This window comes from Duganella sp. Root1480D1 (assembly GCF_001427305.1).
Lineage (GTDB): Bacteria > Pseudomonadota > Gammaproteobacteria > Burkholderiales > Burkholderiaceae_D > Rugamonas.
The window spans coordinates 1-362702 of record NZ_LMFZ01000047.1; the positions used below are offsets into that span (position 1 = coordinate 1).

Here is a 362702-nt window from a genome sequence, read left to right on the forward strand (position 1 = left end):
ATATTGCTATCGGAGGTCACTCACTCAAAATACTGACGAATCTCTTTCGAGATTACGTTTAATATATTTTGTGCGAGCGTTATAACGTATATTTTGAGCATCAGGCCCGAAGGCCTGGGCATATCGTCAAACGCCCACACTTATCGACTGTTGATTTTTAAAGATCGCTGCCTTGTTTGTTCGACGAAGCGTTGTGTTCGTCATCAGCAGAGAAGCGAGATTATGCGGTACAGCGTGCAACTCGTCAACCCCTTCTTTTTTCTCGTTTCGCTTCGCTGATTTGTCAGCGTTGCGTTGCGAGGGACAGAACTATAGCAAAGGGATCGCTGTACCGCAAGGGCTGTTTTACAGTCCCTCGAAATTCGGGGTGCGTTTTTCCAGGAAGGCGTACATGCCTTCGCGCTGTGCGGGGGTGCCGAAGCCCGCATGGAACAGGCGGCGCTCGTAGTTCACACCTTCGCTCAGCGTAGTTTCAAAGGCGCGGTTCACGCAGTCCTTGATCTGCATGGCAACGGAGACCGGCATCTGGGCGATGCCTTGGGCAATCTCCAGCACAGATTCGATCAGCTTGTCAGCAGGGACCACACGCGATACCAGGCCGATGCGCTCGGCTTCAGCAGCGTCAATCATGCGGGTCGTCAGCAGCATGTCCATGGCTTTCGCCTTGCCGATGGTGCGCGGCAGGCGCTGGGTGCCGCCGGCGCCCGGGGTCACGCCAACCTTGATTTCCGGCTGGCCGAACTTCGCATTATCAGCGGCAACCAGGAAGTCGCACATCATCGCCAGTTCGCAGCCACCGCCCAGCGCGAAGCCAGCCACGGCGCCGATTACCGGTTTGCGTACCTTCAGGATGTGCTCCCAGTTGCGGCCAATATAGTTGTCGCGGTGGGTGTCCTGGTAGGTGTAGTCCTTCATTGCGGCGATGTCGGCGCCGGCGGCAAAGGCTTTCTCACTGCCGGTCAGCACGATCACGTGGATCGCCGGGTCTTTTTCGAACTTGGCGAAGGCCTCTCCAAGTTCATTCATCATATTGTCGTTTAGGGCATTCAGCGCCTTTGGACGGTTCAAGCGGATCAGTGCCACTTTGTCATGCACTTCTACGAGCAGGTCCTGGTATTCCATTTATTCTCCTCCAGTCGGTTAACTATCGGGCAATTGTAGCTGTTGTGATCGAAGCGCGCGCCTATGAATCCGGGGCAGACCTACACTGAACCAGGGAATTTGTCAGGAGAACCGCCATGTTCAAATCGATTTTGCTGCCCACCGACGGCTCGCAACTTTCGGAACGGGCAACCCAGACCGCGATCGAGTTTGCCAAAATCCACGGCGCGCGCATTACTGCGGTGTCCGTGGTCCAGCCCCTGCCCTTCGTACCATTGGCCGATGCTGTCGTGCTGCCAAATGCCGGCGTGTTCGACCAGGAAGTGCGACGTAGCGTCCAGGCCGGCCTGGACAAGGTGCTGGCCGCCGCCAGCGCCGCCGGCGTCGAATGCGAGGCGGTGATGGGCGAGGCGATCAGCCCCTATGAGGTGATCGTCAAGACCGCGGAAGAGCGCCACTGCGACATCATCTTGATGGCGTCCCACGGCCGCACGGGACTAAATAAACTGTTCCTTGGCAGCGAAACGCAGAAAGTCCTCGCCCACACGCATCTGCCGGTGCTCGTGCTGCGCTAGCGCGCCAGCTTAGGCAGCAGCACCCAGATAGTGCCGCGCTGTTTCATGCGACCGGCAAGATCGGCCGCTTCGGAGCCGAAACCAAAGAACAGGTCGAGGCGAATAGCGCCCTTGATCGCGCCGCCGGTATCCTGCGCCAGCATCAGTCTTTGCAGCGGCAGTTCATCGTCGCCCGGCAACGTGGTGTTCAGGTAGACCGGCGCCCCCAGCGGCAGCTGGCTGCGGTCGATCGCGACGGAACGCTGCGGCGTCAACGGCACGTTCAGCGTTCCTTTCGGTCCCACTTTCGGGTCCGGCAGCTTTTCTTCCTTGAAGAAGACGTAGCTTGGATTGGCGTTGAACAGTTCCTGCTGGCGCGTCGGATGGCCATCGATCCAGGCCTTGATGCCTTGCGCGGTGGCTTGTTCGGTGGTCAGCTCCCCCTTCTGCACCAGCCATTTGCCGATCGACTGGTAAGGGCGGCCGTTCTGGTCGGCGTAAGCAACACGCACGGTGTCCCCATCCGGCAGTTGCACGCGGCCGGAACCCTGTACTTCGAGGAAGAACGCCTCTACCGAGTCATCCACCCATAGCAGCTCATTGCCAGGCAGGCCCGAACGCGTGATTTCCTCACGCGCTGGATAAGGCACGACGCGCTTGCCTTTCAAGCGGCCGCGCACGCGCTTGTTGGCCAGCTCCGGATAAACAGAGCCGAGGTCGATGATGACCATATCGTCCGGCACTTTGTACAACGGTGTCTGGTAAGGGCCGCCCTTCCTGCGGGCGCCGCGCAGTAGCGGTTCGTAATATCCGGTAATCAGGCCGCTATTGCTGCCGTCCGGAGCGACCACCTGGTGCGGCTCGAAGAACGATTCAAAGAACAGGCGGATGGCGGCCTGGCTGTTGCCGTCCACCGTTTTGGCAATGGCGCAAGGCTCTTTCCAATCCGCGCCGCCAGCCAGCTTGGAGCAGGACAGCATGAAGGCCGGCCATGCGGCACGCAGGTCGTCACGGTCCCAGCCCGGCAAGTCGGAAAAACGTGCTGGGATGAACTCGGCCTTGGCAGGCGGGGTCGGCACCGCGGGCGCGGTTGGCTGGGCAGGCGGCTGGGCGGGCGTAGCCGGCACCGTTGGCGTAATTGGCGCAGGCTGCGCCGGTTTGGTTGGCGGGGGCGGCGGCGTAACGCAGCCGGCAAGCACTAACGCGACGGCGGTGGCGCAAACAGGTAAACTACGGCGTGTCAAAAACATGAGGTGTTGTCTATGATTTATCTGATGCTTGAAGCGCTGGTGGCGCTCTTTCTTTTGGTGTTCATCGTCTGGTGGACGCTGCCATCCAACAAAAAGAAGAAGGACGGCGACAAGTAATTAGTGCAGGGTTCGCGGCAGCGACAGCACGAATTCCGGGATCTTGGTCTCGAACTGGTGGCCATCTTCGGCCACGCAGAAATATTCGCCATACATGGAGCCCTGCTGCGTGCGCAATTGTGTGCCGCTGGTGTATTCAAACACTTCGCCAGGCGCCAGCAATGGCTGGTGGCCTACCACGCCCAGACCGCGCACTTCTTCAATATGGTTGTTCGCATCGGTGATCACCCAGTGACGGGAAATCAGTTGGGCCGGCACGGTGCCGGTGTTCTTGATGGTGATCGTGTAAGTAAACACGAAATTGGTGCGGTCCGGATTGGACTGTTCCGGCAGGTACTGGGTGCGTACCTCGACCGCAAACTCATACTGGGCCATAAGGGTTTCCTTCATAACAATTGGGCAATTCTAGTCCAAGCAATCGGACAGTGTCCGCACGGCAGCGTAAAATAACGCATCTTTTTTCACTGCCGACCAGCCATGACCACTTTCCGTATCGCTCCGAGCATCCTGTCCGCCGACTTCGCCCGCCTGGGTGAAGAGGTTCGCAACGTTGTTGCCGCAGGCGCCGACATCATCCACTTCGACGTCATGGACAATCACTACGTACCGAACCTGACCGTCGGCCCGCTGGTATGCCAGGCGATCCGCCCGCATGTACAAGTGCCGATCGACGTGCATCTGATGGTCAAGCCGGTCGACCGCATCATCCCTGATTTCGCCAAGGCTGGCGCCAACATCATCACCTTCCACCCGGAAGCGTCCGACCACATCGACCGTTCGCTGCAACTGATCCGCGACAACGGCTGCAAGGCTGGCCTGGTATTCAACCCGGCCACCCCACTGAGCTACCTGGACCACGTGATGGACAAGATCGACATGATCCTGATCATGTCGGTGAACCCAGGCTTCGGTGGCCAGTCGTTCATCCCGCAGGCACTGAAGAAGATCGCCGAGGCGCGCCGCCGCATCGACGAATCCGGCCGCGACATCATGCTGGAAGTCGACGGCGGCATCAAGATCGACAACATCAAGGCCGCGGCAGAAGCAGGCGCCGATACCTTCGTGGCCGGTTCCGCGATCTTCGGCCAGCCCGACTACAAGGCCGTGATCGACGCAATGCGCGTCCAACTGGCTTCGGTGTAATCGTATGGCGGCGGTCCTGCGCGGCGTAAGGGCCGCCATCATTGACCTCGACGGCACCATGCTCGACACGATGCCGGACTTCGAGGTGGCCATCAACCTGATGCGCGAAGAACTGGGCCTGGCACCTATTGGCGTTGAGCAGATCGAACTGATGGTCGGCAAAGGTTCTGAAAACCTGGTGCGGCGGGTGCTCGCACTGGATTACGGCGAAGAAGGCGTGGAACGCCTGTTCGCGCAGGCGATGGAAGCTTACCAGCGCCATTACCTGGTCATCAACGGCCGCCACAGCGAGGTATATGCCGACGTGGTGGCGGGCCTGCAGGCGATGAAGGCCAATGGCCTGCGCCTGGCCTGCGTCACCAACAAGCCGGTGGCCTTCGCCAAACCGCTGCTCGCACTGAAAGGCCTGGATGGTTATTTCGAAGTGCTGTTCGGCGGCGATTCCTTCGAAAAGAAGAAGCCGCACCCCATGCCATTGCTGAAGGCCTGCGAGCATTTCGACCTGCCGCCAGCCCAGGTGGTGGCGATTGGCGACTCCTCAAACGATGCCGAAGCGGCCCGCGCGGCAGGCTGTCCTGTGCTTACCGTGCCATATGGATATAACCACGGAGTGGGTATACACGAAACAGATTCCGATGGTATAGTTGACACGCTTCTTCATGCAGCTGAACTGATTTCAAGCGCAAACTAACGCAAATGTTTCTCAACAAAAGACACAATGTAACCCACCGGGGCTCGATTGAGGCCTGGCTGTGGCGACGCTGGCAATCCTGACCTAGTCCTGATTGCTGTCGGCGCACGCGCATGTGTTCCGACAGGTTTTTTGTAACCTGCCGCCCCCACCTTACCCTGCGGCGGAACGGAGAGACACATGACCGAACTCGAATTCAAATCCCTGGCCGCGGAAGGCTATAACCGCATCCCTCTGATCGCGGAAGCTTTCGCCGACCTGGAAACCCCACTCACCCTGTACATCAAGCTGGCCCAGACCCAGAACTACGGCAAGAACACTTTCCTGCTGGAGTCGGTGGTGGGCGGCGAGCGCTTCGGCCGCTACTCCTTCATTGGCCTGCCGGCCAACACCATCCTACGCAGCACCGGCAAGCTGACCGAAATCGTCCGGAATGGCCAGGTAATCGAAACGCACGAAGGCAATCCCCTCGAATTCATCGAGCAGTACCAGGCGCGCTTCAAAGTCGCCGTGCGTCCCGGCATGCCCCGTTTCTGCGGCGGCCTGGCCGGCTACTTCGGCTACGACACCGTTCGTCATATTGAAAAGACGCTGGCCAGGACGCAGCCGAAGGACGACCTGGGCCTGCCCGAAATCCAGTTGATGGTGACCGAGGAACTGGCCGTCATCGACAACCTGTCCGGCAAGTTGTACCTGATCGTCTACGCTGACCCGCAACAGCCCGAAGCCTTCTCCAAAGCCCGCCAGCGCCTGAAAGACCTGCGCGCGCTGCTGCGCCGTGGCGTCGATGCGCCGGTGACGACGCCTTCGGTGCGCACCGAAACCATCCGTGACTTCGCCAAAGAGGATTACCTGAAGGCGGTCGGCAAAGCACATGAATACATCCTGGCCGGCGACCTGATGCAGGTGCAGATCGGCCAGCGTATCCGCAAGCCTTACGTGGATTCGCCGCTCACGCTGTACCGCTCCCTGCGTTCGCTGAATCCTTCGCCGTACATGTACTTCTACAATTTCGGCGACATGCAGATCGTCGGTGCGTCGCCGGAAATCCTGGTGCGCAACGAGACCCTGCCGGACGGCGAGAAGAAAGTGACGCTGCGCCCGATCGCCGGCACCCGCCCGCGCGGCAATACGCCGGAACGCGATGCCGCACTGGCGGAAGAACTGCTGAACGATCCGAAGGAAGTAGCGGAACACGTGATGCTGATCGACCTGGCGCGCAATGACCTGGGCCGCATCTCCGAAATCGGCAGCGTGAAGCTGACCGACAAGATGGTGATCGAGAAGTACTCGCACGTGCAGCACATCGTCTCCAACGTGGAGGGCAAGCTGAAGAAAGGCATGTCCAACCTGGACGTGCTGCGCGCGACCTTCCCTGCCGGCACCCTGACCGGCGCGCCGAAAGTACGCGCGATGGAAATCATCGACGAACTGGAAATCTGCAAGCGCGGCATCTACGGCGGCGCCTGCGGCTACCTGTCGTTCGGCGGCGAAATGGACGTGGCGATTGCGATCCGCACCGGCGTGATCAAGAACGGCATGCTGTACGTGCAGGCGGCCGCCGGCATCGTCGCCGACTCGATACCGGAAATGGAATGGCAGGAAACTGAAAACAAGGCGCGCGCCGTGCTGCGCGCAGCCGAGCAAGTGCAAGATGGCCTGGATGGGGAGTTCTGAAATGCTGCTGATGATCGACAACTACGACTCCTTCACCTACAACATCGTGCAGTATTTCGGTGAGCTGGGCGAAGAAGTGCGCGTGCACCGCAACGACGAAATCACTATCGCCGAAATCGAAGCATTGAATCCTGACCGCATCTGCATTTCGCCGGGTCCAAAAGATCCGTCGCAGGCGGGCATCTCGCTGGAAGTGCTGAAGCATTTCGCCGGCAAGAAACCAATCCTGGGCGTTTGCCTGGGGCACCAGGCCATCGGCGAAGCCTTTGGCGGCAAAGTTATCCGAGCCAAGCAAGTCATGCATGGCAAAACTTCTCTTATCGCGCATACGGGTGTGGGCGTGTTCCAGGGCTTATCCAGCCCGTTCACGGTAATCCGCTACCACTCTTTGGCAATCGAGCGATCCTCGCTGCCTTCCTGCCTGGAAGTCACAGCCTGGACCGACGACGGCGAAATCATGGGCGTGCGGCACAAGGAGTATGACGTCGAGGGTGTGCAATTCCACCCCGAGTCCATCCTGTCCGAGCACGGCCACGCCCTGCTGAAGAATTTCCTCGACCGCAAATAAGAGAAGGAAGCATCATGGCAATTACGCATCAAGAAGCACTGGTTCGCTGCATCGAACACCGTGAGATTTTCCACGACGAGATGCTGCACCTGTTCCGCCAGATAATGTCCGGCGAAATGTCGCCGGTAATGATGGCGGCCCTGACCATGGGCCTGCGCGTCAAGAAGGAAACCATCGGCGAGATCACCGCTGCGGCGCAGGTCATGCGCGAATTCTCGACCAAGGTACCGATGGCCGATACCACCAACCTGGTGGATATCGTCGGCACCGGCGGCGATGGCGCCCACACTTTCAATATTTCTTCCGCTTCGATGTTTGTCGCCGCAGCCGCCGGTGCGCGCGTGGCCAAGCATGGCGGGCGTTCCGTGTCTTCTTCTTCGGGCAGCGCGGACCTGATCGAATCCCTGGGCGCAAACATCAACCTGAAGCCAGAGCAGATCGCGCAGTCGATCGCGCAGACCGGCATCGGCTTCATGTTCGCTCCCAACCACCACGCGGCGATGAAGCATGTGGCGCCGGTGCGGCGAGAGCTGGGCGTGCGTTCGATCTTCAACATCCTTGGCCCGCTGACCAATCCTGCCGGCGCGCCGAATATCCTGATGGGCGTGTTCCACCCGGACCTGGTGGGTATCCAGGTGCGCGTGCTGCAGCGCCTGGGTGCGCAGCATGCCGTTGTGGTGTACGGCCGCGACAATATGGATGAAGTGTCGCTCGGTGCCGGCACCATGGTGGGTGAACTGGTCAACGGCGAAATCCGCGAGTACGAGATCCACCCTGAAGATTTCGGCCTGGCGATGATCGCGTCGCGCAACCTCAAGGTGGCGGATGCGGTGGAATCCAAAGCGCGTGTGATGGAGGCGCTGCGCGGCGAGCCGGGGCCTGCTTCGGATATCGTGGCGCTGAATGCCGGTACCGCGCTGTACGCGGCAGGCATTGCATCCTCGATCGAGGATGGCCTGGCGCGCGCTCGCAAAGCGGTATCCTCCGGCGCGGCAGTCGCCAAGCTGGAGCAATTCGTGCGCGTTACGCAGGAACTCGGCCGGGAGGGCTAAGCGATGTTCGGCATCCATGACCTGACGCTGTTTGTGATCTCCGGTCTGCTGCTGAACATCATGCCGGGACCGGATTCATTGCTGATCATGGCGCGCAGCGCTACCCAGGGCTGGCGCGCGGGTTGCGCGGCGGCGCTGGGGATTGGCGCCGGCACCATGGTGCATATCGGCGCGGCGGCTCTTGGACTGTCGGCAGTGCTGGCGACCTCGGCGACCGCTTTCACCGTTGTCAAATGGGTGGGTGCGGCCTACATCGTGTGGTGTGGCATCGGGATGCTTCGGACGCGGCTTAAGGCCAGTGAAACCGGCAAACCGGTGTCCGAGCCATTGGGTCAGGCACTGCCCTACCGCAAAATCTTTGCCCAGGGATTTTTGACCAACGTGTTGAACCCGAAAGTCGCGCTGTTTTTCCTGGCCTTCGTGCCGCAGTTCATCGACGCCGATGCGCTCAACAAGCCGCTGGCCTTCCTGGTCCTTGGTTCTATTTTCAATTTCAACGGCATGCTGTGGTGTAACGGCCTTGCCATCTTCACCGCCTTTGCGAGCGCGAGGCTGAAGGTCAAACCGCTGGTGGCGCTATGGCTGAACCGCGTGACCGGCAGCCTGTTCATCGCGCTCGGCGCACGCCTGGCCCTGGCCGAACAACACTGAAAATCATCATGTCCGATATCCTGAACAAAATCCTGGCCGTGAAGGCCGACGAAGTAGCCGCTGCCAAGAAGCACCGCAGCCTGCAATCCCTGCGCGACGAAGTCGAGGGCGACAAGGAACTGCGCGCCGGCCTGCGCGGCTTTGAAGCCAGCCTGCGCCGGAAAATCGAAGCTGGCCAGGCCGGCGTGATCGCCGAAGTGAAAAAGGCCTCGCCTTCAAAAGGCGTGCTGCGTCCAGATTTCCGCCCTGCCGAAATCGCCGGGAGTTACGCCAACGCCGGCGCGGCCTGCTTGTCTGTGCTGACCGACGTGAACTTCTTCCAGGGCTCGAACGAATACCTGCAGCAGGCGCGCGCCGCCTGCGACATTCCAGTCCTGCGCAAGGATTTCATGGTCGACATGTACCAGATCTATGAAGCGCGGGCGATGGGCGCAGACTGCATCCTGCTGATCGTGTCCGCCCTGGACCATGGCTTGATGGCGGAAATGGAAGCCTGCGCCCACGAACTGGGCATGGACGTGCTGATCGAATCGCACGATGGCGACGAGCTGACCGCCGCGCTGGGCCTGAAGAGCCGCCTGATCGGCATCAACAACCGCAACCTGCGCACCTTTGACGTGACGCTGGACACCACGCTCGGCCTGCTGTCGCGCATCCCGCAAGAACGCATGGTGATCACCGAATCCGGCATCATGACCCCGGCCGACGTGCAGCGCATGCGCGAAAGCGACGTGCACGCCTTCCTGGTCGGCGAAGCCTTCATGCGCGCGCCCGACCCGGGGGCCGAGCTGCGCAAGCTGTTCAATTAAACCCGCAACGGTCCGACTTCATGGCGCCGGCGCGGCGCCATTCTGTAAACAAGCCCTTACCGCTAGGCTCGAACATGGTGAGGGACTGGCCGTCGAGGCTAAGCTTGAAGGTCTCGATATGTTCAGCCTTCATCCAGGGCTTGTCAGCCAGCGGCACTTGCCAGACGAAGTTGCGGTTGCGCACCGACCATTCGCCCTGCTCCTCTTTTACTTTGTCTTCCTGGCCTTTCAAGGGCAGCACAAAGTAATTGCCGTCATCGCGCATCACCACCCTGCCATTCGGACCGATCTTGCTGGATTCCCAGATGCCGACAATGGCGCAAGGCTGCGAATGTTTACCGAGCATTGCGTCGACATATTTTTCCGCCGCCTGTTTTCCCAGGCCGACCAGGCTTGCCACGCCCAGCGCTGCGAACAAGCCGATCGCGGTGGAAGGCAGGATGCCGGTACTGCCGCCGCGCAGCCGGACGATGTCGTCGTATGAAGCGCCGAACCAGCCGGCGCCGACTTCATTGTCGCGCAGCGCCACTTTGCCGCGCCGTATCATCAGGAACAGGATCAGGATATTGGCGAGCGGGATGATGATCAAGGCCATCGCAATGATACGCATCACGATATTCGATCCAGCCCCCTTCGCAATCCGGTACACGCCAGCCATCGCCAAAGCTGTAACCAGCAGTGCCAGGGCAGGCCTTGGCCAGCCGGCCAGGTTGCGGATGAAATAAGCGGCGACCAGGTAAAGCACGGTTGCATAGACCGTCAGGCGCAAGCCATCGGCCAGCATGAACAGGCGCGGGTCGGCCCCGGTATCAGCCACCGCATGCGATTCCGCCTCGGGCTCGCGGCGCGATCGCGGCGGCATGGCCGCTCTGGCGCCCGCAGGTTCCAGCGAAAGGCCAGAAGCGGCCACGGTTTGCTTTACTGCGGCGGCTCGCACTGGCGGCGGGCTTGGCGGCGGCGGTTCGGAACGCACTACGCGGCCGGGCTCCAGTGCCAGCGTAGCGTGGCAGCCAGCGCGCTCCTTCAGCGCGTCCACATAGTACTGGGCCTGGGCGCGCAGCACGCCTTTCTTGACCACCGTGCGGCGCCCGCCCGACAGCAGCGCCAGCATTTCCGTGATCGGCTTGCTCTGCACGGCTGCCAGGCGCTGGGCAGCATCGCCCAGCGTCACACCTGGCGCCGGGCCCTCCAGCACAACCTGGTAGGTGGCGGGGCGATGCACTTCGCCGGACTGGTTATCCACCACGGTCAGGCCCATTTCGCCGGCAAGATAGAGCAGGTGCGGCAACACTTCATGCTTGCGGCTGTCCACGCTCAGGCGGCCGGCATCACCAACAAAATGGCTATCCGACCAGGGAGTATCCGGAAAAAGGGCCGTCAACGCGTCGCGAAAACGCTTCAGCAAGGCGGATGGCGGCTGCCCTCCGCAGTCTTGCCACAGCTTGTTCATAAAGGGGAAAACGTCCAGGTCTGCTTCCGGAGCTGCAACCGACGCCAGTTGAATCTGATAACTCATGCAATTTAATTAAACTATTTTCAATCCATGTTAAATTACTATAAGGCAAAAATAAAGACAGGAGAGACATGAAAACGACAACTCGCCTGGTCATCCTGGCCGGCCTGGCAGGCTTTTACTTCTACGCGATCGCACCAATGTTGTTCGGCGTATCACAAGCACGCGAAAGCGCCGGCCAACCGATGGCTGCCACGGAACGCAAGCAGATGATTGCGCTGATGTTGTCCCGCCTGGATGCTTATTACATGCTGCCGGAAAAAGCCGCTGAAATGCGGAAAGTGGTTGAAGCTGCCGAAGCAGCGGGCAAATACGAGGGCCTGACCGCAGGCGCCCAACTGGCCAATGCCCTGACCAACGATTTGCGCAGCGTCCAGAGGGACCATCACCTGTATGTCGAATACAAGTCGATCGTGCTGGATCCCGAAGTTCCGCCGCTAGGCTCGAAACCGGAGCCGGGCCCCGACCAGGGCATGCTGGCGGCCGGGCTGCGCTCGGTGGAAGGACTCATCCGTGATTTCGGGGTGACGCAGGTATCGGTCCTGGACGGCAATGTCGGCTACCTCAAGCTGAACGGCTTCCTCGAGCCCTACCAGGTTGCGTCGAAATTTGGGTCAGCCATGCGCAAGTTGCACGATACGCGCGCCATGATCATCGATTTGCGCAATAACCACGGCGGTTCTGGCGAGTCGGTTCAGCTCTTGGCCAGCTACTTCTTCGACCAGCGCACGCGCCTGAACGATGTCATCTTCCCGCGCGAGGGGGTGACTGTGGAGGGCTGGACCAGCGAGCAGCTGGATGGCCCGCGCTACGGCCAGAACAAGCCTGTTTATATCCTGACCAGCCGCGGCACTTTCTCCGCCGCCGAAGATTTCGCCTACGCGCTGCAGCAGCAAAAACGCGCTGTCATTGTTGGTGAATCAACGCGCGGCGGCGCCAATGCTGTGGAGTTATTCAGGCTGTCGGACCATTTCCGGTTCTGGGTGCCGACTGCGCGCGCACACAACGTCCTGAGCAACGGCAGTTGGGACACAACAGGCGTCAAGCCTGACCTGGCCATGGCGGCCAATGAAGCGCTGCTGCGGACGCAGGACCGGCTGGCAGCGCAACGCTGACCAGCCGCCGCCATCTCAAGGCATGTAATTGATGAAGACGAAGCCGCCGCCTGCTGCCAGGACCAGCAAGGCGAGCAGCAGTTTGGTGGAAGGCAGCATGCCTTCGCGCCCGCCCAGTTCGCGCACTTCGTCGGCATCCAGCAAGGCGTTGCGGGTGGTGAGTCCGTTTTCTTTCAGGACGCCCGCCGCGCGGAAATAGCTGAAGGCGGCCAGCAGGCTGCCGACACCTGGAATCAGGGCCAGTGGCGCCAGCACCAGGCGGAACAGGGTGGAACCGGTCGCCTGGCCGAGCTGGAAGACCGAGATGGCGCCCAGCACATTCATCGCCAATATCAGCGCAATCAGGTAAGGCGACTTGAGGCGAAGGACCATCACCAGCAGCAGCACGGCAATGCTGATCGCCAGCGCCCGCGCGGCCATGCGCTGGGACTCTGCGGCCTTGAACATGTTTTCATCAGGCCCGATGCCGACACTTGTCGGTTCGTCAAAGCTGGTGACAACCAGGGCTGGTGCTTGCGGCGCGCGCACCGCTGGTGCGCTTGGCGCCTTGCTTGCGGCAGTCGCTGGCGCCCTGGGGGCAGCCTTGGAGGGCGACTTGCGCGGTTCCGGCGAGACCGAGGCACGGCAGCTGGCCCGGTCGCGCAAGGCAGCCACATATACGTCGGCCTGCGCGCGGGTAAGGCCTTTCTTGACCAGGGTGCGGCGGCGCGAATGCAGCAGCAGCACCATTTGCGGCAGCGGCTGGTTCATCAGATCCGCAAGCTGGGTCGCGGCGACTTCAACTTCCACCCCTTCCAGCGGGCCTTCCAGCACCACCTGGTAAGCCTGCGGCCGGTGCACGGCGCCATTTTGCTCGTCCACCACCGTCATGCCAAGGTCGCTGGCGATGCGCAGTACGTGAGGAATCACTTCGTCATGGCGGCGCGTGATCGCAACGCTGCCATAACCGCCCTTGAAGTTTTCTGCCAGGGGGCCGTCCGCCCATGGGCAGTCATCAATGGCCTTGTCCCCGGCGCCATAGCTGCTCAGGCAGGGGAAAAGCTTCAGGATGGCATCGCGAAAACTCTTCAACTGCTGGGATGGCGCAATGCTGATGGTTGCGCCGGCAATCTGTTCCAGGAAAGGGAGCACTTCCGCATCGTTGGCGGGAACTTCGCGCGCGACGATGTGCAGTAGATAAGTCATAAATTAAACGTCACCAAACTCGTAATGAGTGATGGTAAATTACCAGCGAGCAAAATAATAGTCCGTGCGGCATGAAAACGACAGCCAGCAACGCGGCGCCGCTCAGGCAGCTAAAGGTGTAGGGGCCGCGATTTCAGTGCGGTTACGGCCATTTGCCTTAGCGCGGTACAGGGCGGCGTCGGCGCGCGATAACAAGCTGTCAAGAGATTCGCCCGGCGCCTGCTGGCCGGCGATGCCGATGCTGATTGTGCAAGACGGCAGCCCTGGTTGTTGACATTCGTGCAATTTCGCCTGGATGCGCTGCGCCAGTTGCTGCGCATGCGGCAGTGCGGTTTCCGGCAGCAGCACCACGAATTCCTCGCCGCCGAAGCGCGCCACGAAATCGCTTTGGCGCACCGCGCGCACCACCACCGCCGCGACATGCACCAGCACCTTGTCGCCTTGCGCGTGGCCGTGCTGGTCGTTGATGGCCTTGAACAGGTCAAGGTCGATCGCCATCAGCGACAGCGATGAATCGTGGCGCTGCTGGCGCGCCCGCACACCGCTGAAACTTTGCAGGAAGCCGCGGCGGTTCAATACCCCGGTCAGCGGGTCGTGCGTGGAGCGCTGCTCCAGGATTTTTTGCAGCTTGCGCGTGGCCAGCATGAGGAAGGCCACCGTCATCAGCAGGGCCATGAAGTTGGCCAGCGCCAGGTAGACATTTACCAAAGGGCTGCGCTGCATCAGGTCCGCCGCCTCGCCGCTGATGAACATGGCAGCCACGCCACGCGTCAACACATTGACCATCTGCAGCGCCAGCAGGATGCCGAAGAACCAGCTCGTAAAATGCGGCGTGCGATGGCGCCAGACCAGGCGTAACTGGTCAAGGTAGAACACTGCAACCAGGAAGCTATAGGCCGTGGCGCGGCGCGGGAAGTTAGGCTCCGCCAGCAGCCACCACAGGATGGCCGCCAGTTCCAGCACCCATACTGCGTGGAAAATCGTCCATCCCGGCGGTTCGCCGAAAAAGCGCCGCGTCCCGACCATCGACAGGCCGATGCCCCACATCAGGCAGGTGTTTGCAGCAGGCAGTGCTACAGCATCGGGCAGCAGTCCGCGCGACAGGAACAACCCGCCTGCGCCAACCATGCAAAGCAGGCCGCAGGCCCAGTGCCCGACACCCGCCACCTCGCGCCGGAAGCTCACGTGCATGGAATACATGGCCACTGCCAGCACCGCGCAAGTCAGCGTGGTGGTGAACAGGATGGTGAACGGGTCCAGCGCGAATTTCACGGTTTTATCATGCGGTCGGGCGGCGCAGGCTGGTTTTCTGCTGTTCGACTGCGATGGTAATGCCCGGCACGCGGTCGCCTTGCAGCACCACGTCGAACGCCATCAGCTCGTCGCGGCGGAAGGCATGCACCTGCACACTCTCGCCGACCTTGTAGCGCGACAGCAGGCCGTCAACATTGGACGGGTTGCCGCTGACGCGCAGGCCGTCGATGGCCACCAGCAGGTCGTTGGCCGACAGTCCGGCCTTCTGCGCAGCGCCGCCGTCATGCACGGCACTCAGCTTGCAGTCGGCGCCTTCGCGGCCGAGGTTGACGTCGAAGCTGGGTTTGGACGATTTGCGTTCGTCCTTGTAGCCGACGCCGAACTGCGGCAACAGCTTGGCCAGCGGCACGTCTTCAGTGCCGCGGATGTATTTGTCGAAGAAAGTCTTCAGCTTGAAGCCGGCCACGGTGTCGAACAGGGCCTCCACTTCTTCCGGCGTCACGCCGCGCGGCTTGCCGTTGTAGAAGTCGCGGCCGAATTTCTGCCACAGGGCGCGCATGATGTCGTCCAGCGAGCGCTTGCCATTGGTCTTGGCGCGGATGGTCAGGTCCAGGCCCAGGCCGATCAGCGAACCCTTGGCGTAGTAGCTGACAATGGCATTCGGCGAGTTCTCGTCCTGGCGATAGTACTTGCCCCAGGCATCGAAGCTGGAATCGGCCACGCTTTGCTTGCTGCGGCCGCTGCCGCGCAACACCGCGCCGACGGTCTTGCCCAGCATCTTGAAGTAGCCCTCTTCCGCCAGCAGGCCGGCGCGCACCAGCATCAGGTCGTCGTAGTAGCTGGTGAAGCCTTCGAACAGCCAAAGCAGCGGGGTGTAGTTCTCCACCTGGTAGTCATACGGCGCGAACACCGCCGGCTTGATGCGCTTGACGTTCCAGGTGTGGAAGTATTCATGGCTGCACAGGCCGAGGAACTTCATATAGCCTTCGCTTGGCTCCTTGCCTTTCTGCGCCATAGTCGGCAGGTCGGCGCGCGAGCAGAACAGCGCAGTGGAAGCGCGGTGTTCCAGGCCGCCGTAGCCGTCGCCCACCACCATCGTCATGAAAACGTAGCGCTCCATCGGCGCCTTTTTCGTGCGCGGCTCGAAGAAGGCGATTTGCGTCTCGCAGATCTGTTTCAGGTCGGCGCAGACGCGCGCGATGTCGAGCTTGGGCACACGGCCGGTGAACACCACGTCGTGCTGCACGCCTTGCGCCTTGAAGCTGGCCATTTCGAACGTGCCCATTTCCACCGGGCTGTCGATCAGTTCGTCGTAGTCCTGGGCGATGTAGGTACCGAAGCCGTAGCGCCTGGCCTTCAGTTCTTTCAGTGCAGTGGCGACGCGCCACTTGGCCGCTGCTTCGTGGCCCGGGCGCTGGATGTCAACCACATGCGGCTCGCCTTCCTGCCCGGCTGCGCGCAGGAATACACTGGTGCCATTGAAGAAGCCGTGGGTCTGGTCGAGGTGGGCGGCGCGTACCGACAGGTCCCAGGCATAGACTTCGTAGTGCACGGTAAGCTTGCCCTTGCAGGGCGCCGCTTGCCAGGAGTGCTTGTCGAGCTTTGCCAGTTCGACCGGCTGGCCGCTTGCCTCGGCGCGGATCTGCACGATGTTGCGCGAAAATTCGCGGATCATGTAGCTGCCGGGAATCCAGGCTGGCAGCACCAGCACCTGGCCTTCCGGGTCCGGCGCTTCAACGGTCATGGTGACCTGGAACATATGGGTTGCCGGGTCTTTGGCGGCGATGGCGTAACTGATTTTTTTGTTTTTCATTGGATGTCGGACGGCGTGTCGATATCCTGCAGGATGCCGGGATCGTCCACCGTCAGTTCGTTAACCGGATTGTTCTTCAAGATGCCGCGGGCGCCCTGGTCGCCGGCCAGCGCCAGCAGGTCTTGCAGGTGGGCGCAACCGAAGGCGACCGGGTTGCCGCGTTGGCCCCGGTGTACCGGCGCCGCGATTGCCGCAGAATTTGCGCCGATCGCACTTGCCAGCACGGCCATGGTGGCTGGCCGCACATAAGGCATGTCGGCCAGCGCGATCAGCCAGCCGTTCGCGTCGCGCGCATGCTGCACACCGCAAACCAGCGAAGCGGCCATGCCGTCGCCTGCATTCGCACAGGCAACGACTTCGCAACCAAGGCCGCGCAACAGGTTTGCTGTAACCGCGTCTTCCGTGCGGACCACGGCGATTACGCGCGGCACCGCAGCCAGCAAGGCGCGGGCACTGGCGACGACGACGGGATCTCCGTTCGGCAGCGCCTGCAGCAGCTTGTAGCGCTCTCCTGTCGGATCGAAACGGCTACCGCGGCCAGCGGCGAGCAAAATGCCTGCGACGGCGCTATCAGCAATGCCCGCTGCAGGCGGCGCAGCGGGAAGCGGTTCGGCGTATGGCGTGACCACGCCCTTCACGGCGCCGGCGTCCGCAGCAGCGGCGGACGCGTGGGCGGCGATGGGGGCGGCCACGTGCGCTGCCTGCCTTAGGCCTTGGCCAGGTCGAACGGCAGCTTGCGAACGCGCTTGCCGGTCAGCTTGAACACTGCGTTGGCCAAGGCCGGAGCCAGCGGAGGCAAGCCAGGCTCGCCCATGCCGGTAGGGTTGTCGGTCGAAGCGACAGTGAACACCTCCACCACCGGCATGTCCGTCATGCGCGCCACCGTGTAGTCGTTGAAGTTCGACTGTTCGACCATGCCGTCCTTCAGCGTGATGGCTGCGCCAGGCAAGGTGGTGCCAAGTCCCATCAAGGCAGCCCCCTGCACCTGCGCTTCAATGGTCATCGGATTCACCGGCAGGTTGCAATGCACGCCGGCCGTTACCTTGTGTACTTTGGGCTGGCCATTCCTGATCGACGCCACCACAACATAAGCCACGGAGGTTTCGAACGATTCGTGCAGCGCCACGCCCCAGGCCTGGCCTTTCGGCAGCCTGGTTTTGCCATAGCCCGACTTTTCGACCGCCAGGTTCAACGCGGCCAACTGGCGCGCATGCTTGGGGTCGATCAGCTTGCGGCGGTATTCCACCGGATCCATTTTCGCCACATGCGCCGCCTCGTCGATCAGCGTCTCCATCACGAACGCGGTGTGGGTCGAGCCCACGGAGCGCCACCACAGCACCGGCACGTTGGCCTTCACGTTATGCACGCTCAGGTTCATCGGCACCGAATATGGATCGCCCATGCCTTCGACCATGGTCGCGTCCACGCCATCCTTCACCATCATCGGCTCGAACGGCGTGCCGGTGATGATGGACTGGCCGACGATCACATGGTTCCAGCCAACGATATTGCCCTTGGCGTCAAAACCGATATCGGCCTGGTGCACATGGGAAGGACGGTAGTAGCCGCCCTTGATATCGTCTTCGCGGCTCCAGATCAGCTTGACGGGGCCCTTGCCCCAGGCCTTGGCGACGTTCACCGCTTCCACGATGTAGTCGGAAGTCGGCACCGCGCGGCGGCCGAAACCGCCGCCGGCCATCATGGTGTTCAGCGTGACCTTGTCCGGCGTCAGGCCGGCAGCCTTGGCGGCAGCTACCGCGTCCAGCGTCTGGAACTGGCTGCCCGCCCAGATGGTGCAGGAATCGCCCTTCAGATCCACCACGCAGTTCAGCGGCTCCATCGGCGCGTGCGCCAGGTACGGGAACTCATAGGTCGCGCTGATTTTCTTCGGCGCCGTGGCGATGGCCGCGATATCGGCCTTCTTCACCGGCGTGCCGGCTTTCTTCGCCAGCGCCTTGTACTCGGCCAGCTGTTTCTTGCTGCTGACCTTTTCCAGGCCTTCGGTATCCCACTCGACCACCAGCGCCTCGCGGCCCTGCTTGGCCGGCCAGTAGCCGTTTGCCACCACAGCCAGGCCGCTGCCGCCACGGTCGGTATCGACCTTGATGACATCGATCACGCCCGGAATGGCCTTGGCCTTGGACGCATCGAACTTTTTCACTTTGCCGCCGAAAACCGGCGCACGCGCCACCAACGCAACCTTGGTGCCTTCCGGCTTGAAGTCCATGCCGAATTGCTGGGTGCCGCTCGACTTGGCGCGCGCGTCCAGGCGCGGTGTCGGCTTGCCGATGATGGTGAAGTCCTTGATGTCCTTCAGTTTCACATCCTTGGGCACCGGCTGCTTCATGGCCGCATCGGCCATCGCACCGAACGTCGCGCTCTGGCCGGACGGGCCGCTCAGCATGCCTTTCGAAGCGCGCACCTGGGAAACCGGCACTTTCCACTGCTCGGCTGCCGCAGCAACCAGCATGGCGCGCGCTCGGGCGCCGATCTCGCGGTGCTGCTGCCAGGAGTGCTTGACGGCGGTCGAGCCACCAGTCATCTGGATGCCGAAGTTGGGGTCTTTGTACGGATCGCCGGCCGGCGCCAGCGAAGAGCGCACCTGCGACCAGTCTGCATCCAGCTCCTCGGCGATCAGCATCGGCAGGGCCGTATGCACGCCCTGGCCGAATTCGAGGCGGTTGACCTGGATGGTGACGGTATTGTCCGGTGCGATATGCAGGAAGGCATTGGGCGCCACCGGCGGCTTGGCCGGTGCGTCGGCAGCCAGGGCGCGGGCAAAGCGCCCGCCGCCGCTGGCCACGTAGAAGCCGAGGATCAGGCCACTACCGGCCTTCAGGAAAGTACGGCGCGACACCCCTTCAGGAGCCACGCCGTCCGCTTGAGCTGCCATGAACCATTCTTTGCGCATGGCGGCCTCCCTTAAGCGATGGATTTCGCGGCGTCTTTGATGGCGGCGCGGATCCGTTGATAGGTGCCGCAGCGGCAGATATTGCCCGACATGGCGTTGTCGATATCGCTGTCAGTCGGCGCCTTGTTGGTGCGCAGCAGGGCCGTCGCGCTCATCACCTGGCCGCTCTGGCAGTAGCCGCATTGCGGTACATCGTGCTTGACCCAGGCATCCTGCACCGCCTTGCCCACCTTGTCGCCGGACATGGCTTCGATGGTGGTGATCTTCTGTCCCACCGCCGCCGAAATCGGCGTCACGCAGGAGCGGATTGCCTGCCCTTCCAGGTGCACCGTGCAAGCGCCGCACATCGCCATGCCGCAGCCAAACTTGGTGCCGGTCATATTGAGATTGTCGCGCAGGGCCCAGAGGATGGGCGTAGAAGGGTCGGCGTCGACTTGTACGTCGCGCCCGTTGATGTTCAATGTGACCATGCCAGCTCCCTGATTAAGTTATCTCCGGGGTCAGCCCTGGCAATCGGACCAGCGGTCCGATTGTTGGACCTGACCCCGCATTTTTACTTGATGGTGGCGAACTTTGCTTCCAGCGTTCGCTGGTCGACTGCTCCTGCAATGCGGCTGCCGTCGGCGAAGAAAATCGCCGGCGTGCCATTGATGCTCATTTTCTGGCCCAGGGCCAGTACCTTTTCGTTTGGCGCGGTGCAGCCATTTGGCGCAACCGGCGCGGCTTTGCCGTTCAACATCCATTCATCCCAGGCCTTGTTGCGGTCGGACGCGCACCAGATGTTCTGCGACTTGGTGACCGAATCGGGCGACAGGATGTTGTACAGGAAGGTGTAGACGGTCACATTGTCCGTATTGGCCAGGGTGGTCTGGCGGAAGCGCTTGCAATAGCCGCAGTTCGGATCTTCGAAAATCGCCATCACGCGCTTGCCGTTGCCCTTGACGGTCTTCAGCGCCAGCTCGAACGGCAGGTCGTCGAACTTGATCTTGTTCAGGTCATCGATGCGGGCCTGGGTCAGGTCGGTGCGGGTCTGCAGGTCGAGGATATGGCCTTCCAGCAGGTAGCGGCCGGTCGGATCGGTGTAGCGCACTTCGTTGCCGATGGTTACCTCGTACATCCCAGGGATCGGGGACTTCTTGACGGAGTCGATCTTGACGCCGTTCAGGCGCTCCGCCAGGGCCTTGCGCAGTTGCGCATCTTCTTTTGCGTTCTGCGCGTCTGCACAGGACATCAGCATGACCGAAGCCATTACCAATACCAACTTACTCTTCTTCATAGGGTCTCCGCTTTACAGCTTTCCGAGGGCATGTGAAATCAGCCGGCGCTTTACGCCCGGCAATTTATCCAGCAAGTTTAGCCCGAAATTGCGCACTGCGCGCACCGGTTCGAGATCGGTGCCGAACAGGCGCTCCAGGCCATCCGTGGTGGCCAGCATCAGGCTTACTTCTTCCTTGCGTGCGCGGGCATAGCGCGCCAGCACACGATCATCGCCGATGGAACGGTGCTCTTCCCGTTCCGCCACGGCTTTTACCAGTTCCTGCACGTCGCCAAAGCCCAGGTTCATGCCATGCCCGGCCAGCGGGTGCACCACGTGGGCGGCATCGCCTACCAGGGCCACGCGCGGCGCCACCATCGAATGGGGGCGCATCAGCCGCAACGGGAAAGCCTTGACCACTTCCGGCTGCAGCGGGCTCAGCTTGCCCAGCTTTTCCTGGGCAAAAGCGGCCAGCCGTTGCGCCAGCGCCGTGGCGCCTTCGCGGCACAGCGAGTCGGCCAGCATGTCCGGCGCCGACCACACCAGCGACACCTGCTGGCCCGGCAGGGGCAGCAAGGCCACGATGCCCTGCTCGCCGGTGAACCACTGGTGCGCAACGCCATGATGCGGCAATTCGCACGCAAAGTTCGAGACCACGCCGCTCTGGTTATAGGGGCGGTAATCGAGGCCGATATCGCACTGGCCGCGCACCCAGGACTGGGCACCGTCGGCGCCAACCACCAGCGAGGCGCCGAGGTGGGAACCATCGTCCACGGTGATCACGGCCCCCTGCTCGTCATGCTTCAGTGCGACCGCCTTGCCGTGCACGAAATGCACGTTCTGGGCGAAGCGCAGCGCCGCATCGAGGGCCTGGTCCAGGTTACGGTCTTCCACGATCCAGCACAGGGTGCCGGTATGGGCGCCATAAGCGTCGAAATTCAGCGCGCCGGCCTTGCTGCCGTCGCCATTGACCAGCATGGCGTCGACCGGGGCGATGCGCGACTGCTCCATGGCTCCCCATACTTTCAGGGAATCGAGCACGCGGTGGGCAGTGTGATTGAGGGCGAACACGCGGACATCCCAGCTCGCATCATCCGCGCGAGCCGGTGCCGGCGGCGGCCCTAGCAAGGTCACACTCAATCCGGATTGTGCAAACGCGAGGGCGGCCGTCTTGGCAATCGCGCCATTGCCGACGATGCAGACCGCAGTCTGCATATGGTGATGCGTGGGCTTGTTCATCCGCGCATTATAGCTTTCCCTCAATGGAAAAAGGCTATTGCAAACCTAGGATTCCCTGCTATAATGCTGCCTCTTGGCCTGGTAGCTCAGTTGGTAGAGCAGAGGATTGAAAATCCTTGTGTCGGTGGTTCGATTCCGCCCCGGGCCACCAAGAATAAAAAGTGAAGACGCCGATCCTTGTGATCGGCGTTTTTCGTTTCTGCGGCTGCGGCAACTGACTGCCCAACAGTAGCCCTTCCTTATCTACCAAATTTTCCTGTCGGAAAACTTTACATTTCATCAATGTAGCGCCGGCCCCTACCCTAGCCAATCCCAATTAAAACAAGGACCTACAGCAATATTTCCAAGTTGGCATAGACATTGCTCTGCTGTACGCACCTATTTACCATAGAGAAAACAGCATGCTGAAAATTAAGACGCTAGCGGCCGCCACGGCCATCTTTTCCACCATGTCGGCCGCCCAGGCCGGCGTATTCCTCGCCGGTACCGCGACCAACAACATCGCCACCGCATTGACCAATCTGGGTGTTTCCTACGTCAGCGTAGGCGGCGCCATGCCGGCTGGCGTGGGCGCTGGCGACACGCTGGTGCTGTCCTTCGACGGCGGCAGCGGTCCATACCTGAACTACACCAGCGCCCTGAACGCCGGCCTCGACGTCATCGTGTTCGGCGGTTCCTGCGACGGTGCTGCCGGCTTCAGCGCCTGGATGGGCCAATACATCAACAACACTGGCGGCTGCTGGCATACCGACGGCGCCTGGACCACCGTCGCCAACAACACCGCTACCCAATTCATGCCTGGCACCTACCTGCCGCAAGCGAATACCGTGACCTTCCACATGACCCACCTGCTGGCGACGCAAGACACCGTCATGCTGGGCGTGAACGGCGAGGGCAATAACATTGCCGCGCTGCGTACCTACGCCAACGGCGGCTCATTCAACTACCTTGCAATGGATCCGGGCCCCTACGGCACCGCGGGCGATATGACCAACTTCACCATGCCTTACTTGCGTGGCGCCCTGGCCGCCGCCGCGCAAGTGCCGGTTCCGCCAAATGCGGTGCCGGAGCCAGCCTCCCTTGGCCTGTTCGGCCTGGCCCTGCTGGGCATGGGCTTCGCCCGCCGCCGCAAGCAGTAAGCAGCAAAGCCAGCAAGGAAAAACGCCGGCCCACCCAGGCCGGCGTTTTCGTTCGTGCACGGTGGCCGCTGGCTTTACCTGCGCCAGGCGCCCAAGGTATTATCAATCATGCACAGCGCGAACAAGCCAGTCCGGCGCACGCCCCGGCAATACCGTTCACACCTGACGGTGGAAGCCGTTCTTGCCGCTGTCCCCCTGGTTTTGAAGCGGCACGGCGCAGGCGCGATGACGACGAACCGCATTGCCGAAGTGGCCGGAGTCAGCATCGGGTCCCTTTACCAGTATTTCCCCGACAAGCAGGCGGTGTTCAGCGCATTGCATGAGCGCCATGTGGCGGATACGCGGAGCATCCTGGAGCGCCATGCCGCAGCGTACAAGTCATCGTCGTTCAGCGCGTTTGCCGTGGCTCTTGTTGAAGATCTGCTCGACCTTCATTCCGTCGACGCGGAATTGCACCAACTGATTGCCGCCGCAACCAAGGTGGGACCAGAGCATTTTCGCGCCGGGCTGCAGGCGACATTTGCCGAGGCCATCGCCCGCTGCGGCGCCAGGGAGACGGACCGGGTTCTGTTCGTGCTGCCAAACCTGGTTGAGGGGCTGGTGCATGGGGCGACAATGTCGCCACTCTCCGCCCGCGATGCCAAAGGCGAGGCAGTGAAGGCGACGCTCGCTTATTTGACGGCCCACCCGGAACTCGGCTGACAAGTCGAGCCCTTCAGGAGCGCCTTGCCCTTCCGCCAAACGCGCCGAGGTTTTCCTTGATCCAGTCGCCAAAGCTTCTTGGCGCCCTTCCCAGCTGCTGCTCTACCCCCTTGCCGACCGTGGCAAGGCGGCCCTCGCGCACGGCGCGCCAGATATCGACCAGCGCTGCGGCGTAGGGGCGATCAGCCCACAGCAGTGCTCCGGCGAGAGCCTCCCGGTCCGACATGGATTCATATCGAACGGGTTTGCCGATCGCGTCACCGATCGCCTCGACCATATCCCGGTAACTCAGTGCCTCGCGCCCGGTGATGACGAGCGACCTGTTACGAGTGTGCTTCCGAGCCAGGACCGCTACAACGACTTCCGCGATATCGTCCGGATGGATGAAGGCAATCCTGCCCTCGCCGGTCGATGAGTGGAGAACACCGTCCGCGCGGATCGCATTCGCCCAGCTCAGGGCATTGGACATAAAGGCGGCGGGTCGGATGAATGTGTGTGGCACGCCGCTCTTGCGTATGGCTTCCTCTCCGCGCGCGTGCCATGGCCCTGTCCCCACGCCAGCGGCGGCGTCGAGCGTCGAGAGTTTGATCAGGTGCCGGAACTTGCCTGGCGCGCCGCCAAAGCGCAGTTGCGGTCTCTTTCTGCCAAATCGGAACCGCTGTTGACGAGAAATAGCGCCTCGCATCCCTCGAATGCCGCAGCCAGTTGATCGACAGGGCCGGCAAGGTCGCCGATCCGGATGTCGACGCGGCCGCCGAAGAATTTCCGCGCCTTTCCTTTATCGCGTACCAGCACGCAAGGTATCTCTCCTTGGCTCAGCAGGCGCGCGGTGACGAGTGAACCAATGTTTCCGGTCGCCCCAGTGACCAGGTACTTCATGCCAGGCCGCACCAGGCGCACAGCACCTCGAGCGCAACGCACTGCTGCCCGGATGCGGCGAAATGAAGTCCGTCCACGTCATTACGATTACGCACACCGAAGCGAGCGAGCATTAGTTCTTGCGACATATTCATGGTGAGCACCCTCTTAAGCTTTGTCAGCGCCAAGTTTGGGTGGGAATCGCACGACCGGCAACTCGCGTTTCGGAGAAGCTAACTCGTTGAAATATAAGCATTTCGGGGTGCGGTACTCAGGTATTATTTTTGTCGGGAAATCTTACACATTGCCATCCGAACAACGAATTTCACTAGTAAATCAAGCCCTAACTGCTTGTAACTACAAGTGAAACTTGCAATCTTATTGCAATGGCATGATATGTGCTAAGCATGTTGGGTCTTTTTTAACTTTCAGGACCCAATATGAAAACTGTTCGCCAGTTCCTGGCTGCCATCGCGCTGATTGCCCCTTTGTCCGCCTTTGCCTTCCCGATCGCTGCCGCCGGCACCGAAGGCAACCCGGTGCTGGTTGGCAGCGTCGCCAACATCATCGCCCGCTATGAAGGCAATTCCGCTTCCTACAGCAACGACCTTTACCTCGTCACCGATGATGGCATCGTGGGCAACGATATTTTCCTGTTCAATAACCATAGTTCCGCCGTTGGCGCGACTATGGACTTGGGCAGCTTTGCCGTTGGCAGTGAGCTGGTGTTCCGCCTGCACGTCAACAACACCAACACGGACTACTTTACCGGCCCGGCCGGCCGCAACCCGGACGGTTCTTTCCACGCACGCGTCCAGGGCGCCTGGCTGCCTAACACCACGCTGGTGAGCTTTGAAGACCTGTACAACGGTCCTTTCGATTTCAACGACCTGAGCTTCTCTTTCACCAACACCACCACCCCGGACGTTCCTGCCAGCGTGCCGGAACCAGCCAGCATGCTGCTGCTGGGCCTGGGCCTGGCCGGAATCGCCGCTTCGCGCCGCAAGCCACGCAAGTCTTAAGCAGGGTAAACACGGAAAACGCCGATCCATGTGATCGGCGTTTTTGTATTGGGGACCGTACCAGCTTGACTTGCGCCGCAGCCCGCCCTATATTAAACCAATCGGTTAATTAAGTAATTGGTGAAATTCGATGCAAGACGCGCTCAGCCAAACCTTTTCTGCCCTGGCAGACCCGACGCGGCGCGCCATGCTGGCGCGGCTGTCGCAGGGAGAAGCCAACGTTTCCGACCTCGCCGAACCCTTCCTGGACGAGATGAGCCTGCCGGCCATCACCAAGCACTTGCAGGTACTCGAAAAGGCCGGCCTCATCACCAAGACGCGCAAGGCGCAATGGCGTTCCTGCAAGATCAACGGCGATGGACTGAAGGATGCAGCCGACTGGATGGAGCAATACCGCGTGTTCTGGGAAGCGAGCTTCGATCGCCTCGACGCCTACCTGAAAACCGTCACCGCCCAAAAACCACCTAAAGGAGAAGAAAATGCCTGAATTCAGCGCCCCGAATGAAATCCGCATTGTCCGCCTGTACGATGCCCCCGTGCAGGCTGTCTGGGATGCATGGACCGATCCGGCCCAGGTAGCCCAATGGTGGGGGCCGCGCGGCTTCACGCTCACCACGCATAGCAAGGAGTTGCGGGTCGGCGGAAACTGGCGCTATACCATGCATGGCCCGGATGGCACCGACTATCCGAACACCACGGTTTATCACGTAGTGGAACCGCTGCGCAAACTGGTCTACGACCACGGCGCCACCGACGACACCCCGCCGCTGTTCCGCGTCACCGTGCTGTTTGACGAAGTGGAGGGCAAGACCCGCATGGACATGACCATGGGCCTGGCCGATGCCGAAGCGGCAGCGCAAACCCGCCAGTTCATCAAGCACGCCAACGGCGATTCGACCTGGGACCGCCTGGCCGAATACCTGGGCAAGCGCCTGGCGGACGAAGACAAGTTCGTCATCAACCGCAGCTTCGAAGCGCCACTGGAAACCGTGTTCGACATGTGGACCAGGCCCGAGCACCTGGCCCGCTGGCTGCCGCCTACCGGCATGGAAATGCGCTTCTTGCGCACAGACATCCGCACTGGCGGCGCGTCGCTGTACTGCATGAGCAATGCGGCCATCACCATGTATGGCCGCGCGCACTACGAGCAGATCCGCCGCCCCGAGCTGCTGGTCTACACCCAGCAATTCTGCGACGAGAACGAAAATGTCTCGCGCCACCCGATGGCGCCGGTGTGGCCGGAAACCATGCGCACCACAGTGCAGTTCGCGGCCGAAACGCCGCAGCGCACCAGGGTTACCGTGACATGGGAAGTGGCAGGCAAAGCTACGGCGGCGGAACTGGCTGCCTTCCTTGAACACCGCGCCAGCATGACGCAGGGCTGGAGCGGATCCTTTGACAAGCTCGACGCCGCTCTGGGCGCCTGAGCTCAATTGAAGCCCCTGCCGGCAAAGCGGCAGGGAGGCCTCAGTTACGGCTTGGAGACGGGCACCCCAGCGGCTGCACCGGCAGCGGCTTTGGCGAAGTCTCCGGCCTTGATCACCGAAACGGCTTCCGGCTTCAGGTTGGCGCGCAGTGCTTCGTTAACCTGCGCCAGGGTCAATGCACTGACTTTGGCTTCCAGGTCCTTGTCGAAGGCCATGGTGCGGTCGAAGCTCAGGTAGTTCGCCAGGCGGCCAGCCAGGCCGGCGTCGACGGTGCGGCCCACTTGCTGCGATTGCAGCCAGGCTTTCTTGGCATCGGCCAGTTCGGCGTCGGTGAAGCCATCCTTGAGCGCCTTGCCCAGCTCCTCACGCAGCGCGGCTTCCACCTTGGCGGTGTTTTGCGGCGCACTGATCGCGAAGGCCAGCCACGAGCCGGCCGGGTCGCGCGATGGCACGGACAGTTGCGAACCCACGCCATACGACAGGCCTTCCTTCTGGCGGATGCGATCGGCAAGCCGGCTGCGCATGGCGCCGCCGCCCAGCATGTAGTTGCCCATCAACAGTGCCGGATAGGCCGCCGCGTCGTCCTTCATCGGCACCGGCTGGATCGCGAGCAGGGCCGAGTTGGCCTTGTCCGGGGTTTCCAGCGAAATGTTCTGGCCTGCCACCTGCTTCATTTCGCTGGCGATGCGAGCGTATGGCTGCTCCGCCTTCCAGTTGCCAAACAGCCTGGCTGCTTGCGCCTGCACTGCGGCGACGTCGAAATCACCCACCACGGACAGGGTGGCGTTGCCGGCGCCGTAGTAGGCTTTGTGGAAGGCTTTGACCTGTTCCACGGTCGCAGCCTTTACTTCCGCCAGTTGCTCCGGCAAGGTCATGGCGTGGCGTGGATGGCCCGCAGGGAAAGTATCGGTCAGGCGCTGCATTGCATTGCTGGCCAACGGTTGCGGCTCCGTCATTTGCTGCTCGGTGCCCGAGATCATCTCGCGCTGCTGCTCGGAGAAGTCCATCGCGGTCAGCGCCGGCTTCATCATCGATTCGCCCAGCAAGTCCAATGCGGCCGCCAGCTTGTCGCGCGTGGTGGTCACGTTGACAGTCACGCCTTCGGCGCCGCCGTTGACGTTCACGTTGGCCTTCAGCTTGTCGAGGGCATCCTTGACTTCCTGGCGCGACAAGCGCTCGGTACCGCTCAACAGCAACGACGCGGCCAGGTTGCCGATGACGGCCTTGCCCGCCAGGTTCTCGGCAGTTCCCATGCGCAGCTGGATCGACGCGCTGACGGTGTTGCCCTTGGTGCTCTTAGGCAGCAACGCCAGCTTCATGCCGTTGGCCAGCACCGAACGCTGGGTGCGTTTCTCGATGTTGTCGGGGCTCGGATCGAACACCTCGCCCTGGGCGATCGCTGCGCGGCCCTTGTAGTCCTTGACCAAGGCGGCGACGTCCGGCGTCTTCGGCACTTCGCTGCGGTCGGCCGCGTCGGTCGGGATGAAACGCGCCAGGGTCCGGTTGGAAGGCTTCAGGTACTTGAGCGCGACGGCCTGCACTGCTGCCACGTCGATTTTCTCGACCTGGTCGCGGCGCTGGTGGAACAGGCGCCAATCGCCGGCGGCCTGGGCCGAGGTCAGGGCAATGGTAAAGCGGGCGGTGTCGTTGACGGTCTGGTCGATGTCTTTGGCGATCGAGGCCTTGGCGCGCTCGACTTCAGCTTCGGTCACCGGATTGGATTTGATGTCCTCCAGCGCCTTCAGCATCGCCTCTTCCACCGCTGCGGTCTGGCCGTCTTTCGGCACCACGGCAGCGAACAGGTGATAGCCCGGCTCCATCTGGTTGAAATCGAGGTCCGCCACGGACGATGCCAGCTTGGCATCGACCAGGGCTTTGTGCAGGCGGCCGCCGGGTGCCTCGGACAGGACGCGTCCCAGCACTTGCAAGGCTGCCGCATCGGCATGGCTGGCCGGGGCAACGTGGTAGCCGGCGGCGACGATCTGGGTGCCGCCAGTGCGGCGGATGGTGACCGAACGCTCGCCGTCCTGGGTCGGTTCCGCAGTATAGGTTGGGGCCAGCACGCGGGCCGGCTTGGGAATCTTGCCGAACAATTCGTTGATCTGGGCCAGTACCTTGGCCTCGTCGAAGCGGCCCGCCACCATCAGGATCGCATTGTCAGGCTGGTAGTAGCGCTGGTAAAACGCGCGCAGGCGCTCAATGCTCACGCCTTCGATGTCGGAACGGGCGCCAATGGTCGACTTGCCGTAGTTGTGCCAGTCGAAGGCGACCGACATGGTGCGCTCGAGCGTGACGCGGAACGGATCGCTTTCGCCCCGTTCGAATTCATTGCGGACGACCGTCATTTCGCCCTTCTGGGTCTTGTCGTTCCACAGGTCGTCCTTGCTGATCGGCGAATTGACCATGCGGTCGGCTTCCAGCTCCAGCATCAGCTTCAGGTTGTCGTCGTTGGCCGGGAAGGTCGCGAAGTAATTGGTACGGTCATACCAGGTGGTGCCGTTGAAGCGGCCGCCGGTCTGGTTCAGCACTTCCACCGGAGTCTTGCTGCCTTTCTTGATGCCGAAGTTGGCGGTCGGCTTGAACAGCAAGTGTTCCAGCAAGTGAGCCATACCGGTTTCGCCATAGTTTTCGTGGCGCGAACCGACCATGTAGACGATGTTGGTGGTCAGGGTCGGTTTGCTCGCGTCCGGGAACAGCAGCACGCGCAGGCCGTTGGCCAGCCGGTATTCGGTAATCCCCTCGACCGAGGTGACTTTGACTGCAGCAGCCTTGTTGGCGGCGGCCTTGGCCGGCACTGCGGGCGCGCTGGCGAATGCAGGCGACAGGATCCCTGCGCTGAGCATGATGGCGGTAAGAAGCTTCACTCTGGGTAGTTCCTATATAAAAATAAAGGTTACAAATTATATAACCATGAACTTGCCTAGATGAAAATTCTTCAACTTACCCCCTCAAGTCACCATAAGTGCCTGCCGTCTATCACGGTGACATCGGCCGTGGCAGCATCAAAGTCATCGAACAGGCGTGCGTTGACACCTATGCGGCGGGTCTGCCCATCCCAGCTCCCGTCACGCTGGAAATCGGGCGAATCGGAATAAGTAGCGCAGCCGCACAACGGGCAGAAATGGTGCGCCACCGCCCGGGTTTTCCAGCGGTAGGCAGTGTCGCCCGACGGAGCCGGAACGAGCTTGAACTGGCCCGGCGAAAAATAGGCCAGCAGGGCGCCGCGCTTGGCACAAAACGAGCAAGTGCAGCGCGTGAGTTCAGGGGGAATCTCGCCATCGATTTCAAACGCGACGGCACCACAGTGGCAACTTCCTTTGATAGTCATGGCTGGCCTCCCTGTGCAAATCGTCAATGTAGCGCCATCGACGACTCTGGAGCGCGCAGCAAACCGTTATTACCAATATAATGCCGTCCCATGAAAAATCACCTGCAACTCGCCATCGCGGCGCTCACATTTTCCAACGCCGCACTGGCCAATGACGGCATTGCCGCGGTTGGCGTTGGCGGCATTGTGTTCGGCAAGACCGACGCCATTGCCATGAAAAAGGAAGTGCTGAACATCAGCCATAACCTGATCAGCGTCGACTATGAATTCCTCAACGAGTCGACCAGGGACGTCGATGAAACCATCGTCTTCCCCCTGCCGGCCTACCCTGCCGCCCAACAGGGCAGCGATACTTACTACGGCCAGCCAGACGGTTTTTCGATCCGGGTGGATGGCAAGCCGGTGGCATTCCAGAGCAGGCTGGTAGCCCGCTCGCCTGACGGCGATGACGTCACTGCACAATTGCGCAAACTCGGCTTCAGCAACAAGGAAATTGCCTACTCCCCCACGTTCGCCTACAAATCAGGCAAGGTCGCTGCCTTCACCGAACAGCAAGCCAGGCAGATGATCAAGCTGGGCTTGCTCGACAAGGAATCCCGCGAGCCGACCTGGACAGTAGAAGTCAACTACGTCTGGACCCAGAAATTCCCTGCCAATAAGATCGTCCGCGTCCACCACGACTACCGCCCCTTCGTCGCCGGCGGCCCCGGTGAATCGGCCATGCATGAAGATTTCGCAAAGATCTATTGCACCGACCAAAGCTACCTGAACGCCCGGGCCAAGGTTGAAGCACGCAAGAACGGCTACCTCAATACCCACAACGTGTCCTACATCCTCACCACCGGCAACACCTGGAAAAACGGCATCGAAGACTTCACGCTGAATATCGTCAAGCGCAAGCCGGATGAACTGATCAGCCTGTGCTTCCCCGGCGACTTCAAGAAGATCGATGCGCGCACTTACCAGGTACGCCTGCAGAACTTCCACCCGACCCAGGACCTCGACGTCCACTTCGGCAATGTCGATAACGACGAAGACCAAAGCGGCGTCATGCCGGTGCTGCCGAAATGAGTGCAATCAATTGGCGGCTGCACGCTTGCTGTAGATGACCAGCTCCTTTTCGGGCTTGTCCAGCGTGCCGCGCATCGGGATCGTGCGCACCTTGCGATAGAGGGTGTCTTCGCCCAGCAAGGATTCAAACGCGGCCATGGCTGGCTGGTCCGCCAGATAGCCGGGCTGGATCACGATGGTGTCGATCCGGTGTTGCGCCAGGAGCTGCAGGATCTCGCGCCGTCCATACCCGAGGTCTCTGATGCCCAGTTCGCGCATGATGGCGATTTCCACGAACAGCTTGTCGGCGCGCCGTACTCCGACATCCGGCCGCAGGTCCAAAGTGCGCAAGTCGTAGATGAAGTTGCCATCACGGTGCGCCGAGATCAGCACATTGCTGTTGCGCGGAGCCAGCTCCGCCGCCAGTTGCGCCGCCTCCTTGAAGCCTGCGACATATGGCACGGGCGGCATCAGGGCAAGCTGGGCGAGCTGCCAGGCGGCCAGTGCCGGAATCGCGACCGGCGCCAGGCGCCCGCCAATTGTCGCAAGGCCTGCAACAGCGGCCAGGAAGAGGAAGGTAATTCCAGGCAGGTTGAAGCGTCCGTCCTTGTTCGACACAACGGTAAAGAACAGCCAGGCACAGAGGGCGAACGCCAGCAGGACCCTGGCCACCGGCGGCAGCTTGCGCAGCGCAGCAGCTCGCACAATCGCTCCCAGCCCCACAATAACCAGGACGATGCAAGGCCAGCCGAATTGCTGCGGCAGTCGCCTGAGGTACCAGGTCCAGTTCTCCAGCGTCCACAAGCCCGGCATGCCCGGCACGGCCGTGGCGAGCGATTGGTTGACCTGGCTGAAATGGGCCACCATCAGCACTGCCGGCGCGGTCACGCACCCCATCAACACGAATGCCGCCAGGCGTTGGCGCAGCGGCGCCGGGTTGGCGTAGCGATGGAGGAAAAGGAAATACAGGAACGCCGGCACGGCAAACATGGCCTGCACCCGGGTCAGCATGGCCAGGCCCATCAGCAGTGCGCTCAGGTAAAGCCACAGCCGCCCGCCAAGTTCGAGGTAACGCAGCAAGGCATAGCCGGTCGCCAGCAGCATGGCCAGCGCCGGCACGTCGAGTTGCACCTGGCGCGACCACAGGGCAAACGGCGCCAGGCTCAACATGGCCAGCACGGCCGCCCCCGCCGTCAGCGGCCCCAGCAAGCGGCGCAACAGCAGGTAGGACATGCTCCCGGCCAGCAGCACATACAGGCTCACTGCCGCCTGCGAGGCCGCATGGTTGGCGCCCAGCACGAGCAGCACAGGCACTGAGCTCAAATAAAAAAACGGCGGGTAAAAGCCGACATTGACCGCCGGATAGCGCTGGTAGTAATCGGCCGCGAAACGCAGCGGGTCGAGCAAGCCGCCATCGAGCAGGAAGTCGCGGATAAATACCCCGTTCATCGCATGGCGCGAAGCGTCATACCACCAGAAATCGCCATTGGTCGGCGCCGTATGGAAGTAATACAGGGCGAGCATGGCGATTGCGCCAAGCGCAGCCAGTGCGCGCAGCCGGAGCGCCAATGCTTCGCTCATCGGTCCAGCTTCCTGCGGAATCCCGCGCCGACCACCCGATCCACATGGAAGCGCGGTCGCTTCTTGGAAGCTTCATACACCTTGGCCAGGTATTCGCCAATCACGCCCAGGCTAAGCAATTGCACCCCGCCCAGGAAATACATGGGCAGGACAACCGACGCCCAGCCGGGCAGCGCCTGCTCCGTGAACAAGCGCAGGAACAAGGCCCAGGCAGCCAGCAGCATGCTGCCGAACGAGACCAGCATGCCGGCGCCGGTGATCATGCGCAGCGGGTAGGCAGTGAAAGAAGTCACCCCCTGCCAGGCCAGTGCCAGCATTTTGCGCAATGGATATTTGGATTCCCCGGCAAAACGCTCTGCCCGCTCAAATTCCACCACGGAGGTCTGGAAGCCCAGTTGCATGACTATGCCGCGCAGGAACAGGTGCGTTTCCTCGTAGGAGCGCAAAGTTTCCACTGCCCGCCGCGACAACAGGCGGTAATCCGCATGGTTGAAGACAATCTGCACGCCGAGAAAGGCCAATAGCTTGTAATAGCCCTCTGCGCTGACGCGCTTGAACCAGGTGTCGGTACTGCGCTTGCTGCGCACCGCGAAAACGACTTCACTACCCGTGCAATAGGCCTTGACCATTTTCGGGATGGCTTCCAGGTCATCCTGCAAGTCCGCATCCAGGCTGACCAGCACATCACCTGGGGCCGTCATCAATCCGCACAACAGGGCATTCTGGTGGCCGCGATTTCGGCTGAGTTTGATGCCGGAAACTTCCTTGTGCTCGGCGGCGTAGCTGACAATCATGGGCCAGGTGTTGTCGCGGCTGCCGTCGTCAACATAATAGATACCGCTGCCTTGCGCCATCTGGCCACTGTCGATCCACTCCCGGAGCAGCGCCAGCAAGCGCCGCGTTGTTTCGGGCAACACTTCCTGCTCGTTATAACAGGGCAATACCAGGCTGACGACGGGCGGTACCTTGATTTCCTCTATGGACGAAAAGTCCAGAAGGCGCTGACCAGGTAGTTCCATGTGATGACTCCTAAGGTAGTCAAAACTTGGGCAATCGCCGCAGCCAGGCCAATGGCGATCAATGCGCGGAGCAAGACATAATTCAATAGCCAGCCCATGAGGGCCATCACAGTGAAGCGCAAGGCGCCGCGGTACCCGACTTCGGTACGGAAGGTCAGCCTGGCGTTCAGTAGGTAGTTTGCAATTGCGCTGAGCGCGTAACCGATCGTGGACGCAGCAAGCACATCCATGCCTGCGCCGTAGACAAACAGCAGGGTCAACACATAATGCAAAGCTGTCGCACTTCCGCCCACGACCAGGAAGCTGAACAAACTTCGCGCCGACAGAGTCTTGGTAATAGGCATGTACCAAGTTTGACATACATACATGGCTACGTGCCAGTTTTGTCGCGGGGGGCCTTGCGCCGCATTTCACATTACGAAAATCGAATCTCATATCGTAGAAAATTGCTTGGCGGCGCACCATACCGAACAGTTCATTCCGCGAAAAGCAATTTCATATCATGGCATTAAATCACTAACACACTGAATTTAAACAACAAAATATAGCTTATATGTCTTATATAAGACATGGTGCATCGCAAAAGAACGGCCTATCATTATTCCAAGTGCTTCACCTTTTTTAATCCGCTTTTTTGCTAGGAATAGACCATGTCCCACTATCAAGACGACATCCAAGCCATCGCAGCCCTGAAGGAACGCAATGGCAGCGCCTGGAACGCCATCAGCCCGGAAGCGGCCGCCCGTATGCGCGCCCAGAACAAGTTCAAGACCGGCCTGGACATTGCCCGCTACACTGCCAAGATCATGCGCGCCGACATGGCCCGTTACGATGCCGACCCATCCCAGTACACCCAGTCCCTGGGCTGCTGGCACGGTTTCATCGGCCAGCAAAAAATGATCTCGATTAAGAAGCACTTCAACAGCACCGACCGCCGCTACCTCTACCTGTCGGGCTGGATGGTTGCTGCACTGCGCTCCGAATTCGGCCCGCTGCCTGACCAGTCGATGCACGAAAAAACTGCCGTGTCGGCCCTGATCAAGGAGCTGTACACCTTCCTGCGCCAGGCTGATGCGCGCGAACTGGGCGGCCTGTTCCGTCAACTGGATGCCGCCAGCGGCGACGCCAAGAAAGCCATCCAGGACAAGATCGACAACCACGTGACCCACGTCGTGCCGATCATCGCCGACATCGACGCCGGTTTCGGCAATGCCGAAGCGACCTACCTGCTGGCCAAGCAGTTCATCGAGGCCGGTGCCTGCTGCATCCAGATCGAGAACCAGGTGTCGGACGAAAAGCAGTGCGGCCACCAGGATGGCAAGGTCACCGTTCCACACGAAGACTTCCTGGCCAAGATCCGCGCCGTGCGCTACGCCTTCCTCGAGCTGGGCGTGGATGACGGCATTATCGTGGCCCGTACCGATTCGCTGGGCGCCGGCCTGACCAAGCAGATCGCCGTCACCAGCAAGCCAGGCGACCTGGGCGACCAATACAACGCCTTCCTGGATTGCGACGAAGTCGCCGCCGACGCCCTGGGCAACGGCGACGTGATCATCAAGCGCGACGGCAAGCTGCTGCGTCCTAAGCGCCTGCCTTCCAACCTGTTCCAGTTCCGTTCCGGCACCGGCGAAGCGCGCTGTGTCCTGGACTGCATCACCTCGCTGCAGAACGGCGCCGACCTGCTGTGGATCGAAACCGAAAAACCGCACATCGGCCAGATCGGCGGCATGGTCAAGGAAATCCGCAAGGTAATCCCGAACGCCAAGCTGGTGTACAACAACAGCCCATCGTTCAACTGGACCCTGAACTTCCGCCAGCAAGCCTACGACCGCATGAAGAACGCCGGCGAAGACGTATCGGCCTACGACCGCGCCGCGCTGATGAATGTCGAGTACGACAGCACCGCGCTGGCCCTGGAAGCAGACGAGAAGATCCGCACCTTCCAGGCTGACGCAGCCCGCGAAGCCGGCATCTTCCACCACCTGATCACCCTGCCGACCTACCACACCGCGGCCCTGTCGACCGACAACCTGGCCAAGGAATACTTCGGCGACCAGGGCATGCTGGGCTACGTGGCTGGCGTGCAGCGCAAGGAAATCCGCCAGGGTATCGCCTGCGTCAAACACCAGAACATGTCCGGCTCCGACATCGGCGACGACCACAAGGAATACTTCAGCGGCGAATCGGCGCTGAAGGCCGCCGGTAAAGACAACACCATGAACCAGTTCTAAGCCTGCCCTCCAACGCAAGCAACGCCACCTTCGGGTGGCGTTTTTTATTGCCCTTCGGAATTTGTGTGGTTTCCTGGTCAATCGCTGGCGCTTAACGAAACGTCACGATTGACCTAAATAGCAGAAGCCTTCTAGCATCAACCTTGATAGCCGCTACGTGCGGCTGTCTCGCTTCTGGTGTCCAAGGCCCTTCATCCACATACGATTCCCAGGACTCATCATGTTCAAAAAACATACCGGAAATACTCGCACCAAATTCGCCATGACCGTACTGGCCGCGGCAATCAGCGCCCACTTCTCGCTCGCCAGCGCTGCCACCGACGGCAGCACGCGCGTCATCGTCGGCTTCAAAGCCGGCGGCGCGGCAAACGGCAAGGCAGCCATCGCGGCGGCGCGCGGCAAAGTGGTACAGGACCTGGCGGAAATCAACGCCACGGCAGCCGAGATCCCCAGCAGCGAACTGGCCATACTGCGCAAGAATTCCCAGGTCGATTTCGTGGAGGAGGACCAGAAGCGCTACCCCTTCGCCACCAGCACGCCGTCCACCGGCACGCCCTATATGCTGGGCCAGTTGGTCCCGTATGGCATCAGCATGGTCCAGGCCGACCAGCTGCCGGACACATACGTCAGCAACCGCACGGTCTGCATCATCGACTCCGGCATCGACCTGGCGCATGAAGACCTGAACGGCAATCACCTCAGCGGCAACAGCAATCCAGGCACCGGCAACTGGTACACCGACGAACTGCATCACGGCACCCACGTGGCCGGCACCATCGCCGCCCTCAACAACGCTGGCGTCGGCGTGGTTGGCGTCAATCCCGGCCGCCAGTTGAACATCCATATCGTCAAGGTATTCAGTGCCGACGAATGGACCTACACCTCGACCCTGATCGGCGCCGCCAACAAATGCGGCGCCGCGGGCGCCAATGTGATCAGCATGTCGCTTGGCGGCGGCGCCCCGAGCATCGCCGAGGAACTTGCTTTCGCCGGGCTGGCCAAGCGCGGCGTGCTGTCGATCGCGGCGGCCGGCAATGATGGTAACAATACCCAGTCCTATCCAGCCGGCTATTCCAGCGTGATGTCGATCGGCGCAGTGGACCAGGACATGAAGATTGCCGACTTCTCGCAATTCACGCCGAAAGTCGAGCTGTCAGCGCCTGGCGTGAGCGTGCTGTCGACGGTCCCGATGGGTTCCGGCCGCGAAACGGAATTGAAGGTTGGCGCCTCCAGCTATGCTTCGCGCGTCATGGATGGTTCACCAGCAGGCGCCGTCACTGCGCCGTTGGCCAACTTCGGCCTCGGCACGGCAACCGACAGCGCCATGGCCGGCAAGATCTGCCTGATCCAGCGCGGCTCGATCTCGTTCGGCACCAAGGTCGCCAACTGCCAGGCCAGCGGCGGCGTCGGCGCGGTGGTGTACAACAACGTGGCGGGCGAATTGAACGGCACCTTGGGCGGCACCGTGACGGCAATTCCTTCGGTCGGCGTCTCGGACACCGATGGCGCCAGTCTGGTGGCGCAACTTGGCCAGCAAGCCAGCCTGAAGGTGACTGCCACCAACTACGCCTTGTTCGACGGCACCTCGATGGCGACGCCGCACGTGTCGGCAGTGGCTGCGCTGGTGTGGAGCTACTTCCCGAAATGCAGCGCGGCCCAGATCCGCAGTACGCTGGACAAGACCGCGCTTGACCTGGGTGCGGCCGGCCGCGATCCATATTATGGCTACGGCCTGGTGCAAGCCAAGGCGGCGTATGACCGCATCCGTACCATGGGCTGCAACAATTAAGCCGGGGTAAGCGCTTGCAGTGCGAGGGAAGCCATGGCGCGGATTCCCTCGTAAGACCTGGCAGAGGCGATGAACCTGCCGTTGTGGCAAAAGCCGGCATCCGGCACGCCGGTAACCGCTGCCAGTTCGGCATCGTGCAAGCCCGCCCAGGATTCCGGCAAGTCGGCCCGCGCGTCGAAGCTCTCGGCGCTGACCGGGACGGTATGCAGCAGGTGGCGCTGCTCGGCGATGCTGTAGCTGATCACGAACAGCACTTTCGGCATTTCCTTGCGCACTACCTGGCTCCATGGCAGCGCGCCGTTTTTCAGGAACAGAACCTTGCCGCCCTCCAGCACTTCGGCCTGGCGCACCTGCTCCACCGCCAGCAAGGCGCCGACCCGGTATTTGACGGCATTCACCATGACATCGGTCAGCACGGCCATGGCACGGCGGAATTGCGCCAGCCGGAACGCCTCGCTCGCCTCGCCGTAACCCACCCTTTGCCCGTCAAGCCAGTTGATGTTGTAGCCGGCAATCACTGCCGACAAACCGTAGCCGCCCGGCGCGCTCTTCGTCGCGCCGACGTCCGCCAGGTCGAGGTATTGCACCACATCCGCATCGATGCCGTAGGCGATCTCGCGCGCCTGCCCTTCCGTAAGTTCCTGCCCGGCATGGGCAAGCGCCAGCGCGCTCACACAGCGGGCGCCATGCTCACGCCACACCAGCCCCGCGCTGGCGTAAGGAACACCGGTCTGCCGCGCCACATCGAAACCTTTTTGATGATGATCGAAGCGGCCTGCGGCCGGGTCCCACACGCCGCCGACGTCGACCGCAAAGTCGGCCGTGTCGATGACCGCCTGGTCGCGCGTGCGGACGATCCCGGCGCCGGGATACAAAACGTTCAGGACAGCGACCGCCCACGCATCGTCTGCGTGGAAGGTGCCGCTGTGAGTCACTATGAGCATGCCAAATCCAATCGATGAAACTACAGTCATGATATACCGTGACACAATCCAGATACGTTTCGTTTCTATACTTGGCGCACAACAACACACGCGGAGGAAGCCTTGGAGCAGAAGATCGACACGCAACGCCGTTCCCTGATGGGAGGTTTCCTGGCATTGGCCGGCCTGGCCACGCTGGCGCCCATGGCACAGGCAATACCCCTGCCGGCTAGCACCGGCCGTTCCCTTGGCACCCTGCGCACGGTCCGCACGGCTGAACTGGAAATCGGCTACGCCGAACTGGGTCCCGCCAGCGGCCAGCCAGTCATCCTGCTGCATGGCTGGCCTTACGACATCCACAGCTTCGAAGACGTTGCGCCGTTGCTGGCAGGCGCCGGCTACCGGGTGCTGATGCCCTACCTGCGCGGCTATGGCAGCACGCGCTTCCTGTCCAAGGACACGTTCCGCAACGCCCAGCAGACTGCCGTGGCGCTCGACATCATCGGCATGATGGATGCGCTGAAAATCGACACCGCCATCTTCGGTGCCTTCGACTGGGGTGCGCGCACGGCCTGCATCATCGCCGCCCTGTTCCCGGAACGCTGCAAGGGCCTGGTCTCGGTCAGCGGCTACCTGATCGGCACCCCGGCAGGCAACCAGAAACCCTTGCCGCCGCAGGCCGAATACGAGTGGTGGTACCAGTACTACTTCGCCACCGAGCGTGGCCGGCTCGGTTATGAAGCCAACCGCAACGACTTCAACCGCCTGATCTGGAAAACCGCGTCGCCAAAATGGGCCTTCGATGAGGCCACGTTCGCCCGCAGCGCTGCAGCCTTCGACAATCCGGATCACGTCGACATCGTGGTCCACAACTACCGCTGGCGCCTGGGCCTGGCAGACGGCGAGCGCAAATACGATGCCCTGGAAGCCAGGCTGGCGGCAGGCCCCGCGATCACCGTACCATCGATAACGATGGAAGGCGACGCCAATGGCGCGCCACACCCGCCGCCGGCGGCCTATGCGAAGAAATTCACCGGCAAGTACCAGCACCGCACGCTCGCAGGCGGCATCGGCCACAACCTGCCACACGAAGCGCCGCGCGAGTTTGCGCAGGCGATCATCGACGTGGCTGCAATGTAATCAGATGAAGCTGGCGGGATGCGCCTCGAACAGCTTCTTGTGCTCTTCCATGCAGAAGTAATACGTGCGCTTGCGGTAGGTGGTGGAGGCCGCGCTGGCCTTGTCGACATCCATATCGCAAACGGGACATAGCGGGTGCCGCTCGCTTGAACGGCGCGCCTTGGCGTAGATGCTGTTGGAGTTCGGGTCCAGCCAGCCCTGGCCCTGGTATTCCAGGGTATAGGCAGTATTGCTTGCGACGGCGCGGCCAAAGTAGCGCTCCACCACGCGCAGGGCGAGGTCGATGCCGGAAGACAGCCCGCCGGCGGTGGCGATATTGCCCTCTTCCACAAAGCGCGCACCGCGCCTGAGGGTGACGCGGGGGAAGCGCATGGCGAAGTCCTTGAATGCGCCGTGATAGGTGACGGCCGACTTCCCGTCCAGCAGTCCGGCATGGGCCAGGATGAATGCTCCGGTACAGACCGACATGGTCAGGTCCGCCGTGCGCGAAGCCTGGCGCAGCCAGTCCAGCACTGCCGGATCGCCCACGGTTTGGGCCGGCACCACGATCAGCTTTGGCGCGGGTGCATTGGCGATGGAGTAGTTCGGCACGATCTTCATGCCGCCGTAGGTAGTGATCGGTGCTTCCGTTGCGCCAACGGTGTAGAGCTGGAACACCGGCCCCTCGCCACGTCCCGGCACACTGACATTGGAAAACACTTCCCACGGTCCGCCAAAGTCGATGACGACGGCGTTATCGGACAGCAGGAAAGCCACCGGAATGCTGCCTTGCGCAGGCGGTTTCAAGGGCGCTGCCGGTGCCGGTGCGCCGGGCTGCTGCGCGTTGGCAAGGCCCAGGGCCGGCAGCGCGGCACCCAGTCCCATTGCGGTGGAAATACGGAACAGCTCTCTTCTTTTCATGGCATGCCCTCGAGGGATTGTTAAGGCTTGCAGTTTCCCATCGCTCCCTGTGCGAGGCGATGCAGCTCGCTGCAGCCCGCTGTGGTTTCGCTGCAAAGCCGTCGCCCGGTGCTTTGATTTCCCCTATCATTGCGGCCATGACCGCAATCGCCCCCTTCCTCGCCTGGCTGGCGTTGGCTTTATTCGATGCCACACAAACCGTGGTATCCATGCACGCCATGGGCATGCAGCACGACTGGTGGACCTTGTTTTTCGTGATCGTCGCCTCGTGGGGCGTGTGGGCAGCCGCGACCCCGGTCGCGCTCGCACTGCTGCGACGCTTTCCCCTGCCATCGCGCGTTGCGGGCAATTGGGCCGTGCATTTCTGCGCCTGCCTGGCGATCGGCGCGGCCTGGACCTGCTGGGCCGCCACGCTCGAACATGCACTCAATCCCTTCGCCTATGCCAAAGGGCCTGAGCCGTTCCTGCCTTTGTGGAAATCGAAATTCATCGGCAACCTGGTGGGCGACGTGATCCTGTACGGCGCGATTGCGGCGCTAAGCGTGACCTTCGCCACGCGCAAGCGCCTGTCGCAGCAGCGCGAATTGCTGGCGCAGGCGCAACTGGCCGCACTGCGGCTTCAGCTCGAACCGCATTTCATCTTCAATGCGCTCAATGCGGTCACCGGCTTGATCCGCGAGAAGAAGGACAACGAAGCCATCGCCACCATTGCCGCACTGGGCGACCTGCTGCGCCGTGTCACGGACCGTTCGGAGCGCCAACTGGTGCCTCTGGAAAGCGAGGCCGAGTTCCTGCGCAAATACCTCGAGATCCAGCAAGTGCGCTTCGGCGAGCGCCTGCACTGGCAGCTCGATATTCCGGCAGATGTCGCAGGTGCACAGGTGCCCGACCTTGTCCTGCAGCCGCTGGTGGAAAACGCCATCAAGCACGGCATCGCCAAACGCGCCAAAGGCGGAACGCTGCACATCACGGCCGCCCGCGCCGGCGATACGCTGACGCTGTCCGTTGCCAACGACGGCCCGGCGCTGGCCGCGGAACTGCGCGACGGTGTTGGCCTGTCCAATACGCGCCAGCGCCTGCAGGCGCTGTACGGCGATCGGCAGTCGCTGGCATTGCTTGATACGGCGCAAGGCGTACAGGCCATGCTCATCCTGCCCTACCGGGAGCAATGATGCTGCGCGCCCTGATTGTCGACGACGAACCGCTGGCACGCAGCAATGTCGCCCTGCTGCTGGCACGCGATCCTGCCATCGCCGTGGTCGGCCAGTGCGGCTCGGCGGAAGAAGCCCTGGCAGCGCTGCCGGCGGCCCGGCCCGACCTGGTCTTCCTCGACATTGAAATGCCGGAATGCGACGGATTCGAACTGCTTGAGCGCCTGGGCACAGCGCCACCCTTTGCGGTCGTCTTTGTCACGGCCCACCACCGGTTCGCGCTGCGCGCCTTCGAAGTGGGCGCCCTCGACTACCTGCTCAAGCCGTTCGACGACCAGCGCTTCGAACGCGTGCTGGAACGCGTCAAAGAGCGCCTGCGCCTGCCGGGCGAAACGCACCGCTTCATCATCAGGAGCGGCAACGCCCTGGAGGTGGTGAAGTTTGCGGACGTCGACTGGATCGAAGCCAGCGACTACTACGCCTCGCTGCATGCCGGAAGCCGTGCGCACATGCTGCGCCGCAGCCTGTCCGAGCTGGAGGGCGAGCTGGCGCCGCACGGCTTCCAGCGCATCCACCGCTCCGCCATCGTCAACCTGGCACGCCTGCGCGCACTGGAACTCGGCAAAGACGGCGAGTATGAAGTCGTGCTGGAAACCGGCCAGCGCCTGCGCATGAGCCGCAGCTACCGCAAAACAGTGCTGGATCGAATGTCCCCGACTTAGTTATACTTGCATTTTTCTTAACCTCAGAACATATGCAACGACTGACATTGGCCATTGCCGCGCTGGCCCTGAGCGCGTGCGCCACCAAGGACCAAAACCGCATCCAGGAAATCGGGGCCACGCCGCTGCGGGACCTGAATATCGCCAAAATCGAGATCCCCGACGTCCTGCGGGACGCAGTGGGCAATCCATACAAGAGCCCTTCCGACCGAAGCTGCCCGGCCCTGCTGGCGCAAGTTGCGGACCTCGACGAAGAGCTGGGCCCGGACCTTGACGTTCCCGAGGAAAAGCAGAACCGCATGGACGCTTCGAAGGAAGCCCTGGGCGACGCCGCCACCGGCGCCCTGGCGCGCACGGTGGAAGGCGCGATCCCCTTCCGTGGTTGGCTGCGCAAGCTGAGCGGCGCCGAGCGCCATTCGAAGCAGGCGCAGACCGCGGTCCTGGCAGGCAAAGTCCGCCGCGGCTACCTGCGCGGCCTGATGGAGTCGAATTCCTGCATGAAGGCATAAACGCGCATAAACCGCTTGCTTTTGCTGCGCCGCATCATGCTAGAATCGTTGCAATCTTAGCCACAGTGGGGGCCAGCAAATGAAACGCGTAATCTTCAACCAGAAGGGCGGCGTCGGTAAATCGACCATTGCGGTAAACCTGGCGGCCATTGCGGCGCACCATGGCAAACGCACGCTCTTGATCGATATCGACCCGCAGTGCAACAGCAGCCGCTACCTGCTCGGGGCGGCTACCGAAGGACTGGCGCCGACCCTGGGCGCCTACTTCGAGCAGATGCTCAGCTACAGCATCTTCGCCAGGCCGGTCGGCGAATACGTGCACGCCACGCCATTCGACAACCTGTCCATCATGCTGGCCCATCCCGAACTGGGCGACCTGCAATCGAAGCTGGAATCGCGCCACAAGATCTACAAGCTGCGCGACACCCTGGGCGAGCTGGAAAAGGAATACGACGAAATCTACGTCGACACGCCGCCGGCCTACAACTTCTTCACCCAGTCCGCCCTGATCGCGGCCGATAGCTGCCTGATCCCCTTCGACTGCGACGACTTTTCGCGCCAGGCGCTCTACACCCTGGTCAACAACGTGAAAGAGATCAAGGCCGACCACAATCCCAGGCTGCAGATTGAAGGCATCGTGGTCAACCAGTTCCAGCCGCGCGCCCTGCTGCCGCAGCGCATGGTGGACCAGCTCAAGGAAGAAGGCTTGCCGGTATTCGAGAACAAGCTCTCAAGCTCGATCCGCATCCGCGAATCGCACGAGCGCAACCTGCCGATGATCCACCTCGATCGCAGCCACAAGCTAAGCCTGGAGTTCCTGGCCCTGTACGGCGAGCTGCAGCCGGCGTAAATGCGCCGAACTTGATCCAGGTCATGGCCGGGCGGCGGCGGCATGGCTACGCTGGCGGATTTTGCCCGCCATGCCGACCGCCCCCGAACTCCTCCTGCCCGCCGGCTCCCTGGCGAAGATGAACGCCGCTTTCGATTACGGCGCCGACGCCGTGTATGCCGGACAGCCGCGCTACAGCCTGCGCGTGCGGAACAACGACTTCTCCACCCTGCAAGCGCTGCAGGACGGCATTGACGGCGCCCATGCGCGCGGCAAGCAGTTCTTCGTCGCCAGCAATATCTTCGCCCACAACTCCTAGCTCAAGACCTACCTGCGCGACATGGCGCCCGTGATCGCCATGAAGCCCGATGCGCTGATCATGGCCGACCCTGGCCTGATCATGATAGTGCGCGAAGAGTGGCCGGAGATGCCGATCCACCTGTCGGTGCAGGCCAATGCCGTCAACTGGGCCGACGTGAAATTCTGGCAGCGCATGGGACTCACACGCGTGATCCTGTCACGCGAACTGTCGCTCGACGAAATCGAGGAAATCCGCCAGCGCTGCCCCGACATGGAGCTGGAAGTATTCGTGCATGGTGCGCTGTGCATGGCGTACTCGGGCCGCTGCCTGCTGTCAGGCTATTTCAATCACCGCGACGCCAACCAGGGCACCTGTACCAACGCCTGCCGCTGGGACTACAAGGTGGGTGAAGGCTGCCAGGATGCGAGCGGCGATATCTCGGTACTGCACCAGCAGCCGCGCCATCCGCTGGCCAACCAGACCTACCTGCTGGAAGAAGCCGGGCGCCCGGGCCAACTGATGCCGATCTTCGAAGACGAACACGGGACCTACATCATGAATTCAAAAGACCTGCGCGCAGTGGAGCACGTCGAGCGCCTGGTGAAGATCGGCATCACCTCGCTGAAAGTCGAAGGCCGCACCAAGTCCGCTTATTACGCAGCGCGCACGGCGCAGGTTTACCGCAAAGCCATCGACGATGCGGTAGCCGGCCGGCCGTTTGACGAAAGCCTGCTCGGCCAGTTGCAAGGCCTGGCCAATCGCGGCTACACGGACGGTTTCTACCAGCGCCATCACACGCAGGAACACCAGAACTATATGCGCGGCGCCTCGGAAACCGATCGCAGCCAGTACGTTGGGGATGTGTTGGGCATCGACGGCGGCTGGGCGCGCGTCGACGTGAAGAATCATTTCGCGGTGGGCGACCGCATTGAAGTCATGCACCCGGGCGGCAACCGCGATATCGCCATCGAGCGCATGCTGGCGGACGATGGCAGCGAGATCACGATTGCACCTGGCAGCGGCCACGTTGTGCGCATCCAGCTCGATGAAGGGCTGGATGGCGCACTGCTGTCGCGCTACCTCTGATTACTGCAGGTTGATCGCCGATACAGAGCGGTTGTCTTCCATAATGTATAGCACGCCGTTGCTGGAGATCGCAAGATTGCCGCCGCGCGGGTAGTTCCACACTACTTTATGGGTCGCAAGGTCAACCGCTACGGTCCTCAGCCTGCCACTGACGAAGGCCAGGTTGCGCACCACGACCACGCTCCGGAAGTTATCCTGGCCCAGGCTTTCTGAAGTCCACTGCAGCTTGCCGTCGGACAGGGAGCGGGCCTCCAGCACAGTGCTCATGCCGGCCACGGAATACACCATGCCATTACCCACAGCCATATCGACCACATTGCTGTTCGCCACCGACCAGGCAACTGTGCGCAAAGTCAGGTCAAAGGCGCTGATACCCGAACCGTAGGTCAAGGCCAGGTTGCCGGACAACGTCACACTCTGTTCGCCCACGGCGTTGGCGTCAGGACCAGGCGCCACCCACTTCAGATTGCCATTGCTGGTATCGAGCACGCGAAGTTTCCCATCCAGGAATACATAAACGTTTTCAACGTCGACAGCCGGCGTAGGGCTAGAACGCAGCGCGCTTTGCATGGGAGAGGACCAGCGCTTGCTCAAGAGCGAGGATGAGAACGCTGTCATGCCGCGGTCATAGTCATAACCGCCCATCAAAAACACGTCGGTGCCAGCGACAGTCGGTGCGCGGGAACTCGTATACGCGCCAATTGCGGTTTTTGAGACCAGATTGCCGTTCTGCTGGTCAAATACCCAAAGGTCGTTCGTCACATCGTCAGTGACCACGAACACAAACCCATTGCCGACAGCCGGCGAGTTGGCGCGGTTGACTTTGCCCAGGCTGCTGCGCCACAGAATGCTCCCGTCGGCCTCACTGATGGCAAGCAGCTCGAATTCGCTGTCGAAGCTCTTGCCAAGCGTCATAAACACCTTGCCATTATCGGTGGCGACACTATTCGTTGATTCAGTCATAGCGTTCGCAGGCAAGCTGAAACGCCGCGAGAACTTGGTCGCGTCGAAAGTCGCATCGACAAATCCGCTGTGCGCAGCGTTGCCCTGGAAGCTAGACCAGGCGCCAACGCCCGGTACACGCAAGAGCGTGCTCAGGTTGCTTGCATTCTTGACCGTCAATTTCAGCGGGACGGTCCAGGGAGAACCAGATATCGGCAAACGGCAGGTTGCCGGGTCGTCGCGGCACAGGCGAACTTCCACATTGCTGTTGTATTCCCCCGGCTGCAAGGCGGCAGCAGATTTCAGCGTGGCTTTGAATCCTTGCGCAGTCTGCGTATAGCTGACATTACTCAAACCACCCTTGTCGTACACGCCCACCATGAATTGCGTATTCAGCAGGTCGCCGGTAAACGTGCCGTCCAGGTTCAGTTCAACCTGTTCGCCGGCATAGGTTTCTGCCTGCAGTGATTGCGCCGACAGGGCAAGACGCTTAGCCGCCTCCGTTGTCGATTTCACGTTGACTTTCAGCGGTACTTTCCATGGCGAACCAGGCAGCGGCTTGCTGCAGGTCAGCGGAGCATCTTCGCACAAGCGGACTTCAAGATTGACCTGGGTCAGACCGGCGGGAAGCTTGGGCGAGGTGCTCAGGCTGGCTTGATAGGTCATCTCGTTCAGGGCCGAAATCTGCACGTCGGTGGTAATCGTGCCCGATGTGTCGACGATGGCCACATTGAACGGCTTGGTAAACGTGCGGCTGGAAGTCGCAGTGATCTTGAACGGAATCGACTCTCCTTCGTAGCCCGATAATTCGACCGGGTTCGGCGTGAAGGAGAGCCAACTGCCTTCGGGGTTGGTGGTGGTGGATCCGCCGGTGCCGCTGCTCGCGCCAGAGCTACCGTTGGCGCCCGGACTACCGCCGCCGCCACCGCAGGCGGCCAATGCCAGTGCCATCACGAACGGCACGGAAGCGCGAAATACTGGATGCATAGAAATAAGGCCCGTAGGAAAAAGGCATTATTTTATTGCAAGCAATATTTCAAAAACTCACCATTACTCACTTTGCAACTAAAATACAACGTTCCTGAACCATTCACCAGAAGATCACGCGCTGTTCCGGCGGCAGGTACATCTTGTCGCCGTCCTTCACGCCGAAGGCGTCGTAGAAACCCGGGTGGTTTTTCAGGCTGCCGTTGACGCGGAATTCGGATGGCGAGTGCGGGTCGGATTTCACCTGCTGGATCAGGAAAGCGTCGCGGCCTTTGCCGCGCCGTGCCTGCGCCATGCCCATGAAGATGCGCTGTTCCGCGGTATAGCCATCGATCACCGGGCCGGGCTGGCCTTTCATGTAAATCCTGTAAGCGCGGGTGGCCATGATCAGGCCGGCGTTGTCGGCGATGTTCTCGCCCAGTGTCAGATCGCCGTTCACGTTATAGCCCGGTACCGGGCTGTAGCTGTTGTACTGCGCTACCAGCATCTTGCCGCGCGCCGCGAACTTTTCGCCGTCTTCCGTGGTCCACCAGTTGCGCAGGTTGCCGTCGCCGTCGTACTGCGAGCCCTTGTCGTCAAAGGCATGGCTGATTTCGTGGCCGATGGAGATGCCGACCGCACCGTAATTGACCGCCGGTTCGGCTTTGGCGTCATACAGCGGATACTGCAGGCGCGCCGCCGGGAACACCACCTCGTTCAGCGACGGGCTGTAATAGGCGTTGACGGTTTGCGGCGTCATGCTCCAGGCCGAACGGTCCACCGGCTTGCCCAGCTTGTCGATGCTGAAGTTGTGCGTAAATTCGCGCGAGCGCAACACATTGCCAACCAGGTCGTTGCGCGCCACTTTCAGCTTGCTGTAATCGCGCCATTTGTCCGGATAGCCAACCTTGACGTTGATCTTGGCCAGCTTGGCCTGCGCCTGCAGCTTCGTTTCAGGGCTCATCCACTCCAGCGTCTCGATGCCTTCGCGGAAGGCGGCGATGAAGTTCTGTGCCATCTCGGCCACCTGCTGCTTGCGCTCAGCCGGGAAGTATTCCTTCACATAGGCCTTGCCCACCATTTCACCGAGCGCGCGGTTCACTTCCGCAATGGCGCGTTTTTGCAGCGCACGGTTTTCCCTGGTGCCTGCCAACACTGCGCCGCGGAAGGCAAAGTTCTCGTCGACCAAGGGCTGGGACAGGTAAGGCGCGAACGAGCTGATCATGTGGAATTCAAAGTATGCCTTCCACACCGGCAGCGGCGTCGCTTCAATCAGCTTGTCCAGCGCCGCCAGGTAGCTTGGCTGGCTGACAACCACGGAATCGACCTTGCCTGCCGCGCCGACACCTTTCAGGTAAGCGTCCCAGTCGAAGCCCGGCATCAGCGCTTTCAGTTCGGCCAGCGACAGCTTGTTGTAAGTCTTCACCGGGTCGCGGTTTTCCACAGCGGACCAGTGGGCGCGGGCGATCCCGGTTTCCAGCGCCACGATCTGCCCTGCCTCCTGCGCTGCTTGCGCATGGCCGGCCAGCGCCAGCATCTTCTCAACGTGCAGCTGGTACTTGGCGCGGATATCGCTCAGGCGCGCATCCTTATCGGACAGGAAGTAGTCGCGGTTCGGCAAGCCCAGGCCGGACTGGCGGATGCCCACCACATAGCGCGTCGAATCCTTCGCATCCTGGCGCACGCTCATGTCGAGCGGGCCGCCGGCATCGATTCGGTTCAGGTGCGCCACCAGCGCAGCGATGCCCTGCTTGCCGGACAAGGCGGCAATGCGCGCCTGCTCCGCCTTCAACGGCTTCAGGCCCAGCGCATTGCGGCGCGCTTCATCCATGAAGCTGGCGTAGTAGTCGCCGATTTTCTGCGCATCGGAACCGGGCTTGCGCGCCTTGTCGCGCTCTGCGTTTTCGATGATGGATTTCAGCTGGCCTTCCACGTTTTCCTGCGCCACATTGAACGCGCCCCAGCTCGAACGGTCAGCCGGGATCTCGACGCCGCTCAGCCACTTGCCCTGGGAATAGCGGAAAAAATCGTCCTGCGCGCGAACCTGCTGGTCGATGCCTGCAGCATCGATGCCCGACCCCGGTTCCGCCGCCCATGCGTGCGAACATGCCAGGCCAAGAATCAGGCTGCCGAGAATAGTGCGTTTCATGTCATAGCTCCGGTGAAAAAATGCTTCCGGCAGTATGCCGCAGCCAGCGCGGCGCGTGGTCGCCACAGCCCAACGAGCAACACTAAGTTACATAAGGACCCTGCATTTGACCTGCGGCCCGCCAAGGCCGATACTTGCCGGGTTTTAGATCCATTCACCCCAACCAGGAGGTAAGCAGTGAAACATTCCATGCTGGCCACCGTGCTGCTGGCTGCAGCCGCAGCACAAGCGCAGGACGTGCCGAAGATCGATCCACAGCGCTTGTCGCAGGACGTCAAAACTTTGGCATCCGATGAATTCGAAGGCCGCGGCCCGAACACCGCCGGCGAGGTAAAGACCGTTGAATACATCGCCAAGCAATTCGAAGCAGCCGGCCTGAAGCCTGGCGGCGACCTGGTGAAGGGCAAGCGCAGCTGGTACCAGGAAGTGCCGCTGGGCCGCTTTGAGATCAAAGGTCCGGTGGTGCTGAACGCACATGCCGGCAAGGACAAGCTGCCGTTCGCGCAAGGCGAGCAAGTGGCCGTGCGCGCCGCAATGAATGGCGCCAGGCGCGTCGACTTCGACAAGGCCCCGCTGGTGTTCGTCGGCTACGGCGTCACCGCGCCCGAGCGCAAATGGAGCGACTTCAAGGGCGTGAACCTGAAGGGCAAGCTGGCCGTGGTGCTGATCAACGATCCGGACTTCGAAACCGGCGAGGGCGAATTCGGCGGCAAGGCCATGACCTACTACGGCCGCTGGACCTACAAGTACGAAGAGATGGCACGCCAGGGCGCGATCGGCACCCTGATCGTGCATGAAACCGCACCTGCTTCCTACGGCTGGGCGACGGTGAAGAACTCCAACACCAACGTGATGTACGACATCGTGCGCAAGCGACCCGGCAAGTCGCACGCGCCGATGGAGGCATGGATCCAGCGCGACGTAGCCGCTGACCTGTTCAAGCGCGCCGGCCTCGATTTCGACGCACTCAAGAAGCAGGCGCAAACGCGCGAGTTCAAGCCGGTCGAACTGAAAGGCGTGAGCCTGTCGGCCCACTACGCGGTGGATGCACAAGTGATCAAGTCGAAGAACGTGATTGCGGTGCGCGAAGGCACGGCGGCGCCGAACGAAACCGTGATCTACAGCGGCCACTGGGACCACCTCGGCGTCGGCCTGCCTGACGCCAAAGGCGACAAGATCTACAACGGCGCGATCGACAACGGCACCGGCATCGCCGCCCTGCTGGAACTGGGCCGCGCCTACGCCAAGGCGCCGCCCCCCAAGCGCAGCGTGGTGTTCCTGGCCGTGACGGCTGAGGAAAAAGGCTTGCTCGGTTCCGAGTACTACGCGGCCAACCCGGTCTACCCCCTGGCCACCACCGTCGGCATGATCAATATGGATGCACTGAGTCCATACGGCCCGGCGCGCAACTTCACCATTTCCGGCAGCGCCAAGCTGGACCTGCTCGATATGCTGGTTGCCAGGTTCAAAGCGATCAACGTGGGCTACACGCCCGACCCGCACACCGAAGCCGGCTACTTCTTCCGCTCCGACCACTTCCCGATGGCCAAGCGCGGCGTGCCCGCCTTCTCGCTCGATTCCGGTGAAGACTGGGAACAAGGCGGCGTGGCTGCAGGTAAAGCAGCGCAGGAAGCCTACACCACCAACAACTACCACCAGCCTTCGGACGAGTGGGATGCCAAGTGGCCGTTCACCGGCATGGCGCGCGACCTCGGCGTGCTGTACAGCCTGGGCCGCGACCTGGCCGAATCGAAGAACTGGCCGAACTGGTCGAGCGATTCCGAATTCCGCGCGGTCCGCGACCAGAGCGCAGCAAAACGATCTAAATAAAAATACAATCCCAAGTCAAGGCCCTCCACCGAGGGCCTTTTCTTTTTCTGCGGAGCGTGCCATGCTGGCTTCACAAAAAGGATCGTTTTAGCTGGAGACAACCATGAACTTCACGCAGTCGATGAGCATTGCCAAGAAACTGGCAGTGCTGAATGCTGGCGCCATCCTCGGCATCATCATCCTTACCGCCATCTTCCTCATTTCAGAGCGCACCCTCATCCTTGAGGAAAGGACAAGCAATGTGCGACAGGCCGTTGAAACGGCTTACGGTGTGCTCGACTACTACCAAAAGCAGGAAGCCAGCGGCGCCCTGCCCCGCGCTGAAGCCCAGAAGAAGGCGATGGAAGCGATCAAGGTGTTGCGTTATGGCAACAACGAATATTTCTGGCTGAATGACATGCAGCCGAAGATGATCATGCATCCGATCAAACCGGAACTCGATAACAAAGACCTCAGCGCCAACAAGGACCCGACCGGCAAACACCTGTTTGTCGAATTCGTCAACATGGTCAAGAAGGCAGGTGCCGGACCCGTCGATTACATGTGGCCAAAGCCGGGCAGCGACAAGCCGGTGCAGAAGGTCTCCTTCGTCAAAGGCTTTGAGCCATGGGGCTGGATCCTTGGCTCCGGCGTCTACGTCGACACCGTCGATGCCACCGTGCGCGGACGCGCCGTCACCTTCGCCGCCGGTGCGGTCGTGCTGGCCGCCGTGCTGCTTGGCATCGGCGTCTTCATCGCCCGCGGCCTGCTGCGCCAGTTGGGCGGCGAACCGGATTACGCTTCCTCGATTGCCCGCAGCATCGCCGGCGGCGACCTGACCGTGCCGATCGACGTCAAGCGCGATGACAGCAGCAGCATGGTCAATGCGCTGAAGGGCATGCGCGATGACCTGGCGCGCATTGTCAGCTCGGTGCGCACCGCCACCGATACCATCGCCACCGCATCGAGCGAGATCGCGGCCGGCAACAGCGACCTCTCGGCACGCACCGAAAGCCAGGCCAGCTCTCTGGAGGAAACCGCCGCCTCGATGGAAGAACTGACTTCGACCGTGCGGCAGAATGCAGACAATGCGCGCACCGCGAACGAGCTGGCAGCCAACGCTTCGGAAGTGGCGCAGAAGGGCGGCGCAGTGGTGTCGCAAGTGGTCGAGACCATGGCTTCCATCGACAGTTCTTCACGCAAGATCGTCGACATCATCAGCGTGATCGATGGCATTGCGTTCCAGACCAACATCCTGGCACTGAATGCGGCGGTGGAGGCGGCGCGGGCCGGTGAACAGGGCCGCGGCTTCGCGGTCGTGGCATCGGAAGTGCGCAACCTGGCGCAGCGCAGTGCGGCGGCGGCCAAGGAAATCAAGGACCTGATCGGCGCCTCGGTGGAGACCGTGGGCATCGGCAATTCGCTGGTGGCGCAGGCCGGCAGCACCATGCAGGAAGTGGTGGAGAGCGTGCACCGTGTCCGCCAGGTGATCAATGAGATCAGCACCGCTTCCAACGAACAGAGCGCAGGCATCGCGCAGGTCAATGAAGCGATTTCGCAAATGGATGCGGTGACGCAGCAGAACGCTGCGCTGGTGGAGCAGGCTGCCGCTGCTGCGGCCAGCATGCAGCAACAGTCGGCAGCGCTGCTGCAGGCGGTTGGCGTGTTCCGGGTCGACGCCGAACCTTCTGCCATGACGGCGCGCCGCACGCCACGCCTTGGCCGCAGCTAATGCCGTGATATGATCGGGCCTGTCGAAAAAGGCAGGACCGGTTCAAGGTAAGCCCGGTCCCTCTCCTCCCCGGAGAGCTCTGCTCCGTGCGCAGTCTTGCATGAGAACCCACGACGATCCCGGCGCGAACGCGTCTCGGGCTCGTCGGGGCGTGGCCGGTCGATCCTCTCAGGCACTCCCGTTGGGCCCACCAACCATGGAGTCAACATGCAATTGAATCACCTCGACTTGTCCGTGTCCGATGTGGCAACGGCTTCCGCTTTCCTGATCCGCCATTTCGGCTTCACCCTTCTGCAAACCAAAGGCAATCACGGCATGGCTGTACTGGCCGGCGATGGCGGTTTGGTACTCGTGCTGACCCGGCATGAGGAACCCACCTACCCCAAGACCTTCCACATCGGCTTCCTCGTCGACGATGCTGGAAAAGTCGGCGCAAAGCATGCCGAACTGGCGGCCGCTGGCGTGAACGGGCTTTCACCTGTGCAGGAGATGCGCGGCGGCCCAGGCTTCTACTGCCGCACCGATTGGGGCATCCTGCTTGAAGTCGCAAACCGCACGCCACTTCAGGCAAGTTGACCGAACTTTCGTAAGATCGGCAGCAGCGACTGGATCAACGGTTCCGGCGAAACCGGCGGGCCGTCAACGACCCACGAGTTCTGGAATTCGGCAATCTCCAGCCCAAGGACTTCGCTCTCCGCGAGGACTTCGCAGGCGCTGCGCAAGTCCTCGAGACTCAGTCCGTTCGGATGCACGTAGTCGGTCGGAACTATGCCCGGCTCCAGCACATCGCAGTCCAGATGGACATACACTGCCCTGCCCGCGATGGCCAGGCGGAGCTTTTCTGCCAGGCCGCCCCCCGGCTTGATATGGCACACCCTGCCCGATTGAATAAGGTCCACTTCAAACGGGTCCAGGTCGCGTTGCCCCACCAGGACAATGTCTTCCAATGCCGTTCCTGCACCAAGCCCTGAGTCCCACAGTCCTGCCGGGCCTGATAAAGCCAATCCGCCGAGATATCCGCTCGTCGTCGAGGCCGGCGTATTCAAGTCGGCGTGAGCGTCGAACCAGACGATGCAGACATCGTTGTGCAAGGCCGATATGACGGGAAGCGTGGCAAGTGAAACAGCACACCGGCTCGTCGCGGAAAGGGGCTTTTCGCCCCGTGCAACGACTTTCCTGAAATGCTGTTGAAGCTTATGCAGTGTTGGCAGCGCATGGTTCAGCTCTGTACGCCACTCAGTGTTCAGGGCCGGCTCCGGGCTGCCAATGGTCACGGCCGGTAAATCAAAGAGCTTGCCCAAGTGTTCGCCGATGGACCTGGCGCCTGGAATTGCCAGGTTATTGTGGTCGCCTGCCAGGCCTTGGAAGATGGTTAATGCAGTAGTCATGGGTCCAGTTTGACGCTGCAAAATGAATAAGACAAACTAATAATTCTTAATCTGGTTAAGAAAAACTGATGAACAGCCTTAACTCTTCGCAGCTGGCCGCATTCGCGGAAATCATCCGCCAGGGCAGCTTTGATGGCGCAGCAAAGAAGCTCAATGTCACCGCTTCCGCCATCAGCCAGCGCATCAAGCAACTGGAAGACCGGCTCGGACAAGTGCTCCTTGTGCGGGAAATACCCTGCCGGCCCACGCGCGCGGGACAGGAGCTGCTAAAGCACGCAAACCAAGTCGACTTGCTGGAGAAAGAGTTAATCGAGAACATGGGCGCAGCCAATGCAGCGCTCAGCCAGCCGTTGAGCCTTTCGATCTCGGTCAATGCAGACTCCCTCGACGGCTGGTTCGTCCACGCTTTCGAAACATGCTGCTCGTCAGCGCCTATCCTGCTCGACATCCGCGTTGAAGACCAGGACTATTCTGCACAAATGCTGCGCGATGGCGAGGTAATGGCGGCGATTGCGGCCTCCCCACTTGCGCCGCAAGGCTGTTCAGCAGAAAGGCTGGGGAGCATGCGTTATCTGGCGCTATGCTCGCCAGCTTTTTTCAGCCGCCATTTCCAAAGCGGAGTCAACGAAAGCACGCTCACGCAAGCACCAACATTGATTTACAACGCCAAGGACGACATGCAGCAGTCCTTTGCGAAAGCGATCGTCGGACGCCCCATTCATCCGCCAGCGCACTTCATTCCTTCGACAAGCAGCTTTGTCCACCTTGCCAGGCAGGGCTTCGGCTGGGGCATGATTCCGGAGCATATGGCCAATGAACTTATGGTGCGCGGCGAGTTGGTAGAAGTGGCGCCGGGCAGGCACATCGATGTCGATCTCTATTTCCACAGATGGCAAATCAAATCCCGCGCACTGGACATACTGAGCACCGCCATACGGACGGCGGCGCAGCAGTATTTGCGTCCAGTTGCAGGCTGCCCTATTTGACGCGGGTGTAGTTCATCTCCATCCACTTCATGTCCTTGCCATTCGGACCCGGCCCCCACATTTCCAGCTTGTGGTTGTCGTTATCGGTGATGGCCACGCTCATCGTATAGGGGATTTCCTTGCCGCTCATCGGGTCGGACATCATGCCCTTGTACTTGATGGTGTTGCCGGTCATGGCGCCGTGGGCCAGCGTCATGCCGGTGCCACCGGAATCGATCCAGCTGCCGAAGTACTTCTTGGTCACGTTGTCATAGCCCTGGATGCCCATGCCGTCGAATGGCTGGCCCATGAACTTGCCCTGGTAATTCTCCTGCAGGTAGCGGTTACCCATGATCCACTTGCGTTCCGTGGAGCCGTCGGTTTCTTCAGGAGGTTTGGATGGGTCCATCCACATTTTCGACTTGACCGTGAACTTGCCGGCCAATGCATCGAGCTTCTTGTGCGCCTCGCCGGGCGCGGCGGCTTTGGCCATCATCTCCATCGCCGCCTTTTCATCAGGCGGCGCGGCGGCCTTCTTCTTTTCCGGCGCAGCACAGACGGCAGCGCCAGCCAGGGTGAATCCTGCAACAACAACCAGGTACTGCACGACACGACGGGGCTTCATGGCTTCCTCCTTATCCAGCAGGGTTGTGGAAGAGCCATTCTCCGCGCCGCCGCGCAGCCCTGTCAACCGCGCCGCTCGGTTTCGCGCAACTTGCGCCGCAAACGCAGGTTATCCGCCACAACCGACACCAATGCCAGCATCATCAGTACGACTATCGCATCAGCATCCAGGTAGCGCCAGAACGCCCACGCGCCAAGCGCGCAAGCAATCGCAGACAGGAGAAGAAGAACCTCGTCTTTCATCCTCGAACCTCCGATCCCATCGCGTCGCCTAGAAGAGAGAGTAGCGCCGCGTGGGGCGGCGCGTTTTGCGTTGGGGCAAGCGAAGCGTTTAAGCCGCGTAGATGCTGACGGCTTCGACCATGAAAGGAGCCAGGTCGGGGTGGATGTTGTCGAAGCTGGCGCGGAAGCGTGGGTCGTCGCGGTAAGTAGCTGCGAGCCGTGGCAGGTGCTCACGTTCGGCGGGCCAGAAGTGCTGCATGTGATGATGCCAGCGCGCGACCAGGATTTGCACGGTCTCGCTGCTGGCGCCCAGCCCCATCGCGACTGCCAGCTCGGAATAAATCGCATTGCCTTCATCGATCAGGTCTTTCTGCTTGCCCTCGCTATAGCCTTGCCATTGCCTGGCCGACGCTTGCACGACGTCCTTGCCGTATTTCTGTTCCGCTTCCCGCTCGTATTTGTGCTGGCGTTCGCGCAGGCCGTCAAAGAGTTGTACTGCTTTCATGGTCTGGTTTCCTTTCAGGTGGAGGATGGTTCTGTCCACCGTGGAGATCAGCCCTTGCAGTTCCTGCAGCCGGCCCGCCAGTGCGTGCTTGTGGCTTTGCAGCGCCGCTAATACGTCGAAGCCGGGTTGCGACATGATGTCGAAGATGGCGGCCAGCGGCACGTCCATTTCCCGGTAAAACAGGACTTGCTGCAGCCGCAACAGGTCCGCTTCGTTGTAATAGCGGTAGCCGTTATCGCCAACGCGCGAGGGCTTGAGCAAGCCGATGCTGTCGTAGTAGCGCAGCGTGCGCCCGGTTACGCCAGTTATATCGGAGAGCTGTTTCACGGTGTACATGCAGCCATCCTCAAGCTTGACGCGACGTCATGGTCAAGCACTAATTTCAGCCCAGTTCAAAAGTCGTGATGCCATACTGCCGCGCCAGCGGCAATCCCGGGTCTGCACCAGTGTACATGCGCGCCGTTTCAAAGCAGGCATGCATGCCGCGCCGCTCGGCCAGCTCGATGGCGGCCGCATTCGGCTCCGGCACGTCGAGGAACACCGGTTCGTCGGCCGGCACGCGCCCGCATACGGCCTGCATCAATTCCTCGGCCACCTGCGGCGACTCGGCGCAGAGCGGGCCAATCTTGAAGCCGGCGCGGCATGGCCGCAGCACTGCATAGCCAAGCAGCGTGCCGCCGGCATCCCGCACACCGAGTGCCACGCTGCCTTCCTGCCGCAACCAGCAGCGCATGAACTGCTGGCGGTCGTCGGGGAAGAAGGCGCGATCGTATTCCAGCACTTCGGCGAGATCCTGCGGCCCTAGCGGCAGCACGCGATCGGCCACGGGCACGTCTGCGCCTCGGCCCTCATACCTGACGTTGCGGTGTGCCAGCCTGAAGCCGGAGCGCGCGTAGTTTTCCTGCTGGGCCGGCACCCCATCCAACCCCACGTTGCGCCCTTCGAGGCGCGCCATGCCGGCGCGCCAGACCGCCATGCCGAGTCCCTTGCCACGAAACTCCGGCCGCACGATATAGCCGCCGATAAAGCCGAAGCCGCTGCCATACCGGACTGCGAAGATGCTGGCCACCGGCTCGCCATCGATCGAGCCAAGCAGAAAGCCGTCCGGGTCGGCGGCATAAAAGCTGGCTGCATCCTGCAGGCCTGGATTCCAGCCTTCTGCCGCAGCCCATTCGAGCACCATTTCCAGCTCGGGCGGGGTCATGGCACGAATGTCCATATCAGGTCCCAAGCGACGAGTCATAAGCGGCGAATGCGGCGCGCACGGCATATTCCCAGGCAGCGCTATCCTGTTCGTAAAGGAAGCTGGCCGCCGGCGGCGCGGCCGCATCCAGTGCACTACGCCGGCGATACAGGAACACCGTCGTCCATGCCACGCTGGGCGGGGCGAATTGCTTCACCAGCTCGAAGGCCGGGTGCTGCATGGGGAACGTGACGGTCGTCACCAGGGCGCCCTCCGGCAATTCGCTTGCCAATTTTTCGGCCAGCCGGTCCATCATCGGCGCGAAGCAGGTGCTGTAGATATAGACCATGCTCGCGTCGGAGACATCGGTGGCAAACATATCCTGGTGCAGCAGGCGCACGCGGGCAGCTACCCTGGCTGCCGCGGCGGGATCGTCCGCCACGCCGGCTGCCAGCATCTGCGCCAGCCGTACCTGCGCCATGTCATTGCGATAGCCAAGCAGCTCAACGCCTGTGCAGCGCATGCCGGGCAAGGCCAATGCCGCGCTCAATACGACCTTGCCAAGGCCGCTGCCAAGGTCAATGAAGTGGCCATGCAGGGGCAGCCAGGGCGCGATGGCTTCGAAGTAGTTATCCAGTTCCTGCTGCGTGAATTCGCCGTAGATCAGGCGGCCATCGTCGACCAGCCATTGCGCCAGGTCGGCGTCGGAGATCTCGGCCAGGCCGTGCGCCGGAGCGCGTTCGGGCAGCATGCCATGCTGCTGGATGCCGGCCGGTACGCAGCCTGCAATGAGGCGCCGGTGCGGCTTCAGGCGGCCAATGAAGGCATCGCGCAGCTCCGGCTTGCGGAACGCTTCGCGCACCGCCAGGCCGATTTCGACGTAACGGGCGAGCACTGCATCGTCAATAACGGGCCTTACGTGCTGCGCGCCACTTGTGATTGCCCGCCGCATCGAGAGCATGGTTTCCCCCTCACCGGTTGATTATCCACTTTACAATAAAAAACCGCCCCGAGGGGCGGTTTCGCGTCAACCGGATAGCGCTTTAGAAGCGATAGTTCAGCGACGCTGCGTAGGTACGGCCAAGCTGGCTGAAATGCGAGCCATCGTAGGTCACCATGTCGTAGCGGCCGTTGAAGGTGATCAGGTTGCGCTGGATGGCCTTGGCATTCGGATCGTCGATGACCTTCTGGCCGTCGGCATTCAGGGCACGGAACTCCCACTCAGGCGTGGTGTTGAACACGTTGTTGACGTTGAACGACACGGTCAGGTTCGGCATCAGGTTGTAGTTGACGGCGAAGTCGGTGACGTTCTTGGTCTTGAACTTGGTCTCCAGGTTGCTGTCCAGGCCGGCCTGGCGGAAGCGGGTCGGGCCGAACACGGTGTTGTTGACCGACAGGTTCAGCTTCTTGTAATCCCAGTCGGCGCCGAGGATGGTCTTGAACTTCGGACGCGAGGTGAACATCAGCGCTTCCTGGGTTGCATCCAGCACGGACTGGCCGGCGTTGGCCACGATCGGAGGATTCTTCACCTCGCCGTCGCGTTCATTCTTGCGGGTGAAGTTGCCGGACAGGTTCAGGGTCAGTTTGCCGTCGGCCAGCGCGATGTTCTTGCGCGACACAACGTAGTCCAGGCCTTCGGTCTTGGTTTTCACCGCGTTCACGAAGAAGCTGACGGAAACGATGCCGTTGGCAGCCAGGATCTGGTCCAGTTGCTGGGTAGGATCGCCGGTCGGCACGATTTCCTTGCCCAGCACGATGCGGTCCTTGACCTTGATGCGGTAATAGTCCAGGGTCATGCTGGTGTTTTCATCCGGCTTCAAGCCCACACCGAGGGTGATGTTGTCGGACTTTTCAGCCTTCAGCTTCGGCACGCCCAGCGCAGCAGCTTGCGCCGACACGTTGTTCACCAGGCCGGACACCTGGATGCCGCCGCCAGGCACGAAGGAATACTGCGCCTTCTGGGTGTAGATCTGTGCCAGCGATGGAGCGCGGAAGCCCTTCGATGCCGATGCGCGCAGCGTCACCCAGTCGTTCGCCTTGTAGCGGGTGGACAGCTTCCACACGAAGGCCGAACCGAAGTCGGTGTATTTTTCCCAGCGGCCGGTGCCATCGACCAGCAGGTCCTTGCTGATGTCCCAGGTCGAACCGGCATACAGGCCGTAGTTGGAACGCGACGATGGGAAGGAGTTGTCCGGGTGGTTGCCGGCGAAGGAATCGGCACCGGTGCCCTGCCAGGAGGCGCGCTCGCCTGCCTTCACCTCGAACTTCTCGTGGCGCAGCTCGGTACCGGCGTAGAAGTTGACGGTATCGGTCAGCTGCCTGGAGATGTCGCCGTTGAACACGTAGTGCTGGAACTCGACGCCGCCGGCGTAGAAATGGGTCGGCGAGTGCTCGGTGCTGGTACCGGCAAGCACCGCATCTTCCATGCTGCGGTTGACGGAGTGGTCGACGTCGTACTTCTGCTTGTTGCCGCCGTAGGTCAGGCTGAAGTCCGCATTCCAGCCGGCCAGGTCCATCTTCACGCCGGCGGTGGCATTGTAGTCATCCAGCGTGCCGTCGAAGGTTGGCTGGTAACCTTCGTACACCGTGCCGGCCGGGTGCAGCAGACCGTAGTCGGTCGGGCGCCAGTAAGGAGTACGGTAGTTCGCGAAGGAGTTGACCTTCTTGTTCACATAGGCCGCGTTGGCGTAGATCGCAATGCCTTCGCCAATATCGTAGCGGGTATTGAACAGGCCCTTGTAGGCCTTGGTCTTCGGCGAGCCGTTGACGTTGCGCGCGTCGGGATATTTCGACAGGAAGGCCTGCACTTCCGACAGCGGTGCGCCGAAGTCGCCCGATTCGCCGGCGGCACTGACCGCGCCCGAACGGCTGGACAGGTTCACGCGCGAAGCATCGATGGTGTAGTTGAAGAAGCCACGGTCGCCGCCCAGCGCGAAGCCCTGGTTCAGGCTCACGCCGCCCATGCCGCCATCGTGCTTGTGGGTGATGCCGGTGCGCGCGGTGACCGAACCGCCTTCGGCATTGTCCTTCAGGATGATGTTGACCACGCCGGCAATCGCGTCGGAGCCGTACTGTGCCGACGCGCCGTCGCGCAGCACTTCGATGCGCTTGATCGCATCGGCTGGAATGGCCGAAATGTCGGAGCCGGACTCACCGCGGCCTGGCGAGGTCTGGGTATAGACCAGCGAGCTCATGTTCTTGCGCTTGCCGTTGATCAGGATCAGCACGCGGCTCGGGCCCATATTCCGGATTTCGTAAGGATCCAGCAGGGAGGTGGCGTCGTTGACCGGGGTCTGTACGGTGTTGAAGGAAGGGACGCGGAACTGCATCGACTTGTCGAGGGTGGCCTGGCCGGTCTTGGTCAGTTCGCGCGAGCTAAGCACGTCAACCGGTACCGGGGTATCCACCATGGTGCGCTGCGAACCGCGGCTACCGGTCGAAACAATGACCACCTTCTGGATGTCGTCGGTGGTGGTGTCGCTGGCCTGCTGCGCCTGGATAGGGGCGGCATCCTGTGCTTGCGCGTGGGCTTGGCCCAGCAGCACGAAGGGGCTGGCAGACAACATTAATGCTGCAATCGGAAAATGTTTATTCATGTATTTCTCTCTTCCATACAGATTTTAAAAAAACTAGAGGAGAATTTATATGCAACATTTTCATCCGTCTATTATTTCCAGTTATACATGCACAAATACAACATGTATGGATCTTTTTTATGAAGTCGCCCGGAACGGAAAAACGCCGTGATAATCTTTGTGCCATGAGCTATAAAAGCCTCTGCGTGCTGCTGGCACTGATGAGCGGCATGGCTGCCCATGCCGCGAAAGAGCCGCCGTTGCGCCTGTGCTTTGAAGATGTGGACCAAAGACCCTGGAGCACGCCGGATGGAAAAGGCCTCAATTTCGAATTATTAAAAAGAGTTGAATCACTCCTTAATGAACATTTTATTTATTCACCGAAACCCTGGAAACGTTGCTTAAGTGAATTAAAACTTGGCCAGGTGGATGCGGTAGTCGGTGCCGCAGATGCCATTGACCGCCGCGCATGGTCGCGTATCCCCCAATTACCCGATGGGCGCGAAGATCCCGGCCGCGCCTTGTTTGAAGACGCGGCCCTGGTCTTCCTGCGCGTGGGCGGCAACGGGAGCTGGGATGGCCACGAATTGCTGGCCCCCGGCAAGGTCGTGGTGGTGCAGACCGGCTACCTGGTCGGGCAGCAATTGCGCGAAAAGGGCTATATCCCGCACGACACCGTGAAGTCGGCAGCCGATGCGCTGCGCATGCTGACCACGGGCAGCTTTGACGTTGCCATCCTGCAGGGGCTGGAGGCGAGCAAGCTGGCGCACGAAGATCCCCGCTTCATCGGCAAGGTCCAGCAGGCCGAGCCGCCCTATTCCACCGTCCACCTGCACCTCATGGTCGGGCGCGGCGTGTACCAGCGCGATCCGCAGCGGGTGGAAGCGATCTGGCAAGCCATCGGCAGCGTGCGCCAGACGCGCGATTACCGGCAAGTCGAGGAGGCGGCAGGCATAAAACATTTCCATTAATATTTCCATCGAGGAAATTATATGGTTAAATAAATGGCATGAATTTCCTTCTCGATGGACGCCTGTCCCTGATCACCCCCGAAGGCGTGCGTTTGCAGCTAGTTCCTGCCGGCCCGGTAGTACGCGCTTACGCATGGGCCATCGATTTCCTCGCTTGGGGCATCGGCGCCAGCGTCCTGCTGTCGATCGCCAGCGTGCTCATCCCCTCCGAAAAACTGTACAGCGGCGTCGCTACCCTGTTGTGGTTTTTCGCCTACTGGGCCTATCCGGTGTTGTGCGAGATCTACGCCAACGGCCGCACGCTGGGCAAGCATGTGGTCGGCCTGCAGGTGCTGCGCGCCGACGGCCTGCCGGTGCGCTGGCGCGAATCGGTGCTGCGCAACTTGCTGCTGGTGGCCGACTTCCTGCCACTGTTTTACGCCTCCGGCCTGGTCGCCATGCTGTTCGACCGCCAGTTTCGCCGCCTGGGCGACATCGTGGCCGGCACCCAGGTGGTGTACCGCGACAAGCCGCCCAAGCGCGTTGAAGTACCCGATGCGGCGCCGCTGCCGCTGCCCTTCCCGCTGACGCCGGAGCAGCAGCGTGCCCTGGCCGACCTGTTCGCGCGCGAAAGCCGCCTGCCGCACGGGCGCATGTTGGAACTGGCCGATTTCGCCGAACCGCTGACCGGCCGCCAGGGCGAAGCTTCGCTGGAACGCTTGCGCGGCATGGCCGCAGGACTGGTCCGATGAAGCAAGCCCAGTTTGAAGCGGCTTACGGTCCGCTGTGGAGCGAGATCGATAGCCTGCTGTCCAGGCGCGCCGACGGCCGCGAAGCCCTGCCCGAACAATACCGCCGCCTGTGCCAGTGCCTGGCCCTGGCCAGCCAGCGCGGCTACTCGCCGCAACTGGTGTCCTACCTGCACGGCCTGGTGGCGCGCTGCCATCACGCGCTGTACGGCGTGGCAGCGGAACGCCCCACCGTGCTGCTGCAATGGCTGCGCGCCGACTTGCCGCGCCGCGTGCGCGCCGAATGGAAACTGCTGCTGCTGGTGCTGCTTTGCCTGCTGGGGCCAGCCATCGCGATCGGCGTGCTGGTCTGGCATGACGCGCACAATGCCTTCCTGTTTGCCTCGCCGGAAGAGCTGACCCACATGCACCAGATGTATGCGCCGTCCAGCATCAAGAGCGGCCGTGGCGGCAGCGAGGGCGACCTGCAGATGTTCGGCCACTATATCTGGAACAATGTCTCGATCGGCTTCCGCACGTTCGCCGGCGGCATTTTCGGCGGCGTGCCAGCCTTGCTGAGCGTGCTGTTCAACGGCATGAAGATGGGCGTGGTGGCAGCCTGGCTCAGCCTCGACCCTGCGACGCGCGGCAACTTCTGGTCCTTCGTGGTCACCCATTCCAGCTTCGAGCTGACCGGCCTGGTACTGTCCGGCGTGGCCGGCGTGCGCCTGGGCATGGCGCTGGTCAAGCCGGGCCGCCTGAGCCGCCGCCGGGCGCTGCAGGAGGCCAGCATCCAGATGTATCCGGTGGTGGCAGGCGCCGCCCTGCTGACCGTGCTGGCCGCCTTCTTCGAAGCGTTCTGGTCGGCCAGCGCCTTTGCACCGGCCGTCAAGTACAGCGTCGGCGCGGTGTGCTGGGCCATGGTATTCCTGTTCTTCGGCTTCGCCGGCCGCGAGAAAGGCCTGCATGCAACTCGATAAGCTGCGCCTGGATTTGCGCCCGCGCAGCAATGCGCAAGGCCTGGACCTTGGCTTCGCCCTGCTGCAAGCCGGCGGCGCCGACGTGTGGCGGGCCTGGCTGGCCCTGTGGCTGCCGCTGTCGGCGCTGACCACCCTGCTCGCCTGGTATTGGGAACTACCGCTTGGCTGGCTGCTGGCCTGGTGGCTGCTGCCCCTGCTGGAACGCGCGCCGCTGTATGTGTTGGCACGCCAGGTGTTCGGCGAACAGACCAGCTGGCGCGATGCCTTGCGCGCCTGGCCGCGCGAACTGGGCGGCGGCTGGTTCCGCATGCTGACCTGGTGGCGCCCCTTCATGGCCGGGCGCGGCCTGCACCAGCCGGTGTGGGTGCTGGAACGCGCACGCGGCAATACCGCTACGGCGCGCCGCGCCACGATCGCGCGCAATGGCACCGGCGTCGCCGCCTTCCTGTTCGGGGTCAGCTTGTTCCTGCTTGAACTGCTGATACTGGGCTCGGGGCTGCTCGCCTTGATCGGCCTGTTCCTGTCCAGCACATCGCCGGACCTGGGGGCCGTATTCCTGATCAAGGACGTGGCGCTGCGCTCGGCCATCATCAACGCCGTCGTTTGCACGGCGCTGGCAATTGTCGCCCCGGTGTATACGGCCTGCACCTTCACCCTTTACCTGAACCGCCGCGCCACGCTGGAAGCCTGGGACATCGAAATCGTGCTGCGCCAATTGCGCCCGCCTGCGCGGCCAACGGCTGCGCGCCACGTTGCCGCCGTGCTGATGGCAGCGCCGCTGCTGGCCCTCGCCTTGCTCGGCATGCCGCCACCGGTGCAGGCTGCCGCGCCGGCCGCCAGCGGACCGCCGGCAGTCACCGATTGCGCGCCGCCGGAGGGACTCAAGCAAGAGGACAGCGGCCGCGGCCCCGACCGTTCGCCGCAGCAGGCTGCCGTGCGACGCCAGGTCGACCGGGTGTTCGAGCACCAGGACTTGCGCGGCTATCGCTGCGAACAGGTGTGGGAGCTGCGCAATCGGCCCGAAAAAGAAAAGGACAAGCCGCAAGCCAAGCCACTGCTCCCGCGCTGGGTAGCGGCGATCCTGGCTGGCGTGTTGAAGGTGGCCCTGATCGGCGGCGCCATCGCGCTGGTGGGCTGGCTGCTGTGGCGCTATGCCGCTCCGCTGCGCTTCAACTTTGCGGCAGCGCCCGAGCCCAGGCTGGCCACCGAAATCGGCGGCCTCGATATCCGCGCAGAGAGCTTGCCGGCCGACGTGGCCAGCGCCGTGCGCACGCTGTGGCAGCAAGGGCAGCACCGCGCGGCACTGGCGCTGCTGTACCGCGCCACGCTGTCGCGCCTGGTCAGCCGGCAGTCGCTCAAGCTGCACCACGGCGCCACGGAAGGCGAATGCCTGGCGCAAGCGCGCAGCGCCAATGCCGCCGGCACCCTCGATAGCGCCAGCCTGGCCCTGGCCGACCAGGCCACCACACTGTGGCTGAACGCCGCTTACGGTGCGCGCTGGCCGGCCGCGGATACCGTGACGGCGCTTTGCACGCGCTGGCAGGCGCATTTCGACCGCGAGGCAGCATGAAGCGGCACTACCCCATCATTATCTGCGCCATCGTTGTGCTGCTGCTGGCCGGTGCCTGCTATGGGCTGCGCGATGTGTACTTCCAAAAAGTGTGGCGCGGCCAATATCACTTCTCGGAAGCGCAGGCCAAGAACCCGATGCTGGCGGCAACCCGGCTGCTGGAGGCAAGCGGTCATCAGGTGCGCCTGGAGCCTGTGCTCAGCTACCAGTTGCTGAACCAGTTGCCGGACGGCGTGCTGCTGCTGTCGCGCTACGCGCGCCCGCCGGACGAGCGCCAGGCCAGGCTGCTGCTGGACTGGGTCCGGCGCGGCAATACCCTGATCATGACGCCGGACTGGATCGACAACGCCGACGACGCGGAGAACCAGACGGCCGCACTCGAACAGGCGAGCGACCCTTTGGGCAAGCATTTTGGCGTGGCCATGTCCAGCCGCTCCCGCATTGACGACACCTGCCGCATCGACCCGCTGGAGGCCAGGCGCCGCGCCAAGCGCGCAGCCGACAAGGCCATACAAGCCGCCGAGGGCGGTGACGATGAGGAAGACGAGGAACAGGAGCCCGTTGGCCCGCCCCGGCTGGTCTGCCTGAACGCCCCCGGCGCCGCCCATGCGATCGAGCTGGCCCGCCCCTCCGACACGCTGCAACGCTTCGAGGGCAAGGGCCCGCAACCGCTGTGGGGCGACACCTACGAGCTGGCCGTACTGGTCTACGGTGAGGGCCGCGGCAAGGTTGCCATGGTGGCGGTCGATGCCGGCGAAAGCTATTTCGACAACGATACGCTGCGCCAGTTCGACCACGGCGAGCTGCTGCTCTTGCTGGCAGGGCAGAGCGGGCCCCAGGCGCCAGTGATGCTGGTGCAGAACAACGAACCGGTCGGCTGGGGCGCCTGGCTATGGCAGCACGGCCGCCTGGTGGTGCTCGGCCTGGCCGCCCTGCTGCTGCTGTGGACCTGGAGCGTCTCGCGCCGTTTCGGCCCCCTGCTGCCGGAAGCCGCAGCCCCGCGGCGCGCCCTGATCGAGCATATCGAGGCCAGCGGCCGCTGGCTGTGGCGCTTGCCGCAAGGCCGCACCCTGCTGCTGGACGCCGTGCGCAAGAGCACCGAGAAGCAGTTGCTGCGCCGCCTGCCCGAATTGCATCCGCTGGGTCCAGCCGAGCGCGCACGCCGCCTGGCACGCCTGGCCGGGCTGCCGGAAGCGCAAGTCAGCGATGCCCTGCTGGGCGCACCGGCCCGGCGCGCCGCCGATTTCACACGACAAATTTCAATACTCCAACAATTGCGAGTCCATCATGAGCGATAGCATGTCCATCCCAACCAACAACGCCATTCCGGCCGACCGCCTGGCGCAGGCGATCGACATCGTGCAGCGCCTGCGCGAGGAAATCGGGCGCGCCATCGTCGGCCAGCAAGCGGTGGTGGAACAGGTACTGGCCTGCTGCCTGGCGGGCGGCCATGTGCTGCTGGAAGGCGTGCCGGGCCTGGGCAAGACCTTGCTGGTCAAGGCATTGGCCAAGACCTTCGCCGGCGATTTTTCGCGCATCCAGTTCACGCCCGACCTGATGCCGGCCGACGTGATGGGCCACGCCGTGTTCGACCAGCGCCAGCAGACCTTCAGCATCCGCAAGGGCCCGGTGTTCACCCACCTGCTGCTGGCCGACGAAATCAACCGCGCGCCGGCCAAGACCCAGTCCGCCCTGCTGGAAGCCATGCAGGAACGCCAGGTCACCATCGAGGGCGAGGCGCATATCCTGGACGCTCCCTTCATGGTGCTGGCGACCCAGAACCCGCTGGAAAGCGAAGGCACTTATCCGCTGCCGGAAGCCCAGCTTGACCGCTTCCTGATCAAGGCGCGCATCGCCTATCCCAGCGAGAAGGAAGAAACCGAGATGCTGCTGGCCGTGACCCAGGACCGTGTCGGCGATGCGCTGGACGTGGCGCAGGTGCGCACCCTGATCAAGCCGGAAACCCTGGTCGCGCTGCAGCAGCTGGTGGCCCGCATCCGCGTCGACGAGGCAGTGGCCAATTACGCCGTGCGCATGGTGCGCGCAACGCGCCAGTGGCCCGGCGTGGCCGTCGGCGCCGGCCCGCGCGGCAGCATCGCCCTGATCCGCCTGGCGCGCGCCATGGCCTTGATGGCGGGGCGCGATTACGCCACGCCGGACGACATCAAGCAAGCCAGCCTGCCGGTGCTGCGCCACCGCATCGCCCTGTCGCCGGAAAGCGAACTCGATGGCCTGGGCGCGGATGACGTGCTGGCAGCGCTGATCGATTCGGTCGCCGCGCCGCGCAACTGATGAAGCCAACCCGCCGCATGTTCCTGGCCCTGCTGGGCCTGACCGCGCTGGGCGTGCCGGCCAGCGTGTGGCCGGCGCTGCAGGCGCCGTGGCAGGTGCTGGGCGGCGTCCTGCTGCTGGCCGCCGGCGCCGACGCCCTGCTGGCGCGGCGCCGTCCCGCCCTGCGCGCAGAGCGCAGCATGGCCGGCGTGCTGCCGGTCGGCGCCTGGCACGACGTGCGCCTGACCCTGCATAACGAAGGCAAGGCTGCGCTCCAGCTCGATGTATTCGACGACTACCCGGCAGCCTGGGAACTGGAAGGCATGCCGCATGCGACGCGGCTGGCGCCGGGCGCGTTTTCCACCGTGGCTTATCGCGTGCGCCCGCTGGAACGGGGTGACGGCGCGTTCGGCACGCCATGGCTGCGCATCGCCGGCCCGCTCGGACTGTGGCAGGCCACGCACCGCATCGGCCCGCAGCAGACGGCAAAGGTGTTCCCCGACGTCGCACGCCTGCTGGGCCAGGCCCTGCGCGCCACCGACCGCCAGGCGCCGACCGCCGGTTCGCTGCTGAAACGCCAGCGCGGCGAAGGCACCGACTTCCGCCAGCTGCGCGAGTACCGCCGCGGCGACAGCCTGCGCTCGATCGACTGGAAAGCCACGGCGCGCCACCGCAAGCCGATCAGCCGCGAATACCAGCTCGAACGCGACCAGCAGGTGGTGTTCCTGCTCGATACCGGCCGCCGCATGCTGGCGCGCGACGACGACACCAGCCACTTCGACCACGCGCTATACGCCGTGCTGACGTTGGCCTTCGTGGCCGGCAAGCAGGGCGATGCCGTGGGTTTGATGAGCTTTGGCGTGGACAAGCGCTGGCTGGCGCCGGCCAAGGGCCGCATTGGCCTGGACCGCATGCTGGCCGGGGTCTACGACCTGCAGCCAGGCGAAGCAGCGCCCGACTACATGCGCGCCGCCAACGACCTGCTGAACCGCCTGAATCGGCGCGCCTTCGTGGTGCTGGTGACCAACGTCCGGGATGAAGACGACGTGGCGCTGCGCCAGGCCGTCGACCTGCTGTCCTCGCGCCACCTGGTGATGTGCGCCAGCCTGCGCGAGCGCGCGCTGGATGCCGCCAGCACGGCGCCGGTGCAAGGTTTCGACGATGCTTTGCGCCTGGCGGCCAGCGAGCATTACCTGCAGCAGCGCCAGGGAGCCATCCGCCGCCTCGGCCTGCGTTCCGGCCACCTGGTCGACGTCGCGCCGGAACAACTGGCCGGCGCGCTGCTGAACCGCTATCTCGATATCAAAGAAAGCGGAGCGCTATAAAGCCAAACGGCAAGGCGCAGCCGATGACCACGCCAAGTTTCAGGCCGAAGCCGGGCGGCGGCGGCGGCACGCCAAAGCGGTTGGCGGCCGGCGTACCGCGTGCGACCATCAGGTAGACCAGGAAAATGAACTGCAAGATGGGGAACAGCAGCACCAGTACCCACCAGCTGCTGAGATCGACATCGTGCACGCGGCGGCGTGCCGCTGCGGCCAGTACCAGCAGGGGAATCATGAGCACCACGGCGCCCAGCGCCTGTGCGCGCCCGCTGCTGAAGTAGGCCTGCCAGCCAAACACGCCGATGACGATCCCGGTCAGCACGCCGAACAGGATCGCCAGCGGGATACCCAGCAGGCTATACGCAAGGAAACGCACGCGCCCGATGCGCTCATTCCAGCACAGCAGCCGCGCCTCGGTGGCAGGTGCAAAAGGCAGATCCAGCCCTGCCTGGGGCGCGGCGTAAGGGTTATGCATGCTTACTGGCTGTTCTCGATCTGGGCCGCTTCCGCCTTGGCTTTATAGGAGGCATAGCCTGGCAGTGCGATGGAAGCCATGATACTCAGGACGAACATAACAGGCACGAAGGCGGCCAGGATGATCACGCCGGTGCTGTTCGGGCCAGGTGGCGGTCCATACTCGTTACTGTCGGCATCGCCAGGGCCGAAGACCAGCCAGAGCCAGAACACCACGCTGACCAGGGGCACCACCATCAACAGGCTGAGCCAGCCGGACTTGCCGAGGTCGTGCAGGCGGCGGCGAGCAATGATGATGCCGGTGGCAAACGCCAAAACGATCATCGCGAGAATGCCGAGGACAAATCCGGCACCGAGGGCGCCGAGGGCCGCCGGACCGCGGGTGAAGATACTGAACACGCCCATCACGCCCAGCAGGACGATAAAGACCGGCATCAGCAGGAAGCTGGAGGCAACGCTATAGCCGAGGTAACGCACACGGCCAATGCGGCCATTGACGGCAAAGAACTTCGGCATATAGGTTTCGTCGCTGGCGCGTTCAACCAGCTCGGACTGCGGCATCGAATACGGATTACTCACGGTTGCTCCTAAAAGGATTTTTAATTCGTTATTAAAGTTACTACCGAGAAAATCTTACATTATTTTTTTACTAAGGCACAAGGCCGATTTCGATACAACACCCGGCTTGCGGCTTGCACCTGCGGCTGCGATACTTGCTGCAAAGACTGGACGGTTGCACCACTACACAAACGCGGCCATGCACCCCTCACTCAAGTGCCAGGGCAAGTTTTCCCTGAACTGGACCTACCTGAATGCCATCGCGTCCGGCGTGTCGGCAATCGACCTTGGCGGGCTGGCCCTGCGCAACCAGCATGACGCCCACCAGTTCGTGCGCGAATACGGCTTCGACATCGACAACCCGCATGCCCGCGACGTGATTGCGCGCGCCCATGGCGAAGCACTGGATTTCATCTGCACCAACTTCCTGACGCCCGCACAGGCGGCCCTGGTCCCGCCGGCAGTGCAGCGGCCCGAAGATCCGCTGGACTTGCTGGTGTTCGCCTCGCTGCACGGCAATGAACAGGTCGAATTGCGGCGCATGTGGTCTTGCGCCGTGCTGAAAGTCATGCACGGCATCTTCTACATCGATAACAACCTCAAACTGCGCTACTTCAACACCATCCGCCAGCAAGTGTTTGCCAGCCTGGATGAAGTGATCCACCAGGAGGACGGCCAGTTTTATTTGAGCGATGGCGAGATTTGCCTGCCCTTGCTGCATTTTGACCGAAAAAACAACAAAAGCCGCGGCAGTATCCTGTTGAAGTTGCTGCAAAAAGCCGCTTATCTGGCGGCCGATATCTTCGACCATCTGGGGGTGCGGCTGATCTTCAACACCCGCTTCGAATGCCTGCTTGCCTTGCGCACGCTGCAGCGCGCCCACCTGATTTCCGTGACCAATGTCGATTCCCAGCGCACCCGCAACACCTTGCTCGACATGGAAGCGGCCAAGGAAGTCTTCACCCAGTATCGCTGCCTGCTGGAAGCGGCCGACGGCTATCCGGCGGAATTGCTGGAAAAGATGGATACGGAACTGATGGAGATTTCATCGCCGCAGACGCGGGCCGACAACCCGCACAGCGGCGCCGGCTTCAGCAGCATCCAGGTCACGGTGCGCAAGATGATCCACCTGCCGCCGGACGACCCCGCAGCCAGCGGGCCGGATTACGACGTCGGCTTCTTCTTCGAGTACGAGATCCAGCTGATGGACAAGGCCAGCCACGGCCGCACGCTGGAAGGCCCGGCCAGCCATGACGCCTACAAGAAACGCCAGGTCGACACGGCACGCCTGCGCGTGCTGGGGCGCGACCTGGTCCGCTATCTGGAAACCCAGCCGGGCGTAGCGCCCGCCTAATGCGGCCGGATGCCGTCCGGCACGCCGGTCGTTGTCCCCGGCGGCATGATATGTTCCGGCGGCGTGCCCTCATGGATCATGCCGCGGATGGCGCTGCGCAGTTCCGGGCTATCCGCATGCTGGTGCACCGAGACGGCATGCTGGACGGCGACTTCCAGCAGCTCGTCTTCATTATCTGCCGATATCGCGACGCTGCATTTTGCATCGCTGGGGAATTCGCGGCAGTCGATATATTTACGGGTCATGGCGACCTCCCTTCCGAAGAGCTATTTACACTATAGGCCGTTTGGCCCGCAATTCCATGCTACATTTGCCTGCTTGTTAATGAAGCATGGAGGTGCGATGCGCTTACGCTCAATGGCCCTGGCCTTCGGCCTGTTTGCAAGCTCTGCCCACGCAGGAGAGCTCGATCGCGCACTGGAACAGAAAATGGCCGCCAACGCCCAGCGCTATGTCATCGCCAGCCAGGCGGTGCTGGTGGCGCGCAATGGCGAAGTGGTTTTCCGCAACGTTGCCGGTGCCCGGCGCGACGACCTGTTCCCCGTGTACTCCGTCAGCAAGCTGCTGGCCAGCGTGCTGGTGATGCAGCTGGTGGAAGCCGGCCAACTGGACCTGGACCAGCCAGCCGGCGCCTACCTTCCCGGCCTGCCGCTGCGCTGGCAGCAGATTGCGCTGCGCTACTTCCTGAACCATACTTCGGGATTGCCCGAATATTTCGCCCCCGGCAGCCTGTCCGGGGCCAGCTTTGCGCCGACATTGCCGGCAGTCTTTGCCGCCTTGGCGGACCAGCCCCTGCTATTCGATCCCGGCACCGCCACCCGCTATACGCAGACCAACTTCCTGGTACTGGAAGCCCTGCTCGAAGCTCGCTACGGCAAGCCGTACACGCAGCTCGCCAACGAACGCATCATTAACAAGCTGGGCTTGAAGAACACTTATCTTGGCCTGGCCAGCGCCAGCCGGCACGGCATGGTGCGCAGCTTTATCGGCAAGAACGGCAAGCTGCAGGCCGATCCTGCGGTCCAATGGCCGGAATACGCCAACGCACATGCCGAGCTGTTTACCACCGTGGACGACCTGGCCGCATTCCTCACTGCGGTGGCACGCGGCGAGCTGGTCGGCAAAGACACGCTGCACAAGCTGTGGCAGGCGCAGAAGCTGGCCAACGGCCAGGATGGCGGGTTTGCCGCCGGCTGGGAAGCCGGAAAGAGCGGCGCCGATGATTTCGTCGGGCACGATGGCGGCACCAAGGTGCGCGTGCGCTTGCTGTGGCCGGCAAACGGCAATGGCGACAGCTACGCTATCGTCTACCTCACCAATGGCAGCGCGCAGAACGTCTGGTCGCGCACCCTGGTCGAGAGCCTGATGGCAGCAATCGACCCGGCCCGCTTCCCGCTGGAGGCGGTCTCTGAGCAGTTGATCGACTACGCCAGCCGGCCGGTGGCGGCGCCGGCGCAGACCCAGGCGCTATGGCAGCAGTTGCAAACGCTGGCGGCGCGCGATGGCGCCGCACTGGAACGGCGCATCAATGAAACCGGCTATGCCATGCTGGAAACGCGCGGCGCCGCCGCCGCAGTCAAGGTCTTCGAATTGAATACGCGCCTGTTCCCGCAATCGGGCACGGCACGCGACAGCCTGGCGCAAGCACAGGCGGCAGCGAAGTCGCCTTGAAGGTTGCCGGATGACCTTGTCGCCGTGGCTGCTCCTGCTGCTGGCCTTGCCGCTCCTGTTGTTGGGCCAGAGCCTGCTGCGCAGCATGCCGCTGCTGGCGCGCTGCAGCATCCCCGTGCCGGTGCCCGGCGGCCTGCTGTTCGCGCTGGCCTGCCTGCTGCTGCGTCTGGCCGGGCTGGAAGTCGCGTTTGCCACCAGGGTCGATGCGCCGTGGTGGACCTGGCTGGTAACGCCCGACACCGAATGGCTGGCGCGTCCTGCAAAAAACCTCAACCTGCCACTGCTGGTCGGATTTTTCACCTGCGTTGGCCTGGCTGCACCACTGCGGCTGCTCGCCAGCGGCGGGCGCATGCTGCTGGTGCTGCTGCTTGGAACCACCTTGCTTGCCGTGCTGCAGAACGCAGTGGGCGCGGCAGTTGCGACGGCGCTTGGCGCACCACCCTTGCTGGGAGTCATATGCGGCTCGCTGACGCTGGTGGGTGGGCATGGCACGGCCTTGGGATTTACCGCGCGCTTTGAGCAAGCCGGCATGGCGGCGGCGGCGACCATCGGCGCCTCCGCCGCAACGTTCGGCCTGCTTGCCGGCGCCCTGCTCTCCGGCCCGCTCGGCATCGCACTGCTGCGCCGCCAGCCGGCAGCCAGCGAGGGCGCAGGCATCCTGCCCGCCTCCGAACGCCCTGCGGCTCCTGTGGTCGCCGACTTCCTGGCTGATGTGCGGTCGCTGGCGGCACACGGACGCAGCGCAGCCGGCCACCTGTTACTGGTCGCGTTTTGCGTGAAAGCCGGCGCCTGGATCAGCTTCGGCCTCGACCACTTGGGAGCGGCCCTGCCCGTCTATATGGGTGCCCTGTTGCTCGGCTTCGCCTTGCGCGCGGCGCACGACGCCGCGGGCGCGGCCTGGCTGCGCAACGAGGTGATCAACCGAATCGCGGCCGTGCTGCTGCCCCTGTTCCTGGTCATCACGCTGGCGCCGCTGAACCTGGCCGAGCTGGCTGCCGTCGCCGGCCCCATGCTCGCCATCCTCACCGTCAACACGCTCATGACGCTGGCCTTTGCCGCCTTGCTCATCTATCCGCTGCTGGGCGGCGACAAGGAGGCTGCCGTGGCGACAGCCGGCCTGGCCGGCTACGGCGTGGGTTCAACCGCCACAGCCGTCGCCGCCATGGACGCCATCACGCGGCAGCACGGCAGCGCCCCGCGCGCCACCACCATCGTGCCGCCGACCGGGGGCTTCCTGATCGACCTGGCCAATGCCCCCGTGATCGGCGCGTTCCTGCGCTGGCTGTGACTCAGTTTTTCTTCTTGGCCGGCTTCTTCTCGAGCTCCTTGGATGCCGGCGTCGAGCCGCCCTGTACCCCAAGTGCGCCGCCCGTCCCCATGCCGCCGGCGACCTCCTGCGCCTTGTAGTTGCGTACCGCCTTCACCAGCTGGTTGTACGAATCCATGAAGGAAGCAATCAGGATCTTGCCTTCCGGCGTGTTGGAGTAACCGCCGGCCGAACCGAAGCCGCCACCGCCGAACAATGCACCGCCAACATTGAAGTCATAATTCTTGGCGCTGCCTTCCGCAGCAGCCAACTGGATGCCGGAACGGTTGTCCACCATCAGCAAGGTGGTCGATGCCTCGTTGGCTTTCAGCCCGCCAGCGACCACGCCGGCCACGCTGCCCAGCAGGCCCAAACCGCCCAAGGCGCCACCAACGCCCTGCGTGCCTTTCTGGCTGAAGGTGATGCTCGGGCTCATGGTGTAGTCGGCCGCCACCATCTGGCCTTTGCCGTAATTGCTGCCAGCCCGCATCTCACCGGACGACGCCAGCGCCCGTTCCTGCATCAGCTTACCCATCGCCGCGCCGCGCTCGACAACGACGAAGCAATTCGATTGCTGGATCATCATACGCAGCACAGGCACGGTCGAGCCGAGCTTGTATTGCGACAGGTGGTGGTACCAGGGCGCAGCGGTGTCTTCCACTACGCCCAAGGTGCCCAGCGGCTTGTCACATTTTTCCAACTGCGTGTTGGCATTGGACGCCGTGGCGCCACCCGCGGAACCCGTAGCCATGGTAGGAGCACCGCCCAGCTTGGGGTCCGTTCCCGCGCAGGCAGACAGCATCAGCATTGCCAGGCCAGCTAAGGAATTCCCTGATATGAAGCACGTCTTATTGTCCATGTTCACTCCCCACTAGAAACGACCGTTTGAACTCATCGGCGTCCTTTGAGAATAGGCCACATCGACAAAAAATCTATGTATAGTTACTAGCGCAAGACCAACTCAACTGTTAGAAGGAAGCCTTCATGAAAAAACTGATCATTGCCGCCCTGGCCCTGTCTTGTTCCGCCGCCTTCGCTGCGGATCCGGCGCCGGCAAAGAACTCCCAACAATCCAAAATGACGACCTGCAACAAGGAAGCCGAGGGCAAGAAAGGCGACGAACGCAAGGCCTTCATGAAGGAATGCCTGAGCAAGAAGCCTGTTGCGCCAGCGACGCAGCAGGACAAGATGAAGACCTGCAACGCGGACGCGGCAGGCAAGAAAGGCGATGAGCGCAAGGCCTTCATGAAGGAATGCCTGAGCGCGAAGAAAGCTGCCTGACCAGCCTCAGGCTACCTCAAGCCGCTGGCGAGGCGTGGCGATGACAGCAATGTCTTGAACGCTTCCCAGCGCTGCTTGCGGGCGGCCACCGGATCGGTGGCCGTCACGTGTTTTTCCACCCAGGCTTTGACCATGTCCTTGCCCAGGTTGTAGTTGATGACGTAGCCGCGGTTGGCGTCATAGAACGACAGGCGCTGCGTCGATTTCTCCGGCGGGTACAGGGCCACATTCACCAGCCACTCAATGGTCTGCTCACGCGTCCACTTCCCCTCCAGGTAAGCCTGGGCCGCATCGTTGTCGGCATAGCTCAGTTTGCCTAGCAGCTTCATCAGTTGCGCATATTGCGAAGCCAGTGCCGCATCCAGGCCCGCCAGCGGGTACAGCACCTTCTGCTCGAAGGCCAGCCGCTCCTCATCGGTGAACGCCATTTCAATGCCGTAGTTCGCGCTGCCCTCGGCGATCAGCGACATCGGCGAATACAGCGGGTAGACGCTGAACTCCACCCAGTTGCGCTGCTTGACCAGCGACTGCTCCAGCAAGGCATTGTAGACGTGATGGCCCGGATAGCCTTCGTGGCAGCCCAGGTCTACCGCGCGTTCGATATAGATCGGGAATTCGGTATTGATCTGGATCAGGCTGTGCGCATTGCCCTTGTACCAGTTATAGCCGGACCACGGCTTGTTGCTGACGAATTCCAGCACGAAGCTTTCCTTCTGAGGCAAAGCCATGAAGGCAGCGGTGCGCTCGCGGCAGGCGGCAATGGCTGCATCGAATACCGGCTTCAGCTTGTCCTTCGGGATCGCGAACCTGGCACGGAAGGCTTTCAGGCGCTCCGGCAGCGGGCCGTCGCCTGGCAGCAGCTTGTCGACCTGCGCCACCAGCGCCATGTAGTAGGCGCGGTCGTGGTGCGGGGTGACCGCGTCATACAGCAGCGCGGTTTCTTCGTCGAAGCTGAATTTGCGGCCTTCCATCATTTCGACGCGGGCTTGCATGGCCTTGAGCTGCTTGGACAGGAACTCGATGCGCAGCGCCTCATCGGCGCCGCCAGCCTTATGCTGCGCGATGTCGCGCTGGGCGGCCACCACGCCGGCCTTGATCGATGCCAGGCTTTGCTTTTCCTTCGCCGCCTGCTGCTCCAGTTCCGGCGGCCCGTAATAAGCATCCACATAGCTGGCATCGTGCTGGCCGATGGCCAGCGCCAGCTTGCGATAGCGCTCCGCCACGTCCTGCACCGATGCCGCCATGGCGCTGCCTGCCATCAGCATGGCCAATCCCCCAAGTACGATTTTTTTCATTGTCTCCTCTACGGCCTGTGTCAAAGTCGTAGAGTGTAACTCAGCCCGTGCGCAGCTGGCGGGCCAGGTCGGCCAGGCGATACGGCTTGCCGACGATAGCAAACTCCTGCTCCGATTGCGGGAAACCTGACGACAGGATGATCTTGATATGGGGGTAGCGCTGCCTCACTTCGCGTGCCAGTTCCAGCCCGGTCATCCCGTTCGGCATCATCACGTCGCTGAACAGCACATCGACTTCTCGATCGCGCTGCAGTGTGCGCAAGGCCGCGGCCGCATCGTTGGCGTGCACGGTGGCATAACCCATGGCCTGGAACAACTCGCGTGCCGACTCCATCACCAGTGGATCGTCGTCCACGATCAGCACGCGCTCCTCGCGGGCGGGACGCTGCGCCGGCACATCCGGCACCGACTCCGCCAGCGCCGGCAGGAAGAGATTGATGGTGGTACCCTTGCCCGCCTCGGTATCGATGGTGACCGCGCCGCCGGATTGCACGATAAAGCCGTACACCTGGCTCAAACCCAGGCCGGAGCCTTTGCCGACTTCCTTGGTGGTATAAAAAGGTTCGAAGGCGCGCTGGCGCACTTCTTCGCTCATGCCAGTGCCGGTATCAGCCACGCTCACACGCACATAATCGCCGGCAGGCAGCGACCCGGTCTGGTTGGCCTCGAGCCTGACGTTGCGCGTGGTGACTTCCAGGGTGCCGCCCTCAGGCATGGCATCGCGTGCATTGACTACCAGGTTGAGCAAGGCCGATTCAAAGCGCGCTTCGTCGATCGAGGCCTGGCGCAGCTTGGGGTCCAGGTCCATTTCAAAGCGCATCAGCGGGCCGGCAGCGCGCCGCAGCACGCCTTCGAAGCCGAGCACCAGGCGGTTCAATTGCTGCACGCTGGGTTCCAGCGGCTGCTGGCGCGCGAACGCCAGCAATTGCTGCGTCAATGCGGCACCACGCTCGACGGCGCGGCGCATACTGTCCAGCACGCGCCCGCCTGTGCCTTCCGGGGGCGCCGTGCACAGGATGTCGATACCGTTCGATACCACGGCCAGCAGGTTGTTGAAGTCGTGCGCCACGCCGCCCGTCAACTGGCCGATCGATTCCATTTTCTGCGCCTGGAACAAGGCGGCGCGCGCCTGCTCCAGCGATTCCTGCGCCTGGCGCTGTTCGGTGTTGTCGCGCGTGACTTTGGCAAAGCCGACCAACTCGCCGTCATCGTCATACAGCGCATCGATCACGGCATGGGCCCAGAAGCGCGTGCCGTCCTTGCGCACGCGCCACCCTTCGCTTTCGTAGCGTCCTTCGCGCGCCGCCACTTCCAGCCCCCGCTCGGGCACGCCGGCCGCCTTGTCGTTTTCAGTAAAGAAGCGGCGGTAATGGGTGCCGAGTACCTCTTCCGGCGCATAGCCCTTGATGCGTTCCGCACCGAGATTCCAGTTGGTGATCAGGCCCTCGGGCGACAACTTATAGATCGCATAATCGATCACCCCTTGCACCAGCAGGCGGAAGCTTTGCTCGCTTTCGCGCAAGGCTTCCATGACGCGCTTGCGCTCCGTGACGTCGCGCGTGACGTTGGCGAAGCCGACATGCTCGCCTTCGGGCGTATAGATCGGATCGATCACCACGCTGGCCCAGAACAGCGAGCCATCCTTGCGCAGTCGCCAACCCTCGCATTCAAAGCGGCCTTCCCGCAGCGCTGTGCCTAGCGCGCGCCGGGCCAGGCCACCCTTCTTGTCTTCCTCGGTATGGAAACGCGAGAAGTGCGTGCCCAATACCTCCTTTTCGCTGAAGCCATTAAAGCGCTGGGCACCCGCATTCCAGCTGCTGATGCGGCCTTCGGTATCCATCATGTAGATCGCGTAGTCGCTGATGCTGGCCACCAGAAGTTCATACCTGGTTGACAAACTCTCAAGCGCCGGGGCTTCGTTGATCATCAGTTTTGTGCGCACTGCTGCGCGCATGAATATGCGAGGATTTCAGGAGGATGCCACAATCTGCAATTATGTGGAAAACGACTATGTTGCTGGCCATCGCCTTGGCCCTGCCAACGGTAGAAGTTCCCAACACCCGCTCACCGGTGGACAAGTCCTACCGCAAGATGCTGCAAGGCGTGGAGCGATTCAAGCGCGAGCAGGCGCTGGCGCCGCAGGCCACTTTGCGCTTCCGCCTCCTGCCCCGCCAGCCGGGCACGGATATGCAGGGCATCACGCTGAAGGTGCTGGGCGATACCACCAGCATGGAAGTGCCGGTCGGCGCCGACAACAGCTTCATCCTGCAGTACAACGAGCTGCTGTGGCGCGAGGACGGCGCCGTGCTGGCGAACCGCAAGACCTTGTCCATGACATGGCGCGCCGAAGTGCGCAGCCCCGGCGTGCCGGAAGGCCTGCGGCGCCTGGGCGACCTGCGGCTGGAGTGCCTGGTCGGCATGGAGGCCGGCCTGGTGTCCAACAATGCCCACCTGTTTGCCTGGCTCGATGAATTCCTGCGCAGCCCCGACAAGGTGTGCAGCGACCCACACGGCAACTATCTGTTCTTCACGGAAAAGCCATTGTTCTCCATCACGCTGCAGGCAGGCGCACGGCGCGCCACCTTGCCCTTCCACGCGCTATACGCGGGCAATCCACCAGCCGCCGAAATGCCTTACTGCGATTGCCAGGTGCTGCTGGAGCGCAGCTACTTCGCGCCGGTATGGGACCGCTCCTGGCCGGACGATACCTTGCTGAGCTTTGAATACATGGACGACCCGCCGCCCGCCAGCCCGGCGGCCCCGCCCGACCGCACGGCAGCGCTGGCCGCGCTCGGCGCTCCCCAGCTCAGCAGGCGCTTCGACAGCGGACGCGAAGTCTGGCTGTACCAGTCCGCGCCACCGGCCCACCTGGCCTCCGGGCCGGACGGCCGGGCGCGCATGGGCGAGCACGTACTGCTGTTCGGTGCCGATGGCATGACCCTGAAAGCACGCCAGCGGGCACCGTGATCAAGAAGGGCTATTGGCGCGCGTCTTGTTGAAGAACCGGTAGAACAACGCCATGATGAACGCCATCGGTCCGGATCGAAATCTGCTGCACTCACGACAACGTTCTATCGCACCGGGCCGAGGGCTTGGCAAAAGGAAATCCAGTCTGCTATAATTGCGCGCCTTGGCCTGGTAGCTCAGTTGGTAGAGCAGAGGATTGAAAATCCTTGTGTCGGTGGTTCGATTCCGCCCCGGGCCACCAAGAATAAAAAGTGAGAACGCCGACCCTTGTGGTCGGCGTTTTTGCTTTCTGGCCATATAATTTCGTTTGACAAGATTACAAGCGCCGCCCTCCCTCAACCTACGCCGCTCCCTGCACATGATCGACAAAATCGTCTACGCGCTTACCCATTATTTTGCCTTGTTGATTTTCGTGTTCGCCTGCTGGGGTGCCGGCCGGGCCCTGCTGCGGCGCGTGAATCAGGGGGGCGCCCCGCCCGAAGAAATGCCTTTATGGCATGGCATCGCAGCGGCACTCGGCATCGGCATTTATATCTGCCTGGTCCAATGGCTGGCCATCGCCGGGCAGCTGCGTCTGTTGCCTCTGCTGCTTGCGCTAGGACTCGGCCTGGCCCTGTGCCTGCTGGAGTGGCGCGCCCTGCCGGCGCGCAGCGTTCCATCGCTGGCGCAGCGCTGGCAGGCTGCAAATTGGGCCGAACGCGGCACCGTGTTGCTGATCGCCTTGCTGGTGCTGCCAACCGTCATCGCCCCGCTGTGCCCGCCATTGGCCTGGGACGAAGTGATGTACCACCTGCCGCACGCCAGGCAATGGGCGCTGAACGGCAAGCTTAGCGTCAACGAATGGCTGCGCTATCCATGGTTCCCCTACAATGCCAACCTGCTGTTCAGCGCCGCCCTGCTAACGTATGACGATGTGATGCCGCACCTGCTCAGCGCGTTAGCCGCCTGGCTTACCGCCTTCCTGGTCTACCAGGCCGGCAAGCGCTATGCCGGCAAAAGCGCGGCCTTCATCGCTGCCATCATTTTCCTGTCCCTGACGCGGGAAGAATTCGACAATGCGATGGTCGACACCAGCGCCGCCCTGTTCATATTCGGCGGCTGCCTGGTTTTCCACCTCTGGCAGCAGCAGCCCCAGCGCCGCGCACTGCTGGCCTTCGCTGGCTTGATGCTCGGCGTAGCAGCTGGCATCAAGTACCAGGCGCTGCAGGTACTGCCGCTGCTGGCAATCGCCTTGCTGATCAAGACACGCTCGCCGCGCAACTGGCCCATCGCCGCCGCCGCCCTGCTTCTGCCTTGTGCCTATTGGTACGTGCGGAACTACGTGCTGACCGGTGACCCGTTCAACCCGATCGGCGGCAAGCTGTTCGGTTTCAGCGACTGGAACCTGGCCGATTATCAGTGGCAGCTTGAGGACATCAAGCGTAACGCAGGCTGGCCAAGCTGGGTGATCTGGCCAGCGCTGCTGGCACCATTTATCGCCAAAGTACGCCGGCTGCCGGGCGCGCCAGCGGCCATGATCCTGGCCGCTGCCGGCATGGCCGTCTGGTTGCTGACCTCGCGCTACCCGCGCTACCTGATGCCGTTCTACCCTGTGCTGGCGCTGCTGGCAGCAGCCGTCTGGCACTGGCTGTTCGTTACGGCAAGCAGCCGGTTGGCCCGTGATCCCGAGTCCAGGCTGCCCTACAAAGCCGCCGCGGCCAGCGTCGCCCTGGCTTTGCTGGTCGTGCTGCCGGTTTCGCTGAAAAAGGAATACAAGAGCTGGAAACTGGTGGCTCCGACTGCCGCCGCGCGCGCAGCAGTATTGCAGAAGGAGATTGCCGGTTACCCGGTCATGGCCTATTTGCGTGAACACCCGATGGGCCGGACTTACCAGTTCGGCCTGGAAGGCGGGCTCTACTACGCTCCGCCCGGAACCGGCGGCGATCATTTTGGCCCAGGGCGCTATCGCGATCTGGCAGACCTGGCCCCGCTAGACCTGGCCAAGCGCTTGCGTCAGGCCGGGTACTCCAGCCTGATGATCAACACCGCTCAATGGCCGAGCATCAATACCCGGCCAGGATTTGCGCAATCCTTCACGCTGGTGCATCAGGACGGTCCGGTACTGCTATACCAGATCGTCCCGTAAAGGGTTGCTGGCGCGCGTGGCCTTGAGCTAGCTGGCACAGGTCAGTTGGCCCAAGCGCGCCACACTGGCACTTAATACCTCAACGACTTTCTCCTGCTGCTGTGGCGTGATCCCCATCCACAGTGGCAAGCGGACCAGGCGTTCCGACAGCGAGTCGGTAACTTCCAGGCGGCCATGGGCCCGGCCATAACGCTGGCCTGCCGGCGAGGAATGCAAAGGAACATAGTGGAACACTGCGCCAACCCCGTTGCGCTTGAGTTCGTCCAGCACGGCCTGGCGATCCAGTCCGGCACCGAGCAAGACGTAATACATGTGCGCGTTGTGCGCGCACTCGGCCGGAATCACCGGGCGCCGTAGCGCGCCGGAGTCCTCCAGCGGCTCCAGCAGGTCATGGTAATACTCCCAGCGCGCCAGCCTTTCGCGAGTGATGGCATCCGCCTGCTCAAGCTGCGCCCACAGGAACGCGGCCACCAGTTCGCCCGGCAAGAACGACGACCCCACTTCCTGCCAGGTGTATTTGTCCACTTCCCCGCGGAAGAAGCGGCTGCGGTCGGTGCCTTTCTCGCGAACGGTCTCCGCGCGCAACACCAGCGCCGGATCGCGCACCAACAAGGCGCCACCTTCCCCGGCGATGACATTCTTTGTCTCGTGGAAACTGTATGCGCCGAGGTCGCCGATCGCGCCCAGCGCCCGGCCCTTGTAGCTTGCCATCACCCCCTGGGCGGCATCCTCGACCACAGCCAGCCCATGACGGCGGGCGATGTCCAAGATGGTGTCCATCTCGCAGGCGATGCCGGCGTAATGCACGACGGCGATAGCGCGGGTGCGCGGCGTGATGGCCGCTTCGATCAGGCGCTCGTCGAGATTCAGGGTGTCGGCACGGACGTCGACAAATACCGGCACGCCGCCGCGCAAGGCAAAGGCATTGGCCGTCGATACGAAGGTGTAGGACGGCATGATGATTTCATCGCCGGGACGGATATCCAGCAGCAGCGCAGCCATTTCCAGCGCTGCGGTACAGGAATGGGTCAGCAAAGCCTTGCTGCTGCCGGTCCGCTGCTGCAGCCATGCATGGCAGCGCTTGGTAAACGGTCCATCGCCCGCCAGCCGGCCATTGAAGTGGGCCTCGGCAATGTAATGCAACTCCTTGCCCGTCATGTAAGGCCAGTTGAATGGAATCTGTTTGTCACTCATGATGCAATTATTTCCTTCTGTTTTACTTCAACGCTGCTCGATTTCCTTGCCACCAACAGGCGCGTGCCGCCCAATCGCCAGGAGCCGCCAAAACGGATCCAAGCCAGCTCGACGCCGAGCACGACTTCGAGCAGGCGGTTCAGCACAGGATGAACACGCAAGCCGGCAATATCGTCGCTGCTGATGTTCTTCCGGCCGCGCATCGCCAGTCGCGATGCCAGCATCATCGGCAGCAACAGGCTGACGAACGAGGTACTGCGCACGAGTTCGAATCCGGCCGCGGCAACCTTCAGATGCAATTCATCAGCCGTGTAGCGCCGCTCATGGCAAGCGTACTCATCGACCGCACTCCATAGCCAGCGGTGTTGGGGCACCGTGATGTAAACATGGCCGCCCGGTTTCAGCGCGGCGTAGATACGATCCAGTACCAGCTCATCTTCTTTAATATGTTCAATCACGTCAAACGCGCCGATCGCATCCCACTCCTCGCGGTACTGCATGGCGCGTGCATCCATCTGGCAGAATTCGGCGCGGGTGACGCGCTGCCGTGCATAGTCCAGGCCTTCGGCCATGTGCTCGCTTCCGGCCATGCGCGCCTGCGGAAATTGCTCGGCAACCGCACTTAATACAAATCCCGTTCCACAGCCGATCTCCAGGAAGGAACGCATGCCCGGCTGATAAGAGCGTAACGCCCAGAGTATCAGCTTGTTGCGCGACCGGAACCAAAAATTCCTGGCCTCCAAGGCGGCCAGTTCTTCGAAATAGTGCGGTTTGAAGCCGATCTGCATGGGACGAACGCCTTACCCTTTCTCCCGGAAAACGAGATATTTAAGTTCGACAAACAAAACCAGTGCCACCAGCACCATTGCCACGAGCTGCACTACCTGGTGAGGGTAGCCGAACCGGTCGACCAGAACGTACAGCAACAGCCAGTTCAAGCTGTAGCCCGAACCATGCGCCAGGAAATAATAGAACGCACTGCGTCCTGTCCCGCCGCGATCCCGGAAAGTCCAGTTCCGGTTGCCAACAAACCCGGTCAGTGCGCCAATGACATACACCAGCGTCATGGCCACCTTGGGTGCGCCCCCCCACCAAGCGAGCAACAAAAATACCAGGTAGCCGACGCTGTTGCTCAACACGCCAACCAGCAGGTAGCGCAGCAATTGCATATGCGACGTCCGCAACCGCTCCATGCCAAGCCTGCGCATCATCCCTGGGCGGCAGGGGCGCGCAAGGCTGCCCAGAATGCTTCGGACTGAATTTCCGGATAGCTGCCAACGGCCGCGCTGAACAGGCACAGGCGCTGCTTGAGCAGTACTGCTTCTTCCTCCGCCCGGCCAGCGGCGGCGCGCCCGCGCAACCGAAGATCGATGCCGGCAGCCAGCGCCAGGCAGCCGCAACGGAACACCAGGTCCATCAGGCTTTCCGCCTCGTCGCCGTCGCGCACCGGTATGGCTGCCTGCACCAGCGGCCGGCCGCCGTCCAGCGTCTCGTCGACTTCGTGCACAGTCACGCCGGCAAAACGCACGCCGTAGGCCAGCGCGTCGCGCAGCGGCCGCACGCCGATCGAGCCGCCGAATGCGGGTAGCAGCGAATAATGCAAATTGATCAGGCGGCCACGATACCTGCCGGTCACGGCAGCGGCCAGGATCCGGTGCACCGTGGTGATCACCAGGTCCGGCTGGAAGCCATCCAGCGCCGCCAGCAGCGCATCCTGGCCGGTATCGCCGAAATCGATGCAGGCTTCGGCGATTCCCGCGCTCCTGGCATAGGCATTTGCCGGACATTCCCGGTCAGTAAATACTGCCGCCAGTTCGGCCGCGCCAAACCAGCCCTGGGCAATGGCTTGATGAACAAACCGCAGGTTGCCGCCGCCGCCCGAGCACAGGAATACGACGCGCTTCGGCTGTTTATCGTCCATAAACCCGCCTTACAATGGTGTAGGGGCGACGTTTGGTCTCCGAATACATCTTCGACAGATAGACGCCAACCAGGCCGATAAAGAAAATCACCAGGCCACCCAGCATCCAGATCGATGCCATCACGGACGTCCAGCCACTGATCGGCTTGGACCAAAGCAGCCAATTCAGCAGCAGGAAGACGGTATAGGCGCCCGCGATCAAGGAAATACCTGCGCCGAGATAGAAGATGCCGATCAGCGGTGCATTGCTGAACGAGGTCACCGCATTGACCAGCAATGCAATCTTTTTGCGCAGCGTATAGCTGGAGCCAGACCTGGCCTTCTTGTTGACGACCTGAGCACGCTGGTCAAAGCCGGTGATGTGCCACAGGCCTGCCATGAACACTTCACGCTCGTCGTGCAGCAGCAGGGCTTCGACATAGCGGCGGGTCATGACCCGTGCTGTGACAATATTGGGAGTCAGGCCGAGCCCGGTCGATGCATTGAACAGGGACCAGAACCACTGGCCGCTCCAGCGCTCGAACCAGCCCCCCTTGCGTGCTTCCTGGACGCCGTATACCACGTCGCAGCCGTCGGCATCGAGCTGGGCGCAAAACGCTGCCAGCCACTCCGGATCTTCCTCGAGGTCGACATCAAGCAGGAACACGCGTTCGCCGCGGGCATGAGCCAGGCCTGTCATCATGGCTTTGTGGTGGCCAAAATTGCGCGACAAGTCGACGACGACGACGTGGGCATCCTGGGCACTCAACTGGACTGCCAGGGCCAGGCTGGCATCCGGCGAGCCATCGTTGACGAATACGATCTCGTAATCATCGCCGACCTGCGCGCGTGCCGCCGCGCTGGCGCGCTGGTGGAACTCGCTGATGTAAGCCGCAGATTGATACAGCGTGGCGACAATCGATATTTTCATTGGCCAACATACCTCATATAGCGGGCCGCCTCGGGTCCGCAGTTGAACAGCAAATCGACAATACTAACATGGTGGGTAAACTCGCCCCACTGCTGTGGATACGGCGGGTAGCCGGCGTAATCAAACCACGTCAGCTTGATGCCGGCAGCTTCCATCAGTGGCTGTTCCATGTATTCCTTGGCCGCCGGTCCGGACAGGTATTCGCGCGCGCCTACCTGCTGGCACAGCGATACCAGGCGCTCGGTACGCCCCTCAGCGAGCGTGAAATCCCAGGAATTATGGATGCGAGTGCGAATGCCAAGGTAGTTGCATATGGCGACAATCAGCTGCCGGTTAAGCGCGGACAGGTTGTGATGCGCCTCGGACAGGTAGAGCGGGGCCAGCCAGCCAGCAACTTCCTTAAAGTAAGGCGCACGGGCGTAATTGTTCTGCAATGTCGTCCAGTGCTTGCGTTGCCATGAGCTGTCCGGCAGGCTGACGTCGCGGATGCGGCGGCGGATATCCTGGCCGGCTGGCACCGTCAGCCATTGCACCCCGTTGGGTGTTTTGATCAGGTTACGGTTACGCCAATCATTCTTGGTAAACTGCATGTCGTCGTAGAGGATAAAATCGTCCACGGCGGCAATCAGGTCAAAATAGCCCTTCCACGGGATGTAATTGGACTGCAGAATTGCAACTTTTTTCATCAGCATCTACTTTTTGCGGGGATGTCGATTATATCTTCCGGCCCCGCAGCCGCCGCGCCACCAGCCCCCCCAGCAGCAACAGCCAGAATGCATGGGCGATCCAGGCGTGCCGGACATGCGGCATGAAGCGCAGGCGCACCTGCGTTGCTTGCGGTGCCAGCTTCACCCCCTGGAATATGCCATTGACCGGCGTGGTCGCAGCCGCTTGCCAGCTGCCGCCGACCAGCGCCTGCGCCTGCCAGTCCCGATGGTATTTCTGGCTCAATACCAGCCATGACGGCTGGCCTGGGGTGACGTCGAATTCCATCAGGTCGGTCTGATCGAGCCGCTTTGCCGTTGGCAGCCGGGGCAGCCGGCGCGGGTCATCCAGCTTCACTTCGCGCGCCCCCTCTGCTGTGACTGCCGCCAACTGGATCGCCTCTCCCATCCGGTCCTGCACCTTGTACAGATGGATGCCGGCTTGATTGGCCAACAAGCGCAGGTTGGGATGCTCGAGCGGTGCTGGCGACAACATCACGCCGACGTTGCTCATCCAGAACATGCTGCCGCCATAGTCGGGGGCGATGCTGTTGTTCAGGCGGCCGAAGGTCAGCACCTCACCGCCGAGCGACTGGATCAGGGCGTGATAGCGGCGCGGCGAGAGGCTGTTGTAACTGTGCACCGATGCCAGCCCGGCGCTGGCGTTCAAGTTCGGCGGCAATACCGGCAACCCTGGCGCGGCAACGGCAAAGCGTGCGCCCGCCGTCAGCTCGGCACGAATCATCTCGGCCAGGGGCGAGGTCGTAACAATCTGGCCTGGATCCTGATGCAGCATCAACGGCGCCGTGGTGACCACCAGCGAGCCGACCGTCACGGCCAGCATCAGGGCCGGGTGCCTGCTCCAGCGCTGCCACAGCAGCAGCGCCAGCATGGCCAGCATGGCGGCCAGTACCAGCGGACGGATGGGCATGCCGGCGCTCCGGCTCAGCAACCAGCCAGCACCAATCGCCGCCGCAGCGGCGCTGCCGGCAATCCACACAGCCCGCGAGCGGCAGGCAGCAAGCGGCAAGCCGAGCAGGCCGTCAACGCCATACGCCGTGATGATCGCCAGCGGCAGCAGCAGGCAACAGAGTGGATTGGTACGGGACAAATTGAAGCCCAGGTGCTGCACGCCAAACAGGTAAATCGGCTCCACGAACGTCAGCAGGCCAAGGCTCAGGACTGCCAGCCACCACCCCCAATGCTGGCGCAGCCGGGTAAACAGCGCAGCCACGGCAAAGAACAGCATAGGCAGCGTGAGGCTGATTCCGTTGTAAGGATGCGGGAATGTAGTCGCCATCGGCTCGCCAAGCAGTTCCGGAACCGAGCTGAAAGCAATAAATTTCCAGGCATCCAACGCGGTAGCAAATCGCGGCAGCACCACCGCAAAGAAGGACGCAGGCGGCATCACCCGCAGCGAATCGTTCATTTCGCCCGCGACATCAAGATAAACCGGCAACGCCAGCGCACCACCCAACACCGCAGCGCTGACGGCCAGCAGCACGTAACGCATGCCGCCTCGCCAGTCGCCGCGCGCTTGCCGGTACCAGGCAAACAGGCCATACCCTGCCAGCAAATAGGCGTGGTACACGACCATCTGCGGATAGGCCGTCATTGGCAGGCTGTATGCGCTGAAGGCGAGGATGCTCCAACTGAGCAGGTCAGGCTTGCGGGCCAGGCGCGCCAGTCCCCACAACCCCATAGCGCTCCAGCACAGCGCAGCGGCGAACATCGGGAAAGTCAGCCAGTAGGCCAGGAAGGGAGAAAATGCCAGGGTGCAGCCAGCCACCAGTCCAGCCATCGGCGCCAAGCCGGTTTCCCGGCAAAAACAGAGTACGAAGAGGCCGGTGAGCAACACTATCGACAGGGACAGGACGGTCAGGAAGCGCCATGGATTGGCGCTCAGGTGGGCGATAATCCAGGACGGCGGATAGGCGATGCTGAAACCGGAGAGGTGGAACAGCGGCCGGCCCATTTCGTTCTGCTTGGTCCACAAAGGCAGCCAGCCCGGCGACTGTGCGAGCACCTGCGGCTGCACCTCGGGGACATAGCCATTCGCAAAATCGCTGAATTTGCGGTTTTCGCGGTGCTGGGCATCGACGGTGTCGTCCATTCCCAGTTCGGCATGCTGGCGGTATGGCGCCACCACCTCCCCGCGTCCCCAGTAGTTAAACGTGAGCAGCGCGAACAGCAACAGGTATAAGGCGAATGCGATACGGTAGCTGCCCGCCGGCAGCATGGCGCTCAAGTCACGCAAAGTAGTCACTTTGATTTGATCAGGTCATTGGCGACATACACCTGGTATGCCGGGCTGGGGCCACCGTCGATGCGCGTGAAACCGTCGAGCAGGTAGCGATAGGTCAGCGGATGGGTGTGCTGATAGCGCAATTCTTCGCGTCCATCCAGCGCGACATCCAGCACCAGGACCACGCTGGTGCGGGCTTGCTTCATCCTTTCGATTTCCGCCTGCTCGACCCGGGCCGAGCGCGGGAACAGAGGATAGATATCCCATACCGGCGCCTTGCGGCCAAGCGAGGCGTAAGCCCCCGGCCACAAGGGCATTGCCGCCAGCGCCCGTCCATCCGGGGCGTAGCGGTGCTCCAGCGAACGCAGCAAGCTGACGTTGTTGGCGGTATCGGGATCGACCAACAGGCGCTCGGAAGACAATTCGAGCGCAGTCCACTGGCCGCTCTGGCGTGCTTGCCAGCCAGGGTGATACACGAAGATGACCCAGACGCTGGCTGCACACAACAGCATTGCGAGCGGCCATTTGACCTGGCGCGGCTGTGCGGCCAGCAAGGCCAGGCAGCCTAGCAGCAGCGGGAAGATGTTTTGCGCCAGGTGACCGATATCGGCGCGCGAGAACGCGTATTGCGCATACGGCAGCGCCAGGAAAGCAGTTGCCACCAAGACCGGTTCGACGAATTCATTGCGCCATTTCTTCCGCACCACCCACGCGATCGCCAAGCCGCCATACACCAGCAAGGCAACAAAAAACAGCCCGATCAGGACCGCGCGCAGTGCGTCGCCGGGGGCTTGGCCAGCCCACTGGACTTTCCATGGCCATGGCACCGGCAAGCTCAGGTTGGTGGCGCCAGCTTCAAACAGCAGCAGGATGCTGTTCCAGAAACCCTGGCTGAAACCGGGCACGAACACCAGCATCAACAGCACCGGCGCAAACCCCACTACCACGCCGAGCGCCCACAGTGCGCCGCCGCGCAGCAGCGACGGCCCTGCGCGGCGGCGCAGCGACAGCCAGGCAATCACGCCGGCACTGGCGAGAGCGCCGTACATGCCATGGTTGCGGCCAAAGACTGCGGCCAGGCCAACGCACAGCCCGGTCACGAAGTAGCGCCTGGCATCGGGCTGCTGGACCAGGTAGCGCAGCGCCGCGATCAGCAGGATGGACAGCGTGACATCGAACAGTTTATGGCGCGGCCACATCCACAGCAACAAGGTGAAGCCGCACAGCACCAGATAGGCCAGTTGGCGGCCGCGACCGGCCGCCATGATCATCCACAATGCCGCGCCCAAGCCGATTGCCTGGAACAGCGCCACGGCAGCGCGCAGGGCGAGGATGCCGTTGGCGCCGGCCAGCTTGAGCAGCGCGGCGGACCAATAGTAACGGCCGGGGTCGTAGGCCATGAAATCGCGCAGCGGCACCTCGCCCGCAAGCACGCGCTGCACCCCATACCAGAGGAAACCTTCGTCGGACAGGTTATAGCCGGTCGCGCCTTGCCATATGAACGAGAGATAAACCAGGACGCCAGCCAGGCCTAGGGTCAATGCGAGCTGCTTTTTATCAGTCATTTTTATGCGGTGCAGGCGTTGCCGTGTTGCACAATGGGAAGGTTGTGAGGCCGACATCCTACCATTGCCGCTGTTATTCAGTTGGCAAAAATGACCAGCTTGTCGGCCTGCAATCGTTCGCCCGCTGGCCCGCACGGCTCAATTGACACCAACCGCCGGCTCACTTAAAATTTAATGTTATTTATGCAAACGGGATAGTCACGTCCGCCGTTCGCGTTTAGGGAGGTTCTTTTAAATGGCGTTTTTCCCGGTTTTTCTGTCGGTGGTTTTTGTCGTGCGCAACCAGTCCGAACGAATTGAAGGAATCCTTGCACACGCGGCGGCCAAGATTGCGCCCCTGGTAAGCGACTACGAACTCATCATTGTCGATAATGCATCCGAAGACAATAGCGTCAGCAAGCTGAAAAGCCTGACCGGCGAATCCGGATTGCCAAATCTTCAAGTTTACGCACTGACCAAGGAAGTCGACGCCGATACCGCCTCCTGGGTTGGCCTGGAAAACGCATTGGGCGACTTCGTCACGGTGATCGATCCCCTGGTCGACGATATCGGGTTCCTGCCGGAGATGCTGGACAAAGCCGTCAGCGGCGCCGATGTCGTGTTTGCGCGCAATGCGCGGGCTCCGGTTCACGGTCTGGCCTACCGCAGCGCTTTTGCGGTGTTCAACTACCTCTACAAGTGGTTCAACGGCATCCACCTGGCCAAGGATGCCCCGCAATACCGTGTACTCAGCAAGCGCGTGGTCAACTTCATCCTGCAGCACCCGCAGCCTGCGATGACCTACCGCCACCTGCCTGCCACCGGCGGTTTCGCCCGCGAGTACCTTGAATACAGTGCGCCGCCGACCCTGTCTTCCTCAAAAAACCTGTGGGACAGCATCGACCGCGGCATGCGCTTGCTGGTTTCGACGACGCGCGCTCCCATGCGCCTGGTCACAGCCTTGTCCCTGTTTGGCGCGGTGGCCAACCTGGTCTATTCGGCCTACGTGGTCGCCATCGGCCTGTTCAAAACGTCCATCGCCCCGGGCTGGGTCAGCTTGTCCCTGCAGCAATCCGGCATGTTCTTCCTGATTTCGCTGGTATTGCTGGTGCTCGGCGAATACATCCTGCACATGGCCAGCCTGACCAATGAAGGGCCGCTGTATCACGTTGGCCAGGAATTCACCAGCGCGCGCCTGACCCAGCGCGAGAAACTCAATATCGAAGTGGTCGGCGCGGCGCCGGCGGCAACTGCAGCGGCACCCGCGGAACGAGTCGCCTGATGCCGGGGGCGGTTCAGTTCGATGCAGTCATCGTCGGCGGCGGCTTTTATGGCGCGGCAATCGCGATCTACCTGACCAGGCAGCGCGGCTTGAAGCGCGTCCTGCTGGTCGAGCGCGAGTCGGCACTGATGCAGCGCGCCTCGTATCACAACCAGGCCCGCGTCCATAACGGCTACCACTATCCGCGCAGCTTCACTACCGCCTACCGCAGCCGCATCAACCTGCCAAGATTCGTGCGCGACTGGCCCCAGGTGGTCAAGCAGGACTTCACCAAGCTGTATGCGATTGCGCGCCGCAACTCCAAAGTCACCACCAAGCAGTTCGAGCGGTTTTGCCGCGAAATCGGCGCGCCGGTCCGGCCGGCCGATCCTGCCCTGCTGAACCTGTTCGAACCACGCCTGATCGAAGGCGTGTTCGAAGTCGAGGAATATGCCTTCGATTCGAGCAAGCTCGCGGCCTGGGCCAAGCGCGAACTCGAGGAATGCGCGGTCGAACTGCGTTTTGACACACGGGTGATGGCGATTTCGCGCGGCCCGGACCTGACTTCCAGGGTCAGGCTGGACGACCGCCACGGCAGCAGCGAAGTGACGTGCCGCTACGTCTTCAACTGCACGTACAGCGGGCTGAACCAGTTTGCCGGCGATTTCCCTGGCACGCAAACCCGGCTCAAGCAGGAAATCACCGAGATGGCGCTGATGGATGTGCCGCCCGTGCTGCAGGAACTAGGCATCACGGTCATGGACGGTCCGTTCTTCTCGATGATGCCATTCCCTGCACGGCAGCTGCATACGTTGTCGCACGTGCGGTACACGCCCCACATGCACTGGGCCGACGCGCCTGCCCTCGATCCGTACAGCAAGCTCGGCAGCTACGCGCGCGAGACCCGGGTCGATCGCATGGTGCGCGACGTGGCGCGCTACCTGCCAAGCATGGCGCAGGCGCGTTACGCCGATTCGCTGTTTGAGGTGAAGACCGTCCTGGTCAAGAACGAAGGCGACGACGGCCGCCCCATCCTGTTTGAAAAACACGCCGAACTGCCCGGCTGCTACTCGGTACTGGGCGGCAAAATCGACAATATTTACGATGTGCTTGAGAGGCTCGACGCCGAACAATTCGTGGCTGCCGCGGGCATATCGGACCTAAGGAGTTCAGCATGACCAATGCACTTATCGGCCACAGCGGCTTTGTCGGCGGCACCTTGCTCCGGCAAACCACATTCGGCGCGCAATTCCGCTCGACCGACATCGACCAGATCGCGCAGCGCGAGTTCGACACTCTGGTGTGCGCCGGCGCCCCGGCCCAGAAGTGGATCGCCAACCGCGACCCGGAAGGCGACCGCGCCAAGATCGATGGCCTGATCGGCCACCTGAAGACCGTGCGCTGCAAGACCTTCGTCCTCATCAGTACCGTCGATGTCTTCGGCGCACCGCTGGGTGTCGACGAGGACACCCCGGTCGATGAAGCCGGGCTGCATGCCTACGGCTTGAACCGCTATCGCCTGGAACAGTTTGTCGCCAGCCATTTCCCCCATCATCTGATCGTGCGGCTGCCGGGCCTGGTCGGTCCGGGCTTGCGCAAGAATGTGATTTTCGATTTCCTGAACCAGAACAACGTTGGCGCCATCGATAGCCGCGGCGTGTTCCAGTTCTACCCCATGGTCAATCTGTGGTACGACATCCAGATCGCGTTGAAAGCAGGCATCAAGGTGCTGCACCTGACCGCGGAGCCGGTCAGCGTGGCCGACTTGTCGCTACACGGCTTCGGCGTGCCGTTCGAGCAGCCAAAGGAGGGGGCGGCGGCCCGTTACGACATGCGCAGCCGCCACGCCGCTCTGTTTGGCGGCAGCGGCTCATACCAGTACAGCGCGCGCGAAACCATCCAGGCCGTGCGCGCTTACGCCCAGTCGGAGCCGCGCACCTTGCCGGCAGCAGGGGCAGCAGCATGAGGCTGGCCATTTCCAATATTGCGTGGGATACCACGGAAGACGAGGCGGTAGCCGCGCTGCTGCAGCGTTATGCAATCGACGCGATCGACGTCGCTCCGGGAAAATATTTTCCCGACCCTGCCAAGGCTACTGCCGACGATATCGCCGCCGTGCGCGCGTGGTGGTCGGCGCGCGGCATCGAACTCACCGGCATGCAAGCCCTGCTGTTCGGCACCACCGGCCTCAACGTGTTCGGCGACTCCGCTTCGCAGGAAGCGATGCTGCAGCACCTCGATGCGGTATGCCGCATCGGCGCGGGACTGGGCGCCACCCGCCTGGTATTCGGTTCACCGAAGAACCGTGACCGCAGCGGCTTGAGCGACGAACAGGCGCTGGCAGTAGCGCTGCCGTTTTTCCGCCGCCTGGGTGCGATCGCGCAGGAACGCGGCGTGACGGTCTGCCTTGAACCCAATCCAGCCTGTTATGGCGCCAACTTCATGACCAGCGCGGCGGAAACAGCGGCAGTGGTGCGCCAGGTGGCCCACCCAGCAATCAAGATGCAGTTCGATACCGGCGCCCTGACCATCAATGGCGAAGACCCGGCGCAGGTACTGCAAGAATGCGCCGGCCTGATCGGCCACATCCACGCCAGCGAGCGCAATCTTGTCACCCTGGGCGACGCCGATACCGATCACCGCCGCATCGGCCCACTGGTGGCGCAGGCGCTGCCAGGACATGTGGTGACCATCGAGATGGTGGCCAGTACCTCGGAAGCGCATACCAACGCCATCGAACGCGCGCTGCAATGCGCCAGCAATGCCTACCGTGGCAGCGCCGCAGCACAGGGACAGCAATGATCTGGTTAAGCGTTTTCTTCGCCATTGTGCTCAATGCGCTGGCCAGCGTGATGCTGAAACTGGCCAGCCAGCCGCCATTTCAACTGCCATCGCTGGCACAGCCAATGACCTTGCTGACCAACTGGCCACTGTTCGTAGGCCTGGTGTCTTATGGCCTCGCATTCGTCATGTACACGGTTGCCGTATCGCGCCTGCCGCTGGGCGTGGTGTATCCGGTTCTGACCGCGGGCGCGATCGCGCTGGTGGTGCTGATCGCCTCCTTCTGGTTCAAGGAACCGATGCCTGCTTCGTCCATGATCGGGGTGGTGCTGGTGCTGGCCGGCGTAGTACTGATCACCCGTCAATAAGCCGTCTTTTTACTGGATTTGCCGTGACTTCTGCCCTTCCCAATGCCGCTCCTGCCTTATCCATCCTGATTCCTTGCTATAACGAAGAAGCCAGCATCGGCTCCACTGTCCGCGTGCTGGCGCAAGCCATGGACGCGGCGGCAATGTCGTATGAAATCCTGTGCGTCAACAATGCAAGCAAGGACAGCACTGAAACGGTGCTGCAGGGACTGGCCCGCGAATTTCCGCACCTGCGTTACGTGAATACCCCGCCGCTGGCCGGCTACGGCGTCGCAGTGCGCTGGGGCCTGCAGCACTATGCCGGCGACGCAGTCGTGATCGTGATGGCCGACGGTTCCGAGTCGCCCGAAGACATCTTGCGCTTCGCCGCCAAGATTGCCGAGGGCTATGATTGCGCGTTCGGCAGCCGCTTCCAGCCCGAGAGCGTGGTCGAGGGCTATCCGAAGTTCAAGATGCTGCTGAACCGCCTGGGCAACAAGCTGATTGGCTGGACTACCGGCTTCGCCTACGACGACTTCACCAACGGCTTCAAATGCTACCGGCGCGAGGTAATCGATGCGATCCAGCCGCTGTACGGTGAAAAATTCAACCTGACCATCGAAATGTCGATCAACGCGACCATGACCAAGCCGCGAATTGCGGTGGTGGCCAATTCGTGGCGCGACCGCAGCGAAGGCACCAGCAAATTCGACGTGCTGGGGCAATCCTCGCTGTATCTGTTCACGCTGGGCTATTGCTGGCTGCGGCGCAAGATGCAGGGCAATAGCTGGGCAGCCTTCAGCAAGGCACTGTCCCGTCCTGAACGCACGCCTGCCGCCCATGACTAAGCCATTACCGGATACGCTGCCGCTGCAAACCGTCGAGCGCCACGGCTTCGGCAATTACCGCCACGCCACCCAGGCGCTGTATCGCCCAGAGCGCCTGCAGGACATCCTGGCGCTGCCGCAACAGATGGCCAACGCCTCCCTGCTCGCTTGTGGCCTGGGCAATAGCTACGGCGACGCCGCGCTCAACACCGGCGGCGTGCTGGCCAGCACGGAACGGGTCAACCGGATGCTGTCCTTCGATCCCGAGCGCTCGGTGCTGCGCGCCGAAGCCGGGGTGACCGTGCTCGATGTCATGCGCGCCTTCGCGCCACGCGGCCTGACCCTGCCTGCCACGCCGGGCTTGAGCAAGATCACCCTGGGCGGCTGTGCCGCGTTTGACATCCATTCGAAGAACCACTGGCAAGTCGGCGGCTTTGGCGAGTCCGTGCTCAGCATGCAGATGCTGCTGGCCGACGGCAGCCGCCTCGAATGCTCGCGCCAGCACCACGCGGACCTGTTCCATGCCACGCTGGGCGGCATGGGCATGACCGGCATCATCCTGGAACTGGAAGTGGCCCTGCACCCGCTGCCGGGGCAGACGGCGGCCAACCGTTCGCTGCCGTTCGAAGGCGTGCCGGCGCTGCTGGAACGTATCGCGGAAGTCCAGGCGCAGCCGGGCACGACCCACCTGGTGGCCTGGCTCGACCTGCTGAACCAGCGCCAGGCCAGCGGTTATGTCATTTCCTCCACGCTCGAAGACACCCCGCAGGATGGGGCCATCTGGGCCGATAAGAAAGCCCCGCCGCTCGGGCTTATCGCGCCGTTCTTCAATCGCTGGTCGAACAAGGCATTCAACCTGGCGTTCGCGCTGAAACACCGGAGCCAGCCGTCATCCAAGGCCGACCTGCGATCGTTCCTGTTCCCATGGGACGCGCTGCCGAACTGGAACCTGCTGTACGGGCGCAAGGGCTTTGTCGAATACCAATGCTGCCTGCCATTCGAAGGCGCCCAGGAATCGCTGACCCGCGTGCTCGACTACGTGCTCGCTCACAAGCAAAAATTCCCAGCCTATTTCGCCGCGATCAAGCGCGTGCGCGACGGCGCCGGCATGCTCTCGTTCCCGATCAACGGTTTCAGCGCCCTGTTTGACTTCCCCGTCTCGGAGGGCCTGTGGGGCTTCCTCGACCAGCTGGACGAAATCGTCATCGCCGCCGGCGGCCGGGTCTACCTGGCCAAGGACGGTCGCGTCTCGGCGCAAGCCTACCACCGCATGTACCCGCGCATCGAAGAATGGCAGAACGTGCGCAGCAGCTACGATCCCCGCAACCTGTTCGCGTCTGACATGGCCAGACGCCTTAACCTGGTAAATAAAGATGGCTAAACGCATCCTCCTACTTGGCGCAACCTCGACCATCATGCGCCAGGTGGCATTGAATCTGGTCGGCAGGGACGATCTGGTGTGCCTGGCCGCCCGCAACACGGAAGAACTGGCCCTGATCGCGGCCGACCTGCGCCTGCGGACCGGCGCCGCCCTGGTGACCACGCACAAGTTCGACACCAGCGATTTCGCCACGCACCAGGAACTGGTGGAAGCTGCGCATCGCGAACTTGGCGGGCTCGACATTGTCGTCGCCGGCACCGGCGCCCTGGGCGACCAGCTCAAGGCACGCCAATCGCTGGCCACGATCAAGGACATCATCGACTCCAACTACGTGGGCATCGCAACCACGCTGTCCGTCGCCGCCAATATCATGGAACAGCAAGGTTCCGGCTGCCTGTGCGTGTTGTCTTCCGTGGCCGGCGACCGCGGCCGCCAGAGCAATTATTTGTACGGCTCGGCCAAGAGCGGCATGAGCGCGTTCATGCAAGGCTTGCGCAACCGCCTGGCGCCAGCGGGGGTGCGGGTGATTACCGTCAAGCTGGGATTTATCGACACCAAGATGGTGGCCGGGAAATCCGGCACCTTCCTGATGGCTTCGCCCGAAGCGGCGGGCGCGCATATTGCGAAGCGCGTGCGCCAGGGCGCAGACGTGGTGTATTTCCCGTTCTTCTGGCGCTACATCATGCTCATCATCAGGAATATCCCTGAATTCATCTTCAAGCGCATGAAGCTGTAAACCCGCGACCCTTATAAAGATCACAGCCCTGATGTCTACTACCCCGACCAGCCTGCCACTGACCGCGCAAAGCGGCGTTAGCCGCAAATACCTGACCTTACTGGCCCTGCTTGTGATCCTGGTCGGTGTGTACTTGCGCTTCCACACCCTGGCCAGCATCGGTCTCTGGTCGGATGAGCTGTTCACGGTGGCCGCTGCGCTCGACGTCGGCAACGGGCATTCCTGGCTCAGCCACACTTCCAAAGTCATACCCGAGCTGACCATGGAGGATTCCTTCCTGACCTGGAAGGCAGCCGACAATACCCCGCCCTTGTTCGAGCTGCTGTTGATCATCTGGTCCAAGCTGTTCGGATCTTCCGATTTTGCGTTGCGCTCGCTGCCTGCAGTGCTCGGTTCGCTGGCCCCGCTGGCTTTCTATTTCGGCTTGCGCAAGCCGCTCGGCAATCTGCCGGCGCTGCTGGGCGCGGCGTGCTTCTGCGTTGCGCCTGCCGCCGTTACCTACTCCCAGGAAGTACGCGCGTATATTTTGACGATGTTGCTGTCAACCGTCGCGGTCACCCTGCTGGTCAGGCGCGTGCTGGCGGAAACCTCCGGCTCCGAAGCAGAGAAGGCAGCGCTGCCATCATTCTGGCTGGATGTGGTGGTCTATATTCTGCTGGCCTACTCGCACTACACCGGCCTGTTCACTTACGGCCTGCTGTCCGCCGTGTATTTTTTCCTGGTCATCATCCCGAACAGGCGCTATGCGCATTTCTTCAAGCTGCTGTTGATTCCGCTGGCGATTGCGCCCTGGTTTGCGCTGAGCTGGAAGGCATTCCGCTTCACCAGCAAGGGCGGCCTGGCCTGGACCACCTACAGCAAGAATGACATCCTGGGCATGATGTTGCCGAAGACCATCGACTTCTTCCTCACCAATGCTGGCCCATTGCTGCTGGCGGTTTGGGCCCTGGCATTCATCTGCGCCTTGTGCGGTCGAGATGAACATGGCCAATGGTACCTTTCCAGCGCCAGCATCAAGCAGCGCCTGATGGAGAAGAAGGCCCTGCTGGCCGTGCTGTTGATCGTGGTCATTGCCCTGCAATTCGGCTACAGCGTCTATAACGCTTTCCATGCCGGCATGTGGCACCCGCGCTATTTTGCTGCCTCGCTGCCGATCTTGCTGGCGTCGTTCGCCCTGCTGTTTTCCGCCATCAGGCCGGGCAAAGTGATCGCGGCGGCGGTCACCCTGATCCTTGTAGGGTTCAGCCTGCTCGGCCTGAAACAGTATTACGCCCAGCATCCGCAGTCAGGCGAACAATATAACGAAGCGGCCGCCTATGTGTCTCAGATATCTGAAGCCAACCAGCTGGTGCTGTTAGGCTGGCGTGCCAATGCGGCCTTCTACAATCATTACCTCAAACAATATGCGCCGGCAGGCGGCCAGGCATACCAATTGCAGACAGTCTCGTCGCCACAGGATACGGCGGACTTTTGCGCCTCCATTCAGCCCGATGGCAAGCAAGTCATCCTTCTGCAGCATGGCAGTATGCAATATGCCGAACAGCTGGCAGCTTGCCCGGCATTAAGCGCAGTCCAACGCAAGGACTTCCGCGGCTTGACCGTGGTGACCTATCGCCCTGCCCCCGCCAAGCCTGCCCAATAAGCGCGGCGGCCGGCAGGTCGCTATTGCCTACCGGAACATAATTTACCAATGCACATTTCAAAGATGTAATATCTAGCCCTTTTTTCGTCTTTGGGGGCGTTTTGGATTTCCGCATTACCTACTTGCGTGCCCTGGCATGCGTACTGGTCGTACTGCTGCACGTAAAGCGGCGAAGTGTTTGCTGAGTTTTCCAGCCGTTGGACTGCTGCAAACATCTACGCAAGCGCCTCGCGCGTCTGCGTGCCGCTGTTCTTCATGAATGCCGGCGCGACGCTCTTGGGAAAAAGTGAGTCGCTCCGCGATTTTTTCTCCAAGCGCGCCGTGCGAATCCTCCCGCCCGTGCTGTTCTGGTCCGGGGTATATATCCTCTGGACCTATTACTGGACCAGATCCGCCGATTGGCCCGTCAAGTTCCTCAACGGGCAGGCTGCCTTCCACCTTTGGTACCTCTACGCGCTGGTTGGCATCTATCTCTTCGTCCCGGTATTGCGCAGGGTCTATCAGTCGGAAGGAAACTCGGAGACGTCCCTGTACCTGATCGCCTGGATTATCACGTCGGCGTATACGGTATTTAATGTTTTCCTGCCAAACGGCCTGCACGACCTGATGAAAGCCTGGCACCAGTGGCAGTTTTTCGGAAATACCGGCTATCTGCTGCTTGGCGCCGGCCTTTACCACAACAAGATATTCCCTGCCCTGACTACCCGTGGCTGGGCCGCATTATTGCTGGCTGCGGCGCTCTTCACCGCCGTATTGACGCATTACTACTCGAGCCAGACCGGCGTGCCATCGCAACTGTTTTATGCGAACCTGTCGCCTAATATCATCCTGTTCTCCGCTACCGTATTCGCCCTAGTGCTCCGAATGAAACAATTACCGCCTTGCCTCGATGTCCCGATCCAGGCCATTGGCAATTGTTCACTTGGAATTTACGGCGTGCACGTCCTGATCGTCGGCCAGTTGTCGGCCAACTGGGGCCTGCCGCCCACCGTAAGCAATCAATGGCTTGGGCCAATCGTCAGCACGATGGCAGCCGTGGCGATATCGTTTGGCATCGTGCGCGCCCTTCGATTGATACCATTCATGCGCAGGGTGGCGTAAACGCAAGAGAGCGGCAAGGAGGCCTCCTTGCCGCTCTCTTGCAATCCGGCTCATTCGTCACGCGCCCGGATATTCTCAGGATGCATTGGTGATATCGTGCATCGGGCTGCGGCTCAGCGAACGCTTGACTGCGCGCTTGAAACTGTATGGAACCGCCGAGCTGGCCCAGCGCAGCGACGGATGCGTATGCAGGCGCCACAAGCCGCGCAGCACCGCGTGGCGCCAGCCAGTCTTGTTCAAGGGTCCACGGACGATATGCGCCGCATCGAACTCGAACGCTGGCTTGCCGATCACCGGCGCCTTGAGCGTGCGCGCCAGCAGGGGCAGGTAATCACGTGCGTAGAACTCCGGCTGCGACTGGTCGCCCTGGAAGACTGGCGCGCTGACAGTACCGGTTTCCAGGCCGGTGATGAAATCACCGATCTGGCGATAGAGTTCGGTTACCGGCTCCATATGATCAAACAGCGCGGCACTGGCGCGCCCTGACAGTCGCTCAGGGAAGGCGCCCAGGTTCGGCGCGATGATCGGCAAGCCCGACGCCAGAGCGTGGCTCAGCGTATAGCTATAAGTCTCCGGCCACTGCGCCGGGAACAGGATGATGTCGACCGCGTGCTGCTCGATCAGCGCCGACAGGTCTTCTACTTTGTAAGGCCCAGTGGTTTCGACGGCATTCAACTGGCGGTAGGAGTAACCGATCAGCTTGAAGCTAAAGCGGGCCCCCAGGCTCTGCGCCATCTCCGCCAGCTTTTCCAGCACGTCAGCGCCTTTTTCGCGGCCCACCGCGCCCAGCACGCCCACCACGTAGTGCTGCTTGGCGGCCAGCTGGCGCGGCGCCTGCCGTACATCCAGGTGCGGCTCCACATGGGGCGCTACGACGACATGGTCAAGCTTGTACATATCGCCGAACAGGGTGCGGGTGGCATTGGTCGGGAAGATCACGCAGTCGGCCTGTTCGATCAGGGGCCGCAGCTTTTCGCGCCATTGCGCTGCCGTCACGCCGGCTGGTAGCGGATACAGCGGATTGTGCTGGTCTTCCACATATTGGCCGGGGAAGCGGCCGTCGGCTGCCGTCAGCGTCGGATTGGCATTGAGCCAGAAGTAGTCGTGCGCGGTCAGCAGCGTGGTCGCATGCAGCTCGCGCGACAGGTTCTGCAGCACCGGATCCAGGTTATAGGTATGGTGGTAGTGCACGGCACTGATGCCAAGCTGCTCGAGCAACTTGCGCAGCTTGGCGTAATCGGCCGGCATGTCGAACAGCAGCTTGTCGGTCAGCTTGCAGGAGCGCAGGCTGAGGCTGACCACGGCCGGGCCATCTTGCGGGGCCAGCACCAGGTGCGCCGCCCCTTGCTTGAAATACCCGGCCAGCTCTTCGATGTGCTGGCCCACGCCGCCGCCCGAACCGTGCGAGACGTGCAGCACCTTCGGCAAGCTCAGCGTTGCCAGCAACTGCAGGTAACGTTCAACCCGCGCCGAACGGACTGGATCGCGCTGGATGAAGGCCTGGACGTCGGCATGGTAGTTCGGGTGCAGGCTGTCGAGCACGCCCATCGCGCGATCGACCAGGGCCTGCTTGTCGGTGGAGARGCTGACGCCACCTTCATGGAAGGCATACATATTCGGCGACAGGATATTGAGCCAGCCAGCCTTGATGGCGCGCTGGCACAAGTCGTTCTCTTCGCCATAGCCGCGGCCGAACTTTTCGGCATTCAGGTAACCGATCTGGTCCAGGCAGGCGCGGCGGATGAACATGCAGAAACCGATGCCGGTCGGTGCCGCGATGCATGGCAAGTTCGATTGACGGAACACCGCGTCGATCGTGTGCACGTCGAGATTGAAGGCCTGCGGGTTCTCTTCCAGGAAGTTGGGGAAGCTGCAGATGGTCGCATTGTTCGAGAATGGAGTCACGGTCGCGACGCGCGGGTGCGAATAGGCCTCCACCTGCAAGCGCTTCAGCCAGTCGGCTGGCACGATCACATCGCTGTTCAGCAGTACCACGTCCTGCGACGGGAAGTGCGCCATGCCGCGGTTGACGGTGCCCACGAAGCCCAGGTTGAGCGGGTTTTCCATCACTTCGAAGCGCCCCGGCCAGAGCGCCACCAGCGATTCAAGCATGGCCTGCATGCCTTGGTCCGGACTGCCGTCATTGATGGCCAGCAGCTTGGCGCCGTCCATTGCCAACACGCCCGGCATGGCGGCCTCGATGCAGCGGCGCGTCATGTCGATGCCGCGGTACACCGGCAAGATCACCGAGACGGTATGGGTCGGCGCAATCGGGGCAGGAACGATAATGTCGGAAGGCGCCGCCACTGCTGGCACCGGCGCTTCGGCCGGCGCCGCAACCAGGGCCGGCAGCTGGCGGTCTTTTTTCAGGCCAAGCATCTTCTGGAACGGATCCGCCGCGCCGGCGAAATCGCCGCGCAACAGCCGTCCTGTCCAACGGTAAGGCTTGGTCAACCACCAGGAACGCGAGTTGATCACGCTGACGAAGGCGGCCTCACGCTGGCGCAGCAATTCGCGCAGGTGGCCGTTTTCCGCGTCACGGCTGTTGACGTTGTGACGCAATTCAGCCAGCGGACCGGCTTGCTCGGCGAGTTGGCGCTGCAGTTCGCAAACCGTGGCATCGCGTTCGGCAATGACCTTTTGCTGGGCCTGCACGACCGAATCCCGGTCGGCAATCACTTTCTGCTGGGCCTGCACCGTGGCATCGCGTTCGCCAACCACCTGCAGCAAGGTCTGCACCTGCTGGTCGCGCTGGCTAAATAGCTCTTGTGTATACTGCAATTGCGTATCGCGTTCCGCGATCATTTGCTGAGCCTGCTGCAACTGCATGGCCCCTTCGCCAACGCCTTGCTGCAATGCCGCAATAGTCTTGTCGCGTTCGCCGATGATATAGCGCAGGTGCTCGACCTCGGTTACCCGTTCCTTGACTGCCTGGGCCAGCGTCTGCATTGGCAGCAGATGCTGCCGACCCCAATCGGTAAACTGCGCGGCCGGGCGGCCCGTCACCGTCTGCTGGATGTCGGCCTCGATGGCAATATAGCGGGCATAGTCGGCTTCCTGCAAGGACAGGCCCAGTTCCGCCAGCACGGCATCGATGAATTGCTGGCGCGTCACGTCCTCCGTTTGCGGCGACGGCCGGCCAAAGCGCGTCATGGCATTGATCAAGGCTAGCAGGGAGCGGAACAGCAGGTGCCCGCTTTCGATCGGCAGTTCCAGCTGCCATTCGGTATCGATCAGGGCGGCGCTGCCATCGGCACCGATGACGATGTTCTGCGGGATGACGTCAAAAAAGCGGCCGGGCACTTCGACATAAGCCGAGGCCAGTTCGCCGCCACCGGCAGCAAACGCCCCGAACTGGGCCAGAATCTGCAGGTAGCGCCGGATAAACGCCGCCACCTCCTGATAGGTCCAGCCGTCGTGCATGACAATCTGCATGAACTCCAGGGTCAAGACCTTGCCGAGCGCATAGGCGTCCGACTCTGGCACCGTGAACTTCATCGCCGACAGCCCTGCCTGTCCGGTCGCGGTGCCGAGGCGCTGGTAGCGCACTTCCACCGGCGCTCCGGCGCGGCGTACAAAGCGGGTTTCCTTGCAATACTCCGGCACCCGGTCGACGCTGTAATGGAAGGCCAGGACTTCAGGCCCGAGCGCCTTCGCGCCCTCGGGTGTCGCGACCACCAGGAAGGAATTGGCCATGTCCATGCCGAGGCCATTGGCGAATACTTCCGGATACGCCAATTCCATCGAGAAATTGCTCAGCGGCGGCATTTGCGGATCGCGCCGCGCACTCTGCCAGGCCAGCGCCGCCGCATCGAAACCGGGATCGGCAAAACCTTGCTCGGTGATGATGGATACCGGCAGCTTATAGTCGGGATACGGCGCCAGGAATTCCGCCGGCGAGAATCCGGCGCTTACCAGCAGTTGCCCCAGCACTTCACGGCCGAAGGTTTGCGGCTGGTCAGCACGGTAGCGGCCTTCGATGCCGATCATCGCATGGCCCAGGTGATCTTCCGGCGCACCGGCAAAGTACTTCAGGCCGAGCTGGTTTTCGATCGCGATGATCAGGCGGCCGCCCGGCTTGAGCAGGCGCCGCACGCGCTGCAGCATATGCAGCGGCGGGTGCTCGCCCTCGGTGAACATGTTTGCGTATTCCAGCACGCCGATCAGGGTGATGACATCGAACTGGTGGTCGCACCTGAACTGGTCGAACTTTTCACTGAGGACGGTCACGTTTTCGAGATCGCGCGCGCGCGCGCGCGCGATCGAAGCGCGGCGCGGACTGCCTTCCAGCGCCAGTACCTGGGCGCCTGCCTCGCCCATGTAGCGCGTAATCGCGCCACAGCCGGCGCCAATTTCCAGCACTTCGGCGCCACGCAACAGGGTGCCGAAGGGACGCATCAGGTTGGCGCGCAAGCTGCCCAGGTGGTAGAGCGAAGGCCAGTCGATGCAATGCTGGCGCAGTTCCGTCGACAGCACCGAAACGTCGCTGACCAGGCGAATGGCGCGCCCGATGCGCTGCTCCACTTCATCGCCATCACTGTAGGCAATGCCGCCAAAGTCGGGCGCGCTCCAGATGTCGTGCTCCGTATTGAATGCATAGCCTGCACGCTCCAATAATGCCCTCATGCCACAACCTCTTTTGCCATCATATTAAGTTCCAGATCTACCAGGCCGAACATCACCGTGTTCGGGCCCACCTGCAAATGAATCGAATCGTAGCGGCGGTCGTGGGGAACGGCTTCTTCGCCCTCCTTCGACGCGATGCCCAACGAGATAAAATAGTCGCCCGGCGCCAGGCGGCACACGAAGGCGGCATCGGCCTGCATCACGGAACCGCTGCGCCCCAGCTCATGGAAGGGCGCGCATGCCAGCGTTTCCGAGTTGACGCCGTAGACCGTCACGCCTTCCTTGGTCTTGATCGTGATGCCAAGGATGGGACGGTAAAACTGGGCATGGAACTTGACCGTGACCGACAGCGTGATCTGCTGGCCGGTCGCTACCACCGTCGGGTAAGGCACGCCGTCGGCCGCCAGGTGGAAGTCCAGGATGCTGGCGCTGCCGTCGCCCCAGCGGTACTCATGCGGGTTGTAGCCATGCCGCGTGGCGAACACGTCGTCGCTGCGGCTCAGGCCAAGCTCGCTGCCGCCGGCCGACGCTTCCTGCGCTGCGGGTTTGCCGGCAGCTGTCTCTGGCAGCGCCTGCTTTTCCTTGCCGAACAAAAGATCGAGGTAGCGGTTGACCACCTGTTTCGGCTTGCCGGTTTCCAGTTGCACGCCCTGGTTCAGCAGGATCGCCTTGGTGCAGTGGGTGACAATCTGCTCGCTCGAGTGGGTCACCAGCAGGATGCTGGTGCCGTTGTCCTTCAGCTGGCGCAAGCGGTCGAAGCATTTGGCCTGGAATTTGGCGTCGCCTACCGACAGCGCTTCGTCCACGATCAGGATGTCAGGGTCGATCTGCGACTGCACCGCAAAGGCCAGGCGCACCGTCATGCCGCTCGAATAAGTCTTGATCGGCTGGTCCATGAAGCTGCCGATATCGGCAAATGCGGCAATGCGGTCGAAGCGCTCGTCGATTTCGGCCGGGGTCAGGCCCAGCACGGCCGCGTTCATGTAGACGTTTTCGCGGCCGGTGAACTCGGGGTTGAAGCCGGAGCCCAGCTCCAGCATCGCTGCGATGCGGCCGCGCGTCTCGACATGGCCGCCGGTGGGGGACAGCGTGCCGCAAATGATTTGCAGCAGGGTCGACTTGCCGGAGCCATTGCGGCCGATGATGCCGACCGTTTCGCCTTGCTTGACCTCGAACGAGACGTCGCGCAAGGCCCAGAACTCGCGGAAATACTGGCGCGCTGGCTGCCCGCCGCGCTGCAGGCGCGGCAGCACGAACTGCTTGAGGCGGTCACGCGGGCTGTCGTAGATTTCGTAGCGCTTGCTCAGCTTGCTGACCCGGATCGTGGTGTTGTCAGAGGACATCGGCAAAACCTTTCCGCGTCTTCTGGAACCACGCAAACCCGGCCCACGCCACGACGATGGCGGCAATCATGTAAATTCCCAGGCCCAGCCAGTCCGGCTGGTGCCCCCAGATCAATACTTCACGCGCCTGTTCGATGATGAAGGTCAGCGGATTGGCCATGATGATGGCGCGGAAATCCTCAGGCACGGCCGTAATCGGATAGAACACCGGCGACAGGAACATCAGCAGCGTGGTGACGATCACGATGGTCTGGCCGACATCGCGCAGGAACACGCCAAGCGACGCCAGGATCCAGGCCAGGCCGGTGGTCAACACCACCAGCGGCAGCAGCACCAGCGGCAGGAAAACCGCCGTCCAGTTGACATAGCCGTTGAACAGCGCAAAGGCAGCCAGCAGCACAGCCAGGCTCACCATGCCATGGAACAGGGTCGCCGCCATGGTGACCACCGGCATGATCTCGAGCGGGAACACGACCTTCTTGACGTAATTCACGTTGGACAGGATCAGGCCAGGCGCGCGGTTGAGCACTTCGCTGAACAGACTGAGCACGATCATGCCGACAAACAGCACCAGCGCGAACAAGGTCTTGCTGTCGTTGCCGCCGATGCCGCCCCAGCGCGATTTGAAAATTTCCGAGAAGACGAAGGTATACACCAACAGCATCAGCACCGGATTGAAGAAGGACCAGGCCAGGCCCATGGCGGAGCCCTGGTAGCGTCCGATCACGTCGCGCCGGGTCAACTGCAGGATCAGGGCGCGGTTGCGCCACAGGCTGCCCGCCAGGGCACGCAGGGAAGTCGGTTGGGAAGCATGCGGGTTGATTGCCGCGAATTCATGACTCACGCAAAACACTCCGCTTCGGCCAGCAGCTTGCCCTGCTGGTCTTTGGCCGACAAGGCCGGTGCTTCGGACAAGGGCCAATTGATGGCCAGCGCCGGATCGTCCCAGGCCAGGCTGCGTTCGAATTCCGGCGCCCAGTAGTCGGTGGTCTTGTACAGGAACTCGGCACTTTCAGACAGCACCAGGAACCCGTGGGCGAAGCCTTCGGGAATCCAGAACATGCGCTTGTTCTCCGCCGACAGTTCAACGCCGACGTGCTGGCCGAAAGTGGGCGAGCTGCGGCGCAGGTCGACCGCCACATCGTAGACTGTGCCTTGCACTACGCGCACCAGCTTTCCTTGCGCCTGCTGGACCTGGTAATGCAGGCCGCGCAGCACATGGCGCGCGGAACGGCTGTGATTATCCTGCACGAACCCGACTTCGCGCCCGACCAGTTCGTTGAAACGGCGCTGGTTGAAGCTTTCGTAAAAAAAACCGCGCGCATCGCCGAACACTTTGGGCTCGATGATCTTCAGGTCCGGGATGGCGGTGGGAATCAGGTTCATGGGCGCACACCCTCTTTGAGCAAGCGCTGCAGGTATTGGCCGTAGCCGTTCTTGGCCAGCGGCTTGGCCAGCTCGGCCAACTGTGCGGCGTCAATGAAGCCCTTGCGGTAGGCAATCTCTTCCGGGCACGCCACTTTCAGGCCCTGGCGGTGTTCGATGGTCTGGATGAAGTTGCTCGCTTCGATCAGGCTTTCGTGGGTGCCGGTATCGAGCCAGGCGTAGCCGCGCCCCATCATCTCCACGCTCAGCTGTTCGCGTTCCAGGTAAATCCGGTTCAGGTCAGTAATCTCGAGCTCGCCGCGCGCGGAGGGCTTCAGGCCCTGTGCGATTTCGACCGCTTGTTGGTCGTAGAAATACAGGCCGGTGACCGCGTAATTGCTCTTCGGTACAACCGGTTTTTCTTCCAGGCTGGTGGCCCTGCCGGCCGCGTCGAAATCGACGACGCCATAACGTTCAGGATCGGTCACGTGGTAGGCGAACACGGTGGCTCCTGCGGTTTTCGCATTGGCCTTCTCGAGCTGGGCCTGCAGGTCATGCCCATAGAAAATATTGTCGCCCAGTACCAACGCGCTTGGCGCGCCGCCGAGGAACTCCTTGCCGATGATGAAAGCTTGCGCCAGGCCGTCCGGGCTCGGCTGGACCGCGTACTGGATGTCCAGGCCCCAGTCGGCACCATTGCCCAGCAATTGCTCGAAGCGCGGAGTATCTTGCGGGGTCGAAATGACCAGGATTTCGCGAATGCCGGCCAGCATCAAAGTGCTGAGCGGATAGTAAATCATCGGCTTGTCATGGATCGGCAGCAGCTGCTTTGATACCGCTTTGGTGACCGGATAGAGTCGGGTGCCGGAGCCGCCGGCAAGGATGATGCCTTTGCGTTTTAACATGATTATTTTTCAAAAAATTCAGTGAGCATGCGCGCCACGCCGGTTTGCCAAGGCGGCAGCACCAGGTCGAACGCGGCCTGCAGTTTGTCGGTCGCCAGGCGCGAATTGCGAGGGCGCGCTGCTGGCGTCGGGAATGCATCGCTGCCGACGGCAAGGATGGCCTCGGGCGCCACCTTGATGATCATGCCGGCACGGCGGGCCTGCTCGATCACGAACTGGGCATAGCCATGCCAGGATGTGGCACCTGCTGCAGCCAGATGATAAATGCCGCCGAGTTCAGGACGGCGCAGCGTAGCCCGCACGGCGTGCGCCGTGGTGTCGGCGATCAGTTCGGCTGCGGTGGGCGCCCCGACCTGGTCGTCCACCACCGACAGGCGCTCGCGTTCACCTGCCAGGCGCAACATGGTCTTGGCAAAATTGGCGCCGCGCGCAGCATACACCCAGCTGGTGCGGAAAATCAGGTGGCGGCAACCGCTGGCAGCGATGGCCTGCTCGCCTTCGAGTTTGGTCTGTCCGTACACATTGAGCGGCCCGGTCGGGGCGTCCTCCTGCCACGGCGCCGTGCCCGAGCCATCGAATACGTAATCGGTCGAATAATGCACCAGCAAGGCGCCCAGCCGCGCCGCTTCCCGGGCCAGCACGGCTGGCCCGGCGGCGTTGACGGCGCGGCATGCTGCCGCTTCGCTCTCCGCCTTGTCGACCGCGGTATAGGCGCCGGCATTGACAATCACGTCAGGCGCCACGGCACGCACGGTCGCTGCCAGGCCTTCAGCATCGCCCAGGTTACCGCACAAATCCCGGCTATCGCTGCCGAGTGCGATCAATTCGCCCAGCGGCGCCAGGCTGCGCTGGAGTTCCCAGCCAACCTGACCATTCTTGCCCAGCAAAAGGATCTTCATGCCCGGCGCTCGACATAGTTCTTCTCGACCCAGGCACGGTAGGCGCCGGACTGGACGTTCGCGACCCAGGCCGGGTTGTCCAGATACCATTGCACCGTCTTGCGGATGCCGCTGTCAAAGGTTTCCGCAGGCTTCCAGCCCAGTTCACGCTCAATCTTGGACGCGTCAATGGCATAGCGACGGTCATGGCCGGGGCGGTCGGTCACGTAGGTAATCTGACTGCTGTAGCTGGCGCCGTCGGCGCGCGGGCGCAGGCCGTCCAGCAGCGAGCAAACGGTTTGGACGATTTCCAGGTTCGGCTTTTCGTTCCAGCCGCCGACGTTGTACACCTCGCCCGGCTTGCCTGCTGCCAGCACGCGGCGGATGGCGCTGCAGTGGTCCTTGACGTACAGCCAGTCGCGCACCTGCTGGCCATCGCCATACACCGGCAGCGCCTTGCCGGCCAGGGCATTGACGATCATCAGCGGGATCAGTTTTTCCGGGAAGTGATAAGGACCGTAATTGTTCGAGCAGTTGGTGGTCAGGACCGGTAGGCCGTAAGTATGGTGGTAAGAGCGCACCAGGTGGTCGCTGGCAGCCTTGCTGGCCGAGTATGGGCTGTTTGGCTCATAACGATTGGTTTCGGTGAAAGCCGGGTCTTCCTTGCCCAGCGAGCCGTACACCTCGTCCGTCGAGACATGCAGGAAGCGGAAATTGGCCTTGTCTTCGCCTTCCAAGCCGTTCCAATAGGCGCGCACCGCCTCAAGCAAGTGGAAAGTGCCGACGATATTAGTCTGGATGAAAGCTTCCGGGCCATGGATCGAACGGTCGACATGGCTTTCGGCGGCAAAATTCACCACCGCGCGTGGCTTATGCTCGGCCAGTAGGCGCGCCACCAGGGCGCTGTCACCGATGTCGCCTTGCACGAAAATGTGGCGTGCATCGCCGTCGAGCGAAGCCAGGGTCTCGCGGTTGCCGGCGTAGCTCAGGATGTCCAGGTTGACCAGGGCTTCGCCCGATTGCGCCAGCCAGTCCAGTACGAAATTGGCCCCGATAAAGCCTGCACCGCCCGTTACTAAGATCATCGTGACTTCCTTTAATACAAGTTATTACAAGTTATTAATTTCACTTCTGCCGTTCAGGCAAACGGAGATTTTACCGCATGTGAGAATGTCAACCCCGCGGGTTTTGATCCGTGCACAACATTTGAAACATAAATTACATTTGCCATTACGGCCTATTTAGTTTTGGCCAGGCGCCGGATTAAGACGCGCAAGTGGACAAACGAAAGGAAATACTTGGCGGCGCTTTGCAGGTGCCACAACATGAAACGCAGCCGCCGATGGCTGTCGCGCTGGGCCTGGTGAATCACGCGCGCGTGCTTGCACACCAGGATATGGCAGCCCGCCAGGCGGGCCCGCGCGCCAAACTCGACATCCTCGAAGTACAGGAAGTAGGCGTCGTTGAAGCCCCCCAGCCGCTGGTAAGTTTCGCGCGCCACCATCACGAACATCCCAGCCACCCAATCCGGCTGCAGGGTGTCGGCGTCCTGCCTGAGCGTATCGGGGACGATCGGGCGCCCCAGCAAACGGTACAGCATGCGCTTGAAAAGGCCATACGGCGTCGGAAAATTACGCGCACTGTCTTCGACCTGGCCGGCAGTATCGAGAATCAAGGGGGCACAGATGGTCAGGCTGTCTTGCTCCGCCAGCTTCAATAGCGGGCCAAACGGATCTTCCGTCAATTCAATATCCGGATTGAGGATGACGAAATAGTCGCCGTTGCCTTCTTGAAAAGCGGCATTGTGGTTGGCCCCAAAACCTTTCGGCGCCGGATTTTGAATCAGCCGCACCGGATACGGCAGAGTATTGAGCGGCAAAGGCTCGGGCTCCGGCAGGTTCAGGGTGAGGATGACTTCAAAATCGCTTCGATCCAGTCTCGCCAGCTGCTGCAACAAAATTGCCACGTGGGCGCGATGACCGTGACTGACGATCGAAAGGGTTAGTTTTTTACGCATGTATTCATAGTACCCGGCCCGCGCGCGAGTTCTTGCGGGTCAAATCGAGACGGCACCAACTGGAAGTGCCGGGGCGACCACGCTCGGGCCGCCAGTATGTCACGCCAGTTCTAATACTTACTCGGCAATTACGGCGTTGCGCTGTTCCAGCCACGCAGTAAACTCGGCGCCAATTTCTTCGTGATGCGAGCCCAGGTCCACCGTGGCCTGCAAGAAGCCCAGCTTGCTGCCGCAGTCGTAGCGCGCGCCCTTGTAGCGATAAGCAAAGACTTTCTCGCGGCGCAGAAGATTGGCAATGCCATCGGTAAGCTGGATTTCACCGCCAACGCCGCGCGGCAGATTCTCCAACTCCTTGAAAATTCCTGGCGTCAGGATGTAGCGCCCAGCAACGGCGAGCGTGGTCGGCGCCGTTTCAGGGCTTGGCTTTTCGACAATTCCCGTCACATTGACGATGTCTTGTCCGACATCTTCCGCGCTGACGATTCCGTAGCGCTTGGTCTCTTCCCGCGGAACATTCTGTACAGCGAGAATACTGGCACGCCATTCCGAAAACTGTTCAACCATTTGCGCCATGATTGGCGGTTTGCCAACCATCAGGTCGTCGGCCAGCAGTACCGCAAAGGGCTCATTGCCGACCAGCTCCTTGGAACACAGGACGGCGTGGCCGAGGCCCAGGGCACGGGGCTGGCGCACATAGGTACAGACCATATCTTCCGGCGCGATGCTGCGCGCGATATTCAGCAGGGCGGTCTTGCCAGCCAGTTCCAGCTCGTTTTCCAATTCGTAGGCAGTGTCAAAATGATCTTCGACGCTGCGTTTGGTACGGCCAGTCACGAAAATCATATGGCGAATACCGGCGGCATAGGCTTCCTCGACCGCGTATTGAATCAGCGGCTTATCCACGACCGGCAGCATTTCCTTGGCAGACGCCTTGGTGGCAGGCAAGAAGCGGGTTCCTAGTCCCGCAATTGGAAATACAGCTTTTTTAATTTGACTCATTACTAGAGATTCCCCGATGAATTGACTGCCAATAAGCGTGCAAAATTGGCCGGTATTCTAACATTTGGCGGACTCCCCTCAAAAAACCCGGGCAATCGTCCCCTTTATTCGAAGCCGTTCGGATTGCGCATTTGCCAGTTCCAATGGTCGCGGCACATGGCCGCGAGATCGCGCTGCGCCTTCCAGCCCAGATCGCGTGCCGCGCGGGCCGGGTCGGCATAGCAGGCCGCCACGTCACCGGCACGCCGCGGCGACATGCGAAACGGAACAGCCTGCCCGCTGGCCTGCTCGAAGGCCTTCACCACTTGCAGGACGCTATAGCCAATCCCCGTGCCGAGGTTGACTTCCGTACATTGCGGAACGTTCAGCCGTTCCAGTGCTTTTAAGTGCCCCAGAGCAAGATCAACCACATGGATATAGTCGCGCACGCCGGTGCCGTCGGGGGTGGGATAGTCGTTGCCCCATACATTCAGGTACGCGCGGCGCCCCACAGCCACCTGCGCCACGTAGGGCATCAGATTGTTCGGCACGCCTTGCGGATCTTCACCGATCAGCCCGCTTGCATGGGCCCCCACCGGGTTGAAGTAGCGCAGGATGGCGATGCGCCAGCTCGGGTCGGCGCGGTACAAATCGCGCAGCATGTCTTCAATGAAGAGCTTGCTGCGGCCATAAGGGTTTGTGACCGACAAGGGGTGGCCTTCGGTCAATGGCAGGTGCTGCGGCTCGCCATAGACTGTTGCCGAGGAACTGAAAACCAGCGTGCGCAGGCCGCACGCCTTCATTGCTGACAACAGGCGGTGCGTCCCGATCACATTGCAGTCATAGTAGGCAAGCGGGTTGTCCACCGACTCGCCCACGGCTTTCAGACCGGCGAAGTGAATCACCGCTTCGCATCGGTAGCGGCGCATGGCATCTTCGATTTCGGCTTGATTGCGGATATCGCCCTCAACCACGATCGGTTTGCGGCCCGTAATGGATTCGACGCGCGCCAGCGACTCTGGCCGGCTGTTGCAGAAATTGTCGAATACGACGACCTGCTGGCCGGCGGCGAGCAGCTCGACGCAAGTGTGAGAGCCGATATAACCTGCGCCGCCCGTTACGAAAATGGTCATCAGATCACCTCTGTTTTGAATTTGGAAACACAATTATCCGCAACTGCGGCTAAAAATATTACCAAAATCTCCATTTTTCGCCCACGCGAGGCGCCACCTCGCGTCATGCCGGCCGCCGGCGACACCTGCAGTGGGCGTCCGCGATGGCCAGATGTCCAGGGGCGCGTACAGGAGTGCTGTGCCAGGCCGAACGGGCCGGCGGAAGTTAACGCCGCCGGTGCGGCCGTTCAGTCGAGGAAGTCGCCGTAATCGCGCTGGGAGTACGCCTTGACATACTGCCAGGGCAGCACCGTGGCCAGGCTGGCCTGGGCCTGGACTTCGACTCGCTGGAAGGTGGTAGCGGCCTGGTCGCCGCTTTCGATCACCAGCGGGATCTGGCGCTGCTCGTCCCACAGCACGCGGCGGAAGCCACCGTTGCGCACCTGCTCGCGCCAGCGCGCGCCAGGCACGGCCGACTGGCGCTGCGACAGCGGCATGGCATGCACCAGTTTCGGGTCGAACAGGTAGTAGGCATTGGCCCAGGAGCCGTCGAAGTCGACATTGCCGTATTCGCCGGGCGGCACGGCAATCACTTCCTTCTTGCGGGCGTCCACGTATTCCAGGCGCGTCCTGTCGCCGTCCTGTTGCACGTGGCGCGGCAGCAGCACCGGATTGAAGTGCTTGTGCACACTGTGCTCATGGTCGCTGGCCTGCCCCGTGGCCAGGGCTTGCGGCGGCAGCACGCGCGCCACCCAGACGTGGCCGGGGCGGCGCAGCATGGTTTCTTCATAGCGCACTTCGCGAGTGACTCCTTCCGGCGAAATGGCCTTGCTGTAGTACTGGATGCGCAGGTCCAGCGCCGGTGCCGGCAGTGGCGTGGCGGCTTGTGCCTGGGCGGTGGCGAGTGCCACGGTGAAAATCGCTGTGCGGAGGATCATGCTTGGGGACCGGTAAGACGGGGCCAGGCCCAAGAGCCCGGCCCCGGGTACATCAGAAGCCGAAGACAGTCTTCAGCAGGGTGAACACCTTGGTGTTGTCGATGGTGCCCTTGAAGCTCTTGGCGCCGGCGCCGGTGGCGAACAGCTTGACGTCGCCGCCGCCGTGGGTTTCGCTGGACAGGCGCACGCCGGTTTCCTGCAGGTAGTCGTTGCCCAGCGCGGTGGCGCTGTCGACGTTGGTGCGCAGGGCCGGGCGGTTCGGGCCATTGCCGAACACCAGGGTGGTGTAGGTATTGCCGTCGGCGTCCTTGCTTGGCTGGCCGGTCTTGTAGTCGCGATTGATGTCCAGGATCGGGTTGCCGCGCTTGCCGTAACCGTTGAAGGCGAGGGTGTGGTCATGGTCGGCGGTGACCACGATCAGGGTGTTGGCCAGGGTCGGATCGGTCAGCCTGGCCTTGTCCAGCGCAGCCTTGACCGCGTCGTCGAAAGCGATGGTGTCGGTCAGCGCGCGTTTGGCGTTGGTGCCGTGCAGGGCGTGGTCGATGCGGCCGCCCTCCACCATCAGGAAGTAGCCATTGCTGTTTTGCGACAGCAGGTCCATGGCCTTGACGGTCATCTCTGCCAGGCTTGGCTGGTTGGCGCCCTCGCCGACCGGCGGCGTGGCGCTGCGGTCCAGTTCATATTCCAGGTGGCTCTTGCTGCTGTACAGGCCGATGAACTTCTTGCCGTTCGGCGCCGCTGCCATGTCTGCCTTGGTGGCAGCCACGGTGTAGCCTTTGGCGGCCAGTTCGGCCAGCAGGTCGCGGCCGTCGGCGCGGCCAGCCTTGTTGGTGGTGGCGTTGTAAGGGGTGAAGTGGTTGCGGCCGCCGCCCATCAGCACGTCGACTCCGTCGCCCAGCGCGCTGTTGTAGCCGGCGCCGCCAGGCACGGCCTGGGCCGCGATGGCGTATTGCGCATTGCGGTTGCAGATGTGCGAGTATGTCGCGGCCGGCGTGGCGTGGGTCAGTTCGGTGGTGGTGATCGAACCAACGGCCTTGCCCTTGGCCTTGGCCAGTTCCAGGATGGTGGCAACGGAAGTGCCGTTATTGGCGGCACAGTTGTTGACGCCGAGGTTTCCGTTGGCATCCTTGCCCGGCGGGGTCGCCACGGTTTCCGGCGACATGGAGATGACTTCATTGGCCATCTTCACGCCGGTCATGTAAGCAGCCATCGACGGTGCGCTGTCGGTGGTCTGCGCGTCGTAGGAGTAGGTTTTGACGCGCGCGGTGCGCTCCAGCTTGTCCATCGTCAGGCTGCCGTCTTCGCCGTACTTGTAGATGCGCGAAGCGGTGATGGTGGACGGGCCCATGCCGTCGCCCAGGAAGAAGATGATGTTCTTGGCTTCGCCGGCGGCATTGGCGGCATTCACAAAACCCAGCGCCAGTGCGGCGGCAATCATAGTGTGCTTCATAGTTCGTTCCAGTTCTTTGTATGTGGTCACAGTCCGGCGGCAGCCTTTACCAGGGCGTTGACCCTGGTGTTGTCGATGGTGCCGTTGAAGGTGTCGGCGCCCTTGCCGATCGCGCCCAGGAACACGTCGGTGCCGCCGTGGGTCTCGTTGCCGGCAGTGACGCGCACTACGGCTTCCTGGTGGTAGGTGTTGGCGCTGGTCACGCTGTCGTCCATGCTGGCCATGGCGGCGCGGCTGCTCTGGGTGCGGTTCTCGCCGTTGCCAAAGCCGATGATGGAATAAGGCGCGCCATCGGCGTCCTTGGTCACGGCGCCGGTGACGTAATCCTTCACCACGCCCAGCACACCGGCGTTGGCAGTGGTGGTCTTGCCGGTGCGTTTGGCGTATCCGTTCAGCACCAGGGTGTGGTCGTGGTCGGCGGTCACCACGACCAGGGTGTTTTTCAGTTCAGGATCGGTGGTGCGGGCCTTGGCGATGGCGGCCTTGATGGCGCTGTCGAAAGCAGCAGTGTCCTGCAGTGCTTTCCTGGCGGTGGTTTCGTGCAGTGCATGGTCGATGCGGCCGCCTTCCACCATCAGGAAGTAGCCCTTGCCGTTCCTGGACAGCACGTCCATTGCCTTGGTGGTCATCTCGGCCAGGCTTGGCTCCTTGGACGGGTCGCGGTCCAGGTCATAACTCATGTGGCTGGAGGTGAACAGGCCCAGCAGGCGGCCGGTCTTGCTGGCGTCAATCGCGTTCAGCTCCGCGGCGTTGCTGGCGTAGGCATAGCTCATGACCTTCATTTCCGCGATCAGGTCGCGCCCGTCGGCGCGCTTGCCGCCATCCTTGACCGGCTGGAAGAACTGGCGGCCGCCGCCCATCAGGACGTCCAGGCCGTTGCCCAGCGCGGCGTTGTAGCCGGTGCCGCCCGGTACTGCCTGCGCAGCGATATCGTTTTCCAGGTCACGGTGGCAGATGTGCGAATAGGTTGCGGCCGGGGTCGCGTGAGTGACGCGGGTGGTGGTGACCACGCCGGTCGACCAGCCCTTGGCCTTGGCCTGCTCCAGCAGGGTAGGCACCGCTTTGCCATTGCCGCTGCCGCAGTTGTTGGCCAGCTTGTTGCCGTTGGCATCTGCTGCAGGATCGATGGCCTTGGTGTCGGCCGTCATCGAAATCACTTCATTGTTCATCTTCACGCCGGTCATGTAGGCCGACATGGACGGCGCGCTGTCGGTCACTTGCGCGTCGTTGGAATAGGTTTTGACGAAAGCCGTCTCAGGCAGCGTGTCAATGGTCAGTTCACCGTCTTCGCCAACGGCGTAGATGCGCGCTGCAGTCATGGTGGTCATGCCCATGCCGTCGCCGAGGAAGAAGATGACGTTGGTCGGGGTGCCGGAGGCTTGCCCGTCCGTCACAGTGGCATTGTTGGTGCCACTTTGGCTGCAGCCAGCCAGCAGCGCGGCGACGGCGACGCTGATGGCCGTAATCAGGGAGGCTTTGCGTTTCATGTGGTGTATTTCCAGCATGGTTGAAAAGCCAACACGATAGCGGCGCTTTATGACGGCGCCATGACCATCTTTACAAGGCTTGCAGGTTTAACTTGCCGCGGCCTTGCGCGCAGCCTTGGAGGCGTACATGGCCTGGTCGGCATGGCGCATCAGCTGGTCGATGACTTCCCCGTGCTCGGGATAAAGGGCGATGCCGATGCTGGCGTGCGGCTGCACAGTGCGGCCGGCCAGCAGCAGCGGGGTGGAGATCACTTGCCGGATCTTGCTGGCCAGGGCCTCGGCCTGGGCATGGTCGGGCACGTTTTCCAGCAGGGCGACAAATTCGTCGCCGCCGATGCGCGCCACGGTGTCGGCTTCACGCACGCAGGAGGTGATGCGGCGTGCGATGGCCTGCAGCAGCTGGTCGCCAGCCACGTGGCCATGCTCGTCATTGACCTGCTTGAAGTCGTCCAGGTCGATAAACAGCAGGGCGCCGCGCGACTGGCCGCGCCGGCAGCGCGCGATGGCAGACAGGATGCGGTCCTGGAACAGGCGCCGGTTCGGCAAGCCGGTCAGCTCGTCGTAGCGCGCTGCGTGGGCCAGATCGGCGTGCAGCGCCAGCCTTTCGATGACGGCGCCAGCCTGGCCGGCGGTAAATTCCAGCAGGTCGATGTCCCTGGACGACAGCGCGCCGTAGTGGCCCAGGTCGAGCCGCATTTCGCCGAACACAATGCCGGAAGCCGACAGGCTGACGTGGTGCCAGCCCGTCACGTCCGGCGGTGGGACGCCCGACGGCGCGCTGGCATAAGCCAGGCGTTCACCCGGCTGCAGCACCACGGCCATGCCGCGCAGGGGCAGCAAGCCTTGCAGGACCTGGTCGAATATGCGGAACAATTCCGGCAGCGTTTCCGCGCCATGGGCGGCAGTAGCCAGTGCCAGCATGCCGGCCTGGCGTACTTCGGCGAGCTTGCGCTCACTGACGTCGCGCGCCACGCCAATGCGCAGCCGGTCCTGTTCCGACCAGCGGGCGGTCCACATGATGTGGGCCACGCTGCCATCCTTGCGCAGGTAACGGTTCTCGAAACCAAGCCCGGGACGGCCGTTCAGCACATGTCCCATTTCCGCCACAGTGCGGTCCTTGTCGTCGGGATGGATGAAGTCGAGGATGATGCGGCCGATCATTTCTTCCGGCGCATAGCCGAAAATGGCCCGGCAGGCCGGGTTGACGAACACGATCCGCCCGCCCTCGTCCACCATGAAGACGGCATCCAGTAACAGCTCCGGCAGGCGCTCTAAAGCATCGGTCATTCACCGAGGATACCGCAAAACTAGCCACCTTCACATTTATTGGCAGGCCTGCTTCAGGTAGGCGATCAGGTCGGCGCGCTCGGCCTTTTCCTTGACGCCGGCGTAGCCCATGCTGGTGCCGGGCACGGTCTTCAGCGGGTCGGCCAGGAACAGGTCCAGCGCCTTTTCGTTCCAGACGATGCGCGAGCGGCGCATGCCATCCGAATAAGGGAAGCCCTCAACGGTGCCGGCGCGGCGCCCGAACAGGCCGCAGTGGCGGGGCCCGGTGCGGTCGTAGGCCAGGGCATGGCAGGCAAGACAACGCTCGTATACTACCTTGCCGTCCGCCACGCTTGGCCCCGGCGCAGCAAGCGCCGGGGCGCCGCATGCCGCCAGGGCCAGGGCCAGCGCCAGTGCGCCTGGCAGGCCTCTCATGACATGAAGGCCGACGGCACCGGTGCTTCGCCCAAGGCGTTGCGCAGCACGGCCCAGTGCATCGCTTCGTCGCCCAGGATGCTGGCGGCAGCCTTGGCCAGGTCGCGGTTGCCGAACAGCGGCACCGCGCCCAGGTAGGCACTGACAGCGCCCTTCTCCAACGAGGCGGCAAAACGCAGCACGTCCGCCTGCGATTTCAGGTTCTCGGTCGGGAAGGTGTATTTCGCCTTGGCGGTAACGGCCTTGCCGCCCAATTTGCCGATGGTCTTGGCCAGGATGTCGGCGTGTTCCTTGTGGTGGCCCTGGAAGGTCACCGCCAGGTCGAGCACCGGCTTTTGCAGCAGGCCGCTTTCCGCACCCAGCTGGTAGGCGGCAATGGCTTCCAGTTCGGCGCCGAGCGCCGTGTTCAGGATGCGCACGTCTTCGTCGGTCGATTTATCGCCTTTGGCGGCCAGCGCATCTTCGCCCGCCAGCAGCGCCACGGCGGCGCCGGATAGCAACAGGCCCGATTTGGACAGGAAGGAACGACGTGTGCCCTGTGCAGCGTCGTCGAGGGAAATCAGGAAAGACATGGTTATCTCCTTTGTGGGTGGCTAATTTTTCAGGCGTTCGAGCACGTTGGCGACGATGCGGTCGCAGCGCGCGCCGTCGAAAGCAAACGCATCTTCCAGCGCAACATCAAGCTCGCGCGACAAGGCTTCACGCAGCAAGCCGCGGGCACGGAAGTAGCGTGTGCGCACGGTCGCTTGCGGGATGTCGAGGCAGGCGGCGGTTTCCTCCACCGACATTTCCTCCAGGGCGCGCAGGACGAACACCGTGCGGAAGCTGTCGGGCAGGCCGTCAATCTTCCGCTCGATCAGGCGACGCGCCTCGCTGCGCAACAGTGCCTGTTCCGGTTGTTCATGGCTTTCGTCCATTGCTTCCTCCACGTCAAGCGGGATGATCTCGGCGCTGCGGCGACGCGTGCGGCCAATTGCTTCGTTGATCACGATCCGGGTCAGCCAGGTCGACATGCTGGCTTCGGCGCGGAAGTTCTGCATTGCACGAAAAGCCAGCAGATAGGCCTCCTGCAGCACGTCCTCCGCCTCGGCGTCGTCCTTCACGATGCTGCGTGCCGTGCGGTACAGCGCGCGGTTGTGGCGGCGCATCAGCTGTTCGAATGCGGCTAGGTCGTTCATTGGTTTCCCCGTTGTTGGCTGTTGTCATGACATTGGATGCCACGAAGCGCTTCTGCGTTCCCGAAAAATAAAAAAAACCACCCGAAGGTGGTTTCCATTATGCGGGGAAGCGTTTAGCGCAGTGCCAGCTGCCGGCCCGGCGCCATGCCGGCCAGCCGGAACTGGCTGACCACGCCCGCCAGTTGCGCGGCCTGGTCTTGCAGCGCGCCGGCGGCGGCGGCGGCCTGCTCCACCAGCGCGGCGTTCTGCTGCGTTACTTCGTCCATCTGGCCGATGGCGCGGTTGACTTCATCGATGCCGGTGCTTTGCTCGGCGCTGGCGACCGAGATTTCCGCCACCACGTCGCTGACGCGGCGCACGCTGGCCAGCACCTGCTCCATGGTGCTGCCCGCCTGCTGCACCAGCTGGGTGCCGGAATTCACCTGCAGCGCGGAATCGTCGATCAACTGCTTGATTTCCTTGGCGGCCGAGGCGCTGCGTTGGGCCAGGTTGCGCACTTCCGATGCCACGACTGCGAAACCACGCCCCTGCTCGCCGGCGCGCGCCGCTTCCACTGCCGCATTCAGCGCCAGGATATTGGTCTGGAACGCGATGCCATCGATCACCGCAATGATGTCGACGATCTTGCCCGAGGCGGCACTGATATTCTCCATGGTCAGGATCACCTGCTGCACTACCTTGCCGCCATCGCTGGCCACGGTCCATGCCGACTGCGCGAGCTGGTTGGCTTCGCGCGCATTGTCGGCATTCTGGCGCACGGTGGAAGTCAGTTCTTCCATGGCCGATGCGGTTTCTTCCAGCGAGCTGGCCTGGCTTTCGGTGCGGGCCGACAGGTCCAGGTTGCCGCTGGCGATTTGCGCCGAGGCGGTGGCAATGGCATCGGTGCCGCCGCGCACCTGGCCCACCACGTGCGCCAGGCTGTCGTTCATCTCGCGCAGCGAGTGCATCAACTTGCCGGTTTCGTCGCGCGAATTGACCTGGATATCGGCAGTCAGGTCGCCGCCGGCCACGCGCTGTGCCACCGCCACGGCTTCATTCAAGGGCGTGGCCACAATGCGCGCGACCCACAGCGCCAGCAGCACGCCGACCACCACCAGCGCGGCCAGCATGCCGATGATCAGCTTGCGCGACATGTCAAAGCGTTCCGCGGCAGCCTTTTCCGAGCCGCTGCTGCCCTCGTCGTTATATTTCGACAGCGCTTCGAATTGCTCATTGAGCTTGCGGTAAACCTTGTTGGAAGCACCACGGAACAGCACGCGCGCTTGTTCCTTGTTGCCGGCCCGCGACAACTGAACCAGTTTTGCGCTCTGCGCCAGATACGCTTCAACGTCCTGTTTCAGCTCGGCGTAAATGCGTGACTCTTCGGCATCGGTGACCAGCGCGGCCAGCGATTCCTGTTGCTGGCGCATGGTTTCAAGACGCGAGGCCATCGATTTTTCGATGGTGCCCATTTCCTCGCCCTCGTCGACCAGGATATGGCTGGCCTCCGAAATGCGGTAACGTGCCAATGACGTCTGCACCTGCCCCACATAGCGCACTGCAGGCAGCCAGTTGGTGGCGATATCGGTCGAGGATTTGCTGACCTTGACCAGCTCGACGATGGAGAACAGCCCCATCACGCAGGTCAATGCGATGACCAGGCTGAAAGCGCATAGCAGCTTGCTCCCGATCTTCAGGTGATAGAACCAACGCATGATGTCTCCCTATCATTTTGTTACTCCTGGTTTGTTACCAAGAAGCAAATTTCAGGATAGCAAATGGCAGCTTTCAGTTTCCTTTCATCCATTGCCCTGCGGCAAATCGTTCGGTATCGTGGGTGGATTGCGGACACCTCACCGGAGCCGGACATGGCAGAGCACAACATCCCCCAACTGGACATTCCCGCATCGGTCGCGGCAGCGCTGAACAGCTGGGTACGGCAAGCCGCCCAGGACGTCGGCAGCCCACTGCGCAGCGAGATCGAAGACCTGCGCGCGCAACTGGCCACCGCCCATGCCACGCTGGAAGAAAACGAAGACCAGATCACGCGCCTGAACGGCGAACTGCGCAACGCGCGCAATATCGCGGCCGATGCCCTGGTCGGCAAGGCCAAGGACCAGTTGGCGATCGAAGGCAAGGACGCCCAGATCGCCGAGCTGCGCGGCCAGCTCGAACGCAGCGTCGCCATTGCGGCCACGCTGTCCGACGCCAAGCTGGCGGCCGAAATGGAACTGGTGGGCGCCGCCACCGCGCGCGACAACTACCTGGCAGAAGTTTCCGAACTGCGCACCCAGCTCGAAGCCTGCCGCGCCGCGCGCCGCGCCGGCTAATCCACGTCAACTCACTCCGAGACCTGGACCAGCTTGTAGCCCGGGTCGGAAGTGATCTGGGCTTCGGTGTACGGCAGCTTGACCCATTGGCCTTTGACGTACAGCTTGGTCTCGTCGTTGAAATACGGGCTGTCCGGGTTGGAAGACTGGCTGTAGGTCAGGATGCCTTCCGCCACCGGCCCAGCGTCGTCCCAGGTCACGAACTGGATATAGCTGTTGCCGTAGGCGCCGGCATTGGTCTTCGAATCGGCCGTATAAATCCAGATGCCGGGATAGATCTGGTTCTTCACGCCGCGCCAGTTCATGAAGGTATAGCGCCCGCCCGGCACCGCCAGGCTGCCATCGGGGCGCGAAAGGGTTTGCACTTCTTCCGGACGGGTCCTGCGTTTTGCCGCGGTGTCGAACTGGGTGGTGGCAACCAGGGCTTCCAGCTTGGCCATCGCGGCAGGAATGCCGGCGGCGCCGCGCGGCGTTTCCAGCGGATCGGCCGGATTGTAGGGCACGCTCCACAACGAGCCGGCATTCAACTCGCCCAGCGCTGCGTACAGCTCATAGAACAGGATCGCGCCTGCACTGCCCGGCGCATGGGTCTTATCCCACGATTGCAGCACCGTGCAGGCATCCTTGGCCGCTGCCGACGCGGTGCTGGAGGCCAGGCAGGCGGCGGTGAATTCGGGCAGCCATTTCTGCGCCTTGAAAAAGCGCGCCTGCAGGTAAATCTGCTGAAGGTTGGCCATGGTGAAGCGGTTGCCCGCCAGGCCGTCCGCACTGGCCAGGCGGTCGCGCACGATGGCGTGGCCGGTGCGGGTGCGGTTGTTCTGCGGCGCGCCTTCCTGGTTCGGGCCGGTGGCAATGATCTTCGGATAGCCGGTGAGGAAGGTATTGGCGGACGGCCACCAGTGGCTGTCGTTGGCGTTCAGGATGTAGTCGCTGCGCTTGACCCACGGCCGCTGGGCCGCGCCGATCGCACCCGACCAGTCGCAGGCCGAGGTGGTGCCGGCCATCACCACCACGCCGGTCGAGGCCATGATGTCCTGGAATGGCGCGCCCTGCGCCGCGCCGGGAACGCAAGCGGCCAGTTGGGCATTCTGCACGTTGGCGGCCACCGAGAAGTTGCCGTACAGCGTGTCGCCGGCGCGGTCGGCCGCCATGGTGTTCACCCATGGCATGGCAACATAGGTGGAGGCCGCGGTGCGCAAGTCGTCCACGCTGCCCGACTTGCCGTTCAGGATGACCTGGTCGATCAGCTTGTAGTTGGCCAGGTTGGCATCCTGGATCGCAAAGGCGGACGAAGTGCCCCAGGCGAAGGAGCTATCCATCAGCATCGGGCCGAACTCGGTGGTGTACAGGGTGCGCGACAGCGAGGTAATGGCGCCGTCGGCGCCCTTGACGCTGATGGTCAGCGGCACGGCCGTCATGGCCACCGGCTGGCCATCCTTGATGTAGCGTGTCGGGTTGCTGGGGTCGAGCGCCAGGTAGCGCAGCGTGAAGCGGTTGTCGGTCGAGAAGGTGTGGGTCCACGCCACCTTGTCGTTAAAGCCGATCAGCGGCAGCGGCACGCCAAGCAGCGTGGCGCCGTACACGTCGTAACCCCGGCCGGTGACGGTCAGGTGCAGCTGGTTCAGGCGCAGCGCGCCCCACCATGGGAAGTGCGGATTGCCGAACACCATGCCCTTGCCCGATTGCGTCACGTCCTTGCCGAGGCCAATGCCGTTGGAGCCGATGGTGTGCTCCTGGATCGTCTGCAGGCCCTTGGCGATCGAGGAATTGGCATAGTCGGCAGCAGCCAGCAGGCGCGGCTTGCTGCGCTTGAGCAGCGCGGCAGTAGCGCTTTTCGGCGGCTGGGCGGAGCCGATCTGCTTGATGAAGGCCAGCGAACTGCCCGCCATCGCGGCCTGGGCGAAGCGCAGGTAGGCGTCATCCTCCGTCATCGGCTGCACCCAGGCGGCGTTGTTGCAGGCCGCCGGCAGGCTGGCCAGCGGCGTCTCTTTCAGGTAGCGGTTATAGCCCGCCACGAAGCCCGTGGTCAGGTCTTGCGCGTCGGCGCTGGAAGCGGCCTTGATCTTCGCTGCCAGGGCCGGGGTGAACTGCAGCTTGTAGAAGAAGTCGGAATCGATATTGCCGAAGGTGTCGCCCAGCTGGCCAAGATAGCCGTTGGCGCCACCGAAATATTTGGCGCGCTCGCCATGCATGGTCACCAGTTCTTCCGCATACAGGCAGATATTCTCCTTGGCGAAGGCATAGCCATAGCCGTAGCCGGCACCCTTGAAGGTTTCCGCCTTAACGTGAGGCACGCCATAGGAGGTGTAGCGGATCGAAGCGACGAAGCTGGTGCCGGTGATGGGGCTGGCGGCAGGCGGCGCCGGCGGGTCATCGCTGCTGCTGCCGCAGGCGGCCAGCAGCGCGAGGGGGATCAACATCAGAATACGGGATAAAACATGCTGTCTCATCGTGTCTCCTAGTTTTCGGGATAGGCAAAGTTATTTGCTTGGCAATAATACCCCGGCCCGGGCATGAAAAACCGGAATGCCGCATAATCGCGATTCATTGTCCAACCGAGAGAGCTTGAGCATGACTGGCATCACCGACTTCCCTATCAACGCCAAATGGCCCGCCCAACATCCTGAACGCCTGCAGCTGTATTCCCTGCCTACGCCGAACGGCGTCAAGGTATCGATCATGCTGGAAGAAACCGGCCTCGCTTACGAGCCGCACCTGGTCAGCTTCGAAAGCAACGACCAGATGTCGCCGGAGTTCCTGTCGCTGAACCCGAACAACAAGATCCCGGCCATCATCGACCCGGACGGCCCCGGCGGCAAAGCGCTGCCGCTGTTCGAGTCCGGCGCGATCCTGCTTTACCTGGCCGAGAAGACCGGCAAGCTGATGCCGCAGGATGCGGCTGGGCGCTACGAAACCATCCAGTGGGTAATGTTCCAGATGGGCGGCATCGGCCCGATGTTCGGCCAGGTGGGCTTCTTCCACAAGTTCGCCGGCAAGGAATACGAAGACAAGCGCCCGCGCGACCGCTACCTCAACGAATCGGCGCGCCTGCTCGGCGTGCTGGACCAGCGCCTGCAAGGCCGCAAGTGGATCATGGGCGATCAGTTCACGATTGCCGATATCGCGATCTTCCCGTGGGTGCGCAACCTGGTGGAATACTATGGCGCCGGCGAGCTCGTTGGCTTCGAGAAATTCACCAATGTGCGCCGCGTGCTGGGTGCCTTCGTCGACCGCCCGGCTGTGGCGCGCGGCCTGAAAATTCCGGCCCGCGGCTAAATTCCTGCAAGTGACGGGCGTACAATGGCTGGGCAGGATTCACCTTGCCCGGGAGCATCGCCATGCACCGCCTCCACCGCTTGTTTGCCTTCTTCCTGTTGCTGGCCGCCGCGCTGGCAGCGCCCGCCCACGCCGGCAAGCCTTACCAGTACTACGCGGTGGGCGACCCGGCCAATGTAGTCCTGGCGCCGCCGAAAAAACCGAGCCTGGTGCTGATGGGCGGCGGGCCGGACGTCGATGCCGCCTTTGCCTGGATGATCCAGAAAGGCGGCGGCGGCAACTTCGTGGTGATCCGCAGCCGCGGCACCGATGCCTATAACCCCTATATCTACGCCATGGGCGGCGCGCAGTCGGTGGAAACGCTGGTGATCCCCAGCCGCGATGCCGCCAACGATCCCTTCGTGGCCGAGCGTATCCGCAATGCGGAAGAACTGTTCATCGCCGGCGGCGACCAATCGGACTACATCAATTTCTGGCAAGGCACGCCGGTGCAGGCGGCGATCCAGGAACTGGCCAGCCGCAGGATCCCGATCGGCGGCACCAGCGCCGGCCTGGCCCTGCTGGGGCGCTTTGGCTTTGCCGCGCTGAACGGCAGCATTACGTCCGATGAAGCGCTGGCCGATCCCTTCGACAAGCGCCTGACGCTGGAACGCGATTTCCTGCTGCTGCCCGACCTGGGCAGCGTGATTACCGATGCCCACTTCGATACGCGCGACCGCCTGGGCCGCCTGGTGGCGTTCATCGCCCGCATCGTCAACGATGGCTGGGCCGGCATGGCGCGCGGCATCGGGGTCGACGTGGAAACGGCGCTGCTGGTGGAAGACGGCAAGGGCACGCGCGTTGGCGCTGGTTCTGTCACCTTCCTGCAATCGGTCGGTCTTCCGCAAGTGTGCAAGCCGAAGCAGCCGTTGACTTACCTGAACCTGCAAGGCCAGCGCATGTCGGGCGGCGGCAGCTTTGACTTGCGCAACTGGGCCGGCTATGGCGGGGCGACGGTGCCGTTCACCGTATCGGCCGAAGCCGGAGCGCTGCTTACCAGGTAAAGTCGTCCGGGATCTTGTAGTCGGCGTATGGATCATCTTCCGCCGGCTGCTCGCTGGCGGCCTTCCTGACCGCGACCACCACTTCCGGCATGCGCTCGGCGATCTTTTCGCCCACCACTTTCGGCACCAGTTCGGCCCCGCCATCCAGCGCCACGATCACCAGGCGGCCATTCACCAGGTGCTGCTGCACCTTATCCGACACATAGATGCGCTCGATCTTGCTGCCGACGGTGAAGTTGTAAGCCACGTCGCCGTTGCCTTTCGGCTGGCGGTGCTGCTGCACCATCTGGATCACCTGGGCCAGGATGGCCTTCTGGCCCGCAGCGGCGTCGCGCTGCGCATTCAGTTCGCGCGCACGTTCGGCATTCTTGCGCTGCTGCTCCAGTGCTGCTTCGCGCGACTGGTCAACGGCCTTGGTGCCGCTGCGCAGTTCTTCCTTGTGCTGTTTGGATTTTTCCTGCTGCGCCTTGTTGACTTTTTTCTTGTCGACCAGGCCAGCCTTCATCAATTGTTCTTGCAACGAAACCATGTCTACACTCCTTTGTTGCCTGCAGTTTAACAGAGCAGGTATAGTGCCCCCCATGAAAAGGCTGATCATTCTCGCAATGGCCTGTGCCGCGCAGCTGCCTGCCGCCCAAGCCGGCGACGCGGAACAACTGGCCGCCATGGTCAACGCCTGGCGTGCCGCCCCTGCCACCTGCCAAGGCAAGCAGCGCCCTGCCGTGCCGCTACTGACGCCACGGGCCGTGCTGTCGCGCTTCGCGCTGCGCCCCGGCACCATCCTGCTGGCCGCGCTGGACAGCGCTGGCTACGATCCGGAAGTGGCCGACGCAGTCAATGTGGAAGGGCCCAGCGATGCACGCAGTGCCTTCGAAGCCTTGCGTGAATCGTATTGCGCGACCCTGGGCAGCCGGCGCTACCGCGACATCGGCGCCCACCGTGATGGCAACGACTGGACCATCGTGCTGGCCGCGCCGACGCCGAATCCCGTCACCCTGCTGCCCGATACTGCCGAAGCGGCGCAGCAGGTATTCCAGGCCACCAATACTGCCCGCGCCGCAGCCCGCCAATGCGGCGACACCTGGATGGAGGCCGCGCCGCCGCTTGGCTGGAACCCGCAACTGGCCGAGGCGGCGCAGGCGCATAGCGAGGATATGGCGCAGCAAGGCTACTTCGCCCACAAGAACAAGCAAGGCAACGAGGTGCCGCAGCGCGCCGAAGCGCGCGGCTACCGCTGGCGCCACATCGGGGAGAACATTTCGCGCGGCCAGACCAGCGCGCAGGAAGCCGTGGCGGGCTGGATCGACAGCCCGGGCCATTGCCGCAACCTGATGAATCCCAACTTCACCGAAATCGGCGTGGGCGTCAGCATCCGCCAAAGCAGGCGCCCCGCCGCCTATTGGACCCAGGTGTTCGGCGCTCCGCGCTGAGCTTGACATCCGCCCCCTGCGTACTAGGCTTATCTGATCGGCAGCCTGCGGCATGCCGCTGCAGGTGCCGGTGTTTGGGGGATGCCATGGACACCAAAAAGTTCATTAGTGAAGGCTACAAACTGTTCGCGGCAGGCGACCTGAAAGGCCTGCTCGAACGCTATAACGACGACGCGGAGATGATCAATCCCGACTCCGACTACCTGCCCATAGGCGGCAGCTATCAAGGCAAGCAGCAAATAGCCGAATTCTTCGTGAAGTTGAATGAGACCACGCAGTGCACCTACCTTGAACCAAAGACCATGGTGCAGGAAGGCGATACCGTGGTGGTAACCGGCGACTCGAGCTGGATTGCGCGCAGCACCGGCATCGCCTACGACAATCCCTTCGTCCATGTCTTCAAAATGCGCGACAATAAAGTCGTCTCGCTGCGCGCTTATTACGACACCAGCAAACTGGAACATGCCTTGCATCCGGCTACCACAGGCCAGGCTGCAGGCAAGCCATTACACCACTGACAAGGAGAGCTGATATGCCGACCGCCCGTGCCCTGCCCCTGATGCTGTGCCTGGCGGCCGGCACCCTGCCGACCGGTTCGCAGGCGCTGCGCGAACCAGTCTTCGACCCGCTGCTGGATGGCGCGCTGTGCGCCATCCCGGCAGGCGGGAAGCCAGTCATGCTGGCAATGCTGGCGCAAGCCGAAACCGCGCCCTTCAAGCCGGTGCAGCAAGCGCGCACGCCGCAGGAAGCCAGCCCGCCGCCGCTATACAAGGACCTGGGCAAGCTGCATTATTCGGTCACCACGCGCAGCCCGCGCGCCCAGGCTTTCTTCGACCAGGGTTTGCGCCTGTTGTTTGCCTTCAACCACGCCGAGGCTGCGCGCGCCTTCCACGCCGCGCAACAGGCCGACCCGCAATGCGCCATGTGCCATTGGGGCGAGGCCCTGGTGCTGGGGCCGAACATCAACGCCCCGATGTTCCCGGAAGCGATGGCCCCGGCCTTCGCTGCCGCCGAGCGCGCGGCAGCGGCCGCCAACACGGCCAGCCCGGTGGAACAGGCGCTGGTACGCGCCGTCAACAAGCGCTATGCCGCGCAACCGCCGGCCGACCGTGCGCCGCTGGACCAGGCCTATGCCGCTGGCATGACCGAAGCTGCGCACAGCTTCCCGAACGACGACATGGTGCAGGTGCTGTTCGCCGAATCGCTGATGGACCTGTCGCCCTGGAATTACTGGGAAGCCGGCGGCGCCAGGCCGAAAGGCCGCACACAGGAAATGGTCGACGCGCTGGAGCGGGTGCTGGAGCGTAACCCCAGCCATCCCGGTGCCATCCACTACTACATCCACGCGATGGAAGCCTCGACCCATCCGGAAAAAGCCCTGCCCTATGCGCGCCAGTTGGCGCAGCAGATTCCCGGCGCCGGCCATATCGTGCATATGCCTTCGCACATCTACTACCGCGTCGGCCTGTACAAGGACGCGCTGCAGTCGAACATCGATGCCATTGCCATCGACGAAAAATACTTCAGCGGCGCATCCAGCGATCCGGTATACAAAGGCGCCTACTACCCGCACAACATCCACTTCGCCATGGTGTCGGCGCTGATGGGCGGCGACGGCAAAGCCACGCTGCGGGCCACGCAGCGCCTGGAGCAATCGATCAGCTCTGAGCAACTGCGCGCGATCCCGCCGATGCAGCCGGTGCGCGCCGCGCCGTATTTCGCGCACGTGCAGTTCAGCAGCCCGGAAACGCTGCTGGCGCTGCCCGCGCCGGCCGAGGAATTCGTGCTGCTGCGCGCGATGTGGCATTACGCGCGTGCCGTCGGCTTTGCGCGCAAGGGCATGTGGGACGACAGCCAGCGCGAGGTCGACAGCATTGCCGCCATCGAACAGAAGGCCGACTTCAAGCCGCTGACCGATTGGGGCGTGCCCGGCCCGGATATCGTGCATACCGCGCGCCTGGTCGCCGCAGGCAAGCTGGCCGAAGCGAAGGGCGAACTGCCCAGCGCCATTACGCTATTCACGCAGGCGGTGGCGGCGCAGGATGCGCTGCCTTATACCGAGCCGCCGTACTGGTACTACCCGGTGCGCCAGTCGCTGGGGGCGGCGCTGCTGAAGGCCGGCAAGCTGGATGAAGCGGAAGCGGCCTTCCGCGCTTCGTTCGCCAAGACGCCGAGCAATGGCTGGGCCTTGCGCGGGCTGCTCGAGGTGTACGAAAAGCGCGGCGACAAGGCCGCGGCAGCTGCCACCCGCAAGCGCTTCGCTGCCACCTGGCTGGGGCCAAAAGAAGGGCCGGAACTGGCGCGCCTGTGAGCGGTGCGGGGCCCGGCATCCCCCAAAAGAGGTAGTGCCCACGCCCCCGGATGGGCGATTCGGCCCCGGCACGGTCTGGCTATTCTTTCAACTGCGTTTTAACCACATGTAGAAAGAAGAGCAAAACCATGACCTCCCCTATCAGCAACCGCCGCCGCAACGTCCTGCTGGGCGCCGCCACCGCTGTCGCCGCAGCCGGTGCTTCCCTCTCCGCTTCCGCCGCACCGGCTGCCGCCAAGGCATCCGCTGCCGCCGGCCGCACCTCCGGCACTTTTACCACCCGCGACGGCGTGGAAATCTATTTCAAGGACTGGGGTCCGCGCAACGGCCCGGTGGTGGTGTTCAGCCACGGCTGGCCGCTGAACTCCGATAGCTGGGAATCGCAAATGCTGTTCCTGGCCGACCAGGGCTACCGCACCATCGCCCACGACCGCCGCGGCCATGGCCGCTCCAGCCAGCCGTGGGACGGCAACGACATGGACCACTACGCCGACGACCTGGCGCAGTTGCTGGACCTGCTGGACGTGAAAAACGCAGCGCTGTTCGGCTTCTCCACCGGCGGCGGCGAAGTGGCCCGCTACCTGAGCCGCCACGGCAGCAAGCGCATCGCCAAAGCGGGCCTGATTTCCGCCGTGCCGCCGCTGATGCTGAAGACCGCCGCCAATCCGGGCGGCCTGCCGATCGAAGTGTTCGACGGCATCCGCGCCGGCTCGCTGAAGGACCGCTCGCAGCTCTACCTGGATATCGCTTCCGGCCCGTTCTTCAACTTCAACCGTCCAGGCGCCAAGCCATCGCAAGGCATGATCAACGCCTGGTGGATGCAAGGCATGATGGCTGGCCACAAGAACACCTACGACTGCATCAAGGCGTTCTCGGAAACCGACTTCACCGCCGACCTGAAAAAGATCGAGATCCCGATGCTGGTGCTGCATGGCGACGACGACCAGATCGTGCCGATCGACGCCGCCGCCAAGGCCGCTGCCAAGCTGCTGAAGAACGCCAAGCTGGTGATCTACCCGGGCGCGCCGCACGGCCTGACCGACACGCACAAGGACAAGCTGAACGCCGATCTGCTGGCCTTCATCAAGGGCTAATCCATGGACCGCAAGCTGACTACCGCGGCCGGTGCGCCGGTCGCGGACAACCAGAACGTGGAAACGGCGGGGCCGCGCGGCCCCATGCTGCTGCAGGATGTATGGCACCTGGAAAAACTGGCCCACTTCCACCGCGAAGTGATTCCTGAGCGCCGCATGCACGCCAAGGGTTCGGGCGCCTTCGGCACCTTCACCGTCACCCACGACATCACGCGCTACAGCAAGGCGGCGCTGTTCGGCGCGGTCGGCAAGAAAACCGAGGTCTTTGCGCGCTTTTCCACCGTGGCCGGCGAGCGCGGTGCGGCGGACGCGGAACGCGACATCCGCGGCTTTGCCGTCAAGTTCTACACCGAGCAAGGCAACTGGGACGTGGTGGGCAACAACACGCCGGTGTTCTTCATGCGCGACCCGCTGAAATTCCCGGACCTGAACCACGCCGTCAAGCGCGACCCGCGCAGCAACCTGCGCAGCGCGGAAAACAACTGGGACTACTGGACCCTGCTGCCGGAAGCGCTGCACCAGGTGACCATCGTGATGAGCGAGCGCGGCATTCCTGCCTCCTACCGCCACATGCACGGCTTCGGCAGCCACACCTTCAGCTTCATCAACGCGGCCGGCGAGCGGCACTGGGTCAAGTTCCACTTCACCAGCCAGCAGGGCATCGTCAACCTGAGCGACGAAGAAGCGGCAGCACTGATCGCCAAGGACCGCGAATCCTCGCAGCGCGACCTGTTCGAAGCGATCGAGCGCGGCGAATACCCGTGCTGGACGCTGAAAGTGCAGCTGATGACGGAGCAGCAAGCGGCGCAGGCAAGCTTCAATCCGTTCGACCTGACCAAGGTCTGGCCGCACAAGGACTACCCGCTGCATCAAGTGGGCGTGCTGGAGTTGAACCGCAATCCGGACAACTACCACGCCGACGTCGAGCAGGCCGCCTTCACGCCGGCCAATGTGGTGCCGGGCATCGGCTTCTCGCCCGACCGCATGCTGCAATCGCGCCTGTTCGCCTATGGCGACGCACAGCGCTACCGCCTGGGCGTCAACCACCACGCGATCCCGGTGAATACGCCGCGCTGCCCGTTCCACAGCTACCACCGCGACGGCGCCATGCGCGTCGACGGCAACCAGGGCGGCACCATCGGCTACGAGCCGAACTCCAAGGGCGAATGGCAGCAACAAGCCGCCTACGCCGAGCCGCCGCTGGCACTGGAAGGCGCCGCCGCGCGTTGGGACCACCGCGCCGACGACGACTACTACAGCCAGCCGCGCGCCCTGTTCCGCCTGATGGACGAGCAGCAGCGCCAGGCCCTGTTCGACAACACCGCACGTTCGCTGGCCGGCGTGGCGCTGCATATCCAGCAGCGCCACATTGAAAACTGCAACAAGGCCGATGAGGCCTACGGCGCCGGCATCTCCGCCGCGCTCGACAAGTTGCGCCCACTTTGGTAAATCCACGAAAGGAAGACAAATGACCATTACCGCTAAAGCTGCCCCAGGCTCATTACTGCTGACCCCGCGCGACCACACCCTGGTCATGATCGATCACCAGTCGCAGATGGCCTTCGCCACCCATTCGATCGACGCCGTCACGCTGCGCAGCAACGCCGCGCTGGTGGCGCATGCCGCCGCCGGTTTCGACGTGTCGACCATCATCACCAGCGTGGCCGAGAAGAGTTTCTCCGGCCCAGTGTTCGACGAGATCAAGGATGCCTTCCCCGGCGCCGAGATCACCGACCGCACCTCGATGAACACCTGGGAAGACGAGAACGTGATCCGCCGCGTCAACGCCATCGGCAAGAAGCGCATCGTGCTGGCCGGCCTGTGGACTTCGGTCTGCATCGTGGGCCCGGCCCTGTCGGCACTGGACCAGGGCTTTGAGGTGTACGTGATTGCCGACGCCTGCGGCGACGTGTCGGCCGAAGCGCACCAGCGCGCTATGGAACGCATGGTGCAAGCCGGCGCGCGTCCAATGACCTCGCTGCAGTACCTGCTGGAACTGCAGCGCGACTGGGCTCGCACCGATTCCTATGAAATGACCACCGGCATCGCCAAGAAATTCGGCGGCGCCTACGGTTTGGGTATCATCTACGCACAGACCATGTTCCACGCCAAGGAAGGCCAGTGAAGATTTATCTTCTCTCGCTGGGTGCCGGCCTGTTGGCCGGCATTTTGTACGGCGTGCTGAACGTGCGCTCGCCGGCGCCGCCCGTGGTGGCGCTGGTGGGGCTGCTCGGCATTCTGCTGGGAGAACAGGTGCCGCCGCTGGTTCGCCAGTGGCTGGCGCCGAAGGAACAGCAGGTATCCTGGCTGCATGAGCAAGTGAAGCCGCATTGTTTCGGCCAACTGCCATGCGCCGGTTCCAAGGAGGAGAAATGACTGCTGCACCGGAGCTGATACTCCATAACGGCCGCTTCACGACGCTGGACAAGAGCCAGCCCGAGGCCGATGCGGTCGCCGTCAGCGGCGGCCGTTTTTCCCATGTCGGCGAGGCGCGCGAGATCCTGCCGCTGGCGGGGCCGCACACCCGCGTGATCGACCTGCAAGGCCGGCGCGTGCTGCCCGGCCTGATCGACAACCACCTGCACCTGATCCGCGGCGGCCTGAACTTCAATATGGAGTTGCGCTGGGACGGCGTGCGCTCGCTGGCCGACGCCATGGCCATGCTGCGCGCCCAGGTGGCGATCACGCCCGCGCCGCAATGGGTGCGGGTGGTGGGCGGTTTCACCGAACACCAGTTCGCGGAAAAGCGCCTGCCGACCATCGAAGAGCTGAATGCCGTGGCGCCCGATACGCCGGTATTCATCCTGCATTTGTACGACCGCGCCCTGCTGAATGGCGCCGCGCTGCGCGCCGTCGGCTACGACCGCGACACGCCGCAGCCGCCGGGCGGGCAGATCCTGCGCGACAGTGCCGGCAACCCGACCGGGCTGCTGCTGGCCAAACCGAATGCTTCGATCCTGTATGCCACGCTGGCCAAAGGCCCGAAGCTGCCGCCGGAATACCAGCTCAACTCCACCCGCCACTTCATGCGCGAGCTGAATCGCCTGGGTGTGACCGGCGCGCTGGATGCGGGCGGCGGCAACCAGAACTATCCCGAGGATTACCAGGTGATCCAGCAACTGGCCGACGCCGGCGAGCTGACCATCCGGCTGGCCTACAACCTGTTCACGCAAAAGCCCAAGCAGGAGAAGGACGATTTCCTGAACTGGGCGGCCAGCAGCAAGTACCAGCAGGGCGACGACTACTTCCGCCACAACGGCGCCGGCGAGATGCTGACTTTCTCGGCCGCCGACTTCGAAGACTTCCGCCAGCCGCGCCCCGACATGCCGGCCAATATGGAAGACGACCTGGAAGGCGTGATCCGCATCCTGGTGCAGAACCGCTGGCCGTGGCGCATGCACGCGACCTATGACGAAACCATTTCGCGCGCGCTGGACGTATTCGAAAAAGTCAACCGCGACATGCCGCTCGATGGCCTGCACTGGTTCTTCGACCATGCGGAAACCATTTCGCCGCAATCCATCGAGCGCATCGCGGCGCTGGGCGGGGGCGTGGCAGTGCAGCACCGCATGGCCTACCAGGGCGAGTATTTCGTCGAGCGCTATGGCGCGGCTGCGGCGGAGGCGACGCCGCCGGTGAAGTACCTGCTGGAATCCGGCGTCAAGGTGTCGGCCGGCACGGATGCCACGCGCGTGGCATCGTACAATCCGTGGGTCTCGCTGTCGTGGCTGACCACCGGGCGCACCGTGGGCGGCATGCGGCTCTACCCCCAGCGCAACCTGCTGGACCGCGAGGCGGCGCTGCGCATGTGGACCGAGAACGTGACCTGGTTCTCCAACGAGGAAGGAAAAAAGGGGCGCATTGCAGCCGGCCAGTTGGCCGACCTGATGGTGCCGGACCGCGACTTCCTGCGTTGCCCGGAGGACGAGATTGCCGATACCACGTCGCTGCTCACCATCGTCGGCGGCAAAGTGGTGTACGGCGCCGGGCCCTTCGGCGCCTTCGATCCGCCGCTGCCCCCCGCCATGCCGGACTGGTCGCCGGTGCGCCAGTACGGCGGCTACGGCGCCTGGGGCACGCTGCCGGGTGCCGCGGCCGGCGGCCATGCCGGCCACGCCCGCACGGCAGCCATGGCAGCGGCGGCAGCTTGCGGCTGTTCCAGCCAATGCGGCATGCACGGCCACCAGCACGCCACGGCATGGACGCGCTCGCTGCCGATCGCGGACCTGAAGTCGTTCTGGGGCGCGCTGGGCTGCTCCTGCTGGGCGGTGTGACATGGGGCGCCCGATGCGTGCCATGCACTGGCTGGCCCTGCTCCTGCTGTGCGCCGCCTACCTGCAGGGCGGCTTGAACAAGCTGCTGGACTTTGGCAGCGCGGTCGGCGAAATGCAGCACTTCGGGCTGCAGCCGGCAGCGCCGCTGGCGCTGCTGGTGATCGCAGGCGAACTGGGGGCGGCAGCCATGATCCTGAGCGGCCGCCTGCGCTGGCTGGGCGCGGCCTGGCTGGCCCTGTTCACGGTGGCGGCCAGCTTCATCGCCAACCGCTATTGGGAAATGACGGGCATGCAGCGTTTCATGGCCGCCAACAGTTTTTACGAGCACCTGGGCCTGGCCGGCGGTTTCCTGCTGGTGGCCTGGCATGACCTGGCTGCCAAATCAGGCAAGGGGGGTGCATGGCACGCGGAATGAGCTTGAGTTTCCTGGCCGGCTATGTCGACACGCTGGGCTTCGTTGCCCTGCACGGGCTGTTCACGGCCCACGTGACGGGCAACTTCGTGCTGCTCGGGCGCGAGGTGGTGGCGCCGGGCAACGACGTGCTGCTCAAGCTGCTGGCTTTCCCGGCCTTCGTGGCGGGCGTGGTGGCGGTGCGCGCCCTGGTGCGGCGCTGCCAGGGCGGTGGCAAGGGGGCGCTGCGTCCGGCCCACCTGTTGCAGGCGGCGCTGATGCTGGCCGCCGCGGCCAGCGCGCGCTGGGACATGGCGGCGGGCCTGCTGTGCGCAGCAGCCATGGGCGCCCAGAACGGCTACGGCAAGCTGCTGCTGGCGAAGCTGCCAGCCAGCACGGTCATGACAGGCAATGTCACGCAACTGGTGATCGATTGCCTGGACCGCGCGGGCGGCGCCGAGCGGCCCGCGCTGGCGGCGCTCAGCGGCGGCGTGCTGGCGTTCGCGGCAGGCTGCGTGATGGGCGCGCTGGCTTCACGCTGGGGCATGGGGGTCGGCCTGCTGCCGGCCATCGCGCTGCTGCTGGCGCTGGCGGCGCTGTCAAAGCCCGAGGCATCAAAGCCCGATAATGCCGCGCTTTAGGGCAATGGTGACGGCGTGCGTGCGGTCGTTGGCATCGAGCTTGGACAGGATGCTGCGCATATGCGCCTTCACCGTTTCCTCGGAAATGGCCAGCAGGCTGGCAATGCGCTTGTTGGCGTTGCCGGCCGCCGCGCATTGCAGCACTTCGACTTCGCGCTCGCTGAGCAGGGCGGCGCCAAGGTGGCTGGCCAGCTGCTGCGCGATTTCGGGCGAGATGTAGCGCTGGCCGCCGTGCACGGCGCGGATCATGCCGACCAGTTCCTTGCGCAGGCTGCTCTTGAGCAGGAAGCCGCTGGCGCCGGCCGCCAGCGCGCGCCGCACCTGGGCGTCGCCGCCGAAGGTGGTCAGCATCACGATGCGCGCCGCCGGGAACTGGGCGCGGATCGCCTGCAGCGCCTCGATGCCGCACATGCCCGGCATGGCCAGGTCCATGATGGCCAGGTCGGGACGCACCGAGGCCCAGGCGGCAAGTGCCTGGTGGCCGTCGGCCGCTTCGGCCACTACCTGCATGTCGGGCTGGCCGGCGATTGCATCGGCCAGGCCGGCACGCAGCATGGGATGGTCGTCCACCAGCAGCACCCGGATTGGCGCGGCGGTGTCTGGAATGGTCTGGGTGTTCAAGGAAAGCTCCGCGCAGGACTGCAACGGAGCACTATAGCAACGGAAGGCCGGACTGGCAATTTGCCGGGCGTAGCGAACGCCCGGCATGCGCTGCGGCTTACTTCTTCTTGGCCTTGGCTTTGGACGCCTGTACCTGCGACTGGGTAGGCACAGGCTGCTGCGAAGCGGCGGTGGTGCCGCCCTGCACGCCCAGCGCGCCGCCGGTGCCCAGGCCGCCCGCTACTTCCTGCTGCTTGTAGTTGCGCACTGCGCGCACCACGTTGTTGTACGAGTCCATGAAGGCTGCCACCAGGATCTTGCCTTCCGGGGTGTTGGTGTAGCCGCCAGCGCTGCCGGCCGCGCTGCCGCCGAACATGGCGCCAAACATGCCGAAGTCGGTGTTCTTGGCGCTGCCTTCGGCTGCCGCCAGCTGCACGCCGGAACGGTTGTCGATCATCAGCAGCATGGTCGATGCTTCATTGGTCTTCATATTGCCGGCCACCACGCCGGCCACGCTGCCGATCAGGCCAAAGCCGCCCAGCGCGCCGCCCACGCCCGACGTGCCCTTCTGGCTGAAGGTGATGGTCGGGCTCATGGTGTAGTCGGCAGCGGCAATCTGGCCTTTGCCGTAGTTGCTGTTGGCGCGCATTTCACCGGATTTTTCCAGCGCGCGCTCGCCCATCATATGGTCCATGGCCGCGCCGCGTTCCACCACCACGAAGCAGTTCGACTGCTGGATCATCATGCGCAGCACCGGCGTGGTGGAACCGAGCTTGTACTGGCTCAGTTGCTGGAACCACGGCATGCTGCGGTCCTCCACCACCGACAGGGTGCCAAGCGGACGGTCGCATTTTTCCAGTTGGGTATTGGCGTTGGCAGCGGTCGCGCCGCCGGCGCTGCCGGTGGCTACCGTACTGCCGCCGCCCAGGGTTGGTTGGGTGCCGGCACAACCGGCCAGCGCCAGGGCCGCCGCGGCCGCGAACAGTTTGGTCTTCATACGTAGATCCCCTAATTATTGGATGAAACGGCCGATTTTATAAGAAAGACATGTCAAAAATACTATCAAATAGTCACGCCCGCTGGCCCCACCCGCAGCGGTGACACGGCGCGCCATTGGGCGTACCATCAAGGTTCCTAAGAGCAAGGAAGCTAGCGCATGGCTGCCCCCGACCAGATCACCCACTGGCGCGAAAAGATCTTTGCCCGCCTGGTCCAGATCGTACTGGTACTGGGCCTGGCCACGGCCATCCCCAGCATCGTGCAATCGCTGCGCGAGGGGCTGTGGGGCGTGATGGTGGTGGACCTGATTGCGCTGTCCTGGCTGGCGGCCCTGTGGCGGCTGCAGGAGGTGGTGTCCTACCCGCTGCGCGCCATGCAATTCCTGCTGATTGCCTTTGGCGTGGGGGTGGCACTGATGCTGCAGGTGGGACCGGTGGCGCACACCTATTTGCTGGCGGTGCCCTGCCTGGCCGCGCTGCTGGTGGGGCTGAAGCCGGCCATCTGGCTGCTGCTGGCCGGCGCGGTGGCCATCGTGCTGACCGGGTTTGCGCCGGCGCCCGACCCGGCGGCCATGGGCCTGTCGGACGATGCCGCCCTGCGCGCCGCCATCGTGGCGCTTAATTACCTGTTCATTGCCGGCATCCTGACCATGAGCTGCGGCGTGCTGCTGCGCCACCTGGCGCGCTCGCTGGCCGAGGGCGAGCAGCTGGCGTTCTACGATCCCCTGACCGGGCTGCCGAACCGGCGCCTGCTGCTGGACCGCCTGGCCAGCCTGCTGGCCAGTTCCGAGCGCCAGCAGGTGTTCAGCGCCGTGATGTTCGTCGACCTCGATCGCTTCAAGACCATCAACGATGCGCGCGGCCACGCCACCGGCGACCACTTGCTGCGCCTGGCCGCGCAGCGCCTGGAGGAACTGGTGCGCAAGAGCGACACCGTAGCGCGTATCGGCGGCGACGAATTCGTGGTGCTGCTGGCGCACCTGGCGCCCGACCTGGCAACGGCCGGCAATGCGGCGCAAGGGGTGGCCGAAAAGATCCGCGCCGCGCTGGCGCAGGAATTCGAAATCGCCGGCCAGGGCTATGGCTGCTCGGCCAGCATCGGCGTTACGCTGCTGCCAAGGTACGGCCAGCAAGCCGACGACCTGCTGCGCGAAGCCGACACCGCGATGTACCGCGCCAAGGGCGCCGGCCGCAACGGCATCGCCTTCTTCGAAGCGGCCATGCAGTCCGAAGTCGAGCGACGCCTGACGCTGGAACGCGAGCTGGCGCAAGCGATCGAACAGGAGCGGCTGCATGTTGCGTACCAGCCGCAGTTCGATTGCCATGGCCGGCTGCACGGCGCCGAATTGCTGATGCGCTGGGAACGCGACGAAGGCGCCATGGTGGCGCCGGCCATCTTCATTCCGCTGGCGGAAGAAGCGGGACTGATCGTGCCGCTCGGCCTATGGGCGCTGAAGCAGGCATGCCTGGCGCAGCAGCGCATGTCGGTGCTGGGCCTGTCCTTGCCGCTGTCGGTCAATGTCAGCCCGCAGCAGTTCCGCCAGGCCGATTTCGTGCACCAGGTGCGCACCGTGCTGCAGGAGCATGGCGTGGAGCCGGCGCTGCTGATCCTGGAAGTGACGGAAGGTCTGCTGGTGGAGAAGATGGATGAAATCGTGGCGCGCATGAACGAGCTGGCCGCGCTGGGCGTGCGTTTCTCGATCGACGATTTCGGCACCGGCTATTCCAGCCTGGCGTACCTGAAGCGCATGCCGCTGTACGAACTGAAGATCGACCGCAGCTTCATCATGGACATGCCGGACGATGCCAGCGACGTGGTGATCGTGCAGACCATCCTGGCCATGGCCGGCCAGATGGGCTTGCGGGTGGTGGCGGAAGGGGTGGAGACGCAGGCCCAGGCCGATTTCCTGGCGGCCCACGGTTGCCATGCACTGCAAGGCTACCTGCTGGGCCGCCCGGCGCCGCTGCCGGCGCTGCTCGACCTGCTGACTGCGCAGGCCGCGCTCTCCACCAAGCTGCAGGTTTAGTTGAGTTTGACGGTCAGCGCCTTGCGGATCGCCACGCAGCGTTGGTCTTCCTGGTGCGCCACCAGCAGCGCGCGGCGGGTGCCGTCGCTCAGGCCCGGGTTGGCGGCCGCCGTATCGGCCAGGCGCTGCACGCTGTGCGCATTGCAGGTGGCCGGGATCATGCTGCCGCCATAGGCGCGCATGAAGACCGGGCCGGCCGACTTGTCCAGCTGCGGCAACTGCGCCAGGCGGGCCGCCGCGCTTTGCTCGTTGAGCGCCACCTGGGCCGACGGGTACAGCGAGAACATGGCGGTGCGGATGCGCGAGAACGGCAGCTTGGTCTGGGTGTCGCCGATCCGGTCCAGCCATTCCTGCTTCACCTTGGCGTCCGGACGCGCCGCCTGCGCCGCTACCGCCGCCAGTTCGCCGCTGTCGGACTTGTCCCTGGCCTGTTCGGCCGCGATGCGCGCCTCGGCGCCGGGGTAAGCCTGGCGATTCAGGACCGCGATCATGTTCCAGCGCACGTCCTGGCTCAGGGTCAGGCCGGCCAGCTTTTCGCGGCCGTCGAGCATGGCGGCAATGCGCTCCAGCGACTCCTTGCTGCCGGCGGTGCCGAGGTAGGCATTGAACCAGCGGCGCTGGAAGTCGCCCTTGCTGGCCTTGGCCTGCGCCCAGGCCATTTTCTCCAGGCGGCCCACCACGGTGCGAGTGTAGGCGCCGTCGGCCGCCATGGTGCGCAGGTAGCGCATCGACTCGCCCATCCTGCCCAGCACGTCGCCCAGCAGCACGTAGTCCTTTTCCAGCGGCGCGTTGACCAGCACGGTGTCGAGGAACTCGTTGAGCGGCAGCGCGCCGTCGCGCACGTTGTCCCACATGCTATGCCACAGCATGGTGCGCAGCAGCTTGTCCTCCACCTTGCTGACGTCCTGGCGCGCGGTGGCGAAGGAACGCGCATCGAGCTTGGCTTTCACGAAGCCCCAGTCCTGGTAGTTCGGATAGACCAGGTCGGGGCAGGCGGCGCCTTTCAGCTCCGGCACCTCGGTGACGGCGCCCTTGTAGGTTACCGGCAGCACCTTGGCGATGGCGAGCTGTTTTCCCTGCTTCTGCATCAGGGCCAGTTGCACGCGCTGCTCGCGCAGGGTCGGGAACTGCGGCACCGCCGTCTGCTGCAGGCTGAAGGCGTCGATCTTGCCGGCCTTGCAGCTGTAGTTGGCGGTGATGGTGTTCACGCCCGGCTGGTACAGCCAGTCCTGGGTCCACTGGCCCAGGTCGCGGCCGGCGGCATCGGCCAGGCTGCCGATGAAGTCATCCAGCCTGGCGTTCTTCCACTGGTACTTGACCAGGTAGTTATGCACGCCCTTGCGGAAGGTTTCTTCGCCCAGCAGGTGGCGCAACTGCTTCAAGGTCGAAGCGCCCTTGGAATAGGTGATGGCATCGATGTTGTCAAAGGCGTTGGCGGTCGACGGCACCGGGGTTTCGATCGGGTGGGTAGTGACGCGCTGGTCCTGCACGTAGGCGCCGGCCTTGCCCTGGGCGTAGAAGTACTGCCAGGCGGAGTCCTTGTATTCGGTGGCTTCGGCGGTGGCCAGGGTACCCATAAAAGAGGCGAAGCTCTCGTTCAGCCACAGGCCGTTCCACCACTGCATGGTGACCAGGTCGCCGAACCACTGGTGCGCCATTTCGTGCATGATCACGCTGGCCAGCTCGTGCTTCTCGGCGCTGGTCATCTTGTCCTTGTGCAGGAAGGAATGCTCGGCGAAGGTCACGGCGCCGGCGTTCTCCATCGCGCCATACAGGAAGTCCGGCACCAGCAGCTGGTCGTATTTGCCGTACTGGTAAGGAACGCCGAAATAGTCGTCAAACCAGGCCAGGCCTTGCCTGGTGTATTCGAACCACGGCGCCGGGTCGACCTGGTCGGCCACCGACTGGCGTGCGAACAGGCGCATCGGGTATTTGGCGCTGGTGGCGTCTTCCCATACCTTGTAGGGGCCGGCGTGCATCGAGAAGTTGTACGGGCTGAGGATTTTGGAGACCGGGAAGGTCCAGCGCTTGCCATTGGCCGCCTCTTCCACCTTGGATTCGCGGGTGGTGGACACCACGGTCCAGTCGGCAGGGGCGGTGACGCTGACCTGGTAGGTCGCTTTCAGGTCCGGCTGGTCGAACAGCGCAAACATCTGGTGCGCGGCGGCCGGCTCGAAGTGCGAATAGGTGTAGACGCGGCCGTCGACCGGGTCGACCATGCGGTGCAGGCCCTCGCCATTGGTGCTGTGCTTGCGCTCGAATTCCACGGTCACGCTGTTGCGGCCGGCCTTCAGGTCGGCGGCGGCCAGCGTGATGAACCAGTTGTTGTACTGCGGCGCGGCGACCTGCTTGCCGTTCACCACCAGGCGCTTGACGGTGGCCTTGTCCAGGTCCAGCGTGAGCGGCTGCGCGTTGTCCTTCAGGTCGAAGGCGACGGTGGTGGTGTTGCTGAAGGTCTCGCCGCCGGTCAGCGTAAAGTCGAGGACATAGGCCACGTTCGATACGCGCGCCGAACGGGCGGCGGCATCGGCCTGGCTCAGGTAAGGGTTTTCAGCACGCGGGGTGATGGCGCTGTTGTCGGCCGCCATGCCGCTGGTGGCGACAAGTGCACTGACTGCCAGTGTAATGGCATGAGGAACTAGCGATTTCATGGTTTTCCTTATACATGTCTCGCCCCGGACCGGCCCCGGTCTGGTGGCGCAGGGATGATACCATTGGGCGATGGACATCAAACTCGAGACCCCTAACCAGCCCGAAGTCGTGGCCCTGATCGACCTGCTGGACGCTTACCAGCTATCGCTGTATCCACCGGAGAGCGTGTATGCGCTCGACATGAACTCGCTGCTGCAGCCCAATGTGCTGTTTGCCGTGGCGCGCAACCTGGACGGCGCAGCGGTGGGCTGTGGCGCCATCGTGGTGACGCCGGGATACGGGGAAGTGAAGCGCATGTTCGTGCATCCGTCCGCGCGCGGCCAGGGCGTGGCGCAGCGCCTGCTCGGCATGCTGGAAACGGAAGCGCTGGCGCGCGGCTGCCGCCAGTTCATGCTGGAGACCGGGCCATCCCAGCCCGAAGCGATCGGTTTGTACCAGCGCCTGGGCTACCGCGTGCGCGGGCCGTATGGCGATTACCGCGACGATCCTTTGAGCGTGTTCATGGAGAAGGCGGCATGACGGACGCGCTGCACGACCTGCGCGAGCGCACGCGCGCCTTTGCCGCCGCGCGCGACTGGGAGCAGTACCACACGCCGAAGAACCTGGCGATGGCGCTGTCGGTGGAGGTAGCCGAACTGGCCGAGCATTTCCAGTGGCTGCCGACCGGTCGCGCCGGCGAACTGGCGCCAGGCCAGCATGAGGCGGTTCGCCAGGAACTGGCCGATGTGCTGCTTTACCTGGTGCAGCTCGCCGACAAGCTCGATGTCGACCTGCACGCAGCGGCGCTGGAAAAGATCCAGCTCAATGCCATCAAGTACCCGGCCCCGAAGGCGTGACAGCTCACACGCGCGCAAGCAAGGATTGGTAGCCTGAGTATTCGTTCTTCCAGTCGGCATACTAGCTTGATGAGAAATCCTGAATGGCTTTTCGAATATCTGCCTGGTCCGCTCCGTACCAGTACTTGCCCTTTTTGACGAGTGTCACTTATTGCTTTCCTCTCTCCAGCAGGTTTGCGACAAAGGCGCTGTACTCGTCGCGCATCGGCAATTCCAGCTCCGTCACGATTGCGCGGCGCTGCGATACGACCGGCACATTGTCCTTGGGGTTAAAGCCCGCCTTCTCCTCGACGCCCCAATACAGGCCCACGCCGCGCTTCTGCCAGTTCGGCAGCTCGTTGAAATTGACGCCGCGGCTGAACAGCAGTTCGTTCTTGTCGGCCAGCGATTTGCCGGCAATCGTCGCGGCCGCGCTGTTCGGGTCCACGCCTTCCTTGCGCAGCATCCAATAGCAGTGCGCGTTCAGCGCGTTGCGATGCGCGTCTTCGTTGCGCCAGCGGAAGTAGTCGACCACCAGGCGCCTGGTCGGCAGTTCCGAAATCCTGCAATCGAAGGCGCCCAACTGTCCCAGCATCAGGCTGAATTTGGCGGAGGCTTCGCCGGCCAGGATGGAGTTGTATTTCCTGGTCTTGCGGCCGAAGACATTGATGTCCAGATCGAACAGCAGCGAGATTTCGTCGCTCTCGGTGTAGCCGTAGATCACATTGAAACCGCAGTTCATCAAGTGCTTGGTGGTTTCGATCATCAGGTCCCGGAAGCGAACGTCGAACGGCGCTTCGAAACCGGCAAGCTCCTTGGTCAACCGCGTAAAACTACGGCCGTCGATGCGTGCGACCATGTAAATGCCAGGCAGGACGCACTGGTCATGCGCGGTTTCGTACACGCGCATGGATTCATCGAGTTCATCAAACTTCACTATTCCATTCCTTTACGACGCGTTGGCCGGCTATCCAGTCAACGTAAAACAATTCATCAAAGCCTTCTTCCGGGCTGGGGATCTCCAGCCGCTTGTGGGTGCTGAAAATACCAACCTGCGGGATACATTCGGCGCCCTGGCGCTGGCCGTTCCATTCAAGCGAGCGCTCCAGGTCACTCTTGAAGTAGTAGCACTTGATGCGGTAGCCGTGCTCCTTCAGCAGCGCGATATAGCGCGCCCTCACCTCTTTACTGACATTGGTGTTGTCGATCACCAGCGGCATCCCCGTCTCGAAGCAAAGCGCGAACATCAGCTTTTCCCGGTTCTTCGTTTTCAGCAGGTCGTTGCTGATGCGAACGTGGGAATTGAAGAAGCGTTCTTTGTAAAACGTCGACTTCCCGGATGCCTGGATGCCGACGAACAGCACCGCTTCCATCAGAGTCCCAAGGCCTTGTGGATCTGGCCGCGGATGATCAGCCAGGACTTCGAGTCAGCGGAGACTTCGTCGAAATGGCTGCCGCCCGGCAGAACCAGCACTTCGGCAGTGTCGCCGGCGGCCTTTGCGCGGCGCGCGTAGTTTTCGCCCGTGACGGTTGGCGAAATGGTATCGAGCTCACCATGGATCAGGACGGTGTGCACACCGGCTGGCAGCATTTCCGCCGGCGAGGTGTCGGCGAAGATGTCGGGGCGCTGCTCGCTTGGCTTGCCGGCAATGAAGGCGGATTCGCAATCGCAGCTGGTACGGATCAGGGCCGCTTCGTTGCGCAGGTCGGCCAGGCCGCCCAGGCTGATTACGGTGTTGATTTTCAGCGGCTGCGGTGCCCAGGCGGGGCTCCATTGCGGCAGCTTGTGGCGCGAAACGGCCCATTGCGCCAGGTGGCCGCCGGCGGAGTGGCCGACCGCGACGATGCGGCCCAGGTCCAGCGCGCTGGCTTGTGCCTCGTGCTTCAGCAGGTCGACGGCTGTCGCCACGTCCTGGTACATGCCGGGGTAGCCGCCGCCCTCCTCGTCGTGGCGGCGGTATTCAACGCTCCACACCGCAATACCATCCCTGGCCATTGCGCCAGCCATATTGCGCATTTGCTCGATGCCGTCGTAGTGCCGCGTCCAGCATCCGCCATGAACCAGTACCACCACAGGGTGCGGGCCCGGGCCTGCGGGCTTGAACAGTTCGACGAATTGGCTGGGCGCCGTACCGTAGAAGATACGTTTGTCGGGCGCGGGGCCTTTCAGGGCCAGGTATTGGTCCAGCGTCAGTGGCTTGGTCACGACGGCGTCGGCCTGCGCGGCGGATGCACCGACGGCAGCAGCGCCGGCGGCGGCGCACAGGGAATGGCGGATCAGTTTGTGCATGGCTTTCTCGGCGAAGTCCGGAACAGCCAGCAGCATAGCGTGCGGATGGCTAATCCGGCAACAAACCTTGGCTGGCGCCGCCAGCTTTGGCGCGGCATCCGGTCTCCGTTCCAGAACTGTCGCAGACTACTACTGAAAACTACTGAAACAACTACTTAAAACTACTGAAATTTGCGTGTTTTGCCCTTGATAGCGCTATAACCCGAAAAATTTCAGTAGCTTTCAGTAGTAGGTGCAGAGGGATTGCGAAACAGGACCGGGCAGCCCGCCCGGTCCCGGAGTTTCGGCGCGAATCAGCGCTTCGGCTTGGCTGCCGGCTTCTTCGGCGGAGTGTGCTTGCCGGACATCGGCGGCATGGCGTCGGCCAGCGACATTTTCAGTTGCTTGCCGCCGACCCACACTTTGCGCAGATGCTTGAAGATATCGTCAGGCATGCCATCCGGCATCTCGACAAAGGCGTGGTCGTCCAGGATTTCAATGCGGCCGATGAAGCGCGATTCGAGGCCGCTTTCGTTGGCAATGGCGCCAACCAGGTTGCCGGCATTGACGCCGTCCCCCGAGCCCACTTCCACGCGGTAGGCGCGCATCGGCATCGGGGCTGCACCGCCCTCGCCTGCTTCGGCCTTGTCTTTCTTCTTGCGCTTCGGCGCTTCCTCGAACATTGGCTCGTCGTCATCCGCACGCGAGGACAGCGGTGGCGCGGCACGCTCCGGGCGCTCGGCACGTTCAGTGCGTTCAGTGCGTTCAGGCTTGGCTGCGCGCGGCGCCTTGGCGGCTGGTGCCGGCGGCGGCGTTTCGCCGTCGCGATGCAGACGCAGCGGCTGCCCGGCGACGCGCAGCGCTTGCAACGTTTCGATGTCGCCCGGCTGCAGGTCGGCCGGCATATCCAGCAGCGAGTAGTCGTCGTAAATCTCGATGCGGCCGATGAACTTGGAATCGATGCCGCCCTCGTTGGCGATGGCGCCGACGATGTTGCCCGGCTTGACGCCGTGCTGGTAGCCGACTTCCACCCGGTAGGTGGCCTTGCCCGGCTCCGGCTCGCGTTCGATGCGTTCTTTCTTCGGACGCGGCTCGCGCGGCTCGCGTGGCTCACGGGGTTCGCGGCCTTCGCGGCCCGGGCCTTCCTGGCGCGGCGCGCCGTCTTCATGCCAGCCTTTTTCGCGCGATTTATCCAGCAGCAGCGGCTTGCCGCCGCTGGCCATCAGCGCCAGTGCCGCGGCGATTTCGACGGCCGGGACATTGTGCTCAGCCTCGTACTCGTTCACCAGCGTTTCATAGAAGGACAGGCCTTCCTGCGCCAGGGCGTCGGTGATCTGGTCCTTGAAACGCTGCACGCGCACGTCGTTGACGGCCTGGATGGTTGGCAGCGTCATTGGAGATACCGCCTGGCGCGTGGTGCGCTCGATCAGTTTCAGCAGGTTGCGCTCGCGCGGCGTGATGAACAGGATTGCCTCGCCGCTGCGGCCGGCGCGGCCGGTACGGCCGATGCGGTGGGTGTAGCTTTCCGGGTCATACGGCACGTCGTAGTTGACCACGTGGCTGATGCGCTCCACGTCCAGGCCGCGCGCTGCCACGTCGGTAGCCACCAGGATGTCGATCTTGCCGTCTTTCAGCTGGCCGATCATGCGTTCGCGCGCCGCCTGCTGCATGTCGCCGTTGATGGCGCCGGCCGAGAAGCCGCGCGCCTGCAGGCGCTCCGCCAGTTCCTCGGTGCCGATCTTGGTGCGCGAGAAGATGATCATGCCGTCGAACGGCTCCGCTTCCAGGATGCGGGTCAGCGCGTCGAGCTTGTGCATGCCGGACACCAGCCAGTAGCGCTGGCGGATATTGGTGTTGGTGGTGGTCTTGCCTGCCACCATCACTTCGGCCGGGTCGTTCAGGTAGGTGGTGGCGATGCGCTTGACCTGGGCCGGCATGGTGGCCGAGAACAGGGCGGTCTGGCGCGACTCCGGCGTTTCCTGCAGGATACGCTCGACGTCTTCAATGAAGCCCATGCGCAGCATTTCGTCCGCTTCGTCCAGCACCAGGGTTTTCAGCTGCGACAGGTCGAGCGAGCCCTTTTCCAGGTGGTCGATGACGCGGCCCGGGGTGCCCACCACCACGTGCACGCCGCGGCGCAGCGCTTGCAGTTGCGGACCGTAGGACTGGCCGCCGTAGATCGGCAGCACGTGGAATTTCGGGATGTGCGCGGCGTAGCGCTGGAAGGCTTCCGCCACCTGGATCGCGAGTTCGCGCGTCGGCGCCAGCACCAGCGCCTGCGGCGCCGCTTGCTTGATGTCGATGCGGGACAGGATCGGCAGCGCGAAGGCTGCGGTCTTGCCGGTGCCGGTTTGCGCGGTGCCCAGCACGTCGCGGTTTTCCAGCAGGTGCGGGATGGTGGAGGCCTGGATCGGAGACGGGGTCTCGTAGCCTACTTCTTTCAGCGCCTTCAAAATGGGGGCGCTGAGGTTCAAATCGGTAAACATGGTGTCAGACATGGCGGCACTCGTGAGGTTATTGTTGTATCGCCTGATGCGACGGAAAGCGCTATTTTACCCTTTAGCGCGCTTTAAACCGGTAACCCGGTGTCAGGCACAGGTGTCTGACCCTGCGGGTCGGACACCTGTTTACCGGTTTCAGCTATGCGGCTTGACATCATCCTTCAACGCATTCAGCGCCATTTTCTCGATCAACCCCGGCGCCAGCAGCTTGAGCCAGCGCCCCAGCTTGCCCCTGGCCGTCATCACCACCTCGCGCTTGCGGCCTGCCATGCCGTCGATGATCAGCCCAGCGCATTCGGCCACCGGCATCGCCGCGTCCTCGCGCAAGCTGCTCTTGCCCAGTTCCCCGCCGGCCGCGTTATAGCCCCGATAACGGATCTGCGTATCCACCACGCCCGGATACGCCGTGGTCACGCTGACGCCATACGGCTTCATCTCCGCCCGCAGCGCCTCGAAGAAACCCGCCATGGCAAACTTGCTGGCGCCATACGCGGTGCGCCCCGGCACCCCAACCAGCCCGGCCAGCGACGACACGGCCACGATGCGCCCCTGCGCCGCCTTCAGGTAGGGCAGCGCCGCATGGGTGCACCAGATCGCCCCCCACAGGTTCACTTTCATCAACTCCTCATACCAGCCCAGGTCCGTGACTTCCTCGAACAGCGCATGGGCCGAGCGCCCGGCATTATTCACCAGGGCATCGATGCGGCCGAAGCGCTCGACTGCCGCGGCAACCAGGTGCCGGCACTGCTCCTGCCGGGCCACATCGGTGGCCACCACCAGGGTGGCGGCGCCGGCCGCGCTGCAGTCGGCAGCCACCGCCTGCAACGCTGCCTCATTGCGCGCTGCCAGCACCAGCGCCACGTCCTTGCCGCGTGCCCTGGCCAGCTGGCGGGCCACTTCTGCTCCGATGCCGTCGGAGGCGCCGGTAATGATGATGACGTCCATGTATCTCCTTTGTTTCGCCGCCGGGAATTGGTTTCATTATGGGGTAAGATCCCCGCCATGAAAACCAAGACCTTTATCCCCGCCGGCCTGCTGCTGGCGGCCGCTTCTGCCGCCGCGCAGCAAGCGCCTGCCGTCAAGGAAGCGCCTTTGCGCGCCCACCTCTCCTTCCTCGCCGACGACCTGCTCGAAGGCCGCGGCACCGGCCAGCGCGGCGGCGACCTCGCCGTGCGCTACCTGGAGACCCAGGCCGCCGTCATCGGCCTGCAGCCGCTGGCTAACGGCAGCTACCGCCAGCCGGTGAAGTTCCAGGGCACCCGCCTGCTGCCCGGCAGTTCGATCGCCTTTGCCGCTGGCGCCAGCACCCTGGTCCCGCGCCTGGGCGAGGATGTCCTGATCGGCACCGGCAGCGGCCGCGCCGACGTGGCGTTCGACGCACCGCTGGTGTTCGTCGGCTACGGCGCCATCGCACCGGAGGAAGACTGGAACGATTACAAGGACGCCGACGTCAGGGGCAAGATCCTGGTGATGATGGTCAACGACCCGCAGCCCACCGCCGAGCAACCGAACCGCTTTGCCGGCAAAGGCTACACCTATTACGGCCGCTGGATGTACAAGTACGAGGAAGCGCTGCGCCGCGGCGCCGCCGGCGCCCTGCTGATCCACACCACGCCGTCCGCCGCTTACGGCTGGAACGTGCCCGCCACCAGCTTCTCGCTGGAGCGCTTCCACGCGCCCGGCGCCGGCAACCTGGTCGAAGGCTGGCTGTCCGAAGACTTTACGCGCACCCTGTTCAAGGCTGCCGGCTTCGACCTCGACACCCTGCGCGCCGCCGCCGAACGCAAGGACTTCCGCCCGGTCGCCCTGAACGTCAGCGCCCACAGCGAAATGCGTTCCAGCGTGCGCCAGGTCGAGCAGTTCAACGTGGTGGGCATCGTGCCCGGCAGCGACCCCAAGCTGAAAGACGAGGCGCTGGTGTACTCCGCGCACTGGGACCACCTGGGCAAGGCCGAAGGCCCGGCCGACGGCACCGACCGCATTTACAACGGCGCCATCGACAACGGTTCCGGCGCCGCCTCGCTGCTGGCCATGGCCGCCGCCGCGGTGCAGAAGCCGGCCCGGCGCTCGCAGGTCTTCCTGTGGCCGGCCGCCGAGGAAGTGGGCATGCATGGCGCCCAGGCCTACGTCGCTGCGCCGGCCTTCCCGCTGAAGCGCACGCTGGCCGACCTGAACCTCGATTCGATGAATTTTGCCGGCCGCACGCGCGACATCGGCGTGGCCGGCGCCGAGCGCAGCACGCTGCTCGACAGCGCCGCCAAGGTAGCCAAGCAAATGGGCCTGAAGCTGGCGCCGCCGATCCCCGACCTGTCGGGCGCCTACTTCCGCGCCGACCACTTCCAGTTCGCCAAGGCCGGCGTGCCGGCGTTTAACGTGGGCTCGGCCGTGTTCTCCGGCGACGGCCATTTCGAATTCGAACATGCGCACGATGCCTCGGCCGCCAGGATCGTCGCCTTCAAGGGCGACTACCACAGCGTCAAGGACGAATACCACGCCAACTGGGATTTGTCGGGCATGCTGCAGCAAGCCCAGTTCACGCTGAACCTGGGCTACGAAGTGGCCAACGGCAAGGCCATGCCGGCCTGGAACAAGGGCGACCCGTTCAGCTTTGTGAAGCGCTAGCCGCCGCCTCGTCCTGCAGCAGCAGGGCCAGGAACGCTTCGGCCGGCAGCGGCCGGCCGAAGAAGTAGCCTTGCATGTGGCGGCAGCCATGGCGGCGCAGGAAGTCCAGTTGTTCCTGCGTCTCCACCCCTTCCGATATCACTTCCAGCCCCAGGTTGTCGGCCAGCGCGATGATGGTGGTGACGATGGCCGCATCGTCCGGATCGACCGTCAGGTCGCGCACGAAGGTCTGGTCGATCTTCAGCACGTCGATCTCGAAGCGCTTCAGGTGCGCCAGCGAGGAGTAGCCGGTGCCGAAATCGTCGATTGCCAGCTTCACGCCCAGCTTTTTCAGTTCATGCATCACGGCCGTGGCATGCGCCACGTCGTTCATCACCGCGCTCTCGGTCAGTTCCAGCTCCAGGCAGCGCGGCGCCAGGCCGGTATCGGCCAGCACGTCCGCCACGTCCTGCACGAAATCCGGCTCGGCCAGCTGGCGGGCCGACACGTTGACCGCAATACGCAGCTCCTGGCGCCCGGCGCGCTGCCAGTCGCGCAACTGGCGGCAGGCGCTGCGCAGCACCCAGTGCCCGACCGCCAGGATCTGGCCGGTTTCCTCGGCCAGCGGGATGAAGCGGTTCGGCGCCACCATGCCCATCTCCGGATGGCGCCAGCGGATCAGCGCCTCCATGCCCATGATGCGGCCCGTGCTGCAGTCGACCTGCGGCTGGTAGTGCAGCTCGAACTCGCGCCGCTCCAGCGCGGTGCGCAGCGCGCTCTCGATGCGCAGCCGTTCGCCCAGGCGCTCGTTCATGGCGGCAGTGTAGAACTGGTACTGGTTGCCGCCCATTTCCTTGGCGCGGAACATGGCCATGTCGGCCCGTTCGGCCAGCACGCCGGGTTCCTTGCTGTCGGTCGGGAACGCGGCAATGCCGGCGCTGGCGGTCAGGAACAGCTCCGTGCCGTCGAGTACCAGCGGCGCCGCCAGGCTATCGAGCACGCGCTGCAGCTGTTCGGCGCGCGGCGCCACGCCGCCCCGTTCCGGCAACAGCAGCAGGGCGAACTCGTCGCCGCCCAGGCGCGCCACCGTGTCCACCGGCCGCACTGCCGCCTGCAGGCGCGCCGCCACGATCTGCAGCAGGCGGTCGCCGCCCTTGTGGCCCAGGCGGCTGTTGGTGAACTTGAAGCGATCGAGGTCGATCGACACCAGCCACAGCTCGTGCCCCTTGCGCCCGGAGTGCTGGATGGTCTGCGCCAGCCGGTCCTGCAGCAGCACGCGGTTGGGCAAGCCGGTCAGCGCGTCGTGCGTCGAGCGGTGCGCGAGTTCCGATTCATAGGCCTTGATGGCCGTGATGTCGTGCTGGATCGAGATGAAGTTGACCACCGCGCCATGCTCGTCGCGCACCGGCGACATCACCACGTCGTTCCAGAACAGGGTGCCGTCCTTGCGGTAGCAGCGCAGCACCGCGTGGCCGTCGCGCTGCTCGCGGATCGCCGCGCGCAGCTCGTCGATGCCGGGCTGGTCGAGGTCGTCGCCGAACAGCAGGCGCGGGCTGTTGCCCAGCGCTTCGTCGGCGCGGTAGCCGGTAATGCGCTCATAGGCCGGGTTGACGTAGACGATCGGGTTGTGCGGCGCGGCGGCGGTAATCATCACCGCATTGGTGCTCGACTCGATGGCGCGCTGGCGCAGCAGCAAGGCCTGGTTGGCCGCCTTCAGTTCCGCCGTGCGCGTGGCCACGCGCTGCTGGATCAACAGCTTGCGGCGCTTGAGCGAATCGATGAAGGCCGAGCCCATCACGGTGGTCAGCACGCCCAACACCAGCGTAAACAGAGAAGCCAGGTGCTCGCCGGCCAGGATCCGCGCGCTGGGCGTGGCCACCATCAGCCAGCGCGTGCCCGCCACCTCGATCGACTGCTGCAGCGGCGCCGTGCGCGCCGGATACAGCCAGGCCGGCAGCGCCAGCCCGCCATGGGCGGGCGCCGGCGGCGCGTCGTACACCAGGGCGGCCGGGTCGGCGCTGGCACTGGCGTACACCTGCATGTCCAGCGCCGCCGTTTCCGGTCCGGCGCTGGCGAAAATCTTGTCGATCATTTCGCCCGGCTGCAAGGTCAGCGCCGTCTCGCCCACCACCTTGCCGCCGGGCGCGCCGCCGGCATACAGCGGCATGGCCACCACCACGCCCAGCCGCTTGCGCGCGCCGGCGCGCTGCACCAGGTGCACCAACGGCCCGGCTGCCGGCTGGCCGCTGGCATAGGCGCGCTGGCGCGCCGGGTCGTCGCGCTCGGCAAACAGGGTGTTGAGGCCGAGCGCGCCCTCGTTGCCGGCCAGCGGCTCGATGTAGTCGATCACCCGGTAGCGCGGCCGCGCGGCCGCCGGCACGGCCGCGCCGTCGTGCAATTCGCGCAGCGTGGCGCCCGGCTGCACTGCCTGCAGCGCCGCCTCGAAGGCGGGCCGCTCGGCATGTTCGATGAAGCGCAGGTAGCTGGTGCCCAGCACATACGGATGGCGCGCCAGCAGCGGCGTGACGAAACGGTGGAATTCTTCGCGGCTGGCGTCGGGGCGGGCCACGAACAGCTGGTTGACGGCATGCAGGCTGGCCAGGGCGCTGCCGATGCCTTCACGCAGCACGAAGGCGCGCGCCTGCACCCGCTGCTCGAAAGCGAGCTGGGCGCGCTGCGCCTCGAGCCGGCTGACGCCGGCAAACAGGGCGCCGGTCAGGCCGAAGCCGCACAGCAGCGCCAGCGCCGCCGTGCGGGTGCGGAACGGTTGCGGTGATGCTGCGTTGATCGGATCGTCCATCTGGCCCCCTGCCGGTGCGAGCTTACCATTTTCGCACGCCCAGCCGTTTAATGCTATAGGGCAACATTTTCCACCCGGCTCGCTGGCGCCGGGCACCACGCCAGCAGCCTATACTGGACTGCCCACACCACCAGGAGGCGACCATGGAAAACACCTGGATCGTCGTGGCTGACAGCAGCCACGCCCGCATCTTCCAACTGCGCGACGGCCAGCTCCCGGCCGAAGAAATCGAAGACCTGGCCAACCCGCTGGGACGGGCCGACAACCGGCAGCTGGCGTCCGACGGCCACGGCCAGTATTTCGGCCCCGAAGGGCGCGGCCACACCGCGCCGCGGGTGGAAGAACCGGTGCAGCACGAGGTGCGCCAGTTCGCGCGCGAGATTGGCCACCGGCTCGACACGGCCGCCGCGCAAAACCGCTACCAGCACCTGGCCCTGGTGGCGGCGCCGCGTTTTTTGGGTTTGCTGCGCGACAGCCTGGACAAGCAGACCCGCAAGCTGGTCAGCGCCGAAGTGGCCAAGAACGTGAGCGCCTTCGCCCGCCAGGACCTGGACGCCTGCCTGCAGGCATTGGCCCGGCCGCAGCATGGCAGCTGACGCCATGGACCTCAGCACCCAATGGAGCACGGTGCAGGGCCCGGACGGCGCCTTCGACGCCTTCCTGGCCCTGCCGCGCAGCGGCCACGGCCCGGCCCTGCTCCTGCTGCAGGAAATCTTCGGCGTCAACGCCCATATCCGCGCCGTGGCCGAGCAGTATGCCGCCGACGGCTACGTGGTGCTGGCGCCCGACCTGTTCTGGCGCCAGGGCCCGCGCCTCGAGTTCGGCTATGACGAGGCGGACTGGGGCCGCGCCGCCCAGTGCATGCAGCGCGCCGACGTGGCGCAGGCCCAGGCCGATATCGGCGCTGCCGCTGCCGCCTTGCGCGCCACGCCCGGCGCCGAAGGCAGGCTGGCCGCGCTGGGCTTTTGCTGGGGCGGTCGCATGGCCTACCTGGCGCTGGCCAACGGCCATGCCGACCAGGCGGTCGCCTACTACGGCGGCGGCATCCAGCATTGCCTCGACCGCGCCGGCGACATCCGCGCCCCGCTGCTGCTGCACTTCGGCGGGCGCGACGCGCACATCCCGCCGGCGGCAGTGCGCCAGGTGGCCGAACGCCTGGGCGAACATGAGGACGTCGAAATCCACCTCTATCCGGACGCCGAACACGGCTTCAACTGCAACCACCGCAGCAGCTACCACCAGCGCAGCGCGGCCGAGGCGCACGGCCATACCCTGTTGTTCCTGAGTGAAAATCAGTAAGTGCGTTCCCGCACAGATGGCGCGGTGGGGCAGTTCTACAGTTGGCTGCTAACCCAACCGGAGGAAATGATGGCTGAAGACCTGAATTCCCGGCCCGCAACTGCGGCCCCCGCTTTGTCCCCGGCCAGCACGCTGGCTGCAACCTTGATGGCCGCGCTGCTGGCAGCCTGCGGCGGCGGCGGCGGCGGCAGCACTCCGCCCGTCACGCAACCCGAGCCGCCGGCGCCGGAACCGCCGAAGCCGGCCTTCGCCCTGGCCGTCAAAGAAGTGGCCAGCGGCCTCAGCACACCCCTGCTGCTGACCGCACCGGCCGGCGACACGCGCCGCTTCATCGTCGAGCGCCCCGGCCGCATCCGCATCCTGGCCAGCGACGGCAGCCTGCGCAGCACGCCCTTCCTCGACCTGACCGGCCTGCTCAGCACCGACGGCGAAGGCGGCCTGCTGTCGATGGCCTTCCATCCCGGCTATGCGCAAAACGGCCGCTTCTACATCTACTACACGGACAAGTTCAGCAACATCGCCATCGATGAAGTGAAAGTGTCGGCCAATGCCGACGTGGCCGATCCGAACTCGCTGAAACGCATCATCACCATCCCGCACCCGACCTACACCAACCATTACGGCGGCATGCTGGCCTTCGGCGCCGACGGCTACCTGTACGCCGGCACCGGCGACGGCGGCGGCGCCGGCGATCCGGCCGGCAATGCGCAAAACCTCGACTCGCTGCTGGGCAAGCTGCTGCGCCTGAAGGTGGACAACGTGGTGGCGCCGCTGTACAACGTGCCGGCCGACAATCCCTTCGTCGGCCAGGCCGGCAAGCGCGGCGAGATCTGGGCTTACGGCTTGCGCAACCCATGGCGCTTCGCCTTCGACAACAGCAGCTCCTCGCTGTACATTGCCGACGTGGGCCAGGACTTGAAGGAAGAAGTCGACGTGGTCTCGACCGGCCTGAAGCCGGCCAATTACGGCTGGAACATCATGGAAGGCAGCAGCTGCTACAACGCCGCCACCTGTTCCCAGCAAGGCCTGACCCTGCCCGTGTTCGAATACGACCACGGCAGCAACAACGCCAACGGCTGCTCGATCACCGGCGGCTTCGTCTACCGCGGCACGGCGCTGCCGGAACTGGCCGGGCGCTACCTCTACTCCGATTACTGCAAGGGCTTCCTGAAGAGCTTCCTGTACGCCAATGGCGCCGTCAGCGAAGGCAAGGACTGGGCCGTGGGCGACATCGGCCAGGTGCCGGGCTTCGGCCAGGATGCGGCCGGCGAGCTGTACATGATGAGCAGCAACGGCAAGGTGTATCAGATCATCCGCAAACCCTAGCATGCCGCTGCCAGTGGCGAAGGCGCGCTACAATGGGCGCTTTCCCACTTGCCCCTGAAAGTCATGGCCAGACTGACGCTCGCCTTCCCGGAAGATCAATTCTGCTTTTCGACCCAGCTCACGGTGCGCGTCACCGACATCAACGGCGCCAAGCACCTCGGCAACGATTCGATGATATCCATGATTTCGGAAGCGCGGGCGCGCTTCCTGTTCGAGTTTGGCGTGCAGGAAACCGAAGCCGACGGCACCGGCATCATCGTCACCGACCTGGCCACCACCTACCGCGCCGAAGCGCATGCGCGCGACCAGCTGCTGTTTGAAGTGGGGGTGATGGATTTCAACAAGTATGGCGGCGACGTGATCTTCCGCATCACCCGCCCGGCCGATGGCACCCTGGTGGCGATGGCCAAGCAAGGCTTCGTGTTCTACCACTACAGCCACAGCCAAGTGGTGCCGATGCCGGACGACTTCCGCGCCAAGTTCAGCCGCGTGAACTGGATCGACTGAGCTGCCCCGGCTGAGCAGACCGCTTATTTACTGCTGAGCTGGGTCGGCGCCCCAAAACTTTTCTTGAACCATTCGTCGACCATCGGTTTTTCATAGCGCAGCGAATCGCTGCCGGCATACCTGTTCAGGCGGTCGAGGTACATCATGTTGCTGAGGCGGTCGGTGCCGCTGGCAATCACCTTGCCATCCTGTTCCAGCGTGTATTGCAATTCCATGGTCGGCCAGTCGGCCCCGCCGCGCAGGATGCGCAGGTCGCGCAAGGTGCGGCGGCGCGGTTCGACGCGGCCGGCCAGGTCGATATCGGTCACCGTGATCGACAGTTGCTGGTTGGCCGGCAACTGTTTCGCCAGGTAATCGAAGTGGGCAGTCAGCTCTTTCAACACCTGGTCACGGTCCTGTTCCCAGAACGGCACATCCGTGAACTTGTCCGGTTCCTGGTACTTGACGGTCACCCCGCCTGCCGAGGCGGCGCCGGCCGCCGCCAGCAGCAAGGCGGCGGCAATCCAGAAGCGAGTTTGACGTTTCATGATCGGTTTCCTTTCAAAGATAAGCTCAATATACTCCTCGCCCCCACCCCTGCCGCCACTGAAACAATTTCTGACAAAAAAAATGGGCCGGATACCTCCGGCCCAGAAAAATGGGGACGTACCCCATTTTTAAGACAACTTTTTACAATCAACTGCCGATGCGGCCGCCGTCGTTCCTGGTGATGGCGATGGTGGCCGAGCGCGGGCGCTTGCCAGCGCCATAGCCGGCATTGCCTGGCCACTGGCTGGTGTACTTGCCCGGGTCGGCGATATTGGCGCTGGCCGTGCCCTCGCCCGGGTGCTGGATGTTGACAAACAGCGTCTTGCCATCCGGCGTTTCAGTGATGCCGGTCAGCTCGCAATCGACCGGGCCGACCAGGAAGCGCTTCAGCGTGTCGGCCGTCGGGGTCTTGCCGACGAAGGTGTCGACATTGGCAGCGCCATAGGCCAGCGTGACTTTTTTGCCGTCGCCCACCTGGCCCGGCAGGCCGGCCAGCATCATGCAATTGGTGACGTCGGTGTAGGCGCCGTCGTCGGTCTGGATCCAGCAGATGCCGGTGGCGCGCGAGAAGGCCAGGCCGTCCGGGCTGGAGAAGTCCTGGTCGGCCGTCAGGCTGGACAGGTTGACCAGGCCCGGGTTGGCGTCGGACTGGGCGCCGAACAGGTAGACGTCCCAGGTGAAGGCGGCGGAGGCGTTGCCATCCTTTTCCTTGACGCGCAGGATGTGGCCGTTCACGTTGCCGCTCTGCTTGCTCGCACCCTTCATGTCTTCATAGCTGCGCGGGTTCGGGCCGTCCGGCACGGTGCGCGCGCTGTTGTTGGTCAGGGTGAAGTACACCTCGCCGTTGGCCGGGTTGACCGAGCACCATTCCGGGCGGTCCATCTTGGTGGCGCCCACGGCGTCGGCCGCCAGGCGGGCATTGACCAGCACGTCGGCCTGGTCGGCGAACTTGTAGTTCGCATAGCCGGCAATGGCGGCGTTGCCGATGCTCAGCTCGATCCAGGAACCGCTGCCGTCAGCGGCAAACTTTGCCACGAACAGCTTGCCCGCATCCAGGTATTTGTCGCCGGTGGCCAGCAGGTCGGCCGGGGCGGCGTCGGAATCGCTCCAGGTAGCGGTGGAGACGAATTTGTAGATGTATTCGTTGCGCGAATCGTCGCCCATATAGACAGCCAGCGGCTGGCCGGCCGCGGTCTTGCCGAAGGCGGCGCTTTCGTGGGCGTAGCGGCCCAGCGCGGTGCGCTTGCGCAAGTTCCTGGTCTTGTTGTACGGGTCGGCTTCCACGATGTAGCCCATGCCGTTCATTTCGTTGCGGTAGTCGTCGCTACCGTCCAGCGAAGCGCCCAGCCTGGAGTTGTTCCAGCGCGCATACTTGTCGTCGGCGCCGCCGGATTCCCAGCCGTGGCGCGAAGCGGCGCCCTGGTTGCGGCCATAGCGCTTGAGCGAAGCGACGCTCTTGTCGTTGCCGCGCGCGGCATCGTCGGCGGCGCCACGGGTGAAGTAGCCGCTCCAGTTTTCCTCGCCGGAGACGAAGGAGCCCCACGGCGTGCGGCCGGTGCCGCAGTTGTTCAGGGTGCCGCGGATCTTGCTGCCGTCCGGCGAGTACCTGGTCTTCACCAGGGCATTACCCTTGACCGGCCCGCTGAGGTCGCAGTCGCTGAGGCAGGTGACGCGGCGGTTGAACGCCGAATCCTTGACGTATTCCCACTTGCCGGCGTTCTTGCGCACTTCCACCACGGAGATGCCGTGCAGCGCCGTTTCGCGGTCGATTTCCGCGGCCGGGCGCGGCAGGGTGTTGGTGCCGCCGTTGGCGTGGATGAAGAAGGACGCCAGCTTTTCGTTGGTGGTGGCTTCGTGGTTGATGGCCAGCAGGCCACGCTCATTACCGCTGGCGGAAGGCTTGCCGGCGCTGTCCAGGCCGAAGAATTCCATGCCATCGTGATGGTCGCCGGCGCGGTTGTCGAAATCGGCATCGCTGCCGTCGTTCTTGAAGGCGCCAGCGGAAGCGTTCAGCGGATCGCCCAGCGCATAGATCACGGTGGCGGTGTAGCCGGCCGGCACGGTGACCACGTCGGCCAGGCTCTTGCCAACCGCCGTGAAGCCCAGCAGCTTCTCCGGCGCCGGCGCATCAGGCTTGGTCACGACCGGGCCGTCGCTGCCGCCGCCGCAGGCGCTCAGCGTGGCCGAGCCCATCATCACGGAGATGGCCGATGCTACCGAACCGCGCAGCAGGTTGCGGCGGCTGATGCGCTGGTCGAGGATTTCGCTGAAGTGCTCGTTCGGCGTGTCGTTGTAGCCGATGTCGTCGTGATCGATCTTGTGTTCCATTGCGCTTTCCAGGGATGGGGAGGTTAAAAATGCCCGCCATTCTAGGAAGCGAAAATGACAACATCGTGACTCGCCAATTGCGCGCCGCAAACGAAAACGTTCAGCAGTCCAGCTTTCGCTTGATGTGCGGATGGCTTTCCAGCGCTTCCCATGGGACAACTGTGCGTGCGCGCACTGCGTGCCGGGCATGAGCGCGGGAGACTGGGCTGAAAGGAGGCTTGCCATGCCCGAAGGACCATCGATCGTCATCCTCACCGAACAGGTGCGCGCTTTTGAAGGCCGCACCATTTCCTCCGCCAGCGGGAACAGCAAGGCACTGCCCTTCGACGAACTGCCCGGCCAGCCGATCCTGTCGCTGCGCAGCTGGGGCAAGCATTTCCTGATCGAGCTGCCGCTGTACACACTGCGCGTGCATTTCCTGATGTTCGGCAGCTACCGCATCGACGAACGCAAGGAAGGCGCGGCGCCGCGGCTGTCGCTGCAGTTTGAAGAAGGCGGCGAGCTGAATTTCTATTCCTGCTCGATCAAGCTGGTGGAAGGTGAGCTGGAGCAGGCCTACGATTGGCGCACGGACGTCATGTCCGAACACTGGAGCCCGCGCCTGGCGCTGAAAAGGCTGCGCGAAAATCCCGAGCGATTGGTGTGCGATGTTTTACTCGACCAGAGTATCTTTGCCGGTGTTGGCAATATTATTAAAAACGAAGTATTGTTCCGATTGCGCATTCATCCTCTCTCTACGGTAATCAACTTGCCACAAGGAAAGTTGCGGGAATTGGTGAAGCAGGCACGCCAATATAGTTTTGAGTTCAAAACCTGGAAGCAGGCATTCGAATTGAAAAAACATTGGCAGGTACATAATCGCCGTGACTGTCCGCGTTGTAATATCAAGCTGCACCGAGCCCACCTCGGGCTCACCCAGCGCCGCACTTTCTGGTGCGAGCGCTGTCAGAAGCGTTACGGCGACGCAGTTGATGTTGTAAAGATTTAGCTCATCCAGTATTGCCTGTTGTTAATAACAATGGGTAGGACTACAATCATTTTGATGCGCCTAAAAATTGCGCATCATCCAGGACTGTGTGTCACATTTGGAATTTGCCAATATGTCTTTCTTGTCTTCTGCTACGCCCAAACTTGCGCCGTGGCGAATCCTGTTGGTCGATGACGAACCCGATATCCACGACATCACCAAGCTGACACTGAGCCGCTTCCGGCTGGAAGGCCGCGGCCTGACTTTCCTGCATGCCTACAGCGGCGCCGAAGCGAAAGAAGTACTGACAAAAGAAAAAGACATCGCCCTGGTGTTCCTCGACGTGGTGATGGAGCGCGAAGACTCGGGCCTGGAAGTGGCGCGCTGGATGCGCCAGGACCTCGACAACCAGTTCACCCGCATCGTGCTGCGCACCGGCCAGCCGGGCCAGGCGCCAGAAGAACGCGTGATCGTCAATTACGACATCAACGATTACAAGGAAAAGACCGAGCTCGATCGCACCAAGCTGTTCACCACCACCTTCGCCGCCCTGCGCGCCTACCGCGACATCATGAAGGTGGAAGAAGCGCGCCGGCAGCAAATGCATTACCGCGAAGGCCTGGAGCGCGTGATTGCCGCCTCGGCCCACATCTTCCAGGCGCGCAACCTGAAGGACTTCGCCAACGGCTTGCTGCAGCAAGTGGTGGCGCTGCTGCGCCTGGAGCAAAGCATGCTGGTGCGGCTGCGCGGCGCCAGCGCCGTCAGCGGCGAGACCGATTACGAAGTGCTGGCCCAGATCGGCCAGGACGAAGACAGCCTGCTGACGCCGCAGTTGCTGGCCCAGCTCAAGGACGCTGAACGCAACCGCATTTCGCGCATGACCGGCGACACCTTTGTCGGCTACTTCCCGAACAGCAGCGGCAAGGCTTCGCTGCTGGTGCTGAAGGGCGTGGAAGAGATTTCCGAGATCGACCAGCAGCTACTCGAGATATTCTGCAGCGGCGTGGCGATTGCCTTCGACAATATTCTGCTGACGCAGGAAATCACCGACACCCAGGCCGAACTGATCATGCGCCTGGGCGACGTGGTCGAATCGCGCTCCAACGAGGCAGGCAACCACGTGCGCCGCATGGCCGAATTCTGCCACCTGCTGGCCACCGCGGCCGGCATGCCGGAAGAAGAAACCGCCGTGCTCAAACACGCGGCGCCGATGCACGACATCGGCAAGATCGCCACCCCGGACTCTGTGCTTTTGAAGCCCGGCAAGCTCGATGCAGCCGAATGGGAAATCATGAAGCAGCACCCGTCGGTCGGCCTGTCGATCCTGGACGGCTCGCAGCGGCCGATCCTGAAGGCCGCCGCCGTGATCGCCCACCAGCACCACGAGAAGTTCGACGGCAGCGGCTATCCGCAAGGCCTGAAGGGCTACGACATCCATGAATACGCCCGCATCGTGGCAGTGTCCGACGTGTTCGACGCGCTGATGCACAAGCGCTGCTACAAGGACGCCTGGCCGGTCGAGAAAGTGGTGGAGCACATGCGCGAGGTGGCGGGCAGCCACCTCGACCCGAAATACGTAGAACTGATGGTGCAGAACATCGACAAGGCGCTCGCGATCAACGAGCGCTTCCCTGACTAAGGAACGACGGCGCCATCGGCGCCGTTCTCTTTACTTGCCCGCTATTGCGGCGGCAAGCGCATCGACTTCCTCCAGCGAGCTGTCGTGCATGCATAGCTGCAGGCCGTGGTCGAGTTTTCCCGCGATTTTGGCGTAGCTCAGGACTTTTCCATTCAGGAGCAAAGCCATGTCTTTCCCGATATGCGACGAAGTCCATTCGCCAACCGCCTGCGCAGCGGCAGGCAGCAGCAGCAAATGCAGCGATGGATATTCGAAATTGCCGCTATCGCAGCTCCAATAAGCGGAAGTGCCCCGTATGCCTGCCTCGGTTGCAATCGCCTCGCTGCTGACCCAGACCCGGGACTTTCCGGACCGCGGGCGCCACCAGCTTGCTTCGCTCATGCCCGCAACGGGGCTGTAGCTGGCTGCCACCAGCTGCAGTTTCAGCGTCGAAGTCCCAGTGCTGGCATATACCGGCTCCGGCCGCCCTTCCTTCAAGGCGTTTGCCAGGACGCTGATGCGCTCATAGACGTCGAATGGCAACTGGACCTTCCAGCACGATGCCTCCTGGACGACAGAAAAGACTTTCCTGGCGTCTTGCTCGCCGTCCAGCCCGGATACGCGATACGAAACCGTGACGTCCTTTCCAGTCCCCCATTGCTTGCGAGATGAAGAAGTCCCCAGGATCCGCACACGATAGCTCGCCCTGCGGGCCAGGCCCGCCGCCAGGTACGCCGATACCAGTTCGCTGGCGCCCAGCTGCCTGACACGCTCGCTGCTCCAATCCTCACCAAGAAAGCGTTGGCGAAAGGCTGCAGCGCCGGGTGCATAGCGGTCGTCCAGCAGTTGCCGGATTCGTTCGGCATAATCTTGCAGGGATTCGGCCTCCAGCAGCCGCGTCGAGCGGGCGGGATCCGTCACCCCAAGTGAAACGAACTGGGACGCCGCTGCTTCCGCATTCCTGGGGCAATCCCCTGCCTGTACCGCCAATGGCAGCAGGCCGGCTATAAAAATCGCCGACCTCACCTAAGACGCCTGCTTGCGCTGGTCGCGCGGGAAACGCAGGTGGTAGTGCAAGCCCATGCCGGGCGAGCTGACCACCTTTACCGTGCCGCCCAGCGGGCCGGTCACCAGGTTGTACAGGATGTGCGCGCCCAGGCCGCTGCCGCCGGAGCCGCGCTTGGTGGTGAAGAAGGGATCGAACAACTGCTGCAGCGTGGTGGAATCCATGCCAACACCGTCATCGCTGTAGTCGAACAGCACGTGGTCGCCATCGAGCTTGCCGGTGATGCGGATGGTGCCCTTTTGCCCCTCTTCAAACCCGTGCACCAGCGAATTGACCACCATATTGGTGACGATCTGCGAGACAGCGCCGGGGAAGCTTTCGCAATGGATGTCCGGTGGGCAGTCGACGTCGACGGCAATCGGTTTGCCTTTCAGCTTGGGCTGCAGCGACAACAGTACTTCGTCCAGGTATTTGCGCAGGTTGAAGTGGCGGATATTGTCGGAAGACTGGTCCACCGCCACCTGCTTGAAGCTGCGCACCAGGGCGGCGGCGCGCTGGGTGTTGGTGGTCATGATCTTGAGCGACTGGTCGACCGTATCGAAGAACTGCTGCAAGCCGTCTTCGTCGAGCGTCCCTTCGGCCAGGTCCAGGCGGCACAGGCGCAGCTCTTCCACCAGATGGCTGGTGGCCGTCACGCAGATGCCAAGCGGGGTGTTGATCTCGTGCGCTACGCCGGCCACCAGGCGGCCCAGCGAGGCGAGCTTCTCTTGCCGCACCAGTTCCGATTGCGCCGTCTGCAATTGCGTCAGCGCGGTGGCCAGTGCGGAGTTCTGTTCTTCCAGTTCGGCCTTGGCACGGCGGATCGCGAGGTCGGCGCGGGTGCGCGCGATGGCGGCCGCCGTGTGGTTGGCAACATAGGCCAGGATATCCAGTTCGGCCTGCGAGTACACCACCGACGCGTCGTAGCTTTGCACAATGATCACGCCCAGCGCCTGCTCGCCCACCATCATGGGACAGCCCATCCAGCTGGCGATGCCCTGGTTGCCAAGCGGTTCATTGATTTCGCCGCCAGCCATCAAGGCTGCGAACGCGGCTCCGTCCAGCAGCATGGGTTGGCGCTTCTTCAGCACGAAAGAGCTCATGCCGACGCCGTATTCGAAACGCTTGAGCGGCGCTTCCAGGTCTTTCTCGTCGACGAAATAAGGGATCGAGATTTCGTCGCGCTTCGGGTGGTACAACGCGATCAGGAAATTGCGGGCGGTGATCAGGCTGCCGACGATGTCGTGCAGGCGGGCATACAGCACGCCGGCATCCGATTCGGCGGAGGCGGAGGCGGACAGGCTGGCAATTTCATACAGTGCGCGCTGCAAGCGTTCGGCCTTGCTGCGCTCGGCCACTTCGCGTTCCAGTTCCAGCGTGCGTTCGCGCACGGCGCGCTCCAGCCGGTCCATGCTCTGCAAGCCTTGCAGGGCGCTCGACACGTGGTTGGCGATCTGCGCGAACAGGGCCTGGTCTTCCTCGCTGTAGGTATGCTCCTTGTCGTAACTCTGGATCACCATGGCGCCGATCACTTCATGGCCTTGGTCCAGCAGCGGGCACCCAACCCAATGTTCGGCAATGGTGCCGACGCCGAATACCTCATTCTCTTCACGGGCGCGGTGTTCATCGCCCGTCATCACCAGGCGTTGCTTGTTCAGGATCACCCAGGCGGTGGGCGACTGGTCGGGCGTGGCCAACTGCACCAGTTGGTCCTTGTAGGGATGGTCGTCGACTTCATCGACAAAATAGACGAAACGCACCGCATTGCCGGGTGCATCGCGGTCGCTCAGGGCCACATAGAAATTCGAGGCGTACATGATGCGGCCCAGCGCCGCGTGCACGGACTGCAGGAAGACCGTGATATCGGTGCAACTGTTGGACAGCTTGCCAATTTCCAGCAGGATTTCCTGGACGGCCTCCAGGCGGCGCAGACGGCTTTCCATCTTATTCCCAAGGTTAGATGCGTCTGGGAAATATAGCAGGAGGCGCCCAGCCTAGCCAGCGGAAAACAAAGCCCGCGTGGTGTGCGGGCCGTCAGATTTGTGCCAGATCAATGCAGCGACATGGCAGGCCGTCGCGGCGGCAGGACCGGCGGGCCAAGCGGCGTAATGCGCGGGTCGATGGCCGGGTCGGGCGTCTGGTATTTGAAGGGATTGATGATGATTGGTGGAATCGTCGGTGGTGCCGATGGCGGGCCTTTGGGGCCGCCGCCGAACCATGAAATTGCGCTGCGCTGGCGCGGTTCGCTGTCGATTCTCAGGAGCAACGATTGGCTCCCGTCTCTTACTAGCCAAGCCATATTCCCCTCCAATTCAGAGATCGGATATTCAGTATAGGCAAACAGTTAATGAATTCAAGCAGCGATTTGGCTTGCAGCAGGACTTTTTCCGTTCATCATCCAAAATCCACCGTTCGTCGCAATCCGATGGCTGCGCCGGGACCCGGGGCCTACAGTGACACCATGTTCAACGCCAAGAGGCCCATCATGAAAAAGGTATTTGCCCTGTCCCTGGTCCTGCTGTTCTTCTGCATGGTTGCAGCCTGGATCTCCATCGACGCCAACGACCTGGTCGTCACGGTCGGCGACTCGGACTATGACGGGCCGCTGGGCGCCTTCCTCGGTACCGTGCTGGCCGGCGGCGCGTTTGCCGCGGCGGCGGTCGTGATGGTCTTTGTGGCAGCCATCGTCGCCGTCGTGATGGCGGGGGTTGGCGTCATCGTGATCCTGTCCCTGGCGCTGGCTGCCGTGGTGACCATAGCCGCCGTGTCGCCCCTGCTGCTGCCGCTGATGATCCCGTTCTTCATCTACTGGCTGATGAAACGCCACAGCCGCAAGCCTGCCGAACCGGCTGCGCCAGCCCTGGAACACTCGCCTGCCTGAAAGCCCGGGCCGGGTGCTAGAATGCAATTTTGGCAACTCATAGAATTGCATCCATGCGCCCGACCATCTTGCTGCTGTCCCTCGCCTTCGCCTTCCCTGCTTCCGCCTTCGCCGACAAACTGGACGACGCCATCCAGGCGGAAATGAAACGCAGCCATATCCCTGGCGTTTCCATCGCCGTCGTGAAAGACGGCAAGATCATCCGCGAACAGGGCTACGGTTTCGCCGACCTTGAAAACAAGGTCAAGGTCACCCCCGCCACCATTTTCCAGTCCGGCTCGATCGGCAAGACCTTTACCGCAGCGCTGGTAATGCTGCTGGCGGAAGACGGCAAGCTGGCGCTGGACGACCCGATTTCAAAGCACCTGGCCAACACGCCCAAGGCCTGGGAAGGCATCACCATCCGCCACCTGCTGTCGCATACCTCGGGCCTTGGCGATCCCTATGCCAAGCTGGACCTGACCAGGGACTACACGGAACAGGAACTGGTCGCGCTGGAGGCGGACATTCCCGTGCTGTTCGCGCCAGGCGAGAAATGGTCGTACTCGAACATGGGTTATCACCTGCTGGGCTTCATCTGCAACAAGGCGGGCGGCAAGTTCTATGGCGACCAATTGCGCGAGCGCATCTTCGCGCCGCTGGACATGGGCACCCGCATCATCAGCGAAGCCGACATCATCCCGCACCGGGCGCGCGGCTATGAACGCAAGGGCGGCCAGCTGGTCAACCAGTCATGGGTGGCGCCGCGCCTGAACACCACGGCGGACGGCAGCCTGTACCTGACGGCGCGCGACCTGGCCAAATGGGACCTGGCGCTGTACGGCGACAAGGTGCTGCCGGCCAGCGTGCGCAAGGCCAGCTGGACGCCGGCCAGGCTGAACGACGGCAGCGCCACCGAATACGGCTACGGCTGGCAACTGTTCGAGCGCAACGGCCATCGCACCATCGCCCACGGCGGCGCGTGGCAAGGCTTCCGCTCCCAGTTGTACCGCTTCGTCGACGACAGGCTGTCGGTGGTGGTGCTGGCCAATTCCGCCAGCGCGCGGCCGGGCAAGCTGGCCGACATCGTCGCCGCGCACTACCTGCCGGCGCTGGCGGTCAAGCCGAAAATGGCGATCGAGGAGACCGAACCGGCAGTGGCGGAACGCGTGCGCGCCATCTTCGCCAATATTGCCGAACGCAAGCTGCCGCAAGGCTTGAGCGACAAAGTGGCCGGCAACCTGTCGCCGGAATTCCTCGCAATGGTGGCGGAAGATTTGCGCGAGTGGGGCCCGCTGCGCACGGTGGAAGCGCTGGCGCGCAGCACCGATGGCGAGATGCGCAAGTACAGTTATCGCCTGAACTACAACAGCGGCGCCTTGCTGGTCGACCTGAGCCTGGGCAAGGGCGACAAGGTCGAGCAGTTGCGCATGCGCCCCGACTGATCAGCCTTCCACCCGGTTGCGGCCGGCGCGCTTGGCGCGGTACAGCGCATGGTCGGCCCGCACCAGGGCCGCATCGCCGCTGCGGTCGCCCGGCGCCATGCTGGCAATGCCGATGCTGACCGTGATGGCGATGGTGCTGCCGTTGCGCCCCATCGGCGTGTCGGCAATGCGCTGGCGCAGGCGCTCGGCGAAGGCGCGCGCCGCTTCCAGGTCGGCACCCGGCAGCAGGAAGGCGAATTCCTCGCCGCCGACGCGGCCCAGCATGTCGATCTTGCGCTGCGAATCGCGCATCAGGCCGGCCAGGTGGCGCAGCACGGCATCGCCCCAGTCGTGGCCGTGGGCGTCGTTGATGTCCTTGAAGTAGTCGATGTCGAGCATCAGCACGGCGGCGCGGCCGCCGACATCGCGCTGCAGGCGGGCCTGTTCGTCTTCCAGCCGCAACATGAATTCGCGGCGGTTCGGCAAGCCGGTCAGGAAGTCGGTGGTGGCAAGCTGCACCAGTTCTTCGTTCAGCCGCTTGCGCTCGGTGATGTCGAGGGTGGACACGATCACGAAGTCGAGCGCATGCTCGTGCCCCGGCATCACCAGCAGCGTCAGTTCATTCTGGCGCTGCACGCCATCCAGGCGCAGGAAGCTGGCCTCGCACTGGAACAGGTGCGAGCCCTGCTCCATCGCCAGCAGCGCCTGCCCGAATTCCTGCATGGCCGCCGGCGCGAAATTCTGCGCCAGGCTTAGCCGCCCCGACTCCTTGCAGGACGCGTCGGCGCCAACCTGGGCCAGGGCGGCGGAATTGACGTCGGTGATGCGCACCAGCCCGGCCAGGCGCTGCAACTGGCTGGGATTCACCTGCAGCCATTGCGCCACGTCTTCCACGCCCGATTCCACCAGCTCCTGCAAGGCTGCGCGCACGGCCGACCAATCCTGCTGCCACAAGGCTACCGGTGCATGGTCGTACAGGCTGCGGAAACGCGCTTCGCCGATGCGCAGGGCTTCGGCGGCGCGTGCCTGTTCCACCGCGATGCCGGCCAGGCTGGCCGCCTGGTCGATCAGGGCCAGCTGCGCCACGCTGGGGCGCTGTGGTTCGCGGTGGTAGATGGCGAAGGCGCCCAGCACCTTGCCGTTGGCGCCGTGCACCGGCTCCGACCAGCAGGCGCCAAGGCCGGCACGCAGCGCCATCTCGCGGTAGGGCGCCCATAACGGATCGCGCGCGATATCTTCCACGATCACGCGGCTGTTGCTGGTGACGGCCTTGCCGCAGGAACCGTTGCCGAAGCCGATCGGCAGGCCGTCGATAGCCTGCTTGAAAAAGGCCGGCAGGCTGGGGGCGGCCGACAGCAGCAGATGCCTGCCATCCTCGTCGAGCAGCATCACGCTGCAGATCATGCCGGGGTTGACCGCTTCGATGCCGCGCATCAGGCTCTCCAGCACTTCCTGCTGCGGCGCCCCGGCAGCAAGCAGCTCCAGCACATGGTGGCGGCTTTCCTCGCGCCTTTCGTTCATGGTGCGTTCGGTGATGTCGCGGAAGGACCAAAGCCGTGCCGCCTCGCTGCCCAGGCGCAGCGGGCGCGTGGTGACTTCCAGCACGCGGCCATCGCGCATCTGGAGCTGGCTGTGGCTGTCCTCATCGTCGGTCTCAGGGCTGGCGCAGGCGTGCAGGAAAGCTTCCGGCTGATCGAGCTGGCCTGCCATATGGGCCAGCAGGATGGCGCCGTCGTTTTCCCAATCGAGCTGCTCCGGCACATTCCACAACTGGCGGAAGCGGCGGTTGGAGTTCAGCACGGTACCGCCGTAGTTGTCGACCAGGATGCCGTCCACGGTGGAGTCAAGAATGCAGCGCAGCACCGCCTGGCTGCCTTGCGCATGCTCGGCCATGGCCAGCAGGGTCTCCTGCCCTTCGCGCAATTCGTCGCCCATGCGGCTGCTGTAGTCGAGCGCAACGCGCAGGCGCTGCCGGCTTTCCGCCAGCACGTAAGCCAGCAAGGCCAGCAAGGCGCTGATCAGCAGCCCGCCGATAGCGATGGTGCGCGGTTTATCCGACAGCACACCGTTGCGCTTGGGCAGCGCGCTGATATGCAGGGTCCAGCGCCGGCCGGCCAGGCCGATGCGCTTGACTGCGTGCTGGCGTCCTTCCGCTGCGGGGGCCGCGGGCGCGCTGTCGAACATGCGGCTCATGGCATTGGGCTCGTCACCGTCGTAGATTTCCACGTCGAGGCCGTGCAAGGCGTCGTGGCCCAGCGCGGCCATGACGTCGCCCATGCGGAACGGCGCATAGACCCAGCCCTTCAAGGCACTGCGGCGCTGGAGCAGGGTATAGCGCCCCACCCCGTTCTGGTAGATCGGCAGCGCGATGATGAAGCCGGCCTGCACCGGATCGGCGGTTTCCTGCTTGAGCAGCAGCTTGCCGGTCATGGTCGGCAGGCCAGAATCGCGCGCCTGCTCGAAAGCCGCGCGGCGTACCGGCTCGGACAGGCCGTCATAGCCAAAAGCCTGCAGGTTGCTGCCGGAGAACGGCTCGAGATAGACCACCGGGCCGTACTGGCTGCGCTGGCCGGGCGGCGTCACGGCATAGTCCGGGAAGCCTTCCGCCTGCACGATGGCGATGTGCGAGGCCAGTTGCGGGCCCGGGACCATGCGCATGAAGCCGATGCCCTGCATGCCGGGGAAGTTCTGCCCCAACTCGAGGCGCTCGATATAGGTGTGGAATTCCTGGCGGTCGACGAAGTCGGAACTGGCGAACAGGCCTTGCACGCCGTACAGCACCTGGACATAGGCCTGCATGCGCGCAGCCATATTGTTGACCAGTTCGCGGGCATGGTAGTCGAAGCCGGTGCGGGCGTCGCGTTCGGCATCGACGTAGGCGCCCCACCAGACGCTGCCGGTCGCCGTCAGGCAAAGCGCTGCCACCAGCCCTGCCAGCAGGCGGGGTTGGAGCAGGCGTTGGTAAGGCGGGCTGGCAGGTGGCCTCGGCATACCAGCATCTTAATTTGTTCAGGGCAAAATAATTGCCCTATAGAAAAAGTCAATCGGCGCTAGCGTCGTGATTGCCACTCAGCGCGGCCTGGTACAGGCGGTAGCCGCGCGCGCGCAGCTCGCAGGCCGGGCAGGTGCCGCAGCCATAACCCCAGTCGTGCAGCGCGCCGCGCTCGCCCTTGTAGCAGGTATGGGTGTCGGCCCGGATCAAGTCCACCAGCGTCTGGCCACCGAGGCGTTCGGCCAGTTGCCAGGTTTGCGCCTTGTCCAGCCACATCAGCGGGGTTTCCAGCTTGTTGCGGGTGTCCATGCCCAGGTTCAGCGCCACTTGCAGCGCTTTCATGGTGTCGTCGCGGCAGTCCGGGTAGCCGGAGAAGTCGGTCTCGCACATGCCGCCCACCAGCACGGTCAGCCCGCGGCGATAGGCCAGGGTGGCAGCCACGGTCATGAACAGCAGGTTGCGGCCGGGGACGAAAGTGTTCGGCAGGCCGTTTTCCTGCATCACGATCTCGATGTCTTCGGTCATGGCCGTCTTCGACAGTTGCGAGATCAGGCCCAGGTCGACCATATGGTCTTGGCCCAGGCGTCCGGCCCATTCCGGCTTCACTTGGCGCATCTGCTCCAGCAGGCGCGGGCGCACGGTCAGCTCGATCGCATGGCGCTGGCCATAGTCGAAGCCGATGGTTTCGACGCGCGGGTAGCGCTCCAGGGCCCAGGCCAGGCAGGTGGTGGAGTCCTGTCCGCCGCTGAACAGGACCAGTGCGGCGTCGTTTGTCAGCATCGCTTCACTTTCTTTGGTTTCTTCTGGTTTTTTTGAAAATCTTAGGGGTACGCCAATTTGGCGGCTGATCCGGTAACATTCGGTTTCGACTTCCCGATCACAGACCACGAATTTTGGCACAAACCGGCATAAAAGTATTGAGGGGCCTTGTACTGGGCTGCGCCGCCCTGCTGCTGCCCTTGCTGGCGGCTGCCCAGGGCTGGACCTACCAGGTCCGCATCAACGCGCCGCGCGCGCTGGAGTCCCTTCTCGAAAATAACCTTGACCTGGTGCGCTACCGCACGAGCGAGCGCATGGACCGCGACCAGCTGCAGCGCATGCTGCGCGCCGCGCCCGAGCAGATCAAGACGCTGGTTGCGACTGCCGGTTACTACACGCCGGCGGTGAATATCAGCCTGGACGAAAGCGGCACCCCGACAGTCAGGATTGATGTGCAGCCCGGCGATCCGGTGCTGGTGGGGGAAGTCGAGATCGTGCTGGACGGCTTCCAGGCGTCCTCCGGCGCGCCTTTCGACAAGAACGCGCTGAAGGCTGGCTGGGGCCTGCCGGCCGGCGCCGTGTTCCGCCAGGACGAATGGGAGAAGGCCAAGCGCGATATCCTGCGCGCCGTGGTGCAGACGCGCTATCCGCGCGCGCAACTGGTTTCCAGCGAGGCGGTGGTCGATCCGGAGACCCGGCGCGCGCTGCTGCACGTGGCGCTCGATAGCGGGCCGGAGATGCGCTTCGGCGAATTGAAGATCGAGGGCCTGCGGCGTTATCCGGAATCGGCGGTGCGCAACCTGAACCCGATCAAGCCGGGCGACTACTACAGCGAGGCGGCGCTGCAGGCCTACCAGGGCAAGCTGCAGGAGACCGGATACTTCGCCAACGTCGAGGTCAGCGCCGACCTGTCATCCATCCTGGGAGAGCAGATCGAGGCTGCCGAGCAAAAAGCCGAAGGCGTGCCGCAGCCAGGCAGCATGGCGCCGCTGCCCCTGCTGGTGCGGGTGGTGGAGAACAAGCGCAAGAATGCCAGCGTGGGTATTGGTTTCAGCACCAATACCGGCTCGCGCATGTCAGGCACCTACGATGACCTGAACGTGTTCGGCCTGAAGATGAAGAGCGCGCTGACGCTGGAGACCAAGCGCCAGCAGGCGCGCAGCGATTTCTACTTCCCCACCACGGCGGACGGTTATAACGACAGCTTCGGTGCCGCGCTGGAGCGCAAGGATATCGAGGGCGAGATCACGCGTACCGCTTCGGTTGCGGCCAAGCGGGCCTGGGGCACGCCGCTGCTCGAACGCAGCATCTCCATCGAGTACCTGAACGAGAGCAAGACCGTGAACCGCGTGCTGTCGTCGCACAGCCAGTCCTTGCCGATCACCTATGCCGCCACCTGGCGCAAGGTGGATAACCTGGTGTTCCCGACCAAGGGCTATGTGCTGAATGCCACGCTGGGCGGGGCCCTGCTGCCGGTGCTGACGGACGAGAAGTTCATTCGCGGCACGGCGCGCGGCATCACTTACCGCCCGCTTAGCCCGAAGTCCACCGTGATCCTGCGGGCGGAATTCGGGGCGCTGGCTTCGGCGCGCCAGGAAGGCGTGCCAACCACCTACCTGTTCCGCGCGGGCGGCGACAACTCGGTGCGCGGCTATGCCTACCAGGAGCTGGGCGTGCAGCAAGGCGAAGCGACGGTCGGCGGCCGCTACCTGGTGACCGGCAGCGCGGAATACCAGTACTGGTTCAAGCCGGCCTGGGGCGCGGCGGTGTTCTACGACGCCGGTAATGCCTCCAATTCGCTGGGCAGCCTGCACCCCAAGTCCGGCTATGGCGTCGGCGCGCGCTACAAGAGCCCTGTCGGGCCGATCAACGTCGACGTCGCGTATGGCCATGCCACCAAGAAGGCGCGGCTGCACTTCTCGCTGGGGTTCACGTTCTGATGGATACCCCACGCAATCCTCCGGCGCCGGACACGCCGCCAGCAGCGCCCCGCCGCAAATGGCTGCGCCGCACGCTGATCGGCAGCGGCGTGATGCTGGCCATGCTCGGTGGCGCCGTATGGCTGCTGGGGCGCGAGACGACGCTGCAGCAGATCGTTGCGCAGGTTGCCCGCGCCAGCGGCGGCCAGGTGGTGGTCACCGGCGTGAGCGGCTCGCTGTACGGGCGCATGCATATCGGGCGCATCGTCTATCGCGATGAATCCAGCGTTCTCACGCTCGACAACATCGACATCAACTGGTCGCCGCTGCAGTATTTCAGCGAAGGCGTGGCGATCAGCGAACTGCATGTGGCGCGGGCAGAGTCGCGCGCGACCGGGCCTTCCAAACCGGCCGAGATGCCGGCATCGATTGCGCCGCCCTTTCGCCTGAGCATTGCGGATGGACGCGTCAGCACACTGGCCCTGGTCGGCCAGGACGGCAGCCGCACCGAACTGCGCGCCATCAAGCTGCAGCTGCAGGGCGATAGCCGGCACTGGCAACTGAAGGATGCCAGTGCCGAGACACCAATCGGCGCCCTTGCCGCCAGCGCCGACATCTCCACCGCGCGCCCGTACAAGCTGGGTGCCACCGCCGCCCTGGCGCCGATCTTGCCGACAGCCCGGCCAAGCGGTTCCACCACGACGCCACCCGGCGCGCCGGCAGCAACGCCACCTGACCCGGGCCTGGTGCAGCGCAGCGCGACGCGGCTGGAAATCTTCGCCAGCGGCGATCTCGCGCAACTGAAGCTGGACGTCAAGGGGAAATCGAACTACGCCAACGGCGACGGCACCCTGATGCTCGCGCCCTTTGATACCCTGCCCCTGCGCAGCATCCGTCTGCAGGCACGCGACGTCGACCCGGCCCGCTTCGACCCGGCCTGGCCGAAAGCGGCAATCGACCTCGCGCTGGAAGCCGCCGTCAATGGCGACACGCTGTCCGGCAAACTGGCAGTCAGCAACCGCAGCGCACCAGGCCCGCTCGACCAGCAAAAACTGCCGCTGCACAGCGCCGCCGCGCAACTGGGCGGCACGCTGAATAACGCGAGCCTCAGCGGCCTGCTGATCGACCTTGGCGCCGCAGGCAAGTTCACCGGCAGCGGCACCCTGCGCCGCCTGCCCAAAGACGGCAGCATCGACACCGCCAGCGTGCGCCTGCACACCGACCGCCTCGACCTGCGCGGGCTGCACGGCGACGCCATCAGCACCGCAATTGCCGGCGACATCAGCGCCGAAACCAGGGGCAAGCAGCACACCCTGCGCGCCGCGCTGGGCGAAGGCAAGCTGCGCCTGGACGCCCACGCCACGCTGCAAGACCTGCTGTTAACGCTGGACCAGGCACGCGTCACCGCCGGCCAGGGCAGCATCAGCGCCACTGCGCAAGCCAGCCTGAAAGACGACAAGGCCTTCAGGGCCAACGCAAGCGTCAAGCGTTTCGACCCGGCGGCGCTGGGCGCCTTCCCATCGGCCGACCTGAATGCGGAACTGCAGGCCAGCGGCAAGCTGGCCCCGAACTGGCGCGCGAACGCCGACATCGCCCTGCAGCCCAGCAAGTTGATGGGGCAGCCGCTGTCCGGTACCGTCAAGCTGGCTGCCGACGCCCTGCATATCGCCGGCATCGACGCCCGCCTGGCCTTTGCCCGCAATAGCGCCACGGCGCGCGGCGCTTTCGGCGCTGCCGGCGACAAGCTGGAGTGGCAGCTCGATGCTGCCCAGCTCTCCGTGCTCGACCCGCGACTGCAAGGCAGCGCCACCGCCAGCGGCATCCTGGGCGGCGGCTACCAGGCGCCGCGCACCAGCTTTAGCATGGAGGCGCGCGGCCTGGGCTATCTGGCCCCGGCGGCCGGCCAGCGCGCGGCTGCCGGCACGGCACCGGATGGCGCAGCGGCGGCGCGTGGCGATAGCCTGATCCGCGCCAGCGGCGAAGCTGCGCTCTTTGGCGCAATGGACGTCAAGCTGTCCGGCAGCGCAAGCCGCGTCAATCCCGCCAGCTTTGGCTCCCCGGTCGCGGGCAACGTGAATGCCGATTTCGACGCCACGCTGCGCGCGTCGGCAGACTGGCTGGCCAATGCCGACATCAGCCTGCAAGCGGCATCAACGCTTGGCAACGCAGCACTGAGCGGCCACGCCAGATTCGCCGCCGCCCCAGGATGCGTGCAGGACAGCGACATCGACCTGCACCTCGGCCCCAACATGCTGCAGGCGAAAGGCTCCTTCGGCAAGCCGCAGGACCGCGTCGACTGGAAACTCGACGCACCGCAACTGGCGGTGCTGGGCCGCGAATGGTCCGGCAACCTGCGCGGCAGCGGCTACGCCAGCGGAGGAAACGTCGCAGGCCGCGGCCCCAACGCCATGCCAACGCTCAGCGCCACGCTGGACGGCGCCCACCTGCGCCTGCCCGGCCAGCGTGAAATCTCTTCCATCAAGGGCAGCGCCACCATTGGCACCTCATTCGGCCAGGACGATCCGCTGCAAGCCGACCTGGCCATCGCTGGACTGAACATGCCCGGCATCCTGCTCGACCGCGTGCGCCTGCAAGCCAGCGGCACGGCCGGCAACCACACGGTGCAAGCGGCCGCCGCCAATCCGGACTTCGACGCCAGTGCGAAAATACACGGCAGCTTTGCCGCGGATAGCTGGAGCGGCAGCATCGATGCCCTGCAAAACAAGGGCCGCTTCGCCCTCAACCTGCAAGCCCCGGCCACGCTGCGCATTACCGGCCGCAAAGGCGAAGGCGTGGCCGGGCTGGCAAAACCGGAGCAGCTCGCCCTGGGCAGCGCCGCCATCGCCATGCCCGAAGGCAGCCTGCATATCGAAACGCTGGAAAAGAATGGCCTGCACTGGCGCAGCAAAGGCAGCGCCACCGGCGTCAATGCCAGCTACCTCGCCCAACTGTCCGACACCTGGCGCCGCAACGTTGCCAGCACCATGACGCTGGGCGGCGACTGGTCGCTCGAACTTGCCGCCCCTGCGGCAAAAGGCGCGGCGCCCGCACTGGACGGCTACCTGCACGTATTCCGTGAAAAAGGCGACGTTACGATCACCGGCGGCGAACGCCCGATACCGCTCGAACTGAAAGTGCTGGATGCGCGCGTCACCGTCGCTGGCGACCAGTTGCGCGCCCAGGCTGAACTGGCCGGCGACCGCGCCGGCAACGCGCGCCTGGAAGCCACCGCGCAATTGCGCGACGGCCGCATTCCCTCCGATAGTCCCCTGACCTTCGGCGCCAGCGCCAGCCTGCCTTCCATTGCGTGGCTGTCGCCGCTGCTTGGCGTACAAGGCATGGAACTGGGCGGTTCTCTGCGCGCACACGCGGGCGGCCACGGCACCATCGCCAACCCGCTACTGGACGGCGAAGTGGTCGGCGAACAGCTGGTGATCAACTGGGCCGAGCAAGGCATCCGCCTGCGCAACGGCGCCTTGCAGGCGAAAGTCGCTGGCGACCAGCTGCAGCTGCAACGCCTGCGTTTCGACGGCGCCGATGGCAATGTGCAGGCCGATGGCTGGTTGCGCCTGGCCGGCGGCGACATGTCGATGGACCTCAAGCTGGCTGCCAACAAGCTCGAGGTATTCAACCGCCCGGACCGCACCTTGGTGCTGAGCGGCAGCAGCACTCTGGTGCGCGACGCCAAGCGTTTCGAATTCGACGGCAAGTTCAAGGCCAACCGCGCCGTGATTGAACTGCCGTCGCTCGATACGCCCACCATCAGCGAAGACGTGATCATCCTCGGCCGCGACAAGCCGAAAGCTGCCGCCAGCACCGGCCTGCCCCTGAACATCGACCTGGAAGCCGACCTGGGCGACGATTTCTCCTTGCGTGGCAAGGGCCTCGATGCACAACTGGCCGGCACCGTGCGCGTGCGGATGGCGGACCGCCGCGCGCCGCGCGTGAACGGCAGCATCCGGGTTGTCAGCGGCACTTATGCCGCCTATGGCCAGCGCCTGACGATCGAACGCGGCGTGCTGAATTTCACCGGTGCTTATGACAATCCGGGCCTGAACATCCGCGCCGTGCGCAAACGCCCTGAGGGCGATGAGTTGAGCGAGACCAATGTGGAAGCCGGCGTCGAAGTGCGCGGCACCGCCCTGGCGCCATCCGCCAAGCTGGTCTCCACGCCGTCGGTGCCGGACAGTGAAAAGCTGGCCTGGATGGTGCTCGGCCACGGCACCGCCGACATGGCCGGCAATGAAATGAGCCTGCTCGGCACTGCAGCCGGCGCCCTGCTGGGGGGCAATGGCGGCCCAAGCCTGGCCAACCGGGTCGGGCTCGATGAACTGGGCGTCAGCCAGGCCAAGGGACTGGAAAGCACGGTGGTCACGGTCGGCAAAAAACTGTCCTCGCGCGCCTACATCAGTTTCGAGCAAGGCGCAGGCACGGCGACCAGCCTGGTGAAGCTGCGCTACAAGGTCAATAACCGGGTGACGTTGCAGGTGCAGACGGGCACCAACAACGCACTGGACGTGCTTTACAACTGGGCTTTCGACTGACCGGGCGGTTGCAGTTCGGGATTATGGTTGGGCACCGGCTCGTCTTGCGGGACGGGATGGTGCGGACTATGCGGATGCACCGGCTCGGGGTGCGGCTGCGACTCATCGACTGGCACCGGCAGGTCCGGTGCGCGGTGGGCGTGGATACGGTGTTTTTCCATGACTGGAGCTCCCGAAAGCGAGATCACGAAGGTGTATTTTACGCCTGCGGTTAAAATTCTTCTTTTTTCACGAATCCGGCGCCCAATGCAACTGACTGTCACGACCGTAGTCCTGCTCATCCTCGTTCCGATGCTGATCTGGCGCGTCTACTCGCGCCTGAAACTGATGTTCCGGCGCCAGGAATCGGTCGCATGGCGGCACTGGGTGGGGGCGGCTGGCCTGCCGATCCTGCTGCTGGCCGCGGCCCAGTCCATGCTGCGCAACCCGCCTGCATTGGCAATGATGACTGCCGCCGTGATAGCTGGCGCCTGGATGGCCTTCTTCGCGCTGAAGAAGACGCGCTTTGAAAACACCGGCAGCAAGCTGTATTTCACCCCGCCGAGCCGTACCGCCATTTTGGTCTGCATGTTGTTCGCCGCCCGCGTGTTGCAGATCGGCGTCGAGTTCTACGTCAACCGCCAGTCCGAGCACCCGCGTGTGATCAACCAGGCCGAAGTCCTGCAACACCCGCTGACCGTGGTCCCCTTCGGCCTGATGCTCGGCTACCTCGCCGCCTATTCGATTGGCCTGCTGCGCTGGAGCATGGCGCAGAAGAAGCTGGACTAAACCAGGTCCGCCAGCGCTTGCCGCACTGTCGGGAAGCGGAAGGTGAAGCCGCTGGCCAGCAGGCGTGCCGGCGCGACGGCGGCGCCTTCCAGCAGCAGCGCCGATTGTTCGCCCAGCAGCAGGTGCAGCGGCCAGGCGGGTGTGGGAATCATGCTGGGGCGGCGCATTTCCGCGGCGGCAGCCTGGGTGAATTCAAGCTGCGTTGGGTACTCCGGCGCAGTGAAATTCCAGGCGCCGTCGGCATTGGCGCCAAGGCGCCAGACGTGGGCCATGGCTCCCAGCAAGTCGGCGATGTGTATCCACGAATTGCGCTGGCGCCCTGTTCCCATGCGGCCGCCGAAGCCTAGCCTGACCGGCAGCAGCATCGGCTGCAGCGCACCGCCGCGACCATAGACCACACCGAAGCGCGCCAGCGCGACCGGCACGCCAAATTCCCGCGCGCGGCCGGCAGCCGCTTCCCATTCCTGGCAAAGCTGGGACATGAAAATCGCTTGCGGCGGGCTGGCTTCATTCAGTACCTGCTCGCGGCCCTGCGGCTGGATGCCGTAGTAACCCACTGCGGATGCATTGATCATCAGGCGCGGCTTGCGGTCAGCGCTCGCGATCCAGTCCACCACGCCCCTGGTCAAGCCGGCGCGGCTGCCGCGCAGCACGGCCTTGCGGCGCGCGCTCCAGCGCCAGCCGAGGATGCGGGCGCCGGCCAGGTTGATGACGACGTCGATATGCTCTGCAGGTGCCAGATCGCCCATGCTGCCCACCGCGCGCACTGCGCCGCCGAACTCCCACGCTGCCTTGCGCGGCTCGCGCGACAGTACGATGACCCGGTGGCCGCTGGCGAGCAGGGCCGGCACCAGCGAATGCCCGATAAACCCGGTGGCGCCGGTAACCAGCACCGTCTGCGACGGACCTTCAAAGCGCGGGCCTTCCGCAGTGGCGCCAGGCAAGGCGCGCGACGCGAACGCATCGCGGATGCCGGACACGAACACACCCACGCCGCACAAGGCGAGGAACACGCTGAGCCATCCCTGCGGCGCATAAGCGAAGCCAGTCGGGGCGGCGGTGGCTTCCGGCATTCCCAGCACCAGCAAGGTAATGAAGGCGCCGCCGTTGATCGCCAGTACGGTATGCGTCACGCGCTCGGTTGCCGGCAGCAGCCGCGTCTGGTCCTCCACCACGAAATCCCACAACGTGAGGACGATCTCGACGCCGAACAGCGCGAGCAGCACCCACGCCCAGGCACCCTGCCACACCCAGGCCGACAAGCCGACAAACAACACGCCGTAAATTGTGGCGCGCACCGCGTGGATGGCCAGTTCGCGCCGTGCCGTGGCGCGCTGCGGCAGCGCTTCCGTCAACTCATGATGGTAGATCGTGTCGAAAGCGCCCAGGCAGCCTTGCGCGGCCATGAGCTGCAATGCGAGTAAATGCGTATTCAAGCTGCCTCCTTCTCCGCCGCGTGCCTTTCGTGGAAGACACCGGCCTGCACGAACGTCGTGCCGAACAGGACGTGGCGGATTTCGATACGGATGTTGAAGCGGTTGGGCCCCTCATTGCAATGGCGCAGGAAGGTCTTGCCCGGCGTGAGCACGCCCGGCAGCGGCACACGCCAGCCCAGGACGTCCCAGAAATAGCCATCGCTGGTGAAATGCAGGTTGCCGTCGGAAACGTGCAGTTTGAGCTTCATGCCCAGTCCCAGGCCGACGTATTCCAGCACTTCGCCGCGTTCGCTCTCCGCCATGTAGGAAGTGAATTTGATCGGCTTGCGGCCATTCAGCATATAGATGCGCTGCTTGTAGATGTTCTGCGAACCAGGCTTGCCGTAGACCTGGATGTCGACCGGGAAGTCGCTGTCGCTGTATGGAATCAGCGCGCCCTGGATGAAGGGCTTGCTGACGAAGCCAAGCAGCTTGCCAAAGCGCGAAGCGCGCAGCTCGGACAAGCTGCCGTAGTACAGCAATGGCTTGCCGGGTGCAGGATTCTTGGCGAAGCGCTGCTGGATGTCCGGGTGCAGCTTGTTCCATTCGCTGCCGAGGATCTTGCGGAACAGCTCTCCTTCGCCGACCAGGGGCGCCGCATCTGCCGCATCGCGCGCGGCGGCGTCGATCCGGTACAGGCGCCAGGCGGCAGGCAGCAACAGCGCCAGCGTGGCGATATCGAGCCAGGCGTTCGGCCAGACAGCGGCCCGCAGCGACACCATGATGTCCTGGGGGCCCCACAGCAGCAGGCCGGCCGCCACCCACAGCCAGGCCGCCGGCTCGCGGCGCTGGTCGCCAAACCACACCAGCGCCAGCATCCACAGCCCGACACACTGGATGGTCGGCCCGAATAGCGCCATCCACCAGGCATGCTGCGGGCGCGTCGGGGCCGGTCCAAGCCAGGCGTGGTACCAGTCCAGGGTTGCAGCATTGGCGATCCATGGCAGCGCCAGGCCGACCAGCAAGTGTGCGAACGCGCTGGCGTACATCCAGCGCACCAGCCATTTACGCTCCATCTTTGCCTCCGAAGTAGATCTGGCAGCGATCGCCGTCACATGCCGGGCGCACGCCGTCGATCCTGAGCCAGCGCGAAATGCGGTAGCGGTTGCGGGCGAAGCTGCGGTAGGCCGCGGCCAGCATCGGCCGCAGTGCCGGCACCCGCAATGGCCATACCAGCCAGGCACGGCCCGCCAGCGTATATGCCGCCAGGATGGCGTCGGTCCCGACCAGCATGGCGCCATCCGCGCGCAGGCCGTGCATTTCCGTGTTCATGGCAGCCAGGCTGACGCCCAGCGGCGCGGGATCAAAGCCCGGTGCGGCAATATCGACAAAAGCCAGGCGGCCGGAGCGGTCCCAGCGCCGCAGGCGTGCCATTTCGCGCCGGCAGAACGGGCAGGCATTATCGAAATACAAAGTCAGTACGGCCATGCGCCAACTCCTTTTGTGACCAAAAAACTACAAACGTGAAATTTCCCTGCTACACGTTTGACACCCTGAAACTCACGCATTTTCACCGGTTCCAGAATGAATAGTTGTTGAATTATGTTATTTTTCATTTTTTTCTGTCGTTACAGAAATTAAAGACCATATTTCAGGCGATGTCAAATCCTTAAAGGTCGTGTATTCTAAATTCACAGAAATTAATTTCCACGAGGAAATATTCCTATGACGACTTACAATAAGACCGCTAAGGGCCGGGAAGAGATCTCGGCGCGCACCTATGGGCTGCAATCCCGTATGCGAACCCTGCTGGTGATGATTGACGGCCGCCATCCAATGGAAGAGTTGCTGCCGAAAGTGACCGGGCTTGGACTGGACGCCAGCGCCGTGCACGAACTGCTGGCACAGGGTTTCATCGAAGAAGGCGAGGCGCCGCCAATTACCATCATGCCGATCCCGCCTACCGAAGAAGAGCTCGCTGCTCAATACAAGCAAGCGCGCGACTTCTATGCACGCACTATCGAGCCGACCCTTGGCCTGCGCGGCCAGGTCCTGCAAGCCAAGCTAGAAGCCGCTGCAACGCTGGAGGATTTGAAAGCGATGCGCATCACCTTCTTCGAGATGGTGAACCGCATCCGCGGCCGGCCTGTGGCACTGGCGCTGAAAAAAGAGCTCGATGGCATTCTCGGCGCCTGCTCCAAAGAAGCTGCCTGAAACGCTTGTAGAAATTTGATCCAGGTCATTCCCGGCAATGCCGGGCTTTCCCATACTGGTTGCCAGTCAAAAGGAGAAAGCCATGACCATGATTGACAATATCGGCACGGTGGACCGTGCCCTGCGCGTTGCCGTTGGCCTGGGGTTGATCGCAGCCTCGCTGTTTGGCCTGATCGGCCTGTGGGGCTGGATCGGCGTCGTACCGCTGCTGACGGGCACCCTCAAATTCTGCCCCTTGTACCGGGCCGTCGGGATTACCACGAACGATTAAGCCGCCGTACAGTCTTGCGCGCTGGTTTCTGTTTGCGTGGCAGGAAATAGTAAGCGGCCCCGAACAAGAAGACGGCGAACGCCGTGCCGGCGAAGACGAAGTACATCGGATCGTCATGCGACGCCGGTCAAGTACCGCATTCGCCGCTTCTCCGGGGCGACCCATTTCCAGCTTGCGCATAGCTGCCGCAACGTCCACGCAGCTCTGCGCGGTGCGCCAGGCCAGCCGCCATCAGGCGGCTGCGGCCTGGCGGCGTTGCAGCACGAAGATCGGTTGCGCCCACTGGGTGTCTTTCTTTTTCTTGCTCGTGATGAGCGTCAGGTCGGACGGATCGTAGACGTCGGTGTTGTGGGTCAGCGGCGTCGTCATCAGGTACTGCGCGTCGGTGTTCTTCAGGAATTCGCCGACCAGCTGGATGTTGCGGATGTCCAGGTGGGCGAACGGTTCGTCGATGAACACGAAGCCGCCGGAACCGTCTTCCGACTTCAGCAAGCCAATCAGCAGCACCAGCGACTTCATCACCTGCTGGCCACCCGACGCTTCGCCGTCGTTCAGGCCAATCGGCCCCTTGCCATCGAACTTGAAGCGTACCTGCAGGCCCGCTTGCGACAGCAGCAGGTCGTCGTTCTCCAGCTTGACCGGCTCGACGTGCACGTCGATATTTGCCAGCGCACCCAGTTCCTTGATGTTCGACGAGTAGGTCTTGATCGTGTAGCGCAGGCGCTCGATGTAGGCGCCACGCGCGTTGGCGGTCGCTTCGATCGCGCGATTGTTCTGGTAGCGGCGTTCTTCGGTTTCCGATTTACGGTTCGAGAGCTGCTCGTTCAGGCGCGCATACTGGTCGATCACGGTTGCATCCAGTTCCCAGTCGTCGCGCGCCAGCGAAGATTGCAGGCTGGCGATACGCAGGTCGACCTGGTGCGCGTTCTGGTGCTGCTGCACCAGCGCCAAACGGCGCGCAGGACGGCGCCAGGCGCCAGGCAGGTGGCGCCATTGGCGGCGCAGCGCCAGCATGGCACGTGCATGGTCGGAGCGCTGTTCCATCTGGCGCTTGAAGTTCAGGCGCATGCCGGCTTCCGCTTCGGACAGCGACATGCGGGCGCTTTGCCACGCGGTGTCGGCCTTGGTGCGGGCCACGGTGGCGTTCTTCATCAAACCTTGCAGCTCGCCCAGGCGCGAACCCACCTCCAGGCGCTCCGCGCGCAGCGGCACGGCGGAGCGTGCGGCTTCGTCGAATTCCTCGGTGCGGGCCGACAGTTCCTTCACCGCGTCCACGCCGGCCAGGCGGGCTTTCAGTGCGGAGGTTTCCGAAGCCAGCTTCGAAATCTGCAGGGTGTATTTGTCTTCCTCGGCTTCCAGGTTCGGCAGGTTCTTCTGGATCGCATCCATACGCGACGTCTTGCCGGCGGAGCCGAAGCGGTAGCGTGAAGCTTCCACGAACAGCGAGCGGCCGCCGCGGCGTTCCTTGTGGTAGGCCTCCGGCGTGATCCATTCTTCGATATTGCCCAGCTTTGCGCCGTCTTCCACCGACTCCACGCGGGTGATGCGCGACAGCTGGTCGATCAGCCATTCCGGCGCCAGGCCGCTGAATTTCACCACCGACAGCAGGCTTTGGTTCTTCGGCTCGTGCGCCTTCACGCAATCGGGCACGATGAAGTGGCGATAGCGTTCCTTCTCCGCCAGGCGGTAAGCCGACGACGCGTCGGACGAGCGCTCCAGCAGTACCACGGAGGCATAGCCGCCCAGCACGCCTTCGACAGCGCCCTGCCACTTCGGATCGGTCACCTCGACGATATCCGACAGCATCGCGTGCGGGATGCCCGCATCGTTCAGGGCACGGCGCATGGCGCGTACATTGTCCGGTTCCGGCATCGCGGTCTTGCCCGACAACGCATTGATGGTGGCCTTGTCCTGCGCGATGCGATTCGAAACGGCGTCGCGCTGCGAGCGCAGTTTCAGCAACTCGCTTTCCTTGGCTTCCAGCTCCGCTGCGGCATCGGCCACATCGGCGCCCGACTCGGCGGCCAGTTTTTGCAGGCGGGACTTCTGCTCCGCCAGCGATTCCAGCGGCTTCAGCTTGCCGTTGATGTGGTTCAGGCGCGAAGTCAGCGCGGTCTGTTCCTGCTCCAGCAGGATTTCCTGCTGCTGCGCGTCCTGCAGCGCCTTGGCCTGCTTGGCCACTTCGCTGCGTTTGTCGGCCAGCAGCTGGTCGGCTTGCGCCAACGGCTTGCGCGCTTCGCGCAGCTGGCGGCTGACGTTGGCGGATTTCTCGCGCGCCTCGTGGTATTCCAGCGATGGCAGCACTTCTTCCTGCAGGTTGCGGCGTTCCTTGTGCAGCGTTTCCCACTGGTGGTAGTTGGCCACGCGCAGGCGCAGGCCTTCCAGGTTGGTCCTGGAACCTTCCAGTTCGGCCTCGAAGCGCTTCAGTTCTTCCTCGGTGTCGCGCTGGTGGCGCTTGGCCTCGTCGTAGGCATCCAGCACTTCCTTGTCGCCGAAGACCTGGAACACCAGGTCCAGCAACTGGCGCGGTGCGTATTCGCACAGCTTGTCGGTTTCGCCCTGCTCCAGCGCCAGCACTTTGGACATGGCTTGCGACAGGCCGGCATTGGCCAGGCGCTTGCGGTAGTTCTCTACGCCCAGCCAGTCGTTGGCTTCTGTGACTTCCTCGATGTCCACGTTACCAGGGCGCATCAGGTACTGGCGCTTCCAGTCGCCGCCGTTTTTCTGCACCTGGCAGAACAGCGTCACTTCGTCTTCGGCGAAGAAACCGCTGCTGCGGAACGGGCGGTTGGAGAGCTGCTTGCCCTGCGGCTTGTTGTCCACCACGGCGCGCAGCCAGGCGGTCTGCTGGCCGCTGTGGCGGGCGTAATGCTTGTAGGTGCGGCCCATCGAGCAATCGAGGCCGAACAGGGTGCGCAGCGCGTCCAGCAAGGTGGTCTTGCCGGAGCCGTTCTGGCCCGCGATGGTGATGATCTTTGCATCCAGCGGAATGTTCTTGATGCGCTGCCAGTAGTCCCAGTGGACCAGCTCAAGGGATTTGATTTGGAACATCGCTTATTCTTCCGTTGGGGTTTCTTCATTGGCCGCTTGCTGCGGCGCGGCGTCGTTGGCTGCAGCCAGCACTTCGCGCGGAATGTGCACGATCTGCGCCGGGGCGCGCTTGAACACATCGGCCAGGGCGCCGTTGATGATGCGCTCTTTCAGCAGGTCGGTATCCATCAGCAGGTCCAGCAGCGGGCCTTCGACGATGATCTCGCCGCGGCGCTCGATGAAACCGAGCTTGCCCAGGATGCCGAGGTTCATGTCCATGCGGGTCTTCTTGCCAAGCTTGTCGCCGAAGTCGGCCAGCAGCGCCTTGTACGGGATGCCGATCGAGGTGTCTTCAGCGCGCGGCACCGGCTTGTCGGTACCGAACATATCGTTCTGGTCGTCGTCCGCCGCCTGGTGGGTTTCCTGGCGTTCGCGCTTGGGCAGGATGATCAGCGCCCACAGCACCACCAGCAAGGCTACGCCGTCGCGCGCCAGGCCGAAATTATTGTTCTGCCAGGTGTCGCGCGCGCCGAATACCTTCGGCTCGATATTGCGGTGCAGGGCCAGGGTGACGTGGTCGGCGTAGACGTTATCCAGCAGCTTCATGCCGCAGGCGGCCAGGCGCGCATCGACTTCGGCGCGGAACAATTCGTCCGACAGGACGCGTTTGACCATCTTGTCGTCGCGGCGCAGGGTCTGGTGCGCCACCAGGCGCGCGATCAGGATTTGGGTATCGTCACTCATCGGACTTCGGACTTTCTTTGTCTAATTCGAGGGTCAGCGCGGCCAGGGATATGGCAGCGATCTCCAGGTCGGGCAGTTGCACCATCTCGTCTTGCGGCGAGAAGCGCACCGGCAGGCGCGCCAGGTCGGCCGTGGTGCCTTGCATCGAAGCCTCGGCCTCGTCGCCCAGCAACGGCAGCATCGACGCGCGGTAAGACGCCAGGGCAAAGGACGCCGGCAGCAGCGCTTCGTGCACCTTGACTTCGCGCGGGGAGCCTTCGGCCACGGCCGGGAAGTTGTTCAGCTGCGCGAAGTCGGACAGGCGGGCCAGCCAGTCATCCAGTTCCTTCTGCATCGCAGGGGTATCGTTGATCGTGGTCGGCGCATCCTGGCCGGCAGGCAGGCCGTTCAGCCCATTGTTATTGGCACGTTCTGTCATTAATTCTGTCTCGGCGACGTCGATCATCTCGGCAGGCGTGATGAACAGCGGTTTCACCGGTTGGTCGATCGCATCCAGCGCCAGCGAAGACAGGTCCTCATGGGCCAGCAGCCAGCGTTTGATATCGGTAGTAGAGAGGCCGGACTGGCCCAGGTGCACGCGTTGGCGCTCGATCTGGTTCAGCGCGCGCGAGAACATGCCCTGCATGTTCAGCAGCTGCGACTGGGCACGGCCGATGGCTTGCGCGGCGCGGTGCGTGGCACTGTCCGCATTTTCGTCTGTCGTGATGGCACGCAGGATCACGGAGCCCTTCTCGACCCAGTCGCAGGCCTGGTGCCACTTGGCCTGCGACTCGCGCAGGCGGAATTCGGAACCGGACGCAATGGCGTCGCGGAATTCTTCGGTCAGGTCGACCAGGCGGCCCAGCAGGTGCTGCAGCTGCTCGGTGGTGACGCCGCCCACGGCCTGGGCACCGGCCACCTGCGACAGCAGGAAGCCCATTTCGGCATCGTCGTCTTCCGGAGCGGCCAGCGCCAGCAGGCTGTCGATCGAGGCCAGCACATTGCGCGCCATCGGCGTCACGCGGTAGACGGATTGCTGCGCATCCCAGGCCAGCAGGCCGTTGGAGCGCAGGCGGTTCAGCACCGTTTCCAGGCTTTCCGGCAGCAGGTAGGCCAGGCGGGTATTGATATCGGCACGCGAAAACGCGGACGAAGTTGTTTCGTTGGCAAGTTCACGCAGGACGAGCAGGCGCACCAGCACCCCCTCGAAGCCGCCGTGGAACAATGCGGTAAACACCTGCAACAGCGGCTGGGCGCGCTTCAGGTGGTAGACCTGCTCGATCTCGTCGGCGGAAATGTGGGGCTGGAAGTGGGCCTGCAGGGCATCCTGCTGCTCTTGCTCAGTCGGGTTGGTGTCGGCCAGGGCCGCACTTGCCATTAAGTCAATCATTACACTCCATCAACACGCATTGCAAAAGCGGAAAAAATAAATGGGGACGTACCCCATTTAAATGTTGCTAATTAAATGGGGTACGTCCCCATTTAATTTTTCCCCGCTTTTTTCAAGTCCGCCAGTATAACAGGCCGGGTGTGGCTATTTTCGGTTGACTTTCTCTAGGACTTGCTCGAAGGAATCACCATCTTCTTCCTTCAAAAGGATGCGTGCCGGGTACCAGTCGAGGTCGGGGGCCAGCCACAGGTCGACCTGCTGCTCATGGCTGCCGCCTTGCTTGCGGCTGAAGTGCAATACCTTCTGTTCGCCGAGGGCGGCGTTTTCCAGCGTTTCAGTGCCGACCACGCGGAACGTCCAGGGCTCGCCATCGCGCCGGCCTGCGACAAAGAAGGTCCATTCGCTGCCGGGTGTGAACTTTTCCGGCGTGGCGCGGGCCAGGATCGCCAACTGGAAGGTCACGCTGCTGCGATCCTGCTCGCCGCCGCGGATGGCGTAACTCATCTTGCCGTCTTCGAATTCGATGCGGTGCGTGTCGCGGTCGAAACGGGTGGTGGTCGGGTCCTTGCGGAAGCGTTTCTCGTAAAAGGTGGCGGGCGCCAGGCCATAGCCGTCCAGCGCGCCGTCGCTGCGCTGCTCGAGCACTTTGCCGAACAGGCTGGAACGTGCTTCGGTATGCAGGGAGTAACTGCCCTCGCCCTGGCGCCAGGCGATGGTGCCGGTGCCCGCCAGGGGGAAGCCATGATTGCTGCCTTTGACCGAATAGGACAGGTCGGCCGATGGCGGCAGGCTGGTGGCGCGCTTGGCGACCGGGTATTCGAGCTTGGCGGCGCTGGCGGTGGTGGCTGCGAAGGCCAGGGCCAGGGAAATCAGGGTACTGCGCATGGCTGGGTCCTTACTTGATGATGCGTGTGACGGTTTGGGTGGTGACGGCGCCGTTGCCTTCCGTATTGCGGATCTGCACCGGGTACCAGTCCAGGCTTGGCGCCAGCCAGATATCGAGCTTGGCGCTGTAGCTGCCGGGCTTGGGCGGGCGCGCCAGGTGCCAGGTCACCAGCTTGCCCATCTTGGTTTCCAGTTCATCTTCGCCGACCAGCAGGAAGCTGTAGACCTGGGCATTGCGGTCTTCGCCGACCAGGATGTCCATCGGCTTGCCGAACTGGTTGACGTCGGCGCGCCCGATGCCGGCAAGCTGGAACAGCAGCGTGGCGCGGTCCTGCGCCCCCGCCGTCAACGGCACGCTGCGGTCGCTGGCGGAGAAGGTGATCTTCTGTTCCTGCTGGTTGAAGTGGGTGGCGGTGGCCGAGCGGTTGCGGCGCTTTTCGCTGAATTTCGCCGGGGCGATGCCGAATTCGTTGATCGTGCCTTCGCTGTTCACTTCCAGCAGGTTGACGCGCGCAATCAGCAGGCTGATGCCCACTTCCTGCGTCGCCTTGTAGCTGGCGCCGTCGGTCTGCCAGCCGATGCTGGCCGAACCGCTCCAGTTGGTGCCGTCCGCATCCTTGCGCTTGACGTCCAGTTCGAACCTGGCCGATGGCGGCAGTGCGACCTGCCAGCGTTTGACGTCGGTTGGCGGCTCGGCTTTTGACGCGGGCTCAGGCTGCGCTTGCGCGGATTCTATGGCAGGCGTGGCGGGCGCGGCGCCCGCTTGCCCGGCATCGGCGGCGGCATCCGGCTCCGCGGGCGCTGCTGCCGGCGGTGCAGCTTCACCGGCCGGCGCCACCTCTTCGGACGGCGGCGCGGCGGGCTTGGGCGGCTTTGGTTTCGGTTTCGGTTTCGGTGGCGCAGGCGCTTCGACCGGCGCCGGCACGACTGGGTCGGGCGGCGGTGGCGCCACGCGCAATTCCGCACTGATGACGTTTTTTTCATCATCGCGTTCGCGCTCCGCCGCACCAATGCGGCCGCTGACCCAGTTGATCGTCACGAAATGCAGGGCCACGGTGGCTGCACAAATGGCAATGATGCGGCGGCGGTGGCGGGGAAATGTAACGATCGTCATGGTCGCTAGTTTAACGTGTCGCCCCCCGATTCCGCTGACAGCACGCTCAATGGCATAATTTGCTGGATATTCTGACAAGGAGTCCCGATGTCCCTTTTGCGCCAGCGCGGCCAGGCCGATTCCGGCAAGGTCGGCATGGTCGAGCTGTTTTTCGATCTTGTTTTTGTGTTTGCCGTCACCCAGCTTTCCCACACCCTCCTGAAAAAGCTGGATGCCGAAGGCGCCTTGCAGGTCGGCCTGCTGTTCATGGCAACCTGGTGGGTCTGGATCTATACGGTCTGGGCCACCAACTGGTTTGACCCGGAGAAAAAGACCGTGCGCGCCGCCCTGTTCGCGCTGCTGGCAGCGGGCCTGCTGATGTCAGTCTCGATCCCGCGCGCTTTCACCGACATGGGCTGGCTGTTCGGCGCCTCCATCCTGGTGCAGCAAGTGGGCCGCACACTCGCCATGCTGGCGGCCAGCCGCGGCGATGATGCGGGACTGCGCTGCAACTTCATGCGCATTACCTTGTGGCTCGGCGCCAGCGGCGCGCTGTGGCTGGCGGGCGGCCTGGCGGCACCGGAATCGCGCATGCCATGGTGGCTCGCAGCGCTGGCAGTGGACATGATGGGGCCGCTCCTGTTCTACTTCGTGCCGGGCCTGGGCCGCTCCACGCTGGCCGACTGGAATGTGGACGGCAGCCATATGGCCGAACGCTGCGCGCTGTTCATCATCATCGCGCTTGGCGAATCGCTGCTGGTCACCGGCGCCACGTTTGCGGAGCTGGCCTTCGATCCGGTTACCGTGCTGGCCTTCCTGCTGGCGGTAGTCGGCTCGATCCTGATGTGGTGGCTGTATTTCGACCACGGCCTGGAACAGGGCCACCACCGCATCGTGCATTCCGACACGCCGGGCCGCCATGCCCGCAACAATTACACTTACCTGCACATTCCTATCGTGGCCGGCATCATCGTCGGCGCGGTCGGCGATGAACTGGTGCTGAGCCATCCCCAGCATGGCGACACGGCCGCGATGGCGGCCATCATCGGCGGCCCGCTGCTGTTCCTGAGCGGGACTGCCGTGTTCAAGTGGCTGGCGCACACGCGCGCCTGGCCGCCGCTATCCCATCTGCTCGGCGTCGCGCTGCTGCTGGTGCTGGGCATATTGTCGATCACGCTGCATCTTTCCCCGCTGCTGGCCACCGGCGCTTGCGTCGCCGTGCTGCTGCTCGTTGCTGTCTGGGAGAGCTGTGTGCTACGCTAAACAACCTACCCTCGGAGACCCGATATGAGCAATCCACAAATGCCCCACATCCCCGGCGCTGCAGTGATGACGGATACGCTGGACTTCGTAAAATCCCTGTGGGGGAGCATGGGCGTGCCAGGCATCAGCATTCCCGGCATCGCCGCGCCAACGCTGTCGGTGGATGACCTGGACAAGAAAATCAGCGAACTGAAAGCGGTCGAGTCCTGGCTCAACCTGAACGCCACCATGCTGCGCTCGAGCATCCACGCACTGGAAGTCCAGCGTGGCACCATCGCGGCGCTGAAATCGATGGGCCAATCGCTGGCTGCCGCCGTGCAACAGGCGCCGCACAACGATCCGTTTGCCAAGGCGGCAGCCGCCAAGCCGGCCGACAAGCCTGCCACCGAAGCTGCCAGGCCGGCTGACAAGCCTGGCGAAAAGCCGGCCGCTGACGGCAAGCCTGCTGCGCACGACACTGCCAGCACAGCTGCCAACCAAATGGCCAATCCCGCCGCCTGGTGGAACCTGCTGCAGGAACAGTTCGCGCAAGCCGTCAACACGGCAATGGCCACCGACCCGGTCGCCAAGCAGGCAGCAGCAAAGAACGGCGCCGCACATGACGCCAGCAAGCCAGCCGCCAAACCGGCAGTCCGCAAGCCGGCAGCCAAGCGCGCCCCGAAGGCGCCCAAACCTTAATTCAGCTTCTGGATACGGATGGCCTCAATCAGGCCATCCTCATCGCGTTGCACCTTCATGATGTTGATCAGTCCTTCGTCTTCCAGGGCCCTGGCCGCATCATGTGCGGACTGGAAGGATTCCAGGGTGTCGCCCTTCGCGCTGACTGGGCGAATCCAGGCAGCAGCCCCTACCTTCATTTTGTTATAGACCTCTTTGGCGATATCGCGCATGGATCACTCCTTGTCGTGGTCATCTTTCATGGCGGCCGTCAGCTCGGCTTCGATTTCTTCCGCCGACATCCGGCCGGGGATCAACTTCTGCAACTGCTCAATGAGCTGCGCAAAGCGCTGCTGGCCCGGCGCAATCCGGTCAACGTGCATCAACACGTCATTCGCTTCAGACATCAGGGCCTCGTTATAGCCCGTCGCCTGCATGTGGGAGATCAGGACCTGGGCCGAGTTGAACAGGATGCGCATATTGTCAGGCAGGCCGCGGCGTGCTTCGCGCATCCACTCCACCGCGTCGTCCAGCTTATTGGTTTTCCATAGCAGCACGCCCTTGTTCATCATTTCCGACGCTTCCCTGCGCGCCGTGCTGATCAGGGCGGCGCCTTCGTCGCCCATGCGGGCCTTGTCGAAGATGCGCTGCACTTCATCATGGATGACGGCGTTCTCGTCGTTGTTGCGCACCACGTAGCACAGCAGCTCCACCGGGGCGTCTTTCACGCCGACGGCAAACAGCAAGGTGGCCATTTCCAGGCAGGTCGCGGTGTCGGGGCGCTCGCTGTCTTCTTTCAGCATGGTTTCCAGTTCGTCGCCAGACTTGCGCGCGCGGCGGTAGTCGCCGCTCTCGTGGTACACCAGCCCTTCGGTGATCTTGGAGCGCAACTCCACCATGCTGCCGGAGAAGTCGCGCTGCGCCGCCGCCAGCAGCAGCAAGGCCTCCTTGGCGTCGTTCTTCTGGCCCAGCACGCGCGCCAGGCCGAAGTAGGCATCGACCGTTTTCATGATCGAGTATTCGCCAATCTGCAGGCATTTGCGGAAGGCCCGTTCGGCCAGCGGGATATTCCCCAGCTTGAGGGCAGTCGTGCCCAGCGCGCGCTGGCGCGGCACCGAATTGGGCGACATCCTGGCGGCGCGTTCCAGCACGTCGCAGCTTTCCTCGATGCGTCCCATGTTCTGCAGGGACCTGGCCAACTGGTCGTAGGCATCCAGGTAGAAGCGGTTCTCGGCAATCACGCCTTGGAACATCTGGCGCGCAGCCTCGTTTTCGCCATTGGCCATGCGGATCTTGCCGACCCCGGTGCGGGCCCAGTTGAAATCGCGCTCCTGCAGCACTTTTTCGTAGACCAGGCGCGCCTGCTCCGTCTCGCCGGCCTTGAGCAGCAAGGTGGCGCGCATGCGCAGCAGGTCAACTTCATGCAGCTTGTTGCGGCCTGCCGCTTCGGCGCACAATTTCGCCGCGCGCAGGTAATCCTTTTCAAGGTAGGCCTGGTCGATCTCCTGGAATACCTGCTTCTTCTGCCACGCGCGGTTCAGGCGCGTCAGCAGCACGCCTTCGGTGATCGGCTTGATCAGGTAGGCATCGGGCTGATGTTCGGCGGCGCCCATCACTGCCTCCACGCTCTTTTCTGCGGAAACCATCAGCCACACGCAGCTTGGCATCAGCAGGCCACGGATGCGGGCTTCCTCCAGCACGTGCTGGCCGCTCTTGCCTTCGCCGAGGTTGAAGTCGCACAGGATCACGTCGTACTGCACGCGCGTCAGTAGGCCCATCGCCTCGCCACCGCTCGACGCCTGGTCGATATGGCGCGCCCCCAGGCTGCGCAAGGCTTCGCGCAACAACTGGCGCACGCCGACAAAATCGTCCACGATCAGGTAACGCTTGTCGGCCCAGTTGATGCCGGGCTCTTTTTCCGGCGCCGCCGCGGTTGGCGTGGTGACGGCTGGCGCGTTCATGGCAGCCGCAGGATGAAGCAGCCGCCGCCCAGGGCGCCGCCGTTTTCCAACGCGATGCTGCCCTGGCGCTGGCGATGCTTATGGGACTTGGCCACTTCGCTGGCGAAGTAGAGGCCAAGGCCGCTGCTATTGGTCAGGAAGTCGATGCCCCGGCCTGTCACCTGGCCGGCTTCCAGCATATTCGGCGGGAAGCCCGAGCCGTTATCTTCCACCCGCACTTCCATGAAGCCTTCATGCTCGCGGATGGCGAGGGCGATGCGGTCGCGCGTGTAACGCACGGCATTGTTGATTGCGTGCGCCAACAGGCCTAATACCAGGTCTTCGTCGAGGGTCCAGATCAGGCCTGGCGGGAAATCGGTGTCGAGGCGGATGCCTTTCGATTGCAGCAGGACGCGCTGCTGGGCCACCAGCTGCTCGACCAGTTCGCTGACCTGCACCGGGCTCGGGTCGAAGGGGTAATTCGGGCGGCCAACTTCCTTGTAGAGCGCTAGTAGCTGGATCAGGTGGTCGTTCAGGCGCTTGGATTGATACAGCATTTGCGCCATCTGCGGGTAGGCAGGATTGTCTTGCGCCGAATCCCCTGCCTGCACAAGCAGGTTCTCCAGCGTGCCGGTCAGCACGCTGATGGAATTCTTCATGTCGTGCACCGTGGAGGCGAGGAACATGAACAGCTCTGGCGAGCCGGCGCGGTCTTCCATGGATTCTCCAGCCATTGGATAGGAGGCCATTATAGCTTGCGGCGCTGCTTGAGCAGGAAGCGTCCAGGGTCCAGTGCGGCAGCCAGTGTTGCTTCAACGGGAAGGGGTTCATCTTCCAGTTGACAGGCCAGGATTTCGGCTGCGAGCGGAGCCCAGATCAGCCCTCGGCTGGCATAGCCTAGCAAGGCGTGCAGGCCCGGGTGGCGCGGCAGGTCGCGCAGGCGTTCGGTGCGGTCTTCGCTGCGGCTGTCGGGCAGCGCGCCGACCAGCGGCAGGCGATCAGGAGCCATGGTGCGGAAGCCCACGCGGCCTTGCAGCGGGGCGCCCGCACCCTGCGGGCTGCCGAGGATTTCTTCCGCACGCTGCAGGTTTTCGTCCTGGCTGGATTGCCAGAGCTTGCGTTCGGTCGATTTGTCGTAGGTGGCGCCGACGCAAATGATGCCCTCGACTGGCGGCGTCATATAGGCTTCGCGGCAGACCACCATTTTCAGGCTGGGGAAGTCGCCTTCCTGCAGGTGGGTGACCTGGCCGCGCATGGTGTAGAGCGGCAGCTGGCGTGCCTGCTCGAGCGCGGTGGCGCCGGCGCCGTTTGCCAGCACGACCGTTGGTGCGGCGGCGAGCATCCGCCCTTGGGCATCGAATATTTGCCACTCTTCTCCGGCACGCTCGATGCGCAAGGCTTCGGTGTGGAAGATGCGGTGCAGCTTGTCGCCGCAGGCTTGCAGCATGGCGCGGCAGGCACTGGCGGGGGTGGCCCAGCCGCCTTCGGGGAAATGCCAGGCGCCGTAGGGCGTTGGGACGCCCAGCATGGCGCTTGCCTGATGCGCGTCGAGCCAGCGGACGTATTGTTCGGGGTAGTGCCAGGTGTCGGCGACTTCCTTTTGCAGCAGGGCGTGTTCGGCGTCGCGCGCCAGTTGCAGCACGCCGCACTGGCTGCCGCGGATTGAGCCAGGGCCTGGGCCTGCGCCAGCTTCGGCCTCGGGGCCGGGGGCAAGCGGATCGAGGCCGCCGAGGTGCTGCCAGGTGCGCTGGGCGTACAGGTAGGCAGCGCGCGTCAGGCGGGTCGGGATATTGTCGTCTTTCGACAGCAGCGGCATGAAGATGCCGGCGCGGTTGCCCGATGCTTCCTGCGCCGGCGCGTCGTGGCGTTCGATCAGGGCGACCTGCCAGCCACGGGCTGCCAGGCGTTCGCAGGCCGCACTGCCCGCAACGCCGGCGCCGATCACAATGGCGCGGCGTTCGGGCGCAGGTGGACGGGGCGCTTGCGGCTTGCGGCTGGTGTAGGCGGCGTGCTGCCATTCGCCTTCCGGCTCGCCGCTCATGGTGAAGCCGGCGGCACGCAGGGAGCGCAGTGCTTGCTCGTCGGGCTGGCGGATGCGAAGCGTGGATGCGGGTGTCGCGAGGCGTTGCAGGGCGCGGATGTGGTCGAGCGGTTCGGCGATGATGAATTCGTCGACGCGGGCCACGATCTCGGGCAACCACCCTTCGGCTGGACCGACCAGCAAGTCAAGCGTCAGGCGTTCCGATGGCAGGTGCAGGCGATGCAGCCCGGGGACGTCGACCGGCCATTGCATTGCCAGGCCGGGCACGGCGGTGTTCAGCGCGGCCCGCACGGTCGCGCCGGGGACGGATGGGGCAATCGCGAGGTAGTGCAGGTGGCCACCGGCGGCCAAGCTGCCTGAGGTGCGGCGGCGTCCCAGGGTCGCGAGGAGCTGGTCGCCGCTGCCGAACGCGGTGTCGAGGACGACGTGGCGGGAATCAGCCACCGTACTGGCACTCCTGGTGACGGAAGCATGCGAGGTCGTGGTCGTTCACCATGCCGATCCCCTGCATGTAGGCGTAAACGATCGTCGAACCGACAAATTTGAACCCGCGCTTGGCGAGATCCTTGGAGATGCGGTCGGACAGCTCGGTGCGCGCCGGCCGGTCGCCTTGTGCTGCGATGCGGTTCACAATCGGCTTGCCGCCCACATAGCCCCAAAGCAGCGAGGACAGGCTGCTTCCCTCCTCCAGCAAGCGCAGGTAGGCGCGCGCATTGGTAATGGCAGCATTTACCTTGAGACGGTTGCGCACGATGCCCGGATCGGACAGCAATTGCTCGACCTTGGCCTCGTCGTAGGCAGCGATCTTGCGCGCATCCCAGCCATCGAACGCCGCGCGATAGTTGTCGCGCTTATTCAGGATGGTTTCCCAGCTCAGGCCCGCCTGCGCGCCTTCGAGGTTCAGCATTTCGAACAGCCGCAGCTCGTCGCGGCATGGGACGCCCCACTCCTGGTCGTGGTAGGCGATATAGCGCGGATTGTTTGGATTGGCCCAGGAACAGCGATGTGTGCTCATGGGCAGATTATAGTGCGCTCTCCAAGGCTGGTCACGATGCGCGCCTCACCGCGCTCCACGCATTCCGCAAGCTGGTGCACCAGGCGCGGGAACAATTCTTCCGGCCGCGCAGCGTCGGTCGCATGTACCGCCGTCCAGGCATCGCGGCCCGAATGCTTGGAAATGTATAGCCCGAGGTCCGCCAGCTCCACCACCTGCGACCAGGACATCAGGCGCGGATGCGAAGGCAGGAAAGGATAGCAGGCGAAGCCGATCGAACAGGTGCGCGCCAGCGGCGTGCCATCGGGCAGTACGAAGTCGCGCGACGACACGGCCTGGCGGATGCGTTCCGCCACCACGTGCGCGCCGCTGCGGTCAGTGGCGCGCGCCAGCACCAGGAATTCCTCGCCACCCCAGCGCACCAGGTAGTCCGACTCGCGGAATACTTCGCGTAGGCGGTCCTTCATCTGCACCAGCACGCAATCGCCGGCTGCATGGCCGTGCCGGTCGTTGACCGCCTTGAAGTGGTCCAGGTCCACCATGTAGAACACCAGGTCGCTGCCGGCCCCGCCCTCGCCGCCGTCATAGCCGCGCAGGCTGAGCGCCACATCCGACTCCACATGCTGCAGGAAGAAGCGGCGGTTGCGCAGGCCGGTCAACTGGTCGGTCAGGCTGACTTCTTCCAGTGCCTTGTAGGCGCGCTCCAGTTCGAGGTTCTTTTCCAGGAGTTGCGCCTGTGCCGCCGCATTGTCCAGCGCGATGGCGCCGTAAGCGCACAAGGTACGGAAAATCAGCCGTTCACGTTCGCCATAAGCACGCGGCAGCATCGACTGCACCGTCATCACGCCCAACACGCGCTCGCCGACCATCAGCGGCGCAAACAGCAAGGTGAGGGTCGGCAGTGTGCCGGGAATCAGGTTGGGCGTGTCGGACTTGTCTTCGATCTCGATCAGGATTTCATTGCGTTCCCGCACGCAACGCGCCGTATTGAATTGGGGATCAGACAGCGCGATGCGCGTCGGCGGCAGCGGCAAGCCCATTTCCACCCCAAAGGCGCAATGCAGGAAGTCGCCGTCCCGCTCGAGCAGGAAAATCGAGAAGTGGGTCGAGTCGAGCAGTCCGTGCACGTGACGGTCCAACGCCCGGAACACGGCCAACGCGTCGAGTTGCGCCGTGATCTCCTGGCCGATGGCGGACAGGTGGCTTAGGGTGGCGCTGGTCTGCGCCAGCACTTCCGCGCGCTGGACTTCGGCGGCGGCGAGCTGGCGATCACGCTCGGTCTGGTGCTGCACCTGCATTGCAATTGCGCGGTTGGTCGCTTCCTGGCTGTTGCTGCGGTCGCGGGCCGCATTGGCCTGCACCGAGAATTCGTAAGCGCGCGCAAAGTCGCCGAGCGCCGCATATTCGCGCGCCACGGAAGCGAGCAATTCGCCCGGGACGATGTAGCCGTCGATGGTAGCGGCGATCGTCAGCGCTTCACGCAGGTACTGCAGCACGGACATCGCATTGCCGGCATGGATATCGGCCAGCACGCGCAAGGCTGCGATCTGGCTGAACGGATCGTTCAGTTCGCGCGCCAGCGCCAGGGCCGACATGGCGGCGGCCTGCGCTTCCTGCATCCGTCCCAGTCCCGCTAGTGCATGCGCCTGGCCGCGCCGCGCGCCACTGTGGAAATCGCTCTGCGCCAGCGCGTGGCCACGCTGTTCCAGCTCGCGGAAGCTGGCCAGCGCAGCTGCGTAGTCGCCCAGGTCCAGCGCCAGGTCGCCCTGGTATTCCAGCGCCATGACGAAGGTGCGCGAACCGGACAAAGGCGCCAGCATCTGCAGCGCATCGCGCAGCAAGGCCTTGGCCGCCCGCCGCTGGCCCAGGTGGCGCATCGTTTCCGCCGATTGCATCTGGGTCAAGCCGATGCACATCGGCCAGCCGGTCGGCCGCGCCAACTCCAGTCCGCGCTGCATCCATTCCAGCGCGGCGTCGTGCGCATTCAGCCGGGTGAAGGCGTTGCCGATATTGGTGGCGAGGATCACGGCACGCCGCACCTGGCCGGAAATCAGAGCCGCTTCGAAGGCGGCGATCAGGTGGCTGATGGCGCGGCCGAATTCCGCCGCCTGGAAAGCTGCGGTGCCAAGGTAGTCGGAAATCCAGCCGGCGACGACCGGATGGCGGCCCGCGAGATCGATCGCAAAGCGCTTGCGCCAGCGCTCGTTGGCCGCCGGCGCGTTGCGGAACACGCTGAAAAGCGCCGCCAGGCTTTCGAAAATATCGATGCGCATGGCATCGCCCGAAGCGCGGGCATCGGCGATGGCCAGCGCCAGCTCATTGTCGCAGCCGGCCGAATCGCCGCGGTCGACGGCGATCCAGGCCAGCAGGCTGTGGGTGTCGGCCGCGCCCAGCCGGTCGTTGTGGCGGGCAAATTCCAGCATGGCCCGTTCGGCGATGGCGCAGGCGGTGTCGAGGTCGCCGTCGAGCCAACTGGTTTCGGCTTTGATCAGCTCCCAACGCGCAGCCAGCACACGCCTTTCCGCCGCCGGCAAAAGATGGGCTAGCGGAGTTGCTTCGGCGACAAGTTGCGCGGAACGCACACCGTCGCGCTGGCGCAGCTGCCAGGCCAGCAGGGAAAGCAGCATCAGGCGATGTTCGCCCTCAGAATACGGTAATTCTGCTTCCCACAGGGCCAGCTCTTCGTCCAGCGCGAACAAATCCACTACTTGATATCCTTGAAATAGGTGTTGCAGCGAAGAATCATACCGCACGGCCGCACTTTTCGGTGTTCAAGTAGCTTAAGCTTGCTTAAGGAACAAGCATGCGGCCTTGCGGCCGCTATCTTCAGCGCCGTTCCGGCTTGTTGTCGCGACTGCTTGAATCGGGCTTGTTGCCGCCGGTCGTGCCATGCTCGTGGCTATCGGCCTCGGTTTGCGGCTTGTTGCCGGCGCCGCTGCTGCCCTGGGTGCCGCTGCTACCCACCGTCGAGCTGCCGCCCTTGATGGCAGCGTTCAACTGCTCGGCATTGTTCAGGTGCTGGTGGATGGTTGGCTGCAAACGGGTGGCCAGCGATTTCAGTTCGCTGTCCTGGGCAGTCGATGCGGCCTTGCTCACCAACTGGTGCGCTTCCTTATGGGCCTGGACCCCGGCCTGTTCCATGTAGCTGCGGTCGAACTTGTCGCCCGATAGTTTTTCCAGCTTGGCGGCCATGGCTTTATGCTTGGCATCCAGTTCGGTCGGCAGCGTCACGCTGCGCGTCGCGGCTACCTTGCGCACTTCTTCCAGGCCCTTGGTATGGTCATCGACCATTTGCTGGGCGAAGCTCTTGACCCGGTCGCTCTGGGTCTTTTGCAAGGCCAGCTTGGCGGTCTCGATTTCCGCCATATTGGCCATAGCGAGATCGGTCAGCATTTTCTGGTCCGCCTTGGCGAGACCTTCAGCCCAGGCGCTTCCCACACCGAGCAGGGCCGACAACACAGCTACACGCATGAAATTGTTCATCGCATCCTCCGTGACAGAATTGGCGGAAAATCATTTTAGGCAGGATGGAATAAGCTGGCCACACGCTACGTATACGCAATACCCAACACACAAGGAGCTTAAAAATGAAAGTCATCGTCTTGACCCTGGCTGCCCTGCTGAGCACTGCTGCAGTCGCTGCCGAACCATTGAAAAAAGCCGATGGCGTGTATGTCGACGCCGCCGGCATGACCGTCTACACCTTCGACAAGGACGTCGCCGGCAGCGGCAAGAGCGCCTGTGCCGATGGCTGCCTGAAAAACTGGCCTGCCGTTGCCGCCAACGGCGAACTGGCCGCGCCCTGGTCGGCCATTACCCGCGATGACGGCAGCAAGCAACTGGCCTACAAAGGCAAGCCGCTGTACCTGTTCGTCGGCGACAAGAAAGCCGGCGACCGCGCGGGCGACAACGTCAAGGATATCTGGCACGTCGTCAAGGATTGAGCGGATGCAGGAGCTGCATGAACGATTGCTGGCCTGCCTGCCGCGCCTGCGCCGCTATGCGCGGGCGCTGACCGGCGATAACGCCAGCGCGGACGACCTGGTGCAGGACACCGTGGAACGCGGCTGGGCGCGCATCGCCCAGTGGCGGCCGGACGGCGACTTGCGCGCGTGGTTGTTCGGCATCATGCACAACCTGCACATTGACCAGTTGCGGCGCTTGCCGCCGCCTGCCGTAGAGCTCGATGACGCGGACCTGCCGGCCGCCCCTTCCACGGCAGCGCTGGACCTGCGCGACCTGGAGCGCGCCTTGCAGCAACTGCCGCCAGCCCAGCGCGAAGTCCTGCTGCTGGTGGCGCTGGAAGAAATGCGCTACGAAGACGTGGCGGCCGCGCTCGATATCCCGCTTGGCACCGTGATGTCGCGTCTGAGCCGCGCACGCGAAAACTTGCGGCGCCTGATGGCAGGGCAGCCGCCAGCCGCCGCCTTGAAAGTTGTGAAATGAACGAAGCCGAATTGCAAGCCTGGGTCGATGGCCGCCTGCCGCCGGATCGGCAGGCAGCGGTCGATCGCTACCTGGCCGACCACCCTGCCGAAGCCGCGCGGCTGCAAGCCTACCGCGAGCAGAATGCCGCGCTGCACGCGCTGTTCGACGATGTCCTGGACACCCCCGTGCCCGAAACACTGCATCCGCCACGGCCCGGCGGCGCGCCCTCCCCGGCGTGGACCATCCCCGCCTGGCGCCGCATGGCCGCCATGGTGGCGCTGGCGGTCGGCGCCGGCATGGTCGGCGGCGCAGCCGGCTGGACGCTGCGCGGCGCGGGAACGGGCGCCGGCGCCGGCCTGGCACCCAGCGGCGCGGCACAGATCCTGGCCGCCCTGCCGCGCCAGGCCGCCATCGCCCACGCCGTCTACACACCCGAAGTCAAACACCCGGTGGAAGTCGGCGCCGACCAGCAGCAACACCTGGTGGCCTGGCTGTCGAAACGCGTGGGCAAGCAACTCCGCCCGCCGCAACTGGCGAAACAAGGCTATGAGCTGGTAGGGGGACGCCTGCTGCCCGGCGACACCGGCCCGGTAGCGCAATTCATGTACGCCGACGCCAGCGGCCAGCGCCTGACGCTCTACGTCAGTTCCGGCCAAAAGCAGAACCGCGACACCGGATTCCGGTTCGCGCAGGAAGGCAATCTGGGAGTGTTCTACTGGATCGACGGCAGCTTCGGCTATGCGCTGTCGGCTGCCGTCGGGAAGAATGAGCTGTCGCAGGTCGCCAACGCGGTCTACGAACAGCTCCAGCCTAATTAGGCATGCGGCGGCCGGCTTCGGTGATACGGTTACGCATCACTTCCGGTGCAGCAGGCCCTGGCGCGAACATATAGTCCTCGTCATTGATGGCCAGGCCACTATTCGCGTCGACCAGGACCTGGTCGGCCGGCTTGCCGGTTTCGCGGCTCACCACCAGCAAGCTGGCGCCTTCCGGCGACAGGTGCTCATTACCCCAGGCGATGAAGGCCAGCAGCACAGGCTTGAAGTCGCGGCCAGCCTTGGTCAGGATGTACTCGTAGCGTGGCGGACGGGTGCTGTACTGGCGGCGCTCCATCAGGCCGCCCTCGACCAAGCCGGCCAGACGGCGGGTCAGCATGTTCGGCGCGATCTTCAGGCTCTTCTCGAATTCATCGAAGCGGGTCAGGCCGTAGAACGCATCGCGCAGAATCAAGATGCTCCACCACTCGCCTACCTTGCCGAGGCTACGCGCGATCGGGCAGGGCATTTGGCCAAAGTCGGTATGTTTCATGTTGCCTCCTAGTCAGTTGGTTTAATTTAACCAGTTGAATGCTTCAGACTCAATTGAACCGCGAAAACACCCCTAAAAGACTCACCAAAAATCACTCTTGCAAGGAACGTGGCTATCTTCTTTCCATTCGGCGTTGTTGCGGCGCACATTACTTTTGCCAGAGGAGAGAACGCCTTTGCCCGATGTGAAATGCGCAACATTTTTTTAAACTTGGGCATAATAAGCAACACTGCCGACCCCGGATAACCATGTACCTGACCAGCGATGCACAAGTGCGAAATATTTTGATCGTGGATGATTCCGCGTTCGAACAGCGCATGCTCGTCGACCTGTTAAGCGAAATGCCCTACCGCGTATCGGTGGCGTTCAATGGTGAACAGGGGTATCAACTGGCGCTTTCCGGCCAGCCCGACCTGATCCTGCTGGACGTGCGCATGCCGAATATGGACGGCTACACCTGTTGCCGCCTGTTAAAAGCCAACCCGGCCACGCGCGATATCCCGATTATTTTCCTGAGCGGCACCGAGGCGGTGGAAGACCGCATCATGGGCCTTCAGCTTGGCGGCGTGGACTTTGTCAGCAAGCCTTTCACGCCGGGTGAACTGGCGGCACGCATCCACGTGCACCTGAATTTGATGAAGCGCCCCCCGGCGGAAGCTGCCGAAGCCGAACCGGTCGACACCGATTCGGTGATCGTCAACGCAGCCAAGCGCCTGATCTACGACAACCTTGCTGCCCTGCCCGGCCTGGCGGAAATCGCCGCCAGCGTGGGCACCTACCGCGAAAAGCTGAACCAGCTTTTCCGCACCCATACCGGCATGACCGTGTTTGCCTACATTCGCGAAGCGCGCATCCAGCGCGGCATGCATTTGCTGCGCGATACCGACATGGACGTGCAGGACATTGCGCTGCTGCTGGGCTTTGCCAACGCCGGCAATTTCGCTACCGCCTTCCGCGAGCGGATGGGCACGACCCCCAGCAGCTACCGCGCCACAATCATCAAAACTTGTGATTGACTTTGACTGACAGGAAGCGGCCGCGCGGGTCGCCCTGGGTGTAGTCGAAGAAGTTGAACGAGCTATCCCACGAAGGCTTGCTGTCAAAGGCATTGGCCAGCAGCAGGTTGACGCTGGTGGCAGTGCTGATCTTGTAGCCCACGTTCAGGTCCACGGTAGCGAACGGCTTGACACGCTCGCCAGGGCGGGTGGTCTGCTCGTAGCCGTCGACATAATTCCAGGCGGCGTTGCTGGTCCACTGGTCCAGCTCCCAGGTGGCGCTGGTGGTGCCGCGCCATTTCGGAATCGAACCGAAGAAGTTGGTGCCGGCGCCATTGGTCAGCGGCTCGCCGGTTCCAAGCGGCTGCGAGTACTTGAACACGCGGCTCAACTGGCCATTCAGGGTCAGGTTGCCGTAGGCGGTCTTCGGCAGCTTGTAGCGCAGGTCGACGTCGATGCCGCTTACCACGCGCTCGCCCTGGTTGGCGTACTGGCGGTACAGGGTCAGGATGCGGCCCTGTGCATCGCGCACCACTTTTTCAGGATGGATGCTTTCGTTGGCCAGGATGGTGTCGGTGCTTTCGGTGTCGATCACGCCCTTGGTGCGGATGTGGTAGAAGTCCACGCCCACGCTGCTGTTGGCCGACGGCGATACCACGAAGCCCAGGTTCAGGTTCCTGGAGCGCTCAGGCGAGAGCTCGGTATTGGCCATCGTGATATTGGTCACGCCGCGGGCCTGGCTTGGCGTGATCGGGTCCAGCTTGTCGATCACGGACCCGTAGCTGACCGAAGTCGAATTGGTGATCTCCGGCAGCGACGGTGCACGGAAACCGCGCGACACGGTACCGCGCAACAACAGCCACGGGGCAGCCTGGTAACGCACGCTGGCTTTCGGCGAGAAGGCGGAGCCGAAGTCGCTGTATTTGTCGGCACGGCCGGCCAGGTTGACGGTCAGCTCTTTCAGCACCGGAATGTTGAACTCGGCGAAGGCCGCAGTCACGTCGCGCTTGCCCTTGATGATGTTGATCGCAGGGCGCAGCTCGGTGCCTGACAACACGGCGGTCGAGGTGTTGGAGTTCATCTCTTCCTGGCGCCATTGGCCGCCGAAGGCGAAGCCCAGTGCACCTGCCGGCAGGTCCAGCAGCTCCCGGGAAGCGTTGAAATCAGCCACAGTCAGGGTCGATTCGGCAGGGCGCAGGGTCGACAGGCGCAGGCGGTTGCGCACTTCTTCGCTGTTCTTCGACTGGTCGGCGAAGTTGTAGCTGCCGTCGGCCAGCACTTTCTCGAATTCGTAGCGGTTGACGAAGTTCTGCACAGTTTCCTTCAGCTTGCTGCCCGAGCGGGCGATGGAAGCGTCATATTCCCAACCACTCCAGCTGCCCTTGATGCCGGTCAGCGCGCGGTAGAAGTCCACCTTGTCCTGCTTCAGGCGCGGGCCCAGGTCGAACAGGGTTGCCGTGAACGGCAGCGCAGCCGTGCCCGGATTGTTCGGATGGCCCACTGGCAGCGCCACGGTGATGTTATCGAGCGCCTGCTTGCCGTTGTTCCATGCACGCAGGCCGCTACCCACGGTCAGGGGCGCGCCGAAAGTCTGCTCCGCCCAGGAATAGCCGTACAGGCCTTCTGCATACACTTCGGTGTCTTCATTCAGTTTCAGCGTGCCGCGCAAGGAAGTGTGCACGCGCTCCACGCCCGGGATCAGGGTGCGGAATTCGGCCGGGTTATAAGCCAGCACCTGGCCGTTCTTGCCAGGCGTGATGTCGCCGTAGTTCTGCACCTGCAACGGGCCCTGCACCCCGCCCAGTTGCCTGGTCGCGTCGGACGTGCCGTAGTAATTGGTCGGAGTCCACGCCAGCGTGCCGTTGGCATAGCCGCGGAAATCGCTGCCGCGCAGGTAGGACACGTCCGCCTGCTGCAGCTTGTCGCGTTTCAGCGCATCCAGCGAGAACACCACGCTCCAGCCTTTTTCATCGAGGCTGCCAAAGCCGGTCTGCAGCGAGGCGCTGCGTTCAAGCTGGCCGGTGCCCTCGGTGGAAGAACCCACTTGCGCGCTCACCTCGGTGCCCTTGAATTCCTTGTACAGGATGATGTTGACCACCCCCGCCACCGCGTCCGAACCATAGACGGAAGAGGCGCCATCCTTCAGCACTTCGATACGCTGCACGGCGGCCATCGGCAGCGAGTTCAGGTCGACAAAGACTTCCTGCAGGTCTTGTGCCGTGGCGTAGGAAGACACGCGCTTGCCATTCACCAGGATCAGGGTGTTCTTCTGACCCAGGCCGCGCAGCGACAATCCCGCCGTGCCGGCCGAGAAACTGCCGGTGTACTGCTCGTTGTAGCTGTTGCCGCTATTGGCGGAAATCGTGCGCAGGATGTCGGCCACAGTGGTCTTGCCGGTGGCGGCCAGTTCCTTGGCGGTCAGCACCTGCACGGCGCTCGCGCCCTCTTTTTGCGAGGTGCGGATATTCGAACCGGTCACGACGACGCGGGCCAGTTCTTCGTCCGCATACGACAGTTGCGGGAAAGCGGCAGCAATGGCCAGGGTGATGCTGAGTGGCTTGATCATGTTCTTCCTTTTGGGTAAGCAGGGGCCTGCCTGCCTCGTGGGCGGGAATGGCTAAACGGTGTTGCGAGGGGTTCGGGAGAGCGTGCCTAGCGGCACATGGAGCAGTGGTGGAAGGCTTGCGTTTTCATGAGGCAACTATAACGTCGACCTTTCATTTCTGAAACTAATTAAAACTCAGACTTATATGCAATTTGAGTCTATAGACATAGTTGTCTACATTTCGCCACAGTGAAAAACGCGAAGTATACAACCATGTCTAGACACGCTATTCTAGTCGGAACGTTAAAAGGAAATAAACATGGCTACCATTCCGAAACCTACTCCGGCCGAGCTGGAACTGCTGCAAGCGATCTGGCCGTTGGGCCCGGCCACCGCGAAACAGGTGCATGAGGCCATGCTGGCCGAAAAGCCCGATCTGGCTTACGGCGCCGTGCTGCGCCTGATGCAGATCATGCATGGCAAGGGCTTGCTGATTCGCGACGAAAGCCAGCGCTCCCATATCTACGCCGCCGCCGTGGCGCGCGAGGCGATGCAGGGCAATATGCTGCAGGACCTGCTGCAGCGCGCCTTCGCCGGTTCCGCCAAGGCGCTGGTGCTGGCGGCCCTGAAAAGCGGAATCTCAAGGAAGGAACGCGAAGAAATCGAGGCGCTGCTGAAGCAGGAGAACAAGCCGAATGAATGACATCATCCACGCCGCCGGCTGGACCCTGGTCCACTTCCTGTGGCAAGGCGCCCTGGTCGGCCTTGCCGCTGCCACCCTGCTATGGCTGATGCGCGGTGCCCGCCCCGGCGCGCGCTACGCCGTCGCTTGCGCGGCGATGCTGGCCAGCCTGCTGTGGCCCGCTTACGAATTCGCCGCTGCGCTGCAAACCACGCCACGCTCGCTGCAAGCACTGATTCTGGCGGGCGGAGACCGCGCGTTCGCCCAAAGCGAACTGCTGGCCAATATCGACAGCCACCTGCCGATGCTGGTCGCCGCCTGGTTGGCCTGCGTAGGTGCACTGGCGCTGCGCAGCGCTTTCGGCCTGGCCTGGATCGCCCGCGCCCGCCGCAACGGCGGCCGCAATAGCCATTGGCAGCAGCGCCTGTCGAATCTTGCCGGCCGTCTCGGCATCCGCCGCGCAGTCGGCCTGCGCATCGTTGAAACGCTGGCCAGCCCGATCACCGCGGGCTGGTGGCGTCCCGTCGTGCTGGTGCCAGCGGCGCTGGTGGCGCGCATGCCGCCGGAGCTGCTGGAAGCGCTGCTGGCGCATGAACTGGCCCACGTGCGCCGCCACGACTTCCTGGTCAACTTGCTGCAGAACGTAGCCGAAATCCTGCTGTTCTACCACCCTGCCGTATGGTGGCTGTCGCGCCGCATCCGCCAGGAGCGTGAGCTGGTGGCCGACAGCATTGCCGCGCAGTTGACCGGCGAGCCGCGCCGCCTGGCGCTCGCCCTGTCCGAGCTGGAGAAGATGCAGTTCGCCTCCCATCGCGTGGCGCTGGCAGCCGACGGCGGCGACCTGATGCAACGCATCCGTGAGCTGATGGCGCCGCACCAGCATCGCAGCAACTGGAAAGCCGCAGTAGCCGCGCTTGGCGTCACCGCCGCCTGCCTGGCTGGCTATGCCCATGCGCGCGTCGACGCTGCCAAAGTGCCGGTTGCGCGCACCCCGGCCGTGGTCGACTTCAAATCCTGCTCCAAGCCACTCTGGCCCAGCGAGGACCTGCAGGCCGAACATACCGGCACCGTGACGCTGTCATTCAATATCGACAAAAGCGGCAACGTAGCCGGCTCGCGCGTCGACAAGACCAGCGGTCATACGGGGCTGGACCAGGCGGCCCAGGCTGGAATCAGCAAATGCCATTTCATACCCGCCAAGGTACGCGGCAAGCCTGTCGAAACCTGGCAGCAAATGCAGTACGTGTGGACCCTCGAATAAGGAGACAAGACAAATGAAGCAACTATGTACCGCCGCCGTGCTGGCAACGCTTACCGCTTGCGCCCACGCCGGCTCAAGCGAACCGGCACAACGCCCGGTTGTGGAATTCAGCTCGTGCGCCAAGCCGGCCTGGCCGCAGCAGGATTTGGCGGCCGGGCACACCGGCACCGTCACCCTCGCCTTCACGGTTGATGAACATGGCGCCGTCAAGGATTCGTCCATCGTCAAGTCATCCGGCCACCCTGCCCTGGATGAAGCGGCGCGCAGCGGCATCGCCAAGTGCCGCTTCAAGAACGGCCCAGGCGAGACGACCCTGCAATACGTCTGGATCCAGGAGCACGGCAAATGAGATTGGGCTCCACCATTGCAGCATTGGCGCTGTGGGCCGTATCTGCCGGCAGCTACGCGCAGGCATCCGGTGCCGCCCTGCCCTCGCACCCGTTCGTCAGCACCAGCGGCAAGGCGCAGCTGTGGATGCGCCCGGATATCGGCGAGGTCAAGTTCGAAGCCGGCGCCCAGGATGCCAGCTCGGAAGCGGCTGCCAGCCAGCTGCAGGATTTGAGCGCCAGCGTCATGCAGCTACTGGCCGAACACGGCGTGCAGGCGACCGACATCGAGTCCTACGAAGTAGAAAAGAAAACCGTCCAGGTCGGCGAAGGCGCACCGCCTGTGTATTCGATGGGCCGCCTGTTCCACGCTCGCGTGCGCGACCTGGCGCAATGGCCCGGCCTGGTTGAGATGCTGGTCGAGATGGCCCACATCACCGGCATCAGCTCCACCTTCGAGCGCATGGACGGCGACGATATCAACACCCAGCTGATGGCCGCAGCCGCCGATGACGCGCGCAACAAGGGCGCCTCCCTGGCCAAAGCCTTCGGCCGCAAGCTTGGCCCGGTGGTCGCCATCGCCCGCGGTCCTCTCGCCCAGGTCGGCGCGCCCTTCATGGAACTGCAAGCAGGCCACGAAACGCGCGGCACTGCACCGCAAACCGGCAAATACACCGTGCCCGATTCGATCGCCTATTCACAGACCGTGAACGCCATCTTCATCCTGAAGTAAAAGAAAATCCATGAAACTTCGATTGATCGCCTGCGCGGCGATGGTCTTCGCACGCGCCTACGCCCAGGAAACACCGTCGGTAGTCCAGGTAAAAGCCAGCGCCGACATGCAGCGGCGCGAGGATACCGCCGCCCGCATCATCATCAACCGCGAAGAAATCCTTCGTCACGGCGACCCGTCCGCGCTGGATGTGATGCGGCGCCTGCCCGGCATCACCGTGGCCGGCAATACACCGCGCATGCGCGGCCTGGGCGCCGGCTACACCCAACTGCTGGTCAATGGCGAACGCCCGGTACCCGGCTTTTCGCTGGACACGCTCGCGCCCGACATGATCGAGCGCATCGAAATCCTGCGCGCCAACACTGCGGAATTCAGCGCGCAAGCCATCGCCGGCAGCATCAACATCGTATTGCGCAAGGCGCCCGGCAAGCGCTCGCGCGAATGGAAGCTGGCGACGGGCGTGCCGCGCCATTTCGGCAGCGATCGCGCGGAGATTGCCTTGGCAGACAAAGGCGACGACTTGTCGTACACCGTGAATGCCAGCCTGCAGCACATCGCCAACGAACGGAGCGAAATCGGCAGCGTGCAGCACAGCGATGTGGACGGCAAGGTGGATGCGCTGCGCAACGACGATGGCAATTCGCTGGCGCGCGGCTACATCCTGAACCTCAACGTACGCCTGGCGTGGACACTGCAAGCCGGCGAAACGATCAGCTGGAATACCTTTGGCAGCGCCACCCTGTTCCGCTTTGACCGCGCCACCATGCAGCAGGTGGAGTTCGGCCCCGGTTACCCGTATGGACGTGAGGACATGCACCGCAGGGATCTCACCCACATCCTGCGCACCGAGCTGGCCTGGTCACGCAAACTGGAAAGCGGCGCGCGCCTCGATGCGTCCTTCAGTCTCAATGGCAACGACACCCGGCGCGACCGCCAATACAGCGCCGGCAGTCCGCAAGGCGCGGCACTGCTGGCGCGCAGTTACGAGACATCGCCCGACAGCAGCGGCGCCGCCACCACCGGAAAATACACCTGGCCTGGGGCAGGCAGCCACACCGTGAGCGCCGGCTGGGACATCAGCCAGAACACGCAGCGCGAACGCGAGGTCCAGCGCGACAGCCACCCCAGCGGCCCTGCACCAATCGACTTTGACCACCTTACCGACGCTCGGGTCCAGCGTGCGGCCCTGTACCTCCAAGACGAATGGGATCTCGGCAAAGGAATGTCGCTGTATGCCGGCGTGCGGCGCGAAAGCAGCAGTACGCGTTCATCAGGCAGCGACTTTGCCGCAGCCGAAACCCGCATGACGCAAACCAGCCCGACCGTGCAAGCGCTGTGGAAGCTGCCGGGCGAACCGCGCCGCCAGGCGCGCGCCGCCCTTAGCTCCAGCTACAAGGCGCCCGAGCTGCAGCAGCTTGCGCCGCGCCGCTTCCTCAGCCTGGTCAATACCGAAGTCGAACCTGACCGCGGCGGTAATCCTGGCTTGCGGCCCGAAACCGCGCGTGGCGCCGACCTGGCGTTTGAAACTTACGGCAAGGAGGGCGAGCTGCTCTCGCTGACGCTGGGCACGCGCCGCATCCGCGACGTCATCCTCAACGTGCTGCGCCTTGAAGATGGCCGCTGGGTGGAATCGCCGCGCAACGGCGGCCGCGCGCAGACGCACAGCCTTGAACTGGAATGGAAACAGCCGCTGGACGGCACGCCGTGGCGCTTGTCCCTCAACGCAGGCCGCCACTGGTCCGCAGTGGAGTCGATACCGGGTCCCGGCAACCGGCTGGCGCGCCAGCCCCGCTGGAACGCGACGGCCGGCGCCGAATACCGCAGCGGCGCCTGGGGCGGTGGCGCAACGCTGGCCGCTACCGGCGCCGGCTGGAGCCGGGTCACGGCATCGCAATCGGCATATGCCGGCGGCCAGCGCGAACTGAGCGCCTACCTCAGCTATCGTCCCGGGATCGGCGGCCTGCTGCGCATCAGCGCCTACAACCTGTTGAAACAGTGGACGCGCGCAGGTCGCGGCTACCGGGACGTGCATGGCAGCACAGCCAGCATGTCCCGCGAATACGACGCAGCCAGGATGTACATCGGCTACGAACGGCCCTTCTAAGCCCCAGCCGCGCGTTGGCGGCGCCAATGCCGCCACGCGACCAGGGCATTGATCCAGTAAGCCACGTACAGCGCAGCGGTCAGGTACAGGCCGCGGCTGGCGTACAGCGGCACCGAGACCGTATTCACCAGCAACCATACCGGCCAGTTCTCGATGCGGCGTCCCATCAACAGGATCTGCGCGATCACCGAAAACATCAGCACCGTCGAATCGACGAACGGCGCAAAGGCATCGGTGTAATGCTTCAGCACCAGCCCATAGGCTGCCGCCGCCGCCGCCCCTGCAACAGCCATTTTCACCAGCGTCGCGGGCCGCGTGGTGCGGATATGCAGCGCATGGCCATGGTCGCCGCGCAGCCACTGGCGCCAGCCGATGATGCAGGTGGCAATGAAGAACAACTGCAGCGCCACATCGGCATATAGCTGCGAGCCATGGAACAGCACCGAAAACAGCGTGCAGCCCACAATGCCGGTCCACCATGAGTGGATATTGTTGCGGCCCGCAAGAAGGATCGAAATGGCCATCACCGCATTGGCGGCGATTTCAAGGATGCTATTCTGCATGGGTTCCCAGTACGACCAGCAAGCCACGCATGTCTGCGCCGCTTTCCTGGCGCAGCGTGCTCGGCGTGATTTCATGGATGGCAAAGCCGTGGCTGCGCGCCAGTGCTTCGATGCCGCCGCGTGAGTGGGCATAACGGCCGGAGGAACGCAGCATGAAGTCTTCCGCGCCCGCGTGCTCTTCCACGGAGAAGGCGAAACGGCCGCCGCTGCGCAGCGCCAGCCGCGCCACGGAGAATACCGGTTTCAGGTCGCCCAGGTAGACGAACACGTCGGCCGCAGCGATGACGTCAACGCTGGCCGGGCGCACCCGCAAGTAGCCCACCATCTCGCCACAATACAAGCCGTCATACAGGCCCGTATCGCGCGCGCGGTCCAGCATGTGCGGCGACAGGTCGACGCCCTCCAGCAGGCAAGCCAGTGGCCGCAGCAGCGGGCCGCACAAGCCGGTGCCGCAACCGGCGTCCAGCACATCGAGCTCGCCCGGCGGAAGGTGGCGGCGCAAGGCCTCCACCAGCAGCGACGGAGTGCGGTAGCGCAGCACCTCCACCAGGTGGCGGTCGAAATTGCCGGCATACTGGTCGAACAGCGCCTTCACATACGCAGCCGGCGACGCTCCGGGCGCCTGTTCGGCGCCCATGATGGCCAGCATATAGCCGACGGTTTCAGCGTCGGCGCCAAAGGCGAGCGCAGCCTGGTAGGCTTCGACAGCCTGTTCGCGGCGGCCCATGGCGCGCAGGGTGTTGGCCACACCAAGCTGGGCGCGCGCGTAGCGCGGGCGCACGGCCAGCGCATCCTGGAAGCTCGACAGCGCTTCCTCATGATCCTGGGCGCGCAGCAGCAAGGCGCCGCGCGAGCACCATGCTTCAGCATACTCCGGCTGGATGTGCAGTGCGCGTTCGAAGCCTTCCAGCGCGTCGGCCGGCTTGCCCAATGCCAGCAGCGAAACGGCGGCGCCATGCAAGGCTTCCGGATAGTCATGCCGCGCCCTCAGCGCCGCGCCGAAACCGTCCAGGGCCGCTTCGTGGCGCGCCAGCGTTTGCAGCGCCAGCGCACGGTTGCACAAGGCATCGGCGTATGCCGGCGACAGCCGCAGCGCCGCATCGTAGCTTTCCAGGGCGCGATCGAGATGCCCCAGGTGGCGCAAGGCATTGCCGCGGTTGCTCAGGGCGATGGCGTAATCCGGCTGCAGGGCCAGCGCGCGTTCGAAGCTAGCCAGCGCCTCGTCGTAGCGGCCGAGATCCTGCAGCGCTACGCCGCGGTTGCAGTGGGCGATGGCGCGGCGGCTGTCGATGGCCAGCGCGCCATCGATCAAGTCCAGTGCACGTTGGGGCTCGCCCTGCTGGCGCGCCAGGGCGCCGCTCAAATGCAGCGCATCGAAATTCAGCGGCTGGGCACGCAGCACCTCATCGTAGATGGCTTGCGCGCGACCCAGTTCGCCTTTCTGGTGCAGGGCAACGGCTTGTTGCAGGAGGGCATGTAATTCTTTCATGGGGCGTATTACACCAAGCCGTAACACGGACGTCAAACGGCCGTCATATTCGGCCAGCAAAATGCATGCACCTGGCGCTGCGGCGCCACTACCGGGGCCGGCGGTCGGGAAATATACCGGCACCACAGGTACCAGCTTTTCTCTTTACAGCGACGCTGCCATCTGAAACACTGTCCTCGTGGATACTTTCGGATGCATTCGGCCATGAGGCTGTTGCTCGCAGCACTGCTGATACAACTTGCCAGCCCTGCCGGAGCCTGTACCCTGCGCATGGCACCGGAAGAATGGCCGCCCTACTTTTATCACAATGACAAGGAAGTTCTGGGCGGCGTCGATTTCGAATTGCTGCAGGCCATACTCAAGCACGCGGGCTGCGCCCTGCAACTGGAAAAAGAAATGCCGCCGGCACGGCGCAATGTGCTGTTTCAGCAGGGCAAATTGGACCTGCTGATGGCCGCTTCCGCCACCGAGGAGCGGCGTGGCTATGCCCGTTTCAGCCTGCCCTACCGGCAGGAGACGGTTGGGCTGTTCACCGTGCCCGAAAAACTGGATAAATTCCGCCGCATCGACAGCTTCCAGGACATCGTCAAGCAGCACGCCAGCCTGCTGGCGCCGCGCCTTGGTTATTACGGTGACGACTATGAACGCGCCCTGCCGCTGCTGAATGCGGAAGGACGGCGCAGCGTTTTCGGCACCTTCGAGCAGGGCGTCAAGATGCTGGAAGCCGGGCGCGGCGACCTGATCATGGGCGATGCCAATGCACTGCGCCACATCGCACGGCAGCAGAACGTCAAGATCGCACAGTTGTCCTACCTGCCCTACCGCGCACCGGTGCATTTGATGCTGAACGCCGCCAGCACCACGCAAGCGGAACTCGCACGCATCAACCAGGCGATCACCCAGCTGGAGCAGAACGGCACGCTGGCTGCTATCAGGGCTCGCTACGGCGTCAATTAATCGAGAAATTCGCGTACCGCTGCATAGAGCTGCAAACGGGCAGCTTCCAGGTGCATCACGTGGGTGCCGCGCGGGATGGTTGCATAGCGCGCATCTTTGATCGCGGCCAGCAGCGCGCGGTAGTCGGCATCGCTGGGCCATGCGTCCCATTCGCCGCGTACCAGCAGCACCGGCATGTCCAGCCGTGCAGGATCGTAATAGCTGCGGCCCTGCTGCAAGTCCGCCAGGTCGGCACTGGGGCCGGACGGGAATCGTACCGGTCCTTCGCTGCGCGCGTCCGACGCCAGCCATTGTGCACCCCAGCGGGTGAAAATATCGGCGTGCAGCAGCGGCGCTTCCTGCGGCGGGCGCAGGCTGTCCATGGCGGCAATGCGCTGGGCGGGCGTCAGTTCTTCATAAGCACCGGCGGGTGCTGCCAGCGCATCAGCCGGCGCACGGGCCGGGCGCGGAGTGACCGCCGCAAACAACACCAGTTTTGCTATCCTGGCCGCGTGATCCTGGGCGTAGCGTGCAGTCACCGAACCGCCCCAGGAGTGCCCGACCAGCAGCACTTGCCGCTTGCCCGTCCTGCGCAGGATTGCGTCGACTGCGCTGCCCACGTCCTGCGCCACCTCGCGTGCACGGCCGGGCGGCGACGGTGCATCGGCGGCATAGCGGTCCGACAGGCCGTAACCCGGAAAATCGAGCGCATACACGTCATAACCGCGCGCCGCCATCCAGTCCATCCACGACTGGCCATCCATGCGGAAATCGAAGGACAATCCCGAGGGGAATGAAGATCCATGCACGAACAGCACGGGCAGCGCGCCATTGGCACGGTCTGGTGCGGTATGGCGCACGCGCGCCACCAGGGCGGGCTGGTGGCTGGGGATGTCGATGACTTCGTAGGCTGGCATGGCTGGCTCCCGTAAAAGCCATCATGCTAGCGGCCTCGCCTTCGCAACAATTCGCCCGCCGACGAAGGATGGATGCGTCAGCAAACCTTGAAGACGCGCAGCCATTCGCAAGTCCACATGCTGACGCGGTGCAGCAGCCCGGCAGGATCGCCCCAGATAAAGAAGGCGGCTGCAGCCAACACCAGCACGAAGACAAATCGCTTCATTTCAGCACATAACTCGCCAGGACAGCCTGCACCTCATAGATGCTCAGGCGCTTGTTGAATTTTTGCGTGAACGGTTCCGCGGTGCTGGAGATCCAGATCTTCAGCTCCGCGTCGAGGTCCAGCGTGCCGCCGGTCTCGATGCTGAAATGCGTCACGCTCTTGTAAGGGATCGAGTGATACTCCTTCTTGCTGCCCGTGACACCCTGGATATTCACCACCACCAGGCGCTTGTCGGTGAACACGAAATAGTCGCGTATCAATTGGTAAGCATGCTCCACTCGCTCATTGGGCGCAAGGACTTTCGCAAAGTCTTCCCGCAAGTCCGCGATGTCGATCTTGGACGCGTTGCCCAGCATGCCGTCAAGGATTCCCACTTCAAACCTCCTTCTCAATGTTCAAAGTGGGAATCTACCACGTTACAGGCGGCAGCTAGCCACCGGAGTGGGTTCCACCACAAAGCTGTAATGGGCGGTGTAGTCACCCTGGATTGGCTGTGTGCCGGAGGCGCCGGCGTTGGGCCCGATGATGTAGGTTTGCGCCTTGGGTATGCCGCCATCGGCATAGGCCGCAATATCGGTCGTGGCATTGCCGTAGGCGCGCACGATGTTCAGGCCGACCGTATTGCGCAGGTAGCGCACATAGTCGGTCTTGAACTGTTGCGTATTTGGCGGGATCGGTCCGTCGCCGTAGGGGTTGGAGTGGTAATGCCATTGGCCCATGTTCTGGATTTTCAACCATTCCAGGCCATCCTTGGTGACCCAGTACGGCCGGCCGGTGAGGAAGATGACCTGGTAGCCTTTCTGGCGGTAGGCGTTGACGACTTGCGTCGCATAGGAATACGCGGTTGCGGTCTTGACGCCGACATAGTCGGCATAGGCCTCGAAATCGTTGATGGTCAGGGTCCCGTCAATATCGAACAGCACCGCATCGCGGTTCGGATCGACCACGCTCAGGTAGCCGTTGGTGCTGCTCAGGTCCCCCTCCACCACGAAGCGCACCACGTAGTCGCCGACCGCACGCACACCCAGCGGCACATTGACCTTGCCGTCGCTATCGGTGATGAAGCTGCCGAGATACTGCCATTGCTGCATGCCGGTGCCGTATAGATAGGCGTGTACCCGTTCGCCTTCCAGGTCCTTGTGCAGGACCGCGTCGTAATCGAACTTGCCGGTGATCGTTGCGGATTGGCCCGCCTTGACGATGACGTCATGCGCCATATGCCAGGGCTGGTACAAGCCGGCCAGGATGGTGTTGCCGAAATGGGAAAACGCCTTGCGCGCGGGGCCGGACAGTGTGGGCGGGTTGGCCGCCGTCGAGTAGTCCGGGCAGGCTGCCACGGCAGGCAAGGCGGAAATGGCGCACGCGATCACGACCGCACAGCGAACGATTTTCAACATTGGTTCCTCCTTTAAGTGGTTGGTGCCGGCAAAACTAGCAGGACTCTGCTACAAGTAAATGACCGCACGAGCCAAAATCTTAGAGGTTCACCTCCATCGTGCGCATGGCTTTCCTGGGTTAAGTTTGCCGGTTCACGGCTCTTACTTTCGGAGGCAGAATGAAACTGGCAGGCGTCATCGTTTCTCTCCTGTTCGGGATGCAGGCATTGCACGCTGCGGACCTGGGCCTGGGCATCCGCACGCAGTACGACGTGGCGATGGACACGCCGCTGAACCGCGTCCAGGTACTGGGCGCCCATAACGCCTGGAACGACAGCAGCGCCACCTGGGCCAACCAGCGCTGGCCGATGAACCAGCTGCTCAATTCGGGCATCCGCAACGTCGACCTCGACCTCCATATGAACAACGGTGAGGTGCAGCTATGCCACCAGGATTGTTCGGCGATTTACGGCGCAGCCGACAACTACCCCAATGAACTGTGGAAGATCCGCAACTGGCTTGATGCCAATCCGAAGGCGATCGTCTTCATCGACCTGGAAGACCGTGCCAACGACCAGGCCGGCGTGGTGGGGCCATTGGCCACGGTCTTCGGCGCGCTGCTGTACAAGCCCTCCGACAAGCCAGCCAACCGCTGGGAATCGCCGCGCGAGATGATCGCCCGCGGCAAGCACGTGATCGTCAAGTCTGCCAACAATACCTACGACGGCGCGGTGATCTGGCACGGCCCCCTGTTCGCGACCGGCGCCGCCAGTGGCTGGAACAGCCGGCAGGTCAAATACGTCAACACCGCCAACTGCACGGTGGACGGCGCGCCAATCGACCAGGAGAAAATCTACGCGGTCTCCGATTCCAAACTGGGCAAGGACGTGCTGCCCGATTCCTGGGTCGACGAAACCGGCACCATCGACGCTTCCAATATCCCTGCCCTGCTGCGCTGCGGCGTGGACAACGTCGACGCCGACCGCTGGGATGACGGCATGATTGCCTCCGCCATCTGGTCCTGGGCTGACGGCGAGCCAAACGACTACAACAACGAAGACTGCGCCCAAATGCGCGGCGACGGGCGCTGGAACGATGCTGCGTGCACGGCTGCACTGCGCTTTGCCTGCCAGAACAAGGCCCAGCCCGACGACTGGCGCGTTACGGCGGCTGCCGGCGCCTGGCAAAGCGGCAGGCAGGCCTGCAGCGCGGCCTTCGGCAGCGGCTTTGCGTTTTCCGTTCCGGCCAACGCCTACATGAACGAGCGCCTGCGCCTGGCGGCCGGCGCCAATCCGGTCTGGCTCAATTATTCGGACCAGGCGGAAGAAGGCAAATGGGAAAAGTATGACGATGCGCCAACGCGCTGGGATACCGGCGCCTATGGCAACAACGAAGACCGCGCGCAGACCTTGCGACTGCCCGGCACCGCTGCGGTGCGCGCCAGCATCAGCGGCGCGCTCGGCGCCGGCGACGTGCTGCGCATTTACGACAGCAACCGCCGCTTGCTGCAAACTTACAGCGGCGCACTGGCCCATTCCCTGGTGGTGGCCGACAATGCCATCATTGCGCAACTGGTGTCCGACGGCGCCGGCACTTCCAGCGGCGCCAGCGTCGGCATCGAAGCGCTTGCCACCGCCTGGACCAGCGGCGCATACGGCAATAATGAGGACCGTTCGCAGTGGCTGGCCATTCCGGGCGCGGCTTCGCTGAAGGTCTATCTCAACGGCAGCACCGATGCCAATCGCGATTTCATCCACGTCTATGACCGCCATGGCACGCTGGTCAAATCGCTGTCCGGTGCCATCGCCACCAGTTTCATGGTCAGCGGCGACAGCGCGCGCATCCGGCTGGTGTCTGACGGTTCAATCGATGGCGCCGGCGTGACTGCCAGCGTCAAGCCCGGCGGCGCCTACGTGTTCCGCAAGCTGGTCGACGGCCGCGGCAAGTGCATGGATATCGAAGGCAATAACATGGCCAACGGCACACCGGTTCACCACTGGAGCTGCCAGGGCCAGGTTACGCAACTGTGGTACCAGGACCCGGACGGCCTGCTGCGCAACAAGAACAATCCGGACAAATGCGTCGACGCCTACGCCTTCGGTAGCGGCAACGGCGCCAAGCTGGTGGTGTGGGACTGCAACGACAAGGCCAACCAGCGTTTTTCGTGGTCCGGCCAGACCCTGCGTCCGGCCCACGCTCCCGGCAAGGCGGTCGACGTCAAGGACGCCTGGTGGGGCGCATTCGACGGCCAGGACCTGCACCTGTGGGATTACCAGGAAAGCTGGGGCCAGACCTGGCACTGGGAGTGATCAGAAGCTGAACCAGGCTGGTTGCAGGCCCTCCGCTGCCATTCGCTCTGGATCGGCGATTGGCGCAAAGCACTGCAGCCGCCCTTGCGCCTCCGATGCATAGCGATGCGCGAAGTCTTCACGCGCCGCCAGCGTCCGCAGATAGTAGTTCTCGTCGCCCCGCACCTTGTAATCGACATGGTGGCCCAGCTCGTGCAGCAAGGTGCGAAACAGGACAGTATTGCGCAGGCTGGCCGGCGTCGGGCGGAATTCGAACCCGCGCCGCGTGCCGACAATCTCGTGGCCATCGTCGCGCAGGCGCTCCAGTTCGCGCGCACTCTCCGGACCGATGTGTTTTCCCCAGCGATATGGCAGCAGCGTACATGCCTCCAGGATGATTGCGGGACCGTTCAGCCCCAGGCCTTCGAAGCTCCAGATGGCGCGGCCCCAGACCGGCGAATGCACTTCCTGTTTGCGCGTCCGCTGGCGCAGTACGATGTAGTCCACCAGCTCCAGGTGCGCCGCAGGTTGCTGCGCCAGGACAGCCACGATATCGTCGACTGTGCAGGGATAGGCAAATCCCGGCCGCGCCGGCTCGATGATGAAGACCAGCTCCCGCGCGCCAGCCTGCCGCCGCACCACTACCGGGTTGGCCAGTTGTTCGAAAAAGGCGGTGCTGCGGTTATGGTGGAACGGAATGTCGAAGTCGTTATCGCGTCCAAGGCCATTCGCCCTGGTGCCTGCATTGCGGTTGCGCCGCGTTGGATTCCAGCCAGGTCTCATGCCACTTTCCTTTTGTTTGCCAGGAAGTCCGTCGCGGCGTAAGCGGCCAGTGGGCGGGCGAAATAATAGCCTTGCAGCAGATGGCATCCCAGCTTGCGCAACTGCGCGGCCTGCATCGCATCTTCCACCCCTTCCGCCACAAGTTCAAGTCCCAGGTTGCGCGCCAGGCCAACCGCAGTGGCACAGATTTCCAGGTCTTTGGGCGACCTGCCGATGTCGCGCACAAAGCTGCGATCGAGCTTGAAAGCATGCACCGGCAGCAGCTTCAGGTAGCCGAGCGAGGAATAACCGGTGCCGAAATCGTCAATCGACAACCGCACGCCAAGGCTGCGCAAAACCTCCAGCCTTTCGATGGAACGCTGCGGGTCCTGCATCAGCACCGACTCCGTGATTTCGAGTTCCAGGTCGGCGTCCCGCAGCGCGGCACGCTGCAAGGCCAACTGCACTGTATCGCCAAGGTCCGACAGGAGCAACTGCTGCGCCGACAGGTTGACCGCCACGCGAACATCGGTGAAACCGTTTTCACGCCAGCTTGCCAATTGCTGGCAGGCGGCATCGATCACCCACGAGCCGATGGCGGCGATAGCGCCAGTCGCTTCTGCCAGCGGAATGAACTTGTCCGGCATCACCAGGCCCAGCGTCGGATGATGCCAGCGGATCAGCGCTTCCATGCACACCACGCGATCAGAGACCGCACACACCTGCGGCTGGTAATGCAGGATGAACTGTCCTTTGTCGAGCGCATCCTTCAACTCGTTTTCCAGGCCGATGCGTTCACTCAGCGACTGCTGCAACGAAGGATGGAACACGCGCAGGTTGCCCGGTCCGGCATCGCGCGCCTGATGCAGGGCCAGGCCTGCCGAGGCCAGCAAGTCTTCTGCCGACGAAGCGTGGTCAGGATAGACCGCAACGCCGGCGCTGAATGTCATGTTCAGCACCGTTCCCGGAATGCTGAACGGCGCCTTGACCGCTGCCAGGATTCCTTCCACTTCGCTTTCAATCCCGGCCCAGGTCTTGTGGCCGGCAATGCCGACCACAAAACGCGCACTGCCAAGGCGCGCCACCAGCATGCGATTGCCGCAGTGATTGCGCAGGCGCTGCGCCACCTCCACCAGCAACTGGTTGCCGGCCTCGTAGCCGCGCGTGCCATTGATGATCGCCAGGCGGTCCAGGTCAAGCAGCAGCACGCCCATCCTGGTCAGGTTCGACTCGCTCGTGACGAACATCTTATGCAGCATGTCCAGCGCGCCGACGCGATTTGGCAAGCGTGTCAGCGCATCGTTGCTCAACGCATGTTCGAAGCGCAGGCTGGCGCGTTTGTGGCTCTCGACTTCGCGTTCCAGCGCAGCGCTGATGCGGATCTTCTCTGTCATGCGCTGGGTCGCTTCACGCCGCACCAGTAGCAGGTAGGAAGCAGCCAGGAACAGGAAACCGAAGCCGCTCAGGTAAGGCAATTCCAGCTTGCCTGCATCGCTGGCGCCGCCGAGCGCAGTCGTGACAATAATCAGCGCCACCGATATCCATACCAGGCGGTTGGAAAAGCGCACACGCTGGCTGCGGGCGCGAATGCAGAAGATGGCGGCATACACCGCCGCTCCCAGCGACAGCAGGCGGTTGACTGTGTAGGCCGGCGTCGTCTCCCCGGCCAGCAGGAAGGCATGCTCGCCCCACCACAATTCGCCGGGAACATCGATTGTCAGCGCGGAAAAGCGATAGCCGTAAGGAGCGGCAAAGTTCTCAGCCACCAGCCAGGCAGTCACGCAGCCCACCGCGTAAGCCAGGCGGAACGACCCCGTGCGCGCATCCAGCGAGGCAAGCAGGTACCAGATCTGCGGCACCAGCAGCAGCGAAAAAAAGTTCACCCATTTGTGTGCCGCAATGGCAGCCGCCAGGTTGGGAGCATGCTGCTGCTGGACGTTGGAAAATTGGAACAACGCGAACGTCAGGCAGATCACGGCGAAGGTCCAGCAAGCCCGCACATAGGAGCTGCTGCGTGCCAGCAAAGCCGCCTGGAATGCACACATTGCTAGCGCTCCCACGGAGACCAGGTAGAGCGAAGCAATGGGAGTATCCATACAGTCCTCGGTTTTCTTTTTGGCAATTCGCGTTATTTTATTACAAACATGAGCCCGGGCCATTGTTCTTTGAAAGGAACGCAGCCGGCAGCATTTGCGCCCATCGCCACCAGACGCATTCGCACATACTGACTTGGTAGTTATACCAAGACCAGCTGCGGAGTTCTTCATGAAAAGTGTCATTGCTGTCTATAGCGCCCGCGCCAGCAATGGGTCGGCGAACGAAGACTGCTGCAGCGCGGCTGGCTGCGAATAGCGAGGGCAAGGCAGGCTGGCAATTACGCGACAGCTTCCCTTTGCTCCATCAGGAAATTGGTGGCGGCATGCGCCGCAAGCGGGCGCGCAAAGTAATAGCCCTGCAGCAGGTTGCAGCCCAAATGACGCAATTGCGCCGCCTGCACCGTGTCTTCCACGCCTTCAGCAACTATCTCAAGGCCAAGCTTGCGCGCCAGGCCGACTGCGGTAGCGCAGATTTCGAGATCCTTCTCGCTGGTGCCGATATCGCGCACGAAACTGCGATCGAGCTTGAACGAATGCACCGGCAGCATTTTCAGGTAGCCGAGCGAGGAATAGCCGGTGCCGAAGTCGTCGATAGACAACCGCACGCCCAGGCCGCGCAAGGCCTCCAGCCTTTCAATCGAACGCTGCGGATCCTGCATCAGCACCGACTCGGTGATTTCGAGTTCAAGGTCGGCGCCCATCAGGCCAGCGCGCCGCAAGGCCGATTGCACATTATCGTCCAGGTCGTCCAGCAGAAGCTGCTGCGCCGACAGGTTGACCGCCATGCGTACCTCGCTGAAGCCCAGGGCACGCCAATCCTGCAATTGGCGGCAAGCGCTTTCGATCACCCACCTGCCGATTGCCGCAATCGTGCCGGTCGATTCTGCCAGCGGAATGAATTTGTCCGGCATCACCAGGCCCAGCTCCGGATGCTGCCAACGAATCAGGGCTTCCATGCCCAGCACGCGTTCCGTGACGGCGCAGACTTGCGGCTGGTAGTGCAGGAACAGCTCCCCGTTCTCAAGCGCTTCCTTCAGCTCATTTTCCAGGCCGATGCGCTCGCTCAGCGATCGCTGCAGCGACGGATGGAAGGTGCGCATGCTGCCCGGGCCCGCATCGCGTGCCTCGTGCAGGGCCAGGCCCGCCGATGCCAGCAAGTCTTCCGCCGATTCGGCGTGGTCCGGATAGATCGCCACACCGGCACTAAATGTCATGTTCAGGATGCTGCCCGCCACCGCAAAGGGCGGCTTGATCGCGGCCAGGACGCCTTCCACTTCGCGCTCAATTCCTCCCAGGGTCTTATGGCCGGCAATGCCGACGACAAAACGCGCGCTGCCAAGCCGCGCCACCAGGCGGCGCTTGCCGCAGTGCTCGCGAAGGCGCTGCGCCACTTCGATCAGCACCTGGTTGCCAGCTTCATAGCCGCGCGTGCCGTTGATGATTGCCAGGCGGTCCAGGTCGAGCAGCAGCACCGCCATCCGGGTCATGTTCGACTCGCTCCAGGTAGCCATGGACTGCAGTTTCTCCATCGCCCCCTCGCGGTTGGGCAGCCGGGTCAGCGCGTCGTTGGTCAGGGCGCGCTCGATGCGCCTGCTGGATAGCTTGTGGTTCTCCAGTTCACGCTCCAGCGCGGCGCTGATACGGATCTTCTCGGTCAGGCGCTGGGTCGCTTCGCGCTTGACCAGCAACAAGTAGGACGCAGCCAGGAACAGGAAACCGAAACCACTCAGGTAAGGCAGCCGCAGCATGCCGGTATCGGTTGCGCCGCCCAGCGCCGTGGTCGCCACCACCAGTGCCGCCGAACTCCACACCAGGCGGTTCGAAAAGCGCGCCTTCTGGCGCTGCACACGGACGCAGTAAATGGCCGCAAAAATCGCTGCGCCCAGCGATAGCAGGCGGCTGACCGAATAGGCGGCCGTCGTTTCACCGTAAAGCAGGAAGGCGTTGCCGCCCCACAGCAGCTCTATCGGCGCATCCGTCTGCAATGTGGAAAAGCGGTAGCCATAAGGCACCATGAAATTGTCCACCGCCAGCACGGCCGAAATGAAGGCGATGCCGTAGGTAAGGCGGAACGCGCTCGGGCTCGGATCCAGCGAGGCGACCAGGTAGCAGAACTGCGGCGCCAGCAGGAGCGAGAAGAAATTGACCCATTTGTGCGCCGTGATCGCCTCTGCCAGCCCCGGGGCCAGTTGCTGCTGTACGTTCGTGTACTGGAAGCAGGCAAATGTCAGGCAGATCACCGCAAACGCCCAACACGCCCGCACATAGGAGCTGTTGCGTGCCACCAGCGCCGACTGGAACGCAGACATTGCCAGCGCACCCGCGGAGATCAGGTAAAGCGAAGCAATGGGAGTATCCATATGACCTTGTCAGTGATTGTTTTCAAAGGCGATAACCTCGTCGCCAGCCTGCGCTTCGCAACCCGCACCCATCGCATCCCAGCCACGCCGGATCACGATTTGGTTCGCGTTGTAGCAAAGCTCAATGCGTCGCGCTTGTGGCGCTTCGCGGCGAACAAAATGCTCAATCGATGAAGGCATGCTGACGCGCATTGTTTGCGCACGCAGGTCTTCATCAGGATGGTCGATCACATGTACCAGCGGCACAAAATGCGCCGCAATTACCAGCGTGCGGCCAACGTTGACCGGCTCCGCTTGGTAGCCGCGTTCACGCAGCCAGCGCTGCGCTTCTTCGCGTTGCGGCGCAGCCGCACCCCAGGCGCTGGCGATCAGCTCCACCAGCCACTGGTTGCAGTTCTGGTAGCGCGTGCTGTAGGCGTAGGCGTTGGCGCTGTATTCGCCCGCCAGCAGCGACAGCGGAATTTGTGCGTCAAGTGCCGCCGCTTGCAGCTTTCCCGCTTCCCCCTCCGGTAATAGCACCAGCGACAGGTGGCCTTGCGAAGGTTCTTCCGCGCCGAGCACGAAACCGGCCATGCCCTGGTCGAAGATGCGCGGGCGCTTCTCGTCGCAAGCGTAGTAGAGCTGGCGCACCGACCACGGGCTGTTTGGACTCGATTTCAGCGCCAGGCCGGCATGCGAATAGCGCAGGCCGACACGTGCCAGGTCAAGGCCGGCACGCGACACCACGGCGGCCGTGGCGCCCGAGCTATTCAATTCATCCTTCACCACGGCTGCAAAACGCAGCACGTGGTCCTGCGCCGCCGCCGTAACTTTCGCCGGACGGTCGCAGAACATCATTCCACCAGCCTGCGCTGCGGTATTCCAGCCCAGCGCGAGGCAGGCGGAGATCAGATTGCGTGCGAGCGCAGTTCGCGTTGCCATGCGTCGTCGAGGGCCAGGAAGAAGGCCTGACGGGTGTCGGCGTAAGCGAATTCATAGCCGTATGGGCGCTCGCTCACCTGCACCAGCGAACCGGTGGGCAGCGCGCGGTCGGCCAAGGCGGCTTTCGGCACGGTGAGGAAGAATTCATTACCCTGGCCTTGCAGCTTCAGGCGGGTGGCGCCTGGCTTGCCTGGGGCTTCCGCTACGTCGATCACGCGATACTGGCCTGCGGCCACTTTCTTGTCGTCGCCACTGGAGCTCTTGCTGGAGCCGCCGATGGAGTCGGACACACTACCCGAGGACTCGGAACCGGCGCTCGAGGCGGAAGAAGCGGAACTCCCGGCCTGGGCAGGGATGGCGATCGCTGCGGCCAGTACGGAAAGTGCGGCGGCGCGGCGCAGGAATTGCATGGACATTGCTGGATTCTCCGGTTGAAAAACGTCGCGTGGATTATACGCGCACTCTTGTGCGGCACGACCGCGCACTTCTGCCTTAATGGTTGCTTTGCATTTTTGGCAATCCAGCCACCACGACAAAAAACACTCTCACCCATCGCCATTCTTGCAGGACAAATCATGCCGCTGCTCCAGGGGAGCGCAACCAGCAGCGTCTGCCCCCCCATCGCGCATTATTGAACCATGCCTGGCCAGCTTGGAATCGTAATTTGCAGGAACTCGATCAGTGCGCGCGTGCGGACCGGCAAGAAGCGCCTGGACGGGTAAAGCAAATGAACTTCATGGGGCGCCGCTTGCCACTCGGGCAGGATACGCACGAGCTGGCCGCTTTGCAGCAAGTCTTCGACCAGCCAAAGTGGAGCCATCCCGAGAGCAAATCCCGACGCCAGGCATTCGCGTACCCCCTGCGAGCTGTTGATGCGAAAACGTCCGCGCACTTCGATTTCCGCCACTTGTCCGCCACGACGGAAGGCAATCCGGTCGCCGCCTGGCAGCCACGCGTAGCGCACAAAGTTATGTCCGGCCAGCTCCTCCAGCGTTGCCGGCGTACCGAAGCGATGCAGATACTGCGGAGATGCCAGCAGCACGCGCGGCGACGACGCGACTTTTCTCGCGATCAGGTTGCCAGGCAGGTCGCCGCCGAGGCGTACTGCAAGGTCGACGCCCTCCTCAACCAGGTCGATCATGCGATCGTTCAGGATCAATTCGACCTGGATATTCGGATGCGCTTCGAGGAATCGCTGGATCGCCGCACTCAAATGCGCCTGGCCGATGCCGACCGGCGCGCTGACCCGGATCGCGCCTGAGGGCTGTTCCAGGGCGCCATGGACGTCCGCCAAGGCTTCCTCATAAGCGTCAAGCACGCGTTTGGCCTGCTCATAAAATCGTTTGCCGGCATCCGTTACCGTCAAGCTGGTGGAACTGCGCTCCAGCAGGCGAGCGCCGATCGTTCGCTCGAGATTCGAAATTGTCTTGCTGACAGTCGGCTGTGTAATTCCCGCTTCACGGGCGGCCGCTGACAAGCTGCCCGTTTCCACGACACGTACAAAAGACTGCATTCCCTTGAGTTGATCCATTGTTCCCAGCATTCCATTTTGGAATGGCATCCATTCGATTTGACCGCATACCCAACATTTTTTGAAGAGCATACACTGCGTCGCAACTCAACTTCAATCGGAGGAGCGATATGCTCGGCAATCAACACGTAGTCATCTTCGGCGGCAGCAGCGGGATCGGTTTGGCTGCGGCCGGCCAAGCCAGGAGCCTGGGCGCAAGACTCACCTTGGTCGGCCGAAGCCGTGAAAAGCTGAACCGGGCTGCAGAATCACTGGGAGGCGCCCGAGTCGTCGTGGCAGACATTACGGACCGCGCGGCAGTCGAAGCGGTGTTCGCCGGCATGGAACGCGTGGATCATCTGGTCGTCACCGCTGGCACCTTTAACGCAGGCCGCGTAGCCGATACCGACCCGGACACCTTGCTGCGCGCGCTTGACGAGCGTATCGCCGGCCCCCTGTATGCGATCAAGGCAGCACTGCCCTTGTTTGCCGAACGTGCTTCCATCACGCTGATGGGCGGCCAATTGTCGGATCGCCCGACCGGCAACGGCGTTGCAGTGATTTCGGCTGCGGTTCGCGGCGTCGAGGCGCTTGCAGGCGCGCTCGCGCAAGAGCTGAAACCCATTCGCGTGAACGTGGTCGCGCCAGGTTTCACCGACACTCCGCTGTTCGACGTGCTAGGCGAAAGCAGCAAGGTATTCCTTCAACAGGTTGCCGAAAGCCTTCCAGTCGGACGCGTGGGCCGCGCGGAGGAAATCGGTTCTGCCATCCTGTTCATGATGACCAATGCCTACGTTAATGGAGAGGTGCTGCATATCGATGGCGGGGGGCGACTGGTATGATTAGACGATGCGCTTACTGATTCTCTCCGACCTCCATCGTGAATTCTGGAATAAACACCAGGTTTCGTTTGACCTCGCGTCCTCGTTGCCGGACGCCGTTGTCCTGGCTGGGGACATCGATACCAGTGGCGTGCGCTCCGTGCAGTGGGCCGAAGCTGCCTTTGAAAATATCCCGGTCATCTATGTGCATGGCAACCATGAAGGTTATGGCCACAACCTGGATAGCGAGATCGAAAAGATACGCGCAGCCAGTGCCGCGACGGAGAACGTGAAATTCCTGGATTGCGAAGAGCACATCATCGGAAACGTGCGCTTCCTGGGCGCCGCGTTATGGACCGACTTCAAGCTATTTGGAGACGACCGGCGCTACCTTGCAATGACCAGGGCAGAGGAGGTAATGTCGGACTACCGCCGCATAAGACTGGCGAGCAAGAACTACGGCAGGCTGCGCACCAAGGATACTGCCCTGTTCCATGAAAAGCACAGGTCGTGGATTAACAGTAAGCTGGCCGATCCCCATGGCGGCAAAACCGTCGTCGTGACCCACATGGCCCCGTCCATGCGTTCAGTTCCCAGCCAGTATGCGAACGACCTGACGTCGTCTGCCTATGCCTCGAATCTCGACGAGTTAGTGGCAAAGGCAGATCTTTGGGTGCATGGACACATGCACGAATCCTTTGACTACGAGATCGGGTCGTGCCGAGTGGTATGCAATCCGTTTGGATACATGTCGAAGAGCGGAAGCGGCGAGAATGAAGGCTTCAATCCGAACTGCATCGTCGAGATTTGAAGCCTGCTTTCAGACAGCGCGCGGATACGTAAACGCTATGAAATGCACCAGGTTAAGCAGGAAATGGACGGCGATCGGAACCTCGATGCGCCGCGTCCGCGCATACAGCAGTGCATAACCCAAGCCTGCCACGCTGGCCAGGACGGCAATCTGCCAGCCGCCAGCCAGGTGCGCAGCGCCGAACAGCAGGCCTGCCACGGCGACTGCCAAAGCATCGCCGAAGCGTGCGAGCTGGCCCTGGATGACGCCACGGAAGAAAGCCTCTTCCGCCACGCAGACAAACAGCAGGTTGATGACGGCAAATAGCGGCAGGAATGGCGACAGCTTGAAGTCGGGATGAACGAATCCGATTGCCCAGCCGACACCTAGCACGGCGCACAACAGCCCAGCAAACGCAAGCGCTTGCGATCTCAACGCCTTGGCCAAATCCAGCCAGGAGCTGGCGCGCTGGCAGAAGAACACCAGCAGCACAAGCCCGACCACGCCCTTGTCGAAGTTCGCGTACAAGGTGTATGGCGCTGAGCTGGCGGACAGCCGGACATCCTTCAGCAGCAAGGGATTGTCGTAGCCCGGGACGGCATGGACTGCAAGCGCAAATGCCAGTAACAGAGTCAATAGCGTAAACGGCACGCGCACAGCGGTCTTGCCGTGACGGGTCGCCAGCCATGAGAAGGCCAGCAAGGCCGCGATACTGGCCCCGGCGATGGGACGCAGCACGCCTGCCACCAGGCCGGCGCTGATTGCAAGTCCGAGCAGTACCAGCCAGAGGTGCCGCAGGAAAGCCGGCCGGCCATTGGGCGCGGCCGCCATGCCGGTGCTTGCAATTGAAAGGCCCAGCAAGCCAAACGGCAGCCAGGCCAGAGCGGGAATCGCCTGCATGGTTCGCGTCAGGCGAACTTGGAGAAGTCAGGCTTGCGCTTCTCGAAGAAGGCGGTGAAGGCTTCCTTGGCTTCGGCGCCGGTCAGCATGGAGCCGAATTGCGCGCTTTCCACGTCGATGTGGGCTTTCAGCGCTTCGCGGCCGGCCTTCATCAGGCGCTTGGTCTGGCGGATCGATTCGGCCGGCAGTGCTACCAGCTTTGCCGCTTGCGCTTGCGCATGCGCCAGCACCTGGTCGGCCGGCAGCAGCTTGGAGATCAGGCCCATGTCATAGGCTTCCTGTGCGCTGAACGGCTCGCCCAGCATCAGCTTTTCCGCCGCACGGGCATGGCCGCCATTGGCAGGCAGCAGCATGCTGGAGCCAAATTCAGGGCACAGGCCCAGTGCTGCGAATGGCACCGAGAACTTGGCGTTATCGGCGGCGTACACCAGGTCGCAGTGCATCAGCATGGTGGTGCCGATGCCGATGGCGGCGCCGTTCACGGCAGCCACGACCGGCTTGGTGCTGTTGAACAGGGCTTTCATGAACTTGATAACAGGGCGATCGGAGAACGCTACGCCGTCGTTGGCAGCGGTGGTGGTCGCGAAGTCGACCAGGTCGTTACCGGCGGTGAAGATCTCCGGCTTGCCGGTGAACAGGATGGCGCGCACTTCGGTGTCCGACTCAGCGGCGTTGATGGTGTCGGCCATAGTCTGGTACATGGCGGAGGTGATCGCGTTCTTGCGGTCCAGGCGGTCGAATTCGATGGTCAGGATACCTGCGTTCTTGCTGGTCTGGATTGCCATTTTCTTTGTCTCCAATCTTTAAACCGGTAAACCGGTGTCAGACCCGCAGGGTCCGACACCATAAAAAAAGGCGGGCCATTCTGACCCGCCTTGCTTATTGCGTTGTCGCGCGGATTATACGCGCTCGATGATGCCTGCTGCACCCATGCCGGCGCCCACGCACATCGTGACCATGCCGTATTTCAGCTGGTTGCGGCGCAGTGCATGCACTACGGTCGCAGCGCGGATCGCGCCGGTTGCGCCCAGTGGGTGGCCCAAGGCGATTGCGCCGCCCATCGGGTTCACTTTGCTGGTGTCCAGGTTCAGGTCGCGGATCACGGCCAGGGCCTGTGCGGCGAACGCTTCGTTCAGTTCGATCCAGTCCAGCTGGTCCTGGGTGATGCCGGCAGCGGCGCAAGCGGCTGGGATGGCGACCTTAGGACCGATGCCCATGATCTCTGGTGGCACGCCGCGCACGGCGAACGAGGAGAACTTGGCCAGTGGGGTCAGGTTGTGTTCTTTCAGGATCTTCTCGGAAACCACGATCAGCGCGCCTGCGCCGTCGGACATCTGCGAGGAGGTCGCGGCAGTCACGGTGCCCTTGGCAGCGAACACTGGCTTCAGCTTGGCCATGCCTTCCATGGAGGCGTCGGCGCGCGCGCCTTCGTCGGTATCCACGGTACGCTTGCCAACCTTGATTTCGCCGGTGCGCAGGTCAGGGGTGCGGGTGATGATTTCGACCGGGGTGGTCTCGTCCTTGAAGAAGCCGGCCTGCTGGGCGGCGATCGCCTTGCGGTGCGATTCCAGGCCGAAGGCGTCCTGGTCTTCGCGGGAGATCTTCCACTGCTGCGCCACTTTCTCGGCGGTCAGGCCCATGCCGTAGGCCAGGCCCACGTTCTCGTCCTTGAAGGTGTCCATGTTGATCGATGGGTGGTGGCCCATCATCGGCACCATCGACATCGATTCCACGCCCCCGGCGATCATCACGTCGGCTTCGCCAACGCGGATGCGGTCAGCAGCCATGGCCAGGGCGGTGATGCCCGATGCGCAGTAACGGTTGATGGTCACGCCGCCCACGGTGTTCGGCAGGCCCGCCAGCACCACGGAGTTACGGGCGATGTTGAAGCCCTGCTCTGCTTCCGGGAAGGAGCAGCCGACGATGGCGTCGACGATCAGGGCCGGGTCCAGGCCAGGCACGGCAGCCATGGCGCCCTTGATGGCGGCGACCAGCAGGTCGTCCGGGCGGGTCTTGCTGAACATACCGCGCGGTGCTTTACCGATCGGGGTGCGGGTAGCGGCGACGATGTATGCGTCTTGGAGTTGTTTGCTCATTTTTAAGCTTTCCAGTATCTGTGTTCGTTAGCGTTTGGCGGAGAGGTACCAGTCCACCTGTACTTGTGCTGCCAGCGTGCCGTGTTCGTCGAAGATGTCGACGTTGACCGGGAACGCTACTTTTCCTTCATCCTTCAGCTGCGCTTTCAGCGCGGCGATGTCGCCCGGCACCTTGCCGGAGGCGCGCGTCGCGCCCTTGGCCACTTTCTGGTACTCGATGCGCGACTGCTTGGCGACCGGGCGCATGTCCATGATCAGGTCGGCAAAGCCGCCTGCCATGGCCGCGCCTGACGCCGTTTCGGCCAGCGTGAAGATCGCACCTGCGTGCGGCGTGCCGAGGTGGTTGTGCAGCTTGCCGTCGTCCGGCATCGACACTTCGGCCGTTCCCGGGCCGATGCTGTCGATGCGGATGCCGAGCAGGCGCACGAACGGCAGCGACTCCGTCATGTGCTTCTTGATTTGCTCATAGACCATGCTAGGTTTCACTCGCAACAGGATTTTGAAGGCCAGCGACAGGATGGACATTTGCTCTTAGTTGCGAACCGGCTTACCGGTCTGCAGCATGCCCATGATGCGCTCTTGCGACTTAGGATGGTTCAGCAATTCCAGGAAGGCCTTGCGTTCCATATCCAGCAGCCACTGCTCGCTCACCACGCTGCCCTGGTCGATGTCGCCACCGGACACGATTTCAGCAATCATGTCGCCCAGCTTGTAGTCGTGTGCGGAGATGAAGCCGCCATCGCGCATGTTGACCAGCTGGCCGCGGATGGTGCCCCAGCCGTAACGGCCGGTCACTGGCACAGGGCGCTGGATCGGAGCGCGGTAGCCTGCATCAGCCATCGCACGTGCAGTGGTTTTCGCCACGTGCAGCAGTTCGTAGGCGTTGAACACGATAATGTCGTCTTCCTTCAGGTAGCCCATGGCCTTCGCTTCCAGCGCGGACTTCGAAACGTTCGCGGTTGCAGCGTTGGTGAAGCCGGTCTTCAGGAATTGCAGGATGTCGTTGCCTTTGGCTTCGCGGGCAGCGCGTACAGCCGCTTCTTTCAGGCCGCCGCCGCCTGGGATCAGGCCAACGCCCACTTCCACCAGGCCGATGTACGATTCCAGGGCCGCTACGCGCTTCGATGCATGCAGCATCATTTCGCAGCCGCCGCCCAGGGCGATACCGGCAACAGCCGCCACCACTGGCACGTTGGAATACTTCATCGACATGAAGGTGTCTTGCAGTTCCTTGATGATCGGGTCGACTGCTTTGGCGCCGCCGGCCATGAAGGCTGGCAGGGCTTCCTGCAGGTCGGCACCGGCCGAGAAGGCGCCGCCTTCGGCTGCGTCGGTGTTCCAGATCACCAGGCCTTTGAAGTTCTTTTCAGCTTCGGCCAGGCCGCGCTGGATGCCGCCGATCACGCCTTTGCCGATCACGTGCATCTTGGTCTTCAGCGACAGGATCAGGACGTCGTCGCCGGTGTGCCACAGGCGCACGGATTCGTCTTCGTGCACGGTCACGCCGGCAGTCTTAGGATCGGCGCCGCCGCCGCCCACGACCGGAGCGCGGAATTCCTGGCGCTTGTACACGGCCAGTTCCGAACGCGGGGTGTAGGACTTGGTCGCTGGCGAGAACGAGCCTTCAGCGGTATGCACGCCCTGCTCGCCCACTTTCCCTTCGAACACCCATGCTGGCAGCGGTGCATTGCACAGCGCCTTGCCGGCTTCGATGTCTTCCTTGACCCACTGCGCAACCTGGCCCCAGCCGGCTGCCTGCCAGGTCTCGAATGGACCAACGTTCCAGCCGAAGCCCCAGCGCATGGCGAAGTCGATGTCGCGTGCGTTGTCGGCGATCGATTCCAGGTGGATCGCGATGTAGTGGAAAGCGTCGCGGAAGATCGCCCACAGGAACTGGCCTTGCGGGTTGGTCGAATCGCGCAGCGCCTTCATCTTCTTGACCGGATCCTTTTCTTTCAGGATGCGGGCGATGATGTCGTCTGCCTTCTTGCCGCCGGCGACGTATTCACCGGTCGCTGCGTCCAGGCGCATGATGTCCTTGCCGACCTTCTTGTAGAAGCCGGCGCCGGACTTCTGGCCCAGGGCGCCCTTGGCGACCAGGCCGGACAGCACGGCAGGAGTCTTGTACAGCGCTGCGAACGGATCGTTCGGCAGGTTGTCTTCCATGGTCTTGATCACGTGGCCCATGGTGTCCAGGCCAACCACGTCGGCGGTACGGAAGGTACCGGACTTGGCGCGGCCCAGCTTGGCGCCGGTCAGGTCGTCGACCACGTCGACAGACAGGCCGAACTTCTCGGCTTCGTGGATGATGGCCAGGATGCCGAACACGCCAACGCGGTTAGCGATGAAGTTCGGGGTGTCCTTGGCGCGGACCACGCCCTTGCCCAGCACGGAAGTCATGAAGGTTTCCAGCTGGTCCAGGATTTCCGGCTTGGTGGCGGTGGTCGGGATCAGTTCCACCAGGTGCATGTAGCGCGGTGGGTTGAAGAAGTGCACGCCGCAGAAGCGCGCCTTCAGGTCGGCGTCGAAGCCTTCGGCCAGCTTGTTGATCGACAGGCCGGAGGTGTTCGAGGCGAAGATCGCGTTCTGGGCGATGTGCGGAGCGACCTTCTTGTACAGGTCATGCTTCCAGTCCATGCGCTCGGCGATCGCTTCGATGATCAGGTCGCAGCCGGCCAGCAGGTCCAGGTTGTCTTCGTAGTTGGCGATCTGCACCAGCTCAGCGTCGGCCTTGTCGCCGAAAGGAGCTGGGGACAGTTTTTTCAGGCCTTCAATGGCCTTGATGCCGATGCCGTTCTTGTTGCCTTCTTTGGCAGGCAGGTCAAACAGGACGACTGGTACTTTAGCGTTGACGCAGTGGGCAGCGATCTGCGCGCCCATCACGCCGGCGCCCAGCACCGCTACTTTTTTCACGTTGAAGTTGCTCATATATATCCTTTAGTTGGTATTTCCGTTGCTATGCGTGGGCGTCGGCTGTCACCGCCAAAACCGGTAAACCGGTGTCTGACCCATTGGGTCAGACACCTGCCCTACCGGTTTAGAGCGCGAACCGCCAGCGCCATCAACTTCAGAACAGGTCTGCGTCCAATGCCATCAGGTTGGCGGCGCCGGAACGAGCCTGGCGGATCAGGGTTGCGGTTTCTGGGTACAGGCGGCCGAAGTAGAAGCGGATGGTTGCCAGCTTCGAGGTGTAGAACTTGTCGCCCGATGCTTCTTTTTCCAGGGCGATCTTCGCCATCTGCGCGAAGAAGTAGGAGTACACCAGGTGGCCGGCCACGCGCAGGTAAGGCACGGCAGCCGCGCCCACTTCGTCCTGGTTCTGGAAGGCTTTCATGCCGATTTCCATGGTCAGCTTGGTCAGTTTCTCGCCCAGGTCGCCCAGCGGGGTGACGAATTCGGACATCGCTTCGTCGGTGCCGTTTTCTTCCACGAAGGCGCGCACTTTCTCGCCGAACTTGCGCAGCTTGGCGCCGTTGTCCATCAGGATCTTACGACCCAGCAGGTCCAGCGACTGCACGGTGTTGGTGCCTTCGTAAATCAGGTTGATACGCGCGTCGCGCACATACTGCTCCATGCCCCACTCGGAGATGTAGCCGTGGCCGCCGTACACCTGCATGGCGTCGGAGGTAGCGATCCATGCGTTGTCGGTGATGAAAGCCTTGATGATCGGGGTCAGCAGGGCCACTTCGTCGCCAGCTTCCTTGCGCACGTCGGCGTCAGGGTGGTGCAGTTCGCGGTCGATCTGCAGGGCCACATAGGAAGCGAAAGCGCGCGCGCCTTCAGCGTAGGCTTTGCCGGTCAGCAGCATGCGGCGCACGTCCGGGTGCACGATGATCGGGTCGGCAGGACCTTCCGGATTCTTCACGCCGGACAGCGAGCGCATTTGCAGGCGGTCTTTTGCGTACACCAGGGCGTTCTGGTAAGCCACTTCGGTCAGGCCCAGGGACTGCACGCCTACACCCAGGCGGGCGGCGTTCATGAACACGAACATCGCGTTCAGGCCCTTGTTCGGCTGGCCGATGATCCAGCCCTTGGCGCCGTCCAGGTTCATCTGGCAGGTCGAGTTGCCGTGGATGCCCATCTTTTCTTCGATCGCGCCGCAGAAGATCGGGTTGCGCTCGCCGATCGAACCGTCGGCGTTAGGGATGAACTTAGGCACCAGGAACAGCGAAATGCCCTTCGAACCTTCCGGAGCGTCCGGCACGCGTGCCAGCACCAGGTGCAGGATGTTTTCGGCCATATCGTGTTCGCCGGCCGAGATGAAGATCTTGGCGCCGGTGATGTCCCACGAGCCGTCGGCGTTAGGGATGGCTTTCGAGCGCAGCATGCCCAGGTCGGTGCCGCAGTGTGGCTCGGTCAGGCACATGGTGCCGGTCCACTCGCCGGAAACCAGCTTAGGCAGGTACAGGCGCTTCTGTTCGTCGGTGCCGTGTTCTTTCAGGCACTCGTAGGCGCCGTGCGACAGGCCTGGATACATGGTCCATGCCTGGTTAGCCGAGTTCAGCATCTCGTAGAACGAGTTGTTCAGGACGATAGGCAGGCCCTGGCCGCCGAATTCAGGATCGCAGGCCAGCGCAGCCCAGCCGCCTTCAACGTACTGCGCATAGGCTTCCTTGAAGCCTTTTGGCGTGGTCACGGTCTTGGCAGCCGCATCGTGGTGGCAGCCTTCGCGGTCGCCGGAGTGGTTCAGCGGGAACAGCACTTCGGAGGTGAACTTGGCGCCCTCTTCCAGCACCTGGTTGATGATGTCCGCGTCGGTTTCGGCGTGAGGAGGCAGCTCTTTCAGCTTCTCTTCCACCTTCAGCAGTTCATGCAGTACGAACTGCATATCACGGATTGGCGCGACGTATTGACCCATTTTATTCTCCAGATAGCTAAAAGGTTATGTTTGCTCGGCTGCTGCGAAGTGCAGCCTTAGGATGGTTGATAGTTTTCGATCAGTCGGTTGAAGCCTACGCCTGCCCGGTCCACGCTGCCAGGGGTGCGCATGAAGCGCGCCTCGTGGTGCAGGGCCAATATCAGGCCGTACATCTCGTACACAAGCTGGGAAGCATCGGTATCGGCCCGCAGGTCGCCGTTGTCGATGGCCTGGCGCACGCAACGCAGCAAGGCTGCCTGCCACGCGCCGACCATGGCCAGCAGTTCTTCGCGGATCGGGCCAGGGCGGTCGTCATACTCGACGGCGCCACTGATATAGATGCAGCCCGAGGCAATTTCCACGCTCACACGTTTGATCCAGTTGGCAAACATGGCGCGCAGGCGAGGCAGGCCACGGGCCTCCTTCATCGCCGGGTAAAACACTTCCTGCTCGAAGCGATGGTGATACAGCTTCAGGACTTCAATCTGCAAATCTTCTCGCGAACCAAAGTGCGCGAACACACCGGACTTGCTCATGTTCATTTTGTCGGCGAGCAGGCCGATCGTGAGGCCTTCGAGGCCGTCACGGCTTGCCAGGTCGAGGGCCACATCCAGGATGGCCGCACGGGTCATTTCGCCTTTGCGCATGAATTTCGTTGGTGTATTTACAAGAATGCCACTCACTTTTGGACCCATCCAGAAAGAAGGAAAAACCTTATTCTCGCTCTAACAGATCGGCCACTGGTGAAAAGTTTTGCGAACGTTCGTACTATTATCCAGCGGGTGGCGAAAGTCAAACGGCACAACTAGAAGTGCACCTCTATTGTTGCGTTGCAACAAAATAAATGGGGACGTACCCCATTTATTCGCCGCAGGCGGAAAATGGGGTACGTCCCCATTTATTTTGTTGTGGCGCGCTCCCAGGCGCGGCGGTCACGCTTGGTCGGCCGGCCTTTGTTGTCGGCGAAGGGTTCGGGGAACAGTTTCTTGCGCTCGATCAGTGCGGCGCGGCGGGCCAGCGATTCTTCGCTCTCTTCGTATAGAAGACGCGCGATCGGCGCCCCTTCCCGCTTGCCGGAAATCCCGACCACCAGCACGTCCCATTCGTCCGCACCGTTATCGATATGCAGGCGCTCGCCCAGCTTCGCATTGCGCGATGGCTTGATGCGCTCGCCGCTCGACAATTTCACCTTGCCCTTGTCGATGGCGTCGATGGCCAGCTGGCGGGTCTTGAAAAAGCGCGCCGCCCACAGCCATTTGTCGATTCTTACGTCACTCATGTGTACTTTCCCACTGCAAAAATGCGCATCAGCGTGCGGTAGAAAAAGTAGGCCACTTCGTACCCTGCCCGCCGAAAGCGCCCGACATGCTCGAAATCCTGCGGTTGTATCGCCACACCCTCGGCAATCGCATCCTCGATCTTGGCCCGCAGGGAACGCGCGAACTCGGCGTCCTTGATCACCACATTGGCTTCCTGGTTGAGGAACAGGCTCAACCCATCCACATTGGAGGAGCCAACGGTCGCCCAATCATCGTCGATGACCGCCACCTTGGCATGCAATTGCGTCTTGCGGTACTCCACCACCTTCACGCCCGCTTCCAGCAGCTTGGGGTAGAAGGAATGCGCCACCGCATCCTGCAGCCAGAATTCGCCAACGCCGATCAACAGCACCACGTCCACCCCGCGCTGCGCCGTCGCGGCCAGGGCGCGGCGGAATTTGCGGCCCGGCGCGAAGTAAGGATTGGCCAGCAGCACGCTCTTCCTGGCCCGCCCCAGCGCTTGCAGGTAAGCGCGCTGGATGGTGCGCCTGTTGCGCAGGTTGTCGCGCACGACAAAACCGGCCTGCATCGTGCTCTGGCGCGCAATCTTGTTCAGCTTGCGCACTTCATTAAACAAGCTCAGGCGCTTGACGATATTCATGTGGCCCAGGCGGGTCCACTGCGTCTCGGCTTCGGAATGGATAGACTCGACCAGCGGCCCGCGCACCGCGACCGCAAAGTCCCAGCGCGGCGCCTCCAGCGCCTTGCTGTGATCATAGTCGGTGAACATATCGTCGTTGATATTGATGCCGCCGACAAAAGCCACCTGGGCATCCACCACGCAGATCTTGCGGTGGGTGCGCGTCACTCCACGCCGGAACCAGGGATTGAAGATGCGGTGTTCGACACCGGCCGCCGTGACCTCGGCATGCAGGCGAGAGGCTGGCTTATGTCCAGTACCGAACCAGTCGGTAATCATGCGCACGCTCACGCCGCGCTGGGCGGCGGCCTTCAGCGCGGCCATCACGCGCTTGCCGGTCTCGTCCTCGGCAAAGATATAGGTCTCGAAATAGATTTCAAACTGCGCGGCCTCGATCGCCTCGACCAGTGCCGGAAAATAATCGGTACCGCAGTGCAGGAGTTTGACTTCGTTATCGGCTAGAAAATCAACGTGACGCATGTGTCAGGAAACCAGTTTCAGGTTCGCCACGATGGGCGCGTGATCCGACAGCCTGGCCCACAACGGGCCATGCAGGACTTCCGCGGATTCTACCTTGAAGCCCCGCACATAGATGCGGTCCAACCTGAAAAATGGCAAGGCGGCCGGGAAGGTGCGGGCCGGGCGCTGGCCCGACTTGCGCCGCGCCAGAGTACGCACCAGGTCGCCGACCGGATGGCCGTGCTTGATCTCGTCGAAGACTTCACGCACGCCGAGTGCGCTTTGCAGCTTGTCGGTCAGCGTATTGCGCCAGTCGTTGAAGTCGCCGGCGATGATGACCGGCTCGCCGTCCGGCGCCGAACTGCGCACGGCTTCGATCAGTATGTCGGCCTGCCGCACCCGGCTGCGCTCGAACAGGCCGAGGTGGATCACGTAGCAATGCACCAGCTTGCCATCCGTTTCCACCACCGAATGCAGGATGCCGCGCGATTCATAGGCGTGGTCGGAAATATCGGTATTGGTCCAGCGTGCAATCGGGTATTTGCTGAGCAGCGCATTGCCGTGGTGGCCATGGTCGTATTGCGCATTCAGGCCGTACACGGACTGGTGCGATTCTCCCGCGAAAAATTCATGCTGGGCTTTCTTCGGCCAGTGCCGGTGGCCCTGGCTTTCCTCGCCATAACGCGCCTCGATCCTGTCGTGCTGGCCCTGCACTTCCTGCAAAAACACCAGGTCGGCGTGGAAGGCCTCAATCGCATGGCGCAAGGCATGCACCCGTGGGTGGCTGCGGTACGACACGCCTTTGTGAATATTGTATGTGGCAACGCGGATCATCATGGGATTCATTCTAACCCCAACTGCCCGGCTTGCTCCCTGTCAAAAGTGTCGCGAATTGCTTTATAGTCATACTCCATGACCGAACGACACGCTACCTTCCCTTCCGCGCTGGAAGCCTTCTTCCTTGTCTTATGCCTGTGGGGCGTCGACTACCTGGTGACCTGTGCGCTGTATGACGCGCACAAATGGCTGGGCCTTGACGATCCCTACAGCCTGCTCACGCTGTCCCGTCTGCTTACCAACGGCATCGTGTTTACCGCGCTGCTGCATTGGAAGAACCTGGAGTATCGCGACCTGTTCAACTCTTCGCGCTCGGCGACAGCGGCGACCATGGTGGTCATCGTGCCCCTGGTCCTGCTGGCCACGCCATGCCTATTCCTGCTCATGGGTTGCGTGAATTATCTGTTGATCACCGAATTTCCCATGCGTGCGGGCATGGAAAACGAGATGAGTAACTGGCTGTCGGGCGGGCTGCCGCAAATCCTGCTGGTTTGCGTCATCGCCCCCATCGTGGAAGAGATGCTGTTTCGGGGCATCATCTTGCGCAGCTTCCTGCAACAGTACGAGCGCAACTATGCCATCCTGGGCTCGGCAGTCGTGTTCGGCTTCTACCACATGAATATTTACCAGCTCGTCGGCGCCTCCCTGTTCGGCATCGTCGCCGGCTGGCTGTATGAGCGGACCCGCTCGCTGATCCCGGGCATTGCCATGCACGCGGCAGTCAATGCCTCGGTCATGCTGATGGCGGCGAGTGCCAGCGGCGGCGCTTCTGCTAGCGACCTGTCGTTCGTGCTCCTGCTGCTGCCGGCCTTCCCTGCCTGCTACATGCTGCGCCGCCTGCTTGCCGGAACGGCCTGATGAAGGCGACGCAGATTGCGGTCGCCACAATGCTGGCGATTGGCGCGGCCACTGCCAGTGCAGCCGGCAGCCGCTGCTACGGCAGCGTGAACCGCGGCAGCATCGAAGGCAGTGTCCAGCTTCCGCCAGAGGGTGCCAATTTCAAGGCCTACAGCGCGCTGGCCATCAGCATGGGCCGCAACCATGTGCACAGCGAAGTGTCGGCCATCATACGGGATGCCTATGCAAAGCTCGAGCGCACTGCGCCGGGATCGCAGTATGTGTACGGGGAATCGGGCAATGAATTCGGCGGGCGCTTCCGGCCCCACCGCACGCACCAGAATGGCCTGTCGGTCGACTTCTTTGTGCCGGTGCGTGACAAGGATGACCGGCCTGCGCGCTTGCCGACACCGGCCACCCAGCGCTTTGGCTACGACATCGAATTCGACAAGAATGCGCGCTACGGCGCGTACAGCATCGACTTTGCCGCGATGGCCGAACACCTGTACCAGTTGGACCAGGCGGCCCGTGCACGCGGGCATGGCATCGCGCTGGTGATCTTCGACACCGCCTACCTGCCGCGCCTGTTCGCCACGCCGCGCGGCACCGAACTGAAGCGGCTTAACTTCATGAAGGGCAAGCCGTGGGTGCGGCACGACGAGCATTACCACGTCGACTTTGCCGTCCCGTGCAGCTGACGTTCAGGTAAATCGCAGCAGGAAGGTGGTGCGCGTCAGCCATTCGAAGGACAGGGTCAGCCAAAAACCCAGAATGGCGGTACGCAGCAGCAGCACGATCCAACCGCCGCCGTAGACTTTGCGCATGGCAAGCAGGATGTACACCGCCATCGCGGCAAACATGGCCAACTTGGTCGTGTCGCGCATGCCGCCGACGATCAGCAGCGCAGCCACCAGGCTGACCGTCTGCAGATGCATGGAGAACACCAGGTGCTCACCGTAGCGCCATCCAGTTCCCAGGTGCAGCAGCTTCAACACCACTGCCATGAGCGGAATCAGGCACAACATGATGGTCGGGCCAGCGCGCAGCCAGGTTTCCCACAACTGCGCGTCCCGGGCTTGCTCCGGAAGGGCAAGGAACTTGCCGTAATTGAGGGCGAATTGCGGACTGGCCGAGGATAGGACAGCGAACAAGCTGCGGTCGACTTTGTGCTGCGCCTGCGCCAGCGTCGCAGGCGCAGCCATCGCCTGGCCCTGGGCTGTTTGCGCATCCATTGCAACGGTGGGCAAGTGATGCACCTGCCATTTCATGACCAGGAACATCAGCAAGGAAATCGTGAGCAGCAGCCGCAGCGGATCGATGAATTGCCCGCGCCGCCCGCGGATGAATTCCACCGTCAGTTGCCCCGGCTTGGCAAATAGCCAGCCCAGCGTGCGCCACAGCTTGCCCTCGGCAGCTACATAGTGGCCAATGAAGTGATGGATGAATTCATGTGCGCTGGCGATATGCACTGTGGCTTTCTGGCCGCATTCGCCGCAGTAGGGGGTGCTGACCGCAGCATGGCAGTTGTGGCAGGTCTCGCCTTCTGGCGGGCGATGGGTATCGGCGTCGCGGCCGAAGTGGAAGAACAGGTTTTTCATGCGGAAGATAGTAATCACCGCATGGCAACTTAGTCAATTTACAACATCATTTTCCTCGGCAGCGGGCGCCATCTGTCGCGGCAGGATCACACGGAAGGTGGTGCCGCGCCCGATCTCGCTGTCGACCTCGATGCGGCCGCCGTGCTTTTGCACGATGCTGTAAGACAGCGACAAGCCCAAGCCCGTACCCTTCCCGACCGGCTTGGTGGTGAAGAAGGGCTCGAAGATGCGGCCCAGGTTTTCCGCCGCAATGCCGCCGCCGGTATCGCTCACCGACACCGTGACCATTTCGTTCTCGTAACTGGTGCGCACCGTGATGCGGCCGCGCGATTCGATGGCATGGGCGGCGTTGACCAGCAGGTTCATGAACACCTGGTTCAGTTGCGACGGGATGCATTCGATTTCCGGCACGCCGCCATATTCCTTCACCACTTCCGCCTTGTATTTCAGCTCGTTCCAGACCACGTTCAGCGTGCTGTCGAGGCCCGCTTCGAGATTGGCCACCAGCACATCGCCGCCGCCGACGTGCGAGAAATCCTTCATGTCCTGCACAATGCGCTTGATGCGGTCCAGGCCATCCGTCGATTCGGACAGCAGGCTGCCCAGGTCCTCGCGCAGGTAGTCGGCATCGATTTCCTTGCGCAGCGCATTCAGCTCGCTACGGTCCGATTCCGGCAGGTGTTCTTCGCGCGCCTCATAAGCGTCCAGCAGCCGCATCAAGGATTGCATGTAGCGCTGCAGGCTGCTCAGGTTGGAATTGACGAAGCCGACCGGGTTGTTGATTTCGTGCGCCACGCCAGCCGCCAGCACGCCGATGGACGCCATCTTCTCCGATTGCAGGAGCTGGTTCTGCGCCTCGCCCAGCTTGCGGATCAAATCCGCCTGGCGTGTTTTCTCGCTCTCCAGCGTGATGTTCGCCATCTGCAGCGCCAGCGTGCGCTCGTGCACGCGGCTCTCCAATTGGTCGCGCGAATCGCGCAACGCCTGCTCGGCGTGCACGCGCTCCGTGTTGTCGACGAAGCCGTACACGCGCCCGATAATGCGCTCGCCGAGGAATTGCGGGCGCGAGCGGCACTCGAATACGCGGCCGTCGTGCAGGTGAAACTGGTCCAGCGCCTCGTGCGGATCGCTGACTTGCTGCAGCCGCTCGCGGCACAATTCCCGTTCAGCCACATTCGCAGTCAGGAATTCAAGGATGGCGGAATCGTTGCCGTTCTTCAGGAACGCGTCAGGAATATGCCACATCTCGCTGAACTGCCGATTCATGCTGGCGATCTTGTTGTGCCAGTCGATCACCAGGATGCCGTTACCGGTCGCCTCCAGCGTAGTGCGCAGTTGCGACAGGGTTTGTTCGAGCACGTCCTCCACCTTGCGTTCCTGGCGCGCATCGCGGGCCAGGATCAGGATCAGCCAGCGCTCCTCGTGGCGCAGCACGCGCAACGATTTCATGACCATGATCTGGGTGCCGTCGGCGCGCTGGTATTCCCCTTCCTGCGCGTCGATATCCTGGAAATGGCCGCCCCGCACGTCCTCCCAGTAAAACACGTCCTGCAGCGAGCTCTCGATATCGGTGATCAGCATTTCGACCAGCTGCGCGCCCGAATAGCCAAGCACTTGCTCGGCCACCTTGTTGGCAACGATGATGCGCAGGTCGGCAGGATCGACCAGCAGCATCATGTGCGGACTGTGGTCGAGCATCAGCTGGCGCAGTGCGGAGATCACCCGGCTGCTCCCTGGCCCGGCTTGGCGGCATCGAAGTAATAGCTGACCCGCTTGCGCGGACTGAGGTAGGCATAGATTTCCTTCGGTACCTGCGCGGGCTTGATGGCGCGCACGATATTAAGGTCGCTTTCGCGCTCCATGTCGACCATGATCGCATCTTCGCGCGGCACACCCGGTTCGTACACCACCAGTTCCGGCTTGTTCGGCTTTTCGGTATTGATGGTGGCGACCATGCCGGTGGCGCCGTTCGATAGCTGCACGATGGTGCCTGGCGGGTAGACACCCAGGCAGCGGATGAACACCTGCAGCAGCTTGGGATCGAACTTGCCGCGGTTCTTGGCGAACATCAGCGACAGCGCTTCGTGCGGGGTCAGGCCCGGCGTGCCGTTGACCGGGTTGCACAGGCGGTCGTAGTAATTGGCGATCGCCACGATGCGCGCCAGCACGCCAATCTCCTCGCCCTTCAGGTGGCGCGGGTAACCGCTGCCGTCGTACATTTCGTGATGGTCGCGCACGATGGCCACGGCAGCGGCAGGGAACTTGAGTTGCTGCCCCATTTCGGTGCCGACCGCACAGTGCGTTTCATACAGGTTCTGCTCCGAGTGGGTCCAGGCTTCGGTCTTGGTCAGCACCTTGTCGGGAATATTGCGCACGCCCAGGTCGTGGAACATGGATCCGACGCCCATCGCTCCCGCCACTTCGCGCGGCAGCTTGATGTCGCGCGCAATCATCATCGACAGCATGGTGACGTTGAGCGAATGCAGGTAGATTTCCTCGCCGCCGGTACGGTCGCCCATGACGTGGATAGCCAGCTCCGGCGCACTCAGGATGGAGTCGGCAATCTTGCCGATCATCTCGCTGGCCTTTTGCAGGTTCTCGGCCGGGCGCGCGAAGATGTTCTTTTCCATGTCCTTCATGGCGCGCGCCGTATCGATAAAGGCATGCTCGATGCGCGCTGCATTCTCGCGCTGCTGGCGCATGCGCTCCATCATCGCGCGCTTGGCGGTGAGCTCGGGGGACTCGGGCGCCGGCGGCGGCGGCGGCGCCGCGGCAGCGACTTCATGCGCTTCGGCCGACAGCGCGGCGGGCTGCACGTCGCTCAAGGCCGGGTCGATACGGATCTTGTGCAGGCCCAGGCTGCGCAGCTGGTGGATCTGCTCCTGCGACTTGATCTTGAAATGGCTGAACGCAAATGGATGCTCAAACCACTTCAGGTCGAGGTGGACGTATAGGCCGACCTGCAACTGCTCGAGAAGAATATCCTGAGTCTCCGGCATGGCGTGCGCCCCCAGCGTGACAGTCGATGTCCGATTATAGCCAAACGCGCGGCGCACAATTAACGAGCAAAATGCTAGTTACACGTGCTGTGGCAACTGGAGGATAGCTTCGGCGTTGGATGGGGAAAAGCAGCGGTCGGCCGCTTCGAGGTAAGGCAACCAGACGTGGGCGGTATGTTCGCGCGGGCTGAGCATGACTGGCACATTGCGCGGCACTTGCACGCTGAAGATATGTTCGAGGTTGTGGGTGACGCCAGGCTCGTAGCGGTGGCGCCAGACCGGGTAGATTTCGTAGATGTTCTGCAGGCCCCAGTCTTGCAGCACGATATCTTTGCCGTCGGCAACGATGCCGGTTTCTTCGAACAGTTCGCGGGTAGCGGTGGTGAACAGGGGCTCGTCGAGGGCGTCTTTGGAGCCGGTGACGGATTGCCAGTAGCCGGGATTGCCGGCGCGCTCGATCAGGAGCACTTCCATGTCGGCGGTGTGGATCACCACCAGGACTGATTCCGGGATTTTGTAGGGCTTCATCATTTGAAACCGGTAAAGCGGCGGGAACTGGCCGGGTGTCTGACCCTGCGGGTCAGACACCGCTTTGCGGTTTTAACCAGCTACTTTCGGCTCGGCCGAACGCAGACGGATATGCAGTTCACGCAGTTGCTTCTCGTCGACCGGCGAAGGAGCCTGGGTCAGCAAGCACTGTGCGCGCTGGGTTTTCGGGAAGGCGATCACGTCGCGGATCGAATCGGACTTGGTCATCAGGGTCACGATGCGATCCAGGCCGAAAGCCAGGCCGCCGTGCGGAGGCGCACCGTACTGCAGTGCGTCCAGCAGGAAGCCGAACTTCTCGCGTGCTTCCTCAGCACCGATCTTCAGTGCGCGGAACACTTTCGATTGCACTTCTTCGCGGTGGATACGGATCGAGCCGCCGCCCAGTTCCCAGCCGTTCAGCACCATGTCGTAGGCCTTGGCGATACATGCACCCGGATTGGTTTCCAGCATGTCTTCGTGGCCGTCTTTTGGCGAGGTGAATGGGTGGTGGGTTGCGGTCCAGCGGTCTTCTTCTTCGTCGTACTCGAACATCGGGAAGTCGATCACCCACAGCGGTGCCCACACGTCGTTGAACAGGCCGTTGGCCTTGCCGAACTCGGAATGGCCGATCTTCACGCGCAGCGCGCCGATCGCATCGTTCACCACCTTCGCCTTGTCGGCGCCGAAGAAGATCAGGTCGCCGTCTTGCGCGCCGGTGCGCTCCATGATGGTGTCCAGTACTGCGTCATCCAGGGACTTGAGCAGCGGCGACTGCAGGCCTTCGCGGCCCTTGGCCTTCTCGTTGACCTTGATGTAGGCCAGGCCCTTGGCGCCGTAAATGGCGACGAACTGGGTGTATGCGTCGATTTCCGAACGCGACATGGAGCCGCCCTTCGGTACGCGCATGCCGACCACGCGGCCGTTGGCCATGTTGGCGGCGCTGGAGAAGATCTTCGACTCGACGTTCTTCATGATGTCGGTCAGTTCGGTGAACTCCATCTTTACGCGCATGTCCGGCTTGTCCGAACCGTACTTGCCCATGGCTTCTGCGAAGTCCATCACCGGGAACGGGTTTGGCAGTTCCACGTCCATGGTGTTCTTGAACACTTTGCGGATCATGGTTTCGAACAGGTCGCGGATTTCCTGCTCGCTCAGGAACGAGGTTTCGCAGTCGATCTGGGTGAATTCAGGCTGGCGGTCAGCACGCAGGTCTTCGTCGCGGAAGCACTTGGTGATCTGGTAGTAACGGTCGAAGTTGGCGACCATCAGCAGCTGCTTGAACAGTTGCGGCGATTGCGGCAGGGCGAAGAATTCGTGCGCATTGACGCGCGATGGCACCAGGTAGTCGCGCGCGCCTTCCGGTGTGGACTTGGTCAGCACCGGGGTTTCGATATCGATGAAGCCCAGGTCGTCCAGGTACTTGCGCACTTCCATCGACACCTTGTAGCGCAGGCGCAGGTTGTTCTGCATCTGGGCGCGGCGCAGGTCCAGCACGCGGTGGGTCAGGCGGGTGGTTTCGGACAGGTTGTCGTCGTCCAGCTGGAACGGCACCGGCACCGAAGCGTTCAGCACCACTACCTGGGTGGCGATCACTTCGATCTTGCCCGACTTGTGCTTGGCGTTGATGGTTTCGGCCGAACGCTCTTTCACAGTACCGGTGATTTGCAGGCAGTACTCGTTACGCACGGATTCGGCGACTTTGAACATGTCGGCAAAGTCCGGGTCGCAGACCACTTGCACCAGGCCTTCGCGGTCGCGCAGGTCGATGAAGATCAGCTTGCCGTGGTCGCGGCGACGGTGCACCCAGCCGCACAGGCTGACGGTTTGGCCTACGAGGGCTTCGGTTACGAGGCCGCAGTATTCAGTACGCATGGACATATTGATTCTCAGTTTCAGGTTAAGTTTTATTCAGGGACGACAACGCCCATCGAAACGATGTACTTCAGTGCGGCATCGACGCTCATATCGAGCTCGATTACATCTTTTTTCGGCATCATCAAAAAGAAGCCGGAAGTCGGGTTCGGCGTGGTAGGCACGTAGACGCTGATGTACTCACCGTCCAGGTGCTTCTGCACTTCGGTAGCTGGCGCGCCGGTCAGGAAACCGATGGTGCGCGAGCCGGCATGCGGGTATGGCACCAGCACGGCCTTGCGGAAAGCATTGCCGGAATCGGAAAACAGCGTGTCCGAAACCTGCTTCACGCTGCCGTACAGGGAGCTGACTACCGGGATGCGGTGCAGCAGCTTTTCCCACTGCCTGACGACGAAATTGCCGACCAGGTTATTGGTCAGCAGGCCGGTAATGAACACGATCAGCACGGTCAGGATAGTGCCCAGGCCTGGGATATCGAAACCGATCAGGGTACGCGGCTGCCAGCGCTCCGGCACGATCAGGAGCGACTGGTCCATGGTGCTGATGATGATGTTGAGCACCCAGGCGGTAATCGCCAGGGGAACCAAAATCAGCAAGCCGGTAATGAAATATTTGCGCATCGCGTTCCTTGTGCGGGGTAAATCAGGCCTCGCTGGTGGACTTTGCCGGCGCAGGCGCCGGAGCGGCTGCCGCCGGGGCGTCGGTTTTGGCCGTGCTGGCAACGCCGGTTGCCGGGGCGGTGCCGCCTCGGAAATCGGTTACGTACCAGCCGGTGCCCTTCAGTTGGAAGCCGGCTGCGGTCAGTTGCTTCTTAAAGGTGGACTTGCCGCAGGAAGGGCAATCCGTGAGCTGCGGATCGGAGATCTTTTGCAGCACGTCCTTGGCAAAGCCACATTCCTCGCAGCGGTAAGCGTAGATAGGCATCTATTACTCCGCAAAAAACATCAAAACCCTGAATTATAAAGCTTTTTTCCGGCGCCATGCCATCCAGCGCTCCTTGCCCTGGAATACCGGGATCGAGTCCTCGACCGGCATGTCTTGCTCGAGATCGAAGTGAGCGCTCATTAACTGCACCAGCTGTTGCCTGTCGGCGCCGAATGGCGGGCCTTTGGGGTTGTTGTCGAAGAAGAAGTAACCTAGCAGGAGGGCGCCTTCCGGCAGCAATTGCACCCAGCGCTGCACCACGCGCGGCCACATGTCGCGCGGCATGGCGCACAGGAAGGCGCGTTCGTAGATCAGGTCCAATGGCTGCTGCGGGTCGTAGGCGAAGAAGTCGGCTTCGACTACGCGCTCGCGCCAGGGGCCGACCGCTTGTTGCGCCGCAACAACGGCGGATGGGGAGAAATCGATGGCGATAGCGTCCCAGCCGGCTTCGCAAAAGGCTTGCAATTCATAGCCGCTGCCGCAGCCGGGGATCAGCACCGAAAGCCGGCAGGACGGTGTCTGACCCTGCGGGTCAGACACCGGTTTACCGGTTTGCAGCCAACCCGCCAACTGCCCCGGCACCCCGCCCCGATCCCAAGGGGTGAATTGCTGGTCGAAGCGCTGGTCCCAGAACTCCGCCGTGCGCGGATCGCGATTAGTGAAGTCGGGCATAAGCCAGGTACGCCACAGCGCCCACCACAAACGACCCGACAAAGAACGCAAAGAACGACAGCAAGCGATTGGTATGGCGCTGCTCCGCCACCAGGTGCGCCAGCAACGCTCTGGTCTCCACATCGCGCTCTGCCGCAACGGTCAGCGCCTGGTGCGCCAGCCGCGGCAACTGCGGGAATATATGCGAGTAGCGCGGCGCCTCCGCCTTCAGGCGTTCCACCAGCCCACGCCAGCCCACCTGCTCCGCCATCCAGCGCTCAAGATACGGCTTGGCCGTCTTCCACAAATCCAGGTCAGGATCGAGCTGGCGGCCCAGGCCTTCGATATTCAGCAATGTCTTCTGCAACAGCACCAGTTGCGGCTGCACTTCCACATTGAAGCGGCGCGAAGTCTGGAACAGGCGCAGCAGCACCTGGCCGAAGGAGATGTCCTTCAGCGGACGATCGAAGATCGGCTCGCAGCAAGCCCGCACAGCCGCTTCCAGTTCGTCGACACGGGTCTCCTTGGGCGCCCAGCCCGATTCGATGTGCGCCTCCGCCACGCGCTTGTAATCGCGGCGGAAGAAGGCCAGGAAGTTCTGCGACAGGTAATCCTTGTCGTAGTCATTCAAGGTGCCGACGATGCCGAAGTCCAGCGCAATATAGCGGCCAAACGACTCCGGCTCGATCGACACCAGGATATTCCCCGGGTGCATATCGGCGTGGAAGAAGCCATCGCGGAACACCTGCGTGAAAAAGATCTCCACGCCATCCGACGACAGCTTTTTCAAATCGACTCCCGCCTCGATCAGGCGCTCGATCTGCGACACCGGAATGCCGTGCATGCGCTCCATCACAATCACATTGCTGGAGCAGTAATCCCAATACATCTCCGGCACCAGCAGCAGCTTCGACTCGGCAAAATTGCGGCGCAACTGGCTGGCATTGGCCGCTTCGCGCATCAGGTCCAGTTCATCGTGCAGGTACTTGTCGAATTCCTGCACCACTTCCTGGATTTTCAGGCGCTTGGAATCGGCCCACACGCGGTTGATGAAGTTGGCCGCGATGTGCATCAGCGCCACGTCCTCATCGATCAGCTTCTTCATGCCCGGTCGCAGCACCTTGACCGCTACCTGCGTGCCATCCTTCAGCGCGGCGAAGTGCACCTGGGCGATGGAGGCCGAGGCCACCGGCACGCGCTCGAAGCGCGCAAACAACTCGTCAGGGTGGGCACCCAGCGACTCCTCGATCATCCTGATCGCCAGGTCGGAGTCGAAAGGCGGTACCCGGTCCTGCAGCTTGGACAGCTCGGCCACGATATCGAGCGGGAACAGGTCGCTGCGGGTCGACAGCACCTGGCCGAACTTCACGAAGATCGGGCCCAGCTCTTCCAGCGCGCAGCGCAGGCGCACGGCACGCGGCGTCGACAGCTCGCGCCAGAAGAAAACGGTATCGAGGAATTTGCTGATGCGTGGCTTGTCGAAGCCGGAAATGGCGATTTCGTCCAGCCCATACTGGACGGAGACACGAATGATCTTGAACAGCCGAAGGAATTTGCGAATCATTTAGCCAGTTTTTGTTCGAGTTTTTCCAGCCGCTTGCTGGCGCGTTCCACGTCATCGCGGAAGCGGGTCACATCGGCCGCAAAGCTTTCCGCCACCACCGGGCGGATCAACAGCGGGTTCTCGTCGAGGAAGTACTCCGCGACATTCTCGGCCATTTTGCGCTGGCCGTTGCGCGCGCCCTGCACTACCGCCTTGGCGCCCTGCACCAGGCGCACGGCAGCGATCGGGCCCACCAGTTTTTCCAGGTCGTACTCGGCTTCCCAGCGCAACGATTGCGACAGGCGCGAAATGGCGTTGGCAAATTCGGCGTCGCCCTCGATCTGCACATAGGAGAAGGCGCGCTCGCGGTTTTGGGCGATCAGCGGCAAGTCGCTGAGCTTGAGGCGAATCGTCACCGCCGCCCCTGCCTCGCTGCCGGCCGCCTCGACCATGCCGTCCGGCGCTACGCGCAGGCGCAGTACGGCCGGGCTGGCGTCGATCACGGCGACCTTGCCGGCGTGCAGCTTGAGCTCAGTGCGTGCCCATGGCTCCTGCGCCAGCAGGTGGTTGATGGTGGCAGCTGCCGGCATGCTCAGGCCCGGCAGCTTGGGAGGGAATGGAAACATCGTCGTCTTCTTCTTAAAACCGGCTAACCGCTGTCAGACCCATGGGGTCGGACACCCGGCCCGCAGCGGTCGCGTCATACAAAAACAAACCGCCCCGGAAAACCAGGGCGGTCTCGATCTTACCAGTTACAGCGCCACGTCACGCAAGCTGCTGGATACCTGCCAGCATCCAACCGGTCTTGCCGTTGTGCGGTTTGCTCAGGTTCCATACTTCTTGGAACGGTTCCGGCAGCGCATCGGCAGCGGGTTTCATCTTGCCCCAGAACTTCACGCTGGCCAGGGAATCGTTGCCGTCGTTCTCGATGCCCAGCAGTTCAGCCTCGATTGCCACCACATCGGTGTACTCGGCTTGCGCGCCGCGTTCCTGGATCTGCATGCGCAACTCGGCAAAGACTTCAGGCGTGGTGAAGGTACGGATATCTTCCACGTCCGCCTTGTCCCATGCCGCCTGCAGCCGGATGTAGTTGGACTTGGCCGCGCGCAGGAAGCCTGCGGTGTCGAAATCAGCCGGCACGCCCCAAGGAGCGTGCGCTACGGCTTCCGCCGCTGCAGGCGCCGCCAGGGCTGCACCGGCAGCCGGCATCACCGGTTCGAAAGGCGTTGGCTGCAACTCGCGCACATTGCCGCCGTTGTAGCCGCTGAACGCAGGCTGCGCCTCCGGTTGCGACTTGCGGCGCAGCATGCGGACGATGAAGAAGATCACGCCGCCGATCAGGGCGATCATCAGGATCGAGCTGATGGCCGACGCCATGGCGCCGCCCAGGCCGAAGTGCGACAGCAGCGCGCCCAGGCCAAGGCCCAGCAGTGCGCCGCCGAGAATGCCCTTCCACATGCTGGGTTTTGGTGCCGGTGCCGGTGCTGCGGGAGCCGCCGCAGGTGCGGCAGCAGGACGGGTAGCCGTCGGTGCCGCGGTCGGGGCAGCAGGTGCCGGCGCCGGTGCGGCCTGGCGCGGCATGCTGCTCACGCTCGACGACTGGCGGCCAAAGGATTTGCCGCCGCCCATTGGGCGCGCCGACAATTCACTCATCATGCTTACCGCGGACAGCGCAATCATTGCGCCGGCCAGGAATTTCTTGATTTTCATCGTATCCGATATCTCACATTTTGATGCCAGTGTGTAAAGCGGCCACACCCGCCGTCAGGTTGTAGTACTGCACGCGCTCGAGACCTGCAGCCTGCATCATGGTCTTCAGCGTTTCCTGGTCCGGGTGCATGCGGATCGATTCGGCCAGATAGCGATAGCTCTCCGAATCGTTGGCCACTTTCTGGCCCATCCACGGCAACACCGTGAAGGAATAAAAGTCATACGGTTTTTGCAAGACCGGATCCACTTTCGAGAATTCCAGCACCAGCAATTTGCCACCCGGCTTCAGCACGCGACGCATTTCAGAAAGAGCAACATCCTTGTGCGTCATATTGCGCAGGCCGAACGCCACGCTGACACGGTCGAAGTAGTTATCCGGGAACGGCAGCTTCTCCGCATCGCAAATCAAGGTGGGGGTAACCAGGCCCTTATTCAAGAGACGGTCGCGGCCAACGCGCAGCATCGACTCATTGATGTCGGTCAGCCAGACCTCGCCGGTCGAACCCGCAGCCTTGGCAAATGCCTTGGCCAGGTCGCCAGTGCCACCCGCGATGTCGAGCACCTTCATGCCTGGACGCACAGCCGCGTTAGCAATAGTGAAAGCCTTCCAGATGCGGTGCAGGCCGCCGGACAGAAGGTCGTTCATGATGTCGTACTTGGCGGCGACGGAGTGGAAGACCTTGGCGACTTCCTTGACTTTGTCGTCTTCGTTGACGGTTTTATAACCGAAATGGGTGGTATTGGTCATTTTTAGGGTGCCTTGTAATTGCCGCATTATACATTTGTGGGGTGGCGCACAGATTTTGATGAAGCTTGTCAACCAGAATGCTCATCGAGTCGTTTTATGGCTCAGACGATTTGTCTTACTAGGAGATTTTCAGATGGAGCTTCAGCAAAAATTGCCCGCGGACATTTTTTTCCCGGATATCGACGAAGCCACCAAGCAGTTCATCGACGCCACCCGCGCCCAATCGCGCGCCCTGGCATCCGCTGAGCCGCATCCGATGACCTTTAACGTAGAGGCCATCCGTCGCCTGACTCCGGAAGCCCGTGCCGCATTCCGATACATCTGGGAACGTGAGCAGCAGCGCTATGAAGAGTTCCAGCGCCGCAAAATGATGGTCAACTAAGCATTCTTTCAATGGCGGTAACATGCCGCCATTCCTTGATGTATCCGAAAGCAGGCATTCGGGCCAAGCGTAAGCTGGCCCAATGCCCAGCAATATCTACCTCGACACCTCAGTTCTCTGCGCCCTGGCCGACCCGCCAGCCCGCAGCGCCTACGCACCTGTCAGTCGCTGACCCGCCGCTGGTTCCGCGTCCTGCCGCATACCGCAACCTTTGCGCCTCAACGTTCGCCCTCGACAAGATCAAATCAGGTCCAGTTGCACTGGCTTCGTCCCGCCTTCTCGTAGCAGAACAGTTGCATGTGCTCAGCACAGAAGTAATTTTTACAACCGAAACGGAACTTTTCCTCGCAGGTGGCGGTCTTAAGTCAGACACGGCAAACATGGGCTCTGAAATTGCCTGCGCGGCGACCTTCGGGGTTGACCTTTATGTGACGTGGGACTGGCAGCGGTTAGAAGCACAACGATTGCCGTTTTTACATCTGATGTTCGAACAAGCCGGGCTTCCGCAGATGGATTTCATCTCGCCACTTCAACTTGTGGAGAACGATTATGAAACACTACAAACTTCCAAAGGACGTTGACTTTCCTGATATTGAACCGGTAGACAAGGCGGCGATGGACGCCGCACATGAGGAACTGGAGCGTATCAATGCTGGGAAACCAAAAGGAACGCCTAAAGTAATTTGCTTCACTCCAGAGCTCCTTCGAATGATGCCCGCAAAGAACCGCGCAATGTATAAGTATGTGTGGCTACGCCACGTCCAAGAGTACGAGGAATACATGCGCCAGCATCCGGAGCTGGACCGGGACTGACTCAGTGGTGGTGGCCGCAGCCGTGGGCTTTGGCGGCGGCGCCGGGCAGCACGGTGCCGGGTTCGCGGCCGGAGTCGCCAGCGAAGCCGGCGGCTTCCAGGCGCTTCAGGTAGTCGGCCCAGTGATGCTCCAGGCGGGCGCCCAGGTCGTACAGGTAATCCCAGGTGTACAGGCCGGAATTGTGGCCGTCGTCAAAAGTCGGCTTGACAGCGTAATTGCCGACCGGTTCGAGGTTGGTCATGGCGACATCGCGCTTGCCGACTTGCAGTACTTCCTGGCCCGGCCCATGGCCCTTCACTTCCGCCGACGGCGAATACACGCGCAGCAGTTCGAAAGGAATGTTGAAGCTCGCGCCATCATCGAAAGAGATTTCGAGGTAGCGCGATTTGCTGTGGACTGTCAGGCCGGTTGGGTTCTTCATTTGAGATTCTCGATGATTGCCGCGCGCAAGGCCGGCAGCAAAGCCGCGCGCGCCGCGATAGCGGCCGCATCATGCTCGCGCTGCTTCGCGCCCCAGGTCGGGTTCGGGAAGTGCGCATCGTCAGTGTAGCGCGGGATCACATGCCAGTGCACGTGCGGCGTCATGTTGCCGAAGCTTGCCACGTTGACCTTGTGCGGCGACATGGTGGCGCGCTGCGCCTCCTCTACCGCCCAGACGGATTGCATGACGTGGTCGCGGTCCGCCGACGGCAGGTCCGTCATTTCGCGCACGTGGTCGTGCCACACGACGCGGACGTAGCCTGGGTAGCCAGGTTCGTCGACCAGAATCACCGCCAGGCGGTCGTCGCGCCAGATCAACACGTCCGAAGGTGGGTTGACCAGCAGCTTGCACAAGTCGCAGTTGATCGTCATACCAGCACCCTTTCAATGCCGCCATCATTGGCGCGCGCCACGTAATCCACCAGCCAGTTATCGCCCAGCTTGTGCTTGGCCATTTCGACCACGATGTAGTCGGCAGTAGTGCCGGAATCGTCGTTATAGCGGGTCAGGCCTTGCAGGCATGCCGGGCAGCTGGTCAGGATCTTCACCTCGCCGTCGAAATCCTGGCGCAGCTTGTCGGCGCCGGCCACCATCTCCTGCTCCTTGCGGAAGCGCACCTGCGTCGAAATATCCGGACGGGCGGCAGCCAGCGTGCCGGATTCGCCGCAGCAGCGATCGTTCTTTTCGATCTTCACATTGTCGACCGTGGACACCAGCGCGTTCACCGTCTTCAACGGATCCTGCATCTTCATCGGCGAGTGGCACGGATCGTGATACATGTAGCGCGTGCCGGTCACGCCCTCCAGCTTGACGTTCTTCTCCAGCAGATACTCGTGGATGTCCATGATGCGGCAGCCAGGGAAGATCTTTTCGAACTCGTAGCCAGCCAACTGGTCGTAGCAGGTACCGCAAGACACCACCACGGTCTTGATATCCAGGTAGTTCAGCGTATTCGCCATACGGTGGAACAGGACACGATTGTCCGTCACCATTTTCTCCGCCTTGTCGTAATCGCCTGCACCGCGCTGTGGATAGCCGCAGCACAAGTAGCCCGGTGGCAGCACGGTCTGCACCCCCACATCCCACAGCATGGCTTGCGTGGCCAGGCCGACCTGCGAGAACAGCCGCTCCGAGCCGCAGCCAGGGAAGTAGAACACGGCTTCACTGTTGGCATTGGTCTTCTTCGGATCGCGAATGATCGGGATCATCTTGTTGTCTTCGATGTCCAGCAACGCCCGCGCGGTCTTCTTCGGCAGGTTGCCCGGCATTTTCTTGTTCACGAAGTGGATCACCTGCTCGCGCACGGCCGGCTTGCCGACGGTTGGCGGCGGCGCCTTGGCTTGCTTGCGCGCGACGGTCTTGAACACTTCATGCCCCAGGCGCTGCGCCTTGTAGCCCCAGCCCATCATCACCTCGCGCGTGGCGCGGATAGTGGACGGGTCGGTCGCATTCAGGAAGAACATGGCCGCACGCTTGCCCGGATTGAAGGAGCGCTTGTCCATCTTGCGTAGCAGGTTGCGCATATTCATCGACACATCGCCGAAGTCGATATTGACCGGGCACGGCGACTCGCACTTGTGGCATACGGTGCAGTGGTCGGCAACGTCTTCGAATTCTTCCCAATGGCGGATCGAGATGCCGCGGCGGGTCTGCTCTTCGTACAGGAAGGCTTCGATCAGCGCCGAGGTGGCCAGGATCTTGTCGCGCGGCGAGTACAACAGGTTGGCGCGCGGCACGTGGGTCGAGCACACCGGTTTGCACTTGCCGCAGCGCAGGCAGTCCTTCACGCTGTTGGCGATGTCGCCGATATCGCTTTGCTGCATGATCAGCGATTCGTGGCCCATCAGGCCGAAGGACGGCGTGTAGGCGTTTTCCAGCGTCGCTTCCATGCCCGGCAGGTTGAGCAGCTTGCCCTTGTTGAAGCGGCCTTCCGGGTCGACGCGTTTCTTGTACTCGCGGAATTCGCCGATCTCTTCGTCGGTCAGGAATTCCAGCTTGGTGATGCCGATGCCGTGCTCGCCCGAGATCACGCCGTTCAGGGAACGGGCCAGCTTCATGATGCGCGCCACCGCCTTGTGCGCATCCTGCAGCATCTCGTAGTGGTCCGAGTTGACCGGCAGGTTGGTGTGCACGTTGCCGTCGCCCGCGTGCATGTGCAGCGCCACGAACACGCGGCCGTGCAGCACGCGCTTGTGGATCGCTTGCGCTTCGTCGAGAATCTGCTTGTAGGCGCCGCCGTTGAAAATCTGGCGCAGTTGCGCGCGGATCTCCTGCTTCCAGCTGATGCGCACGGTGCGGTCTTGCGCCACGTCGAACAGGGTCGCTTGCGGCTGGTGCTGCAGGCGGTCGTCCAACGCGCCGGCCAGGTGCTCCAGGCCCAGCGCCAGCAGGTCTCTGCGCACTTCAGCCAGAGGCTTGTCGAGGTTGGCGAGGATGAAGGTCCAGCGTGCATGCACCTGGTCCACCAGCGCCAGCGCCTGCGCCTGGCGGTCGCCCAGCATCTCCGCGTAGCCGACTTTGTCGTCGGATGCGTCGTCGCTCTTGCCGATCGGGAGCTTGTCGGCGGCCAGGAATTCGCGCAGCTCTTGCGCCAGTTGCAGCTTGTTCTTGACCGACAGCTCGATGTTGATGCGCTCGATGCCGTCGGTGTACTCGCCCATGCGGTTCAGCGGGATCACCACGTCTTCATTGATCTTGAAGGCGTTGGTGTGCTTCGCAATCGCCGCGGTGCGGGCGCGGTCCAGCCAGAATTTCTTGCGCGCTTCCGGGCTCACGGCCACGAAGCCTTCGCCGACGCGGGTGTTCGCCAGGCGCACCACTTCGGATGCGGCCAGCGCCACGGCACCTTCGTCGTCGCCGACGATGTCGCCGAACAGCGCCATCTTCGGCAGCACGCCGCGCTTGGACTTGGTGGCATAGCCGACGGCGCGCAGGTAGCGCTCGTCCAGGTGCTCCAGTCCAGCCAGGCGGATGGTCTTGAATTGTTCGCCCTGTGCCGGCAGGCCGTCCAGGTAATCCTTGATCTCGACGATCGACGGGATCGCATCGCGCGCCTGGCCGAAGAACTCCAGGCAGACGGTGCGGGTGAACTTCGGCATCTTGTGCAGGATCCAGCGCGCGGACGTGATCAGGCCATCGGTGCCCTCCTTCTGCACGCCAGGCAGGCCGGCCAGGAACTTATCGGTGACGTCCTTGCCCAGGCCTTCCTTGCGGAACTTGCGGCCTTCGATTTCCAGGATCTCGGTCTTGAATGGCTCGCCTTTCGACTCGCCGCGGCCATTCGGATGCGTCCATTCCAGCTTGAAGCGCGCCAGCGGCGTGTCGTGGATCTTGGACAGGTTGTGGTCCAGGCGCGTGACTTCCAGCCAGTCGCCGTTTGGATCGACCATGCGCCACGAGGCCAGGTTATCCAGTGCAGTGCCCCACAGCACGGCCTTCTTGCCGCCCGCATTCATCGCGATATTGCCGCCGATGCAGGATGCGTGGGCCGAAGTCGGGTCGACCGCAAACACGAAGCCCGCCTTCTCGGCCGCTTCGCTGACTTTATTCGTAATGACACCCGCTTCCGAGTGGACGGTCGCATATTCGCGGTCCAGGCCCGGCAGCACTTTCATTTCAACGGCGCCCAGCTTCAGCAGCTTTTCGGTGTTGATGACAGCCGACAGAGGCGTCAGCGGAATCGCGCCGCCGGTGTAGCCGGTGCCGCCGCCGCGCGGGATGATGGTCAGGCCAAGCTCGATGCAGCCTTTCACCAGGCCGGCCATTTCCTCTTCGCTGTCAGGGGTCAGCACCACGAACGGGTACTCGACACGCCAGTCGGTCGCATCGGTCACGTGGGTGATGCGCTTCATGCCGTCGAAGCAGATATTGTGCTTCTCGGTGTATTTGCCGAGTACCTTCTGCGTGCGTTTGCGCAGGTCGTACATCTGGCGGAATTCTTCGCCGAAGTCCGCAACTGCCTTGCTTGCCGCGCGCAGCAGCTTTTCCACATTGCCGCTGCGCTTTTGCGAATCGGCATCGGCTGCCGCGTCGACGGTGTTGCGGCGCTTGTCCACTTCCGACAAGCGGTGATGCAGCGCGTCGATCAGTGCCTGGCGGCGCTTCGGGTTATCCAGCAGGTCGTCCTGCAGGTAAGGATTGCGGCGCACGACCCAGATATCGCCCAGCACTTCATACAGCATGCGAGCGGAGCGGCCGGTCTGGCGAGAGGCCCGCAGTTCGTCCAACAACGCCCAGGACTCTTCGCCGAGAAGGCGGATCACGATTTCGCGATCGGAGAAGGAGGTGTAGTTGTATGGAATTTCCCGCAAGCGGGTAGGGGCGTGACCATCGGGCGATTCGGCAAGCAGTGCCTGGATTTGAGCTGGTGCGTTCATATTGCGTGGACGGGGGGCTGACGCTGGGACAGAACATTCTATCTTATTGCGGCGCACAAGATGGAAACAGCCTTAGAGGCCAACGGGGTTCCGTTAACGTCAACCTGCAAAACATTATTCGACAATGCAGCCGTAATTCCATCTTTTGGTCGAAATATAATGCCATTTCCACCCCGAAATTTTGCACCTTTGCTGCTATGCGGAATGTTTATCCGCCCAAGGCATGGGCAACCGAGCGCCAGAAGCCATCCGGCACATACAGCAGCAAGGAAGTCATCATAAGATAGCGCGCCAATTTGCCGATCGCCATGTACATCACGGACGGCCAGAACGGCAGCTTCAGCCAGCCGCCCAGCGTGCACAGGGGATCGCCAATGCCCGGCACCCAGGAGAGCAGCATGGTCTTGGCACCATAGTGCGCCAGCCAGCCGAACCAGCGGCTCGAACGTTCCTTGGTGAAGGCTTTCTTGGCGTAATAGCCGATCCAGTAGTCAGCGACCCCGCCCAGCGTATTGCCCACCGTGGCCACCGCAATGGCGGGCCAGAACAGTTCAGGATTGGCTTTACAGACGGCAAAGACAGCCGGCTCCGAGCCCAAGGGTACCAGCGTGGCTGAGACGAAACTGATGACGAACACCGACGTCAGCCCCACTTCTGGCGCCGCGATCAGGTCCAGCAGCCAGTGAATAGCGTTTTCAATCATTGGTCAATTATAATCATCCGTACCAAGCTCAAAGCACGTTAGACATCCTGCCACCCGCATACCCGCATGGCAGGCGTGCACTCCCTTCGGTTACCCGCCGTTGTCAGTCTTTGCACCACACCTTTACTTTTGCAAATCATGACTATCGACTACCTGAAGAAAATCCTGACCTCCCGCGTCTACGACGTGGCCCATGAAACTCCGCTCGAGCTGGCACCGATTCTCTCGCAACGAATTGACAACCAGATTTACTTCAAGCGCGAGGACGTGCAGGACGTCTTTAGCTTCAAGGTACGCGGCGCTTACAACAAGATGGCGAATCTGAGCGACGCGCAATTGAAGCGCGGCGTCATTTGCGCCTCGGCCGGCAACCATGCACAGGGCGTTGCCCTGTCGGCGGCCAAACTCGGTTGCCGCGCCCTCATCGTCATGCCTGCCACCACCCCGCTGCTGAAAATCGAATCCGTGCGTCGCCGCGGCGGCGCCAGCGTCGAGGTGGTACTGCATGGCGAGTCCTACACGGACGCCTACAACCACGCCCTGCAACTTGAAAAAGAGCAGAAGCTGACCTTCGTGCACCCGTTCGACGATCCCGAAGTGATTGCCGGCCAGGGCACGATTGCCATGGAAATCCTGCGCCAGCATTCCGGCCCGATCCACGCGATCTTCGTGCCGATCGGCGGCGGCGGCCTGATTGCCGGCGTTGCAGCCTATGTGAAGCAGCTTCGCCCGGATATCAAGATCATCGGTGTGCAAACCATGGATTCGGATGCGATGGGCCGCTCCATCAAGGCAGGCGAGCGCGTGACCTTGTCCGACGTGGGCCTGTTCGCAGATGGCACTGCCGTGCGCCTGGTGGGCGAAGAAACCTTCCGCCTCGCGCAGCAATTTGTCGATGAAGTGATCGTGGTCGATACCGATGCGATCTGCGCAGCGATCAAGGATGTGTTCACCGATACGCGCTCGATCCTTGAGCCTTCCGGCGCGCTGGCGGTTGCCGGCGCCAAGGCTTATGTCGAACGCGCCGAGATGGGCAAGTACCCGGTGCAAGGCGAGACCCTGGTCACCATCTGCAGCGGCGCCAATATGAACTTCGACCGCCTGCGCTTTGTGGCGGAACGCGCCGAACTGGGCGAGTCGCGCGAGGCAGTCTTCGCCGTGACCATGCCGGAGCAGCGCGGCTCGTTCAAGCGCTTCTGCAGCCTGGTGGGTCCGCGCAATGTGACGGAGTTCAACTACCGTATCAGCGACCAGGAGCAGGCGCACGTGTTTGTCGGCGTGCAGATCGCCGATCGTGGTGAATCGTCGACGATTGCGCGGCGCTTTGAAGAGAATAACTTCAAGACGCTGGATCTGACGCACGATGAACTGGCCAAGTCCCACCTGCGCCACCTGGTGGGCGGCAAGAGCGTGTTGGCGAAGGATGAATTGCTGTACCGCTTTGAGTTCCCGGAGCGCCCGGGTGCGCTGATGCGCTTCCTGGATTCGATGGCACCGGAGTGGAATATCTCCTTATGCCATTACCGCTCGCAGGGCGGGGATGTGGGGAGGATCCTGATCGGCTTGCAGGTGCCGCCGCAGGATTCGGACAAGTTCGCGCAATTCCTGGCTACCCTTGGGTATCGCTACTGGGATGAGTCGCAGAATCCAGTTTACAAGCTGTTCCTCTGAAACCGGTAAACCTGGGTCTGACCCGCAGGGTCAGACCCAGTGTCAGATCCCCCGCTGCAGGTGTTGGTTGTGCGCCGTTGATCTTCTCAATAAGTCAAAAGCCCAGAACCAGCCCCGCAGCCCCAAGACCGTCAGGTGTCTGACCCTGCGGGTCAGACACCGCACTACCGGTTTTTGGTAAACTGCCAGACTGTCCCGCAAAACGAAGTCCGCCATGCCCAACCTCCCCGAACAATCCCCCCTCGGCAAAACCTCCGCCTACCGCACCGACTACGCGCCGGAACTGCTGTTCCCCATCCCGCGCCAGGCCAAGCGTGATGAACTGGGACTGCAAGGCACCCTGCCCTTCTTCGGCGTGGATATCTGGAATGGCTACGAGCTGTCCTGGCTGAACATGCGCGGCAAACCGCAAGTGGCAGTGGCCCGCTTCACCATCCCGGCCGATTCGCCAAACTTGATCGAATCTAAATCTTTCAAGCTTTACCTCAACTCCTTCAACCAGACCAGGCTGACCGGTCCCGACGCGCTGAAAATCCTGCTGCAGCAAGACCTTTCCGCCGCCGCCGGCGCCAGCGTGCACGTCACCCTGACCATGCAGGAAGACTTCGAAAAACTGGGAATGGGTGAGCTGGAAGGCCAGTTGCTGGACCGCCTGGATATCGACGTCGACAACTATTCGCCGCAGCCGGAAACCCTGAAAGCCAACTTCGACGAACTGCCAGTAGAGGAAACCCTCGTGTCGCACCTGCTGAAGTCGAATTGCCTGGTCACCGGCCAGCCCGACTGGGGCAGCGTGCAGATCAGCTACTACGGTCCGCAAATCGACCAGGAAAGCCTGCTCAAATACCTGATCGGTTTCCGCGAGCACAATGAATTCCACGAGCAGTGCATCGAGCGCATCTTCACGGACATCCTGCGCCAGTGCAAGCCTCAACATTTGACGGTGTACGCACGTTATACCCGTCGCGGCGGCCTTGATATCAACCCGTGGCGCACCAACTTTAGTAGTGCACGGCGGCCGTCCAATTTACGCAACGCCCGCCAGTAAGGGCTTTTTCCATACGGAAACATTGCGTGAATTTCGAGTTACACGGCTGAGAAACAAGCCTATAATGCGCTCGCAATGCACATAAATGTCGCGTCATGAATAACCTGAGCAAAATCCTTTCGCTAGAGAACGTCCAGCTCGACCTGGAAGTCTCCAGCAAAAAGCGCGCTTTCGAGCAAGCCGGCCTGATCTTTGAGAATAACTGCGGCATCGCTCGCTCCACCGTATCGGACAACCTGTTCGCGCGTGAACGCCTGGGCTCCACCGGCCTCGGTCACGGCGTCGCTGTCCCGCACGGGCGCATCAAGGGATCCAAGAGCCTGAAGGCGCCGTTGGCCGCTTTCGTGCGCCTGGCCGAACCGATTCCGTTCGAATCGCCGGACGGCAAGCCGGTCAACCTGCTGTTCTTCCTGCTCATTCCAGACCACGTGACGCAGCAGCACCTCGAAATCCTGTCCGAGATCGCGGAAATGTTCTCGGACGACGCCTTCCGTCAGGCCCTGACGGAAGACCCCGACCCGAAATCGGTCTACAGCCGCATCGTCAACTGGCAGCCTAGCCTGCAAGCGGCAGGTTGAACATGCTGCAGACGCCGCTGACGATCCAGAGACTGTACGACGACAATCGCGAAACCCTGCAACTGGGATGGTTCGCCGGCTTTCCAGGCGGCGAGCGCCTGATCTCTGGCGACGTCGCTTCGGCGGCCGACCAGGTCGGCCACTTGAATACGATTCACCCTGGACGTATCCAGGTGTTCGGCCACCAGGAAATCAATTACTACCAGCGCCTGAAGTCGCTGACGCGCGCCCACGTGATCGGCGAATTGATCGCAGGCGGCCCGCCGGCGCTGATCATCGCGCAGGGCCTTGAAACGCCGCCGGACATCCTGGCGATCTGCGACGAAAAAAATATTCCGCTGTTCTCCACGCCGCTGCCGGCAGCCCAGGTGATCGACTTCCTGCGCGTGTACCTGTCGAAGAAGCTGGCGCAGCGCATCATCATGCACGGCGTGTTCATGGACGTGCTGGGCGTGGGCGTGCTGATTACCGGCGACTCCGGCCTCGGCAAATCCGAGCTGGGACTTGAATTGATTTCACGCTCGCACGGCCTGGTGGCCGACGACGCAGTGGAATTCGCACGCATCGCGCCGAACATGATCGAGGGCCGCTGCCCGCCGCTGCTGCAAAACCTGCTGGAAGTGCGCGGCCTGGGCCTGCTCGATATCAAGGCGATCTTCGGCGAGACCGCCGTGCGCCGCAAGATGCGCCTGAAGCTGATCGTGCACCTGGTGCGCCGCTCGGCACTGGAAGAAGAAGTGGAGCGCCTGCCGTTCCAGTTCCCGACCGAAGATGTGCTGGGGCTTCCAATCCGCAAGGTCGTGATTCCCGTTGCGGCCGGCCGCAACATCGCGGTTCTGCTGGAAGCTGCGGTGCGCAACACCATCCTGCAATTGCGCGGCATCGACACACTGCAGGAATTCATGGAGCGCCAACGGCAGGCGATGAGCGGCGACTGATACGGACTAATGGTACTATCAGTCACATGCGAATCGTCCTACTCACCGGCATCTCCGGCTCCGGCAAATCCGTTGCGCTGAATGTTCTCGAAGACATCGGCTACTACTGCGTCGACAACCTGCCGCCAGCGCTGCTGCAAGACCTGATCAATCGCCTTGCAATTGAAGGCACGGATGCCTTGGCTGTCGCAGTCGATGCACGCAGCGCCTCCAGCCTTGCCAGCCTGCCTGGCGAGTACCGCAAGCTGAAAGAGGACGGCCATGAGGTCAAGGTGATCTTCCTCACTGCGAATACCCATTCGCTGGTGGCGCGCTTCTCCGAAACACGCCGCAGCCATCCGCTGTCGCACGAACTGGCCCCCGGCCAGAATCCTGCAGCACGCCGCACCCTGATCGAATGCATCGCCGAAGAACGCGAGCGCCTGTCTGCCATCCAGCAGCTCGGCCATGTGATCGATACTTCGGAAATGAACGCCAACAAACTGCGCGCCTGGGTCAAGGACCTGGTGCACAGCGAGAACGCGCCACTGACCTTGTTCTTCGAATCCTTCGCCTTCAAGGTTGGCGTGCCGCTCGACGCCGACTTCGTGTTCGACGTGCGCGCGATTCCGAATCCGTATTACGACCTCACGCTGCGTCCATTGAACGGCCGCGACGCACCGGTGATCGCCTTCCTCGATGCGCAGGAAAGCGCGGAAGAGATGTTCCAGGATATCAAAGGCTTCGTCGCCAAATGGCTGCCGCACTTCAAGCGCGACAACCGCTCCTACCTGACGGTTGCTGTCGGCTGTACCGGCGGCCAGCATCGCTCCGTCTACATGGCCGAACGCCTGGCGCGGCATTTCGCACCGACCGAGACGGTAGTGCTGCGCCACCGCGAGCAAACCTGATCGCGACTATTCCAGCCTTAGCTGCCAATAGCTGACGTCGATCCAGCGGCCGAATTTGCGGCCGACTTCCTTGAAGGCGCCAACGGGCTGGAATCCCATCTTCTCGTGCAATCCAACGCTGGCTTCATTGGGCAGCGCGACGCCGCCGATTACCAGGTGCACGCCGCTCTGGCGCAGCAGGTTGAACAGATGCTGGTACAGCTTGCGTGCGAAGCCTTTGCCGCGCATTTCCTGCTGCAGGTAGATCGAGCTCTCGACCGAAAAGCGATAGGCGGAACGTTCCTTCCATTTGCTGGCGTAGGCGTAGCCAAGGATCTTGCCGTCCTGCTCCAGCACCAGCCATGGCAACTTGGATGAAATGACTTTGGTGATGCGGTTGGCCATGTCGTCGACGCCGACTTCGGCCTCTTCGAAAGTGATGGTGGTGGTTGAAACGTAATGGTTGTAGATCGCAGCGATGGCGGCGGCATCGGCCGGGTGGGCTGAGCGGATGGTGGTCATTAGCGCTTGGATAAAGTGGATGACCCAAGCGATACAGCAAAATGCGGGCCAGCCGCCGGCTGGCCCTGTGCACCAAATTAATCCAGCCAGTGCACCACTTCGATCGTATGCTGGTCCGGATCGGTGATCATCGTCCCAAAATAGCGCTCGTTGACATCAGGCCGCAGGCCCGGCGTGCGCAACGACTCCGCGCCTTGCGCCATGGCGTTGGCGTGGAAGGCGTGCGTCGCCTGTTGCGATGGCGACTTGATGGCGATGTGCCCGCGCTGTCCAACCAGCGGTGCATCGCCTTGCGCCGGATAGATGGCGAAGGCCCAATGGCCATCGGCGCCGAAGATGGCCTGCTTGTCGTCCTGGTGCTGCACGCTGTAGCCAAGCGGTTCCAGGCAGGCTTTGTAGAATTCCACCGCACGTGGCAGGTCACGGGTGGCAATGGATACGTGGTCAATCATGATGCTCTCCTTTCAAACAACGAGCGATCATCATAGGCATTCCGCGCGAAACGATTTCCCGATTTCGCGCAGGGGTGCGGGAAAATTTCCCACGCCGTGTTAGCATTTCGCCATGAAGTCATTGTGCCTCTTCGCCATCGCGGCACTGCTGGCGTATCAGCCGGCAAACGCCGCGGGATCGCATCCCAAATACAATCTGGATTGGCCGCGTGCGGGCGAGGTCCCGATCCCTCAACGCATCAAGGAGCTGAAGGAAAAATGAGCTTGCTCGTATTGTTGGCCGCCGCCGCGGTGAGTGCGACAGGTACCGAAACCGATCCCGATCCGGCCTGGCGCTGCACAGCAAAGCACTACGGCGCCTTCGTTTCCCCGTCCGGCACTTCAGCCAAATGGCCGGTGCTGAAGGCATTGCCGGAGCACTTGCGCAACAAGAGGTCCATACTGCTTTCCACATCGGGCGCCTACGCCGGCGGCAAGGGGTACGTCATGTACGTTGATACCAAGTCCGGCAACGCCTATATCGAGCAATCCGCAGGCACTCCGGATTCCATCGTGATCTTCGGCCCGCTGCCAAAGATCGCCTGCGCGGATCCGGCGGCAACCGACATCCTCGATCTCGCGCAATTCTTCATGGATACCTACGCTGAAGACGTCACCGCTGGCGACCGCAAGGCACTCGCCAACCACTATTCCCGGCGCGGCACCATTTTCATTGGCGGCGAGTGGAAAGAAGAAATCGGGTTTGACAAGCTGTCCAGCGAATACGCGAAAAGCTGGAAGCCGCCCGTTACGTTCCGTTGGCAAGGCCTGGCATATGAAAAACTTGGCGACCAGTCGGTAATGGTCACTGGCGGCGTCGCGCGTAGCGACAAGGCCGGAGCGGAAACCACCTCGCACTCCTATGCTGTCCTGCTGGTCAAGGAAGACGGCGTGCTGCGCATCCGTATGGAAAGCGGCGCACCGCCAGCCAGGCCGCAGCTCAGCCGACGGTAACAATGAAATTTAGTGCGGCACCGTATTTTTGATCTATTATCTGCATATGGCGATCTCATTACTGCTTGCAGCAGCGCTGGGCGCTGCACCACCCGAGCCGGAACCAATCTGGCGTTGCACGGCTGCGCACTATGCCAGCTTCGTGTCGCCATCCGGCACCCGCGAAAAATGGCCTACCGTACCTGAGCTTCCGGCGAAGTTGCGCGATACGCGTCATATGACGCTTAACTCACCTGGCATGCTGCCAGGCGGCCGTGCGCACATGATGTACGTCGACAGCACAGCCAGGGTCGTCTACATCCTGCAGACTTCCGGCCCGGCAGATTCCGAAGTCGTCTTCGGCCCATTGCCGCCGGTCGAGTGCCCTAAAGAGTAATGCAGACTAACTCGGCGTTTTACCTGGCCGCCCGAGCGCGCTTCCCTGACTTTGCCGAGAAGGCTGATCGCAAGTACTTCGAGTATTGGGACGAGCAGCCTCGCGCAGAAGGAGCGTATGGCTGGTTCGAAAGCGCGGCCAATGCCCTGAATGCGGAAATGAAGCGGGAAGGCGATCTCGCCGGTTGTTCCGAATTCTTTGAGTTTGTCGACAGCATATTTGCATCAGCCAGCGAAGAAGTCAGGCGCTGCATCGACGTATCGTTCGTCGAGAACCTGTTCTGGCAAGTGCCGCCAGCGAAAGCCGCCGCGTACTGGAATAAGCTGCCGCCGCAGCTGCAGGCATTGTACGTAGGCTTTCACAACCGGCCGCCAATTTAAGTTCCCCGCACCATGCCCACCATCCTCACCCACCCTGCGATTCCCCTGGCACTCGGTGTCGCACTTGGCCCGAACCGCATTCCGCGCCGCCTTCTGTTGGCAGGCATGGTTGCGGCTATCGTACCCGATATGGACGTTATCGCGTTCAAGCTCGGGATTGAATACGCAAACCAGCTTGGCCATCGCGGCGCATCCCATTCGATCGCGTTTGCACTTGCTTTAGGCATGCTGGCAGCGCTTGCTGCGCCGTGGCTTCACACGAAACGCTGGGTGGCCATGGCGTTCGTGTCGATCGCCTGCGTTTCACATCCTTTGCTCGACATGCTGACGACCGGCGGCCTGGGTGCCGCAATCTGGTGGCCCTTCTCTGACCAGCGGCATTTCTTCCCGGTCCAGTTTATCCGTGTCTCCCCACTGACCATGGGTCGCTTCCTTGGCCCTGCCGGCTTGACGGTCATCAAGTCTGAACTGCTATGGGTCTGGCTGCCCTGCATTGCCTTGATGGCGACCGCACTAGCCACACGCCGGCAGGCCGCAAAATGAGTACTTTTAAAAAGCTCTTCACTCCGCAATTCAGAGAAACGCCAAACGGAGTATTCCGGCCAATTTCAAAGTACGCCGAAATTCCCCCATTGGTGCTGGCCGCAACCTGGGCATCCATCGGGATATTTGGCAGCCAGCGATTTTATCTCGCCCTGGCTGCAGTGCTGCTCGCAGGCCTTGCCATCCGCTTCACCCGACTACGCAAGCTGGGGCCTGAAGGCTCGCCGCTCGTTGCAACTGAAGGCGACACGCTGGTCTTCCACAGCCTGAACGCCGGCCGTCCGAAGCGCTTCCCGCTTGCCGAGATACAGCAGGTCCGCATCTACGGCCAGGTTGGATACCGCTACTTCAGCGTTACGGCCGCGGGCGACATGGTTACCGTCATTCCAACCTCATTCCGCCGTGAACCAGAACAGGCCATCATCAATTTCCTGCAAACGGCCTTGCCCGGAAAAGTGCAGGTCGAGCCGGTTCCAAGGACATTCTTCGATCGCGTGCGTGGCGACTACAGCTGAAAAACGCGACGATCGACACTCGCCTAAAGTGTCAGCTTGGTTTCAAATTTCGAGCAGTTCATGGCAAACAGGCTCTTTACGTTGATCACGTTGTGGTGCGAGGTAAAGACGCGGCGCGTGAACGCGCTGTATTCCTCCATCGATTCCACCGTGACGATCAGGTGGAAGTCGAACTCGCCCGCCACTTCGTAGCAGGACATCACCTCGGGCTCCGACCGCATGCGGTGCTCGAACTGCTTGAGGACGTCGGTATTCTGTTTTTCCAGTTCGACCGACACGAACACAGTCAATGGCCGCCCTGCCAGCGCGCGGTCGACCAGCGCGACCGCTTTCACCAGCACGCCGTCGGCACGCAGCCTCTCGATGCGGCGCTGGCAGGTCGCGACCGATGAATGCACGCGCTCTGCGATCTCGCGCAGGGGCGTGCTGGCATCCTCTTGCAGGATATTGAGGATGCTGCGGTCGATCCGGTCCAACTCCCTCATGCGAGGTGTCGCAATGGGTGCGCCCAGGCTGGCCAGCATGGTTCGAAGAAGCGCTCCACCATTGCGGGTGTGACGTCGGCCAGCGACGCGGGATTCCACTTGGGCTGGTTGTCCTTGTCGATCACCAGCGCACGCACGCCTTCGAAGATTTCGCCGTGTTCGAAGTTGCGGCGCACCAGGTTGCGCTCCATGCGCAGGCAATCGGATACGCCAAGCGTTGCGCCGCGCTTCAACAATTCGTGCGTCACGCTCATCATCAGCGGCGAGCGCAGCTCCATTGCTTTCAGCGACTTCTGCGCGAACGGCGTACTGTCGCCGCGCAGCGAGTCCATGATGGCCGGTACCGAACCGGCGGCGAAATGCTTGTCGATCAAGGCGCGCTGCACTTCCAGCTCGCTGTCGCCGGCGAAGGCATTGTGCGGCCCTGCGAAAACGGCGATCGCATCGCGCAATGAACGGCCCGGCGTGCGCTCGAACAGTTCGCCCAGGCCGGCCAGCTCGGTCTCCGGCACGAAGCAATCGGCCAGGTCGAGATAGAGCGCATCGGCGGCGCCGACCGTCAAGCCGGTCAGCCCGAGCCACATGCCGAGCTGTCCCGGCGCGTGCGACAGGAAGTGGCTACCCCCCACGTCCGGGAACAGGCCGATGTTCACTTCCGGCATGGCCATCTTGGTACGGCCGGTGACGATGCGCACGCCGCAGTCAGGCCCGCCCTGCGCAATGCCCATGCCGCCGCCCATCACCACGCCATCCATCAGCGCCACATAAGGCTTGGGGTAGAAATGGATTAAGTGGTTTAGCGCATATTCTTCGGTAAAGAAGTCTTCCAGCAGCGCGCTGTCGCCTTGCGTGTCGGCGCGGCCAACGTCGTAGAAGAAGCGGATATCGCCGCCAGCGCACAACGCACGTTCGCTGGTGCTGCGCACCACCACTGCGGCCACAGACGCATCGTCGCGCCACGCCAGCAGCGCCTGGGTCATCGCGCGCACCATGTCGAGGGATAGTGAATTGAGGGCTTTGGGCCGGTCCAGCGTAATGAAGCCGGTGCCGTTGGAGATGTGGGTGTGGACGTATTCGCTCATGCAAATATTTTAACGCACACTGGTCGCAAAAAAGGGCGCCAATTGCGCCCTTTGGTGTGCTACACGGCCGGTCCTTTACACGGCGGTGGGTGGTGCCTCATACGTATCCGGGAAATGCTTGATGGCCGCATGATTGTGGTTCTGCACACGGTCTTTGTATTTCATGACCTGGCGATCCAGTTTATCAATCAGGGTGTCGATGGCGGCGTAGAGATCTTGCGACAGGCTTTCGACGTAAACAGTTTTGCCAGACATGCGCAGGTTGATTTCCGCTTTCTGGCGTTTCTCTTTCTCGGTGAGGTTATCTACAGTCAGGATGACAGCAATATCGATTACTTGATCGAAATGGCGCTTGACTCGTTCCAGCTTGTTCTGCACGTACTCGCGAATGGCTGGGGTCACTTCGACATGATGTCCACTGATGGTGAGATTCATACACACTCCTAAAGATGATGTCGCTCTCGAGTTCGTGCGCGCCGAAGCGCACAGAGGAACCCATGCACTGCACTACAAAGATTTGCGGAGGCTTACTGGAGGGATCTTCAACGCTTCTCGATATTTGGCAACAGTCCGTCGCGCAATCACCATGCCTTGTTCTCCCAGCATGTCCGCAATCTTACTGTCGGATAAAGGATTTTTCGGGTCTTCTGCTCCTGTCAATTGCACGATCAGTGCCCGTATCGCAGTCGAGGAAGCCTCACCCCCAGCTTCGGTCGCGACGTGGCTACCAAAGAAATATTTCAACTCAAACATGCCATGTGGGGTGAGCATATATTTTTGAGTTGTTACGCGAGAAATAGTGCTCTCGTGTAGTCCCAGTGTATCAGCAATTTCACGCAACACAAGGGGTCTCATGGCCACCGCGCCATGGCTGAAAAAGTTCTTTTGTCTTTCTACTATCGCTTCCGCGACGCGCAGGATCGTGTCGAAACGCTGGCGCATATTCTTGATCAGCCACTTCGCTTCCTGCAGCTGGCCGTTCATCTGCGACTCGCTCTTGCCTTGCTTGAGCAGGTTGGCGTACAGCGCGTTGACGCGCAGGCGCGGCACCACGTCGTTATTCAACGTGACCAGCCAGCCGCCGCGGCCCTTCTTCACGATCACGTCCGGCACCACGTAGTCCGACTCGCCCGACGCATATTCGGCGCCCGGATGCGGGTTGCACTGGCGGATCACGCACTGCGCTTCACGCAAGTCTTCGTCGTCGCAGTCGAGCGCCTTCTTCAGCTTGGTGAATTCGCGCTGGGCAAACCAGGTCAGGTGTTTTTCGACGATGGTCAGCGCCATGCGGCGCGTTACCAGCGGCACGCCCGGCATGCGCCTGATCTGCAGCGCCAGGCATTCGGAGGCATTGCGGGCGGCGACGCCGGGCGGGTCGAAGCTTTGCAGCAGCACCAGGCTGCAGCGCAGCTCGTCCAGTTCGATTTCCAGCTCGGGCGGCAGGCGCTCGTGGATTTCTTCCAGCGGTTCTTCCAGGTAGCCGTTGTCGTCCAGCGCGTCGATGATCAGTTCCATCAGGGCGCGGTCGCGCGGCTCCTGCACGGTGACGCGCATCTGCTCCAGCAGGTGTTCGCGCAGCGTGCAGCCGGAAGCTTCCAGTTGCGGGCGGCTGTCTTCGTCGTCGGCGGATTTGCTGCCGGCGCTGGCGCTCCAGTCGGCATCATCGCTGCCGTTGCCTGCGCTCTCATTGTCGCCGCCCTCATAGCCTTCGCCTTCGGCAGCGGCAGCCGGGGCGTCGCCGCCCTCGCCTTGCGGGCCTTCGGAGGCCGGTGCGGCCGGAGCTTCGGCACCATTGCCGTTGCCCTGGCTGATGGCGCCATCGGCCAGCAGGCGTACCGAGTGGTCGAGTGGATCGTCGAGGCGCTCCAGCATGGGATTATCGCCAAGCAGCTGTTCCAACTCCTGGTGCAGCTCCAGCGTAGAGAGCTGCAGCAGGCGGATGGATTGTTGCAGCTGCGGCGTCAGCGCCAGGTGTTGCGAGGTTCGCAGTTGCAGTGTTTGTTTCATGGCCTTCGCTTACATGCGGAAGTGTTCGCCGAGATAGACGCGGCGCACGGATTCGTTGGCGATGATGTCGTCCGGGCGGCCCGAAGCCAGCACGGCGCCCTGGTTGATGATGTAGGCGCGGTCGCAAATGCCGAGGGTCTCTCGCACATTATGGTCGGTGATCAGCACGCCGATATTGCGCTCCTTCAGGAAACGCACAATACGTTGGATTTCGATCACGGCGATCGGGTCGACGCCGGCAAATGGCTCGTCCAGCAGCACGAAACGCGGATTGGTGGCCAGGGCGCGCGCAATTTCCACGCGGCGGCGCTCGCCGCCGGACAGCGACAGGGCCGGGCTCTCGCGCAGCTTCTCAATTTGCAAGTCAGCCAGCAGCGCTTCCAGGCGCTGGTCGATCTCGGCCTTGGACAGCGGCTTGCCGTCGACCTTCTGCAATTCCAGCACGGCGCGGATATTCTCTTCCACCGTCAGCTTGCGGAACACGGATGCTTCCTGCGGCAGGTAGGACAGGCCCAGCGTGGCGCGCTTGTGGATCGGCAGGCTGGACACGTCGGTGCCGCCGATATCGATGGTGCCGGCATCGGAGGCCACCAGCCCCACGATCATGTAGAAGGAAGTGGTCTTGCCGGCGCCGTTGGGGCCGAGCAGCCCGACCACTTCGCCGCACTCAACTTGCAGCGATACGTCGTGTACCACCTGGCGCTTGCCATAGGTCTTCTGGAGGCCGCGCACGACCAGCGTGCTGGCGCAGGTATTTGCTTGCATGCTTACTTCTTCTCCATGTTGGCGGCAGGCGCTGCTGGCGGCGTGGCAGGCGGTTCGGTGCGCGTCGGCTGGATCACCATGGTGCCACGGCCGCCGCCCGGCTTGCTTTCGCCGCTGGAGGTATTGCGCACGCTGAAGAACTCCTTGCGGCTGTCGTAGGAGATGAACTCGCCCTGCACTTCATCGTTCTGCTTGCCGCCTTCCAGGCGGCGGATGGTGGCCTTGTTGAACATCTTTACCAGTTCAACCTGCTCTTCATATTCGATACGGTCGGCATCGCCTTCCACCCATTGGTCGCCGGCGCCGTCGCGCTTCTGGCGGAAGGTGGCTTTCTTGCCGTCGCCGAACAGGGTCACTTGCTGGTAGCCGTCCGGCGTCTGCTTGACGTAGGCACGTTCGGCCGTCATGGTCAGCGTGCCGCGGGTCAGCTTGACGCCACCCAGCAGGATGGTGATCTGCTTGACGTCGTCGATGTCCATCGAGCCATAGCTGATGTTGGTCGGCTTGTAAGAGTCGGCTTTCTCGGCCAGTGCCGGAGCCGCAACTCCCAGCAGCAAGGCTGCCGACAAGAGTAGTCGTTTCATAGTCATTCCTCAGTTATTGGTCTGCAGCCTTGGGCGGAAGCTGCAGTGTGCCGTTGCCGGCCAGGTGCATTTCGCGCGTCGCATTATTGGCGCGCATGCTGTTGGCCGAAGCAGTGGTATTCCCCAGGCGCAGCTTCACCGGATGGTCGGTTTCCATGCGGTCTTCGTCCGGGAAGATCACCAGCTTGTCCGATTCCAGGTGCAGCAGTTGCGAGTCCGGCGATGCCGCGCGGTCGATCGTTACGTTGCCGTTCAGGGTGACGCGGCTATTGGCATCTTCCACGCGCGCCGTCTTTGCCACGATTTCCATTGGCGGCCTGTCGCCGGCCAGGCTGTGCACGCGCGGATTGTCGACCTCGGAAGAATCGTCGATCGGGCGGTGCGTCAGCTTGTCGCCGGCAATGATGTAGCTGGGCTTGCCGTCCTTCGTCATGCGCACGAAGGAAAAGTTATGGATGATGTAGTCCGGCTCATTCATGCGCTTGTCGGCCTGCATCTGCTCGCCCGCGCGGTTCAGCAACTCGAGCAGGTAAAAGCTGCCGAGCGCCGCCAGCAGCACCACAATCATGCCGATCGACAGGCGGAAGCGGTGCGCTATCCTCTGGTTACGCATTGCTGGCTCCCTTACACCAGGAACTGCGCCATCACGCGGTCATAGCTGCCCGTTGCGCGCAGCACGAATTCGCAGGCTTCCCGCACCGCGCCGCGGCCGCCCGCGGCTTCGGTGATGTAGTGGCTGCGCTGCTGCGCTTCCTGGCGGCCGTTCGGCACGCTGACGGCGAAGCCGACACGGCTCAGCAGCGGCAAGTCGACCACGTCGTCGCCGATGAAGGCCACTTGCTCTTCGGCCAGTGCCAGCTCGGCCAGCAAGGCCTTGAACGGGGTCAGCTTGTCGTGGCCGCCTTGGTGCACGTAATCGATGCCCAGGTCCTTGGCGCGTGCCAGCACGATCGGCGTGCGGCGGGCGCTGATAATGGCAGTCTTGATGCCGGCTTCCTGCAGCAGCTTGATGCCCAGGCCGTCGTGTACATTGAAGGTCTTGACCATTTCGCCGTCGGCGCCATAGGTCAGGCTGCCGTCGGTCAACACGCCGTCCACGTCGAAGATGAACAGGCGCACCTTGGCTGCGCGGGCAACGAGGTCTTCGCGTTTTTGCGTCATCAGATCACCTTGGCGCGGGTCAGGTCGTGGATGTGCAGCGCGCCGACCAGCGTGCCGTCCGGGTCCACCACCAGCATCTGGTTGATGCGGAATTCTTCCATCACCGCCACGGCATCCACCGCCAGCTGGTCGGGGCCGATGGTGCGCGGGTTCAGGTGCATCACATCCTTGATCACGACCTTGGTGAAGTCCTGCACTTTCTCGATCATGCGGCGCAAGTCGCCGTCGGTGAACACGCCGACCGGCTTGTTGCCGGCATCGACGATGGCCGTCATGCCCATGCCCTTCTGGGTAATTTCCAGCAGCGCGTCAGGCAGGCGCGTTTCCAGGCCCACGGCCGGGATGGCGCCATCCTTGCGCATCACGTCGCGCACATGGGTCAGCAGGCGTCGGCCGAGGGCGCCACCTGGGTGGGAACGGGCGAAATCTTCTTCCTTGAAGCCGCGCAGGTCCAGCAAAGCGACGGCAATCGCGTCGCCCAGCGCCAGGGTGGCGGTGGTGGAGGCGGTCGGGGCCAGGTTCATCGGGCAGGCTTCCTTGGCCACGGACACGTCCAGGTGCACGTCGGCGATCCTGGCCAGGCTCGATTGCGGCTTGCCGGTCATGGCGATCACGTGGCCGCCCATGCGCTTGACCACCGGCAGGATGGCCATCAGTTCAGCCGCTTCGCCGGAATAGGAAATCGCGATCACCACGTCTTCCGGCGTCACCATGCCCAGGTCGCCATGCGCCGCCTCGGCCGGGTGCACGAACAGGGCCGGGGTGCCGGTGGAGGCCAGGGTGGCGGCGATTTTCTTGCCGATATGGCCGGACTTGCCGATGCCGGAGACCACAACCCGGCCCTTGCATTGCAGCAACAAGGACACTGCCTGGCCCACGGTCTCGTCGTTGGCAAGGCGCGCGTTCATGGCGGCCAGGGCGTCCGTCTCGATCTGCAGGGCCTCGCGCGCCAGTTCCAGGGCGCGGGTTGCGGTCTTGGCATCAAAAGATTTCAGCATTGTTTTTTCATGGGTTAAACTCATGCCCGAAGTATAGCCGAATTAGATAAGCAAAAAACTTGCCAGACAAAACAAACAACGGATGTTCTCCCCCCTTGAACTGACCCTCCTCCTCCTCGGCAGCGCCGTTCTTGGCGTGGTTGCCTTCCGCATGATGCACTTGCCGCCGATGCTGGGTTACCTGGCGGTCGGCATCCTGCTCGGTCCGCACGCCATGGGGCTGGCCGAGCAAAGCCATGCGACCGAGTTGCTGGGCGAATTCGGGGTGGTATTCCTGATGTTCTCGATCGGGCTGGAGTTTTCCCTGCCCAAGCTGATGGCCATGCGCTCGATCGTGTTCGGGCTGGGCATGGCACAGGTGGGGCTGACCATTGCCGCCACCATGCTGTTCGGCTGGCTCATCCATTTCCTGCTGCCGCCCTCGATCCAGCTCGGCTGGCAGGCCTGCTTCGCGCTGGGCGGCGCACTTGCCATGTCGTCAACCGCGATTGTAGTCAAATTGCTCACGGAACGGCTGGAACTTGAAAGCGAGCACGGGCGCAAGATCATCGGCATCCTGCTGTTCCAGGACCTGGCGGTGGTGCCGCTGCTGATCCTGATCCCCGCGCTGGCGCAGAACCCGGCCGACCTGCCCAAGACCCTGGGCCTGGCCGGGCTGAAGGCTGCAGTAGTGCTGCTGCTGCTGCTGTTCGTGGGCCAGAAGGTGATGCGCAAGTGGTTCACCATCGTCGTGCTGCGCCGTTCGCAGGAGCTGTTCATGCTCAACCTGCTGCTGGTGACGCTGGGCGCGGCCTGGATCACCGAGCAGGCCGGCCTGTCGATGGCGCTGGGCGCCTTCGTGGCGGGCATGCTGATTTCCGAAACCGAATACAAGCACCAGGTGGAGGAGGACATCAAGCCCTTCCGCGACGTGTTGCTTGGCCTGTTCTTCATCACCGTCGGCATGCTGCTCAATGCGCGCGTGGTGCTGGAGAACTGGTGGCTGGTGCTGGTGCTGCTGACCGGCCCGGTACTGCTCAAGTTTGCCCTGATCGCGGGCCTGGCGCGCCTGTTCGGCGCCTCCACCTCGACTGCCATGCGCACCGGCCTGGCGCTGGCGCAGGCGGGCGAATTCGGCTTCGTGCTGCTGAACGTGGTGGGCGGCATGAAACTGGTCGACCCGTTCGTGGTGCAGGTGGTGCTGGCCTCGATGGTGCTGTCGATGCTGCTGGCGCCTTTCCTGATCGCGCAGTCGGACAAGATCGTGCTGAAGTTCTCCGCCAACGAGTGGATGATGCAGTCGCTGAACCTGACCAATATCGCGGCGCGCACGATGTCGGCGCAGAAGCATGTGATCGTGGCGGGCTTTGGCCGCTCGGGCCAGTCGCTGGCTACCTTGCTGACCGAGGAGAAGATCCCCTACCAGGCGCTGGACCTGGACCCGACCAGGGTGCAGGAGGCACAAGCCGCAGGCGCCAACGTGTCCTACGGCGACGCGGCGCGGCGCGAATCGCTGGTGGCGGCAGGCATCAAGCGCGCTTCGGCGGTGGTGATCACTTACGCCTCGACGCCCTCCGCGCTGCGGGTGCTGCACCTGGTGCACGAACTGGCGCCGGAGCTGCCGGTCATCGTGCGCTCGCACGATGACACCGACCTTGACCGCCTGAAGGAAGCCGGCGCGGCGGAAGTGGTGCCGGAGTTGATGGAAGGCTCACTGATGCTGGCCTCCCACGCGCTGGTGATGTTGGGTGTGCCGCTGCGGCGGGTGGTGCACCGCGTGCAGCGCGCACGCGAGGAACGCTATGCTTCGCTGCGGGGCTACTTCCACGGCGCCAGCGACAGCGGCGAGGAAGCTGAAATGGTGCGCCTGCATTCGGTGTCGCTGGGCGAGCAGGCTTCGTGCATCGGCAAATGCGTGCAGGATTTGGGGCTGGATGAGACCGGGGCGGAGATTTCCGCCATCCGCCGCGGCAAGATGCGGCTGGAAGCTGAAGCGGGCACCACGCTGGAAGCGGGCGATGTGGTGGTCTTGCGCGGCACGGCGGAAGAAGTGGCGCGCGCCGAGAACGATTTACTGGCCTGACCCCGGTTTACCGGGTTCAGGCAGCGTACCGCATCACCCGGTTCCGCCCGCCCTCCTTGGCCTGGTACAGTGCCTCGTCAGCCTGTTCAATCAATTGCGCCGCCTGCTCCTCGGCCGACACATCATCCGGCACCTGCGCCAGGCTCGACACCCCCACCGAGGCGGTGATCGACACCTTCACCCCATGCGACAGCTCGATCATGGTCGCCGCGATGCCGGCACGAATCCGCTCGCCGACATAGGTCGCACTCTCCAGGTCCGCATCAATCAACAGCACCACGAACTCTTCGCCGCCAAAGCGCGCCAGCGCATCCGACAGCCGCAATTCCGCCTTGATCCGGTTCGCCACTTCCCGCAGCACTTCATCGCCGCCGCCATGGCCAACGGTGTCGTTGACGCGCTTGAAGTGATCGATATCGATGTACATGAACGACACCGGATACGACTGCCGGCGCGCCCGCGCAATCTCTTCCAGCAGGCGGCGGTCCACGTAGCGGCGGTTGAACACCCCGGTCAGCGCATCCGTCAGGCCCAGGTACTTCAGCATTTCATTGGAGATCACGTTCTCCAGGCAGATGGCGATGATGGACGCCATGTGCTCGACGAAATCCGTGCCCAGGCTGGGCGAGAAGCGCGTCGGGTCGGCGCTGCCCAGGTTCAGCGAGCCAATCAGGCGCTTGTTGCGCAGCAGCGGTACCACGCCCACGCTTTGCAGGCGCACGCCAGCCTGCGGGAACTGGCGGGCATGCTTTTGCGCGTCGAACATGCCAAGGTAAGGCTTGGGCGCCAGGCCCGCATCGAGGTCGAAGGCCAGCCCTTCCACCTCCGGCACGAACACCAGGTTGGGGAAGTCGGCGAAATCGACGCCCAGCTTTTCCATTACGGTGCGGATATCGTCATCCACGTCGACCAGCGCCAGGGTCACCGCGTCCAGGTCGGAAATCACCGGCAGGGTACGGAAGATGGTGCCAATCAGCTCGGGGAAGCTGGCCGCGCCGACAATCTCCAGGTCGAACGCCTGGTGGCGCGTCATGATCGAGTGATTGCGCTCGGCCTGCTCGATCAGGTAGGCAAGGCGGGCGCGCAGGGACTGGTTTTCTGCTGCGAGTTCCGCCTGGGTGGGCTGCTTGCCCGAGGTTTTCTGCGTGATCTCCATCGCCCTGCCGATATTCACTACTAAAACGACAGTGTAACCTCGATTGGGTCGCCAACCGATAGTTTTATGCCATCGCCTGTTGTTACGATTGCATTCATGCCGAAGCAGATGCCGCCGTCGACTTCCGGCTTGGCGCGATAGCTTTGCAGGATGTCCAGCGGATCGGGGCCGAATTCGCCGGTCGACTGGTCCACCGATGGCATCGGGCAGCGCGCGCAAGGCTTGACCGGCTTCAGCACGGCTTCGCCAATGCGAAATTCCTCGGTGTAGTCCTCTTCAAAGGCATCCAGGTCGCCGACCACCAGGTTGGCGCGGAAGCGGTTCATCGGCAAGGGCTGGCGGCCCTGCTGCTCCAGCTTTGCGTTGAGGTCCTGCAGCGAGCCGGTGCCGACCACCAGGATCGGGTAGCCGTCCGAAAACAGCGTCGGGTGCTGTTCGCCATTGGTCCACTTGCCGCTGGTCAGTCGCTTGGCGTTGGCGTGGAAGCGCGCCAGGCGGCATTCGACGCCGAGGAATTTGCTGAACCAGGTAGCGGTGGTGTCATCGCAATCGTAGGCCAGCACCGTGTCTTCCCAGACCTGCACCTGCAGCGCCGGCGCAGCCTCCGGGTCCGGCAGGCCGAGGGGGATTTCCAGTTGCAGCATGCCAGGAGCGCGCAGCTCCATGGTTTCCGATTTCAGGCGCGGCACGATCAGCGCCATGCGCGGATGTTCGCGCTGGGTCAGCGCCACGCCGTTGGCGTCGACCAGCATCCATTCGCGGTCGTAGATTTGCTCGGTCATCAGGCCGGCGCGGGTCAGGGTTGCGTGTTTCAGCGACAGGCCGGCGCAGGACTTGATCGGGTAAAGGGTAAGTTCGGAGATAAAGGGCATGGTGCCCGTGAGTATGGCAGAAAAAGAAACGCCGCGCGGCGCGCGGCGAATCGTGGACGTTAAGCTTCCTCTTTCGGCTTCTTCGGCAGCTTGCTGCGCGCCGAAGGCTTATGCGTGCCCGCCTTCCTGGCGCGCTTCGGCGCCGCTGGCTTGGCTTCCGCCGGCGCTTCGACCGCCGCCGCTTCCGCCACCACCGCAGTTTCCGCAGCCGCAGCCAGCACGGCTTGCGCCTGTTGCACCGCTTCTGCCGCATCGGCCGCAGCCTGCGCTACCTTGCTGCCGCGCGAGCTGGTTTTCTTTGCAGCCGGCTTTTTGGCCGCAGCGCGGGTGCGCTTGGCTGGCGCTTCGGCAGGAGCCTCCACGACTGGTGCTTCCACCACTGGCGCAACCTCTTCCACTGCCGCCACGGCAGCGACTTCGGCATCGGCCGGCACTTCAACGGCAGCGGCATGAGCGGTATCGCCCTCGCCACGGCGGCCACGGCCACCACGGTTGCCGCGATTGCGGCGGCTGTCACGGCCCTCGCGCTCGCGGCGCGCATCGGCGGCCTCGCCTGGCGCCGCAGCTTCTTCGGTGCCTTCCTGCGGCTCGGCAGCCGCACCATCGGCCACCACGCCGGCATCCTGCTCGACCGGTGCGTCAGCAACCGGCAGCACAACCGGCTGGCTGCCGCGATAGACATACGCGCCCGATTTTTCGTCGCGGCCGAACTCCAGCAGGCCGCGCGCCTTCATTTCTTCCAGCAGGTTGCCGAAGGTGCGGAAACCGTAATACGACTCGCTGAAGTCCGGCTTGCGGCGCTTGATCGCCTCCTTCAAGACCGAAGCCCAGATCTTGCCCTCGCCGCGTTCGGCAGCCAGCGCATCGAAGGTGGTGTAGGCGATTTCTACGCACTGGTTGCGGCGCTTGTCCATCTCTTCGCGGCGGCGCTTTTCCTCTTCCGCCGAGCGCTTAGGCTGCTGCTCGCGGTCGTTGCGCGTGGCCTGGCGCTGGCGGCGCGATTCGCGCACCAGGTCGTCGTAGAAAATGAATTCGTCGCAGTTGGCCACCAGCAGGTCGGAAGTCGAATCCTTCACGCCCACCCCGATCACGCGCTTGGCGTTCTCGCGCAGCTTGGAAACCAGCGGCGAGAAATCGGAGTCGCCCGAAATGATGACGAAGGTGTTGACATGGGACTTGGTGTAGCACAGGTCCAGCGCATCGACCACCATGCGGATATCGGCCGAGTTCTTGCCGGACAGGCGCACGTGCGGGATTTCGATCAGCTCGAAATTCGCCTCGTGCATCGGGGCCTTGAAGGCCTTGTAGCGGTCCCAGTCGCAATAAGCCTTCTTGACCACAATGCTGCCCTTCAGCAGCAGGCGCTCCAGCACCGGCTTGATGTCGAATTTCTCGTAGTTGGCGTCGCGGACGCCCAGTGCGACGTTTTCGAAGTCGCAGAACAATGCCATGCTGGCGTTATCGTTGGGGGAGGCCATGTTTTTTTATGGGAAGCTGTGCACAATCCAGCGATTATACTATTTCACCAACATTGACCCGGGAGACACCGAATGAAACGCCTGCTGATCGCCGCCGCCACTGTCCTCATGATGCACAGCGCCCTGGCGGCCGACCCGGACAGCGAGTTCCGCCAGCAGGTCAACGCCTTCGTCGACAGCTGGCACGACGACGCCGCCAACACCCGTCCCGACTACTGGGACAAGTTCACGCCGGATGCCGTTTTCATCGGCACCGACAAGAGCGAAGTGTGGAGCTACAAGGAATTCAAGGCCTGGGCCAAGCGCTTCTGGGACCGCAAGAAGGCGTGGAGCTTTACCGCGCAAAAGCGCAATGTCTACTTCTCGCCGGATAAGAAATATGTGTGGTTCGACGAACAGCTCAACACGCAGATGGGGACTTGCCAGGCCAGCGGAGTGCTGGTCAACACCGGCAAGGGATTCAAGATCGAGCACTACCAGCTGTCGCTGGCCGTGCCCAATCCGCTAATGGACAGCTTCACCAAAGCGATCGCCGAACACGAGGCCAAGGCAAAATAGCACTCGGCCTCGCCTGCTCTCGCCGACGAAGACGGGAACGATGGTCGCGCCCCAGCCCGCGCTGTCGGGCCCATCGCCGCGTTCGCCGAAGACGGCAAATGCCGCCGTAATCTGTTCCTTGAGGTGACTTAGCAACTCAGGCCGGATCTGGTCTTGCCCCAGGATGGCAACTTGCTCGGACATCGATGCGCGGCGCGCCAACTGGTACCAGCTGCCGTCGGAAAAAAGATAGTAATACCGCTGCGAAGATCCGCACGCTGTATAGCGGGGCGCCCTGATCAAATACGATTTGCGCCAGGGGCCGATGGCCCAGCTCGGCCCCTCCCCCCAAGTACATTTCGCCGTACTTTTCGAATTGTGCGGCGGGTCCATGTACGGCCCCGGCGCTTGCATCGGCAAGGATCCTGAGCTGGTCATCCGCTGAAATTTTCTCTAGAGAGAATTTCAATACTTGTTTCCCCGCGAAGAACTAATGTTACGGCGGGCACGTCGAAAGAAGTCCCGCTCACGCCGTTCAAATAGCACCCGCCGGCATCGCATGCCAGTTCCACCTGTAGCCGAAGCCCATTGGTGGACTTCCAAAAGAAAAGCCGCGCAACGCGCGGCTTGGCCGGAGCAAGCGATCTTAGACGTTGAACAGGAAGTTCAGCACGTCGCCATCCTTGACCACGTATTCCTTGCCTTCAGCGCGCATCTTGCCCGCCTCCTTGGCGCCGGCTTCACCCTTGTAGGTGATGTAGTCGTCAAAGGCGATGGTCTGGGCGCGGATGAAGCCGCGTTCGAAGTCGGTGTGGATCACGCCCGCTGCTTGCGGCGCGGTGTCGCCCACGTGGATGGTCCAGGCGCGCACTTCCTTCACACCGGCGGTGAAGTAGGTTTGCAGGCCGAGCAGCTTGAAGCCGGCACGGATCAGGCGGTCCAGGCCAGGTTCGTGCATGCCCATGTCTTCCAGGAAGGCCGCTTTGTCGGCGTCATCCAGGTCGGCAATTTCCGCCTCGATAGCGGCGCAGATGGCGACGATCGGCGCATTTTGCGCTTCAGCGTACTTGGTCAGCTGGTCCAGCAGCGGGTTGTTGGTGAAGCCGCTTTCGGAGACGTTGGCCACGTACATGGCTGGCTTTGCGGTGATCAGGCACAGCGGCTTGATCAGTTCCATTTTTTCAGCGTCCAGGCCCAGTGCGCGCACTGGCTTGGCTTCGTTCAGGTGCGGCACCAGGATTTCCAGCAGCGCCACCAGCTTGGCGGCATCCTTGTCGCCGGAACGGGCTTTCTTCTGTTCGCGGTGGATGGCTTTTTCAACGGTGCCGAGGTCGGCCAGCGCCAGCTCGGTCTGGATCACTTCGATGTCGTCCAGCGGCGATACGCGGCCCGATACGTGGATCACGTTGTCGTCTTCGAAGCAGCGCACCACGTTGACGATGGCGTCGGTTTCGCGGATGTGGGACAGGAACTGGTTGCCCAGGCCCTCGCCCTTGGAGGCGCCAGCCACCAGGCCGGCGATGTCGACGAATTCCACGATGGCGTTGACCATGCGCTCAGGCTTGACGATTTCCGCCAGCTTGGCCATGCGCGGATCAGGCACTTCCACCACGCCGACATTTGGCTCGATGGTGCAGAACGGGTAGTTCTCGGCCGCGATGCCGGCCTTGGTCAGTGCATTGAAAAGAGTGGACTTGCCGACGTTTGGCAGGCCGACGATGCCGCATTTGAGACTCATGGAAAACCTTTAAATGATATTGTTCTGCCACGGAATTTTCCGCAAATAGACCGAGATTGTACCCCAGATCATGTCAAGAACCGCCCATATCACCCTGCTGGCCCGCTACAACGAGTGGATGAACAACAAGCTGTACGAGGCGGCAGCGGCCCTGCCGGCGGAAGAGCTGGCGGCCGATCGCGGGGCGTTCTTTGGTTCGCTGCTGGCGACCCTCAATCATATTGCGGTGGCGGACACGATCTGGCTGAAACGCATTGGCAGCCATCCGCGCTTTGCCGCCACGCTGTCGCCAGTGGCGGCCCTGCCGGCGCCCGCCGCACTGGACCAGCCGCTATTCGATTCCCTCCCCGCCCTGCGCGAGCGCCGCGCCTGGCTCGACCGCCTGATCCTGGACTGGACCGCCAGCCTGGCCGACGCCGACCTGGACACCGTGATCACCTATCGCCGCATGAACGGCGAGGCCAATAACCGCCAACTCGGATTGCTGCTGCAGCACTTCTTCAACCATCAAACCCACCATCGCGGCCAAGCCACCACCTTGCTGTCGCAGGCGGGCGTGGACGTGGGCGCGACCGACTTGCTGTTGCTGGTGCCAGAGCAGGAGATTTGAGCAGGATCAAATCCTGATACGCCTTTGGGCAAACGGCGATACGGGTATCGTTGATGCTTGTAATATTGTTACCGATGGAAAATAATGCCATTAGAACAATATAGGGAGCCCTCATGGATTTGCTTTGGTTTATCGTGCTGGCGCTGGTCGCGCGCTGGGCCTGGCTGGCCCGCCGCGATGCCCGCCAGGCACGCGAGCATACCCTCCAGTTGCAGCGCGACGTTGCGGCTCTGGAGATTGCGCTTGCTGGCTTCAAGCACAGCGCAGCGGCCCAGCCGGCTGCCGTCGCACCGGAAGTGCCAGCCGCACCGGCTCCTTCCGCGCCACCGGCCGCAACACCCAAGCCGGCCGAACGCGAACCGCTGGTAGCGCGCGCCGCAGTGCCTGCGCCACAACCGGTGCCGCCGGCGCCAGCGGCCAGCGCGCCAACGCCAGCGGAGCCGGTCGAAGCCGCCGCGACGCCGCGCCAGGAAGCCCCTGCCAAATCAAGCGAGGCAGCCGACCGGGCCTGGACCGCGGCCAGGGAGGCTGCGCAGGAAAGCGCCGCGCCATCCCTTTCTGCTGCGCGGCCAAGCTTGCCGCCAAACGAGCCGCCAGCCTGGTTCACCGCCGCCCGCAACTGGCTGTTCGAAGGCAACCTGGTTGCAAAAATCGGCCTGCTGATCCTGTTTATCGGCGTCAGCTTCCTGCTGAAATACGCCGCCGCCCGCGTCACGGTGCCGATCGAACTGCGCCTGGCCGGCATCGTGCTTGCCGACGTGGCGGCGCTGGCCTGGGCCTGGCGCATCCGCAACAGCAACCAGGGTGTCAGCTTGCCGCTGCAGGGCACCTGCATGGCCGTGCTGATGCTGGTGGTGTTTGGCGCCTTCCGTATCTACCACCTGATCCCTGGCGGCATGGCCTTCGCCATGCTGTTCCTGCTGACGCTTGGCACCTGCCTGCTGGCCGTACTGCAGAACGCCCAATGGCTGGCCATCTTCGGCATCACAGGCGGCTTTGCCGCACCGATCCTGGCCTCGACCGGCCAGGGCAGCCATATTGGATTGTTCAGCTATTACGCCCTGCTTAACGCCGGCGTGCTGGCCATCGCCCTCAAGCGCTCCTGGCGCGCACTGAACCTGCTCGGCTTCGCGTTCACCTTCGCCATCGGCACCGCCTGGGGCGTGCTGCGCTACGAGCCGCAGTTCTACCTGTCGGTGCAAGGCTTCCTCGCCCTGTTCTTCCTGTACTACGTGGGCATTGCCATCGCTTACGCCCACCTGGAAGCACCCAAGCTGAAAAGCTATGTCGACGGCACGCTGGTATTCGGCACGCCGATGCTGGCAGCCAGCCTGCAATTCGGCCTGGTGAAAGGCTTCGCATTCGGCATGGCCTACTCCGCCCTCGCGCTCGGCCTGTTCTATGGCGTGCTGGCCATCGCGCTGGCGCGCCGCCGCGCCACCTACGGCCTGCTGGTGGATGCCTTTACAGCGCTGGCCGTGGTGTTTGGCACGCTCGCCATCCCGATGGCGCTCGACGGCCGCTGGACTTCGGCCGCCTGGGCGCTGGAAGGCGCCGGCATCGTCTGGATCGGCCTGCGCCAGCGCCAGCCGCTGGCCTGGGGCTTCGGCCTGCTGGTGCAACTGGGCGCCTGGGTCAGCTTCATTGGCTCGGTGTCCGGCCTGGACCAGGAAGCAGCAATGCACTCCAACTTGTGGCTGGGCTTCCTGCTGCTGGCGATCAGCGCCTGCATCATGGCGATGCGTTTCCGCAGCCATTCCAGCGATGAAGGCACGCGCGGCCTGCAGCTGCTGGGTGCGCTGTTCCTTGCCGGCTCCGCCATCTGGCTGGTCGGCGGCGCCTGGACCGAAGTCATCTTGCGTACCAGCGGCAAGCTGCAAGCGAACCTGCTGGTGGCCAGCGCCTTGGGCGCCGCCGCGGTGATGGCCCTGATCGGGCGCAGCGTGGCCTGGCCGATGGCTCGCGGGCTGGCACTGGCCGCGCAACTGCTGGCTGGCCTGGTGCTGGCCTTCCTGCTGGCGTTGAACTGGCAGGTGGCACCGGTCTCGCCAGACTTGTTCGCAACGCCTTTCCTCGGCAGCGTCATGCTGCTGGCCGGCGCCGTGTTCAGCGCCTGGACCCTGAAGCGCTACGGCTCGCAATATCCGCCTTCGTGGTCGAACGCGGTGCTGGCTTATTCCGGCCTGTGGTGGCTGCTGGTGATCGTGCCAACCATCGCCAACTGGCTGCTGGCCCATTACCAAATCGCCACCACCGGCAACTTCGAACCGCACAGCCCATTGCGTCCCAGCGCCTACAGCCTGGTGATCGTCGCCACCACGCCATTGTTCGTCAAGCTGGCGCAACGCCTGTCCTGGCCAGCGCTGCGTGCCGCGGTGCTGCCGGCATGGCTGCTGTTCGGCATGACCACGCTCGGCATGCTTGGCATACTGTATAGCAGCATCAACGTGCCCGCCGGCGAAGTATGGTTCGCCTACGCAGCACTGTGGCTGTTGTCCGAATGGCTGATGCGCGGTACCGGGCTGGGCGAGGCGCCGCTGGTGATCCTGCATACCTTACGCAGCACCGGCCCCTGGCTGATGATCTGGCCGGTCGGCGCCTACTGGATTTCGCGTGGACTGGAGGGCAGCGGCGCCGATCCGGCCTGGGCCAACTTCCTGCCGGCCTGGCTGATGATGGGCGGCCTGGCCTGGGTGATGCGCCGCGTGCGCGCCGACGGCTGGCCGGTAAAGCCGCTGGCTGGCTGGTACCGCAACGTGCTGCTGCCGCTGGGCTGCGGCTGGTCCCTGCTGCTGGTCGCGGTCTGGAACCTGAGCCAGGACGGCGCCATGTCGCCGCTGCCCTACGTACCGCTGGCGAACCCGCTCGACCTGACCAGCATCTTCGCGCTGCTGCTGTCGATCGCGGCTTACCGCCTGCTGCAGGACAAGCTTTCGCCATACCGCCCGCAGTTGCTGGCCGGTGCCGCGCTGGCCGCATACGCCTGGTTCAACCTCGCACTGCTGCGCACCGTTTCGCATTACGTCGGCGTGCCCTACCAGTTCGAAGACCTGTTTGCATCGCAGTTCGTGCAAGCCATGCTGTCGCTGGTATGGAGCGTGACCGCGCTGCTGCTGATGCGCTTTGCAACGCGCAAGCAAGAACGCAAGCTGTGGATCGCCGGCGCTGTGTTGCTCGGCGTCGTAGTGGCCAAGCTGTTCCTGGTTGATCTCTCCAATGTTGGCGGCGTTGAGCGCATCGTCTCCTTCCTCGGCGTTGGCGCGCTGATGGTCGGTATCGGCTACCTCGCCCCCTACCCGTCCACCCGCGGCGATGAAACTGAAAAGGAAGCTGCATGAACGCATTGCTCCTGGCGGCGGCTGCCGCCACCACTGCAGCAAGCGATTTGCCGCAGGATTACACCCATGTGATCCCGCTGACGGTCAACGGCAAGCCCAGCGTGGTCCAGCTGCAACTGCCGCGTGACGCCTACCTGAACGCACGTTCGGCATCGCTCAACGACTTGCGCGTGTTCGATGCCAATGGCGCGCCGCAGCCATTTGCGCTGCGCCAGCCGGACGCGGAACCCGGCACCACGCACCGCGCCCTGCCGGTGCGCATCTTCCCGCTGATGGCGGAACGCCCCGATGTTCCGCTGGCTGGCCTGGAGGTCAGCACCGCGACCGACGGCCGGGTGCTCTCGGTGCGGCTGCCCTCGCAACAAGGCGCCGCATCTGCCGGCCGCGCGCAGGAACGCCTGGCTGGCCTGGTGCTCGACCTGCGGCAGGAAGGCAAGCAGGACGCGCCGATGGTCGATGCCCTGCATTTCACGCTGCCGGCCGGCCGCAACACCTATACCGGCCAGGTATGGCTGGAAGCCAGCGACGACCTGAAACACTGGGACGCCATCGGCGTGGCGGAACTGAGCTGGCTGGCCAATGCCAGCGAGCAGACGCTGGCCAACGACAAGCTGGAATTCCCGGCGCGCCCGATGCGCTATGCGCGCCTGAGCTGGCGCAGCGGCGAACCGCTGCCCTTCGCCAGCATCAGCGCCCAGTCGCCGGAGCGCGGGCCTGCCACAGCGCCCATCGAATCGCTGCTCCTGCAACCACAGCCGGGCCGCGATCCGCGCGACCTGCAATACGTCAAGCCGGCAGGCGTCACCCCTCGGCGCGTCGGGCTGCAGGTCGATAGCGGGAATATGGTGCTGCCCGCCATGCTTGGCAGCTACGTCGAAGTGCATCGTACCGGCCAGTTCCGCTTCGAACCCGCCTTGCGCACCACGTTCTACCGCCTGGAAAAGGATGGCAAATCGCGCTTGGCGGACGACATCACGGTCCCGTCCTGGATCGGCGAGCGCTGGGTACTACGCTTCGACACGCCGCCGCCGGTCAAGCCACCACTGCGCGTGAGCTGGGTGCCGGCCACGCTGGTGTTCGTTGCCGGCGGCACGCCGCCTTACAAGCTGGCTGTCGGGCGCGACAAAGCTGCCCCTGCGGGGCGCGATATCAATGAGGTGGCACCTGGCTTTAGCGCGGCGGAATTGCGCACGCTGGATCGCGCCACGGCCGGCGCCGCGCAAGAGCAGCTTGAGGCACTGGCCAACGCCGCCAAGCGCGCCAGTGCCGATAACAGCGCAGCCCAGCACCGCCTCCTGATCCTGTGGGGCGTGCTGGTGCTGGGCGTGGCGGTGGTGGCGGGAATGGTGTGGCGCCTGCTGCGGCAGGCAGGCGCCAGCAGCACTTAATTGGTGTGCAGTTCCATCGTCGCCTTGGTGAAGTCGCCGGCGACGGCAGTGGGGATGATGCGCAGGGCTTTTTCGATCGCTTCTTCGATCAGCAATTGCTCTTCGCGGCGCGGGCGGTGCAGCACGAAATCGGCCACCGGCTGGTTCAGGTTCAGGGTGCGCGGGTGGCCGATGCCGATGCGCAGGCGCCAGTAGTCCTGGGTGCCCAGCGCGGAGGTAATGTCCTTCAGGCCATTGTGGCCGCCCGATGAACCACCCTTTTTCAGCTTGGCCGCGCCGGGCGGCAGGTCCAGTTCATCGTGCACCACCAGCACTTCGTCCGGCTGGATCTTGTAAAAGCGCGCGATCGCGCCGACCGACTGGCCGGAGCGGTTCATATAGGTTTGCGGTTCCAGCAGCCATAGCTGGTTGCCGCCGATGATGGTCTTGGCCACCATGGCATTGAAGCCCGACTCGCGCTGCAGGCGCGCGTTCGGCAGCGAATTGGCGAGATTGTCCACCAGCCAGAAGCCGGCGTTGTGGCGGGTTTGTTCGTATTCGGCACCGGGGTTGCCGAGGCCAACGATCAGGCGAATGGACATGGTCTTGCGGTTGCGAGTGCAAAACCGCAGATTATACCCTTGCCCTCAACCGAGCAGCCCGCGCGCCAGCAAGGCGAGTTCGCCTAGCAGGATCATGGCCATCATGCCAAAGCCCCAACGGCTGATCCGGTCTACGTGGTCGCGCAGTGCGTCGATCTGGGCCTGCAATGGCGCCACAGCCTTGGCGATCTCTTCGCGCGTGTAGAGCTGCATTTCAAGACGCAACTTCACGAAGCCGTCATCAATGTACTGGCGCATGCTGGCGAACTGCGCGTCGGTAGACGCCTGCATGCTGGCGAACCGCGCATCCATGTGCTGTCGCAGCAAGGCCAGTTCGCAATTGACGCCATCCAAGGCTTTCTCCTGTGCGGCGATCCGTTCATCCGGGGTCAGCTGTTCCATGGCGGCCTCCCGCTGTCGGCAAGCCACCATTGTTTACCATTCTCGCGCGTCGCGCCTTGAGCCGGCGTACAGGAAGCAGCGGAACTATTTCGGCGGTGCCCTGTCGGCGTTCCAGGTATCGCGCAGGTACATCCACTTGCCGTTGACCTTTTTGTTCACCGACAGGAACTTGCCGGTCTCGACCACTTTGCCGTCCTTGTCCTGCACGGTGTAACTGCCGGACGACCAGCCCAGTTTGCCGTCCGCGCCGCCAGCGCGCTTCTCGCCGAAGCTGAACACCATGCCGCCCTGGTTCGCGCCTTGCGCTTCCTTCAGCCAGAACTCGCGGATCGCAGTGCGGCCGTTGACAGCAGGCACCCCCGGCGGCATCAGCACCGCAGCTTCGTCGTACAGGCTGGCCATGGCATCGCCATCCGCCGCGCGGAAGGCCTTCAGCCACGCCTGGTCGACTGCGTGGATCGCTGCCACATCGGCCTTCGCATCGGCAGCCAACGCCGGCGCCGCGAATATGGCAGCCACCATCAATCCCCCTGCAAGTTGCGCTTTCATCGGACAGCCCTCCTGTGAGAATTCTTCATTTCAGCATAGACCACTTGACAACGGAATCCACCTGTAAGATATTTATTACACGTGTCTTCAATTTAAAACAGAAAGGACGTTCCATGAAATACCTGACTACCCTGCTGTTCGCTGCCAGCCTGGCCGCACCGGCCTTTGCCGCCGACGCACCATTGACCGACAAGGAGCGGATCGACCAGTTGATCGAGCAGAACAGGATGCTGATCGCCCAGAACACCCTGCTGGCCGAACAGTGCGAACGGCCAAAAACCAAGGAAGAAGCCTTCGCCCAATGCATGCAGGCCGCGCGCGGCGAAAAAGGCGCGATGGCGGCCGAGTCGGTCGGTTCAAACTGCCGCCTGCTGTTGAAGTGAGTGAAATGCAAAAGCTGTTACCAGTGCTCGAAGCGCTCGCCAATCCGCACCGCCTGCGCATCATCGCTGCATTGAAAACGGACGGCCGCAACTACGTCAGCCAACTGGCGCGCGACGTAGGCATCAGCCGCCCGCTGCTGCACCTGCACCTTGCCAAGCTGGAAGCCGCTGGCCTCGTCACCAGCCAGCACGAGCTGTCCAGCGACGGCAAGGCGTTGAACTACTTTGAAGTGGCGGATTTCTGCCTGACGCTCGATCCCGCCGCAATCGCGGAAGCCGCCCAACATCTCAACCTGGAAGAGGAATAACCGTATGTCCGAGCACATTTACCTGCTGACCCTGGGCCTGCCGTTGGCCACCGCCTTGATCGTCTTTGGCATGAAATATTGGTCCGCCGCGCACAAGGCGCGCGCCGGAGCCGCCAGCGCCGAAGCCTACCGCGAGCTGGCAGTCCGGTCGGCTGCAGTTCAGGCCGAAAATGCCGCCGCCCTGGCTTCCATGCAAGCCACGCTGGCGAACATGAACAGCCGCCTGGCCGAAGTCGAAACCATGCTGAAAGAGGTGGGCTGATGCTGGCCGGTCTGTGGCAGCGCGACGCGCGGCATGAAGGCGTCATGCGCATCAACATCTACTTGCTGCGCTTGCTGTATGCGCTGATGTTCTTCATGCTGGGCCAGACTACCTGGAGCGAAATCCTGACCCACCAGGGCTCGTGGGAGCCGAACAAGGCAGTGGCCTGGACGGTGTGGACGGCCTTTGCCACACTGGCCGGCCTCGGCCTGCTGCGGCCGGTGAAGATGCTGCCGATCATCCTGCTGGAGATCCTCTACAAGGTGATGTGGCTAACGATCGTTGCCTATCCGCTCTGGTCGCGCGACGCGCTGGTCGGCTCGCCGGCGGAAAGCACGACGTATGCCTTCCTTGGCGTGCTGCTTGCCATCATTGCCGTACCTTGGGGCTATATCGCGAAGTCCTACTTCACCTGGCCAACGAAAACAAAACCTGCCTGACCATGACCTTCCTTGCCAGCGTAATGCTCGCCGCCGCGCTCACCGCGGCGGCCGAACCGAAACAGATTTACCAGATGTCGCCCCAGGAAGCCGGGGCCTTCATCGCCGAAGAGCGGCGCGCCGAGCCCGACCTGCGCAAGCGCATTGCCGCCATCGGCCGCCGCAATATCGGCCAGCCATACAAGCTGAACCTGCTGGGCGAATTCCCCTACGAGCTGCACGACACCCTGCCGATGTACAGCCTGTCCGCCAGCGACTGCCTGGTGTTTGCCGAGCACACTTACGCGATGGCGCTCAGCGCCACATGGGAAGAATTTTTCTGGACCTTGCAGCGCATCCGCTACAAGGATGGCGTGATCGGCGTCGCAAACCGCAACCACTACATGGAAGTGGACTGGAACATCAACAACCACTGGCTGCTCTCCGATGCAAGCAGCGGCGCGAGCTACGCCATGCGGGTCGACCGTGCGCAATTCCTGCTGTCGCAGCATCACGTGCAGCGCGACATCCCGGTGCAGGACACGGTGGAAGCCTTCCTGCCGGTCGAGCGCGCGCTGCAGGAGTTCGGCACGCTGGGCGAAGGCGATATGGTGGAGGTAGTGTCTGTGCGCCAGGGCCAGCACATGGTGACCCACGTCGGCCTGGTGGTGCTTGATGCACAGGGAGCACGCCGCTTCCTGCATTCATCGGCGCCGCAAGTGCGCGAAGAACCGTTCGAAGCTTTTGTCGCACGCACGCAGGCGCGTGCCAACAATGGCCTGGCCGGCTTCAAGTTCATGCGCCTGAACGAGGCCGTCGTGGTGCCGCCCTCGGCTCCCCAGCCGCGCCCCGGCACCTAGAAAACAAAAAACCCCGCCGCGGCGGGGTTCTTCATTGCAGCGAAAGAGGATTACTCTTTAGCAGCAGCGGCTTCAGCAGCAACAGCGCCGGCTGGCACGGATGCGGTAGCGATGGTGGCATCGGAACCGTGGGTCACGATGGTCACGCCTTTTGGCAGGGACAGCTGGGAAGCGTGGATCGACTGGCCGACATCCATCGTCGACAGGTCAACGGTCAGGAACTCTGGCAGGTCAGCTGGCAGGCAGGAGATTTCGATCTCGTTGGCCACGTGGCTGATGGTTGCAGCGTGCAGTTTCACAGCTGGGGACACGTCAGCGTTTTCGAAGTGCAGGGCGACTTTCACGTGCAGTGGCTTGTTGGCGTCAACGCGCTGGAAGTCAGCGTGCAGAACCAGTTGCTTGAACGCGTGCATCTGGAAGTCACGCAGCAGCACTTTCTGTACGGCGCCGTCGATTTCCATGTCCAGGATGGACGAGTGGAAAGCTTCTTTTTTCAGCGCGTGGAACAGTGCGTTGTGGTCCAGGGCGATGGTCACAGGGGCTTCGGTGCCACCGTAGATGATGCCTGGGGTCTGGCCGGAATTACGCAGGCGGCGGCTCGCACCCGTACCTTGCAGATCACGTTTGAATGCTACAACTTTCATGGAATACTCCAAAAAAATAAAACAAGGCTCGCGCCTTGTCGATAAACGAAGTGCCCCGCGACCAGGGCACTTCAACAATCGGCCGCGGCTTGCGCCACGGCCGGAAAAACTGTTAGTCGACGAACAGGGAGATCACCGAATCGCCCTTGATGATGCGCTTGAAGGTCTCTGCCAGCAGCGGAGCGCAGGTCAGTTGGCGGATCTTGCCGCAGGCCTTGGCTGCTTCGGACAGCGGGATGGTGTCAGTCACCACCAGCTCGTCCAGCGAAGAGCCGGAGATGCGGTCGATTGCCGGACCGGACAGCACCGGGTGCGTGCAGTAAGCGGTTACTTTCTTGGCGCCGCGCTCTTTCAGTACTTCAGCAGCCTTGACCAGGGTACCTGCGGTGTCGACCATGTCGTCCATGATCACGCAGTTACGGCCTTCCACGTCGCCGATGATGTTCATCACTTCGGACACGTTGGCTTTTGGACGGCGCTTGTCAATGATGGCCAGGTCGCAGCCGAGGCGCTTGGCCAGTGCACGGGCACGTACCACGCCGCCGACGTCAGGCGACACCACCAGCAGGTCTTGCTCGGCCTTCTTCTGCAGGTCGCCCAGCAGGATTGGCGAAGCGTAAATATTGTCAACCGGGATATCGAAGAAGCCCTGGATCTGGTCAGCGTGCAGGTCCATGATCAGGACGCGCTCGACGCCGGCTTCTTCCAGCATATTGGCAACCACTTTTGCCGAAATGGCGACGCGGGCGGAACGCGGGCGGCGATCCTGGCGGGCATAACCAAAGTAAGGAATTGCAGCGGTGATACGGCCAGCGGACGCACGTTTCAGGGCATCGACCATCAGGATCAGTTCCATCAGGTTATCGTTGGTCGGTGCGCAGGTCGATTGCAGCACGAACACGTCTTTACCACGGACGTTTTCGTTGATTTCGACCATGACTTCGCCGTCGGAGAACTTCGAAACGACTGCTTTGCCGAGTGGGATGCCGAGATTTTTTGCGACCCCTTCTGCTAAGGCTGGATTAGCGTTGCCGGTAAAAACCATCAGGTTTTCGTAAGCCATTGGGAGTCCCGAGAGGTAGTGTTGAATTCTTGAGGCACTCCTGCGATACAGGAGCTTTTGTCTTAACCCTGACTGGAGACTGCTGCCTCGACAGACCAGGGAAAACGGTGGCAGGGGAACAAGGATTCGAACCTTGGTATGCCGGAATCAAAATCCGGTGCCTTAACCAGCTTGGCGATTCCCCTACTCTTAACTGACAGTCTTTCGTCAGTAGGCCGACATTATATAGCCTATTTCACGAAAAACCAAATCTTTTTACGCTTCACAACTTTGCGATGATCGGGTGCCGTTTCAGTGCCTTCGCTTTCCATCCGGTCCAGGCGGCTGGCACTTTCGCAAGCACCGCATCAGCCTGTTCTTCGCTCTGGATTGCGACGAACACACAAGCTCCGGAGCCAGTCATCCTGGCGTCACCGTAAGCGCCCAGCCATTCTACCGCTTCTGCTACTTGCGGGAATAAGCGGCACGCCACTTGTTGCAAATCGTTCTTCCCAAACTGCCGCAGATCTTGTCGATTTGCATGGTAGCTGGAAAAGTCCGACATCTTAACGGGCGGAGTATCCCTTGTCAAATGCTCTGAAGTAAAAATCTGCGCTGTCGGGCAAGCTACGCCGGGCTCGATAACAACATACCAACAGTCCGGCGCATCGACCGGCTGCAATTCTTCACCGACGCCTTCGGCAAAGCCGGTCTGGCCGAAGATGAAGAATGGCACGTCGGCACCCAGCGGCAAGGCCAGTGCCATCAATTCCTTGTGCGTCAGTGCGGCGCCCCACAGCTTGTTCAGCGCCATGAAGGTGGTCGCCGCGTCGGACGATCCACCGCCCAGGCCGCCGCCCATGGGCAGGATCTTGTCGACCGTGATATTCACTCCCGGCGGCATGGCGCCTGTGCGGCGCAGCACTTCCGCTTGCAGGATACGGGCGGCGCGGATCACCAGGTCCTGCTCGGCAGGAACGCCGGGAATGTCGTTGCTGCGGTGCAGCTCGGCATCCTCGCGCAAGGAGAAATGCAGGGTGTCGCTGCGGTCGATGATCTGGAACACCGATTGCAGCAGGTGATAGCCGTCGGCACGGCGGCCATTCACATGCAGGAACAGGTTCAGCTTGGCCGGGGCCGGGCAGTTCAGCAGGCTTTTCATTTTATTCAGAGATCACGATGCGCAGGGCCATTTGCTGCACGTCGCCACCGCCCGGATGCTCGGCATCGATCAGTTTCGGGCGCGGCGGCGAGCTGCCGCGCTGCCAATCGGTGTATTGCAGGCGCCAGCCTTCGCGCGTGGTCACTTCGCTATTGGCAGGGCTGGCCGACCACGGCTTGCCATCGGCAGCAGTGGCGTGGCCTTGCAGCCAGCCGCGCAGCCCGGCCACCGGCAGCGCCCAGCCCAGGGCACGGGCGCTCAACGCGTCGACGCTGGGCGCCGTCATCGGCGGCTTGTTGCCCCCCAGATTCAGCGTCGCCAGCTGCGGGGTCACGCTGATCGTGGCGACCTTGCTGCCGAAGGGATCGAACAGCGCGACGTCGGTGCTCTGCGCGTCCTGTTTCCAGTCGAACTTGACCGTGGTCGATTCCTGCTTGCCGTCCTTGAGGTAGCGCACGTTCAAGCGGCCCGACAACGCCACACTGTCGGCATAGGGCGCAACGATGGCGGTGGATGGCGGCACGGAAGGCGTGATGGCGCAGCCGCACAGGATGGCGACCGCGCCGGCGATAGCGGCGAGTGTCTTAAAGCTCATTAAATTCCAGCGTTGAGGCGCGCCAGCGTGCTGCGCAGCGCGTCGTTTTTCGGATCCTTGTCGCGGGCCTCGCGCCATAGCCTGGCAGCGCCGGCCTTGTCGCCCTGCTTCCACAGCACTTCGCCCAGGTGCACGGCGATTTCGGCGTCGCCGCGCAGCGCGTAGGCCTGGCGCAGCGATTGCTCGGCTTCTTTCAGTTTGCCCATGCGGAACAGGACCCAGCCCATGCTGTCCATGATGTAGGGGTCGCCCGGCGCCATTTTCAGCGCCTTGTCGATCAGTTCATACGCTTCGTCCAGGCGCACATTGCGGTCCGCCAGCGAATAACCCAGAGCATTGTAGGCATGATGGTTGTCGGGCACCGATTCGATCACCTTGCGCAGCGCGGTTTCCATCGCTTCCACCTTGCCCAGCTTTTCCGCGGCCAGCGCGTAGTCGTACATCAGGTCAGGGCTGTTGGGGAAACGCAGCACGCCGTCCTGCAAGGTCTTGAACGCTTCCAGCGCGCGGCCGGAGTCGCGCAGCAACTGGCCTTCCGTCTGCAGGATCTGCACTTGCTCGGCAGGGTCGGCCGGCGCGATGTCCTTCAACTGGGCGCGCGCGCCTTCAACGTCGCCCTTGCGCGCCGTGAGGTGGGCGCGCTTCAGGCGGGCTGCCAGGATGGTGCGGGCTTCTTCGCCGTCGATCTTGTCCAGCCATGCCAGCGCGCCATCGAGGTCGCCCTTTTCTTCGGCGATCTGGGCCAGCAGCATGAGGGCCTTGTTCAGATCGCGCTCAGGGTCGGGTTGCGCTTCCAGCACTTCCACGTAGCGCTTGAAATAGCCTTCCGCCGCCTTGTTGTCCTGGCCTTGCAGCGCCATGATGCCGAGCGCGTACAAGGTGCTTGGATTGTCAGGCTGCTCTTTCAGCAGCAGCAGGAATTGTTCGCGTGCCTGGTCATACTGCTTCTGCTCCACCAGCAGGCGGGCGTAGGCCGAACGCACTTCGCGCGCAGCCGGGTACTTTTGCAGGAAGTCGGCAAACAGTTTTTGTGCGCCATCCAGTTCACCGAGCATTTGCGCCATGGTCAGCGTGGCCAGCTCGGAGTCGGGCTTGATCGCCACCGCTTTCTTCGCTTCGGCACGGGCGCGCTCGGCATCGCTGGCGGCGTTGGCGCCTTGCGCCAGCACCAGGTGCGCTTCCTGCGTATTCAAGTAAGGCTGCAGCACGCGCTCCATCAGCGCAAAGGCTGCTGCCTTGTCTTTGGCGCGCAGCAGGAATTGCTGCATCTGGAACATCAGCAGCGGGCGGCCATTTGGCGGCGAAGATTTCAGGCGCTGCGCGAACAGGGTTTCCGCTTCACGCAAGTCGTCGCCGAGTACCGCAAAGCCGAGGAAGTATTGCGCTGCTTCGTCCGATTCAGGAGCCAGTTCGCGCCACAGGCGGATTGCCGACATCGCCTCATTGCCCTGCTTGGCCGACAGCGCCATTTCGGAAGCGCGGCGCGCCAGGCGCGGATCGCGCGTCTGCTGCGCCAGCACCATCATCGTCACGTAAGCGCTTTGCCACTGGCCGCGCTTGAAATCGAGTTCGGCCTTGGTCAGCTTGTAGAACAAATCGCTGGTCAGTTCGACGTTGGGCAGCTTTTCATCCGGCGCGGCGGCCTTGGCAACGGCCTCGGCATCCGGCGTTGGCGGCGCGACGGTTGGCGCTGCAGGCTCGGGCGCGGCATGTTCCGGCGGCACGACTGCGCAGGCGGACACGAGGGCCGACAGGGTTACAATGGCGAATGCGTTTTTCAAAGGAAGATCCTGCAAATCGGGCTCAAGACTTGATTCTACGCCAACCTGCAAGAAACCACCCTCATGCCTGAATTACCAGAAGTAGAAGTTACCCGGCGCGGGGTCGCCCCCCATCTTGAAGGCCGTATCGTGCGCGACGTGGTGTTGCGCCGCGACGGCTTGCGCTGGCCCTTCCCGGACGACCTGCCGGCCCTGCTGGCCGGCCGCCGCGTCGTGGCGACCGACCGCCGCGGCAAGTACCTGCTGCTGCAATTCGAGCATGGCACGCTGATCATCCATCTGGGCATGAGTGGCCACCTGCGTGTGCTGCCAACCGGCATTCCGCCCGAAAAACATGATCATTTCGACATGATGGTGGAAGGTGCAGATGGCAAGCATGTGCTGCGCCTGACCGACCCGCGCCGCTTTGGCGCCGTGCTGTGGCATCCGATCGAAGAGGGCGAACTGGAACAACACCTGCTGCTGCGCGGCCTGGGCGTGGAGCCGCTTGGCCCCGCGTTCACCGGCAAGCTGTTGTTTGAACAAACGCGCACCCGCAGCGCGGCGATCAAGCAGGTGCTGATCGCCGGCGATATCGTGGTTGGGGTGGGCAATATTTACTGTTCTGAAAGCCTGTTCCGCGCCGGGATCAACCCGAAAACGGCGGCCAACCGCATCAGCGCGGCCCGCTATGACCGCCTGGCCCAGGCCATCCGCGACGTTCTGGCTGAGGCAATTGTGCAAGGAGGCAGCACTTTGCGCGACTTTATCGGTGTAAATGGACAATCAGGGTATTTCCAACAGACATATTTCGTCTATGATCGTGCTGGTGTGCCCTGCCGTTTATGCGGCGCGCCTGTGCGCCAGATCAAGCAGGGCCAAAGATCAACTTTTTATTGTGTAAATTGCCAGAAATAACGAGAGCAGAATGGTAAGGGACCTGGAACAATACAGCCAATGGCGCCAAGGCGTCATGAGCGCCGTCGCAAACTATCGGGACTGGGTCGTGCAGGCCGACCTGTCCGACGCCGCGACCGAGCAGCGCCTGGCGCAAACACTGTCCAAACTGGCCGACGACAAGCTGTCGGTGGCCTTTGTGGCGGAATTCTCGCGCGGCAAATCTGAACTGATCAATTCGATCTTCTTTGCCGATTTCGGCCAGCGCATCCTGCCATCGGCAGCCGGCCGCACCACCATGTGCCCGACCGAGCTGATGTACGACGCAGCCTATCCTGCCTGCATCCGCCTGCTGCCGATCGAAACGCGCGCCGAAAACCTGTCCACCAGCGATTACCGCGAGGATCCGCACGCCTGGACCGTGCTGCCGCTGCAGCTCGATTCGGCGGAACATATGCAGGAAGTGTTCAAGCAGGTCAGCCTGACCCGCCACGTGCCGGTGGAAGAAGCCAAGCGCTATGGCCTGTACGACGAGAACGATCCCGACATGGGGGCCACGCTGGACAACAACGGCCTGGTCGAGATTTCGCAGTGGCGCCACGCCATCATCAACTTCCCGCACCCGCTGCTGAAGCAGGGCCTGGTGATTCTCGATACCCCGGGCCTGAACGCCATCGGTACTGAGCCGGAACTGACGCTGAACATGATCCCGCATGCCCATGCGGTGCTGTTCATTCTGGCGGCCGACACCGGTGTCACCAAGAGCGATATCGAAGTGTGGCGCACCCACATCGGCAACGGCGCCGGCCGCATGGTAGTGCTGAACAAGATCGACTCCATGTGGGATCCGCTGCGCACCGAAGAAGAGATCGAAGCGGCCATCGCGCGCCAGCGCGAGCACGCCGCCCATATGCTGGGCCTCGATGCGCGCCAGGTGTTTCCGGTCTCGGCGCAGAAGGCGCTGCTGGGCAAGATCACCGGTGACCATGAACTGGTGCACAAGAGCCGCATGAAGCAACTGGAAAGCGCGCTGTTCAACGAACTGATCCCGGCCCGCAAGGACATCATCCGCCGCCGCCTGGGTGACGAGCTGGCAGCGCTGAGCGGCGCCCAGTATGCAGCGCTGTCGGCCAAGACGCGCGGCATCGTCGAGCAGTTGCTGGAGCTGAAGGGCCTGCGCGGCAAGAACCAGTCGGTGATCGCCCACATGGCGCGCCGCGTCGAGGCCGAGAAAAAGGAATTCGACGAAAGCCTGTTCAAGCTGCAGGCCACGCGCGCGGTGTTCACCCGCCTGTCCACCGAGCTGTACTCCAGCCTGGGCATGGGCATCCTGCGCGACAACCTGGTCAAGGCGCGTTCGGAAATGCAGAACAGCCGCTTCACCACCGGCCTGCGCGATGCGATCAAGATTTACTTCGACAGCATCCACACCAACCTGGATGAATCGGAACGCAAGATCGAAGAGATCCGCAGCATGATGGAAACCATGTACAAGAAGTTCTCGGCGGAGCACGGCCTGACCTTGCCGATGCCGATGGCCTTCTCGCTGGCCAAGTACCGCGACGAGATCAACGAAGCCCATGGCATCTACGAAAAGCAGTTTGGCACCGCGGTAATGCTGACCACTTCGCGCGTGGTGCTGATGGAGCGCTTCTTCGATTCCGTGGCATCGGCAGTCAAGCGCTGCTTCAAGGCCGCCAATGCCGATACCGACGCCTGGCTGAAGGTGATCATGGCCCCGCTGGAAGCGCAGATCCGCCAGCACAAGGAACAACTGAAGCATCGCCAGCAATCGATCGCGCGCATCCACGATGCGACCGATACGCTGGAGCAGAAGATCGAGGCCTTCGAAACCACCCAGGCCGAACTGGAAGCACAGAAGGCCAAGCTGGCCGCGCTGGCCGCTGCCATCAGCGATGCCATCTCGGCCGAGCATGTCGTGCTGGAGGCTGCGGCGTAATTGCAGTACGAAGACCCAAGCTTTGCTGCCACGCTGGTTGCGTGGCAGAAGCAACATGGCCGCCACGACCTGCCGTGGCAGAACACCCGCGATGCCTACCTGGTGTGGCTGTCCGAAATCATGCTGCAGCAGACGCAGGTTTCGGCGGTGCTGGGTTATTACGCGCGCTTCCTGGAGCGCTTCCCCACCCTCGCCTCGCTTGCCGCCGCTCCCGTTGAAGACGTGATGGCGCAGTGGGCCGGCCTGGGCTACTACACCCGCGCGCGCAACCTGCACAAGTGTGCGCAGCGCGTGGTGGCCGAATATGGCGGCGCATTCCCTTCCGATCCCGCCTTGCTGGCAGACCTGCCCGGCATCGGGCGCTCGACGGCGGCCGCCATCGCGGCCTTTTCCGCCGGCCGCCGCGCCGCCATCATGGACGGCAACGTGAAACGCGTGTTCGCTCGCGTGTTTGGCATCGATACTTATCCCGGCGAACGCAAGACCGAAGAAGCCATGTGGGCCCGCGCGGAAGCGCTGGCGCCGGCCGAAGGCATCGAAGCTTACACCCAGGGCTTGATGGACATGGGGGCGACGCTGTGCACGCGCAGCAGCCCGTCGTGCCAACGCTGCCCGATGCAGCCGCGCTGCGTGGCCTTTGCCACCGGCCGCACCGCCGAACTGCCGGTGCGCAAACCGAAGAAAGCCACGCCTGAAAAGTCGGCGCAGATGCTGCTGGTAGTGGATCGCGGCCAGGTGCTGCTGGAACAGCGGCCGGCGACCGGCATCTGGGGCGGCCTGCTGTCGCTGCCCGAACTGGCCGGCCACACCATGGCCGCCGACGCACCTGACGATGCGGCCGTAGCCGCTGCGGTACAGCCTTTTGGTGCGATGGAATCGCTGGAACGCTTGCTGCCGCTGGTGCACGTCTTCACCCACTACAAGCTGCACATCCACCCGCTGCTGGTCACGCTTACCAGCCGCGCCGCACTGGCCGGCGAGGAGCGCTACGTATGGTTCGATGCCGCCGCCATTCCCAACGCCGCCCTGCCCGCCCCGATCAAGAAACTCCTGCTCGACTTGCTGGGCGAACGCAGCCAGGCTCGCATGTTCTGAGTCCGCTCAAGATACGAACAGCTTGGCAATGTTCAGAGCGGTGCCGATCACGCTGACGATGCTGGCAGCCATCGCACCAATGACCCACTTGACCAGGCGCGTCTCCATGTGCGCCATATGAGTTTCCATTCGCGCGATCTGGGTCTCCAGGCGTGCAATGTCTTCCTTGGTCGCGTAGTTGGATTTGATGATGGCGACGTCGCGCTCGATTGCTGCGTGGCGGCGCTCATTTGCCAAGGCAACCTCTTCTTGTTCGTCAACCATATGTCCCCCTGGCCGGACGCCATGAAGCCATTCTGCGCCCGGCCGCGGAGGACTTCAAGCAAGCCCAGGCTTAGTGCAGGCGGCGCGTCAGGACGTTGCTTAATGGGCGGACCAGGAACAGCAGCAGGAAGGCCGTGTTGGCAATGCCGGGCGCCTGCCCTGCCAGCACGACGGTCAGTCCGGCAACGGCGATCAGGATGCCCTGGCGGATGCAAACGCCGACATAGGTCGCCTTGTCCATTGGGTGCGAGCACAGTTCCGGCCGACGATAGATGCGCGCAGCAACCAGCAGCGAGCCGATTGCCATCACCGTCATCACGATCGCGTACACCGCTTGTGCCAACTGCGACAGGAAGCGGCCGTTCACCGCCGAGGCAAACGGCAGCAGGCTGGCCCCGGCCAGCATCAGGATGGTGTACCACGTCAGCGGACCATCCAGGTGGCGCACGTAGCTGTACAGGCGATGGTTGCCGACCCAGAAAATCGCCAGCACCAGGAAGCTGATCAGCCAGGAGCCGAAGGTCGGCGCCAGTTCGCCCAGCACATGCAGCAGCTCGGCGCTGCTGGTGGCTTGTACGTGCTCGGGCAATTTCAATTCGATCACCAGCAGCGTCATGGCAACGGCAAAGATGCCGTCGACCAGGGCCTCAATACGGTGTTTGCTCAGTTGCGGGCCGTTGGCGAGTGTAGTGTCTGTCATGATTCTTCTGGCGAGAGTTGGTTGCCGGAAGATTAACCCGCCACGGGCCGCGATGCAAGGCTAGAGGTTTTCCAGCGAATAGATGCGGCGGTGTTCGGCGATGGCATAACGGTCGGTCATGCCGGCGATGTAGTCTGCCACGCGGCGCGCCTGGCCGCTCGCGTCGCCGCGCCCGGTGCGGTAATCGGGCGGCAGCAGCGATGGGTCGGAGGCAAACGCTTGGTACAGCTCGCGCACCATGCGGCTGGCTTTGACGCGCATGCGGTTGACTTTGTAGTGGCGGTACAGGTTCTCGTGCAGGAAGCGCTTCAGTTCCGTGGCGTCCTTGCGCATCTGGTCGGAAAAACGGATCAGCGGCGGCGCGGCGCGCACCGCGTCCATGCTTTGCGGGTCATGTGCAGCAATGCGCTCCAGCGAAGTGGCGATCAGGTCGTCGGCCAGCGCCGTGATCAGGCGGCGCAGGGTTTCGTAGATCGCGCGGCGGCCAGCCAGTCCCGGATGCGCGGCCTGCACCTCGCGCCACAGGCGGCCAAAGAATTCCACTTCTTCCAGCTGGGCGATGGAGATCAGGCCCGAGCGCAAGCCGTCATCGATGTCATGGCTGTTGTAGGCGATTTCGTCGGCCAGGTTGGTCAACTGGGCTTCCAGCGAAGGCTGGCTCTTGTCGAGGAAGCGCTGCGCCACATCGCCCAGCAGGCGGGCATTATTCACCGAGCAGTGCTTCAGGATGCCTTCGCGCGTTTCGAACATCAGGTTCAGGCCATCGAAGGCGCCGTACTGTTCTTCCAGCACGTCCACCACGCGCAGGCTTTGCAGGTTGTGCTCGAAGCCGCCATGCTCCTTCATGCATTCGTGCAGCACGTCCTGCCCCACATGGCCGAACGGGGTGTGGCCCAGGTCGTGCGCCAGGGCGATGGCTTCCACCAGGTCTTCGTTCAGGCGCAGGTTGCGCGCCAGCGAGCGGCCGATCTGGGCCACTTCCAGGCTGTGCGTCAGGCGGGTGCGGAACAGGTCGCCTTCGTGGTTGAGGAAGACCTGGGTCTTGTATTCGAGCCGGCGGAAAGCCGTCGAATGGATGATGCGGTCGCGGTCGCGCTGGAACTGCGAGCGCGAGGCGTGTGGCGTTTCGGGGAAGCGGCGGCCGCGCCCCTTATCAGAATGTGCTGCGTAGGGGGCGAGCGTCTGTTCCATATTACTCCGTACAGGCGGCCAGGGTTTGCAGCAGCAGGTCTTGCGGCGCGGTCGTGATGCGGGCTTTGCCCAGCAGGTCGAGCAGGATGAACTTGATGTCGCCGCCCTCGTTTTTCTTGTCCACTTCCATCAGTTCCAGCCAGCGTTGCGTGCCCAGGTCCGGCGCCACGATCGGCAGGCCGGCTGCGGCCACCAGGTCGCGGATGCGTTCCACCGTGGCGCTGTCGATGAAGCCCAGGCGCTGCGACAGGTCGGCCGCCATCACCATGCCGCAACCGACCGCTTCGCCGTGCAGCCAGGCGCCATAGCCCATGCCGGCCTCGATGGCGTGGCCGAAGGTGTGGCCGAAATTCAGGATCGCGCGCAGTCCGCCTTCGCGTTCATCCTGGCGCACCACGTCGGCCTTGATTTCGCACGAACGGGCGATGGCATAGGCCAGCGCAGCCTTGTCGCGCGCCATCAGCAGGCCCATGTTCGCTTCGATCCACTCGAAGAACGGTACGTCGATGATGCAGCCGTACTTGATCACCTCCGCCAGGCCGGCCGACAGTTCGCGCACCGGCAGCGTTTCCAGGGTCGTGGTGTCGGCGATCACCGCCTTCGGCTGGTAGAAGGCGCCGATCATGTTCTTGCCCAGCGGGTGGTTGATGCCGGTCTTGCCGCCTACCGAGGAATCGACCTGCGACAGCAGGGTGGTCGGCACCTGCACGAAGTCGACGCCGCGCATGTACGAAGCAGCCGCGTAGCCGGTCATGTCGCCGATCACGCCGCCGCCCAGCGCCACCAGGGTGGTCTTGCGGTCGGCCTTGTTGGCCAGCAGGGCATCGAACACCTTCATCAGCGATTCCCAGTGCTTGTGTTCTTCGCCGTCGGGCAGCACTACTTCGATCACTTCCTTGCCGGCAGCGGCCAGCGGGGCGCGCACGCGCTCCAGGTAGAGCGGCGCCACGGTGTCGTTGGTGACGATGGCGACCTTCTTGCCGCCCACGTATCTGGCCAGCAGGCTGGCGTCGTCCAGCAGCGCCGGGCCGATGGCGATCGGGTAGCTGCGCTCGGCCAGGTCGACGTTGAGCAGGATATTGGTTTGTTCGTTCATGGCGGGTTGGGCCTTGGTCACGCAGTTGGGCGCGGCCTGGCAGGCCAGCGCATCGAGCTGGTTGATGATGTTCTGGACCATCGATTGTACGTTAGGGCGGCCGGTGTCGATGACCAGGTCGGCCATGTCCATGTACAGCGGCTCGCGCTGCGCCAGCAGTTCTTCGAGTTTCTTGCGGGGATCGGCCGTCTGCAGCAGGGGCCGGTTCTTGTCGTGCGCAGTACGGGCCAGGATCGAATTGATCGACGCGCGCAGGTAGATGACGGTGCCGCGTTCCTGCAGCAGGGTACGGCTGGCTTCATTGAGGATGGCGCCGCCGCCGGTGGCCAGCACGATGCCTTGCTGGCTGGTCAGCTCGCGGATGACTTCCGCTTCGCGCCGGCGAAAGGCGGGTTCGCCTTCGATCTCGAAAATCCACGGGATCGAGGCCCCGGTGCGGCATTCGATTTCATGATCGGAATCGACAAACCGCAAGCCCAGCTTGCGGGCGAGCTGGCGACCTATGGTCGTCTTGCCCGCCCCCATCAACCCAACTAAGTAAACATTTTGCATTCACGCATGATAGCGCAAATTGCACGGCAGCAGCCTGCCGCGGGGCAGCTGCTGCACGGGGCGCGCTTACTGCGTCTTGATGGTGATGGTGTTGCTGCTGACGTTTTCAACGCCGACCACGCCGGCGGAAATCTTGATGTCCAGGCCAACAGGCTGGGACACGCCGTTCACGGTAACGCCCTTGACGCTCAGCTTCTCGGAAACCCGGCCGCTGCTGTCCGTGGTGTTGCCGCTATTGCTGATGGTGCCGGCCGTGGTCTTGAACAGTACGGTTGCGCCAGGCACGGCCTGGTTGCCGCTGTCCTTGACGGTGGCGGTGATGGTCACTTCGGTACCGTCGACGCCGGAGGCGGCGATGGTGTCGGAGCTGGAGGTCACGAGGACGCTCGCCGCCTTCGGCGTGTTGGGATCGGGATCGGTGGTGCTGGTGCCCGGGTGGCCGCCGCCACCGCCGCAAGCTGCCAGCAGGCCGGCGCAAGCCAGCGCGCCTGCCAGGGCGGACAGTTTTCGGAATACTACGTTTGCCATTTTCTTTCCTTTACTCTGATGACACTATGTTTCGTCTCAACGCGCAGAGAGGCGGTCGGTAACGATTTTTGGCGTAATGAAGACCAGCAGTTCGGTCTTGTCATTGGTACGCGAATTCTGCTTGAACAGGTTGCCCAGGATCGGCACGTCGCCCAGCAGCGGCACCTTGTTGGTAACGTTGCGCTCAACCTGCTGGTAGATACCGCCCAGCACCACGGTGCCGCCGTTCTCCACCATCACCTGGGTCTTCACGTGCTTGGTGTCGATGGCGAAACCGGCGCGGGTTTCCTGGCCCACGGAGTCTTTGTTGACATCGACGTCCAGCACCACATTGCCATCGGGCGTGATTTGCGGCACCACGTCCAGCTTCAGGTTGGCCTTGCGGAACACGATCGAAGTCGCGCCGGACGAAGTCGCCACCTGGTATGGCAGTTCCACACCCTGTTCGATCACGGCTGGCGCCTTGTCGGCGGTCACCACGCGTGGGCTGGAAATGATCTTGCCGGTGCCGTCAGCTTCCAGGGCCGACAGTTCCAGGTTCAGGAAGCGGTTGGCGGCCTGGTTGAACAGGCTGACTGCCAGGCTGCCGGCCTGGGCGCCGTTGATCGATGATGCAGGCAGATTGATGAACTGCATATTGCCGTAGTCATCGATACCGTTATTGATCTTCACCACACCCTGGGCCTGGCCCATGCCGGTCTGGCTGCCGGACAGGCCGACGCGGTTGTTGCCGTTGCCGATGCCCCAGCCGGCGTCGCCGCCACGGATGGCGCGCATGTCGGCAAAGCCCAGCTTGGCGCCCAGGTTGCGGGTGAAGGTGTCGGACGCTTCCACAATGCGCGCCTCGATCAGGACCTGCTTGGTGGCGACGTCGGTCTTCTGGATCAGCTTGCGTACTTCGTCCAGTTTAGAGGCGATATCGGTCACGAACAGCTGGTTGGTGCGGCTCTCGATGATGGCGCTGCCGCGCTTGGACAGGATGCGGTTCTTGGAATCGCCGCTGCCTTCAATGCCGAACACGGTCTTGAACGCTTCTGCTTTCTGGTAGTTGAGCTGGAAGATTTCGGACTTCAGCGGCTCCAGGTCGGCAATCTGGGCTCTCTGTTCCAGTTCCAGCTTTTCCTTGGTCAGCAGTTCTTCCTTCGGCGCGATCCACAGCACGCTGCCGTTCTTGCGCATGTCCAGGCCCTTGGCCTGCAGCACCACGTCCAGCGCCTGGTCCCATGGCACTTCCTTCAGGCGCAGGGTCAGGTTGCCCTGCACGCTGTCGCTGGTAATGATGTTCAGGCCCGAGATGTCGGCAATCGCCTGCAGCGCCGCGCGCACTTCCACGTTCTGGAAGTTGAACGACAGTTTTTCACCGCGGTAGCCCTGGGTGCCCTGCACCAGCTTGTTCGGGTCTTCCTTGATCGGCTTGACGTCGACGATCAGCTGGGTGTCGCTCTGGTAGACGCTCTGCTCCCACAGGCCGTGCGCTTCCACGGTCATGCGCACATTGTCGCCTTGCGGCACGGTGGTGACGCGGTTGACGGGGGTGCCGAAGTCGGTCACATCCAGGCGGCGGCGCAGGGTTTCCGGCAGGGTGGTCTTGAGGAAGTCCACCACCACGCCGGTCGGGGTCTGGCGCACGTCGACGGCAACCTGGTTGTTCGGCAGGTCGATCACCACGCGGCCTTCGCCGTTGTTACCGCGGCGGAAGTCGATATCGCGCAGTGCCTGCTTGCCGGCCGGTGCCGGTGCCGACGGCTTGCCTGCCGCGACCGGCAGGCCGCGCGCATCGACTGCCTGCGCCACGCCGCCGGAAGCGTCGATGGTCAGGATCACGTTCTTGCCGTCCAGCGCGGTAGCGTAGTTCAGCGTGCGCTTCAGGTTGAATACCAAGCGCGAACGGTCACCGGCCTGCACCACGTTGACGCTGGCCAGGTCGCCCATGTTCAGGTCCTGGCTGGTCTTGCCGGTGGCATTGGCCGTCTGGCCGAAATCGAGTGCGATACGGGCCGGGTTGGTGATGGCAAAGCCGACCGGCAGCTTTTGCGGCGTGTCTTTCATTGCGATCTTCACGATCACATTGCTGCCTTGCTGGTTGGCCGTGATCGATTCGATCGCGTTGCCTTGCTGGGCCTGCGCAACAGCTGCGCTGCCGGCCAGGGCCAGCATTACGCCAGCCTGGCGGCACAAGCGCTTCAGGGTTCTGATGGCGATCATTTGGAGCTCTCCTTACTTTCCTGCAGTTCCAGCTTCGACATGCGCTCGACCCAGTCGCCGGCCGCATCCTGAACAATTTCACGCACCGTGATCGCGTCATCCGTGACCGCGGTGATCAAACCATAATTCTGTCCCACGTACTGTCCCTTCTTGACCTGGTAGACGGTGCGGTCGATCTGCACCAGGCCATTCACCACATTGTTCTTTTCCATGGTGCCGACCATCTTCATGGCATCCAGCGGGAAGCTTTCGAGGAATTCCTTGCGCCGGTTCTGGTCCGGTGCCTGGGCGCCGCCCGGGCGGCTCTTGGCCAGCTCGGTCAGCAGCTTGCTGGCGTTGAACGGGTCCAGCGCATCGCCGGCAACGTAAGCAAAGGGCACGAAGGTTTTCGGCTCCGGCAGCGGCTTGACGGTCGGCTTGGTCTCGCTTTCGACTTGCTTCATCCAGGTACGCACTTGCTGCACATCGCTCTCACCGCAGGCGGTCAGCAGCAGGGCGCAGGCGAGGGGGGCAAACTTCTTCATTACTTCTTACCTCCCTTTTTCTTCTCGTTGGCGGCCTTGCGCTGCTCAGCCACTTCCTCCGGATCGAGATAGCGGAAGGTCTTCGCGGTGGCATTCAGTTGCAGCATGCCGGCTGGCAATTCCTTGCCTTCCTTCGGCTTGGTATCCAGCGAGATGTTATTCAGCGTGACGATACGCGCCATGCCTGCCAGGTCGCCGGCAAAGGCGCCCAGGTCATGGTAGCTGCCGTTGACGCGCAGTTCGATCGGCTGTTCGGCGTAGTAATCCTTGACGTCGACGCGGTTCGGCTTGAACAGTTCAAAGGTCAGCCCGCGGCCGGTACCGGCGTTGTTGATGTCCGACAGCAGGGCCGCCATTTCAGCTTTGCCTGGCAGTTGCTTCTCCATCTGCACCACGTACTGGTCGACCTTTTCCTTCTGGCGCTTGAGTTCTTCCAGGTTGACCGCCTGGCCCACCTTGAGCTTGAACTCGTCCCGCAGTTTCAATTCCTGCTGCGCGCCGGCTTCCAGCTCCTCGTACTGGCTTTGCCAGTACAGGAAGTAGCCGGCCACGACGGCCAGGGCCGCAACGCCCAGCGCCAGCAGCACGCGTGGCAGGATCGGCCACAGGCCAGGGTGCACGCCGTTCAGGTCCCTGAACTGGCTCTTCAGCACCTCATCCATTCGTTTCAAATCAGTTGCCATGGTTATGTTCTCAGGACTTGGCTTCGGCAGTCGGCTTGGCGCCAGGTTTGGCGCCCGGCTTGCCGTCCGGGTTTTCGTCCTTCTCGCGCGGACGCTTGATCATGACGGAGAGCTGGAATTCGACGATAGGCCGGCCACCTGCGCCTGCCTTATCCTTGTTGCCGCCGATGGTGCCAGCCTTGACTTCCACCAGGTCCGGACGCTCCAGCCATGGCGAATTGCCGGACAGGTTGCGCAGCAGCTCGGACACGCGTTCCTGCGACTGGGCACTGCCGGTCAGCGTGACTTTCTGCGCTTCCTGCTTGACCGTCTTCAGGAACACGCCAGGCGGGGTCTGCTTGACCAGTTCATCCATCAGGTAAACCGGCTGGTTGCGGTCGGCCTGCAAGTCTTCCACGGCCTGCTGGCGCGCTTTCAGCGCATCGATTTCCTGGCGCAGCGTGGAAATTTCCACGATCTTCTTGTCCAGTTCAACGATGGCGCCTTTCAGCTCCTCATTGCGCAGCGACTGGATCGAAATGCCGCGTGCGTTATAGCCGCCCACCATGACAACGATGGCCGCGCCCGCGCCAAAACCGATACCCAGCAGGGCATAGAAGGCCTTCTTGCGCAGTGCGCGTTTTTCTTCCCGGTGCGGGAGAAGGTTAATGCGTATCATCAGCCGAACCTCCGCATGGCAAGGCCACAGGCCACCAGGTATGCCGGCGCATCGCTGCGCAGCGCCTGTTCACGCACGCCGGAGGCAAGCTGCATGCCCTTGAACGGCGAAATGACGGCGCTGGAAATGCGGGTGCGGCTGGCAATCATGTCCAACAAGCCCGGCAACACGGCGCAGCCGCCTGCCAGGAAAATCTGGTCGATCTTGGTAAAAGGCGTCGACGTGAAGAAGAACTGGATCGCCCGCGTCACTTCCAGCGCGGCGCCTTCCAGCCAAGGTGCAAGCACGTCGGACTGGTAGTTCTCCGGCAGGTCGCCGGCCTTCTTGCGCGCTTCCGCCTCTTCGAACGCCAGGCCGTAGGAACGCACGATATCCTGGGTCAGCGAATTGCCGCCGAACGGCTGCTCGCGTTCATAGATCGTGGCGCCATCGAGCATCACCGAAATCTGGGTCGACACGGCACCGATCTGGAACAGCGCAATCACCTGGCCGGCGCCGGCATTCGGCAGCTGGGAGGTGACGTGGTCCAGGGCAGCACGCGCGGCGTAGGACTCGACGTCCACCACCGACGCTTTCATGCCGGCCTCTTCGGCGATCGCCACCCGGTCGACGACTTTTTCGCGGCGTGCTGCAGCCAGCATCACCTCGATGTCTTCAATCGAATTGGCAACCGGCCCGATCACGTCGAAGTCCAGGCTCACCTCATCGAGTGCAAACGGAATGTACTGGGCAGCTTCGGACTCGACCTGCATTTCGAGCTGCTGTTCCGACAAACCGGCGGGCAGCACGATTTTCTTGGTAATCACGGAAGCAGGCGGCATGCCCAGCGCGACATGTTTGGCGCGCGTGCCGCTTTTCTTGATCAGGCGGCGTACCGCCTCGACCACTTGCTCCATATTTTCAATATTGCCGTCGGCAACCGCGCCGCGCGGCAATGGCTCCGAGGCGCACCGCTCGAGGCGCATGCCGTCCTTGCCCGCATCGGACAATTCCACCAAGCGCACACTTGAGGTGCTGATATCTAAGCCAACTAGCGGGGCCTGCGCGCCGCCAAACAGGGCTTTCAGGTCCAATGACATGGATGCACTCCTGACAACTCCATAGACATTTACATATCCAAATTCGTTTAAAAACCCGTGTTTAGACCGCAAACATGAGACAGTACATTAGATGCTAGCAACATTGTCAGCGCCATGTAAAGGTATTTCTCCAGTGCACCATTAATGTTTTGTGAGGGATTTGCCACACCTAATGTTGCAATTAATGGCATATCAATAAACTAAGTTGCCTAGTTGCTCACAATCAATATTTCCGGATATCACGTGCGCTCAGGGGCTGGGGGCCTCATTTATAATGCCTTGCATAAAACTTACTGAAGCTGCATATGACCGCAAACAACCACGAGACCACGGCAAAAAAATCGCCGAAGGGTTTTCTGCTGATGGCCCTGATTTCTTTGCTGGGCCTGATACTGGCCGGCGTGCTGCTGGTCGTGTTCGGCCTGGCCCTGGCCTACCCCAACCTGCCCTCGCTCGATACGATCACCGACTACCGGCCGAAAATGCCGCTGCGTATTTACTCGGCCGACAATGTGCTGCTCGGCGAGTTCGGCGAAGAGCGCCGCAACCTGGTGCATATCAAGGACATCCCCGATGTCATGAAGAAGGCAGTGCTGGCAATTGAAGACAGCAACTTCTATGAACACGGCGGCGTCGACTACTGGGGCATCCTGCGCGCCGCAGTCCACAACGCAACCGGTGGCGCCCGCCAGGGGGCATCCACCATCACGCAGCAGGTAGCGCGCAACTTCTTCCTCTCCAGCGAGCAGACGTTCAAGCGCAAGGCCTATGAAGCGCTGCTGGCCTGGAAGATCGAGCAGAACCTGACCAAGGACCAGATCCTGGAGGTCTACATGAACCAGATCTACCTGGGGCAGCGGGCCTACGGCTTTTCTTCGGCCGCCCAAATCTATTTCGGCAAGAACCTGAAAGACATTAGCGTGGCCGAAGCGGCCATGCTGGCCGGCCTGCCCAAAGCGCCTTCGGCCTACAACCCGGTGGTCAACCCGAAGCGCGCCAAGGTGCGCCAGCAGTACATCCTGCAACGCATGGCCCAGCTTGGCTATATTACGCCCGCACAGTATGAGACGGCGAAGAATGAACAGTTAAAAGTGAAAACAGACAGCAGCGCGTTTGGTGTTCATGCCGAATATGTTGCGGAAATGGCGCGCCAGCTCGTATATGAACAGTTCAAGGAAGAGACTTACACGCGCGGCCTGAACGTTTTCACCACGATTACCAAGGCCGACCAGGACGCGGCCTACCTGGCGCTGCGCAGCGGCGTGATGGAATACGAAAAGCGCCATGCCTACCGCGGCCCGGAATCCTATGTCGACCTGCCGGCCAATAAGTCGGAAGCCGACGAAATCGTGGAAACCGAACTGGCCGAACATCCTGACAGCGACAATATCGTGGCTGCCATGGTATTGAGCGCCGCCGCCGACAAGGTGGTGGCAGTCACCGCCTCCGGCGAGGAAATCACCATCAAGGGCAATGGCCTGGCCATGGGCAAGAGCTGGCTTTCGGACAAGAACCCGCCGAACAAGCGCATCCGCCGCGGCGCCGTGATCCGCGTCATGCAGGACGACAAGGACTGGCTGATCACCCAGATGCCGGAAGTGGAATCGGCCTTCATCTCGGCCAGTACCGAAGACGGCGCGATCAAGGCCATGGTGGGCGGCTTCGACTACAACCGCAACAAGTTCAACCACGTGACCCAGGCCTGGCGCCAGCCCGGCTCCTCGTTCAAGCCTTTCATCTATTCAGCTTCGCTGGAGCGCGGCCTGTCGCCGGGCACCATGATCAACGACGCCCCGATCTCCTTCGACGCCGGCCAGACCGGCGGCCAGGCCTGGGAGCCGAAGAACTACGACGGCAAGTACGAAGGCCCGATGACCATGCGCCGCGGCCTGACCAAGTCGAAGAACATGATCTCGATCCGCATCCTGCACCGCATCGGCGCCAAGTACGGCCAGGAATACACCACCCGCTTCGGCTTCGACCCTGAGCGCAACCCGCCATACCTGACGCTGGCCCTGGGCGCCGGCGGCGTGACGCCGATGCAGATGGCCGGCGCCTACGCGGTGTTTGCCAACGGCGGCTACAAGATCTCGCCCTACCTGATCGCCAAGGTCACCGACTCCAACGGCAAGGTGCTGTCGCAGGCCAACCCGGACAAGGCCGGCGACGAAAAGAACCGCGTGATCGACGAACGCAATGCCTTCCTGATGGATTCGATGATGAAGGACGTGGTGCGCTTCGGTACCGCGACCCGCGCGCTGTCGCTGAAACGCCCGGACATCGCGGGCAAGACCGGCACCACCAATGATTCGATCGATGCCTGGTTTGCCGGCTACCAGGCCAAGCTGGTGGGCATCGCCTGGATCGGCTTCGACCAGCCGAAGAACCTGGGCAACAAGGAAACCGGCGGCGGCCTGGCCCTGCCGATCTGGATCAGCTACATGGGCAAAGCACTGAAAAATATTCCGATTGAGGAAAGGCCGATTCCGCAGGGCATCATCGCCCAGGATGGCGAGTATTACTATGCGGAGAACCCGCCGGGCGTGGGGATCGACAGCCTGGAGGGTGCCACCCGCGGCACGCCGGCGGAGGAAAAGCAGAAGGACGCCGTCAAGAACGAGCTGTTCTAAAACCGCCAGTGCAGTGTCTGACCCGGAGGGTCAGACACCGATACGCGGCTGCCGCAGGCCTGGTTTTAAGGCGCCACCACCACCGGCGCCCCACCCTGCTCCGTCACAATCTCCGACAGCGCCGCAAACAACTCCGTCCCGCGGCGCGTATCCGTCCACTTGCCGTCCACCTGGCGATAATGGAAGCCGCCCGACCTCGCCGCCACCCACAGCTCCTGCATCGGCGCCTGCGAGTTGATGATCACCTTAGATCCGTTGCCAACGAACTCGATTTCCAGCACATTCCCGCTGCGGCTGCACTCCACGTCCACCATATCCTGCTCGCACAGGCGGTCCAGGGAAGCCTCGATCGCATCGAGGGTTGCTTCGGCCAGGTCCAAAAATTCCGATTCGGTCATGCTACACTCCAAGATTCCTATCAAGCCCCTATTTTAATCGTGAAGTCCCCAATCGCACTTGCTGTCCTTACAATGGCAGCCCTGTTGGCCGGATGCGGCCAAACCGGCCCACTCTACATGCCAAAGCGTCCCGCCAAGCCCGCCGCCGAGGCAAGACCGGGCGTGGCGCCACCGGAGGCTCCGGTTCCGTCCACACCACCAGCATCCCAACAGTAACCCTATGTCCCACTTCGAATACCAGAACGGCGTGCTGCACGCCGAAGGCGTCGCGCTCGATTCCATCGCGGAACAGTACGGCACCCCGGCCTACGTCTACTCCAAATCCCAGCTCACCGAAAACTTCGACGCCTACGCCAATGCCTGCGCCGGCCGCGATGCGCTGGTGTGCTATGCGATGAAGGCCAACTCCAACCTCGCGATCCTCGACCTGCTGGCCCGCCGCGGCGCCGGCTTCGACATCGTGTCCGGCGGTGAACTGCTGCGCGTGATTGCCGCCGGCGGCGACCCGAAGAAGGTGATCTTCTCCGGCGTCGGCAAAAGCGTGGAAGAAATGCGTCTGGCGCTGCAACACGACATCCTGTGCTTCAACGTCGAATCGATCCCCGAATTGCACCGCCTGAATGAAGTGGCAGGCAGCATGGGCAAGAAAGCGCGCATTTCGCTGCGCGTAAATCCGAACGTGGACGCCAAGACCCACCCCTACATCGCCACCGGCCTGAAAGCCAACAAGTTCGGCGTGGCTTTCGACGACGCGCTGGAAACCTATCGCACCGCCGCCAGGCTGCCGCACCTGGACGTGTCGGGCATCGACTGCCACATCGGCTCCCAACTGCTGGATGACGCGCCGCTGCTGGAAGCGCTGGACAAGCTGATTGAACTGATCGACGCCCTGGGCGCGGAAGGCATCCACCTGCACCACCTGGACATCGGCGGCGGCCTCGGCATCGACTACGGCGACGGCGCACCGGTGCCGGTGGGCGACTACCTGGCGCGCCTGTTCAAGCGCATCGACGCCTGGCGCGCCGAAAAGCACGGCGGCGCACCGATCAAGGTGATCTTCGAGCCAGGCCGCTCCATCGTCGGCAATGCCGGCGTGCTGCTGACCCGCGTGGAATTCATCAAGCACGGCGAAGAGAAGAACTTCTGCATCGTCGACGCCGCCATGAACGATATGGCGCGCCCTGCGATGTACCAGGCCTGGATGGACATGCAGCCGGTGGTTCGCACCGAAGCCGTTGCCGCCATGTTCGACGTGGTCGGCCCGATCTGCGAATCCGGCGACTGGCTGGCCCGCGACCGCGAGCTGGGCGTCGATGCCGGCGACCTGCTGGTGATGAAGACCGCCGGCGCCTACGGCATGACGATGGCCTCCAACTACAACACCCGCGGCCGCGCCGTGGAGCTGATCGTCGACGGCGGCAAAGTCCATGTCGTGCGCCAGCGCGAAAATCCGGCCGACCTGTTCGCGCTGGAATCGGTGATCCGCTAGAAACCGGTAAACCCGGGTCCGGCCCGAGGGGTCAGACCCACTCTATGCAGCAGCCCTTGGCAGGGTTGTGCGCCTTTGACTTTCGACGAAGATCAACAACACACAACCAGCTTCGCCATCCGTAAGATCATCGGGGGTCTGACCCTTGGGTCAGCCCCCGGGTTACCGGTTTTCCAGCACGCGCCCACCAGGCGCGCATCCCCAGCAACACCAGCACGATCAGCCCAAACAGGATCGGCTTATTGAAGTCGTGCTTGCCCGCCCGCATCCACCAGAAGTGCAGGATGCCAAGTGGCGCGATCACGTACACCAGCTTATGCAGCATCTGCCAGCGCTTGCCGCCCAGGCGACGCACCATGCCGTTGGTGCTGGTCACGGCCAGCGGCACCAGTAGCACGAAGGCGGTAAAGCCGACGGTAATGAACGGTCGCTTGACGACATCCTTCAGCATCTCCTGCACGTCGAAGAAGTGATCGAACCACAGGAAGGTGGTGAAGTGCAGCAGCGCGTAAAAGAATGCGTACAAGCCCATCATGCGGCGCAACTTGAGCAGCCAGTTCCAGCCGGATAAGCGGCGCAGCGGCGTGACGGCCAGTGTGATGCACAGGAAGTACAAGGTCCACGAGCCGGTATTGCGTGTGATGTATTGCAGCGGCTCGACCAGCTGGTCGGTCGCAACCAGGTAAACCAGGGCGAAGAACGGCACCAGCGCCAGCATGAAGGCGATGCTTTTGATTGCCGTCAGCTGGCGTGGTGTTGGAGTAAAGGCCATCAGTAGAACTTCTTCAAATCCATGCCGGTGTACAGCGATGCCACTTCGGGATAGCCGTTGAACATCAGCGTCTTGCGCTTCTTGGTGAAGAAGCCGTCTTCTCCGATACGGCGCTCGCTCGCTTGCGACCAGCGCGGGTGGTCGACTTCCGGATTCACGTTCGAGTAGAAGCCGTATTCATTCGGCGCCGACTTGTTCCAGGAGGTACGCGGCATGTCGCGCACGAAGCGGATCTTCACGATCGACTTGGCGGATTTGAAGCCGTACTTCCACGGCACCACCATGCGTACCGGCGCGCCGTTCTGGTTCGGCAGCACGTCGCCATACATGCCCAGCGTAAGCAGCGCCAGCGGGTGGTTGGCTTCGTCGATGCGCAAACCTTCGACATAAGGCCAGTCCAGCACGCGGCTGCGCACGCCCGGCATCTGCTGATGATCGGCCAGGGTAACGAATTCGACGAACTTGGCATTGCCGGTCGGCTCGACCTTCTTGATCAATTCGGAGAAGGAATAACCGACCCACGGGATCACCATCGACCAGCCTTCCACACAACGCAGGCGGTAAATGCGCTCTTCCAGCGGCGCCAGCTTGAGCAGGCTGTCGATGTCCAGCGTCATCGGCTTTTTGACTTCGCCCTCGATCTGCACCGTCCAGGGACGCGTGCGCAGCGTGTGTGCATTCTCCGCCGGGTCGGACTTGTCGGTGCCGAACTCGTAGAAGTTGTTGTAGCTGGTGGCGTCCTTGCGCGAGGTCTGCTTTTCCATCACGGCGAAGGCGGGATTCGGGCGCGCGGACAATTTGGCGCCGCCCTGCGCGAAAGCCAGTTCGGGCCCAAGGATGGCGCCCGCGGCTGCCAGCTTGATGAATTTTCGGCGCGATTCGAACACTTCGCGCGGCGTGATTTCGGATGGAAGGATCAACATGGCAGCTCCAGGAACGGTGCGTGGTAATAGCTAAACCTTACACCAGAATCCCGTCCCGCCAATTAGAACTTACTTAGGGCGGCCAGCAAGGCGCGCATCAAAGTAGCGCTGCAAGAGCCGCCATGCCGCGCCCAGCAGGACGGTCAGCAAGCAAGCGCCCGCAAAGCAGACATGCAACACATAGCAGAGCAATCTGGCCTCGCCGGGATGGCCTTGCCAGCCGATTGCCACCGCATCGGCCAGCAAGAGCAGGAACGACAGAAGCAGGATGCCCGACTGCAGTGCACGGGCGCCGCGAACAGCCAGTATGGCTAGAGGTGGAGCCAGGAAGGGGCTCCATGCGAGGATTTGCTTGCCGCCCGGCTCCAGGGCCAGCACCATCCACCCGCTGAGAATGGATAGTGCCAGGCCAAGCAGGACGCGCCCCATGCCCTGCTTACAGCTTGCCGTAGGAGTGCAGGCCCGAGAGGAACATGTTCACGCCCAGGAAAGCAAAGGTGGTGACCAGCAGGCCGACCAGGGCCCACCATGCCGCAGGGCGGCCGCGCAGGCCCGACATCAGGCGCATGTGCAGCCAGGCCGCATAATTCAGCCAGACGATGAGCGCCCAGGTTTCCTTCGGATCCCAGGACCAGTAGCCGCCCCAGGCTTCCGCCGCCCACAGTGCGCCGAGGATGGTGGCGATGGTGAAGAAGGCGAAACCGATCGAAATCGCCTTGTACATCACGTCATCCAGCACTTCCAGCGAAGGCAGGCGGTCTTCCAGCATGCCGTGCGACTTGAGCAGGTAGGCCGAGGCCACCATCGCCGCCAGCGCGAACGTGCCGTAACCGATGAAGTTGGCCGGTACGTGGATCTTCATCCACCAGCTTTGCAGCGCCGGTACCAGCGGCTGGATCTCCGAAGCGCCGCGCGCCACGGTGTACCACAGCAGGAAGCCGACCGCGGCGGAAATCACCAGCAGCACGAAGGGGCCCAGGGCGCGGGTCTTGTAGTGCGCTTCATAGTACTGGTAGAACATCGCCGTGATCAGCGAGAACAGGATGAACACTTCGTACAGGTTGGAAATCGGGATGTGGCCGACGTCGGAGCCGATCAGGTAGGACTCGTACCAGCGCACCAGCATGCCGGTCACACCCAGCACGATGCCGGCCCAGCACAGCCTGGAGCCGATCGCGCCGCCGAAATCGGAACGCGCCACCAGCCCGACCCAGTAGAACAGGGTGGACAGGACGAACATCGTGCTCATCCACAGGATGGCCGACTGGCTCGACAGCATGTACTTGAGGAAGAAGCGCTGGTCCGCCGCAGCCAGCTCGCCGCCGTACAGGCTGACCGCCCACAGCGCCAGCGCAAACGACAGCGGCATCAGCCAGCGCACGGGCTTCCAGTACCAGCCCAGGGCAGAGAATACGGGGGCCGACGCCAGCAGGATGCCCTTCTCATAGATATCCATGTAGGCGCCAAAACGGTTGAAGGCGTACAGCGCGCCGGCGAACAGCACCAGGGCAAACAGCCAGTCGAACGCATTCAGGCGCTTGAAATAGCCGGGTTGCTGGGTATAAGTTTGTATTGCTTCCATTTGCGATTCTCCAAAACTTGGCAACAGCTTACGCCGATTGCGGAAGTTTTTCCTTGAGTTCCTTAAATTCCTGTTCGAAGTCCAGCGTCTTGCGCTGGGTACTCATGGCCATCAGGGCCTCGGTACCGCCTTCGCCATCCTTGATCCAGACCCAGACGCGGCGTTCGCGAATATAGAACATCGAGAACACGCCCAGCACCAGCAGCACGCAGCCGAGGTACACAATGGTCTTGCCCGGCGAACGGGTGACCTGGAACACGGAGGCCTTGATCTCGGTGAATTCATCGAGCTGCAGGTAGACCGGGGCGCCGTAGAAGAAGCTGTCCGACAGCGCGTTGGTGGCCAGCTGCAGGAAACGGCCATGGATTTCGTCCGCCGCGGCGGCCGGCTTGCCGTCCTGGGCGCGGGCGGCCTGCCACAATTCCCACATCGAGCCATTCAGAATCTTCAGGAAGATTTCGGCAGCCTTGGTCTGCTCGGCTTGCGGCACCTTCTCCAGGAAGCGGCTGATGGCGAAGAAGCCGGCGCCATTGGTATCGCCGGCAAAGATCTCCAGGCCCTTCAGGGCGGAGGCTTCCAGCTGGCCGCGCAGGGTATCGCCCGCCTTCGATTGCGGCATGGCGCGCGCCGCGTAGCTGGCAGCGGCTTTCTGGCGCAGGGCCGGGTCTTGCAGGGCGGCGCGCAGACGCATCCACTCGCGCACGCTGTGTTCGTCGTCAGCAGGAATGCGCAGGTAGCTGAACGGGTCGGACGGGTTGGCGCGCACGCCGGCCAGGAACACGGTATCGCCTTCGATGGTCACCGGCTGCATGTAGTTCTGGTATTCGCGCGCCTGGCCGGTCTTGTCGCGCAGCTTGTACTGCACGGAAGGGCCGACGTTTTTCAGGTCCTTGTTGTGGGCTGTCTTGGCGGCCGAGCCCAACTGCTTGTCCAGGCTGCGCGAGAAGGACTCGTTCAGGCTCTCGCCCTTGGTGACGGCGCGCGCGTCCTGGCCGCTGATGTTTTCCACATTGAAGGGACGGAAATCGCTCCATTCCACCGTGTATTCGTCGTTCAGCTTGGTGGTGCCGTTGACCTCTCCGTCCAGGCCGAAGGTGGTGGTGGCGCTGCCCTTCATCGGGTAGCCAAGCAGCTTCAGCTTGCTGCCGCCGTCTTCGAAGGACGACTGGTAGATCGCCACGCCTTCAAAGATCAGCGGCTTGTTGACTTCGACCACCGCGTCGACGGTCTTGCCGCTGTCGTTGGAACGCACGGTCACATGGCTGGCAAACAACTTGGGCATGCCAGTGCTATAGAAATCGATGTCGAATTTCTTGAGCTGGATGGTGAACGGCAAATCCTGCAGCAGCACGCCATCCGGGCGCGGCAGGATGGCCGTATTGCCGGCCGTGCCTTCCGGCAGCGCGATATTGCCGCGGTAAGTTGGATTATGCACGCCCAGGCGGTGTTGGGCCGGGATATCAGCGATCAGGCCAGTGCCGCCGAAAGCGGTCTTGCCGAACATCCATTGCTGGAAGCGGATCGGCAGGTCGGAGTCGAGCATGCCGCCAATCAGGATGATGACGATGGCGCTGTGAGCGAAGATGTAGCCGAACTTGTTGCCTGCGCCGCGCTTGGCCGAGACCAGGATGGCGCCGTCTTTCTCGATGACCTTGGTGCCGTAGCCGGCATGGCCCAGGCGCTGGGCAGTCTGGCCCGCCAGCTGTTCGCGCGACAGCGGCGACTCCCAGTGCGCCTTGTGGTGGAAATTGTTGAGCGAAGCTTCGCGTACCTTCTCGCGCCAGCTACGCATATCCTTCAGCATCTTCGGCGTGTTGTGCACAATGCACAGGGTGGTCGACACCACCAGCAAGCCGCACATCGACACGAACCACCACGACGAGTAAATCGCGTACAGCCCCAGCTTATTGAACACTTCGAACCAGAACGGGCCGAACTGGTTGATGTAGTTCGGCATCGGCTGGCTTTGCTGCACGATGGTGCCGATGATCGCGGCGAAGATGATCACCACGAACAGCGCGATCGCAAACCGCATCGAGGACAGCAGCTCAACCGTCTCTGCCAGGGGGCCGCGCCGGTTGCGCAGCTGGATTCCGGAGGTGCTTGGGGTGTCGCTCATTGCTGCTCAGGGAAAAAATCAGGAGGATACGCAAAAAAAGGGCAGCCTGCTTGCGCGGCCGCCCTTTTCATGTCCAGAACCGCCCTGCATTGGGCGGCGCATTGCAATTACTTCAAGCCGGCCATGTAGTCGGCAACCGCTTCGATTTCCTTGTCGGACATGCGGTAAGCGATGGCTTGCATTTCAGGGCTGGACTTGCGGGTGCCGGCCTTGAAAGCTTTCAGGGTGGCAGCGGTGTAGTCCTGGTGCTGGCCGCCTACGCGCGGGTACATGGCTGGCATGCCGCCGCCGGCTGGACCGTGGCAGGAAGCGCAGGCCGGAACGCGGTTTTCAGCGATGCCGCCGCGGTAGATCTTCTTGCCCAGTTCGACGGTGTCCTTGTTCTTGGCAGCGCCGGCCTTGCTTGGCTCGGTTGCCAGGTAGGCAGCAACGTTCTTCTTCTCTTCGTCGGTCAGTGCCTTGGCGAAGGCGGTCATCACGGTGCCTGGGCGGGCATCGCCGCTGAAGGCCACCAGTTGCTTGTAGACGTAGGTTTCGCCCTGGCCGCCCAGCTTCGGATTGACGGTGATGGTCGAGGCACCCTTGGCGCCGTGGCAGGATACGCAGGCTGGAATGCCGCGTGCGTTGTCACCTTCAGCGTACAGGGTCGCACCTTTGGCTGGATCAACCTTGGCTGCTGCCGGGGCATGCGCTTCATTAGCGGAGGCCACGCCGGAAACGGCCAGCATTGCGACGAACAAGGATTTTACAAATGGCGAAAACGCACGATTCATTCAGACACCTTGGGACAGAAGTAAATAATGAGTAGTATAAGAATTGGCCAATATAGCATGGCAACAATTCGTAACCCCTTATTGTACAATAGCTTTCCTGCACTTTTGCCCTCTTTTTGTTGCTTTCCCCATGTCCAAACTCTGGCAAGCCCGTTTTTTCACTACCGTTAACCATCTGCGCGACCTGCCGCGCACGACGGTGCCAGAGATCGCCTTTGCGGGCCGTTCCAATGCTGGCAAGTCGACCGCAATCAACATCCTGTGCAACCAGAAGGGCCTGGCTTTCGCCTCAAAAACCCCGGGCCGCACGCAGCACATCAACTTCTTCTCGGTCGGCGGCGCCCACGTCGCCATGCACCGCCATGACCCGGTCAAGATGGAGGAGGTCCAGTGCCTGATCGCCGACTTGCCAGGCTATGGCTATGCGGAAGTGTCGGGCGACGCCAAGAACCACTGGCAGCGCCTGCTGGGCGACTATGTGCAGCAGCGCGAGCAACTGGCAGCCCTGGTGCTGATGATGGACGCCCGCCGCCCGTTCACCGAGCTGGACGTGCAAATGATCGAATGGTTCGCCCCGACCGGCAAGCCGATCCACTGCATCCTGACCAAGGCCGACAAGCTGAACCGCAACGAGTCCATCAATGTGCTGCGCCAGGCCAAGGCCAAGCTCGACAGCTACGTCGATGAAGACGGCGAAGGCTTCCCCTTCACCGTGCAACTGTTTTCCGCGCTGAAGCGCATCGGCATCGAGGAAGCGACGGCCAGGATCGAAGAGCTGGCCGGCCTCGCCGACGACGACCAAGCGCCCATTCCTGATGAAAGCGAAGAATGATCACTCCTGATTTTCCAGCCATCCGCATGCGCCGCATGCGCCGCGACCCGTTTTCGCGCGCCCTGATGCGCGAGAACACCGTCACCGTGGACGACCTGATCTACCCGGTCTTCGTGGTGGAAGGCGCCAACCGCCGCGAAGCGGTGACCACCATGCCGGGCGTGGACCGCATCTCGATCGACAACCTGTTGAAGGTGGCCGAGGAATGCGTGAAGCTGGGCATCCCGGTGCTGTCGCTGTTCCCGAATATCGACCCGTCGCTGAAAACCAATGACGGGGTGGAAGCCACCAACCCGGAAGGCCTGATCCCGCGCGCCGTGCGCGAGCTGAAGAAGAACTTCCCCGAGCTGGGCATCATGACCGACGTGGCGCTGGACCCGTACACCAGCCACGGCCAGGACGGCACCGTCGATGAAAAAGGTTCGATCCTGAACGACGAGACCACCGAAATGCTGGTGCGCCAGGCGCTGACCCAGGCCGAAGCCGGCGTCGACATCGTCGGTCCTTCCGACATGATGGACGGCCGCATCGGCGTGATGCGCAAGGCGCTGGAAGACAAGGGCCTGATCCACACCCGCATCATGGCCTACTCGGCAAAATACGCCTCGGCCTTCTACGGACCGTTCCGCGATGCGGTCGGTTCCGCAGCGGCGCTGGGCAAGGCCGACAAGTTCACCTACCAGATGGATCCGGCCAACACCGACGAAGCCCTGCGCGAAGTGGCGCTGGATATCGCTGAAGGCGCCGACATGGTGATGGTCAAGCCGGGCATGCCTTACCTGGACATCGTGCGCCGCGTGAAAGATGAATTCAAGGTGCCGACCTACGCCTACCAGGTGTCGGGCGAATACGCGATGTTGAAGGCCGCCGCGCTGAACGGCTGGCTCGATCACGACAAGGTGATGATGGAATCGATGATGGCCTTCAAGCGCGCCGGCGCCGACGGCGTCCTGACCTATTTCGCGCTCGATATCGCGCGCAAGCTTAAGGGTTAAAACCGGGAGATGCGACGGCCGCGTGGATGGTTGTGCTAAACACAACCATCCCTGCGGCCGTTGTACCGTTGGGGGTCTGACCCTGCGGGTCAGACCCCGGTTTACCGGTTCAAGCGTTCAAGCCTTTGACGTGCTGCACACCTTCCTGGCGGTCCTGCAGGAACTGCGGCATCAGCGAGCCCACGATCATCCCAACGAAGGCCATCGCCAGGCCGGCCAGCTGGCCCGGGAATTTCGCGGCCAGCGCTTCGCCGCCGATCTGCGGGAAGAACACCAGCCAGGTCACAATCCCAAACACCAGCGACAAGATCGCACCTTGCGTGGTGGCGCGCTTCCAGTACAGGCCCATCACCAGCGGCACAAAGGCAGCCACCAGGGGCACCTGGTATGCCGAGGACACCAGCTCATAAATCGAAGTGCCGCGCATGGCAATCGCATAGGCCAGCACCGACGCTGCGAAGGCCACGATAGTGGCGCGCATCGCGAACAGTTGCTGCTTGTCGCCCATGCCCGGACGCAGGTTTTTCAGGATGTTTTCCACGAAGCTGGTCGACGGCGCCAGCAGCGTCGCCGAGGAAGTCGACTTGATCGCCGACAGCAGCGCGCCGAAGAACAGGATCTGCATCACCAGCGGCATCTTGGTCAGCACGAAGGTCGGCAGCAGGCGCTGGTAGTCGTTCTTGGCCATTTCCAGGCCGTGGTCGCCCAGCACGATGATGGCGCAGGAGACGATGAACATCGGCACCGCGGCAAACAGGATGTAGCTGGCGCCGCCGATGATCGCACCGGTGCGCGCGGTCGGCGCGTTCTTGGCCGACATCACGCGCTGGAACACGTCCTGCTGCGGGATCGAACCGAGCATCATGGTCACGGCCGAGCCGACGAAGAAGGCGATATCGGTGAACTGCGCCGGCGGCAGGAAGTTGCCCAGGTCCTTGCTGGCAACCAGGTCGACTACTTTGCCAGCTCCACCCGCCAGGTCGGCCGAGAAGAAGGCAATCACGGACAGGCCCACCACCAGCACGATCATCTGGATGAAGTCAGTCCAGGCCACGGCCAGGAAGCCGCCGATCACCACATAAATCAGCACTGCCAGGGTGCCGACGATCATGCCCATGGTTTCCGACATGGCGCCATTGGTCAGCACCGAGAACACCAGGCCCAGCGCGGTGATCTGTGCCGCTACCCAGCCCAGGTAGGAAACGATGATGGCTACCGAGCAGAACACTTCGATGCCCTTGCCGAAGCGCTGGCGGTAAAAATCGCCGATGGTCAGCAGGTTGAGCTTGTACAGGCGGGCAGCGAAGAACATGCCGACCAGGATCAGGCAGGTGCCGGCACCAAACGGATCTTCCACGATGGCGTTCAGGCCGCCCTGCACAAACTTGGCAGGAATGCCCATCACGGTTTCCGCGCCAAACCAGGTCGCGAAAGTTGTCGTAACCACCATGATCAGCGGCAGGCTGCGGCCGGCCACCGCGAAGTCGGTCGTATTCTTGATGCGGGTACCGGCCCACACGCCGAGGCCCAGCGTACCCAGCAGGTACAGGACGACAAAGGAAATCAGGGTGATGTTCATCGCGGCGGAAACTCCGGCTCCAATCGGCAAATTTCGCGATTATAGCTGCAAGAACTTCGGCTGAATCAAGAAATTGGCGCTTTTTACACATCACCCTGACAATCTACAACACCTTAGCGGCCAGCAGTCCTCCGCGCCCCGGCGGCGCGCGCTTGCGCCAGTTCCCGCTCAAAGGCAACGGCGCTGGAAGCGGCCGCCTGCTGGCCATCCAGGGCCAGGCGAAAGCCCTCGCCCAGGCTGCTCCGGTTGTCCGGGCTGGCATGGCCGCGCAGCGAGAGCGACAGCTGCGGCAGGTTGGCGCCATAGGAAGCGCCGCGGGTAATCTGCATGCGCTCTTCGCCATCCTTGCACTGGCTGGTCCAGGCCGAGCCATCTGCCGGTGCGCCCTGGTAATCATTGTGCTGGCAATCCTCAACGTATTCGGCAACATTGCCCAGCATATCGAACAGGCCGAAGGCATTGGGCAGGTAGGAGCCGACCACCGCCGTGTAGGGCGCCTGGTCGTCGCACGAGGGCAGCTTGCGTTCCCAGCCCAGGTCACGGGCAAAGGCTAGCTGGCCGCTGACATCGAAGCCATTGCCATGGCGGCACATGCTGTCCGGCTTGCCGTCACCCGGGTAATCCCCGGTGGCGCCGGCACGGGCGGCATACTCCCATTCCGCCTCGCTCGGCAGACGGTAATGCTTGCCGGTGGCCTTGGACAGCCATTGAGCGTAGGCCTGGGCATCCTGCCAACTGACGCACATGACGGGGTGATAGTCGGACGGCGCATACTGTGGGCTGCTCCAGAGTCCGGGCGCCGGGGTAAGCGGCGCATCCGGGAAGGCCCCGGTGCCCGGCTTGACCCATTTCCAGCATTCCCCCGGCGCACTGCCGGCCTGGTGACCGGTCGCCTCGACAAACTGGCGGAACTGCTTGACCGTCACTTCATATTTGGAAAGCTGGAAGGATTTGACGCTGACCTGGTGTTGCGGGGCAGCGGAAATCATCTGGCCGTCGGAAGCTGGCGACTGCGGGTCGCCCATCAGGAATTTGCCGGCCGGGATCGTCGCCATTGGCGGTTCGATCGGTTTGGCCGCCATGGCGGCGGCGTGCGATAGCAGGGCCAGGGCGGCCAGGCTGGTGCGGCTGATAAGTCTCATGCATTCCTCGTCTATAGATGATCCAACTCTACGGTTGGAATGCAGGCACTATCGGCTCAGGCGCGCTGTCTGTCGTCCGCGCCGATCGGCGCGGACAGGCTGGCGACTTGCTTGCGCCATTGCGAAGGCGGGGTTCCCGTCACTTTCTTAAACGCGGCATTGAAAGTGGAGCGGCTGTTGAAACCGGCCGCCAGCGACAGGTCAAGCAAGGATGCGCCGTGCCGCGCCGGGTCGCCCATCATGCGCTGCACGGCGGCCACGCGCCAGCCATTGATGTAGTCGTAAAACGTGACGCCTTCCACCTCGTTCAGGTACTGCGACAGCAGTTGCGGCGAAGTGCCGACGCGGCCGGCCAGCTCGGCCAGCGACAGGTCTGGCTCGCGATAGTCGTGTTGCGTGTCCGCCCGCTTGCGCAGGCGGCGGCCAATTTCCTTGGCTGCGGCAGCGGTCATGCCGGAGCGGGCATACTTGCCGTCCGCAGGCGGCTCGGGCTCCGGTTCCGGTTCCGGCGCTGTTTCCGCTGCCGGCACCGGGCGCAGCGGGCGCGAATGCACGGCCTGCTGCCAGTCCGGCACGAAGACTGGCACATGGCGCATGCCGAACCAGCCCGCAAAACAGAGTACGGCAAGCCGCCCCAGCAGCAACAGGACGTCCCATGCCCCGCCAAGCAAGGTGGCAGGGAACCACACCACCAGCAGCACCATCAGGGCCGCAGTCAGGTGGTTGAGCCAATGCAGGTCGCGCCGGCGCATGGACGAAAAGTTCTGCCGCACGGCATGGTGATACTGGCGCAAGCGCCGCAGCACTGCCAGGCCATAGGCCAGCGTCAGCAACTGCAAAGACAGCACGGCGCCAAGGAACAGCCAGCCCGGCGCGACGCCAGCGCGCAGCAAGCCGATCACGGCGAGCCACAATGGCAGCGGCAGCAGGTGCCATGCCTGGCGCCGGCCAGCGCCAAGGCCGGTCATCCTGCGGCTGTAGCAATAGAAGGAAGCTCCCAGGCAAGCCAGCGGCAAATCGAACAGGCCCCAAATAACAGGAAACTGGCGATAGATGCCGGCGCTATAACAGAAGTCCGCCAGCGCCAGCGAGGCAAAGCTGGCAACAAAGAGAGCCAGCCAGGCGTTGGCGGGGCGCCGCCTGGCCATGGCCAGCAGCGGCGCCGCGAGGAACAGGCCGAGCCCGGCGGTGCACAGTTCCAGGCTGGTCGCGATCGGCGACGCTACCATCGATCAGCGCAACTTCCCGTAATTCGGCCAGAACTCGAGCAGCAGGAACGCTTGCAGCTCTTTCTCGTCTTCCTTGCGTGCGCTCATCGGCACGTTGCGGCCAAGGCGATGCGATTCCCAGACGAAGTCGCCCGGCTTCTCCTTGCGGATCATCTCGATCATCTTCTTGACGATTGCCGTTTCGATATCTTTTTCCGAGCCCTGGTCGACGTGGACCTGCTGCTGCCAGGTGCGCTTGAAGTTGGTGCTGAAGCCACGGAACTTGATATCGGCGCCATTGAAGGTCTGGTTGACGATCTGGAACACGCCGCCAGTATCGTTGCGCTCGCCATTGGCGTTACGGCCCTGGGCGCCCATGATATTGGCCAGGGCGCGTGCCTTGCCGGTGGCGCCGGCATCGTCCTCCTGCGCCGGCTGCTGCGAATCGCCCTGGCGCGCGCGGCGGCGCTGCTCGATCAGGGCTGCCATGTCCGGCACGGTATCCGGCACCGGCGTCAGCTTGGCCTGCTCTGGCGGCACGATTTTTTCCTGCGGCTTGATGACCTCGGTGATTGCATTCTTGTTCGGCGGCAGGTAGGCACGCGACGAACGCGGGGTTTCCTTGGACGGCTTCGCCTTGGGCTGCGATTTGGGTTTCGGCTGCGGCGCCGGCTTGCCCGGGGTGATATAGACCATTTCACCGGCCTTGGAAGGCGGCGTAATGTCGATCTTGTCCTTGGGCTTGATGAAATAGATCAGCACTACCAGCAAGTGCAGGCCGATGGTAAAGGCCATACCCCAGCGGTTGGGCTTGCTCGCACCATACTCGAGCACCTTGTCCTGCGGCCACGGCTGGCCGCAGGTCGGGCAATGATGCCCGTCGTGGGCCGCTAGTTCGGCGTGAGAGTGGGTGTACTGGTGCAAGATATTGGCTTTTTACTGAAGATGCTGGGGTGGAAGCTTACCGACTTTCGCCCTTGACGAATGTTACAGGTTGTAAGCGCCGCCCCGCATATTATCAGTGTTTGGCCGCTTTAAAGGCCCGCAGCTCGACCGGCTGCACCACTTCCGTTGCAGATCCGTCATCCATGTCTTCATCCTTCATCGGGCCGCTGCCGGAGTATTTGTCCAGGAACAGGTAAATCACCGGCGTGATGTACAGCGTGATGACCTGCGAGAAGATCAGGCCGCCGATCACGGCCAGGCCCAGCGGCTGGCGCAGTTCGGCGCCGGCGCCCAGGCCAAGCGCGATCGGCAAGGCGCCCATCAGGGCGGCCAGCGTGGTCATCATGATCGGGCGGAAACGCAGGATGCAGGCCTCGCGGATCGCATCGATCGGCGCCTTGCCCTCTTCCCGCTGCGCCACCAGGGCGAAGTCGATCATCATGATGGCGTTCTTCTTCACGATACCGATCAGCATCAGGATGCCGATGATGGCGATCATGGTCAGGTCCATCTTGAAGATCCACAGCGTCAGCAAGGCGCCCACGGCAGCGGACGGCAGGCCGGCCAGGATGGTCAGCGGGTGGATATAACTTTCGTACAGCACACCCAGCAGCACATAGATCACGCCCAGCGCCGCCACGATCAGGATCAGCTGGCTGCCCTGCGAATCCTTGAACACCGCCGCATCGCCGCCATAGCTGGTGATGATCGAGGCCGGCAAGCCCATCTGCATGCCCATTTTTTCAATCTTGGCGGTGGCATTGCCCAGCGGGACATCCGGTGCCAGGTTGAAGGAAATCGTGATCGCCTGCAGCTGGCCCTGGTGGTTGACCGAGGTCGGCCCCACGGTGCGCTCCACGGTGGCAAAACTCGATAGCTGCACCAGTTGGCCGCTGCTGTTGCGCACCGACAGCTTGGTCAGCGAGTCGTCGAACTGGCGGTCTTCGGTCGCCGCTTCCAGGATCACGAAGTAGCTTGCGGCCGAGGAGTAGATGGTCGACACCTGGCGCTCACCGAACGCCAGGTACAGCGCGGTGCGCACGTCGGCCAGCTTGACGCCCAGCATGTTGGCCTTGTCGCGGTCGATCTTCAGTTGCGCCTGCAGACCCTTGTTTTGCGAATCGCTGGTCACGTCGCGGAAATCGGTGTCGCCTCGCATCTGGTCCAGGAACTTGGCGGCCCAGTCATTCAGCGCATCCGGGCTGACCGACTGCAGCGTGTACTGGTAGCGGCTCTTCGATGGCCGGCCGCCGAGCTGCAGGTTCTGCACCGGGCTCAGGTAGACCTGGATGCCGGCTATCTTCTTCGTTGCCTTGCGCAGGCCGTCCAGCACTTCAGTCATTTTCTGGCGTTCCCCGCGCGGCTTCAGCACGATGAACATGCGGCCAGTATTGCCGCCACTGGTAAAGGACGTCACATCCTTGATGTTCGGGTCGGCCTGGATCGCCGCTGCCACCTTCTCCTGCAGCTCCAGCATGGCGGAGGTCGAGATATCTTCCGAAGCTTCCGTATTGACGCGAATTTGGCCCAGGTCTTCCTCGGGGAAGAAGCCTTTCGGGATTGCGATGTACAGCCAGGCCGTCAGCGCGAAGGTACCGACGGCAATGCCGAGCACCACGAAGCGATGGTGCAGGGCCAGGTCCAGCGTGCGCGCATAGCCATCGCGTGTGGCGTGGAAGGCGCGCTCGAAGTGGCGGCCGATGAAAGTATGGTCGCCCGAGGTCTCATGCGAATCGGCCGGCATGAAGCGCGAAGCCAGCATCGGCACCAGCGTCAGCGACACGATCGCCGATACCAGCACGGACAGGCCCACCACCACCGCGAATTCGTGGAACATCAGACCCATTACGCCCGGCATGAAGAAGATCGGGATGAACACGGCCACCAGCGAAACCGAAATCGAGATGATGGTGAAGCCCATCTCTTTCGAGCCGATGAGGGCTGCCTGCAAGGGCTTCTTGCCCAGCTCGATGTGCCGCACGATGTTTTCCAGCACTACGATCGCATCGTCGACCACCAGGCCGACCGCCAGCGTGATACCGAGCAGGGACACGTTGTCCAGGCTGTAGCCCAGCGCATACAGCAGCGACAGCGCGCCGAGCAGCGAGATCGGCATCGTGATCGCAGGAATGAAGGTGGCGGCCAGGCGGCGCAGGAACAGGAAGATCACCAGCACCACCAGCACCACGGTCAGCGCCAGCGTCAGGTTGACGTCGTGGATTGCTTCGCGGATCGACACCGAGCGGTCGTTGACCAGGTTGATCGACACCGATTCCGGCAGCTGGGCACGGAAGCGCGGCAGCAGCTTGCGTACTGCGTCGACCACCTGCACAGTGTTGGCATCCGGCTGGCGTTGCACCAGCAGCACGATGGCGCGCTCGCCGTTATAGCTGCCGGCCGCCTTGATCGACTGGTAGCTGTCCTCCACCGTCGCCACTTCCTTCAGGCGCACCGGCTGGCCATTGCGGGTGGCGATGATCAGCTCGGAGAAATCTGCCGCGCGCATCAGCTGGGCGTTGCCCTGGATGGTCAGGGTCTGGCTCGGCCCGTCGATGGTACCAAGCGGGGTGTTGGCGTTGGCGGCCTTGATGGCAGCCTGCAGCTCGTCCAGCGTCAGGTTGCGCGAGTTCATCAGGTCCGGCTTGGCGCGCACGCGCACGGCGAAACGCTTCTGGCCATTGACCGACACCTGGGCTACGCCCGGCAGGGTGGACAGGTTGGGCGCCACCAGGTTTTCCGCGTAATCGTTCAGCTCGGACAGGCTCAGCGATGGCGAGGTCATGGTGGCAAACAGCACCGGCGCGTCGGCCGGGTTGACCTTGCGGTAGGACGGCAAGTCCGTCATTTCCTGCGGCAGCGAACGCTGGGCGCGCAACAGCGCGGCCTGCACGTCAACCGCGGCTTCATTGACGTTGATCGATGGATCGAATTCCAGCGTCAGCGAGGTATTGCCGAGCGTGCTGGTGGAAGTGATCATCGACAGGCCGCCGATGGTCGAGAATTGCTTTTCCAGCGGCAGCGCAACCGACGACGCCATCGTTTCCGGCGAGGCGCCCGGCAAATCGGCGCTGACATTGATGACCGGGGTGTTATAGCTCGGCAGTGCAGCGACGGGGATGTGCGAATATGCCAGCACACCCGCCAGGATCAGGCTCAGCGAGAGCAGCACCACCATGACGGGGCGCCGGATACTCAGCTCGGAAAGGTTCATTCGGACTTGCCTTTCTTGTTGCCCTTGCCATTCTGCGCAACGGCGGGTTCGGCAATGCGGACTTTGCCGCCCGGACGCAGGTTCTGCTTGCCTTCCACAATGATCTGCTCATCGCCGTTCAGGCCGGTGACTGCGGCCAATGCGCCGAAGCCGTGGACGCGTTGGACGTTGACGACCTTGGCGGTCTGGTCAGGCGCAACAGCGTACACAAAAGTACCTTTGGTATTGGTAATAATAGCGTTCTGAGGAACAACCAGGGCGTCTTTCAGCGTGGCGACCGTCAGCCTGGTGTTGACGTACTGGCCCGGCCACAGGCGCGTATCGGCATTGTCGAACACGGCCTTGACGCGGATCACGCCGGCCACCGGGTCGACCGTATTGTCGACAAAGCTGAGCTGGCCGTTGATCGGCTTAGCGGAATTGTTCTGGAACGCTTGCACCGCCACCTTGCCGGCGCGCTGCGCATCGAGCAGCGCCGCCAGGCTCGATTCCGGCACGGTGAAGGCGACGTTGATCGGGTTGAGCTGGGTCACCGTGGTCAGCGACGTGCTGAGCTGCACCAGGCTGCCCGGGTAGACGTTGATGGCGCCGACGCGGCCGCTCAGCGGCGAACGGATCTGCGTAAAGCTCTGGTCGACCTTGCTGGCCCGGGCCACGGCGACATCGGCTTCCAGCGCGGCGCGACTCGAGTCCACCTGGCTCTTCAGGGTGTCGACTGCACTTTGGGCCAGGAAGTTCTGCGTGCGCAGTTCTTGCGCGCGCTTGTACTGCCGTTCCAGGTCGGCCAGGGTGGCACGGTCTTTCGCCACTTGCGCGTCGGCCTTTTCCACATTGGCTGCTTCGGTGCGCGCGTCGAGCGAGAACATCAGCTCGCCCTGCTTCACGAACTGGCCTTCCTTCACATGCACTTTGACAATGGTGCTGGTGGTTTGCGGATGCAGGTCGACCGTCGAAATCGGGCTGACGGTGCCGTTGGCCGACAGCGCCACCGGCACGTCCTGGCGCAGCGGGGCCACCACGTTGACCGTGGTCGGCCCTTGCTCACCCTTGCCCTTGCCGCCACCGCCGCCATTGCCTTGCGCTTGCCCAGCGCCCTGCTCTGCCGGGCCTTTGCCCGCAAACCAGGCGCCGCCGCCGATTGCCACGGCAAGGCCCACCACTACTGCCAAAGTTTTCTTCTTCATGAGAGGTCCAGCTACTTTCCTGCATAAAATTCGGGGAACACCAGGGTGGCTTCCAGGCCGCCGCTCGCGTGGTTGGCCAGGCTCAGGCTGGCACCATGCTGTTCAGCGATATTGCGCGCAATCGTCAGGCCGAGGCCGGTGCCGCCCGAAGAACGGTTACGCGAAGTTTCAAGGCGGTAGAACGGTTCGAACACCTGCGCCAGTTGGCCGGCCGGGATGCCGGGGCCTTCGTCGCGGATGCGCACGCGCGAAGCGCCGGCCTCGCGCTCGACTGTCACGTGGGCACGCTGGCCGTATTTGACGGCGTTATCGATCAGGTTCACCAGGCAGCGGCGGATGTCGAGCGGGCGGCCCATCAAGTCCATGGCGGCGCGGCCCTTCAATTCCACTTCCTGGCCGGCGTCGGCGGCATCGGCGCATACACTGTCGAGCAAGGCGTCGAGGTCGACACGCTGCATCACTTCGGTGGTATCCATGCTGCGCGCCAGGTCCAGGCCTTCCTTGACCATTTGCTGCATGGCCGACAAGTCTTCCAGCAGCTTGCCCTGCAGCTCAGGGTCCTGCACTTTTTCCAGGCGCAGGCGCATGCGGGTCAGCGGGGTCTGCAGGTCATGCGTGATGGCGGCCAGCATTTCGGTGCGCTGCGCGATATGCTGGCGAATGCGTGCCTGCATGGCATTGAAAGCGGCCGAGGCGGTACGGATCTCGGTTGCGCCGCTCAGGTCGATCGGCGCGTGGTTGATGTCGTTCCCCAGGTTCTTGGCAGCATCGGCCAGTTTATTCAGCGGGCCCATCGTCATGCGGGCCACCAGGTAGGCCAGCACGGCAATACTGAGCAGGAAGGGGACAAAAGCAGCATATTCATTTTTGCCGGTCGGCGCCGGTTGGCGCGGCGGCAGGATGGACAATTTCAGGTGCTGGCCGTCGGGCATGGTGACCGCCAGCGATTCGCAAGTGCCGCGCCAGGTGCCGGTGCCGGCGCCGAACACGGAAAAAGCCGTGTAGGCAGGCGTTGGGCGTTCGCAGGCGTCCGGGCGGTCAAGCAGCGATTGCAAGGTGTATTCCTTGCCGAGGCGGTTGGCCAGGGTGGCGCCGAATTCGCTCATCTCCGGGTTGATGCCGCTCAGGTCGTTCAAAACCTCAAGCTTGATGGCGCCCATGCTGGCCACGCGCAGGTACTGGTTGCGCGATTCCGGCAGCACCACCACGGCAGTCGAAATGATTTGTTCGGCACGCTCCAGGGCGAAATAGTCGCGATAGCGCTGCAGCGTGCGCTGGCGTTCATTGACCGCCAGGTATTGGGTCAGCGCGGCAGAGGCAATGATGCCCAGCATCAGGACCAGGAACACGCGGCCCGTCATGCCCCTGAAAAACGCTTTCATCAGTCAGGCTCCACCGCCACCGTACCCGCCAGCACGTAGCCGCCGTTGCGGACTGTCTTGATGATCTGCGGCAGGCGGGCATCTTCGCCCAGCTTCTGGCGCAGGCGGCTGATCTGGATGTCGATCGAGCGGTCGAACGGGTCGGCATCGCGGCCCTGGGTCAGGTTCAGCAGCTGGTCGCGGTTCAGGACGCGGTTCGGGTGCTCGAGGAAGACCTTGAGCAGGCGGAACTCAGCGCCAGACAGCATGATGACCGTGCCTTGTGGGTTGACCAGGTGGCGCGCCGTCAGGTCCAGCACCCAGTTCGAGAAGCGGATGCGGCTGGCCTTTTCGACGCCGCTGGCGGCGGTGCTGGTGCTCCGGCGCAGCACGCTGCGGATGCGGGCCAGCAGCTCGCGCGGCTCGAATGGTTTGGGCAGGTAGTCGTCGGCGCCCATTTCCAGCCCCAGGATGCGGTCCAGCGGTTCGCTGCGGGCGGTCAGCATGATCACCGGCAGGGTCGAATGGGCGCGCAGCTTGCGGCACAGCGTCAGGCCGTCCTCGCCGGGCAGGTTCAGGTCCAGCACGATCAGGTCGGGCTTGGTGTTGTCGAGCTGCTTCCACATGGCGGCGCCGTCGCTGGCGCCATGGGTACGGTAACCGTTGGTTTCCAGATAATCCTGCAACAGGGTGCGGATATCGCGGTCGTCGTCGACGATAAGGATGGTGGCGGCATTTTCCATGCCTACAATTATCCCTTGATACGACTAGGCAGGGGAATCAGTTTGTATCGCCAAGTGTATACCGGGCCGGGTTACACATTGCGTTACAAACTCGTTTTGCCCGGGACTCAGCGGTCAAGCAACATCTGGATACAAAGTGTTTGCTCCGGGACACTTGGCGGAAACAGGAAAACGGGAAGATGCTTTCCATGTGCAGTGCGAGTGCACATTTTCATAAATTTATTTCTGAAGGGATTAATGATGAAAACCTTGCATAAAGCATTCGTCATCGGCGCAGCAGTGATTGGTTTTGGCGCGGCGGCTTTGCCGGCCATGGCAGAAGAAGCTCCACAGCATCAATATGCGGCAACCAAATTCGACCCGGTCAAAATGCAGGAGCGCATGGACGCGCATGCCAAGCGCATGCACGATACGCTGAAAATTACGCCAGCCCAGGAAGGCGCATGGCAGGCCTATTTGTCGGCGCTGAAATCGAATATGCCGCAGCACGGCCAGTTCGACCGCGCTTCGTTCAAGAATATGCCGGCGCCGGAGCGCATGGAAAAGCGGATTGAAATGCAGAAGACCCATCTGGCCCGCATGGAAAGCAACCTGGCGGCGACAAAAACTTTCTACGCCACGCTGACGCCTGAACAGCAAAAGGTGTTTGACGAAAAGGCCGGCCATTTCGGCCATCGCCAGCATTCGCGCATGATGCGCCATCACGGCGAATAAGAAAGGGCGCCGCGGCGCCCTTTTTTTATGGATTCAGCTTTTGCAGGGATCGCAGGAATTTCCCGGTATCCTGGAATCCAATTACCCGCGAATCGGGAATTTCCTGGCCCGCGGCATTAAACATGATAATGCCCGGCGGGCCAAATAAGGTGAAGCGCTGCAGCATGGCCTTATCGGCCTCGTTATTCTCCGTGACGTCGATCTGCAGCAGGATCGTATCGGCCAGTCTTTGTTGAATGGCCGGGTCGATAAAGGTCAGCTTTTCCATTTCCTTGCATGACACGCACCAGTCGGCATAAAAGTCCAGGATCACGGTTTTGCCGCCGGTTTGCGCCAGCATCTGGTCCAGGTCCGCTACCGTCTTGATGCGGGTGAATTGCAGATGGCGGTCGGCGCGGCCGGCCAGCCTTTCGATCGGGTGCAAGGGATCGGCGCTACCCGTCGCCAGCCCCGCAACCTGGATCAGGCCGAAGGCTGCAAAGAAGGCTGCAATGACTTTCGGCAGCCATTTGCCGCGTTCATGGGTCAGCAGGAAGAATGCATAGCCCACGCCCAGGATTGCCCAGCCAATCATTTGCACCTTGCCTGGCAATACCGGCGCTACCAGCCACAATGCCATCGCCAGCATCAGCACGCCAAAGAAGCGTTTCACGGCCTGCATCCAGATGCCGGCACGCGGCACCAGGGCGCCGGCCGAAATGCCGACCAGCAGCAGCGGAATGCTCATGCCCAGCGCCATCGAGAACAGTGCGCTGCCGCCAACCAGAACATCGCGGGTCTGGCTGATGTACACCAGCGCGCCAGCCAACGGAGCGGCGACGCAAGGACCGACAATCAGGGCCGAGATGGCGCCCATGGCAAACACGCCTGCCAGCTTGCCGCCGGACTGGCGGTTCGATGCCCCCGCCAAGCGCGATTGCATCGATGCCGGGACTTGCAAGTCATACACGCCAAACATGGAGAGCGCCATGACTGCCATGCCTAAGCCGAAGAAGCCCAGCACCCACGGGTTTTGCAGCGCTGCCGACAGGCCCTGGCCGATCAGGCCGGCCGCAACGCCAAGCGCGGTGTACACGATCGCCATGCCGAGCGAATAACTGACCGACAGCACGAAACCGCGCGAGCGATTACCGGAGGAGCCGTCGCCAACGATGATCGACGACAGGATCGGGACCATTGGCAGCACGCACGGCGTGAAGGCCAGGCCCAGGCCAAGCAGGATAAACAGCGGCGCGATCACCAGCAGGCTGCCGCCTTTCAGGGCCGACTCAATCTTGCCCATTTCGCTGTCGCTGGAGGCGGCTGGCGCCACTGGGGCGGTGGTGGCAACTGGCGCCACCGGCGTATCCACGCCCGCTGCTGCCGGCGCGCCCGGCACGCTCTGCTGGACGCTGGCGGCGCCCTGCCTGGCACCGATGCCGAACACGCCGCCGCCATTTGCCGCGCTGCTGCCGCCCACCACCATCAGGCGCGCCGACGATTCCATCGGCGAATAGCACAAGCCTTTTTCCGAGCAGCCCTGACTGGTAGCCTTCAGGGTGAATGGCCCCGGCGCCTCCACCGGGATCACGATCGTCACCTGGTGGCGATAAGTCTCCACGTTCTTGGCAAAGGTTTCATCGTATTTGACCTTGCCCGGCGGGATTTGCGGTTCGCCCAACGTTGCGCCGTCGGCAACGAACTTGAAGCGTTCGCGGTACATGTAATAGCCATCGGCGATCTCGTAAGTCACTGCGATGGCCTTGCCCTCCACCACTTTGGCGGAAAACTTGAATGCGACTTGCGGATCGAGGAATTCTTCGTCGGCCCGCGCCGCGCCGGCAAACAGGAGAACAAAGAGCGAGAGCGCGGCGAGTAGCCACGCCTTGAATAAGGACGCTTGTTGGTGCATGGTCTTGGGCGGTGAATCGATCGGCACGCCAATCTTACACCGGGCGGCTTAACGCCGCTTTAAGCTACTACCGGTTGGAAATAAAAAAAGCCGGGCAATGCCCGGCCTTTCAATAAACCTGACTGAGATTACTCAGCGGTTGGTGCCTCGTCAGCGGAGGTGGTTTCTGGACGGTCCAGCAGCTCGATGAAAGCCATTGGAGCGTTGTCGCCATGACGGAAACCCATTTTCAGGATACGCAGGTAGCCGCCGTTGCGGTTTGCGTAGCGTGGGCCCAGTTCAGCGAACAGCTTCAGAACCATCTCGCGATCGCGCAGACGGGAGAAAGCCAGGCGCTTGTTGGCCAGGGTGTCGGTCTTGCCCAGGGTCAGGATTGGTTCCACGACGCGACGCAGTTCCTTTGCCTTTGGCAGGGTGGTCTTGATCGCTTCGTGACGCAGCAGCGAAACAGTCATGTTGCGCAGCATTGCCAGACGGTGGGACGAGGTACGGTTCAGTTTACGGAGGCCGTTACGGTGACGCATGGTACTTCCTTTCGATGTTGTTTAAATCCGAGATCTTCGATCGCCTTGGCAAGCCGTGGCGCGGTCCGGTAATCAAGTTAAATACGCCTGCGGCAAAACGCAGCGGGCGGTACTGCTAAACTGCTAATCGGTTGGTGACAGGGCAGAACATCGCTACGCGATGTCCAGCACTGTCACCGAATTTCTTACTTTTCCAGACCAGCCGGTGGCCAGTTCTCGAGTTTCATGCCCAAGGTCAGGCCGCGCGATGCCAGCACTTCCTTGATTTCGTTGAGCGACTTGCGGCCCAGGTTCGGGGTCTTCAGCAGCTCGTTTTCGGTACGCTGGATCAGGTCGCCGATGTAGTAGATGTTTTCTGCTTTCAGGCAGTTGGCCGAACGCACGGTCAGTTCCAGGTCGTCCACTGGACGCAGCAGGATCGGATCGACCATTGGAGCGCGCGATGGCGCTTCAGCGGTGGTTTCGGTGCCTTCCAGGGCAGCAAACACGTTCAGCTGGTCGACCAGCACGCGGGCCGATTGACGGATCGCTTCTTCCGGGGTGATCACGCCATTGGTTTCAATGTTAATGATCAGCTTATCCAGGTCGGTACGCTGTTCCACACGTGCCGATTCGACAGCGTAGGAAACACGGCGCACTGGCGAGAACGAGGCGTCCAGGATGATGCGGCCGATGGTCTTGTTGGTGTCTTCCGACAGGCGACGCACGTTGCCAGGAACGTAGCCGCGGCCTTTTTCGACCTTGATCTGCATGTCCAGCTTGCCGCCAGCGGTCAGGTTGGCGATCACGTGGTCTGGATTGATCAGCTCGACGTCGTGTGGCAGGTCGATGTCCGACGCCATCACTGGGCCTTCGCCTTCTTTCTTCAGGGTCAGGGTCACGGAGTCACGGTTGTGCACCTTGAACACGACGCCCTTCAGGTTCAGCAGCAGGTCCACCACGTCTTCTTGCACGCCGTCCAGCGAGGAGTACTCGTGAACGACACCGGCGATGGTGACTTCGGTCGGCGCAAAGCCGGTCATCGAAGACAGCAGCACGCGGCGCAGCGCGTTGCCCAGAGTGTGGCCGTAGCCGCGCTCGAATGGCTCCATCACGACTTTGGCGTGACCGTGGCCCAGGGCTTCAACATCGATAATACGTGGTTTCAACAAGCTATTTTGCATGTAAATGTCCTTTTCATTACCCTCGGCTCGTTACACCGATAAGGCTGATGGCATTAAATGGAAAAGGCGGGAGCCAGTCCCGCCTTGGTACAGCACCCGGGATTAACGGGAATACAGTTCGACGATCAGCGATTCGTTGACGTCAGCAGCGATTTCGTTGCGCTCTGGCAGGGACTTGAAAGTACCTTCCATTTTCTTGGAGTCAACCGACACCCAAGCTGGCATGCCAACTTGTTCAGCCAGCGACAGGGCTTCAACGATACGGGTCTGCTTCTTCGACTTTTCGCGCACAGCGATCACGTCGCCGGTCTTCACGTTGAACGAAGGGATGTTCACCACTTGGCCGTTCACGGTGAAGGCTTTGTGGGAAACCAGCTGACGCGCTTCAGCGCGGGTCGAGCCGAAGCCCATGCGGTAAGCAACGTTGTCCAGGCGCGATTCCAGCAGGGACAGCAGGGTTTCGCCGGTTGGGCCCTTGCGGCGCTCAGCTTCAGCGAAGTAGCGACGGAACTGGCGTTCCAGCACGCCGTACATACGCTTGACCTTCTGCTTTTCGCGCAGCTGGTTGCCGTAGTCGGAGGTGCGGGCGCCGGATTTCACGCCGTGCTGGCCTGGCTTGACGTCCAGTTTGCACTTGGAATCCAGGGAGCGGCGTGCGCTCTTCAGGAACAGGTCGGTGCCTTCACGGCGGGACAGTTTTGCTTTTGGTCCGATATAACGTGCCACAGTATTTTCCTTAATGATGTAAATGACGCCCCAGCCGCATCGGGATGCGGTTAGGCGCTAGCCTGGCTCACTTTCAGCACAGGCGGTGGCTCAACATTGCCAGTCCGGCCACAAAAAGCGGCGCGGAAAGGCAAAAATAGCCGGACAGTATAACCGTTTCCGGCTCACTGTTCCAGCGATTTTGATTCAGAAGACGGTGACCGGCTCACACCGAGCCGGCCAGGGTCAGACTGAGATTAGATGCGACGACGCTTAGGAGGACGGCAGCCGTTGTGCGGCACTGGGGTCACGTCCTGGATCTCGGTGATCTTGATGCCCAGGTTGTTCAGTGCGCGAACAGCGGATTCGCGGCCAGGACCAGGGCCCTTGATGCGAACTTCCAGGTTCTTCACGCCGCATTCCTGTGCAACTTTACCAGCGGCTTCAGCAGCAACCTGCGCTGCGAACGGAGTCGATTTACGCGAACCCTTGAAGCCAGCACCACCGGAGGTCGCCCACGACAGAGCGTTGCCCTGGCGGTCGGTGATGGTGATGATGGTGTTGTTGAAGGAAGCGTGAACGTGAGCGATACCTTCAGCGACGTTCTTTTTGACCTTCTTGCGAACGCGAGCGGCTGCTGCGGAGCTTTGTTGCTTAGCCATAGTAGTTCCCTAGATTATTTCTTCAGCGATTGAGCGGCTTTGCGCGGGCCCTTGCGGGTACGTGCATTGGTGCGGGTGCGCTGGCCGCGGACCGGCAGGCCCTTACGGTGACGCAGACCGCGGTAGCAGCCCAGGTCCATCAGACGCTTGATGTTCATCGACAGTTCGCGGCGCAGGTCGCCTTCCACGATGAATTTGCCGATTTCTTCACGCAGCTTTTCCAGCTCGCTGTCGTCCAGGTCCTTGACCTTCTTGTTGGTTGCAACGCCGGCTTGTGCGCAGATGAACTGCGAACGTGGACGGCCGATACCGTAGATCTCGGTCAGGCCGATAACGGTGTGCTTGTGATTTGGGATGTTAACCCCTGCAATACGTGCCATTCGTTATTCCCTCGATTAACCTTGACGCTGCTTGTGACGAGCTTCCACGCAGATTACGCGGACCACGCCCTTGCGCTTGATGATCTTGCAGTTGCGGCAGATGCGCTTAACTGAAGCGTTAACTTTCATGATTGCACTCTCTTATGTTCGAAATTGCTTAATTAATTACTTTGTCCGGAACACAATACGGGCCCGGCTCAGGTCGTAAGGCGTCAATTCAACCGTGACCTTGTCGCCAGGGAGAATGCGGATGTAGTTCATACGCATTTTACCCGAAATGTGGCCGAGTACCACGTGGCCGTTTTCCAGCTTTACTCGAAAAGTTGCATTGGGCAAGTTCTCCAGGATCTCGCCCTGCATCTGAATGACGTCGTCTTTTGCCATTTATCGTGTCGGAAGCCCGCCCTTGAAGTTAGCTTTGCGCAGCAGCGATTCATATTGCTGCGACATCACATAGTTTTGCACTTGGGCCATGAAGTCCATGGTCACAACCACAATAATCAACAGCGAAGTACCACCAAAATAGAACGACACTTTCCACTGGGCTTGCATGAATTCCGGCAGCAAGCACACGGCGGTGATGTACACGGCGCCCGCCAGGGTCAATCGCATCAGGATCTTGTCGATGTAACGGGCTGTCTGCTCACCGGGACGAATCCCTGGCACAAAGGCCCCGCTCTTCTTCAAGTTGTCCGCAGTTTCTTTGCTGTTGAACACCAGTGCGGTGTAGAAGAAGCAGAAGAAAATGATTGCCACGGCGTACAGCAGTGCATGGATCGGCTCACCAGGAGCCATCGACGCAGCCAGATCTTTCAGGAAGCGCACAACAGGGTTGCTGTTGTCCGCACCTTTCGAAAACCAGTCCACGATGGTAGCCGGGAACAAGATAATCGACGAAGCGAAGATCGGCGGAATCACGCCTGCCATATTGAGCTTGAGCGGCAGGTGGCTGGTCTGCCCACCGTAGATCTTGTTACCGACCTGACGTTTGGCATAGTTGACCAGGATCTTGCGCTGACCACGTTCCACGAACACCACGGCGTAGGTGACGGCTGCCACCAGGACCACGATGAGGATCCCCGAGAAGGCGTTGATCTGGTTGTTGCTGACCTGGGTGAACAAGCCACCCAGCGCATTCGGCAGACCAGCCGCGATACCGGCGAAGATGATGATCGAGATGCCGTTACCGAGACCGCGCTCGGTAATCTGCTCGCCCAACCACATCACGAACATGGTGCCGGTCAGCAGCGTCACTACGGTGACGAAACGGAAGCCCATGCCAGGGTCAATTACCACACCCTGGGTTTCCATGAAGGCTGCCATGCCGAACGCCTGGAACAGCGCCAAACCGACAGTTGCATAACGGGTGTATTGGGTAATCTTGCGACGGCCCGATTCACCTTCCTTTTTCAGCGCCTCCATGGTCGGCGACACGATCGACACCAGTTGCATGATGATCGAGGCCGAGATGTATGGAGTAATGCCCAAGGCAAAGATGGTGAAGCGCGACAGCGCGCCGCCCGAGAACATGTTGAACATGCCCAGGATGCCGTTCTGCTGCGATTCGAACAAATGTGCCAGCTTTAGCGGGTCAATACCAGGAACGGGGATATGAGCCCCGATCCGGTACACCACCAGAGCGCCCAGCAAAAACCACAGCCGGTTCCAAGGGAAGCCGGCGGCGGCGGATTTAGCAAGCTGTTGGTTCGTTGCCAATTTTCGCTCCGATTAAGCTAACTGACTCAGGCTACCGAGCCGCCAGCTGCTTCGATGGCTGCTTTCGCGCCAGCGGTCACCTTCAGGCCTTTTACGGTCACTGCTTTGGTGATTTCGCCGGAAGCGATCACACGGACGTCACGTGCCAGAACATTCAGCACGCCGGCCTGTTTCAGCACCAGGATGTCGACTTCACCGACAGCCAGGGCGTTCAGGTCGGACAGACGCACTTCAGCCTTGAAAGTGGCATTCAGGGATTTGAAGCCACGCTTAGGCAGACGACGCTGCAGAGGCATTTGACCGCCTTCGAAGCCGACTTTGTGGAAGCCGCCCGAACGCGATTTCTGACCTTTGTGGCCGCGGCCTGCGGTTTTACCGAGGCCGGAGCCGATACCGCGGCCAACGCGGCGCTTAGCGTGCTTCGCGCCTTCTGCTGGTTGAATGGTATTCAGTTGCATTGTTTTCTCCAGTTCCTAAGGGTCGCTTAGGAAACGACTTTAACGAGGTAGGCGACCTTGTTGATCATGCCGCGCACAGCAGGAGTGTCCTGCAGTTCGCTGACAGAGTTCACACGACGCAGGCCCAGGCCACGCACGGTTGCGCGGTGGTCTTGACGGGTGCCGATCAGGCCCTTCACCAGTTTGACTTTGATAGTGCTCATTGAAGTGCTCCCTATTAACCCAGGATCTCTTCAACCGACTTGCCGCGCTTGGCGGCGATGTCAGCTGGAGTGCTCATTTTGGCCAGGCCGTCCAGGGTGGCGCGCACCAGGTTGTATGGGTTGTTCGAACCGGTGGATTTCGCCACCACGTCGGTCACGCCCATCACCTCGAAGATAGCGCGCATTGCGCCACCTGCGATCACGCCAGTACCTGGCTTGGCTGGCGACATCATCACTTTCGACGCGCCGTGGCGGCCGGTGACGGTGTGCTGCAGGGTGCCGTTCTTCAGAGGAACCTTGATCAGGTTGCGGCGGGCTTCTTCCATTGCCTTCTGCACACCGACCGGAACTTCCTTCGACTTGCCCTTGCCCATGCCGATGCGGCCATCGCCGTCACCAACCACGGTCAGCGCTGCGAAGCCCATGATGCGACCACCCTTGACCACTTTGGTCACGCGGTTGATCGCGATCATTTTTTCGCGCATGCCATCATCCGGCTTATCGGATGCCATTTTTGCTTGCATTTTTGCCATGATCGTACCCTTAGAACTTCAGGCCAGCTTCACGCGCGGCTTCAGCCAGCGCCTTGATGCGGCCGTGGTAACGGAAACCGGAGCGGTCGAAGGCGACTTCGGTGATGCCCGCTTTCAGTGCTTTTTCTGCGACACGCTTGCCAACCAGTGCGGCAGCGGCGGCGTTGCCACCCTTGCCAGACTTGCCAGCCAGCTCGGCGCGCACTTCCGCTTCCACGGTCGAGGCCGAAACCAGAACTTTGGCGTCCGGGCTGATCAGGTTCGCGTAAATGTGCAGGTTGGTGCGGTGCACCGACAGGCGGTTCACTTTCAGTTGCGCGATCTTGATGCGAGTTTGACGTCCGCGGCGCAGACGAGATTCTTTTTTGTCCATCGTCAGCCCCTAATTACTTCTTCTTGGTTTCTTTGAGCTTAACCACTTCGTCCACATAGCGGACACCCTTGCCTTTGTATGGCTCAGGGGAGCGGTAAGCACGCACTTCGGCGGCAACCTGGCCAACCTTTTGGCGATCAACGCCAGAGATGATGATCTCGGTTGGGGTCGGGGTTGCGCACTTCACGCCGGTTGGCATGTCGTGAACGACCGGGTGCGAGAAGCCCAGGGACAGGTTCAGCTTGTCGCCTTGAGCCTGGGCTTTGTAGCCCACGCCGACCAGGGACAGCTTCTTCTCGAAGCCCTTGGTTACGCCCACCACCATGTTGTTGACCAGGGCACGCAGGGTGCCGGACATGGCGTTCGATTCACGGCTGTCGTTCACCACGTCGAAAGACAGGGTGCCAGCGTTGTTTTCAACTTTTACCAGGCCGTTCAGGCTCTGGGTCAGGGTACCCAGCGGGCCCTTGACGGTGATCGCTTGTGCGGAGATGGCAACTTCGGCGCCAGCAGGCACAACGATCGGCATTTTAGCTACACGAGACATTGTGTTACTCCTTAAGCCACGAAGCAGATGACTTCGCCACCAACACCGGTAGCGCGCGCCTTGCGATCGGTCATGACGCCTTGCGGGGTCGACACGATTGCCACGCCCAGGCCGTTCATCACGGTTGGGATCTCATCTTTGCCTTTGTAGATACGCAGGCCTGGACGCGATACACGTTCCAGACGTTCGATCACAGGACGGCCTACATAATATTTCAAACCGATTTTCAGTTCCGACTTGCCCTCGTTGGTGGACACGACGAAATCTTCAATGTAACCCTCGTCTTTCAGGACGTTGGCAATCGCAACTTTAACCTTCGACGATGGCATGGCCACGGAGGTCTTTTGCACGGTCTGTGCGTTGCGAATACGGGTCAGCATATCGGCGATAGGATCGCTCATACTCATTGCTTATTCTCCTATTACCAGCTGGCTTTGGTCATACCCGGGATTTCGCCACGCATGGCGAATTCGCGGAGCTTGATACGACCCAGGCCGAATTTACGGAAGGTGCCACGTGGGCGACCGGTGACCTGGCAGCGGTTACGCTGACGGGTTGGAGCCGAGTTACGCGGCAGTGCCTGCAGTTTCAGGCGCGCTTCGTAACGCTCTTCTTCCGACTTGGTCTGGTCATCAATGATGGCCTTCAGAGCGGCGCGCTTGGCAGCAAACTTGGCTACCAGGTCAGCACGCTTCTGTTCACGGTTAATCAGTGCGAGTTTTGCCATGATCGTTTAGTTCCTGAACGGGAATTTAAAGGCGGCGAGCAGCGCTTTGGCTTCGTCGTCGGTCTTCGCGGTGGTGGTGATCGAAATGTTCATACCACGCAGTGCGTCGATCTTGTCGTACTCGATTTCCGGGAAGATGATCTGTTCTTTCACGCCGATGTTGTAGTTACCACGACCATCGAAGGATTTGCCAGACACACCACGGAAGTCACGCACGCGCGGCAGGGCCACGGTGATCAGACGGTCCAGGAATTCGTACATGCGGGCGCCGCGCAGGGTCACCATGGTACCGATCGGGTAGCCTTCGCGGATCTTGAAACCTGCGATTGCCTTACGGGCCTTGGTGATGACTGGCTTCTGGCCGGCGATCTTGGTCAGGTCGCCAACAGCGTGCTCGATGATTTTCTTGTCAGCCACGGCTTCCGAGAGACCCATGTTCAGGGTGATCTTGGTCAGGCGCGGCACTTCCATCACGGAGGAGTAACCGAATTTACCGGTCAGCTCAGCGACGATCTTGTCTTTGTACAGTTGTTGCAGACGGGCCATTTCTGATTACCCTTTCACTACTTCGCCGGAGGACTTGAAGACGCGGACTTTTTTACCGTCCACTTCCTTGAAGCCTACGCGATCTGCCTTACCGGTCGCAGCGTTGAACAGAGCAACGTTGGACACGTGAATAGGCATGGTCTTATCGACGATGCCACCTTGAACACCAGTCATCGGGTTTGGCTTAACGGCTTTTTTAGCCACGTTAACGCCATCCACCACGACGTGCTCAGCGTCTACACGCTGGGTCACTACGCCGCGCTTGCCCTTGTCCTTACCAGTCAGGACGATGACTTCGTCGTTTTTGCGAATCTTATCCATTGTCTGACTCCTTACAGGACTTCCGGTGCCAGGGACACGATCTTCATGAACTTCTCAGTGCGCAGTTCACGCGTCACTGGGCCAAAGATACGGGTACCGATCGGTTCCAGCTTGTTGTTCAGCAGGACAGCGGCATTGCCGTCGAACTTCACCAGCGAACCGTCCTGGCGACGCACACCCTTAGCGGTGCGCACTACCACGGCGTTATAAATTTCACCTTTTTTGACACGGCCGCGAGGCTGAGCCACCTTAACGGTGACTTTGATCACGTCGCCGATGCCAGCGTAACGGCGCTTGGAACCGCCCAACACCTTGATGCACATGACTTCCTTGGCACCGGTGTTGTCGGCTACTTCGAGCCGGCTTTCAGTTTGAATCATAGTTATCTCTTTCCCAACTTAAGCCGAAGAATCCACACAATGCGGATATCGGTCAGTCTTGGTCCCGCCAGCAAACACAACGTCTGCTGATTGGGTGCTTGATCTTCATACAAGTACTGACCGCTATCGCGTCTGCGGAGAGAAACTTTGCGGCGGATACATGGACGAAGCCCGCAAGTATCACATAAAACCTGCGGGCCTGCAAGAACTAATTAAATTGTGGCCGGGAACTCACGCTCCCGGCTTGCAACTTACTTAGACGATTTGTGCAGCTTGCACTACACGGGTCACCGTCCACGCCTTCGTTTTGGAGATCGGACGACCTTCCACGATCTCTACCGTGTCACCGGCTTTGACCTGGTTGGTCTCGTCGTGCGCGTGGTACTTGGCGCTACGCACGATGATCTTGCCATACAGAGGGTGCTTGACGTGACGTTCGATCAGAACGGTAACGGTCTTGTCCATCTTGTCGGACACGACTTTACCGATCAGAGTACGCTTCAGCTTAACTTGTTCGGTCATTTCGCTTCCTTCGAGTTCATTACCGTTTTCACGCGGGCGATGTCGCGGCGGACCTTCTTCAGCTGCGAGCTGTTGCCCAGCTGCTGGGTAGCAGCTTGCATACGCAGACCGAACTGGGCCTTCAGCAGGTCGTTCAGTTCTTTCTGCAGTGCAGCCTGGTCTTTGCCACGGAGTTCAGATGCTTTCATATTTCACTCCAATTATTGGCCAACCTGGCGCACCACGAAGGTGGTAGCCAGAGGCAGTTTAGCAGCAGCCAGACGGAACGCTTCGCGTGCCAGTTCTTCGCCAACGCCATCCATTTCGTACAGGACTTTGCCTGGACGGATTTCGGCAACGTAGTACTCCGGATTACCTTTACCGTTACCCATACGGACTTCGGCAGGCTTGTTGGAGATCGGCTTGTCTGGGAAAACACGGATCCAGATACGGCCACCACGCTTGATGTGACGGGTCATTGCACGACGAGCGGACTCGATCTGGCGTGCAGTGATACGGCCACGAGCCACGGCCTTCAGGCCGAACTCACCGAACGACACGTTAGTGCCGGTGGAGTGCGAAATGCCGGTGTTGCGGCCTTTCTGCTCTTTACGATATTTCCTGCGGCTTGGTTGCAGCATGCTTATTCTCCTGCTTTGTCAGCTGCAGCCGGCTTGGCAGCGCGGCGGGCGGCTGGGGCTTTGGCGCCTGGAGCTGGACGGCGGCCAGCTGGCTTACCGTCGTCGCGGCGCGGGCCACGTGGCTTCTTCTCTTCGGCCGGGGTGTCGATGACTGGTGCTTCGCCGGTGGCGGAGCGGTCACCCTTGTACACCCACACCTTGACACCGATGATGCCGTAGGTGGTGGAAGCTTCGGAGGTACCGTAGTCGATGTCCGCCTTCAGGGTATGCAGAGGCACACGGCCTTCACGATACCATTCGGTACGGGCGATCTCGATGCCGTTCAGACGACCCGAGGACATGATCTTGATGCCCTGGGCGCCCAGGCGCATTGCGTTCTGCATGGCGCGCTTCATGGCGCGGCGGAACATAATACGCTTTTCCAGCTGCTGGGAGATCGAGTCAGCGATCAGCTGAGCGTCGATTTCCGGCTTACGGATTTCTTCGATGTTCACGTGCACTGGCACGCCCATGATCTTGGTCAGGGCGGACTTCAGCACTTCGATGTCCTCGCCCTTCTTGCCGATCACGACGCCAGGACGCGAGCTGTACACGGTGAAGCGTGCGTTCTTGGCAGGACGCTCGATCACGATGCGGCCGACGGAAGCGTTTTTCAGCTTCTTCTTCAGGAAAGCACGTGCCTTCAGGTCTTCGTTCAGCATCGAAGCGAAGTTACCGTTGGTTGCGTACCAGCGAGATGCCCAGTTACGGGTGACCGCCAGACGGAAACCGGTTGGATGAATTTTCTGACCCATCGCAGCTCCTTAGTTACCGACAGTCACGTAAATGTGACAGGATTGTTTCGAGATACGGTCGCCACGACCTTTAGCGCGTGCAGTGAAGCGCTTCAGGACTGGACCCTTTTCGACGTAGATCGTTTTCACGATCAGTTCGTCGATGTCGGCACCGTCGTTGTGCTCGGCGTTCGCAATAGCGGACTCCAGCACTTTCTTGACGATGAACGCGCCTTTCTTTGGGCTGAACTGCAGAATGTTGAGCGCAGCGTCAACCTTCTTGCCGCGGATCAGGTCAGCGATCAGGCGACCTTTTTGATCCGACAGGCGCACGCCTTTGAGGATAGCTTTGGTTTCCATTATTTCTTAGCCTTTTTGTCAGCAGCGTGGCCCTTGAAGGTACGGGTCAGCGCGAATTCGCCGAGCTTGTGACCAACCATGTTTTCGGACACGTACACAGGCACGTGGACCTTGCCGTTGTGCACGGCAATGGTCAGACCGATGAAGTCAGGCATGATCGTCGAGCGACGGGACCAGGTTTTGATTGGCTTTTTGTCTTTGGTCGCTTGCGCGGTCTCGACTTTTTTCACCAGGTGGGCGTCGCAGAACGGCCCTTTTTTCAATGAACGAGTCATGGTTTATCCTTATTTCTTGCCGCGGCGAGAGACGATCATCGAAGAAGTACGCTTGTTGGAGCGAGTCTTCTTACCCTTGGTCTGCTGGCCCCATGGGGACACTGGATGACGACCAGCTGCGGTACGGCCTTCACCACCACCGTGCGGGTGGTCGATCGGGTTCATCACCACACCGCGGACGGTTGGGCGAACACCGCGCCAGCGCATGGCACCGGCTTTACCGATCTTGCGCAGGCTGTGCTCAGCATTGCCGACTTCGCCGATGGTGGCGCGGCACTCGATGTGCACGCGGCGCACTTCGCCGGAGCGCAGGCGAACCTGGGCGTAGGTACCTTCACGGGCCATCAGGACCACAACAGCACCAGCGGTACGGGCCATCTGGGCACCTTTACCTGGCAGCATTTCCACGCAGTGGATGTTGGTGCCGACTGGGATGTTACGGATTGGCAGGCAATTGCCGGCCTTGATCGGCGCTTCCGAACCGTTCAGCAGGGTGTCGCCAACAGCAACGCCTTTCGGGGCGATGATGTACTTGCGCTCGCCGTCGGCGTAGCACAGCAGGGCGATGTGTGCGGTACGGTTTGGATCGTATTCGATACGTTCCACTTTCGCAGGGATGCCATCCTTGTTGCGCTTGAAGTCCACAATACGGTAGTGCTGCTTGTGGCCACCGCCGATGTGGCGGGTGGTGATGTGACCGTTGTTGTTACGGCCAGCAGTCTTCGACTTCTTTTCCAGCAGGGCGGCGAACGGACGACCTTTGAACAGGTCGCTGTTCACAACCTTCACCATGCCGCGACGGCCTGGGGAGGTTGGCTTCATCTTAACGAGTGCCATTATTTAGCCTCCTCGGTGAAATTGATTTCCTGGCCTGGCTTCAGGCACACGAAAGCACGCTTGGTGTGGTTGCGGCGACCGATGAAACGGCCGGAACGCTTGACCTTACCTTCGCGGTTCACGGTCTGCACCGATTCCACTTCAACCTTGAACAGCAGTTCAACGGCGGCCTTGATTTCTGGCTTGGTCGCATCCTTGGACACCAGGAACACGATCTGTTCGTTCTTTTCCGCAACCATGGTGGCTTTTTCGGAAATGACCGGAGCCAGCAGCACCTTCATCAGGCGCTCTTCGCTGTGTTTGATAACTGCGCTCATGCCAGCATCTCCTCAATCTGTGCCAGGGCTGCCTTGGTGACCAGGACCTTCTTGTAGAAGACCAGGGACATTGGGTCAGCGTGACGTGGCTCGACAACCAGCACGTTCGGCAGGTTGCGGGAAGCCAGTTCCAGGTTTTCCTGGATGGTGTCGGTAACGATCAGGACCGAGTCCAGACCCATGCCGGTCAGCTTTTGCGACAGCAGCTTGGTCTTAGGGGCATCGATCGCCAGTTCTTCGATCACGACCAGACGCTCTTCACGGGCCAGCTGAGACAGGATCGAGCAGATACCTGCGCGATACATCTTCTTGTTGACCTTGTGGGTGAAGTTCTCGTCAGGGGAGTTCGGGAAGATGCGACCACCACCACGCCACAGCGGGGAGGAGGACATACCAGCACGAGCGCGGCCGGTGCCTTTTTGGCGCCATGGCTTCTTGGTCGTGTGGTGGACTTCTTCACGGTCTTTTTGCTTGCGGTTACCGCTACGTGCGTTAGCAGCGTAAGCAACGACGACTTGGTGGATCAGTGCTTCGTTGTAGTCACGGCCGAAGACGGTGTCAGCGGCGGCTACGTTGGAGGCGACTTGACCTTGCGCGTTCAAGAGCTTCAGTTCCATCGATTAAGCTCCCTTCTTTGCTTTAACTTTAACAGCTGGCGATACAACAACCTGGCCGTTTTTCGCGCCTGGCACTGCACCCTTCACCAGCAGCAGCTGGCGATCAGCGTCGATACGTGCGATTTCCAGATTCTGGGTGGTGACGGTGACGTCGCCCATGTGACCGGTCATGCGCTTACCTGGGAACACACGGCCTGGATCCTGCGCCATACCGATCGAGCCTGGTACGTTGTGCGAACGGGAGTTACCGTGGGTTTGACGACCCGATGCGAAGTTGTGACGCTTGATGGTACCGGCGTAGCCTTTACCAATCGACACACCTTGCACGTCGATCTTCTGACCGACTTCGAACAGGGAAGCGGCGATAACTTCACCGGCTTTCAGTTCGTTTGCTTTAGCTGCGTCAACGCGGAATTCCTTCAGGAAGGAACCAGCTTCGACACCTGCTTTAGCGTAGTGACCGGCAGCAGCTTTAGTCACGCGGGATGCGCGACGCTGACCGAAGACAACCTGAACAGCGGAATAACCATCCACTTCAGGAGTTTTGATTTGCGCAACACGGTTGTTCGATACGTCCAACACGGTGACTGGGATCGAATCCCCGTCATCGGTGAAGATGCGCATCATACCAACCTTGCGACCGAGGAGGCCAAGGCTCATTTTTTCTCCATTCCCACCTACGATTGGGCGGGGCTTTGTTTAACTACAAAAAAAGATACAGGCCATAAAAAAGACGAACCCATACCGAAGCCGGCTAGTGTACCGGCATTTGCCCCTTGACGCAACAGCTTTGTACGAGGTATGTCATCTGTTTATAGCCTCCCGGCAAGCGAGCGCCGCCGCGAATTGACTCACAGTTAAGATTGCCCACTTCGCGCAAGGAGGTAAGCATGGTTAAACTGGCAATTCCTGCTGTCCTGGCCGCCCTGCTGGCCATTTCCCCTGCCCGCGCCGGCACCGTCGGCGCCACCCTGATGCTGGACCAGTTGCAGGTCCAGACCAGCGGCAATGTCGCGTTCCAGCCCGGCTCCTGGGAAATGGAGTCGCGCCTTATCAATGTCAATAACGACCATGACGTTTCCGACTATGACCGCCACAGCGACAGCTGGGTACCGCTCGCCACCGCGTCCAGCCACGGCGCTTCGCTGACCCGCGGCAGCTGGGACGCCCTGGGCGGCGGCGGCAGCCTGGGCGTCGCGATGGCCGATAGCGACGCGCCCTGGCGCTGGGGCAATACCGACCTGTGGACCAACACCCTGGTCTACCTGGCACCGGGCGCCAGCATCACGGTCAGCGGCCAGCTTGCCCTGGAATTTGAGAACAGCAGCATCGGCCAGGCCTTCAGCACCGGCATGGTCGGCGTCTGCCTCGACCTGACGCCAGGCGAGTGCCGCAACGATTACCGGCGCACCACCCAGCTGGCCGACGATCCCGATGGCTATTCCGACAAGTTTTCCTTGAGCTGGACCAACAGCACCGACAGCAACCAGCAACTACTGTGGAGCACCAAGCTGTCGGTCAGCGCCATCGCCCCCTTGCCAGTGCCGGAGCCGGCTGGCTGGGGCATGCTGGCCGCCGGTCTTGGCTTGCTGGGAGCATGCCGGAAACGGTATCGCAACGCCTGAAAAACTCATTGGTGCCAGGTGGCAAGAACTCCTAATGTGGTGATGGGCTAGTGCGCCCTATAAACATATAAGGAGACCCAATGAAAAAACTGCTGGCAGTACTCTGCCTGTGCCTGCACGCCCTGGCGGCGCAGGCCATCAACCTCGCCGGGCTGCAGAATGCCCACGACCCGGGCACCATCACCAAGGACGGCGACACTTATTTCAACTTCACCACCGGCACCGGGATCTGGTATTCCACCTCGACCGACCTGAGCACCTGGCAGGGCGGCCCGGGGCCGGTGTTCAGCAGCAACCCTAGCTGGATCGCCAACAAGATCCCCAACTTCAGCGGCTCGTTCTGGGCGCCGGACGTGATCCACATGAACGGGTATTACTACATTTACTACTCGGTCTCGACCTTCGGCACTTCCAGTTCGGCGATCGGGGTCGCGCGCTCGGCCTCGCTGAAGAATCCGGCCTGGACCGACCTTGGCATCGTGGTCGAATCGTTTGGCGGCAGCAGCGAGATCAATGCCATCGACCCGGCCCTGTACCGCGACCATGATGGCAAGGTGTACATGAGTTACGGTTCCTTCTTCGGCGGCATTGGCGTGGCCGAGATCAACCAGTCGACCGGCAAGCTGGCCGGCAACGTCACCAAGATCTGGGGCGGCAACGGGCAGGACATCGAAGCGCCCTACATCACGCGCGACGGCGGCTACTATTACCTGTTCGTCAACCGCGGCGCCTGCTGCAAGGGCGTCAACAGCACTTACTACGTCGAAGTGCAGCGCGCCACCAGCATCACCGGGCCCTATTCCGGGACCCGCACCGTGCTGCCCAATGTCGACGGCAAGTACAAAGGCCCCGGCCACATCGGCGTGTTGAAGCAGGATGGCTGCAACTTCACCACGGTCCACTACTACGACCTGAACGACAGCGGCAACGCCAAGCTCGACATCCTGCGCATGACGTACAGCGGCGGCTGGCCATCGCTGACGCGCAACTTCAGCAATTTCGCCGGCTGCGGCGGCATGAGCGACGGCCCTTACGTCATCAAGTCACGCCTGAGCGGCAAGGCGCTGGCGGTAGCCAACGCCTCCACCAGCAACGGCGCCATGGTGCAGCAGCAGACCTACAGCGGCGGCAAGCACCAGCAATGGTATGTGGTGGGTCACGGCGATGGCCAATACAGCATCCTCAACGCCGGCAGCTTGCTCAGCCTCGACAACTGGGAAAACTCCACCACCGCCGGCACCAATATCGCGCAATGGTCGTACTGGGCCGGCAACGGCCAGCACTGGAGCTTCGCCAGCCCGTCGAGCGGCTGGTACACGGTGAAAAACCTGCTGAGCGGCTACGTGATGGACGTGCAAAACAAGAGCACCGCCGAGAACGCGCAAATCATCCAATGGTCGCTGACCAACGGCAGCAACCAGCAATGGAGCTTCACCCGCCCGTAATACAGCCGAGCCCGTGTCACACCATGGGGTCACACCCCAAGTGTGACACGGGCTCGTCCGGAGCGCGGGGGTAGAATGCTGCCATGCTCTTTCGCCTCGCTGGCGATGCGGTCCTGCTGCTGCATCTTGCCTTCATCCTGTTCGCGCTGTGCGGCGCCGTGTTGGCGCTGCGCTGGCCGCGCGTGGTGCGCTTGCATTTGCCGGCCGCGTTATGGGCGGCCGGCATCGAGTTGACGGGCGCGATCTGCCCGCTCACCTACCTGGAGAACGACTTACGCATGCGCGCAGGCCAACAGGGCTATGCGGACGGATTCATCGAGCATTACCTGCTCCCCGTGCTCTACCCGGCCGGACTGACGCCTGCCGTGCAATACGTATTGGCGAGCGTCGTGCTTGGCGTGAACCTCTTGCTGTATGGGTGGCTGTGGTTGCGCCGCAGCGCTCGCCGCTAAACCGCAAGAGGCAATCGCCACCTGCTCCGGCAAACGCACATACCCGCGGAAGGTATCCGGCCGGCCACGTCCCAAGCGCGCCCGCAGGATTTGCATCAGGTCACGGTAGGCAGCACTGCCGGGCGCCGGCGCACAAGGCAACGCCAGCCGGTAAGCCGGGGCGGTGCCATGCCCGGTCACGGCCACCTCGCGGTAGGCGCTGATCACCACTGCCGCCAGCTCCGTACCCGGGCGCACATCAAGTTGCCAGGCCACCGTCTCGTAGCTGGCAAGCACCAACACCACCCGTGCGCCGCGCTGGTCCAGCACCACCCGCACCGGCCCGGCGGGCTGGCCGGCCGTGTAGCCGGACAACACCACCAGTTGCGCGTCCTCGGCGATCGAAGGCATCAGCAGGCCGCCCGGCAGCATCACGTTTGCTCCACCGGCATAGGTGCCGGGTTATTGAGGTTGTACCAGTCCACTTTACGGGTGGCGACCATGATCGTGGCCAGTACGGCAAACAGCAGGATCGCGCCCAGCATCAGTGCATTGTTCTCCGAATTGAGCAGGCCGAACAAAATGCCGTACAAAGCACACAGGGCACCACCGAAACCAAGGCCACGCTTCCAGTCGTGCAGCACGTGCGCCAGGTAGTAGCCAATCAGGACGATACAAGCGGCGCTGGCGGCAATGTAGGACGCGACGAAGTCGTAGTGCTCGGACAAGCTGACCAGCAGCAGGAAGAACAGCGCCAGGGCCAGTCCCACCAGCAGGTACTGCACCGGGTGGATCGGCAGGCGCTTCATCACCTCGAACAGGAAGAAGGCGGCAAACGTCAGCGCCACGAACAGCAAGCCATATTTGGTGGCGCGATCGGCCATTGAGTACACATTCACAGGCTCAATGAACGCGGCCTGGATGGTGTCGAGCGCAGGCAAGGCATTCTCCCCCTGCCCGGCCGATTGTTCGCGCAGGCGCAACTGCGCCTGCGCCTCGCTGGCCAGGGAGGAGATGCGCCACACAGCCTGGAAGCCCTTAGCGTCCAGGCTATATTGCTCCGGCAGGAAGCGGCCGCTGAATTGCGGGTGCGGCCACGGCGAGGACATGACAAAGCGGTTATTGCGCGCCAGCGGTACGAAGCCCTGGCTGTTCATGCCCGCCAGGTTCAGGTTGAAGCTGAACTTGACCGGGCCCGGTGCGGCTTCCTCCATCGACAACGTGGCGTGCAAGCCCTGGCGCGAAGAGCGCAGGCCGGAGCCCTGCTCGAATTCGACGCTGCGCGTACCCCACACGAGGCGCGGGATATCGCGCACGCCGCGCACGTCGGCCACTGCCAGCGCGATGAATGGGCGTTCCGGCGTGATCTGCGAACCGTTCTCGGTGTGCGGCAATTCAGTCGCCGCAGGCACGATGAAGTCGCCATTGATCTTGTGCGCGCCATTGAACATCAGCACCTGGTGGATGCCCCGATGGCGTCGTTCAGTGCCAAGGTTGGACAGCACCTCAAGCTCGTTCGGGAACACGAGGTGCTGCGATTGCTTGCGGTAGCGCTTCATTTCCGGCTTGCCGTCCTTGTCCTTCTCTTCGACGCTGTACACCTCGCTGTATGGCATGACCAGCACCGGTCCGTAGATATGCTGCTCACCCACGGAGTCGGCCGCGATACTGCTGGCCGCTTCCTCGCGGTAGGCGATGCGCTCGCTGATGGTGGACTGGATCATGGCCAGCGGTACGCCGAGCAGCAGCATCAGCATGCCGACGATAAGGGCTTTGAACAGAAGTTTCTTTTGCATAGTGGTGCTTCCTTTTGTTATGGTTGCGCCAGTGTAGAAAGCTGGTGTGCAGGGACGATGCGTTCTGTGTGAAGCGACGGTTTTTTTTCGCTCCGGGTCAACGGGAGCGCTCGACCGTCAGCACGAGCGGCATCGCCCAGCTTGCCTGCGCAAATGGCCAACGCAACAAGCTCACCTCCAAGCCCTTCGGCGCCCCCTCGCGTACCTGCGCCTCCCATTGCGCATAGAACTTGCGCTGGAATCCTTTCAGCCGCACGCTCTGGCAGGCGATCGGCCCGCCGTCCAGGTTGAGCGCCATCGCAAGGTCCAGCGGCGCGTCCTTGAGAAAGCTCGCCAGCCGGTCAAGCGAGAAGAATGCTTCCTTGGTGGTGCCAACCAGGATGCGTCCCGACCGGTCCTGCGCCACGAAAGTGCGATTGGCCAGCCAGCGGCTTTTCAGGTTGACGTGCGTTTCCCCGTCCTCGCCCAGCAGGAGTGGATAGGAGACCATCGCATTGCGCGCGCCCGCGAAAGCACTTTGCCAATCTGCGTGCCTGAGGTCGTGCACCGCCGCCCTACCGTCTTCGCGTGCAACAAAGGCGCCGGCGCGTGCCTTGTACTGGCGAGAACCAAGCTGCGTCCCTTCGCTGACGAATGGCGTGTCAGGCTCGCCTTTCAGGCCAAAATAGCTGCCGTTCACAATCAGTACCGCGGCAGGCAATGCCTGCTCCCATTCATCGAGGCCCTTGTCGCCTGCCGGCGCGCTGCGCGCCACGAAGCGAAAGCGTTTCGGGTCAATCCGGTTGAGCAGGATGCGGTCTACCTCGCCGCCAGCCGACATCACTGGCATTTCAGCCACCTCGTAGCCGGGCTCAAATTCGCGCCAGTAGAACTGGCCCGCCGAGACTTCAGGCACGATGTCTTTGAGCGCTTCCCGCATGGGCAACGGCAGCCCGGCATCGTCGGTGCCCATCTTGATCCAGTAGGTTCCACCGCGCCGCTTCAGGACATTGAAACCGTAGGCGCCATTGCGCTGCCAGACCCCGACGCTGGCAGCGAGGAGCGCCAACACCAGCAGCGCCAAGGGAAGAAGAATAGATTTTCGTTTCAAGAGTGCTCCATCACTTGCGCAAATTGCGCCAGTGTAGGGAGCGTTTATGCGCTGGCGATGCGTTCGGCGTGAAGCGGCAGCAGCAAGGCGGCGCGGCAACCGCCGCCCTCCCCGTTGACTACCTGTGCACTGCCGCCATGCAGGGCGGCGACTTCGCGCACGAAAGGCAAGCCAAGGCCGGTGCTCTTGGCGCCGTCGGGGCGCGGCAATGAGTAGAAGCGCTCGAACAGGCGCGCTTCGGCGTAAGCGGGGATGCCGGGGCCGGCGTCGCACACCTTGATTTCGACATGGCCGTCGCTACGCTGCGCGGCCATCGTCACCGTGCTGCCTGGCGGCGCGAAACCGATGGCGTTGTCCAGCAGGTTACCCAGCGCCTGGCGCAGCAGCAAGGCATCGCCGCGCAGTTGCAATGCAGAGTCGGCGTCGAGCACCAAGTGCAACTGGCGTGCGTTGAGGCGGGCCTGGAAATCGCCGGCCACGTCTTGCAGCAATCCCGCCACGTCAAGTGGAGCGGCATCGTCGATGCGCTGCTGCTTCTCTACACGCACCAGTGCCAGCAGCTTGTCGATCAAGTCGCGCTGGCGGGCGTTCTGGGCCTGGATGGTGGACAGGAACTGGCGCCGCTGTTCGGGCGGCATGTCTTCTTCCAGCAGTTCGGCCGTGGCCTGGATGGCAGCGATCGGGCTTTTCAGTTCATGCGTCAGCGTATGCATCAAGGTCTCGACGTAATCCTTGCCTTCCAGCTTGGCGCGCATGGCTTCCAGCGCGTGGCCGAGGGTGCTGATCTCGCTGCTGCCCAGCTTGGGCATGACGGCTTTGCGGCCGGCCTGCACGTCTTCCACGAAGACCATCAGCTTGTTGACGGTGCTGGCCATGCGCCAGGTGATGGCAACACCGATCAGCAGCGACAGGCCAAGCAGCACAATGCCCCATTTGAGGATCTTGCGCTGGCTGCGCTCGATGAAGCCTTGCACGCTGGAGATGGGCTTGGTGACCGTCAGCACGCCGATGATGCGCTCACCATCGCGTACCGGTGCGGCGACGTACATTCCCAGGCTGCCGTAGTCGCGCGGCACCTCGCTTGTCATGCGAGCGCCGTATTTGCCGCGCAGCGTGAGGTAGACGTCGTTCCAGCGCGAGTAGTCCTGGCCGACGGCTTTGCCGGCGGAGTCGAACAGCACGATGCCTTTCTCGTCCGTGATGGTGATGCGGTAGTCGGAGTTGCGGCTGGCGGCGGCAATCCTGGCCAGCAGCGTGGGGTCGGTAGCGCCCTGCTTCACGTCCTCGGCCACCAGCTGTGCCAGCAACTGGGCGGTATCGTTCATTGCCGCTTCCAGCGTGGAGCGGGCACCCGGTTTGACTTCCTGCACGAAGACGTTGAGCAGGAACCAGGCTGCCAGGCCTACGATCAGGAAGTAGCCAAGCAGGATGCGCAGGCCGATCTTCATGCGCCGGGCTGCAGGCTGTAACCCATGCCGCGATGGGTCTGGATCGGGTCGGCGTTGTCGTCGATGGCGCGCAACTTGGCGCGCAGGGATTTCACGTGGGCATCCACTGTACGGTCCAGCGTTTCGGGTGCGTCGCACCAGACGCGGTCCATCAGTTGGGCGCGCGACAGCACGTGGCCAGGGTGTTCGACCAGGGTTTTCAGCAACAGGTACTCGTAGCGGGTCAGGTCGAGCGGCTGGCCGGCGAACAGGATGCGCGCTTCGGCGGCGCGCAGCTCGAAGCCGGGTGTGCGCGAGACGGCTGGCGCGGGCGGCGCCGCCGGTGGCGTGAGCTGCGCGGCACCGTTGCCGGCGCGGCGCAGGATCACGCGCACGCGCGCCACCAGTTCGCGCGGCGAGAACGGCTTGGTGACGTAATCGTCGGCGCCGATTTCCAGGCCGACGATACGGTCGATTTCATCGCTGCGCGCGGTGAGGAAAATCACCGGCACTTCCGAGAACTGGCGCAGGCGGCGGCACACATCAAGGCCGCTGATATCGGGCAGGCCGACATCGAGGATCACCAGCGCCGGCGCCAGTTCGCGTGCAGCGAGCAGCGCCTGCTCGCCCAGCATCACATGGTGCGGGGCGAAGCCTTCCTTGCCGAGGGCGAAGGCAATACTGTCTGCAATGGCTTGTTCGTCTTCGACGATCAGGATGGTCTTGTCGCTCATGCGCGGCAGTATAGCGCGTCAGTTCTTGTCGGCTTCTTCTTTCTGCTTTTGCTGGGCCTCTTCCATCGCCTTCATTGCATCCTGCGCCTTGTCGCGCTGGGCGCCCATGGCCTTGATGTCTTGTGCCGCCTGGTCGGCAGGATTTTTCTTGCCGCATGCGGCCAGCAGGGACAATGCCGCGACCGCGGCGAATACTGCAAAGCGTTTCATGTGATGCTCCCGAAAAGAAGAAAAGCCCGCTCAGGAGCGGGCTTTCCAGGTGTCTTGCGACGAAACCGGTCTTACTGCAGTTTGATTTCGACGTCCACGCCAGCTGGCAGGTCCAGCTTCATCAGGGCGTCAACAGTCTTGTCGGTTGGGTCCACGATGTCCATCAGGCGCTGGTGGGTGCGGATTTCGAACTGGTCGCGGGAGGTCTTGTTCACGTGCGGGGAACGCAGCACGTCGTAACGCTGGATACGGGTTGGCAGAGGAACTGGGCCTTTTACCACGGCGCCGGTGCGCTTGGCGGTGTCAACGATTTCCAGTGCGGACTGGTCGATCAGCTTGTAGTCGAAAGCCTTCAGGCGGATACGGATCTTTTGGTTTGGAGCGGACATGCTTATTCCTTAAAAGAACGAACCGGCAACATTTTGTTTCCGGCAATGTAAGTAAATACTACGACGGGCCGACATGATAGCACATGCCGGCCCGTTTTCGATCAGGCTAAAAAACGATTAGCCCAGGATCTTGGCTACAACGCCCGCGCCGACGGTACGGCCGCCTTCACGGATTGCGAAACGCAGGCCTTCTTCCATAGCGATCGGGGAGATCAGCTTGACGGTGATGGAGACGTTATCGCCTNGCGCCGACGGTACGGCCGCCTTCACGGATTGCGAAACGCAGGCCTTCTTCCATAGCGATCGGGGAGATCAGCTTGACGGTGATGGAGACGTTATCGCCTGGCATAACCATTTCTTTGTCCGCTGGCAGCTCGATGGAGCCGGTCACGTCGGTGGTACGGAAGTAGAACTGTGGACGGTAGTTGTTGAAGAACGGGGTGTGACGGCCGCCTTCATCTTTCGACAGAACGTAGATCTCGCCGGTGAAGTGATCGTGCGGCTTGATCGAGCCTGGCTTMGCCAGAACCTGRCCACGCTGAACGTCTTCACGCTTGGTGCCGCGCAGCAGCAGGCCAACGTTGTCGCCGGCTTGACCCTGGTCCAGCAGCTTGCGGAACATTTCCACGCCGGTGCAGGTGGTTTTCACGGTGTCGATGATACCGACGATTTCGATTTCTTCGCCGACCTTGATCACGCCACGCTCAACACGACCGGTCACAACGGTACCACGGCCGGAGATCGAGAACACGTCTTCCACAGGCATCAGGAAGGCGCCGTCAACTGCGCGCTCTGGGGTTGGGATGTAGGTGTCCAGGGCTTCAGCCAGGCGGATGATGCACTCTTCGCCCATTTCGCCAGCWGCRCCTTCCAGTGCCATACGTGCCGAACCTTTGATGATTGGCAGGTCGTCGCCTGGGAAYTCGTACTTGGACAGCAGCTCGCGCACTTCCATTTCGACCAGTTCCAGCAGTTCTGCGTCGTCGACCAGGTCGCACTTGTTCAGGAACACGATGATGTATGGAACGCCAACCTGGCGSGCCAGCAGGATGTGCTCGCGGGTCTGTGGCATTGGGCCGTCAGCTGCGGAGCAAACCAGGATCGCGCCGTCCATCTGCGCAGCACCGGTAATCATGTTCTTGATGTAGTCGGCGTGGCCTGGGCAGTCAACGTGAGCGTAGTGACGGTTTGCAGTCTCGTACTCAACGTGGGCGGTGTTGATGGTAATGCCGCGTGCTTTTTCTTCTGGAGCAGCGTCGATCTGGTCGTAAGCTTTRGCTTCGCCGCCGAAYTTCTTCGACAGGACGGTAGCGATAGCTGGATACGCCTTCAGTACCGTCGGCGTGCAT

Annotated in this window: 352 protein-coding genes, 3 tRNA genes and 2 pseudogenes; 135 read left to right on the top strand and 222 right to left on the bottom strand. The window is 62.6% G+C overall.

Translation table 11 applies throughout. From position 1 onward, the window contains the following. Positions 1 to 345 precede the first annotated feature (345 nt). On the bottom strand, positions 346 to 1122 hold the full coding sequence (locus ASD58_RS24685; protein ID WP_057264164.1) for an enoyl-CoA hydratase: 777 nt from the start codon (positions 1120 to 1122) through the stop codon (positions 346 to 348). Positions 1123 to 1238: 116 nt separating this feature from the next. On the opposite strand from ASD58_RS24685, the gene ASD58_RS24690 reads away from it, so the two are divergent. Continuing rightward, positions 1239 to 1676: a universal stress protein gene (locus ASD58_RS24690; protein ID WP_057264166.1), complete on the top strand. Its 438-nt coding sequence runs from the start codon at positions 1239 to 1241 to the stop codon at positions 1674 to 1676. Here the strand turns inward: ASD58_RS24690 and ASD58_RS24695 are convergent. Together ASD58_RS24695 and apaG are read right to left on the bottom strand one after the other, a co-directional pair. Beyond that, positions 1673 to 2905: a murein transglycosylase A gene (locus tag ASD58_RS24695; protein ID WP_057264168.1), complete on the bottom strand. Its 1233-nt coding sequence runs from the start codon at positions 2903 to 2905 to the stop codon at positions 1673 to 1675. The two genes, ASD58_RS24690 and ASD58_RS24695, sit on opposite strands and share 4 nt — an antisense overlap. Before the next feature lie 117 nt (positions 2906 to 3022). After that, positions 3023 to 3397: a Co2+/Mg2+ efflux protein ApaG gene (gene apaG / locus ASD58_RS24700; protein ID WP_057264170.1), complete on the bottom strand. Its 375-nt coding sequence runs from the start codon at positions 3395 to 3397 to the stop codon at positions 3023 to 3025. A 102-nt stretch (positions 3398 to 3499) separates the two neighbouring features. Between apaG and rpe the strand changes: the two genes are divergently transcribed. The 7 genes from rpe to trpC all read left to right on the top strand — a co-directional run bounded on the left by rpe (position 3500) and on the right by trpC (position 9613). Then, positions 3500 to 4165, top strand: a complete 666-nt coding sequence (gene rpe / locus ASD58_RS24705) for a ribulose-phosphate 3-epimerase (RefSeq protein ID WP_057264172.1) — start codon at positions 3500 to 3502, stop codon at positions 4163 to 4165. A 4-nt stretch (positions 4166 to 4169) separates the two neighbouring features. After that, positions 4170 to 4856: a phosphoglycolate phosphatase gene (locus ASD58_RS24710; protein WP_057264174.1), complete on the top strand. Its 687-nt coding sequence runs from the start codon at positions 4170 to 4172 to the stop codon at positions 4854 to 4856. 180 nt (positions 4857 to 5036) lie between these two features. Beyond that, positions 5037 to 6533, top strand: coding sequence for an anthranilate synthase component I (gene trpE, locus ASD58_RS24715; RefSeq protein ID WP_057264176.1), 1497 nt, complete (start codon positions 5037 to 5039; stop codon positions 6531 to 6533). Between the two features lies 1 nt (position 6534). Continuing rightward, positions 6535 to 7101, top strand: coding sequence for an aminodeoxychorismate/anthranilate synthase component II (locus ASD58_RS24720; protein ID WP_057264178.1), 567 nt, complete (start codon positions 6535 to 6537; stop codon positions 7099 to 7101). A 14-nt stretch (positions 7102 to 7115) separates the two neighbouring features. Beyond that, positions 7116 to 8153 carry an anthranilate phosphoribosyltransferase gene (gene trpD / locus ASD58_RS24725; RefSeq protein WP_057264180.1) on the top strand — a complete coding sequence of 346 codons (1038 nt, stop codon included), beginning with the start codon at positions 7116 to 7118 and terminating at the stop codon, positions 8151 to 8153. A 3-nt stretch (positions 8154 to 8156) separates the two neighbouring features. Then, the gene (locus ASD58_RS24730; RefSeq protein WP_057264182.1) at positions 8157 to 8804 is read left to right on the top strand and encodes a LysE family translocator; all 648 of its coding nucleotides are present in this window, start codon (positions 8157 to 8159) and stop codon (positions 8802 to 8804) included. An 8-nt stretch (positions 8805 to 8812) separates the two neighbouring features. Then, positions 8813 to 9613, top strand: a complete 801-nt coding sequence (trpC, locus tag ASD58_RS24735; protein WP_057264184.1) for an indole-3-glycerol phosphate synthase TrpC — start codon at positions 8813 to 8815, stop codon at positions 9611 to 9613. Here trpC and ASD58_RS24740 read toward each other — a convergent pair. After that, a complete protein-coding gene (locus ASD58_RS24740; RefSeq protein ID WP_057264186.1) occupies positions 9606 to 11129 on the bottom strand; it encodes a hypothetical protein in 1524 nt (507 codons plus the stop codon). The two genes, trpC and ASD58_RS24740, sit on opposite strands and share 8 nt — an antisense overlap. A gap of 68 nt (positions 11130 to 11197) precedes the next feature. On the opposite strand from ASD58_RS24740, the gene ASD58_RS24745 reads away from it, so the two are divergent. Beyond that, positions 11198 to 12241 (top strand): S41 family peptidase, encoded by a 1044-nt coding sequence (locus ASD58_RS24745; protein WP_057264188.1) that lies wholly within the window; start codon positions 11198 to 11200, stop codon positions 12239 to 12241. Between the two features lie 15 nt (positions 12242 to 12256). On the opposite strand, the gene ASD58_RS24750 is transcribed toward ASD58_RS24745, so the two are convergent. The 8 genes from ASD58_RS24750 to ASD58_RS24785 form a co-directional block, all read right to left on the bottom strand. After that, positions 12257 to 13426 (bottom strand): hypothetical protein, encoded by a 1170-nt coding sequence (locus ASD58_RS24750; RefSeq protein WP_057264190.1) that lies wholly within the window; start codon positions 13424 to 13426, stop codon positions 12257 to 12259. A 102-nt stretch (positions 13427 to 13528) separates the two neighbouring features. Then, a complete protein-coding gene (locus tag ASD58_RS24755) occupies positions 13529 to 14698 on the bottom strand; it encodes a GGDEF domain-containing protein (protein ID WP_229210100.1) in 1170 nt (389 codons plus the stop codon). Between the two features lie 7 nt (positions 14699 to 14705). Next, a complete protein-coding gene (locus tag ASD58_RS24760; RefSeq protein ID WP_057264192.1) occupies positions 14706 to 16493 on the bottom strand; it encodes a M61 family metallopeptidase in 1788 nt (595 codons plus the stop codon). Beyond that, entirely contained in the window at positions 16490 to 17185 is a 696-nt protein-coding gene (locus ASD58_RS24765; RefSeq protein ID WP_307178234.1) for a nucleotidyltransferase family protein, read from the bottom strand. Before ASD58_RS24765 ends, ASD58_RS24760 begins: the two co-directional genes overlap by 4 nt. A gap of 14 nt (positions 17186 to 17199) precedes the next feature. Further along, positions 17200 to 19404, bottom strand: coding sequence for a xanthine dehydrogenase family protein molybdopterin-binding subunit (locus ASD58_RS24770; protein WP_057264194.1), 2205 nt, complete (start codon positions 19402 to 19404; stop codon positions 17200 to 17202). 11 nt (positions 19405 to 19415) lie between these two features. Beyond that, positions 19416 to 19874, bottom strand: coding sequence for a (2Fe-2S)-binding protein (locus ASD58_RS24775; RefSeq protein WP_057264196.1), 459 nt, complete (start codon positions 19872 to 19874; stop codon positions 19416 to 19418). An 83-nt stretch (positions 19875 to 19957) separates the two neighbouring features. Further along, positions 19958 to 20680: a thioredoxin fold domain-containing protein gene (locus ASD58_RS24780; RefSeq protein WP_057264198.1), complete on the bottom strand. Its 723-nt coding sequence runs from the start codon at positions 20678 to 20680 to the stop codon at positions 19958 to 19960. A gap of 12 nt (positions 20681 to 20692) precedes the next feature. Then, a complete protein-coding gene (locus ASD58_RS24785) occupies positions 20693 to 21898 on the bottom strand; it encodes an FAD-dependent monooxygenase (RefSeq protein ID WP_057264200.1) in 1206 nt (401 codons plus the stop codon). A gap of 75 nt (positions 21899 to 21973) precedes the next feature. Here ASD58_RS24785 and ASD58_RS24790 point away from each other — a divergent pair. The 3 genes from ASD58_RS24790 (at position 21974) to ASD58_RS24800 (ending at position 23739) form a co-directional block, all read left to right on the top strand. After that, positions 21974 to 22049: transfer RNA gene (locus tag ASD58_RS24790), tRNA-Phe, on the top strand. Between the two features lie 250 nt (positions 22050 to 22299). Continuing rightward, a complete protein-coding gene (locus tag ASD58_RS24795) occupies positions 22300 to 23037 on the top strand; it encodes a PEP-CTERM sorting domain-containing protein (protein WP_057264203.1) in 738 nt (245 codons plus the stop codon). A gap of 108 nt (positions 23038 to 23145) precedes the next feature. Continuing rightward, positions 23146 to 23739, top strand: coding sequence for a TetR/AcrR family transcriptional regulator (locus ASD58_RS24800; protein WP_156401480.1), 594 nt, complete (start codon positions 23146 to 23148; stop codon positions 23737 to 23739). A 13-nt stretch (positions 23740 to 23752) separates the two neighbouring features. Here ASD58_RS24800 and ASD58_RS31985 read toward each other — a convergent pair whose 3' ends face one another. Together ASD58_RS31985 and ASD58_RS31990 are read right to left on the bottom strand one after the other, a co-directional pair. After that, on the bottom strand, positions 23753 to 24424 hold the full coding sequence (locus ASD58_RS31985; RefSeq protein WP_255357353.1) for an NmrA family NAD(P)-binding protein: 672 nt from the start codon (positions 24422 to 24424) through the stop codon (positions 23753 to 23755). Continuing rightward, entirely contained in the window at positions 24328 to 24618 is a 291-nt protein-coding gene (locus ASD58_RS31990) for an SDR family oxidoreductase (protein ID WP_200951693.1), read from the bottom strand. The genes ASD58_RS31985 and ASD58_RS31990 overlap by 97 nt, the downstream gene beginning before the upstream one ends. 419 nt (positions 24619 to 25037) lie before the next feature. Between ASD58_RS31990 and ASD58_RS24810 the strand changes: the two genes are divergently transcribed. The 3 genes from ASD58_RS24810 (at position 25038) to ASD58_RS24820 (ending at position 27046) form a co-directional block, all read left to right on the top strand. Further along, positions 25038 to 25619 carry a PEP-CTERM sorting domain-containing protein gene (locus ASD58_RS24810; protein WP_057264207.1) on the top strand — a complete coding sequence of 194 codons (582 nt, stop codon included), beginning with the start codon at positions 25038 to 25040 and terminating at the stop codon, positions 25617 to 25619. Between the two features lie 130 nt (positions 25620 to 25749). Continuing rightward, entirely contained in the window at positions 25750 to 26106 is a 357-nt protein-coding gene (locus ASD58_RS24815) for a helix-turn-helix transcriptional regulator (RefSeq protein ID WP_057264209.1), read from the top strand. Next, positions 26099 to 27046: an SRPBCC family protein gene (locus ASD58_RS24820; RefSeq protein WP_057264211.1), complete on the top strand. Its 948-nt coding sequence runs from the start codon at positions 26099 to 26101 to the stop codon at positions 27044 to 27046. The genes ASD58_RS24815 and ASD58_RS24820 overlap by 8 nt, the downstream gene beginning before the upstream one ends. A 44-nt stretch (positions 27047 to 27090) precedes the next feature. Here the strand turns inward: ASD58_RS24820 and ASD58_RS24825 are convergent, their stop codons facing one another. Together ASD58_RS24825 and ASD58_RS24830 are read right to left on the bottom strand one after the other, a co-directional pair. After that, a complete protein-coding gene (locus ASD58_RS24825; RefSeq protein WP_057264213.1) occupies positions 27091 to 29910 on the bottom strand; it encodes a pitrilysin family protein in 2820 nt (939 codons plus the stop codon). 89 nt (positions 29911 to 29999) lie between these two features. Next, on the bottom strand, positions 30000 to 30374 hold the full coding sequence (locus tag ASD58_RS24830; RefSeq protein ID WP_057264215.1) for a GFA family protein: 375 nt from the start codon (positions 30372 to 30374) through the stop codon (positions 30000 to 30002). 90 nt (positions 30375 to 30464) lie between these two features. On the opposite strand from ASD58_RS24830, the gene ASD58_RS24835 reads away from it, so the two are divergent. Beyond that, complete coding sequence (locus tag ASD58_RS24835) at positions 30465 to 31445, top strand: DUF4424 family protein (RefSeq protein WP_057264216.1); 981 nt, start codon at positions 30465 to 30467, stop codon at positions 31443 to 31445. Positions 31446 to 31451: 6 nt separating this feature from the next. Here the strand turns inward: ASD58_RS24835 and ASD58_RS24840 are convergent, their stop codons facing one another. The 3 genes from ASD58_RS24840 to ASD58_RS24850 are packed head-to-tail and all read right to left on the bottom strand — an operon-like array spanning position 31452 to position 34335. Then, positions 31452 to 33005 (bottom strand): glycosyltransferase family 39 protein, encoded by a 1554-nt coding sequence (locus ASD58_RS24840; RefSeq protein ID WP_057264218.1) that lies wholly within the window; start codon positions 33003 to 33005, stop codon positions 31452 to 31454. Further along, a complete protein-coding gene (locus ASD58_RS24845; protein ID WP_082565665.1) occupies positions 33002 to 34024 on the bottom strand; it encodes a glycosyltransferase family 2 protein in 1023 nt (340 codons plus the stop codon). The genes ASD58_RS24840 and ASD58_RS24845 overlap by 4 nt, the downstream gene beginning before the upstream one ends. Continuing rightward, positions 33982 to 34335, bottom strand: coding sequence for a GtrA family protein (locus tag ASD58_RS24850; protein WP_162253061.1), 354 nt, complete (start codon positions 34333 to 34335; stop codon positions 33982 to 33984). Before ASD58_RS24850 ends, ASD58_RS24845 begins: the two co-directional genes overlap by 43 nt. Before the next feature lie 339 nt (positions 34336 to 34674). Between ASD58_RS24850 and ASD58_RS24855 the strand changes: the two genes are divergently transcribed. Together ASD58_RS24855 and ASD58_RS24860 are read left to right on the top strand one after the other, a co-directional pair. Next, positions 34675 to 36255 carry an isocitrate lyase gene (locus tag ASD58_RS24855; RefSeq protein ID WP_057264219.1) on the top strand — a complete coding sequence of 527 codons (1581 nt, stop codon included), beginning with the start codon at positions 34675 to 34677 and terminating at the stop codon, positions 36253 to 36255. A gap of 220 nt (positions 36256 to 36475) precedes the next feature. Beyond that, positions 36476 to 38044 carry a S8 family serine peptidase gene (locus tag ASD58_RS24860; RefSeq protein ID WP_057264221.1) on the top strand — a complete coding sequence of 523 codons (1569 nt, stop codon included), beginning with the start codon at positions 36476 to 36478 and terminating at the stop codon, positions 38042 to 38044. On the opposite strand, the gene ASD58_RS24865 is transcribed toward ASD58_RS24860, so the two are convergent. Then, positions 38041 to 38988, bottom strand: a complete 948-nt coding sequence (locus ASD58_RS24865) for an MYG1 family protein (protein ID WP_057264222.1) — start codon at positions 38986 to 38988, stop codon at positions 38041 to 38043. The two genes, ASD58_RS24860 and ASD58_RS24865, sit on opposite strands and share 4 nt — an antisense overlap. A 102-nt stretch (positions 38989 to 39090) precedes the next feature. On the opposite strand from ASD58_RS24865, the gene ASD58_RS24870 reads away from it, so the two are divergent. Further along, positions 39091 to 40107 (top strand): alpha/beta fold hydrolase, encoded by a 1017-nt coding sequence (locus tag ASD58_RS24870; RefSeq protein ID WP_229210102.1) that lies wholly within the window; start codon positions 39091 to 39093, stop codon positions 40105 to 40107. Here the strand turns inward: ASD58_RS24870 and ASD58_RS24875 are convergent, their stop codons facing one another. Beyond that, entirely contained in the window at positions 40108 to 41007 is a 900-nt protein-coding gene (locus ASD58_RS24875) for a DJ-1/PfpI family protein (protein WP_082565667.1), read from the bottom strand. Positions 41008 to 41144: 137 nt separating this feature from the next. Between ASD58_RS24875 and ASD58_RS24880 the strand changes: the two genes are divergently transcribed. From ASD58_RS24880 to yegQ, 5 genes and pseudogenes are all read left to right on the top strand, one after another. After that, entirely contained in the window at positions 41145 to 42179 is a 1035-nt protein-coding gene (locus tag ASD58_RS24880) for a sensor histidine kinase (RefSeq protein WP_162253062.1), read from the top strand. Beyond that, on the top strand, positions 42176 to 42880 hold the full coding sequence (locus ASD58_RS24885; protein WP_057264228.1) for a LytTR family DNA-binding domain-containing protein: 705 nt from the start codon (positions 42176 to 42178) through the stop codon (positions 42878 to 42880). Before ASD58_RS24880 ends, ASD58_RS24885 begins: the two co-directional genes overlap by 4 nt. Before the next feature lie 32 nt (positions 42881 to 42912). Beyond that, positions 42913 to 43389 carry a hypothetical protein gene (locus tag ASD58_RS24890; protein ID WP_156401481.1) on the top strand — a complete coding sequence of 159 codons (477 nt, stop codon included), beginning with the start codon at positions 42913 to 42915 and terminating at the stop codon, positions 43387 to 43389. A gap of 79 nt (positions 43390 to 43468) precedes the next feature. Further along, on the top strand, positions 43469 to 44239 hold the full coding sequence (locus tag ASD58_RS24895) for a ParA family protein (RefSeq protein ID WP_057264232.1): 771 nt from the start codon (positions 43469 to 43471) through the stop codon (positions 44237 to 44239). 70 nt (positions 44240 to 44309) lie between these two features. Next, positions 44310 to 45605 (top strand): annotated as a pseudogene (gene yegQ / locus ASD58_RS24900) (tRNA 5-hydroxyuridine modification protein YegQ). Here the strand turns inward: yegQ and ASD58_RS24905 are convergent. Further along, positions 45606 to 47498, bottom strand: a complete 1893-nt coding sequence (locus tag ASD58_RS24905; protein WP_200951695.1) for a PQQ-binding-like beta-propeller repeat protein — start codon at positions 47496 to 47498, stop codon at positions 45606 to 45608. A gap of 139 nt (positions 47499 to 47637) precedes the next feature. Beyond that, positions 47638 to 49662 (bottom strand): M13 family metallopeptidase, encoded by a 2025-nt coding sequence (locus tag ASD58_RS24910; protein ID WP_057264235.1) that lies wholly within the window; start codon positions 49660 to 49662, stop codon positions 47638 to 47640. Between the two features lie 177 nt (positions 49663 to 49839). On the opposite strand from ASD58_RS24910, the gene ASD58_RS24915 reads away from it, so the two are divergent. The 3 genes from ASD58_RS24915 to ASD58_RS24925 all read left to right on the top strand — a co-directional run bounded on the left by ASD58_RS24915 (position 49840) and on the right by ASD58_RS24925 (position 53779). After that, positions 49840 to 51492 (top strand): M28 family metallopeptidase, encoded by a 1653-nt coding sequence (locus tag ASD58_RS24915; RefSeq protein ID WP_057264237.1) that lies wholly within the window; start codon positions 49840 to 49842, stop codon positions 51490 to 51492. Positions 51493 to 51595: 103 nt separating this feature from the next. Next, the gene (locus ASD58_RS24920; RefSeq protein ID WP_229210103.1) at positions 51596 to 53203 is read left to right on the top strand and encodes a methyl-accepting chemotaxis protein; all 1608 of its coding nucleotides are present in this window, start codon (positions 51596 to 51598) and stop codon (positions 53201 to 53203) included. Positions 53204 to 53410: 207 nt separating this feature from the next. Continuing rightward, positions 53411 to 53779, top strand: coding sequence for a VOC family protein (locus tag ASD58_RS24925; protein ID WP_057264239.1), 369 nt, complete (start codon positions 53411 to 53413; stop codon positions 53777 to 53779). Here ASD58_RS24925 and ASD58_RS24930 read toward each other — a convergent pair. After that, the gene (locus ASD58_RS24930) at positions 53767 to 54591 is read right to left on the bottom strand and encodes an arginase family protein (RefSeq protein WP_057264241.1); all 825 of its coding nucleotides are present in this window, start codon (positions 54589 to 54591) and stop codon (positions 53767 to 53769) included. The two genes, ASD58_RS24925 and ASD58_RS24930, sit on opposite strands and share 13 nt — an antisense overlap. Before the next feature lie 68 nt (positions 54592 to 54659). Between ASD58_RS24930 and ASD58_RS24935 the strand changes: the two genes are divergently transcribed. Further along, positions 54660 to 55577 carry a LysR family transcriptional regulator ArgP gene (locus ASD58_RS24935; RefSeq protein ID WP_057264244.1) on the top strand — a complete coding sequence of 306 codons (918 nt, stop codon included), beginning with the start codon at positions 54660 to 54662 and terminating at the stop codon, positions 55575 to 55577. On the opposite strand, the gene ASD58_RS24940 is transcribed toward ASD58_RS24935, so the two are convergent. The 6 genes from ASD58_RS24940 to ASD58_RS24965 form a co-directional block, all read right to left on the bottom strand. Beyond that, positions 55570 to 56181: a DUF1579 domain-containing protein gene (locus ASD58_RS24940; protein WP_156401482.1), complete on the bottom strand. Its 612-nt coding sequence runs from the start codon at positions 56179 to 56181 to the stop codon at positions 55570 to 55572. The genes ASD58_RS24935 and ASD58_RS24940 overlap by 8 nt on opposite strands. 62 nt (positions 56182 to 56243) lie before the next feature. After that, positions 56244 to 56423: a hypothetical protein gene (locus ASD58_RS24945; RefSeq protein WP_057264248.1), complete on the bottom strand. Its 180-nt coding sequence runs from the start codon at positions 56421 to 56423 to the stop codon at positions 56244 to 56246. Between the two features lie 88 nt (positions 56424 to 56511). Beyond that, positions 56512 to 57243, bottom strand: coding sequence for a MerR family transcriptional regulator (locus ASD58_RS24950; RefSeq protein WP_057264250.1), 732 nt, complete (start codon positions 57241 to 57243; stop codon positions 56512 to 56514). 46 nt (positions 57244 to 57289) lie between these two features. After that, positions 57290 to 58126, bottom strand: coding sequence for a GNAT family N-acetyltransferase (locus ASD58_RS24955; protein ID WP_229210104.1), 837 nt, complete (start codon positions 58124 to 58126; stop codon positions 57290 to 57292). 1 nt (position 58127) lies between these two features. Then, positions 58128 to 58985 carry a hypothetical protein gene (locus ASD58_RS24960; protein WP_057264252.1) on the bottom strand — a complete coding sequence of 286 codons (858 nt, stop codon included), beginning with the start codon at positions 58983 to 58985 and terminating at the stop codon, positions 58128 to 58130. A gap of 148 nt (positions 58986 to 59133) precedes the next feature. Next, positions 59134 to 61686, bottom strand: a complete 2553-nt coding sequence (locus ASD58_RS24965; RefSeq protein ID WP_057264254.1) for a TonB-dependent siderophore receptor — start codon at positions 61684 to 61686, stop codon at positions 59134 to 59136. Between the two features lie 119 nt (positions 61687 to 61805). Between ASD58_RS24965 and ASD58_RS30820 the strand changes: the two genes are divergently transcribed. The 7 genes from ASD58_RS30820 to ASD58_RS25000 are packed head-to-tail and all read left to right on the top strand — an operon-like array spanning position 61806 to position 69489. Beyond that, a complete protein-coding gene (locus tag ASD58_RS30820; RefSeq protein WP_162253063.1) occupies positions 61806 to 62636 on the top strand; it encodes an ABC transporter substrate-binding protein in 831 nt (276 codons plus the stop codon). A 38-nt stretch (positions 62637 to 62674) separates the two neighbouring features. Continuing rightward, positions 62675 to 63367 carry an RDD family protein gene (locus ASD58_RS24975; protein WP_057264258.1) on the top strand — a complete coding sequence of 231 codons (693 nt, stop codon included), beginning with the start codon at positions 62675 to 62677 and terminating at the stop codon, positions 63365 to 63367. After that, the gene (locus tag ASD58_RS24980) at positions 63364 to 64323 is read left to right on the top strand and encodes a stage II sporulation protein M (RefSeq protein ID WP_057264260.1); all 960 of its coding nucleotides are present in this window, start codon (positions 63364 to 63366) and stop codon (positions 64321 to 64323) included. The genes ASD58_RS24975 and ASD58_RS24980 overlap by 4 nt, the downstream gene beginning before the upstream one ends. Beyond that, on the top strand, positions 64310 to 65893 hold the full coding sequence (locus ASD58_RS24985; RefSeq protein ID WP_057264262.1) for a DUF4129 domain-containing protein: 1584 nt from the start codon (positions 64310 to 64312) through the stop codon (positions 65891 to 65893). Before ASD58_RS24980 ends, ASD58_RS24985 begins: the two co-directional genes overlap by 14 nt. Beyond that, positions 65890 to 67191, top strand: a complete 1302-nt coding sequence (locus ASD58_RS24990; RefSeq protein WP_057264264.1) for a DUF4350 domain-containing protein — start codon at positions 65890 to 65892, stop codon at positions 67189 to 67191. The genes ASD58_RS24985 and ASD58_RS24990 overlap by 4 nt, the downstream gene beginning before the upstream one ends. 1 nt (position 67192) lies before the next feature. Further along, positions 67193 to 68185: a MoxR family ATPase gene (locus ASD58_RS24995; RefSeq protein ID WP_229210105.1), complete on the top strand. Its 993-nt coding sequence runs from the start codon at positions 67193 to 67195 to the stop codon at positions 68183 to 68185. Further along, positions 68185 to 69489: a DUF58 domain-containing protein gene (locus ASD58_RS25000; RefSeq protein ID WP_057264269.1), complete on the top strand. Its 1305-nt coding sequence runs from the start codon at positions 68185 to 68187 to the stop codon at positions 69487 to 69489. Before ASD58_RS24995 ends, ASD58_RS25000 begins: the two co-directional genes overlap by 1 nt. Here ASD58_RS25000 and ASD58_RS25005 read toward each other — a convergent pair. After that, a complete protein-coding gene (locus ASD58_RS25005) occupies positions 69467 to 69961 on the bottom strand; it encodes a DUF805 domain-containing protein (protein WP_057264271.1) in 495 nt (164 codons plus the stop codon). The two genes, ASD58_RS25000 and ASD58_RS25005, sit on opposite strands and share 23 nt — an antisense overlap. A gap of 2 nt (positions 69962 to 69963) precedes the next feature. Continuing rightward, the gene (locus tag ASD58_RS31995; protein ID WP_229210106.1) at positions 69964 to 70539 is read right to left on the bottom strand and encodes a DUF805 domain-containing protein; all 576 of its coding nucleotides are present in this window, start codon (positions 70537 to 70539) and stop codon (positions 69964 to 69966) included. A gap of 178 nt (positions 70540 to 70717) precedes the next feature. On the opposite strand from ASD58_RS31995, the gene ASD58_RS25015 reads away from it, so the two are divergent. Continuing rightward, positions 70718 to 71872 (top strand): TIGR04552 family protein, encoded by a 1155-nt coding sequence (locus ASD58_RS25015; protein ID WP_057264274.1) that lies wholly within the window; start codon positions 70718 to 70720, stop codon positions 71870 to 71872. Here the strand turns inward: ASD58_RS25015 and ASD58_RS25020 are convergent. Continuing rightward, complete coding sequence (locus tag ASD58_RS25020; protein ID WP_057264276.1) at positions 71869 to 72117, bottom strand: DUF1059 domain-containing protein; 249 nt, start codon at positions 72115 to 72117, stop codon at positions 71869 to 71871. The genes ASD58_RS25015 and ASD58_RS25020 overlap by 4 nt on opposite strands. 97 nt (positions 72118 to 72214) lie before the next feature. On the opposite strand from ASD58_RS25020, the gene ASD58_RS25025 reads away from it, so the two are divergent. Together ASD58_RS25025 and ASD58_RS25030 are read left to right on the top strand one after the other, a co-directional pair. Further along, positions 72215 to 73543, top strand: a complete 1329-nt coding sequence (locus ASD58_RS25025; protein WP_057264278.1) for a serine hydrolase — start codon at positions 72215 to 72217, stop codon at positions 73541 to 73543. Between the two features lie 10 nt (positions 73544 to 73553). Next, the gene (locus ASD58_RS25030; protein WP_057264280.1) at positions 73554 to 74831 is read left to right on the top strand and encodes a sodium/glutamate symporter; all 1278 of its coding nucleotides are present in this window, start codon (positions 73554 to 73556) and stop codon (positions 74829 to 74831) included. 1 nt (position 74832) lies between these two features. On the opposite strand, the gene ASD58_RS25035 is transcribed toward ASD58_RS25030, so the two are convergent. Next, positions 74833 to 75708 carry a CsgG/HfaB family protein gene (locus tag ASD58_RS25035; protein ID WP_057264281.1) on the bottom strand — a complete coding sequence of 292 codons (876 nt, stop codon included), beginning with the start codon at positions 75706 to 75708 and terminating at the stop codon, positions 74833 to 74835. A 125-nt stretch (positions 75709 to 75833) separates the two neighbouring features. On the opposite strand from ASD58_RS25035, the gene ASD58_RS25040 reads away from it, so the two are divergent. Next, on the top strand, positions 75834 to 76130 hold the full coding sequence (locus ASD58_RS25040; RefSeq protein ID WP_057264282.1) for a PsiF family protein: 297 nt from the start codon (positions 75834 to 75836) through the stop codon (positions 76128 to 76130). An 11-nt stretch (positions 76131 to 76141) separates the two neighbouring features. Here the strand turns inward: ASD58_RS25040 and ASD58_RS25045 are convergent, their stop codons facing one another. After that, on the bottom strand, positions 76142 to 77425 hold the full coding sequence (locus ASD58_RS25045; RefSeq protein WP_082565670.1) for a hypothetical protein: 1284 nt from the start codon (positions 77423 to 77425) through the stop codon (positions 76142 to 76144). Positions 77426 to 77465: 40 nt separating this feature from the next. After that, entirely contained in the window at positions 77466 to 79352 is a 1887-nt protein-coding gene (locus ASD58_RS25050; protein WP_057264783.1) for a PAS domain-containing sensor histidine kinase, read from the bottom strand. An 83-nt stretch (positions 79353 to 79435) separates the two neighbouring features. Here ASD58_RS25050 and ASD58_RS25055 point away from each other — a divergent pair, with 83 nt between their 5' ends. The 3 genes from ASD58_RS25055 (at position 79436) to ASD58_RS25065 (ending at position 82517) form a co-directional block, all read left to right on the top strand. Beyond that, positions 79436 to 80392, top strand: a complete 957-nt coding sequence (locus ASD58_RS25055; protein WP_200951699.1) for a hypothetical protein — start codon at positions 79436 to 79438, stop codon at positions 80390 to 80392. 165 nt (positions 80393 to 80557) lie between these two features. Continuing rightward, positions 80558 to 80633: transfer RNA gene (locus ASD58_RS25060), tRNA-Phe, on the top strand. Positions 80634 to 80750: 117 nt separating this feature from the next. Then, a complete protein-coding gene (locus ASD58_RS25065) occupies positions 80751 to 82517 on the top strand; it encodes a glycosyltransferase family 39 protein (protein WP_057264288.1) in 1767 nt (588 codons plus the stop codon). Between the two features lie 27 nt (positions 82518 to 82544). Here the strand turns inward: ASD58_RS25065 and rffA are convergent, their stop codons facing one another. From rffA to ASD58_RS25105, 8 genes are read right to left on the bottom strand one after another with little or no spacing between them, the layout of a single operon-like run. Next, entirely contained in the window at positions 82545 to 83711 is a 1167-nt protein-coding gene (rffA, locus tag ASD58_RS25070; RefSeq protein WP_057264290.1) for a dTDP-4-amino-4,6-dideoxygalactose transaminase, read from the bottom strand. Further along, the gene (locus ASD58_RS25075) at positions 83708 to 84499 is read right to left on the bottom strand and encodes a trans-aconitate 2-methyltransferase (RefSeq protein WP_057264291.1); all 792 of its coding nucleotides are present in this window, start codon (positions 84497 to 84499) and stop codon (positions 83708 to 83710) included. The genes rffA and ASD58_RS25075 overlap by 4 nt, the downstream gene beginning before the upstream one ends. A 12-nt stretch (positions 84500 to 84511) precedes the next feature. Beyond that, positions 84512 to 84880: a GtrA family protein gene (locus tag ASD58_RS25080; RefSeq protein ID WP_200951700.1), complete on the bottom strand. Its 369-nt coding sequence runs from the start codon at positions 84878 to 84880 to the stop codon at positions 84512 to 84514. A 38-nt stretch (positions 84881 to 84918) separates the two neighbouring features. Then, complete coding sequence (locus ASD58_RS25085; RefSeq protein WP_057264293.1) at positions 84919 to 85632, bottom strand: phosphoribosylglycinamide formyltransferase; 714 nt, start codon at positions 85630 to 85632, stop codon at positions 84919 to 84921. After that, a complete protein-coding gene (locus ASD58_RS25090; protein WP_057264295.1) occupies positions 85622 to 86542 on the bottom strand; it encodes a glycosyltransferase family 2 protein in 921 nt (306 codons plus the stop codon). Before ASD58_RS25090 ends, ASD58_RS25085 begins: the two co-directional genes overlap by 11 nt. After that, complete coding sequence (locus ASD58_RS25095; RefSeq protein ID WP_057264788.1) at positions 86539 to 87228, bottom strand: WbqC family protein; 690 nt, start codon at positions 87226 to 87228, stop codon at positions 86539 to 86541. The genes ASD58_RS25090 and ASD58_RS25095 overlap by 4 nt, the downstream gene beginning before the upstream one ends. Before the next feature lie 28 nt (positions 87229 to 87256). Beyond that, positions 87257 to 89512 (bottom strand): hypothetical protein, encoded by a 2256-nt coding sequence (locus tag ASD58_RS25100; protein ID WP_156401484.1) that lies wholly within the window; start codon positions 89510 to 89512, stop codon positions 87257 to 87259. Continuing rightward, positions 89509 to 91056, bottom strand: a complete 1548-nt coding sequence (locus ASD58_RS25105; RefSeq protein ID WP_057264300.1) for a hypothetical protein — start codon at positions 91054 to 91056, stop codon at positions 89509 to 89511. The genes ASD58_RS25100 and ASD58_RS25105 overlap by 4 nt, the downstream gene beginning before the upstream one ends. A 235-nt stretch (positions 91057 to 91291) precedes the next feature. Here ASD58_RS25105 and ASD58_RS25110 point away from each other — a divergent pair, with 235 nt between their 5' ends. The 10 genes from ASD58_RS25110 (at position 91292) to ASD58_RS25155 (ending at position 101111) form a co-directional block, all read left to right on the top strand. Beyond that, positions 91292 to 92317: a glycosyltransferase gene (locus ASD58_RS25110; RefSeq protein WP_057264302.1), complete on the top strand. Its 1026-nt coding sequence runs from the start codon at positions 91292 to 91294 to the stop codon at positions 92315 to 92317. Beyond that, entirely contained in the window at positions 92317 to 93474 is a 1158-nt protein-coding gene (locus ASD58_RS25115; RefSeq protein ID WP_057264304.1) for an FAD-binding oxidoreductase, read from the top strand. The genes ASD58_RS25110 and ASD58_RS25115 overlap by 1 nt, the downstream gene beginning before the upstream one ends. After that, positions 93471 to 94262, top strand: coding sequence for a hypothetical protein (locus tag ASD58_RS25120; RefSeq protein WP_057264306.1), 792 nt, complete (start codon positions 93471 to 93473; stop codon positions 94260 to 94262). The genes ASD58_RS25115 and ASD58_RS25120 overlap by 4 nt, the downstream gene beginning before the upstream one ends. After that, positions 94259 to 95098 carry a sugar phosphate isomerase/epimerase gene (locus ASD58_RS25125; RefSeq protein WP_057264308.1) on the top strand — a complete coding sequence of 280 codons (840 nt, stop codon included), beginning with the start codon at positions 94259 to 94261 and terminating at the stop codon, positions 95096 to 95098. Before ASD58_RS25120 ends, ASD58_RS25125 begins: the two co-directional genes overlap by 4 nt. Beyond that, entirely contained in the window at positions 95095 to 95445 is a 351-nt protein-coding gene (locus ASD58_RS31715) for a multidrug efflux SMR transporter (RefSeq protein ID WP_057264310.1), read from the top strand. Before ASD58_RS25125 ends, ASD58_RS31715 begins: the two co-directional genes overlap by 4 nt. 23 nt (positions 95446 to 95468) lie before the next feature. Continuing rightward, complete coding sequence (locus ASD58_RS25135) at positions 95469 to 96272, top strand: glycosyltransferase family 2 protein (protein ID WP_057264312.1); 804 nt, start codon at positions 95469 to 95471, stop codon at positions 96270 to 96272. After that, a complete protein-coding gene (locus ASD58_RS25140) occupies positions 96265 to 97632 on the top strand; it encodes an FAD-binding oxidoreductase (RefSeq protein WP_057264314.1) in 1368 nt (455 codons plus the stop codon). The genes ASD58_RS25135 and ASD58_RS25140 overlap by 8 nt, the downstream gene beginning before the upstream one ends. Continuing rightward, positions 97625 to 98368 carry an SDR family NAD(P)-dependent oxidoreductase gene (locus tag ASD58_RS25145; protein WP_057264316.1) on the top strand — a complete coding sequence of 248 codons (744 nt, stop codon included), beginning with the start codon at positions 97625 to 97627 and terminating at the stop codon, positions 98366 to 98368. The genes ASD58_RS25140 and ASD58_RS25145 overlap by 8 nt, the downstream gene beginning before the upstream one ends. A 31-nt stretch (positions 98369 to 98399) precedes the next feature. Continuing rightward, positions 98400 to 100010, top strand: a complete 1611-nt coding sequence (locus tag ASD58_RS25150; RefSeq protein WP_057264318.1) for a glycosyltransferase family 39 protein — start codon at positions 98400 to 98402, stop codon at positions 100008 to 100010. Between the two features lie 174 nt (positions 100011 to 100184). Then, entirely contained in the window at positions 100185 to 101111 is a 927-nt protein-coding gene (locus ASD58_RS25155) for an acyltransferase (protein WP_057264320.1), read from the top strand. A 75-nt stretch (positions 101112 to 101186) separates the two neighbouring features. Here the strand turns inward: ASD58_RS25155 and ASD58_RS25160 are convergent, their stop codons facing one another. From ASD58_RS25160 to ASD58_RS25245, 18 genes are all read right to left on the bottom strand, one after another. Further along, entirely contained in the window at positions 101187 to 105737 is a 4551-nt protein-coding gene (locus tag ASD58_RS25160; RefSeq protein WP_082565672.1) for a methyltransferase, read from the bottom strand. After that, positions 105734 to 107080, bottom strand: coding sequence for an ABC transporter ATP-binding protein (locus ASD58_RS25165; RefSeq protein WP_057264324.1), 1347 nt, complete (start codon positions 107078 to 107080; stop codon positions 105734 to 105736). The genes ASD58_RS25160 and ASD58_RS25165 overlap by 4 nt, the downstream gene beginning before the upstream one ends. After that, on the bottom strand, positions 107070 to 107924 hold the full coding sequence (locus tag ASD58_RS25170) for an ABC transporter permease (protein WP_229210107.1): 855 nt from the start codon (positions 107922 to 107924) through the stop codon (positions 107070 to 107072). The genes ASD58_RS25165 and ASD58_RS25170 overlap by 11 nt, the downstream gene beginning before the upstream one ends. Then, positions 107921 to 108466: a dTDP-4-dehydrorhamnose 3,5-epimerase gene (gene rfbC, locus ASD58_RS25175; protein ID WP_057264326.1), complete on the bottom strand. Its 546-nt coding sequence runs from the start codon at positions 108464 to 108466 to the stop codon at positions 107921 to 107923. The genes ASD58_RS25170 and rfbC overlap by 4 nt, the downstream gene beginning before the upstream one ends. After that, entirely contained in the window at positions 108463 to 109350 is an 888-nt protein-coding gene (gene rfbA / locus ASD58_RS25180; protein ID WP_057264328.1) for a glucose-1-phosphate thymidylyltransferase RfbA, read from the bottom strand. The genes rfbC and rfbA overlap by 4 nt, the downstream gene beginning before the upstream one ends. 2 nt (positions 109351 to 109352) lie before the next feature. Continuing rightward, a complete protein-coding gene (gene rfbD, locus ASD58_RS25185) occupies positions 109353 to 110249 on the bottom strand; it encodes a dTDP-4-dehydrorhamnose reductase (RefSeq protein ID WP_057264330.1) in 897 nt (298 codons plus the stop codon). Next, positions 110246 to 111313, bottom strand: a complete 1068-nt coding sequence (gene rfbB, locus ASD58_RS25190) for a dTDP-glucose 4,6-dehydratase (protein ID WP_057264331.1) — start codon at positions 111311 to 111313, stop codon at positions 110246 to 110248. The genes rfbD and rfbB overlap by 4 nt, the downstream gene beginning before the upstream one ends. A 152-nt stretch (positions 111314 to 111465) precedes the next feature. Continuing rightward, a complete protein-coding gene (locus ASD58_RS25195) occupies positions 111466 to 112245 on the bottom strand; it encodes a glycosyltransferase family 2 protein (RefSeq protein ID WP_082565673.1) in 780 nt (259 codons plus the stop codon). 117 nt (positions 112246 to 112362) lie between these two features. Continuing rightward, complete coding sequence (galU, locus tag ASD58_RS25200; protein ID WP_057264335.1) at positions 112363 to 113244, bottom strand: UTP--glucose-1-phosphate uridylyltransferase GalU; 882 nt, start codon at positions 113242 to 113244, stop codon at positions 112363 to 112365. A 104-nt stretch (positions 113245 to 113348) separates the two neighbouring features. Further along, entirely contained in the window at positions 113349 to 114356 is a 1008-nt protein-coding gene (gene galE, locus ASD58_RS25205) for a UDP-glucose 4-epimerase GalE (RefSeq protein WP_057264337.1), read from the bottom strand. A 227-nt stretch (positions 114357 to 114583) separates the two neighbouring features. Next, positions 114584 to 115273 carry a hypothetical protein gene (locus ASD58_RS25210; protein WP_057264339.1) on the bottom strand — a complete coding sequence of 230 codons (690 nt, stop codon included), beginning with the start codon at positions 115271 to 115273 and terminating at the stop codon, positions 114584 to 114586. A 52-nt stretch (positions 115274 to 115325) separates the two neighbouring features. Continuing rightward, on the bottom strand, positions 115326 to 116711 hold the full coding sequence (locus ASD58_RS25215) for an alkaline phosphatase (protein WP_373994480.1): 1386 nt from the start codon (positions 116709 to 116711) through the stop codon (positions 115326 to 115328). 38 nt (positions 116712 to 116749) lie between these two features. After that, the gene (locus tag ASD58_RS25220) at positions 116750 to 118210 is read right to left on the bottom strand and encodes an alkaline phosphatase (protein WP_057264343.1); all 1461 of its coding nucleotides are present in this window, start codon (positions 118208 to 118210) and stop codon (positions 116750 to 116752) included. A gap of 87 nt (positions 118211 to 118297) precedes the next feature. Further along, positions 118298 to 119497: a diguanylate cyclase domain-containing protein gene (locus ASD58_RS25225; RefSeq protein WP_057264345.1), complete on the bottom strand. Its 1200-nt coding sequence runs from the start codon at positions 119495 to 119497 to the stop codon at positions 118298 to 118300. Between the two features lie 36 nt (positions 119498 to 119533). After that, positions 119534 to 119911, bottom strand: a complete 378-nt coding sequence (locus ASD58_RS25230) for a cytochrome c family protein (protein ID WP_156401487.1) — start codon at positions 119909 to 119911, stop codon at positions 119534 to 119536. After that, positions 119908 to 120483 carry a ferritin-like domain-containing protein gene (locus tag ASD58_RS25235; RefSeq protein WP_057264347.1) on the bottom strand — a complete coding sequence of 192 codons (576 nt, stop codon included), beginning with the start codon at positions 120481 to 120483 and terminating at the stop codon, positions 119908 to 119910. Before ASD58_RS25235 ends, ASD58_RS25230 begins: the two co-directional genes overlap by 4 nt. Before the next feature lie 21 nt (positions 120484 to 120504). Next, positions 120505 to 121089, bottom strand: a complete 585-nt coding sequence (locus ASD58_RS25240; RefSeq protein WP_057264349.1) for an RNA polymerase sigma factor — start codon at positions 121087 to 121089, stop codon at positions 120505 to 120507. A gap of 113 nt (positions 121090 to 121202) precedes the next feature. Continuing rightward, complete coding sequence (locus tag ASD58_RS25245; protein ID WP_057264351.1) at positions 121203 to 122783, bottom strand: methyl-accepting chemotaxis protein; 1581 nt, start codon at positions 122781 to 122783, stop codon at positions 121203 to 121205. 153 nt (positions 122784 to 122936) lie between these two features. Here ASD58_RS25245 and ASD58_RS25250 point away from each other — a divergent pair, with 153 nt between their 5' ends. Then, the gene (locus tag ASD58_RS25250; RefSeq protein WP_057264353.1) at positions 122937 to 123398 is read left to right on the top strand and encodes a hypothetical protein; all 462 of its coding nucleotides are present in this window, start codon (positions 122937 to 122939) and stop codon (positions 123396 to 123398) included. 11 nt (positions 123399 to 123409) lie between these two features. On the opposite strand, the gene ASD58_RS25255 is transcribed toward ASD58_RS25250, so the two are convergent. Beyond that, entirely contained in the window at positions 123410 to 125818 is a 2409-nt protein-coding gene (locus tag ASD58_RS25255; protein WP_057264355.1) for a penicillin acylase family protein, read from the bottom strand. Between the two features lie 151 nt (positions 125819 to 125969). Here ASD58_RS25255 and ASD58_RS25260 point away from each other — a divergent pair, with 151 nt between their 5' ends. Next, on the top strand, positions 125970 to 126674 hold the full coding sequence (locus tag ASD58_RS25260) for a glutathione S-transferase N-terminal domain-containing protein (RefSeq protein WP_057264357.1): 705 nt from the start codon (positions 125970 to 125972) through the stop codon (positions 126672 to 126674). Positions 126675 to 126736: 62 nt separating this feature from the next. After that, complete coding sequence (locus tag ASD58_RS25265) at positions 126737 to 127717, top strand: cyanophycinase (protein WP_057264359.1); 981 nt, start codon at positions 126737 to 126739, stop codon at positions 127715 to 127717. Here the strand turns inward: ASD58_RS25265 and ASD58_RS25270 are convergent. Continuing rightward, positions 127707 to 128246 (bottom strand): DUF2058 domain-containing protein, encoded by a 540-nt coding sequence (locus ASD58_RS25270; RefSeq protein WP_057264361.1) that lies wholly within the window; start codon positions 128244 to 128246, stop codon positions 127707 to 127709. The genes ASD58_RS25265 and ASD58_RS25270 overlap by 11 nt on opposite strands. Before the next feature lie 52 nt (positions 128247 to 128298). On the opposite strand from ASD58_RS25270, the gene ASD58_RS25275 reads away from it, so the two are divergent. The 10 genes from ASD58_RS25275 (at position 128299) to ASD58_RS25320 (ending at position 137858) form a co-directional block, all read left to right on the top strand. Next, positions 128299 to 129147: a CAP domain-containing protein gene (locus tag ASD58_RS25275; RefSeq protein WP_162253064.1), complete on the top strand. Its 849-nt coding sequence runs from the start codon at positions 128299 to 128301 to the stop codon at positions 129145 to 129147. 86 nt (positions 129148 to 129233) lie between these two features. Continuing rightward, positions 129234 to 129665: a nuclear transport factor 2 family protein gene (locus ASD58_RS25280; RefSeq protein ID WP_057264365.1), complete on the top strand. Its 432-nt coding sequence runs from the start codon at positions 129234 to 129236 to the stop codon at positions 129663 to 129665. A 14-nt stretch (positions 129666 to 129679) separates the two neighbouring features. After that, on the top strand, positions 129680 to 131458 hold the full coding sequence (locus ASD58_RS25285) for a hypothetical protein (RefSeq protein ID WP_229210108.1): 1779 nt from the start codon (positions 129680 to 129682) through the stop codon (positions 131456 to 131458). A gap of 128 nt (positions 131459 to 131586) precedes the next feature. Beyond that, on the top strand, positions 131587 to 132552 hold the full coding sequence (locus ASD58_RS25290; protein WP_082565676.1) for an alpha/beta fold hydrolase: 966 nt from the start codon (positions 131587 to 131589) through the stop codon (positions 132550 to 132552). A gap of 3 nt (positions 132553 to 132555) precedes the next feature. Next, a complete protein-coding gene (locus ASD58_RS25295; protein WP_057264367.1) occupies positions 132556 to 134001 on the top strand; it encodes a catalase in 1446 nt (481 codons plus the stop codon). Between the two features lie 19 nt (positions 134002 to 134020). Beyond that, positions 134021 to 134677: a hydrolase gene (locus ASD58_RS25300; protein WP_057264377.1), complete on the top strand. Its 657-nt coding sequence runs from the start codon at positions 134021 to 134023 to the stop codon at positions 134675 to 134677. Beyond that, positions 134674 to 134928: a DUF1427 family protein gene (locus tag ASD58_RS25305; protein WP_057264384.1), complete on the top strand. Its 255-nt coding sequence runs from the start codon at positions 134674 to 134676 to the stop codon at positions 134926 to 134928. The genes ASD58_RS25300 and ASD58_RS25305 overlap by 4 nt, the downstream gene beginning before the upstream one ends. Continuing rightward, positions 134925 to 136826, top strand: a complete 1902-nt coding sequence (locus ASD58_RS25310) for an amidohydrolase (protein ID WP_057264386.1) — start codon at positions 134925 to 134927, stop codon at positions 136824 to 136826. The genes ASD58_RS25305 and ASD58_RS25310 overlap by 4 nt, the downstream gene beginning before the upstream one ends. Before the next feature lies 1 nt (position 136827). After that, positions 136828 to 137241, top strand: a complete 414-nt coding sequence (locus ASD58_RS25315) for a DoxX family protein (protein WP_156401488.1) — start codon at positions 136828 to 136830, stop codon at positions 137239 to 137241. Further along, a complete protein-coding gene (locus tag ASD58_RS25320; RefSeq protein WP_229210109.1) occupies positions 137238 to 137858 on the top strand; it encodes a YoaK family protein in 621 nt (206 codons plus the stop codon). Before ASD58_RS25315 ends, ASD58_RS25320 begins: the two co-directional genes overlap by 4 nt. On the opposite strand, the gene ASD58_RS25325 is transcribed toward ASD58_RS25320, so the two are convergent. After that, positions 137832 to 138479, bottom strand: a complete 648-nt coding sequence (locus ASD58_RS25325; RefSeq protein ID WP_229210110.1) for a response regulator transcription factor — start codon at positions 138477 to 138479, stop codon at positions 137832 to 137834. The genes ASD58_RS25320 and ASD58_RS25325 overlap by 27 nt on opposite strands. A gap of 97 nt (positions 138480 to 138576) precedes the next feature. Continuing rightward, positions 138577 to 139455, bottom strand: a complete 879-nt coding sequence (locus ASD58_RS25330; protein ID WP_057264391.1) for a CsgG/HfaB family protein — start codon at positions 139453 to 139455, stop codon at positions 138577 to 138579. Positions 139456 to 139614: 159 nt separating this feature from the next. Between ASD58_RS25330 and ASD58_RS25335 the strand changes: the two genes are divergently transcribed. Next, complete coding sequence (locus tag ASD58_RS25335; protein ID WP_057264393.1) at positions 139615 to 141483, top strand: bifunctional diguanylate cyclase/phosphodiesterase; 1869 nt, start codon at positions 139615 to 139617, stop codon at positions 141481 to 141483. On the opposite strand, the gene pepN is transcribed toward ASD58_RS25335, so the two are convergent. Then, positions 141480 to 144134 (bottom strand): aminopeptidase N, encoded by a 2655-nt coding sequence (pepN, locus tag ASD58_RS25340; RefSeq protein WP_057264395.1) that lies wholly within the window; start codon positions 144132 to 144134, stop codon positions 141480 to 141482. The two genes, ASD58_RS25335 and pepN, sit on opposite strands and share 4 nt — an antisense overlap. 70 nt (positions 144135 to 144204) lie before the next feature. On the opposite strand from pepN, the gene ASD58_RS25345 reads away from it, so the two are divergent. Together ASD58_RS25345 and ASD58_RS25350 are read left to right on the top strand one after the other, a co-directional pair. Then, entirely contained in the window at positions 144205 to 144654 is a 450-nt protein-coding gene (locus ASD58_RS25345; protein WP_057264397.1) for a GNAT family N-acetyltransferase, read from the top strand. Next, positions 144651 to 144971 (top strand): nucleotide pyrophosphohydrolase, encoded by a 321-nt coding sequence (locus ASD58_RS25350; RefSeq protein ID WP_057264399.1) that lies wholly within the window; start codon positions 144651 to 144653, stop codon positions 144969 to 144971. Before ASD58_RS25345 ends, ASD58_RS25350 begins: the two co-directional genes overlap by 4 nt. A 148-nt stretch (positions 144972 to 145119) precedes the next feature. Here the strand turns inward: ASD58_RS25350 and ASD58_RS25355 are convergent, their stop codons facing one another. The 5 genes from ASD58_RS25355 to ASD58_RS25375 all read right to left on the bottom strand — a co-directional run bounded on the left by ASD58_RS25355 (position 145120) and on the right by ASD58_RS25375 (position 150665). Continuing rightward, the gene (locus ASD58_RS25355; protein ID WP_057264401.1) at positions 145120 to 145887 is read right to left on the bottom strand and encodes a tRNA(His) guanylyltransferase Thg1 family protein; all 768 of its coding nucleotides are present in this window, start codon (positions 145885 to 145887) and stop codon (positions 145120 to 145122) included. Beyond that, positions 145877 to 146323: an ATP-binding protein gene (locus tag ASD58_RS25360; protein ID WP_057264402.1), complete on the bottom strand. Its 447-nt coding sequence runs from the start codon at positions 146321 to 146323 to the stop codon at positions 145877 to 145879. Before ASD58_RS25360 ends, ASD58_RS25355 begins: the two co-directional genes overlap by 11 nt. Continuing rightward, on the bottom strand, positions 146323 to 147240 hold the full coding sequence (locus ASD58_RS25365; RefSeq protein WP_082565694.1) for a S9 family peptidase: 918 nt from the start codon (positions 147238 to 147240) through the stop codon (positions 146323 to 146325). The genes ASD58_RS25360 and ASD58_RS25365 overlap by 1 nt, the downstream gene beginning before the upstream one ends. Positions 147241 to 147533: 293 nt before the next feature. After that, positions 147534 to 149717 (bottom strand): DEAD/DEAH box helicase, encoded by a 2184-nt coding sequence (locus tag ASD58_RS25370; RefSeq protein WP_057264404.1) that lies wholly within the window; start codon positions 149715 to 149717, stop codon positions 147534 to 147536. A gap of 138 nt (positions 149718 to 149855) precedes the next feature. Then, entirely contained in the window at positions 149856 to 150665 is an 810-nt protein-coding gene (locus ASD58_RS25375; RefSeq protein WP_057264406.1) for an SDR family oxidoreductase, read from the bottom strand. 57 nt (positions 150666 to 150722) lie between these two features. Between ASD58_RS25375 and ASD58_RS25380 the strand changes: the two genes are divergently transcribed. Continuing rightward, the gene (locus ASD58_RS25380) at positions 150723 to 152342 is read left to right on the top strand and encodes a M28 family peptidase (RefSeq protein ID WP_057264408.1); all 1620 of its coding nucleotides are present in this window, start codon (positions 150723 to 150725) and stop codon (positions 152340 to 152342) included. Here the strand turns inward: ASD58_RS25380 and ASD58_RS25385 are convergent. Further along, entirely contained in the window at positions 152323 to 155121 is a 2799-nt protein-coding gene (locus ASD58_RS25385) for an EAL domain-containing protein (RefSeq protein ID WP_057264410.1), read from the bottom strand. The two genes, ASD58_RS25380 and ASD58_RS25385, sit on opposite strands and share 20 nt — an antisense overlap. A gap of 143 nt (positions 155122 to 155264) precedes the next feature. Between ASD58_RS25385 and ASD58_RS25390 the strand changes: the two genes are divergently transcribed. The 4 genes from ASD58_RS25390 to ASD58_RS25405 all read left to right on the top strand — a co-directional run bounded on the left by ASD58_RS25390 (position 155265) and on the right by ASD58_RS25405 (position 158253). Continuing rightward, on the top strand, positions 155265 to 155717 hold the full coding sequence (locus ASD58_RS25390; RefSeq protein WP_057264411.1) for a host attachment protein: 453 nt from the start codon (positions 155265 to 155267) through the stop codon (positions 155715 to 155717). Positions 155718 to 155721: 4 nt separating this feature from the next. Then, complete coding sequence (locus ASD58_RS25395; RefSeq protein ID WP_057264803.1) at positions 155722 to 156420, top strand: dienelactone hydrolase family protein; 699 nt, start codon at positions 155722 to 155724, stop codon at positions 156418 to 156420. Beyond that, on the top strand, positions 156421 to 157746 hold the full coding sequence (locus ASD58_RS25400) for a sorbosone dehydrogenase family protein (protein ID WP_229210111.1): 1326 nt from the start codon (positions 156421 to 156423) through the stop codon (positions 157744 to 157746). Between the two features lie 63 nt (positions 157747 to 157809). Next, the gene (locus tag ASD58_RS25405) at positions 157810 to 158253 is read left to right on the top strand and encodes a thioesterase family protein (protein WP_057264415.1); all 444 of its coding nucleotides are present in this window, start codon (positions 157810 to 157812) and stop codon (positions 158251 to 158253) included. Positions 158254 to 158276: 23 nt separating this feature from the next. Here ASD58_RS25405 and ASD58_RS25410 read toward each other — a convergent pair whose 3' ends face one another. Both ASD58_RS25410 and ASD58_RS25415 read right to left on the bottom strand, forming a co-directional pair. Continuing rightward, positions 158277 to 158780: a DUF3016 domain-containing protein gene (locus ASD58_RS25410; protein ID WP_057264417.1), complete on the bottom strand. Its 504-nt coding sequence runs from the start codon at positions 158778 to 158780 to the stop codon at positions 158277 to 158279. A 148-nt stretch (positions 158781 to 158928) separates the two neighbouring features. Next, a complete protein-coding gene (locus ASD58_RS25415; RefSeq protein ID WP_057264419.1) occupies positions 158929 to 161109 on the bottom strand; it encodes a PhoX family phosphatase in 2181 nt (726 codons plus the stop codon). A 130-nt stretch (positions 161110 to 161239) separates the two neighbouring features. On the opposite strand from ASD58_RS25415, the gene ASD58_RS25420 reads away from it, so the two are divergent. Continuing rightward, positions 161240 to 162097 carry a DNA-formamidopyrimidine glycosylase family protein gene (locus ASD58_RS25420; protein WP_307178282.1) on the top strand — a complete coding sequence of 286 codons (858 nt, stop codon included), beginning with the start codon at positions 161240 to 161242 and terminating at the stop codon, positions 162095 to 162097. 112 nt (positions 162098 to 162209) lie between these two features. Further along, positions 162210 to 163715, top strand: a complete 1506-nt coding sequence (locus ASD58_RS25425; RefSeq protein ID WP_057264805.1) for a DUF3369 domain-containing protein — start codon at positions 162210 to 162212, stop codon at positions 163713 to 163715. Between the two features lie 30 nt (positions 163716 to 163745). On the opposite strand, the gene ASD58_RS25430 is transcribed toward ASD58_RS25425, so the two are convergent. The 3 genes from ASD58_RS25430 to ASD58_RS25440 form a co-directional block, all read right to left on the bottom strand. Beyond that, on the bottom strand, positions 163746 to 164720 hold the full coding sequence (locus ASD58_RS25430; RefSeq protein ID WP_156401489.1) for a hypothetical protein: 975 nt from the start codon (positions 164718 to 164720) through the stop codon (positions 163746 to 163748). Then, a complete protein-coding gene (locus ASD58_RS25435; protein WP_057264425.1) occupies positions 164721 to 166682 on the bottom strand; it encodes a GAF domain-containing protein in 1962 nt (653 codons plus the stop codon). A 107-nt stretch (positions 166683 to 166789) separates the two neighbouring features. Continuing rightward, the gene (locus ASD58_RS25440; protein WP_057264427.1) at positions 166790 to 167005 is read right to left on the bottom strand and encodes a hypothetical protein; all 216 of its coding nucleotides are present in this window, start codon (positions 167003 to 167005) and stop codon (positions 166790 to 166792) included. Positions 167006 to 167224: 219 nt separating this feature from the next. Here ASD58_RS25440 and ASD58_RS25445 point away from each other — a divergent pair, with 219 nt between their 5' ends. Further along, the gene (locus ASD58_RS25445; RefSeq protein WP_156401490.1) at positions 167225 to 167620 is read left to right on the top strand and encodes a hypothetical protein; all 396 of its coding nucleotides are present in this window, start codon (positions 167225 to 167227) and stop codon (positions 167618 to 167620) included. Positions 167621 to 167673: 53 nt separating this feature from the next. Beyond that, the gene (locus tag ASD58_RS25450) at positions 167674 to 169044 is read left to right on the top strand and encodes a serine hydrolase (RefSeq protein WP_057264430.1); all 1371 of its coding nucleotides are present in this window, start codon (positions 167674 to 167676) and stop codon (positions 169042 to 169044) included. On the opposite strand, the gene ASD58_RS25455 is transcribed toward ASD58_RS25450, so the two are convergent. Next, the gene (locus tag ASD58_RS25455) at positions 169045 to 172014 is read right to left on the bottom strand and encodes a CHASE domain-containing protein (protein WP_057264432.1); all 2970 of its coding nucleotides are present in this window, start codon (positions 172012 to 172014) and stop codon (positions 169045 to 169047) included. A gap of 49 nt (positions 172015 to 172063) precedes the next feature. Beyond that, the gene (queC, locus tag ASD58_RS25460) at positions 172064 to 172795 is read right to left on the bottom strand and encodes a 7-cyano-7-deazaguanine synthase QueC (protein WP_057264434.1); all 732 of its coding nucleotides are present in this window, start codon (positions 172793 to 172795) and stop codon (positions 172064 to 172066) included. Between the two features lie 137 nt (positions 172796 to 172932). On the opposite strand from queC, the gene ASD58_RS25465 reads away from it, so the two are divergent. Together ASD58_RS25465 and ASD58_RS25470 are read left to right on the top strand one after the other, a co-directional pair. Then, on the top strand, positions 172933 to 174714 hold the full coding sequence (locus ASD58_RS25465; RefSeq protein ID WP_057264436.1) for an autotransporter assembly complex family protein: 1782 nt from the start codon (positions 172933 to 172935) through the stop codon (positions 174712 to 174714). Next, positions 174714 to 179237, top strand: a complete 4524-nt coding sequence (locus ASD58_RS25470) for a translocation/assembly module TamB domain-containing protein (protein ID WP_057264438.1) — start codon at positions 174714 to 174716, stop codon at positions 179235 to 179237. Before ASD58_RS25465 ends, ASD58_RS25470 begins: the two co-directional genes overlap by 1 nt. Here the strand turns inward: ASD58_RS25470 and ASD58_RS30825 are convergent. After that, positions 179216 to 179398, bottom strand: coding sequence for a hypothetical protein (locus ASD58_RS30825; protein WP_082565680.1), 183 nt, complete (start codon positions 179396 to 179398; stop codon positions 179216 to 179218). The genes ASD58_RS25470 and ASD58_RS30825 overlap by 22 nt on opposite strands. 85 nt (positions 179399 to 179483) lie before the next feature. On the opposite strand from ASD58_RS30825, the gene ASD58_RS25480 reads away from it, so the two are divergent. Continuing rightward, a complete protein-coding gene (locus tag ASD58_RS25480; RefSeq protein ID WP_057264441.1) occupies positions 179484 to 180005 on the top strand; it encodes a hypothetical protein in 522 nt (173 codons plus the stop codon). On the opposite strand, the gene ASD58_RS25485 is transcribed toward ASD58_RS25480, so the two are convergent. The 3 genes from ASD58_RS25485 to ASD58_RS30835 are packed head-to-tail and all read right to left on the bottom strand — an operon-like array spanning position 180002 to position 182908. Then, the gene (locus tag ASD58_RS25485; RefSeq protein ID WP_229210112.1) at positions 180002 to 181441 is read right to left on the bottom strand and encodes a TIGR01777 family oxidoreductase; all 1440 of its coding nucleotides are present in this window, start codon (positions 181439 to 181441) and stop codon (positions 180002 to 180004) included. The two genes, ASD58_RS25480 and ASD58_RS25485, sit on opposite strands and share 4 nt — an antisense overlap. Continuing rightward, entirely contained in the window at positions 181438 to 182496 is a 1059-nt protein-coding gene (locus tag ASD58_RS32715; RefSeq protein ID WP_307178287.1) for a DUF4166 domain-containing protein, read from the bottom strand. Before ASD58_RS32715 ends, ASD58_RS25485 begins: the two co-directional genes overlap by 4 nt. Next, the gene (locus tag ASD58_RS30835) at positions 182486 to 182908 is read right to left on the bottom strand and encodes a thiol-disulfide oxidoreductase DCC family protein (RefSeq protein WP_082565681.1); all 423 of its coding nucleotides are present in this window, start codon (positions 182906 to 182908) and stop codon (positions 182486 to 182488) included. Before ASD58_RS30835 ends, ASD58_RS32715 begins: the two co-directional genes overlap by 11 nt. Before the next feature lie 237 nt (positions 182909 to 183145). On the opposite strand from ASD58_RS30835, the gene ASD58_RS25500 reads away from it, so the two are divergent. Beyond that, positions 183146 to 183634, top strand: a complete 489-nt coding sequence (locus tag ASD58_RS25500) for a hypothetical protein (protein WP_057264445.1) — start codon at positions 183146 to 183148, stop codon at positions 183632 to 183634. A gap of 82 nt (positions 183635 to 183716) precedes the next feature. Beyond that, the gene (locus ASD58_RS25505; protein WP_307178289.1) at positions 183717 to 183905 is read left to right on the top strand and encodes a DUF2892 domain-containing protein; all 189 of its coding nucleotides are present in this window, start codon (positions 183717 to 183719) and stop codon (positions 183903 to 183905) included. Positions 183906 to 184136: 231 nt separating this feature from the next. On the opposite strand, the gene ASD58_RS25510 is transcribed toward ASD58_RS25505, so the two are convergent. From ASD58_RS25510 to ASD58_RS25530, 5 genes are all read right to left on the bottom strand, one after another. After that, positions 184137 to 186956 (bottom strand): ATP-binding protein, encoded by a 2820-nt coding sequence (locus ASD58_RS25510; protein ID WP_057264447.1) that lies wholly within the window; start codon positions 186954 to 186956, stop codon positions 184137 to 184139. A 3-nt stretch (positions 186957 to 186959) separates the two neighbouring features. After that, complete coding sequence (locus ASD58_RS25515) at positions 186960 to 187679, bottom strand: hypothetical protein (protein WP_057264449.1); 720 nt, start codon at positions 187677 to 187679, stop codon at positions 186960 to 186962. After that, positions 187672 to 189048, bottom strand: a complete 1377-nt coding sequence (locus tag ASD58_RS25520) for a hypothetical protein (protein ID WP_057264451.1) — start codon at positions 189046 to 189048, stop codon at positions 187672 to 187674. The genes ASD58_RS25515 and ASD58_RS25520 overlap by 8 nt, the downstream gene beginning before the upstream one ends. 144 nt (positions 189049 to 189192) lie before the next feature. Further along, a complete protein-coding gene (locus tag ASD58_RS25525; RefSeq protein WP_057264452.1) occupies positions 189193 to 189933 on the bottom strand; it encodes a DUF3108 domain-containing protein in 741 nt (246 codons plus the stop codon). A gap of 10 nt (positions 189934 to 189943) precedes the next feature. Continuing rightward, the gene (locus ASD58_RS25530; protein WP_057264453.1) at positions 189944 to 191047 is read right to left on the bottom strand and encodes a DUF3108 domain-containing protein; all 1104 of its coding nucleotides are present in this window, start codon (positions 191045 to 191047) and stop codon (positions 189944 to 189946) included. Between the two features lie 87 nt (positions 191048 to 191134). Here ASD58_RS25530 and ASD58_RS25535 point away from each other — a divergent pair, with 87 nt between their 5' ends. Continuing rightward, entirely contained in the window at positions 191135 to 192289 is a 1155-nt protein-coding gene (locus ASD58_RS25535; RefSeq protein WP_057264454.1) for a low temperature requirement protein A, read from the top strand. A gap of 24 nt (positions 192290 to 192313) precedes the next feature. Continuing rightward, positions 192314 to 192967, top strand: a complete 654-nt coding sequence (locus ASD58_RS25540) for a PhaM family polyhydroxyalkanoate granule multifunctional regulatory protein (RefSeq protein ID WP_057264455.1) — start codon at positions 192314 to 192316, stop codon at positions 192965 to 192967. Here the strand turns inward: ASD58_RS25540 and ASD58_RS25545 are convergent. From ASD58_RS25545 to ASD58_RS25575, 7 genes are all read right to left on the bottom strand, one after another. Next, complete coding sequence (locus ASD58_RS25545) at positions 192964 to 193179, bottom strand: hypothetical protein (protein ID WP_057264456.1); 216 nt, start codon at positions 193177 to 193179, stop codon at positions 192964 to 192966. The genes ASD58_RS25540 and ASD58_RS25545 overlap by 4 nt on opposite strands. Before the next feature lie 3 nt (positions 193180 to 193182). Beyond that, on the bottom strand, positions 193183 to 194907 hold the full coding sequence (locus ASD58_RS25550; protein WP_057264458.1) for a response regulator: 1725 nt from the start codon (positions 194905 to 194907) through the stop codon (positions 193183 to 193185). Next, on the bottom strand, positions 194904 to 195605 hold the full coding sequence (locus ASD58_RS25555) for a sensor histidine kinase KdpD (RefSeq protein WP_156401491.1): 702 nt from the start codon (positions 195603 to 195605) through the stop codon (positions 194904 to 194906). The genes ASD58_RS25550 and ASD58_RS25555 overlap by 4 nt, the downstream gene beginning before the upstream one ends. 29 nt (positions 195606 to 195634) lie before the next feature. Further along, positions 195635 to 197371 carry an FAD-dependent 5-carboxymethylaminomethyl-2-thiouridine(34) oxidoreductase MnmC gene (gene mnmC, locus ASD58_RS25560; RefSeq protein ID WP_082565682.1) on the bottom strand — a complete coding sequence of 579 codons (1737 nt, stop codon included), beginning with the start codon at positions 197369 to 197371 and terminating at the stop codon, positions 195635 to 195637. Beyond that, positions 197364 to 197942: a DNA-3-methyladenine glycosylase I gene (locus ASD58_RS25565; RefSeq protein WP_057264460.1), complete on the bottom strand. Its 579-nt coding sequence runs from the start codon at positions 197940 to 197942 to the stop codon at positions 197364 to 197366. Before ASD58_RS25565 ends, mnmC begins: the two co-directional genes overlap by 8 nt. Then, the gene (locus ASD58_RS25570) at positions 197939 to 200626 is read right to left on the bottom strand and encodes a sensor domain-containing diguanylate cyclase (protein WP_057264462.1); all 2688 of its coding nucleotides are present in this window, start codon (positions 200624 to 200626) and stop codon (positions 197939 to 197941) included. Before ASD58_RS25570 ends, ASD58_RS25565 begins: the two co-directional genes overlap by 4 nt. A gap of 121 nt (positions 200627 to 200747) precedes the next feature. After that, positions 200748 to 201404 (bottom strand): DUF4142 domain-containing protein, encoded by a 657-nt coding sequence (locus tag ASD58_RS25575; RefSeq protein ID WP_057264465.1) that lies wholly within the window; start codon positions 201402 to 201404, stop codon positions 200748 to 200750. Between the two features lie 104 nt (positions 201405 to 201508). On the opposite strand from ASD58_RS25575, the gene ASD58_RS25580 reads away from it, so the two are divergent. From ASD58_RS25580 to ASD58_RS25590, 3 genes are read left to right on the top strand one after another with little or no spacing between them, the layout of a single operon-like run. Continuing rightward, the gene (locus tag ASD58_RS25580; protein ID WP_057264467.1) at positions 201509 to 201865 is read left to right on the top strand and encodes a hypothetical protein; all 357 of its coding nucleotides are present in this window, start codon (positions 201509 to 201511) and stop codon (positions 201863 to 201865) included. A gap of 4 nt (positions 201866 to 201869) precedes the next feature. Beyond that, positions 201870 to 202367, top strand: a complete 498-nt coding sequence (locus ASD58_RS25585) for an RNA polymerase sigma factor (protein ID WP_057264469.1) — start codon at positions 201870 to 201872, stop codon at positions 202365 to 202367. Next, the gene (locus ASD58_RS25590; protein WP_057264478.1) at positions 202364 to 203167 is read left to right on the top strand and encodes an anti-sigma factor; all 804 of its coding nucleotides are present in this window, start codon (positions 202364 to 202366) and stop codon (positions 203165 to 203167) included. The genes ASD58_RS25585 and ASD58_RS25590 overlap by 4 nt, the downstream gene beginning before the upstream one ends. On the opposite strand, the gene ASD58_RS25595 is transcribed toward ASD58_RS25590, so the two are convergent. Beyond that, on the bottom strand, positions 203160 to 203657 hold the full coding sequence (locus ASD58_RS25595; protein WP_057264480.1) for a helix-turn-helix domain-containing protein: 498 nt from the start codon (positions 203655 to 203657) through the stop codon (positions 203160 to 203162). The genes ASD58_RS25590 and ASD58_RS25595 overlap by 8 nt on opposite strands. Before the next feature lie 248 nt (positions 203658 to 203905). Between ASD58_RS25595 and ASD58_RS25600 the strand changes: the two genes are divergently transcribed. Further along, complete coding sequence (locus ASD58_RS25600; RefSeq protein ID WP_057264482.1) at positions 203906 to 204673, top strand: response regulator; 768 nt, start codon at positions 203906 to 203908, stop codon at positions 204671 to 204673. Here ASD58_RS25600 and ASD58_RS25605 read toward each other — a convergent pair. After that, a complete protein-coding gene (locus tag ASD58_RS25605) occupies positions 204657 to 207218 on the bottom strand; it encodes a TonB-dependent siderophore receptor (protein ID WP_057264484.1) in 2562 nt (853 codons plus the stop codon). The genes ASD58_RS25600 and ASD58_RS25605 overlap by 17 nt on opposite strands. 298 nt (positions 207219 to 207516) lie before the next feature. Between ASD58_RS25605 and ASD58_RS25610 the strand changes: the two genes are divergently transcribed. From ASD58_RS25610 to ASD58_RS25630, 5 genes are read left to right on the top strand one after another with little or no spacing between them, the layout of a single operon-like run. Beyond that, positions 207517 to 207900: a BlaI/MecI/CopY family transcriptional regulator gene (locus tag ASD58_RS25610; protein ID WP_057264486.1), complete on the top strand. Its 384-nt coding sequence runs from the start codon at positions 207517 to 207519 to the stop codon at positions 207898 to 207900. Beyond that, positions 207893 to 209140: a M56 family metallopeptidase gene (locus ASD58_RS25615; protein ID WP_057264488.1), complete on the top strand. Its 1248-nt coding sequence runs from the start codon at positions 207893 to 207895 to the stop codon at positions 209138 to 209140. The genes ASD58_RS25610 and ASD58_RS25615 overlap by 8 nt, the downstream gene beginning before the upstream one ends. A gap of 13 nt (positions 209141 to 209153) precedes the next feature. Then, positions 209154 to 209489, top strand: a complete 336-nt coding sequence (locus ASD58_RS25620) for an energy transducer TonB (RefSeq protein WP_057264490.1) — start codon at positions 209154 to 209156, stop codon at positions 209487 to 209489. Further along, on the top strand, positions 209486 to 210199 hold the full coding sequence (locus tag ASD58_RS25625; RefSeq protein ID WP_082565683.1) for an SIMPL domain-containing protein: 714 nt from the start codon (positions 209486 to 209488) through the stop codon (positions 210197 to 210199). Before ASD58_RS25620 ends, ASD58_RS25625 begins: the two co-directional genes overlap by 4 nt. A gap of 10 nt (positions 210200 to 210209) precedes the next feature. Continuing rightward, positions 210210 to 212303 (top strand): TonB-dependent siderophore receptor, encoded by a 2094-nt coding sequence (locus ASD58_RS25630; protein WP_082565684.1) that lies wholly within the window; start codon positions 210210 to 210212, stop codon positions 212301 to 212303. On the opposite strand, the gene pnuC is transcribed toward ASD58_RS25630, so the two are convergent. Together pnuC and ASD58_RS25640 are read right to left on the bottom strand one after the other, a co-directional pair. Beyond that, positions 212300 to 212866, bottom strand: coding sequence for a nicotinamide riboside transporter PnuC (gene pnuC / locus ASD58_RS25635; RefSeq protein WP_057264496.1), 567 nt, complete (start codon positions 212864 to 212866; stop codon positions 212300 to 212302). The genes ASD58_RS25630 and pnuC overlap by 4 nt on opposite strands. Then, positions 212856 to 214355, bottom strand: a complete 1500-nt coding sequence (locus ASD58_RS25640; protein ID WP_057264498.1) for a tetratricopeptide repeat protein — start codon at positions 214353 to 214355, stop codon at positions 212856 to 212858. Before ASD58_RS25640 ends, pnuC begins: the two co-directional genes overlap by 11 nt. 204 nt (positions 214356 to 214559) lie before the next feature. Between ASD58_RS25640 and ASD58_RS25645 the strand changes: the two genes are divergently transcribed. Next, positions 214560 to 215312 (top strand): ABC transporter substrate-binding protein, encoded by a 753-nt coding sequence (locus ASD58_RS25645; protein WP_057264815.1) that lies wholly within the window; start codon positions 214560 to 214562, stop codon positions 215310 to 215312. On the opposite strand, the gene ASD58_RS25650 is transcribed toward ASD58_RS25645, so the two are convergent. The 4 genes from ASD58_RS25650 to ASD58_RS25660 form a co-directional block, all read right to left on the bottom strand. Then, positions 215309 to 216208 (bottom strand): alpha/beta fold hydrolase, encoded by a 900-nt coding sequence (locus ASD58_RS25650; protein WP_057264500.1) that lies wholly within the window; start codon positions 216206 to 216208, stop codon positions 215309 to 215311. The genes ASD58_RS25645 and ASD58_RS25650 overlap by 4 nt on opposite strands. 77 nt (positions 216209 to 216285) lie before the next feature. Then, positions 216286 to 216414: a hypothetical protein gene (locus ASD58_RS32585; protein ID WP_255357354.1), complete on the bottom strand. Its 129-nt coding sequence runs from the start codon at positions 216412 to 216414 to the stop codon at positions 216286 to 216288. Beyond that, positions 216411 to 216788, bottom strand: a complete 378-nt coding sequence (locus ASD58_RS25655) for a PH domain-containing protein (protein WP_057264502.1) — start codon at positions 216786 to 216788, stop codon at positions 216411 to 216413. The genes ASD58_RS32585 and ASD58_RS25655 overlap by 4 nt, the downstream gene beginning before the upstream one ends. Before the next feature lie 42 nt (positions 216789 to 216830). After that, the gene (locus ASD58_RS25660) at positions 216831 to 217811 is read right to left on the bottom strand and encodes a lipin/Ned1/Smp2 family protein (protein ID WP_057264504.1); all 981 of its coding nucleotides are present in this window, start codon (positions 217809 to 217811) and stop codon (positions 216831 to 216833) included. Between the two features lie 158 nt (positions 217812 to 217969). Between ASD58_RS25660 and ASD58_RS25665 the strand changes: the two genes are divergently transcribed. After that, on the top strand, positions 217970 to 220099 hold the full coding sequence (locus ASD58_RS25665; protein WP_082565685.1) for a ricin-type beta-trefoil lectin domain protein: 2130 nt from the start codon (positions 217970 to 217972) through the stop codon (positions 220097 to 220099). On the opposite strand, the gene ASD58_RS25670 is transcribed toward ASD58_RS25665, so the two are convergent. The 6 genes from ASD58_RS25670 to ASD58_RS25695 all read right to left on the bottom strand — a co-directional run bounded on the left by ASD58_RS25670 (position 220100) and on the right by ASD58_RS25695 (position 227820). Further along, positions 220100 to 220861: a hypothetical protein gene (locus ASD58_RS25670; protein WP_057264508.1), complete on the bottom strand. Its 762-nt coding sequence runs from the start codon at positions 220859 to 220861 to the stop codon at positions 220100 to 220102. Next, a complete protein-coding gene (locus tag ASD58_RS25675) occupies positions 220858 to 222936 on the bottom strand; it encodes a bifunctional diguanylate cyclase/phosphodiesterase (protein ID WP_162253065.1) in 2079 nt (692 codons plus the stop codon). Before ASD58_RS25675 ends, ASD58_RS25670 begins: the two co-directional genes overlap by 4 nt. A gap of 278 nt (positions 222937 to 223214) precedes the next feature. Continuing rightward, positions 223215 to 225296 carry a bifunctional diguanylate cyclase/phosphodiesterase gene (locus tag ASD58_RS25680; RefSeq protein ID WP_057264512.1) on the bottom strand — a complete coding sequence of 694 codons (2082 nt, stop codon included), beginning with the start codon at positions 225294 to 225296 and terminating at the stop codon, positions 223215 to 223217. Between the two features lie 9 nt (positions 225297 to 225305). Further along, on the bottom strand, positions 225306 to 226217 hold the full coding sequence (locus ASD58_RS25685; RefSeq protein WP_057264514.1) for a DUF2145 domain-containing protein: 912 nt from the start codon (positions 226215 to 226217) through the stop codon (positions 225306 to 225308). Continuing rightward, positions 226184 to 226633: a hypothetical protein gene (locus ASD58_RS25690; protein ID WP_057264516.1), complete on the bottom strand. Its 450-nt coding sequence runs from the start codon at positions 226631 to 226633 to the stop codon at positions 226184 to 226186. Before ASD58_RS25690 ends, ASD58_RS25685 begins: the two co-directional genes overlap by 34 nt. A 212-nt stretch (positions 226634 to 226845) precedes the next feature. Beyond that, on the bottom strand, positions 226846 to 227820 hold the full coding sequence (locus ASD58_RS25695; RefSeq protein ID WP_229210113.1) for a LysR family transcriptional regulator: 975 nt from the start codon (positions 227818 to 227820) through the stop codon (positions 226846 to 226848). Positions 227821 to 227858: 38 nt separating this feature from the next. Here ASD58_RS25695 and ASD58_RS25700 point away from each other — a divergent pair, with 38 nt between their 5' ends. Further along, positions 227859 to 228569 (top strand): SDR family oxidoreductase, encoded by a 711-nt coding sequence (locus ASD58_RS25700; RefSeq protein ID WP_057264520.1) that lies wholly within the window; start codon positions 227859 to 227861, stop codon positions 228567 to 228569. Between the two features lie 7 nt (positions 228570 to 228576). After that, positions 228577 to 229359 (top strand): metallophosphoesterase family protein, encoded by a 783-nt coding sequence (locus ASD58_RS25705; protein WP_057264521.1) that lies wholly within the window; start codon positions 228577 to 228579, stop codon positions 229357 to 229359. A 9-nt stretch (positions 229360 to 229368) separates the two neighbouring features. On the opposite strand, the gene ASD58_RS25710 is transcribed toward ASD58_RS25705, so the two are convergent. The 10 genes from ASD58_RS25710 to ASD58_RS25755 all read right to left on the bottom strand — a co-directional run bounded on the left by ASD58_RS25710 (position 229369) and on the right by ASD58_RS25755 (position 240447). Further along, the gene (locus ASD58_RS25710) at positions 229369 to 230238 is read right to left on the bottom strand and encodes a CPBP family intramembrane glutamic endopeptidase (protein ID WP_057264523.1); all 870 of its coding nucleotides are present in this window, start codon (positions 230236 to 230238) and stop codon (positions 229369 to 229371) included. Positions 230239 to 230246: 8 nt separating this feature from the next. Further along, positions 230247 to 231023, bottom strand: a complete 777-nt coding sequence (locus tag ASD58_RS25715; protein WP_057264525.1) for an enoyl-CoA hydratase — start codon at positions 231021 to 231023, stop codon at positions 230247 to 230249. A gap of 114 nt (positions 231024 to 231137) precedes the next feature. Then, entirely contained in the window at positions 231138 to 232334 is a 1197-nt protein-coding gene (locus tag ASD58_RS25720; RefSeq protein ID WP_057264527.1) for an acetyl-CoA C-acyltransferase, read from the bottom strand. 27 nt (positions 232335 to 232361) lie between these two features. Then, on the bottom strand, positions 232362 to 232859 hold the full coding sequence (locus ASD58_RS25725; RefSeq protein ID WP_229210114.1) for a YiiD C-terminal domain-containing protein: 498 nt from the start codon (positions 232857 to 232859) through the stop codon (positions 232362 to 232364). A 6-nt stretch (positions 232860 to 232865) separates the two neighbouring features. After that, positions 232866 to 235262 carry a 3-hydroxyacyl-CoA dehydrogenase/enoyl-CoA hydratase family protein gene (locus tag ASD58_RS25730; protein ID WP_057264529.1) on the bottom strand — a complete coding sequence of 799 codons (2397 nt, stop codon included), beginning with the start codon at positions 235260 to 235262 and terminating at the stop codon, positions 232866 to 232868. Between the two features lie 139 nt (positions 235263 to 235401). Next, complete coding sequence (locus tag ASD58_RS25735) at positions 235402 to 237192, bottom strand: acyl-CoA dehydrogenase C-terminal domain-containing protein (RefSeq protein ID WP_057264532.1); 1791 nt, start codon at positions 237190 to 237192, stop codon at positions 235402 to 235404. A 56-nt stretch (positions 237193 to 237248) separates the two neighbouring features. Beyond that, positions 237249 to 237839: a TetR/AcrR family transcriptional regulator gene (locus tag ASD58_RS25740; RefSeq protein ID WP_057264534.1), complete on the bottom strand. Its 591-nt coding sequence runs from the start codon at positions 237837 to 237839 to the stop codon at positions 237249 to 237251. A 251-nt stretch (positions 237840 to 238090) separates the two neighbouring features. Beyond that, positions 238091 to 238471 carry an RNA-binding S4 domain-containing protein gene (locus tag ASD58_RS25745; RefSeq protein ID WP_057264536.1) on the bottom strand — a complete coding sequence of 127 codons (381 nt, stop codon included), beginning with the start codon at positions 238469 to 238471 and terminating at the stop codon, positions 238091 to 238093. After that, entirely contained in the window at positions 238468 to 239631 is a 1164-nt protein-coding gene (gene clsB / locus ASD58_RS25750; RefSeq protein WP_057264538.1) for a cardiolipin synthase ClsB, read from the bottom strand. Before clsB ends, ASD58_RS25745 begins: the two co-directional genes overlap by 4 nt. A gap of 3 nt (positions 239632 to 239634) precedes the next feature. Beyond that, positions 239635 to 240447 carry an endonuclease/exonuclease/phosphatase family protein gene (locus ASD58_RS25755; protein ID WP_057264541.1) on the bottom strand — a complete coding sequence of 271 codons (813 nt, stop codon included), beginning with the start codon at positions 240445 to 240447 and terminating at the stop codon, positions 239635 to 239637. A gap of 75 nt (positions 240448 to 240522) precedes the next feature. On the opposite strand from ASD58_RS25755, the gene ASD58_RS25760 reads away from it, so the two are divergent. Together ASD58_RS25760 and ASD58_RS25765 are read left to right on the top strand one after the other, a co-directional pair. After that, positions 240523 to 241305: a CPBP family intramembrane glutamic endopeptidase gene (locus tag ASD58_RS25760; protein ID WP_057264542.1), complete on the top strand. Its 783-nt coding sequence runs from the start codon at positions 240523 to 240525 to the stop codon at positions 241303 to 241305. Further along, complete coding sequence (locus ASD58_RS25765; RefSeq protein WP_057264544.1) at positions 241305 to 241982, top strand: penicillin-insensitive murein endopeptidase; 678 nt, start codon at positions 241305 to 241307, stop codon at positions 241980 to 241982. Before ASD58_RS25760 ends, ASD58_RS25765 begins: the two co-directional genes overlap by 1 nt. Positions 241983 to 241985: 3 nt before the next feature. Here ASD58_RS25765 and ASD58_RS25770 read toward each other — a convergent pair whose 3' ends face one another. The 12 genes from ASD58_RS25770 to ubiE form a co-directional block, all read right to left on the bottom strand. Next, positions 241986 to 242882 (bottom strand): DUF3667 domain-containing protein, encoded by an 897-nt coding sequence (locus ASD58_RS25770; RefSeq protein WP_156401492.1) that lies wholly within the window; start codon positions 242880 to 242882, stop codon positions 241986 to 241988. Positions 242883 to 242915: 33 nt separating this feature from the next. Beyond that, entirely contained in the window at positions 242916 to 244604 is a 1689-nt protein-coding gene (locus tag ASD58_RS25775) for an ATP-binding protein (protein WP_307178313.1), read from the bottom strand. After that, a complete protein-coding gene (locus ASD58_RS25780) occupies positions 244601 to 245881 on the bottom strand; it encodes an HD-GYP domain-containing protein (protein WP_057264548.1) in 1281 nt (426 codons plus the stop codon). Before ASD58_RS25780 ends, ASD58_RS25775 begins: the two co-directional genes overlap by 4 nt. A 78-nt stretch (positions 245882 to 245959) precedes the next feature. Then, positions 245960 to 246409: a dihydroneopterin triphosphate diphosphatase gene (nudB, locus tag ASD58_RS25785; RefSeq protein ID WP_057264549.1), complete on the bottom strand. Its 450-nt coding sequence runs from the start codon at positions 246407 to 246409 to the stop codon at positions 245960 to 245962. 72 nt (positions 246410 to 246481) lie between these two features. Then, entirely contained in the window at positions 246482 to 248287 is a 1806-nt protein-coding gene (aspS, locus tag ASD58_RS25790) for an aspartate--tRNA ligase (protein ID WP_057264551.1), read from the bottom strand. A 26-nt stretch (positions 248288 to 248313) separates the two neighbouring features. Beyond that, a complete protein-coding gene (locus ASD58_RS25795) occupies positions 248314 to 248901 on the bottom strand; it encodes a DUF502 domain-containing protein (protein ID WP_057264553.1) in 588 nt (195 codons plus the stop codon). 22 nt (positions 248902 to 248923) lie between these two features. Further along, a complete protein-coding gene (locus ASD58_RS25800) occupies positions 248924 to 249205 on the bottom strand; it encodes an FmdB family zinc ribbon protein (RefSeq protein WP_057264555.1) in 282 nt (93 codons plus the stop codon). A 33-nt stretch (positions 249206 to 249238) separates the two neighbouring features. Then, positions 249239 to 249877: a methyltransferase gene (locus tag ASD58_RS25805; RefSeq protein ID WP_057264557.1), complete on the bottom strand. Its 639-nt coding sequence runs from the start codon at positions 249875 to 249877 to the stop codon at positions 249239 to 249241. Beyond that, positions 249861 to 251420: a ubiquinone biosynthesis regulatory protein kinase UbiB gene (gene ubiB / locus ASD58_RS25810; RefSeq protein WP_057264559.1), complete on the bottom strand. Its 1560-nt coding sequence runs from the start codon at positions 251418 to 251420 to the stop codon at positions 249861 to 249863. The genes ASD58_RS25805 and ubiB overlap by 17 nt, the downstream gene beginning before the upstream one ends. After that, complete coding sequence (locus ASD58_RS25815; RefSeq protein ID WP_057264560.1) at positions 251417 to 252025, bottom strand: SCP2 domain-containing protein; 609 nt, start codon at positions 252023 to 252025, stop codon at positions 251417 to 251419. The genes ubiB and ASD58_RS25815 overlap by 4 nt, the downstream gene beginning before the upstream one ends. Before the next feature lie 139 nt (positions 252026 to 252164). Further along, positions 252165 to 253109: a Tim44 domain-containing protein gene (locus ASD58_RS25820; RefSeq protein WP_057264562.1), complete on the bottom strand. Its 945-nt coding sequence runs from the start codon at positions 253107 to 253109 to the stop codon at positions 252165 to 252167. Between the two features lie 13 nt (positions 253110 to 253122). Continuing rightward, positions 253123 to 253857 (bottom strand): bifunctional demethylmenaquinone methyltransferase/2-methoxy-6-polyprenyl-1,4-benzoquinol methylase UbiE, encoded by a 735-nt coding sequence (gene ubiE / locus ASD58_RS25825; RefSeq protein ID WP_057264564.1) that lies wholly within the window; start codon positions 253855 to 253857, stop codon positions 253123 to 253125. A 133-nt stretch (positions 253858 to 253990) separates the two neighbouring features. On the opposite strand from ubiE, the gene ASD58_RS25830 reads away from it, so the two are divergent. Genes ASD58_RS25830 through ASD58_RS25835 form a run of 3 tightly spaced genes read left to right on the top strand, consistent with a single transcriptional unit; the run spans position 253991 to position 255052 of the window. Further along, positions 253991 to 254239, top strand: a complete 249-nt coding sequence (locus tag ASD58_RS25830; protein WP_028101568.1) for a hypothetical protein — start codon at positions 253991 to 253993, stop codon at positions 254237 to 254239. Positions 254240 to 254274: 35 nt separating this feature from the next. Continuing rightward, on the top strand, positions 254275 to 254820 hold the full coding sequence (locus tag ASD58_RS31505; protein WP_156401493.1) for a hypothetical protein: 546 nt from the start codon (positions 254275 to 254277) through the stop codon (positions 254818 to 254820). Beyond that, positions 254789 to 255052 (top strand): hypothetical protein, encoded by a 264-nt coding sequence (locus ASD58_RS25835; RefSeq protein WP_057264566.1) that lies wholly within the window; start codon positions 254789 to 254791, stop codon positions 255050 to 255052. The genes ASD58_RS31505 and ASD58_RS25835 overlap by 32 nt, the downstream gene beginning before the upstream one ends. 1 nt (position 255053) lies before the next feature. On the opposite strand, the gene ASD58_RS25840 is transcribed toward ASD58_RS25835, so the two are convergent. The 4 genes from ASD58_RS25840 to ASD58_RS25855 form a co-directional block, all read right to left on the bottom strand. Beyond that, complete coding sequence (locus tag ASD58_RS25840) at positions 255054 to 255473, bottom strand: gamma-butyrobetaine hydroxylase-like domain-containing protein (protein WP_057264568.1); 420 nt, start codon at positions 255471 to 255473, stop codon at positions 255054 to 255056. Further along, positions 255470 to 255904: an HIT family protein gene (locus ASD58_RS25845; protein WP_057264570.1), complete on the bottom strand. Its 435-nt coding sequence runs from the start codon at positions 255902 to 255904 to the stop codon at positions 255470 to 255472. The genes ASD58_RS25840 and ASD58_RS25845 overlap by 4 nt, the downstream gene beginning before the upstream one ends. After that, positions 255901 to 259908 (bottom strand): FAD/FMN-binding oxidoreductase, encoded by a 4008-nt coding sequence (locus ASD58_RS25850; RefSeq protein WP_057264572.1) that lies wholly within the window; start codon positions 259906 to 259908, stop codon positions 255901 to 255903. Before ASD58_RS25850 ends, ASD58_RS25845 begins: the two co-directional genes overlap by 4 nt. Positions 259909 to 260116: 208 nt before the next feature. After that, positions 260117 to 260611 carry a YqaA family protein gene (locus tag ASD58_RS25855; RefSeq protein ID WP_057264574.1) on the bottom strand — a complete coding sequence of 165 codons (495 nt, stop codon included), beginning with the start codon at positions 260609 to 260611 and terminating at the stop codon, positions 260117 to 260119. A gap of 138 nt (positions 260612 to 260749) precedes the next feature. On the opposite strand from ASD58_RS25855, the gene ilvA reads away from it, so the two are divergent. The 5 genes from ilvA to rapZ all read left to right on the top strand — a co-directional run bounded on the left by ilvA (position 260750) and on the right by rapZ (position 265736). Beyond that, complete coding sequence (gene ilvA / locus ASD58_RS25860) at positions 260750 to 262282, top strand: threonine ammonia-lyase, biosynthetic (protein ID WP_057264584.1); 1533 nt, start codon at positions 260750 to 260752, stop codon at positions 262280 to 262282. A 214-nt stretch (positions 262283 to 262496) separates the two neighbouring features. After that, positions 262497 to 263330: an NADPH-dependent 7-cyano-7-deazaguanine reductase QueF gene (gene queF / locus ASD58_RS25865; RefSeq protein WP_057264586.1), complete on the top strand. Its 834-nt coding sequence runs from the start codon at positions 262497 to 262499 to the stop codon at positions 263328 to 263330. A 95-nt stretch (positions 263331 to 263425) separates the two neighbouring features. Beyond that, entirely contained in the window at positions 263426 to 263908 is a 483-nt protein-coding gene (locus tag ASD58_RS25870; protein ID WP_028101575.1) for a PTS sugar transporter subunit IIA, read from the top strand. Positions 263909 to 263910: 2 nt separating this feature from the next. After that, positions 263911 to 264846 (top strand): HPr(Ser) kinase/phosphatase, encoded by a 936-nt coding sequence (gene hprK, locus ASD58_RS25875; protein ID WP_028101576.1) that lies wholly within the window; start codon positions 263911 to 263913, stop codon positions 264844 to 264846. A gap of 26 nt (positions 264847 to 264872) precedes the next feature. Next, positions 264873 to 265736 carry an RNase adapter RapZ gene (rapZ, locus tag ASD58_RS25880; protein ID WP_057264588.1) on the top strand — a complete coding sequence of 288 codons (864 nt, stop codon included), beginning with the start codon at positions 264873 to 264875 and terminating at the stop codon, positions 265734 to 265736. Positions 265737 to 265742: 6 nt separating this feature from the next. On the opposite strand, the gene ASD58_RS25885 is transcribed toward rapZ, so the two are convergent. Beyond that, entirely contained in the window at positions 265743 to 266237 is a 495-nt protein-coding gene (locus ASD58_RS25885; protein ID WP_057264590.1) for an arsinothricin resistance N-acetyltransferase ArsN1 family B, read from the bottom strand. A gap of 77 nt (positions 266238 to 266314) precedes the next feature. Beyond that, a complete protein-coding gene (locus tag ASD58_RS25890) occupies positions 266315 to 266689 on the bottom strand; it encodes a VOC family protein (RefSeq protein ID WP_057264592.1) in 375 nt (124 codons plus the stop codon). A 112-nt stretch (positions 266690 to 266801) separates the two neighbouring features. Here ASD58_RS25890 and ASD58_RS31510 point away from each other — a divergent pair, with 112 nt between their 5' ends. Genes ASD58_RS31510 through ASD58_RS25915 form a run of 6 tightly spaced genes read left to right on the top strand, consistent with a single transcriptional unit; the run spans position 266802 to position 269496 of the window. Further along, on the top strand, positions 266802 to 266951 hold the full coding sequence (locus ASD58_RS31510; RefSeq protein WP_156401494.1) for a hypothetical protein: 150 nt from the start codon (positions 266802 to 266804) through the stop codon (positions 266949 to 266951). Further along, entirely contained in the window at positions 266948 to 267682 is a 735-nt protein-coding gene (locus ASD58_RS25895; RefSeq protein WP_057264594.1) for a hypothetical protein, read from the top strand. Before ASD58_RS31510 ends, ASD58_RS25895 begins: the two co-directional genes overlap by 4 nt. 46 nt (positions 267683 to 267728) lie before the next feature. Further along, on the top strand, positions 267729 to 268058 hold the full coding sequence (locus ASD58_RS25900) for a hypothetical protein (RefSeq protein WP_156401495.1): 330 nt from the start codon (positions 267729 to 267731) through the stop codon (positions 268056 to 268058). Beyond that, a complete protein-coding gene (locus tag ASD58_RS25905; protein WP_057264598.1) occupies positions 268058 to 268438 on the top strand; it encodes a hypothetical protein in 381 nt (126 codons plus the stop codon). The genes ASD58_RS25900 and ASD58_RS25905 overlap by 1 nt, the downstream gene beginning before the upstream one ends. Before the next feature lie 12 nt (positions 268439 to 268450). Next, a complete protein-coding gene (locus ASD58_RS25910; RefSeq protein WP_057264600.1) occupies positions 268451 to 268981 on the top strand; it encodes a metal-dependent hydrolase in 531 nt (176 codons plus the stop codon). Beyond that, positions 268978 to 269496, top strand: coding sequence for a hypothetical protein (locus ASD58_RS25915; RefSeq protein WP_156401496.1), 519 nt, complete (start codon positions 268978 to 268980; stop codon positions 269494 to 269496). Before ASD58_RS25910 ends, ASD58_RS25915 begins: the two co-directional genes overlap by 4 nt. 23 nt (positions 269497 to 269519) lie before the next feature. On the opposite strand, the gene ASD58_RS25920 is transcribed toward ASD58_RS25915, so the two are convergent. The 9 genes from ASD58_RS25920 to ASD58_RS25960 all read right to left on the bottom strand — a co-directional run bounded on the left by ASD58_RS25920 (position 269520) and on the right by ASD58_RS25960 (position 276578). Then, a complete protein-coding gene (locus ASD58_RS25920; RefSeq protein WP_057264604.1) occupies positions 269520 to 269981 on the bottom strand; it encodes an Lrp/AsnC family transcriptional regulator in 462 nt (153 codons plus the stop codon). Continuing rightward, a complete protein-coding gene (locus tag ASD58_RS25925; RefSeq protein WP_057264605.1) occupies positions 269978 to 271063 on the bottom strand; it encodes an enoyl-CoA hydratase/isomerase family protein in 1086 nt (361 codons plus the stop codon). The genes ASD58_RS25920 and ASD58_RS25925 overlap by 4 nt, the downstream gene beginning before the upstream one ends. A 75-nt stretch (positions 271064 to 271138) precedes the next feature. Continuing rightward, the gene (gene hpf / locus ASD58_RS25930) at positions 271139 to 271498 is read right to left on the bottom strand and encodes a ribosome hibernation-promoting factor, HPF/YfiA family (RefSeq protein ID WP_055937852.1); all 360 of its coding nucleotides are present in this window, start codon (positions 271496 to 271498) and stop codon (positions 271139 to 271141) included. Between the two features lie 72 nt (positions 271499 to 271570). After that, the gene (locus ASD58_RS25935) at positions 271571 to 273070 is read right to left on the bottom strand and encodes an RNA polymerase factor sigma-54 (RefSeq protein WP_057264607.1); all 1500 of its coding nucleotides are present in this window, start codon (positions 273068 to 273070) and stop codon (positions 271571 to 271573) included. A gap of 9 nt (positions 273071 to 273079) precedes the next feature. Beyond that, entirely contained in the window at positions 273080 to 273835 is a 756-nt protein-coding gene (lptB, locus tag ASD58_RS25940; RefSeq protein ID WP_057264609.1) for an LPS export ABC transporter ATP-binding protein, read from the bottom strand. A gap of 2 nt (positions 273836 to 273837) precedes the next feature. Further along, positions 273838 to 274419 carry a lipopolysaccharide transport periplasmic protein LptA gene (lptA, locus tag ASD58_RS25945; RefSeq protein WP_057264612.1) on the bottom strand — a complete coding sequence of 194 codons (582 nt, stop codon included), beginning with the start codon at positions 274417 to 274419 and terminating at the stop codon, positions 273838 to 273840. 13 nt (positions 274420 to 274432) lie between these two features. Next, positions 274433 to 275032 (bottom strand): LPS export ABC transporter periplasmic protein LptC, encoded by a 600-nt coding sequence (gene lptC / locus ASD58_RS25950; protein WP_057264614.1) that lies wholly within the window; start codon positions 275030 to 275032, stop codon positions 274433 to 274435. A gap of 11 nt (positions 275033 to 275043) precedes the next feature. Further along, positions 275044 to 275580: an HAD family hydrolase gene (locus tag ASD58_RS25955; protein WP_057264616.1), complete on the bottom strand. Its 537-nt coding sequence runs from the start codon at positions 275578 to 275580 to the stop codon at positions 275044 to 275046. After that, entirely contained in the window at positions 275580 to 276578 is a 999-nt protein-coding gene (locus ASD58_RS25960) for an SIS domain-containing protein (protein WP_200951704.1), read from the bottom strand. Before ASD58_RS25960 ends, ASD58_RS25955 begins: the two co-directional genes overlap by 1 nt. An 82-nt stretch (positions 276579 to 276660) precedes the next feature. On the opposite strand from ASD58_RS25960, the gene ASD58_RS25965 reads away from it, so the two are divergent. Then, entirely contained in the window at positions 276661 to 278640 is a 1980-nt protein-coding gene (locus ASD58_RS25965; RefSeq protein ID WP_057264619.1) for a cation:proton antiporter, read from the top strand. A 16-nt stretch (positions 278641 to 278656) separates the two neighbouring features. On the opposite strand, the gene ASD58_RS25970 is transcribed toward ASD58_RS25965, so the two are convergent. From ASD58_RS25970 to ASD58_RS25980, 3 genes are read right to left on the bottom strand one after another with little or no spacing between them, the layout of a single operon-like run. Then, positions 278657 to 279796, bottom strand: coding sequence for a diguanylate cyclase (locus ASD58_RS25970; RefSeq protein ID WP_057264821.1), 1140 nt, complete (start codon positions 279794 to 279796; stop codon positions 278657 to 278659). 20 nt (positions 279797 to 279816) lie between these two features. Further along, a complete protein-coding gene (locus ASD58_RS25975) occupies positions 279817 to 280668 on the bottom strand; it encodes an MOSC domain-containing protein (protein WP_057264621.1) in 852 nt (283 codons plus the stop codon). Positions 280669 to 280727: 59 nt separating this feature from the next. Then, positions 280728 to 282146, bottom strand: a complete 1419-nt coding sequence (locus ASD58_RS25980) for an NYN domain-containing protein (RefSeq protein ID WP_057264623.1) — start codon at positions 282144 to 282146, stop codon at positions 280728 to 280730. A gap of 72 nt (positions 282147 to 282218) precedes the next feature. On the opposite strand from ASD58_RS25980, the gene ASD58_RS25985 reads away from it, so the two are divergent. Next, positions 282219 to 282704: a nuclear transport factor 2 family protein gene (locus tag ASD58_RS25985; protein ID WP_057264626.1), complete on the top strand. Its 486-nt coding sequence runs from the start codon at positions 282219 to 282221 to the stop codon at positions 282702 to 282704. Between the two features lie 625 nt (positions 282705 to 283329). On the opposite strand, the gene ychF is transcribed toward ASD58_RS25985, so the two are convergent. Further along, positions 283330 to 284421, bottom strand: coding sequence for a redox-regulated ATPase YchF (gene ychF / locus ASD58_RS25990; protein WP_057264628.1), 1092 nt, complete (start codon positions 284419 to 284421; stop codon positions 283330 to 283332). Positions 284422 to 284491: 70 nt separating this feature from the next. Between ychF and ASD58_RS25995 the strand changes: the two genes are divergently transcribed. From ASD58_RS25995 to ASD58_RS26005, 3 genes are all read left to right on the top strand, one after another. Beyond that, positions 284492 to 285031 (top strand): DinB family protein, encoded by a 540-nt coding sequence (locus ASD58_RS25995; protein WP_057264630.1) that lies wholly within the window; start codon positions 284492 to 284494, stop codon positions 285029 to 285031. 113 nt (positions 285032 to 285144) lie between these two features. Then, positions 285145 to 288369 carry a DUF2339 domain-containing protein gene (locus tag ASD58_RS26000; RefSeq protein ID WP_057264632.1) on the top strand — a complete coding sequence of 1075 codons (3225 nt, stop codon included), beginning with the start codon at positions 285145 to 285147 and terminating at the stop codon, positions 288367 to 288369. Beyond that, positions 288366 to 289757, top strand: a complete 1392-nt coding sequence (locus ASD58_RS26005) for a DUF3999 family protein (RefSeq protein ID WP_057264634.1) — start codon at positions 288366 to 288368, stop codon at positions 289755 to 289757. Before ASD58_RS26000 ends, ASD58_RS26005 begins: the two co-directional genes overlap by 4 nt. Here the strand turns inward: ASD58_RS26005 and pth are convergent. From pth to ASD58_RS26020, 3 genes are all read right to left on the bottom strand, one after another. Continuing rightward, a complete protein-coding gene (pth, locus tag ASD58_RS26010) occupies positions 289754 to 290338 on the bottom strand; it encodes an aminoacyl-tRNA hydrolase (RefSeq protein ID WP_057264635.1) in 585 nt (194 codons plus the stop codon). The two genes, ASD58_RS26005 and pth, sit on opposite strands and share 4 nt — an antisense overlap. 45 nt (positions 290339 to 290383) lie before the next feature. Further along, positions 290384 to 290740 carry a hypothetical protein gene (locus ASD58_RS26015; RefSeq protein ID WP_057264637.1) on the bottom strand — a complete coding sequence of 119 codons (357 nt, stop codon included), beginning with the start codon at positions 290738 to 290740 and terminating at the stop codon, positions 290384 to 290386. 84 nt (positions 290741 to 290824) lie between these two features. Beyond that, entirely contained in the window at positions 290825 to 291289 is a 465-nt protein-coding gene (locus tag ASD58_RS26020) for a DUF4440 domain-containing protein (RefSeq protein ID WP_082565687.1), read from the bottom strand. A 113-nt stretch (positions 291290 to 291402) separates the two neighbouring features. Here ASD58_RS26020 and ASD58_RS26025 point away from each other — a divergent pair, with 113 nt between their 5' ends. The 5 genes from ASD58_RS26025 to ASD58_RS26045 are packed head-to-tail and all read left to right on the top strand — an operon-like array spanning position 291403 to position 293521. After that, positions 291403 to 291672, top strand: a complete 270-nt coding sequence (locus tag ASD58_RS26025; RefSeq protein WP_057264641.1) for a hypothetical protein — start codon at positions 291403 to 291405, stop codon at positions 291670 to 291672. A 5-nt stretch (positions 291673 to 291677) separates the two neighbouring features. Then, positions 291678 to 291980 (top strand): winged helix-turn-helix domain-containing protein, encoded by a 303-nt coding sequence (locus tag ASD58_RS26030; protein ID WP_057264643.1) that lies wholly within the window; start codon positions 291678 to 291680, stop codon positions 291978 to 291980. A 4-nt stretch (positions 291981 to 291984) separates the two neighbouring features. Then, complete coding sequence (locus ASD58_RS26035) at positions 291985 to 292242, top strand: hypothetical protein (protein ID WP_057264645.1); 258 nt, start codon at positions 291985 to 291987, stop codon at positions 292240 to 292242. Further along, on the top strand, positions 292242 to 292682 hold the full coding sequence (locus ASD58_RS26040; RefSeq protein WP_057264648.1) for a hypothetical protein: 441 nt from the start codon (positions 292242 to 292244) through the stop codon (positions 292680 to 292682). Before ASD58_RS26035 ends, ASD58_RS26040 begins: the two co-directional genes overlap by 1 nt. Before the next feature lie 2 nt (positions 292683 to 292684). Continuing rightward, positions 292685 to 293521: an N-acetylmuramoyl-L-alanine amidase-like domain-containing protein gene (locus ASD58_RS26045; protein WP_082565688.1), complete on the top strand. Its 837-nt coding sequence runs from the start codon at positions 292685 to 292687 to the stop codon at positions 293519 to 293521. Between the two features lie 50 nt (positions 293522 to 293571). Here the strand turns inward: ASD58_RS26045 and ASD58_RS26050 are convergent, their stop codons facing one another. The 6 genes from ASD58_RS26050 to ASD58_RS26075 all read right to left on the bottom strand — a co-directional run bounded on the left by ASD58_RS26050 (position 293572) and on the right by ASD58_RS26075 (position 298745). Continuing rightward, positions 293572 to 294165, bottom strand: a complete 594-nt coding sequence (locus ASD58_RS26050; RefSeq protein ID WP_057264650.1) for a 50S ribosomal protein L25/general stress protein Ctc — start codon at positions 294163 to 294165, stop codon at positions 293572 to 293574. Positions 294166 to 294277: 112 nt separating this feature from the next. Then, the gene (locus ASD58_RS26055; protein WP_057264651.1) at positions 294278 to 295228 is read right to left on the bottom strand and encodes a ribose-phosphate pyrophosphokinase; all 951 of its coding nucleotides are present in this window, start codon (positions 295226 to 295228) and stop codon (positions 294278 to 294280) included. Positions 295229 to 295336: 108 nt separating this feature from the next. After that, positions 295337 to 295413 (bottom strand) — tRNA-Gln (locus tag ASD58_RS26060). 77 nt (positions 295414 to 295490) lie between these two features. Next, positions 295491 to 296369, bottom strand: coding sequence for a 4-(cytidine 5'-diphospho)-2-C-methyl-D-erythritol kinase (gene ispE / locus ASD58_RS26065; protein ID WP_057264653.1), 879 nt, complete (start codon positions 296367 to 296369; stop codon positions 295491 to 295493). A gap of 1 nt (position 296370) precedes the next feature. Further along, complete coding sequence (locus ASD58_RS26070) at positions 296371 to 296964, bottom strand: outer membrane lipoprotein LolB (RefSeq protein ID WP_057264655.1); 594 nt, start codon at positions 296962 to 296964, stop codon at positions 296371 to 296373. After that, on the bottom strand, positions 296964 to 298745 hold the full coding sequence (locus ASD58_RS26075) for a tetratricopeptide repeat protein (protein WP_057264657.1): 1782 nt from the start codon (positions 298743 to 298745) through the stop codon (positions 296964 to 296966). The genes ASD58_RS26070 and ASD58_RS26075 overlap by 1 nt, the downstream gene beginning before the upstream one ends. Positions 298746 to 298808: 63 nt before the next feature. On the opposite strand from ASD58_RS26075, the gene mutM reads away from it, so the two are divergent. The 3 genes from mutM to mutY are packed head-to-tail and all read left to right on the top strand — an operon-like array spanning position 298809 to position 302676. Beyond that, a complete protein-coding gene (mutM, locus tag ASD58_RS26080; protein ID WP_057264659.1) occupies positions 298809 to 299642 on the top strand; it encodes a bifunctional DNA-formamidopyrimidine glycosylase/DNA-(apurinic or apyrimidinic site) lyase in 834 nt (277 codons plus the stop codon). 10 nt (positions 299643 to 299652) lie between these two features. Further along, entirely contained in the window at positions 299653 to 301581 is a 1929-nt protein-coding gene (locus tag ASD58_RS26085; RefSeq protein WP_057264661.1) for a dynamin family protein, read from the top strand. Continuing rightward, positions 301582 to 302676, top strand: a complete 1095-nt coding sequence (gene mutY / locus ASD58_RS26090) for an A/G-specific adenine glycosylase (RefSeq protein ID WP_057264662.1) — start codon at positions 301582 to 301584, stop codon at positions 302674 to 302676. Between the two features lie 6 nt (positions 302677 to 302682). Here the strand turns inward: mutY and ASD58_RS26095 are convergent, their stop codons facing one another. From ASD58_RS26095 to ASD58_RS26140, 10 genes are all read right to left on the bottom strand, one after another. Further along, the gene (locus ASD58_RS26095; protein WP_057264664.1) at positions 302683 to 302940 is read right to left on the bottom strand and encodes a hypothetical protein; all 258 of its coding nucleotides are present in this window, start codon (positions 302938 to 302940) and stop codon (positions 302683 to 302685) included. 70 nt (positions 302941 to 303010) lie between these two features. Beyond that, positions 303011 to 303640: a TMEM175 family protein gene (locus tag ASD58_RS26100; protein WP_057264666.1), complete on the bottom strand. Its 630-nt coding sequence runs from the start codon at positions 303638 to 303640 to the stop codon at positions 303011 to 303013. A 60-nt stretch (positions 303641 to 303700) separates the two neighbouring features. Further along, on the bottom strand, positions 303701 to 304831 hold the full coding sequence (locus ASD58_RS26105) for a deoxyguanosinetriphosphate triphosphohydrolase (RefSeq protein WP_057264668.1): 1131 nt from the start codon (positions 304829 to 304831) through the stop codon (positions 303701 to 303703). Position 304832: 1 nt separating this feature from the next. Continuing rightward, positions 304833 to 306452, bottom strand: coding sequence for a bifunctional shikimate kinase/3-dehydroquinate synthase AroKB (aroKB, locus tag ASD58_RS26110; protein WP_057264670.1), 1620 nt, complete (start codon positions 306450 to 306452; stop codon positions 304833 to 304835). A gap of 93 nt (positions 306453 to 306545) precedes the next feature. After that, complete coding sequence (locus tag ASD58_RS26115) at positions 306546 to 307007, bottom strand: Ig-like domain-containing protein (protein WP_057264672.1); 462 nt, start codon at positions 307005 to 307007, stop codon at positions 306546 to 306548. 36 nt (positions 307008 to 307043) lie between these two features. Then, complete coding sequence (pilQ, locus tag ASD58_RS26120) at positions 307044 to 309212, bottom strand: type IV pilus secretin PilQ (protein ID WP_057264674.1); 2169 nt, start codon at positions 309210 to 309212, stop codon at positions 307044 to 307046. Beyond that, entirely contained in the window at positions 309209 to 309736 is a 528-nt protein-coding gene (locus tag ASD58_RS26125; protein WP_057264676.1) for a pilus assembly protein PilP, read from the bottom strand. The genes pilQ and ASD58_RS26125 overlap by 4 nt, the downstream gene beginning before the upstream one ends. Continuing rightward, on the bottom strand, positions 309736 to 310419 hold the full coding sequence (locus tag ASD58_RS26130) for a type 4a pilus biogenesis protein PilO (RefSeq protein ID WP_057264678.1): 684 nt from the start codon (positions 310417 to 310419) through the stop codon (positions 309736 to 309738). The genes ASD58_RS26125 and ASD58_RS26130 overlap by 1 nt, the downstream gene beginning before the upstream one ends. 10 nt (positions 310420 to 310429) lie before the next feature. After that, positions 310430 to 311077: a PilN domain-containing protein gene (locus tag ASD58_RS26135; RefSeq protein ID WP_057264680.1), complete on the bottom strand. Its 648-nt coding sequence runs from the start codon at positions 311075 to 311077 to the stop codon at positions 310430 to 310432. Continuing rightward, positions 311077 to 312156, bottom strand: coding sequence for a pilus assembly protein PilM (locus ASD58_RS26140; protein WP_057264682.1), 1080 nt, complete (start codon positions 312154 to 312156; stop codon positions 311077 to 311079). The genes ASD58_RS26135 and ASD58_RS26140 overlap by 1 nt, the downstream gene beginning before the upstream one ends. A gap of 362 nt (positions 312157 to 312518) precedes the next feature. Here ASD58_RS26140 and ASD58_RS26145 point away from each other — a divergent pair, with 362 nt between their 5' ends. After that, positions 312519 to 314786 carry a penicillin-binding protein 1A gene (locus ASD58_RS26145; RefSeq protein WP_229210117.1) on the top strand — a complete coding sequence of 756 codons (2268 nt, stop codon included), beginning with the start codon at positions 312519 to 312521 and terminating at the stop codon, positions 314784 to 314786. Positions 314787 to 314851: 65 nt separating this feature from the next. Here the strand turns inward: ASD58_RS26145 and cyaY are convergent, their stop codons facing one another. Beyond that, positions 314852 to 315184, bottom strand: coding sequence for an iron donor protein CyaY (gene cyaY / locus ASD58_RS26150; RefSeq protein WP_057264685.1), 333 nt, complete (start codon positions 315182 to 315184; stop codon positions 314852 to 314854). 72 nt (positions 315185 to 315256) lie between these two features. Between cyaY and ASD58_RS32970 the strand changes: the two genes are divergently transcribed. Both ASD58_RS32970 and lysA read left to right on the top strand, forming a co-directional pair. Continuing rightward, positions 315257 to 315400, top strand: a complete 144-nt coding sequence (locus ASD58_RS32970; RefSeq protein WP_082565690.1) for a lipoprotein — start codon at positions 315257 to 315259, stop codon at positions 315398 to 315400. Positions 315401 to 315404: 4 nt separating this feature from the next. Continuing rightward, positions 315405 to 316673 (top strand): diaminopimelate decarboxylase, encoded by a 1269-nt coding sequence (gene lysA / locus ASD58_RS26155; RefSeq protein WP_057264687.1) that lies wholly within the window; start codon positions 315405 to 315407, stop codon positions 316671 to 316673. Positions 316674 to 316800: 127 nt separating this feature from the next. Here lysA and ASD58_RS26160 read toward each other — a convergent pair whose 3' ends face one another. From ASD58_RS26160 to ASD58_RS26185, 6 genes are all read right to left on the bottom strand, one after another. Further along, positions 316801 to 317445 carry a sulfite oxidase heme-binding subunit YedZ gene (locus ASD58_RS26160; protein WP_057264689.1) on the bottom strand — a complete coding sequence of 215 codons (645 nt, stop codon included), beginning with the start codon at positions 317443 to 317445 and terminating at the stop codon, positions 316801 to 316803. After that, positions 317445 to 318368: a protein-methionine-sulfoxide reductase catalytic subunit MsrP gene (msrP, locus tag ASD58_RS26165; RefSeq protein ID WP_057264691.1), complete on the bottom strand. Its 924-nt coding sequence runs from the start codon at positions 318366 to 318368 to the stop codon at positions 317445 to 317447. Before msrP ends, ASD58_RS26160 begins: the two co-directional genes overlap by 1 nt. Positions 318369 to 318437: 69 nt before the next feature. Further along, positions 318438 to 318797 carry a hypothetical protein gene (locus tag ASD58_RS26170; protein ID WP_156401498.1) on the bottom strand — a complete coding sequence of 120 codons (360 nt, stop codon included), beginning with the start codon at positions 318795 to 318797 and terminating at the stop codon, positions 318438 to 318440. Positions 318798 to 318804: 7 nt separating this feature from the next. Continuing rightward, positions 318805 to 319950, bottom strand: coding sequence for a c-type cytochrome biogenesis protein CcsB (gene ccsB, locus ASD58_RS26175; protein WP_057264694.1), 1146 nt, complete (start codon positions 319948 to 319950; stop codon positions 318805 to 318807). A gap of 28 nt (positions 319951 to 319978) precedes the next feature. Further along, the gene (locus tag ASD58_RS26180) at positions 319979 to 322069 is read right to left on the bottom strand and encodes a cytochrome c biogenesis protein ResB (protein WP_057264696.1); all 2091 of its coding nucleotides are present in this window, start codon (positions 322067 to 322069) and stop codon (positions 319979 to 319981) included. Positions 322070 to 322176: 107 nt separating this feature from the next. Continuing rightward, complete coding sequence (locus ASD58_RS26185) at positions 322177 to 322842, bottom strand: cytochrome c (RefSeq protein ID WP_057264698.1); 666 nt, start codon at positions 322840 to 322842, stop codon at positions 322177 to 322179. Positions 322843 to 322972: 130 nt separating this feature from the next. Here ASD58_RS26185 and yihA point away from each other — a divergent pair, with 130 nt between their 5' ends. Together yihA and hemB are read left to right on the top strand one after the other, a co-directional pair. Beyond that, entirely contained in the window at positions 322973 to 323674 is a 702-nt protein-coding gene (yihA, locus tag ASD58_RS26190; protein ID WP_057264700.1) for a ribosome biogenesis GTP-binding protein YihA/YsxC, read from the top strand. Next, positions 323671 to 324669, top strand: a complete 999-nt coding sequence (gene hemB / locus ASD58_RS26195) for a porphobilinogen synthase (RefSeq protein ID WP_057264702.1) — start codon at positions 323671 to 323673, stop codon at positions 324667 to 324669. Before yihA ends, hemB begins: the two co-directional genes overlap by 4 nt. A gap of 109 nt (positions 324670 to 324778) precedes the next feature. On the opposite strand, the gene ASD58_RS26200 is transcribed toward hemB, so the two are convergent. The 8 genes from ASD58_RS26200 to ASD58_RS26235 form a co-directional block, all read right to left on the bottom strand. Continuing rightward, positions 324779 to 326248 carry a sodium:solute symporter family protein gene (locus ASD58_RS26200; protein ID WP_057264704.1) on the bottom strand — a complete coding sequence of 490 codons (1470 nt, stop codon included), beginning with the start codon at positions 326246 to 326248 and terminating at the stop codon, positions 324779 to 324781. 113 nt (positions 326249 to 326361) lie between these two features. Beyond that, positions 326362 to 327390: a formylglycine-generating enzyme family protein gene (locus tag ASD58_RS26205; protein WP_057264706.1), complete on the bottom strand. Its 1029-nt coding sequence runs from the start codon at positions 327388 to 327390 to the stop codon at positions 326362 to 326364. Between the two features lie 56 nt (positions 327391 to 327446). Next, positions 327447 to 328619: an AraC family transcriptional regulator gene (locus tag ASD58_RS26210; RefSeq protein ID WP_057264708.1), complete on the bottom strand. Its 1173-nt coding sequence runs from the start codon at positions 328617 to 328619 to the stop codon at positions 327447 to 327449. Between the two features lie 3 nt (positions 328620 to 328622). After that, positions 328623 to 329522, bottom strand: coding sequence for a cell envelope integrity protein TolA (locus ASD58_RS26215; protein ID WP_082565691.1), 900 nt, complete (start codon positions 329520 to 329522; stop codon positions 328623 to 328625). Positions 329523 to 329616: 94 nt separating this feature from the next. Then, the gene (locus ASD58_RS26220; RefSeq protein WP_057264712.1) at positions 329617 to 332754 is read right to left on the bottom strand and encodes an efflux RND transporter permease subunit; all 3138 of its coding nucleotides are present in this window, start codon (positions 332752 to 332754) and stop codon (positions 329617 to 329619) included. Continuing rightward, positions 332751 to 333938 carry an efflux RND transporter periplasmic adaptor subunit gene (locus ASD58_RS26225; RefSeq protein ID WP_057264714.1) on the bottom strand — a complete coding sequence of 396 codons (1188 nt, stop codon included), beginning with the start codon at positions 333936 to 333938 and terminating at the stop codon, positions 332751 to 332753. The genes ASD58_RS26220 and ASD58_RS26225 overlap by 4 nt, the downstream gene beginning before the upstream one ends. 11 nt (positions 333939 to 333949) lie before the next feature. Continuing rightward, entirely contained in the window at positions 333950 to 335320 is a 1371-nt protein-coding gene (locus ASD58_RS26230; protein WP_057264717.1) for an ATP-binding protein, read from the bottom strand. Further along, a complete protein-coding gene (locus tag ASD58_RS26235; RefSeq protein WP_057264719.1) occupies positions 335320 to 336042 on the bottom strand; it encodes a response regulator in 723 nt (240 codons plus the stop codon). The genes ASD58_RS26230 and ASD58_RS26235 overlap by 1 nt, the downstream gene beginning before the upstream one ends. A 237-nt stretch (positions 336043 to 336279) precedes the next feature. Between ASD58_RS26235 and ASD58_RS31720 the strand changes: the two genes are divergently transcribed. Next, on the top strand, positions 336280 to 336756 hold the full coding sequence (locus ASD58_RS31720; RefSeq protein ID WP_057264722.1) for a Spy/CpxP family protein refolding chaperone: 477 nt from the start codon (positions 336280 to 336282) through the stop codon (positions 336754 to 336756). A 25-nt stretch (positions 336757 to 336781) separates the two neighbouring features. Here ASD58_RS31720 and dsbD read toward each other — a convergent pair whose 3' ends face one another. From dsbD to rplC, 29 genes are all read right to left on the bottom strand, one after another. Further along, positions 336782 to 338647: a protein-disulfide reductase DsbD gene (dsbD, locus tag ASD58_RS26245; protein WP_057264724.1), complete on the bottom strand. Its 1866-nt coding sequence runs from the start codon at positions 338645 to 338647 to the stop codon at positions 336782 to 336784. 128 nt (positions 338648 to 338775) lie between these two features. Continuing rightward, positions 338776 to 339171: a 50S ribosomal protein L17 gene (rplQ, locus tag ASD58_RS26250; RefSeq protein WP_055937666.1), complete on the bottom strand. Its 396-nt coding sequence runs from the start codon at positions 339169 to 339171 to the stop codon at positions 338776 to 338778. Between the two features lie 185 nt (positions 339172 to 339356). Further along, entirely contained in the window at positions 339357 to 340334 is a 978-nt protein-coding gene (locus ASD58_RS26255; protein ID WP_057264726.1) for a DNA-directed RNA polymerase subunit alpha, read from the bottom strand. A gap of 102 nt (positions 340335 to 340436) precedes the next feature. Continuing rightward, positions 340437 to 341060, bottom strand: coding sequence for a 30S ribosomal protein S4 (rpsD, locus tag ASD58_RS26260; protein WP_057264728.1), 624 nt, complete (start codon positions 341058 to 341060; stop codon positions 340437 to 340439). A gap of 236 nt (positions 341061 to 341296) precedes the next feature. Continuing rightward, on the bottom strand, positions 341297 to 341701 hold the full coding sequence (gene rpsK, locus ASD58_RS26265; protein ID WP_028101645.1) for a 30S ribosomal protein S11: 405 nt from the start codon (positions 341699 to 341701) through the stop codon (positions 341297 to 341299). Between the two features lie 14 nt (positions 341702 to 341715). Further along, positions 341716 to 342081, bottom strand: coding sequence for a 30S ribosomal protein S13 (gene rpsM / locus ASD58_RS26270; protein ID WP_028101646.1), 366 nt, complete (start codon positions 342079 to 342081; stop codon positions 341716 to 341718). Between the two features lie 15 nt (positions 342082 to 342096). Beyond that, entirely contained in the window at positions 342097 to 342210 is a 114-nt protein-coding gene (gene rpmJ, locus ASD58_RS30850; protein ID WP_082507582.1) for a 50S ribosomal protein L36, read from the bottom strand. 36 nt (positions 342211 to 342246) lie between these two features. Beyond that, positions 342247 to 342465 (bottom strand): translation initiation factor IF-1, encoded by a 219-nt coding sequence (gene infA / locus ASD58_RS26275; RefSeq protein WP_005663428.1) that lies wholly within the window; start codon positions 342463 to 342465, stop codon positions 342247 to 342249. Then, positions 342466 to 343797 carry a preprotein translocase subunit SecY gene (gene secY / locus ASD58_RS26280; RefSeq protein WP_057264730.1) on the bottom strand — a complete coding sequence of 444 codons (1332 nt, stop codon included), beginning with the start codon at positions 343795 to 343797 and terminating at the stop codon, positions 342466 to 342468. 26 nt (positions 343798 to 343823) lie between these two features. Further along, a complete protein-coding gene (gene rplO, locus ASD58_RS26285; protein ID WP_028101648.1) occupies positions 343824 to 344255 on the bottom strand; it encodes a 50S ribosomal protein L15 in 432 nt (143 codons plus the stop codon). A 26-nt stretch (positions 344256 to 344281) separates the two neighbouring features. Continuing rightward, complete coding sequence (rpmD, locus tag ASD58_RS26290) at positions 344282 to 344458, bottom strand: 50S ribosomal protein L30 (protein ID WP_035373423.1); 177 nt, start codon at positions 344456 to 344458, stop codon at positions 344282 to 344284. Positions 344459 to 344472: 14 nt separating this feature from the next. After that, positions 344473 to 344991, bottom strand: a complete 519-nt coding sequence (gene rpsE, locus ASD58_RS26295; RefSeq protein ID WP_057264732.1) for a 30S ribosomal protein S5 — start codon at positions 344989 to 344991, stop codon at positions 344473 to 344475. 10 nt (positions 344992 to 345001) lie between these two features. After that, entirely contained in the window at positions 345002 to 345364 is a 363-nt protein-coding gene (rplR, locus tag ASD58_RS26300) for a 50S ribosomal protein L18 (RefSeq protein ID WP_028101651.1), read from the bottom strand. A gap of 13 nt (positions 345365 to 345377) precedes the next feature. Next, a complete protein-coding gene (gene rplF / locus ASD58_RS26305; protein ID WP_057264734.1) occupies positions 345378 to 345911 on the bottom strand; it encodes a 50S ribosomal protein L6 in 534 nt (177 codons plus the stop codon). 11 nt (positions 345912 to 345922) lie between these two features. Then, a complete protein-coding gene (gene rpsH, locus ASD58_RS26310) occupies positions 345923 to 346318 on the bottom strand; it encodes a 30S ribosomal protein S8 (RefSeq protein ID WP_057264736.1) in 396 nt (131 codons plus the stop codon). 14 nt (positions 346319 to 346332) lie between these two features. Beyond that, positions 346333 to 346638 (bottom strand): 30S ribosomal protein S14, encoded by a 306-nt coding sequence (gene rpsN / locus ASD58_RS26315; RefSeq protein WP_055937643.1) that lies wholly within the window; start codon positions 346636 to 346638, stop codon positions 346333 to 346335. Between the two features lie 6 nt (positions 346639 to 346644). Beyond that, on the bottom strand, positions 346645 to 347184 hold the full coding sequence (gene rplE, locus ASD58_RS26320) for a 50S ribosomal protein L5 (RefSeq protein WP_055937640.1): 540 nt from the start codon (positions 347182 to 347184) through the stop codon (positions 346645 to 346647). A 6-nt stretch (positions 347185 to 347190) separates the two neighbouring features. Then, on the bottom strand, positions 347191 to 347505 hold the full coding sequence (rplX, locus tag ASD58_RS26325) for a 50S ribosomal protein L24 (RefSeq protein WP_055937637.1): 315 nt from the start codon (positions 347503 to 347505) through the stop codon (positions 347191 to 347193). An 11-nt stretch (positions 347506 to 347516) separates the two neighbouring features. Beyond that, positions 347517 to 347885 carry a 50S ribosomal protein L14 gene (rplN, locus tag ASD58_RS26330; RefSeq protein WP_028101657.1) on the bottom strand — a complete coding sequence of 123 codons (369 nt, stop codon included), beginning with the start codon at positions 347883 to 347885 and terminating at the stop codon, positions 347517 to 347519. Positions 347886 to 348140: 255 nt separating this feature from the next. Then, entirely contained in the window at positions 348141 to 348407 is a 267-nt protein-coding gene (gene rpsQ / locus ASD58_RS26335; protein WP_055937633.1) for a 30S ribosomal protein S17, read from the bottom strand. Then, positions 348404 to 348595: a 50S ribosomal protein L29 gene (rpmC, locus tag ASD58_RS26340; RefSeq protein WP_028101659.1), complete on the bottom strand. Its 192-nt coding sequence runs from the start codon at positions 348593 to 348595 to the stop codon at positions 348404 to 348406. The genes rpsQ and rpmC overlap by 4 nt, the downstream gene beginning before the upstream one ends. A gap of 12 nt (positions 348596 to 348607) precedes the next feature. Next, complete coding sequence (gene rplP / locus ASD58_RS26345) at positions 348608 to 349027, bottom strand: 50S ribosomal protein L16 (protein ID WP_028101660.1); 420 nt, start codon at positions 349025 to 349027, stop codon at positions 348608 to 348610. A gap of 2 nt (positions 349028 to 349029) precedes the next feature. Beyond that, complete coding sequence (gene rpsC / locus ASD58_RS26350; protein ID WP_057264738.1) at positions 349030 to 349821, bottom strand: 30S ribosomal protein S3; 792 nt, start codon at positions 349819 to 349821, stop codon at positions 349030 to 349032. 9 nt (positions 349822 to 349830) lie between these two features. Then, positions 349831 to 350163 (bottom strand): 50S ribosomal protein L22, encoded by a 333-nt coding sequence (gene rplV, locus ASD58_RS26355; protein WP_200951719.1) that lies wholly within the window; start codon positions 350161 to 350163, stop codon positions 349831 to 349833. Next, positions 350160 to 350435 carry a 30S ribosomal protein S19 gene (gene rpsS, locus ASD58_RS26360; protein ID WP_055937623.1) on the bottom strand — a complete coding sequence of 92 codons (276 nt, stop codon included), beginning with the start codon at positions 350433 to 350435 and terminating at the stop codon, positions 350160 to 350162. The genes rplV and rpsS overlap by 4 nt, the downstream gene beginning before the upstream one ends. A gap of 9 nt (positions 350436 to 350444) precedes the next feature. Further along, positions 350445 to 351272, bottom strand: coding sequence for a 50S ribosomal protein L2 (gene rplB / locus ASD58_RS26365; protein WP_057264743.1), 828 nt, complete (start codon positions 351270 to 351272; stop codon positions 350445 to 350447). Continuing rightward, positions 351272 to 351589, bottom strand: coding sequence for a 50S ribosomal protein L23 (rplW, locus tag ASD58_RS26370; RefSeq protein WP_057264745.1), 318 nt, complete (start codon positions 351587 to 351589; stop codon positions 351272 to 351274). Before rplW ends, rplB begins: the two co-directional genes overlap by 1 nt. Then, positions 351586 to 352206 (bottom strand): 50S ribosomal protein L4, encoded by a 621-nt coding sequence (rplD, locus tag ASD58_RS26375; RefSeq protein WP_057264747.1) that lies wholly within the window; start codon positions 352204 to 352206, stop codon positions 351586 to 351588. Before rplD ends, rplW begins: the two co-directional genes overlap by 4 nt. A gap of 3 nt (positions 352207 to 352209) precedes the next feature. Further along, entirely contained in the window at positions 352210 to 352866 is a 657-nt protein-coding gene (gene rplC / locus ASD58_RS26380) for a 50S ribosomal protein L3 (protein ID WP_057264749.1), read from the bottom strand. A gap of 230 nt (positions 352867 to 353096) precedes the next feature. Here rplC and ASD58_RS32000 point away from each other — a divergent pair, with 230 nt between their 5' ends. The 3 genes from ASD58_RS32000 to ASD58_RS26395 all read left to right on the top strand — a co-directional run bounded on the left by ASD58_RS32000 (position 353097) and on the right by ASD58_RS26395 (position 355728). Continuing rightward, positions 353097 to 353831: a PEP-CTERM sorting domain-containing protein gene (locus ASD58_RS32000; protein WP_057264751.1), complete on the top strand. Its 735-nt coding sequence runs from the start codon at positions 353097 to 353099 to the stop codon at positions 353829 to 353831. An 80-nt stretch (positions 353832 to 353911) separates the two neighbouring features. Continuing rightward, complete coding sequence (locus ASD58_RS26390) at positions 353912 to 355276, top strand: family 43 glycosylhydrolase (protein ID WP_057264752.1); 1365 nt, start codon at positions 353912 to 353914, stop codon at positions 355274 to 355276. An 83-nt stretch (positions 355277 to 355359) separates the two neighbouring features. Next, positions 355360 to 355728 (top strand): DUF2784 domain-containing protein, encoded by a 369-nt coding sequence (locus tag ASD58_RS26395; protein WP_057264754.1) that lies wholly within the window; start codon positions 355360 to 355362, stop codon positions 355726 to 355728. A gap of 410 nt (positions 355729 to 356138) precedes the next feature. Here the strand turns inward: ASD58_RS26395 and creD are convergent, their stop codons facing one another. The 8 genes and pseudogenes from creD to tuf form a co-directional block, all read right to left on the bottom strand. Continuing rightward, on the bottom strand, positions 356139 to 357503 hold the full coding sequence (creD, locus tag ASD58_RS26400; protein WP_057264756.1) for a cell envelope integrity protein CreD: 1365 nt from the start codon (positions 357501 to 357503) through the stop codon (positions 356139 to 356141). Between the two features lie 97 nt (positions 357504 to 357600). After that, positions 357601 to 358593 carry a phosphodiester glycosidase family protein gene (locus ASD58_RS26405; RefSeq protein ID WP_057264758.1) on the bottom strand — a complete coding sequence of 331 codons (993 nt, stop codon included), beginning with the start codon at positions 358591 to 358593 and terminating at the stop codon, positions 357601 to 357603. 44 nt (positions 358594 to 358637) lie between these two features. Next, complete coding sequence (gene creC / locus ASD58_RS26410) at positions 358638 to 360041, bottom strand: two-component system sensor histidine kinase CreC (RefSeq protein WP_057264761.1); 1404 nt, start codon at positions 360039 to 360041, stop codon at positions 358638 to 358640. Beyond that, positions 360038 to 360754, bottom strand: coding sequence for a two-component system response regulator CreB (gene creB, locus ASD58_RS26415; protein ID WP_057264763.1), 717 nt, complete (start codon positions 360752 to 360754; stop codon positions 360038 to 360040). Before creB ends, creC begins: the two co-directional genes overlap by 4 nt. A gap of 18 nt (positions 360755 to 360772) precedes the next feature. Further along, positions 360773 to 360964: a hypothetical protein gene (locus ASD58_RS26420; protein ID WP_057264765.1), complete on the bottom strand. Its 192-nt coding sequence runs from the start codon at positions 360962 to 360964 to the stop codon at positions 360773 to 360775. Between the two features lie 71 nt (positions 360965 to 361035). After that, on the bottom strand, positions 361036 to 361353 hold the full coding sequence (rpsJ, locus tag ASD58_RS26425; protein ID WP_028101676.1) for a 30S ribosomal protein S10: 318 nt from the start codon (positions 361351 to 361353) through the stop codon (positions 361036 to 361038). A 117-nt stretch (positions 361354 to 361470) separates the two neighbouring features. Further along, positions 361471 to 361551 (bottom strand): hypothetical protein, encoded by an 81-nt coding sequence (locus tag ASD58_RS32975; protein WP_373994481.1) that lies wholly within the window; start codon positions 361549 to 361551, stop codon positions 361471 to 361473. Between the two features lie 47 nt (positions 361552 to 361598). Further along, positions 361599 to 362686: pseudogene (tuf, locus tag ASD58_RS26430) on the bottom strand (elongation factor Tu); the annotation flags it as partial. Between the last annotated feature and the right edge of the window lie 16 nt (positions 362687 to 362702).

Excerpts from the sequence above, each read along its gene's own strand:
- ASD58_RS24685 (WP_057264164.1), bottom strand. The coding sequence starts at position 1,122 with ATGGAATACCAGGACCTGCTCGTAGAAGTGCATGACAAAGTGGCACTG.
- ASD58_RS24690 (WP_057264166.1), top strand. The coding sequence starts at position 1,239 with ATGTTCAAATCGATTTTGCTGCCCACCGACGGCTCGCAACTTTCGGAA.
- ASD58_RS24695 (WP_057264168.1), bottom strand. The coding sequence starts at position 2,905 with ATGTTTTTGACACGCCGTAGTTTACCTGTTTGCGCCACCGCCGTCGCG.
- apaG (WP_057264170.1), bottom strand. The coding sequence starts at position 3,397 with ATGGCCCAGTATGAGTTTGCGGTCGAGGTACGCACCCAGTACCTGCCG.
- rpe (WP_057264172.1), top strand. The coding sequence starts at position 3,500 with ATGACCACTTTCCGTATCGCTCCGAGCATCCTGTCCGCCGACTTCGCC.
- ASD58_RS24710 (WP_057264174.1), top strand. The coding sequence starts at position 4,170 with ATGGCGGCGGTCCTGCGCGGCGTAAGGGCCGCCATCATTGACCTCGAC.
- trpE (WP_057264176.1), top strand. The coding sequence starts at position 5,037 with ATGACCGAACTCGAATTCAAATCCCTGGCCGCGGAAGGCTATAACCGC.
- ASD58_RS24720 (WP_057264178.1), top strand. The coding sequence starts at position 6,535 with ATGCTGCTGATGATCGACAACTACGACTCCTTCACCTACAACATCGTG.
- trpD (WP_057264180.1), top strand. The coding sequence starts at position 7,116 with ATGGCAATTACGCATCAAGAAGCACTGGTTCGCTGCATCGAACACCGT.
- ASD58_RS24730 (WP_057264182.1), top strand. The coding sequence starts at position 8,157 with ATGTTCGGCATCCATGACCTGACGCTGTTTGTGATCTCCGGTCTGCTG.
- trpC (WP_057264184.1), top strand. The coding sequence starts at position 8,813 with ATGTCCGATATCCTGAACAAAATCCTGGCCGTGAAGGCCGACGAAGTA.
- ASD58_RS24740 (WP_057264186.1), bottom strand. The coding sequence starts at position 11,129 with ATGAGTTATCAGATTCAACTGGCGTCGGTTGCAGCTCCGGAAGCAGAC.
- ASD58_RS24745 (WP_057264188.1), top strand. The coding sequence starts at position 11,198 with ATGAAAACGACAACTCGCCTGGTCATCCTGGCCGGCCTGGCAGGCTTT.
- ASD58_RS24750 (WP_057264190.1), bottom strand. The coding sequence starts at position 13,426 with ATGACTTATCTACTGCACATCGTCGCGCGCGAAGTTCCCGCCAACGAT.
- ASD58_RS24760 (WP_057264192.1), bottom strand. The coding sequence starts at position 16,493 with ATGAAAAACAAAAAAATCAGTTACGCCATCGCCGCCAAAGACCCGGCA.
- ASD58_RS24770 (WP_057264194.1), bottom strand. The coding sequence starts at position 19,404 with ATGCGCAAAGAATGGTTCATGGCAGCTCAAGCGGACGGCGTGGCTCCT.
- ASD58_RS24775 (WP_057264196.1), bottom strand. The coding sequence starts at position 19,874 with ATGGTCACATTGAACATCAACGGGCGCGACGTACAAGTCGACGCCGAC.
- ASD58_RS24780 (WP_057264198.1), bottom strand. The coding sequence starts at position 20,680 with ATGAAGAAGAGTAAGTTGGTATTGGTAATGGCTTCGGTCATGCTGATG.
- ASD58_RS24785 (WP_057264200.1), bottom strand. The coding sequence starts at position 21,898 with ATGAACAAGCCCACGCATCACCATATGCAGACTGCGGTCTGCATCGTC.
- ASD58_RS24795 (WP_057264203.1), top strand. The coding sequence starts at position 22,300 with ATGCTGAAAATTAAGACGCTAGCGGCCGCCACGGCCATCTTTTCCACC.
- ASD58_RS24800 (WP_156401480.1), top strand. The coding sequence starts at position 23,146 with ATGCACAGCGCGAACAAGCCAGTCCGGCGCACGCCCCGGCAATACCGT.
- ASD58_RS31985 (WP_255357353.1), bottom strand. The coding sequence starts at position 24,424 with ATGCGAGGCGCTATTTCTCGTCAACAGCGGTTCCGATTTGGCAGAAAG.
- ASD58_RS31990 (WP_200951693.1), bottom strand. The coding sequence starts at position 24,618 with ATGAAGTACCTGGTCACTGGGGCGACCGGAAACATTGGTTCACTCGTC.
- ASD58_RS24810 (WP_057264207.1), top strand. The coding sequence starts at position 25,038 with ATGAAAACTGTTCGCCAGTTCCTGGCTGCCATCGCGCTGATTGCCCCT.
- ASD58_RS24815 (WP_057264209.1), top strand. The coding sequence starts at position 25,750 with ATGCAAGACGCGCTCAGCCAAACCTTTTCTGCCCTGGCAGACCCGACG.
- ASD58_RS24820 (WP_057264211.1), top strand. The coding sequence starts at position 26,099 with ATGCCTGAATTCAGCGCCCCGAATGAAATCCGCATTGTCCGCCTGTAC.
- ASD58_RS24830 (WP_057264215.1), bottom strand. The coding sequence starts at position 30,374 with ATGACTATCAAAGGAAGTTGCCACTGTGGTGCCGTCGCGTTTGAAATC.
- ASD58_RS24835 (WP_057264216.1), top strand. The coding sequence starts at position 30,465 with ATGAAAAATCACCTGCAACTCGCCATCGCGGCGCTCACATTTTCCAAC.
- ASD58_RS24840 (WP_057264218.1), bottom strand. The coding sequence starts at position 33,005 with ATGAGCGAAGCATTGGCGCTCCGGCTGCGCGCACTGGCTGCGCTTGGC.
- ASD58_RS24845 (WP_082565665.1), bottom strand. The coding sequence starts at position 34,024 with ATGGAACTACCTGGTCAGCGCCTTCTGGACTTTTCGTCCATAGAGGAA.
- ASD58_RS24855 (WP_057264219.1), top strand. The coding sequence starts at position 34,675 with ATGTCCCACTATCAAGACGACATCCAAGCCATCGCAGCCCTGAAGGAA.
- ASD58_RS24860 (WP_057264221.1), top strand. The coding sequence starts at position 36,476 with ATGTTCAAAAAACATACCGGAAATACTCGCACCAAATTCGCCATGACC.
- ASD58_RS24865 (WP_057264222.1), bottom strand. The coding sequence starts at position 38,988 with ATGCTCATAGTGACTCACAGCGGCACCTTCCACGCAGACGATGCGTGG.
- ASD58_RS24875 (WP_082565667.1), bottom strand. The coding sequence starts at position 41,007 with ATGAAAAGAAGAGAGCTGTTCCGTATTTCCACCGCAATGGGACTGGGT.
- ASD58_RS24880 (WP_162253062.1), top strand. The coding sequence starts at position 41,145 with ATGACCGCAATCGCCCCCTTCCTCGCCTGGCTGGCGTTGGCTTTATTC.
- ASD58_RS24885 (WP_057264228.1), top strand. The coding sequence starts at position 42,176 with ATGATGCTGCGCGCCCTGATTGTCGACGACGAACCGCTGGCACGCAGC.
- ASD58_RS24890 (WP_156401481.1), top strand. The coding sequence starts at position 42,913 with ATGCAACGACTGACATTGGCCATTGCCGCGCTGGCCCTGAGCGCGTGC.
- ASD58_RS24895 (WP_057264232.1), top strand. The coding sequence starts at position 43,469 with ATGAAACGCGTAATCTTCAACCAGAAGGGCGGCGTCGGTAAATCGACC.
- ASD58_RS24905 (WP_200951695.1), bottom strand. The coding sequence starts at position 47,498 with ATGGCACTGGCATTGGCCGCCTGCGGTGGCGGCGGCGGTAGTCCGGGC.
- ASD58_RS24910 (WP_057264235.1), bottom strand. The coding sequence starts at position 49,662 with ATGAAACGCACTATTCTCGGCAGCCTGATTCTTGGCCTGGCATGTTCG.
- ASD58_RS24920 (WP_229210103.1), top strand. The coding sequence starts at position 51,596 with ATGAACTTCACGCAGTCGATGAGCATTGCCAAGAAACTGGCAGTGCTG.
- ASD58_RS24925 (WP_057264239.1), top strand. The coding sequence starts at position 53,411 with ATGCAATTGAATCACCTCGACTTGTCCGTGTCCGATGTGGCAACGGCT.
- ASD58_RS24930 (WP_057264241.1), bottom strand. The coding sequence starts at position 54,591 with ATGACTACTGCATTAACCATCTTCCAAGGCCTGGCAGGCGACCACAAT.
- ASD58_RS24935 (WP_057264244.1), top strand. The coding sequence starts at position 54,660 with ATGAACAGCCTTAACTCTTCGCAGCTGGCCGCATTCGCGGAAATCATC.
- ASD58_RS24940 (WP_156401482.1), bottom strand. The coding sequence starts at position 56,181 with ATGAAGCCCCGTCGTGTCGTGCAGTACCTGGTTGTTGTTGCAGGATTC.
- ASD58_RS24945 (WP_057264248.1), bottom strand. The coding sequence starts at position 56,423 with ATGAAAGACGAGGTTCTTCTTCTCCTGTCTGCGATTGCTTGCGCGCTT.
- ASD58_RS24950 (WP_057264250.1), bottom strand. The coding sequence starts at position 57,243 with ATGTACACCGTGAAACAGCTCTCCGATATAACTGGCGTAACCGGGCGC.
- ASD58_RS24955 (WP_229210104.1), bottom strand. The coding sequence starts at position 58,126 with ATGGACATTCGTGCCATGACCCCGCCCGAGCTGGAAATGGTGCTCGAA.
- ASD58_RS24965 (WP_057264254.1), bottom strand. The coding sequence starts at position 61,686 with ATGAATAAACATTTTCCGATTGCAGCATTAATGTTGTCTGCCAGCCCC.
- ASD58_RS30820 (WP_162253063.1), top strand. The coding sequence starts at position 61,806 with ATGAAGTCGCCCGGAACGGAAAAACGCCGTGATAATCTTTGTGCCATG.
- ASD58_RS24975 (WP_057264258.1), top strand. The coding sequence starts at position 62,675 with ATGAATTTCCTTCTCGATGGACGCCTGTCCCTGATCACCCCCGAAGGC.
- ASD58_RS24980 (WP_057264260.1), top strand. The coding sequence starts at position 63,364 with ATGAAGCAAGCCCAGTTTGAAGCGGCTTACGGTCCGCTGTGGAGCGAG.
- ASD58_RS24985 (WP_057264262.1), top strand. The coding sequence starts at position 64,310 with ATGCAACTCGATAAGCTGCGCCTGGATTTGCGCCCGCGCAGCAATGCG.
- ASD58_RS24990 (WP_057264264.1), top strand. The coding sequence starts at position 65,890 with ATGAAGCGGCACTACCCCATCATTATCTGCGCCATCGTTGTGCTGCTG.
- ASD58_RS24995 (WP_229210105.1), top strand. The coding sequence starts at position 67,193 with ATGTCCATCCCAACCAACAACGCCATTCCGGCCGACCGCCTGGCGCAG.
- ASD58_RS25000 (WP_057264269.1), top strand. The coding sequence starts at position 68,185 with ATGAAGCCAACCCGCCGCATGTTCCTGGCCCTGCTGGGCCTGACCGCG.
- ASD58_RS25005 (WP_057264271.1), bottom strand. The coding sequence starts at position 69,961 with ATGCATAACCCTTACGCCGCGCCCCAGGCAGGGCTGGATCTGCCTTTT.
- ASD58_RS25015 (WP_057264274.1), top strand. The coding sequence starts at position 70,718 with ATGCACCCCTCACTCAAGTGCCAGGGCAAGTTTTCCCTGAACTGGACC.
- ASD58_RS25020 (WP_057264276.1), bottom strand. The coding sequence starts at position 72,117 with ATGACCCGTAAATATATCGACTGCCGCGAATTCCCCAGCGATGCAAAA.
- ASD58_RS25025 (WP_057264278.1), top strand. The coding sequence starts at position 72,215 with ATGCGCTTACGCTCAATGGCCCTGGCCTTCGGCCTGTTTGCAAGCTCT.
- ASD58_RS25030 (WP_057264280.1), top strand. The coding sequence starts at position 73,554 with ATGACCTTGTCGCCGTGGCTGCTCCTGCTGCTGGCCTTGCCGCTCCTG.
- ASD58_RS25035 (WP_057264281.1), bottom strand. The coding sequence starts at position 75,708 with ATGGACAATAAGACGTGCTTCATATCAGGGAATTCCTTAGCTGGCCTG.
- ASD58_RS25040 (WP_057264282.1), top strand. The coding sequence starts at position 75,834 with ATGAAAAAACTGATCATTGCCGCCCTGGCCCTGTCTTGTTCCGCCGCC.
- ASD58_RS25045 (WP_082565670.1), bottom strand. The coding sequence starts at position 77,425 with ATGAAAAAAATCGTACTTGGGGGATTGGCCATGCTGATGGCAGGCAGC.
- ASD58_RS25050 (WP_057264783.1), bottom strand. The coding sequence starts at position 79,352 with ATGATCAACGAAGCCCCGGCGCTTGAGAGTTTGTCAACCAGGTATGAA.
- ASD58_RS25055 (WP_200951699.1), top strand. The coding sequence starts at position 79,436 with ATGTTGCTGGCCATCGCCTTGGCCCTGCCAACGGTAGAAGTTCCCAAC.
- ASD58_RS25065 (WP_057264288.1), top strand. The coding sequence starts at position 80,751 with ATGATCGACAAAATCGTCTACGCGCTTACCCATTATTTTGCCTTGTTG.
- rffA (WP_057264290.1), bottom strand. The coding sequence starts at position 83,711 with ATGAGTGACAAACAGATTCCATTCAACTGGCCTTACATGACGGGCAAG.
- ASD58_RS25075 (WP_057264291.1), bottom strand. The coding sequence starts at position 84,499 with ATGCAGATCGGCTTCAAACCGCACTATTTCGAAGAACTGGCCGCCTTG.
- ASD58_RS25080 (WP_200951700.1), bottom strand. The coding sequence starts at position 84,880 with ATGCAATTGCTGCGCTACCTGCTGGTTGGCGTGTTGAGCAACAGCGTC.
- ASD58_RS25085 (WP_057264293.1), bottom strand. The coding sequence starts at position 85,632 with ATGGACGATAAACAGCCGAAGCGCGTCGTATTCCTGTGCTCGGGCGGC.
- ASD58_RS25090 (WP_057264295.1), bottom strand. The coding sequence starts at position 86,542 with ATGAAAATATCGATTGTCGCCACGCTGTATCAATCTGCGGCTTACATC.
- ASD58_RS25095 (WP_057264788.1), bottom strand. The coding sequence starts at position 87,228 with ATGAAAAAAGTTGCAATTCTGCAGTCCAATTACATCCCGTGGAAGGGC.
- ASD58_RS25105 (WP_057264300.1), bottom strand. The coding sequence starts at position 91,056 with ATGACTGATAAAAAGCAGCTCGCATTGACCCTAGGCCTGGCTGGCGTC.
- ASD58_RS25110 (WP_057264302.1), top strand. The coding sequence starts at position 91,292 with ATGGCGTTTTTCCCGGTTTTTCTGTCGGTGGTTTTTGTCGTGCGCAAC.
- ASD58_RS25115 (WP_057264304.1), top strand. The coding sequence starts at position 92,317 with ATGCCGGGGGCGGTTCAGTTCGATGCAGTCATCGTCGGCGGCGGCTTT.
- ASD58_RS25120 (WP_057264306.1), top strand. The coding sequence starts at position 93,471 with ATGACCAATGCACTTATCGGCCACAGCGGCTTTGTCGGCGGCACCTTG.
- ASD58_RS25125 (WP_057264308.1), top strand. The coding sequence starts at position 94,259 with ATGAGGCTGGCCATTTCCAATATTGCGTGGGATACCACGGAAGACGAG.
- ASD58_RS31715 (WP_057264310.1), top strand. The coding sequence starts at position 95,095 with ATGATCTGGTTAAGCGTTTTCTTCGCCATTGTGCTCAATGCGCTGGCC.
- ASD58_RS25140 (WP_057264314.1), top strand. The coding sequence starts at position 96,265 with ATGACTAAGCCATTACCGGATACGCTGCCGCTGCAAACCGTCGAGCGC.
- ASD58_RS25145 (WP_057264316.1), top strand. The coding sequence starts at position 97,625 with ATGGCTAAACGCATCCTCCTACTTGGCGCAACCTCGACCATCATGCGC.
- ASD58_RS25150 (WP_057264318.1), top strand. The coding sequence starts at position 98,400 with ATGTCTACTACCCCGACCAGCCTGCCACTGACCGCGCAAAGCGGCGTT.
- ASD58_RS25165 (WP_057264324.1), bottom strand. The coding sequence starts at position 107,080 with ATGTCCTCTGACAACACCACGATCCGGGTCAGCAAGCTGAGCAAGCGC.
- rfbC (WP_057264326.1), bottom strand. The coding sequence starts at position 108,466 with ATGAACCTGATTCCCACCGCCATCCCGGACCTGAAGATCATCGAGCCC.
- rfbA (WP_057264328.1), bottom strand. The coding sequence starts at position 109,350 with ATGTTAAAACGCAAAGGCATCATCCTTGCCGGCGGCTCCGGCACCCGA.
- rfbD (WP_057264330.1), bottom strand. The coding sequence starts at position 110,249 with ATGAAGATCCTTTTGCTGGGCAAGAATGGTCAGGTTGGCTGGGAACTC.
- rfbB (WP_057264331.1), bottom strand. The coding sequence starts at position 111,313 with ATGATCTTAGTAACGGGCGGTGCAGGCTTTATCGGGGCCAATTTCGTA.
- ASD58_RS25195 (WP_082565673.1), bottom strand. The coding sequence starts at position 112,245 with ATGCGTAAAAAACTAACCCTTTCGATCGTCAGTCACGGTCATCGCGCC.
- galU (WP_057264335.1), bottom strand. The coding sequence starts at position 113,244 with ATGAGTCAAATTAAAAAAGCTGTATTTCCAATTGCGGGACTAGGAACC.
- galE (WP_057264337.1), bottom strand. The coding sequence starts at position 114,356 with ATGACCATTTTCGTAACGGGCGGCGCAGGTTATATCGGCTCTCACACT.
- ASD58_RS25210 (WP_057264339.1), bottom strand. The coding sequence starts at position 115,273 with ATGATCCTCCGCACAGCGATTTTCACCGTGGCACTCGCCACCGCCCAG.
- ASD58_RS25215 (WP_373994480.1), bottom strand. The coding sequence starts at position 116,711 with ATGATTGCCGCCGCACTGGCGCTGGGTTTTGTGAATGCCGCCAATGCC.
- ASD58_RS25220 (WP_057264343.1), bottom strand. The coding sequence starts at position 118,210 with ATGAAACGCAAAGCCTCCCTGATTACGGCCATCAGCGTCGCCGTCGCC.
- ASD58_RS25225 (WP_057264345.1), bottom strand. The coding sequence starts at position 119,497 with ATGACCGATGCTTTAGAGCGCCTGCCGGAGCTGTTACTGGATGCCGTC.
- ASD58_RS25230 (WP_156401487.1), bottom strand. The coding sequence starts at position 119,911 with ATGAGAGGCCTGCCAGGCGCACTGGCGCTGGCCCTGGCCCTGGCGGCA.
- ASD58_RS25235 (WP_057264347.1), bottom strand. The coding sequence starts at position 120,483 with ATGTCTTTCCTGATTTCCCTCGACGACGCTGCACAGGGCACACGTCGT.
- ASD58_RS25240 (WP_057264349.1), bottom strand. The coding sequence starts at position 121,089 with ATGAACGACCTAGCCGCATTCGAACAGCTGATGCGCCGCCACAACCGC.
- ASD58_RS25245 (WP_057264351.1), bottom strand. The coding sequence starts at position 122,783 with ATGCGTTGGTTCTATCACCTGAAGATCGGGAGCAAGCTGCTATGCGCT.
- ASD58_RS25250 (WP_057264353.1), top strand. The coding sequence starts at position 122,937 with ATGGCAGAGCACAACATCCCCCAACTGGACATTCCCGCATCGGTCGCG.
- ASD58_RS25255 (WP_057264355.1), bottom strand. The coding sequence starts at position 125,818 with ATGTTGATCCCCCTCGCGCTGCTGGCCGCCTGCGGCAGCAGCAGCGAT.
- ASD58_RS25260 (WP_057264357.1), top strand. The coding sequence starts at position 125,970 with ATGACTGGCATCACCGACTTCCCTATCAACGCCAAATGGCCCGCCCAA.
- ASD58_RS25265 (WP_057264359.1), top strand. The coding sequence starts at position 126,737 with ATGCACCGCCTCCACCGCTTGTTTGCCTTCTTCCTGTTGCTGGCCGCC.
- ASD58_RS25270 (WP_057264361.1), bottom strand. The coding sequence starts at position 128,246 with ATGGTTTCGTTGCAAGAACAATTGATGAAGGCTGGCCTGGTCGACAAG.
- ASD58_RS25275 (WP_162253064.1), top strand. The coding sequence starts at position 128,299 with ATGAAAAGGCTGATCATTCTCGCAATGGCCTGTGCCGCGCAGCTGCCT.
- ASD58_RS25280 (WP_057264365.1), top strand. The coding sequence starts at position 129,234 with ATGGACACCAAAAAGTTCATTAGTGAAGGCTACAAACTGTTCGCGGCA.
- ASD58_RS25285 (WP_229210108.1), top strand. The coding sequence starts at position 129,680 with ATGCCGACCGCCCGTGCCCTGCCCCTGATGCTGTGCCTGGCGGCCGGC.
- ASD58_RS25290 (WP_082565676.1), top strand. The coding sequence starts at position 131,587 with ATGACCTCCCCTATCAGCAACCGCCGCCGCAACGTCCTGCTGGGCGCC.
- ASD58_RS25295 (WP_057264367.1), top strand. The coding sequence starts at position 132,556 with ATGGACCGCAAGCTGACTACCGCGGCCGGTGCGCCGGTCGCGGACAAC.
- ASD58_RS25300 (WP_057264377.1), top strand. The coding sequence starts at position 134,021 with ATGACCATTACCGCTAAAGCTGCCCCAGGCTCATTACTGCTGACCCCG.
- ASD58_RS25310 (WP_057264386.1), top strand. The coding sequence starts at position 134,925 with ATGACTGCTGCACCGGAGCTGATACTCCATAACGGCCGCTTCACGACG.
- ASD58_RS25315 (WP_156401488.1), top strand. The coding sequence starts at position 136,828 with ATGGGGCGCCCGATGCGTGCCATGCACTGGCTGGCCCTGCTCCTGCTG.
- ASD58_RS25320 (WP_229210109.1), top strand. The coding sequence starts at position 137,238 with ATGAGCTTGAGTTTCCTGGCCGGCTATGTCGACACGCTGGGCTTCGTT.
- ASD58_RS25330 (WP_057264391.1), bottom strand. The coding sequence starts at position 139,455 with ATGAAGACCAAACTGTTCGCGGCCGCGGCGGCCCTGGCGCTGGCCGGT.
- ASD58_RS25335 (WP_057264393.1), top strand. The coding sequence starts at position 139,615 with ATGGCTGCCCCCGACCAGATCACCCACTGGCGCGAAAAGATCTTTGCC.
- pepN (WP_057264395.1), bottom strand. The coding sequence starts at position 144,134 with ATGAAATCGCTAGTTCCTCATGCCATTACACTGGCAGTCAGTGCACTT.
- ASD58_RS25345 (WP_057264397.1), top strand. The coding sequence starts at position 144,205 with ATGGACATCAAACTCGAGACCCCTAACCAGCCCGAAGTCGTGGCCCTG.
- ASD58_RS25350 (WP_057264399.1), top strand. The coding sequence starts at position 144,651 with ATGACGGACGCGCTGCACGACCTGCGCGAGCGCACGCGCGCCTTTGCC.
- ASD58_RS25360 (WP_057264402.1), bottom strand. The coding sequence starts at position 146,323 with ATGGAAGCGGTGCTGTTCGTCGGCATCCAGGCATCCGGGAAGTCGACG.
- ASD58_RS25365 (WP_082565694.1), bottom strand. The coding sequence starts at position 147,240 with ATGCACAAACTGATCCGCCATTCCCTGTGCGCCGCCGCCGGCGCTGCT.
- ASD58_RS25370 (WP_057264404.1), bottom strand. The coding sequence starts at position 149,717 with ATGTCTGACACCATGTTTACCGATTTGAACCTCAGCGCCCCCATTTTG.
- ASD58_RS25375 (WP_057264406.1), bottom strand. The coding sequence starts at position 150,665 with ATGGACGTCATCATCATTACCGGCGCCTCCGACGGCATCGGAGCAGAA.
- ASD58_RS25380 (WP_057264408.1), top strand. The coding sequence starts at position 150,723 with ATGAAAACCAAGACCTTTATCCCCGCCGGCCTGCTGCTGGCGGCCGCT.
- ASD58_RS25385 (WP_057264410.1), bottom strand. The coding sequence starts at position 155,121 with ATGGACGATCCGATCAACGCAGCATCACCGCAACCGTTCCGCACCCGC.
- ASD58_RS25390 (WP_057264411.1), top strand. The coding sequence starts at position 155,265 with ATGGAAAACACCTGGATCGTCGTGGCTGACAGCAGCCACGCCCGCATC.
- ASD58_RS25395 (WP_057264803.1), top strand. The coding sequence starts at position 155,722 with ATGGACCTCAGCACCCAATGGAGCACGGTGCAGGGCCCGGACGGCGCC.
- ASD58_RS25405 (WP_057264415.1), top strand. The coding sequence starts at position 157,810 with ATGGCCAGACTGACGCTCGCCTTCCCGGAAGATCAATTCTGCTTTTCG.
- ASD58_RS25410 (WP_057264417.1), bottom strand. The coding sequence starts at position 158,780 with ATGAAACGTCAAACTCGCTTCTGGATTGCCGCCGCCTTGCTGCTGGCG.
- ASD58_RS25415 (WP_057264419.1), bottom strand. The coding sequence starts at position 161,109 with ATGGAACACAAGATCGATCACGACGACATCGGCTACAACGACACGCCG.
- ASD58_RS25420 (WP_307178282.1), top strand. The coding sequence starts at position 161,240 with ATGGCTTTCCAGCGCTTCCCATGGGACAACTGTGCGTGCGCGCACTGC.
- ASD58_RS25425 (WP_057264805.1), top strand. The coding sequence starts at position 162,210 with ATGTCTTTCTTGTCTTCTGCTACGCCCAAACTTGCGCCGTGGCGAATC.
- ASD58_RS25435 (WP_057264425.1), bottom strand. The coding sequence starts at position 166,682 with ATGGAAAGCCGTCTGCGCCGCCTGGAGGCCGTCCAGGAAATCCTGCTG.
- ASD58_RS25445 (WP_156401490.1), top strand. The coding sequence starts at position 167,225 with ATGAAAAAGGTATTTGCCCTGTCCCTGGTCCTGCTGTTCTTCTGCATG.
- ASD58_RS25450 (WP_057264430.1), top strand. The coding sequence starts at position 167,674 with ATGCGCCCGACCATCTTGCTGCTGTCCCTCGCCTTCGCCTTCCCTGCT.
- ASD58_RS25455 (WP_057264432.1), bottom strand. The coding sequence starts at position 172,014 with ATGCCGAGGCCACCTGCCAGCCCGCCTTACCAACGCCTGCTCCAACCC.
- queC (WP_057264434.1), bottom strand. The coding sequence starts at position 172,795 with ATGCTGACAAACGACGCCGCACTGGTCCTGTTCAGCGGCGGACAGGAC.
- ASD58_RS25470 (WP_057264438.1), top strand. The coding sequence starts at position 174,714 with ATGGATACCCCACGCAATCCTCCGGCGCCGGACACGCCGCCAGCAGCG.
- ASD58_RS30825 (WP_082565680.1), bottom strand. The coding sequence starts at position 179,398 with ATGGAAAAACACCGTATCCACGCCCACCGCGCACCGGACCTGCCGGTG.
- ASD58_RS25480 (WP_057264441.1), top strand. The coding sequence starts at position 179,484 with ATGCAACTGACTGTCACGACCGTAGTCCTGCTCATCCTCGTTCCGATG.
- ASD58_RS32715 (WP_307178287.1), bottom strand. The coding sequence starts at position 182,496 with ATGGAGCGTAAATGGCTGGTGCGCTGGATGTACGCCAGCGCGTTCGCA.
- ASD58_RS30835 (WP_082565681.1), bottom strand. The coding sequence starts at position 182,908 with ATGGCCGTACTGACTTTGTATTTCGATAATGCCTGCCCGTTCTGCCGG.
- ASD58_RS25500 (WP_057264445.1), top strand. The coding sequence starts at position 183,146 with ATGACGACTTACAATAAGACCGCTAAGGGCCGGGAAGAGATCTCGGCG.
- ASD58_RS25505 (WP_307178289.1), top strand. The coding sequence starts at position 183,717 with ATGACCATGATTGACAATATCGGCACGGTGGACCGTGCCCTGCGCGTT.
- ASD58_RS25510 (WP_057264447.1), bottom strand. The coding sequence starts at position 186,956 with ATGTTCCAAATCAAATCCCTTGAGCTGGTCCACTGGGACTACTGGCAG.
- ASD58_RS25515 (WP_057264449.1), bottom strand. The coding sequence starts at position 187,679 with ATGAGTGACGATACCCAAATCCTGATCGCGCGCCTGGTGGCGCACCAG.
- ASD58_RS25520 (WP_057264451.1), bottom strand. The coding sequence starts at position 189,048 with ATGATTGACTTAATGGCAAGTGCGGCCCTGGCCGACACCAACCCGACT.
- ASD58_RS25525 (WP_057264452.1), bottom strand. The coding sequence starts at position 189,933 with ATGCGCAGTACCCTGATTTCCCTGGCCCTGGCCTTCGCAGCCACCACC.
- ASD58_RS25530 (WP_057264453.1), bottom strand. The coding sequence starts at position 191,047 with ATGACGATCGTTACATTTCCCCGCCACCGCCGCCGCATCATTGCCATT.
- ASD58_RS25535 (WP_057264454.1), top strand. The coding sequence starts at position 191,135 with ATGTCCCTTTTGCGCCAGCGCGGCCAGGCCGATTCCGGCAAGGTCGGC.
- ASD58_RS25540 (WP_057264455.1), top strand. The coding sequence starts at position 192,314 with ATGAGCAATCCACAAATGCCCCACATCCCCGGCGCTGCAGTGATGACG.
- ASD58_RS25545 (WP_057264456.1), bottom strand. The coding sequence starts at position 193,179 with ATGCGCGATATCGCCAAAGAGGTCTATAACAAAATGAAGGTAGGGGCT.
- ASD58_RS25550 (WP_057264458.1), bottom strand. The coding sequence starts at position 194,907 with ATGAACGCGCCAGCCGTCACCACGCCAACCGCGGCGGCGCCGGAAAAA.
- ASD58_RS25555 (WP_156401491.1), bottom strand. The coding sequence starts at position 195,605 with ATGGAAGACCGCGCCGGCTCGCCAGAGCTGTTCATGTTCCTCGCCTCC.
- ASD58_RS25565 (WP_057264460.1), bottom strand. The coding sequence starts at position 197,942 with ATGAGCACACATCGCTGTTCCTGGGCCAATCCAAACAATCCGCGCTAT.
- ASD58_RS25575 (WP_057264465.1), bottom strand. The coding sequence starts at position 201,404 with ATGAACAATTTCATGCGTGTAGCTGTGTTGTCGGCCCTGCTCGGTGTG.
- ASD58_RS25580 (WP_057264467.1), top strand. The coding sequence starts at position 201,509 with ATGAAAGTCATCGTCTTGACCCTGGCTGCCCTGCTGAGCACTGCTGCA.
- ASD58_RS25585 (WP_057264469.1), top strand. The coding sequence starts at position 201,870 with ATGCAGGAGCTGCATGAACGATTGCTGGCCTGCCTGCCGCGCCTGCGC.
- ASD58_RS25590 (WP_057264478.1), top strand. The coding sequence starts at position 202,364 with ATGAACGAAGCCGAATTGCAAGCCTGGGTCGATGGCCGCCTGCCGCCG.
- ASD58_RS25595 (WP_057264480.1), bottom strand. The coding sequence starts at position 203,657 with ATGAAACATACCGACTTTGGCCAAATGCCCTGCCCGATCGCGCGTAGC.
- ASD58_RS25600 (WP_057264482.1), top strand. The coding sequence starts at position 203,906 with ATGTACCTGACCAGCGATGCACAAGTGCGAAATATTTTGATCGTGGAT.
- ASD58_RS25605 (WP_057264484.1), bottom strand. The coding sequence starts at position 207,218 with ATGATCAAGCCACTCAGCATCACCCTGGCCATTGCTGCCGCTTTCCCG.
- ASD58_RS25610 (WP_057264486.1), top strand. The coding sequence starts at position 207,517 with ATGGCTACCATTCCGAAACCTACTCCGGCCGAGCTGGAACTGCTGCAA.
- ASD58_RS25615 (WP_057264488.1), top strand. The coding sequence starts at position 207,893 with ATGAATGACATCATCCACGCCGCCGGCTGGACCCTGGTCCACTTCCTG.
- ASD58_RS25620 (WP_057264490.1), top strand. The coding sequence starts at position 209,154 with ATGAAGCAACTATGTACCGCCGCCGTGCTGGCAACGCTTACCGCTTGC.
- ASD58_RS25625 (WP_082565683.1), top strand. The coding sequence starts at position 209,486 with ATGAGATTGGGCTCCACCATTGCAGCATTGGCGCTGTGGGCCGTATCT.
- ASD58_RS25630 (WP_082565684.1), top strand. The coding sequence starts at position 210,210 with ATGAAACTTCGATTGATCGCCTGCGCGGCGATGGTCTTCGCACGCGCC.
- pnuC (WP_057264496.1), bottom strand. The coding sequence starts at position 212,866 with ATGCAGAATAGCATCCTTGAAATCGCCGCCAATGCGGTGATGGCCATT.
- ASD58_RS25640 (WP_057264498.1), bottom strand. The coding sequence starts at position 214,355 with ATGAAAGAATTACATGCCCTCCTGCAACAAGCCGTTGCCCTGCACCAG.
- ASD58_RS25645 (WP_057264815.1), top strand. The coding sequence starts at position 214,560 with ATGAGGCTGTTGCTCGCAGCACTGCTGATACAACTTGCCAGCCCTGCC.
- ASD58_RS25650 (WP_057264500.1), bottom strand. The coding sequence starts at position 216,208 with ATGCCAGCCTACGAAGTCATCGACATCCCCAGCCACCAGCCCGCCCTG.
- ASD58_RS32585 (WP_255357354.1), bottom strand. The coding sequence starts at position 216,414 with ATGAAGCGATTTGTCTTCGTGCTGGTGTTGGCTGCAGCCGCCTTCTTT.
- ASD58_RS25660 (WP_057264504.1), bottom strand. The coding sequence starts at position 217,811 with ATGTTGAAAATCGTTCGCTGTGCGGTCGTGATCGCGTGCGCCATTTCC.
- ASD58_RS25665 (WP_082565685.1), top strand. The coding sequence starts at position 217,970 with ATGAAACTGGCAGGCGTCATCGTTTCTCTCCTGTTCGGGATGCAGGCA.
- ASD58_RS25670 (WP_057264508.1), bottom strand. The coding sequence starts at position 220,861 with ATGAGACCTGGCTGGAATCCAACGCGGCGCAACCGCAATGCAGGCACC.
- ASD58_RS25675 (WP_162253065.1), bottom strand. The coding sequence starts at position 222,936 with ATGGATACTCCCATTGCTTCGCTCTACCTGGTCTCCGTGGGAGCGCTA.
- ASD58_RS25680 (WP_057264512.1), bottom strand. The coding sequence starts at position 225,296 with ATGGATACTCCCATTGCTTCGCTTTACCTGATCTCCGCGGGTGCGCTG.
- ASD58_RS25685 (WP_057264514.1), bottom strand. The coding sequence starts at position 226,217 with ATGGCAACGCGAACTGCGCTCGCACGCAATCTGATCTCCGCCTGCCTC.
- ASD58_RS25690 (WP_057264516.1), bottom strand. The coding sequence starts at position 226,633 with ATGTCCATGCAATTCCTGCGCCGCGCCGCCGCACTTTCCGTACTGGCC.
- ASD58_RS25695 (WP_229210113.1), bottom strand. The coding sequence starts at position 227,820 with ATGCTCTTCAAAAAATGTTGGGTATGCGGTCAAATCGAATGGATGCCA.
- ASD58_RS25700 (WP_057264520.1), top strand. The coding sequence starts at position 227,859 with ATGCTCGGCAATCAACACGTAGTCATCTTCGGCGGCAGCAGCGGGATC.
- ASD58_RS25705 (WP_057264521.1), top strand. The coding sequence starts at position 228,577 with ATGCGCTTACTGATTCTCTCCGACCTCCATCGTGAATTCTGGAATAAA.
- ASD58_RS25710 (WP_057264523.1), bottom strand. The coding sequence starts at position 230,238 with ATGCAGGCGATTCCCGCTCTGGCCTGGCTGCCGTTTGGCTTGCTGGGC.
- ASD58_RS25715 (WP_057264525.1), bottom strand. The coding sequence starts at position 231,023 with ATGGCAATCCAGACCAGCAAGAACGCAGGTATCCTGACCATCGAATTC.
- ASD58_RS25720 (WP_057264527.1), bottom strand. The coding sequence starts at position 232,334 with ATGAGCAAACAACTCCAAGACGCATACATCGTCGCCGCTACCCGCACC.
- ASD58_RS25725 (WP_229210114.1), bottom strand. The coding sequence starts at position 232,859 with ATGTCCATCCTGTCGCTGGCCTTCAAAATCCTGTTGCGAGTGAAACCT.
- ASD58_RS25730 (WP_057264529.1), bottom strand. The coding sequence starts at position 235,262 with ATGAGCAACTTCAACGTGAAAAAAGTAGCGGTGCTGGGCGCCGGCGTG.
- ASD58_RS25735 (WP_057264532.1), bottom strand. The coding sequence starts at position 237,192 with ATGGGTCAATACGTCGCGCCAATCCGTGATATGCAGTTCGTACTGCAT.
- ASD58_RS25740 (WP_057264534.1), bottom strand. The coding sequence starts at position 237,839 with ATGCGCAAAGGCGAAATGACCCGTGCGGCCATCCTGGATGTGGCCCTC.
- ASD58_RS25745 (WP_057264536.1), bottom strand. The coding sequence starts at position 238,471 with ATGAGTGACGTAAGAATCGACAAATGGCTGTGGGCGGCGCGCTTTTTC.
- clsB (WP_057264538.1), bottom strand. The coding sequence starts at position 239,631 with ATGCGTCACGTTGATTTTCTAGCCGATAACGAAGTCAAACTCCTGCAC.
- ASD58_RS25755 (WP_057264541.1), bottom strand. The coding sequence starts at position 240,447 with ATGATGATCCGCGTTGCCACATACAATATTCACAAAGGCGTGTCGTAC.
- ASD58_RS25760 (WP_057264542.1), top strand. The coding sequence starts at position 240,523 with ATGACCGAACGACACGCTACCTTCCCTTCCGCGCTGGAAGCCTTCTTC.
- ASD58_RS25765 (WP_057264544.1), top strand. The coding sequence starts at position 241,305 with ATGAAGGCGACGCAGATTGCGGTCGCCACAATGCTGGCGATTGGCGCG.
- ASD58_RS25770 (WP_156401492.1), bottom strand. The coding sequence starts at position 242,882 with ATGAAAAACCTGTTCTTCCACTTCGGCCGCGACGCCGATACCCATCGC.
- ASD58_RS25780 (WP_057264548.1), bottom strand. The coding sequence starts at position 245,881 with ATGCCGGAGACTCAGGATATTCTTCTCGAGCAGTTGCAGGTCGGCCTA.
- nudB (WP_057264549.1), bottom strand. The coding sequence starts at position 246,409 with ATGAAGCCCTACAAAATCCCGGAATCAGTCCTGGTGGTGATCCACACC.
- aspS (WP_057264551.1), bottom strand. The coding sequence starts at position 248,287 with ATGTCCATGCGTACTGAATACTGCGGCCTCGTAACCGAAGCCCTCGTA.
- ASD58_RS25795 (WP_057264553.1), bottom strand. The coding sequence starts at position 248,901 with ATGCGCAAATATTTCATTACCGGCTTGCTGATTTTGGTTCCCCTGGCG.
- ASD58_RS25800 (WP_057264555.1), bottom strand. The coding sequence starts at position 249,205 with ATGCCTATCTACGCTTACCGCTGCGAGGAATGTGGCTTTGCCAAGGAC.
- ASD58_RS25805 (WP_057264557.1), bottom strand. The coding sequence starts at position 249,877 with ATGCCCGACTTCACTAATCGCGATCCGCGCACGGCGGAGTTCTGGGAC.
- ubiB (WP_057264559.1), bottom strand. The coding sequence starts at position 251,420 with ATGATTCGCAAATTCCTTCGGCTGTTCAAGATCATTCGTGTCTCCGTC.
- ASD58_RS25815 (WP_057264560.1), bottom strand. The coding sequence starts at position 252,025 with ATGTTTCCATTCCCTCCCAAGCTGCCGGGCCTGAGCATGCCGGCAGCT.
- ASD58_RS25820 (WP_057264562.1), bottom strand. The coding sequence starts at position 253,109 with ATGAAAATCAAGAAATTCCTGGCCGGCGCAATGATTGCGCTGTCCGCG.
- ubiE (WP_057264564.1), bottom strand. The coding sequence starts at position 253,857 with ATGACCAATACCACCCATTTCGGTTATAAAACCGTCAACGAAGACGAC.
- ASD58_RS25830 (WP_028101568.1), top strand. The coding sequence starts at position 253,991 with ATGGAGCTTCAGCAAAAATTGCCCGCGGACATTTTTTTCCCGGATATC.
- ASD58_RS25835 (WP_057264566.1), top strand. The coding sequence starts at position 254,789 with ATGAAACACTACAAACTTCCAAAGGACGTTGACTTTCCTGATATTGAA.
- ASD58_RS25840 (WP_057264568.1), bottom strand. The coding sequence starts at position 255,473 with ATGAAGAACCCAACCGGCCTGACAGTCCACAGCAAATCGCGCTACCTC.
- ASD58_RS25845 (WP_057264570.1), bottom strand. The coding sequence starts at position 255,904 with ATGACGATCAACTGCGACTTGTGCAAGCTGCTGGTCAACCCACCTTCG.
- ASD58_RS25850 (WP_057264572.1), bottom strand. The coding sequence starts at position 259,908 with ATGAACGCACCAGCTCAAATCCAGGCACTGCTTGCCGAATCGCCCGAT.
- ASD58_RS25855 (WP_057264574.1), bottom strand. The coding sequence starts at position 260,611 with ATGATTGAAAACGCTATTCACTGGCTGCTGGACCTGATCGCGGCGCCA.
- ilvA (WP_057264584.1), top strand. The coding sequence starts at position 260,750 with ATGACTATCGACTACCTGAAGAAAATCCTGACCTCCCGCGTCTACGAC.
- queF (WP_057264586.1), top strand. The coding sequence starts at position 262,497 with ATGCCCAACCTCCCCGAACAATCCCCCCTCGGCAAAACCTCCGCCTAC.
- ASD58_RS25870 (WP_028101575.1), top strand. The coding sequence starts at position 263,426 with ATGAATAACCTGAGCAAAATCCTTTCGCTAGAGAACGTCCAGCTCGAC.
- hprK (WP_028101576.1), top strand. The coding sequence starts at position 263,911 with ATGCTGCAGACGCCGCTGACGATCCAGAGACTGTACGACGACAATCGC.
- rapZ (WP_057264588.1), top strand. The coding sequence starts at position 264,873 with ATGCGAATCGTCCTACTCACCGGCATCTCCGGCTCCGGCAAATCCGTT.
- ASD58_RS25885 (WP_057264590.1), bottom strand. The coding sequence starts at position 266,237 with ATGACCACCATCCGCTCAGCCCACCCGGCCGATGCCGCCGCCATCGCT.
- ASD58_RS25890 (WP_057264592.1), bottom strand. The coding sequence starts at position 266,689 with ATGATTGACCACGTATCCATTGCCACCCGTGACCTGCCACGTGCGGTG.
- ASD58_RS31510 (WP_156401494.1), top strand. The coding sequence starts at position 266,802 with ATGAAGTCATTGTGCCTCTTCGCCATCGCGGCACTGCTGGCGTATCAG.
- ASD58_RS25895 (WP_057264594.1), top strand. The coding sequence starts at position 266,948 with ATGAGCTTGCTCGTATTGTTGGCCGCCGCCGCGGTGAGTGCGACAGGT.
- ASD58_RS25900 (WP_156401495.1), top strand. The coding sequence starts at position 267,729 with ATGGCGATCTCATTACTGCTTGCAGCAGCGCTGGGCGCTGCACCACCC.
- ASD58_RS25905 (WP_057264598.1), top strand. The coding sequence starts at position 268,058 with ATGCAGACTAACTCGGCGTTTTACCTGGCCGCCCGAGCGCGCTTCCCT.
- ASD58_RS25910 (WP_057264600.1), top strand. The coding sequence starts at position 268,451 with ATGCCCACCATCCTCACCCACCCTGCGATTCCCCTGGCACTCGGTGTC.
- ASD58_RS25915 (WP_156401496.1), top strand. The coding sequence starts at position 268,978 with ATGAGTACTTTTAAAAAGCTCTTCACTCCGCAATTCAGAGAAACGCCA.
- ASD58_RS25920 (WP_057264604.1), bottom strand. The coding sequence starts at position 269,981 with ATGAGGGAGTTGGACCGGATCGACCGCAGCATCCTCAATATCCTGCAA.
- ASD58_RS25925 (WP_057264605.1), bottom strand. The coding sequence starts at position 271,063 with ATGAGCGAATACGTCCACACCCACATCTCCAACGGCACCGGCTTCATT.
- hpf (WP_055937852.1), bottom strand. The coding sequence starts at position 271,498 with ATGAATCTCACCATCAGTGGACATCATGTCGAAGTGACCCCAGCCATT.
- ASD58_RS25935 (WP_057264607.1), bottom strand. The coding sequence starts at position 273,070 with ATGAAACAAACACTGCAACTGCGAACCTCGCAACACCTGGCGCTGACG.
- lptB (WP_057264609.1), bottom strand. The coding sequence starts at position 273,835 with ATGCAAGCAAATACCTGCGCCAGCACGCTGGTCGTGCGCGGCCTCCAG.
- lptA (WP_057264612.1), bottom strand. The coding sequence starts at position 274,419 with ATGAAACGACTACTCTTGTCGGCAGCCTTGCTGCTGGGAGTTGCGGCT.
- lptC (WP_057264614.1), bottom strand. The coding sequence starts at position 275,032 with ATGCGTAACCAGAGGATAGCGCACCGCTTCCGCCTGTCGATCGGCATG.
- ASD58_RS25955 (WP_057264616.1), bottom strand. The coding sequence starts at position 275,580 with ATGACGCAAAAACGCGAAGACCTCGTTGCCCGCGCAGCCAAGGTGCGC.
- ASD58_RS25960 (WP_200951704.1), bottom strand. The coding sequence starts at position 276,578 with ATGCTGAAATCTTTTGATGCCAAGACCGCAACCCGCGCCCTGGAACTG.
- ASD58_RS25965 (WP_057264619.1), top strand. The coding sequence starts at position 276,661 with ATGTTCTCCCCCCTTGAACTGACCCTCCTCCTCCTCGGCAGCGCCGTT.
- ASD58_RS25970 (WP_057264821.1), bottom strand. The coding sequence starts at position 279,796 with ATGGAGATCACGCAGAAAACCTCGGGCAAGCAGCCCACCCAGGCGGAA.
- ASD58_RS25975 (WP_057264621.1), bottom strand. The coding sequence starts at position 280,668 with ATGCCCTTTATCTCCGAACTTACCCTTTACCCGATCAAGTCCTGCGCC.
- ASD58_RS25980 (WP_057264623.1), bottom strand. The coding sequence starts at position 282,146 with ATGGCCTCCCCCAACGATAACGCCAGCATGGCATTGTTCTGCGACTTC.
- ASD58_RS25985 (WP_057264626.1), top strand. The coding sequence starts at position 282,219 with ATGAAACGCCTGCTGATCGCCGCCGCCACTGTCCTCATGATGCACAGC.
- ychF (WP_057264628.1), bottom strand. The coding sequence starts at position 284,421 with ATGAGTCTCAAATGCGGCATCGTCGGCCTGCCAAACGTCGGCAAGTCC.
- ASD58_RS25995 (WP_057264630.1), top strand. The coding sequence starts at position 284,492 with ATGTCAAGAACCGCCCATATCACCCTGCTGGCCCGCTACAACGAGTGG.
- ASD58_RS26000 (WP_057264632.1), top strand. The coding sequence starts at position 285,145 with ATGGATTTGCTTTGGTTTATCGTGCTGGCGCTGGTCGCGCGCTGGGCC.
- ASD58_RS26005 (WP_057264634.1), top strand. The coding sequence starts at position 288,366 with ATGAACGCATTGCTCCTGGCGGCGGCTGCCGCCACCACTGCAGCAAGC.
- pth (WP_057264635.1), bottom strand. The coding sequence starts at position 290,338 with ATGTCCATTCGCCTGATCGTTGGCCTCGGCAACCCCGGTGCCGAATAC.
- ASD58_RS26015 (WP_057264637.1), bottom strand. The coding sequence starts at position 290,740 with ATGGAACAGCTGACCCCGGATGAACGGATCGCCGCACAGGAGAAAGCC.
- ASD58_RS26020 (WP_082565687.1), bottom strand. The coding sequence starts at position 291,289 with ATGAAAGCGCAACTTGCAGGGGGATTGATGGTGGCTGCCATATTCGCG.
- ASD58_RS26025 (WP_057264641.1), top strand. The coding sequence starts at position 291,403 with ATGAAATACCTGACTACCCTGCTGTTCGCTGCCAGCCTGGCCGCACCG.
- ASD58_RS26030 (WP_057264643.1), top strand. The coding sequence starts at position 291,678 with ATGCAAAAGCTGTTACCAGTGCTCGAAGCGCTCGCCAATCCGCACCGC.
- ASD58_RS26035 (WP_057264645.1), top strand. The coding sequence starts at position 291,985 with ATGTCCGAGCACATTTACCTGCTGACCCTGGGCCTGCCGTTGGCCACC.
- ASD58_RS26040 (WP_057264648.1), top strand. The coding sequence starts at position 292,242 with ATGCTGGCCGGTCTGTGGCAGCGCGACGCGCGGCATGAAGGCGTCATG.
- ASD58_RS26045 (WP_082565688.1), top strand. The coding sequence starts at position 292,685 with ATGACCTTCCTTGCCAGCGTAATGCTCGCCGCCGCGCTCACCGCGGCG.
- ASD58_RS26050 (WP_057264650.1), bottom strand. The coding sequence starts at position 294,165 with ATGAAAGTTGTAGCATTCAAACGTGATCTGCAAGGTACGGGTGCGAGC.
- ASD58_RS26055 (WP_057264651.1), bottom strand. The coding sequence starts at position 295,228 with ATGGCTTACGAAAACCTGATGGTTTTTACCGGCAACGCTAATCCAGCC.
- ispE (WP_057264653.1), bottom strand. The coding sequence starts at position 296,369 with ATGAAAAGCCTGCTGAACTGCCCGGCCCCGGCCAAGCTGAACCTGTTC.
- ASD58_RS26070 (WP_057264655.1), bottom strand. The coding sequence starts at position 296,964 with ATGAGCTTTAAGACACTCGCCGCTATCGCCGGCGCGGTCGCCATCCTG.
- mutM (WP_057264659.1), top strand. The coding sequence starts at position 298,809 with ATGCCTGAATTACCAGAAGTAGAAGTTACCCGGCGCGGGGTCGCCCCC.
- ASD58_RS26085 (WP_057264661.1), top strand. The coding sequence starts at position 299,653 with ATGGTAAGGGACCTGGAACAATACAGCCAATGGCGCCAAGGCGTCATG.
- ASD58_RS26095 (WP_057264664.1), bottom strand. The coding sequence starts at position 302,940 with ATGGTTGACGAACAAGAAGAGGTTGCCTTGGCAAATGAGCGCCGCCAC.
- ASD58_RS26100 (WP_057264666.1), bottom strand. The coding sequence starts at position 303,640 with ATGACAGACACTACACTCGCCAACGGCCCGCAACTGAGCAAACACCGT.
- ASD58_RS26105 (WP_057264668.1), bottom strand. The coding sequence starts at position 304,831 with ATGGAACAGACGCTCGCCCCCTACGCAGCACATTCTGATAAGGGGCGC.
- aroKB (WP_057264670.1), bottom strand. The coding sequence starts at position 306,452 with ATGGGGGCGGGCAAGACGACCATAGGTCGCCAGCTCGCCCGCAAGCTG.
- ASD58_RS26115 (WP_057264672.1), bottom strand. The coding sequence starts at position 307,007 with ATGGCAAACGTAGTATTCCGAAAACTGTCCGCCCTGGCAGGCGCGCTG.
- pilQ (WP_057264674.1), bottom strand. The coding sequence starts at position 309,212 with ATGATCGCCATCAGAACCCTGAAGCGCTTGTGCCGCCAGGCTGGCGTA.
- ASD58_RS26125 (WP_057264676.1), bottom strand. The coding sequence starts at position 309,736 with ATGAAGAAGTTTGCCCCCCTCGCCTGCGCCCTGCTGCTGACCGCCTGC.
- ASD58_RS26130 (WP_057264678.1), bottom strand. The coding sequence starts at position 310,419 with ATGGCAACTGATTTGAAACGAATGGATGAGGTGCTGAAGAGCCAGTTC.
- ASD58_RS26135 (WP_057264680.1), bottom strand. The coding sequence starts at position 311,077 with ATGATACGCATTAACCTTCTCCCGCACCGGGAAGAAAAACGCGCACTG.
- ASD58_RS26140 (WP_057264682.1), bottom strand. The coding sequence starts at position 312,156 with ATGTCATTGGACCTGAAAGCCCTGTTTGGCGGCGCGCAGGCCCCGCTA.
- ASD58_RS26145 (WP_229210117.1), top strand. The coding sequence starts at position 312,519 with ATGGCCCTGATTTCTTTGCTGGGCCTGATACTGGCCGGCGTGCTGCTG.
- cyaY (WP_057264685.1), bottom strand. The coding sequence starts at position 315,184 with ATGACCGAATCGGAATTTTTGGACCTGGCCGAAGCAACCCTCGATGCG.
- ASD58_RS32970 (WP_082565690.1), top strand. The coding sequence starts at position 315,257 with ATGGCAGCCCTGTTGGCCGGATGCGGCCAAACCGGCCCACTCTACATG.
- lysA (WP_057264687.1), top strand. The coding sequence starts at position 315,405 with ATGTCCCACTTCGAATACCAGAACGGCGTGCTGCACGCCGAAGGCGTC.
- ASD58_RS26160 (WP_057264689.1), bottom strand. The coding sequence starts at position 317,445 with ATGGCCTTTACTCCAACACCACGCCAGCTGACGGCAATCAAAAGCATC.
- msrP (WP_057264691.1), bottom strand. The coding sequence starts at position 318,368 with ATGTTGATCCTTCCATCCGAAATCACGCCGCGCGAAGTGTTCGAATCG.
- ASD58_RS26170 (WP_156401498.1), bottom strand. The coding sequence starts at position 318,797 with ATGGGGCGCGTCCTGCTTGGCCTGGCACTATCCATTCTCAGCGGGTGG.
- ccsB (WP_057264694.1), bottom strand. The coding sequence starts at position 319,950 with ATGGAAGCAATACAAACTTATACCCAGCAACCCGGCTATTTCAAGCGC.
- ASD58_RS26180 (WP_057264696.1), bottom strand. The coding sequence starts at position 322,069 with ATGAGCGACACCCCAAGCACCTCCGGAATCCAGCTGCGCAACCGGCGC.
- ASD58_RS26185 (WP_057264698.1), bottom strand. The coding sequence starts at position 322,842 with ATGAATCGTGCGTTTTCGCCATTTGTAAAATCCTTGTTCGTCGCAATG.
- yihA (WP_057264700.1), top strand. The coding sequence starts at position 322,973 with ATGTCCAAACTCTGGCAAGCCCGTTTTTTCACTACCGTTAACCATCTG.
- hemB (WP_057264702.1), top strand. The coding sequence starts at position 323,671 with ATGATCACTCCTGATTTTCCAGCCATCCGCATGCGCCGCATGCGCCGC.
- ASD58_RS26200 (WP_057264704.1), bottom strand. The coding sequence starts at position 326,248 with ATGAACATCACCCTGATTTCCTTTGTCGTCCTGTACCTGCTGGGTACG.
- ASD58_RS26205 (WP_057264706.1), bottom strand. The coding sequence starts at position 327,390 with ATGAGACTTATCAGCCGCACCAGCCTGGCCGCCCTGGCCCTGCTATCG.
- ASD58_RS26210 (WP_057264708.1), bottom strand. The coding sequence starts at position 328,619 with ATGGTAGCGTCGCCGATCGCGACCAGCCTGGAACTGTGCACCGCCGGG.
- ASD58_RS26220 (WP_057264712.1), bottom strand. The coding sequence starts at position 332,754 with ATGAACCTTTCCGAGCTGAGTATCCGGCGCCCCGTCATGGTGGTGCTG.
- ASD58_RS26225 (WP_057264714.1), bottom strand. The coding sequence starts at position 333,938 with ATGAAGAAGAAAACTTTGGCAGTAGTGGTGGGCCTTGCCGTGGCAATC.
- ASD58_RS26230 (WP_057264717.1), bottom strand. The coding sequence starts at position 335,320 with ATGAAAGCGTTTTTCAGGGGCATGACGGGCCGCGTGTTCCTGGTCCTG.
- ASD58_RS26235 (WP_057264719.1), bottom strand. The coding sequence starts at position 336,042 with ATGGAAAATGCCGCCACCATCCTTATCGTCGACGACGACCGCGATATC.
- ASD58_RS31720 (WP_057264722.1), top strand. The coding sequence starts at position 336,280 with ATGATGAAAACCTTGCATAAAGCATTCGTCATCGGCGCAGCAGTGATT.
- dsbD (WP_057264724.1), bottom strand. The coding sequence starts at position 338,647 with ATGCACCAACAAGCGTCCTTATTCAAGGCGTGGCTACTCGCCGCGCTC.
- rplQ (WP_055937666.1), bottom strand. The coding sequence starts at position 339,171 with ATGCGTCACCGTAACGGCCTCCGTAAACTGAACCGTACCTCGTCCCAC.
- ASD58_RS26255 (WP_057264726.1), bottom strand. The coding sequence starts at position 340,334 with ATGCAAAATAGCTTGTTGAAACCACGTATTATCGATGTTGAAGCCCTG.
- rpsK (WP_028101645.1), bottom strand. The coding sequence starts at position 341,701 with ATGGCTAAGCAACAAAGCTCCGCAGCAGCCGCTCGCGTTCGCAAGAAG.
- rpsM (WP_028101646.1), bottom strand. The coding sequence starts at position 342,081 with ATGGCACGTATTGCAGGGGTTAACATCCCAAATCACAAGCACACCGTT.
- rpmJ (WP_082507582.1), bottom strand. The coding sequence starts at position 342,210 with ATGAAAGTTAACGCTTCAGTTAAGCGCATCTGCCGCAACTGCAAGATC.
- infA (WP_005663428.1), bottom strand. The coding sequence starts at position 342,465 with ATGGCAAAAGACGACGTCATTCAGATGCAGGGCGAGATCCTGGAGAAC.
- rplO (WP_028101648.1), bottom strand. The coding sequence starts at position 344,255 with ATGCAACTGAATACCATTCAACCAGCAGAAGGCGCGAAGCACGCTAAG.
- rpmD (WP_035373423.1), bottom strand. The coding sequence starts at position 344,458 with ATGAGCACTATCAAAGTCAAACTGGTGAAGGGCCTGATCGGCACCCGT.
- rpsE (WP_057264732.1), bottom strand. The coding sequence starts at position 344,991 with ATGGCAAAAATGCAAGCAAAAATGGCATCCGATAAGCCGGATGATGGC.
- rplR (WP_028101651.1), bottom strand. The coding sequence starts at position 345,364 with ATGGACAAAAAAGAATCTCGTCTGCGCCGCGGACGTCAAACTCGCATC.
- rplF (WP_057264734.1), bottom strand. The coding sequence starts at position 345,911 with ATGTCTCGTGTAGCTAAAATGCCGATCGTTGTGCCTGCTGGCGCCGAA.
- rpsH (WP_057264736.1), bottom strand. The coding sequence starts at position 346,318 with ATGAGTATGAGCGATCCTATCGCCGATATGCTGACCCGTATTCGCAAC.
- rpsN (WP_055937643.1), bottom strand. The coding sequence starts at position 346,638 with ATGGCAAAACTCGCACTGATTAACCGTGAACAGAAGCGTGCTGACCTG.
- rplE (WP_055937640.1), bottom strand. The coding sequence starts at position 347,184 with ATGGCCCGTCTGCAACAACTGTACAAAGACAAGATCGTCGCTGAGCTG.
- rplX (WP_055937637.1), bottom strand. The coding sequence starts at position 347,505 with ATGGATAAGATTCGCAAAAACGACGAAGTCATCGTCCTGACTGGTAAG.
- rplN (WP_028101657.1), bottom strand. The coding sequence starts at position 347,885 with ATGATTCAAACTGAAAGCCGGCTCGAAGTAGCCGACAACACCGGTGCC.
- rpsQ (WP_055937633.1), bottom strand. The coding sequence starts at position 348,407 with ATGACCGAACAAGTTAAGCTGAAGCGTACTCTGATCGGTAAAGTCGTG.
- rpmC (WP_028101659.1), bottom strand. The coding sequence starts at position 348,595 with ATGAAAGCATCTGAACTCCGTGGCAAAGACCAGGCTGCACTGCAGAAA.
- rplP (WP_028101660.1), bottom strand. The coding sequence starts at position 349,027 with ATGCTGCAACCAAGCCGCAGGAAATATCGTAAAGAGCAGAAAGGCCGC.
- rpsC (WP_057264738.1), bottom strand. The coding sequence starts at position 349,821 with ATGGGTCAGAAAATTCATCCAACCGGTTTCCGTCTGGCGGTCACCCGT.
- rpsS (WP_055937623.1), bottom strand. The coding sequence starts at position 350,435 with ATGACTCGTTCATTGAAAAAAGGGCCGTTCTGCGACGCCCACCTGGTG.
- rplB (WP_057264743.1), bottom strand. The coding sequence starts at position 351,272 with ATGGCACTCGTTAAGATGAAGCCAACCTCCCCAGGCCGTCGCGGCATG.
- rplW (WP_057264745.1), bottom strand. The coding sequence starts at position 351,589 with ATGAGCGCAGTTATCAAACACAGCGAAGAGCGCCTGATGAAGGTGCTG.
- rplD (WP_057264747.1), bottom strand. The coding sequence starts at position 352,206 with ATGGAACTGAAGCTCTTGAACGCGCAAGGTCAAGTCGCCTCCAACGTA.
- rplC (WP_057264749.1), bottom strand. The coding sequence starts at position 352,866 with ATGAGCCTTGGCCTCCTCGGTCGCAAGGTTGGTATGATGCGCATCTTC.
- ASD58_RS32000 (WP_057264751.1), top strand. The coding sequence starts at position 353,097 with ATGGTTAAACTGGCAATTCCTGCTGTCCTGGCCGCCCTGCTGGCCATT.
- ASD58_RS26390 (WP_057264752.1), top strand. The coding sequence starts at position 353,912 with ATGAAAAAACTGCTGGCAGTACTCTGCCTGTGCCTGCACGCCCTGGCG.
- ASD58_RS26395 (WP_057264754.1), top strand. The coding sequence starts at position 355,360 with ATGCTCTTTCGCCTCGCTGGCGATGCGGTCCTGCTGCTGCATCTTGCC.
- creD (WP_057264756.1), bottom strand. The coding sequence starts at position 357,503 with ATGCAAAAGAAACTTCTGTTCAAAGCCCTTATCGTCGGCATGCTGATG.
- creC (WP_057264761.1), bottom strand. The coding sequence starts at position 360,041 with ATGAAGATCGGCCTGCGCATCCTGCTTGGCTACTTCCTGATCGTAGGC.
- creB (WP_057264763.1), bottom strand. The coding sequence starts at position 360,754 with ATGAGCGACAAGACCATCCTGATCGTCGAAGACGAACAAGCCATTGCA.
- ASD58_RS26420 (WP_057264765.1), bottom strand. The coding sequence starts at position 360,964 with ATGAAACGCTTTGCAGTATTCGCCGCGGTCGCGGCATTGTCCCTGCTG.
- rpsJ (WP_028101676.1), bottom strand. The coding sequence starts at position 361,353 with ATGTCCGCTCCAAACCAAAAGATCCGTATCCGCCTGAAGGCTTTCGAC.
- ASD58_RS32975 (WP_373994481.1), bottom strand. The coding sequence starts at position 361,551 with ATGGAAGAAGGCCTGCGTTTCGCAATCCGTGAAGGCGGCCGTACCGTC.